Annotated in this window: 446 protein-coding genes, 8 tRNA genes, 5 pseudogenes and 3 riboswitches (2 of these 462 only partly in view); of the genes and pseudogenes, 234 read left to right on the plus strand and 225 right to left on the minus strand. The window is 26.3% G+C overall.

The window, feature by feature from the left end:
- The 9 genes in view from ACZ5CK_RS03995 to ACZ5CK_RS04035 are tightly spaced (at most 14 nt apart) and all read right to left on the minus strand, a layout consistent with a single transcriptional unit that may run on beyond the window.
- Positions 1-115 carry the beginning of a 16S rRNA (uracil(1498)-N(3))-methyltransferase gene (locus ACZ5CK_RS03995; RefSeq protein ID WP_464582608.1) on the minus strand. It extends 578 nt beyond the left edge of the window, so the window shows 115 of its 693 coding nt (coding positions 1-115); its start codon is at positions 113-115; the stop codon falls past the left edge of the window.
- Positions 115-1,389 carry a serine--tRNA ligase gene (serS, locus tag ACZ5CK_RS04000; RefSeq protein ID WP_464582609.1) on the minus strand — a complete coding sequence of 425 codons (1,275 nt, stop codon included), beginning with the start codon at positions 1,387-1,389 and terminating at the stop codon, positions 115-117. The genes ACZ5CK_RS03995 and serS overlap by 1 nt, the downstream gene beginning before the upstream one ends.
- Entirely contained in the window at positions 1,386-2,033 is a 648-nt protein-coding gene (locus ACZ5CK_RS04005) for an LptA/OstA family protein (protein ID WP_464582610.1), read from the minus strand. Before ACZ5CK_RS04005 ends, serS begins: the two co-directional genes overlap by 4 nt.
- Positions 2,030-2,824, minus strand: a complete 795-nt coding sequence (locus ACZ5CK_RS04010) for a patatin-like phospholipase domain-containing protein (protein WP_464582611.1) — start codon at positions 2,822-2,824, stop codon at positions 2,030-2,032. The genes ACZ5CK_RS04005 and ACZ5CK_RS04010 overlap by 4 nt, the downstream gene beginning before the upstream one ends.
- Positions 2,811-3,602, minus strand: a complete 792-nt coding sequence (locus ACZ5CK_RS04015; RefSeq protein ID WP_464582612.1) for a patatin-like phospholipase family protein — start codon at positions 3,600-3,602, stop codon at positions 2,811-2,813. Before ACZ5CK_RS04015 ends, ACZ5CK_RS04010 begins: the two co-directional genes overlap by 14 nt.
- On the minus strand, positions 3,602-5,932 hold the full coding sequence (locus ACZ5CK_RS04020; RefSeq protein WP_464582613.1) for a coiled-coil domain-containing protein: 2,331 nt from the start codon (positions 5,930-5,932) through the stop codon (positions 3,602-3,604). The genes ACZ5CK_RS04015 and ACZ5CK_RS04020 overlap by 1 nt, the downstream gene beginning before the upstream one ends.
- A 12-nt stretch (positions 5,933-5,944) precedes the next feature.
- Positions 5,945-7,633 carry a PEGA domain-containing protein gene (locus tag ACZ5CK_RS04025; protein WP_464582614.1) on the minus strand — a complete coding sequence of 563 codons (1,689 nt, stop codon included), beginning with the start codon at positions 7,631-7,633 and terminating at the stop codon, positions 5,945-5,947.
- Positions 7,620-8,063, minus strand: coding sequence for a MarR family winged helix-turn-helix transcriptional regulator (locus ACZ5CK_RS04030; protein ID WP_464582615.1), 444 nt, complete (start codon positions 8,061-8,063; stop codon positions 7,620-7,622). Before ACZ5CK_RS04030 ends, ACZ5CK_RS04025 begins: the two co-directional genes overlap by 14 nt.
- A 14-nt stretch (positions 8,064-8,077) precedes the next feature.
- Positions 8,078-8,404: a hypothetical protein gene (locus ACZ5CK_RS04035; protein WP_464582616.1), complete on the minus strand. Its 327-nt coding sequence runs from the start codon at positions 8,402-8,404 to the stop codon at positions 8,078-8,080.
- 262 nt (positions 8,405-8,666) lie between these two features.
- Here ACZ5CK_RS04035 and rlmD (ACZ5CK_RS04040) point away from each other — a divergent pair, with 262 nt between their 5' ends.
- From rlmD (ACZ5CK_RS04040) to ACZ5CK_RS04050, 3 genes are all read left to right on the plus strand, one after another.
- Complete coding sequence (gene rlmD, locus ACZ5CK_RS04040; protein ID WP_464582617.1) at positions 8,667-10,004, plus strand: 23S rRNA (uracil(1939)-C(5))-methyltransferase RlmD; 1,338 nt, start codon at positions 8,667-8,669, stop codon at positions 10,002-10,004.
- A gap of 98 nt (positions 10,005-10,102) precedes the next feature.
- Positions 10,103-12,670: an alpha-glucan family phosphorylase gene (glgP, locus tag ACZ5CK_RS04045; protein ID WP_464582618.1), complete on the plus strand. Its 2,568-nt coding sequence runs from the start codon at positions 10,103-10,105 to the stop codon at positions 12,668-12,670.
- Positions 12,671-12,785: 115 nt separating this feature from the next.
- Positions 12,786-12,908: a hypothetical protein gene (locus tag ACZ5CK_RS04050; RefSeq protein WP_464582619.1), complete on the plus strand. Its 123-nt coding sequence runs from the start codon at positions 12,786-12,788 to the stop codon at positions 12,906-12,908.
- Between the two features lie 178 nt (positions 12,909-13,086).
- Here the strand turns inward: ACZ5CK_RS04050 and ACZ5CK_RS04055 are convergent, their stop codons facing one another.
- The gene (locus ACZ5CK_RS04055; protein WP_464582620.1) at positions 13,087-13,326 is read right to left on the minus strand and encodes a hypothetical protein; all 240 of its coding nucleotides are present in this window, start codon (positions 13,324-13,326) and stop codon (positions 13,087-13,089) included.
- 174 nt (positions 13,327-13,500) lie between these two features.
- Between ACZ5CK_RS04055 and ACZ5CK_RS04060 the strand changes: the two genes are divergently transcribed.
- Complete coding sequence (locus tag ACZ5CK_RS04060; RefSeq protein ID WP_464582621.1) at positions 13,501-14,133, plus strand: LexA family protein; 633 nt, start codon at positions 13,501-13,503, stop codon at positions 14,131-14,133.
- Between the two features lie 61 nt (positions 14,134-14,194).
- Here the strand turns inward: ACZ5CK_RS04060 and ACZ5CK_RS04065 are convergent, their stop codons facing one another.
- From ACZ5CK_RS04065 to ACZ5CK_RS04075, 3 genes are all read right to left on the minus strand, one after another.
- Positions 14,195-15,469, minus strand: a complete 1,275-nt coding sequence (locus ACZ5CK_RS04065) for a hypothetical protein (protein ID WP_464582622.1) — start codon at positions 15,467-15,469, stop codon at positions 14,195-14,197.
- Positions 15,470-15,587: 118 nt separating this feature from the next.
- Positions 15,588-17,186 (minus strand): IS1634 family transposase, encoded by a 1,599-nt coding sequence (locus ACZ5CK_RS04070; RefSeq protein WP_464581035.1) that lies wholly within the window; start codon positions 17,184-17,186, stop codon positions 15,588-15,590.
- Positions 17,187-17,343: 157 nt separating this feature from the next.
- A complete protein-coding gene (locus ACZ5CK_RS04075; RefSeq protein ID WP_464582623.1) occupies positions 17,344-18,033 on the minus strand; it encodes an LVIVD repeat-containing protein in 690 nt (229 codons plus the stop codon).
- A 31-nt stretch (positions 18,034-18,064) separates the two neighbouring features.
- Here ACZ5CK_RS04075 and ACZ5CK_RS04080 point away from each other — a divergent pair, with 31 nt between their 5' ends.
- Positions 18,065-18,232, plus strand: a complete 168-nt coding sequence (locus ACZ5CK_RS04080) for a hypothetical protein (protein ID WP_464582624.1) — start codon at positions 18,065-18,067, stop codon at positions 18,230-18,232.
- An 89-nt stretch (positions 18,233-18,321) separates the two neighbouring features.
- Here ACZ5CK_RS04080 and ACZ5CK_RS04085 read toward each other — a convergent pair.
- The 13 genes and pseudogenes from ACZ5CK_RS04085 to ACZ5CK_RS04145 form a co-directional block, all read right to left on the minus strand.
- Positions 18,322-18,594 (minus strand): annotated as a pseudogene (locus ACZ5CK_RS04085) (outer membrane protein assembly factor BamB family protein); the annotation flags it as partial.
- A gap of 63 nt (positions 18,595-18,657) precedes the next feature.
- A complete protein-coding gene (locus tag ACZ5CK_RS04090; protein ID WP_464582625.1) occupies positions 18,658-19,815 on the minus strand; it encodes a PQQ-binding-like beta-propeller repeat protein in 1,158 nt (385 codons plus the stop codon).
- A complete protein-coding gene (locus ACZ5CK_RS04095) occupies positions 19,805-20,815 on the minus strand; it encodes a hypothetical protein (RefSeq protein WP_464582626.1) in 1,011 nt (336 codons plus the stop codon). The genes ACZ5CK_RS04090 and ACZ5CK_RS04095 overlap by 11 nt, the downstream gene beginning before the upstream one ends.
- Positions 20,816-21,029: 214 nt before the next feature.
- Complete coding sequence (gene uvrB / locus ACZ5CK_RS04100) at positions 21,030-23,003, minus strand: excinuclease ABC subunit UvrB (protein WP_464582627.1); 1,974 nt, start codon at positions 23,001-23,003, stop codon at positions 21,030-21,032.
- An 84-nt stretch (positions 23,004-23,087) separates the two neighbouring features.
- A complete protein-coding gene (locus tag ACZ5CK_RS04105) occupies positions 23,088-24,308 on the minus strand; it encodes a 6-phosphofructokinase (protein ID WP_464582628.1) in 1,221 nt (406 codons plus the stop codon).
- Positions 24,309-24,400: 92 nt separating this feature from the next.
- Positions 24,401-25,573, minus strand: coding sequence for an inorganic phosphate transporter (locus tag ACZ5CK_RS04110; RefSeq protein ID WP_464582950.1), 1,173 nt, complete (start codon positions 25,571-25,573; stop codon positions 24,401-24,403).
- 54 nt (positions 25,574-25,627) lie between these two features.
- The gene (locus ACZ5CK_RS04115) at positions 25,628-26,278 is read right to left on the minus strand and encodes a DUF47 domain-containing protein (RefSeq protein WP_464582629.1); all 651 of its coding nucleotides are present in this window, start codon (positions 26,276-26,278) and stop codon (positions 25,628-25,630) included.
- 36 nt (positions 26,279-26,314) lie between these two features.
- A complete protein-coding gene (locus tag ACZ5CK_RS04120; protein WP_464582630.1) occupies positions 26,315-26,755 on the minus strand; it encodes a J domain-containing protein in 441 nt (146 codons plus the stop codon).
- A 110-nt stretch (positions 26,756-26,865) separates the two neighbouring features.
- Positions 26,866-27,138, minus strand: coding sequence for a thioredoxin family protein (locus ACZ5CK_RS04125; protein WP_464582631.1), 273 nt, complete (start codon positions 27,136-27,138; stop codon positions 26,866-26,868).
- A gap of 102 nt (positions 27,139-27,240) precedes the next feature.
- Positions 27,241-27,924, minus strand: a complete 684-nt coding sequence (locus ACZ5CK_RS04130; RefSeq protein ID WP_464582632.1) for a metal-dependent hydrolase — start codon at positions 27,922-27,924, stop codon at positions 27,241-27,243.
- A gap of 11 nt (positions 27,925-27,935) precedes the next feature.
- A complete protein-coding gene (locus ACZ5CK_RS04135; RefSeq protein ID WP_464582633.1) occupies positions 27,936-28,895 on the minus strand; it encodes a calcium/sodium antiporter in 960 nt (319 codons plus the stop codon).
- Positions 28,892-29,713: a hypothetical protein gene (locus ACZ5CK_RS04140; protein WP_464582634.1), complete on the minus strand. Its 822-nt coding sequence runs from the start codon at positions 29,711-29,713 to the stop codon at positions 28,892-28,894. Before ACZ5CK_RS04140 ends, ACZ5CK_RS04135 begins: the two co-directional genes overlap by 4 nt.
- On the minus strand, positions 29,668-30,198 hold the full coding sequence (locus ACZ5CK_RS04145) for a hypothetical protein (RefSeq protein ID WP_464582635.1): 531 nt from the start codon (positions 30,196-30,198) through the stop codon (positions 29,668-29,670). Before ACZ5CK_RS04145 ends, ACZ5CK_RS04140 begins: the two co-directional genes overlap by 46 nt.
- A 153-nt stretch (positions 30,199-30,351) precedes the next feature.
- Between ACZ5CK_RS04145 and ACZ5CK_RS04150 the strand changes: the two genes are divergently transcribed.
- The 8 genes from ACZ5CK_RS04150 to ACZ5CK_RS04185 all read left to right on the plus strand — a co-directional run bounded on the left by ACZ5CK_RS04150 (position 30,352) and on the right by ACZ5CK_RS04185 (position 38,489).
- A complete protein-coding gene (locus tag ACZ5CK_RS04150; RefSeq protein WP_464582636.1) occupies positions 30,352-30,750 on the plus strand; it encodes a PspC domain-containing protein in 399 nt (132 codons plus the stop codon).
- A 1-nt stretch (position 30,751) separates the two neighbouring features.
- A complete protein-coding gene (locus ACZ5CK_RS04155; protein ID WP_464582637.1) occupies positions 30,752-31,582 on the plus strand; it encodes a hypothetical protein in 831 nt (276 codons plus the stop codon).
- Between the two features lie 4 nt (positions 31,583-31,586).
- Positions 31,587-32,069 carry a LiaF transmembrane domain-containing protein gene (locus tag ACZ5CK_RS04160; RefSeq protein ID WP_464582638.1) on the plus strand — a complete coding sequence of 161 codons (483 nt, stop codon included), beginning with the start codon at positions 31,587-31,589 and terminating at the stop codon, positions 32,067-32,069.
- Entirely contained in the window at positions 32,059-32,961 is a 903-nt protein-coding gene (locus ACZ5CK_RS04165) for an ABC transporter ATP-binding protein (protein WP_464582640.1), read from the plus strand. Before ACZ5CK_RS04160 ends, ACZ5CK_RS04165 begins: the two co-directional genes overlap by 11 nt.
- 4 nt (positions 32,962-32,965) lie before the next feature.
- A complete protein-coding gene (locus tag ACZ5CK_RS04170; RefSeq protein ID WP_464582641.1) occupies positions 32,966-34,084 on the plus strand; it encodes an ABC transporter permease in 1,119 nt (372 codons plus the stop codon).
- Positions 34,077-35,135 (plus strand): ABC transporter permease, encoded by a 1,059-nt coding sequence (locus ACZ5CK_RS04175; RefSeq protein WP_464582642.1) that lies wholly within the window; start codon positions 34,077-34,079, stop codon positions 35,133-35,135. Before ACZ5CK_RS04170 ends, ACZ5CK_RS04175 begins: the two co-directional genes overlap by 8 nt.
- A gap of 119 nt (positions 35,136-35,254) precedes the next feature.
- Complete coding sequence (gene mnmG / locus ACZ5CK_RS04180) at positions 35,255-37,126, plus strand: tRNA uridine-5-carboxymethylaminomethyl(34) synthesis enzyme MnmG (RefSeq protein ID WP_464582951.1); 1,872 nt, start codon at positions 35,255-35,257, stop codon at positions 37,124-37,126.
- Positions 37,127-37,241: 115 nt separating this feature from the next.
- On the plus strand, positions 37,242-38,489 hold the full coding sequence (locus tag ACZ5CK_RS04185) for an IS256 family transposase (RefSeq protein WP_464581024.1): 1,248 nt from the start codon (positions 37,242-37,244) through the stop codon (positions 38,487-38,489).
- Between the two features lie 286 nt (positions 38,490-38,775).
- Here ACZ5CK_RS04185 and ACZ5CK_RS04190 read toward each other — a convergent pair whose 3' ends face one another.
- The gene (locus ACZ5CK_RS04190; RefSeq protein ID WP_464582643.1) at positions 38,776-40,500 is read right to left on the minus strand and encodes an HD domain-containing phosphohydrolase; all 1,725 of its coding nucleotides are present in this window, start codon (positions 40,498-40,500) and stop codon (positions 38,776-38,778) included.
- Between the two features lie 56 nt (positions 40,501-40,556).
- Here ACZ5CK_RS04190 and ACZ5CK_RS04195 point away from each other — a divergent pair, with 56 nt between their 5' ends.
- The 3 genes from ACZ5CK_RS04195 (at position 40,557) to ACZ5CK_RS04205 (ending at position 43,927) form a co-directional block, all read left to right on the plus strand.
- A complete protein-coding gene (locus tag ACZ5CK_RS04195) occupies positions 40,557-41,996 on the plus strand; it encodes an alpha-amylase family glycosyl hydrolase (protein ID WP_464582644.1) in 1,440 nt (479 codons plus the stop codon).
- Between the two features lie 44 nt (positions 41,997-42,040).
- Positions 42,041-42,598 carry a transglycosylase SLT domain-containing protein gene (locus ACZ5CK_RS04200; RefSeq protein WP_464582645.1) on the plus strand — a complete coding sequence of 186 codons (558 nt, stop codon included), beginning with the start codon at positions 42,041-42,043 and terminating at the stop codon, positions 42,596-42,598.
- A gap of 78 nt (positions 42,599-42,676) precedes the next feature.
- Positions 42,677-43,927 (plus strand): glycerate kinase type-2 family protein, encoded by a 1,251-nt coding sequence (locus ACZ5CK_RS04205; RefSeq protein WP_464582952.1) that lies wholly within the window; start codon positions 42,677-42,679, stop codon positions 43,925-43,927.
- 182 nt (positions 43,928-44,109) lie between these two features.
- Here the strand turns inward: ACZ5CK_RS04205 and glgB are convergent, their stop codons facing one another.
- From glgB to trpS, 5 genes are all read right to left on the minus strand, one after another.
- The gene (glgB, locus tag ACZ5CK_RS04210) at positions 44,110-46,311 is read right to left on the minus strand and encodes a 1,4-alpha-glucan branching protein GlgB (protein ID WP_464582646.1); all 2,202 of its coding nucleotides are present in this window, start codon (positions 46,309-46,311) and stop codon (positions 44,110-44,112) included.
- Positions 46,312-46,429: 118 nt separating this feature from the next.
- Positions 46,430-47,176, minus strand: coding sequence for a pseudouridine synthase (locus tag ACZ5CK_RS04215; protein WP_464582647.1), 747 nt, complete (start codon positions 47,174-47,176; stop codon positions 46,430-46,432).
- Entirely contained in the window at positions 47,139-47,669 is a 531-nt protein-coding gene (gene scpB / locus ACZ5CK_RS04220; RefSeq protein ID WP_464582648.1) for an SMC-Scp complex subunit ScpB, read from the minus strand. The genes ACZ5CK_RS04215 and scpB overlap by 38 nt, the downstream gene beginning before the upstream one ends.
- Positions 47,659-48,336, minus strand: a complete 678-nt coding sequence (locus ACZ5CK_RS04225) for a segregation and condensation protein A (RefSeq protein ID WP_464582649.1) — start codon at positions 48,334-48,336, stop codon at positions 47,659-47,661. Before ACZ5CK_RS04225 ends, scpB begins: the two co-directional genes overlap by 11 nt.
- 6 nt (positions 48,337-48,342) lie before the next feature.
- Complete coding sequence (trpS, locus tag ACZ5CK_RS04230) at positions 48,343-49,320, minus strand: tryptophan--tRNA ligase (RefSeq protein ID WP_464582650.1); 978 nt, start codon at positions 49,318-49,320, stop codon at positions 48,343-48,345.
- Positions 49,321-49,415: 95 nt separating this feature from the next.
- Here trpS and ACZ5CK_RS04235 point away from each other — a divergent pair, with 95 nt between their 5' ends.
- From ACZ5CK_RS04235 to ACZ5CK_RS04250, 4 genes are read left to right on the plus strand one after another with little or no spacing between them, the layout of a single operon-like run.
- Entirely contained in the window at positions 49,416-50,021 is a 606-nt protein-coding gene (locus tag ACZ5CK_RS04235) for a DUF4897 domain-containing protein (protein ID WP_464582651.1), read from the plus strand.
- A gap of 2 nt (positions 50,022-50,023) precedes the next feature.
- Positions 50,024-50,647: a DUF6115 domain-containing protein gene (locus tag ACZ5CK_RS04240; RefSeq protein ID WP_464582652.1), complete on the plus strand. Its 624-nt coding sequence runs from the start codon at positions 50,024-50,026 to the stop codon at positions 50,645-50,647.
- A gap of 11 nt (positions 50,648-50,658) precedes the next feature.
- Positions 50,659-50,934: a LysO family transporter gene (locus ACZ5CK_RS04245; protein ID WP_464582653.1), complete on the plus strand. Its 276-nt coding sequence runs from the start codon at positions 50,659-50,661 to the stop codon at positions 50,932-50,934.
- Entirely contained in the window at positions 50,931-51,503 is a 573-nt protein-coding gene (locus ACZ5CK_RS04250; protein WP_464582654.1) for a LysO family transporter, read from the plus strand. Before ACZ5CK_RS04245 ends, ACZ5CK_RS04250 begins: the two co-directional genes overlap by 4 nt.
- Before the next feature lie 22 nt (positions 51,504-51,525).
- Here the strand turns inward: ACZ5CK_RS04250 and ACZ5CK_RS04255 are convergent, their stop codons facing one another.
- Entirely contained in the window at positions 51,526-52,308 is a 783-nt protein-coding gene (locus ACZ5CK_RS04255) for an alpha/beta fold hydrolase (RefSeq protein ID WP_464582655.1), read from the minus strand.
- Between the two features lie 231 nt (positions 52,309-52,539).
- Between ACZ5CK_RS04255 and fabG the strand changes: the two genes are divergently transcribed.
- The 18 genes and pseudogenes from fabG (at position 52,540) to ACZ5CK_RS04345 (ending at position 69,307) form a co-directional block, all read left to right on the plus strand.
- Positions 52,540-53,277 (plus strand): 3-oxoacyl-[acyl-carrier-protein] reductase, encoded by a 738-nt coding sequence (gene fabG, locus ACZ5CK_RS04260; protein WP_464582656.1) that lies wholly within the window; start codon positions 52,540-52,542, stop codon positions 53,275-53,277.
- Positions 53,278-53,323: 46 nt separating this feature from the next.
- Positions 53,324-54,529, plus strand: coding sequence for an acetyl-CoA C-acetyltransferase (locus ACZ5CK_RS04265; protein ID WP_464582657.1), 1,206 nt, complete (start codon positions 53,324-53,326; stop codon positions 54,527-54,529).
- Between the two features lie 21 nt (positions 54,530-54,550).
- Positions 54,551-55,564 (plus strand): 3-oxoacyl-ACP synthase, encoded by a 1,014-nt coding sequence (locus ACZ5CK_RS04270; RefSeq protein WP_464582658.1) that lies wholly within the window; start codon positions 54,551-54,553, stop codon positions 55,562-55,564.
- Between the two features lie 4 nt (positions 55,565-55,568).
- The gene (locus ACZ5CK_RS04275) at positions 55,569-56,882 is read left to right on the plus strand and encodes an acetyl-CoA hydrolase/transferase family protein (RefSeq protein WP_464582659.1); all 1,314 of its coding nucleotides are present in this window, start codon (positions 55,569-55,571) and stop codon (positions 56,880-56,882) included.
- A gap of 13 nt (positions 56,883-56,895) precedes the next feature.
- A complete protein-coding gene (locus ACZ5CK_RS04280; RefSeq protein ID WP_464582660.1) occupies positions 56,896-58,068 on the plus strand; it encodes an ABC transporter substrate-binding protein in 1,173 nt (390 codons plus the stop codon).
- A 51-nt stretch (positions 58,069-58,119) separates the two neighbouring features.
- Positions 58,120-58,878, plus strand: a complete 759-nt coding sequence (locus ACZ5CK_RS04285; protein ID WP_464582661.1) for an ABC transporter ATP-binding protein — start codon at positions 58,120-58,122, stop codon at positions 58,876-58,878.
- Entirely contained in the window at positions 58,871-59,563 is a 693-nt protein-coding gene (locus tag ACZ5CK_RS04290) for an ABC transporter ATP-binding protein (RefSeq protein WP_464582662.1), read from the plus strand. The genes ACZ5CK_RS04285 and ACZ5CK_RS04290 overlap by 8 nt, the downstream gene beginning before the upstream one ends.
- Before the next feature lie 5 nt (positions 59,564-59,568).
- A complete protein-coding gene (locus tag ACZ5CK_RS04295) occupies positions 59,569-60,447 on the plus strand; it encodes a branched-chain amino acid ABC transporter permease (protein WP_464582663.1) in 879 nt (292 codons plus the stop codon).
- Position 60,448: 1 nt separating this feature from the next.
- Complete coding sequence (locus tag ACZ5CK_RS04300) at positions 60,449-62,149, plus strand: alpha/beta fold hydrolase (RefSeq protein ID WP_464582664.1); 1,701 nt, start codon at positions 60,449-60,451, stop codon at positions 62,147-62,149.
- A 17-nt stretch (positions 62,150-62,166) separates the two neighbouring features.
- The gene (locus ACZ5CK_RS04305) at positions 62,167-63,279 is read left to right on the plus strand and encodes a TetR/AcrR family transcriptional regulator (RefSeq protein WP_464582665.1); all 1,113 of its coding nucleotides are present in this window, start codon (positions 62,167-62,169) and stop codon (positions 63,277-63,279) included.
- Between the two features lie 344 nt (positions 63,280-63,623).
- On the plus strand, positions 63,624-63,749 hold the full coding sequence (locus ACZ5CK_RS04310) for a DUF6115 domain-containing protein (protein WP_464582666.1): 126 nt from the start codon (positions 63,624-63,626) through the stop codon (positions 63,747-63,749).
- A gap of 267 nt (positions 63,750-64,016) precedes the next feature.
- Positions 64,017-64,214, plus strand: a pseudogene (locus ACZ5CK_RS04315) (bifunctional acetaldehyde-CoA/alcohol dehydrogenase); the annotation flags it as partial.
- Between the two features lie 20 nt (positions 64,215-64,234).
- Positions 64,235-64,507, plus strand: coding sequence for a (2Fe-2S) ferredoxin domain-containing protein (locus tag ACZ5CK_RS04320; RefSeq protein WP_464582667.1), 273 nt, complete (start codon positions 64,235-64,237; stop codon positions 64,505-64,507).
- On the plus strand, positions 64,500-65,000 hold the full coding sequence (locus tag ACZ5CK_RS04325; protein WP_464582668.1) for a PAS domain-containing protein: 501 nt from the start codon (positions 64,500-64,502) through the stop codon (positions 64,998-65,000). Before ACZ5CK_RS04320 ends, ACZ5CK_RS04325 begins: the two co-directional genes overlap by 8 nt.
- Positions 65,001-65,013: 13 nt before the next feature.
- Entirely contained in the window at positions 65,014-66,177 is a 1,164-nt protein-coding gene (locus ACZ5CK_RS04330) for a SpoIIE family protein phosphatase (protein ID WP_464582669.1), read from the plus strand.
- 12 nt (positions 66,178-66,189) lie between these two features.
- Positions 66,190-66,441: a (2Fe-2S) ferredoxin domain-containing protein gene (locus ACZ5CK_RS04335; RefSeq protein ID WP_464582670.1), complete on the plus strand. Its 252-nt coding sequence runs from the start codon at positions 66,190-66,192 to the stop codon at positions 66,439-66,441.
- Between the two features lies 1 nt (position 66,442).
- Positions 66,443-67,864 (plus strand): monomeric [FeFe] hydrogenase, encoded by a 1,422-nt coding sequence (locus ACZ5CK_RS04340; RefSeq protein WP_464582671.1) that lies wholly within the window; start codon positions 66,443-66,445, stop codon positions 67,862-67,864.
- A gap of 207 nt (positions 67,865-68,071) precedes the next feature.
- Positions 68,072-69,307: an iron-containing alcohol dehydrogenase gene (locus tag ACZ5CK_RS04345; protein ID WP_464582672.1), complete on the plus strand. Its 1,236-nt coding sequence runs from the start codon at positions 68,072-68,074 to the stop codon at positions 69,305-69,307.
- Positions 69,308-69,343: 36 nt separating this feature from the next.
- On the opposite strand, the gene ACZ5CK_RS04350 is transcribed toward ACZ5CK_RS04345, so the two are convergent.
- Both ACZ5CK_RS04350 and ACZ5CK_RS04355 read right to left on the minus strand, forming a co-directional pair.
- The gene (locus ACZ5CK_RS04350) at positions 69,344-70,333 is read right to left on the minus strand and encodes a TDT family transporter (RefSeq protein ID WP_464582674.1); all 990 of its coding nucleotides are present in this window, start codon (positions 70,331-70,333) and stop codon (positions 69,344-69,346) included.
- Between the two features lie 19 nt (positions 70,334-70,352).
- Positions 70,353-70,685: an ArsR/SmtB family transcription factor gene (locus ACZ5CK_RS04355; RefSeq protein WP_464582675.1), complete on the minus strand. Its 333-nt coding sequence runs from the start codon at positions 70,683-70,685 to the stop codon at positions 70,353-70,355.
- Positions 70,686-71,259: 574 nt separating this feature from the next.
- Between ACZ5CK_RS04355 and ACZ5CK_RS04360 the strand changes: the two genes are divergently transcribed.
- Entirely contained in the window at positions 71,260-71,403 is a 144-nt protein-coding gene (locus ACZ5CK_RS04360) for a hypothetical protein (protein ID WP_464582953.1), read from the plus strand.
- 119 nt (positions 71,404-71,522) lie between these two features.
- Here the strand turns inward: ACZ5CK_RS04360 and ACZ5CK_RS04365 are convergent, their stop codons facing one another.
- From ACZ5CK_RS04365 to ACZ5CK_RS04415, 11 genes are all read right to left on the minus strand, one after another.
- Entirely contained in the window at positions 71,523-71,666 is a 144-nt protein-coding gene (locus ACZ5CK_RS04365; protein WP_464582676.1) for a hypothetical protein, read from the minus strand.
- Positions 71,667-71,712: 46 nt separating this feature from the next.
- A complete protein-coding gene (locus ACZ5CK_RS04370; protein ID WP_464582677.1) occupies positions 71,713-72,615 on the minus strand; it encodes an aldose epimerase family protein in 903 nt (300 codons plus the stop codon).
- A 95-nt stretch (positions 72,616-72,710) separates the two neighbouring features.
- On the minus strand, positions 72,711-72,812 hold the full coding sequence (locus ACZ5CK_RS04375) for a MetS family NSS transporter small subunit (RefSeq protein WP_464582678.1): 102 nt from the start codon (positions 72,810-72,812) through the stop codon (positions 72,711-72,713).
- 12 nt (positions 72,813-72,824) lie between these two features.
- Positions 72,825-74,339 (minus strand): sodium-dependent transporter, encoded by a 1,515-nt coding sequence (locus tag ACZ5CK_RS04380; protein ID WP_464582679.1) that lies wholly within the window; start codon positions 74,337-74,339, stop codon positions 72,825-72,827.
- A 273-nt stretch (positions 74,340-74,612) separates the two neighbouring features.
- Complete coding sequence (locus ACZ5CK_RS04385; RefSeq protein WP_464582680.1) at positions 74,613-75,665, minus strand: galactokinase; 1,053 nt, start codon at positions 75,663-75,665, stop codon at positions 74,613-74,615.
- Positions 75,655-76,620 carry a galactose-1-phosphate uridylyltransferase gene (gene galT, locus ACZ5CK_RS04390; protein ID WP_464582681.1) on the minus strand — a complete coding sequence of 322 codons (966 nt, stop codon included), beginning with the start codon at positions 76,618-76,620 and terminating at the stop codon, positions 75,655-75,657. Before galT ends, ACZ5CK_RS04385 begins: the two co-directional genes overlap by 11 nt.
- Positions 76,613-78,283: a glycoside hydrolase family 36 protein gene (locus ACZ5CK_RS04395; RefSeq protein WP_464582682.1), complete on the minus strand. Its 1,671-nt coding sequence runs from the start codon at positions 78,281-78,283 to the stop codon at positions 76,613-76,615. Before ACZ5CK_RS04395 ends, galT begins: the two co-directional genes overlap by 8 nt.
- 15 nt (positions 78,284-78,298) lie before the next feature.
- Positions 78,299-79,117 (minus strand): carbohydrate ABC transporter permease, encoded by an 819-nt coding sequence (locus ACZ5CK_RS04400; RefSeq protein ID WP_464582683.1) that lies wholly within the window; start codon positions 79,115-79,117, stop codon positions 78,299-78,301.
- A complete protein-coding gene (locus tag ACZ5CK_RS04405; RefSeq protein ID WP_464582684.1) occupies positions 79,114-80,043 on the minus strand; it encodes a carbohydrate ABC transporter permease in 930 nt (309 codons plus the stop codon). The genes ACZ5CK_RS04400 and ACZ5CK_RS04405 overlap by 4 nt, the downstream gene beginning before the upstream one ends.
- Before the next feature lie 49 nt (positions 80,044-80,092).
- Entirely contained in the window at positions 80,093-81,343 is a 1,251-nt protein-coding gene (locus ACZ5CK_RS04410) for an ABC transporter substrate-binding protein (RefSeq protein ID WP_464582686.1), read from the minus strand.
- A gap of 28 nt (positions 81,344-81,371) precedes the next feature.
- On the minus strand, positions 81,372-82,367 hold the full coding sequence (locus ACZ5CK_RS04415; RefSeq protein WP_464582687.1) for a LacI family DNA-binding transcriptional regulator: 996 nt from the start codon (positions 82,365-82,367) through the stop codon (positions 81,372-81,374).
- A 255-nt stretch (positions 82,368-82,622) separates the two neighbouring features.
- Here ACZ5CK_RS04415 and ACZ5CK_RS04420 point away from each other — a divergent pair, with 255 nt between their 5' ends.
- Together ACZ5CK_RS04420 and ACZ5CK_RS04425 are read left to right on the plus strand one after the other, a co-directional pair.
- The gene (locus tag ACZ5CK_RS04420; RefSeq protein WP_464582688.1) at positions 82,623-82,910 is read left to right on the plus strand and encodes a Gfo/Idh/MocA family oxidoreductase; all 288 of its coding nucleotides are present in this window, start codon (positions 82,623-82,625) and stop codon (positions 82,908-82,910) included.
- Positions 82,911-83,057: 147 nt separating this feature from the next.
- Positions 83,058-83,207, plus strand: a pseudogene (locus ACZ5CK_RS04425) (glycoside hydrolase family 130 protein); the annotation flags it as partial.
- A 78-nt stretch (positions 83,208-83,285) separates the two neighbouring features.
- On the opposite strand, the gene ACZ5CK_RS04430 reads toward ACZ5CK_RS04425, so the two are convergent.
- Positions 83,286-83,951 carry a hypothetical protein gene (locus tag ACZ5CK_RS04430; protein WP_464582689.1) on the minus strand — a complete coding sequence of 222 codons (666 nt, stop codon included), beginning with the start codon at positions 83,949-83,951 and terminating at the stop codon, positions 83,286-83,288.
- 152 nt (positions 83,952-84,103) lie between these two features.
- Here ACZ5CK_RS04430 and ACZ5CK_RS04435 point away from each other — a divergent pair, with 152 nt between their 5' ends.
- A complete protein-coding gene (locus tag ACZ5CK_RS04435; RefSeq protein WP_464582690.1) occupies positions 84,104-85,246 on the plus strand; it encodes an MFS transporter in 1,143 nt (380 codons plus the stop codon).
- Between the two features lie 210 nt (positions 85,247-85,456).
- Here ACZ5CK_RS04435 and tgt read toward each other — a convergent pair whose 3' ends face one another.
- Together tgt and ACZ5CK_RS04445 are read right to left on the minus strand one after the other, a co-directional pair.
- Positions 85,457-86,581, minus strand: a complete 1,125-nt coding sequence (tgt, locus tag ACZ5CK_RS04440; RefSeq protein WP_464582691.1) for a tRNA guanosine(34) transglycosylase Tgt — start codon at positions 86,579-86,581, stop codon at positions 85,457-85,459.
- Positions 86,574-87,197 carry a cyclodeaminase/cyclohydrolase family protein gene (locus ACZ5CK_RS04445; protein ID WP_464582692.1) on the minus strand — a complete coding sequence of 208 codons (624 nt, stop codon included), beginning with the start codon at positions 87,195-87,197 and terminating at the stop codon, positions 86,574-86,576. The genes tgt and ACZ5CK_RS04445 overlap by 8 nt, the downstream gene beginning before the upstream one ends.
- Before the next feature lie 122 nt (positions 87,198-87,319).
- On the opposite strand from ACZ5CK_RS04445, the gene ACZ5CK_RS04450 reads away from it, so the two are divergent.
- The 10 genes from ACZ5CK_RS04450 to ACZ5CK_RS04495 are packed head-to-tail and all read left to right on the plus strand — an operon-like array spanning position 87,320 to position 95,140.
- Entirely contained in the window at positions 87,320-88,132 is an 813-nt protein-coding gene (locus ACZ5CK_RS04450; protein ID WP_464582693.1) for a purine-nucleoside phosphorylase, read from the plus strand.
- Between the two features lie 17 nt (positions 88,133-88,149).
- Positions 88,150-89,130: a DHH family phosphoesterase gene (locus ACZ5CK_RS04455; RefSeq protein WP_464582694.1), complete on the plus strand. Its 981-nt coding sequence runs from the start codon at positions 88,150-88,152 to the stop codon at positions 89,128-89,130.
- Positions 89,130-89,552: a Na+/H+ antiporter subunit E gene (locus ACZ5CK_RS04460; RefSeq protein ID WP_464582695.1), complete on the plus strand. Its 423-nt coding sequence runs from the start codon at positions 89,130-89,132 to the stop codon at positions 89,550-89,552. Before ACZ5CK_RS04455 ends, ACZ5CK_RS04460 begins: the two co-directional genes overlap by 1 nt.
- Complete coding sequence (locus ACZ5CK_RS04465) at positions 89,549-89,809, plus strand: monovalent cation/H+ antiporter complex subunit F (RefSeq protein ID WP_464582696.1); 261 nt, start codon at positions 89,549-89,551, stop codon at positions 89,807-89,809. The genes ACZ5CK_RS04460 and ACZ5CK_RS04465 overlap by 4 nt, the downstream gene beginning before the upstream one ends.
- Positions 89,802-90,083 carry a monovalent cation/H(+) antiporter subunit G gene (locus ACZ5CK_RS04470; protein ID WP_464582697.1) on the plus strand — a complete coding sequence of 94 codons (282 nt, stop codon included), beginning with the start codon at positions 89,802-89,804 and terminating at the stop codon, positions 90,081-90,083. The genes ACZ5CK_RS04465 and ACZ5CK_RS04470 overlap by 8 nt, the downstream gene beginning before the upstream one ends.
- The gene (locus ACZ5CK_RS04475) at positions 90,076-90,813 is read left to right on the plus strand and encodes a transporter substrate-binding domain-containing protein (protein ID WP_464582698.1); all 738 of its coding nucleotides are present in this window, start codon (positions 90,076-90,078) and stop codon (positions 90,811-90,813) included. Before ACZ5CK_RS04470 ends, ACZ5CK_RS04475 begins: the two co-directional genes overlap by 8 nt.
- Entirely contained in the window at positions 90,810-91,493 is a 684-nt protein-coding gene (locus tag ACZ5CK_RS04480) for an MnhB domain-containing protein (protein ID WP_464582699.1), read from the plus strand. The genes ACZ5CK_RS04475 and ACZ5CK_RS04480 overlap by 4 nt, the downstream gene beginning before the upstream one ends.
- Positions 91,493-91,828 carry a cation:proton antiporter subunit C gene (locus tag ACZ5CK_RS04485; protein ID WP_464582700.1) on the plus strand — a complete coding sequence of 112 codons (336 nt, stop codon included), beginning with the start codon at positions 91,493-91,495 and terminating at the stop codon, positions 91,826-91,828. Before ACZ5CK_RS04480 ends, ACZ5CK_RS04485 begins: the two co-directional genes overlap by 1 nt.
- Positions 91,828-93,258, plus strand: coding sequence for a complex I subunit 5 family protein (locus ACZ5CK_RS04490; protein WP_464582701.1), 1,431 nt, complete (start codon positions 91,828-91,830; stop codon positions 93,256-93,258). The genes ACZ5CK_RS04485 and ACZ5CK_RS04490 overlap by 1 nt, the downstream gene beginning before the upstream one ends.
- A gap of 25 nt (positions 93,259-93,283) precedes the next feature.
- Positions 93,284-95,140, plus strand: a complete 1,857-nt coding sequence (locus tag ACZ5CK_RS04495) for a WD40 repeat domain-containing protein (RefSeq protein ID WP_464582702.1) — start codon at positions 93,284-93,286, stop codon at positions 95,138-95,140.
- A gap of 48 nt (positions 95,141-95,188) precedes the next feature.
- Here the strand turns inward: ACZ5CK_RS04495 and ACZ5CK_RS04500 are convergent, their stop codons facing one another.
- The 5 genes from ACZ5CK_RS04500 to ACZ5CK_RS04520 all read right to left on the minus strand — a co-directional run bounded on the left by ACZ5CK_RS04500 (position 95,189) and on the right by ACZ5CK_RS04520 (position 98,656).
- On the minus strand, positions 95,189-95,560 hold the full coding sequence (locus ACZ5CK_RS04500; RefSeq protein WP_464582703.1) for a hypothetical protein: 372 nt from the start codon (positions 95,558-95,560) through the stop codon (positions 95,189-95,191).
- Positions 95,557-97,506 (minus strand): ferrous iron transport protein B, encoded by a 1,950-nt coding sequence (gene feoB / locus ACZ5CK_RS04505; protein ID WP_464582704.1) that lies wholly within the window; start codon positions 97,504-97,506, stop codon positions 95,557-95,559. Before feoB ends, ACZ5CK_RS04500 begins: the two co-directional genes overlap by 4 nt.
- Before the next feature lie 3 nt (positions 97,507-97,509).
- Positions 97,510-97,728, minus strand: a complete 219-nt coding sequence (locus tag ACZ5CK_RS04510) for a hypothetical protein (protein WP_464582705.1) — start codon at positions 97,726-97,728, stop codon at positions 97,510-97,512.
- Between the two features lie 15 nt (positions 97,729-97,743).
- A complete protein-coding gene (locus ACZ5CK_RS04515) occupies positions 97,744-98,193 on the minus strand; it encodes a FeoA family protein (RefSeq protein WP_464582706.1) in 450 nt (149 codons plus the stop codon).
- A gap of 169 nt (positions 98,194-98,362) precedes the next feature.
- The gene (locus ACZ5CK_RS04520; protein WP_464582708.1) at positions 98,363-98,656 is read right to left on the minus strand and encodes a metal-sensing transcriptional repressor; all 294 of its coding nucleotides are present in this window, start codon (positions 98,654-98,656) and stop codon (positions 98,363-98,365) included.
- A gap of 203 nt (positions 98,657-98,859) precedes the next feature.
- Between ACZ5CK_RS04520 and ACZ5CK_RS04525 the strand changes: the two genes are divergently transcribed.
- Genes ACZ5CK_RS04525 through ACZ5CK_RS04550 form a run of 6 tightly spaced genes read left to right on the plus strand, consistent with a single transcriptional unit; the run spans position 98,860 to position 105,895 of the window.
- The gene (locus ACZ5CK_RS04525; protein ID WP_464582709.1) at positions 98,860-101,493 is read left to right on the plus strand and encodes an O-antigen ligase family protein; all 2,634 of its coding nucleotides are present in this window, start codon (positions 98,860-98,862) and stop codon (positions 101,491-101,493) included.
- Entirely contained in the window at positions 101,490-101,741 is a 252-nt protein-coding gene (locus ACZ5CK_RS04530) for a hypothetical protein (protein WP_464582710.1), read from the plus strand. Before ACZ5CK_RS04525 ends, ACZ5CK_RS04530 begins: the two co-directional genes overlap by 4 nt.
- Entirely contained in the window at positions 101,741-102,616 is an 876-nt protein-coding gene (locus ACZ5CK_RS04535; RefSeq protein WP_464582711.1) for a DegV family protein, read from the plus strand. The genes ACZ5CK_RS04530 and ACZ5CK_RS04535 overlap by 1 nt, the downstream gene beginning before the upstream one ends.
- Positions 102,541-104,958 (plus strand): ATP-dependent DNA helicase RecG, encoded by a 2,418-nt coding sequence (gene recG / locus ACZ5CK_RS04540; protein ID WP_464582712.1) that lies wholly within the window; start codon positions 102,541-102,543, stop codon positions 104,956-104,958. The genes ACZ5CK_RS04535 and recG overlap by 76 nt, the downstream gene beginning before the upstream one ends.
- 12 nt (positions 104,959-104,970) lie before the next feature.
- Positions 104,971-105,519, plus strand: coding sequence for a 16S rRNA (guanine(966)-N(2))-methyltransferase RsmD (gene rsmD, locus ACZ5CK_RS04545; RefSeq protein WP_464582713.1), 549 nt, complete (start codon positions 104,971-104,973; stop codon positions 105,517-105,519).
- Between the two features lies 1 nt (position 105,520).
- Positions 105,521-105,895, plus strand: coding sequence for a late competence development ComFB family protein (locus ACZ5CK_RS04550; protein WP_464582714.1), 375 nt, complete (start codon positions 105,521-105,523; stop codon positions 105,893-105,895).
- Here ACZ5CK_RS04550 and ACZ5CK_RS04555 read toward each other — a convergent pair.
- A complete protein-coding gene (locus ACZ5CK_RS04555) occupies positions 105,886-106,431 on the minus strand; it encodes a hypothetical protein (protein ID WP_464582715.1) in 546 nt (181 codons plus the stop codon). The two genes, ACZ5CK_RS04550 and ACZ5CK_RS04555, sit on opposite strands and share 10 nt — an antisense overlap.
- Positions 106,432-106,518: 87 nt before the next feature.
- Here ACZ5CK_RS04555 and ACZ5CK_RS04560 point away from each other — a divergent pair, with 87 nt between their 5' ends.
- The 8 genes from ACZ5CK_RS04560 to wecB all read left to right on the plus strand — a co-directional run bounded on the left by ACZ5CK_RS04560 (position 106,519) and on the right by wecB (position 115,487).
- A complete protein-coding gene (locus ACZ5CK_RS04560; protein WP_464582716.1) occupies positions 106,519-108,558 on the plus strand; it encodes a CBS domain-containing protein in 2,040 nt (679 codons plus the stop codon).
- Complete coding sequence (locus ACZ5CK_RS04565; protein ID WP_464582717.1) at positions 108,545-108,877, plus strand: hypothetical protein; 333 nt, start codon at positions 108,545-108,547, stop codon at positions 108,875-108,877. Before ACZ5CK_RS04560 ends, ACZ5CK_RS04565 begins: the two co-directional genes overlap by 14 nt.
- Positions 108,864-109,427, plus strand: a complete 564-nt coding sequence (locus ACZ5CK_RS04570) for a DUF4416 family protein (RefSeq protein ID WP_464582718.1) — start codon at positions 108,864-108,866, stop codon at positions 109,425-109,427. The genes ACZ5CK_RS04565 and ACZ5CK_RS04570 overlap by 14 nt, the downstream gene beginning before the upstream one ends.
- A 2-nt stretch (positions 109,428-109,429) precedes the next feature.
- Positions 109,430-110,788, plus strand: a complete 1,359-nt coding sequence (locus ACZ5CK_RS04575) for a hypothetical protein (protein WP_464582719.1) — start codon at positions 109,430-109,432, stop codon at positions 110,786-110,788.
- A 19-nt stretch (positions 110,789-110,807) separates the two neighbouring features.
- Positions 110,808-112,133, plus strand: coding sequence for a hypothetical protein (locus ACZ5CK_RS04580; RefSeq protein ID WP_464582720.1), 1,326 nt, complete (start codon positions 110,808-110,810; stop codon positions 112,131-112,133).
- 97 nt (positions 112,134-112,230) lie between these two features.
- A complete protein-coding gene (locus tag ACZ5CK_RS04585; RefSeq protein WP_464582721.1) occupies positions 112,231-113,049 on the plus strand; it encodes a patatin-like phospholipase family protein in 819 nt (272 codons plus the stop codon).
- Between the two features lie 80 nt (positions 113,050-113,129).
- Entirely contained in the window at positions 113,130-114,266 is a 1,137-nt protein-coding gene (locus ACZ5CK_RS04590; protein ID WP_464582722.1) for a glycosyltransferase, read from the plus strand.
- Between the two features lie 99 nt (positions 114,267-114,365).
- Positions 114,366-115,487: a non-hydrolyzing UDP-N-acetylglucosamine 2-epimerase gene (gene wecB, locus ACZ5CK_RS04595; RefSeq protein ID WP_464582723.1), complete on the plus strand. Its 1,122-nt coding sequence runs from the start codon at positions 114,366-114,368 to the stop codon at positions 115,485-115,487.
- Positions 115,488-115,514: 27 nt separating this feature from the next.
- Here the strand turns inward: wecB and ACZ5CK_RS04600 are convergent, their stop codons facing one another.
- From ACZ5CK_RS04600 to ACZ5CK_RS04615, 4 genes are all read right to left on the minus strand, one after another.
- Positions 115,515-118,121 (minus strand): M1 family aminopeptidase, encoded by a 2,607-nt coding sequence (locus ACZ5CK_RS04600; protein WP_464582724.1) that lies wholly within the window; start codon positions 118,119-118,121, stop codon positions 115,515-115,517.
- A complete protein-coding gene (locus ACZ5CK_RS04605; RefSeq protein WP_464582725.1) occupies positions 118,118-119,023 on the minus strand; it encodes a DUF4097 family beta strand repeat-containing protein in 906 nt (301 codons plus the stop codon). The genes ACZ5CK_RS04600 and ACZ5CK_RS04605 overlap by 4 nt, the downstream gene beginning before the upstream one ends.
- Positions 119,023-119,394 (minus strand): DUF2321 domain-containing protein, encoded by a 372-nt coding sequence (locus tag ACZ5CK_RS04610; RefSeq protein WP_464582726.1) that lies wholly within the window; start codon positions 119,392-119,394, stop codon positions 119,023-119,025. Before ACZ5CK_RS04610 ends, ACZ5CK_RS04605 begins: the two co-directional genes overlap by 1 nt.
- Before the next feature lie 123 nt (positions 119,395-119,517).
- Positions 119,518-120,108, minus strand: coding sequence for an isochorismatase family protein (locus ACZ5CK_RS04615; RefSeq protein ID WP_464582727.1), 591 nt, complete (start codon positions 120,106-120,108; stop codon positions 119,518-119,520).
- A 196-nt stretch (positions 120,109-120,304) separates the two neighbouring features.
- Between ACZ5CK_RS04615 and ACZ5CK_RS04620 the strand changes: the two genes are divergently transcribed.
- The 13 genes from ACZ5CK_RS04620 (at position 120,305) to ACZ5CK_RS04680 (ending at position 131,366) form a co-directional block, all read left to right on the plus strand.
- Positions 120,305-121,453 carry a pyridoxal-phosphate-dependent aminotransferase family protein gene (locus tag ACZ5CK_RS04620; RefSeq protein ID WP_464582728.1) on the plus strand — a complete coding sequence of 383 codons (1,149 nt, stop codon included), beginning with the start codon at positions 120,305-120,307 and terminating at the stop codon, positions 121,451-121,453.
- A 1-nt stretch (position 121,454) separates the two neighbouring features.
- A complete protein-coding gene (locus ACZ5CK_RS04625) occupies positions 121,455-122,384 on the plus strand; it encodes a D-2-hydroxyacid dehydrogenase (RefSeq protein WP_464582729.1) in 930 nt (309 codons plus the stop codon).
- An 81-nt stretch (positions 122,385-122,465) separates the two neighbouring features.
- On the plus strand, positions 122,466-122,648 hold the full coding sequence (locus tag ACZ5CK_RS04630) for a ferredoxin (RefSeq protein ID WP_464582730.1): 183 nt from the start codon (positions 122,466-122,468) through the stop codon (positions 122,646-122,648).
- Between the two features lie 171 nt (positions 122,649-122,819).
- The gene (gene minD, locus ACZ5CK_RS04635) at positions 122,820-123,644 is read left to right on the plus strand and encodes a septum site-determining protein MinD (protein WP_464582731.1); all 825 of its coding nucleotides are present in this window, start codon (positions 122,820-122,822) and stop codon (positions 123,642-123,644) included.
- Between the two features lie 5 nt (positions 123,645-123,649).
- Positions 123,650-123,940 (plus strand): hypothetical protein, encoded by a 291-nt coding sequence (locus tag ACZ5CK_RS04640; protein WP_464582732.1) that lies wholly within the window; start codon positions 123,650-123,652, stop codon positions 123,938-123,940.
- Between the two features lie 14 nt (positions 123,941-123,954).
- Positions 123,955-124,353: a secondary thiamine-phosphate synthase enzyme YjbQ gene (locus tag ACZ5CK_RS04645; RefSeq protein WP_464582733.1), complete on the plus strand. Its 399-nt coding sequence runs from the start codon at positions 123,955-123,957 to the stop codon at positions 124,351-124,353.
- Positions 124,354-124,425: 72 nt separating this feature from the next.
- Positions 124,426-125,703 (plus strand): cyclic nucleotide-binding domain-containing protein, encoded by a 1,278-nt coding sequence (locus tag ACZ5CK_RS04650; protein ID WP_464582734.1) that lies wholly within the window; start codon positions 124,426-124,428, stop codon positions 125,701-125,703.
- A 163-nt stretch (positions 125,704-125,866) separates the two neighbouring features.
- Positions 125,867-126,922: a lysylphosphatidylglycerol synthase transmembrane domain-containing protein gene (locus ACZ5CK_RS04655; RefSeq protein ID WP_464582735.1), complete on the plus strand. Its 1,056-nt coding sequence runs from the start codon at positions 125,867-125,869 to the stop codon at positions 126,920-126,922.
- Between the two features lie 4 nt (positions 126,923-126,926).
- Entirely contained in the window at positions 126,927-127,832 is a 906-nt protein-coding gene (locus ACZ5CK_RS04660) for a glycosyltransferase family 2 protein (RefSeq protein WP_464582736.1), read from the plus strand.
- Positions 127,829-128,938, plus strand: a complete 1,110-nt coding sequence (glf, locus tag ACZ5CK_RS04665; protein WP_464582737.1) for a UDP-galactopyranose mutase — start codon at positions 127,829-127,831, stop codon at positions 128,936-128,938. The genes ACZ5CK_RS04660 and glf overlap by 4 nt, the downstream gene beginning before the upstream one ends.
- Positions 128,939-130,099, plus strand: coding sequence for a glycosyltransferase (locus ACZ5CK_RS04670; RefSeq protein WP_464582738.1), 1,161 nt, complete (start codon positions 128,939-128,941; stop codon positions 130,097-130,099).
- A gap of 27 nt (positions 130,100-130,126) precedes the next feature.
- Positions 130,127-130,201, plus strand: a tRNA-Val gene (locus ACZ5CK_RS04675).
- A 25-nt stretch (positions 130,202-130,226) separates the two neighbouring features.
- Positions 130,227-131,366: a glycosyltransferase family 2 protein gene (locus tag ACZ5CK_RS04680; RefSeq protein ID WP_464582739.1), complete on the plus strand. Its 1,140-nt coding sequence runs from the start codon at positions 130,227-130,229 to the stop codon at positions 131,364-131,366.
- Positions 131,367-131,396: 30 nt separating this feature from the next.
- Here ACZ5CK_RS04680 and ACZ5CK_RS04685 read toward each other — a convergent pair whose 3' ends face one another.
- From ACZ5CK_RS04685 to rpsF, 8 genes are all read right to left on the minus strand, one after another.
- Positions 131,397-131,909 carry a hypothetical protein gene (locus ACZ5CK_RS04685; RefSeq protein WP_464582740.1) on the minus strand — a complete coding sequence of 171 codons (513 nt, stop codon included), beginning with the start codon at positions 131,907-131,909 and terminating at the stop codon, positions 131,397-131,399.
- A gap of 14 nt (positions 131,910-131,923) precedes the next feature.
- Positions 131,924-132,853, minus strand: a complete 930-nt coding sequence (locus ACZ5CK_RS04690; RefSeq protein WP_464582741.1) for an SPFH domain-containing protein — start codon at positions 132,851-132,853, stop codon at positions 131,924-131,926.
- 12 nt (positions 132,854-132,865) lie between these two features.
- Positions 132,866-133,291, minus strand: a complete 426-nt coding sequence (locus ACZ5CK_RS04695) for an NfeD family protein (RefSeq protein WP_464582742.1) — start codon at positions 133,289-133,291, stop codon at positions 132,866-132,868.
- Positions 133,292-133,307: 16 nt separating this feature from the next.
- A complete protein-coding gene (locus ACZ5CK_RS04700; RefSeq protein ID WP_464582743.1) occupies positions 133,308-134,138 on the minus strand; it encodes an MBL fold metallo-hydrolase in 831 nt (276 codons plus the stop codon).
- Positions 134,139-134,153: 15 nt separating this feature from the next.
- Complete coding sequence (rplI, locus tag ACZ5CK_RS04705; protein ID WP_464582744.1) at positions 134,154-134,603, minus strand: 50S ribosomal protein L9; 450 nt, start codon at positions 134,601-134,603, stop codon at positions 134,154-134,156.
- A gap of 119 nt (positions 134,604-134,722) precedes the next feature.
- The gene (gene rpsR, locus ACZ5CK_RS04710) at positions 134,723-134,953 is read right to left on the minus strand and encodes a 30S ribosomal protein S18 (protein ID WP_464582745.1); all 231 of its coding nucleotides are present in this window, start codon (positions 134,951-134,953) and stop codon (positions 134,723-134,725) included.
- Between the two features lie 12 nt (positions 134,954-134,965).
- Positions 134,966-135,472, minus strand: coding sequence for a single-stranded DNA-binding protein (locus ACZ5CK_RS04715; protein WP_464582746.1), 507 nt, complete (start codon positions 135,470-135,472; stop codon positions 134,966-134,968).
- 13 nt (positions 135,473-135,485) lie between these two features.
- Complete coding sequence (gene rpsF / locus ACZ5CK_RS04720) at positions 135,486-135,872, minus strand: 30S ribosomal protein S6 (protein WP_464582747.1); 387 nt, start codon at positions 135,870-135,872, stop codon at positions 135,486-135,488.
- A gap of 180 nt (positions 135,873-136,052) precedes the next feature.
- Between rpsF and ACZ5CK_RS04725 the strand changes: the two genes are divergently transcribed.
- From ACZ5CK_RS04725 to ACZ5CK_RS04745, 5 genes are all read left to right on the plus strand, one after another.
- Entirely contained in the window at positions 136,053-136,619 is a 567-nt protein-coding gene (locus ACZ5CK_RS04725) for a 3'-5' exonuclease (RefSeq protein ID WP_464582748.1), read from the plus strand.
- 1 nt (position 136,620) lies between these two features.
- Positions 136,621-137,901, plus strand: a complete 1,281-nt coding sequence (locus ACZ5CK_RS04730) for a PhoH family protein (RefSeq protein WP_464582749.1) — start codon at positions 136,621-136,623, stop codon at positions 137,899-137,901.
- Positions 137,902-137,964: 63 nt separating this feature from the next.
- On the plus strand, positions 137,965-138,210 hold the full coding sequence (locus tag ACZ5CK_RS04735) for a DUF4911 domain-containing protein (protein ID WP_464582750.1): 246 nt from the start codon (positions 137,965-137,967) through the stop codon (positions 138,208-138,210).
- Positions 138,185-139,246, plus strand: coding sequence for a YqeG family HAD IIIA-type phosphatase (locus tag ACZ5CK_RS04740; protein WP_464582751.1), 1,062 nt, complete (start codon positions 138,185-138,187; stop codon positions 139,244-139,246). The genes ACZ5CK_RS04735 and ACZ5CK_RS04740 overlap by 26 nt, the downstream gene beginning before the upstream one ends.
- 10 nt (positions 139,247-139,256) lie before the next feature.
- Positions 139,257-140,393, plus strand: a complete 1,137-nt coding sequence (locus ACZ5CK_RS04745) for a family 1 glycosylhydrolase (protein ID WP_464582752.1) — start codon at positions 139,257-139,259, stop codon at positions 140,391-140,393.
- 207 nt (positions 140,394-140,600) lie between these two features.
- On the opposite strand, the gene ACZ5CK_RS04750 is transcribed toward ACZ5CK_RS04745, so the two are convergent.
- Positions 140,601-141,113, minus strand: a complete 513-nt coding sequence (locus ACZ5CK_RS04750; RefSeq protein WP_464582753.1) for a ferritin — start codon at positions 141,111-141,113, stop codon at positions 140,601-140,603.
- Between the two features lie 340 nt (positions 141,114-141,453).
- On the opposite strand from ACZ5CK_RS04750, the gene ACZ5CK_RS04755 reads away from it, so the two are divergent.
- The 14 genes from ACZ5CK_RS04755 (at position 141,454) to ACZ5CK_RS04820 (ending at position 156,112) form a co-directional block, all read left to right on the plus strand.
- The gene (locus ACZ5CK_RS04755; RefSeq protein WP_464582754.1) at positions 141,454-142,230 is read left to right on the plus strand and encodes a transporter substrate-binding domain-containing protein; all 777 of its coding nucleotides are present in this window, start codon (positions 141,454-141,456) and stop codon (positions 142,228-142,230) included.
- 1 nt (position 142,231) lies between these two features.
- Positions 142,232-142,972, plus strand: a complete 741-nt coding sequence (locus tag ACZ5CK_RS04760) for an amino acid ABC transporter permease (RefSeq protein ID WP_464582755.1) — start codon at positions 142,232-142,234, stop codon at positions 142,970-142,972.
- On the plus strand, positions 142,969-143,664 hold the full coding sequence (locus ACZ5CK_RS04765; protein WP_464582756.1) for an amino acid ABC transporter ATP-binding protein: 696 nt from the start codon (positions 142,969-142,971) through the stop codon (positions 143,662-143,664). Before ACZ5CK_RS04760 ends, ACZ5CK_RS04765 begins: the two co-directional genes overlap by 4 nt.
- 198 nt (positions 143,665-143,862) lie before the next feature.
- Positions 143,863-144,636 carry a transporter substrate-binding domain-containing protein gene (locus ACZ5CK_RS04770; RefSeq protein ID WP_464582757.1) on the plus strand — a complete coding sequence of 258 codons (774 nt, stop codon included), beginning with the start codon at positions 143,863-143,865 and terminating at the stop codon, positions 144,634-144,636.
- 302 nt (positions 144,637-144,938) lie between these two features.
- The gene (locus ACZ5CK_RS04775) at positions 144,939-146,054 is read left to right on the plus strand and encodes a citrate/2-methylcitrate synthase (protein WP_464582758.1); all 1,116 of its coding nucleotides are present in this window, start codon (positions 144,939-144,941) and stop codon (positions 146,052-146,054) included.
- A gap of 4 nt (positions 146,055-146,058) precedes the next feature.
- A complete protein-coding gene (locus ACZ5CK_RS04780; protein ID WP_464582759.1) occupies positions 146,059-147,306 on the plus strand; it encodes a 3-isopropylmalate dehydratase large subunit in 1,248 nt (415 codons plus the stop codon).
- A complete protein-coding gene (locus ACZ5CK_RS04785; RefSeq protein WP_464582760.1) occupies positions 147,306-147,806 on the plus strand; it encodes a 3-isopropylmalate dehydratase small subunit in 501 nt (166 codons plus the stop codon). Before ACZ5CK_RS04780 ends, ACZ5CK_RS04785 begins: the two co-directional genes overlap by 1 nt.
- Positions 147,807-147,810: 4 nt before the next feature.
- The gene (proC, locus tag ACZ5CK_RS04790) at positions 147,811-148,590 is read left to right on the plus strand and encodes a pyrroline-5-carboxylate reductase (RefSeq protein ID WP_464582761.1); all 780 of its coding nucleotides are present in this window, start codon (positions 147,811-147,813) and stop codon (positions 148,588-148,590) included.
- Between the two features lie 10 nt (positions 148,591-148,600).
- Entirely contained in the window at positions 148,601-149,845 is a 1,245-nt protein-coding gene (locus tag ACZ5CK_RS04795; RefSeq protein WP_464582762.1) for a glutamate-5-semialdehyde dehydrogenase, read from the plus strand.
- Between the two features lies 1 nt (position 149,846).
- Positions 149,847-150,896: a glutamate 5-kinase gene (proB, locus tag ACZ5CK_RS04800; RefSeq protein WP_464582764.1), complete on the plus strand. Its 1,050-nt coding sequence runs from the start codon at positions 149,847-149,849 to the stop codon at positions 150,894-150,896.
- A gap of 17 nt (positions 150,897-150,913) precedes the next feature.
- Complete coding sequence (locus ACZ5CK_RS04805) at positions 150,914-152,029, plus strand: NADP-dependent isocitrate dehydrogenase (protein WP_464582765.1); 1,116 nt, start codon at positions 150,914-150,916, stop codon at positions 152,027-152,029.
- 152 nt (positions 152,030-152,181) lie between these two features.
- Positions 152,182-153,057, plus strand: coding sequence for a DMT family transporter (locus ACZ5CK_RS04810; RefSeq protein ID WP_464582766.1), 876 nt, complete (start codon positions 152,182-152,184; stop codon positions 153,055-153,057).
- Between the two features lie 14 nt (positions 153,058-153,071).
- On the plus strand, positions 153,072-154,268 hold the full coding sequence (locus tag ACZ5CK_RS04815; protein WP_464582767.1) for an L-cysteine desulfidase family protein: 1,197 nt from the start codon (positions 153,072-153,074) through the stop codon (positions 154,266-154,268).
- Positions 154,269-154,288: 20 nt separating this feature from the next.
- Positions 154,289-156,112, plus strand: coding sequence for a UvrD-helicase domain-containing protein (locus ACZ5CK_RS04820; protein WP_464582768.1), 1,824 nt, complete (start codon positions 154,289-154,291; stop codon positions 156,110-156,112).
- A gap of 25 nt (positions 156,113-156,137) precedes the next feature.
- Here ACZ5CK_RS04820 and ACZ5CK_RS04825 read toward each other — a convergent pair whose 3' ends face one another.
- The 5 genes from ACZ5CK_RS04825 to ACZ5CK_RS04845 are packed head-to-tail and all read right to left on the minus strand — an operon-like array spanning position 156,138 to position 161,049.
- Complete coding sequence (locus ACZ5CK_RS04825) at positions 156,138-157,013, minus strand: DMT family transporter (RefSeq protein WP_464582769.1); 876 nt, start codon at positions 157,011-157,013, stop codon at positions 156,138-156,140.
- Between the two features lie 24 nt (positions 157,014-157,037).
- Complete coding sequence (queA, locus tag ACZ5CK_RS04830) at positions 157,038-158,072, minus strand: tRNA preQ1(34) S-adenosylmethionine ribosyltransferase-isomerase QueA (protein WP_464582770.1); 1,035 nt, start codon at positions 158,070-158,072, stop codon at positions 157,038-157,040.
- A 9-nt stretch (positions 158,073-158,081) separates the two neighbouring features.
- Positions 158,082-159,161, minus strand: a complete 1,080-nt coding sequence (gene ychF / locus ACZ5CK_RS04835) for a redox-regulated ATPase YchF (RefSeq protein ID WP_464582771.1) — start codon at positions 159,159-159,161, stop codon at positions 158,082-158,084.
- Positions 159,158-159,538 (minus strand): tRNA (adenosine(37)-N6)-threonylcarbamoyltransferase complex ATPase subunit type 1 TsaE, encoded by a 381-nt coding sequence (gene tsaE, locus ACZ5CK_RS04840; RefSeq protein WP_464582772.1) that lies wholly within the window; start codon positions 159,536-159,538, stop codon positions 159,158-159,160. The genes ychF and tsaE overlap by 4 nt, the downstream gene beginning before the upstream one ends.
- A gap of 38 nt (positions 159,539-159,576) precedes the next feature.
- Entirely contained in the window at positions 159,577-161,049 is a 1,473-nt protein-coding gene (locus ACZ5CK_RS04845; RefSeq protein ID WP_464582773.1) for an FGGY family carbohydrate kinase, read from the minus strand.
- Between the two features lie 179 nt (positions 161,050-161,228).
- Here ACZ5CK_RS04845 and cysK point away from each other — a divergent pair, with 179 nt between their 5' ends.
- Complete coding sequence (gene cysK / locus ACZ5CK_RS04850) at positions 161,229-162,116, plus strand: cysteine synthase A (protein ID WP_464582774.1); 888 nt, start codon at positions 161,229-161,231, stop codon at positions 162,114-162,116.
- 58 nt (positions 162,117-162,174) lie between these two features.
- Here cysK and ACZ5CK_RS04855 read toward each other — a convergent pair whose 3' ends face one another.
- Positions 162,175-163,269, minus strand: a complete 1,095-nt coding sequence (locus tag ACZ5CK_RS04855; protein WP_464582775.1) for an SLC13 family permease — start codon at positions 163,267-163,269, stop codon at positions 162,175-162,177.
- A 228-nt stretch (positions 163,270-163,497) separates the two neighbouring features.
- Positions 163,498-163,800: a hypothetical protein gene (locus ACZ5CK_RS04860; RefSeq protein WP_464582776.1), complete on the minus strand. Its 303-nt coding sequence runs from the start codon at positions 163,798-163,800 to the stop codon at positions 163,498-163,500.
- 416 nt (positions 163,801-164,216) lie between these two features.
- Here ACZ5CK_RS04860 and ACZ5CK_RS04865 point away from each other — a divergent pair, with 416 nt between their 5' ends.
- Positions 164,217-165,491 carry a TrpB-like pyridoxal phosphate-dependent enzyme gene (locus tag ACZ5CK_RS04865; protein WP_464582777.1) on the plus strand — a complete coding sequence of 425 codons (1,275 nt, stop codon included), beginning with the start codon at positions 164,217-164,219 and terminating at the stop codon, positions 165,489-165,491.
- A 50-nt stretch (positions 165,492-165,541) separates the two neighbouring features.
- Here the strand turns inward: ACZ5CK_RS04865 and dnaA are convergent, their stop codons facing one another.
- Together dnaA and ACZ5CK_RS04875 are read right to left on the minus strand one after the other, a co-directional pair.
- Entirely contained in the window at positions 165,542-166,906 is a 1,365-nt protein-coding gene (dnaA, locus tag ACZ5CK_RS04870) for a chromosomal replication initiator protein DnaA (protein WP_464582778.1), read from the minus strand.
- 283 nt (positions 166,907-167,189) lie between these two features.
- Positions 167,190-168,128, minus strand: coding sequence for a GAF domain-containing protein (locus ACZ5CK_RS04875; RefSeq protein ID WP_464582779.1), 939 nt, complete (start codon positions 168,126-168,128; stop codon positions 167,190-167,192).
- Positions 168,129-168,266: 138 nt separating this feature from the next.
- Between ACZ5CK_RS04875 and ACZ5CK_RS04880 the strand changes: the two genes are divergently transcribed.
- On the plus strand, positions 168,267-169,037 hold the full coding sequence (locus ACZ5CK_RS04880) for a Rossmann-like domain-containing protein (RefSeq protein WP_464582780.1): 771 nt from the start codon (positions 168,267-168,269) through the stop codon (positions 169,035-169,037).
- On the opposite strand, the gene ACZ5CK_RS04885 is transcribed toward ACZ5CK_RS04880, so the two are convergent.
- On the minus strand, positions 169,034-169,687 hold the full coding sequence (locus ACZ5CK_RS04885; protein WP_464582781.1) for an HAD family hydrolase: 654 nt from the start codon (positions 169,685-169,687) through the stop codon (positions 169,034-169,036). The genes ACZ5CK_RS04880 and ACZ5CK_RS04885 overlap by 4 nt on opposite strands.
- A gap of 147 nt (positions 169,688-169,834) precedes the next feature.
- Here ACZ5CK_RS04885 and ACZ5CK_RS04890 point away from each other — a divergent pair, with 147 nt between their 5' ends.
- From ACZ5CK_RS04890 to ACZ5CK_RS04945, 12 genes and pseudogenes are all read left to right on the plus strand, one after another.
- Positions 169,835-171,043: a 2,3-bisphosphoglycerate-independent phosphoglycerate mutase gene (locus tag ACZ5CK_RS04890; protein WP_464582954.1), complete on the plus strand. Its 1,209-nt coding sequence runs from the start codon at positions 169,835-169,837 to the stop codon at positions 171,041-171,043.
- Positions 171,043-172,320 carry a ComEC/Rec2 family competence protein gene (locus ACZ5CK_RS04895; RefSeq protein ID WP_464582782.1) on the plus strand — a complete coding sequence of 426 codons (1,278 nt, stop codon included), beginning with the start codon at positions 171,043-171,045 and terminating at the stop codon, positions 172,318-172,320. Before ACZ5CK_RS04890 ends, ACZ5CK_RS04895 begins: the two co-directional genes overlap by 1 nt.
- A complete protein-coding gene (locus ACZ5CK_RS04900) occupies positions 172,321-172,875 on the plus strand; it encodes a thymidine kinase (protein WP_464582783.1) in 555 nt (184 codons plus the stop codon).
- Positions 172,876-172,972: 97 nt separating this feature from the next.
- Positions 172,973-173,063, plus strand: a tRNA-Ser gene (locus tag ACZ5CK_RS04905).
- Between the two features lie 279 nt (positions 173,064-173,342).
- A riboswitch (Lysine riboswitch) is annotated at positions 173,343-173,517 on the plus strand.
- 79 nt (positions 173,518-173,596) lie between these two features.
- Entirely contained in the window at positions 173,597-174,577 is a 981-nt protein-coding gene (locus tag ACZ5CK_RS04910; protein WP_464582784.1) for an aspartate-semialdehyde dehydrogenase, read from the plus strand.
- Positions 174,578-174,581: 4 nt separating this feature from the next.
- Complete coding sequence (locus ACZ5CK_RS04915; RefSeq protein WP_464582785.1) at positions 174,582-175,805, plus strand: diaminopimelate decarboxylase family protein; 1,224 nt, start codon at positions 174,582-174,584, stop codon at positions 175,803-175,805.
- Positions 175,798-176,673, plus strand: coding sequence for a 4-hydroxy-tetrahydrodipicolinate synthase (dapA, locus tag ACZ5CK_RS04920; protein ID WP_464582786.1), 876 nt, complete (start codon positions 175,798-175,800; stop codon positions 176,671-176,673). Before ACZ5CK_RS04915 ends, dapA begins: the two co-directional genes overlap by 8 nt.
- Positions 176,670-177,326 carry a 4-hydroxy-tetrahydrodipicolinate reductase gene (locus ACZ5CK_RS04925; RefSeq protein ID WP_464582787.1) on the plus strand — a complete coding sequence of 219 codons (657 nt, stop codon included), beginning with the start codon at positions 176,670-176,672 and terminating at the stop codon, positions 177,324-177,326. The genes dapA and ACZ5CK_RS04925 overlap by 4 nt, the downstream gene beginning before the upstream one ends.
- A 15-nt stretch (positions 177,327-177,341) precedes the next feature.
- Positions 177,342-178,034 (plus strand): 2,3,4,5-tetrahydropyridine-2,6-dicarboxylate N-acetyltransferase, encoded by a 693-nt coding sequence (dapD, locus tag ACZ5CK_RS04930; RefSeq protein ID WP_464582788.1) that lies wholly within the window; start codon positions 177,342-177,344, stop codon positions 178,032-178,034.
- An 8-nt stretch (positions 178,035-178,042) separates the two neighbouring features.
- Positions 178,043-179,232, plus strand: a pseudogene (locus ACZ5CK_RS04935) (aspartate kinase).
- A complete protein-coding gene (locus ACZ5CK_RS04940; RefSeq protein WP_464582789.1) occupies positions 179,229-180,365 on the plus strand; it encodes an aspartate aminotransferase family protein in 1,137 nt (378 codons plus the stop codon). The pseudogene ACZ5CK_RS04935 and the gene ACZ5CK_RS04940 overlap by 4 nt, the downstream one beginning before the upstream one ends.
- Positions 180,362-181,468, plus strand: a complete 1,107-nt coding sequence (locus ACZ5CK_RS04945) for an amidohydrolase (protein WP_464582790.1) — start codon at positions 180,362-180,364, stop codon at positions 181,466-181,468. The genes ACZ5CK_RS04940 and ACZ5CK_RS04945 overlap by 4 nt, the downstream gene beginning before the upstream one ends.
- Before the next feature lie 88 nt (positions 181,469-181,556).
- On the opposite strand, the gene ACZ5CK_RS04950 is transcribed toward ACZ5CK_RS04945, so the two are convergent.
- The gene (locus tag ACZ5CK_RS04950; RefSeq protein ID WP_464582791.1) at positions 181,557-182,351 is read right to left on the minus strand and encodes a diguanylate cyclase domain-containing protein; all 795 of its coding nucleotides are present in this window, start codon (positions 182,349-182,351) and stop codon (positions 181,557-181,559) included.
- A 163-nt stretch (positions 182,352-182,514) separates the two neighbouring features.
- Here ACZ5CK_RS04950 and ACZ5CK_RS04955 point away from each other — a divergent pair, with 163 nt between their 5' ends.
- The 14 genes from ACZ5CK_RS04955 to ACZ5CK_RS05020 all read left to right on the plus strand — a co-directional run bounded on the left by ACZ5CK_RS04955 (position 182,515) and on the right by ACZ5CK_RS05020 (position 200,242).
- Positions 182,515-183,054, plus strand: a complete 540-nt coding sequence (locus ACZ5CK_RS04955; RefSeq protein ID WP_464582792.1) for a PmbA/TldA family metallopeptidase — start codon at positions 182,515-182,517, stop codon at positions 183,052-183,054.
- 76 nt (positions 183,055-183,130) lie between these two features.
- Positions 183,131-184,669 carry an ATP-binding protein gene (locus tag ACZ5CK_RS04960; protein WP_464582793.1) on the plus strand — a complete coding sequence of 513 codons (1,539 nt, stop codon included), beginning with the start codon at positions 183,131-183,133 and terminating at the stop codon, positions 184,667-184,669.
- 126 nt (positions 184,670-184,795) lie between these two features.
- On the plus strand, positions 184,796-186,508 hold the full coding sequence (locus ACZ5CK_RS04965; RefSeq protein ID WP_464582794.1) for a M3 family oligoendopeptidase: 1,713 nt from the start codon (positions 184,796-184,798) through the stop codon (positions 186,506-186,508).
- A gap of 43 nt (positions 186,509-186,551) precedes the next feature.
- Positions 186,552-187,769 carry an alpha/beta hydrolase-fold protein gene (locus tag ACZ5CK_RS04970; RefSeq protein WP_464582795.1) on the plus strand — a complete coding sequence of 406 codons (1,218 nt, stop codon included), beginning with the start codon at positions 186,552-186,554 and terminating at the stop codon, positions 187,767-187,769.
- 38 nt (positions 187,770-187,807) lie between these two features.
- Positions 187,808-188,953 (plus strand): MFS transporter, encoded by a 1,146-nt coding sequence (locus tag ACZ5CK_RS04975; RefSeq protein ID WP_464582796.1) that lies wholly within the window; start codon positions 187,808-187,810, stop codon positions 188,951-188,953.
- A gap of 120 nt (positions 188,954-189,073) precedes the next feature.
- The gene (locus ACZ5CK_RS04980; RefSeq protein WP_464582797.1) at positions 189,074-189,754 is read left to right on the plus strand and encodes a response regulator transcription factor; all 681 of its coding nucleotides are present in this window, start codon (positions 189,074-189,076) and stop codon (positions 189,752-189,754) included.
- A complete protein-coding gene (locus tag ACZ5CK_RS04985; protein ID WP_464582798.1) occupies positions 189,744-191,174 on the plus strand; it encodes a HAMP domain-containing sensor histidine kinase in 1,431 nt (476 codons plus the stop codon). Before ACZ5CK_RS04980 ends, ACZ5CK_RS04985 begins: the two co-directional genes overlap by 11 nt.
- Positions 191,167-191,943 (plus strand): DUF3919 family protein, encoded by a 777-nt coding sequence (locus ACZ5CK_RS04990; protein ID WP_464582799.1) that lies wholly within the window; start codon positions 191,167-191,169, stop codon positions 191,941-191,943. The genes ACZ5CK_RS04985 and ACZ5CK_RS04990 overlap by 8 nt, the downstream gene beginning before the upstream one ends.
- A gap of 100 nt (positions 191,944-192,043) precedes the next feature.
- Complete coding sequence (locus ACZ5CK_RS04995) at positions 192,044-193,027, plus strand: ABC transporter substrate-binding protein (RefSeq protein WP_464582800.1); 984 nt, start codon at positions 192,044-192,046, stop codon at positions 193,025-193,027.
- Positions 193,028-193,065: 38 nt separating this feature from the next.
- The gene (locus tag ACZ5CK_RS05000) at positions 193,066-194,757 is read left to right on the plus strand and encodes an ABC transporter permease (protein ID WP_464582801.1); all 1,692 of its coding nucleotides are present in this window, start codon (positions 193,066-193,068) and stop codon (positions 194,755-194,757) included.
- Positions 194,758-194,777: 20 nt separating this feature from the next.
- Entirely contained in the window at positions 194,778-195,857 is a 1,080-nt protein-coding gene (locus tag ACZ5CK_RS05005) for an ABC transporter ATP-binding protein (protein ID WP_464582802.1), read from the plus strand.
- A gap of 24 nt (positions 195,858-195,881) precedes the next feature.
- Complete coding sequence (locus ACZ5CK_RS05010; protein WP_464582803.1) at positions 195,882-196,874, plus strand: ABC transporter substrate-binding protein; 993 nt, start codon at positions 195,882-195,884, stop codon at positions 196,872-196,874.
- A gap of 60 nt (positions 196,875-196,934) precedes the next feature.
- Positions 196,935-199,133: an ABC transporter permease gene (locus ACZ5CK_RS05015; RefSeq protein ID WP_464582804.1), complete on the plus strand. Its 2,199-nt coding sequence runs from the start codon at positions 196,935-196,937 to the stop codon at positions 199,131-199,133.
- Between the two features lie 11 nt (positions 199,134-199,144).
- Positions 199,145-200,242, plus strand: coding sequence for an ABC transporter ATP-binding protein (locus tag ACZ5CK_RS05020; RefSeq protein ID WP_464582805.1), 1,098 nt, complete (start codon positions 199,145-199,147; stop codon positions 200,240-200,242).
- Between the two features lie 73 nt (positions 200,243-200,315).
- On the opposite strand, the gene ACZ5CK_RS05025 is transcribed toward ACZ5CK_RS05020, so the two are convergent.
- Positions 200,316-200,621 (minus strand): hypothetical protein, encoded by a 306-nt coding sequence (locus ACZ5CK_RS05025; RefSeq protein WP_464582806.1) that lies wholly within the window; start codon positions 200,619-200,621, stop codon positions 200,316-200,318.
- A gap of 177 nt (positions 200,622-200,798) precedes the next feature.
- Between ACZ5CK_RS05025 and ACZ5CK_RS05030 the strand changes: the two genes are divergently transcribed.
- Positions 200,799-201,437, plus strand: a complete 639-nt coding sequence (locus ACZ5CK_RS05030) for a 4Fe-4S binding protein (protein ID WP_464582807.1) — start codon at positions 200,799-200,801, stop codon at positions 201,435-201,437.
- 37 nt (positions 201,438-201,474) lie between these two features.
- On the opposite strand, the gene ACZ5CK_RS05035 is transcribed toward ACZ5CK_RS05030, so the two are convergent.
- Complete coding sequence (locus tag ACZ5CK_RS05035; RefSeq protein WP_464582808.1) at positions 201,475-202,668, minus strand: FprA family A-type flavoprotein; 1,194 nt, start codon at positions 202,666-202,668, stop codon at positions 201,475-201,477.
- A 150-nt stretch (positions 202,669-202,818) separates the two neighbouring features.
- Positions 202,819-203,721 carry an MBL fold metallo-hydrolase gene (locus ACZ5CK_RS05040; protein WP_464582809.1) on the minus strand — a complete coding sequence of 301 codons (903 nt, stop codon included), beginning with the start codon at positions 203,719-203,721 and terminating at the stop codon, positions 202,819-202,821.
- A gap of 126 nt (positions 203,722-203,847) precedes the next feature.
- Between ACZ5CK_RS05040 and ACZ5CK_RS05045 the strand changes: the two genes are divergently transcribed.
- Together ACZ5CK_RS05045 and ACZ5CK_RS05050 are read left to right on the plus strand one after the other, a co-directional pair.
- On the plus strand, positions 203,848-204,048 hold the full coding sequence (locus ACZ5CK_RS05045) for a uracil-DNA glycosylase (protein WP_464582810.1): 201 nt from the start codon (positions 203,848-203,850) through the stop codon (positions 204,046-204,048).
- A gap of 82 nt (positions 204,049-204,130) precedes the next feature.
- On the plus strand, positions 204,131-204,457 hold the full coding sequence (locus tag ACZ5CK_RS05050; RefSeq protein ID WP_464582811.1) for a hypothetical protein: 327 nt from the start codon (positions 204,131-204,133) through the stop codon (positions 204,455-204,457).
- 59 nt (positions 204,458-204,516) lie between these two features.
- On the opposite strand, the gene ACZ5CK_RS05055 is transcribed toward ACZ5CK_RS05050, so the two are convergent.
- Positions 204,517-205,413 (minus strand): DHH family phosphoesterase, encoded by an 897-nt coding sequence (locus tag ACZ5CK_RS05055; RefSeq protein ID WP_464582812.1) that lies wholly within the window; start codon positions 205,411-205,413, stop codon positions 204,517-204,519.
- Positions 205,414-205,470: 57 nt separating this feature from the next.
- A complete protein-coding gene (locus ACZ5CK_RS05060) occupies positions 205,471-206,160 on the minus strand; it encodes a DNA alkylation repair protein (RefSeq protein WP_464582955.1) in 690 nt (229 codons plus the stop codon).
- Positions 206,161-206,266: 106 nt separating this feature from the next.
- Here ACZ5CK_RS05060 and ACZ5CK_RS05065 point away from each other — a divergent pair, with 106 nt between their 5' ends.
- A complete protein-coding gene (locus tag ACZ5CK_RS05065; protein WP_464582813.1) occupies positions 206,267-206,968 on the plus strand; it encodes a class I SAM-dependent methyltransferase in 702 nt (233 codons plus the stop codon).
- Positions 206,969-206,999: 31 nt separating this feature from the next.
- Here ACZ5CK_RS05065 and ACZ5CK_RS05070 read toward each other — a convergent pair whose 3' ends face one another.
- The 20 genes from ACZ5CK_RS05070 to ACZ5CK_RS05165 form a co-directional block, all read right to left on the minus strand.
- Entirely contained in the window at positions 207,000-208,370 is a 1,371-nt protein-coding gene (locus ACZ5CK_RS05070; RefSeq protein ID WP_464582814.1) for an ATP-binding protein, read from the minus strand.
- A gap of 1,207 nt (positions 208,371-209,577) precedes the next feature.
- Positions 209,578-211,104, minus strand: coding sequence for an ABC transporter transmembrane domain-containing protein (locus ACZ5CK_RS05075; protein ID WP_464582815.1), 1,527 nt, complete (start codon positions 211,102-211,104; stop codon positions 209,578-209,580).
- A gap of 181 nt (positions 211,105-211,285) precedes the next feature.
- Positions 211,286-213,091, minus strand: coding sequence for an ABC transporter ATP-binding protein (locus ACZ5CK_RS05080; protein WP_464582816.1), 1,806 nt, complete (start codon positions 213,089-213,091; stop codon positions 211,286-211,288).
- Positions 213,051-214,244 (minus strand): ATP-binding cassette domain-containing protein, encoded by a 1,194-nt coding sequence (locus ACZ5CK_RS05085; RefSeq protein ID WP_464582818.1) that lies wholly within the window; start codon positions 214,242-214,244, stop codon positions 213,051-213,053. The genes ACZ5CK_RS05080 and ACZ5CK_RS05085 overlap by 41 nt, the downstream gene beginning before the upstream one ends.
- A gap of 47 nt (positions 214,245-214,291) precedes the next feature.
- Complete coding sequence (locus tag ACZ5CK_RS05090; RefSeq protein ID WP_464582819.1) at positions 214,292-214,627, minus strand: hypothetical protein; 336 nt, start codon at positions 214,625-214,627, stop codon at positions 214,292-214,294.
- A 169-nt stretch (positions 214,628-214,796) separates the two neighbouring features.
- Positions 214,797-215,519, minus strand: a complete 723-nt coding sequence (locus tag ACZ5CK_RS05095) for an ABC transporter ATP-binding protein (RefSeq protein WP_464582821.1) — start codon at positions 215,517-215,519, stop codon at positions 214,797-214,799.
- 11 nt (positions 215,520-215,530) lie between these two features.
- A complete protein-coding gene (locus ACZ5CK_RS05100; protein WP_464582823.1) occupies positions 215,531-216,343 on the minus strand; it encodes an ABC transporter permease in 813 nt (270 codons plus the stop codon).
- A gap of 2 nt (positions 216,344-216,345) precedes the next feature.
- A complete protein-coding gene (locus ACZ5CK_RS05105) occupies positions 216,346-216,507 on the minus strand; it encodes a hypothetical protein (RefSeq protein ID WP_464582824.1) in 162 nt (53 codons plus the stop codon).
- Complete coding sequence (locus tag ACZ5CK_RS05110; RefSeq protein WP_464582825.1) at positions 216,491-217,831, minus strand: radical SAM protein; 1,341 nt, start codon at positions 217,829-217,831, stop codon at positions 216,491-216,493. The genes ACZ5CK_RS05105 and ACZ5CK_RS05110 overlap by 17 nt, the downstream gene beginning before the upstream one ends.
- 4 nt (positions 217,832-217,835) lie before the next feature.
- Complete coding sequence (locus tag ACZ5CK_RS05115) at positions 217,836-219,122, minus strand: radical SAM protein (protein WP_464582827.1); 1,287 nt, start codon at positions 219,120-219,122, stop codon at positions 217,836-217,838.
- 295 nt (positions 219,123-219,417) lie between these two features.
- Complete coding sequence (locus ACZ5CK_RS05120) at positions 219,418-220,161, minus strand: hypothetical protein (protein ID WP_464582828.1); 744 nt, start codon at positions 220,159-220,161, stop codon at positions 219,418-219,420.
- A complete protein-coding gene (locus ACZ5CK_RS05125; protein WP_464582830.1) occupies positions 220,154-220,999 on the minus strand; it encodes an ABC transporter ATP-binding protein in 846 nt (281 codons plus the stop codon). Before ACZ5CK_RS05125 ends, ACZ5CK_RS05120 begins: the two co-directional genes overlap by 8 nt.
- Positions 221,000-221,042: 43 nt before the next feature.
- Positions 221,043-221,471, minus strand: coding sequence for a hypothetical protein (locus ACZ5CK_RS05130; protein WP_464582831.1), 429 nt, complete (start codon positions 221,469-221,471; stop codon positions 221,043-221,045).
- 47 nt (positions 221,472-221,518) lie between these two features.
- Complete coding sequence (locus tag ACZ5CK_RS05135; protein ID WP_464582833.1) at positions 221,519-222,322, minus strand: hypothetical protein; 804 nt, start codon at positions 222,320-222,322, stop codon at positions 221,519-221,521.
- 42 nt (positions 222,323-222,364) lie between these two features.
- Entirely contained in the window at positions 222,365-223,168 is an 804-nt protein-coding gene (locus ACZ5CK_RS05140; protein ID WP_464582834.1) for an ABC transporter ATP-binding protein, read from the minus strand.
- A gap of 4 nt (positions 223,169-223,172) precedes the next feature.
- On the minus strand, positions 223,173-223,883 hold the full coding sequence (locus tag ACZ5CK_RS05145; RefSeq protein ID WP_464582835.1) for a hypothetical protein: 711 nt from the start codon (positions 223,881-223,883) through the stop codon (positions 223,173-223,175).
- A complete protein-coding gene (locus ACZ5CK_RS05150; RefSeq protein WP_464582837.1) occupies positions 223,883-225,118 on the minus strand; it encodes a hypothetical protein in 1,236 nt (411 codons plus the stop codon). The genes ACZ5CK_RS05145 and ACZ5CK_RS05150 overlap by 1 nt, the downstream gene beginning before the upstream one ends.
- Positions 225,119-225,182: 64 nt before the next feature.
- Positions 225,183-225,341 carry a hypothetical protein gene (locus ACZ5CK_RS05155; RefSeq protein ID WP_464582838.1) on the minus strand — a complete coding sequence of 53 codons (159 nt, stop codon included), beginning with the start codon at positions 225,339-225,341 and terminating at the stop codon, positions 225,183-225,185.
- Between the two features lie 132 nt (positions 225,342-225,473).
- Positions 225,474-225,611: a hypothetical protein gene (locus tag ACZ5CK_RS05160; protein WP_464582839.1), complete on the minus strand. Its 138-nt coding sequence runs from the start codon at positions 225,609-225,611 to the stop codon at positions 225,474-225,476.
- Positions 225,612-225,732: 121 nt separating this feature from the next.
- On the minus strand, positions 225,733-225,867 hold the full coding sequence (locus tag ACZ5CK_RS05165; protein WP_464582840.1) for a hypothetical protein: 135 nt from the start codon (positions 225,865-225,867) through the stop codon (positions 225,733-225,735).
- Between the two features lie 280 nt (positions 225,868-226,147).
- On the opposite strand from ACZ5CK_RS05165, the gene ACZ5CK_RS05170 reads away from it, so the two are divergent.
- Positions 226,148-227,563: a hypothetical protein gene (locus ACZ5CK_RS05170; protein WP_464582841.1), complete on the plus strand. Its 1,416-nt coding sequence runs from the start codon at positions 226,148-226,150 to the stop codon at positions 227,561-227,563.
- A 198-nt stretch (positions 227,564-227,761) separates the two neighbouring features.
- On the opposite strand, the gene ACZ5CK_RS05175 is transcribed toward ACZ5CK_RS05170, so the two are convergent.
- The 6 genes from ACZ5CK_RS05175 to ACZ5CK_RS05200 all read right to left on the minus strand — a co-directional run bounded on the left by ACZ5CK_RS05175 (position 227,762) and on the right by ACZ5CK_RS05200 (position 234,294).
- Positions 227,762-228,568, minus strand: a complete 807-nt coding sequence (locus tag ACZ5CK_RS05175) for an ABC transporter permease (RefSeq protein WP_464582842.1) — start codon at positions 228,566-228,568, stop codon at positions 227,762-227,764.
- Entirely contained in the window at positions 228,562-229,218 is a 657-nt protein-coding gene (locus ACZ5CK_RS05180) for an ABC transporter permease (RefSeq protein ID WP_464582956.1), read from the minus strand. Before ACZ5CK_RS05180 ends, ACZ5CK_RS05175 begins: the two co-directional genes overlap by 7 nt.
- A gap of 126 nt (positions 229,219-229,344) precedes the next feature.
- On the minus strand, positions 229,345-230,946 hold the full coding sequence (locus ACZ5CK_RS05185) for an ATP-binding cassette domain-containing protein (protein WP_464582844.1): 1,602 nt from the start codon (positions 230,944-230,946) through the stop codon (positions 229,345-229,347).
- A gap of 9 nt (positions 230,947-230,955) precedes the next feature.
- Positions 230,956-232,521 carry an ATP-binding cassette domain-containing protein gene (locus ACZ5CK_RS05190; protein WP_464582845.1) on the minus strand — a complete coding sequence of 522 codons (1,566 nt, stop codon included), beginning with the start codon at positions 232,519-232,521 and terminating at the stop codon, positions 230,956-230,958.
- A 2-nt stretch (positions 232,522-232,523) separates the two neighbouring features.
- On the minus strand, positions 232,524-233,798 hold the full coding sequence (locus tag ACZ5CK_RS05195) for a radical SAM protein (RefSeq protein ID WP_464582846.1): 1,275 nt from the start codon (positions 233,796-233,798) through the stop codon (positions 232,524-232,526).
- Between the two features lie 364 nt (positions 233,799-234,162).
- Positions 234,163-234,294, minus strand: coding sequence for a hypothetical protein (locus ACZ5CK_RS05200; protein ID WP_464582848.1), 132 nt, complete (start codon positions 234,292-234,294; stop codon positions 234,163-234,165).
- Positions 234,295-234,567: 273 nt separating this feature from the next.
- On the opposite strand from ACZ5CK_RS05200, the gene ACZ5CK_RS05205 reads away from it, so the two are divergent.
- Together ACZ5CK_RS05205 and ACZ5CK_RS05210 are read left to right on the plus strand one after the other, a co-directional pair.
- Entirely contained in the window at positions 234,568-236,172 is a 1,605-nt protein-coding gene (locus ACZ5CK_RS05205; protein ID WP_464582849.1) for a hypothetical protein, read from the plus strand.
- Between the two features lie 170 nt (positions 236,173-236,342).
- Positions 236,343-237,017, plus strand: coding sequence for a DUF2202 domain-containing protein (locus ACZ5CK_RS05210; protein ID WP_464582851.1), 675 nt, complete (start codon positions 236,343-236,345; stop codon positions 237,015-237,017).
- A gap of 53 nt (positions 237,018-237,070) precedes the next feature.
- On the opposite strand, the gene ACZ5CK_RS05215 is transcribed toward ACZ5CK_RS05210, so the two are convergent.
- The 4 genes from ACZ5CK_RS05215 to ACZ5CK_RS05230 all read right to left on the minus strand — a co-directional run bounded on the left by ACZ5CK_RS05215 (position 237,071) and on the right by ACZ5CK_RS05230 (position 240,581).
- Entirely contained in the window at positions 237,071-237,346 is a 276-nt protein-coding gene (locus ACZ5CK_RS05215; RefSeq protein ID WP_464582852.1) for a hypothetical protein, read from the minus strand.
- Between the two features lie 163 nt (positions 237,347-237,509).
- Positions 237,510-238,418: a pseudouridine-5'-phosphate glycosidase gene (locus tag ACZ5CK_RS05220; protein ID WP_464582853.1), complete on the minus strand. Its 909-nt coding sequence runs from the start codon at positions 238,416-238,418 to the stop codon at positions 237,510-237,512.
- Positions 238,412-239,503 (minus strand): PfkB family carbohydrate kinase, encoded by a 1,092-nt coding sequence (locus tag ACZ5CK_RS05225; protein ID WP_464582854.1) that lies wholly within the window; start codon positions 239,501-239,503, stop codon positions 238,412-238,414. Before ACZ5CK_RS05225 ends, ACZ5CK_RS05220 begins: the two co-directional genes overlap by 7 nt.
- Before the next feature lie 145 nt (positions 239,504-239,648).
- The gene (locus ACZ5CK_RS05230) at positions 239,649-240,581 is read right to left on the minus strand and encodes a radical SAM protein (protein WP_464582855.1); all 933 of its coding nucleotides are present in this window, start codon (positions 240,579-240,581) and stop codon (positions 239,649-239,651) included.
- Between the two features lie 95 nt (positions 240,582-240,676).
- On the opposite strand from ACZ5CK_RS05230, the gene ACZ5CK_RS05235 reads away from it, so the two are divergent.
- Complete coding sequence (locus ACZ5CK_RS05235; protein WP_464582856.1) at positions 240,677-241,534, plus strand: DMT family transporter; 858 nt, start codon at positions 240,677-240,679, stop codon at positions 241,532-241,534.
- An 8-nt stretch (positions 241,535-241,542) separates the two neighbouring features.
- Here ACZ5CK_RS05235 and hflX read toward each other — a convergent pair whose 3' ends face one another.
- Complete coding sequence (gene hflX, locus ACZ5CK_RS05240; RefSeq protein WP_464582957.1) at positions 241,543-242,823, minus strand: GTPase HflX; 1,281 nt, start codon at positions 242,821-242,823, stop codon at positions 241,543-241,545.
- Positions 242,824-242,942: 119 nt separating this feature from the next.
- Between hflX and ACZ5CK_RS05245 the strand changes: the two genes are divergently transcribed.
- On the plus strand, positions 242,943-243,806 hold the full coding sequence (locus tag ACZ5CK_RS05245; RefSeq protein WP_464582857.1) for a DUF4382 domain-containing protein: 864 nt from the start codon (positions 242,943-242,945) through the stop codon (positions 243,804-243,806).
- 92 nt (positions 243,807-243,898) lie between these two features.
- Here the strand turns inward: ACZ5CK_RS05245 and ACZ5CK_RS05250 are convergent, their stop codons facing one another.
- On the minus strand, positions 243,899-244,642 hold the full coding sequence (locus ACZ5CK_RS05250; RefSeq protein WP_464582858.1) for a sulfite exporter TauE/SafE family protein: 744 nt from the start codon (positions 244,640-244,642) through the stop codon (positions 243,899-243,901).
- A gap of 211 nt (positions 244,643-244,853) precedes the next feature.
- Here ACZ5CK_RS05250 and ACZ5CK_RS05255 point away from each other — a divergent pair, with 211 nt between their 5' ends.
- Positions 244,854-245,672: a M55 family metallopeptidase gene (locus ACZ5CK_RS05255; RefSeq protein WP_464582859.1), complete on the plus strand. Its 819-nt coding sequence runs from the start codon at positions 244,854-244,856 to the stop codon at positions 245,670-245,672.
- On the opposite strand, the gene ACZ5CK_RS05260 is transcribed toward ACZ5CK_RS05255, so the two are convergent.
- The 9 genes from ACZ5CK_RS05260 to ACZ5CK_RS05300 form a co-directional block, all read right to left on the minus strand.
- Complete coding sequence (locus ACZ5CK_RS05260; RefSeq protein ID WP_464582860.1) at positions 245,669-246,688, minus strand: alanine racemase; 1,020 nt, start codon at positions 246,686-246,688, stop codon at positions 245,669-245,671. The two genes, ACZ5CK_RS05255 and ACZ5CK_RS05260, sit on opposite strands and share 4 nt — an antisense overlap.
- A 1-nt stretch (position 246,689) precedes the next feature.
- Positions 246,690-247,457, minus strand: coding sequence for a TSUP family transporter (locus ACZ5CK_RS05265; protein ID WP_464582861.1), 768 nt, complete (start codon positions 247,455-247,457; stop codon positions 246,690-246,692).
- A 98-nt stretch (positions 247,458-247,555) separates the two neighbouring features.
- Positions 247,556-248,251 carry a rhomboid family intramembrane serine protease gene (locus ACZ5CK_RS05270; RefSeq protein ID WP_464582862.1) on the minus strand — a complete coding sequence of 232 codons (696 nt, stop codon included), beginning with the start codon at positions 248,249-248,251 and terminating at the stop codon, positions 247,556-247,558.
- 88 nt (positions 248,252-248,339) lie between these two features.
- Positions 248,340-249,488: a 23S rRNA (uracil(1939)-C(5))-methyltransferase RlmD gene (gene rlmD / locus ACZ5CK_RS05275; RefSeq protein ID WP_464582863.1), complete on the minus strand. Its 1,149-nt coding sequence runs from the start codon at positions 249,486-249,488 to the stop codon at positions 248,340-248,342.
- Between the two features lie 13 nt (positions 249,489-249,501).
- The gene (locus ACZ5CK_RS05280) at positions 249,502-249,978 is read right to left on the minus strand and encodes a peroxiredoxin (protein ID WP_464582864.1); all 477 of its coding nucleotides are present in this window, start codon (positions 249,976-249,978) and stop codon (positions 249,502-249,504) included.
- A gap of 15 nt (positions 249,979-249,993) precedes the next feature.
- Entirely contained in the window at positions 249,994-250,917 is a 924-nt protein-coding gene (locus ACZ5CK_RS05285; RefSeq protein WP_464582865.1) for a 1-phosphofructokinase family hexose kinase, read from the minus strand.
- Positions 250,918-250,955: 38 nt separating this feature from the next.
- Positions 250,956-251,855 (minus strand): aldo/keto reductase, encoded by a 900-nt coding sequence (locus tag ACZ5CK_RS05290; RefSeq protein WP_464582866.1) that lies wholly within the window; start codon positions 251,853-251,855, stop codon positions 250,956-250,958.
- A 108-nt stretch (positions 251,856-251,963) separates the two neighbouring features.
- Positions 251,964-253,334: a carboxypeptidase-like regulatory domain-containing protein gene (locus tag ACZ5CK_RS05295; protein ID WP_464582867.1), complete on the minus strand. Its 1,371-nt coding sequence runs from the start codon at positions 253,332-253,334 to the stop codon at positions 251,964-251,966.
- A 17-nt stretch (positions 253,335-253,351) separates the two neighbouring features.
- Positions 253,352-253,822 (minus strand): hypothetical protein, encoded by a 471-nt coding sequence (locus tag ACZ5CK_RS05300; protein ID WP_464582868.1) that lies wholly within the window; start codon positions 253,820-253,822, stop codon positions 253,352-253,354.
- Between the two features lie 170 nt (positions 253,823-253,992).
- On the opposite strand from ACZ5CK_RS05300, the gene ACZ5CK_RS05305 reads away from it, so the two are divergent.
- Both ACZ5CK_RS05305 and ACZ5CK_RS05310 read left to right on the plus strand, forming a co-directional pair.
- Positions 253,993-254,361, plus strand: coding sequence for a PadR family transcriptional regulator (locus ACZ5CK_RS05305; protein ID WP_464582869.1), 369 nt, complete (start codon positions 253,993-253,995; stop codon positions 254,359-254,361).
- Complete coding sequence (locus tag ACZ5CK_RS05310; protein WP_464582870.1) at positions 254,336-254,725, plus strand: NifB/NifX family molybdenum-iron cluster-binding protein; 390 nt, start codon at positions 254,336-254,338, stop codon at positions 254,723-254,725. The genes ACZ5CK_RS05305 and ACZ5CK_RS05310 overlap by 26 nt, the downstream gene beginning before the upstream one ends.
- Before the next feature lie 40 nt (positions 254,726-254,765).
- On the opposite strand, the gene ACZ5CK_RS05315 is transcribed toward ACZ5CK_RS05310, so the two are convergent.
- From ACZ5CK_RS05315 to ACZ5CK_RS05350, 8 genes are all read right to left on the minus strand, one after another.
- Positions 254,766-256,424, minus strand: coding sequence for a methyl-accepting chemotaxis protein (locus ACZ5CK_RS05315; RefSeq protein ID WP_464582871.1), 1,659 nt, complete (start codon positions 256,422-256,424; stop codon positions 254,766-254,768).
- Positions 256,425-256,487: 63 nt separating this feature from the next.
- Positions 256,488-257,129: an endonuclease gene (locus ACZ5CK_RS05320; RefSeq protein WP_464582872.1), complete on the minus strand. Its 642-nt coding sequence runs from the start codon at positions 257,127-257,129 to the stop codon at positions 256,488-256,490.
- Complete coding sequence (locus tag ACZ5CK_RS05325) at positions 257,119-258,081, minus strand: 2-hydroxyacid dehydrogenase (protein WP_464582873.1); 963 nt, start codon at positions 258,079-258,081, stop codon at positions 257,119-257,121. The genes ACZ5CK_RS05320 and ACZ5CK_RS05325 overlap by 11 nt, the downstream gene beginning before the upstream one ends.
- A gap of 100 nt (positions 258,082-258,181) precedes the next feature.
- Positions 258,182-258,270 (minus strand) — tRNA-Leu (locus ACZ5CK_RS05330).
- A 96-nt stretch (positions 258,271-258,366) separates the two neighbouring features.
- Positions 258,367-258,747: an SHOCT-like domain-containing protein gene (locus ACZ5CK_RS05335; protein WP_464582874.1), complete on the minus strand. Its 381-nt coding sequence runs from the start codon at positions 258,745-258,747 to the stop codon at positions 258,367-258,369.
- Positions 258,747-259,148 (minus strand): DUF2089 family protein, encoded by a 402-nt coding sequence (locus ACZ5CK_RS05340; RefSeq protein WP_464582875.1) that lies wholly within the window; start codon positions 259,146-259,148, stop codon positions 258,747-258,749. Before ACZ5CK_RS05340 ends, ACZ5CK_RS05335 begins: the two co-directional genes overlap by 1 nt.
- A 15-nt stretch (positions 259,149-259,163) precedes the next feature.
- Positions 259,164-259,691, minus strand: coding sequence for a hypothetical protein (locus ACZ5CK_RS05345; protein ID WP_464582876.1), 528 nt, complete (start codon positions 259,689-259,691; stop codon positions 259,164-259,166).
- Positions 259,692-259,830: 139 nt separating this feature from the next.
- Positions 259,831-260,538, minus strand: coding sequence for an MBL fold metallo-hydrolase (locus ACZ5CK_RS05350; RefSeq protein WP_464582877.1), 708 nt, complete (start codon positions 260,536-260,538; stop codon positions 259,831-259,833).
- An 84-nt stretch (positions 260,539-260,622) separates the two neighbouring features.
- Here ACZ5CK_RS05350 and ACZ5CK_RS05355 point away from each other — a divergent pair, with 84 nt between their 5' ends.
- Genes ACZ5CK_RS05355 through ACZ5CK_RS05365 form a run of 3 tightly spaced genes read left to right on the plus strand, consistent with a single transcriptional unit; the run spans position 260,623 to position 264,654 of the window.
- The gene (locus ACZ5CK_RS05355; RefSeq protein WP_464582878.1) at positions 260,623-261,330 is read left to right on the plus strand and encodes a metal ABC transporter solute-binding protein, Zn/Mn family; all 708 of its coding nucleotides are present in this window, start codon (positions 260,623-260,625) and stop codon (positions 261,328-261,330) included.
- Between the two features lie 52 nt (positions 261,331-261,382).
- Positions 261,383-262,570 (plus strand): BaiN/RdsA family NAD(P)/FAD-dependent oxidoreductase, encoded by a 1,188-nt coding sequence (locus ACZ5CK_RS05360; protein ID WP_464582879.1) that lies wholly within the window; start codon positions 261,383-261,385, stop codon positions 262,568-262,570.
- A 14-nt stretch (positions 262,571-262,584) separates the two neighbouring features.
- The gene (locus ACZ5CK_RS05365) at positions 262,585-264,654 is read left to right on the plus strand and encodes a metallophosphoesterase family protein (protein WP_464582880.1); all 2,070 of its coding nucleotides are present in this window, start codon (positions 262,585-262,587) and stop codon (positions 264,652-264,654) included.
- A gap of 61 nt (positions 264,655-264,715) precedes the next feature.
- Here ACZ5CK_RS05365 and ACZ5CK_RS05370 read toward each other — a convergent pair whose 3' ends face one another.
- The 4 genes from ACZ5CK_RS05370 to ACZ5CK_RS05385 are packed head-to-tail and all read right to left on the minus strand — an operon-like array spanning position 264,716 to position 269,049.
- Positions 264,716-264,901 (minus strand): winged helix-turn-helix transcriptional regulator, encoded by a 186-nt coding sequence (locus tag ACZ5CK_RS05370; RefSeq protein ID WP_464582881.1) that lies wholly within the window; start codon positions 264,899-264,901, stop codon positions 264,716-264,718.
- Positions 264,894-265,073 (minus strand): ATP-binding protein, encoded by a 180-nt coding sequence (locus ACZ5CK_RS05375; RefSeq protein WP_464582958.1) that lies wholly within the window; start codon positions 265,071-265,073, stop codon positions 264,894-264,896. Before ACZ5CK_RS05375 ends, ACZ5CK_RS05370 begins: the two co-directional genes overlap by 8 nt.
- Positions 265,074-265,106: 33 nt before the next feature.
- Entirely contained in the window at positions 265,107-267,905 is a 2,799-nt protein-coding gene (locus ACZ5CK_RS05380; protein ID WP_464582882.1) for an AAA family ATPase, read from the minus strand.
- Entirely contained in the window at positions 267,895-269,049 is a 1,155-nt protein-coding gene (locus ACZ5CK_RS05385) for a metallophosphoesterase family protein (protein ID WP_464582883.1), read from the minus strand. The genes ACZ5CK_RS05380 and ACZ5CK_RS05385 overlap by 11 nt, the downstream gene beginning before the upstream one ends.
- A gap of 162 nt (positions 269,050-269,211) precedes the next feature.
- On the opposite strand from ACZ5CK_RS05385, the gene ACZ5CK_RS05390 reads away from it, so the two are divergent.
- The 3 genes from ACZ5CK_RS05390 to ACZ5CK_RS05400 all read left to right on the plus strand — a co-directional run bounded on the left by ACZ5CK_RS05390 (position 269,212) and on the right by ACZ5CK_RS05400 (position 273,514).
- Entirely contained in the window at positions 269,212-271,416 is a 2,205-nt protein-coding gene (locus ACZ5CK_RS05390) for an AAA family ATPase (RefSeq protein ID WP_464582884.1), read from the plus strand.
- Positions 271,413-271,973: a nitroreductase family protein gene (locus tag ACZ5CK_RS05395; RefSeq protein WP_464582885.1), complete on the plus strand. Its 561-nt coding sequence runs from the start codon at positions 271,413-271,415 to the stop codon at positions 271,971-271,973. The genes ACZ5CK_RS05390 and ACZ5CK_RS05395 overlap by 4 nt, the downstream gene beginning before the upstream one ends.
- A 77-nt stretch (positions 271,974-272,050) precedes the next feature.
- Entirely contained in the window at positions 272,051-273,514 is a 1,464-nt protein-coding gene (locus tag ACZ5CK_RS05400) for a hypothetical protein (RefSeq protein ID WP_464582886.1), read from the plus strand.
- 58 nt (positions 273,515-273,572) lie between these two features.
- Here the strand turns inward: ACZ5CK_RS05400 and ACZ5CK_RS05405 are convergent, their stop codons facing one another.
- The 11 genes and pseudogenes from ACZ5CK_RS05405 to ACZ5CK_RS05455 form a co-directional block, all read right to left on the minus strand.
- Positions 273,573-274,634 (minus strand): endonuclease/exonuclease/phosphatase family protein, encoded by a 1,062-nt coding sequence (locus ACZ5CK_RS05405; protein WP_464582887.1) that lies wholly within the window; start codon positions 274,632-274,634, stop codon positions 273,573-273,575.
- 38 nt (positions 274,635-274,672) lie between these two features.
- A complete protein-coding gene (locus ACZ5CK_RS05410) occupies positions 274,673-274,951 on the minus strand; it encodes an AAA-like domain-containing protein (protein ID WP_464582888.1) in 279 nt (92 codons plus the stop codon).
- Positions 274,952-275,024: 73 nt separating this feature from the next.
- Positions 275,025-277,067: a protease Lon-related BREX system protein BrxL gene (brxL, locus tag ACZ5CK_RS05415; protein ID WP_464582889.1), complete on the minus strand. Its 2,043-nt coding sequence runs from the start codon at positions 277,065-277,067 to the stop codon at positions 275,025-275,027.
- Positions 277,068-277,079: 12 nt separating this feature from the next.
- Positions 277,080-279,611 (minus strand): BREX-1 system phosphatase PglZ type A, encoded by a 2,532-nt coding sequence (gene pglZ / locus ACZ5CK_RS05420; protein WP_464582890.1) that lies wholly within the window; start codon positions 279,609-279,611, stop codon positions 277,080-277,082.
- Positions 279,612-279,627: 16 nt separating this feature from the next.
- Positions 279,628-283,131: a BREX-1 system adenine-specific DNA-methyltransferase PglX gene (pglX, locus tag ACZ5CK_RS05425; protein WP_464582891.1), complete on the minus strand. Its 3,504-nt coding sequence runs from the start codon at positions 283,129-283,131 to the stop codon at positions 279,628-279,630.
- Positions 283,132-283,143: 12 nt separating this feature from the next.
- Positions 283,144-286,818, minus strand: coding sequence for a BREX system P-loop protein BrxC (gene brxC / locus ACZ5CK_RS05430; protein ID WP_464582892.1), 3,675 nt, complete (start codon positions 286,816-286,818; stop codon positions 283,144-283,146).
- A gap of 17 nt (positions 286,819-286,835) precedes the next feature.
- Positions 286,836-287,396 carry a DUF1788 domain-containing protein gene (locus ACZ5CK_RS05435; protein WP_464582893.1) on the minus strand — a complete coding sequence of 187 codons (561 nt, stop codon included), beginning with the start codon at positions 287,394-287,396 and terminating at the stop codon, positions 286,836-286,838.
- Positions 287,396-287,982, minus strand: a pseudogene (locus tag ACZ5CK_RS05440) (DUF1819 family protein). The gene ACZ5CK_RS05435 and the pseudogene ACZ5CK_RS05440 overlap by 1 nt, the downstream one beginning before the upstream one ends.
- A 225-nt stretch (positions 287,983-288,207) precedes the next feature.
- The gene (locus ACZ5CK_RS05445; RefSeq protein WP_464582894.1) at positions 288,208-288,591 is read right to left on the minus strand and encodes a hypothetical protein; all 384 of its coding nucleotides are present in this window, start codon (positions 288,589-288,591) and stop codon (positions 288,208-288,210) included.
- 141 nt (positions 288,592-288,732) lie between these two features.
- Positions 288,733-290,469, minus strand: a complete 1,737-nt coding sequence (locus tag ACZ5CK_RS05450) for a GmrSD restriction endonuclease domain-containing protein (protein WP_464582895.1) — start codon at positions 290,467-290,469, stop codon at positions 288,733-288,735.
- A 183-nt stretch (positions 290,470-290,652) separates the two neighbouring features.
- A complete protein-coding gene (locus tag ACZ5CK_RS05455; protein WP_464582896.1) occupies positions 290,653-292,206 on the minus strand; it encodes an ATP-binding protein in 1,554 nt (517 codons plus the stop codon).
- A gap of 167 nt (positions 292,207-292,373) precedes the next feature.
- Here ACZ5CK_RS05455 and ACZ5CK_RS05460 point away from each other — a divergent pair, with 167 nt between their 5' ends.
- Positions 292,374-295,811, plus strand: coding sequence for an SNF2-related protein (locus ACZ5CK_RS05460; RefSeq protein ID WP_464582897.1), 3,438 nt, complete (start codon positions 292,374-292,376; stop codon positions 295,809-295,811).
- A gap of 149 nt (positions 295,812-295,960) precedes the next feature.
- Here the strand turns inward: ACZ5CK_RS05460 and ACZ5CK_RS05465 are convergent, their stop codons facing one another.
- A complete protein-coding gene (locus ACZ5CK_RS05465) occupies positions 295,961-297,097 on the minus strand; it encodes an amidohydrolase (protein WP_464582898.1) in 1,137 nt (378 codons plus the stop codon).
- A 267-nt stretch (positions 297,098-297,364) separates the two neighbouring features.
- Between ACZ5CK_RS05465 and ACZ5CK_RS05470 the strand changes: the two genes are divergently transcribed.
- The 5 genes from ACZ5CK_RS05470 (at position 297,365) to ACZ5CK_RS05490 (ending at position 302,180) form a co-directional block, all read left to right on the plus strand.
- Positions 297,365-299,239, plus strand: coding sequence for a ribonucleoside triphosphate reductase (locus ACZ5CK_RS05470; protein WP_464582899.1), 1,875 nt, complete (start codon positions 297,365-297,367; stop codon positions 299,237-299,239).
- A 4-nt stretch (positions 299,240-299,243) separates the two neighbouring features.
- Positions 299,244-299,885 (plus strand): anaerobic ribonucleoside-triphosphate reductase activating protein, encoded by a 642-nt coding sequence (locus tag ACZ5CK_RS05475; RefSeq protein ID WP_464582900.1) that lies wholly within the window; start codon positions 299,244-299,246, stop codon positions 299,883-299,885.
- 65 nt (positions 299,886-299,950) lie between these two features.
- Positions 299,951-300,874, plus strand: coding sequence for a diacylglycerol/lipid kinase family protein (locus ACZ5CK_RS05480; RefSeq protein ID WP_464582901.1), 924 nt, complete (start codon positions 299,951-299,953; stop codon positions 300,872-300,874).
- Between the two features lies 1 nt (position 300,875).
- Positions 300,876-301,544 (plus strand): DUF554 domain-containing protein, encoded by a 669-nt coding sequence (locus tag ACZ5CK_RS05485; RefSeq protein WP_464582902.1) that lies wholly within the window; start codon positions 300,876-300,878, stop codon positions 301,542-301,544.
- Positions 301,545-301,553: 9 nt separating this feature from the next.
- Positions 301,554-302,180: an N-glycosylase/DNA lyase gene (locus ACZ5CK_RS05490; protein WP_464582903.1), complete on the plus strand. Its 627-nt coding sequence runs from the start codon at positions 301,554-301,556 to the stop codon at positions 302,178-302,180.
- Between the two features lie 35 nt (positions 302,181-302,215).
- Here the strand turns inward: ACZ5CK_RS05490 and ACZ5CK_RS05495 are convergent, their stop codons facing one another.
- Together ACZ5CK_RS05495 and ACZ5CK_RS05500 are read right to left on the minus strand one after the other, a co-directional pair.
- Positions 302,216-303,313 carry an alanyl-tRNA editing protein gene (locus ACZ5CK_RS05495; protein WP_464582904.1) on the minus strand — a complete coding sequence of 366 codons (1,098 nt, stop codon included), beginning with the start codon at positions 303,311-303,313 and terminating at the stop codon, positions 302,216-302,218.
- A 10-nt stretch (positions 303,314-303,323) separates the two neighbouring features.
- Positions 303,324-304,019: a M48 family metallopeptidase gene (locus ACZ5CK_RS05500; RefSeq protein WP_464582905.1), complete on the minus strand. Its 696-nt coding sequence runs from the start codon at positions 304,017-304,019 to the stop codon at positions 303,324-303,326.
- 171 nt (positions 304,020-304,190) lie between these two features.
- On the opposite strand from ACZ5CK_RS05500, the gene ACZ5CK_RS05505 reads away from it, so the two are divergent.
- From ACZ5CK_RS05505 to ACZ5CK_RS05545, 9 genes are all read left to right on the plus strand, one after another.
- A complete protein-coding gene (locus tag ACZ5CK_RS05505; RefSeq protein WP_464582906.1) occupies positions 304,191-304,934 on the plus strand; it encodes an ATP-binding cassette domain-containing protein in 744 nt (247 codons plus the stop codon).
- Positions 304,931-305,890, plus strand: coding sequence for a SufB/SufD family protein (locus ACZ5CK_RS05510; protein WP_464582907.1), 960 nt, complete (start codon positions 304,931-304,933; stop codon positions 305,888-305,890). Before ACZ5CK_RS05505 ends, ACZ5CK_RS05510 begins: the two co-directional genes overlap by 4 nt.
- A 129-nt stretch (positions 305,891-306,019) precedes the next feature.
- Positions 306,020-306,625, plus strand: coding sequence for a serine O-acetyltransferase EpsC (gene epsC, locus ACZ5CK_RS05515; RefSeq protein ID WP_464582908.1), 606 nt, complete (start codon positions 306,020-306,022; stop codon positions 306,623-306,625).
- A gap of 177 nt (positions 306,626-306,802) precedes the next feature.
- Positions 306,803-307,207, plus strand: a complete 405-nt coding sequence (locus tag ACZ5CK_RS05520) for a hypothetical protein (RefSeq protein ID WP_464582909.1) — start codon at positions 306,803-306,805, stop codon at positions 307,205-307,207.
- Between the two features lie 18 nt (positions 307,208-307,225).
- Complete coding sequence (locus tag ACZ5CK_RS05525; protein WP_464582910.1) at positions 307,226-308,233, plus strand: cytochrome b5 domain-containing protein; 1,008 nt, start codon at positions 307,226-307,228, stop codon at positions 308,231-308,233.
- A gap of 9 nt (positions 308,234-308,242) precedes the next feature.
- Positions 308,243-309,025 carry an SDR family NAD(P)-dependent oxidoreductase gene (locus tag ACZ5CK_RS05530; RefSeq protein ID WP_464582911.1) on the plus strand — a complete coding sequence of 261 codons (783 nt, stop codon included), beginning with the start codon at positions 308,243-308,245 and terminating at the stop codon, positions 309,023-309,025.
- Positions 309,026-309,081: 56 nt separating this feature from the next.
- On the plus strand, positions 309,082-309,261 hold the full coding sequence (locus ACZ5CK_RS05535; protein WP_280998596.1) for an HTH domain-containing protein: 180 nt from the start codon (positions 309,082-309,084) through the stop codon (positions 309,259-309,261).
- A 59-nt stretch (positions 309,262-309,320) separates the two neighbouring features.
- Complete coding sequence (locus ACZ5CK_RS05540; RefSeq protein ID WP_464582912.1) at positions 309,321-310,598, plus strand: NAD(P)/FAD-dependent oxidoreductase; 1,278 nt, start codon at positions 309,321-309,323, stop codon at positions 310,596-310,598.
- Between the two features lie 81 nt (positions 310,599-310,679).
- A complete protein-coding gene (locus tag ACZ5CK_RS05545; protein WP_464582913.1) occupies positions 310,680-310,991 on the plus strand; it encodes an ArsR/SmtB family transcription factor in 312 nt (103 codons plus the stop codon).
- Between the two features lie 52 nt (positions 310,992-311,043).
- Here the strand turns inward: ACZ5CK_RS05545 and ACZ5CK_RS05550 are convergent, their stop codons facing one another.
- From ACZ5CK_RS05550 to ACZ5CK_RS05590, 9 genes are read right to left on the minus strand one after another with little or no spacing between them, the layout of a single operon-like run.
- Positions 311,044-311,586, minus strand: coding sequence for a 2-oxoacid:acceptor oxidoreductase family protein (locus tag ACZ5CK_RS05550; protein WP_464582914.1), 543 nt, complete (start codon positions 311,584-311,586; stop codon positions 311,044-311,046).
- Entirely contained in the window at positions 311,583-312,338 is a 756-nt protein-coding gene (locus tag ACZ5CK_RS05555; RefSeq protein WP_464582915.1) for a thiamine pyrophosphate-dependent enzyme, read from the minus strand. The genes ACZ5CK_RS05550 and ACZ5CK_RS05555 overlap by 4 nt, the downstream gene beginning before the upstream one ends.
- 15 nt (positions 312,339-312,353) lie before the next feature.
- A complete protein-coding gene (locus ACZ5CK_RS05560; protein WP_464582916.1) occupies positions 312,354-313,409 on the minus strand; it encodes a 3-methyl-2-oxobutanoate dehydrogenase subunit VorB in 1,056 nt (351 codons plus the stop codon).
- Positions 313,410-313,421: 12 nt separating this feature from the next.
- Complete coding sequence (locus ACZ5CK_RS05565) at positions 313,422-313,652, minus strand: 4Fe-4S dicluster domain-containing protein (protein ID WP_047264906.1); 231 nt, start codon at positions 313,650-313,652, stop codon at positions 313,422-313,424.
- Between the two features lie 13 nt (positions 313,653-313,665).
- On the minus strand, positions 313,666-314,334 hold the full coding sequence (locus ACZ5CK_RS05570) for a cobalamin biosynthesis protein CobQ (RefSeq protein WP_464582917.1): 669 nt from the start codon (positions 314,332-314,334) through the stop codon (positions 313,666-313,668).
- Positions 314,327-315,418, minus strand: a complete 1,092-nt coding sequence (buk, locus tag ACZ5CK_RS05575; protein ID WP_464582918.1) for a butyrate kinase — start codon at positions 315,416-315,418, stop codon at positions 314,327-314,329. The genes ACZ5CK_RS05570 and buk (ACZ5CK_RS05575) overlap by 8 nt, the downstream gene beginning before the upstream one ends.
- A gap of 11 nt (positions 315,419-315,429) precedes the next feature.
- Positions 315,430-316,323 carry a bifunctional enoyl-CoA hydratase/phosphate acetyltransferase gene (locus tag ACZ5CK_RS05580; protein ID WP_464582919.1) on the minus strand — a complete coding sequence of 298 codons (894 nt, stop codon included), beginning with the start codon at positions 316,321-316,323 and terminating at the stop codon, positions 315,430-315,432.
- 9 nt (positions 316,324-316,332) lie between these two features.
- Positions 316,333-317,394 carry a butyrate kinase gene (gene buk / locus ACZ5CK_RS05585; RefSeq protein ID WP_464582920.1) on the minus strand — a complete coding sequence of 354 codons (1,062 nt, stop codon included), beginning with the start codon at positions 317,392-317,394 and terminating at the stop codon, positions 316,333-316,335.
- A gap of 19 nt (positions 317,395-317,413) precedes the next feature.
- Positions 317,414-318,664 carry an aminotransferase-like domain-containing protein gene (locus ACZ5CK_RS05590; protein ID WP_464582921.1) on the minus strand — a complete coding sequence of 417 codons (1,251 nt, stop codon included), beginning with the start codon at positions 318,662-318,664 and terminating at the stop codon, positions 317,414-317,416.
- A 223-nt stretch (positions 318,665-318,887) separates the two neighbouring features.
- Here ACZ5CK_RS05590 and glyA point away from each other — a divergent pair, with 223 nt between their 5' ends.
- The 22 genes from glyA to ACZ5CK_RS05700 all read left to right on the plus strand — a co-directional run bounded on the left by glyA (position 318,888) and on the right by ACZ5CK_RS05700 (position 340,657).
- Positions 318,888-320,159 carry a serine hydroxymethyltransferase gene (gene glyA, locus ACZ5CK_RS05595; protein WP_464582922.1) on the plus strand — a complete coding sequence of 424 codons (1,272 nt, stop codon included), beginning with the start codon at positions 318,888-318,890 and terminating at the stop codon, positions 320,157-320,159.
- Between the two features lie 254 nt (positions 320,160-320,413).
- Positions 320,414-320,911 carry an OmpH/Skp family outer membrane protein gene (locus tag ACZ5CK_RS05600; protein WP_464582923.1) on the plus strand — a complete coding sequence of 166 codons (498 nt, stop codon included), beginning with the start codon at positions 320,414-320,416 and terminating at the stop codon, positions 320,909-320,911.
- Between the two features lies 1 nt (position 320,912).
- Positions 320,913-321,617, plus strand: coding sequence for an LPS export ABC transporter ATP-binding protein (gene lptB / locus ACZ5CK_RS05605; protein ID WP_464582924.1), 705 nt, complete (start codon positions 320,913-320,915; stop codon positions 321,615-321,617).
- 4 nt (positions 321,618-321,621) lie between these two features.
- Complete coding sequence (locus ACZ5CK_RS05610) at positions 321,622-322,176, plus strand: TIGR00725 family protein (protein ID WP_464582925.1); 555 nt, start codon at positions 321,622-321,624, stop codon at positions 322,174-322,176.
- Positions 322,169-323,572: a glutamate--tRNA ligase gene (gene gltX / locus ACZ5CK_RS05615; protein ID WP_464582926.1), complete on the plus strand. Its 1,404-nt coding sequence runs from the start codon at positions 322,169-322,171 to the stop codon at positions 323,570-323,572. Before ACZ5CK_RS05610 ends, gltX begins: the two co-directional genes overlap by 8 nt.
- Positions 323,553-324,764: a bifunctional phosphopantothenoylcysteine decarboxylase/phosphopantothenate--cysteine ligase CoaBC gene (gene coaBC / locus ACZ5CK_RS05620; protein WP_464582927.1), complete on the plus strand. Its 1,212-nt coding sequence runs from the start codon at positions 323,553-323,555 to the stop codon at positions 324,762-324,764. Before gltX ends, coaBC begins: the two co-directional genes overlap by 20 nt.
- Positions 324,688-325,881, plus strand: a complete 1,194-nt coding sequence (locus ACZ5CK_RS05625) for a L,D-transpeptidase family protein (protein ID WP_464582928.1) — start codon at positions 324,688-324,690, stop codon at positions 325,879-325,881. The genes coaBC and ACZ5CK_RS05625 overlap by 77 nt, the downstream gene beginning before the upstream one ends.
- A gap of 7 nt (positions 325,882-325,888) precedes the next feature.
- Positions 325,889-326,800: an AEC family transporter gene (locus tag ACZ5CK_RS05630; protein ID WP_464582929.1), complete on the plus strand. Its 912-nt coding sequence runs from the start codon at positions 325,889-325,891 to the stop codon at positions 326,798-326,800.
- A gap of 13 nt (positions 326,801-326,813) precedes the next feature.
- On the plus strand, positions 326,814-327,188 hold the full coding sequence (locus tag ACZ5CK_RS05635) for a CoA-binding protein (RefSeq protein ID WP_464582959.1): 375 nt from the start codon (positions 326,814-326,816) through the stop codon (positions 327,186-327,188).
- A 40-nt stretch (positions 327,189-327,228) separates the two neighbouring features.
- Positions 327,229-328,713, plus strand: a complete 1,485-nt coding sequence (murJ, locus tag ACZ5CK_RS05640) for a murein biosynthesis integral membrane protein MurJ (protein ID WP_464582930.1) — start codon at positions 327,229-327,231, stop codon at positions 328,711-328,713.
- Between the two features lie 63 nt (positions 328,714-328,776).
- Entirely contained in the window at positions 328,777-329,733 is a 957-nt protein-coding gene (locus ACZ5CK_RS05645) for a 1-phosphofructokinase family hexose kinase (protein WP_464580862.1), read from the plus strand.
- A complete protein-coding gene (locus ACZ5CK_RS05650) occupies positions 329,733-330,188 on the plus strand; it encodes a CBS domain-containing protein (RefSeq protein WP_464580863.1) in 456 nt (151 codons plus the stop codon). The genes ACZ5CK_RS05645 and ACZ5CK_RS05650 overlap by 1 nt, the downstream gene beginning before the upstream one ends.
- Before the next feature lie 16 nt (positions 330,189-330,204).
- Positions 330,205-331,476 (plus strand): tRNA (N(6)-L-threonylcarbamoyladenosine(37)-C(2))-methylthiotransferase MtaB, encoded by a 1,272-nt coding sequence (gene mtaB / locus ACZ5CK_RS05655; protein ID WP_464582960.1) that lies wholly within the window; start codon positions 330,205-330,207, stop codon positions 331,474-331,476.
- A complete protein-coding gene (locus ACZ5CK_RS05660; RefSeq protein WP_464580864.1) occupies positions 331,466-332,287 on the plus strand; it encodes an aminotransferase class IV in 822 nt (273 codons plus the stop codon). The genes mtaB and ACZ5CK_RS05660 overlap by 11 nt, the downstream gene beginning before the upstream one ends.
- Position 332,288: 1 nt before the next feature.
- On the plus strand, positions 332,289-332,588 hold the full coding sequence (locus ACZ5CK_RS05665) for a DciA family protein (RefSeq protein ID WP_464580865.1): 300 nt from the start codon (positions 332,289-332,291) through the stop codon (positions 332,586-332,588).
- Positions 332,585-334,507, plus strand: a complete 1,923-nt coding sequence (locus ACZ5CK_RS05670) for a DNA gyrase/topoisomerase IV subunit B (protein WP_464580866.1) — start codon at positions 332,585-332,587, stop codon at positions 334,505-334,507. The genes ACZ5CK_RS05665 and ACZ5CK_RS05670 overlap by 4 nt, the downstream gene beginning before the upstream one ends.
- The gene (locus ACZ5CK_RS05675; RefSeq protein ID WP_464580867.1) at positions 334,508-334,978 is read left to right on the plus strand and encodes a DUF4894 domain-containing protein; all 471 of its coding nucleotides are present in this window, start codon (positions 334,508-334,510) and stop codon (positions 334,976-334,978) included.
- Positions 334,979-334,988: 10 nt separating this feature from the next.
- Positions 334,989-336,296, plus strand: coding sequence for a cell division FtsA domain-containing protein (locus ACZ5CK_RS05680; RefSeq protein ID WP_464580868.1), 1,308 nt, complete (start codon positions 334,989-334,991; stop codon positions 336,294-336,296).
- A complete protein-coding gene (gene ftsZ / locus ACZ5CK_RS05685; RefSeq protein ID WP_464580869.1) occupies positions 336,286-337,398 on the plus strand; it encodes a cell division protein FtsZ in 1,113 nt (370 codons plus the stop codon). The genes ACZ5CK_RS05680 and ftsZ overlap by 11 nt, the downstream gene beginning before the upstream one ends.
- A complete protein-coding gene (locus tag ACZ5CK_RS05690; RefSeq protein ID WP_464580870.1) occupies positions 337,388-338,527 on the plus strand; it encodes a GspE/PulE family protein in 1,140 nt (379 codons plus the stop codon). The genes ftsZ and ACZ5CK_RS05690 overlap by 11 nt, the downstream gene beginning before the upstream one ends.
- 9 nt (positions 338,528-338,536) lie before the next feature.
- Complete coding sequence (locus ACZ5CK_RS05695) at positions 338,537-339,772, plus strand: hypothetical protein (protein ID WP_464580871.1); 1,236 nt, start codon at positions 338,537-338,539, stop codon at positions 339,770-339,772.
- Positions 339,773-339,784: 12 nt separating this feature from the next.
- Positions 339,785-340,657: a DUF5685 family protein gene (locus tag ACZ5CK_RS05700; RefSeq protein ID WP_464580872.1), complete on the plus strand. Its 873-nt coding sequence runs from the start codon at positions 339,785-339,787 to the stop codon at positions 340,655-340,657.
- Between the two features lie 48 nt (positions 340,658-340,705).
- Here ACZ5CK_RS05700 and ACZ5CK_RS05705 read toward each other — a convergent pair whose 3' ends face one another.
- From ACZ5CK_RS05705 to ACZ5CK_RS05730, 6 genes are all read right to left on the minus strand, one after another.
- A complete protein-coding gene (locus ACZ5CK_RS05705) occupies positions 340,706-341,950 on the minus strand; it encodes a DUF1015 domain-containing protein (protein WP_464580874.1) in 1,245 nt (414 codons plus the stop codon).
- Between the two features lie 171 nt (positions 341,951-342,121).
- Positions 342,122-342,541, minus strand: coding sequence for an rRNA maturation RNase YbeY (gene ybeY / locus ACZ5CK_RS05710; protein ID WP_464580875.1), 420 nt, complete (start codon positions 342,539-342,541; stop codon positions 342,122-342,124).
- Entirely contained in the window at positions 342,538-343,794 is a 1,257-nt protein-coding gene (locus ACZ5CK_RS05715) for an HDIG domain-containing metalloprotein (RefSeq protein ID WP_464580876.1), read from the minus strand. Before ACZ5CK_RS05715 ends, ybeY begins: the two co-directional genes overlap by 4 nt.
- Before the next feature lie 94 nt (positions 343,795-343,888).
- Positions 343,889-344,872: a PhoH family protein gene (locus ACZ5CK_RS05720; RefSeq protein WP_464582961.1), complete on the minus strand. Its 984-nt coding sequence runs from the start codon at positions 344,870-344,872 to the stop codon at positions 343,889-343,891.
- 17 nt (positions 344,873-344,889) lie between these two features.
- Complete coding sequence (locus ACZ5CK_RS05725; RefSeq protein WP_464580877.1) at positions 344,890-345,879, minus strand: 2-hydroxyacid dehydrogenase; 990 nt, start codon at positions 345,877-345,879, stop codon at positions 344,890-344,892.
- 9 nt (positions 345,880-345,888) lie between these two features.
- A complete protein-coding gene (locus tag ACZ5CK_RS05730) occupies positions 345,889-346,332 on the minus strand; it encodes an LPP20 family lipoprotein (protein ID WP_464580878.1) in 444 nt (147 codons plus the stop codon).
- Between the two features lie 117 nt (positions 346,333-346,449).
- Between ACZ5CK_RS05730 and ACZ5CK_RS05735 the strand changes: the two genes are divergently transcribed.
- From ACZ5CK_RS05735 to ACZ5CK_RS05800, 14 genes are all read left to right on the plus strand, one after another.
- Complete coding sequence (locus ACZ5CK_RS05735; RefSeq protein ID WP_464580879.1) at positions 346,450-347,229, plus strand: YdcF family protein; 780 nt, start codon at positions 346,450-346,452, stop codon at positions 347,227-347,229.
- 60 nt (positions 347,230-347,289) lie between these two features.
- Entirely contained in the window at positions 347,290-348,411 is a 1,122-nt protein-coding gene (yqeH, locus tag ACZ5CK_RS05740; protein ID WP_464580880.1) for a ribosome biogenesis GTPase YqeH, read from the plus strand.
- A 15-nt stretch (positions 348,412-348,426) separates the two neighbouring features.
- Entirely contained in the window at positions 348,427-349,017 is a 591-nt protein-coding gene (pduL, locus tag ACZ5CK_RS05745) for a phosphate propanoyltransferase (RefSeq protein ID WP_464580883.1), read from the plus strand.
- 98 nt (positions 349,018-349,115) lie between these two features.
- Positions 349,116-349,193 (plus strand) — tRNA-Thr (locus tag ACZ5CK_RS05750).
- Between the two features lie 47 nt (positions 349,194-349,240).
- Positions 349,241-349,990 (plus strand): class I SAM-dependent methyltransferase, encoded by a 750-nt coding sequence (locus ACZ5CK_RS05755; RefSeq protein ID WP_464580884.1) that lies wholly within the window; start codon positions 349,241-349,243, stop codon positions 349,988-349,990.
- The gene (locus ACZ5CK_RS05760; protein ID WP_464580885.1) at positions 349,990-350,535 is read left to right on the plus strand and encodes a sigma-70 family RNA polymerase sigma factor; all 546 of its coding nucleotides are present in this window, start codon (positions 349,990-349,992) and stop codon (positions 350,533-350,535) included. The genes ACZ5CK_RS05755 and ACZ5CK_RS05760 overlap by 1 nt, the downstream gene beginning before the upstream one ends.
- Before the next feature lie 81 nt (positions 350,536-350,616).
- Positions 350,617-351,240 carry a hypothetical protein gene (locus ACZ5CK_RS05765; RefSeq protein ID WP_464580886.1) on the plus strand — a complete coding sequence of 208 codons (624 nt, stop codon included), beginning with the start codon at positions 350,617-350,619 and terminating at the stop codon, positions 351,238-351,240.
- Positions 351,241-351,328: 88 nt separating this feature from the next.
- The gene (leuS, locus tag ACZ5CK_RS05770; RefSeq protein ID WP_464580887.1) at positions 351,329-353,806 is read left to right on the plus strand and encodes a leucine--tRNA ligase; all 2,478 of its coding nucleotides are present in this window, start codon (positions 351,329-351,331) and stop codon (positions 353,804-353,806) included.
- 13 nt (positions 353,807-353,819) lie between these two features.
- Positions 353,820-354,473 (plus strand): redox-sensing transcriptional repressor Rex, encoded by a 654-nt coding sequence (locus tag ACZ5CK_RS05775; protein WP_464580888.1) that lies wholly within the window; start codon positions 353,820-353,822, stop codon positions 354,471-354,473.
- Positions 354,474-354,560: transfer RNA gene (locus tag ACZ5CK_RS05780), tRNA-Leu, on the plus strand.
- Positions 354,561-354,602: 42 nt separating this feature from the next.
- On the plus strand, positions 354,603-355,292 hold the full coding sequence (gene rsmI / locus ACZ5CK_RS05785) for a 16S rRNA (cytidine(1402)-2'-O)-methyltransferase (RefSeq protein WP_464580889.1): 690 nt from the start codon (positions 354,603-354,605) through the stop codon (positions 355,290-355,292).
- A complete protein-coding gene (xseA, locus tag ACZ5CK_RS05790; protein ID WP_464580890.1) occupies positions 355,279-356,682 on the plus strand; it encodes an exodeoxyribonuclease VII large subunit in 1,404 nt (467 codons plus the stop codon). Before rsmI ends, xseA begins: the two co-directional genes overlap by 14 nt.
- Complete coding sequence (locus tag ACZ5CK_RS05795) at positions 356,679-356,936, plus strand: hypothetical protein (RefSeq protein ID WP_464580891.1); 258 nt, start codon at positions 356,679-356,681, stop codon at positions 356,934-356,936. Before xseA ends, ACZ5CK_RS05795 begins: the two co-directional genes overlap by 4 nt.
- A gap of 76 nt (positions 356,937-357,012) precedes the next feature.
- Positions 357,013-357,579 (plus strand): hypothetical protein, encoded by a 567-nt coding sequence (locus ACZ5CK_RS05800; protein ID WP_464580892.1) that lies wholly within the window; start codon positions 357,013-357,015, stop codon positions 357,577-357,579.
- A gap of 321 nt (positions 357,580-357,900) precedes the next feature.
- Here ACZ5CK_RS05800 and guaB read toward each other — a convergent pair whose 3' ends face one another.
- The 22 genes from guaB to ACZ5CK_RS05910 all read right to left on the minus strand — a co-directional run bounded on the left by guaB (position 357,901) and on the right by ACZ5CK_RS05910 (position 386,363).
- A complete protein-coding gene (gene guaB / locus ACZ5CK_RS05805; protein WP_464580893.1) occupies positions 357,901-359,355 on the minus strand; it encodes an IMP dehydrogenase in 1,455 nt (484 codons plus the stop codon).
- Positions 359,356-359,368: 13 nt separating this feature from the next.
- Positions 359,369-360,877, minus strand: a complete 1,509-nt coding sequence (gene guaA, locus ACZ5CK_RS05810) for a glutamine-hydrolyzing GMP synthase (protein WP_464580894.1) — start codon at positions 360,875-360,877, stop codon at positions 359,369-359,371.
- 69 nt (positions 360,878-360,946) lie between these two features.
- Positions 360,947-361,048: riboswitch (purine riboswitch) on the minus strand.
- 59 nt (positions 361,049-361,107) lie between these two features.
- Positions 361,108-361,836 carry a TlyA family RNA methyltransferase gene (locus tag ACZ5CK_RS05815; RefSeq protein ID WP_464580895.1) on the minus strand — a complete coding sequence of 243 codons (729 nt, stop codon included), beginning with the start codon at positions 361,834-361,836 and terminating at the stop codon, positions 361,108-361,110.
- Positions 361,826-362,908: a hypothetical protein gene (locus ACZ5CK_RS05820; protein WP_464580896.1), complete on the minus strand. Its 1,083-nt coding sequence runs from the start codon at positions 362,906-362,908 to the stop codon at positions 361,826-361,828. Before ACZ5CK_RS05820 ends, ACZ5CK_RS05815 begins: the two co-directional genes overlap by 11 nt.
- A gap of 59 nt (positions 362,909-362,967) precedes the next feature.
- Positions 362,968-363,705, minus strand: coding sequence for a tRNA pseudouridine(38-40) synthase TruA (truA, locus tag ACZ5CK_RS05825; RefSeq protein WP_464580897.1), 738 nt, complete (start codon positions 363,703-363,705; stop codon positions 362,968-362,970).
- A gap of 11 nt (positions 363,706-363,716) precedes the next feature.
- Complete coding sequence (locus tag ACZ5CK_RS05830; RefSeq protein ID WP_464580898.1) at positions 363,717-364,307, minus strand: hypothetical protein; 591 nt, start codon at positions 364,305-364,307, stop codon at positions 363,717-363,719.
- Between the two features lie 9 nt (positions 364,308-364,316).
- On the minus strand, positions 364,317-366,002 hold the full coding sequence (locus ACZ5CK_RS05835) for a phospho-sugar mutase (RefSeq protein ID WP_464580899.1): 1,686 nt from the start codon (positions 366,000-366,002) through the stop codon (positions 364,317-364,319).
- Positions 366,003-366,103: 101 nt separating this feature from the next.
- Positions 366,104-366,442, minus strand: coding sequence for a YraN family protein (locus ACZ5CK_RS05840; protein WP_464580900.1), 339 nt, complete (start codon positions 366,440-366,442; stop codon positions 366,104-366,106).
- Between the two features lies 1 nt (position 366,443).
- Complete coding sequence (gene gatC / locus ACZ5CK_RS05845) at positions 366,444-366,740, minus strand: Asp-tRNA(Asn)/Glu-tRNA(Gln) amidotransferase subunit GatC (RefSeq protein WP_464580901.1); 297 nt, start codon at positions 366,738-366,740, stop codon at positions 366,444-366,446.
- An 11-nt stretch (positions 366,741-366,751) separates the two neighbouring features.
- Positions 366,752-368,023, minus strand: coding sequence for an ArsB/NhaD family transporter (locus ACZ5CK_RS05850; RefSeq protein ID WP_464582962.1), 1,272 nt, complete (start codon positions 368,021-368,023; stop codon positions 366,752-366,754).
- A 16-nt stretch (positions 368,024-368,039) separates the two neighbouring features.
- The gene (gene alaS, locus ACZ5CK_RS05855) at positions 368,040-370,649 is read right to left on the minus strand and encodes an alanine--tRNA ligase (protein ID WP_464580902.1); all 2,610 of its coding nucleotides are present in this window, start codon (positions 370,647-370,649) and stop codon (positions 368,040-368,042) included.
- A 12-nt stretch (positions 370,650-370,661) separates the two neighbouring features.
- Positions 370,662-371,471 carry a phosphatidate cytidylyltransferase gene (locus ACZ5CK_RS05860; protein WP_464582963.1) on the minus strand — a complete coding sequence of 270 codons (810 nt, stop codon included), beginning with the start codon at positions 371,469-371,471 and terminating at the stop codon, positions 370,662-370,664.
- Between the two features lie 21 nt (positions 371,472-371,492).
- On the minus strand, positions 371,493-372,209 hold the full coding sequence (locus tag ACZ5CK_RS05865) for an isoprenyl transferase (RefSeq protein WP_464580903.1): 717 nt from the start codon (positions 372,207-372,209) through the stop codon (positions 371,493-371,495).
- The gene (gene frr / locus ACZ5CK_RS05870) at positions 372,206-372,769 is read right to left on the minus strand and encodes a ribosome recycling factor (RefSeq protein ID WP_464580904.1); all 564 of its coding nucleotides are present in this window, start codon (positions 372,767-372,769) and stop codon (positions 372,206-372,208) included. The genes ACZ5CK_RS05865 and frr overlap by 4 nt, the downstream gene beginning before the upstream one ends.
- Positions 372,770-372,821: 52 nt before the next feature.
- Entirely contained in the window at positions 372,822-375,413 is a 2,592-nt protein-coding gene (locus ACZ5CK_RS05875; RefSeq protein WP_464580905.1) for a glycosyltransferase family 2 protein, read from the minus strand.
- 13 nt (positions 375,414-375,426) lie between these two features.
- The gene (gene dnaX / locus ACZ5CK_RS05880) at positions 375,427-376,800 is read right to left on the minus strand and encodes a DNA polymerase III subunit gamma/tau (RefSeq protein ID WP_464580906.1); all 1,374 of its coding nucleotides are present in this window, start codon (positions 376,798-376,800) and stop codon (positions 375,427-375,429) included.
- Positions 376,801-376,876: 76 nt separating this feature from the next.
- Positions 376,877-378,133: an HD domain-containing phosphohydrolase gene (locus ACZ5CK_RS05885; RefSeq protein ID WP_464580907.1), complete on the minus strand. Its 1,257-nt coding sequence runs from the start codon at positions 378,131-378,133 to the stop codon at positions 376,877-376,879.
- 1 nt (position 378,134) lies between these two features.
- Positions 378,135-380,243, minus strand: a complete 2,109-nt coding sequence (locus ACZ5CK_RS05890) for a FecR family protein (RefSeq protein WP_464580908.1) — start codon at positions 380,241-380,243, stop codon at positions 378,135-378,137.
- A 4-nt stretch (positions 380,244-380,247) separates the two neighbouring features.
- Positions 380,248-380,901 (minus strand): DUF3307 domain-containing protein, encoded by a 654-nt coding sequence (locus ACZ5CK_RS05895; protein WP_464580909.1) that lies wholly within the window; start codon positions 380,899-380,901, stop codon positions 380,248-380,250.
- A complete protein-coding gene (locus tag ACZ5CK_RS05900) occupies positions 380,901-382,079 on the minus strand; it encodes an HD-GYP domain-containing protein (RefSeq protein ID WP_464580910.1) in 1,179 nt (392 codons plus the stop codon). Before ACZ5CK_RS05900 ends, ACZ5CK_RS05895 begins: the two co-directional genes overlap by 1 nt.
- On the minus strand, positions 382,072-384,066 hold the full coding sequence (locus tag ACZ5CK_RS05905; RefSeq protein ID WP_464580911.1) for a CHASE2 domain-containing protein: 1,995 nt from the start codon (positions 384,064-384,066) through the stop codon (positions 382,072-382,074). The genes ACZ5CK_RS05900 and ACZ5CK_RS05905 overlap by 8 nt, the downstream gene beginning before the upstream one ends.
- 137 nt (positions 384,067-384,203) lie before the next feature.
- Positions 384,204-386,363, minus strand: a complete 2,160-nt coding sequence (locus tag ACZ5CK_RS05910; RefSeq protein ID WP_464580912.1) for a methyl-accepting chemotaxis protein — start codon at positions 386,361-386,363, stop codon at positions 384,204-384,206.
- A gap of 131 nt (positions 386,364-386,494) precedes the next feature.
- Between ACZ5CK_RS05910 and ACZ5CK_RS05915 the strand changes: the two genes are divergently transcribed.
- Entirely contained in the window at positions 386,495-386,953 is a 459-nt protein-coding gene (locus ACZ5CK_RS05915; protein WP_464580913.1) for a chemotaxis protein CheW, read from the plus strand.
- Position 386,954: 1 nt separating this feature from the next.
- Here ACZ5CK_RS05915 and ACZ5CK_RS05920 read toward each other — a convergent pair whose 3' ends face one another.
- The 10 genes from ACZ5CK_RS05920 to ACZ5CK_RS05965 all read right to left on the minus strand — a co-directional run bounded on the left by ACZ5CK_RS05920 (position 386,955) and on the right by ACZ5CK_RS05965 (position 398,081).
- Positions 386,955-388,139: a TolB family protein gene (locus tag ACZ5CK_RS05920; RefSeq protein WP_464580914.1), complete on the minus strand. Its 1,185-nt coding sequence runs from the start codon at positions 388,137-388,139 to the stop codon at positions 386,955-386,957.
- A gap of 1 nt (position 388,140) precedes the next feature.
- Positions 388,141-388,578: a GatB/YqeY domain-containing protein gene (locus tag ACZ5CK_RS05925; protein ID WP_464580915.1), complete on the minus strand. Its 438-nt coding sequence runs from the start codon at positions 388,576-388,578 to the stop codon at positions 388,141-388,143.
- A gap of 219 nt (positions 388,579-388,797) precedes the next feature.
- Complete coding sequence (locus ACZ5CK_RS05930; RefSeq protein WP_464580916.1) at positions 388,798-389,790, minus strand: LacI family DNA-binding transcriptional regulator; 993 nt, start codon at positions 389,788-389,790, stop codon at positions 388,798-388,800.
- Positions 389,791-389,794: 4 nt separating this feature from the next.
- Entirely contained in the window at positions 389,795-391,261 is a 1,467-nt protein-coding gene (gene bgaS, locus ACZ5CK_RS05935; protein ID WP_464580917.1) for a beta-galactosidase BgaS, read from the minus strand.
- Between the two features lie 27 nt (positions 391,262-391,288).
- Positions 391,289-392,602 (minus strand): GH1 family beta-glucosidase, encoded by a 1,314-nt coding sequence (locus tag ACZ5CK_RS05940; protein WP_464580918.1) that lies wholly within the window; start codon positions 392,600-392,602, stop codon positions 391,289-391,291.
- Position 392,603: 1 nt separating this feature from the next.
- Complete coding sequence (locus ACZ5CK_RS05945; RefSeq protein WP_464580919.1) at positions 392,604-393,512, minus strand: ABC transporter ATP-binding protein; 909 nt, start codon at positions 393,510-393,512, stop codon at positions 392,604-392,606.
- Positions 393,505-394,476: an ABC transporter ATP-binding protein gene (locus tag ACZ5CK_RS05950; protein WP_464580920.1), complete on the minus strand. Its 972-nt coding sequence runs from the start codon at positions 394,474-394,476 to the stop codon at positions 393,505-393,507. Before ACZ5CK_RS05950 ends, ACZ5CK_RS05945 begins: the two co-directional genes overlap by 8 nt.
- Positions 394,477-394,481: 5 nt before the next feature.
- A complete protein-coding gene (locus ACZ5CK_RS05955) occupies positions 394,482-395,339 on the minus strand; it encodes an ABC transporter permease (RefSeq protein ID WP_464580921.1) in 858 nt (285 codons plus the stop codon).
- A gap of 1 nt (position 395,340) precedes the next feature.
- Positions 395,341-396,330, minus strand: coding sequence for an ABC transporter permease (locus ACZ5CK_RS05960; RefSeq protein ID WP_464580922.1), 990 nt, complete (start codon positions 396,328-396,330; stop codon positions 395,341-395,343).
- 65 nt (positions 396,331-396,395) lie between these two features.
- Entirely contained in the window at positions 396,396-398,081 is a 1,686-nt protein-coding gene (locus ACZ5CK_RS05965) for an ABC transporter substrate-binding protein (RefSeq protein WP_464580923.1), read from the minus strand.
- A 297-nt stretch (positions 398,082-398,378) separates the two neighbouring features.
- Between ACZ5CK_RS05965 and ACZ5CK_RS05970 the strand changes: the two genes are divergently transcribed.
- From ACZ5CK_RS05970 to ACZ5CK_RS05980, 3 genes are all read left to right on the plus strand, one after another.
- Positions 398,379-399,017, plus strand: coding sequence for a TetR/AcrR family transcriptional regulator (locus tag ACZ5CK_RS05970; protein ID WP_464580924.1), 639 nt, complete (start codon positions 398,379-398,381; stop codon positions 399,015-399,017).
- Between the two features lie 65 nt (positions 399,018-399,082).
- Positions 399,083-400,132, plus strand: coding sequence for an NAD(P)H-dependent flavin oxidoreductase (locus ACZ5CK_RS05975; RefSeq protein ID WP_464582964.1), 1,050 nt, complete (start codon positions 399,083-399,085; stop codon positions 400,130-400,132).
- Positions 400,133-400,144: 12 nt separating this feature from the next.
- Positions 400,145-400,381: an acyl carrier protein gene (locus ACZ5CK_RS05980; RefSeq protein WP_464580925.1), complete on the plus strand. Its 237-nt coding sequence runs from the start codon at positions 400,145-400,147 to the stop codon at positions 400,379-400,381.
- A 69-nt stretch (positions 400,382-400,450) separates the two neighbouring features.
- Here the strand turns inward: ACZ5CK_RS05980 and ligA are convergent, their stop codons facing one another.
- From ligA to ACZ5CK_RS06050, 14 genes are all read right to left on the minus strand, one after another.
- Positions 400,451-402,451, minus strand: coding sequence for an NAD-dependent DNA ligase LigA (ligA, locus tag ACZ5CK_RS05985; RefSeq protein WP_464580926.1), 2,001 nt, complete (start codon positions 402,449-402,451; stop codon positions 400,451-400,453).
- Between the two features lie 11 nt (positions 402,452-402,462).
- A complete protein-coding gene (locus ACZ5CK_RS05990; protein WP_464580927.1) occupies positions 402,463-403,110 on the minus strand; it encodes an MgtC/SapB family protein in 648 nt (215 codons plus the stop codon).
- Between the two features lie 14 nt (positions 403,111-403,124).
- Positions 403,125-403,475 carry a holo-ACP synthase gene (gene acpS, locus ACZ5CK_RS05995; protein ID WP_464580928.1) on the minus strand — a complete coding sequence of 117 codons (351 nt, stop codon included), beginning with the start codon at positions 403,473-403,475 and terminating at the stop codon, positions 403,125-403,127.
- Positions 403,472-405,538: a cell division FtsA domain-containing protein gene (locus tag ACZ5CK_RS06000; protein ID WP_464580929.1), complete on the minus strand. Its 2,067-nt coding sequence runs from the start codon at positions 405,536-405,538 to the stop codon at positions 403,472-403,474. Before ACZ5CK_RS06000 ends, acpS begins: the two co-directional genes overlap by 4 nt.
- 2 nt (positions 405,539-405,540) lie before the next feature.
- Entirely contained in the window at positions 405,541-407,853 is a 2,313-nt protein-coding gene (locus ACZ5CK_RS06005) for an endonuclease MutS2 (RefSeq protein WP_464580930.1), read from the minus strand.
- Between the two features lie 4 nt (positions 407,854-407,857).
- A complete protein-coding gene (locus ACZ5CK_RS06010; protein WP_464580931.1) occupies positions 407,858-408,424 on the minus strand; it encodes a hypothetical protein in 567 nt (188 codons plus the stop codon).
- Between the two features lie 14 nt (positions 408,425-408,438).
- Positions 408,439-410,277, minus strand: a complete 1,839-nt coding sequence (dxs, locus tag ACZ5CK_RS06015; RefSeq protein ID WP_464580932.1) for a 1-deoxy-D-xylulose-5-phosphate synthase — start codon at positions 410,275-410,277, stop codon at positions 408,439-408,441.
- Between the two features lie 10 nt (positions 410,278-410,287).
- On the minus strand, positions 410,288-410,716 hold the full coding sequence (gene nusB, locus ACZ5CK_RS06020; protein ID WP_464580933.1) for a transcription antitermination factor NusB: 429 nt from the start codon (positions 410,714-410,716) through the stop codon (positions 410,288-410,290).
- On the minus strand, positions 410,713-411,159 hold the full coding sequence (locus ACZ5CK_RS06025; RefSeq protein ID WP_464580934.1) for an Asp23/Gls24 family envelope stress response protein: 447 nt from the start codon (positions 411,157-411,159) through the stop codon (positions 410,713-410,715). The genes nusB and ACZ5CK_RS06025 overlap by 4 nt, the downstream gene beginning before the upstream one ends.
- Positions 411,160-411,172: 13 nt before the next feature.
- Positions 411,173-411,730 carry an elongation factor P gene (efp, locus tag ACZ5CK_RS06030; protein ID WP_464580935.1) on the minus strand — a complete coding sequence of 186 codons (558 nt, stop codon included), beginning with the start codon at positions 411,728-411,730 and terminating at the stop codon, positions 411,173-411,175.
- A gap of 24 nt (positions 411,731-411,754) precedes the next feature.
- Positions 411,755-412,837: a M24 family metallopeptidase gene (locus ACZ5CK_RS06035; protein WP_464580936.1), complete on the minus strand. Its 1,083-nt coding sequence runs from the start codon at positions 412,835-412,837 to the stop codon at positions 411,755-411,757.
- A 48-nt stretch (positions 412,838-412,885) separates the two neighbouring features.
- A complete protein-coding gene (gene mutS / locus ACZ5CK_RS06040; RefSeq protein WP_464580937.1) occupies positions 412,886-415,303 on the minus strand; it encodes a DNA mismatch repair protein MutS in 2,418 nt (805 codons plus the stop codon).
- Positions 415,304-415,413: 110 nt separating this feature from the next.
- Positions 415,414-416,010: an ATP-dependent Clp endopeptidase proteolytic subunit ClpP gene (gene clpP / locus ACZ5CK_RS06045; RefSeq protein WP_464580938.1), complete on the minus strand. Its 597-nt coding sequence runs from the start codon at positions 416,008-416,010 to the stop codon at positions 415,414-415,416.
- Positions 416,007-416,252: an extracellular matrix/biofilm biosynthesis regulator RemA family protein gene (locus ACZ5CK_RS06050; protein WP_464580939.1), complete on the minus strand. Its 246-nt coding sequence runs from the start codon at positions 416,250-416,252 to the stop codon at positions 416,007-416,009. Before ACZ5CK_RS06050 ends, clpP begins: the two co-directional genes overlap by 4 nt.
- A 65-nt stretch (positions 416,253-416,317) precedes the next feature.
- On the opposite strand from ACZ5CK_RS06050, the gene obgE reads away from it, so the two are divergent.
- Both obgE and nadD read left to right on the plus strand, forming a co-directional pair.
- Complete coding sequence (gene obgE / locus ACZ5CK_RS06055) at positions 416,318-417,646, plus strand: GTPase ObgE (RefSeq protein ID WP_464580940.1); 1,329 nt, start codon at positions 416,318-416,320, stop codon at positions 417,644-417,646.
- A 5-nt stretch (positions 417,647-417,651) separates the two neighbouring features.
- Positions 417,652-418,212 (plus strand): nicotinate (nicotinamide) nucleotide adenylyltransferase, encoded by a 561-nt coding sequence (nadD, locus tag ACZ5CK_RS06060; protein WP_464580941.1) that lies wholly within the window; start codon positions 417,652-417,654, stop codon positions 418,210-418,212.
- Between the two features lie 2 nt (positions 418,213-418,214).
- On the opposite strand, the gene ACZ5CK_RS06065 is transcribed toward nadD, so the two are convergent.
- Positions 418,215-418,763: an HD domain-containing protein gene (locus tag ACZ5CK_RS06065; protein WP_464580942.1), complete on the minus strand. Its 549-nt coding sequence runs from the start codon at positions 418,761-418,763 to the stop codon at positions 418,215-418,217.
- Complete coding sequence (locus ACZ5CK_RS06070) at positions 418,757-419,530, minus strand: TIGR00266 family protein (protein WP_464580943.1); 774 nt, start codon at positions 419,528-419,530, stop codon at positions 418,757-418,759. The genes ACZ5CK_RS06065 and ACZ5CK_RS06070 overlap by 7 nt, the downstream gene beginning before the upstream one ends.
- 124 nt (positions 419,531-419,654) lie before the next feature.
- On the opposite strand from ACZ5CK_RS06070, the gene ACZ5CK_RS06075 reads away from it, so the two are divergent.
- On the plus strand, positions 419,655-421,259 hold the full coding sequence (locus ACZ5CK_RS06075) for a 4Fe-4S binding protein (RefSeq protein WP_464580944.1): 1,605 nt from the start codon (positions 419,655-419,657) through the stop codon (positions 421,257-421,259).
- Between the two features lie 81 nt (positions 421,260-421,340).
- Positions 421,341-422,003 (plus strand): DNA/RNA nuclease SfsA, encoded by a 663-nt coding sequence (sfsA, locus tag ACZ5CK_RS06080; RefSeq protein ID WP_464580946.1) that lies wholly within the window; start codon positions 421,341-421,343, stop codon positions 422,001-422,003.
- Here sfsA and ACZ5CK_RS06085 read toward each other — a convergent pair whose 3' ends face one another.
- The 6 genes from ACZ5CK_RS06085 to ACZ5CK_RS06110 form a co-directional block, all read right to left on the minus strand.
- Positions 422,004-422,444: an SRPBCC family protein gene (locus tag ACZ5CK_RS06085; RefSeq protein WP_464580947.1), complete on the minus strand. Its 441-nt coding sequence runs from the start codon at positions 422,442-422,444 to the stop codon at positions 422,004-422,006. It abuts the gene before it with no gap.
- A 383-nt stretch (positions 422,445-422,827) separates the two neighbouring features.
- Complete coding sequence (pruA, locus tag ACZ5CK_RS06090) at positions 422,828-424,447, minus strand: L-glutamate gamma-semialdehyde dehydrogenase (RefSeq protein ID WP_464580948.1); 1,620 nt, start codon at positions 424,445-424,447, stop codon at positions 422,828-422,830.
- A 14-nt stretch (positions 424,448-424,461) separates the two neighbouring features.
- Complete coding sequence (locus tag ACZ5CK_RS06095) at positions 424,462-425,601, minus strand: NAD(P)/FAD-dependent oxidoreductase (protein ID WP_464580949.1); 1,140 nt, start codon at positions 425,599-425,601, stop codon at positions 424,462-424,464.
- Complete coding sequence (locus tag ACZ5CK_RS06100) at positions 425,591-425,869, minus strand: (2Fe-2S)-binding protein (RefSeq protein WP_464580950.1); 279 nt, start codon at positions 425,867-425,869, stop codon at positions 425,591-425,593. Before ACZ5CK_RS06100 ends, ACZ5CK_RS06095 begins: the two co-directional genes overlap by 11 nt.
- Position 425,870: 1 nt before the next feature.
- Positions 425,871-427,406, minus strand: coding sequence for an FAD-dependent oxidoreductase (locus ACZ5CK_RS06105; RefSeq protein WP_464580951.1), 1,536 nt, complete (start codon positions 427,404-427,406; stop codon positions 425,871-425,873).
- Positions 427,393-427,707 (minus strand): (2Fe-2S)-binding protein, encoded by a 315-nt coding sequence (locus ACZ5CK_RS06110; RefSeq protein WP_464580952.1) that lies wholly within the window; start codon positions 427,705-427,707, stop codon positions 427,393-427,395. Before ACZ5CK_RS06110 ends, ACZ5CK_RS06105 begins: the two co-directional genes overlap by 14 nt.
- Positions 427,708-427,936: 229 nt before the next feature.
- Here ACZ5CK_RS06110 and ACZ5CK_RS06115 point away from each other — a divergent pair, with 229 nt between their 5' ends.
- From ACZ5CK_RS06115 to ACZ5CK_RS06255, 29 genes are all read left to right on the plus strand, one after another.
- A complete protein-coding gene (locus ACZ5CK_RS06115; protein ID WP_464580953.1) occupies positions 427,937-428,524 on the plus strand; it encodes an HD domain-containing protein in 588 nt (195 codons plus the stop codon).
- A complete protein-coding gene (locus tag ACZ5CK_RS06120; RefSeq protein ID WP_464580954.1) occupies positions 428,508-429,008 on the plus strand; it encodes a 3H domain-containing protein in 501 nt (166 codons plus the stop codon). The genes ACZ5CK_RS06115 and ACZ5CK_RS06120 overlap by 17 nt, the downstream gene beginning before the upstream one ends.
- 13 nt (positions 429,009-429,021) lie before the next feature.
- Positions 429,022-430,047 carry a low-specificity L-threonine aldolase gene (ltaE, locus tag ACZ5CK_RS06125; protein ID WP_464580955.1) on the plus strand — a complete coding sequence of 342 codons (1,026 nt, stop codon included), beginning with the start codon at positions 429,022-429,024 and terminating at the stop codon, positions 430,045-430,047.
- Positions 430,048-430,069: 22 nt separating this feature from the next.
- Positions 430,070-431,578, plus strand: a complete 1,509-nt coding sequence (locus tag ACZ5CK_RS06130) for a YifB family Mg chelatase-like AAA ATPase (protein ID WP_464580956.1) — start codon at positions 430,070-430,072, stop codon at positions 431,576-431,578.
- Positions 431,565-432,668: a GNAT family N-acetyltransferase gene (locus ACZ5CK_RS06135; RefSeq protein WP_464580957.1), complete on the plus strand. Its 1,104-nt coding sequence runs from the start codon at positions 431,565-431,567 to the stop codon at positions 432,666-432,668. Before ACZ5CK_RS06130 ends, ACZ5CK_RS06135 begins: the two co-directional genes overlap by 14 nt.
- A gap of 292 nt (positions 432,669-432,960) precedes the next feature.
- Positions 432,961-433,470 (plus strand): NADH-quinone oxidoreductase subunit NuoE family protein, encoded by a 510-nt coding sequence (locus tag ACZ5CK_RS06140; protein WP_464580958.1) that lies wholly within the window; start codon positions 432,961-432,963, stop codon positions 433,468-433,470.
- Between the two features lie 10 nt (positions 433,471-433,480).
- On the plus strand, positions 433,481-433,879 hold the full coding sequence (locus ACZ5CK_RS06145) for a (2Fe-2S) ferredoxin domain-containing protein (RefSeq protein ID WP_464580959.1): 399 nt from the start codon (positions 433,481-433,483) through the stop codon (positions 433,877-433,879).
- A gap of 12 nt (positions 433,880-433,891) precedes the next feature.
- Positions 433,892-435,682 carry an NADH-quinone oxidoreductase subunit NuoF gene (gene nuoF / locus ACZ5CK_RS06150; RefSeq protein ID WP_464580960.1) on the plus strand — a complete coding sequence of 597 codons (1,791 nt, stop codon included), beginning with the start codon at positions 433,892-433,894 and terminating at the stop codon, positions 435,680-435,682.
- A 14-nt stretch (positions 435,683-435,696) separates the two neighbouring features.
- Positions 435,697-437,430, plus strand: a complete 1,734-nt coding sequence (locus tag ACZ5CK_RS06155) for an NADH-dependent [FeFe] hydrogenase, group A6 (protein ID WP_464580961.1) — start codon at positions 435,697-435,699, stop codon at positions 437,428-437,430.
- A gap of 10 nt (positions 437,431-437,440) precedes the next feature.
- Positions 437,441-437,866, plus strand: coding sequence for a hypothetical protein (locus ACZ5CK_RS06160; protein ID WP_464580962.1), 426 nt, complete (start codon positions 437,441-437,443; stop codon positions 437,864-437,866).
- 67 nt (positions 437,867-437,933) lie between these two features.
- On the plus strand, positions 437,934-438,323 hold the full coding sequence (locus tag ACZ5CK_RS06165; protein ID WP_464580963.1) for a hypothetical protein: 390 nt from the start codon (positions 437,934-437,936) through the stop codon (positions 438,321-438,323).
- A 17-nt stretch (positions 438,324-438,340) separates the two neighbouring features.
- Positions 438,341-438,685, plus strand: a complete 345-nt coding sequence (locus ACZ5CK_RS06170) for a ferritin family protein (protein ID WP_464580964.1) — start codon at positions 438,341-438,343, stop codon at positions 438,683-438,685.
- 89 nt (positions 438,686-438,774) lie between these two features.
- Positions 438,775-440,400, plus strand: coding sequence for a putative manganese-dependent inorganic diphosphatase (locus ACZ5CK_RS06175; RefSeq protein WP_464580965.1), 1,626 nt, complete (start codon positions 438,775-438,777; stop codon positions 440,398-440,400).
- A 237-nt stretch (positions 440,401-440,637) separates the two neighbouring features.
- Entirely contained in the window at positions 440,638-440,958 is a 321-nt protein-coding gene (locus ACZ5CK_RS06180; RefSeq protein ID WP_464580966.1) for an ArsR/SmtB family transcription factor, read from the plus strand.
- A gap of 70 nt (positions 440,959-441,028) precedes the next feature.
- Positions 441,029-441,514, plus strand: coding sequence for a Na+/H+ antiporter subunit E (locus ACZ5CK_RS06185; RefSeq protein ID WP_464580967.1), 486 nt, complete (start codon positions 441,029-441,031; stop codon positions 441,512-441,514).
- Positions 441,511-441,759: a cation:proton antiporter gene (locus tag ACZ5CK_RS06190; RefSeq protein ID WP_464580968.1), complete on the plus strand. Its 249-nt coding sequence runs from the start codon at positions 441,511-441,513 to the stop codon at positions 441,757-441,759. The genes ACZ5CK_RS06185 and ACZ5CK_RS06190 overlap by 4 nt, the downstream gene beginning before the upstream one ends.
- Positions 441,756-442,097, plus strand: coding sequence for a monovalent cation/H(+) antiporter subunit G (mnhG, locus tag ACZ5CK_RS06195; protein ID WP_464580969.1), 342 nt, complete (start codon positions 441,756-441,758; stop codon positions 442,095-442,097). The genes ACZ5CK_RS06190 and mnhG overlap by 4 nt, the downstream gene beginning before the upstream one ends.
- Positions 442,084-442,329 carry a Na(+)/H(+) antiporter subunit B gene (locus ACZ5CK_RS06200; protein ID WP_464580970.1) on the plus strand — a complete coding sequence of 82 codons (246 nt, stop codon included), beginning with the start codon at positions 442,084-442,086 and terminating at the stop codon, positions 442,327-442,329. Before mnhG ends, ACZ5CK_RS06200 begins: the two co-directional genes overlap by 14 nt.
- Complete coding sequence (locus tag ACZ5CK_RS06205; RefSeq protein ID WP_464582965.1) at positions 442,329-443,078, plus strand: Na(+)/H(+) antiporter subunit B; 750 nt, start codon at positions 442,329-442,331, stop codon at positions 443,076-443,078. The genes ACZ5CK_RS06200 and ACZ5CK_RS06205 overlap by 1 nt, the downstream gene beginning before the upstream one ends.
- A complete protein-coding gene (locus ACZ5CK_RS06210) occupies positions 443,079-443,423 on the plus strand; it encodes a sodium:proton antiporter (RefSeq protein ID WP_280998822.1) in 345 nt (114 codons plus the stop codon). It begins immediately after the preceding gene.
- The gene (locus tag ACZ5CK_RS06215) at positions 443,416-444,816 is read left to right on the plus strand and encodes a complex I subunit 5 family protein (RefSeq protein ID WP_464580971.1); all 1,401 of its coding nucleotides are present in this window, start codon (positions 443,416-443,418) and stop codon (positions 444,814-444,816) included. The genes ACZ5CK_RS06210 and ACZ5CK_RS06215 overlap by 8 nt, the downstream gene beginning before the upstream one ends.
- Before the next feature lies 1 nt (position 444,817).
- Complete coding sequence (locus tag ACZ5CK_RS06220; RefSeq protein WP_464580972.1) at positions 444,818-446,659, plus strand: proton-conducting transporter transmembrane domain-containing protein; 1,842 nt, start codon at positions 444,818-444,820, stop codon at positions 446,657-446,659.
- Positions 446,656-447,567: a respiratory chain complex I subunit 1 family protein gene (locus ACZ5CK_RS06225; protein WP_464580973.1), complete on the plus strand. Its 912-nt coding sequence runs from the start codon at positions 446,656-446,658 to the stop codon at positions 447,565-447,567. The genes ACZ5CK_RS06220 and ACZ5CK_RS06225 overlap by 4 nt, the downstream gene beginning before the upstream one ends.
- Positions 447,558-448,151 (plus strand): NuoB/complex I 20 kDa subunit family protein, encoded by a 594-nt coding sequence (locus ACZ5CK_RS06230; protein ID WP_464580974.1) that lies wholly within the window; start codon positions 447,558-447,560, stop codon positions 448,149-448,151. Before ACZ5CK_RS06225 ends, ACZ5CK_RS06230 begins: the two co-directional genes overlap by 10 nt.
- Positions 448,135-448,650: an NADH-quinone oxidoreductase subunit C gene (locus ACZ5CK_RS06235; protein WP_464580975.1), complete on the plus strand. Its 516-nt coding sequence runs from the start codon at positions 448,135-448,137 to the stop codon at positions 448,648-448,650. The genes ACZ5CK_RS06230 and ACZ5CK_RS06235 overlap by 17 nt, the downstream gene beginning before the upstream one ends.
- On the plus strand, positions 448,647-449,759 hold the full coding sequence (locus tag ACZ5CK_RS06240; protein WP_464580976.1) for an NADH-quinone oxidoreductase subunit D: 1,113 nt from the start codon (positions 448,647-448,649) through the stop codon (positions 449,757-449,759). The genes ACZ5CK_RS06235 and ACZ5CK_RS06240 overlap by 4 nt, the downstream gene beginning before the upstream one ends.
- 13 nt (positions 449,760-449,772) lie before the next feature.
- Positions 449,773-451,626 carry an FAD-dependent oxidoreductase gene (locus tag ACZ5CK_RS06245; protein WP_464580977.1) on the plus strand — a complete coding sequence of 618 codons (1,854 nt, stop codon included), beginning with the start codon at positions 449,773-449,775 and terminating at the stop codon, positions 451,624-451,626.
- Between the two features lie 162 nt (positions 451,627-451,788).
- On the plus strand, positions 451,789-455,052 hold the full coding sequence (locus ACZ5CK_RS06250; RefSeq protein WP_464580978.1) for a PD-(D/E)XK nuclease family protein: 3,264 nt from the start codon (positions 451,789-451,791) through the stop codon (positions 455,050-455,052).
- A complete protein-coding gene (locus ACZ5CK_RS06255) occupies positions 455,052-458,210 on the plus strand; it encodes a UvrD-helicase domain-containing protein (protein WP_464580979.1) in 3,159 nt (1,052 codons plus the stop codon). The genes ACZ5CK_RS06250 and ACZ5CK_RS06255 overlap by 1 nt, the downstream gene beginning before the upstream one ends.
- 209 nt (positions 458,211-458,419) lie before the next feature.
- On the opposite strand, the gene ACZ5CK_RS06260 is transcribed toward ACZ5CK_RS06255, so the two are convergent.
- The 3 genes from ACZ5CK_RS06260 to ACZ5CK_RS06270 form a co-directional block, all read right to left on the minus strand.
- A tRNA-Phe gene (locus ACZ5CK_RS06260) sits at positions 458,420-458,495 on the minus strand.
- A gap of 11 nt (positions 458,496-458,506) precedes the next feature.
- Positions 458,507-458,582: transfer RNA gene (locus tag ACZ5CK_RS06265), tRNA-Val, on the minus strand.
- 12 nt (positions 458,583-458,594) lie between these two features.
- Positions 458,595-458,670 (minus strand) — tRNA-Glu (locus tag ACZ5CK_RS06270).
- A 209-nt stretch (positions 458,671-458,879) separates the two neighbouring features.
- A riboswitch (purine riboswitch) is annotated at positions 458,880-458,981 on the plus strand.
- A gap of 50 nt (positions 458,982-459,031) precedes the next feature.
- On the opposite strand from ACZ5CK_RS06270, the gene ACZ5CK_RS06275 reads away from it, so the two are divergent.
- Positions 459,032-459,643, plus strand: a complete 612-nt coding sequence (locus tag ACZ5CK_RS06275) for a formyltransferase family protein (protein WP_464580980.1) — start codon at positions 459,032-459,034, stop codon at positions 459,641-459,643.
- Between the two features lie 317 nt (positions 459,644-459,960).
- Here ACZ5CK_RS06275 and ACZ5CK_RS06280 read toward each other — a convergent pair whose 3' ends face one another.
- Both ACZ5CK_RS06280 and ACZ5CK_RS06285 read right to left on the minus strand, forming a co-directional pair.
- On the minus strand, positions 459,961-461,208 hold the full coding sequence (locus ACZ5CK_RS06280; RefSeq protein ID WP_464580981.1) for an IS256 family transposase: 1,248 nt from the start codon (positions 461,206-461,208) through the stop codon (positions 459,961-459,963).
- A gap of 141 nt (positions 461,209-461,349) precedes the next feature.
- Positions 461,350-461,373, minus strand: partial view of a hypothetical protein gene (locus tag ACZ5CK_RS06285; protein ID WP_464580982.1) — the 3' end only. 153 nt of this gene lie beyond the right edge of the window; 24 of the gene's 177 nt are visible here — the last part of the coding sequence; the start codon falls outside the window, past its right edge — the gene reads right to left on this strand; its stop codon occupies positions 461,350-461,352.

Raw genomic sequence — 461,373 nt, forward strand, 5'->3', positions numbered from 1 at the left:
CAAAAACCTTTATTTTATTATTTTCTTGTAATCGAACTATTTTTAAATGAGCAGTTTCATTTTTATCTAAAAAAATTTTTCCATTTAAATATTTGCCATAAAAAGCATTTGGCATTAACCTATAACCTCCATACCGACATATGGAATTAATACTTCGGGTACTTTAATCTTTCCGTCAGGCATTTGATAGTTTTCCATTATAGCAACTAACGTTCTACCTACAGCTAATCCAGAACCATTTAATGTATGTACATATTCCATTTTATTTTGTTTATTTCTAAACCTTGTATTTCCTCTTCTGCCTTGGAAATCTTTTACATTACTACATGAAGAAATTTCCTTATATGCATTATAGCTTGGTAGCCATACTTCAAGATCATATGTTTTTGCTGCTCCAAATCCAAGATCACCAGTACAAAGTGTAATAACTCTATATGGTAATTTTAGTAATTGTAAAATTTTTTCTGCATGTGAAGTTAATATTTCGAGTGCTTCTTCAGAATTTTCTGGAGTGGTGTACCAGAATAATTCAACTTTATCAAATTGATGTTGTCTTATTATTCCTCTTACATCTCTACCATAACTTCCAGCTTCTCTTCTATAACATGGTGTGTATGCAACGTATTTTAATGGTAAATCCTTAAAACTTAGTGTTTCGTTTTGATGCATACCTGCTAAGGCTACTTCAGCAGTTGGTATTAAGAATAGATCATCATTTTTTGTATTGTATGCGTCTTCTTCAAATTTTGGTAATTGACCAGTTCCTAACATTGTTTCTCTTTTTACAAGATGGGGGGGTATAACTTCTGTATATCCGTGCTCTTTTGTATGTACATCTAACATGAAATTTATTAATGCTCTTTCCATTCTTGCTAATTGCGATTTTATTATTGAGAATCTTGAACCACTTAATTTGGAAGCTCTATCAAAGTCAAGCATATCTAAATCTGTTCCTAAATCCCAATGTGCTTTAGGTTCAAAATCAAAAGTTCTTGGTGTTCCCCATTTTCTGATTTCTACATTATCATTTTCATCTTTACCTACAGGTACGCTTTCATCTGGAATATTAGGTATATATAATAGCTTTATATGAATTTTATCTTCTATAACCCTCATTTTTTCTTCAAGTTCTTTTATTTGATTTCCAACTTCCTTTGATTCTTGCATTATTTTTTGAAATTCTTCAGCATCTCCAGAAGATTTTATTTTTGCTATTTGTTTTGAATATGCATTTCTCTTTGCTCTTAATTCTTCAACTTGTCTTTGATATACTCTTTTTTCTTTGTCTAATTCGATTATTTGGTCTATTAAGTCTGTTTCCATATTTCTTTTTTTTAGTGCCTCAATTACTATTTCTGGTTTATTCCTTATTAATTTGATATCAATCATTTGTTTTCCTCCTTATCTTTTATTTCAAGAGTTAATTTAACTTGTTGTGCTGAGATTTCATTTTTATCTGTTTTAAATGTAGCTTTTGATGTTTCCATATCTATTTTCTTTTTTTCATTTGTGATTTTTACATTGTCTTTTAATAATAAAATTTTAGTGTTTTCATCATATTCAAATGATTTTGCATATATTAAATAGTCACCTTTGATTATTTTAACTAATGAGTTATTATCTTCCATTTTTCCTGAATATGTTTTATTTTTATTATCAAAATTTATTTCATCACAAAATATTAGAATATTTTTATTTTCTTCTTTTAATGTTATTTTTGTTTCAACTTTTCCTTTTAAAATACCTAAATCATTTTTAAGATCATAATTTAAAGAGTCAGATGTTGCTTCCATTGTATCTGTTTTTATTCTTATAGAACCAGTTGATTCTAATTTTTTCCATTCGTCATTTACTAAAGTAACTGTAGCTAAATCAGTTAATACTTCTAATGTATCTTTAATAACTTGAACGTTGTTTTTTAATACGTAAAAATCATCTCCACCTTTTACTGTATCGGCACTCACATGAATTGTAGATGAAAAAGATATTATAGAAAATGAAATTATTAGTAATAAAATAATTAATTTTTTCATGATAATACCTCCATATTTTTATTTATCCACATTTGAGCAGTTTTTCTAGCATTATTATAAGATGCTCCACTTAAAGACAATGAGGTTAATTTTATTGGTGTTAATACATCAATATCTTTTGTTAGTATATCAAATAATTTTTTCTTTCTTAAGAAAAAGGAGTATAATAATATTTCTGCTCCATTTTTTGGAGTTGGTAATTTTAATGAACATTCTAATGAAGTTATTATATTAATATCTTCTAATTTTAATGGACAAATGGAAATTTCTGCAGTAGGTATTAACATTTTATCTTCATATTCATAATATTTAAAAAACGGTGGTGATGAAAAAGATGCTAAAATTGCATCTGTAAGATATTCATCTGGTTTAAATACGTAGATTTCTTTTTTTTGTATATCATATGTTTCTATTTCAAAAAAATCTCCAATATCTCCAATTTTTGTGTTACCAAAATAACTTTGAAGCTCTTTTTTTAATTCTTTATGTGATTCAAATTCGAATTGTTTTTTTCGATTTAATTTCCAAAGAACTATAGCCTGATTGTATAAATTTTCATAAATTTTATCTTTAAAAAAGTATCTATTCAGAATTTTTGAGTTTTGGATAAATTCAATATTTTTTCCAAAAAAATTTTTCTTATATTTAGAAATGAAAAATGGTAATAATGCACTTATTCCGGATACTCTCAAAAATATTGGAATGTCATGGTTTAAAAATTCTGAAATGACACCAGAATTCCAATAGATACCATATTTAAAATCGCCAGAAGCAATATTAATTTTTTTCATGCATATCCCTACTTTCAAGTTTCTTTTTTGCTTCTACGTAGATTTCTTTGTATTTATCAAATTCATACCATTCATATGATGAGTCAAAAATATAAACTTCATTAGCTTGTTTTAATTTTTCTGATGTAATATAATCAGCACTTAATGATGAAATGAAATTAATATATTCTAATCCATCATTAAATTTTTCATTTTTTTGTGGTATATGGGAAGCTATTATATATTCTGCTCCCATTTTTTTACATAATTCGACAGGAACTTCATCTAATACTCCACCATCAACTAAAGCCATTCCACCTAATAATTTTGGAGTAAATGCTGCAGGCACATTAGAAGATGCCATAACAGCATCTAATATATATCCTTCCGTAATTTCTTCTACAGTTTCAGAATCTATATCTACAGCTACAGCTCCAAACGGGATTTTACAATCAGAGAATCGTTTTTTATGAAATAATGATTTTAATAAATTGAATAATAAATTATTATTTAGAATACCTGGTGATGATAGTAATTTTGCAAAACCAGTAATTTTATTTTCTAAGCTTTTCTTTATATATTGTATTTCTTTGTTAGAATGTTTTATTATATAATGAAATTTCCTTAAAACTAATTCGCTGTTTGGTTCTAATGCATATAATGCACCAACAATGGATCCAGCACTACAACCTGTAATTGCTACTGGATTTTCATTATATTTTTTTTCTAAATATTCAAGTAGGGCTATATGTGCCATTCCTCTAATTCCACCGCTTCCTAAAGCAACACCATAATTCATTACATACCTCCTAACACAACATAAACTGCAATACCGCCAACAATACCACCTATTAAACTATAGAGAATGTTATTCATAATATTTTGATTGTGAATATCTTTTTCTAATTTAGATACTTTAGATTCTAATAAATTTACTTCACTGGAATCTTTTTTCATTTCTAATAGTTCATTTGAAATTTGATTATTTTGTGATTTTAAATTAGTTATATCTTTCTCCATATTAATTATTTTTTCATCTAAATATGAAGAGTTAGATATTGTATTTACTTTATCTTCTACATTATTTAATCTTGTTATAATTGATTCTAGAGATTTCATATTTTCCTTAATAAGATCATCTTTTATTTGCATATATACATAATCTTTTATATCATCAGATTTTTTCATAATTTCTTGTGATACCATATCTCCAATTATATTAGTCAATACATCTTTATTATTTGAAGGTAAATTTTCCAAATTATATATGGATTTTTCTAATGATTTTAATCTTTCTTCGAACGTATTTAATTGTAATACTTTTTTGTCAAATTCACTTTTCAATTCAAATAATGTTTTGCTATTTGTGATTACATCATTTTGTAATTTTTCTGTAGGTGGTTGTAGAGCTAAGTCTTGAACTAATTTATTCATATCTCTAATCTTTTTAGTTAACTCGTCATCTTTAGCCTTTAATTCATCTATGGTTTTTAATTGATCATTAATTTTTTGTATTTCTTGATAATTCTTGGTACTCAATTGATCTAAATTATTTATCTTAGGTAATGCAGAATTTATGTTTGTTAAAAGTTCTCCAATATTATTTACACCACTATCCTTTACGGCTTTTCTAAAATCTTCTAAATCTTTTGACATATTTAAAACTTGAGCAGTAAGGTTAGAAACTGCATAATCATTAGTATTTATTCTTGCTTCGATTTTATCAATTTTTGAGAATAAATTAGATATACTATCACTTTGTTTGTCAAAAGCAGCACCTTCTAATAAAGCAATTCTTTGATCATACTCTTTTAATGTTTTGCTAAATGTATTTAATTCATCTGCAGCATTTTCTAAAGCCTTCATGTTGTCTAATCTTTTTTCTATATTTGATAATCTATCGAGTAATTCTTGGGGAAGTTGAGTATTAGCTGTAACTTTTATATCGCTTATATTTTTCTCTAAATCTATAACTTTACTTTCTAAATTATTTATTCTATTAGATGCGTCAGATAATATTCCATTATATGAATTTATAACTTTTTCAAATTCATCAATTTTGTTTTTTAATGTGGGTATATCATTGGTTTTATTTTCAATTTCTTGTAGTTTTTTATATAGTAATGTATCATTAGACAATGTAGAACTATCCGTTATTTTGATTCCGGATGTTTCCAATTGTAAGACTTTATCATTTAATTCTCTTATCTGATTATCTAATTCAGGAATTTTTGATGTTAAATTAATAAGAGGTTTTATTTGAAAATCGAATTTTTGTTGTATTATGTTATCTATATATTCATTTGAAGAGGAGATTTGATTTTTTAATTCATTTATATCATTTGTTAATTGTGTTAAAGTTGAATCTTCAGTGCTTTTTTTCCATCTCATTTGAGCAGAAACTTCATTAGTAATAAATAGTTTTAATCCGTCTTTTTCTTTGGAAAATAAATCATCAATATATGATTTATAATTACTTTGTTCTCTTTTTAAATAATCATCTAAAGTATTAGTCATGTATTCTTTTGTTTTTGAAAATTGATCTAAGACTTGTTCTACTGTTTTTTCAAATTCATTCATTCTATTGCTAAATAGCACTATTGAAGCCAATGTTGTTTCATATAACTCGTTAATTTTCTGCTCTGATCTTTTTTCTGCTACCATATAAGCATTTTGAGCTATTGTTTTAAAAATAGGATTATTTGAATCGGTTGAATCTATTGTTATAGCATTTTCAAGATTTTTAACTCTATTAGATAAGTCCATAACGTTATTTTTTGTGTTTTTATAATCGGCATCAAGAGAAAATATAAAATTTTCTAATGTATAAACTCTTTCTGGAAGTTTTTCAATTTCTAACTTTGTTAAAGAAGCATCTAATGTCATTATTTCTTTTTTATAATTTTCATTTAAATAATCTAAAAATTTAGAACCAAATATTGCAAGATCATATCTGGATACTGATATTGAGCCATTAAATTTTCCTTGTGTATCTGTATCCATTATTCCAGCATTTATCACTTTAAAAACATGAGGATAAACAGGTGAAGCTGGTTTAACATCTGTAATTTCTCCGAAGATTATTGAAAAAACAATTAAAAATGATAAAATAATAATAATTTTTTTCATTATACTGCCCCCTTAATACCAATTATCTAAATTAATATATTTCCCGTCATCTGTAAAATATATAAATCTTTCAGCAATTTTTCTTTTACCTTTGAAAATGCTAATTTTATGAACACCATATTCTAATCTTAAGTCTAATTCTGATGAAGAATATTTAATATCATCTACATATATATCGTAAGGTTTTGTATGAACTATTTTTACCGGAACTAGATTCGCTCTTGAAAAGAAAATTACTCTGTGTTCATAATTTGTCAAACTTATATTTATATTATAGCTTTTTCCATCAGAAAACTTGAAAGTTACATTATGGGTACCTGGAGACAATACATCTCCTAAAACATAACCTCTATTAATATATTTTCCATCTATATATATTAATACATAATTTGAAGATGTAAATAAAGATACAGCAGAAACATTATCATTATTTGTTAAAAAAATAGTTTGATTTCTGTTTTTTCTTATAGTTGTAGTTTTTTTAGAATTCAGATAATATACATCTATTGTTTTTGTTTTTTGCATGGTATCTAATAAAATTGTGGAAGGAGTGAAAGCATATTTATCTCCTATATAAGTTAAAATCTTTTCTTTTGCTAGTACTTCAACTGAGGTTGAACGTCTAGGATTTAATAAAATTTCTTTTGGCGCATCTTTATCAATAATATATCTAAAAAATAATTCGCTATCTTCCTTTGAAACTATTTCTATAATATGAGGCATTCCATCTAATTCAAGATATTCTATACTTTCTCCGATAAATTTCCCATCTAAATAAAACTGTAATCCTTGGCTATCACTAAATTTTACGATGCGAGTATTTTCATATAATTCAAAAAACAATTGTTTTTTATCAATAGATTTATCCAACTTTATTGATAATTCTTTTGATATGTAACCAATTTTTGATAAAATAATTTTTAGATTACCTGAAGGTACTGTAAAGGTATTAGGAGTATATCCCATATTTTCACCATTTATTGTAACTAAAGCATTTTGAGGAGAAGAATCTATATATAATTTAATTCCCTTTTTGAGTTCAAAATTTAATGTTGTGGGTTCTTCAGAGGTTAAAATAATTTTTTTTGATAAAGATAGATATCCATCTTTTTTTAATGTTATATCATATTGTTTGTTAAGAGACAATATTGTTGAATATGGAGTCACACCAACAAGTGATTTATTAATATACAAATTAGCTGATGGATTTGATTTTATAGTTACCATTCCATTTGGAACAAAATTTACATTTAAATTTATAGTTTTAAAAGGTATTAAGTTGATTTTTAATGTTAATGGTTTGTAATTTTCAGCAGTTAATGTAATTTCTGAGATGTTTGATGGGATTTTTAATACGGAATTATTTTTTAAAGATATAGTTGTTTCATTATATGTAACCTTAAAATTATCAACATTTGAGATGAATTTTATAGTAGATAAAGGGATTAATGTTACGTTTAAAGTCATATCCTTATTTAGATTTATGTTTGTTTTGTAATCAGCATAGCCAAATTTCGATATTAATATTTCATGATTTCCATTATTTAGTGAGATGATTTCTTTTCCATCTTTTATTGTTGAAATATATTCATTATCTACATATATAAGAGCTCCTTTTGGTCCAATTACAGTTAATTGTGCGGAAAAGGATAATATTGTGAGGACTAAAAATAACAAAATAAATATTTTATTCTTTTTCATTTTTCCTCACCTCATTTATTATATAATCTAAATGCTCTAACTGATTCATTAAATTTTCTGGTTCATCTATTTGAGATAATACTTTATCCATAAATTCGACTCGAGCTTTGATAACTTCATCTATTACATTAATCCCTTTTTGAGTTATTTTTATAGTAGTAACTCTTTTATCTTTTTCATCTTTAACCTTTGTCAAATAGCCAGCATTTTCTAAACGGTTAATCAAACCTGTTGTGGTACTTTTTGTTATACCTAGAGTAACACTAATATCAGTAACTCTTTTAGGCCCTCTGAAATAAATTATCTGTAAAAGATCAAATTGCGCAGGAGATATTTCGCTATTTTTAATAATTTTTCTACCTTCTACTTTTATTTTGAAGCAAATATCTCTTAGTATTTTTTCAAAATTACTCAACCTTTTTTTATCCATAATGTTCCTCCTATCTATTTATATATTATTTTTGAAAGTGAGGTAATGAAGTTGGTAAAGAATATAACCTTTTCAGCCATGCTAAGCGTTTTGACAGTTTTATTGTTCACATCACAAATGTTTATTCCTGTTGTGGGGATTCTTATATCTTTTTTTAGTTTGATTCCTTTAATAATTGTATATAAAATGACAAATATGAAGTATTTTTTAATTTCCACATTAACATCAGCTTTTTTAATATTAATTTTAAATGATTTATTTGGTTTTATCTTTTTTTCTACTTTTTTACTTCCACCTGTTTTAAGTATTGTATATAATAAAAAAAATAAAATTCCCCACATTATATTTTTTCTCGTGCCAGTGGCATCATCCTATTTTATGTATAAATCTTTTTTTAATGTAAAGATTTTTGTTTATCTTTGGCCACTTATTGGAGCATCTGTATTTATGGTAGTTAAATTTTATTATATAAAAATTTCAGAAATAATTATGAAAAATTTAAAGCAAAAAGGTTTTTAACTATATATATTTTATCAGAAAAACTGCAAAAAATGAAATGTATGTTATAATGAAAATAGAAAATAATTTGTTTGAGGTGATTGTATGGAAACTATTGATGTTGTTGTTGAAAAAATAGTGAATGGTGGTTATGGATTTGCAAGATATGATAATAAAATTTATATGATTGAACATGCTTATCCAGGTGAATTTGTTAGGATAAAGATAAAAGGTAATAAAAAAGATGTGTATTTTGCAGAAGTAGTTGAATATATAGAAAAATCACCGTATAGAAATAGATCAGTATGTCCTCATTATCAAGAGTGTGGTGGTTGTCAATTATTGGATCTTGATTACAACGAACAATTAAAGATTAAAACAGGTATAGTTAAAGAACAAATAAGAAGAATAGGAAAATTAGATGATTCATTGGTTTTAGATGCAGTTAGGTCTGATGAAATAAATAATTATAGGAGTAAAATGGAATTTGCTTTTTCATATGTAAAAGGAGAATTGAAATTAGGACTTAAAAAAAGAAATACTAATGAAATTATAGATATAAAAAAATGTTTTATATCTCCCAAAGAATTTAATAAGATATTACATGAAACTAAAAAGATTTTTGAAGCGTTAAATTTAAAAATATATAATCCAAAATCAAGAAAAGGTGAATTTAAGCATCTTGTTCTTAGAAAATCGTTTTCCAAGAATGAAATAATGAGCATATTTATTACTAAAACCGAATATATTAGTAACTATAAGAAATTTAAAGAACTAATAAAAAATAATATTAAATCTGATTCAATAATACATGTTATGAATGGATCTGACTCTGTTGTTTTAAGAGGCCCGTATAAAACATTAAAAGGTGAAGGAGTCTTAAAAGAAGAATTTGATGGATTTGAATATCAAATTCCTCCAACAGCATTTTTTCAAAATAACTATAACATAACTAAGAAAATATTAAACGAGTTTGTAAGAATAGTTAAAGAAGAAAAGATAACAGGACATTTATTAGATTTATACTCTGGTGTTGGATTGTTTTCAATTTATCTTGCACCATTATTTAAACATGTTAATGGTGTAGAAACTAATGGTATATCTGTTAAAGCAGCGCATTCAAATACAAATATTAATAACATAAAAAATGCAACATTTATTAAAGCAGATGTTGAAGAATTTATTCAGGATTATGATAAGAAAGTTGATTTATTAATTGTTGATCCTCCAAGAAGTGGTTTGGGAAAGAAAGTTTTAACTAAAATTTTACATTTGAAACCTAAAAATATTTTTTATTTATCTTGTGATCCGACAACTTTATCCAGAGATTTATCAAAATTAAATGAATTCTATAATATAGAATTTATTCAGCCTTTTGATATGTTTCCCAATACTTTTCATATTGAAAATTTTGCGTTTTTAAAGGCAAAAAACAGTAATTAAATATAATTAAAGTTAAATTTCTGTGATTATTGCACAAAATCAATAATTTTTGGTATAATATGTATTGGATATATTAAATTTTGGAGGGAGGACTTTCCATGGAATTTATTTCAAAGATAAATGTTTTACCTAAGGTACCAGAAAAATTATCTAGGTTACCAGAGTTAAGTAGGAATCTTTGGTGGACATGGAATTATGATGCACAGGAGATATTTGAAAGAATAGATGAAGATTTATGGGTAGAAGTAAATAGAAATCCTGTGTTATTTTTAAAGAAAGTAAGTCAAAAAAAATTAAATGAAGCATCAGAAAATCAAGCTATTGTTTCATTGTATTCTCAAGTTATTGAAAAATTTGATGAATATATGAAAGCAGAAAATACATGGTTTAAATCTACACACAGAGAATATAAAGGTGGAGAATTTGCATATTTTTGTGCCGAATATGGTCTTCATGAATCATTCCCTAATTATTCTGGTGGTTTAGGAGTATTAGCAGGAGATCATTTAAAATCTTCAAGTGATTTAGGTATTCCTCTTGTTGCTGTAGGATTGCTATATAAACAAGGATATTTTGAACAAAGGATAAATTCAGAAGGATGGCAAGAAGCAATTTTTAATCCTTATGATTTCGATAATTTTCCAGTTGTTCCTGTAAAAGATAATGACGGTAACGAACTTTTTATTACCGTTGAAATGGATAACAGAAAGGTATATGCAAAGATTTGGAAATTACAAGTTGGAAGAATTAACTTAATATATTTAGATACAGATATTCCACAAAATGATCCTGAAGATAGAATGATAACTTATCAATTATATGGTGGAGATCAAGAAATGAGAATTCGCCAGGAAATATTACTAGGAATTGGTGGAGTTAGAGCATTAAGAACAATAGGATATAATCCATCAGTATGGCATATGAATGAAGGGCATTCAGCATTTTTAGGATTAGAAAGAATTAGAGAATTTGTGCAAGAAAAAGGATTAACTTTTAGAGAGGCTGTGCAAGCTGCAAAAGCCAGTGCTGTATTTACAACACATACTCCTGTTCCTGCTGGTCATGATGCATTTCCATTTCATATGATGGATAAATACTTTAAAAATTATTGGCCACAATTAAAAGCGTCAAGAAGAGAATTTTTGGATTTAGGTGCAGAAATAAGACCAGATGGTTCAGAATTATTTTCTATGACAACGTTAGCTTTAAATTTATCTTCTAGAGCAAACGGAGTAAGTAAATTACATGGAGAAGTTTCAAGAGATTTAGCAAAAGATATCTGGAAAGGTTTAGAAGCAGTAGAAGTTCCTATTACACATGTAACAAATGGGGTTCATGCAACAACATGGATTTCAAAAGAATTACAGGATTTATTTACTAATTATCTTGGAAGAGATTGGCATGAAAAAGTTGATGATCCTGATTTATGGAAAAAAATTGATAATATACCAGATGAAGAATTATGGAATGTTAGAAAATCTTTAAAGAAAAAATTAATTAATTTTATTCATGAAAGAACAAAGATGCAAAGAATGAGACATGGTGAAACTGTAGAACAATTGCAAGAAATTGAAGAGATTTTAAATCCAAATGCATTAACAATTGGTTTTGCTAGAAGATTTGCAACATATAAGAGAGCTACTTTAATTTTCAAAGATTTAGATAGATTAAAGAAAATATTGAATAATCCTGAAAGACCTGTGCAATTAGTATTTGCTGGTAAAGCTCACCCTGCGGATAAACCTGGTCAAGAATTAATTAAAAGAATTTATGAAATTTCCAGAATGCCAGAATTTAAAGATAAAATTGTATTTATAGAAAATTATGATATGAATGTAGCAAGACATTTGGTTGCAGGTGTTGATGTATGGTTAAATAACCCAAGAAGGCCAAGAGAAGCTAGTGGTACAAGTGGACAAAAAGCTGGAATGAATGGATCGCCTAATTTCAGTGTTTTAGATGGTTGGTGGGTAGAAGGATATAATGGTAAAAATGGTTGGGCTATAGGTGATGAAAGAGATTATACAGATTTGGAACTTCAAGATAGAATTGATAGCGTTTCTATATATAATACATTAGAGAAAGAAATTGTTCCATTGTATTATGATAACAATGAAGAATTAGGGGTCTCTAGAGAATGGATAAAAATAATGAAAGAATCTATTATATCTGTTACATCATTTTTTAATACTCATAGGATGCTTAAAGAATATACTCAAAAGTTATATATGACTGCTGCTGAATTAGGTGAAAAATTTGTTAAAAATGATTTTGAAATTACAAGGAAATTTTCTAGTTGGGTAGATATATTAGAAAGAAATTGGGATAGTATTAAAATAAAGGTATTGTCAAATGTAAATGATGATGTAGAATATTCTACTGGTGGCAAGATAGAAGTACAAGCAGAGGTTTATTTACCAGGTATAGGTCCTGATTCTATATTGACCCAAATAGTATTAGCAAAGATAGAAAATGATAAAGTAGTTTCATTAAAATCATTTGATATGAAACTTGTAAAAGAAGTAAATAAAGATACTTATTTATATAAAGGTGAATTTGAAGTGGAAGAAAGAGGGCAATATGGTTGGAATGTAAGAGTTGTTCCATATAATCCAATTATGCCATATCAACATTATTTAATAGGTTTTGTTAAATATCCACAATAATAAACGACTAAATAACTGCAGCTTCACGCTGCAGTTATTTTTTTATCTTTATATTTTTAAAATTAATAAAAATAGATATAATTACAAATATATAAAATTCTAAAGGGAGATTAAAATGAAAGATGGTATTGTTGGAATTTTGAATTATGCTTTAGCTAAAGAAATTGAAGGAAGGAACTTTTATAAACTTAAATTAGATAGCATATCTAATTCTGGTTTAAAAGAGTTGTTTACATAGAAAAATACAAAGATGAGAAAAGTTTAGATGTAGATTTTGAAGAAAATATCAAATAATTCTAAATTTAATAAATTTATTTATAATGGGAACGAAAAAATAATAATTTATTAAGTATATATAAATGATTTAAATGACGCGAGAATGCAAAATTAAGAGCCCTTGCGGGCTCTCTTTTAATCTATGCTGAAAGAGGTTGCTTATTTTTGAACATTTGTTTTATTTCATTATCAAAAACAATTTTGATATATTTTTCCAATTCTTCAATTGAATTAAAATTAATTATTTCTTTTTCTGTTATTTTGTTATCTAAGCCTATTAATTCTAATAAATACTTATTATTTTCGGAATTTAAAAGAAAAGTTTTAAAATAATGTCGTTTTTCTTCATACCATTTTACTAACTCATTTGTTTTAATCATAATATAACCCCCTTAATGTATTTTTTAATATTAATAATTCTACCTTATTGTATCTTAACTATATGTTACTACAAAGAAGACTTAAAATCAATTAAGAAAAGGTAAATTTTAAGTAACAAATCTACACTATAGTAGAAAATAGTGTATAATATATATAGAAAGAGAGGTGGTATTGTGGCGAAAGAAAACAATATTATTGGAAAAAGGATAGAAATGTTAAGGAAAAGGAAAAAACTTTCAAGAGAAAAATTAGGAGCAATTATTGGAATTGCGGGGAATAGTGTTTATAGGATTGAAGCTGGATTTAATTTACCATCATCAGAAGTTGTTATTCAATTATCAAAATTTTTTGATGTTCCAGCAGACTATATACTGGGAATTGATAAATATTCTGAAAAAGAAAGTGAAAATAATTTTAATATGAAAAAAATTCCAGTATATGAAAAGGTTGCTGCAGGTCTTTCGGGTGTAGCAGAACCTATTGATTATCCTATTGATGAAATATACATTCCATTAGGTTCTAGAGGAGAATTTGCAGTTGAAGTTGTAGGAGATAGCATGGAACCAGAAATAAAAGAAGGTGATTACGTTATTGTAGATACAAACGCGTATATTGAGTCCGGTAATAGAGTAGTAGCATTAATAAATGATGGTGCAGATGCTTTAGTTAAAGTATATAGAAAAACTATGGATGGTCCTGCAATGTTATATAGTTTAAATCAGAAGTATGATCCAATAATATTAACAGATGATTTAAAATGGGAAATAGTAGGTAAAGTTGTAAGTTTATATAGAAGATATGGGTGATTATATGAAAAAAATAATAATTAATAACTAGGGGAACTCGATTTAATCGAGTTCCCCTAGTTTATTTGGAATTTAAAAACTTGATACACCTGAACCTGATAACCATAGCATATCTGAAACTAACGAAGGATGTGTTGGATCTGAGATATCTACAATAACTAATCCATTTGAACCATCTGCAATATAAGCAAGGTTTCCATATATATACATCTTCAGTTGTAGCGTCAGTATCGAATTTACCAATTTCTATTGGATTAGATGGATTTGATAAATCAAAAACAACCAAACCATCAGAATTATCTGCAACATATAAATAATTATCTTTCATAAAAAATTTCTTTATAGATCCATACATATTATAATAGTATTTAATCTGTTTTATATTTGAAGGATCCGTTATATCTAAAATATATAGCCCTCCATCATCAACAAGAGCATAATCATTATATGCATATACATCATCAGCACTTACATTGGTAATAAAACGGCCAATTTGAATAGGGTTGCTAGGATTAGATATATCAAGTATTATTAAACCATTAGCAGCAATATAAGCGTAATTCCCATTTACATAAACATTATTTATTATTCCATCAGAGGTAAAATGTCCAATTTCAGTTGGATTAGATGGATCAGATATATTAACAATAACTAATCCATTCGAACCATCTGCAATATAAGCAAAATTATCTTTTACGAATACGTTTTTAGCTGTTCCATTAGTATCCAAATGTCCAATTTCAGTTGGATTAGATGGATCAGATATATCCAAAATAACTAAACCATTTCTCCAATCTGCGATGTAAACAAAGTTATTTTTTATATAAACATCGCTAACCCATCCATCAGTATCAATATTATTAATTTCTAAAGGATTAGTAGGATCTGTTATATCTACTATTATTAAATTACCATCTGTGACATAAGCATAATTCCCATTTATAAATACATTTGTTGCACTATTTTTATTCTCAACAATTTGAGAAATATCAATTGGATTAGCAGGATTAGATATATCAACAATTTTAATAATATTATTTAGACTATCTATAATAAAAGCATAGCTGCCTTTTATATATATATTGTCAATTCTGGGAATATTATTAATGAAATTAATCTGAGAAGGATTCTCTGGGTTTGATATATCAAATATGTATAAACCATTAGTAAAATCAGCAATATAAGCATAATCATCTTTTATAAATAGATTATTTGCATATTCAAAACTCAAAAATTTAATTTGTTGAGGATTAGTAGGATCTGTTATATCTAATATGTATAATCCATTCAAGTAATCAGTAACATAAGCATAATTATTTTTTCCTGAGTTTGACACTACTTTTGTAACTCAAATTCTCAAAAAGAGAAATAATAAGAAAAACAGCGATTGTTAACTTTTTGTAAAAAGAGAAATTAGCCACACACCTCCCTCTTTTTAGCTATTCATGCGTATTTTAGAAGTATTTTTCTTTAAATTCATCTAAATCCATCATTTTTTTAGGTTTTTCTATTTCTAATATTTTTAATATTGATTTTTGAAATTCATTTAAATTGGCTCTTAATGCAAATAATTTGTCTTTTAATCTTACTTCTGAATATTCCATATTTTTAATAGTCTCTCTAATTTTTTCATGTGAATAATCAATGTTATTTTTTTCTAGTTCTAATTCTAATGTTCTTTGCATTATGTAAGATATGAAACTCATTACTATATGACCTTTTATTCTTTTAGGAGTCCAATGAAATATAGGTCTTGTTTCTAGATAATTTTTTAATGTTCTAAATGTTTCTTCTACTTTCCATAATGTATGATACTGTTCTAATATTTGTTTTGGATTTAATTTAGTATTTGTCATTATTCCATAATATCCATCGTATTTTTCATCATTTTTTATTTTTTCATTATCTAATATATAATTCTGTTTATTTTCTTCTTTTAAATATTTTTTAGCTCCTCTTTTATTCATTGAATCTACATTATTATTTTCAAGCATTTTCTTTGCTTTTTCAATTAATCTAAGTCTATCTGCTCTATCTTTTTTAGCTCTTTCTTCTGAATATATTATGAGTAATCTATTATTATCGTATTGAACTTCTCTATATTTTATTCCTTTTGCTATTTCTATGAATTCTCCATCAAATATATTTACTTTTTTTAATTGTTTAATTGATTTACCTACTATGAATTCATAATTGGAATTTTCTACTACTTCTATATTTTTTTTACTCATCATTCCTCTATCTGATACTACTATTACTTTTCCTAATTGATATTCTTTTTTCATTGTTTCAACTGCATCTTTAAATGTATGTCCTTCAAATGTATTACCTGGATATATATCAAAACTCACTGGCATTTTATCTTGATCTATTGACATACCTAATACTATTTGTGATTCATTAAATTTCTTATCTTTTGAATATCCCATTTGTAATATCTCATTTGTTTGTTGTGTTTCAAAGGCTAATGTAGTTACATCGTAAAATACTAAATCTACTGTTGTATTAAACAAACTTATTCTTTGATTATACAAATGTTTTTCTATACCTTCTTTATTTTCTGCTAATACATCTAATGTTCTATACAACCAATGCAACATAACTTCATCTTTTTCTAATTCTTTTCCTTCACTAACTTCTACTGGTGTATATCCTAAATATTCTAAATTATTAAATATTCCTAATTTACTCCTCGGTTCTATTATTCTATTCATTACCATTATTTTTAACATCTCTTCTACATCATATGTTGTATTCATCTTCTCAAAATATCTTTTCATTTCATATCTGTCAAATATCTTATTTACTATTAATCGTATTCCGTAATTCTTTCTTGCTATTTCTTCCATTAAATCATCATCTATTTTTTCGTATCCTTCTATTTCAAATATCCTTAACAAACTATCTACAAGTTTAATTATATCTTTTTTAGTGTAATTATCAACATTTCCAAAATTTACCACTGTCTTTTGTTTAACCTTCTTACCTTCTCTTACACTTTCCATTATCCTTAAATATCTCTTACCTTTAACTTTTGATATTTTAGGATACATTATAATCATCCCCTTTTAGTGGTTGTCATATATATTATACCACTAAAAGAAGCTAAATAACAATATGTATAGTTAATTATATGTAACAAAAGTTAGCCACACATTTTTTCGACTTCCTGAAAAATACGCACCTCAAACCCGCATTCTACCGTCCTATTTACCCAAAAATCGCCATTTTTGTGTCAAAGTCAGGAGCATAATTATTTTTTATAAGTACTTTAGAAGCATTATCAATAGTAAATTTACCTATTTGATTTGGATTAGTTATGTCAGAAATATCTATAACAACTAAGCCATTACTATGATCAGCTACATAAACACAATTATCCTTTATATCTAATGAAACAGAGTAACTTTGAGTGTCAAATTGTCCTACTTGTTGAATGTTATTTATATCAGATATATCTAAAATAATAACCCCATAATCAATTGTAACGAAAGCATAATCATTATATATTTTTATACTCTTTGGATTAATTACATCATATATACTTAATTGAGTAGGATTATATGGGTCAGATAAATCAATTATTATTAATCCTAAATTAGGAACAGCTGCGAAAGCATAATTTCCTTTAAGTGTAACATTATATGTATTTGCAGTATCAAAATAACTAATTACTGATGGATTATAAGGATCTTCAATATTATATAAAATAAATCCATCACTTCCATATACAGCTATTGAATTTTGTAATATTGGATTAATAGTTGTAGTAAAAGAGCAAATTTCACCAATACTTACGCTTCCATGAATATCTTTTGCTATTATTTTCCAATAATATGTAGTGCTATATTTTAGATCATTTAATTGATATGAAGTGGCATTATAATTTTTTTCGAGCAAAGTTAAATTATTTTTATCAGTACCTAAATATATGTCATATGTAATTGAATCTCCATCTGGATCTAACGAATCCCATTCAAGTGTAACATTAGTATCAATGTCTGGTGTATTATTTAATGGTGATAATAATTGTGGTATACTTGGTGGATTGTTTATTTTTTCAAATGCTTTAGTATTTTTTAAATCTTTACCATATTGAGGCCATATGGAGTTTGCAATAGTTAATTTTTTAATATTGAATGAGTAAATATAACCGCTATTTGAAGCAAAATATAGATATCCATCACTTGTAATTTTTGGACTAGATTCTATAGCACTATCAGTTTTAAATTTCCAATTTAAATTTCCGTTTGAATCAATTGAATATAGAAATCCATCATCATTTCCAAAATATATATTTCCTTCAGAATCAATAACAGGAGTTGTTTTTATGTGGTTGGAAGTTTCAAAATACCATTTTAAAGATCCATCAGTATTAATGGCATATAATGTTCCATTTATATCTCCTGTAGTAATATAAATTGTACCATCTTCTCCAATTACAGGGCTGGAATAAATTGGACCATTTGTACTGTAATGCCATTTTTCAGTACCATCAAGATTTAAAGCGTATAAATTATTATCTCAACATCCAAAATATATAGTTCCATTTTCATCAATTGCAGCAGATGAAACAATTTCATCTCCGACATCAAAACTCCATTTTATTTCTCCAGTAATACTGTCGATAGCATAAAATTTTTTTCCTGTACTGCCAATATATATAGTTCCATCATTTGAATAAACAGGACCAGCAAATATAGGATTATCTAATAAAGGGGCCTCTAATGTTATTCCATCAACCCATAATACATCTCCATTATTTGTTAATTTATATAAGTGATGATCATAGCTGCCAACATAAATATTTCCTTCGCCATCAATAGTAGCATCTGACCAAACAATACCACCAATAGACTTATTCCATAATTTTTCTCCATTTTGAGAAATTTTATAAACATTTGGACCACCAAATATAATATTTCCTTCACTATCTATAACTGGTGCAGATAATGCGTTTGTATCAGAACCATTATACTCCATTAAATATTTCCAATTTAATGTGCTATCAGAAGATAATGAATATAAGTATTTATCTCTAATTGTAAAATAAATATTTCCATTATCATCAATAGCTAAGTTAGAAAAATTATAATAGGTATTATAGGTATTTATTTTTGTTTTCCAATTTAAAATATAATCTAAAGTATCATCATCAATATATAACCAGCTAGAAGTATCAATAGGAATTTGTTGTGCTTCAGTATTTATAACAGTAGCATCTATTATTGAAACATTTGTTGGCATATCTAATCTTATAACCTCAATACTTAAAAGATTTGTTGAAGGTAATGTTCCATCAAGTATTCCGAGATCAATTTCAAATTCTCCATTTTCATTATAATCTGCATAAGTAATTTCAACGCCATTTAAACCAACTACATTAGAAAATTCAATATATTGATTTGATTCAAATTTTATACTAGCGGCTTTAATGTTATCTAAATATTTTCCACTAATAAATAATCTATTCGTGTATTTATCATAAAAGTTCAAATAAATAGTAGGAATATCAATAGACATAAATGTAGCAACTTTAGTAGAAGCTAAATTTCTACTATCAGTAGCAATAACAGTTAAAGTATATTCTGTGTTTCTTTCGAGGTTTTTAACGATAAAATTGTTATCAGAATCTTTTTCTAATTTGTTATTATTCAATAAAACATCGATGTTATTCTCCATCTTCAATATCTGTAGCAACAACTGATAATTTGAAATTATATGGCATAAATTCATTAAGATTTGTAAAAGAAATAATAGGTGGTGTATTAATAGTTTTAAAAGAAACAGTAGCTATTGATGATAATGGTGTAACATAATTATTAACAACATCAGTGGCAACAATAGTTAAAAGATAATCTTTAGGATAATCTAAATTCAAATTTTTAGATAAGATGTTAATGTCCGATTCAACTTTATTATCATTAAGATAAATGTCGTAAACAATATTATTTAAATCTGGATCTAAATTATTAATAGTAATATTATTTAATCCACCATGTATTTCTTCGTCTTCTTTAGGCGAAACTATTTTAACTACAGGTGGCCTATTTGCAGCTTTTCTGTAATTAATGGTAAAAACAGCGAAATCAAAAATATCAACTTTACCATCAGGTTGTTTTAAACTAAAAATATTTTCAAAAATATCAGTTCCTTTAGTTGAAGGATATATATCATACATTTGATCATAACCAGGATTATTAACAGAAGTTCTATAATGTTCTTTAAAATAAGCGAAATCGTATAAATCTATATAACTATCATGATTAAAATCTCCTAAAAGCATAGGAGTTGTATCAGTAGAAGTCTTGGTTATATTAGTAGAAAGTGAATCCACAGAAAGAGAATTTAAAAGAACAGGATTTCCTTTAACCTTTAAAAACTCAAAATTTTTCTTTTTTAATTCACCAAATGAAAGAGAAACAATTGTATTATTACCATCAAAAGAAACAATTTTAAAAGGAATATTGGAAAAAACGAAATCTTCAGAATTGATTTTGCCTTTAAAAGTTAATTCAACGGCAAAAGAGTCCTTAGTCAATTTAAAAGAAGAGTAAGAATTGTTTGAGTTTTGAGAAACTTCAACATTCTTTAGTGTATTTGGTTGTTCCTTAGTTAAACAAGACGTAAATAAAAGTATAATCACTAGAAAAAATACTACATATAAGCCATTTCTTTTCATTTTTCTTCCCCATTTTTAAAAGTAATATTTACAAACAATTAACCATATTATTTTATCTTAGATTAATTAAAGAGGTTTCTTTTTTTGCTAATTCCAATATTATTTAAAAAATTAACATTTAACACATTGTGTTTATAATTATACATTTTTTTAATATAATGTCAATATAAAGCTCACTTTAAATAAAAAAACGAGTTGCATTTTTGCAACTCGTTCATTTTAATTTATATTTTTTCTTTACTTTTTTAATTTCATCTCTATATTTTGCAGCGTCCTCATATCTTAATTCAGAGGCAGCTTTAAACATTTCCATTTCAAGTAATTGTATATACTCATTTGGAGTTGTTCCCTCTGCTACTTCGAATATGAATTCTGGTTTTTCTACTTTTTCCATAAATTGCTCAAATATATTTTTAGGTAATTCTTTTATAATTGATTTTGGTTTAATACCATGAGTTTCATTATAATCCATTTGTAATTTTCTTCTTCTATTTGTTTCGTATATGGCATTTTGCATAGCATCAGTAATTTTATCTGCATACAATATTACTTTTCCATTAATATTTCTTGCAGCACGACCTATTGTTTGAATTAATGTTGTTTCTGATCTTAAAAAACCTTCTCTATCTGAATCCATTATAGCAACTAAAGATACTTCCGGAAGATCTAGTCCTTCTCTTAACAAATTTACTCCTATAACAACATCGACATCACCGCTTCGTAATTTTCTTACTACTTCTGATCTTTCCATTGCATCTAATTCTGAATGTAAATATGTGGATTTTATTCCTAATAAATTCAAATGATCTGAAAGCATTTCTGCATCTTTTTTGGTTAATACTACAGCAATTGCTCTTTCGTTTCTTTTAATTACTTTTTGTAATTCAGCAATAAAATCATCAACTTGGCCTATTGTTGGTTTTACAACAACTTCTGGATCAATTAATCCAGTTGGCCTGATTATTTGTTCAACTATTTGTTCAGAATGTTCTAATTCGAATGGACCTGGAGTAGCTGAGACAAATATAGTTTGTTTTACCCTTTCTAAAAATTCTTCAAATTTTAATGGTCTATTATCAAAAGCTGAAGGTAATCTAAAACCATAATCTATAAGATTTTTCTTTCGAGAGTGATCTCCTGCCCACATTGCTCTTAATTGAGGAAGTGCAATATGTGATTCATCAATAAAGGTTATAAAATCTTTATCAAAATAATCTAATAATGTCCATGGAGGATCACCAGGCATTCTATTATCAAAGTGTCTGGAGTAATTTTCTATCCCTTTACAATGTCCTAAAGTTTCTAGTAATTCCATATCCATTAAAGTTCTTTGTTTAATTCTTTGAGCCTCTAATAATTTTCCAGCTTTTTGAAACTCTTCAACTCTTATTTCTAATTCATTTCTAATTGATTCAATAGCTCTTTTTATTTTTTCTTCTGTTGTGACAAATTCACTTGCTGGATACACGGTAATCTTGTCAAAAAATTCTATCTTTGTTCTATTTAATATATCAAATGAATATATTTTTTCAACTTCATCATCAAAGAATTCTATTCTAATTCCAAAATCTTCATAAGGTGGAAAAATTTCTAAGATATCACCTTTAAATCTAAAAACGCCGCCAGTATGTTTATCTTCTGAACGAGTGTATAGCATTTTTGCCAAAGATTCTAAAATAAATCTTCTATTATATTCTTTTCCAACTTCTAGTTTTAAATTTATTCCAGCAAAATCTTCGGGATTACCTGAAGCATATATAGTGGAAACACTTGCTACTACAATAACATCCCTTCTTGTTAAAACAGATTTTAATGTAGATAATCTCATCTTTTGTAAAACATCATTTATGCTTGCATCTTTTTCAATATACATGTCTCTTCCTGGGAGATATGCTTCAGGCTGGTAGTAATCATAATAACTGATAAAAAATTCAACTTTATTTTCTGGGAAAAATTCTTTGAATTCTCTATATAACTGGACTGCTAAGATTTTATTTGGGGATAATATCAAAGTAGGTCTATTTAATTTTTCTATTACATTAGCCATGGTGAATGTTTTTCCAGAACCCGTAACACCAAGAAGTGTTTGAAATCTATAATTTTTTTCAATTCCTTCTACTAATTTTTTAATAGCCTCAGGTTGATCGCCTTGTGGTTTATATTTAGAATATAATTTGAATTTATTCATAATTCTCACCTCAAAAATATTATACCTTACTTTATCTTAAAAATAAATCCTGGTTGCGATTTAAACAACCAGGATTTATTGTTTTTATTTTTTATTAATAGTTTCAAGTTTTAGTCTTGCATATACTGGGATGCCATTTAAATATGGAGGGTAATATTCTCCTTCAATTAAAGGTAAAGCGTATTCAATAAACTTTTCATTGACAAACATTCCATCTTCTGTTATATATTCTTCTGGAATTAATTTTGTTTCATTTGCAACATTATCAAGTGGAATTAATTTAGTTGTACTCAAATAAGGTGAATTCATAAGTCTTTCTATACCAACCATAAAACCACTGTTTCCTTCTAAAGCGTATTTTACTGCCATAGCTCCAACGTTAATAGCTTCGTTGACATCAACTTGACTTGACATATGTCTTCCACTTCTTTGTAAATAATCTGGAACTGCATAATGTGTTTTTATATTTAATTCTGTTTTTATCATATTTGCCAATGTAGAACCAATGCCACCAAGCTGAACATTTCCGAAATTATCCTGATATCCTCTTGCAGCAACGAATGAACCATCTTTATATTTTATACCTTCTGAAGCAGCTATAGAACAATATCCATATTTGGATATAGTCTCTTTGATTTTTTCAAAGAATTTTTCTTTGTTAAAAGGAACTTCTGGCATTAAAATAATATGAGGGCCATCACTTTCATGTCTTTTGGCTAATGCTGTAGATGCTGCAACCCAACCTGCATGTCTTCCCATTGTTTCTAAAATAAAAACTTTGGTTGAATCTGCTGCCATACTTTTAACATCTAATGTTCCTTCTAAAATTGCAACAGATAAATATTTTGCAATAGAACCAAAACCTGGAGTATGATCTGTTTCTGGTAAATCGTTGTCTACGGTTTTAGGAACACCTATAGCTTTTAAATTATATCCTATTTTTTGAGCATATTTATGAATTTTATTAACTGTATCCATTGAATCATTTCCGCCATTGTAAAAAAAGTAATGAATGTTGTATTTTTCAAATACTTCAAATATTTTTTTGAAATCGTCTTCTGTTTTTATTTTTCTTCTACAAGAACCAAAGGCACTTGATGGAGTGAATTTCAATAATTCTATTTGTTCTGGATCTTCTTTTTTCATATCAGCAAGCTGTTCGTTAAAAACGCCGTTTATTCCATTAATAGCAACGTATATATTATCAATATCTTTTGAATTTAAAGCAGCCTTAATTACACCATAAGCAGAAGCATTAATTACACTTGTAACTCCACCAGATTGAGCATACAATGCGTTTTTCATATTATCTCCTCCTAAAAATAAAATAGTCTTGCAATCTCCGCAAGACTATTTTATCAAATTAATAATTCAATTAATTAAAGAATGTAACTATTTTAGATAAATAATGCAAAAATTTTGAATATAATATAAGAAACTATAGCAGCAGCTGGTACTGTTAAAAACCATGATACAAAAATATCCTTAATTACTCCGAGATTTATTGAACCAGTACCTCTTGCTAAACCGTTACCAATAACAGAACCAACAACAGTATGAGTTGTAGAAATTGGCATTCCCATATTTGAAGCTAATAATACAGTAGTAGCGGTTGAAAAATCTATAGCAAAACCTCTTGAGTTATTTAATTCGGTAATTTCTGTACCAACTGTTTTCATAACTCTGCTACCCCAAATTGCAACACCAATAGCTATTCCCAAACCACCTAAAGCAAGAATATATCTTGGTATTTCAGCTTTAGCCCCCACTGTACCTGTTACAACTGCAGCATAAATAGCGGCTACAGGCCCTATTGCATTAGCAACATCATTTGCGCCATGGGCCAATGCAACATAACAAGAAGTTACAACTTGTGATTTTCTGAATATCTCTTCAACATATACATAAGGATCATCCGAAACATTTTTCAATTTTGAAATAATATATATCATGATTATTAATGATATTAATGCACCAAATAATATAGCATAAATAATAGCTTTAAAGTTAATAGGCATGTGAAGAGCTTTTACAATAAAAGAAAGACCTATAATAAATGCGGCCAAACCAAGGAAGAAAGGAATCCAAATCTTAGAGTTTTTCTTTATATCTTTACTATGAAGTATAGTTGCAGAAATAGCTTTGAACATAAAGAAAGAAACAATTAAACCAACAAAAGGGGAAATTAACCAACTTAGTGTAATAGTGACGATTTTAGACCAATTAACTACAGCAATACCGCCAGCCGCAATACCATATCCAACCATACCTCCGACAATAGAATGAGTTGTTGAAACCGGCCAGGATTTATAGGTTGCAATTGCAAGCCATATAGTTGCTCCTAATAATGCAGCCATAGAACCCCAGATAACTAATTTTGGATCTGCCAATACATCTAAATGTAAAATACCTTTTCTGATAGTATCTGTAACCTGTTTCCCAAAGAACGTAGCACCAACGAATTCAAGAACACCAGCAATAATAACAGCTTGTTTCGGAGTTATAGCTTTTGCTCCAACTGCAGTAGCCATAGAATTAGCAACATCATTAGCTCCAATAGCTAAAGCCATGCCAAAACCAATCAGTAATCCTATTATAAGTATAATAGTCACGGTCTTCCTCCTTTACTCATTGATAAGTATATGAACTCTATCACAAACATTTTGAGTAACATCTGCTATTCTTGCTAATAATAATATTAATTCTCTAATATAAAGAAAATCAACAGGATGTAATATTTCCTTTTGAGAATACAACCATTTTCCAAATTTAAATAATTTATTATCTATATCTTTTTCAAACCATTTCATTTCATTAATATCTTCTTCTTCAGAAGATACAGTATGTTTAGAAAAATCCGATTCGAGAATTATGGTTATATATCTAACAGTTTTCTTAAAATGATCAAGCATTTTTTCTATTTCATCAACAACTGAATAAATCATTTTTTTATGTTCTTCATCAAAATTTATTCTGTTAAAGGTCATTTTTTTTGCAACATCTTCAATTAAATCAATTATTTTATCTTGAAGATCGATAAAATTTAATAATTCAGATCTTTCAAATCTGTATAAATATCCTTTTTTTAAAAATTGTCTAAAATTTCTTTTTATATCATCTGCATCATCTTCGAGTTTATCGATTTTATTTACTAGATCATCGATGGGTTTTCCATTTAAATATCTTTCAAAAAGTTCTGGTAAATAATCAGAAGCCTCTTCGACAATACGAGCATGTTTTATAATTTCTTCTATAGGGTTGAACCTCTGAAACATTTTTCCCCAAATAGTAATACTAATCACCTCCAAAAATCATTTTGCGTATTTAGACAAAAATTCATAAGCTTCATTAATTTTTTTAAATTGTTCTTCACACTTTTCTTTATTATTTTGACATTTGTCAGGATGATATTTTTTGGTTAACTCTCTAAATTTCTTTTTTAAATCATCTTTTGTAAAATTTTCTGGAAGTCCAAATAAATTTCTATAATAGTCATATTGTTGTCTTAAATTAGTATAGTTTTGATTGTTATTTTGATAGTATCTTCTGTTATCATCATTATTATGATAATATCGCCTATTAGTTGTTCTATATGTATAAAACCTTGTGTTTCTAAATAAATAATATATCCCCAGTATAGCAAACAAAAGCAGTATAGGGTATCTTAATAATAATACAAAAATAGCACCAATAAATCTAAAAAATAAAGAAATAACAACTAGTAATCCAATCAAGGTTAATATAGCATCCATAATATGCCTTCTTTCTTAAGATTTCAATTTCATCTTAACATATTTTTTTTGATAAAATATTTCTTAAGTTTTTCAAATGTTAATATAAAAAATAGGCTCAAATAATGAGCCTATGAGTTTATTATTGATAAATATCTATCTATAAAGCTTTGAACTTCATGCATACCAAAATTTCTATAAAATCTATTAATTTCTCTATTATTCTCATCAACAAAAACTAAAGTAGGGACAGAAAAAACCAACATTTGTCCTGAAACTTCGGGTTTTTCTTCAATGTCAATATATTCTAATTCTACATTGTTTTCTTTCATAAGATTTTCAACTTTTGGCCATAAACCTTTACAGGTCCTGCAAGTTTTATTAGCAAAATAGTATGCTTTCACAATTCTACCCCCTTTGAAAATTTTTTCTCAGGGGAATTTTAACAAATTGATTTTAAATAATAAATAAAAATAGTTAACAAGATTAGATTTTTGGAGATTATATCATAATTCTATATAATCTCCTGGAGATAAAATCTCACACTTGATATTTAAACTTTCGACTTTTCTTTTAAATATAGAAGCATCAGCATTAATTATTTCCCATGTATTATAATGAAAAGGCACAACTATTTTTGGTTTAATCATTTTTGCTGCAATAACAGCATCTTCGATATCCATAACGAAATTACCACCAATTGGAAGAAAAGCTAAATCTATTTTTTCTAACTCCAATAATTCCATATCTTTTGTTAAGCCTGTATCGCCTGAGTGATGAATTTTCTTTCCATCTATATTAATGATAAATCCACCAGGATTACCGCCATATATAATATTGTTTCCTTCTATAATACCAGAACCATGTAAAGCAGTAGTCATTTTTATTGATCCAAAATCAAATTTTTTTCTTCCCCCAATATGCATAGGATGTAAATTTTTTAATCCTTTAAAACTCAAATAATTTATTATCTCGAAATTAGAAATTACTGTTGCATTTGTTTTTTTAGCTAATTCTATGGTATCTCCAATATGATCTCCATGACCATGAGTAACTAAAATATAATCTAATTCTTTAAAATCATCAATGTTTTTCTTGGATTGAGGATTTCCTGTTAAAAAAGGATCGATTATTATTTTTTTACTAGCTTCAATATAAACAACAGCGTGACCTAAAAAAAAGACTTTCATTTTGTCGCCTCCTATCCTAATTTTAAGTTAATAATTATGTATGATAAATATGATAAGAAAAGAATTAAACCCTTCCAGAATCCAGCTTCTCTTTTTCTGAGTAAAAATAGTTCTGTGAGAAATATTACTCCCACCATATAATATGCATCAAAAATTACACTTCTATCAGGAATAATTGGGTGAATACTTGCTGTTATACCTAATACAACTAGTATATTAAATGCATTTGAACCCACAAGATTTCCTATTAATATATCATTAGAGCCTTTTTTAGCGGCAATAAGGCTAGTTACTAATTCTGGCAATGAAGTTCCAATAGCAATAATAGTTACACCTATAAGGGTTTCTGTTAATCCAAGTATTCTAGCAAGATGAGAACCACCTCTTACTGTTATTTCTCCGCCAATAGCTAACATTACAATACCTAATAACACTAAAAATATTATTTTGTTCCATGACATATTAGATTCTTTTTTTTCTTTAATTTCTTCTAAAAGTTGTTCTTTTATAGTTTTGTCATTTTTTGCCATATTATACATATAAGCAATAAAGATAATCAAATAAGTTAATAAGATAAACCCATCATATATAGATAAAACACTATTTCCGTCTAATAACATAAATAAAAGAGTTAAAGATATAAGTATTACAAAAGGTATTTCATAATATAAAGTACTTTTTGGAATTGCGCTTTTTTTAATCATTAAAGATAATCCTAGAATTAAAGCTATATTTGTAATATTGCTTCCAATAACATTTCCTAAAGCGATACCAGCTGAACCATTTAGCGCGGCACTTATGCTGACAAAGAGTTCCGGAGCACTGGTTCCAAAAGCTACAAGGGTTAAACCTGTAAATAGTTCGGAAACACCAACCCTTTTTGAAAAACCAACAGAACCTTCAATTAAATAATCTGCACCTTTTATTAAAAGAACCATACCTATTACAATTAAAACAATGTCTATTATCAATCTATTTCTCTCCTTTCGAAGGCAGAATAAAAATTATTGAAATCTTTGTCAGAAATAATTTTTCCTTGAAATTTATCAATGAAAGTATTAATAAACTTATCAAAATACTTTAGAATAAAAGAATAATTAATAATTTTAGAATATATTAGATTAGGATTTTTGTTTTTATAGTTAAGTTCACTTTCGTATAACTCGATATTATTGTTTTTTAAGAAATTAAGTCTTATAGCTTCACATAAAATTTCTGGCCATATATCTTGTGTATTTTTTCTTTTAATAATATACCCAAATGTATAATGAGATAATTCATGTACTAAAATGCCGTTTGATAAGTCATTTTTTTTAATAAAAAAATTATTTTTTGGAAGGAAAAATGATTGTTTATAATTTAAATTATATATGTACATTTTGTTAGGTAATTTCAAATTGTGTTCTTTGAGAAATTCGATAATTGTGTTTAAATTGTATATATTAAATTGTGAAAGAACATCAATTCCATCAATATTATAATTCTTGAAATTATTTTTATATATTATTATTACTTCATTATTATTTTTATATTTGTAATTTGAATTATTTATTATAATGTGAAACCCCGGACTTTCAAAGTTCAATAATATGCTATTGTTTATATTAAAAGTATTAAAATTTTTATATCCGTCAAAAAAGTAATTATCTGAAATTATACTGTATTTAGGATATATAGAAGGGTTAATAATAACAATATTATCATTATTTAAAATTATAATTTTAAAAAAATTAACTGATAGTATTACCAAGAAAAGGATAAATATCCTTCGGTATTTCCTCCAAACCATATTTTTTCTCCTATTTTAATTTTTGTTTTTCCAAGCAATGGTTGAGTTAAAAAAAGATAATTGTTATTTAATGTATCAGTATTAATAATCTCAAAATTCGGATTAATAACTACATTTAATATTCTAGAATCATCTTGTGGTTCAGAATTAATAATAATTTTTTTACCATCATTTAATTTAAATTCAAATGAGTTAGTTATTTCTAAGGCTTCATATGGTTTTTGAATAAATAGTTGATATTTTTTTTGAAAAGTTTGAGCAGTAATAATAGTACAATTGTTATAATCTGTAATAGCTGATAAGAAATCTTCAACTTGTTCTAAATCTTCAACTGTTAAAGAACCATTTTTAAAAGGATTTCCATTAATAAAAAAGAAAGATAATTTTTTATGATAAACAAAATCCATAATACCTTCAATAAATTCCAAATTATCATCTAAATTGTTTAATGGATTAAACTGTAAAGCCAAAAAATTTAATTTCATAGAATCCCTCCTGATTTTATTTTTATATAATTATTATATCATATGCATTGACATTTTACTCTTGGAAAATGACAATGTATCTTGTTATATTATAAACTCGATGTAAAAAATAGTATAATATAAAAGATAAGATATATATTTGGAGGGATGGATATGCAAAGAGAATTATATAGATCTAAAAAAGATAAAATGCTTGGTGGAGTTTGTGGTGGTTTAGCAGAATATTTTGAAATAAGTTCAACACTTGTTAGGTTAATATGCTTAGGTTTAATACTAATTGAGGGTATTGGGATTTTATTATATATTATAGCGTGGATAATTATTCCTGAAGAACCTGAAACTTCTGATGAAAATATTTATGAATCAGAAAAAAATTTTAATAAACATAAACATAGTGAAAGAAATAATTTGTTTATAGGATTAACTTTTTTAATCTTGGGGATAATATTTATATTAAATAATTTTTTTCCTCATATTGTATCTTTTAGCGTTGTTTTTGGAGTATTGTTTTTGGTTTTTGGAATATATTTAATTATAAGGGGGAAGAAATAAAATGAGATATATAGTTGGTTTATTTTTTATAATTTTAGGTATATTATTTGTTGTTCAAGGCTTTAATATCGATTTAATTTTAAGGATAGGGATTAATTTCGCTAAGTTCTGGCCGTTTATATTAATAATCATTGGTATTTCTATTTTATCCAAAGAATTAAAATGGTTAAAAGGATTAAATATAGTTTTAGTAACAATATTTTTATTATTACTAATATTTTGGAATTTTAATAAAAACATTATTGACTTTAATTTTAATAATTATAAAAATTATGAAAAAATGGAGTTTGAAATATTACCTGACTCAGATGCTTTAGATTTATATTTCGATTTATCTGCACTTAACTTGGAAATAAATACTGATAATGTATCGGATAAGATTTCGGGATATTATTATGGAACTATGTTATTAAATATAGATAAAAAGGGTAATGATATATTCTTTAAAAAACAAAAAATTATAGGTAAAGGATATAAAATCTACATAAATATACCCGAAAAATACTTATATAATATTTATATAGATAGTGGAGTTGCAAATGTAGAATTAAATAATGTAAGTAATGTAATTAAAATGCTGTCTATAGATGCAGGTGTAAGTAATTTAAAAGGAATAATAAATAAATTTAAAGAAAACTTATTTTTAGATATTGATAGCGGAGTTTCAAAAATTAATTTAATAATCCCTAAAAATACTACATATAATTTAAATTACGATGGTGGAATAAAAACTATTAAAATATCAGATGATTTAATAAAAAATATGGATGCTGCATTTAAAGGGAATATAGATGCAGGTGTTTTAAATATAAATATAGATTCAGGGGAGTGATTATATGAAAAACAGCATATTTGGTGGTTTGATTTTAATATTATTGGGAGTATATTTAATAATTTCTAACATAATTGACTTTAACTTAAATTGGAATTATATTTGGCCTGCGATATTATTAATTTTGGGATTTAGATTTGAATATTTATATTTTAAATATAAGAAAAATCCTGGCGGATTGGTTCCAGGGGGTATATTTATAACTTTAGGTGTTATATTTTATTTATCGGCTTTTTTAGGATATAGTTCAATGGAATTTCTATGGCCAGGATTTATACTTGCTTCTGCAATTGGTTTATTACAAATGTCTATAGCAACTAAAAAAATAAAAGAATATTTATTTCCTGTAATTTTTTTAAGTGGTTTTTCAATTATATTTTTTCTAGAAGAATTAATAAATATTAATATATGGAATTATATCATTGGACTGTTATTTATAGGAATTGGAATAAATATATTAATAAAAAGAAGGGGTCATGGTGAATAATGTTATTGAAGTTAAAAACTTAAAAAAATATTATGGAAAAATAAAAGCAGTTGACGGTATATCCTTTTTTGTAAAAAAAGGTGAAATTTTTTCATTACTAGGTCCAAATGGAGCTGGAAAAACAACTACTTTGGAAATGATAGAAGGATTAAGAAAAAAAGATGATGGAGAAATTATTTATTTTGAGAAATATTATTCTCCGGAAGATTTTTATATCAAAGAAAGAATTGGCGTTCAATTACAAAGTAGTTCTTTTTTGGATAATTTGACAGTTCTTGAAACATTAAAAATGTTTAGTGGACTATATAGTAAATCATATGATGTAAATAAATTAATATCTAAATTTTCATTAAATGAAAAAAAGAATTCTAAAATTAAAGAATTATCTGGTGGACAAAAACAAAGATTAGCAATTGCAGTTGCTTTAGTGAATGATCCAGAAATAGTTTTTTTGGATGAACCTACTACAGGTTTAGATCCGCAAGCCAGGCATATGATATGGGATTTAATTCTAGAATTAAAAAAAGAAGGAAAAACTATTATTCTAACTACACATTATATGGAAGAAGCAGAATATTTATCAGATAATATACATATTATTGATAAAGGGAAAATAATTGCTAAAGATACTGTAGAAGAATTAATAAGATCTTTGAATAAAGAATCTGTTATTATTTTTCAAACTAATAATCCAGATATATTCAAAAATAAATTTAATGGAATTATTATTAATGATAGATTAGAAATAAGTACTAATGATTTAGAAAAAACATTATTCGATATACTTGAATTTTCAAAACAAAAAGATATTTCTGTAGATAACATTGTTATTAGAAAACCTAATTTAGAGGATGTTTTTTTAACTTTGACAGGACATTCGTTAAGGGAATGATAGCATGAAAAAAATATTAAAGCTTGCATATTATCAATTTAAAAATGATATAAGAGAATTTGATACATTTTTTTGGTCATTTGTTTTTCCATTAATACTTTTTATGATTTTAGTTTCAATCTTTGGAAATCCTAATGAATTAAATATTAAAGATTTTAATGTAGGTATAGTATATGAAAAAAATATAAATATACTATCTAAAACTATTTTATCAAAAACTTTTGATAAGATGCCTATGAATAAAAAAGAAATAAAAAATTTAAATGAAGCCATAGAAAAATTAAAATCACGAAAATTAGATGCTGTTTTATTTATTCCTAAAACATTAACATTAATAAATGACGTAAATCCACAGGTAGATTTGTATTATGTTGAAGGAAGAAGCAGTTCGAATATATCAAAAGACATAATAAAGATATTTATGGATTATGTTAATATAGAAATGATAAAAAGAGTCAAAAATATCAAGGATAATATTGAAATAGAAAGGGTTTCTATCAGTTCTTTAAGAGAAAAATTTTCATATAAAGATTTTGTATTTCCAGGAATATTAATGTTATCTATTATGTCTGTTTCATTTTTTAATATACCATTTAATATTCTATTCTCAAGGGAAAAAGGTATTAATAAAAGGTTTTTATTGGTTCCAATAAAAGGTTCATCATACTTTTTTGCTGTAATTATTAGTAGTGTCTTAATGGTTTTAATTTCAAGTATTTTTGTTGTTATTGAAAGTATTTTTATGAAAGTTTCAAATAAGTTTTTTACCATAGAATTTATAGCATTTTATATATATGCCTTAATTGTATTATTTTCAATAGGTCTAATATTTGTATCAATATCAAAAAAATTATTAACATCAATAGTATTAATAAATATTTTGTTTCAAGTTTCTATGTTTTTGGGTGGATTATATTTTCCTATATTTAATATACCATGGATAATTAAATGGTATGTATATATTAATCCAGTTACGTATTTAGTAGAAGGGATGAGACGTTTAGTAGGTTTTAATATTGCTCCGTTTAATGATATTTGGATATATATAGTCCCCACAATTTGGTTATTTCTTTCAATTTTGCTTTTTTCTTTGAATTATAAGAAGGTGTTAGGTTATGAATAAAGTTTTCTGGTTATCAAAATACATCACCAAAGAAGCTTTAAGGAATAAAGCTGAAATATTTTTTACATTATTTTTTCCTTTGATTTTTTTAATTATATTTGGTTTTGTATTTAATGATCAATATTCTGATTCTTTAATGAGTGTAGCTATATATTCTGAAGATAAAAATATTATAGAAGACTTATCAGATATATATAAAATTATTAATATTGATAATATTGAAGATGTACCCAAAAATATCAAAAATGGAAATTATGATGTTGGTGTAATTATTAAAGGGAAGAAAGTTACAATTTATTATGATGAAACAAATATAAATAATACTTCTTTAATTCAGGGATTAGAATTAAATATAAAGAAAGCAATTTTAAATAAAAATATTACCACGAAAAATTTTAAATATATAAAAATAAATGAAAAAAATGTTTTTCTAACAAAAACTAAAACAAGCTATATTGATTATCTTTTAACAGGAGTAATAGCTATATCTTTATTATCAAATGGGATGTTTTCCGTGATTACAGTTTTTGGAAGATATAAAAGATTAAATGTATTAAAGAGATTTATACTTGTTCCAATTAAATCTTATACATTTGTTATTGGAATTACATTAACAAGAATATTTATAAGTTTTATATCTCTCTTAATATTAATATTTTCTAGTACAATTATATTTAATCTTTCAATAGTTATTAATTGGCCATTATATCTATTATTATCTTTTACTTCTACAATAGGAATGATGGGATTTGGACTACTATTTTTATTTTTATTTAAAAAAAGCGAAACAGCTCAAAATGCTGCATCAATATTTTTTACTTTAATGATGTTCTTTTCAGGAATTTATTTTCCTATTGAATTTTTACCAAAAACTCTTAAAATCATATCATATCTTTTTCCTATAAAATATATTGTGGATTCTTTAAGATATATATCTGGAATAGAGTTAATGGACTTAAATATATTCCTGTTAATTAATGGGATTATGCTATTTGGTGGAATTTTTCTTTTGATGCTTGCTTCAAAAAGTTTTTTGTTACCAGAAAAATAAAATTGAAGAAAAAAATATTTAATAATAATAATTAAAATTCACAAACTTTAATAGCAAAAGAAAAATATTGATAGTATAATATACTAAAATACTATAAAAATTATGGAGGGAATTTTGTGATAAATTTTGAAGATGACTTGAAATATGATGTTATTGTAGTTGGCGGTGGTCATGCGGGAATTGAAGCTGCTTATGTTTCTGCTAAAATGGGTATGAAAACATTATTATTGACAATTAATCTGGATAATGTAGGTTGGGCTCCATGTAATCCTGCTATTGGTGGTCCTGCTAAAGGCATTGTTACCAGAGAAATAGATGTTTTAGGTGGATTACAGGCAAAAGTTACAGATAAAAATATGATAAATATTAGGATGTTAAATACAAAAAAAGGTCCTGCTGTAAGAGCATTAAGAGCTCAAATTGATAAATACGATTATTCTCAAAATATGAAAGAAATATTGCATTCCACACCAAATTTGCTATTAAGGTATGGTTTAGTAAAAGAGCTAATAGTTGAAAGTGGTAAAGTTAAAGGTGTAGCCACTGAATTAGGAGCAAAATATGAAGCAAAAGCAGTAATTTTGACGACAGGAACATTTTTAAGAGGTAAAATTTTTGTTGGAAGAAGTGTTTTTGAATCAGGAAGAATGGGAGATTTTCCTGCTAATGGATTAAGTAAATCATTAGTAGAGAATGGCATTAAATTAGGAAGATTCAAAACAGGAACTCCTGCTAGAATTTTAAAAGATAGTATTGATTTTTCTAAAATGGAAAGACAGGATACAGCAGATGAACCATTAGCTTTTTCTTATTTTTCTGAACCAAAGGTTTTGGATAAGGATTATCCATGTTGGCTTACAAGAACAACAAAAGAAACACATGATATAATAAAAAAATATTTAATGTTTTCTCCTTTATATGGCGATGTAAAACTAATTGAAAGTGTAGGTCCAAGATATTGCCCATCAATAGAAGATAAAGTTGTAAAATTCAATAAAGATTCTCATCAATTGTTTATTGAACCAGAAGGAAGAAGAACAAAAGAATATTATATTAATGGGTTAAGTACGAGTTTGCCATATGAAGCTCAAATACAGATGGTAAGAAGTGTTCCGGGTCTTGAAAATGCAATTATCGTAAGGCCTGCATATGCTGTAGAATATGATTTTGCATATCCAGATCAACTTCAACATTCTTTAGAATCAAAAATAATTGAAGGTTTATTTTTTGCTGGGCAAATAAATGGAACTAGTGGTTATGAAGAGGCTGCTGGACAGGGATTAATTGCTGGAATTAATGCTGCTTTAAAAATTAGAGGTGAAGAACCATTTATTCCTGCAAGGTCTGAATCATATATTGGGGTGTTAATTGATGATTTAATAATAAAAGGTACAAATGAACCATATAGATTATTAACTTCAAGAGCAGAGTTTAGATTATTATTAAGACATGATAATGCTCATTTGAGATTAGCAAAATATGGTTATAAATACGGTCTAATACATAAAGAATTTTATGAAAAAGTTTTACAACTTGAAAGGAATATTGAAGAACAAATAGAAAGATTGAAAAATATAAAAGTAAAACCAAATAATACAATAAATGATATTTTGGTTAAAAAAGGAACATCTCCAATTAAAAACGGAATGAGTTTATATGATATATTAAAAAGACCTCAAGTATTATATGCAGATTTAGTAGAATTTGATCCAATGCCAATTAAAGATTCTGAGTTATTAGAACAGGTTGAAATATCAATAAAATATGGTGGGTATATAAAAAGAATGATGGAAGATGTAGAAAGAATGAAAAAACTTGAAAAAGAAAAAATTCCTGAAAATATTGATTACAAAGAAGTGCCAAATTTAGCTTACGAAGCTGTTGAGAAATTAAGTAAAGTAAGACCAAAATCGGTGGGCCAAGCAATGAGGATTCCTGGAATAACACCTGCAGATATTATGAATTTGACGATGTATTTAAAATCAAAATAGCGGCAATGCCGCTATTTTTTGAGACCATAAAAAATTTTGTGTAAATAAAAAGTAGAGAAAATAGGTAACCCTCTTCTTGGTATGGTAAAATAAAACCAAGAAGGGGGTATTTTAAATGGCAAAGAGAAAGAAAAAAGAAGAAAGTAACATTGAAAAATTAGCAAAGTTAATAGCAAGAGATCCTGAAGTAAACACAATGAAAGATGTATATGACAAGATAAAAGAATTGATGGGACCAATAATACAAGAAATGTTAGAAGCGGAATTAGAAGATGAATTAGGATATGAGAAATACGATAAGGAAAATAAAGAAACGGATAACTCCAGAAATGGATACAGCTCAAAAAAGGTAAGATCAAGCATGGGTGAGATGGAATTGAAAATACCCAGAGATAGAAAGGGTGAATATGAACCGAAAATAATACCAAAATATAAAAGAGATATTTCAGATATTGAAAGTAGAATAATAGGAATGTATGGTTTGGGATTAAGTACGAAAGATATAGTTAGGAATGTTGAAGATATATATGGTGTAGAATTATCAGCTGAAATGATAAGTAAAATTACTAATAAGATATTACCAGAAATTAGAGAATGGCAAAGCAGACCATTAGAAGAGATATACACTTTTGTTTTCATGGATGGAATAGTATTTAAAGTAAAAGATGATGGTGAGATAATTAAAAAGACTGCATATGTTGTAATAGGTGTAAATATTGATGGATTTAAAGAAGTTCTTGGTATATATATAGGTGAAATAGAATCATCAAAATTCTGGTTAAGAGTATTAAATGATTTAAAAAATAGAGGAGTTAAAGATATATTAATAGCTTCAGTAGATGGATTAACTGGATTTCCACAAGCAATTAAAGCAGCATTTCCTGATACTGTAGTACAAAGATGTATAATACATCAAATAAGAAATACATTAAAATATGTTAATTACAAAGATAGAAAAGAACTTGTAAATGATTTAAAAAAAGTATATAAAGCACCCAATAAAGATATAGCTTATTCAAACCTACAAGATTTAAAAGAAAACAAATGGACAAAATACAAATTGGCATTAGAAAGCTGGGAAAAACATTGGGAAACAATATCTCCATATTTTGATTATGGTGATGAAGTAAGAAAAATAATGTATACAACAAATGTAATAGAATCATTGAATAGGCAATATAGAAAAGTGACTAAAAATAAAACATCTTTTCCAAATGATGATGCATTATTAAAAATATTATATTTAGCAACAATAGATGCAACAAAAAGATGGACAGCTCGATATAGAAACTGGAGTAAAGTCCTAAACGAACTATCCATCTTTTTCAAAGAAAGAATCACAAAATACGTCTATAATTCTTAATACAACTAAATTCCAAAATCTGTAATAATCAATAATACATAAAACCAAATACTAAAAACTAACGCCAAAAATATATTCTTAATTTAATAATGTTAAATCTTGCAGTGAAAATTGCAAAAAGGTGTTTGTTTTCAAAAACTCACATTAAAAACTTCTAGAAATTACTATTAAAGCATATTACAATATAGACGATAATTCATGTGAAAATAATTTAAGAATTATAATCCAATTTAATTAATTTATTACCATCCAAGAAGAGGTATTTACACAAAAAATTACATGCTACCTATTTTTTATTTATTATAATATTTTTTATGTCATATATATTGTTTAAAACAATATCAACTATTTTTGGATCAAAACTTTCTCCAGATTCGTTTTTGATGATATTTATAGCATCCTCGAATGAATATGCAGGTCTATATGGTTTTTCTGAAATTAATGCTATTAAAGTATCAATGATGGAAACTATTCTTGACTCTATTGGTATATTCTCTTCAGATAAACCATATGGATACCCTTTTCCATCCCATTTTTCGTGGTGAGAAACAACTATTTTTCCTATAATATTAAATGGATATGATTTAATATCACTCAGTAAAATTAAACCAAGTTTTGGATGTAATTTAATTAAATTTCTTTCGGATTCTGTTAAAGGTTCAGTTTTCTTTAAAATGCTATCAGGAATAAAAATTTTTCCCAAATCATGTATTTTACTTCCATAATATAAGCCGTTTAATATAACATCATTTAAATTCAACTTTTTTCCAAAATAAACAGAAAGTTTTCCAATCAATTCTATTTGATTTAAACTATATTCTGATTTTTCACTCATAAAACCAATAATATTAGATAATAAATTCATTTGATTATGATAATTGTCTTTAATGTTATCTAATTCTATAATTTTTATTGTTAATTCATCATATAATTCGCTTAGGCTTTCTTTTAATAATTCAGATTCAAACGAAAGCTTGTCAACGCCTTTTTTAAAGGATAATTCAAAAGTTTTTAGATTAATATTACCATATATATATTTTTTAAAAGATGATAAGAAATTTAATATGGCTAAATTTTCGTTTTCTATTATTTCAATATTTTTCCTTAAGTTTTTATTTTCTTCTAAAGAGTGTTTTAATGGTAATTTGATAATGTTTATTTGCTCAGCGTATGATTGGAAAAGATCATTAAATTCTGGTATAACTGTTGGAATTATTTTAATATCTTTATCGCTTTCTAATAATCTATTAAAATTTATATTTTTAATAATATTTTTATTAAGGTTATATTCTTTCATTATATAGTTGAAAATAAAGTAATGAAAGATTAGTGTAATAAGCAAACTAATAATAACTGAGTATAAAATAGACTGAAAATGGTTTATAGTATATGTAAAGATGGAGGGTTTGAAAATAGAATAAAATTGAAAAAGATTGATATTATTAACATTAAAAAATTTAAAAGAACTGATATATACATTTTTATTCTTGCAAATGGCTTTTTTGCATTCTGTAGATATATATTTGTTATAAAGTTCCTTATTACCAAAGATAAAATTTTTTGAATTATTTGTTATAAAGTAACCAAAATCTAAATCTAACTTTGAAAAGTTAGTAAAGAAAAACTTATTAATATCCAATTTTAAAACTCTATGGTAACTTTTTTTAGTTATTTCAAAATACAAATTGTTTTTATTATCTATATCATATATGGCTACATTTATATCAAATACATTATATTTAGTTTTAGGTGTTTTATAAATATTTTTTTGAGAGGTTGAAATAAAATTAGGTTTTAAATCAGAAGATACATAGTTAAGTATAGCGTTGTTAAAGTCATTAACTAAAATGTCATTAATAACTTCAACTGTTAATTTTATATTTGCATAAAATTTATCTACTTGCTCATTCTGTTTTAAAAAAGATGATATGATAAGGTATGGAATAAAAAAAGATAATAAGATCACTATGAATGAAATCAAAGTTATTTTATGCATAGATAAATTTTTCATAATCTCACCTCAAGAGTTATATCTACAATATTATATCATATGAAAGGGGATATAACATGTTTTTTTATGAATTGTTTGTAAGATCATTTTATGATTCAAATAATGATGGTATAGGAGACATTAAGGGAATTACAAAGAAACTAGATTATTTAAAAGATTTAGGAGTCGAAGGTATTTGGTTATTGCCAATTATGCAATCGGCTGCATTTCATGGATATACAATTATAGATTTTTATTCGGTTAATCCATCATATGGAACAATGGAAGATTTTAAAGAACTGATTGAAGAAGCACATAAAAGATATATAAAAATAGTTTTAGATGTTCCAATTAATCACACTTCTGTGAAATGTGATTGGTTTCAAAAGGCTATAGCAGGGGATGAAAAATATAAAGATTATTATATTTGGGCTAATGAAAAAACAGATTTAACAGAAAAAAGACATTGGGATGATAGTTTGATATGGTTTAAATACAAAGATAAATACTTTTATGGATTATTTGGTTCATCTTCTCCAGATTTAAATTTTGAAAATAAAGAATTGTGGAGAGAGATAAAAAATGTATTTAAATTTTGGCTTGATTTAGGAGTTGATGGATTTAGATTAGATGCTGCAAAACATATTTTTGATTATGATCAAAAAAATATGAAATTTAAATATCAACACGAGAGAAATATAGAATTTTGGAAAGAGATGATTTCTTATGTAAAGGGGATTAAGTCTGATGCAATTATTATAAGTGAAATTTGGGATTCTCCAGAAGTTGTAAAAAAGTATCATGGAATATTTGATGTAGAATTTAATTTTCCTTTATCATATTTTATAAAAGATTCTATTTTATATTATGACCCTAAAATTTTAGTTAAGGGTATCAAGGAAACTTTAGGACATTATATAAATAATCATGTAGAGTCAATATCCGGTAATTTCTTTACAAATCATGATATGGAAAGATTGATATCAGTTTTTAATGAAAATCCAAAAATGGCAAAAATGGCTTTTAATATATTATTTACTTTACCAGGATATCAATTTGTTTTTTATGGAGAAGAGCTTGGAATGAGAGGTGAAATCATTGATGTTAATTTTACCGAGGATTCTCAAGAACCTATGCAATGGTATGAATCAGGTTTTGGGCCTGGTCAAACTGAATGGAAGGGTTGCAAATATAATACACCATATTCAAATATTTCTGTGGAAGAACAAATAAAAGATAATAAATCAATATTAAATCATGTAAAAAATATTTCTGAATTTAGAAAAGAAAATAAATGGTTGGACAGTGCAAATATACGTAATATTGCTAATGATAGATTTACTGTAAGATATGAACTAATAAATAATGATAATAAATTTTTAGTTATTCATAATATTAAACCACAAAAAGTAAAAATAAAAATTAAAAAAGAAGAAATAGTAAAAGGTTTTGGTGATTTAGAAATTGAAGAAAATTCAATTAAACTTGGAGGATATTCTACAATTATTTTAAGATAAAAAATCATGGAGGTGATATTATAAAAAAGTATATAGTTATCTTAATGTTATTTGTTTCATTGATAACATTTGGAGAAGTGAAAAGTTATAATTTAACGAATGAAACTAATGTTAAACTATTTTTAATGGATTTTATGAACAAGGAATATAAACTTACAACCGGAAAGGAATTAAAGGCAGATAGAAAAGTTGCTTTGGCAGAAAGTATATTATTGGCCTCTAAAGAATTTGATATATCCCCTTTATTAATAGCTTCTATTATAGATATAGAAACTAGTTTTAGAAATGTTATAGGATCTTATGGAGAAGTTGGGTATATGCAAATTAGACCGGAAACAGCTAAATATATTATTGAAATGTATATTGATAAATTCAAAAAATATGGATATGATAATTTAGATCTGAAATGGATAAAAGATAGATTGTTATTTGATCCTAAATATAATGTTTTAGTTGGAACAGCATACCTGTATTATTTAGAAGAATTACATGGTGATATAACTCATGCTATAAGTTGGTATAACGGAGGAGGAAATTCTTATTATTTAAATAAAGTAGTATATAAGATTGCACAAATGACAATTGAATATCCTATAATCTGAGGAATCGCATTTGCGGTTCCTTTTATACTTCTATATATGATATAATTAAATTATAAATAAGAAAAAGGAGTGATTGAGATTTTAATAGATGATTTAAAAGAAATAATCGATTGTTCTATTGAATCAATTTTGCCTGAAAACGCTGTAAAAAATAATTTGAAAAAATTAGATATTAAAGAAAAAAAGCTATTTTTATTGTCTATAGGAAAAGCTGCCTGGAGGATGGCAAAAGCAGCAAAAGAAGAATTAAAGGATAAAATTGAAAAAGGGATTGTTATAACTAAATATAATCATAGTATGGGTAGTATTGATAATTTAGAAATATATGAAGCTGGACATCCTATTCCAGATGAAAATTCTATTAGAGCAACAAAAATAGTTCTTGAATTAATAGAGAAATTGGATGATGAATATGACATATTATTCTTAATTTCTGGTGGTGGATCAGCTTTATTTGAATTTCCGGAAGAAGGGATAACATTAGAAGATTTGCAAAACGTTACAGATCAACTTTTAAAATCTGGTGCGGATATTAGAGAAATAAATGCTATAAGAAAAAGGTTATCGAAGGTAAAAGGAGGCAAATTTGCTGAACTAGTATATCCTAAAAAAATTTATGCTTTAGTTCTTTCAGATGTATTAGGAGATAGACTGGATAGTATTGCATCAGGGCCATCATATAAAGATTTAACAACTACTGATGAAGTTTTATCCATAATAGATAGATACAATATAAATATAAATGAAAAAATAAAAAATATATTATTGAAAGAAACGCCAAAGAATATTTCTAATGCTAAACATGTTGTAATAGGGAGTTTAAATGTTGCATGTGAAAATGCTATTAAGAAAGCAAAAGAATTAGGGTATAATACCTTATTATTAACAACAACATTAAATTGTGAGGCTAAAGAAGCTGGAAAATTTTTAGCAAATATAGCAAAAGAAGAGTTGAAATCTAATAATCCAATTGAAAAAACATGTGCAATAATTGCTGGTGGTGAGACAGTTGTAAGCGTAAAAGGAAATGGATTGGGAGGAAGAAATCAGGAATTAGCATATTCTTTTGCTCTCGAAATAGCGGGATTAAAAAGCGTAGCTTTCGCTTCAGTAGGTACCGATGGGACAGATGGACCAACTGATGCTGCTGGTGGTATTGTTGATGGTAACACAATTGTAAGTCTTAGAAAAAAAGGAATAGATCCATTAGTTTTTTTAGAAAATAATGATACTTATAATGGATTAGAGGAGGCAAATGCGTTATTAAAATTAGGTCCTACTGGCACAAATGTTAATGATTTAATTATTTTATTAGTAGGAGATAATTGAGATATAAACTAATAAAGAGTTTCTAATTATACTTAGGCTCCATATATATATTCAAAAAATTTTTGATGAAAATTATTAATATTTTTCTTGAAATTAAAAGATTATTTCTTTTTCTTTAATTAGTAATAGTGATGATTATGTGGAAACTATATAAAAAGCTCCCGTTAAGGGAGCTTTAGCTATTATTTTTTAGGCTGCCATTTAAAATACATTCCTGCAAGAGGTGGTAACGTTAAGTTTATAGAAAAATTTCTTCCATGAAATGGGACTTTTTCTGCATATAAACCACCCATGTTTCCTACATTACTTCCCCAATAAACTTCTGAATCTGTGTTTAATATTTCTTTATAAAATCCTTCTCTTGGAACACCAATTCTGTAATTATATCTAACTACAGGAGTGAAATTAAACACACCAACCATTAATTCATCAGCATTTTTTCCTTTTCTAATAAATGAAATAACACTATTTTCAGCATCATTATAATCTATCCATTCAAATCCATCAGGACTATTATCTAATTCATAAAAAGCAGGATTTTCTCTATATATTTTATTTAAATCAGTAATTAATTGAAGCATCTTTTTATGGGAATCAAAATCTAATAAATTCCAATCCAAAGATTTTTTACAGTTCCACTCATTAAATTGAGCAATATCATTTCCCATGAATAATAATTTTTTCCCGGGGTGAGCAAACATGTATGAATAAAACAATCTTAAATTTGCAAATTTTTGCCAATAATCACCAGGCATTTTGTTAATCATAGACCCTTTACCATGAACAACTTCATCATGTGATAAAACAAGAATATAATTTTCTGAAAAAGCATAAACGAGGGAAAAAGTTAGATCGTTTTGATGATGCTTTCTGTATAATGGATCTTTAGCAATATATCTTAATGAATCATTCATCCATCCCATATTCCATTTCATTGAAAATCCTAATCCACCAAAGTCTACTGGTTTTGAAACTCCGGGCCATGCTGTAGATTCTTCAGCAATAGTTAAAATTCCAGGAAAATATTGATGTGTAACACTGTTAAAATATTTTAAAAATTCAATAGCTTCTAAATTTTCCCTTCCACCATATATATTTGGTATCCATTCGCCATCTTTTCTACTGAAATCCAAATATAGCATAGAGGCTACAGCATCAACTCTTAAACCATCAATATGGAATTTATCTAGCCAGTATAGTGCATTGGAAATCAAAAAGTTTTTTACTTCATTTCTTCCGTAATTAAAAATATATGTTCCCCAGTCTGGATGTTCTCCTAATCTTGGATCCATATGTTCATATAATGCTGTTCCATCAAATTTTCCTAAAGCATGAGCATCTTTTGGAAAATGGCCAGGAACCCAATCTAAAATAACCCCAATATTATTTTGATGCATATAATCTACAAAATACATAAAATCTTCTGGCTTACCATGCCTACTTGTTGGTGAAAAATAACCAGTTACTTGATATCCCCATGATTCATCTAATGGATGTTCTAAAATAGGTAATATTTCAATATGTGTATAATTATGTTCTTTCACGTATTCTACAAGTTCATGAGCTAATTCTCTATAATTTAAAAAATCATTATTGTTATTTCTTTTCCATGATCCTAAATGAACTTCATATATTGATATAGGTTTCTCAAACCAATTAGTTTTTTTTCGATTTTCCATCCATTTTTTATCATTCCATTTGTGTTTTTTATGAAAATTATAAACAACTGAAGCATTATTTGGTCTTAATTCAGTATAAAATGCATAAGGATCAGATTTTAAAAGAATATTTCCATCTTTTGTTTTTATTTCAAATTTATATAAATCACCCTCTTGAACAAGCGGAATAAAAATTTCCCAAACTCCTGATGAACCAAGAACTCTCATTTGATGAACTCTTCCATCCCAATTGTTAAAACTTCCAACTACACTAACCCTTTTAGCATTAGGAGCCCATACAGCAAAATAAGTGCCTTTTGCACCATCAACTTCCATAGGATGAGCACCTAATTTTTCATAAATTTTATGGTTATTTCCTTCATTAAAAAGATATAAATCATAGTCTGATATTATAGGTAAGAAACTATAAGGATCTCTTGACTTCCATGTATTTCCCTTATCATCAGTATATAAAAACTCATATTTGAAGAAAGTTTTTCTTTTTAAAACTCTTTCAAATAAACCATCTGGATGTATTTTTTCCATTTTATATTTTCTTTTAGTTTTTGTATCTAAATTAATTATTTCTATATTCTTTGCAAAAGGATGAAATGTTCTAATAACCATCTCATTTTCATTTAATTTGTGGATTCCTAATATAGAAAACGGATCATGATGTTCAGCTTGAACTATTTTTAACATTTCTTCATTTAACATTGTACCCATGTCTTGCCACCCCCGAATATCTAAAATTATAAAAAAAGGAGATTTTTTAAGTTTATCGCCTTTATTTAATTATAACACAAAATTTTCATCTGTCAAGGGAAATAATAAAAAGGAAGCATTAGCTTCCTTTTAAATATTTTTTAAATATTTCAACTTCTTTTGTATCAAGTTTTTTAATATCTCCAGGATTTTTTACTTCATCTATAGACCAAGGACCAAATTTAATTCTTTTAAGCTTTAAAACATTAAATCCAAGAGCTTTAAACATAAGTCTAACCTGGCGTTTTTTTCCTTCATGAATACTGAGAGTAACTTCAGAATATTTTCCTTTTTTTTGAACTTTTTCTATTTTTGCAGGTTGAGTTTTATAACCACCCTCTATTATAATCCCATCTTCTAAATGTTTTAAATCTTTTTCTTTAATATGTTTGTTTAATAATGCTTTATAAGTTTTATAAATTTTCTTTTTAGGGTGTAATAACAGATTTGCTAAATCACCATCATTGGTTAGCAGCATTAATCCGGAAGTGTTATAATCTAATCTCCCAACGTGAAAAACATGTTCATTTATTTTTCCTTTTATTAAGTCTGTGATAGTTTTTCGACCCCTATCATCTTTTAATGCAGATAAATAACCCACAGGTTTATGAATTAAATAATATACATAATTTTCTGTTTCTTGAATTTTATCTTTTACATGAATTTTTTTATCATATATTTCTATAATATCTTCTTCAACAATCTTAAACCATGGTTCTCTAATAACTTCTCCATTAACCTTAACCTTTCCTGATACAATTAAATTTCCGATTTCTCTCCTAGATCCTTCACCTATCTTTTGGAGAAACGTTTGAAGCTTTATCAATTTTAGCACCTCTTAATTCATTTATTGTTTTTTCAGGTAATAACTCGAAAAACATTTCAGATAAATCATAAAGATAACGATTTTTTGTATTTTTTTTTCTTTTTTTAACAATTAAACCCATTTCCATTAATTTTTTTATTTGATGATAAGAGGATTTCCCCCGTGATTTTTCTATTTCTGTTGTTGAAGATGGTCCGTTTAATAACAAAATAGCTAATATTTCAAATTGGGATTCAGTAAGTGAGAAGGTTCGTGGTCTCGGAGTTAATATAGATTTAATTTCATTTTTTATAGTAAATCTATATTTTCCTTCAAAATTTTCCAGTTCTATACCATGGATTTCAGAATTATAATGTTCCCATATATCTATTAACACTGTATTAACTTTTTCTTCTGTTTCATTTAATTTTTCGGCGATTTCTTTAGAACTAAATCCTGTTGGTTTTGAAAATAACATTGCTTCGATAATAGGCATAAGATGCTTATTTTGCACTTACTGCCACCTCTTCCTTGTTTTTTATAAACTCATAATTTTCATTTACATAATGTAATCCATTTCTTACTAAAACCAGAGAAGCAAGAAAATACACAATAAATTTAAGCCTTTCTTGATTTGATATAATGTATAAGTCTTTTAAAGTAAATCTTTCTTTGTTTTTTAATTCTTCAACAGCTTCTTCTACAGTAAAACTTTCTCTTAAAATTTCTAATTTTCGTTGAATTTGTAAATAATCATGCATATAAAATTCTAACTGTTCATGGATTTTGTTTTTATCAAACCTTGCAGATTTAACCTTTATCGCTTTTTTAATATTATTTTTTCCGAAATCTTTTTGAATTTTTTCCATTGTTTCTTTTATTTTCTCATAATCTTCTATTATGTTATATAATGTATTTCTTTGTCTTGTAAATTCTTTATCATCTTCAGAACGAGGAAGCAACTCTTTTGACTTTAATAATGTAAGATATGAAGCTATCCTTAAAAATTCACCAACATCATCGAGATTATCAAAATTCTTTTCAATGTAACTATTGAAAATATCGGCTATTTTTGAAACAGATAGTAATCTCACAGGTATTTTTTTTTCTTTAATTAATTCAACTAATACTTCAAATGGGCCAGAAAATATATCTAATTCTATAGTTAAATCCGAAAACATATGTTTTCACCACCTAAGATTCATTGCCTCCCTAACTTCTGATAATGTTTTTTTTGCAACTTCAGAGGCCTTTTTATTTCCTTCATGAATTACATTTAATACGTCCTCATCTGAGATTTTATTATATTTTTCCCATATAGGTTTTAATCTTTCTTCCATATTTTTTAATAAAAGTTTTTTACATTGAACACAACCTATTTCAGCTGTTTTACATCCTTTTACAACCCAATCTAATTCTTCTTTGTTATGTGTAAATGCTTTATGATAATCCCAAACAGGGCATTTTTCTGGGTCTCCTGGATCAGTTCGCCTCATTCTTGCAGGATCGGTCATCATAGGCATAACTTTCTTTTTGAGACTTTCTTCTGTTTCATCTATCATTATAATATTCCCATAACTCTTGGACATTTTCCTTCCATCAGTTCCAGGAAGTTTTGGGATTCTTGTAACAATAGGGTTTGGTTCTGGAAATACTTCTTTGTATAAATTATTAAATCTTCTGGCAATTTCTCGACTTAATTCAATATGATATAATTGGTCTTCTCCTACAGGAACAGCATTAGCCTTATAAATTAATATATCAGCAGTTTGTAAAACGGGATAAGTTAGAAAACCAGCTGTAGATAGATCCCTGTTTTCAAGATTTTCTTTTAATTCTTTATATGTAGGAATTCTTTCTAATCTACTTACAGAAATAAGCATATTAAATAATAAATATAATTCCGCATGTTCTTTAATAGCAGATTGAACAAAGATCACAGATTTTTCTGGATCTATACCAGCAGCTAAATATCCTCTTACTATATCAAGAGTTGATTGATATATAATATGACTTTCCTCTTTATGGGTAGTTAAAGCGTGCCAGTCAGCAACAAAAAAATATGTTTCATTTCCATCGTCTTGCAATTTTTTCCAATCTTCTAAAACTAAAACATGTCCTAAATGTAATTTTCCAGTAGCACGCATTCCACTTAATACTCTCACAAAATCTCCTCCTTTTTCTAAATACTTCTTTAATTTTACCACATTTTGTGGTATTATATAATAAGAAAATATAAAATTTCAAGGAGGTATTTTAAATGTCAGAAAAACCCCAGAAAAAAGGTTCAAGTAATTTTATCATAATTGCATTAATATTCATAGCTGGTATTAGTATCATTAACATATTTATGGCAAGAAATGCTAGAGTAGATTTTGATATAGTAAATAATGATAATTATTATTATATACAAGATAATGGAAATGTAGTAATGTTATCTAAAGTTACTGTACAAGCAAAAGATGAAAAATCATATAATACGTTATTAGCAAGTTATAAAAAACCTGATAACGAAAAGAGAAAAGTATATGAAGATTTTATAGAAAATTTAAAAAAGAAGACAGGTAGAAATTTTGAACTCATAAGTGTTCAATCAACAGTTAGTGTAAATGATGGTTATAGAATAAATGTTGTAGAAAAATCTGAAATAAAAGGTTTTGTTCAAAAAATAGGGGATAATAAATACCAATTTTCTTTAAATGATCAAAAAATAAAATTAGAAAATGCAACATTGTATATTTATAAGCCTGACAATTGGGAATTTTTGGAGGTTGTTCCAAATCCAACAGAAATTAAAGATGATTATTTATTGTGGAAAAATATTGGTGAAATAGAATTTCCAACAGTAACATTAGAAAGGAAATAAAAATGGTAACATTTATTATTTTTGTGTGGTTAATACTATTATCCATAGTTTCTTTAATTAATTTATCATTATTAATATCATTATGGAGAAAATTTAATAATTTCTCTATATCTATTGATTCGTCTATTGAAGATCAATCAAATACTTTATTAGCAAGATTTCAAAAAATAACTTCGTCTAGATTAAGAGCTTTAGATAACAAAATTGAAATATTAGATCAATTAATAAAAGATGCAGATGAAGCTTATATGAAATCATTTTCCATGTTAACAGATTTGGAAAAAAAGAATGATGAATTAAAAAGAATTAAAACATTTGAAAGAGTAAAGAAAGAAAAATCTCATTTTTCCAGTGTCGATTCTGAAAAGATGGAAGTTCCAGAAATAGAGACTCATGAAGAAAAAATTAAGACAAATGAATATTATAAATTTCAAAACGTATATAAAAATAATACTAACGAAGAAATAAAAAAAGAATCAGAAAAAAGTCCGGAGCAGATATTAAAGGAAAAAATAATTGAATATTATAATAATGGAAAAAGTATAAATGAAATAGCAAAAATGCTTGACAAAGGTTCAGGAGAAGTAAAATTAATAATTGATTTATATTATAAAAATGCTCATTAATGAGGTGATGAATGCTTTATTTAATATTAATTGCGTTTTTGATAGGTTTTCTTTTAGGGATGAGAGGTAAATTAAAAATTTTAAAAAAATGGAATACTGTCACTGTTGTGACAGTATTATTGTTATTTTTTATGGGTTTTGAGTTAGGATCTGATAAAAATTTAATAAAGCAATTATCTGAAATAGGTTATTTGTCTTTCTTAATTGCATTATTTGCTATAATTGGAAGTGCTTTATTACCCACCATATATGAGAAAAAATTTTTGAACAAGAGTGATAAAAAATGATATTATTAATTTCATCGGTGGCTTTGGGAATTCTTCTGGGGTATTTTGTCAATATTCCAATTCCGGAAAATTTAATTACAATTTTACTTATGGTTCTTGTATTTTCTGTTGGTATTGATATTGGCTCTGAAGAAAAAATTTTATTAAAAATAAAAAGTAGTTTAAAAGTTATTTTTGTTCAAACATTTTTAGTAATAATAGGAAGTCTTGTTTTTGGAGGATTTGTTTCATTTTTTACAGAATTGAATTTTAAAGAGGCCCTTGGAGCCGCAGCAGGAATGGGATGGTATTCCTTATCTGGTGTAATGATAAGTTCAATGTATTCACCTTTTCTTGGAGCGGTGGCTTTTTTATCGAATGTATTTAGAGAAATAATGGGAATACTTTTGATTCCATTATATGCTAAATTTTCTGAGTATGGTGCTATTGGAATAGCTGGCGCTCCAGCAATGGATACATTACTTGGAGTTGTATCTAAAAGTGTAAAAAAAGAAAAAATACTTATAAGCTTTGGTCAAGGAGTTATTCTTTCAATTTTAATTCCAGTATTAATTACTCTTATTTTTTAAAATATTTATTCGATATATATATTTATATCAAAAAACCTTTAATTAAATTACAATATGTATTTAGTTTTTCTAAAAATGCTGCATGGCCAGCATTTTTTATTATTATAAGTTCCGAATTTTTAATTTTATTATTAATATACATCATATCAGAAATTGGAGTAATAATATCTTCATCTGCAGCTATTAATAATGTTTCACATTTAATTTTTTCTAAATCATCAGAAACATCAAAAGTAGTATTTGATGATGCCAATCTAATAAAACTATCAAACCATTCTTTTGTTAGCAATTCTTTAAATATTTTTCTTCTATTTTGTAACCATTCAAAATTATAATTATAAAAAGTTTTTGAATAAATAAAGGGTAAAGCAAGGTCAAAAAATATTTCACCATTATAACTTTTCGCAGCAACTTTCCAAGCTTCTCCAATAGAAGCCAAAAAATTATCCACTCTATAAGTAGTATTTGATAATATTAATTTATCAATATATTCAGGATATTTAGAAGCGAAAATCTCCGCAACCTGACCTCCATAGGATAATCCAAGTAAATTTACTTTTTTAAAACCTAAATAATCTATTAATTTTTTTAAATCTTCTGAATGAATTGATATATTATATTCTTCATTTAATTTTTCCGATTTTCCCTGATCTCTCATGTCATAAACTATTACTTTGAAATATTTGCTTAAAAATCTTATATGTTCTAACCAGCTTACAGTATTCATCATTATTCCATTTAATAATATTAATGGATTGCCTTCTCCATAAACTTCATAATATATACCTAATTCTTCAAAAAACATATGAATCACCCCTCAATATATTTATTTAATTATAACATAAAATATAAAAAATCAAAAAAAGAAATATTCAATAAATAAGAAATAATTAACTTTAATTGAAAATAATCAATTAAAATAAAAGATAATTAGCTATTAACGTATTTTTATTTAAATGTAAAAAGAGTTAAAATGAGAAGTGATTCATAAATAATGAGAAATGATTCATATATTAGAAACAGGAGGGAAAGAGTAATGAGAATGGAAGGGAAAGTATGTATAGTAACAGGAGGAGCAAGGGGATTAGGAAGAGCGATGGTGGAAAGATTTGCAGAAGAAGGAGCAAAAGTAGTATATGCATGTGATTTAAATGAAGAAGGATTAAAAGAATTAGAAAATAAATATGAAAATGTAAAAGGATATAAATTAAGTGTAACAGATAGAAAAGCAATAGCAGAGTTTAAAGAAAAAGTAATAGCGGAAGAAGGGAAAGTAGATGTATTAGTAAATAATGCAGGAATAACAAGAGATGCATTAATACAAAAGATGAGTGAAGAAGATTGGGATATGGTAATAGATGTAAATTTAAAAGGAGTATTTAACATGACCCAACAATTTGGACCAGAAATGATGAAAGCAGGGAAAGGATCAATAATAAACATATCATCAGTAGTAGGGATATATGGAAACATAGGACAAACAAATTATGCAGCAACAAAAGGTGGAGTAATAGCAATGACAAAAACATGGGCAAAAGAATTTGCAAGAAAAGGGGCACAAGTAAGAGTAAATGCAATAGCACCAGGATTCATAAAAACACCAATGACAAAAGATTTACCAGAAAAAGTAATAAATATGGTAAAAAGCAAAACAGTATTACAAAGAATGGGAGAACCAGAAGAAATAGCAAACACAGCATTATTCCTAGCAAGTGATGAAAGTAGTTTTATAACAGGGCAAGTAATAAGTGTAGATGGTGGATTAGTACTATAAAAAAATAAAAAGAAAAAATAAAAGAAGGAAAAAAGGAGGAAAAGAAATGGAAAAAGTATATATAGTAGGAGCCAAAAGGACAGCAATAGGGAGTTTTGGAGGGACCTTAAAAGACAAAAAAGCAGCAGAATTAGGAGCAGAAGCAATAAAAGGGGCATTAGAACAAGCAGGAGTAGCACCAGAACAAGTAGATCACACAGTAGCAGGGAACGTATTAATGGCAGGACAAGGAATGGGACCAGCAAGGCAAGCAGCAATATATGCAGGAATACCAGTAGAAAAACCAGCATATACAGTACATATGGTATGTGGAAGTGGAATGAAAGCAATAATGTTAGCAGCAAATGAAATAAAATTGGGAAATTCAGAAATAGTAGTAGCAGCAGGAATGGAAAGCATGTCAAATGCACCGATGTTGCTACCAGCAAAAGCAAGATTTGGACTAAAGTTTGGAAACATAGAAATGATAGATCACATGGTATATGATGGATTAACAGACGTATTCAATCAATATCACATGGGAGTAACAGCAGAAAACATAGTAGAAAAATATGGATTAACAAGAGAAGAACAAGATGAATTTGCAGCAATAAGTCAGCAAAGAGCAGAAAAAGCGATAAAAGAAGGTAAATTCAAAGACGAAATAGTACCAATAGAAATAAAAACAAGAAAAGAAACAAAAATATTTGACACAGACGAATATCCAAGATTTGGAACAACAAAAGAAACATTAGCAAAACTCAGACCAGCATTCAAAAAAGATGGGACAGTAACAGCAGGGAACTCATCAGGAATAAACGATGGAGCAAGTGCAATGATACTAGCATCAGAAAGTGCAGTAAAAAAATATGGCCTAAAACCATTAGCGGAAATAATAGCCTATGAACAAGGAGGAGTAGATCCAAGCATAATGGGAATGGGACCAGTAGCAGCGATAACAAACTTAGTAGAAAAAAAAGGAATAAAATTAGAACAAATGGAACTAATAGAATTAAACGAAGCATTTGCAGCACAATCGATAGCAGTAATAAAAGAACTCAGTGAAAAATATGGAGTAACAAAAGAATGGTTTATGGAAAGGACAAATGTAAATGGAGGAGCAATAGCGTTAGGACATCCAATAGGAGCATCAGGAAACAGAATAACAGTAACATTATTATATGAAATGAAAAAGAGGAATTTAGAATATGGATTAGCATCATTATGTATTGGTGGAGGTATGGGTACCGCTATTGTTATTAAAAATTTGTGATAATACATAGAAGGTGAAATAATGAATGTTGGAATAATGGGAATTGGAACATATATACCAGAAACTTATATTACAGCAGAAGAAATAGCAGAAAAGAGTGAAATTCCTGCTGAAATTATTAAAGAAAAGTTTGGTGTTTTAAAGAAACCTATTCCAGGACCTAATGATACAACAAGTTATATGGGTATAAAAGCAGCAGAGAGAGCAATAGAAAATGCTAACATAAATCCTGAAGAGATTGATTTAGTAATATGGAACGGCGGACAACATAAAGATTATCCTTGTTGGTTGGCAGGCCTAAAAATAGCAGATGAAATAGGTGCAGTAAATGCTTGGTCATTTGATATGGAGGCTATGTGTGGCTCTATGATGACTGGTATGGAAGTTGCTCGCTCAATGATGATTGCTAATGAAGATTTAAATACTGTATTATTAGTAAGTGGTTATAGAAATGGGGATTTAATTAATTATAGCATAAAAGGAACCTCTTTTATGTTTGATATTGGCGCAGGTGGGGCTGCTATGGTTTTAAGAAAGAATTATAATAAAAATGTTATTTTAGGTACAGCCTTTAAAGGTGATGGTTCTTTTTCAGAAGATTGTGTAGTAGAAGTTGGTGGAACAAAAAAATGGCCAATGGAAGAAAAAGATGTAAATAGAATGCATTTTGTTATTAGAGATGTTGAAAGTTTTAAAGAAAAACTAAAAGAAAAGACAATGCCAAATTTTTATTATGTAATTGATAAATCTTTAGAAAAATCCAAACTATCTCGAAAGAATATTGATTATTTAGCAATATTACATTTTAAACGTTCTGCGCATTATGCTGTTTTAGAAGAATTAGGATTAAAAGAAGAACAATCTATTTATTTGGAAAATTATGGGCATATTGGACAAAATGATCAAATATTATCAATTGAATTAGGTTTGAAATCTGGAAAAATTAAAGATGGTAACAATATAGTAATGGTGGGTGCTGGTTTAGGTTTTGTTTGGGCATCTGCAGTTGTAAAATGGGGAGACTTTAAGGGGTGATAACATGTGGAAAGCTATGTATGAAAATAGATTAAAAAGTATAGAAGAAGCTATTCTTTCTTTACCTAAAAGAGCAACTATTATAACTGGTTTAGCTTCTGCAGAGGCACAAGGATTATTGGAAAATTTGCATAAGTATAAGGATCATTTTGAAAGATTAAAAGTAGTTACTTGTTTGAATATGAAGGAATATGATTTTTTTATGAATGAAGAATATGAAGATATATATGACAATCATTCATGGTTTTTAAGTCCTCCTACAAGAAAAGCGCAAAAAATGGGATTAAATACAGTTGATTTTATACCAAATAATTTACATATGGCAGGAACTGACAAGTTAATGACTGAAAAAGAAGAGGGGAATGTAGTTATATTTTGGGGAACAGTTACACCAATGCATGAAAAAACTGGTTATTTTAATTTAGGTATATCAAATGTATATGAACTTGATGTTTTGGAAAATGCTGATGTGGTAATTTTAGAAGTAAATGAGAAATTTATCTGGACACATGGTGAAACTCAAGTACATATATCACAAGCAAATTACATTGTGGAAAATTCATGGGATATACCAGAATTACCTATTGTTGAACCAACTGAAACAGAAAAAATAATTGCACAATATATTTCAGAATTAGTAGATGATGGCTCAACATTACAAATAGGAATAGGAGGCATTCCTAATGCTGTTGCGAAGCTATTAAATCATAAAAAAGATTTAGGAATTCATACTGAAATGTTTACAGAATCAATGATAGATCTTTTTGAAGCTGGAGCAATAACAAATATGAAAAAAACACTTTGGAAAGGAAAATTTGTTTGTACTTTTGCTTTAGGAACAAAAAGAATGTATGAATGGTTAAATAACAATCCAGGAGTATGGATTATGAGAGGACGGTATGTCAATGATCCATATATTATAGCTAAAAATGATAATATGGTAAGTATTAATACAGCTATTACTATAGATTTAAGTGGTCAAGTATGTTCGGAGTCGCTTGGTAATAAACAATATTCTGGTACAGGAGGTCAATTGGATACTCATAGAGGTGCTGTGATGAGTAAAAATGGAAAAGGTATTATAGCATTAAGATCTACAGCTAAAAAAGGTACTATTTCAACTATTGTATCTATGTTACCTCAAGGTTCTTATGTAACTGTTCCAAGGCAAGATTTAGATTATGTGGTAACTGAATATGGAGTTGCGCATTTAAGAGGTAAAAGTTTCAGAGAAAGAGTAAAAGCAATGATAAATATTTCTCATCCGGATTTTAGAGATGAATTAAAAAAAGAAGCTAAAAAATTAGGATATTTATAAGGGGGGCATTAGAATGAAAAAGGTATTATTATTAGTTTTAAGTATTGTTTTAATGATGAGTTTTGTTTTTGCAGAAGATGGGGTTACTGATACAGAAATAAAAATAGGAACATTTCAGGCTATGTCTGGTCCAGTTGCAGTTATTGGTCAAAGTGTTGCAAATGGTATGAATGCATATTTTAATTACATTAATGAAAATGGAGGAGTTTATGGAAGAAAAATTAATTTGATAGTTGCTGATGATCAATTTAATCCTGCAAAAACTACGGTTGAAGTAAAAAGAATGATAGAAAATGATAAAGTGTTTGCATTAGTAGGTGGATTAGGAACTCCAGGAAATTTAGCAGTAATGGATTATGTAAACGAGAAAAAGGTTCCGTATGTATATCAAGCTAGTGGATCATCATTATTAGCTATTCCACCTAAAAAGTATATATTTCCAGTTCAACCAAATTATACTTTGGAAGGTAATATTGTAATGAATTATTTAGTAAAAACAAAAAGATCAAAAAAAATAGCTATAGTCTATAGAAACGATGATGCTGGTAAAGAATTTTTAAAATCTGCACTAGAAACATTAAAAGATAAATATGGAATGAAGCCTGTAGAAACAATTGCTATTAATCCAACTGTTAATGACTTCTCAACAGAAATTACTAAATTAATTGCAAAACAACCAGATGCAATTGCTGTAATGTTATTTATACCTCAATCAGTTAATTTTGTAAAACAGGCAAAACAATATGGATTAAAAAGACAAAAGTATGTATTAACTTATGCTAACTCAGATACTTCTTATATATATTTAGCTAAAGACGCTGCAGAAGGTGTAGAAGCTATGGCATGGGTAAATGTGGATTTTTCTAAACCTGATTTAAAACCTTTCCAAATTTATAAAAAATATTATAATCAAATGCCTAATGCATATGCTATTGCTGGCATGATAGCAGCAGAAGTTTTTGTTGAAGGATTACAAAGAGCAGGTAAAGATTTAACTAGAGAAAATTTAGTGAAAGCGTTGGAAAGTATGAATAAGTGGTCTGGAATGTTAGCTCATGAAATAACATATAAACCATATGATCCAAATGATAATACTTGTAGATTAGGTAAGCAATCAATGTATGTACTAAGAGTTAGAAAAGGTGTTTGGACACAAATGACAAATTGGATTTATTATGATAAATAATAATTAATATTTGGCGGGGGAATCCCCCGCTTTATTAAAAGAGGTGAAATAATGCTTGAAATAAAAAATATAACAGTTAAATTTGGGGGTCTAACTGCGGTAAAGAATATGAATATGACTATTGAGGAAGGGGAAATACATTCATTAATTGGTCCAAATGGTGCTGGTAAAACGACATTGTTTAATGTAATAACAGGTGTTGTAAAACCTGTGACTGGAGAAGTAAATTTTCAAGAAAAAAACTTATTAAAAGTTAAACCTGAAGAAATTATATATAAAGGAATAACAAGAACATTTCAAAATTTGCAATTGTTCAATTTTTTAAATGTATACGAAAACATATATTCTGGTATTGTACATATTTTTAATGGAGATATTATTCAATTGATAAATGGAAAATCAAAAAGTTTTGAAAAAGATATTAGGGATAAAATTCTTGAAATTGCTGAATTGTTAGGTATAAAAAATAGATTATCTTCTTATCCAACACAATTATCTTACGGAATTCTAAAAAGAATAGAAATTGCTCGTGCGATAGTTTCTGATCCAAAAATTATTTTATTTGATGAGCCAGCAGCAGGATTAAATACTGAAGAAACCAGTGAAATTGAAAATATTTTTAAATTAATTAATAAAAAAAGAGGAATTACCATATTATTAGTAGAACATGATATGAGTTTAGTTATGAACATTTCGGATAAAATAACTGTTATGAGTTTTGGAGAAAAAATTGCAGAAGGAACACCTGATGAAATAGCTAATAATAAAGAAGTAATAAAAGTATATTTGGGGGAGAACGAAAATGTTTAAAATAAATAATTTAGTGGTTAATTATGGTCATGTAAATGCAGTTAAAGGTATTTCCTTTGAAGTAAAAAAAGGTGAAATAGTTTCTATATTAGGTGCTAATGGCGCTGGCAAAACATCAACATTATTTGGGATTTTGAAGTTGGTAAAAAACAAAAGAAAATTATTTTTTAATGAAGAAGATATTTCTAAAGAAAGCACTCAAAGATTAGTAAAAAGAGGTATTATACTTTGCCCAGAAAATAGGAGAATTTTTCCAGGATTAAATGTTGAAGAAAATTTGAGAATGGGAAGTTTTATTCGTGGAGATGAAAAAAATAATTTGGAAAAGGTGTATAATCTTTTTCCAATTTTAAAAGATAGAAGAAAACAATTTGCTGGTTCATTATCTGGCGGAGAACAACAAATGTTAGCTGTTGGAAGAGCATTAATGAGCGATCCTGAAATATTGATGCTTGATGAACCTTCCTTAGGATTAGCCCCTATTATAGTTGATGAAATATTTAATGTATTAATTGAATTAAAAAAAGAAGGAATTTCTATTTTGTTAGTTGAGCAAAATGCTATTAAAGCTTTAAAAATAAGTGATAGAGCATATATTTTAGAAACAGGTAAAATAGTACATTCAGGTAATGCGAAAGAAATGCTTCAAGATGAAAAAATAAAAAAAGCTTATCTTGGTAGGTGAGATAAATGTTGATATTACAGAGTATTATTTTAGGAATACCACAAGGAGCATTATATGGACTAATGGCTTTTGGAATAGCTTTAATATTTAGAAGTGTGGGAGTTATGAATTTTGCTCATGGACATGCAGGAATGATAGCAACATTTTTTGCATTTACAATATATACAATTACTAATAGTTTAATTATATCAATATTATCAGCATTATTTTTCGGATTTTTTCTTGGATATTTAATTGATAAAATACTAAAACCTATAAAACATATATCTCATGGTGGTATGTTAATTGTTACTTTAGGATTATTGATGATATTTGAAGGATTGAGTGTATTAATTTGGGGAACTGATTATCAATCTTTTCCAGAATTATTTACAGGTCCACCATTAATAATGCATTTAGGAGAAAATATATTAGTTATGCCTATAAATGATTTGGGAATTACAATTATTTCGCTATCGGTGGCTATTATAATGGCATTATTTTTGAAATTTACTAAATTAGGAACTGCGATAAGGGCAAGATCTCAAGATGAAATTGGTGCTGGTGTAGTAGGAATTAGTATAAACAAAATAGATTCCATAGTGTGGGGTATAGGAATTATGCTCTCTGCATTAGTAGGTGTATTAATAGCTCCTAAAGAATATATACATCCTAATATGATGATTAATATGCAATTATATGGATTTACTGCAGGTGTTTTAGGTGGTTTTTCTAGTTTGTTTGGAGCTATTTTTGGTGGAATTATTTTAGGGATACTTGAAAAAATAGTTGGTATGTATATTTCTCCTGATTTTCAATTATCTATAGTGTTAGCTTTAATTATTATTATGTTAGTGGTAAAGCCCTCTGGAATATTCTCTAAAGGTTTTGAAGGGAGAGTTTAAGATGAAGCAATCATTATATATTTTATTATTTGGTGTAATATTGGGTTTGATATTTATATCTAAGCCATTTATTTTATTGATTTTTTCAAGTATTTTAATATTTTCCATATCCGCATTAGGTTTAAATATTATATCGGGATATGCTGGACAAATTTCTATTGGTCATGGAGCATTTATGGCAATTGGTGCATATACTACAGCATATTTAACTTTAAATTTTCACATGCCTTTTATAGTGAATTTATTTATTTCCATAGTGTTATCGGCAATATTGGGATTATTAATAGGATTACCAGCTTTGAGATTAAAAGGATTTTACTTAGCAATTGCTACAATGGCATTTGGTATTGCAATTGAGCAATTAATAGGTGCAATAGAACCACTGGGTGGACATATAGGATTAAGAAATGTTCCGCCATTAATTAGAAATGACTTTGGAATGTATATAATTAATTTAATTTTTTATGTAATATTAACTTTTTTTGCTTTAAAAATAATAAATTCACCTATTGGTATAAAATATAAAATGGTAAGAGAAAGCGAAGTAGCTTCTAAAGCCTATGGGATAAATATATCATATATAAAATTGCATGCATTTGTTATTAGTGCTATTTTAGGTGGAATTTCTGGAACATTATATGCACATACATTAGGATATGTTTCTCCCTCTGATTTTGGTTTATCCACATCATTGGATTTATTAGCTATGATTATTATCGGAGGAATTTCTACAATACATGGGGGATTAATAGGTGCTACTATTATAACTGGATTACCATTTTTATTTTCAAGATCTTCAATACCAATGTCTTTAATTTTTGGAACACTATTAATAATATTTGTGTTGTTTTTTCCAAAAGGTATTTTTTACGGATTATTAATGGGATTTTATAAGTATTTTGAGATACCATATGTTAAAATAAAAAAAAGTGCATGGAGGCGGAAAAATATGGGGGAAAAATATATTAAAGTTAACAATAAGAAAATTTGTTATTATGAGAATGGTAATGGAAAACCTGTTATAATGATACATGGAAATTTTGCATCTGCTCGTTGGTATCAAAAAGTTATGGATATAGAAGGATATCATACATATGCTCTGGATTTACCTAATTTTGGGAGAAGTGATAGAATAGAAAAATGTGATATAGATTTATATGCAGATTATGTGAAAATGTTTATGGATAAATTACAGATAGAAAAAGCTATTATAGTAGGACATTCTTTGGGAGGAGCAGTTGCTCAATCTTTAAGTTTTAGATACCCAGAAAAATCCGAAAAAATGATTTTGATTGATTCAGCACCAATTGACGGATTAAAAACACCTGAGGAATATTACCCTATTTTGGAAATGTATAAAGGTAATAAAACATTATTAAAACAAGCTTTAAATGGAATTATGCCAGAAAATAAAGATGAAAAACTCCTCGATGAATTAACTAATGAAGCATTACTAATGAAAGAAGAATGTTTTACAGAGAATGCACGAGCTTTAGAAAGAGTTAATTATATAAATTTAGCAAAAAATTATAAGAATAAAGTTTTATTCATTGTGGGTAAAAAAGATTTATTAATAACCGAAGAAATGGCTAAAAACACTATTCGATATTTAAAGGGCGAAATAAAAATTATTGAACATGCAGGGCATTCTATAATTGTTGAAGATCCTGAGTTATTTAAGGAGATAATGAAAAATTTTTGATTTTTGGAGTTGATGCTATGAAAAAAAAGAGAAATGTAAAAGAAAAACTTATTGAATCCGCAATTGAATTATTTTCAAAACGTTGGTATGATACCGTTTCTGTAGCTGAAATTTGTAGAAATGCAGAATTATCAAATGGTGTATTTTATAATTATTTTAAGAATAAACAAGAACTTTTTGAGTTTTTATTAAAAGATTTATTAGATGTATTTGAAAAGGAATTTTATCAATTTTATGGTAATACTGTAGAAGAAAAACTAAAATCATTTTTCAATATAGTATTTGAAGCAGCAATAAAATATAAACCTCTTGTGACAATCTTTAGAGAAGGACAATATCGATTTCCAAAATATGAAAAAAAATTAAGAAATATATATATTGATATATTGGGAAAAATTTTTGATAGAAAAATTAATGAAGTAGATTACATATATATAATAGGCGGATTGAGATTTTTAGGGATTATGTCATCATATGGATGGATTAATTTGGAAGAAAAAATTTTTTATGACATGATTTTCAATGGTATTTTTGAAGAAAAAGTAAAAGAAAATTTATTTAATTTGAATATTAGGGATTGTGAAGAATTAGAAAAAACAACAAAGCAAGTTTTAATAGAAGCAGGCATAGAGCTTTTTAGTAAAAAGGGATTTCATAAAGTTAAAATTTTTGAGATAACAAATTATGTGAATCTTGCTGTAGGGACTTTTTATATTTATTTTTCAAGCAAAGAAGAATTTTTAAGAGAAATTGTAAAACAAATAAGTCGTAAAACACGATTCTTTATCTCAAGGAATATACCCGAACATTTGAATAGATTGGAAAAAGAAATTGTTGGTATATATTTGTTTTTAGAATTTTTTTCTAAAAATAGAAATTATTATGAGATAATAAGAGAAGCTGAATTTGTCGTTAATGATGAAGTAAAAAAATACTATGAGGATTTTAAAAAAGGATATTTAGAAAATTTAGAGAATATCAAAAATAATAATAAAGAAATGACGGCTATGTTTTTAATGGGAGTTTCACATTATACAGGTATTGAGTATTTATTTGAAAATACTATAAAAAATAAAGAAGATTTTTTGATAAAACTATCTGAATATTTATCCTTTGGAATATTAAAATGACACCATGAGGGTGTCATTCGTTATTTAATGTTAGATAGTATACGTCTCTTATTTCTTTTTCGGCTAATTTTTTAAGCTTCCCAATAGAAACTTTTTGAACAGCATTTTCAACTAATAAAAGATGCAAATGAAGCTTATATAAAACAATTCTCTATGTTAACAGATTTAGAGGAGAAAAATGATGAACTAAAAAGAATAAATGTAAAAGTCAACACCAGAATGTTAAAAAAAGTGAAAATAAAAATGTACAAAAAAGAAAAAGTAAAGTTTTCAGAGATTGATTCTGAAAAATATAAGCTCCAGAAATAAAAAGGTAAGAAGAAAAGACGATAACAAAGCAAATTTTGAAAGAAAAAATTATAGAATATTATAATAGAGGTATGAGTATAAATGAAATATCAAAGATGTTGGATAAAGGATCTGGAGAAATAAAGTTAATAATTGATTTGTATTACAAAAATCCCCATTGAGAATATTTTTGCACTGCTTTATTAATTTATAGAAAACTTAATGCGAAAAAAATCACATTGTAATATCAATACACGAGTTCTTAATATTTAAATTGTAAAATTAGTTTGAACAATGAAAGTGTTGATTTTGGAGTTATTTGTGAATTTTTTCTCATAAAACCAATAGAAAAAATTTTAAAAAATGATAAAAGTGATTTTTTTCACGTTTTATAGATTGTTTTTATTTAAAAGGAGGTTGTTAATTATGAAAATAAGAAAAATATTACTATTGAAGAATTGAAAAAAGCTCTTTATTTACCTGTATCCATAAAAGAATTAGGAATCAATGAAAAAGAATTTTATACAAAATTAGATGAAATGTCTGAAAATGCTTTTGATGACCAATGTACATCAGCAAATCCAAGATACCCATTAATTTCAGAAATAAAGGAACTTTATATAAATGCATATAATGGTGATTTATAAATTTTAAAGGGGAAGGTAATATGATAGAAATTTATATTTGTATGGGAAGTGCTTGTTATTTAAAAGGTTCTGAAGAAATAGTTCGAATTTTTAAAGAAGAGATTTTTAAAAGATCTTTAGATGTGAAAATTAAATTAAAAGGATCTTTTTGCTTAGGCCCATGTAATCAAGGTGTTGTTGTTAGAGTGAATGATGAATATTTTAAACGAATTAACCCACAAAATGCTAAAGAGGTTTTCCAAGAGCAAATACTGCCGTATATAAGAGAAATTGAAGGTGATAAAAATGGCTAAAAATGTATGGGAATTGTTGTGGGATTATGATCCAAATGGATTAGTTGTTGTAGATAAAGAATTTAAAATAAAGATAATTAATCCTACCTTTTTAAAAATGTTCCATCTTGAAAGTGAAGATATTATTGGAAGATATATTTTTGAGTTTTTTGATGATATTAGTGATTTTGAAGAGATTATCAAGAAGGATAAAAAAATAGTAAAGAGAATAAGAAAATATTTTGCACATAATATAGTTACTTCTGAAATTTCATTTGTTATTGATGAAAATGGTGAAAAGCTTATTGCGAAAATATTTCATGATGTTTCTGAACAAGAAAGAAAAGATAAAGAATTAAGAGAATTAAAATTTAAAATTATAGATGAAGTTCAAAAAATTGTTGATAAACAGATGAAAACAGGTCAAGAAATAGCGTCTATTTTAGGAGAAACGACAGCAGAAACAAAAGCGAGTTTAATGAAATTATTATCAATTATAAAGAAAGAAAATTAGGGAGAGGATATTTATGGCATCAGCTGTCGTATATAAAAGAAGTATAAATAAATATGGAGAACAAGTGTGTGGAGATAATTTTCAGATGACCAAAAATGATGATTCTAAAATTATAGTATTATCAGATGGCCTTGGAAGTGGTATAAAAGCCAGTATATTATCTATTTTAACAACAGAGATTATAAGTACTATGTTGCAAAAGGGTGTAAATATTTCTGAAGTCGTAAAAACAATAGCAAATACACTTCCAGTTTGTAAAATTAGAGGAATTGCTTATTCAACATTCACAATAGTTCAAATTTATAAAAATGGAACAGTGAAACTTGTCAATTATGATAATCCAGAACCTATAATTTTAAAAAAAGGTGTTTGTTTTATACCACCATATAGAGAAGAAATAATTAGTGATAAAAAGATAAAAATAGCGACATTTAAGCTTGATGCGGAAGATTTTATATTTATTATGAGTGATGGAGTTGTACATGCTGGATTGGGTAATTTGATGGATTTTGGATGGGGTACTAAAAATATAGCAAATTATTTAAAAAGGATGCACAGAAAAACTAGAAATGTAAAGTATATGGTTGATAGTTTGATTGAAGTTACAAATAGTTACTATGAATTCAAACCAGGTGATGATGCTACATTAGTAGGAATAAAAATGACAGAAAAGTCAAGTGTAATTATATTTACAGGTCCACCATTAGACCAAAAAACTGATAAATATTATGTAGAGAAATTTTTGAATTTTGAAGGAAAAAAGATAATTTGTGGTGGTACTACCGGAAATATAGTATCTAAAGTTAGCAATAGAAAAATAGATATAGATTTAAGTGCAACAGTTTATAAAGGTCTTCCACCATACGGTGAAATGGAAGGTGTAGATTTAGTTACAGAAGGAGTTCTAACATTAAAAGCGCTTAATGAATTATTGGAAAAATGTAAAAATAATATGTTTGAAATTGATATTGAAGAAAAAACGGCGAATTCAGCAGAAAAAATATTTTTAATATTAAGAACTTGTGATGAAATAAAATTTTTAGTTGGAAGAAAGGTCAATGTTTTTTACCATAATCCTGCGTTACCTTTTGATATGTCTATTAGATCTAATTTAATAAGGGATATTGCAAAAAATTTAGAAAAATTAGGTAAAAAAGTTGAAATTGAATATTGTTAAAGGAGGAATAGTATGAAAGTTCAAATATGTGTAGGAACAACATGCCATCTTTTTGGATCGTCGATGTTAATTGAAGCTATAAATGAATTGCCAGAAAACGTAAAAAATAATATTAAAGTTGAATATAATACATGTTTTGATTTATGTTATGGTGATATGAAACCGCCAATTGCAAAGATAGAAGATAAATTTTATGACAATTTAAATCCAGAAAAGATTAAAGATATAATATTAAATTTATTTGAAAACAATGGAGATGAATAGTATGAGAAATTTTGTTTTCAATGAAATTATGAAAACAAGAAGACAAACATTAATAAAATTAGCGGAATCTTTTGAAAAAGGAAATTATGAAAACATAGTAAAAATTCCAAAAGAGATTTTTCCATTAGCTAATGAAGCTTCAAGCAATTCTTTAATATACAGAGATAGAGAAATTTTAAAACAGAGAATTAAAATTTTATTAGGAATGGATTATGAAAAATCTAAAGATATGGAATTATATGAAGTAGTTAAAGAAATGGATCTAATTTTGTCTGATCAAAATCCGTATGCTCCCGAAGAAAAGTATATGCAAATAATTAAAGAAGCTTGTGATATGTGTCCTTCAGGAAGGTATTATGTGACTGATTTGTGTAGAAATTGTGTTGCTCATTCATGTGCAAATGTTTGTCCTAAAAATGCTATTACATTTGAAAATAATAAAGCACAAATAAATTATGATATTTGTGTAAGTTGTGGAATGTGCGCAAATACATGTAGTTATTATGCAATTGTAAAGCTTGAAAGGCCATGTGAAAGAGCATGTGTAATTAATGCGATAACTGAAGATGAAACGGGAGCAGCAGAAATAAATTACGAAGACTGTGTAAATTGTGGAGCATGTTATATATCATGTCCTTTTGGCGCAGTAGAAACACCCTCTGATTTATTGAGAGTATTGAAATCTATAAAAGAAAATAAAAGGGTTATTGCTATTTTCGCACCTTCGTTAATTTCTCAGTTTGGACCTCGTGTGAAAATAGGTCAATTAAAAAGTGCATTAAAAAAAGTAGGATTTGTTGAAACATATGAAGTTTCATTAGGTGCTGATGAAGTAGCTAAAGAAGAAGCAGAGTTGCTAAAAAAATCAGAAGATTTGATTACTACTTCATGTTGTCCAGCATTTGTTGAATATGTAAAAAAATATCAGAAAGATTATATAAAAAACATCTCTCCCGCTCCATCACCGATGGTTGCATTAGCAAAAAAATTAAAAAATAATAATAAAAATTCCATTATAGTATTTATAGGTCCATGTATTGCTAAGAAAAAAGAAGCAAAGTATTCGAATTTAGTTGATTATGTAATTACTTTTGAAGAATTGGGCGCTTTATTTATTACTAAAAAAATAGAACCTTCAAATTTTGAAGAAGAAAAAGTGAATGGAACACCATATGGATGGATATTTGCTATTAGTGGAGGAGTTTCAGAAGCAGTAAAACATGAATGCTCTAAAGAGTTGAAAATTATAAAAATGGATGGATTAAAAGAAGCTAAAAATGTTTTCGAAGAGATAAAAAAAGATAATTATGATTTGATTGAGGGAATGGCGTGTGAGGGAGGATGTATTAGTGGCCCTGGTATAATGGTTAATCCGAAATTAGCTAAAAATTCCCTAAAACGATTTACAAAAATTAATTTATAACAATATTAAAAATATATTATAACCAAATTATAACTATTATATAATTATTTTTTAGTAAAATTCAGTTATATTATATACATATAATGTGTATAAACTAATAAAATATATTAAGTATTTGTTTTGAAAATTATAAGTGAAAAAAGGCATAAATAAAATTATTGAAGGTGCCTAAGAAATAAACCAAGTACTTTAAATGGAGGTGGTAGAATGTTATTAAATGGTGCATGGGAAAGTAAAGTAAACATTTATAACGTTTTTGAATTAAGATGTAAAACAACAGCATATTTTGGAGTTGGAGCAATAAATAAGTTTAAAGATGTTTGTGATTTTTTAAACAAAAAAGATATAAAGAAGGTCATTATTTTAACTGATGAAGTAGTTTATACAGTAACAGGGATAAAAGAAAAAATAGAGAATTTTTTAGATGAAGCAGGCATTGAATATATTATATATTATGGTATCAAGCCTAATCCAAGTGTTGATATGATTGATGAAGCGAAAAAAATGGGATTAGATTTTGGTGCAAAAGCAGTTATAGGTATTGGTGGTGGAAGTCATATTGATACTGCAAAAGGTGTTGCTGTATTATTACATGAAAAATACAGAAATTATACAGGAGCAGATTTGTATGAATTAAAGTTTGTACCAGAAGAAGCATTACCAATAATTGCAATAAATACTACTCATGGAACAGGAACTGAAGTTGATAGATTTGCAGTTGCAACAATTGAAGAAAAAGGTTATAAACCCGCATTAGCTTATGATAGCATATATCCTGTTTTTGCTATTGATGATCCTGAAATTACTAAATCATTACCATGGTCTCAAACAACATATACAGCAATTGATGCAGTAAACCATGTTACAGAAGCTGCAACAACTTTAGTGTCTTCTCCATACTCAATTCTTTTGGCAAAGGAAACAATTAGATTAGTTTCAAAATATCTTCCACAGGCTCAAGCAAAACCAGGAGATTTAACAGCAAGATATTTCTTGTTATATGCTTCAACTATCGCAGGTATTTCCTTTGATAATGGATTATTACACTTTACCCATGCTTTAGAACATCCATTAAGTGGAATTAAACCTGAATTGCCTCATGGATTAGGTTTAGCTATGCTTCTTCCAGCAGTTGTAAAAGCTATATATCCTGCACAAGCAGAAGTTCTTGCAGAAATCTATAGCCCAATTGTACCAGATTTAAAAGGTGTTCCTGGAGAAGCAGAATGTGCAGCAAAAGGTATTGAAAAGTGGTTATTCAATATAGGAGTTACACAAAAACTTGCTGATGAAGGGTTTAAAGAAAGCGATATTGATAAGTTGGTTGAATTAGCATTTAGTACACCATCATTAGATTTATTATTAAGTTTAGCACCTGTAAAAGCAACTAAAGAAATAGTTAGACAAATTTATATGGATTCATTGTATCCTTTAAATAAGTAAAATAAAGTTGGATTTGAAGATAGGGGGATCTTCCCCCTATTTCTTTTTTATTATATTGAAAAATGTTGCAAACCAGAAGAAAACTAACAGGAAATAGATTATAAAGCCAAAATAATCAATGAATTTTATTTTGAATAATATGGATATTGTATGTGTAGCGGATATATATGCACCAAGCGGGAAGATAAAGGCAAACCAGGATAAAGTAAACGGTATCGTCATTTTTTTAGAATAATAAATAGTTAAAGATATTGCCATCAATAGCCACCATATACCATAACCCCATAACAAAAGAGAAAATCCATATAAAATATCTTTTGACACTATAAAGTTTGACGCGTTAGTAAGTTTAATCAAGGCAGTTGTCCCTGCACCAATTGGACCAAGATTAACCCATATTGTCGGTGCCATAATATTTGGCAGAGGATGATGGAGAATAAACCTATACATGGATATAGATGACATTATCAGGAAAAGAAAAAAGCCAGTTCCCCAGCTAAAATAGTTAGTAACAATAATTAAATCGTTTATCCATCCGTGAAAATGATTGATAAATGCGCTACCAGGTATTGGAATTACTATAAATGCTACAGGCGGAATAAAAAATGCAGGACAAATATGATCGAGTTTAATATGATTTTCCTTAAACATAATAAACGGTGTAATAATACCAAATAGGATTGTAAAAAAACTTCCTGCAATCCAAAATCCAAAAGATAATAAAAAATTATAGAATAACATTTGTATGTTTGCAGAAATCACAAGCATAGCTGCCCCAAAGGCAGAAAAGAAATTTGATACAAGTGGATGATAAAAATCTTTAAAAAAATCCTCTCTATAAATAAAAAATTTCACAATCCAGTTAACAAGAAAAACACTAAATAAAAATAGATTCAGATAAAAAAGAAAATAAGAAAAATCTTTTAAAAAGTGTATATATCCTGAAAAAATAAATGATGTAATGGAAAGAATCCCTGTTCCCATAATACCAGCAAACCATGATGGTTGAAATTCTTTGACTTTCATAATCAACTCCTCCTTTTTATTATTTTAAAGTGCAACTATTTCCATTGACAATATAATTTTTACTTCTTTTTAGATCATTTTCATAATTTTTTGCAAGATCATTCTTTAAGTATTTGAGGAAAGAATAATTATTTAGCACATTATTATTAATAGAGTATTTAGTCAAAGTGCCCATTTTGGTTGGTTTAATAATACCAACAAGCCTCATTTTCGAGATATGTCTGGAAACAGTAGATTGCGGTAATTGGAGTATCTTTACAATCTCACAAACACAATGCGGCCTAAAATACAAAAGATTTAAAATCCTCAACCTTGTTTTATCAGCCAGTATTTTCATTATTTCTTCAAGCATAAGTATACTCCTTTCAAATATTCGAATATCCGGATATATTATAGCTATTATTTTTTAACATAAAATAAAATAAATGAAAAGTTTTATACTTTTTTTACCATTAAGCATATTGTTAATCTGTATGTTCTAAAGACTAAAAAAACAAAGTAAGTTAAAAAACTGAAATTTTTGGATTAAAAATTAGAATTATTTGAATGTTTTTTTTAAATAATTTAATATTGTTTAAAATTTTCATGTTTTATTGATTTTTAAGAAACAAAATAAAATATTTAGAAAATATGATATATATAAAAAATAATTTTAAAATTTGGTAAATAATGAAAGTTGTTTTTTATCAATAAAGCAAATTAAATCACTAATTTAAAGGGGAATTACTATGGCGAATTATGAAGTTATTAAAACTATTGATGGCATGAAGATTCAAAGGTAAAGGTTGTTGATTATAACGGATTAATTGACGTAATTGAAAATAGGAAAAGTTTATTGAATAGATAATATTTTTTAAAAGTTTAATTTTTGTTAATCTGAAAGTTAATAAGTATTTTTTTAAAATGATAAAATTGTATCTGGATATATAGGCACTAAGGAGGGTGTATTAGCTGTAAAATATGGACTAACTGTTGAAGAAATTACTAATACAATACATCCGCATCCAACATTAACAGAAACTATTTTGGATGCGTTTGAAGATGCAAAAGGCTTAGCAATGCATATTTAAATAAAAAATGGTTGAATGATTTTCATTCAACCATTTATATCAGTATTTTGAATTTTATTTATTGAATAACATGTTGATTAGTTCCAATAAAAATATATCTAACAAAATTAAATTATATATTATAATGCAATTTTATAAATTTCTCTAATCTCTTTTTCATTTAGCTTTTTAAGCTTACCCATTGGTGCTCTTTGAACGGATTTTTTTATAGTATTTTCTCCAAAAATTAATTTTGTTGGATTATGAAAAACAAAATTTTTCATTCAAATACCTCTTATATAATTAGCCTTACTAATTATATCATAAAATCTAAAATTTTTCTAGTGTAATGGTTAAACACCAGTTTTTTTCTTCATTTGGTTCAAAAGTTAAGTATTTCCCATATTTTTTTGCTATTTCAAGTGAGTCATAGAAACCATTACAAGGTTCTATTGCACAATTATATTCGCCTTTAAATCCACCTTCATTTTTCCATATTCCTACATAAGGAATATTTTTAAAAGAAATTTTATATAATAATTTATTATTATTCAAAGTAACTCCTGCAGAATCAATTTTATCTAATAAATAGAATTTTTCTGTATTTTTAGATTCAACTGGTAAAAATTTATTTAAATGATAATTATTATATACAGGATAATCACAGATATTTTCTCCATTCCCTAAATATTTACTATCTTTTTTAATGTTTAATACCTTATTTATTCCTTCTAAAATAATTTCGCTATTATTATCTATTGCAAGTAATCCATGAAATGCCCAAAAACCGCTAAATATATGATTGTTTAGATTTCTTACTGAGTAATTGAATATAATACTATTATTATTTAATTCAATAGTTCTCTTAAAAATATAATTGAATTTAGGGCTTTTTACTTTACAAAACATCCTATTATCATTTATTTTTTCATATTTCCATGGTATACTCCATAATTCCCCATGATCTGGCAATGTTTCTCCGTAATATTCTTCGAAAGGGTAAATACATTTATCTATATTAGGAAACATTTCATCAATTCCAGAAGTATCATATTTTTCAAAAGAATCACCATATTTAGGTAAATCGTACTTTTTTAATGTTGGTTGAAATAATATTTCAAAATTTTGCGGCTTATATATTATTGAAGCAACTTTAGCTCCTAATTCAGGTAATACTATGAGTTTGATATTTTCATTTTCTAAACTTAAAGCTTCTAAATTATAATATTTCATTTTTTCCTCCTAAATGTAAAGTTTGATATAAAAATATTATAATATATATTTGTTAAATAAAAAAAGCGCAGTTTTCACTGCGCCTGAACATTATATTATTTTTTATTAGCTTTAGCTGCTATGCTTAAAGACCAGCCTAAACCTCCAAATAAAACAACACCAGCAAAGATCATAAAAAATATTGCACTTCCAGACATAAATATCCCCTCCTATTCCTCTTCGAAGGTAATTTCTTTTTCTACAACATCATATTTTTCATCTTTTGATGGGATTTTAGCAAATATTACAGCCAAAATAGGTACTAAAATAAATACTAAGAAACCAATAGCTAATGACCACCCTGGATATCCACCATAAGGATTTTTGATTTCATCAGCAATATTTAATGCTAAGATGAATATTAAAACAATTGGAATAACATATTTTAAAGATATATCAAACCAACTTCCAATCTTTATTTCAGATACTGAATTTATATAATCTCTTAGTTTTTTAGCTCCAAAAATCCATCCAATAACAATAGATTCCAAAATACCAACAACTAATAATGCGTATGTACCCATGAAATGATCAATAATATCTAACCAATATAATCCACCTTGTGTTGCAAATATTAAACCAAATATGAATCCTACAATTGAAAATCCTATTAAGAATGATTTCATATTGATTTTAAATTTATCTCCGGCAGCAGCTTCAGCAGCTTCTACCAATGAAAATGCTGAATCTATACCTAATGTTAATAGCATAACAAAAAATGCTAATCCAATTATCGATTGAACAATAGGGCCGCCAGGTATTAATGAAATAGCTTGTGGATAAACAACAAATGCTAATCCCACACCGCCGCTAACAACTTCATCAACTGGAACATTTGTTTGTTGAGCCATATATCCTAATACTGAAAAAACAGCAATACCTGCTAAAAAAGAAGTTGCAGAGTTACCCAATGCTGTAATGATAGTATTGTTTGCAATATCATTTTTCTTATCATTATAACTACCATAAGCAATCATAACTCCAAAAGCAACACTTAACGAGAAGAATATTTGTCCAAATGCATTCGCCCAAACTCTTGGATCTGCCAACTTAGCAAAATTAGGTTCAAATAAGAAATTTAAACCTGTTGCAGCACCTGGTAATGTTATTCCTCTTATTCCTAATATTAATAATAGAATAATTGGTAAAGGAACTGTCCACATAACGGTTTTTCCGACAGATTCTGTACCTTTTCTTAAAATTAAATAAACCCACAACCAAGCGATAAATAATCCTATTACTATAGGCCATCTTAATCCGCCTAATTGACCAGGCCCATCTGTTAATTTTAAAAAATCACCAAAGAAAAATCCTTTAGGATCATTTTTCCAAGCAACACCTAATGAATGATATAAGTAATTAAAAATCCAAGCCATAATTACATTATAATAAAATGTAATAATAGCCCCTGTAATAACAGCCCACCAACCAATAAATTCTGCACCTTTTGAAATTTTTCTCATAGCCTTTGGAGCACTAGCTTGGAAGCCTTGCCCAACACCAAATTCTGCCATTAAGATTGGAATTCCAGCGATAAACAATGCAACAAAATATGGAATATAAAATGCTCCTCCTCCGTTGGAATATGCCATATACGGAAAACGCCATGCATTACCCAAACCAGCAGCTGAACCTATAGCTGCTAAAACAAAAGCCCATCTTGAACCCCACTTTTGCCTCGCCACAAAGATCACTCCTCTCATATTAAAAGTTTATAAAAAATGTTTCTCTATTATAATATATATTACTTTTGATATTATTATATGACAAATAGTATGAAAAATATTTCATACACGTTAATCAAATTATATAATACCATAAAATGACTATAAAGTCAATGCTTTTTACAATAAGTGAAAAAAATCATATATTTAATATTCACAATAATTGTAAAAAAATTTACTTAAGAAGTATTTACATAATAATATTAACGGCAACCTTAAAGTGGTTGCCGTTTTTTAAACGTATTTTTCAACTCCATTTGAACTTTTAACTTTGAAATATTCTATTTCTATTGAATATTTTTTATAATATTCGTATTTTAAATTATTTATAATTTTTTCAAAATCATCCTCTTTAGATAAAACTAGAATTGATCCCCCAAATCCACCACCAACAATACGTGCTCCTGTAACCTTATTTTTTAAATTATCGATTATATAATCTATTTCTTCACAAGAAACTTCATATAAATTTTTTAAACTTTCGTGTGATTCAAACAAATATTCGCCAATTAATTCAATATTATTATTTTTTAAGGCTTCAATTGTTTTTAAAACTCTATTATTTTCATCTAAAACATGCTTTGCTCTTTTATAACTGATACCTTTTAATTTTTCTAAATCTTCATAAGATACATCTCTAAAAGATTTTTTTTCTAATGTTTTTAATGCTTCATCACATTGTTTTTTTCTAACATTATACTCAGAATTTCCTAATTCATGCTTAACACCAGAATTTATAATATAGAAATTATAATCTTTTAAATTTAATGGAATTAAATCATATTTTTTTGTATAAGTGTCAATAAATAAAGCATGATTTTCTTTAGATAAAGCGCTGGCATATTGATCCATAATACCACAATTTAATCCAACAAATTTATTTTCTGCTCTCCATCCTATTTTTGCGATATCTTCATTTGAGAGTTTTAAATCGAAAAAATCGTTGATAGCATACGCTGAGCCAACTTCTAAAGCAGCGGAGCTGGATAATCCAGCTCCAATCGGAAGGTTTGATTCAATCCTAAATTCTAAGGGAGGTATGTCTTTTTTTATTATGTTTTCAATTTCAAGTATTGTTCCAATTATGTAATCTGCCCAGGTATTTGTTTTTTGTAAATTCTTTAAAGAAATTTTTTCATTGGAATTTTTTGAAGAAAAAGTGAATTTATCAGATTTTTCTATTTCTAAATATATATATTTATCTATAGCAAAAGGTAAAACATATCCATCATTATAATCTGTATGTTCTCCTATTATGTTTATACGACCAGGCGCTCTATATTTCATCAAAGTTCACCTCAATATCTATTAATTGTTTAGCAGCTTGTTCAGGTTCGATAGGATTAATAAATGCCCAAGTTCCACTTTCAACACTTGCTACCCATTTGATTAAATTTGGACCTCTCATTGGAGAAATAAACTCCACATGAAAATGGAAGAAATGTGTAGATTTATTGATATTAAATGGTTTTTGGAAAAACATCATCATATATGGGAATGGCATATTAAACAAACCATTATATTTATTTGTTATTACTTTTAACACTTCAGCAAATTCTTTTTTCTCTTTATTTGATAATTCATATATTGTTTCTACATGTCTTTTAGGGTATACATGTATCTCATAGGGATATCTAGCATAAAACGGAACTAAAGCAATAATATTTTCTGTTTCATATACAATTCTTTCATTTTGTTCTTTTTCTTCTTTTACAATATCACATATTGCACAAGAGTTTTTTTCACTATACCATTTTTCCAATGATTCCATTTTTAGTTGAATTCTAGGAGGTAAAAATGGGAATGCGTATAATTGGCCATGGGGATGAGGTAAAGTTGCCCCAACTTCTTTACCTTTATTTTCAAAAATAAATACATATTTTATAAATTCATATGAAGATAATTCTTTAGTTCTATCAGCCCACATATTAATTAATTTTTCTATTTGATGTATAGGCATATGAGATAATTCTGAATTATGTTTTTCAGTATATACTATTACTTCACAAACACCTTGAGATTTATCTCTAATTAATACATCGCTATTATTTTCAACATCAGGAGCATCCTTTTTTAAAGCAGGAAATCTATTTTCAAAACTTACCAAATCATATTCTCCGGGGAGTTCTAATACTCCTGGACAAATTGGACAACTATCTTTGGGTAAATTAGGTCTTTTTTGTCTAGAAGAAGAAATCATAACCCATTCTCCAGTAATGGGATTAAATCGTCTTTCAAGCATTATTATCCCTCTCCTCATAATAGTGAAATAATCTATTATCATCCTCTCTATGTATTGTATTTTTATTTAATTGTGGGTAATCAATATCGTATTCTAAATTAAAGTTGATTTCACCTAAGTCAACATGCATCTTTACATTACCAATATTAGTATTAAAAGCTTCAATTTCAAATGAATAATTATCATTCATCAATCCTTTAACATGAGGGATTCCACCTCTTAATTTTAATGAATTAAAATATACGTCTTTTTTAATAGATTTTGATAAATTATCACTTTGTAAAATCATATTGTTTAATAAACCAGATACGTAAGAATACATTTCAATAACTTTATCATTAAATTCACTATCCTCTGTTCTTAAGAGTAAACAATTTGGATCATTCCACCACCATTTTCCATTCATGAAATATCTTGTAATAACATTTCTTAATGCAAAATAAGCATTTTGATAAACAAAATCTCGATCATTTGTTTTATAAAATGGGGCAGTATCAGCACTAATTCTCATTCCATCAACATATCCTATTGATGGCAAAATAGGAGCGCCACATCCCAATACAAAATCTTCACCAGTGGCTTCTCTGATTATTTTCATTCCAATATTATATGCTTCAATAGGAGTAACCTCTAAATATCTTTTTCCTGGAATTGTACCAGCAAATAAAAAGTCTATTTTAAAATAATGAATTCCATTATTTCTCATATTTAAAAAAATATTTTTTAAATGTTCCTGTGCTTCTGGGTGAGTAGTGTCTAATGCATATATATTTTTATTCCAATTTATATAAGCTACTTTAGGTTTACCATTTTCATCTTTTACTAACCAATCTTTATGATTTAAAAACATTTCAGAAGTTTCTGATACACTAAAAGGAGCTAGCCATAATCCGGGAATATAACCATATTCTTTAATTTTATTAGCAATTTCATCAAAATCTGGAAATGAATCTTTAGGAATCCAATCACCAATATCTTTTTGCCAAGAGTCATCTAATTGAAATACTTCATAATTATATTCTTTTGATAATTCTAAATTTTTTAAAGTATCTTCCCAGGTTAAGTCTTCATAATAATGATACCAGGAAGACCAACCGATAGGGTTCCATTTTGAAAATTTTGGATGATTTTCAAATTTTACATAATCAGCATATATTTCTAAAAGCTTTTCTATATTTTCTCCTTTAAGATAAATAAAAGGTTCAATTTCCACATATTCTTCAAAATCTCTATCAAAAAAATCAAGGTATGCTACTATTTTCTTTTCTTTTATTTCAAAAAAAGGATGGGCTACTTTTGATTTTAAAAAACCATAAACTCTATCCTTTTTACCTATGAAATAATCAGATATTATATTTTTGTTTAAATTTTCTGGCATAATATGTAAACTATATTTAGCCTTTCTTTTCTTTTCTTCAGGGATATTATACTGATATTGATCAATTTTTACTTTTGTTGACAGCCCCCAGCTTTGCCAACTATTAATAAATACAATATTATCCTTTATCTCTTCACTGAATAATTCTATACGTCCAGGACGTCCTTTTATTTCTCCTCTTAAAATAAATCCTTCAAGTATATTTTGAATGTTAAATTTTAATATGTAATTCTTTTTTTTTATTTCAAAGAATTTTTCATCATAGTTCATAGAAAAGATTTTCATTTATGCTCCTCCTCATTATCCTTTAACTGATCCAGCTAAAAGTCCTTTTATAAAGTATTTACCTAAAACTATATATACAATCAGTGTTGGTAAAGCTGCAATTAATGCTCCGGCCATTTGAATATTCCATTCAACAACCTGACTTCCAGCAAGATTTACAAGTGCTACAGTTATTGGTTGTTTTGCAGGATTATTAGTTACTGTAACAGCAAATAAAAATTCGTTCCATATATTAGTAAATTGCCAGATTGCTACTACGACAAAACCTGGAATTGAAATAGGAAGAAGTATTTTTGTATAAATATTATATAAATTTGCGCCATCTATTGAAGCTGCTTCTATTAATTCATCAGGAATTTCTTCATAATAATTTTTAAACATTAGTGTTGTTATCGGAATACCATATATTACATGAATTATAATTAAAGCAGAAATCGTTCCATATAATCCTATTTTTTGAAAAAATTGAATTAATGGAAACAAAACACTTTGATATGGTATAAACATACCAAATAATATCAAAGCAAAAACTAAATTTGAAAATCTGAATTTTAACTTTGACAATGCAAAACCATTGATTGAACCTAAAATTGATGAGATGATTGTTGCTGGAATAACTAAATAAAAACTATTTTTCATATTTGGAGCTAATTTTTTAAATGCTTGAATAAAACCCTCTAATGAGAAATGTTTTGGAAAATCCCACATTGTAGCAATAGATATTTCATTTAATGGTTTGAAACTGGTTATTAAAGTGACATAAAAAGGAGTTATAAAAAACAAGGAAAAAATTATCAATAGAATATAATAAATAATTAATTTAGTTTTTGTCATGAACTCACTCCCTTTCTAAGGGAAGAATATAGATACGGAATAATTATTACTGCAACCATTAAAAGCATTATAACTGATATAGCTGATCCCATAGCATATCTATTGGATCTAAAGGTAAGTTCAAACATATAAATTGCAGGAACATCTGTAACATTATTTGGACCACTTCCTGTCATTGCATAAATTAAATCAAATATTTTCAATGAAATATGTCCCAACACAATCATTGCACTCAAAGTGATTGGTTTTAATAAAGGCATCTTTATTTTCCAAAAAATATATCTTTCATTAGCACCATCAACTCTAGCAGCCTCTAAGATTTCGTTGGGAATTGCTTTTAGACCTGCTAAATACATTGCCATTATATATCCAGACATTTGCCAAATAGCAGCAATAATAACAGGAATTAAAGCTAAATTAAAATGTCCTATATTTTCTGAACTTGTAAACCAAAGCCATTGCAATTTTTCCAATCCCAATCTGCTTAATAATAAATTTATTCCTTGAGGATCTTTTGGAATATTACCTGGAGCAAAAATCCAACTCCACACTGTACCGGTTACAACAAATGCTATAGCCATTGGAAATAAAAAAAGGTTTTGAAAAAATTTTGATCCTTTTATTCCCTTATCAATTAAATTTGCCAAAAATAGTCCTAAACTTACTGACCCTAAAATAAAGAATATTGTAAAATATAGAGTATTCCATAAATCTGTTTGAAATCTTTCATCCATAAACATTCTCTGATAATTTCTAAAACCGACAAATTTATATATTCCTCTTAATAAACTTCCAAAACTATTCCAATTTGAAAAAGATGTTCTTATTGTCCAAAAAATGAAATAATATACAAAAATACCTATTAAAATTAATGATGGAAGAATAATATAAAATCCTATTTTAGATTTTCTTTTTTGAACTCCCATTAAATCACCACCTTACTTAAATACCCGGTTCTAAGAACCGGGTATTATATTACTCTGTCAAATATCCTTGATCTTCAGCTGCCCAAAGAATATCTCTTAAAGCATTTGATACATTTTTCTTTACAATAAATCTATTTAGTGTATCATTTAAAGTCGTGATAAAACCCTCTGGTGCTGCAGAACCATGAATAATTGATGGAACAACAGGCACTTTAGTAAAATCGTTCATTGACCAGGTTAAATATATATCATATTTCGATTTATCTGCATCAATCCTAGCTGGTATTGATCCTTTTATAGGATTAAATATATCCTGAGCTTCCTTGGTTGAAATGAATTTTAGCCATTTTAGAGCATTATCTCTATGTGGAGCTCCTTTTGGTAAACCGAATGTATCAGAAATAAACATAAATGCATTAGATGTTCCAGGCAATGCAAACCAACCAAAATCAATGCCTGGTTTCCAACCTAAAGTTTTGAAATATCCTTCTTCCCAATCGCCCATTACGTTGAATAAAGCTTTTCCTTCAAATACTAACCTTCCAGCATCCTGCCATGTTAATGCCGAATGGTCTCTATTAAAGTAAGGGATTAATCTTTCTAATAATACTAAGGATAATTCCATTTCTGGTGAATTAAATGATACGCTTCCATTGAATAATCCTTTATAATTTTCTGGACCAAACATGGAGAGCATAATATTTTCAAATAAGTGCGTTAATGTCCATTTATTTTTATCTCCTAATGCTAAAGGAATATAACCGGCTTCTTGAGCCTTTTTCATTGCTGCGAAAAATTCTGCCCATGTTGTTGGTTCTTTTGTTAATCCTAGTTTTCTAAATATTTTTTTGTTATAAAATACAACATTACCTCTATGAACGTTTACTGGTATTGAATATACTTCTCCTTGATAACTAACGATTTTCATAACATCTTTAGGGAATTTGTCATATACTCCCCATTCTTTCAAATAGTTTGTTAAAGGTTCCATTAAACCAGGAATAACATATGTATCTGTTAATTCCATACCTGCATGTACCTGGAATGAATCTGGAGGATTACCGCCTAACATTCTTGTTTTTAAAACAGCTTTAGCATTTGTTCCAGCACCACCAGCAACTGCAGCATTGATTATATTGATGTTAGGATAGTATTGATTAAACTTAGCAAATAATGCCATTAATCCTTCTTCTTCTCCCCCACCAGTCCACCAACTAAAAATTTCTAAATCATTTGATGCTGCAAAAACACTTGAAACTACCAATAAAAGAGCAATTAAACCAAATACTAACCTTTTCATACATACACCTCCCACTTAAGAATATTTTTCATGTTGTTTTTCTTTCTATTAACTCTACATCTAAAACAATTTTTGTTCGTTTATTTACTTTATGATTCATCTTATCAAATAAAATATGAAAAGCTTTATACCCTAGTTCAAACTTTGGAATTCTTATAGTTGTTAAGTCTATAATAGAAGAATATATAATGTCATCATATCCAACAACCATAATTTCTTTTGGTATTTCTATTCCTTTTTCTCTTAAAGCCTTTATTGCCCCATAAGCTAAAATATCATTAAAACAAAAAATAGAATCAAAACTTAACCCATTTTCTAGTATTTCTAAAATTTTCTTATATGCATCATTAACATCTTCTTTTATATCAAATATTATTTTATTATTAATCCTAATTTTTGCTTCTTTTAGAGCTTTTTTATACCCTTGCAGTCGAGATTGAGAAACAAAATTATGATTTTTTACATTTAAAAAAACAATCTTTTTTCTACCTCTTTCAATAAGATGTTTTGTTGCCAAATATCCACCTTTTAAGTCATTTGCATAAATTTCATCAGCATTCATTTCTTCAAAGTGATCGCCTATAATAACATACGGAATATTTAAATTCATAATTTTATTAAACTTTTTCTTTTCTTTTCTAACAGGACTAATTAAAATACCATCAACTCTTTTTTCTGCCATAATTTGTATAGCTTTTTTCTCTAACTCATAATCTTTTTCAATATCCATTAATATTAAACTATAATCATTTTCTTTAGTTGCTTTTTCAATACCTTTTAAAACTTCTACAAAAAATGGATTAGTAATATCTTTAAAAATTACTCCTATAGTTTTAGATTTTCTATTTCTTAAAGAACTCGCTGTAATGTTTTTTACATATCCTAACTCTTCTGCTATTTTTAGAACTTTTTCTTTGGTTTTTGCATTTATATCAGGTTTATTGTTTAAAGCTCTTGAAACTGTATTTATAGAAACATTTGCAGCTTTTGCAATATCTTTTATTGTTATATATCTTTTTTTCATTTTACCATCACCTTTATAATGAATTATTATTTTGGTAACGTTATCGGTAACGTTACCAATTCAATTAAAACATACTTAATATTTATATCAAAACCTAATATTACATCATTATATGTTCTTAGAGAATATTAGAATAAATTAATTTCGATTATATGTAAAAATTTCATAATAAAAAAATTATACTTTATTTATTTTTTTTCTTTTTATTTTCATATTATTGATTTTATGGTAGAATATTTTCAAGAATGTGAAATTATGAAAAAAATTAAATTGGATATTGTTGGAACCGGAATAGCGGCTAGAGATTTACATTTGCCTGGATTATTAGAATTAAAGGATAAATTTGAAGTTGTTGCGTTATATAATAGGACAAAGGAAAAGGCAGTTAAATTTTCTAAATATTTAAATAATAATCCTAAGATTTATAATTCATATGATGAATTGTTAGATAATGTAGAGGCTGTTGATTTAGTATTACCTGTACAATTAAATTATGAATTTATTGAAAAAGCATTAAAAAAGATAATTTTTATGAAGTTATAAATGGTAAAGAAAATAATCTGGGTAATGCAGAAGAAGCATTAAAAGATTTAGCTTTTATTGAAGCTGAAATAAAGTCAAATGGTGAAAAACGAATATATATAGATGATTTAATAAAATAAAAATTGGATTAAAACTAGAAAAAACATAGAAAAATTCGGTGGAGTATCGATGGTAGTATTTTCTGATGCTATGGTTGAATATAAAGAACAATATTATATTTATTATGGTGCAGTAGATAATTATATTGCTTTGGCAACAATTTCAAAAGAAGAAGTTTATAACTGGATAAAAGAATAATATAATATTAATTGTTAAATTAATAAACCCCATCCCTTATTTAGGGATGGGGTTTTGTTTTATATGAGTATCTTTATCTTATTTTGATGGTGTGTTTTTAAATGCTTCTTCTAATACTTTGTTTAAATTTTCATAAAATTCTTTTCCTTGATCTCCTAATTGTTCTATTAAGTATGATTGTTGTTGTAATAATGAGAATGCAGTTTTTGGATTATATACTAATACTGAATGATATTCAATTCTTCCAGCTTTCATAACATAATATTTTGCTACTACTTCTGCACCAGTTTGAATTGTCTTAGCAAAATTAGAACTTACATTTTTGAATACGGTATTTGTAACTGCAACTACTTTATCATTATCAGTTCCTGTAGAAGAACTTTGTAACACACCTTGAGCTCTTTGTTGAAAATCAGTCACGACAGAATTTAAATATCTTGATAATTGTTCTCTAGCATCTTGTTCTGCTTGATTATACATTACAGACCCCATTCCAGGAGCTCCTTCTGCTATTCCATCAAAATATAGCAAAAACCCATCTTTTTGAAGTTGTTTCAACTCTGCACCTTTACCAACTTTTTTAAATTCAATAACGGCTTCTTTTGGAATTTCTGCTATTTTCACGCCATCAATATCAAGTGGTTTAAATGGATAAGTTAAAGTATGATATAAAAAGATACCACCAATCAATAATGCGACTAATCCTAATCCAACACCAGTCCATAAAATTATGTTATTATCCATACAACCTCCTCCTTTATAATTTCTGTAAATTCAGTTAAATGTTTATCAATAAAATTATATCATAAATAATAAAAAATACAATTAAATTTTATTGATTTTTTATGTAATTTAAGATATAATAATTCGTAAAGCTAAATAACTGAGGTGATTATATGGAAAGGAATTTAAAAAGATATTTTTTTGCTAATTCAATAATGGCTTATTCTTTTATAACAATATTATTATCTCCAATGTTTGCAAATAAATTAGGGTTAAGTGTATATGATGCAGGGATAATATTTTCTACAGTTTATGGAATTCAAGCGGTTTTAACTTTTTTACTTGGCCATTACTTTGAAAAAAAATCTCCAAATTATGGATTAGCCTTAGGAAGAATTTTGTTTGCTTTAGGTAATGTAGTATTAGCTTATGCTTTTAATTCTATTACTTACTTAATAGCTCAAATATTGATAGGTAGTTTTGATGTTTTTTCTCCTTTGATTAGTATGTATGAAAGAGCTATAGTTCCTCCATATCAAAGAGAAAAGTTTTATAAATATTTAATAATAATTTCTGAAGGTATAAAAGTGTTATTATTTTTACCTTTGTTGTTTTTTATTGATTATAATAATACCTCATTAAGTTTTTATAAAATGGTATTTATTTCTGTTTTTTTATTAAATGTTTTATATTCTATATTGATGATTAAAAAACTACCTTTTGTGAAAAATGGTAGTGAATTACATAAAGAACATGTCAAAATACATAAATCAAATTTAAGAAAATATTTAACTGTATTGGCTAATCAAATAATATTTTTTGCGAATTTTGGCTTTGGAAGTTATTTAATAATATCATATTATGTAAAAGAAAGATTAAATGGCGATTCAAAGGTTATGATTATTTATGAAATTATTTTTTCATTAACAGTTTTAAGTTCAATATTTTGGAGAAAATATGTAAAATTAAACAATGAAAATAGACTAATTTTAGGTACTTTAATAATGTCATTTTTTTATGTTGCACTCTTATTTAAAGGTTGGATTACTTTTTATTTGTCTCATGTGATTTTGGCTGTCGGATTTACTTTATGGTTTTCTTCAAAAGAACCTTTAAAACAAGAATATGCACCTATTAATTTTGGAAGATGGGAAGGTTTTTTTAATGGATTAAATTTATTTTCGAAGATATTTACTCCAGCATTATCAGGATATATAGCCTATAAATTTTCATATAATACGGTATTTTTTGTTTCTTTCATTGTATTATTAATAAATGCATTAATTACATATATTGGATTAAAAACCGAGGCTTAGCTTCGGTTTTTTTATTTTTCTTAAAAGGTATATAATAAAAATGAGCTATCATTGAAAATTGTAAAAGGTGAAATATTAGAAATAACTTTTGAAAATGAAGATATTTGGGAAAAAATAAAATAATTAAAAAAACCCCCTTTGTAGTTCAGTGTATTTTTATTAATTACACTGTCTACTTTGGAGGTATTATATTATCAATAATAATGATTTTTAATAAACATTATTCGGATTTGAAAGAAATTCTTCTTTGAATTCTACAAATCTATCTTCTTCAATAGCTTTTCTAACTTCTTTTACAAAATTAATTAAAAATCTCAAATTATGAATGCTTAATAAAATTTTTCCTAAAATCTCGTCTTTTCTAATAAGATGATGTATATATCCTCTTGTATGATTTTGACAGGCATAACAATCACACTTATTATCTATAGGTTCTGTAGAATATTTCCATTTTCCAGCCTTTAAATTAACTTTTCCATCCCATGTCATTGCAGTTCCATGTCTTCCCATTCTTGTTGGTAAAACACAATCAAACATATCCATACCATTTTCAACAGACATTAAAATAATTAAAGGGGTTCCAATACCCATAATATATCTGGGCTTATCTTCAGGAAGTTTTGGTCCTGAATGTTTTAATATTCTTTCAGTTTCAGAATAATGTTCTCCAACAGATAATCCACCTAATGCAAAACCATCAAAATCAATAGAGGTAATTTGTTTTAAACTTCTATCCCTCAAATCCTCATGAAAACCTCCCTGGACAATACCAAATAAAGCTTGATCTTTTTTAGTGTGAGCAGCAAATGACCTTTTTGCCCATTCATAGGTTCTATCAACAGATTCTTCAACATATTTTCTTTCAGCACCAGCTTCGACACATTCATCAAAAGCCATTGCAATATTAGAACCAATAGTCATTTGGATTTCCATAGATAATTCTGGTGTCATCATTATTTTTGAACCATCAAGTGGTGATCTGAATAATACTCCCTCATCAGAAATTTTTCTATCTCTTAATGAAAATACCTGAAATCCACCACTATCGGTTAAAATAGGTCTATCCCAATTTATGAAATTATGAAGACCACCGACATTTCTTAAAACATCTAAACCAGGTCTTAAAAATAAATGAAAAGCATTTCCTAGGATTATTTCTGCCTCAATATCTTTTAAATCAGAATTTTTCAGTGATTTAACTGTACCATTTGTTCCAACTGGCATGAAAACTGGAGTTTCAATAATTCCTCTTGGAGTATGGATTCTACCTCTTCGGGCATTTGAATTTTTATCTTTGTGTAATAATTCATACTTTAATGGTAATTTATCAAACATCAAATATCCTCCTATAATTATGATTTTTTTCATCACTTAAACTTCTAATTTTACTTATTAAATTATCAGTTTCAATGATGAATTCTTTAATATTTTCTAGAAAGGTTTTCTTGTATTCATCATCTTTTAAATAATTTAGATTATCTTTTACCAGAGTTAAGCCAGATTGCATAGTTGCCCAAGCATAATATCCAGTAATAATAGCATCAGATAACAAATTTTGATTACCATATTTTGCTATAACATAAGTATTATTTAATATATTATAACCGCATTTTGCGATTTTATAAGCGGTTTCTATACTGTTTTTGGTTGCTGATTCTATTTTTTGTGGGTCTTTTGATTTTGAAGCCTCTCTGAATTTATTATATGCATTAACATCATCATCTGCTAATTCTAATAATCTTTCTTTACATACGATAAAATTTTCTAAAGCTTCTTCTATTATTTTTTCATAATCTTCTAATCCTTTTTTATTTATTGAATATCTAGAAACCATTCCTCCTAAAGATGCAGCAAGTGATCCACAAACAGCAGCTAAAGCACCTCCGCCAGGAGTTGGAGTTTTAGAATCTAATTCATTTGAAAAATCGAAAATTTTTTCATTTTTTATCATATTTTCACCTCCTCAAAAAATTTTCTTTATTGAAAATTATACCAAAAAATTTTTAAAATAGTAAATTTAAGATGATTTTGTGATAAAATCTAAATAAAGAGAAGTGAAAAGGAGGAATGAAAATGTATAACAAAATAAAAGAAGCTACAGAGTATATAACTTCTAAAATTGATATTAAACCTTTAATCGGATTAATATTAGGGTCAGGTCTTGGATATATAGCAGATGAAATTGAAGACCCTATAATTATTGATTACAAAAATATCCCACATTTCCCACAATCTACTGTAACTGGCCATGAGGGTAAAATGGTAATTGGAATGTTGGAAGGAAAACCAGTGGTAACTTTAAAAGGAAGATTTCACGCATATGAAGGTCATCAATTAAGCAAATTGATTTTTCCGATTTATGTATTTAAAGAATTAGGTGTAGAAGGTTTAATTCTTACCAATGCAGCTGGAGGAGTTAATAGAACTTTAAATCCTGGAGATATTGTTGCAAATGCTGATTTTATTAATTTTGCAATGAAAAATCCATTAATTGGCCCAAATCTAGATGAATTAGGACCAAGATTTCCAGCTATGGCTAAACCGATAGATAGAAAATGGCTAAAAAGAATAGAAGAAAAAGCTGAGGAAAAAAGGATAAAAATCAGTGAAGGTACTTATTGTTGGATGATGGGTCCATCTTATGAAACACCAGCTGAAATAAAAATGTTAGAAAAATTTGAAGGTGATCTTGTTGGAATGTTTACAATGCCTGAAATTATAGCTGCTAATCATTGTGGAATAAAAGCCGTAGCCTTTTCAGCTGTTACTAATATGGCAGCAGGAATATTACATCAACCTTTAAACCATAAAGAGGTTATGGAAGTTGCAGAAAGGATAAAATATAAATTTGCTAAAGTGGTTAAAATAGCTATAAAAACATTTTAGATTAAGGAGTGAAAAAAATGGTTAGAACTTTAGAAGCAATTGTTGGCGAAATAAAAAAAGTAAAAAATATTATTGTGGTTGGACATGTAATGCCAGATGGTGATGACGTTAGTTCAGTTTTAACACTTACAATGGCATTAGAAAAAATTGGGAAAAATGTTAGAGGAGTAATAGATGATCAAATTCCGGGATATTTAGAAGAATTTCCTTTTATAAAAGACAAAATAAAATCTTATGATTGTGTAAGTAAATTTCCAGCAGAATTAATAATATCTGTGGATGCATCGTCACCAGATAGAATAGGAAGAGTATATGATCATTTTAAATTTACTAGAAGTGTAGTAATAGATCATCACGCAACAAATACATACTTTGGAAATATTAATTGGGTAGATAAATTTGGAGCAGCTGCTCAGATGATTTTGAGATTAAATAAAATGTTAGAAGTGGAATATGACGAAGATTTAGCAACTGCTAATTTATTGGGAATTGCAACAGATACAGGATTTTTTAGATATTCCAATACGGATTCTACAGTATTTGAAGATGTGGCATGGTTAGTAAAAAAAGGCGGTAAAATAGGATTAATAAGTAATATGATTTTAGAGAATAGACCATTGGAAAATTTGAAATTATACAAGGATTTTTTAGATGTAATGAAATTAGAAAGAGAAAATACTATAGCCTATTCTCATATAACTCTTGATATGTTAAAGAAATATAATATTGCTCCAAAAGATTCTCCTTCTTTTGTTGGAGAGTTAAGATCTATAAAAGGAGTAGAAGTGGCTGTTACTTTTACTGAAGGGGAGCCAGGATTGTATCATGTTAGTATGAGATCAAAAGAATGGTTCGATGTATCAAAGGTTGCAGTAACATTTGGTGGTGGAGGACATCCTAGAGCAGCAGGATTCAGCAAAAAATCTGATAATTTAGCTGAATTAGAAAATGAAACTATAAATGAAATTATTAAATTAATGGAGAGTTATGATAAATAATGATTTATATATTTATCTTTCTCTTGTGGCTAGGGTTTCTCGGCTCAGTAAATGATTTTTCTATCATTTCAGGAATTATAATAACTATATTAATAGTTAAAGTTTCAGAGTTTTTTATAAAATCTGAAATAAAAGGATTTGTAGAATTATTTATTTCTACAATAGGGAAAGTTTTAGATATGTATAAAATGACATTTAAAACACTAAGATATTTATTTACAAAAAGCTACTGTGGATTAGTTCCTGTTAATGTGGAAAATAAAACCAATTCTGAGAAAACAGCTATTGCTAATTGTATTACTTTAACCCCTGGAACAATGTTTTTGTTGGAGGAAAATAATCATCTTATTATTCACAGAATAGAAAAAACACCCGAAAAAGCACATTCTTATGAAGGTGTATGGAAAGGTGATTTATTTTGATTTATACAATATTAAATACGTTAATATTAGTATCTTTAATTTTGATGATAATCAAATTAATTCTCGGTCCCACAGCATGGGATCGAGTTTTAGCATTTGCTTCAATATCTTCTAAAATATCTCTATTATCTTTAGTATACGCTATAACTAAAGGTTTCTATGTAATGATTGATATAATAATAATATTTTTGGTTTTAAATTTATGGGGAGTTGTTATTATATCTCGTTTTTTAGAGAGGAGTAAAAAAAATGATTAGTGATATTCTAATAGTAGTAGGTGGGATTTTAATACTTTTAGGAAGCATAGGTATGTTAAATCAAAAAGATTTATATACAAGAATACAATTTGGAGGTATTTCTGATACAGTTGGTATTTTTACTGTATTAATAGGATTAGCATTGAAAATACAAAGTGAGATATTTAGATTGTTAATAATAGGTATATTAATTCTATTAATTGGACCTGTTTTATCTCATGCAATTGCACATAGTGCTGCTCAAAGTGGGTTTAAGGTGAGAGATAATGATTGAAAATTTTCTATTTTTTTTATTAATAATACTAGTAATAATGATGTTCTTTGTAAAAAAATATATAAATGCTATTTTAGTATATGCTGCTTTTGGAACAATTTTATCGGGTATCTTTTTTATGTTTAATGCACCAGATGTTGCAGCTGTTCAAATGACAATTGGATCTGCGTTTATGATATTTGTATATATAATTGCCATAAAAACAAGATCTAAGATAAAGGTTGCTTATGTTAAAACACCATATCTTTTCGATGATTCTGATGGTGATTTAAAAGGTTTTGAAAATGAATTATTAGAAAATTTTTCTAAAAACTCTTTTTTTGATATTGAATATATACCTGTTAATAAGAGTGAAATATATAAAATTATTGAAAATGAGGAATATGATATTTATGTAGGTGGTATAGTTGTGATGGAAAACAATAATTGCAAATGTCTATATTCTGAATCATATTTGCCCACAAAATTATTTGAATATAATGATCCTATTGATGAAAAATATAAATCTATAATTATATCAAATGAAAGAAAAAATTTCATTGATTATTTGAGATTAAAGGCATTATTTAGAAAAGAAATTGATGTTAACGTAAAAGAAGTTTCTATAAGTGGTTATAGAATGTTATTTAATCATAAGAATAAAGCATTAAGGGATGATTTTAATCGTTTCTTAAAAAATTTTATTACATCTAAGGAATATGAAAATATAGTTCGGAGGAATATTGGATGAAAAAGCTTGTAATTTCTATAATTATATTATCACAACTTTTCATTATAATGATTTTAGAAATGCCTAAAGATATAATAAAAAATAATAACTATAATATAAATATATTGAAGGAAAATGGATCATTAAACATGGTTTCAGCCATTGTGTTAGATTATAGATTTTATGACACTTTTTTTGAAATTCTAGTATTTACAGTAACGATTATTGGTATTTCTTATTTCATGAAGTTCTTCCAAACAAGCAAATATGAATTTACAGAACCTTCTATTATTTTAAAAGTATTTGCTCCTGTTATGTTTCCTATAACTTTATTACTTGGATTTTATAATATCTTAACTGGTCATTTATATCCAGGTGGCGGATTTAATTCAGGTATCATTTTTGGAACAGGAGTTTTATCTTTAGCTATAATAAAAAAATATGAGGAAATCGAAGAGGTTTTTGAAAAATCTAAAATAGAAGAAATAAAGGTTTTTATACCAATGCTTATTATTATTTATGCTCTTATAGGAAAAATTTTTTTTGGAGAATATTTTATTAATTTTTTTCCGAAATTAACCCCTGGTAGTATATTCAGTGGTGGTAGTGCCGTTATGTTAAACTCTTTTATAGCTTTTGAGGTATTTGGAGGTTCTTGGACCATACTTTATCAATTTATAAAACATAGGGGGTTATTATAGTGAGATTTTATTTTCTTTATTCTTTCATTATTATATTTTTGGGATTATTGGGGATCATAATAAAAAAAGATTTAATAATGAAATTATTTTTTCTAACTATTTTTCAATCAGGAATATTGCTCTTTTTTATTTTTTTAGCATATGATAAAAATATTCCTATTATAGTATCAAATACAATAAAAAACAATGCAGATCCTTTAGCTCATTCATTTTTGTTAACTGTTATAGTTATAGGATTTGCAACTGTTTCTTTATCTTTGGTTTATATTATGATATTAGCTGAAAAATATAAAACTCATGATGTTAAAGTCATTGAAGAGGGGTTAGAAAAATAATGGCAATGCTTTTAATTTTGATTCCTATATCTTTTGGCATAATGGCTTATATTTTTAATAAGTATCATAGAAAAATAGGTTATATTTCATATGCTATATTAATGACATTAAATATATATTTAGCTTTTTGGGGGGGAGAAGAAAGGATATTTCCAGGTGGTTGGAATAGATTAAATGGAATAGAAATACACTTTCCTAAAGAGATGTATATAGTATCCTTCTTTTTTAACATCATGATGTTAATAATATATTGGCGTTCATCAAGAAGACATAATAATATTTTTACATCATTATGGTTAATAATAAATGGTACATTAATAGGTATTTTGACTTCGGAAGATTTTTTTAATACATATGTTCATTTGGAATTAATTTCAATTTCTGCTTTTTTACTTATCGGAATGGGAAGAAAAGAAAAAAGAATTTGGGCAAGTTTAAAATATATGTTTTTAAGTTATATAGGATTAAATTTTTATTTATTAGGAGTTGGTCTTATTTACGCTCAAACAGGAAGTTTGAATTTACATATAGCTTTTTCAAAGGAGCCTAATCCTTTAGCTGTTTCTTTTATTGTAACAGGATTGTTAGTTAAAAGTGGTATGATTTTTTTAGCTGCCTGGCTTCCAAATGCATATTCCGAAGCTTCTTCTGAAATATCAGCGGTATTATCTGGATATGTCTCTCCTATAGGAACATATGTTTTATATTCATTTTGTTTATATGATGGTTTTTATAATGAAGCAAAAGAATTACTTTTATTGTATGGATTTTTTTCATTAATAATAGGTGGTATAATAGCTTTTTTTGAAAATGATTCGAAACGTATTTTAGCTTACTCTAGTATTTCTCAAATGGGGTTGGCGATGATTATTATTGCAGAAAAAAAAGAATTATTTATACCTTTTTTTATTTTACATATGATATATAAATCTTTAGCATTTTATAATATTGGTCGAATATATGAAAAGACAGGATATCGAAATTTGAATTTATTAAAAACCGTAAAAAATTATGATATAAATAAAATGTTAGCCATGTTTAGCATTTTTGGATTATCAGGAATATTTCCTACGCATACGTTCTTTTTAAAAGAAGGTATTAGGTTACACGGTGAATTGAAGATATTATTATATATTTCAGCATTTACAACAGCTTTTTATTCGATAAAACTAATTAGTTCTTTGAAACTTACTAAAAAATATTATTATTTAATTTTGATAGTACCTATAATACCTTTAATAAATTATTTGCCGTTACACTTTACTTTAATTGATTTAACCATTTCTATATTTTCTTTAATTGCCGCTTTTCTTATATCAAAATTAAAAACAAAAGAGTTTTCTATAAAACTCAATTATCTTGAAAATGCCCTTATTATACAAGTATTTTCAATAGCTTTCGGATATTATATAATAAAATTAATAAAATAAATAAAGTTTTGAGAGGAGGAAGGTTATGAAAAAAATTTTCACTTTATTTTTATTATCCATTATCTTATATTCTTTTTCATTTGCAGCTTTAATGAAATCTATAGACGGAAATACAGTTAAAGTTGAGGTTATTGAAATTAAAGATGATACAGTTAAAGTTAAGTTATTTAATCAAATTTTAAATGTTCAAGAAAGTAATATTATGTATATTTCATTTGATGAAAAAACTACTGCGGATTATGGAGTAATAGTTGATGATAAAATATTTTCTGGGAAACTCACATCCTATTCTTCAACAACAGCAAATATTCAAATGAATATAGGTGAATTAATATTAAATGATGTTTCGAAATTGAAGTTTGTCAATTTTGCTAATCCTGATGTTCCTAATATAGAATGGTTTAGAAAAGAACAACCGCAAAATTTTGATATTACGCTTGGAGATAATTATACAGAAATTAAAGGTAATATATTTGAAGCAAAAGAGAATCAACTATTTCTAAACATACCTGTATTAGGTCAAGGAGTTTTGGACTTAAATGTAATAAAAAGTATTTCATATCCAAAATATGAATTTAAGAATCCATATACTCTCAGATTGTATAATGGTTATGAATTCAAATATAAAAGTTTTCTAAAAAAAGTAAATGATTATTATTTTTTTGATTTGGGATATGGTACATTGAGTTTATTAAATTCTTCAATATTTGGTTTTTCAGGAGGTATGGAAAATCCTGAAAAAAAATATACTTATTTTATCTTAAAAAATGGGATGAAATTTTTTGGGAATATAACAGGTAGTGATGATAAAAATATAGAAATTACAAGCATATTTGGTGATCATAAAATTGATAAAGAATCAGTATTAACATATGCAAAATTACCTGCTGATGACATAATGTTAGTTGTTTCAAAGGATGAGGTATTATATGGTAAATATAAAAAAGAGGATAGAAAAATATCTTTTGATCCATATAATAATGGTAAAATTGATATGATTATAATAAATTCAACAAAAGAAAATGAAACAATTTTGAGTACTCCACTTAAAAATTGGGAATTAAAAACTAACATAATAAATAAATCACTTGCATTAAGTAATTACAATTTAATGGCATATGGAAATGATAAAATGGTAATTATTGTTTCAGCTGTGACAAATGAGGGATTTGGAAATTATAGTCATGAATCAAAAATTACTTCACTGGCTTTCGATGATGATAGTCAATTACTTTATTCTGGAGATGAAAAAGGTATTTTAAATGTATATAATTTAACTACAAAAAAGATAGATTATATGTTTGATTTTAAGAGTGGTATTACATATTTAACTACAAAGAACAAAGTGTTATATGTAGCTTTAGAAAATGGTCAATTATATACAGTAACAGGAACGGAAAGTAAATTATTAGCTGATTTAAAAGAACAAATAACTAAAATAAGTGTTAATGATAGAGCTATATATGTTTCAATGAAAAACGGTAATATTACTAAGATTGATAAATTTAATGGAAAAATTATTTGGAATACAAAATTTGATGGAGAGATTACTGATCTATTACTTTTAAAAAATGATAAGTATTTAATAGCATCACAACTTACTGGAAAGATATCTATAATTAATATTGATGATGGAAGTATATTGACTTCATTCCAATCTTTTGATGGAGTATATAATGTTTCTCCATCATTATTAAAAAAGTATTTTATAGTTTCTGGGAAAAATGGGAAAGTTGAAGTATGGAATAGCACTAATTTAAATAAAGTATTTGAATTTAATATGGAAAAAGATATTAATTATGCATTAGTTGATTCAACAGGTGATATTATATTCTTGCTTGCAAATAATTCAGTAGTATCAATGAAACTTTTTGAATATTAATGATTAAATAACAAAAAAACGGCTTAGCCGTTTTTTTGTTATTTTTTATTATTTGTTTTTACCATAATTTTTGAGATAATTAATTTCACGTATAAAAATATAAATCATAAACACAGTAAATAAATATATTGTTATTTTAAATTCAGGAATATTTTTGTCACTTGTATAAACTGCAAGCCATGAAAATAAATATTTTAATAATTCATAAATTCCAATAATAAGTGAGACTATTCCACTAACAATAATATGCGAGGATTGGTGATACCATATATTTTTAATATCTTCCCATAATCCAATAAAAGCAGTTAAAGATACAGTTAAATAAGAGATAAATATAAAACTATCATAATTAAAATTTATTATAGACATTATTAAGGAGGTTATTCCAATAATAATAAGCAATATTTTTTTGTTTTTCATAAAAATATACCTCCGATCCAATATACGAAGTTTGCTAAAATATAAGCAACAGAAATAGTATAGAATAATTCAAAAAACACCCATTTCCAACTATTAGTTTCTTGTTTTATAACACTTAATGTTGCAAAACATGGAATATAAGATAAAACAAAAAATATTAAAGCTAAAGATGATCTTGGAGTTAATATATTTTGAAGGGCATATGTTATACCATCTTGTCCGACGTTTAAAATAGTCATGTATGATGAAGCTACTACTTCTTTAGCAACCGCTCCAAAAATTAATGAAATGTTTGTTTGCCAATTCCAACCTAAATGCAATGTAATAGGTTCTAATATTTTTCCAAGATAAGCTGCATAAGAATGAGAAATATCATTATTATTTGGGAAATAGGATAATAGCCAAATAAAAATAGTTGCAATTAATATAATTCCTCCAGCTTTTTCTAAAAAGTGTTTTCCTCTATTCCATGAATATAAGATTAAATTTCTAAGAGTAGGCATCCTAAATCTTGGTAATTCTATAGTAAAAGGCACTTCTTCACCTTTGATAAAGAAAACTTGCAATATTTTTGCTGATAAAAGAACTAGTAAAATACTTGATATATATACTAATAATAATATAGTTGCAGCATTTTTACTAAAAAAAGCACTAATTAATAGAATATAAACAGGTAATCTTGCAGAACAAGAAGCAAATGGTATACTCAATATTAAAGCCATTCTTTCCTTTTTATTTGCAATAGTTTTTGTGGACATAATTGCTGGAACACTACAACCAAATCCTAAAATTATAGACATAAATGAACGACCACTAAGACCAAATTTCCTAACTAATTTGTCTACCAAAAAAGCAGCTCTAGGAAGATAACCAGATTCTTCTAAAAAACCCATAAAAAAGAATAAAACAAACAATTGAGGTAGAAATATTAAAACACCTCCAACACCACCTATAATTCCATCTATAACTAAAGAGTTTAGCCAGGGTATAGAGATTTTTCCGTTTAATAGATTTCCCATATAATTAAAGCCTATATCTATTAAGTCTGATAAAGGACTGGCAATATTAAAAGTTAATGAAAAAACAAAATATAAGGCAACAACATAAATTAACAATCCTAATATTTTATGTGTCATTACGTGATCTAAAATATCTCTCATTGCCCAACTTCTGCCTTCTTCTACTACAGAACTTTTTATCAACGAATTAATAAATGAAAACTTCCAATTCATAAATTCTGATTTTAGCTTATTTATATCAAATCTAGAATTAATTTCTTCTATGAGTTCTTTGGGAAAATGAAAGTTTTTATCCCCAAATTCTAAATAATAAATGGCTAACCATCTCTTATCATATGAATTTAAAATATCATATTTTTCAACCTTAGTAGAAAAGTAATTAATGAATTTATTGATTTCTTTGGTGTAATTAAAATTTTTAATAGGTATAATTTTTTTCTCTGCAGTTTTATGTATTGAATCTAGTAATTCGCCAATACCAATGTTTTTTTTAGCTGAGGTTAATACAACTGGTATATTTAACGTTTTTGAAATAAATGAAGGATTAATAATTTTACCCTTTGATTCAGCTTCATCTATGGAGTTAATAGCTAAAATGACAGGTAAATTCATTTCTAATATTTGCATTAATAAATAAACGGATCTTTCTAAATTTAAAGAGTCAGCAACTACTACAACGGCATCTGGAGATTCGTTTATTAAATAATCCCTTGCAACTTTTTCATCATCGCTTTGTGCAGATAAAGTATATATTCCAGGTAAATCTACTAATTTAAAATGATGGCCTTTATATGAAAAGGACCCCACTTTTTTTTCTACAGTAACTCCTGGCCAGTTTGCTATATACTGTCTGCTACCGGTTATTATATTAAAAATAGATGTTTTTCCAACATTTGGATTACCTATTATAGCTATTTCAAAAGTCATTGATCAACCTCCACATCTTTTTTTATTGCAAAAATTTTTTATAGGGCAATCTTCACATTTTAGGTTCATTGAATCAAAAGTATTTATTTTTATGCCGTTAGAAATTAAAAAGGGGTATACAATATCCCAGTCTTGTTCACTTAAATTAAATTTCCTTTTAATATCGTCAGTAGATATATTTTCTTTTTTTTCAGATATAAAGTTTATTATTTCAGTAATCATAATTTCACCATCTTTTTATTTTTTTAAGAGTATTTTTTTTGAACGGCCTTTTCCAAAAGTATATGTTATGCCATTAGCCTTTATAGTAACCTTTCCAAACTTGTTATTTAATACTTCAATTTTTTCACCACAATGTATATTTAAATTTTCCAATTCTTTTCTTAATAGTATTCCGCCTTTTATTAAAAATACTTCATATATTCCAGGAGTTGTTTCATCTAATGAGATTATTTTTTCAGTAACATTAATAAAAATATTTTCTGCTTCATTTTTTCTTATCATAATTTTATTATCTTCTATTTTAAATACCATAGGATCTCCAAAGGGTGATTCATGAACATAAGTTATCTTTTTTCCTGGAATTAATCCCATCGATATAAATCTTTCTTTAATAGGATCACTAAAATCTAGTCTTACAATTATTCCAGACATGCCTAATTTTAAACTACTTAATGGTATAATCACGATTGTCTCCTCCGGGTATTTATTATTTTATGGTAATATTATTATACTTTAATTCTGTTAAAAATAGTCTTATTAAACAGAAAAAAAATATTACCATATACATTTATTTTTATTTCTTGACACATGTACAAAATATTAATTAATTTAATAACTTATAAAATTAACTTATTTATAGTGTTTTGTTAATGTATTCAATAATATCTTCTAATTCCTTTATTTTATTTTCTATTTCAGATGTTTCTTTAGAATAAGCAGCTTCTTTTACACAGGTTTCTAAATGTTCTTTTAAAATTCGACTATTTGCTTTTTTAAGTAATGCAATTGATGCCAATATTTGTTTAGATATATCAATACAATATCTATTATCTTCAACCATTCTTATAACAGCCTCTACCTGACCTTTAGCAGTTTTTAAAATATTAATAGACTTATTATGTTTTATCATATGATTATTTTCTTTCATAAAATCCCTCCTCTTCAAAGAAATATTTTTAATTATCCTCCTGAATCTTGTTTTTTTTTAGTTTTTTGAAAATACCATCCTTCTATTCTGATGTTATTATTAATATAATTATATACTATTTTTATTTATTTTTTATGTTGCTAAATATAATTTTTGTGGTATGATAATATAGAAAGAAAAACAAAAATTGAAGGAGGTTTATTATGAAAGGAATTCTTAAATATCCTAAAGATATTATAGTATCTGGATTATTTTTTTTGCTTTTACCTTTTTTGATGGTTCCAAGTTGGGTATATGAATATTCTACTCAAAAACATCTTGTTTTTGCTGTATTTTATACTTTTATATTTTTTTACTATTTCATAAAGATTCAAAAAGAAGAATATTCAATAAAATACTCATTGAATCATATATATTTTACATTGTTTGGTTTAGCTACAATAGTTTCATTAATTAGTGTAATAATACAAAATAAATATTATTTTAGATATTCCTTTGAAGTTTCTTTTTATATTTTAATGATTGTTTTTGTTTCTTATATTTTAACTAATAGGTTTGGTAAAAAGTTCGAATATATAGAGTCTGCGTTATTTATATTTTTAATAACAGGCTTTATTATTGGTATAGATGGTCTTTTAAATAAATTTTTTGGATATGATATTTTTTTTGGTAAGTATGGAGATCCATCGCAGAGAATTACTTTAAGAACTACCATAGGTAATCCAAATTTTGTTTCGGATTATATGGGACAAATGATACCAATAGGAATTTATTTTGCATTATCTAAAAATTCAAATTGGTTAAAGAAAATCTTTTCTTTAATAAGTGTATTTGTTATGTTTTGGGTATTATTATTTGCTCAAACACGTTCTATTTATTTGTCATTTTTCATTGGAATGATTATATTTTCGATATTTTTCTCACTAACACTAATTAAGAATAAAAATAAAGAAGATTTAAAATATATTAAATCGAAGAATTTTGCATTACCTTTATTAATAGTAATTTTATCAATAGTTTTTTTATTAATAATGTTCAATATTCCATCACCATTTAATAAAGGTGGAGAGGTTGTAGCTTCAAAAAGATTCGAAGCTATTTCATCCGTTTCTTCCTGGGACGAAAGGACTTTATCTTGGCTTGCAGCTGTTGAACAATGGAAGGATAGTAATCATCCGGAAAATAGATTAATAGGTGGTGGAATAGCAACATATCCAGTTTATGCAGTTAGATATATGGCTGATATTCAAGCAGAAAATCCAGCTAAATTTTATTATGCATGGAATAATTTTAAAAGGGCTCATAATGATTATTTACAAGTATTAGGAGAAACGGGATTATTAGGATTTATTCCAGTAATATTGTTATTACTAGGATTAATAACAGTATTTTTAATTAGAGTTTTTAAAATGACAGAATTTAATAAAATTTTGATGTTTAATTTGTTTGCATGGAGTTTAACAATAGTTGCTATTCATTCGTTTACAGAATTCCCATTACATTTGCATCCAAATATAATGTCAGCTCTTTTTATTATTTCCGTAGCAGTATCAGAACAATTCGGTAGCACAAGAATTTTAAAATTAAGAAAAAATACATTAAAGACAATTTTTATAATTTTTGTTATAATTGGAGCTGTAGTTTCATATTTGAAAATACAATCTACAGCTTCTGAAGTTTATTTTAAAATTGGTAATACTGAATACATGAAAATTGATGCATATGAAAATGTTGTAAAAAATCAAATTCCTAATATTTTGAAACAAATTGATGAAAAAATTAATGAATTAAAAAAATATGCAGTTCCAGGTTCTTCAAATTTTCAAAAAATATCAAATGATATTAAGACATTGGAAGAACAAAAACAAAAATATATTACAGCACAAAAAGATTATGAAAATAAAGCATATGAATCATATAAAAAAGCTAAAGAATATTTTTTAAAATCATTAGATGCTAATACAGCTTTTGGGAAATCTGGATTTTATTTAGCACAATTATTTGCCAAAACTCCTTACAGATTAATGGAGTTGGATTATAAAAATTTAGAAAAATATATGGATATGAAAACACCTGAATATTCACATATGCTAAATAAATTTAAAGGAGCTATTGATTTGATGCCTTATAACAGGGTTCAAATTAGAGATAATATAAAAGGATTATATGAGCTTTTAAAAGATAAAAATAATTATGAGTTATTGCAGGCACTTGCATATATTCAATCTGTTCAAGATGAAATTGACCAATTAGAAAGCAATTATACTTCTTTTAATGAAAAAAATGCTTATAGATTAATAGCGAAATTAAATGTATTAATTTTTCAAAATTTGAATAATTTAGAAGAATATTTTAAAAATGATGAAAAGGTAAAAACTGAAATTGATAAATTAAAGAATATGTATTATAATGATTTCGTACATTGGTATAATAAAACTATAGAAATTTTACCAGGTGGTTGGAATAGATTCCCAGAATGGGAAGATGTTTATACCGAATACATGAAAATAATGTTTAATTTTTATAAATATCTTGGATATGAAAAAACTATCGATAATATAATAGAAATATCAAAAAAGGAAGCTAAAGCAGATTATTATATGGCTTTAAAATTTAGAGGAATACCAGATAAATCATTTGATTTCTTTGAATCTTTATATTTCCATTTAAAAAATGTAGAAAGAAATGATTTGGCAGAAAAATTATCGAAGTCTGTTGTGGAAAATTATAAAAATGTATATAATTATTATGTAGATTTGTTAGAAAAACATCCTGATTATAGATATAAAGATAGAGTGCAAGATTTTATTAGAACGTATAAATTTTTAGAAAAATGAAAATAGCAGTTTTTTTATTAATAATAATTATTTTATTAAATTCAATAACTTTTTATTTTTATTTAAAAATACGAAATATGAATGAATTAGAATCTAAATATAATATTTTTGATGTTTATATGAAAACAAGGTTTTATGATAAATTAATTATTTATATGAATAATCACAAAGAAATTAATGAAGTTGAATTAAATGGGTTAATTTTTAAGAGAGAAGGTAATGATATAATAGTTGAGGAGGAAAAATAATGAAAAGAGCAATCATAGTTGATTCTGGATGTTCTCCTACCAAAGAATGGATTGAAAAATATAATTTATATTTTATGGGTATGAAGGTATATATTGATGGTAAAGAATTTACAGATGGTGTAGATTTAGATCATGAAAAATTTTATTCATTAGTAAAAAGTGCTGATGATATTCATACTGCTCAACCATCTTTAAAAGAAATAATGAATATTTATGAAAGCCTACTGGAAAAAGGTTATGAAGAAATTGTTGATATTCATTTTTCATCGAAAATGTCAGGGTTGTTTAATACCGCACAAATGGCTAAAAATATGTTAAATGTTGATGTGAAGATAATAGATACTAAAATGGTATCTATCGGCGCGTCTTTGGTTGCAAGAAGAATAGTGGAGTTATTAGAAGATGAAGGTAGAATTTTTGAAGAGGTGGAAAGTAAAGTACCAAAGATTATAGAGAATACATTTATGGAATTTACTGTACCAACATTAAAATATCTTATAAAAAATGGGAGGATTGGTAAAGCAGCAGGCTTAGCTGGAACTTTAATGAAAATAGTTCCTGTTTTAACTGTTGAAGATGCTGAAATAACACCTTTAACAAAAGTGAGGGGTATAAATAAGGCTTATAAAGTAATGGCTGATAATGCATTTGAATTTATAAAAAATAAACCATATAATATAAAAATATATAAAGTCCATGGCTTTGATAATAATAAAGTGCAAGAAGACCATGTTTTTGAAATGTTTATGGAAAAGTTTGAAAAACTTAATTATGATTATGAATTGGTTGAAGGTAGAATATGGCCAACTGTAGCTTGTCATTCTGGTCCAGAAGTATTTGGTTTGGCAGTATATGGGGAGGAAAATCCGTTATAATGCATTTGGAGGATTTTTTTATTGATCTTGAGGAATTTTTTGAAAAAGCTTTAAAGAATAAGATAGAAACTAACAATTTTTTTCTTGAAATATATAATTTTTGTAAGAAGAATGTAAATATTATTGAAAAAGAAGAGGGGCTTAAAAAAGATATAGGCTCCTTTTTAGCATATTATAAGCCATTAAAAAACTTATCAGATAATAGAAGATTAAAGAGAATTAAACAAGGATTTGAATTAATTAATAAGCTCAAAAGGAAGTATTTAATAGATGAACCTGAAATTCCTTATAAAGATTTACCTTTAAAAACAGATATAAAATTTATAAAAGGTGTTGGTAAAAAAAGAGCTACAATTATAAGGGAACTGGGAATTAACAATATAGAGGATACGTTTTATTATTTTCCTAGGGGATATGAAGACAGACGGGAAATAAAAAATATATCCGAATGTTTTCATGGGCAAAATTGTTTAATTGTTGGAAAAGCTCTAAGTTATGAAGAGAAGAAAATAGGTAATTTGAAAATAATTTCATATGTTTTAGAAGATAGTCAAAATTCTGTTATAGTACTAACATGGTTTAATCAAGAGTATATAAAAAAATTTTTACAAATTGGGATGAATGTTGCAGTATATGGGACAATAGAAGTTGAATTTGGAAAAAAACAAATGAAAAACCCAGATTTTCAAATAATTTCTTCAATTAAAGAAGTAAAAACAGGTATTTTACCAATTTATCCATTAAAAAGAGGTTTGTATCAAAATAATATGAGAACAATATTTTCTGAAACAATACAATATTCTCATAGTGTTAAAGAATTTTTGCCTCAAAATATTATAGAAAAGTATGACTTTATTTCTTTTCCTAAAAGAATAAAAGGAATGCATTTTCCAAAAAGTTATTATCATTTAGAAATGTCAAAAAGAACATTAAAATATGAGGAAATTTTTTTATTTGAATTTTCAGTTTTAATTCAAAAACAGAAAATTCAATCAAAAGAAGGAATATCAAAAAATATTAAAGGTGAATTAACGAAAAAATTTATATCATTATTGCCATTTAAATTAACTAAATCACAAATAAAGGTTTTTGAAGAAATTAGAGAAGATATGAAAAAGAATATTCCAATGAATCGACTTCTTCAAGGTGATGTGGGATCTGGTAAAACTGTTGTATCTGAATTAGCATTAATTGATAATTATGAGAGTGGATATCAAGGCGCTATAATGGTTCCTACTTCAGTTTTAGCAAAACAACAATATAGAAAAATAAAGAAAGATATGAAAAAAATAGGAATAGAGGTAGAAATATTATTAGGAGAGACAAAAAAATCAGAAAAAAGGAAAATAAAAGAAAGATTATTAAGTAACGATATAGATATATTAATAGGCACACATGCAGTTATTCAAAATGATGTTATTTTTAATAATTTGGGGTTAGTTGTTATAGATGAACAACATAGATTTGGAGTTAAACAACGTTTGGCTCTTATTAATAAAGGTAAAATGCCTGATATTTTATTTATGACTGCAACCCCTATTCCCAGAACTTTAGCAATGACATTATATGGTGATTTAGATGTTTCTATTATAACAGAGATGCCGGCTGGAAGAAAGAAAGTAAAAACTGTTTTAGTAAAGGAAAATAAAATAAATGAAATATATAACTTTATCGAAAAAGAATTAAAAAATGATAATCAAGCTTTTTTTGTTTATCCTTTAATAGAAGAATCTGAAGTTTTTGATCTTAAAGCGGCAACAGAAATGTATGAAGTTTTAAAAAAACGTTATGGAAATTATGGTGTAGGATTACTTCATGGGAAAATGACACCAGATGAAAAAAATGATATTATGGAAAAATTTGTTAATAAAGAGTTCAAAGTATTAGTATCTACAACAGTAATAGAGGTTGGAGTAGATGTGCCTGACGCAACGGTGATGGTTATAGAACATGCTGATAGGTTTGGATTATCTCAATTACATCAATTAAGAGGTAGAGTTGGTAGGAGTAAAAAACAATCTTATTGTTTTTTAATAGTAGGTGATAATGTTTCAAGTGTAACTCGTGAAAAAATTAGAAAATTTGCAGATACCACGAGTGGTTTTGAAGTTTCAGAAATAGATTTAGAGTGGAGAGGACCAGGAAAATTTTTCGGAACAGAACAACACGGATTACCAGATTTTAAATTTATAGACATACTAAAGGATCCAGAATTAATAGAAAGAGCGAGAAAAGATGCATATAAAATTTTATCTGAAGATCCAGAACTTAAAAAATACCATCATTTAAAAACCGAAATATATAGACGTTATGGTAAAAATATTAAAATGTTGGATGCGTAGGTGATAATAATTATGTTGTCTATTGAGAATGGCAAATTAAAAGGAAGAAAAATAGATATTGTTCCTGATAAAAGAACAAGATATACTCCTGCTAATGTTAGAAGAGCATTATTAAATATAATTGATGTAGCAGAAATGAATACATTAGAAATTTTTGGCGGTTCCGGATCTGTATCTTTTGAATTTCTAAGTTCTGGTGCAAATCATTCTACAATTATTGAAACCTCTAAAAAAGCGTGTTCTACCATAATAAAAAATGCATCTAAATTGGGTCTAAAGAATAAGATAAAACTAATTTGTTCTGACTTTAGAAAAAGCATTGAGAAGATAACAAATAAATATGATTTAATTTTTATGGATCCGCCGTTTCAAATGGGATTGGCAAATGAAGCATTAAAAAGAATCGCCAATAATAAAAAATTGTATGATGAAAATTCAATAATAGTTGTAGAACATTCAAAAAGGGAATTGCTGGAAAGCAAATATGATGATATAATATTAAATAAAGAATATAATTATGGTGATATAAAATTATCCATCTATTTAAAGGAAGGTGAATGATATGATTATAGAAAAATACCATATTTTTAATGTTATGGAGCATTTAGTAGAAGATATTACAAACGAAATGTTTAGTATGCCAAATGTAGATATGTGTGTATGTGATAGATGTAGAGCAGATGTTATAGCTTTAGCTTTGAATAACCTTCATCCTAAATATGTTGTAACAGAAAAGGGTAGAATTTTTTCAGAGCTTGAAACTTATACATTTCAAATGAGAGCAGAGGTATTAACAGAAGTTTTAAAAGCTATGGAAAAAGTTAAGGAAAAACCATCACATTCTAAAGAAGAGTCAGTGTATAAGAAAGTAAATATTGATTTAGATGATTTGGAAAAACAATTTGATGATATTCAGAAAAAGAAAGATCAAAAATAAGCGGTGAAAATCATTCCAAGTATTTCATCATTTTGATTTGAAACAGCATTTCCCAATTTCAACAGCAGTAACTGGGTTTCTAGAATTTTTATTTTATTTTCTAATTCGGATTTTATTTTATTATCTTTTTCTGAAATTAAATAGTTTTTTAATCTATCTATTAACATTTCTAATTTTTTAATCTTTTGATCTTTATTTTTATCAACATTGTTATCAATATTATTATTTTGATTTTTCTTGTTTCTAATGTTAGTATTTTTATTTTTATAAATAATTTGAACCTGTGTTTTGCCTGCCACAGCGGCTAAGAATGCGCCTCTTTTTTGCATATCAAGCGAAATTTTGCTATATACAACATAGCCTCCATTTTGAAGTGCTTCTTTTTTAAAAGCTAATAAATTTCCAGTTTCTTGTTGTAATACTCTTATAATGCTTAAAGATGCTGGAGCAGACGAAGCAATACCAGGCTCTCCTGGATCTAATTTATATCCAAGTAAAGGATTCACAATATCTGGATTTATTTTTAAATTAATCATAGTCATCACTTCACTTTTTGTTTTACTAAATATTTAGATGTAAAAAGTTATTAATTTGTTCTATTTTTTTGAGAAGAGTGTGATTTTATGAATATTATTAATAAAATTTTAGAAAATTCAAAAATAATAAAAATCGATGATTTGAAAATATATTTTTCAACATTAAATATAAATGTTAATATAAATTTTAATGATATCTATAAAATAATAAAAGAAAGATCATTATGTGATGTGTTGATATTATTTAATAACAATGATAATTATATAACTGTTTATGGATTTTCATTTTTAGATCAGATAAATATGAATGAAGTATTTAATTCTTTTAATGGTGAAGGAGATTCTAAAATATATTCTTTTACAATAAAAGAAAAAAATATTGATAAGTTAATAGAAAAAATTATTAATGAAATTAGAGAATTTTATATTCCATTATTAAAAGCTAAAGATATTATGTCATCTCCAGTACGAACAATTTTGTCTAACGAACCAATTGAAAAAGTTTACAGAATAATGATACAAACTGGACATAATGGATTTCCAGTAATAGAAAAAGATGAATTAATTGGTATTGTGACAAAAAAAGATATTGAAAAAGCAATAAACCATGGTATCGGTAAAAATCCAGTAAAGGAAATAATTACAAAAAATATTATATCAGTTTCTCCAGAGGATTCTATAGAAAAAATAAGACATATAATGATTGAAAATGGTATAGGAAGAGTTTTAGTAATAGATAATAATAATATATTAATCGGTATTATCACAAGATCAGATTTAATAAAAGGTAAAATATTTCACAAATCAAGACCACAAATAATAATTGATTATAAAGAAGAATTACATAAATATAATATATTAAAAAAAATGACTGAAGTAATACCTGTGAAATACATGAATCTTTTAAGGTTACTTGGAGTATATGGTAGCGAGTTGAATATGTCAGTGTACGTAGTTGGTGGGTTTGTAAGAGATTTATTATTAGGAAGGAAAAATTTTGACATAGATATAGTGGTTGAGGGTGATGGACTAAAATATGCCAAGTATGCATCAAAAAATTTAAGAACAACCTTTGTAGAACATAGTGAGTTTCATACAGGATCTTTATTTTTTAAAGATGGATTTAGAATAGATATTGCTACAGCAAGAACAGAATATTATGAAAAACCTGCAGATTTACCAAAGATCGAATTAAGTACAATAAAAAAAGATTTATATAGACGAGATTTTTCAATTAATGCAATGGCTATAAAAATTAATAGTGAAGAGTTTGGAGTTTTATTAGACTTTTTTGGTTGTAAAAAGGATTTAGATAGAGGAATTATTAGGATATTATATAATTTAAGTTTTATAGAAGATCCTACTAGAATTTTAAGAGCTATAAGATTTAAAAAAAGATTTAATTTTAATATAGAAGATAGAACGTTAGAATTATTAAAAAGTGCTGTTAGAAATAACTATATAGAAAAAGTTACAGGTATGAGATTAAGAGAGGAATTTGAGAAAATACTTAATGAAAGAAATATTATAGAATCTATAGACGAAATGGGAAATCTTCAAATCTTAGATCATTTATTTCTCTATTCAAAATATAAAAAAGAAAAATCCATTAAATTTAAAAAAATACTAGAATTTTATTCTTGGATTAAAGAGAGAGTTCCAGAATATACGTTTAAAGTAAAATTATTTCATTTATTTTTATATTCTTACTTGCTTTTTGAAAATGAACAAGCTATGATATATTCTTTTGAAAGATATGGGTTGCCAAAGAAGTTTTTGAATAATATTAATAAATTGGAAAGTTCCATATTTGAATTAAATAAATTAAAAAGTGATTCTGAATATTCGGACTTTTATAAGATACTTAATGGATTTGATAATGAACTCCTTATTGTGGTTGCTGGACATATTAATGATAATTTAATTCAAAAATACAAAGGATATTTAATAAAAATGAGCGATTTTAAATTGAATATTGATGGTAAAGATTTAATTAAATTAGGGATTAAAGGGAAACTAATAGGTGAAATATTAAATGAAATAAAAATGAAAAAACTAGATAATAAGATTCAAAACGAAAAAGAATATTTAAATAAAAAAGTGAGTGAATTAAATGAATCAATATAGATTATATATAATAATTGCAATTATATTAATATTGCTTTCTACTCTTTTCACAATTAAAATTATCAATGAATCATCAGATTTGATTACTGTAGCTTCTATGAGAAAATTGCCTATAGAAATTGAAAATGATAGTGACAATGTTATTCATATTAATGGAGTTAAAATGAAACCCCATGAGAAAAAAAATATGTTTTTAAATGAAAATGAAAAGATTATTATTACAGATAATTTAGGTACAGTAATAATAAAGTCTTTTGAAAAAATTTATAAGGTTAAATTGAAGAATTTTGAGGTGGTGGTTAAAAATGGGAAAAATTAAAGATATTGATAGAGTAAATTATGTTATTCATTTTTTTTCAGCTGGAAATACTGATTATTGGTTATATCATGAAAATGTTTTGGAGGAATTAAAAAAGCATTTTGGAGAAATAGATTATATTTCTGATGAACTTGATTTTCAAAAATATACATATTATTACAATTTAGAAATGGGTCAAAATGTAAAAATAAAAGCTCGAATGATCAGCTTTAAAAATCTTTATTCTCCGGGTTTTTTGGCTGAAGCAAAAACCATAACAAATAATATTGAATCTAAATACGCTGTAGATGGAAAAAGAAAAGTAAATTTAGATGTAGGGTATATACATCATATGCAATTTGTTTTAGCAAGTACAAAACCTTGGGGTAATAGAATATATTTATCTAAAGGCATATATGCAGAAATAACTCTTATGTATGTGTATGAACAATGGAAGGCATTTGATCATTCTTATCAAAACTTTAAAGATAAAGAATATCAGGATATATTAACAGAAATAAGAAATTTATATTTAGATAAAAGAAAAAAATGGTTATCTGGAAAGAGATGAAGATGAAAAGATATATTTTATTTTTGGTTATTTTAATCATAATAATTAATATTTTTGGAAGTGCGAAATTATTATTCCCTGGAAGTATAGACTTCTACTACCAAAGATCAAAAAATATTAATTCCGGTATTCAATATACCGGAATTCCTTTGTTTTTCATAGATGATAAGGATTATAAGTCTAATATAACTTTTGAATTTCCACTAGGGTTTGAAAAAAGATTAGAAAATAATGTAATATTTAATGGTGGAGGATATTTTACATTAGAAAAAGATAAAATATTTTTTAGTGATTTGTACAACGAATATTATTCATGGATGAATTTTGGATTTGAATTTTATCATAATAAGGAGTTATATGCTCGATTTATAGCAGATTTCAAAGAAGGAAATAGTCCATATTTTAAATATAAATCACTAAGTACATTGGATATATACAATGATTTTTCATTATCTAAAAGAACCACTTTAGATATGCCGTCTTTAAGTTATTTGAGTTTAAAAAATCATAGTTGGAGTTTTATATTAGGTAGAACAAAAATTTCTTTAGGGCCTTTAAAGAATTCTTTAATATTATCAGATGCTTCAAAATATTATGAAAATATAAATTTTAAATATTATTTGGATGATTTGGCATTTAATACAATCATTATCTCAATGCAGCCTATGATGACGAAATCAGAATATGAAAAGCAATTTTCTACTGAAGCAACTATGGCTATGAAAGAAGTTTTAGTGAATAGAATAGATATTAAAAAAAATATTTTTAATTTTGGAATTACGTCATTAAATTTATATGGAGGAAAAGTACCAAAAAGTATTTTTGATGTAAATAATTCTTTAGTTTCATTTGATACACAATTACAAACAAAGAATATACGATTATATTTTCAAGATACATATAATCCAATAAAGGGGAAAAATAGCTTTGGATATGGTGGAGAATTGAACTTAGAATTATATAAAGATATTTATTTTTCTTTAATGTATGAAAATTATAAAGTTGAAAGTGGAATTTATGAAGACGATATTCCTTATAATAGATTATATAATAGATCTTTAGAAATAATTAATGAACCTGGTGCAAGATATTTTTATGATTATCCTCTAGGATTTAAATATGATGAGAATTCTGATGTAAAATCTGTTCAGACATATATATCTTCTAATAAATTTTTAATATTTTATGAAAAAGAATTTGGTACATCATTTGGAAATGAATTTTATAATAATAGAGTTAAAGTATATTTTAAAATTCCATACTTAGGCAAAATTCAAATTAAATATATTAATACAAAATATAGTGAAGAAAAATTTAAAAGTTATTCATTATTTTGGATAATGCCAATAAAAATTCAATAATAAAAATGGAGTGTAAACAATGAAAAAAATTTTCTTAATTATCATATTATTCATTTTTTCATTAACTGTATTTTCATTTTATTTTGAAGATGATATAAATTATAAAATATATATTGCAGAAAGAATGCTTAATGGGGAAGCATTAGAAACAGCTATATCCCCTTATCCTTCTAATGAAAAATCGAAAACTAATGTTGTTTTTCAAATTCCATATTTTTATTCTAATAATTATGAATTAATGCCAATTTTTGAAATAAAAAATAATAAATTAGGTTTAAGATTAGATATAACAAAAAGCCATAATTTGAAATTAGAAATGTATTATGGAGAAAAAATAAATACATTTTGGTTTGTTTTAGGAAGATACCAAACTGATTGGTCCTTATTAGAACATGGAGTATTTCTTTCTGATTCATTACCATATGTAAATGGAGTAACAGGGGGATTTACAACAGATTTTCTTTTAGGTGATATGGGTATATACTTTGGAGCTTATTCTTTTAATCCCTATTTAACAGAGGATGAATTAAATATTCAAAAAATGCATATTGATGGAAATTCGGATAGGAGAAGTATAAATGAAGGTTATTATGATCCATATAAAACATTATTAATACATAGATTAGATTTAAAACCTATAAAATTTTTTAGAGTTTCAATAAACGAGCTTAATTTAATCGGTGGGAAGTTTCCAGACATAGTAGATTTGAATTTTATGAATATACTTCACAATACATATGGTGAAGGTTATTCAAATGCTTTATTTGCAATTGACGGTGAATTGGTTCCTTTAAAAGGATTAAAATTATATGGGGAATTTGCAATGGATGATTTCGTTGTACCATTAACAGAGGCAGGAGCAGAAAGTTATAAACCTACAGCATTTGCATGGGGATATGGCATAAAATCAGTATTAAAAAAAAATAATAGTTATTATATTGTTAAATATGAAGGTTATAAAATATACTCATGGATGTATAATAGATGGCAAGAATTATTGAAATTTACTGGAAGATATATAGATGATAAAATTTATGACATTCCTATGGGTTATGATTATGGAAGCGGAATAGAAAGTCAATTAATATCTTTAGAATATATAAAAAACATGATTGATATGAAATTAATGTTTGAAAAAGTTATTCAAGGAGAAATTAATTTAGATACATCATATTTTGATACGGATTTAAAAGGTAACACAGAAACCTGGGAAGGTCCGTATGGCAATAAAACAGAATACTATTACACAACATTGTATTTGAAAATGAAAAAAATTTTATTTGATATAAAATTTGAAAGATTGAATGTTATTGAGTATAATTTAAATTATATTTTTGAATTTTAATATTGAAGGAAATAATTCATTTTTACAATGTCCAAAAAGTATAAGGCACTATGCGAATTTTAAAATAGACTAAGTAATGCAATTTTGGAGGAAAAATATGGAAATGAAAAGAAAAAAAGTTGGAGTAGTTTTTGGCGGGGGTGGAGCTAAGAGCTTTGCTCATTTAGGTGTTGTAAAAATATTTAAAGAAAATAGTATTCCTATTGACCATTTAACAACTTGTAGTGGTGGATCTATAATAGGTGCTCTTATAGCTTGTGGTGCTTCTATTGAAGATATAAAAAAAGAATTCTATAAAACTACTAAAAAGATATATTGGTTAAAACCAAATGTAAGTATTAAAGGTTTTTTATCCCAAAAAAATATAAAAAATATTTTATTTAAATTTTGTGGAAATAAAAATATTGAAGATTTAAATATTCCTTTATCAATTGTAGCTACAAATTTAAACAAAGGAGAATTAAAAGTATTTAATAAAGGAAACTTAGTTGAAGCAGTTTGTGCTTCAAGTGCATTTCCGGGAATTTATCCGCCAATAGAAATTGATGGAGAATTATATGTAGACGGAGGGGTTTTAAATAGTATACCAGCTGATGTGTGTAGAAATATAATTGGAAAAGATAATATAGTTATTTCAATATCTCTTGATGAATCATTACATGAATTAAATAAGAATAATGTTTTTAGTATTGTTCATAGAAGTATCTATATTCCTACATTAAAAAAAAGGCAACAAATAATAAAAGAAAATTCTAATATCAATATTAATATTTTTGAAGAAAGACCTTTTAATTTTAAAAATTGGAGAGATATTTTAAGATTTTATTCAGAAAAGAAAATGGAATATTTTTTTAGAAAAGGAGAAATTGAAGCAAATAAAGTTATAAATGATATAAAAAAAATAATTTACGAATAATAAGATATTTAGAACAAATAGAAAAAAGCATAATAAGATTTTAAAATCTTATAATAGCATTTTCAAAAGAGGTGTGAAAAATGAAAATAGCATTATTTTCTGATACTTACGAAGAAGGATATGGGGGAGTTACTGTTTATGTAAGAGAATTATCTAAATTTTTAATAAATCAGGGACATGACGTAAAAGTTTTTGTATGGGAAAGCAAGAATTTTACGGAAGAAGATAGAAAGGTATGCGAAACTTTCCCTGCGATAAAAGTTGTAAAGGAAGTAAGGGGTAAAGCTGGTATAGCACCAGAGAGTATAACTTTAAAAGTCAAAAGATTTTCACCTGATTTAATTCATAATCACAGTCAATACTTGATGGGATTACATGCTATAGCAGTTTCTAAAATTCTAAAAATACCTTTAATAAATCATTATCATATGTATTTAGAAAAAATAACTCCATATCTACCATATATACTTCAAAAAACTAAAAAGCTTACTTCATATTCAATAGAATCATATACAAAATTATTTTTTGATTCAGGAGATTTAGTTGTGACTCCTACTCAAGTTATGAAAAATTATTTAAAAAAAATAGGTGTTAATAAAACTATAAAAGTAGTACCGTTTGGAATAGATTTCAACAAATTTGGAGCTTTAGAAATAAAAAAAGATGAAACATTTACATTTTTGTATGTCGGTAGATTAAATAAGGAAAAGAATGTTAATCTTTTAGTTGAGAGTTTTAATAAATTTGCTAAAGATAAGAATGTGAAGTTGAAAATTATTGGTGATGGACCCGAAAAGAAAAATATCAAAGAATTTATAAAAGAAAAAAAATTAGAAAATAAAGTTAAAATTTTAGGTTGGAAAAAAAGAGAAGTATTACCTTTAGAATATTCCTCCGCGCATTGTTTTATAACATTGTCAGATTCTGAAACGTTTGGAATTGTTATTTTAGAAGCGATGGCCTGTGGTCTTCCGATAATAGGGGCTAATGAAGCTGCTATTCCAGAACTTGTCGAAAATGGGACTAATGGGTTTCTTGTTGATATTAAAAATAAAGATTCTATTTTAGATAAAATGAATCAATTGTATAAAAATCCGAATCTACAAATTGAATTTTCTAAAAAGTCAAAAATAATAGCAAAAAAATTTGATGAATATTCAGTATTTAAATCTTTAGAGGATATTTATTTAAATCTTGTGAATGAGAAGAATAATTAGAATATTATGATTTGTTTATTAAATATCTTAAAATGCGGAAAAAGTAGAAAAGCTTATTGGAAAAAATTAAGTAATAGAGAATGAAAAGGAGAGTGTGAAATGAAAGTTGGGTTAATATTTGGTACAAGGCCGGAAGCAATAAAAATGGCACCAGTTTATCACACATTAAAAGAATATGGAATAGAGGCAAGAGTAATAGCAACTGCACAACATAGAGAAATGTTAGATCAGGTATTAGAGTTATTCGAAATAATTCCAGATTATGATTTAAATGTCATGACACATAGACAAACATTGCCACAATTAACAAAAAATTTGATTGATAAATTAGATAAAATAATGATGGAAGAAAATTTTGATTATATATTAGTGCAAGGTGATACAACTTCAACTTTTGTTGGAGCTTTAATCTCATTTTATTATAAAATTCCTGTTGGACATATTGAAGCAGGATTAAGAACAGATAATATATATAATCCATTTCCTGAAGAAATGAATAGAAGACTTACCAGTGTAATTAGTTCTATCCATTTTCCTCCAACTAAAATATCCAAAAACAATTTATTGAAAGAAGGAATTTCTGAAGGTAAAATTTATGTTACTGGAAATACGGTAATAGATGCGTTGCTATGGGTAATAGAAAAAAATAAAGATAAAATAGAAAAGATACAGGAAAAATACGGATTAAAAGATAAAAAATATATATTAATGACAATGCATAGAAGAGAAAATTGGGGAGAGCCAATGAAAAATGTGATGCGTACAGTGAAAGAATTTTTATTAGAAAATAAAGATATTTATCTCGTATTTCCAGTGCATTTAAATCCAGCGGTAAGAGAAATTGTATTTCCAGAATTAGAAAAATTAGAAAATGCAATATTAATAGATCCAGTAGAATATCTTGAATTTACAGCATTAATGGCAGGCTCTTTCTTTATAATGACAGATTCAGGAGGAATTCAAGAAGAGGCACCAGCTTTGGGGAAGCCAACATTGGTATTAAGAAAAACAACAGAAAGGCCTGAAGCTATTGAAGCAGGTACAGCAAAATTAATAGGAACGAATAAAGAAGTGGTTTCAGAATATATGAATAAATTGACCTTTGATAATGAATTTTATTCAAAAATGTCAAAAGCTAAAAATCCTTTTGGTGATGGAAAAGCTTCAATGAGAATTGCTAAAATACTTCTTAATCAAAAAGTTGAAGAATTTATAATATAACAAATGCCAGCAAAAAGCTGGCATTTGTTATTTAATTATGTTTCTGATAGTTGTATCAAAAGTTGTTGAGAATGAAAATGTAAGTGAATATAAATTTTTTGATGGTAAATAATATGTCCCGAATTCTAAATTAATAGGTATATTTTCATCAGTTATAAAATAAATTTCTGGTGATATATCAAAAGTTAGTCCAAATAAATTATCATAATCTACTAATTTGTAAATACCGTTTAGAGTATAATCAATATCTCCAATAGAGAATAGATTAAATGCATTAATTCTTTTATCTGATTCATCTGAAAAATTAAATAACTCAAGGTTAATACCATACACTTCTTTAACTATATTAAACTGTGAAAGGAGCATGTCATTTTCTTCAAGCAAGGAAATTTTATCATATAATGGATTAAATACAGGAGAATTTGCATATTTTAATTCTAAACTAAAAGAATTTAAAAATGGTAGATAATTATTAAAGAAATAAGCTGTTTCTAAAGTATAAGCATTGGTATAATCGTTGTTATTATTGATAAGATAATAATTACCAGAAAGATATATGCCCAAATTATAAAGATTTTCATAGATTAAAGTTGGATTTATCAGATAATTTTTTAAATCAATAAATTCGCCATTTAAGAGAAAGGTAGTTGAATAAGCAACAGCTTTTGATGAACTTCCAATATCTAATTGAGTTGGAATCGATAGAGATAGTTGACCGGTCAAATCTTGATATGAATTATATAAACTTTTTGAATAATTCAAATTTAGGCTAAACCATGGATTTGGATTGATATTTATATTTGAATTTATTCCTAAATCCAGCATTGAAAATGTATCGGAATATAAAGAATAATATCCTATATCAAAATTATAATAAGGATATTTTTCAAATGATATAAAAGAAGAGTTTTGATAATAATTATTAATAGTATTAACATTTGTTTTAAAATTTATTTCATAAGCATCGAATTTTGAAATATCATCATTTAATAATAAATTGGACTTTATTAAAGGTGGATAATGATTATTATGTCTTTCAACATCAAAAGTGTGCATATCTGGATCTATATCAATAGCTAATATATCTTTAACGTTATATTCTACATTTTTGACTGTCACATATTCTTTTGTGCCATCTTTGGTTAAAATTCTTACTTTTGTAGGGATTTTCATACCGCCAAGATCTATTATAATTTTATTACCGTTGTGTTTAACCGATGCATCAAAATTTTTCTTATTCATAAATAAATCATATAAAATGTCTTTATCCACATATTTTGATAAAAAAGTCAAAAATTCATCTTCTGTAGGACTTTTCTCATTATATATTTTATAATATTCTGCAAGTATATTAATTAATTTTTTTCTTCCTAAATAGTCTTCCAGCGAAAATAAAGCTCTTTTACCTTTGTTATAATAAATGTAGGATGTAAAGTTAGCTGGAATTTTATCAATATCATCAGTAACAGCATTTTCTATATTATAATAACCTAGGTTGAATATGCTTTTCTGATCAAGATCTGAAAAATTTTTGACAAAGATTTTTGAAAAACTATCAGTTAAAATATCTGGTAAATAAATATTATATAATCTATCATCACCATATTTTTCATACATTGACATATGTGCAGAATAATCTGCTAAAGATTCACTCATAAAATTATTATCAGCAAAATCTACACCTACACCAATTCCAAACCACATATGAGCTAATTCATGTGAGACAACATAGAAAGTTAACGGTTCTAATAATCCTGGTAAAACTAAATCTGCAGTTGTAAAGAAACCATCACCTAATAAAAACATTCCATCTGCAGCCATTCCATACATTCCAGGATATGGATCTTGTATAATATTTATAGATGAATACTTTAATTTTCCAAAATCTTTTGTATGCAATTCCAAAGCCTTAATAACATGTGTTGTCATAATAGCTGCTCTTTGTTCTTGTCCTTTTCTATACCATACATTTACTGTATAATCTTTCGAATTTAATTTTAAATTGGAATATGAATCTTTTTTTATAAAGATTATAGGCATTGAGACATATTTTCCTTCAGAAAAGTATTTGTCATTTATTTTTTTGCCTGACAATATTGGTATAAAATTATCGTTGTTTTCGACTTTCACAGATACCATGTGATGTGGAAGTAAATAATCACTATTTTTGTTTATTGCTATAGGATACCATCCAAATCTCCATATATAAATATCATCAAAAGCTACATTATCCGCATTTTCTTTTTTTGAAAAATATGTTTTAAATGTAATCTTTAATCTTTTTTTATTAGTATTTACTTTTAATATTCCATTTTTTCTTTGATAATTTCTAAATTTTTTGGAAGGATAATCTTCATAGGAAAAATCCAAAATATTATTATTTTCATCAGTTACTTTGATAATTTCAATTCTGTTTTTTTCTTTTGACTGAAATAAGGTATTAATATAAGGATTATCATGACTATTTAAATTAGGAAATAAAGCAAAATATGGTTCTTCATTATTTTCTAAAGTAACAGTTAAATATCCTAAAATAGCTTTATCCTGATCAATAAGTTTAATATCTAAATCATAATTTGCAGAAAATGAGATTAAGCTTATTATTAAAATAATCAAAATAAATATTTTTTTCATTTATTATTTCCTCCTATATATTCATTTAAAAAAGATTCAGCATCATTTTGAGTATATCCAATATTTTCCAATAATTCAATTGCAAATTCTTTATTTATTTTACCTGCATTATATAGTTCTAATATTTTTTGCTCTTCTGGAGTTAATAAATTGTGGATTTTTGTTTTTTCATTTTCTTCAAAAACAACATCATTATTCTGAGCTATCTTTTTTTCTTTAATAGTTAAATCGCCACTCACACTTTTGAAATTGATGAATCTTTCCGTTGAATGTTCGAATTTTAAAGAAAGATTTGTATGTATATCACCAGATGGTGAAGTGTTCTTATTTATAAATACTTCTTGTTTTCCAGCAATATATAAATCAATATCACCAGAAACTGTTTTTATTTTGGCTTCTTTAAAATTTTCTGCTAGGTAATCTAATTCACAATCTCCAGAAATTGTTTTAATATTAAAATTATAAATTGGAGAATTTGTTATTTTCAAATCACCACTTGTAGTTTGGAATTCAAGAAATTTTATTTTTGAATTATATATCCCAACATCGCCAGAAATGCTTTTTACGTAGAAATTATTAAGTGTAGTTTTATTCAAAGATACATCTCCATTTACATTATTAATTGAAATATTTAAAATATCTGAGTTGATTTTTAATTTCCCATATCCACCAGAACTGAAATTAAAAGAAAACCCAACTATTTTTGATATAAATGAATCAGATTTCTGTTTGACATTTAAATACCATTTTTCGTTTTCCACATAATTTTCTATTTCGATATTTTCGGGAAAATCTTCATATTCGAAAATATTTTCATTACCGTACTTAATGTCTATATCGACATCCGTAAAGTTTAAAATTATACCCTTAATACTTTTTTTAGGTTTTAAAATCCCGTTCATTATTCCCCCTTCTTTCTTCTCAAAATTTCTTTAGCTTCTTCTGGAGTCAATTCGCCACTTTCGATTTTTTCTAAAATTTTCAATGTATCAATTTTAGTATTTTCTTCAGCAAACCCCATAGCTCTTACTACCCCCTCCAATCTTGCTTTTGCTGTAGGATAAGAAATTCCTATTTCTTTTTGGACATCTGACAAATTACCACGATTTTTTATAAAAATCTTTAAAAAATATAATTGTTCATCTGAAAGTTTTGCGAAATCATCTAAATAAAAACTACCTCTAATGGTAACATCACATTCAGGACACTTAAATTCAGAAATAATTAATTCACCACCACATACAGGGCAATGAGTTAACCTATTTTTCTTCATAATCTCACCTCTTTATTAAATTATAAATACAATAAAATAATACCACTTAACTTTAAAAAAGTCAAGTGGTATTTTAATTTTTAATAAGTTGTGATTAATATTTTTTAATAAAAAAAGTAAAAATTAAATAATTTTTACTTTATCAATTAAATTTTCTGATTCAAGAATTTCTTTTATACTTTTTCTGTTTACACTTCTTATGTATTCATCAATTACCAATATATCAAATCCTTTTTCTAAAGCGGTTTTTATTGTTTCTAACACGCAAACGTCACCGGCTAAACCTAAAATAATTAATTTTTTAATGTTGTGTTCATTTAAAATATTTTCTAAATTATTTTCTTTTTTTGTTTCAAAATCTTCATAAAACGCAGAATAGCTATCCGTGTTTTCAGTGGTCCCTTTTTTTACTATAAAGTCATATGTGTCAATAAATAATTTATTTCCGTGAGTGTTCTTTATGCAATGTGGTGGCCATATTTTAAAAGATTTATGATTTTTAGGATGATCATCTTTACTTGCAACAATTAGAAAATTATTTTCTTTTGCTTCGTTTAAAAATTCGTTTACAGAATTTATCCATTGTTCATCAGTTCCATTTACAGGTAATTCATTAGGACATCTTAAAGTAAAACCATTTTGACAGTCAACACATAATATAGCACTATTTTCTGATGAAAAACCAAGTTCATTTATCTTTTTTATTTTACTCATACTTCACCTCCAAAAATTTAAAAAGTATTATATAACAATTATACTATAAATATAGAATATAAGAAAAAAACAATTATAATGAAAAATATTTCATTATTCTAAAAAATTGCCTATTTTTTTAATTTTATGAGGTTTTAAAAAAAAGGTAAGTATGGTATAATCATGGATAGAAAAACTATTAAGGGAGGGTATTGATATGGCTAAAATGATTAGAAAAAATTATTTGTTGGCACCTGGACCAACTCCTGTTCCAATTGAATTGTTATTAGAAGGAGCAAAAGATACTATACATCATAGAACTCCACAATTTTTAGAAATTCAAAAAGTAGCTTTAGAAGGAGCACAATATATTTTTCAGACAAAAAATCCTGTTTTCATTTTATCTTCATCTGGAACTGGTGCAATGGAGGCTGCAGTAGCAAATACATTAAATCCTGGAGATAAAGCTATTGTTGTTGTAGCAGGTAAATTTGGTGAAAGATGGATGGAAATTTGTAAGGCTTATGGAATAGATCCTGTTGTTGTAGATTTAGAGTGGGGAGATTATGTAAGACCTGAGGCAATAAAAGAATTGTTAGAAAAACATCCTGATACTAAAGCAGTATTTACCACATTAAGCGAAACATCAACGGGCACAATACATCCAATAAAAGAAATTGCGGGTATAGTAAAAGATACAGATGCAATTATTGCTGTAGATGCTATCAGTGGTATGCTAGCTCAGCCTTTAAAAATGGATGAATGGAATTTAGATATAGTTATAACTGGTGTTCAAAAAGGCTTTATGATGCCTCCAGGTATTGCATTAATCGGTGTTAGCGATAAAGCATGGAAAGTTATTGAGGGAAATAAAAATCATCATTATTATTTTGATTTAAAAGCATATAAGAAGAAATTCCCTGATTCACCATATACTCCACCAGTAAATTTAGTTTACCAATTAGCAAAATCTGTTCAAATGATAGAAGAAGAAGGAATTGAAAATGTTTGGGAAAGGCATAGAATAATGGCTGATGCGACAAGAGCTGCTGTTAAAGCTATGGGACTTGAATTATTTGCAAAAAATCCTGGAAATGTATTAACTTCAGTAAAAGTTCCTGAAGGTGTTGACGGTGGAAAAATATTAAAATATTTAAGAGATGAAGAAGGTGTAACATTTGCTGGTGGTCAAGCACATTTAAAAGGTAAGATAATTAGAATTGCACATCTTGGATATATGTCTAAATATGATGTTATTGTTGGAATTAGCGCTTTGGAAATGGCATTAAAAAAGTTTGGATTTGAAGTGGAATTAGGGTCTGGAGTTAAAGCTGCACAAGAAGTGTTTATGAAGGAAGGTGTTTAATATGTGGATACATATTAACGATCCTTTAGCTGAGGAAGCTACGCAAAGATTAAAAGATGCATTACCAGAAGCAAAAATAACAATTGAACACTTTGAAAAAGAAGAATTAAAAGAAAAAGTTAAATATTTTGATGTGTTAGTAGTAAGAAGTGCAACAAAGGCAACAAGGGAAATAATAGAAAATGGTGAAAATCTAAAGTTGATTGCTAGAGCTGGTATGGGTTTAGATAATGTAGATTTAGAGGCTGCCAAAGAAAAAGGAATAAAAGTTATTAACACTCCAGGTGCTAATTCATTGTCTGTTGCTGAATTAGTAGTAGGATATATGTTATCTATTTACAGACATATTGTAACTGGAACCACTTCTTTAAGAGAAGGTAGATGGGAAAAGAAAAAATTAAAAGGTTTTGAGTTGACTGGAAAAACGTTAGGTATTGTTGGTTTTGGTCATATTGGTAAATTAGTTAGAAAATTAGTTAAAGGTTTTGATATGAAAGTGTTAGTATTTGATGTTTTTGAAATTCCTGAAGAAGTTCAAAAAGAACATAATGTAAAACAAGTATCTTTTGAAGAATTAATTAAAAATTCTGATATTATTACTTTACACGTTCCATTAAATGAAAAGACAAAACATTTGATTTCTGAAAAAGAATTTGAAATGATGAAGGATAATGTAGTTATAATTAATGCAGCTCGTGGAGGAGTTGTTGATGAAGAAGCTTTATTAAAATATTTAGAAAAAGGTAAAGTTTTGGGTGCTGGATTAGATGTATTTGAAACAGAACCACCAACATCTGAAATACAAATGAAATTATTAAATAACCCTATGGTTGTTGCTACGCCTCATATAGGTGCTACAACTAAAGAAGCCCAGAGGAGAGTCGGGTTAGAAATAGTGGATAAGATAGTTGAAATAGTAAAAAATATGTAATTTGTTAAATTCTTTTAATATATATAAACAATAATTGAGTTATAATATAATAGATTATTCTTTGAGATGGAGGTGTTTAGGGTGAAAGTATTTGTAGATCAAGATGCATGTATCGGTTGTGGTGTATGTGAAAATTTATGTCCAGACGTATTTAAAGTAAATGACGAAGGTAAAGCAGAAACATTGGTAGCAGAAACAGATTTACCTTGTGCACAAGATGCTGCAGATTCTTGTCCAACACAAGCAATTTCAGTAGAAGAATAATAACATTAAGGCTGATCTCACGATCAGCCTTTTTATTTAATTCGTTTATTTTAAATAAAAATTCACAAATTAATGCATAACTTCGATAATAAAGAAGTTATGCATTTTGATATTTTAAAAAAATGATGTATAATATGTAATGAATTTTAAATACAATCTGGAGGGGGCATTATGAAAAAAAGTAAAGTGATTGTTGTTACTTCGGGGAAAGGAGGAGTAGGAAAAACTACTATCTCTGCTAACATTGGTGTTTCGCTAGCGTTATTAGGATATGATGTTTGTTTGATTGATGCTGATATAGGATTAAAAAACCTTGACTTAGTTTTGGGATTAGAAAATAGGATAGTTTATACAATATTAGATGTTGTGAAAGGTGGAAAATCACCATTAGAAGCAGTTGTAAAACATAAGCAAATAAAAAAATTAAATTTATTAGCTTCATCACAAATTGCAAACAAAGATATGATTTCTCCTGAAGATATGAAAATGATTGTGAATGAGCTATCTAAACATTTTGATTATATTATTGTCGATTCTCCAGCTGGAATAGAAAGAGGTTTTAAAAATGCTATAGTCGCAGCACAACATGCGGTTGTAGTTACTACTCCAGAATTAACTGCAATTAGTGATGCTGATAGAGTAATAGGACTATTAGAAAATGAGAAATTTACTGAAGATAACATCTCCTTAATTGTTAATAGAGTAAAATTGCATATGATTAATAAAAATGAAATGCTTTCCCCTGAAGATATCAGATCAGGATTAGCAGTAGAATTATTAGGAGTAGTTCCAGATAGTGAAGAAATAATTATAGCTACTAATAAAGGTATTCCTGTCACATTAGAAGATAGTTCCAAAATTTCAAGTATTTTTATGAATATTGCACAGAGAATTTCGGGAAAAGAAAATCCTATTGAAAATGACTTTGCTCTTTTAAAAGATGATTCTAAAAAAGGTTTTATGGGATTCCTGCAAAAAATGTTTGGTGGCAGGTGATATTGATGGGTTGGTTCAATTTTGGAAAGAAAAAGGCAAGTAGAGATGTAGCATTAAAAAGAATGCAAAATTTAGTTGGTAATAGAAGAGAAAATATATCTAACGTTTCCTCGAAAAAAGGGGGAAATGTAGCGATTGCAGAGAGATATGATTTTAATATAAACGCTAATGAAGTTTCAAAAATCATGAAAGATTATTTTAGAAAAAAAGCTAAAGTAGATGGTAAAAATATTAAAGTCCATATTAGTAAAGATGAAAATGGTTATACAATAGTTACTAATGTTTTTTTTAGGTAATTAGAGGTGATTATATGTTAAAAGAATTTTTTATAAAAACTCATCAAAGAAGTGAATTTATAGATATAACTGATATTGTAAGGGGCTATGTCGTTAACAGTAAGGTTAAAAGTGGGATTTGTGTTATATATGTTCCACATACAACTGCTGGTATTACAATAAATGAAAATGCGGATCCTTCAGTAAAAAAAGATATGAATATATTTTTAAGTAATTTGATTCCAAAAGAACCATATTTTACTCATCTTGAAGGAAATTCTGATTCCCATATAAAATCAACTTTAGTTGGTCCTTCATTAACTTTGATAATAAATAACAATGATATTTTACTTGGAACTTGGCAAGGAATATATTTTTCTGAGTTTGATGGTCCGAGAAATAGAAAATTTTTTGTAAAAATAATTGCTGATTAAAGCGGGATTCCCGCTTTTTTTATATTGATTTTCTTTTTTCAACAGAGTATAATAAAATTGGGATGTGATAAAATGAAAGAAATTGTATATGCGCCAGACAGGATGCTTGTTAATGAAGGAGATTTAAATGATGAATTAATATTATTAAAGGAAGGGAAAGTAGAAACTTTCTCTAACTTTTGTGGATATTCTTCTGTTGAAATAAATGGTATTTTTGGCACTGAAATGATAATTCCTAACACTAAATCATTTGAATCTGTAAGAGTGGTAGAAAATAGTAGGGTAATACTTATTGAAAAAGAATTATCCGAAAAATTTCTATTATCAAATTCTAATCTGATAATACATCTAATAAAAAAGTATATACAAAAAATAATTTCTTTAAATAATAAAATTTTTGGTTCTTCTAATTTAATAAATTCAGAAAAAGAAAATATGATAGATAAGAATCTAACTAAAGAAGAATTATCGAAAAAATATATGAAAATAAATAGAAGAAAAATATTTAATCATATTAAAAGTCCTCAGATTCAACTTTATATAGATGCTAGAAAGTTATTTAATAAAGGGAAAATAAAAGAAGCATTAAATACATTTAAAAAAATTCAATATAATAATTTTGATATATATTTTCAAGCTGAAATAGAGATATGGAAATATTTATGTATGATTTTAATTTCTCCAGATAAAAAATATTATTTGGAGAAAACACTAAAAGAAAAATATCCATTTTTACATGAATTATTTTCATTTATGATTTTTGAAAGCATTATTACAAACACTCCATTAGCAAAGCCTTTAGTAACATATTTAAAAAGTGGATATTTAATTCCTGCAAATACCGTAATGTTTTATGAAGGGGAAGAAGGCGATTGGGCATTTATGATACTATCTGGAAATGTAAGAGTTTCAAAATTCGATAAATCAGAAGAAAAATTATTAGCTATATTATCTAATGAAGAAATAGTTGGTGAAATAGCATGTTTTAAAGAAATACAAAGAACAGCTACCGTTTTTACTTCAAATCCTTTGCAAATTATAATCATAGAAAAAAATAATTTAGATGAACTAGTAATGAATGATCCCAATTTTGGTATGAAAATAGTAAAAAACTTAATTAAAAGACTTGATTTTGAGAGATATTGGAATTCGCCATTATCTTTTGAAGAAAAATTAAACTTTATGATAAAAAAATATGGTAAAAATACGTTGAATAAGTCTCATTTAAGAATACAAGAAATAAAAGGTTTATTTAGAATATCAAATAAAAAAGATAATGAATTAATAGAGTATTTATTTAAATCAAATATAGCAACATTAAGAGCTGATGGGACATTAAAATTTATGTAGGAGGTAAAAATGAAAGTACTACTATTTTCTGAAGGAAAGAATTTATTCAAGAAATCTGGTATTTGGAATTTTTAAAATTCCAAATACAAGTTTTTTTGAAATAATATTAATTTTTTTTGTAATGCTTTTATTCAAAGACTTAGAATAGTATTGAGGTGATATTGTGTCTCAAATTGATACAACTTATATGAAGAAGAATAAAATCATAAAAAATTTAATTATAGTTTTAATTTTAGGAATGGTAATAAATATAATCTTTTCATTATACACTGATTTCGGGAAAATGTTGGATAATTTAAAAGAAGTAAAATTAAACTTTGTTTTAATTCCTTTTTTTATTTATATAGTTGTGTATATTATAGAATCTATTAGATTAAAAATTGTACTAAATGTTTTTAATTATAAAATTTCTTTTAAAGATTCTTTTTTTAATAATGTAATGGGATATTTTTTCAGTTTTTTAACACCCTTAGCTACTGGAGGACAGCCTTTTCAAATATATCATTTAAAAGCACTCAATATAAAGGCTCGGGAATCAAGTAGTATAATAATTTCAAGATTCGTGGAGAATATTATTTCAATTATAGCAATAGTTATGATTTTTTTGGGAAAAGTATTAAATATAGTATATACTACAAATCTCAATAGAAAGATCTTATTTTTAGGTTTGATAACTTCTTTATTTTTTGCATTTTTTTTTCTTATATTTTTAATGAGGCCAGATTATATTGGTAAATTTGCTAAAAAAATTGAAAATACAAAATTTATTTCCTTTTTAGAAAAAAAATTTAGAAAAAAAGATTTATCGGAAAAAATTAATAAATGGACAATGGAATTGAAAGATAGTGTATCTACATTATGGAAAAAAAATTTATACATAATGATTTTAGATATATTATTAGGAATGGTTGTTTTATTATTACAAGTATATTCAATGTATTTTATTTTTTATGAGATCATGAAAATACAAATGAATTTTTTTGAATTTTCTTTAATATATTTTCTTCTTCTTTTAGTTAGTTTTTATGTTCCAACACCTGGAGCAAGTGGTGGTATTGAAAGTGTGTTTATTTTAGTTTTTCTTGATTTCTTTAGTAGTAAATCATTAATAGTATTATCTGTTTTTTTATGGAGAATATCAACATATTATCTTCAAATATTATTTCAATTTATTATATTTATTTTGTATTTTAAGGAATATACTAATGGAGGTAAATAACATTATGTCGAAAAAAATTGCTGGACTTATAGTAACTTATAACAGAAAAGAATTATTAAAAGAAACAATAAATGCTATATTAAACCAAACATTAAAAGTAAATAAATTATTTATTGTAAATAATGCTAGTACAGATGGGACAAAAGAAATTTTAGAGGAGTATGAAAAAAAATATAATGAAATAGAAGTAATAAATCTCGAAGAAAATTTAGGTGGTGCTGGTGGATTTAACTATGGAATTCATTATATTTATGATACATTCGAATATGATTGGATATGGTTAATGGATGATGATGCTCTTCCAGCTAAAAATGCATTAGAAACACTTTTCACGTATTATGACAATCTTCCGAAAAAAAAGCAAAATAAAATAGGAGTTTTACAAAATAAAAGAGTATTAGATAGGAAATGGTTTGATGAAAATAATGGTAAATATTTTCCATTAAAAGTAAAGAAAAGATGGGCAGGAACATTTGTAGGATACTTAATAAAAACTGAAGTTGTTGGAAGAATAGGCTTTCCTGAAAAAGAGTTCTTTATTTATTCTGACGATGTAGAATATACATTTAGGGTAAGAAAAATGGGTTATAAAACATTAACAGTGTTTGGAAGCTATATTTATCATCCTACTTGGACGACCCAATTAGATTATATATTTAAAAAGAAAGAAATAAAAATACCGGGTTGGAAAATATATTACGTATTTAGAAATCCATTTTTATTATATAGAAATAATGAAATAATGAAGTTTTTTTTAAAATTATATTTTAAATTTGACGCTTTAATGTGGAAGAGAATAGATGCATCATTATACCCTTTTGCTTTAAAAGGATTAAAAGATGGATTAAATGGAATAGGTGGCAAAGTAATTAAGCCAGGTCAAAAGAATATAAATGAGGTGAAAAAATGAAATATGATATATTAATAGTAGGAGCTGGATTAGCTGGTGCAACGTCTGCTAGAATATTAGCAGAACAAGGTAAAAAAGTGTTAGTAGTAGAAAAACATAAACACGTTGCTGGCCATTGCCATGACTATAAAGATGAAAATGGAATAACTGTTCATACATATGGCCCTCATATATTCCATACAAAAAATAAAAGAGTATGGAATTTTGTAAATAATTTTACAGAATTTCATTACTATCAGCATAAAGTATTAAGTTATGCAGAAGGGAAGTTAATACCGTTTCCTATTAACAGAGATACATTAAAAGAAGTATTTGGAATTGGGTTAGGAACTCATGAAGTAAAAGAATTTTTAGAAAATGAGGTAAAAAAATCGAAATTTAATAATCCACCAAAAAATTTTAGAGATGCGGTAGTATCTCAAGTTGGAGAAAGATTATATGAAATGTTTTTCAAAAATTATACAATAAAACAATGGGAAAGAGATCCAGAGGAATTATCAGCAGAAGTAGCAAAAAGAATACCTGTTAGAGAAAATAGAGATGATAGGTATTTCTCTGATCAATATCAAGGAATACCAAAATATGGATATACAAAAATGGTAGAAAATATGTTGGATCATGAAAATATATCAATATTATTAGGAGCAGATTATTTTGAAATAAAAGATATGGTAAAACCAGAATTAACAATATATACAGGAGAGTTAGATAGATTTTTTGATTATAAATATGGGAGATTAGAATATAGATCATTAGAATTAGAACTAAAAACATACGATACAGAATATTATCAACCAGTAGCGACAGTAAATTATCCAAATGATTATGATTGGACAAGAATTACAGAATTTAAACATTTTTTGAATGAAAAATCAAATAAAACTACAGTTTGTTTTGAATATCCAAAAGCAGAAGGAGAACCATATTATATAGTAATGACAGAAGATAATATGAAAAAAAGAGAACAATACATGAATGAAGTAAAAAAACTAGAAGAAAGTGGAAAATATATATTTGTTGGAAGACTTGCAGAATATAAATATTATAATATGGATCAAGTTATTGAGGCTGCAATTAATAAAATAGTTCAAAGAGGGGATAAATAAATGAATATAGGAATATTTTCAGATGTTTATTTTCCTCAAAAAAATGGCGTTTCAACTGCTGTAAAACTATATAAAGAAGAAATGGAAAAATTGGGTCATAATGTATATTTGTTTGTTCCTAAATATTCTAAAAACTATAAAAGAACAGAGAAAAACGTTTTTGAATTTCCAGCAATTAAATTTTTATTTGAGAAAGAGCAAAGAATTGCTTTGCCTGTTCCAACAGATATATTTAAGATAAGAGAATTAAATCTTGATATAATACATTCTCAAGATCCATTTTCAATGGGGATATTTGCAGAATTTATGTCAAAATTATTAAAGGTAAAACATGTTGGAACTCATCATACTATGTATGAATATTATAGAAATTATTTGCCTTTAATTATAAGACCGACATTAAAACAAACTCAAAGATTGATAAAAAATTGGTGTTTAAGATTAGACAAGGTTATTTCACCAACAAAAAATATTAAAGATTTATTAGTTAGTTATGGTGTTCCTGATGAACATATAGAAGTTATTCCTACAGGTATTGATATTAATAAATTTAATGAACCAATTGAATGGAATATTAAAAAAGAATATGATATTTCTCCTGAAGAAAAAATATTATTGTTTGTAGGCAGATTAGGTCCTGAAAAAAATATTGATTTTTTAATTAAAGTATTTCATAAAGTATATCATGAAGAAAAAAATGTAAAACTTGTTATTGTAGGTGATGGTGTAGAAAGGGATAAACTAGAAGAAATTGTAATTAATTTTGATTTGCATGAAAAAGTAATTTTTACTGGAGGACAAGCTAGGGAAAAAGTATTAGATGCGTATAAGCAAGCAGATTTATTTATATTTGCGTCATATACGGAAACCCAAGGTTTGGTTGTTTTAGAATCGATGGCTGCAGGTACTCCTGTGGTGGCATTAGGTAAAATGGGAGTATATGATCTCTTGAATCACGAAAATGCTGGTGGAATAATGCTTAAAGAGTTAAATGAAGATGATTTTGCACATGAAATATTAAGAGTTTTAAGAGATAAAGAATTATATAATAAATTATCTGAAAATGCCATAAATTTTGTAAAAGAAAATTATTCTATAGAAGTTTCTGTAAAGAAAATTCTGGAAGTTTATAAAAAATTAATAGATATTGACAAAAAATGAGATTTATGATAAAATAATCCAGGTAGTGGGTGCTTAGCTCAGTGGGAGAGCGCTTCCTTGACGCGGAAGAGGTCGCAGGTTCGATCCCTGCAGCACCCACCATTTTTATTAATAAGGAGTTTAAAATATGGAGGTCTTATTTTTTTCTATAATTTTTTCAATGATATTTCAATTATCCGGAAAGTATTTTAATCTTTATAAAACCATATTAAAAAGGAAAAATATACAAAAAAATTGCAATGAAAATTTGAAAATTTCTATTATAATTCCTACTTATAATGAAGAAAGTGTAATAGAAAAAAGTATTAATACTATTCAAAAAAGCACATATAAAAATTTTGAAATTATAGTAATTGATGATAATTCAACAGATAAAACGTTTGAAATATTAAAAAAATTAGAAAAAAAATATGATAATTTAAAAATATTAAAAAAGCAGAATGAGCGGGGAAAAGCTCAATCTCTTAATGAAGCAATAGTTTACACAAAAGGGGATATTATATTATTTTTAGATGCAGATACATTAATTGAAGAGAATTTTTTAGAAGAACATATAAAATATTTTTATAATGCTAAAATAAATATGATATATGTAGATTTTGAAGCATATAATTATAAAGAAAAATTGATTTATGATTATCAAGAAATATATTTTGAGTTTAGTAGAAATATTCTATATTCAAATATATTTTCTAAAGTTGTTTTTATGGGGAATGGAGTATTCATTAGAAAAAAAACTCTTGAAAAAGTATTGCCTTTAGATAACACCACATTGGTAGACGATGTTCATTTAGCTATTAAATTAAATCAAGAAAAAATAAATCAAATTTTTATTATATACCCTAAAACAAAAATACAATATACTACAAATTTTAAAGATCTTTTTTTTCAACACAAAAGATGGTATTTAGGTGGAATTGAAGAACTAATAAAAGCTATGAAATATAAAGATTTTGATATAATTTTTATTAATTTAATCATTTTTACTATTTTAATTTTTCCTATAATATCTTTTATTATTATGCTAATTGATTTAAAAATAGGAATAGATTTTTTTAAATATTATATAAGCATAGTGTGGGGATTAAATATGGGTTCTGCGATATTGATAGGTCTAAAAAATGGAAAATTTCTGAAACTGTTAATAAATATTTTTATAACAACCCCAATAATGCTGATTTTTGAATATTCAATATTAGTAACAGCTTTCTTTAATTTAAATAAAAAAGAAAAAAAATGGTATAAAGTGAAAAGAGAAAAAATATAGCGACCAAAAATTAAATTTGGCCGCTATTTATCATATTCGGGATAATTTACCAAAATTTGAAGACTTAACAATTCCAGCTATAAATAAAAATATAAAAATATACATAAATTCATTAAAGTTATTTTCTAAATCTATCCATAAAGGGATTTTATTATATAATAATATTATTGCGATAGAAAAAGCAAAACCTTCAGAACCCCTTAAAAGAATTCTTTTCATTAAGAACTTATAAAAATATGATTCTCTGGTATATCCAAATGAGAGTATCATCGATCTAAATCTGCTATCAAACTTATCTCTAGCAGTTTTAAATGTTCTAACATAAAATATGATTAGAGAAATAAACAGTAAAAAATTAGATAACTTTAAATATTCAATGCTCAGCATTTTTAAGAATAAAATCAATATCATAAAATTATATACATTCATTAATTCATAGATAAAAGGGAATTTTTTATTTGTAATAATATAATATTCTGCGATGAAAAATGCTAAAAAAGCTGCAATAAAACACTCAAATAAAATATACCACAAATAATGCATTAAATATTCTCCCTTCAATTATTTTTTTCTGTTTTCTCCTCTTCGGAGCTTTCTTTAAAAGTTTTTGCTTCAAACATAGTGGTAATAGATCCTAAAACTCCCATGATATCATAAGGAATAAACATTTTACTGGATTTTCCATTTGACATTTCTTTTAATGTTTCTAAATATTTTATTTTAATCAAATCCTTAGTAGGATTACCTTTGTGAATAGCATTAAAAACATTCACAATTGCTTCGGCTTGACCCTTTGCTTCGACTTCGTATTTATACTTCTGTGCTTCGGCAACTCTTTTCACAGATTCAGCTTGACCTTCAGCTTTTAAAATTGCGGATCTCTTATCACCTTCAGCTCTTAAAATCGCAGCTTGTTTATATCCTTCAGCTTCTAAAACAGCAGCTCTTTTCATTCTTTCGGCTTTCATTTGTTTACTCATAGCTTCCATGATATCTGTTGGAGGATCTATTTTTTTAATTTCAACTCTTGTAACTTTAACTCCCCATTTATCAGTAGCTTCATCTAAAACTTCTCTTAACCTTGTGTTAATCATTTCTCTAGAAGTTAATGTTTGATCAAGTTCCAATTCACCAATAACATTTCTTAAATTTGTTTGAGCTAATTTTATTGCAGCAACTTCAAAATTATTGACATTATAAATAACTCTGAAAGCTTCAGTAACTTCATAATAAATAACAGCGTCAACAGTAACGATAACATTATCTTTAGTTATAACTTCTTGAGGTGGTACATCTATTACCCTTTCTCTCATATCTACTTTGATCATTCTATCTATAAATGGAAAAATAAACTGTAGACCAGGTTGAGCCTCTCTATGAAACTTACCTAACCTTTCAATTAAACCTTTTTCATAAGGTCTAATAATCTTTAAGCTAGTAGCTGCTAATATAATAATAAAAACACCAATAATTGTAAATAAACCCATAAAATCCCCTCCCTATATCAGTTTTTTTACATACAATACGTTTGACTCTCTATCTATAACAATAATCTTATCTCCTTTTTCTATTTTGTCTTCTGATTTGGCAGTCCATTCCTCACTCATAACTTTCACTGTACCTATATTATTTTCGTTAAAATCTTTTAATGCCATTCCTTCTTTTCCGATTAATTCGTCTAAATGAAAATTTTTGTTTTGTAGAGGTTTTAACCACCCTTTTACAATTTTTCTGGAAAAAATCCATAAAATTGTTGATACTATTATAAAGGTAGTTGATGTAAAAACTTTATTAGAGATAAATATAGCCAATATAGCAGTAATAAATCCACTTAATCCAAACCAAAAGAAAAAGAAGGTAGGAGTGATAATTTCTAAAATCATAAAAATGATCCCCAAAACTAACCAAAATTGCCATTCTGGCATAAAAACTCCCCCTTTGTTATATTTCTGCTAATTCTTCCGGGTGAACAATATAAATATCAATATTTTTAAATTCTTCTGCTAATTCTTTTTTTGCTTTTTTAATTAGTTTATTGTATCTACTAGAAACATGATATAATATAACTCTTTTAGGTGTTATTTGATTCAAAAGTTTTCTTATTTCATTTAATGAAGTATGATTTCTTAATTTTCTATCTGATTCTTTTATAAAAGTACATTCATGAATTAACGTATCAGAATCTTCTATAATATCTGGAGAAACGGGTAAAGAATCTCCACTAATAGTAATAATTTTTTTTATATATTCTTCTAAAACTTTATCTTTACCAACTTTTGATATAATATCTTTTATTTCATTACCATTCAAGTTTTTAAAATCATCTCGTAGCCTTTTTCTTTTTTCTAATATTTGAAAGCCTAAAGATTTTTCACCAGGAGTGTGACGTGTTTTAAAAGCTCTAATAAATCTATTGTTTTTTAAATTAATTATATCCTCATGTTCTATACCCTTATAAATTAAATTAAATCTTAGATATCTGTTCATATTTGATATAAAATTTAAATATTCTTCAATGTTTTTTGAATTTTTAGGATAATAGATTTCTAAATTTTTTTCTCGACTTCCCATTGCATTATTTCTAGTATTTATAAAACCCCAAAGTCCAGCAATATGATCAACATGAGAGTGAGTTATAAATATTTTTTCAATACCATAAATTTTATTTCCCAAAGTAGCACTTATTCCTTCACCCACATCAAAAAGAATCCTATCAGGTTTATAATATATCCATGTAGTATATAAAGCTTTTGAACGAATTATAAATTCCAAAATATTCACCATCCATTATTCAAGAGGCTCAACTCTTAATTTAATATCTCCTTTGATACCTTCAGGAAGCTTTACAGTTAAGGTATATAATCCTATTTCTTTTATATTGACTTTTTCAGCAAACCAACGTTTATCAAAATCAATATTAGTACTTTCTTTAATGACTTTTGCAATATCGTTTGCAGTAATTGATCCAAATAATTTTCCATTGGCACCACTTTTTATTTTAATTTTATAAACTCTTTCTTGCAATTGGTTAAGAAGTTTTTCCATTTTTTCTTTTCTTCGTTGCTTTACTTCTGATTTTACTTCTTGAATTTTTTTAACGTGTTTAATTTCTCCTTCTTTTGCTTCAATTGCTAAACCTCTTGGTATTAGATAGTTTCTTCCATAACCGTCAGAAACTTTAACTATTTCTCCTTTTTTTCCAACTTTTGCAACATCTTTTAAAAGCATAACTTTCATATTCTCGACCTCCATAATTAGTTATCTTAATTTTATATTTTAAGTATACCATAATAATTTTAAAAATTAACTTATAAATATTAAAGTAATAAAAAAAGGAGGCATAAGCCTCCTTTGAATTATTCGCTTACAAAAGGTAATAAAGCCATTTGTCTTGCTCTTTTAATAGCAGTTTTAACCATTCTTTGGTGTTTAGAACAATTTCCATTTAATCTTTTTGGTATAATTTTTCCTTTTTCGTTTATATAATCTTTTAATAAATCAACATTTTTATAATCAATATATTCAACTTTCATTGAACATAGTTTACATTTTTTAACTCTTCTTGTTGGTCTTCTGTTATATGCCATAAAATTCACCTCCTAGAAATTTGGTGGAGTATCATCATCTGGATTTTCATCATCAATTGGGAAAAATTGTGGAAAATCATCATTTGAAAAATCATCCAGATCATCTGATACTTCATTAATACTCGGTTCAATAACTTCTATATTTGAATTATTTTCAAAATTATCTGTTATATATGCATCTCTACTTGATTTTGATTCCATAAACTGAATACTTGTAGCTGAAACTTCTGCACGTTCTTTGTAATTATTATTTTGATCTCTCCAACTATTAATTCTTAAAGCACCTTCAACAAGTATTAAAACGCCTTTTTTAAGATAATTTTCAGCAAACTCAGCCTTTTTTCCGAAAACAACTATTCTAATAAAATCTGTTTTTTGACCATTATAATCATTGTTCCAGTTTGGTCTATCTACGGCCAAAGTGAAATTAGCAACCTTATCTCCAGATGTTGTCATCCTAACTTCAGGATCTCTTGTCAATCTACCAACTAAAATAACTCTATTGAATGAATAACTCATAATTTCATCCCTATCATTCTTCAGTGTTTACGGGTTCTTCTACAACAACTTCTTGATTTTCGGCAGTTTTCTTTTCTTTATTTTTTTCAGCTTTTTCTAAATCTTCTCTTCTAAAAACTTGCCATCTGAAAGTGTTTTGGCTATTAATTCTGAATAATCCATCTAATAAATTAACCTTATCAGGGTCTGCTTTAAAGATACCCCATGTGTAATCTCCTTCAGTATAACCTTGATGAGTTCTGTATGCTAATTTTTTCATGCCCCATCTTTCCCAATGTTGGATTTCTCCACCAACTTTTTCATCAACCCAGCTTTTTACTTTTTCTACTTCGCTGTTTCTTGCTTCTTCAGATAATTCTGGTGAAACAATAAACATAACTTCATAAATCCTCTTTTTCATACTACACCTCCTCGGACATTTTTGGCCCTTATTAAGAGCGGAATTTCACTGTATTATTATACCAAAAAAAATTCATAATAAAAAGTTTTTAACATAATGTTATTCAAATTAATAACTTTTTGAAACTGAAATTGCATGTTTTAAAAAATTATGCTATACTAATTATAGGAGGTATATATGATGTTTAAAATAGATACACAAGTTTTTGTTTCTTTTGATTTGGAAACTACGGGCTTAAAACCAGATTTAGGAGATAGAATAATTGAAATTGCAGCAATTCCAATATTTAATGGAAAAATAAAAAGAAAGTATGAATTTCACACATTAATTAATCCTAAAATTAAAATTCCGGTGGAAGGATCACAATTTCACAAACTAAACAATAACGATATAGAAAATGCACCAACAATATTAGAGATTTTTCCAAAATTCAAAGAATATATTTCAAATACAATTCTTGTTTCACATAATGCAAAAATGGATATGAAATTTCTAGATGTAGCAGCAAAAGAGAGTGGTATATTGCCAATGGATAATTATTATATAGATACTTTAGAAATGGCAAAAGCTTTATTAGAAAAAGGGCCATATTCTTTAGAATATTTATCAAAAAAATTTAATATATACGTCGGAAAATCTCATAGAGCATATGAAGATGCATTAATGACAGCTAAATTATTTTTAATTTTTATGAATAGGTTTGGTTTAAGAAGTTTAGGTGATTTCATAAAAAAATGGAGGGGATAGTATGATTAAAAATTTTGTTCTTGATACAAATGTTTTAATTCATGATCCAAAAGCCGTTTTTAATTTTCAGGACAATAATGTAATAATTCCGTTTCCTGTTATTGAGGAGATAGATAATCTGAAGACTCGTGGAGAAAGAACAGGTGCAGCTGCTCGTGAAGTTAATAGAATACTAGATAATCTAAGAAAAAAAGGTAATTTAAGAAGAGGAATAAAATTAGAGAATGGTGGTATCTTGCGAATTATGATATTAGAAGCAAATGGAATAAAAATACCCCAATATTTAGGAAGAAAAATGGATGATTGGATTTTGCTATATGCTTTGCATTTAAAAAAAGAAAGTAAAAATCCGACTTTTCTTGTTACTAAAGACTTGAATTTAAGAATAAAAGCTGAAGCAGCTGGAATAACTGCACAAGATTATTTAACAGATAGGGTTGAATATGAAAATTATTTTCCGGGTTTCTTTGATTTAAAAACAGATAAAAAGTTAATTGAAAAGGAAAAAATTAATTTTAATATGCTTAATTTAGAGAAAGAACCTTCACCTAATACATATTTTGATTTAAATGATGGAAATTATTATAGGTATTCAAAAAAAGAAAAATCATTAGTTAAATTAGATGTATCTTATTTTACAGAAGTTTTTGGCATTAATCCTAGAAACAGAGAACAAATATTTGCATTTGATGCATTATTAAATGATGAAATACCACTTGTTACTCTTGTAGGGAGTGCAGGAACCGGAAAAACATTATTAGCATTAGCAGTTGGGCTGAATAAAGTATTGGAAGAAAAAAAATATAAAAAATTATTAGTATCTAAACCAGTAGTTCCGGTTGGTAAAGATATAGGATTTTTGCCAGGGTCAATAGCTGAAAAAATGAAACCGTGGTTACAACCTATTTATGATAACTTGGAATATTTATTTCAAGGAAAAGGGAAAAAACCAGATGAATATTTGGAAAAAAGAGAAATTTTAGAAATAGAAGTTTTATCTTATATTAGAGGGAGATCAATTCCGGAACAATATATGATAATAGATGAAGCTCAAAATTTAACTCCACATGAAATAAAAACGATAATTACAAGAGTTGGCGAAAATACAAAAATAATATTAACTGGAGATCCATTTCAAATAGATAATCCTTATTTGGGTTTTTCATCAAATGGACTAACATATGTTTCAACAAAATTTAAAGATTCAGAATTGTCTGCGCATGTATATCTTCTTAAAGGTGAAAGATCAGAATTAGCGACTAAAGCTGCTGAACTTTTGTAAAAAATATTTAAGAAATATAATGTAAAATATATTAAAAATACTTTTGTTAGGAAGGGTGATTTGATGCAACAAGAAATATTAGAATATGATGTATATGTAAAAGTAAGAAGAAAGGATATTCATCTCATAACGTATTTATTGGAATCAGTTGATAATTTGATGAATGTAAGAAATGTTATTGAAAATAACCTAATGAAAATAATATGTCCAAAAGATACATTAGACGATTCATTGAAGTTAATAAACTCATTAAAAGAAGTGACTGATTTGGAGGTAGTAAAGGTTGAGCCAAACAATGGCGAGGTCTAGAAAAAATTATTATAAGTATATTCCAATTCCATATGAATATCATTCTACTATATTTGATATTAATTATGAAAAATTAAAAAAGTTAGGATTTACTACTATTTTATTTGATTATGATTTTACTTTAGCACCTTGGAAGCAGCAAATAGATGAAAGAACTGTTAATTTATTTAATAAACTTATTGATATGGGATTTAAAATAGCGGTTGTATCTAATGGCCCTGAAAAGAGAATTAATAATGTAAAAGAGAAAACTAATGGTAAAGTAAAAATTTATTGGAAGATGAAAAAACCACTGTCTAAAAAGTTAAAAAAAGTGTTAAAAGATACCAATTCTACACCAGAAAAAACAGTTTTAATTGGAGATCTATTTTTTACTGATATCTTAGTAGGTAATAAAAATAATTTATATACAATTTTAGTTAATCCATACACCTATGAAATTGATGCTTTTTATAAAAAAACAGTTGCATTAATATCAAAAATTACTTATTTTATCTTTTTTTATACATTAGGTTGGTTTTTTAGAGTAATGGATCTAGCAGTACCGAATGAATTTGTAGATTCTGTATTTGATATAGATTATGAAAAATTAAAAAATAATGGTTATAAATTACTAATATTTGATTTTGATAATACTTTAACAACATGGCGAACAGAAAAATTACCTAATAAAGTATTAGAACTTTTTGAAAATTTATCAAAAGATTTCAAAATAATGATAGCATCAAATGGTAAGGAATATAGATTTGATTCTGTAAAAAAACAATTGAAAAAGTATGATATTAAGGTTATGGGGTACTCATTAAAACCTTTTGCCTTTAGAATAAAAAAAAGAATTAAAGAGTTTGGAATTAAATCATCACATATTGCGTTAATAGGTGATCAATTATTTACAGATATAATTGCTGGTAATAAAAGTGGTTTTTATACAATTAAAGTAAATCCAATATCAAAAAAAGAAAGAGTATTTACAAAATTTTTAAGATTATTGGAAAAAATTAGTATAAAAACAATGAGAGAAAAGCCTAAGTTTTAGGGGGAATATTATGGAAAAAAATATAACATTTCCAGAAGGTTTTTATTGGGGGGGGACATTTTCATCTTATCAAATAGAAAAAGTAAATAATAAAACTAATTGGGATGTTTGGCAGAGTAAAGGACACATAAAAGATGGATCTAATCTATCATTTTTGGATGGGAAAAATGTTAATTTATTTAATGAGATTATTAACTTATCTAAAGAATTAAAATTTAATTCTTTATCTTTTTCTATTGAATGGGCTAAAGTATATCCAGAATTAAATTTTATTAATTATAAAAAATTAGAAAGTTATAAGAGATTTATATTATTTTTGAAAAAAAATAATATAGAACCTATAATAATATTAAATTATTATACCGTTCCAATATGGTTTGAAGAAAAAGGAGGATTCTTTAAAGAAGAAAATATTACCTTTTTTTTAGAGTTTTTAAATACTATATTAGATTATATAGGAGATATTGTAGATTATTATATAACATTTTTTGAACCTGATAAATATATATATAAAATTGTAGAAGAAAAAACTTTTCCTAAACCAGAAAATATGAAAATAGATTTCAAAAAATATATAGAATTAATTTACACAATACATAAAGAATCATATGTTGAAATAAAAAAAAGAAATAAATACGCTAAAGTGTCATTAACAAAAAATATTTCATATGATGGAATTGAAATAAATAAATATAATCTTTTAAAATATTTAGATTTTATATCTTTTTCATATGATGGAAACTATGATTTTGATTCTTCTAAACCAGTACAAAAAGATGATATTGGTAAAAATATTAATCCTGATGAAATATTAAATTATTTATTTAAGATAAAACATTATGATAAACCAGTTTTAATATTATCTACTGGAATAGCAGATGAAAATGATATATATAGATCAACATTTCTAATAAAAACACTAACGAATATTCATAAGGCTTTAGAAAAAAGCATTAAAATTTTTGGTTTTCATCATAAAACAATATTTGATCTTTTTGAATGGGAAAATGGATTTTCTGCAAAATATGGATTATATGAATTTGATTATGAAAATTTAAAAAAGCATATTAGATCTAGCGGGAAAATTTATTCTAACATTATTAAAAATAATGGTATACCATCCTATTTAGAAAAATATACACAATAATAAAAACACTTATTAAAACACAGATGTTTCTATTACAAATTGTAGATAAACTTAATTTAAACACAAAGTATTTTTATTTATAATATTTAATTATTCGCGAAGCGAAAGTTTGGGGAGTTAAAGTATTTATTCATATTATTTTTATAAAATGTTTTATAAATAGCCTAAATAAAAGCATCTGTTAAACACAGATGCTTTTATTAATTTTTACTCTTTTGTTGTTGGTTCGTTAAAAACTCTTGATGCCAATTCTCTATCGATCATAAATAGAGCATTTGGATTGTCTTTTATTAATTCGAGTTTATGTATAATTTCTTCATCGTTAGCTTCTTCTTCTACTTGTTCATCAATATACCATTGTAAGAAATTAAATGTTGCTCTATCTTTTTCTTTTTCTGCGATATCAATTAAATCATTTATACATTTAGTAATATGCCTTTCATGTTCTAAAGTAGCTTTGAAAACTTCTAAAGGCGAATTCCACTCTTTTTGTGGTTCCGCTATAGCATAAAGCTTAATACTACCACCTCTTGATAGTAAATAATCATACATTTTCATAGCATGAAAAGTTTCTTCTTGATATTGGACTTTCATCCAATTTGCAAATCCTTTTAAACCCTTTTCTTCAAAATAAGCAGCCATTGATAAATACAAATAAGCAGAGAACATTTCTTCATTTATTTGCTTATTTAAAGCTTCTTCCATAACTTTTGATATCATTAAAGCACCCCCTTGTAATTTTTACTCTATTGAAATTATATCATTTTTAATCGATAAAAACAAATTTACCAAATGATTAATAAAATATTAAATTTAAGAAATACGTTGACATGGAAAAATATTTATGTTATAATAAGAAAAAAATTCTGGAGGAGAAATTATGAAAAAGAATTATTTATCAATTATTAATAATATTAACTCAAATATAATATTAAGACATCATTCAAGGTGTGGCCTCAGGCTGACACCTTGAGTGTTCGTTCTTACTCAAGGAATCCTAAGGCCACACTTAAAAAAGTGTGGCCTTTTTTTATTAAAATTTTATTAGGAGGTAGATATTATGAAAAAGTTATTGGTTGTATTGATTATGGTTGTTTCTGTTGTTGTCATTTTTGGTGGTAAAATTGAGGAAATTCAAAAACGTGGAGTATTATTAGTTGGTCAAGATCCAGCATATGCACCATTTTATGGTGTAAATACTAAAGGTGAAAGAATAGGTTATGAGGTTGATTTAGCTAAAATGATGGCAGAAGTTTTAGGTGTTAAATTAAAATTTGTTATTACAAATTGGGATGGCATAATACCTGCATTATTAGCTGATAAATTTGATTTTGTTTTAGCTGGTATGACAATAACTCCTGAAAGAGCTATAAAAGTTAATTTTTCAACGGCTTATTATGAAACTGGACAAACAATATTTTACAATACGCAGAAATATCCTAATGGTATCACTATAGAAGAACTCAAAAAAATGGGTAAAAATGCTAAAATATCTGTTCAATTAGGAACTACTGGTGAATTTGCTGCAAGAAAATTTTTTCCTGAAGCACAGGTATTGACTTTTGAAACAGTAGATGCTGCAGCATATCAAATAATAACTAAAAAAGCAGATGTCTTGGTTTTTGATGAATTATATTATGGATCAATTTCCAAAAAATACTCATCAATAAAAACTATTGGAAAACTATTGAACAAAGAAAAATTAGGTATAGCTGTAAAAAAAGAAAATTTGGATTTATTATTATGGATAAATACATTTATAGAATGTAAAAAAACAGATGGAACATTAGATCAATTAAAACAAAAATGGATGGTAGATTACGATTGGGGTGAATAAGTTGAACAGAAATTACATACAAAAATTCATAGCTTATGCTCTATTAATAGTTATTTTAGCTGTTTTTTATATTGAAATGTCAAAAACATATCCATTTAATTGGCAAAAAGTCCCTTTTAAATATATGAGTCTGTATTTAAACGGTTTTTATATGACTTTAAAAATATCAGTATTTTCAATATTTTTTGCAATGATTATAGGAATCGTCTTTGGCGTTATGAAAACATCTAAGTATGAAATTTTAAAAGAATTTGCGAATACATATACAACAATTTTTAGGAATATACCATTATTAGTCATTATATTAATTATTTATTATGGAATAGGATCAATGATAGAAATAAGCGCAATGGTTGGTGCAATAATATCATTATCTTTGTTTGAAGGAGCATATGTATCTGAAATTATTCGAGGTGGTATAGAAGCTGTATCTAAGGGGCAAGTAGAAGCAGCAAAAACTATAGGATTAAATACATTTTATCTATATACAGATGTGTTATTACCGCAAGCTTTTAGAACAACATTACCAGCATTAACAGGACAATTTATTAGTTTAGTAAAAGATAGTTCTCTTGCATCTGTAATAGCATTACAGGAATTGACTATGGTAGGAAGACAGATTGCCACCTCTTCCTTTGCTTCATTTGAATCATATATTACAGTAGCGGCATTTTATTTTACAATAACTGCATTATTGCAATTATTAGGAAAATATTTTGAGAGGAGGTTTGCGATAGTATGATTGAAATAAAAGATTTAGAAAAAAGTTTTGGAAAGCTTGAAGTTTTAAAGGGAGTAAATCTTAAAGTTGTAAAAGGAGAAGTATTAGTAATAATGGGACCATCTGGGTCTGGTAAATCAACATTATTAAGATGTATAGCTGGTTTAGAAGAGTACCAAAAAGGAATAATTGCTTTAGAAGAAAAAAATATTTATGATTATTCAAGAAAAACTTTGGTTCAAAAAATAGGATTTGTTTTTCAACAACATAATCTTTTTCCGCATTTAAAAATAATCGATAACATATCTTTGGGTTTAATTAGAACAAAAAAAATAAAAAAAGATAAAGCATATGAAAAAGCTTTAGAGGTTTTAGATAAAGTTCATTTAAGAGATAAAGCATATAATTATCCATCACAGCTATCTGGTGGGCAACAACAAAGAGCAGGAATTGCAAGAGCATTAGCTATGGATCCAGAAATTATTTTATTTGATGAACCAACTTCTGCATTAGATCCCAGTTTAGTATATGAAGTAAAAGAGACAATGGTTGAATTATCTGAAATGGGAAAAACAATGATTGTAGTTACACATGAAGTTGATTTTGCTAAAAAAGCAGGAGACAGAATAATATTTATGAAAGACGGAAAAATCTTAGAAAATATGGATCCAGAGACTTTTTTTAAAACAGAATTAAAATATGAAATAGCGTAGGTGAATAGCATGAAAATAATTAACATATTTTTCTTTTTTGTATATACATTATATTATTTAATGATAAATTTATTACATCATCATATGAGGTGTGGTCTTAGACTTACACCTTGAGTTTTCATGCTCAAGGAAACTAAGGCCACACTAGTATTTTTAGTGTGGTCTTTTTTTATTAAAATTTATTAGGAGGTAGATATTATGAAAAAGTTATTAGTTGTATTGATTATGATTGTTTCTGTTGTTGTTATTTTTGGCGGTAAAATTGAAGAAATTCAAAAACGTGGAGTTTTATTAATTGGACAAGATCCAGCATATGCACCATTTTACGCTATTGATGAAAAAGGAAATAGAATAGGTCATGATGTTGAGTTGGCAAATTTAATAGGAGAACTATTAGGAGTTAAAGTAAAATTTGTTATTACAAATTGGGATGGTATAATACCAGCTTTAATGAGCAATAAATTTGACATAATTCTCGCTGCTATGACTATAACACCTGAAAGAGCGTTGAAAGTGAATTTTACTGATTCATACTATCAAACAGGACAAGCGTTAATGTATAATTCTAAAAAATACCCTAATGGTCTTACAATAAATGATATAAAAAATATGGGAAAGAAGGCTAAAATAGCTGTTCAATTAGGTTCAACAGGAGAAATAGCAGCAAGAAAAAATTTTCAGAATGCTCAAATATTGACTTTTGAAACAGTGGATGCAGCAGCATATCAAATAATAACTAAAAAAGCAGATGCTATGGTTTTTGATGATCTTTACTATGGTACCTTAGTAAAAAAATATAATTTGATAAAAATGGTTCAACAATTACTAACTAAAGAAAATTTGGGTATTGCAGTAAAAAAAAGCGATTTGGATTTATTATTATGGTTAAATACGGTAATAGAATGTTTAAAAACAGATGGTACATTAGAACAGTTAAAGCAAAAATGGATGATTGACTATGATTGGAAATAATTTCCGCTATTTTACAAAAATATTACCATAATATTTTTGTAATAAAAAACTTGACATTTAATAATTTTTATGCTAAAATAACTTAAAGTTTAAGTGATTTTATGGAGGAAGATATTATGAAAATATACAATACATTTTTAAATTTAAATAATACATTAAATAATCAACCCGAACCCAAGGTGTGGCCTTTGCGGCACCTTAAGTTCGGTATATAGTTTATTTATTATTATATACCTAAGGTGATAAATCAAAGGCCACACTTTTAAGTGTGGCCTTTTTTATATTTAAGAGGAGGTGAAACTATGGATGTGGACTTTGATGTAAAACATGGACTCGAAGGAGTTGCAGTTGCTATTAGCTCTATATCTTATGTTGATGGTAAAAAAGGTGAATTGGTTTATAGAGGATTTAGTATTGAAGACTTGATTAAAAATTCTAATTTTGAAGAAACAGCATATTTGATTTGGTTTGGTTCTTTGCCGAATGAAAATGAATTAGATTTTATAGTTTCTATGTTATCTAAAAAAAGAGAATTACCAGAAAAGATAATTAATATTATGAGGTTATTTCCTAAAAATTCACATCCTATGGAAGTTTTAAGAAGTGTAGTTTCAATATTAGGGATGTATTCTGGAGAAAATAATTCTACGCTAGAAGATGCTATTAATTTAACTGCAAAAATACCAACAGTAATAGCTTATTGGTATAGAATAAAAAATAATATGCCAATTATTCATCCGAGAGAAGATTTGAAACATTCAGAAAATTTTTTATATATGATGTTTGGAGAAATATCTCAATATTCTGAATTATTTGATAAAACATTAATATTACACGCTGAACAAGGTATGAATGCTTCTACATTCGCATCAACTGTCACAGCTTCAACATTAACAGATACATATTCAATAATTACTACTGCAATTGGTACTTTAAAAGGTCCATTACACGGTGGTGCAAATGAAAGAGTATTGAAAATGTTTGAAGAAATAAAATCTGTAGATAATGTTGAATCATATATTAATGCTTTAATAGAAAATAAAAATAAGATTATGGGATTTGGTCATAGAATATATAAAACATATGATCCTAGAGCAAAAGTATTGAAAGAATGGATTAAAGAATTATTCTTAAAAGAAAATGTTGAATATTTTGAAATAGCTTTAAAGGTAGAAGAGTATGTATTAAAAAAATTTGAAAATAGAAAAATATATCCTAATGTAGATTTTTATTCTGGCATTTTATATAACTTTTTTAATATTCCTAAAGAATTTTTTACAACAATTTTTGCAATGGCAAGAATTATAGGTTGGACAGCTCATTCTATGGAATATTGTAAAAATAATAGAATTTTCAGACCTCGATCTATTTATAATGGTCCTAAAAATTTTAAATATAAAGAATATAAAAGGAGTTGATAAAATGGGTAAAACAATAGCAGAAAAAATATTAAGTGCTCATGCAAAAGAAGATGTAATTCCTGGAGAAATAATAATTGTTGATGTAGATTTGGCATTTGTTCAAGATGGTACGGGACCTTTAACAGTTGATCAATTTGAATATTTAAATTTTGATGATGTTAAAACAAAATCATTAGTTTTCATAGATCATGCTTCACCCAGCCCAAGAAAAGAGTTATCAAATACTCATAGTAAGTTAAGAAATTTTTGTAAAAAAACTTCAGCTGGAATATTTGATATTGGAGAGGGAATATCTCATCAAATAGTAGCAGAAAATTATGCAAAACCCGGGGATATTGTTATTGGGGCAGATTCTCATTCCTGTACAGCAGGTGCATTAGGAGCTTTTGCCACTGGTATGGGATCAACAGATATAGCATTGGCTTATGGATTGGGAAAAGTATGGTTTAAAGTTCCAGAAACATTTAAAATAGTATTAAATGGAGATTTACAAAAGGGAGTTTATGCCAAAGATATTATACTTTATTTAATAGGATTAATTGGAGCAGATGGAGCCACTTATAAAGCATTGGAATTTACTGGAGAAACTGTAAAAAATTTAAGCATGGAATCTAGATTGACAATTTCAAATATGGCTGTTGAAGCAGGAGCAAAAGTCGGATTATTTTCCACAGATGAAAAAACGAAAGAATATTTAGAATTACAAGGAAGAGGTGACGATTATAAAGAGATTTATCCAGATGAAGATGCTAATTATGAGAAAATCATAGAAATAGATGTATCTAAAATAGAGCCTCAAGTAGCTTTTCCACATACAGTTGATAATACAAGAAATATAAAAGATGCTGTAGGTGTAAAAATTGATCAAGTTTACATTGGAACATGTACAAACGGAAGAATTGAAGATTTAAGAATTGCTGCAAACATTTTAGAAAATAGGAAAAAATCAGATGATATAAGATTGATTATTGCACCTGCTTCAAAAAATATATACCTTCAAGCTTTAAAAGAAGGGTTAATAGAAATATTTATCAAAGCTGGTGCTACAGTACTTCCGCCTGGTTGTGGCCCTTGTGTAGGAGTTCATGCTGGTATTCCATCAGATGGTGAAAAATTATTGTCAACGCAAAATAGAAATTTTCATGGAAGAGCTGGAAATCCTAAATCTGAAATTTATTTATCCTCACCAGCAACAGCTGCGATTTCTGCCATAACTGGTGTTATAACTGATCCAAGGGAGGTGTTGTAATGACTTTTGAGGGAAAAGTATGGAAATTTGGAGATAATATATCAACTGATCATATTGCACCTGGAAGATATTTTCATTTAAGATCAAATCTTCCTGAATTAGCAAAACATGTGTTAGAAGATGCTCGAGAAGATTTTTCTCAAAAAGTGGAGCATGGTGACATTATAGTAGGAGGGAAAAATTTTGGATTAGGTTCATCAAGAGAGCATGCACCTAGAATAATTAAAGTAGCAGGAATTTCATGTGTAATAGCGAAATCATTTGCAAGAATATTTTATAGAAATTCTATAAATATAGGATTACCAGTAATAGAGATAAAAGAGGTGGATGAAATAAAAGAAGGAGACATAATAAAAGTTGATACAGAAAAAGGAATAATAAATAATCTAACTCAAAACAAAGAATATAAATTCATACCTTTTCCAAAATTTATAAATAAAATACTTGAAATTGGTGGTATAGATGAATATATAAAAAAATATGGAAATTATGGAGTGTGAGAATATGAATATAGGAATTATAGGTGTAGGAAATATTGGTAGTATGTTGTTAGAAACTTTACAAAATGAAGAACATACTTTTCATATAATAAATAGAACTAGATCAAAATTAAAAAAATACGAAAAAATAGAAAATATAAAAATATGCAAATCAATAAAAGATGTGTATAAGAATTCAAAGTATATATTTGTATCAGTAAAACCTCAACATATTGATGAAGTATTTAAAGAAATATCAGAATTAGAAGAAGACGGAAATTATATTATTAGTACTGCAGCAGGTAAAGAAATAAATGAAATATCTGAAAAATCAAAAAAAAATAATGTAGTTAGAATAATGCCAACAGTAATTTCTAAAATAGGTAAAGGGGTTACAGCGATAGCTTTTCATGAAACTATTATAAGAGATGAAAAAAAAGAAATTATAGAATTATTGAAACCACTTGGGAAAGTATTGGAGTTGGAAGAGGAAAAATTTGATGCGTTTACAATATTGAACAGCAGCGGCCCTGCGTTTGTAGCATTCATACTTGAAAGTTTTATAGAAGGGGCTATAAATATAGGTTTACATGCAGATACTGCTAAAGAAATTGTTTTAAAAACATTTGAGGGTACAATAAAATTTCTTGAAAAAGAAAATATAGAATTATCAGAATTAAAATATAAAGTATCATCTCCTGCAGGTGTTACAATTAAGGGATTATACGAATTAGAACAAAAAGGAACTAAGGGTGCAATTATGAAGGCTGTATATGAATCATATTTAAAAAATAAGGAATTATGAGGTGATAAGGATGAGTGAATTAATTATTAAGGCAAAAAAATTGAAAGAAAGTTCTAATATTTTAAAAACATTAAATGCAAAACAAAAAAACAGAGCTATATTAGAAATAGCAAAATCTATAGAAAAAAATGAAGAATACATATTATTAGAAAATAAAAAAGATGTAGAAATAGCAGAAAAAAAAGGAATAAAAAAATCATTAATAGATAGATTAGCTTTAAATGAGAAAAGAATTAAAGGGATGATAGAAGCTTGTAAAACAGTTGTAAATTTAAAAGATCCAGTGGGTGAAATGTTCGATTCATTCTTAAGAGAAGATGGGTTGAGAATAAGTAAAGTAAGAGTTCCTTTAGGTGTAATAGGTATAATATATGAATCGAGACCGAATGTTACTTTAGAAGCAACAATATTAGCCTTAAAATCTGGAAATTCAGTATTATTAAGGGGAGGTTCGGATGCAATAAATTCTAATAAAGCTATAGTAAAAGCTATAAAAGAAGGATTGGAAAATTCTGAAATACCTATAAACTCTATCGAATTAATAGAAAACACCAATAGAGAATTAGTAAATGAAATGCTTAAATTAAATGAATATATTGATTTAATAATTCCAAGAGGCGGTAAAGGATTAATTGATTTTGTAGTAAAAAATTCCACTGTTCCAGTTTTAGAGACTGGAGTTGGAATATGTCATATATTTGTAGATGAAAGTGCAGATTTAATGAAATCAATAGATATCATAGATAATGCAAAAACACAAAGACCGGGCACATGCAATACAGTAGAAACTGTGTTAATACATAAAAATATAGCTGATAAAATACTTTCGGATCTAAAAATAAGATTAGAGGAAAAAGGTGTGGAAATTAGAGGATGCGAAAAAGTTCTAAAAATAGTGGATGTAAAAAAAGCTACAGAAGAAGATTGGGCTACGGAGTATCTCGATTTAATTCTTTCGATAAAGATTGTTGAAGATGTAAATGAAGCTATTAATCATATAAAAAAATATTCAACAGGTCATTCAGAATCTATATTAACAGAAAATTATTTAAATGCAATGAAATTTGTTAATGAAATAGATTCTGCAGCAGTATATATTAATGCATCAACAAGATTTACAGATGGTGGTGAGTTTGGAATGGGAGCGGAAATGGGTATAAGTACTCAAAAAATGCATGCTCGAGGTCCAGTTGGGTTAAAAGAATTAACTACCTATAAATATATAATTCAAGGTAATTATAATGTGAGGGACTAAAATGGAAAAAATAGTTATTAAAATAGGAAGTAATTTACTCGTTAAAGAAAAGGAAATAAATAAAAAATTTATAATAAAATTGAGTTCTATAATATCAAATTTAATAGATAACAACAAAAAAGTTGTTATAGTTTCTTCTGGTGCAAACGCTGCAGGATTAAAATATTTGAATTTAAATCCTATAAAAAGTTTAGCTCAAAAACAAGCATTGTGCGCAATTGGGCAGGTACAGTTAATGAAAATATATGAGCAAGCATTCGATTTTTATAATAAAAAAATAGCTCAAATCTTATTAACAAAGGATGATTTCTCATATAGAGATCGATTTTTAAATTTGAAAAATACATTAATAGGGTTAAACCAATTTAATATAATTCCAATAATAAATGAAAATGACACAATATCTGTAGAAGAAATCAAATTTGGTGATAATGATATGTTATCTGCTTATTTTTCTATTGGTTGGGGTGCAGATGGATTAATAATATTGTCTTCAGTTGATGGAATTTATGATAAAAACGGAAATATAATAAAAAATTACAATGAGAAAGAAGAACTATTAAAAATAAAAAAAACTTCCTTTGGAACAGGAGGAATTAATTCCAAAATAGAAGCAGGAAAAATGGCATCAAATTCAGGAGTAAAAACATGTATATGTAATGGAAAATATCTAGAAAATATTGAAAAATTTATATATGGAGAAAATCCCGGAACGATATTCTTACCAAATAAAAAAATGAAAAATAAAAAAGCCTGGATTGCTTATTTATCTCATAGTAAAGGGAAAATATACATAAATGAAGGAGCTAAAGAAGCAATATTAAAAAGGAAAAGTTTATTATCAATAGGTATTGAAAAGGTAGAAGGAAAATTTTTAAAAGGCGATGCTGTAAATATATATTATGGAAATAAACTAATAGCAAAAGGTATTTCTAATTATTCATATTTAGAAAGTAAAAATATAATAGGTAAAAAAAGTGCGGAAATTCAAAAATTGGGTAATTATGATTATGAAGAATTTATTCATGCTGATAATCTTGTAATACTATGATAATAGGTGGTGAAAAAATGGATGAAATAAAAATTTTATATATAGAAGGTGATGGAATTGGTCCATACATTATGAAAGCTGCTATGAAAGTGTGGAATACAGCTATTGATTATATATATTCTGGAAAGAAAAAAATTGTCTGGAGAGAAGCATATGCAGGTAAAAAAGCTCTTAAAAAATTTGGAACTCTTTTACCAAAAGAAACACTAGATTTATTAAAAGATTATAAAATAGGAATAAAAGGTCCACTTGAAACGCCAATAGGTAGTGGCTATAGAAGTTTAAACGTAGCAATGAGACAAAAATTGGATTTATATGCATGTATAAGACCTGTTAAATATATACCTGGAATTAAAGCACCAGTTAAAAATCCAGAAAATGTTGATATTATAATCTTCCGTGAAAATACAGAAGATGTATATGCTGGTATTGAATGGGAAGAGAATTCTAATGAATCAAATGAATTAATAAAAATATTAAATGAAAAATTTGGAACAAATTTAAGTAAAGCTTCAATTGGTATAAAGCCTATAAGTGAGTTTAAAACAAAGAGACTTATGAGAAAAGCAATAAAATATGCATTAGAAAATAATAAAAAGAAAATAACAATAGTACATAAAGGTAATATAATGAAATATACTGAAGGTAATTTTAGAAAGTGGTGTTACGAAGTAGTTGATGAATTCAAAGAACAATTAGAAAATAATAATATAATGATAAATGATATAATAGCTGATAATATGTTTCAGCAGCTATTATTAAATCCATTGAATTTTGATATTTTAATTACTCCAAATTTGAATGGTGATTATTTATCAGACGCTGCTGCAGCTCAAATTGGTGGAATAGGTATAGTTCCGGGGGCAAATATTGGGGATGAAATAGCTTTATTTGAACCAACACATGGAACAGCACCTGGAATTAAAAATCCTGAAATGGCTAATCCAACTTCCCTTATTTTATCCGGAGTAATGATGTTAGAATACATTGGCTATACTGAAGCTGCTGAATTAATAAAAAATTCTATTGAAACTACTATAAAAAATGGTTATACTACTCCTGATATTTCTTCAGATTCATCAAAATCTTTATCTGCAATTGAATTTGCAGATAAAATTATAGAGGGGTTTTAAATATCCATTATAAAAATTAATCAAACTCTTCCTGAAAAGGAAGAGTTTTTTATTATTGAAAACATCAATATTTTTTGTGTTGTTTTGTATTGAAAAAAAAACAAAAAAATTATATAATAAACAAGAACAAAAAAATTTTTGGAGTGATTAAATTGCATTATCTATTAGCTGTTTTATCTGCATTTTCTTCCTCTGTAACTTCAGTATTAGGCAAATATTCTTTTAATATAGGAGCAACAGTATCTCAAATCTTATTTTTGAGATTTCTTTTTTCTTTTATAATATCAGGTATGATTTTTATATTTGCTGGTTATAAATTTCATTTTAAAAAATTTCTATTATTTTCTATATTAGGTATAATAAATTATGGAATAGCTGCTTATGCCTTTTTTGTTGGTTTACAATATTTAAATCCAGCATATGCTACTGTAATTTACTTTACAAATCCGATTTTTGTTTCAATTCTACAAACAAAAACAACTAAAAAGAAACTTAATATTATTAATGCTTCAGCGGTTGCTCTTTCTTTTGTTGGTGTTGTTATAGCAAACATTGGTGAAAGAGCTTTTGAAAATAATAAAAGTATGATGTTTGGTACATTAATAATTTTATTTAGTGCTTTTGTAAACGCTGTTTTTATAGTTTCTGTAAGTGAATATATAAAAGAAAAAAACTCAAATCCATTTGAAAATGCATTTTATACATTTACTGGAACTTTTATTTATTATTTTATTTTTATCATAAGAAATAATGAAGTAAATTCATTGAGTAGTAAGTTTCTTTTATCTGGCTTTATATTAGCAGTATTGGCAACTTTTGTGCCTTTAACTTTAAATTTCATAGCTTTAAAAAAACTTCAATCACATACATTATCATTATTAATGCCTTTAGAATTAGTTTTTGCTTCTATATTATCAGGTGTATTCATGCATGAACCTTTTAATGTGCTAAAAATTTTAGGGCTAATGATGGTGGGATTAGCTCCTATAATAGATATTACAAATGTAGAGTCTCAAACATCTTATTGACAGGGGGAATAAAAATGTTAAAAGAAATTATTTTTGATCAAGTAAAACCAGCATATGGTTGTACAGAACCAATCGCTGTAGCTTTAGCAGTTGCTACTGGGAAAAAGCATTTAAAAGGAGAATTGAAAAAAGCTAGTATTATTTTAGATAAAAATACGTATAAAAATGGACTTGAAGTAAATATACCAGGAACTCCTTTTATTGGTTTAGAAATCGCTGCAGCTTTATCATTTACATGTGGTGAAGCAGAATTAGGATTAGAAGTATTAAAATATGTTGATCAAAAATGTATTGATAATGCTCATAAATATCTTGGGAAAATTAATGTGAATGTTGATAAAAATTATTCTGGATTAAAAGTGAATTGTACAATGGAAGGGGGAAATGTAGTTAAAGTAATAATTGAAGGGAAACATGATAATATTGTTCATATAGAATCTGATGGCGTTCCAATTTTAGATAAACCTTTTGAAAAAAGTGGTGCGTTATTAGAAAATATCAAAAAATATACATTTGATGAATTAATTGAATATGTAAAAAAAGCTGATGAAGAGGTTTTAGAATTAATAGAAAAAGCTATAAAAATGAATACTGAAATTGCTAATGCGGGATTAAACACTCAGGGAAATTTTGGAACGATATTGAAATATGAACCAGTAAATATTGTTCAAGCAGCTGTTGATGCGAGAATGAGCGGCGCACTTTTACCAGTTATGACTGTTGCAGGAAGTGGAAATCAAGGTTTATCCTGTACATTACCTATAATAAAATTAGGTGAGAATTTTGAACCTAAAAAAGTAAAAGAAGCAATACTATTAAGTATGCTTATTACGATATATGTTAAATCCTATACAGGGTTATTAACACCTATATGTGGCGCTGGATCAATAGCTTCTGCAGGTGCAGCAGGAGGTATAGTATATTTAAAAGATGGTAATAATGAGCAAATAAAAAATGCAGTCAACAATGTATTATCAACATTATTTGGCTTAACATGTGATGGAGCAAAAAAAGGATGCGCATTAAAGGCTGGGACAGGAACATTTGTTGCATTACAAAGTGCAGAATTAGCTTTAAATAATGTTAATGTTCCTTGTGGAAATGGTATTGCAGCTAAAAATGTGGAAGATACAATAAAAAGGATAGGAAAATTAACTTTATCTATTAAAAAATTTGATGAAGATGTGTTAGATTTTATAGGAAAATGTTAATCATAAAGTAGGTGTAAATATTGCTAGAAGGTATTAAAATATGTCCTAATTGTGATGAAATAGTAGATAACTCAGAAAAAGTATGCCCCAATTGCGATTCTTTTTTCTTAAGGAAAAAATGTCCTAAATGTGGAGAAATAATGAAAGATGATGTGAAAAAGGGTTGGAATTGCGGATGGACATTTTCAAATAAGAAAAAAAAGAAGAAAAATGAATTAAAAATCGATTATTATACCTCATATATTGATGAAATTAAAAATATAAAATTTAAAGAAAATATTGAATTTAATGAAAAAAAAGAAAGATATATTAAATTAACTGAAGAACAGATTGATATAATAAAAAAAGCAAAAAATAATAATTTGATAATAAATGCTTTTGCTGGGACAGGGAAGTCAACAACATTATTAAGTATTGCTTATGCATTAAAGAAAAACAGTTTCTTATTTTTGGCCTTTAATAAATCAGTAAAATTAGAAATAGAAGAAAAAATAAAAAAAGCTAAATTAAATAATATAAAAGTATTAACTACTCATGGACTTGCGTATAAATTTGTTAAAAATGATTTGAATATAGTGAAATTAGGTAAAGAATTGAATACATCTGAAATCTCTAAATTAATAAATATTGATATTTATATTGCGGATTATATAAGGACAGCATTTAATGATTTTTGTAATGGATATTATAATAATATTTCCAACGAAACAGTAGAGAAAATATTAAATTCAAATTCTAAACTTAGATTTATTCAAGATCAAAAAGAATATGTTAAAAATAAATTATTGAAATTATGGGAACTTTTTTTAAATGGTAAAATTCCGATTACACATAGTGTATATTTAAAATACTTTCAAATAAATATAGAAAAATATTCTAAATATATAAACTTTGATTATGTACTTTTAGATGAAGCTCAAGATACCAATGAAGTTGTTCTGGATATTTTTAAAAAATTAAAAGGTAAAAAAATAATAGTAGGTGATCCTCATCAGCAAATATACTCTTTTAGGGGTTCAGTAAATGCAATGTATAAAATTAAATCAGAAATAAAGGCTGATGTAGCTTATTTAACTAAATCATTCAGGTTTTCAAAAAATATTGCTGAGAAAGCTAATAATATTTTAAATAAGTTCAAATGTGAAGATAAAGAAATAACACCTTTTAAAAATTTTAATAAGAAAGAGATTAGAGATATATGTTTTATTACTCGAACAAATGCAACGCTTATAAAATTAATGGAAAATCTTAATACTTTTGATATTCAACTTATTAGAAGCCCTAAAGAAATATTTAACCTACCTATAAATATTTATTATTTTATGCAATATTTAAAAAATGAGAAGTATAAAAAATACATTAATGAAAAGTGGTTGTTGAATTTTAATTCTTTAGAAAGCTTAAGAGATTATGCGGAAGATTTTGAAGATTTTGAGTTAATATCTGCTATTAATATTGCAGAAGAATATAAAGAAAGATTGTTTGATTTATTGAAAAAGATTGAGGAAAAATATAGTAAAAAGTCTAAAAGTAATATATATCTTACAACCGCTCATACAAGTAAAGGATTAGAATGGGATAAAGTTGTAATTTGTCATGATTTTCAAAATATTTTAGACTTATTAAAAAAAGAGAAATATAAAAGAATAAAAGAATTTAATGATGATTATAAAAAGTATATAGAAGGTCTTATGAATGGAGAAAATTTGCATTTTAAACATCAATATATTATAGATGAAATTAATTTGTTATATGTTGCTATTACTAGAGCAAAAAAAGAATTGAAAATTTATTCGAACAAAGAAATATTCAACGTAGATATAAACAAAAGGCTTGAGGTTTAACCTCAAGCCTCTTATTATTCTATTTTTAATCCTTTATTTCGGCTATATAATTTCCCAATAAAACTAAAATAACTCCTAAAATAGTATATAAATTGGGAATATTTTTTAAAATTATAGCATCTGAAATAACAGTAACTATAGGTATAAAAAAGATCCCATTTGTTGTTGTTTTTGCACCAGCAAGTCTTATTGCTTTATTCCACCACACATATCCTAAAGCTGTACAAAATACACTGAGAAAAACAAAAGCAACTATAACCTTTGGTTGAAACCATAATTGAAATATAGGACATGTCCCATTACCTTTTAATTCAAAAAAAACAAATGGTAAAAAGAATAACATTCCATAAAAATTTAAATCCTTAGTAATAATTAGATTATTATGATGATGTAATTTTTCAATAAAAATTGTATAAAAAATCCACGAGAATGCTGCACCAAACATAAGAATATCTCCGAGCGGATTTAATTTTAAAACAAATCTACCGTTAAGAACAATAATTGTTACTCCTGAAAAAGCAAGTAATGTTCCTAAATATCTGATTTTATTGGAAAATGATTTATTTAAAATGTCTGAAAATAATAAATACAAAACTGGTGTAGCTGATATAATTAATGAACCATTTGTGGGAGTTGTATATTGTAAAGCACTGTTTTCAAATAGAAAATATGCAGTTACTCCAAAAAAACCTGACAACATTACATATAAAAGTTCTTTTTTTGTGTATTTAACATCTTTACGAACAAAAATTAATAATACAGCAGTAGAAAAAAAGAATCTAAGAAAAGCTGCAGTCATTGGTGGGACATTTTGTACAATTATCTTAGTTGCAACAAACGAAATACCCCAAAAAACTATAGTTAATAACATATATATAATCCCAATAGTTTTTTTATTCATTTATCCCACCCCTTAAATGAGTAATTAGTATATGAACATAGAATCTCCAAAAGAAAAAAATCTATAATTTTCTTGAACAGCAATTTTATAAGCATTCATAATAAAGTCATATCCGCCAAAAGCTGCGACTAACATTAATAGAGTGGATTTTGGTAGATGAAAGTTAGTAATCAATGCATCTATCAATTTAAATTCATAGGGTGGATATATAAAAATATTTGTTGATCCCATATAAGAATTTTGTTCTGGTAAATTGGCGATAGTTTCTAAAGTTCTAACTACTGTGGTTCCAACGCTGATAATTCTTCCATTATTATTTTTATATTCTCTTATTTTTGTAATTGTTTTTTCTGGAACTTCATAATATTCCTCATGCATTTCATGTTCTTCAATATTATCTACCTTTACAGGTCTGAAAGTTCCTAAACCCACATGAAGAGTAACTTCAGCAAATTCAATTCCTTTATTTTTAATATTGTCAATTAACTCTTTTGTAAAATGAAGACCCGCAGTTGGTGCAGCTACAGCACCTTGAACTTTAGCATAAGTGGTTTGATATCTTTCTTTTGGGCCATTATAATTTTTTATATAAGGTGGTAAAGGCATATTACCTATTCTTTCTATTTCTTCCCAAACATCAGAATTTGAAAAGAATTTTATTATCCTTGAACCATCGTTATTGTGTTGAACTATTTTAGCAAATAAATTATCTGAAAACTTAATTTCTGCTCCAGTTTTTAATTTAGAACCTGGTTTTACCAAACTTTTCCAGGTATTTTCTTCATGAGTTTTTTCTAATAATAAAACTTCTACTTTAGCTCCTGTTGTTTTTTGCCCATATAATCTCGCAGGAATTACTTTGGTATTATTAACAACTAATAAATCACCAGAATGCAAATAGCCAATAATATCTCTAAAAATTTTATGTTCAATATTTTTATTTTTTCTATTTAAAACCATTAATTTAGATGAATCCCTTGGTTCAACCGGTTTTTGAGCTATATATTCTTCGGGTAAATTATAATCAAAATCTTTTACTTCGTATAAAGGTTTTCTCATCTTTTCCTCCTATGCATTTGCTCTTATAGTTAAAATATCTCCATCTTTAACAATTTCTTCTTTTCCGGCTAATCTCCATAATCCAGCCTTTTTAACCTCTTCTTCTGAACCTAATTTAATTAGATCATCATAATGCATAACTTCAGCTTTTACAAATCCTTTTTCTAAATCTGTATGTATTTTACCTGCAGCTTTTTTCATTGTAGTTCCTTTATTAATTGTCCAAGCTCTTACTTCATCTTCACCAACAGTAAAGAAAGTTATTAACCCTAAATGATCATAAACAGTTTTAGATAATCTATCTATACCAGGTCTTTCTATTCCTAATTCATCCATAAATTCTTTTCTTTCTTCTTCATCAAGTTCTACTAAATCAGCTTCAGTTTTACCACAAATTTCTATATATGCAAAATTTTCATCTGCACATGATTTCAATAAAGTATCTTTTTCAGGGTAGGTTTCGTCCATTAATTGATCTTCATCTACATTTACAACAACTATAATAGGTTTTAGTGTAAATAGAGATAAGGAGCTAATTAACTTTTTATCTTCATCGCTAATTTCAATAGTTGAAGCAAATTTTCCTTCTTCTAAAACAGGTTTTATTTCTTCTAAAACTTTTACCTGTCTTTCCTCTTCTTTTGTTGGTTTTTTCTTTTTGTTTTGTTCTATGAGTCTTGTTAATCTATTTTCTACAACCTCTAAATCTCTTATAATAAGCTCAGTTTTTAAAGTGTCTAACTGATCTGTTGGCATTTCAGCACCTTCTGGGAAAGGAACTGAATCATTTTTAAAAGCTCTTATTACTAAAATTATAGCGTCAACAGTTTGTATCATTTGTAATATTCTATTTTTTTCTTTTCTATCTGCAGAAGTATTATAACTTGGAATATCGATAAAATTTAAAGTAGCATGAACTGTTTTCTTTGGATTATACATAGCAGTTAATTTTTCAAGCCTTTCATCCATAACATTTGCTACTCTTTCTTCAGCATCTTGTTTGTAACTACCATCATATGGTTTATTAGTTAAAAGAGAAAAAATTGTAGTTTTTCCTGTTAAAGGTAATCCTAAAATACCTATTTTCATTTTAAAGCCTCCTCGAAAATTTTATATTTTTCACCAATAGCTTCAATATTTATATCTCTTTTTGTCATATCTTCATTATTATAATATAATTTTATTTCTAAATATTCGTCTGGAATGTAATAAGCTAATCTCTCTGGCCATTCTATTAAATATATACCTTCTGAATCCTCAAAAAGACCAACATATGGAATTTCTTCTGGATCAGAAAGTCTATATAAATCCGCATGATATATTTTATAATCATTATCATATACTTTAACTAAAGCAAAAGTTGGTGAAGTTACTGATAATGAATCATCTTTTAAAAGACTCCTGATGAAACCTTTTGTGAAAGTTGTTTTACCAGTACCTAAATCACCATATAATAATACAATCATTCCAGGGAAAGCATATTTAGATATATTTTTTGCAATTTCTAATAGCTTATATTCGTTGATTTTATCCAGCCTCTTGATCTTAGAACGGCCTCCTTCCAAATATAATATTCTTTTTCTATTTTATCTGAGTTATTTGGCATTATCTTTATACCTGAAAAATGAAAATTTTTTATGTCATTAATAGAAATATTTTTTGAACCAATTGCAGCCATAAATGCTGCACCTAATGCTGTGATTTCTTGAAATTCAGGAACAAAAATTTCGGCATTAATCAAATCACTTTGAATTTCCATTAATAATTTATTTTTTGTTGCTCCACCATCAACATTCATCTTTTTTATCTTAGTCCATACTGCTTCTTGCATGGAATCAATAACTTCTCTAACGCTAAAAGCAACGGATTCTAAAGCAGCTCTAATTATATTTTCTTTTTTTGTAGCTCGAGTTAAACCAATAATTAAACCTCTGGCATCAGAATCCCAATAAGGAGATCCTAATCCACTTAACGCAGGTACAATATATACTCCACCGTTATTCACGTCTTTTGAGTATTTTTCTAAATCTTCATATTCGTCTATTATTTTAATATCTTTTAGCCATTTAAAGAAAGCTCCAACTGTAAATATACTACCTTCTAAAGAATATATAGCATCATCATTAATTCTCCATCCAACAGAGGTTAATAACCCAGGATGTGGTCTTGGTGGGGTACTTCCTGAATTCATTAATACAAAAGCTCCAGTTCCATATGTACATTTAGCATCTCCAACTTCAAATGCTCTTTGTCCAAAGAGTGCGGATTGTTGATCTCCTATCATACCATATATTTTAGGTCCAAACTTAGTTTCTATACCATTTTCAATAGCTGTATTTATAATTTCTGGTAATATATCTTTTTTTATTCCAAATGTTTTTAAAATATCATCATCCCAATCTAATGTGTGAATATTCATTAGTTGCGTTCTTGATGCATTTGATACATCTGATACATGTTTGCCAGATAATTTAAAAGCCAACCATGATTCTATTGTCCCAACTTTTAAATTACCATTATCATACGCATTCTTCACTTCATCAACATTTTCAATTAACCATAATATTTTTGATCCAGAAAAATAAGGATCTTTTACAAGACCAGTTTTTCTTCTAACATCAGTCCAAAAACTTACAGAAAATCTATTCAATATATCTGCAGTTCTTCTACATTGCCAAACAATTGCATTATATAATGGTTTTCCAGTATTTTTATCCCAGGCTACAACAGTTTCTCTTTGATTAGTAATACCGATTCCGGTAATTTCATTCCAGGAAACATTATTTTTTTCTAATACTTCAATCATTGTTTTTTCTGTTTTTTGATATAATTCTTCAGCATCTTGTTCAACCCATCCAGGTTGAGGATAATACATATTTATTTCTTTTTGAACAAAATCTACCAATTTGAAATTTTCATCGAACAATAATGTTCTTGTACTACTTGTGCCTTCATCAATTGCTAAATAATAAGCCATTATAATCCCCCCAATGCAAAATTTAAATTTTATTATATTTATTATATCATATATATGAATATAATTCGGAATTTGTTAACTTGACTTTTTTTATCTAATTTGATATAATAAAGCAAATAAGATAAAAATTATCTAAATTTATATATTATTTGTGATAATTTTCATAAGGAGGCGTAAAAATGTTTGATAGAGGAATTGGCGGTACATCTATAATAACACTTTCAAAAATTATAGAACCTAATAAGATATTTGTAAAACTTGAAAAAAATAATATAACAGGTAGTGTAAAAGACAGAGCAGCATATTTTATGATTAGAAAAGCAGAAATAGAAGGAAAATTAGGTAAAGATAATAATATTATAGTAGAACCTACAAGTGGAAATACAGGAATAGCTTTGGCAGCAATTGGAAAGTGCAGAGGTTATAGAGTTATTTTAACTATGCCAGAAAGCATGAGCATAGAAAGAAGAAAGATATTAGAAAAATATGGTGCAGAATTAATATTAACTCCAGCTGATAAAGGAATGAAAGGATCTATTGAAAAGGCATTAGAAATAGTAAATGAAAAAAATGCATTTATGCCTAATCAATTTGAAAATCCAGCAAATGTTTTAGCGCATGAATTGACAACAGGGCCAGAAATATTAAAACAAATGGATTATAATTTAGATATTTTTGTAGCTGGTGTAGGTACAGGTGGAACAATAAGTGGTGTTGGAAAAGTATTAAAAAGATTTTTTAAAGATAAAATAAAAATAATAGCAGTCGAACCTGAAAATTCAGCAGTTATCTCTGGAAAAAATCCTGGGAAACACAAAATTCAGGGAATAGGAGCTGGTTTTATTCCAAAGAATTTAGATATTTCTATTTTAGATGAAGTAATTACAATAAAAGATGAAGAAGCATTTGAAATGCAGGATATTTTAGCAAAAAAAGAAGGATTATTTGTTGGAATATCAGCTGCTGCAAATATATTAGCTGCCAAAAAATTAGCAGAAAAATATCCTGGCAAAAAAATAGTTACTATAGCCCCAGACTTTGGAGATAAATACTTGAGTTTATTTTAAAAATACTCCCGTTTTGGAGCATTTTGGTTTGTAATATTTTTATGAGAATATATATTTTTTATTTGAAGTAGAATATAGTGAATATAAAAGATATTACAAAGAATAAAAACGAATATTTATGAAATAAACTTATCTTGGAAAGATTACCAGATAATCTTAACCCAATAATATTAGCCAATGAACCTAAAACAAATCCTGTTCCGCCTAAATTTACACCAATACTAAGAATATTCCAGTTATTTGTAAAATTAGAAATAAAAATTGTTGCAGGAACATTACTTATAACTTGGGATAAAATAACACTAGCAGTTAATAATGAAAAATCATTTTTTAAATTCATATGAGATATAATACTATTTATTACGTTAATTTCAGATATTATTCCAAAATTAATAAAAAATAGAATAAAAGTCAAAATTAAATTCCAGTCAGATTTTTTAATTATTTTAAAATCAAAAAATAAATAATATGCAAAAAGTATTATTAAACTGTATAATGAAAAATCATTTTTTTCTGCTAATACGAACACAATTAAAAATAATATTGATACAAAAAAAATTCTATTATCATAATTCTCTTTTTCAATTTTTATATTAATTTTCTCATTTTTAATCAATAAAATGGCAAATAAATATAAAAGTATAAATTGAAAAATAAATAATGGAAATAAATTAAAAATGAATTCTATAAATGAAATATTATATTTTTGCCAAATAAATACATTTTGAGGGTTTCCAATTGGTGTTAATTCCGAACCGACATTAACTGCAATGATTTCTAAAAATATTGTTTTCAAATAATCCTCTTTTAAAACTTTTTTTAATTTTACGGTAAAAGGTATAATAATAAACAAAGTAATATCATTTGTTAAAAACATTGAAAGAGTTATTGAAATAAACATCAAAAATAATACTAAATTTCTTTTGCAATGTAATTTATTTATCAATATTTCTGATAAAACAAAAAAATAATTACTCTCTTCCATAGCCTTTGTGATCATAATTAGCCCACTTAAAAAGATTATAGTATTCCATTCTATATGAGAAAGGATATTTTGAGGTTTAATAAAAATGATTAAAGCTGTAAATAGTAAAATTAAAAAAAATAACAGCTTTTCTTTTTTTATGAATTCCTTAATAATAAAGCCTCCCATATCTATGTTATAATTAATATTCTATACAATAAATAAAAAGTATATATTAATTAATTATGTCAACAAGATAAAGAGTATTAAATGTATATTGCCCAACCTTCAATACCTCTAAATGCTTCCATAATATCTTTAGATAAAGTAGGGTGTTCATGTATCATTTTTGAAATTAAAATTTTATGTATTAATTCAGATCATAATAACATCATTTTTATCCATAATAAACGCCTCTTAAGCGTTTAATAATAAGTTTTTAAAATCAAATTTTTCTTTTTTATAAACCTTTTTATCATTAATTGAAATAATGTATCCATTTTCTATTTGATAAATATTATTTCCAAATTCAATGGTAAATTTTGACGTTCTTCCATATATTCGTTCCCAGGATTTATGTTTTTTAATTAATTCATTAGCATCTTTTGCTTTCCAAAAAAATAAATAGATATCTTTAATATCTTGGTTTAAAATATATTCTTCTATGGCTAAATTATTATATATATTAGTATTTTTGCTTTTAACTAAATTTATTTTCATAATTATTCCTTCTTTGTAGTAATTTTAATTTTATTTCATTTAAATTATACTATTTTTATCGGAATTAAAGATTGCTTATTTGTTACATGTCAAAAATAAGGTTGTTAGTTAAAAACGCTTATTAATATTTCTATTTTGCTTTTTTCAATGAAGTAGTTTACTTTTTGAAAAAAATGTAGTATAATAGTAAAAAAATTGGAGGAATGAGTATGGAAAAAATAACTAAAAATAGCAAAAATTTGTTTAATTCAATAAATATCAATAGCTTAAATTGGTGGTGGACGCCCGGTGGGTGTCTACTGCTTTGTCATGCTCTGAGATAGGTTTGGAGTATTTTTATTATTGTAGACAATCACCGGATATCCATATGGATGTCCGGTTTTTTTATTATAAAAAAACGAAAGGGGAGTGTTATTATGAGTAGAAGAGAAAGAATATATTTATCTGTTGAGGAGATGCCAAAATATTGGTATAATGCATTAGCTGATTTACCTTTTCAATTAGATCCACCTTTAAATCCTCAAACAAGAGAAGTTTTAAAACCAGAAGAATTAGGGGCTATATTTCCACAACCACTTGTAGAACAAGAAGTCAGTACAGAAAGATTTATAAAAATTCCTGAAAAAGTATTCGATGAATATGCTGTATTTAGACCATCACCATTAATTAGAGCGTCTAATTTAGAAGAATATCTTGAAACTCCTGCAAAAATATATTATAAATATGAAGGAGTTTCTCCTACAGGCAGTCATAAAACTAATACTTCAATTCCACAAGCTTATTATAATAAAATTTCTGGAACTAAAACTCTGGTAACAGAAACAGGAGCTGGACAGTGGGGAACTGCTTTATCATATGCAGGGTTAAAGTTTGGATTAAATATTGAAGTTTATATGGTAAAAACAAGTTTTGAACAAAAGCCTATGAGAAAACTTATTATTAATTTTTTTGGTGGTAAAGTATCTCCAAGTCCAAGTTTAAATACAGAATTTGGAAAGAAAATGTTAGATATTAATAGTGAAAATCCTGGTAGTTTAGGTATTGCTATTAGTGAAGCATTAGAAGAGGTTTTTAAAAAAGATAATGCAAAATATGCTTTAGGTAGTGTTTTAAATCATGTATTATTACATCAGACTATTATAGGGTTAGAAATGAAAAAACAATTTGAAAAAATAAATATAAAGCCAGATGTTATCATAGGATGTCATGGTGGAGGTTCAAATCTAGGTGGAACAATATTACCATTTATTCCTGAAAAATTATCTGGAGAAAAAATTGAATTTTTAGCCTGTGAGCCAAAATCTTGCCCTACTTTAACAGAAGGTGAGTATAGATATGACAATGGTGATACAGCAGGATTAACTCCTTTAATGATGATGTATACTTTGGGAAAAGAGTTTATTCCACCTAAAATTCATGCTGGTGGATTAAGATACCATGGTTCAGCACCAATTATCGCAAAATTAAAACATGAAAATATGTTAAATGCTATAGCTATTGATCAAGATGAGACCTTTAAAGCTGCAAGGATATTTTCCAAATTAGAAGGTATAATTCCTGCTCCAGAATCTTCTCATGCAATTGCAGGAGCTATAAGAGAAGCAATTAAAGCAAAAGAAAATAAGGAAGAGAAGGTTATAGTTTTTACTTTATCTGGCCATGGGCTTTTAGACTTAACAGCATATGCATAAAAAAACTAGCGGTTAAATCAGCCGCTAGTTTTTTTATATCATTTTTATTATTAACTTGCTGTTTGACTTTGTATTTTTTCTGATTCTTCAAACTGTCTTCTGATTTCATCTATTCTTCTTTTTAAAATTAAATTTCCGCCAGTTAATTCTTTTTCCACTTTTTTAATTGATTGGCTAATTGTTGAGTGATTTTTTCCTATAAACTCGGAGATATCTTTAACTTTCATTTTTCCATAATTTTTAAGCATAAAGGATAAGATTTGCCTTGCTTCTGAAATTTCTTTTTTTCTAGTTGGGCTAAATAATTGTTCTCTTGTTAAATTATATTCTTTAATAACAGCTTCTAAAATAAGATTTTTCTTTAATACTCTTAATGTTTCTTTAGTTTGAGGTATTTTTTGTTTTTGTGCTTTTAAAGAACTATAAAGTTTTTTCACAGTTTCAATATTAACTTTTTGCCCAGTAACTTTACTATGAAAAAATAGATTTAATATTAAACCTCTTAATCTTCTAAGATTATTATCAATATTTTCAACCAAATAATTTACAACATCATCTGATAAATACAAAGAACTCATTTCTGCCATTTTTTTAGCTATTTTTAACTTTGTTTGTTTATCTGGTTCATCAACATTCACAACTAAACCCATTTCAAATCTACTTATTAATCTAGGATGAAATGTAGCAAGTTCTTCAGGAGTTCTATCAGAGCAAATTATTATTTGTTTTCCTAAATTGAATAAAGTATTAAATGTATGGAAGAGTTCTCCTTGAGCCATATCTTTACCAATTAAGAATTGAACGTCGTCTATCAATAATATGTCTATTTTTTTTCTATATCTTTCTCTAAAGTCATCCATTTTTTCTTCACGCAAAGATTTCATTAAATCATTCATAAATTCTTCCGCAGTTACATACATAACTTTTAAATCTGGAGAAGTTTCCATTAAATGATTTCCAATTGCATGAAGAAGATGTGTTTTACCTAAAGCAACGTCACCATATATAAATAATGGGTTATATTTACCTGGATTATTTGCCACCTCTAGCGCCGAATAGTATGCAACTCTGTTAGCTTCACCTATCACGAAACTATTAAAAGTATATTCAGGATTGAAATCAGATAACTTTAAAGGCCTTTCTTTTATTAAAGGGCCAGCTTTTTTCTTTGTAGTTTGGTCTGCTGGAATAAAAGTAAATTCGGCAGTTATTTTTCTATTTAATATATCAGATAATGTATTTGAAACCAATGATCCGTATTTTCTGGCAACAAAATCTTTTACAAATAGATTTCCTATTCCAATTATTACTTTTTTTTCTAATATTTCTAATATTTGGGCAGAGGTAAACCATTGTTCCCAGGTGTTGTGGTTTATTTTGGACTTTAGTTGCTCTAATAATTCTTCGTTTGTCACACCAATTACCCCCTGACCAAAAAAATAATAATAATGTTTAGCACTATATAGGATATCAGATTTAACACTTTTAATCAAGAAAAATTTTTATGAACTTTGTTGAGATTTAAAACTTAGTGAATTAAGGAATTAAATCAATAAAACTATTATTTTATGGTCATTTTAGCATAATCCTAAATTAAACAATTTTAATATTTTTTTACTTTCATTAAGAAAGATGTCTATTAAATAAGCATTATTTCTCAATTGTGTGAATATGTAAAAAAAATAAAAATTAACAAAATTAAAGAAATTTTTTAACAAATAAATTAATAATTTCTTTTAAAAATTGGGAGTCTTCAATAGTAAAAGGTTCTAATTTGTGACTGTCTATATCCAGCTCTCCAAAAACATTTCCGCTTTTATCTAAAATAGGAACAACTATCTCAGATTTAGTTTTGTCACTACAGGATAAATAGTTTGTTTCTTTTGTTACATCTTGCACAACAAAAGTATTTTTTAATGATGCAGCTTGACCACAAATTCCGCTTCCAAAAGGTATTTTCACATGTTCGGTAGGTTCTCCGAGATATGGACCGAGTATTAACATGTTTTTATCTTTTTTATCCGTTAAATAAAATCCTACCCAATTATAGTAATCTACGTTGTCATATAAAATTTTTACAATTCTTTCCATTACCCTATTTATATCATTATTATCATATATATATTTTTCTATTTGTGATAGTAATTTTGCGAAAAGAGCTTTTTTAGAATTTACTGGTGTGTTATTTATAAATTCTAATATTGCATCATCTATAGTTTTTTTAATATCTTTTTTGTGTAAGAAATGATAAAATGAATCAACTAATATAACAGTTCCATAGTATGTTTCAATATAATAATGTGAGTTTAAACCAAGAAGACCCATTATAAATACTACAAAATCTCCTCTTTTTAATTGGTAATATTCAGAATTTCTAGATAATCTCATTACTATTTCTTTTTTTATTTCCAAAAAGTTATTTTCCCAATCTTGTTTAAACATATCGAATTCTTTTCGAGTAATAGAATTTAGTCTTTCTTTAATTTTTTTATCTGTTAAGTTTTCCTTTTTTTCATATTCTCTAATAATTTTTGGTTTATTTTGTTTATATTCTTGCCAACCTTCAAACCAATAAATTTTATCTTTATTTAATATTTTTAGAAATTCAGGAGTAAAATCTTGTAAAATACTTCTCATATTAAAACCTCCTCGTATTTGATTTTTTTAATTTTACCATTTTAATCTTACAAATTTTTTTAATTTATATTTGGATAAGAATGTTAAAAATAGTATAATTATTTTTAGATAAAATTCAATGGGATTTGGAGGGATAGTATGACTATAGCAAAAAAATTATATGAAAAGTCATTGGAAAATATTACAGATGACACTTATGTTGAAGATTTTGTTATTGGTATTGGTGAAACAGCTGTTAAATTAAGTGATGGTAGAACTGGTTTTGTAGCTACAAATCGCGAAGATACTTTGGGTAAATGTGAAGAATTTTACAAATGTATGGGGTTAGATGGGAAACCTGAAAGTAAGGCTGAAGTCGGGATGAAAGTAAAAGAACTATTAGATGTTGGTTTATTTTCTGGTGATCCATTATTAAGATCTGTATCGTATGCAGCTGTAAATGCTATATTTAATAAAAATCCAGAAAGATTCGTTAAAGGGGATACTTTAGAATTAATGGAATTTAATAAGAAAGATATAGTAGGTATTGTTGGAGAAATAACTCCATTTGTAGAGGCTTTAAGACCAAAAGTTTGGGACGTTTTGATTTTTGATAGGCAGAGAAGAAATGAAGATGTCTTACCAGATTGGGCAATAATAGAAATGCTTCCAAAGTGTACAGCTGTAATAATTACAGGAACTACAATAGTAAATGGAACTATTGATTATATATTAAATTATGTAAATACAGATAGAGTTGCAATTTCTGGGCCTTCAACTATAATGGTAGAAGATGTATTTCCAGTAAAAATATTATCTGGTTCATATATAGAAGACTCAGAAAAATTATTTGATTTAATAAAAAAAGGTGCAGGCACCAGAACATTATTTAGAAGTGGCGCTGCACGTAAGGTAAATTTAGTATTTTAAATATATTTTTCTAATTCATATAAATTATAAATAGTATCAGGATGTTCAAATTTATTAAAAGTCCTTTTTATCAATATTGATTTCATTCCAAAACTATTTCCGCCTATTACATCAACAAAATAATTATCTCCAACAAAAATCACATCATCTTTTTTTAGATTCATTTTATTTAATGTATATTCAAATATTTTAGGATCAGGTTTATATAGTTTTGAAGAATGTGATGTAATCAATATGTCAAATGGAAAAGGTTTTTTTTCTAAAGCTGGAATTACAAAATCGTTATCAGCATTTGATAAAATAGCTATTTTTAAACCCTTTTCTTTTAATGTTTTTAAATAATCCACATCATCATATGGTTTAAGATCAATAAAAGTTTTATACATTTCGTTTATATACCAATCAATTGAATTTTTTAAATTCAGAAAATCTTTTGATTCATTAAACATTATTTTGTAATATTCTCTTTCTGGTTTAAAAGGTTTTAAATGATAATCCTTGAAATATTTGTTATAAGTATCTCTTATTTTTAATTCTAATAGTTTAGCTGGATACTTTGTTTCTTTAGAAATAATTTTAGCAATTGGTAAAAAAAGATGGTTAGCGTTTATTAATGTTCCGTATAAATCAAAAATTACTCCTTTTTTCATTATTTCACCTCTTTTAATATTTTGTTATTTTCACAGTATTATACCATAATCTATTATCTAAAAATTTACTGAATTATTATATTGTTAGAATTAAAGTATGATATAATGTTATTGAAATTAATTAACTTGGGGAGGGAGTAACTCATGATGGTAGATAGACAAGAATTTTTACAAAAATTGATTACAAAAACAGATTCCAAAATAGTAATGTTGGTTATGGATGGTATAGGAGATACAACAATAAATGGTAAAACATCTTTATCAGCTGCAAAAACACCTAATTTGGATAAAGTAGCAACAGAATCAGATTTGGGTCAAACAATTCCTGTATTACCAGGTATTACACCAGGTTCTGGACCAGGACATTTAGGATTATTTGGATATGACCCAATAAAATATCAAATTGGTAGAGGTATTTTGGAAGCATTAGGTATTGATGTAGAAGTAGGAGAAAAAGATGTTGTAGCAAGAGGTAATTTTGCAACTATTAATGGTGATATAGTTGTTGACAGAAGAGCAGGAAGACCAGCAACAGAAGAATCAAGAAAGATTGTTGAAAAATTAAATGAAAATATCAAAGAAATTGACGGAGTTAAAGTTCAATTTTATCCAGGTAAAGAACACAGATTTGTTGTTAAACTAACAGGAGAAGGATTAGACGATAGAATTGAAGATGCTGATCCACAAAAAGAAGGATTACCAATAAAATGGGCAGAGGCTATGCATCCAGATGCAGAAAAAACTGCAGAGATATTTACGAAATTAATGAAAGAGATTAGAGAAGTATTAAAAGATGAACCAAAAATTAATTTTGCATTGATTAGAGGATTTTCGAAATATCCAAATATTCCACAATTTCCTGAAGTATATAAATTAAGAGCAGCTGCTATTGCAGTTTATCCTATGTATAAAGGTTTAGCAAAACTAGTAGGAATGGATATTTTACATGTTGATGGCGAAACACCAGCAGATGAATTTGAAACATTGAAAAAACATTGGGATGAATATGATTTCTTCTATGTTCATATCAAAAAAACTGATTCATATGGCGAAGATGGAAATTTTGATGCTAAAGTACATGTAATTGAAATGGTAGATGAAGCATTACCAAAATTATTAGAATTAAATCCAGATGTATTAGTTGTTACTGGAGATCATTCAACTCCTGTTGCAATGAGTGGCCATAGCTGGCATCCTGTTCCATTTATGATTAAATCACCATATACAAGAGCAGGATTGTCAAAAGCATTTAATGAATTTGAAGCAGCTAGAGGTTCAATGGGAACTATTTATGCAATGGATTTGATGAGTTTGTTAATGGCAAACGCAAAAAAACTTGAAAAATTTGGAGCATAATGCCATTTTTTGTAAATTTATTTTTAAGCGGAATATTATTAATTCTTATTTTAAAAGCTAAAATGATGACTACAGCCATTTTATTTATGGCTGTAGTCTTTTTTAGTTTTAAATATTCAATTAAAACAAAACTCTTTTTTGTATCTATTTTGATTCTTTTATTATTTACAACTCTAAACATGAATACTATTCCTGTTAATAGCAAAGTCGGAATTTTAGGAAAAATAATTGATAAAAATATTAATTTTTATATAATCAAAACAGAAAAATTATTTAGTAATAATACATGGAAAAATGTGAAAGAAAAATTATATTTTTCATATAATAAATTTTCTACAGATCCATTTGAGATAGGTAATAAGATTTATATTATAGGGAAAATAAAAAAAGACAATCATTTTGATACTGAATATATGGCTAATTCTAATAAAAATAGCATATACTCTTTAAGAAATTTTTTTAAAAAACGAATAGAAAAAAATTTCCCGTATAACGATAAAAATATACTTTTTTCTGTAGTATTTGGAGGATTAAGAGGAAAAGAAGCAGAGTATTTTAAAAATGCTGGATTATTACATCTTTTTGCTGTATCAGGGTTTCATGTGTATATAATTTATTCTATTTTATATTTAATATATTCTTATACATTATTGCCTATAAATTATAGGAGATTATTTACAATAGTTTTTCTGTTTTTTTATTTAACTATAACAGGATTTTCTGATTCCGCTACAAGAGCTGTTTTGTTATTATCTTTAATAGAATTTAATAAATTAGTTGGATTTAATATTGATTCAAAAAATTTATTAGGTTTAATTGGTGTAACAAATTTATTGTATAATCCAAATGTTGTTTTTTCAGTTGGATTTTTGATGAGTTACTTTGCAGCATTTTCTATATTGTTGATAATAGAATATACAAAAAATCCTATTTTTATATCTTTTGCAGCTTTTTTAGCTGTACTACCTTGGAGTATCTTGTTTTTTAATGGATTTTCATTATTAAGCCCATTGCTGAGTATTATTTTTGTCCCAATTGTATATTCATTAATGTTTTTTTCTGCTGTATATATAATTGCACCATTACCCCATATGATTAGTTACATTGTAAATGATTATATAGGTATTATAAAATATTTTTTGCAATATATAAATAAATATATACCATATATTACCTTAACAGGTTATTGGAGCGTAATATTATACATAATTTCTTTTATTTTTTTAATTATGTTCCATGTTTTTATGAAAAAATATTCAATAAGAGGAGGAATTTAAATGTCTGGTAAATTTATTCTTATTGTAGGGCCAATGTATTCTGGAAAAACATCAGAACTCATTTCATTTGTTGAAATATATACTTTAGGTAAGAAAAAAATAAAAGTTTTCAAACCAATAATTGATACAAGATATGCCTCTGAATATGTTGTATCTCATACTGGAACAAAAGTAGAAGCTATTCCCATAAAAGAATCTAAAGAAATGTATAATTTTTTAGATTATGATGAAAAAGCTGTTTTTGTTGATGAAGTTCAATTTTTTGATACAGGTTTAAAAGATGTAATTCTTGATTTAATCAAAAAAGGCATTAATGTATATTGTTCAGGTCTGGATTTAACCTATAAAAATAATCCTTTTGAAACTACTATATTATTATCAGCTTATGCTGATGAAATCATAAAGAAAAAAGCGGTTTGTCATGAATGTGGAGAATATAATGGTACTATATCTTTTAAAATTGTTGGGAATGGTTCTGAAATAGATGTAGGTGGTTTTGAAAAATATATTGCTGTATGTAGAGATTGTTATGAAAAACTTAATTCAGAAAATTAATATTATTAATATTAATTTTCAAAAATGTTCCTATATTGTAGTTGACTAAATACTAAAGTTATGATAAAATATGTTGGAAAGTTAATAATGTGAAGATGGAGAGATGGCCGAGCGGTCTAAGGCGCACGCCTGGAGAGCGTGTGACGGGCACAACCCGTCCGTGGGTTCAAATCCCACTCTCTCCGCCATCAAGGGCAGGTCTATCCTGCTCTTTTTTTATTTTAGATTTTATGATATAATATATTAAACAAAAATTAAAAAATAATCTGGAGGATATAATGACTTTTTTTGAAAAATGGAAAATGAGATGTCCAATTATTCGATTTATAGAACGTTTGAGAATGAAAAGGATAAAAGTGAAAGTTAATAAAATAGAAATAAAATGAATATATTAACATCAATATAACTATCAAGAAAACAAATTTTAAATATTATTTGTTAAACTACGGAAAAGTTAATATGTTTTACGAACAAACGGAGGCGCAACCGAGATGAGTAATCTACCTATCGCTAGGGTAGGCTTGGGGTAGATGAAAGGCGAGGTTGCCGAAGGGTGTAAGATTTACCCGTCTTACATGCCTGGTTGTATAGGGAATACCTATGCAACTGTCGCATGATTGCATGCGGAGAGCCGTTTGAGATAATATGTTATATTATAATATTATTTCAAATATTGGCCTTCCCATGCGGAAGGCCAGTTTTATTTTAAAGGAGGGAGAATATGAAAGTTGGTGTAGTTGGTGCAACAGGTGAAGTTGGAAGAACTATGGTCAAGGTATTAGAAGAAAGAAATGTTGATATAAGTGAGTTAAGACTCTTTGCAAGTAAAAAATCTGAGGGGAAAGAAATTAAATTTAAAGATAGAATATATTATGTTGAAGAATTAACTGAAGAAAAAATGAAAGAAAAATATGATTATTTATTATTTTCTGCTGGTGGTTCTATTTCTAAAAAATATGCTCCAATTGCAAGTGAATATGGTAATACTGTAATAGATAATTCTTCAGCTTTTAGGATGGTAAGAGATATTCCTTTGATTGTTCCTGAAATAAACGGAGATATTATTAAAGGATATAAAGGTATTATTGCAAATCCTAATTGCTCTACTATTCAAATGGTATTAGCTTTAAGAAATGTAGAAAAAGAATTAGGAATTTCAGAAATTTTTGTAAGCACTTATCAGGCAGTTTCTGGAGCTGGAAATAAAGGTATAAAAGAATTGTTAGATCAACAAAATAGTATAAATAATATAAATCACTTTCCAGAAATGATAAACAATAATGTCATACCAATAATAGGGCCAGTTTTAGAAAATGGTTTTACAGAAGAAGAAATGAAAATGGTAAATGAAACAAGAAAGATATATGATAATTATAGTATTAAAGTTTATCCTACCGCAGTTAGAGTTCCTGTATTATATGGGCATTCTGAAAGTATTACTTTTAGAGTAAAGGAGAAAGCTAATATAGAAAAAATTAGAGAATTACTATCAACAGTAGGCAATGTGGTATATACAGAAAATCTAATAACTCCTATAAACGTAGCTGGTTCAGATATTACATACGTATCAAGATTAAGACAAATGGATGAAACAACATTTTTAATTTGGGTTGTAGCAGATAATGTTAGAGTTGGAGCTGCAACAAATGCTGTAAGAATATTACTAAAACATTATGAATTAAACAATAATAGAGATGAGTGAAAATATGAAAAAATTTCCTTTTGAAAATGAAATACATCAGTTATTAGAAAAGTATCCAACACCATTTTATGTATATGATGAAGTAGAAATATTAAATTCATTAAAAAAATTACAAAATGCTTTTTCCTGGGGTGAATTCAAAGAATACTTCGCTGTTAAAGCTACTCCCACACCTTACATTTTGAGAATTTTAGGAAAAAATAATTGTGGAACAGATTGTAGCTCATTAGCAGAATTATATTTGTCAGAAATGGTTAATATTACAGGAGAAAATATATTATTTACTTCAAATAATACACCTATAGAAGAATACAAAAAAGCATATGAATTAGGAGCTATTATAAATTTTGATGATATAGGTCATATTGATAAATTTATTGAAAAAATTGGAATTCCTAAAATAGCTTCTATAAGATATACCCCTAAAGAAGCTTTTGGAACAGAAATAATTGGCGATCCTGTAAATTCAAAATTTGGAATGCCTTTTAATAAATTGATAGAAGGATATAAAAAGATGAAAGAGATAGGAGTTAAAAGATTTGGACTACATGCAATGCTCATTTCAAACACATTAGATGCAACCTTAATTACGAAAAATACAGAGATAATATTTAAAACAGTCAGTGAACTATCTAATGTATTAAATATAGGATTTGAGTTTATTGATATTGGTGGTGGATTTGGTATTCCATATAAACCTGAAGAAAAAGAGTTGGATGTGAATAAATTAAGTAATATGATAAAAGAATTATATGAAAATTATTTTAATGAGTTTAAACCAAAAATATTCACAGAAAATGGAAGATATATAACAGGACCTCACGGATATTTAATAACAAAGGTTTTACATATAAAAGAAAGTTATAAAACTTATGTTGGTGTAGATGCAAATATGGCTAATTTAATGAGACCTGGAATGTATGGAGCATATCATCATATATCTGTATTAGGAAAAGAAGATAATTTAAAAAAATATGATGTTGTAGGTTCATTATGTGAGAATAACGATAAATTTGCAATAGATAGAGAATTGTCAGAATTAGAAGAAGGAGATATTTTAATTATACATGATGTGGGTGCTCATGGACATTCTATGGGATTTAATTATAATGGTAAGCTTAGATCTGCAGAGTTTATATATGATGGAAATGAATTTAAAATGATTAGAAAAGCACAAACATTAGAAGATTATTTTTCAACAATACAAGGAGGGGATATTTATGTTTAAAGGCGTTGGAACTGCAATTATAACACCATTTGATGAGAATTATAGTGTTGATTACAAAGCATTAGAGGAATTTGTGAATTTTCAATTAGATTATGTAGATGCATTAATTGTATTAGGCACAACAGGCGAGGCACCTACTATTAATGAAGATGAAAGAGAAAAAATAGTTTCTACAGTAGTTAATGTGGCAAATAAAAAAGTTCCTGTAATAGTTGGAACAGGTTCAAATAACCCAGAACATGTCTTGCATAATAATAAATTAGCAGAAAAATCTGGTGCTGATGGGTTACTTATAGTTAGTCCATATTATAACAAATCAACACAAAAGGGGTTAGTAGAATATTTTTCATATGTTGCACAAAGAACAGATCTTCCCATAATATTGTATAATGTACCTTCAAGAACGGGAGGGAATATATTACCAGATACTGCAATAGAAATATTTGATAAAAATGCAAATGTTATAGGAATAAAAGAAGCCAGTGGAAATATTTCTCAAATTGCAGAATTAATATCAAAAAAACCAGCAGATATGAAAGTATATTCTGGAAATGATGATCAAGCATTACCATTAATGGCATTAGGAGGAGATGGAGTTATTTCAGTATTTTCAAATGTTTTACCACAACAAATGAAAGAATTAACTCATGCAGTATTAAATAATAATTATGCTAAAGCTCAAGAAATAAATAATAAATATAACGTTTTAATGAGGAAACTATTCATTGAAGTTAATCCTATACCTGTTAAGTATGCAGTTTCTAAGCTAGGTTACTGTAAAAATATTTTAAGATTACCATTAATTCCAATGAGTGAATCAGGAAAAGAGGTTATAGATAATTTGTTTGAGGAGCTGAATATATTATGAAATATGGAATTATAGGAAGAAATGGAAGAATGGGAAATGAAATATACAATCTATTTTCTGAAAAAGGCCATGAATTAGTTTTTTCATATGATAATACAGGAGAAAAATTTTTAGAAAAACCACAAGTGTTAATTGATTTTTCATTACCAGAAGTATTTGAAAAAACTATTGAATATGTTGATAAGTTTCATTGTTCTTTAATTATTGGTACTACTGGATTAAGTGAAATACAGTTAAAAAAATTACATGAAATTTCTCAAAATGTTCCAGTTATACAAAGTTATAATTTTTCTTTAGGTATTCAAGTACTTTTAAAACTTGTAAAAGTTGCAAATGAATTATTAGATGGTGTTGATATTGAAATATCAGAAACACATCATAGATTTAAAAAAGATAAACCATCTGGAACTGCTAAGATGATTAAAGAAGTAATAGGGAAAGATGTAAATATATCATCATTGAGGTTAGGGAATATACCAGGAGATCATACCATATATTTTGGTAATTTAGGAGAAGTGATAAGTATATCTCATAGGGCATTATCTAGAAGAACATTTGCTGAAGGAGTATTAAAGTCTGCAGAGTTTGCATTAAAAGCAGTAGCAGGTTTTTATACTTTTAAGGATGTTTTTGAAATAACCATGAAAAAGTAAGAAGGAGGAAATAATATGGATTCATATGAAATAATAGATTATATAGCAAAATCAAAAAAAACTACGCCTGTAAAAGTATATATAAGAGGTGATCTAAAAGGTTTACCATTTGAAGAATATTATGGTGATGATAATTGCGGTATATTATTCTGTGAATTAGATGAATTTGAAAAATATTTAAGTAGAAATAAAGAAAAGATAAAAAAATATAGAATAGAAATGGATAGAAGAAATTCTGCAATTCCCCTGTTAGACTTAAAGAAAATAAATGCAAGAATAGAACCTGGTGCAATAATTAGAGATTTAGTTGAGATAGGTGATAATGCGGTTATTATGATGGGAGCTGTAATAAATATTGGTGCAAAAATTGGTAAAAAAACAATGATAGATATGAATGTTGTTGTGGGTGGAAGAGCACAAATTGGAAATAATTGTCATATAGGTGCAGGTTCTGTAATAGCTGGGGTAATAGAACCGCCAAGTGCAGATCCTGTAGTTATAGAAGATAATGTTTTAATTGGAGCAAATGCTGTTGTTCTTGAAGGAGTAAGAATAGGTAAAAATTCTGTTGTGGCAGCTGGGTCTGTTGTTACAAAAAATGTTGAGCCGAATACTGTAGTTGCAGGAGTTCCTGCAAGAGTAATAAAAAAAGTTGATGAAAAAACAAAGGATAAAACTAAATTATTGGATGAATTAAGAGATTTGTAGGTGATAAAATGAATATAGTTGTTCAAAAATATGGAGGTTCATCTGTAGCAGATACAGAAAAAATAAAATTTGTTGCTAATAAAGTAAAAAAAGAGTCGATTATGGATATAAAGTAGTGGTAATTGTTTCTGCTATGGGTAAAACAACAGATAATTTAATTAAATTAGCAAAAGAAATATCAGAAAAACCACAACCTAGAGAATTAGATATGTTGCTTACTACAGGCGAACAAGTATCTGTAGCATTATTATCAATGGCATTAATAGATTTAAATGTAAACACAAAATCTTTAAATGCTTTCCAGGCAGGTATATTTACAACATCTGATTTTAACAAGGCCAGAATACAAAAATTTAAAGTATCAAAAATAATTGACTTATTAAAAGATCACGATGTTTTAGTAATAACAGGATTTCAAGGAATTACTGAAGAAGGTGATTATACTACATTAGGTAGAGGAGGATCGGATACTTCTGCTGTTGCAATAGCAGCTGCTCTTCATTCTGAATGTGAAATATATAGTGATTTTCCAGGGATTTATACTTTTGATCCTAGAAGATATCCAAATGCAAAAAAAATAAAATATGTAACCTATGATGAAATGCTTGAAATGGCAAGCTTAGGTGCAAAGGTGCTTCATAGTAGAGCAGTAGAAGTAGCAAAAAAGTTTAACGTAAAAGTTTCTTGTGCGTCTACTTTTTCCGAAGAGGAGGGAACATATGTGGTTGCAGATAACATAGAAAATCCTGTTGTAACTGGAATGAGTGTTATGGAAAATCAAACTCAAGTTACAATAACAAATTTACCTTTTGATCATGCTATAATATATAATATATTTGATAAAATAGCACAAAAAGGTTTTAATGTGGATATGATTTCTATTATTAATATTAATGATAGGCTTAATGTTTCGTTTACTATAATAGAAGAAGAAATGGAAAATTTTGATAAATACTTAAAAGAAGCACTTTCGAATTTCAATGAGTCACAAGTAACTTATGAACATGGTTATGCTAAACTTTCAGTAGTGGGTATTGGAATGAAAACAGAAAAAGGAGTTGCATCAAGATTTTTTAAATCTTTAGAAGATGTACCACTAAGAATGGTAACAACTTCTGAAATTAAAATTTCATGTTTATTAGATAAAAAATATCTAAAAAAAGCAGAAAATGCATTAATAAAGGAGTTTGAATTATGATTTTAAAAATGTATGATTATTATAAAATGGATATTGATTATGCTGAAGGTATAAATATTTACACTAAAGATGGGAAAAAGTATATTGATACTTTTTCTGGAATAGGAGTATTAGCTTTAGGACATTCAAATAAGGAATTAATAGAAAGATTGAAAAATAAAATGGATAAATATATGCATTTATCTAATTATTTTTTAGATGAAGATGCAGAATGGGTTGCAAAAAAATTAGTTGAATTAACTGGTGAAAAAGGTTCTGTATTTTTTACTAATTCTGGTACTGAAGCAATAGAAGCTGCTTTGAAAGCTATAAAAAAGTTAACTACAAAAGATAAAAGGAAAATAATATATTTTAATAATGGATTTCATGGTAGAACATTAGGTGCTTTATCAATTAATGGATTTGAAAAATTAAAAGCTCCATTTAGACCATTAATTCCTAATTGTCAGGAATTTGTTTTTAATGATGTAGAAGGATTTAAGGATTACATGGGATTTCATGGTGATGATGTATTGGCTGTATTTGTAGAACCTATCCAAGGATCAGGAGGTGTTGTTCCTCTAACCCAGGAATTTGCTGATGTTTTAAGTTATTACCAAAAAGAAAAAAAATATATTCTTGTTTGTGATGAAATACAGGCAGGTTTGGGTAGAACGGGTAAATTTTATTCATATGAGCACTATAATTTAAAACCTGATATAATCACCATAGGTAAGGCAATAGGTGGTGGATTACCTTTAGGAGCTACAATATTTTTAAATGATACAGCAAATATTTTAAAACCAGGTGATCATGGATCAACATTTGCACCTAACCCTATTGCGTTATCAGGTGCAAAATTTATATTAGAAAATATTCCAAATATGTTAGATGGCATTAAAGAAAAAGGAAATTATTTTATGGAAAAGTTAAATAGCTTAGAATCATTTGAAATAGCTGATATTAGGGGTAAGGGGTTGATGATAGGAATCGAATTAATTGAATCATTACCAGATTTAAAGCAAAGAGCCTTTGAAAAAAATTTGCTATTAAATGTTATTTTTAGTAATAGAGTTATTAGATTATTACCTGCATTGAACATAACTTATGAGGAAATAGATATTATTATTAATAAATTGGGGGAATTATTATGACATCTCCTATTGAATTAAGACATATTTTGCATCAAAATCCTGAAATTGGATTCATAGAATTTAAAACAACAAAAATATTAGAAGATGCGATAACTGATTTGGCAAAACATTATAATATAGATATAGAAATATTAAAACCATTAGAAACAGGATTAATTATTAAATATGCGCCTATAAATAATAATGAATATATATTATTTAGATCAGATATAGATGCTTTGCCTATTAAAGAGCAAAATGATATAGAGTTTAAATCAAAAAATGATAATATGCATGCATGTGGTCATGATATGCATATGTCAATTTTGTATGGATTTATGGAATACATATTTAAAAATAAGATTCAAAAAAATATTTTATTTTTATTTCAACCAGCAGAAGAAGGTGGAGGCGGTGCTAAAAAGATTTTAGATACAGGGATTTTAGATCAATTTAATATAATAAGAGCACATGCTTTACATGTAACTGATGAATATGATAAAGGGGTTATTGCAACATCTAAAGGAGTCTTATTTGCATCAGCTGTTGAAATAGATATAGAATTTTTTGGTAAAAATGCTCATATAGCTTTTCCACAAGATGGTAAAAATGCATTAAATGCTATGAGATTATTTTTAGATGCCGTAGAAAAAATACCTAAAAATCCTGTTCAACCATTAATTTTAGGTATCGGAAAAGTTTTTTCAGGAGAAGTTAGAAATATTATTCCTGCTTATGCAAAAATTGAAGGTAGTATTAGATCTTTGAACTTGGACTATACAATGGAATATATAGAAATTTTAAAAGAAATACTTGAATCAATAAAAAAAATGACAGGGGTGGATTATAAAATAACATTAGGATCAATGTATAAAGAAGTGGTTAATGATGAAAATGTATATAATGAATTTATTGAGAAATTAAAAAATAAATATACAATTATAGATTGTGGTTATAAAATGACTGGAGAAGATTTTGGATTTATAGCAGAAAAGTATCCTGCTGTTATGTTTTGGTTAGGAACAAAAACGGATAAAAAAGTAGGGTTACATTCACCAGATTTTTTACCAGATGATGATGTGATTAATATTGGCATTAATATTTATAGTGATTTAATAAAATAGCATGAGGAAATCCCTCATGCTATTTTGCGTTAATAAAGATATTTTCTAAAATAATATAAGAGAATCTTTGAAAATTTCACTAAAAATATTAATTTATTTTATAATTGTTTCTTCCATCTTTTTTTGCACTCACTAAAGCATCATAAGCAATATTATACGGATCTTTTGTATAAATAGCATATTCCGTAATTCCTATACTTACTGTAACTTTAACTTCTATTCCTTCATATATTATTGGATTACTAACTTCTTTTAAAATTTTTTCAGAAATATTTTTTGCCATTTGTTCATCAATATTTTTTAATACTAATATAAATTCATCTCCACCCATTCTTTCCAATTTAGCATTTTTACTATCTTCATACTCAATTTTTTCAATATCTAATATTTTTTTAATCCTTTCAGGTATTTTAGATAATACAAAATCACCAAATTTTCTACCATAATTTTTATTTATATTTGCAAATTTATCTATATCAATTAAGAATAAATAATTCTTTTTTTCCATAATAATATCTCCCTGCAATTTAATAGGTTCAAATAATAATAAATTAATACCTTTCTTTTTAACTTCACTTGGACATACACCAAATTCTTTTTTAAATGCTCTTGAATATGATTCATATGAATTATACTGATATTTAATAGCAATCTCTAGAATACTCATATTTGAATTTACTAAATCTTTTACAGATTCGGACAGTCGCCTCTTTCTTACATATTCTTTTATGGACATTCCTACGATTAAATTAAATAATTTGTATAAATAAGATAATGAATAATTTGCATAGTTAGCTATATCTTCTAAAGAAAAATAATTATCAATATTTTTTTCAATATATTCTAAAGATTTTTGAATACATTCAATTAAATAATTTTCCATTATAACTCCCCCTTCTTTGTGGCGCCACATTAAAATTATATAATAAATATAAAAAATATGCATGATATTTTCTATCTAAATAATTTATATTAATTTTCAAAAAATAAATGCTATAATTAATAATGTTATTGTTAATTACAATTTTTATAATTGTGGGGATAAAATGTTTAAATTTCCTAAAGGCGTATATGTAGATATTAGAATAGAAAATCTTTTTGAAACAAGTATTCAAAAGACTTTAGGTAGATTAGAAGAATTTAAAGAAAGAAGATATTCAGGAGCTTTTATTAGACTATTTGATGGTAAAAGATGGTATTATTCATCCACAACTGATATAGAGAATATTCAAAAGGAAATTGATGAATTGCATAAGATTTCATCACCAAATGATGAAATAAATGAACATCCTATATCAATAAAAAATTCAGAAAAAACATTAAAAGAATTATTAAATGGTAAAAAAGGAATATTAGTATTTATAGCTTCAAGTGGAGACTTTTCTCCTGATGGTAAATTTGGTATTCCAGTACAATTGGGATTTTTATATGATGGAGAGAAATTAATTGGCAGAGTTCCAGAATTTAAATTAAATTCTGATATATACAGTATGTTTAGTAAAGATTTTATCGGAGTAGGGAAAGATTCTATTACACAATTAGATAAAAATTTTGGAGTAGTAATTAATATGAAAATTATGAAATGAATTTTATCGTAATATGATTATATGATATAATTGATATTGTATTATGAACAGAATTGATAGGTTGGAGGATGAAACGGTGAAAAAATTGCCTATAGGTATACAGGATTATAAAAAAATAATAGAAGGAAATTATACATATGTAGATAAGACAAAATATATATATAACTTAATAAGTTCAGAAGTACCAATATTTCTATCCCGACCAAGAAGATTTGGAAAGAGTTTAACCATCTCGACATTATATTACATATTCAAAGGTGAAAAAGAATTATTTAAAAATACTTACATATATGACAAATGGGAATTTAAAGAATATCCAATAATAAGAATAAATTTATTAGATGCAATAAGTGATAGTGAAAAAGAATTAAAAGAAGGGTTATTAAAAATAATACAAGAAGAAGGAAGAAAATATAATATAGAAATAGAATCAGAACATTACAAATATGCATTTGATGAATTAATAATAAAATTATCCAAAAAAGGAAAAGTAGTAATATTGGTAGATGAATATGAAAAACCAATATTATATAATATAAATAACAAAGAAAAAGCAGAAAGGTATAGAGAAATATTAAGAAACTTTTATGTAACAATCAAATCCAGGGATGAATATATAAAATTCGTCTTTATCACAGGGATAACGAAATTCACCAAAACAGGAGTGTTTTCTGCGTTAAACAATCTAAATGATATATCATTAGACAATGATTATTCACAAATGTTAGGTTATACACAAGAAGAGTTAGAAAGTTACTTTAAAGAATATATAAAAGAAACAGCAAAAAAATTAGAAATAACAGAAAAAGAGCTATTACAGGAAATGAAAAAATATTATAATGGATTCTCATTTGATGGGGAACATTTTGTATATAATCCATTTTCAATATTAAAATTCTTCCAAAAAAAAGAATTTCAAAATTACTGGTTTGAAAGTGGATCCCCATCATTTATATACGAATATATAAAAGGAAAAAAAGTAACCTATGAAGAATTAACAAAATATCCAGTAAGTGCGATGGATTTCTCAACACGAGAAATAGAAGATGCAAAAGCAAATATATTCTTTGCACAAGCAGGATACTTAACATTTAAAGGAATAAAAAGATATGGACTAAGAAAAAAATACATATTAGACTATCCAAATATAGAAGTGAAAAATAGTTTTTCAGAATTAATATTAGAAGCGAATTATGGATTAGAAGAAATAGAAGAAATAGAAAATAAAATATATGAAAAAATAGAAGCAAATGAAATAGAAGAATTAATAGAAGAAATAAAAAGGATAATAAGTGCAATACCGTATAACTTACATCAAAAAAGAGAAAGTTATTATCACTCATTAATATATACAATATTAGCATCAGCAGGATTAAACGTAACAGCAGAAGAATTAACAAATCTTGGAAGAAGTGACTTAGTATTAGAACATAATGATAGAATATATATATTTGAAATAAAATTAGATAAAAGCGCAAAAGAAGCGATAAATCAAATAAAGGAAAAGAAATACTATGAAAAATATATGAGTGAAAGTAAAGAAATATATATAATAGGAATAAACATAAACTCTGACAAAAGAAATATTGATGAATATATAGTAGAAAAAATATAAATACTTTGTATTTATATATAAAGTTTATAAATAATCTATATGCCAGGTTTTTACCTGGCATATTTTGTAATTAAAGAAATATATAGTATAATTAGTATAACTAACAAAATTATGAGGGGGTAAATTATGATAGTGACAGATGAAAAAATTGAAAAAAAACCAAGAAAATATTATAAGAAAGAAATCAATTTGAATAGTTGGGAAGAAGTTAAAGGAGAATTAGAAAAACTCTTAAATGAAGAAATAAATTCTGTTGAAGATTTATTGACTTTTTTAGAAAAATGGTCTGAATTAGAAAGCATATTATCAGAAGAAATGGCATGGAGATATATTAGAATGACATGTGATACAAGAGAAGAAAATTCAAAAGCATTTAATGAGTTTTATGCTAATATAGTATCTCCTGCACAAGAATATGATTTCTTATTAAAAAAGAAGTTTTATGATTCTCCATATAGAAATGAATTAAAAGGAGAAAGTTATGAGCATATGAATAGATTAATATCCAGAGATATAGAAATATTCAGAAAAGAAAATTTACCATTAATGGTAAAAGAACAAGAATTAAGTTCAAAATATGGAGAAATTATTTCAAAAATAACAATAAAATATGATGGAGAAGAAAAAACATTATCCCAAATGGGAATATATTTAAAAAATCCAGATAGAAAAGTTAGAGAAGAAACTTGGCGATTAATAAATAATGCAATTCTTGAACATCATGAAGAATTAGAAAAATTATTTGATGAATTAAAAGAAATAAGAATTCAAATTGCAAAAAATGCAGGATATGATAATTATAGGGATTATATGCATGATGCAAAAAGAAGATTTGATTTTAAACCAGAAGATTTATATGAATTTCATAATGCAGTAGAAAAAGCAGTAGTTCCTGCATTAACAAAATTAAATGAAGAAAGAAAAGAAAAATTAGGATTAGAATCATTAAGACCTTGGGATACAGAAGTTGATGTTGACGGAAAAATATTAAAACCATTTGAAAAAGAAGAAGAATTTGTTGAAAAGGCTATAAAAATATTATCAAAAGTAGATAAGAGTTTCGCAGAAAATCTTGAAAAAATGAAAAATACTGGATTTTTAGACTTGATTAATAGAAAAGGTAAAGCACCAGGTGGATATAATTATCCATTAAGCGAAACAGGAGCAGCATTTATTTTTATGAATGCTGTGGGTATTCATAGGGATGTTAGAACATTATTACACGAATCTGGACATGCTCAACATACATTCTATTCAAAAGATATTCCAATATCACACTTAAAAGATTTTCCTAGTGAGATTGCTGAATTAGCATCTATGTCTATGGAATTACTAACTTTAGAATATTTAGATGAATATTATTCTGATCCTGAAGATTTAAAGAAAGCAAAAAGAGAACAATTAGAAGGAACATTAAAAATATTGCCATGGGTAATGATAGTAGATGCTTTTCAACATTGGATATATTTAAATCCAAATCATACTTCAGAAGAAAGAGATGATTATTTTGCTAGTTTAATGGATAGATTTAATACTGGTATTGATTGGAAGGGGTTAGATAAAGAGAAAAGAATTAGATGGTTAAGGCAATTACATATATTTGAAGTGCCTTTCTATTACATTGAATATGCAATGTCACAATTAGGAGCTATTGCAGTTTATAAGAATTATAAAGAAAATGGTAAAAAAGCGATTGAACAGTATAAAGAATTTTTGAGTTCCGGTTATAAATATCCAGTTAAAAAATTATATGAAATTGCTGGAATTAAATTTGACTTTTCAGAAAAGTATATATCGGAGTTAGTAGATTTTATTATGTCTGAAATTGAATCATTATAATTAAGAGGCGGAGTTTTCCGCCTTTTTATGTAGGGGGTTCAGAATGAAAAAAGTTATTATTGTAATTTCTTTAATTATGATGTTATTTACCAGTTGCTCAATTTTTCAAAATAATAACTCTAATGTTTTAGACGATAGTTATAATTATGTGACTATAATTGTTAATATACCAGATTATACGCCTGATTATTCAAGTATATATATTGCAGGAAATTTTAATAGTTGGAACCCTGGTGACGAAAAATTTAAATTAAAAAATGAAAATGGTAAATACAAAATAACATTAAAAGCTAAACCTGGATTTACTATTGAGTATAAAATAACTAGAGGAAATTGGAAAACTGTTGAAAAAGGTAAAAAAGGAGAAGAAATATCAAATAGAATATATACATTTGACAGTAAAAAAAACACTATTGAAATTACAGTATATAATTGGAGGGATTTTGTAGAAAAAGGAGATGGAAATGTGAAACATACAATTACTGGTAATGTGAAAATTATAAATGATTTTTATTTAAAAGAATTAGATAAAAAAAGAAGAATTTGGATATATTTACCACCAGATTATGAAACATCAAATAAAAGATATCCAGTATTATACATGCATGATGGACAAAATGTTTTTGATGCAGCAACATCTTTTGTTGGAGAATGGGAAGTAAATGAAACATTAGAGAAATTATTTAAAGAAGGTAAAACATCAGGAGTTATTGTTGTTGCAATAGACAATGGCGGAAGTGACAGATTAAACGAATATTCCCCCTGGAAATGGGATAATACTAATATTCAAATTGCTAAAGGACAGGGTGGTGAAGGTGATAAATATGTTGATTCAATAGTAAAATCACTTAAACCATATATAGATGAAAATTTTAGAACAATACCTGAAGATAATGGAATAATGGGAAGTTCTATGGGAGGATTAATATCATTATATGCAGCATTGAAATATCCAGAAGTATTTAAAAAAGTTGGTGTATTATCATCAGCATTTTGGTTTGCTGACAATAAAATTACTGATTATGTAAAAGAAAGAGGTTATGTTGGTGACTTAAAAATCTTTTTATATGTTGGTGGTAAAGAGGGAAGTTCAATGGATGATGCAAATAAATATAAAAATGATACAATTGAAATGGCAGAATTATTGAAAAACTTAGGTTATAAAAATGTAAAATTATTAATAGATGATAATGGTATTCATAATGAAAGTTTTTGGGCAAAACATTTTGCAGAAATCTTTTTATGGTTATACAATAATTAAAATAACTAATAAATAAAAAAATAAATCAGAGGTGAAATATGAAAAAAACACAATTGATATTTGGATTTAGTAGTTTTTTTATTTTTGGTTTTTCTTTGATTTTAAACAGTACATTAATTCCTGTTATTGAAAAATCTTATTCTATAGACCATTCCCTAGTTGGATTGGCTTTATCATTAGGATCAATAGCATTTTTGGTTTCATCATTATTATATGGTTATTTGCTAGAAAAATACAAAGCTTTTTATGTTATTATTAGCGGAATATTAATATTGTTAGCAGGTAATTTCACTATGTTTTTTATGAATTCATACATTATGGTTATTTTAGGTATGTTTTTTATAAATTTTGGTGGAGGAGCTTTAGAAGTTTCAGTCCCTTTTTTAATAGGAGTTTCTGGTGAGGGTAAAAAAGGTAAAATTTTAAATTTATTGCACGCATCATTTGCGATGGGTGCTGTAATTAGTCCTATTGTTTCTTCTTTAGTATTAAAATATACACCATATTGGAAATCAACTTACTTATTAGCAGCATTAATTAATTTAATTCCATTAATATCAATATATATTATAAAAAATGATATTTTAAACTTACATGCGAATTATTTAGAAAGCGGCAAAGGTTCATTAAAGGAAGTGCTAAATTCTTCATTGATAATATTAGTTTTAGCATTATCATTTTATGTTGGTTATGAAATGAATTTTACATCATGGATATCTACATTCTTATATGAAGTTAGAAATTTTAATGTATCTAATGCAGCTATTTTCCCATCATTTTTATGGTTAGGGTTATTTTTAGGAAGATCATTTTTATCAGAAATGCCGGAAAAAATGGGGTATAAAAAGTGGTTGTTTATTGTAGTATTTTTATCAATAGTTTTTTCTACACTTACTATCTTATTAGGTAAAAACATGATAATTTCAGCTATTGGAACTATACTTACTGGATTAGCATACGCTACAACATATCCAACTCTTCAGGCCATAATTGTTGAAAAATATAAACGCAATAAAGGTATAGCTTTAAGTATATCTTCAGCAGCAACATCTATTATTTCTGGTGGTTTTTCATATGTTATTGGTTTGGTAGGAACATTGTATGGACTTTTTGCAGGATTAATAATTATTATTGTTATTAATATATTTGAGTTATTTTTTGTTTCGTTATTGAAAGAAAATTAGATACACTAAAGATGATCTATTTGGAATAACCTTTACAGCTAAAGTATTAGAAGAAGGTAAAATGTTATATGGTATAATATAATTAAAATAATATTAAACTTCAAGATATTGGAGGGGATTATGAAAATTTTAATTATTGAAGATGAGGATAGTATTAGAGATTTAATAAGAATGAATTTAATATTGGAAAATTTTGATGTTATTGCTGCAGAAAATGGCAATAAAGGAATAGAATTATTTAAAAAAGAAAATCCAGAACTTGTTGTTTTAGATTTAATGCTACCAGATAAAGATGGATTTGAAGTTTTAAAAGAGTTGCAAAATATAAATTTTAAAATTCCAATAATTATATTAACAGCAAAAAATAATCAAAATGATAAATTATTGGGATTGGAATTAGGTGCAGATGATTATATAACTAAACCCTTTGATAGCAAGGAATTGATTTTAAGGATACGAAATATCTTGAAAAGGATTAAAAAAGCTAATATTTCCTTAAAAAGAAAAGTTATCGGTCCACTATCCTTAGAAAATGATTCAAGAAAATTTTTTATAAATGATAATGAGATATATTTAACAAAAAAAGAATTCGAATTAATGGAGCTTTTTATGAACAATCATAATCAGGTGTTAAAAAGAGAAATATTATTAGAAAAAATATGGGGATATGATACATCTATAGATACAAGAGCTATAGATATGGCAATTCAACGATTGAGAAAAAAAATGGGAGAATATGGAAAATACATTAAATCATTATATGGAGTTGGCTATAAATTAGAGGTGTCTGATGAAAAATAGTATTAGAAATGAAATTTTGTTTTTAAATATCTCTACAACTTTTATTATTCTTATAATAATTTTTTTCATTACTCTAAATACCTTTCAAAAAAATATTATCAATAATACTGTTAAAAAAATGACTGAGTATAGCCAAGAAAGTCAAATATACTTTATGAACGCTTTAAAAGATTATAATTACAATGATGTATTTGGCGAATTAGAAAAAATGGCTCCATTTATTTCAGATTATTTATCTAAAAAATATCATCTACATATTGAAATATATGATATTAGAAAAAAACTTCTTACTGATACTTCACCAGATATAAAATACTTTGTATATCAAGATGTTCACTATGCAATTAATAATATGAAAAATTATATTTTAAAAAAGGAAAATAATCATATAATTTTATTTTTTTCAAGCCCAATTTTTTTAAAAAATGATATTATAGGAGCTATACGGTTTATTTATCCTATGGATTCTGAATATCAATTAATATGGGAAATAAAAAAAACTCTTGTTATAATAGATATTATATCTATTATAGCAATAATATTTTTTAATTATATTCTTTCTAATTCTATTACAATACCTATTAAAAAATTAAGAAATGAAACAGAAAAAATTGCTAATGGAAATTTTAAAGAAAGAATAAATATAAAAAGTAATGATGATATTAATTCTCTTGTAAATTCATTTAATCTTATGGTTGATAAAATAGAACATTACATTAGGTCATTAAAAGATGAAAAAGATAAACAAAAAGTTTTTATAAATAATATTACTCATGAACTTAAAACTCCAATAACTTCAATTTTAGGACATGCTGAACTCATAAAAAAACTAAATAATGAAGAAGATAAAAATATTTCTCTTAATTACATTATTAAAGAAGGAAATAGATTATTGAAGTTGGTTGAAGAACTATTATATGTATCCAAGCTTAATAAAAATTCTTTTGAATTTGAATTTAAAGAATATAATATAAAAAATCTTGTGGATGAGTGTATAAGTATTTTGAAACCTCGATTCAAAAAATTCAATATCAAAATAGAGGCGAATGTTGATTTTATAGAATTATTTATTGACCATGAAAAAATAAAAGAAATTATTTTAAATATATTGGATAATGCAATTAAACATAGCAAATGTTCAAAAATTAAAATATATTCCGAAATAAAAAGAAGTTATTTTTATTTAATTATAGAAGATGATGGTATTGGTATAGAGGATAGTGTAAAGAAAACTTTATTTAATCCCTTTTATATTCCTAAAAGAGAAAAAAGCAACGGTTTAGGTTTATGTATTTCTCAGGGAATTGCCAAAAAACATAATGGAGAAATATATTTGGAATCTGAAATAAACAAAGGCTCCAAATTTATTATCAAATTACCTTTAAATGTCAATGATAAAGGAGAAAGAAAGTATGATTAATAATAAAATAAAAATATATATAATCTTTTTTATACTCCTAGCATCCATTTCTGTAATTATTGGGATATATTTAAACAATAAAGACTATAATAAAGTTTTTTTTATAAATGATAATGAAGAATTAATGGAAAAATATATTTCTTCTACTCCTATTAAAATTGAAGTTAAAGTGAAATATTTGCCTACATATATTTTAAATGATCCAACAGAAATTATAGAATTGTGGAGAAAAATTATTGATTTGCCAACTTATAACTACATTTCTCCAAATTTAGATAATTCTGAAAATAAGATATATGGATATATATATTTTCTTGATGGTAGAAAAGTGTATTATGAATTTTCGAATAACTTAATAATAAACAATTTGACTTATGGATCTGAAAATGATGAAGATCTACTTTTTGTAAAGGAAAAATTAATAAATAAAATTTATTCTTTAGAAAATATATCAAGAGCTTTTCTTGATAAAGATAATAAAATTATTATCTTTAACCATGAGAAAGGAATTTATTTAAAAGACCCAAATAAATTAATAGAATTGTACCAGATAATAGAAAAATCCAGCAAAATAGACTCCACAAAAAAAATAGGAGAAATTTTACAAAGTGAATCTAACCCAATTTACGTTATTAAAATATTAAGAAACAACAAAGAATTTTTAGTTTTAAACATATATGATGAAAAATATTTTTCTATATATTATATGAACAACTTCCTCTATCTTCTTGAAGGTAATTTCTTACCATTTTTAAATTCTGCTTTCTAATCTTCATTTTGTTACATTTTTAATACATTTCTGATGAATTTTTAATTCATTTTTTTATTATTATGATATTGTAACTAAATTTTGTATAGGGGGTATTGAAATGAAAAAGATTTTGTTAATTGGTTTAATGTTGATTGCATTAAGTCTTTCTTTTGCTGAATTAATTATTTATAGTAGTGTAGATGAGGCAAATGCTAGAAAAATTTTAAATGCTTTTTCAAAACAAACTGGCATTGAAGTAAAGTATATATTCTTATCTTCAGGACCTGCATTAGCAAGAATGGAAGCAGAAAAAAATAATCCACAAGCTGATGTATGGTTTGGGGCACCAATGCCAAATCACATTATTGCAAAAGAAAAGGGTTTGACAGAGTCATATAAAACTTTAAGTGTATATGGTATAGCTCCTAACTTTTATGATGTTGATGGATATTTCCATGCTTTTTATATGAATCCACTTGGAATTGGAGTTAACCTAAAAGTTTTAGAACAAATAAAAGCAGATTTACCAAAAAGCTGGATGGATTTGTTAAAACCTGAATATAAAAATATGATTCAATATCCAAGTCCTCAAACATCAGGTACAGCATATGCGTTTATAACAGGCTTAATAGCTACTTACGGTGAAGACGGTATGATAGATTATTTAAAGAAACTAGCAAAGAATGTTCAATCATATACTCAAAGTGGAACAGGCCCTTCGAAAGCTGTTGGAGTTGGACAAGCTGGCTTAGGGATTCAATTTACACCAGCATTCTTCCAATTTAAAGAACAAGGTTATCCAATAGAAGTTGTATTTCCTAAAGAGGGAGTGCCATATGAAGCAGCATGTGTTTCAATTATAAAAGGAGCAAAACACAAATATGAAGCAAAAGTTTTAGTAGATTGGTTATTGTCTAAAAAAGGACAACAAACAATAGTTGATGAAAAAACATTCTTTTATCCTGTAAGATCAGATGTTGATTTCGGCACATTACAACCATTATCAACAATAAAGTTAATTACGGTTGATGAGAATTGGGCTGCACAAAACAAAAAGAGAATAGTTGAAAGATGGATAAAAGAGGTTTTACCAGTTAAATAACAAAAGGGGGTATTCCCCCTTTTTTTGGAGGAATTTATATGGAAATAGCAAATAAAGAATTCTCAAATAAAATAAAAAAAATGTTGAAAAATCCTTCTTTAATAATATTGCTTATTTTAATTTTTATATCTTTATTTATATTTATAATTTTTCCGTTATATAAGGTTTTTATGATCAGTTTTACAAATTCAGAAAATAAATTTTCTTTGGATGTGTATAAAGAAGCATTGGCCAATGATTATATGAGACAAGGTTTTAAAAATAGTATTTTTATTGCAACATTAACAGCTGTCATTGGTACTTTTATTGGATTTCTTTATGCATATACTATAAATAGGGCAAATATCCCATTTAAAAAATTTTTTAGAACAATAGCCATTATTCCTATGGTGTTTCCTCCCTTTATTGGAGCTATGGCTATAATTATGTTATTTGGTTTTAATGGATTGTTAACAGCTAAAATTTTTGGTATAAGAACATTTCCTGTATATGGATTATGGGGATTAATGATAGCTCAGGTAATTACTTTTTTCCCTGTCGCATTTATCACATTAGATGGAGTCATTTCAACGATATCACCTACTCTTGAAGACGCTGCGTTTAATTTAAAAGCTTCAAGATGGCAGGTTTTTACAAAGATAATATTACCTTTATCTGTTCCAGGAATAGCCAGCACAATGCTTGTTTTATTTATAGAATCATTAGCAGATTTTGGTAATCCGTTAATTTTAGCTGGTTCTAGATTTCCTATATTATCAGTTCAAGCATATTTGCAAATTACAGGTATGTTTGATTTGAAAACTGGAGCTGCTTTGGCTGTATGGCTTTTATTACCCTCTTTAATAGCATTTGTAATACAAAAATATTGGATTGGAAAGAAAAAATATATAACAGTAACAGGGAAACCTAATACTTCGCAATTAAAAAGTGTAAATAAATTTGCTAAATGGCTACTTTTTACGTTGGTATTAATAATATCCTTATTTATCTTACTTATTTATGTAACTATTTTCTGGGGTGCATTTACAAAATTATGGGGAATGAATAATGAGTTTACCTTAGAAAATTTTAAATATGTTTTTGATGTTGGTAAGGAAGCTATAAAAGATACATTGACTATAGCATTAACATCAACACCAATTTCTGCAGTTTTAGGCATGATTATAGCCTTTTTAATTGTAAGAAAAACATTTCCTGGTAAAAAAACACTTGAATTCGTATCATTATTGAATTTTGCTGTTCCAGGAACAGTTGTTGGTATAGGATATATTTTAGCTTTTAATTCGAAACCATTATTATTAACAGGGACTTTTGCAATTTTAGTTTTGAATTTTATTTTTAGATATATTCCAGTAGGAATACAAAGTGGGATTTCTTTGCTTAATCAAATAGATCCCGCTATTGAAGAAGCAGCATATACTTTAGGAGCAGATGATAAAACAGTTTTTAGCAAAATAACATTACCTTTAATTGTTCCAGCATTTTTTTCTGCCTTAGTATATTCTTTTGTTAGAGCTATGACAGCTATTAGTGCTGCAATATTTTTGGTATCAGCTGATTGGAATTTAATGACTGTACAAATATTAAGTCAAACAGATTCTGGTAGATTATCTGAGGCATGTGCTTTCTCAGTTGTTTTGATAATGTTGATTTTATCTTTTGTATTCATCTTGAAAATATTTTTGAAAAATAAAATTTCTTTGGTAAACAATAATTATGCTTCTGAATAGGTTGAATGGGTGGTGCAAAAATGAGTTTAGAACTAAAAAATATCTATAAAATATTTAAAAGTGAAAATACAGAAACAGTGGCAGTAAAAAATTTTTCATTAAAAGTAGAAAAAGGACAATTAGTAACTTTTTTAGGACCTTCTGGGTGTGGAAAAACTACAACACTTAGAATGATAGCTGGATTTGAAACTCCAACAAACGGAAAAATATTTCTTGAAGGCAAAGATATAACAAATGACCCACCAAATAAAAGGGATATATCTATGATGTTTCAAAGTTATGCATTATTTCCACATATGACAATAAAAGAAAATATTGAATTTGGATTAAAATTAAAAAAATTACCCAAAAATATAATTGAAGAAAAAGTAAAAAAAATAATTAATTTAACTGGATTAGAAGGAATGGAAAATAGAAGGCCAGACCAAATATCAGGTGGCCAGCAACAACGTGTAGCATTAGCTAGAAGTTTGGTTATGGAACCTAAAGTTTTATTATTTGATGAACCGTTATCCAATTTAGATGCTAAGTTGAGAGAATCTATGAGAACAGAAATACGAAGAATTCAAAAAGAGTTAAATATAACAAGTGTATATGTAACTCATGATCAAATTGAAGCTATGAGTATTTCTGATGTCATTGTAGTTATGAACAAAGGTGAAATAATGCAAGTAGGAACACCGTTTGAAATATATGCTAAACCTCAAAATAAATTTGTAGCAGATTTTATTGGTAGAGTTAATTTTATAAATGGAAAAGTAGTTGATATTAATGAAGATAAAATAGCAATATTTAATGAAGAATTAAATGCTACTTTCTATGGAATTAGTAATATTTCTTTGAAAAAAGATGATGATGTATTATTAGTTGTTAGACCAGAATCTATAGACTACAAAGAAAAGAAAAATAGTATTTCTGGAATTATTGAAAAAACAGTATTTTTGGGCTCGCATGTGGAATATGATGTGAGATTAGAAAATAATTATCTTGTTAGCGGTGTTTTATATAATCCAATAGAAAATCGTATTCCTAAAAAAGGTGAAAATATTAAATTGTTTTTTAGTGAAAAAGCTTCATGGATTATTAAAAATAACGAATGATATCTTAAATATGGGGGTGTTTGTATGAAAAAGTTGGCATTTTTAGTATCGTTATTGTTGATAGGTATCTTTGCTTTCGCAGCTGGTGATGTTGTAAAGGCATATACAACATTAGAAGAACCTCTTGCTAAAGAATTGTTTGATAAATTCGAACAAGAAACTGGTATAAAAGTTGAATGGGTAAGACTATCTACTGGAGAAACAGTTGCTAGGTTAGAAGCAGAAAGAGAAAATCCTCAAGCATCAATTTGGGTTGGTGGAGTAGGTTTAGGTCATGTTGAAGCTAAACAAAAAGGTTTAACAACTCCTTATAAATCACCTTTAGCTCAATATACTCCTGCACAATTCAGGGATCCTGAAAATTATTGGATTGGTTTATATATTGGTGTTTTAGCTTTTGCAACAAATGAAGAAAGAGCAAAAGAATTAGGATTAGAAGCACCAACAGGTTGGTTTGATATTATTGATTCAAAGTATGAAAAATTAGTTAGGGTTGCAAATCCTAATACTTCTGGAACAGCATATAATGTAATAACTACAATTCTTCACATGTTCCATGAAGATGAAGAATTAACATTCATGTTTTTACATCATTTGGATAGAAGTATAGATCAATACACAAAATCTGGTTCTGCTGGAGGAAAACAAGCAGCTATAGGTGAAATACCTTTTGCAATTGGTTATGCTCATGATTTATTTAGATTAATAGCAAATGGAGCACCATTAAAAGTAACAGTTCCAAAAGAAGGTACAGGATTTGAACTTGCATCTATGTCATTAATAAAGAATGGACCTAATCCAGTTACAGCAAAGAAATTATATAATTGGATGTTACAAAAAGAAGCACAAGCAATGATTGCTGAATGGTATGTTTTACCAGTTTCTAAATTGGCTCCAAAAGATAAAGCACCTTTAAACATCGATGAATTAAGAATAGTAAATCAAAATTTTGTTTGGGACGCAGCTAATAGAGAAAGATTAGTTGATAGATGGAATAGAGAAATAGGTGCAAAATAATTTTATTAGGCGGCAATCCTTTTGCCGCCTAAATTAAAATACTGTACAGGAGTTGAAAATATGTTTACTAAAAAGAAAATAGTCTATTTCATTATACTGCTAATTTTTGTTAGTATATTAGATTTCTGGATATTTTCAAATGTAAAAAAATCATATAATTCTGTTTTAAATGATAACTTTTTAAAAACAAGTCATATTATCTCCAGATCAATTCCTCAAAATGGAGCAGATTATAAAAAATGGATAAAAAAATATGAAGAAGAAAATGAGAATTTAAAGATAATCTATATTAATGGATTACCTGGTTTTTTTGAAACAACTGACTATTATGATGATAATGATTTATATAATTTTTATAAAGAAAATTATAATTCGGAAGATTTTAAAAAAGGGATTGAAAGTGCTGAATATAGTGAATTTTATTTCTCAAAACAAGATTATGAGTTTAATAATTCAAAATACAGAATTATTTTTGCTCCTATCATAAATGATGATTATGATGTTTTAGGAATAGGTATATTCTTTTTCAAAATGGATGGATATATGAAATTTTATAGATTGGTAAATATTTTCATGTATTCTATAATAATTATATTTGCATTATTATATGGAATAATAAATTTCTCAAGAGATCCAGTAATGAACTTCATAATATTAACAATATTTATTATAGTGGCGCTTTTTACAGCTTATCCATTATTTGAAGCTGTAAGATTGACGTTTATAAAAAATGGAGAGTTTTCTTTAGAAATATGGAAAAGGATACTTACTACTAAACAATATTTAAGTGCTTTTTGGGGTAGTATTAAGTTAGGAATTTCTACAGCAACTTTATCTACATTAGTAGGATTTTTATTTGCATTTGTTTTAGCACGAACAGGAATTAAAGGTAAAAAATTCTTTAGTACTATGGCAACATTACCTGTTATCTCCCCACCATTTTCTTTGACATTATCAATATTACTATTATTTGGAAATAATGGGTTAATTACGAAAAAAATATTAGGTTTACATAATTTTAGTATATATGGTTTAACGGGATTAACTTTAGTTCAAACAATGGGAATGTTTCCAATAGCTTATTTGACCATGGTTGGTGTTCTGCATTCTATTGATTCTACTTTAGAAGATGCATCGCTTGATTTAAATGCATCTAAATTGAAAACATTTTTAAAGGTAACCTTACCTCTTTCAATGCCTGGAATATTAAGTGCGTGGTTATTAGTATTTACTAATTCATTAGCGGATTTTGCGAATCCTTTAATTTTATCGGGTAATTATAGAGTATTATCTGTTGAAGCATATTTAGAAGTTACAGGTATGAATAGATTAGGAAATGGGGCAGCTTTGTCTATATTGTTGTTATTGCCTACGATAACTGCTTTTTTGGTTCAAAGATTCTGGGTATCAAAAAAGTCCTTTGTAACAGTTACAGGCAAACCTTCACCTAGAATAACTGAATTGGTTTCAAAACCAGTAAAAATAACTTTAGTAACTTTAATGATTTTTATCATAATATTCTTAATTTCATTATATGGTACCATTGTAGCAGGATGTTTTGTGAAAAATTGGGGAATTGATTATACATTCACATTAGAGAATATTAAAGAAGCGCTTCAAAGAGGGAAAGATGCTATAACAGATACTGTAACTCTTGCAAGTATTGCAACACCTATAGCTGGTATACTTGCTATGATGACAGCATTGATTTTAGTAAGAAAAAGATTTAGTGGAAAACGTATTTTTGAAATATTGATTATGGCACCTTTTGCTATTCCGGGTACATTAATAGGTATTAGTTATATTTTAGCATTTAATAAACCACCTATTATTTTGGTCGGCACAGGAGCAATTATTGTTATAAACTATATTATTAGGGAGTTACCTGTTGGTGTAGAAGGAGGAGTTGCAGCACTAAGACAAATTGATCCTTCAATAGAAGAAGCAGCTCAAGATTTAGGTGCAGATGTTCCAACTGTATTTAAAACGGTAGTACTACCACTTTTAAGGCCTGCATTTATTTCTAGTTTATCATATACTTTTGTTAGATCAATGACTGCTGTTAGTGCTGTTATATTCTTGATTTCAGCTAAATGGTATCATATTACTGTATTAATATATAATTTCTCTGAAAACTTAAGATTTGGATTAGCAAGCGTTTTGGCTACAACGTTAATAATAATTGTATTAGCTGCATTTGGAATAATGAGATTATTGGTTAGAGAAAGTGAAACTTTAGAAAAAACAGTTTCTCAGTGAGAGGTGGAAATATGACAAAAAAACAAGTATCTTTAAGATTGGAAAATGTTACTAAAATATTTTATGACAAAAAATACAATACAGAAGTTGTTGCGGTAAATAATTCAAATTTTGAAATAAAACCAGGCGAATTAATTACTTTATTAGGTCCTTCTGGATGTGGTAAAACTACAACATTAAGGATGGTTGCTGGTTTTGAATTACCCACAAAAGGAAAAATTTATATAGGTAATGAAGATGTTACTTATCTTCCACCAAATAAAAGAGATACAGCTACAGTATTTCAAAGCTATGGTTTATTCCCACATATGACAGTATTTGATAATGTAGCTTATGGTCTTAAACTTAAAAAATTGCCAAAAGAAAAAATTAAAGAAAAAGTTTTAAATACTTTAGATATGGTTGGGTTAAAAGATTTGGCAAATAGAGCACCATCAAGATTATCAGGTGGTCAGCAACAAAGAGTTGCGTTAGCAAGATCAATTATTGTAGAACCTTCTATTTTGTTATTGGATGAACCTTTGTCAAATTTAGATGCACTTTTAAGGGAACAAATGAGAATAGAGATTAGAAGAATACAAAAATCATTAGGGATTACAGCAATTTATGTAACTCACGATAGAGTAGAAGCTATGAGTTTGTCAGATAGAATAATTGTTATGAAAGATGGGAAAATTATACAAATAGGTACTCCTAATAATATTTATGAAAATCCAAATTCAAAATTTGTAGCTGGTTTTGTTGGAAAAGTTGCTTTCTTTGATGTTGAAGTAAAAGATATTGTAGAAAATAAATGTATTATTGATTTTCACGGAAAAATCTTAGAGATACCAAAATATGAATCAAATGTAGAAATTGGTTCAGGTAACGTATTAATGGCCAGACCAGAATCATTGGTTTTAAAAGATCCAAAAAAAGGATTGATAAAGGGAAAAGTAAAAATAAATGTTTATCTTGGAAATACTATCGAATCATTTATTGATACCGATTTTGGAGAAATAATGGTTCAAATAGATAATCCTAGTTTAAAGAAAATCTATGATGAAGGTGAAGAAATTTCAATAGATATAGTTCCTGAATTATGTAAAATTTTAAAAAATGAATATTAAAAATACTGTCTCTCCTTTTTGCATAAATACGAAAAACTTTAGGGTATTAGTATTCTAATACCCATTTTTTATTTTAAAAAGCTGTTGAAAATTTATTGCCATTATATATTATTTTATAAGATATAAGTTTATAATAATCTTTAAATCTTATAGAAATTCCTTCAACAATTATTTCTTTATTTGGAATCAATAATCCAGTATGTCTTGAATTTACCATTGTTTTATAAATATTATTAAATTTATCTTTGATATAAACGTGGAATAAATATTTTGAATTATTGATTTTTTCTACTTTTTCTATTATTCCAGTAATTATATCAAGTTTTTTTGAATTATTTTGATATTTTTCTATGTTAAATTCAGAGTTCATACATTTCATATAATCACCTCCACTATTTTTTATTTATCCTCTAATAATAATATAAAACACATTCCTTAAAAATTACTTAGAATTCACTTAAAATTTTCTTAGAAATATAGCGTGATGTTAATCACATATTTCTAGTCGTCATTTTGATATAATATTATAAGATCATAATATGAGAGGGGGGAGTTTATGAAGAAAAAAATAACAGCAAAAATAATTTTTATGTATTTGTCTGAAATATTATTTTTTATTTTGTTTTTCATCTTATTAAAAAATCATATGTTAATAAAATGGATGTTTATTTTTATTTCTGGACTTTTACTTTCTCCATTTATAGGAAGATTTTATTGTGGATGGGTATGCCCAATTAATACAATATTTAAACCTATAAATTTTATATATAAAAAAATGGGGATAAAAAGATTTAAAACTCCAAAGTTTTTAGAATCTAATATCATTAGATATATACTTCTTTTTGCTTTTATAGCATTATTCATTACAACAAAAATACTAAAGATTAAATTAAATATATTATTATACGTTATAGGTATTGCAACTTTAATTACCCTATTTTTTGAAGAAGCTTTTTGGCACAAAAAATTATGTCCGTATGGGACATTATTAAATATTGGTGAAAGAATTTCTCCTGTAAAATTAAAAATAGATGAAAATAAATGTATTGGATGTGGATTATGTCAGAATGTTTGTCCAAATAATGCTATTATTACTTTAGATAATAAAAAAAGAAAAATCGTTAATAAAGAATGTTTAATGTGTTTTGAATGTCAGAGAGTTTGCCCAGTAAATGCCATATCTTTGAAAAAATAAAAAACTAACGCCTTGCAGAAGCAAGGCGTTTATATATTTAATTTTCTTTTACTTTTTTAGCCATCTCTTTGGCTAAGTATCTTAATTTTTCATAATGTTCTTCATGAGCAGAGAATTGTACTTCGACAGGGTCACAAACCATTTCCCATTTGTTTTTCTTAATATAATCTACAATACCTTTTACTCCTCCACCACTCCAACCATACGTACCAAATACTCCAAATACTCTATTTCTAATTCCTTTATGTTCTAAATTAATAAGCAAATTCTCCATTCGTGGGAATATACCATTATTATATGTGTTGGTTCCAAACAATACACCTTTAAAACGCCAAATTTCATTTATAATGAAAGATTCATGAACTTCTGAAGCATTCATAACTCTTATATTTTTAATTCCTTCATCTGCTAAACATCTAGCAATGAAATCAGCCATTTTTTCTGTATTTCCATACATAGAACCGTATGCGATAACTACACCTTCTTCAGTCTCATATTTGCTCCATTTATCATATAATGAAATTATTCTTCCAGGATTTGTCCTCCATACTGGGCCATGAGTAGATGCAATAACTTTAATATCTAAACCTGACAACTTTGCCATAGCTCTTTGAACCATTGGTCCAAATTTTCCAACAATGTTTGAATAATATCTTCTTATCTCATTTTCATAATATTCTAAATCTACCTCATCATCAAAAACTCCACCGTCTAATGTTCCAAATCCACCAAATGCATCACCTGAAAATAATATTTTTTCTGTTGTTTCATATGTCATCATAGTTTCTGGCCAATGAACCATAGGAGTCAAATAGAATTTTAATTTATGTTTTCCTAAATCAATTTCATCTCCATCTTTAATTTCATATAAGTTTGATTCAATTCCATATAATGCTTTTAGAAATTCAAAAGTTTTTTTGTTTCCAACTATTTTAATGTCTGGATAAGCTCTTAAAATATCAGAAATAGATCCAGAATGATCAGGCTCAATATGATTAATTACTAAATAATCAATTTTTTCTCCGTCTAAAAGTGTATTTATTTTATCCAAAAAAACATGTGTTTTTGTTGCTTTAACTGTATCAAATAGCACATTTTTCTCGTCTCGTATAATATAAGAATTATACGTAACTCCTTTTGGTAAAGGCCACATATTTTCAAATAAATGAGTATCTCTATCATTAACTCCAACATAATATACAGAATCAGTGATGTTTAAAATATTGTCCATAGAAATCCCTCCTAAATTGTAATTGATTTAAATTTATTCTATTTTTATTATAACATAGTCGAATAGTAAAGTTTTGAACCTGTGGTTAATTCTTTTATTCGATTATATTATACCATATTAGTCCAATTATTATAATTTAAAAATATAGATTTATATAGCTTTCCATAAAGTTTTATTATTTTTTATAGTTAAAGTGATCTTTTTTTCATCTTTTAAATAACTTAAAAATGCCATTATTGTTGTATTATATAAGTAATATAAAATAGCATTATTAATGTCTAATTCATATATATAAAGCATATATGAAACTATTTCTTCTGTCGAATGTTCCTTTATAATATAATCAAGAATTCTATTTTCTATATCTTCGATTCTTTCTAAATTTGCTTTTGCAAGATCTGAAATATTTTCTAATAACGTTCCATGTGATGGTAAATAATAAGAATAATTTGATTCTATAAGTTTTAATAAAGTATTTTTAGCATTTTTTATGTTTACATTAACTGGTATTTTATGTTTTTCAAGAAGTTCTTCAGAAATAAGAGCATCTCCGCAAAATAAAATATCATCAAATAAAATACCTTTTTGAAATTCAGTATGCCCATCTAATGGTATTATGTTTATTAAATTATTTTCTATATTAATAGTTGCTTCTTCATCATTAATAACATCGGTAACCTTTGAAGACTTAGCAAGTAAAAATTTATTTCTCAAATCTTTAATGGGATATGCACCAGAATATAAAAAGTAAGGCATATAAATAGGATTTTCTATCATACTAATTTCAGATCTTAATGCAAAAATTCTTACTTCTGGAAAATGCTTTTGTATATAATGATTACCTCCAATATGATCTGCATGAACATGAGTATTAATAATATATTTAACATGTAAACCGTTATCTTTTAAAGTTTTTACTATTCTTCTTCCTTTTGAATCATCACTTCCGCTATCTACAATTAACACATCATTATTGTCATTGACTTTAATAACCCCGATATTTGTATTATCGCTAATATAAAATACTTTATTTGTGATTTCATGAAATTGCATGATCTTCCTCCTCTTTAGTAAAATACTTTATATATAATTATAACACGAATGTATTTTATTTTGAGTGATTTTTAACAAATATAATACTATACTATTTATAGTAACTATATGAAGGGGGTTATGTATATGAAGCAATGTAAATGGTATTTTGTGTGTCCCATGAAAAGATATTTTGAAAAAGGATTGATTGATAAAGAATGGATAGAAAATTATTGCAAAGGAAATTGGAAAAAATGTATTAGATATCAGAAAGAGGAAAATGGTGAATATCATGAAGATTGGATGTTGCCAGACGGAACATTAGATGAATCTTTAAAAGGATATTAAATATAACAAATTAAATGCATAAAAATTAATGTTACAAAATAATTTAATGTATACTTTTTAATAAATGTGGTATAATTAATACATGAAAGAATTTGATTTTGTTTTAATATATTTAAATAAGAAGTTGAAGGAGTTATTCGATAAAAATATCGAAGATTTAAAATATTATAATAAAGTAAAAAGAACAACTTCTCCAAAAAAAGAGAAAATAAAGCTTATTGCTGGTAATGCCAAGTATGAATTTTACTGTTTGGAAGATGGGAATATTTATATAAAGAATCGCGAGGAAATTTATTTATATATTGATGAAGTAAAAGAAAAATTAAATAACTCTCATGATGATTTAGAAAAAATACTTGAAGAAAGAAAGAAAATTTTATCAAATGAAAATATAATGGATAATGATTAAATTAGATAGCATGTAATTTTTTGATGCAATTATTAAAAATAAATAGTGCCAAGATGGCGCTATTTTTTATATTTTTTCAATTCGGTTAATATTAATTGATAATCAAAAAAGTTTAACCATATACCATGTTGCTTTTTTATATTCAAATTTTTTTGTAAAGGCACTAATAATCTATGATACACCTTTTGAACGTGAATTTTTTTAACCTGTATTTTAATTCCTAAAGGTAGAATGCCAATAGAAACATCTATACCTAAGACATCTAATAATCCATCGAGAAAAGCTTGATATTGATTTACATTATTGAAATTATCTACAGAAACTATCAAGTCCTTTATCTTATAAATTTTTATATCTTTTAATGAATTAATAAAATCTTTTTGATCTATATTTTTTGAATATATTATATTGAGTATATCTTCAAATTTTTTATTTTTTATAAACTTTGAAAAATAATAAAATTCCTTTTCGCGAGCAGTTCTAAATATTAATGTATCAGTGTATAATGCAGTAGCAAAAGATAATAATATTTCATCATTTAAATGGATGGAATTATTTATTGATAATTCATATAAATTTATAACATTTGCACTTGCCTTATTGATATATGTAAAAACCGAATTAGATACAAAATCTTCATTTATTTTACTATGGTGATCAAAAATAACATATTCTTTATTTTCTAAACTTATAAAATCAATATCTTCATAATTTGAAGTGTCATATATAAAATAAATATCATACGAATCTAAATTTATATTATTATCTAAAGATAAATCAAGATATTTTAATAATCCTCCCCCACTTCTTAACTCAGGCTGTGGAATATAATAATCTCCGCCAAATAAGTTTATTCCCCAATATATTGAGGCTATTCCATCACAATCTGATAATTTATGTGTAGTATGTAAAACTTTCTTTCCATTTATATATTCTTTTAGATCTAATATATTCACAATATACCTCACCCAATTATAATATAATAAAAAATGAAATTTATGAATGAAAACTTTTTACCATATCCCTTTAAGAATTTTTTGTCTTTCTCCTTCAGGGTATTTTTCTATAGCATATCTAAGCATTGTCCTTGGCATATTTTTATAATATTTTTTTAAAAATGCCTCTTCAACTTTTTTATCTCTTTTACCAATTTCTCGTAGCGTCCATCCAACAGCTTTATGAATTAAATCGTGTTTGTGATTTAATAGTATTTCACTTATTTTTAGAGCATCTTCAAAATCATTATTTTTTATAAAATATAATGTAGTTATAATTGCAATTCTTTGTTTCCAAAGATTATCAGATTTAGCTAATTCATACAATATACTTCTATCTTTATCTTCTAAATAGGGACCTAATAGATATGGTGCAGAGGAATCAACTAAATCCCAATTATTTACTCTTTCTAAATTCCTCAAATATATATCAATTACTTCTTCTTTTTTATTTTTGAAATTAAGAATTAAAATATATAATGCAATTAATCTATGTTCATGATATTTTGATTGTAAAAGTTTTTCTACATCTTCTAAAGGTAAATTTTTATATTTTTTTGCTATTTTTCTTTGTATAGGAACAGTTAAACCTAAAAAATCATCACCTTCACCATATCCACCAGGATGTGTTTGAAAAAACTTATAATTTCCTTTAGCTTTCTTTTCATTATAATTTTCATTCATTTCTTTGATAATTTCTTCTAACATATTGCTCATAATATTCCTCCATTTTTTATTAATAATATTATATCATATGGTATGTTTTAATATAATTAAATGATATAATAATAAAAAGTACAGAAAGGGGATTAATATGGAAAAGAAATTGAAAAGCAATTATGATAAATTAGCAGAACATTATGCAAAAGATGTAGATACAAAAGCTTTTAATGCATATTACGAAAGACCAGCTATGATAAATGCAATTGGAAAAGTTAATGATTTAAGAGTTTTAGATGCAGGATGTGGAGCAGGCTATTATACTGAATGGCTCATAAATAATGGAGCAAAAGAAGTTGTTGCTATAGATTTTTCTGAAAAAATGGTTGAATCAACTAAAAAAAGAATTAATGAGAAAGCTGAAGTATATGTCGCAAATTTAAATGAAAAACTTAGTTTTAAAGATAATTATTTTGATTTAATTATTTCCTCTTTAACCTTACATTATGTAAAAAATTTAGATTTTACTTTAAAAGAATTAAGTAGAATATTAAAACCAAAAGGAAAGTTAATATTTTCCATTCATCATCCTATAATGACATATTTATACTTTAGTTTAGAAAATTATTTTGAAGAGATATTACTTGAAGATGTAATAAATAAGATTCCAGTTTATTTTTATCATAGATCTTTTAATAAAATTTCTAATAGTTTATATAATAATAACTTTTTAATAGAAAGAATTATTGAACCAAAACCAATAGGAAAATTCAAAGAACAAGATGAGAGAAATTATAAGAAATTAAATAAAAAACCTCATTTTATTATTTTTAAAACGATAAAATATAATAAATAAAGAACTTCCAGTTTTTGGGAAGTTCTTTGTTTTAATTGAATATAAATTTTCCCATATTTTCAGGAGTAAATAAAAATAAGTTATCATTTTTGAAATTTAACAAATCTTCAGTAAAACCACTTTTTGAAAAAATCACATATTTTTTATTTAAAGCTTTAGATTTTATAAATTCACTTCTTAGTTTTAATTTATCATACACTTCAACACCAACTTTTTTATTAGTCCATTTGCATTCTCCAAATAAAATATTGTTTTTATCTTTTGCAACTATATCAATATCAAATGATTCATTTTTTTCGTATGGTACTCTGCCCCAAGTCGATCCAATTTCTTCTGGAATAAATCCAAATATTTCTGGATTTTCAATAATAAACTTTTTTGAAATTTCTTCAAATTGGAATCCCATATAGGTAGAAAAATTATTATATATTTTTTCTACAGCTTTTTTTGGAGAAAATTCTAATAGGGAGTAATTTTTATATATGTTATTGAAATAGAAGTTGTAATAATTATCTATAATAGCATATTTCATGTTTTTCTTTTTTTGATATAAAAGCGGAGTTTTTTTTGAAATAATTTCATATATCTCAGATAACTCTTTTATATATTTAGAGACATTAGTAATAGGTATACCGGAAATATCTGCTATTTCTGAACTTGTTTTTAAACCACCTGCTAATGCTTCAAGTATAGAAAAATACGATTTATGTTCTGATCCAAATTCCGAAATTAATATGTTTTTTGCTTCCTCTCTTAAAGGAGAAAAATCATCAAGAAAAATATCATATATAAGTTCCTTTAAACTTTTCTTTTTTTCAAATAACCATAAATATTTTGGTATTCCACCTACCATAGCATAAATTTCAAAAGATTCTATAATATTATATCCAAAATCTTTTAGCATAATTATTGAATCCTTTAATGAGAATTCTTTTATTTTCATAATGTAATCATTTCTTCCATACAAAGGCATTTTTTTATCAGTAAATATTTTTTTCATCATCCCAACATAAGAACCTAATACTATCATTTTAGTATTATTTTTATTTTCATCCCAAGCATGTTGAAGTGCATATAAAATCTCTTGATTGACTTTGAAAAAATTTTGAAATTCATCAAATATTATATAATCATATTTATCAAATAAATCCGAAAAAAGGTCATACCAATCAGAATATATAGCTTTTGAAAAAGATAAGCTAAAATCTTTAAGTAAAGTTTCTTCTTTTTTTACTTCAACAAAATAATATAAAACATTCTTTTTATTTTTAAATACTTCTTTAATTAAAGTTGTTTTACCAATTCTTCTTCTGCCATACATTACAACAAATTTTTTCTTTTTTTCATTAATAATATTATTCTCAAAGAAAGAACTTTCTTTTTTTCTATTATAAAATTTCATAATATCACCTCATAAAATTATATTAACTAGTATTATACTAATCAGTATTATACTGGATAGTATAATTATATACTTTATTATAATAAATGTCAATTCTTTTTTATAAAAGCTCTTTTCTTTTTCTGTTAATTTTTTTCACATATCATCTCAAAAATACAAATATAAATTTTGTAAAGTTATATTTAGCAAAGATATCTTTTGCAAATTCTAATTATTTTTATACACAACATAAAAAAATAAAAAATAGAGACTAATGTAAAAGGTAAAACATATCCTTAAATTAAAGTTCTACGTTAAATAAAATGTAATATTTGAGTAATTTTCGCTTAAAAAGAATCAGGCGATATGAGGTGTTCTAAAAAATTTTGATGATAAATTAATCATATTTGATATCTTCGTTTGATTATAAGCGTTTTTATTAATTTGATAAAAATCAATTTAATAAATAAAAATTGTTTTATGTTTTTACTTCGGTAAATCAAAATTTACCGAAGTTAAGAAGAATCCTTTAATAATGCATAAAATAGCTGTTTTATGAGCATTTTTTCTATATTAATTAATTATTTTTGGATTATCCCTTTAGTTCTTTCTTTATATGGATAGCTTTTATCACTTTGAATATTATACATTATATATAATATATACAATGTATAATATCATTCATATTACATCACGCAGATAATATTAATGAGTTTGATTATATATTTGATATACAATATAATATAAAATATATAACTTATAGTATAATATAAATTTATAACAAGAAGATATTTACATTAATAAATTTATATAAATAGTCTGTATGCTGATATATAAATCAAAATAACAATATACAATATAATGTGTATTATATATAATACATAAAATAAAAATTCAGACAAAAAATTAAATTATGTAGATAAAACAGTATATACATTATATGTAATATATACAATGTATAAAATAATTTGTATTAAATATATCGAAACTTTTATAATGGGTTGATACTAAAAAAAGTAAATATCTTTATTTTTATCAAAATCCTTTGAATAAACGTTTTAAGAATATCCTTTAACTTCGGTAAAGAACGATTTACTGAAGTTAAACTACTTAATATAGCATAAATAGATGATTATATAAAAAATTCTCTTCCCGATATTTTTCAGGAAGAGAATTTTTATTTATTCTTTATTATACATTGTTAGACTTTTATATGAAAAATTACTTGTTATGCTTTTTTAGCAAAACTAATTTGACTTATATCTATTATTTCATCAAAAAGATTGTAAAATTCTTTTTCTCCGTGTAATACCATTATTAAAATCTTATCTTTAGTTTTTTCTAATATCAACTCAAAAATTTTCTTTTTACTTTTTTCATCTATATTTGCTACTGGTTCATCGAATATATATACATCTCCTTCTTTTTCAAGCGCTATTCCAATTCCTACTTTTTGTTTTTCTCCCGCTGATAATTTTGATGTTTCTTTTTCTTTTAGTTTTTCTAAATCAAGTTTTTTAAGTATTTCTTCATCTTTTATCAATTCTTTTATTTTTAATTCTGGTAATTCTAATGGAGCAGTTAATGATATTACTGTTTGTGGTCTTGTTATTTTTCCATTATCTGGTAATAGATGACCTGATATTATATCTAAAATTGTTGTTTTTCCAATTCCATTTTTTCCTACTATTAATATTTTTTTTGATGGTTCTATATTTAATTCTTTTATGTCTAATATATTTTTGTTTTCATAAGATAATTTGATATTTTCCAGTCTTATTTTATTATCTATATCATAATATTTTTTATCCTTTAAATCTAATAATTTTATTATTCTATCTAATATTTCTGAAAATCTTTGTACTTCAGGTATTGATTTTATTATTCCAAATAATGATGATACTGCTCGCCAGAATGAGTTTATTATTGCCACAAATCCGCCAAAACTTAATTTACCTATTAATACAAAATATCCTGCTACTATTAATGAAGTTGCGTCTGCTGAATTTCTTATTATATCACCCAATACTTGTGCTGATTTTATTGCTTTATGACTTTCATAACTGCTATTTAAATATTCTTCTAAGTATTTTCTATGTTTAGCCGCACTTTTCTCAAATATGTGAGTAAATATTTTTAATATTTTAAAAGCTTTTAGTGTTTTAGTTAAATAGTTTAAATATTCTCCTTCTTTTTCTCTTTCAATTGCAGTCTTATCTCTTACTTTTTGACTAACAATAGTCGCTATGTACATTAATGGTGGAACTATTATAAATAATATTAATGATGCTTTCCAGGATATATAAAACATTGCGATTAATAATGCTATTTCTGATATTATCATTGATACTATATTTAAAATCATTTCTATGTATGGGACTATACCTTCTTGAACATCTTTGTGTATTGAATTTACAAAATATCCGAATCCTTTTTTATTGAATTCTTTTAAATCATGATTTAAAGTTTTTTTCAATAATTCAGATTCAAGATTTAACACTATCTTGTTTTCATACTTTTTCTTCCAGAGACTATGTATATAAAATAATATTACAAATGTTATTCCCAATCCAAGATAAATAATACTTAATAATACAAATTTTCTAAAATTCATTTTTAATATTGCTTCATCAAATAACCATTTAACCATTAATGGTTGTATTAGACCTTCAAAAAAATTCAATATCCCTGTAAATATTAAAAGCACTATAAACTCTATTCTTTTATTTTTTATTATTTCAAAGTATTTTTTCATATTATCCTCCTTCCAATAAAATTTTATTTTATATTTCTAAAAAATTTCAAATTATATTATACATTAAAATATATATTACTTCAACTTTAATGGATCAGGAAATATAAATTATATAACCCTGGTAATTTCAATCTACCAGGTTTATATTTTCTTTATTATGCTTCAATTATATAATTGTATTTTATTTATTCTTTATATATAATTCCGATTGAGCATACCATAAATTTCTATAATATTCTGACCTATTAATCAACTCTTTATGAGTTCCTATATCAATTATTTTTCCATTATCCATAATCACTATCTTATTACAATACTTTATAGAAGCTAATCTATGTGTTATTATTATTGCTATTTTTCCTTTGCTTATTTCTTCAAATTTTTCGTATAATTCATTTTCAGCTATCGGATCAAGTGCCGATGTTGGTTCGTCGAGTATTATAATATCATAATCTTTAAAAATTCCTCTTCCTATTGCTACTTTTTGCCATTGACCACCTGAAAGTTCTACACCATCAAATTCCTTTGATAATATTGTATTTATGCCATTAATAAATTTTTTATTATTATAATTTATTCCAGCATAATTCAATGTATCTTTTATTTTTTCTTCATTATTTTCATTTTTCATATCACTAACAGATATATTTTCTTTCAAAGAAATCTTATATTTATTAAAATTCTGAAATACAGCAGTTCCTCTTCTTCTTATTGAATCTAAAGATAACAAAGAAGAAGCTATTCCATTATAATATATTTCTCCCCTTTGAGGACTATATAATCCCAATATTAATTTTGATAACGTTGTTTTTCCAGCACCATTTTTCCCTATAATTGCTATTCTATCTCCTTTTTCTATTTTTAAATTAATATTCTCAATTGCCATTTTCCCTGATGGATACATAAAAAATATATTTTTTAATTCTATATTTGTTATTTCATCTATAGTATTTTTCCCATCTTTCAATTTTTCGTCATAATTTAAAAAGTTTATATATTTTTTTACTTTCACAAATATTTCTACAGCATTTTGCAACCTATATTCAAATATTTCTTCAAATAAGCCAAATAAATTTGAAATAGAAGCATATACAGCTGCGAATGCTCCAACCGTTATTTTGTTATTTATTATTAAATATATACTCAACCCTAAAATGCTCATATACCCTATTATATTTATTAATTTTGATAAGGCTTCTATTTTATTTAACTTTCTTTGATAGATCAATTTTAAATCATAATAATTATAGTTAGTTTTTTTAAATAGATTAATTATATATTTTGTTGCTCCTAATGTACGTGTTTCCTTTAAATAATTTTTATTTTTTATATATGATGAATATATTTCTTTTTCTCTTCTCAAAGGGGCATGTGTTTTTTCAAGTTTTTCATAATACTTTTTCTTTATAATTTGTGAAATTATTGTCGGAACAAATATCAATAATATACTTATACCTAATAATGGATTTAGGGATATCAAGTATAGCTCTATAAATATATAATATGGAATATACAAAAATACTATATCCATTATTATATTTAATAAACTCCTTACTGATTTAGCACCGATTATTGCAGAATTAATTATATTTCTATTTTCTGGTACATTAAAATAATTTGGTGAAATTTTTGAAATTTTTAAATTTAAGTTTTTTAATACAGTTTTTAATGTGATATCATGATAATATTCTCCAAAATACTCTGATATTCCACTTGAAACTTCTGATAGTATAGCAAAAAACATCAAATATATAAGATTTAATAATATCATTTTGTATTCACTATTATTATTAAAGTATTTAATAGCATTATCGAACACCTTTTGCATTTGAACTGTAACCATGCCTAAAGATATCGCATCAACTATTGAAAACATGTATTGCAAAAAAAATCTTATAGGAGATATTTTAGCAATATTAATAAATACATTGAATAGTTTTGTTGTATTATTCACCATACCATCTTCTTTGCTTTTCAAACATTTCATAATACACACCTTCTTTTCTAATTAAATCATTATGACTTCCCCTTTCGATAATTTTTCCATTTGAAAAAACTATTATTTCGTCTGCATATCTTATTCCACCTAGTCTATGTGTAATTAAAATCTTTATCGATTTATATGGTATAGAAAAAAATCTTTCAAATATTTCTCTTTCTGCTATAGGATCAAGTGCCGATGTTGGTTCATCAAATATTTGTATTGGAGCATCTCTATATAAAGCCCTTGCCATAATTACTTTTTGCCATTGACCTTCTGATAAGTTATAACCTTTCCCGTTAATGTATCCCAGTTTAGTTTTTTCTTTTTCGGGTAATTTTTTCATTATTTTATCTATACCAGTTAAATGAATTATATTATTATATAGTTCATTATTATTCTTTTTCACATCTCCTATTTTTATATTTCCCTCTAAAGTTAAAGGATATTTTGTATAGTCTTGATAAACAATAGAAAAATATTTATACCATTCTTCTATATTTGTGTTTTTTTGCTTTTTATTGTTAATGTATATTTCACCTTCGTATTCTTCATATAATCCAAGTAATAATTTTATTATTGTTGTTTTTCCTGCTCCATTTTCCCCTACAAATGCATATGTTTTTCCTTTTTCTAATTTAAGATTAATATTATTTAATATCCATTTATTTGAGTTTGGATATTTAAATGACACATTTTTAAATTCTATTGCTTTTATATCTTCAATATTTTTCGTTATTAAATATATGTCTTTTTCTATCTCTGGTAAATTTATATACTTTTGATAATCTTTTATATAATTTATACGTCTTACTAAATCCTTTACTATATTTGAAAATGTCCAGGACATTGGATGTATTAAATTAAATACAGCACCTGTTATACTTATAAACATTCCTGAGCTTATTTTTCCAGATTTTAAAACGAATAATAAACTTGCAGAAATACCAAAAGCTAATACAGCCATTAATATACTTAATATTTTTACTCTTACTATGTTTTTCATTGTTGCTTTAATATCTATTCTTCTAGCTTTTTCATATAAATTTTCAAATTTATTTGCTATATTATCGCCATAATCGAATAATACTCTTTCATCTGCCATTTCACCTGTATTTAACATTAAATCATAAACTTTTGCTTTACGAAAATATTTCATAGATTCTGTATATGATTCATATTCGCGTTCTCCACTATAATAACCTATTATATCGCCATTAGTATTAATAATATAAGCACTATGGTTCCTATTAGTATGCTACTTTTTATTATTATTGCTGATATTGATAATATTTCTACTATTATTTTTATAAATGCACTTATTTCATTTAATCCAATTGTTATTGCATTTTCAGAATTATCATATATTCTTTCAATTAATTCATAATTTTCATGATTTTCTAATATGTCATATCTTAGTTTTGCATTTTTCTTTAAAATATCTTCTTCAAATTGACTATCTACTTTTTTAGATATTCTGATATAAGTTTGTTTTGATATAAGATTTATTAAATAATTTATTAAGAACATCATAAAAAACAAAAAAGATACTAATATGAATTTCTTATCTATGTTCCTATTATTAATAAAAAAAAGAGTATATTATAATGTATTTAAATAATAATTTTAGATTTTTCATTTTTCATTCCCTTATCTATTTTTCAAGTAAAAAGAATTCAAATTATAATTAGAGACCATAAAAACGAACTATTCATTTTATTAATTCCAACAACCGTTCTTCGTTTTTTCTCGTTGTTTTTTCCAGTAATTCGTCTGTTTTTATGTCTGCTGTTATTTCTCCTTTTTTTAATACCACTATTCTATCTGTTTTTTCTATTTCACTTACATCATGACTTGCTAATATTATTGTTTTTTCATTTCTGGATAATTCTTCCATTATTTCATATATTTTCATCTTTGTTTCTATATCCACTCCATTTGTCGGTTCATCTAATAAATATATTTCCGCTTCTTTTATTAATGCCCTTGCTAAATTCAGTCGTCTTTTCATTCCTGTTGATGCTTCCATATATTTGATTTTTCTGTTTTCGTATAACCCCATTTCTTTTAAACCTTTTTCCACTTTCTTTTTTAATTCTTTTCCTGTTAGATTATTTAACATTCCAAAAAAATTTAAATTTTCTTCTAAATTCAATCTATAGTAAAATGACCTTTCATTTGATGTTGCTATCGATATTAATTTTTTTATTTGTTTTACTTCTTTTTTTATGTCATATCCTTTTATTTTTATTTCACCTTCATCGGGTATTATAAACATCCCTATTGTTTTTATTAATGTTGTTTTTCCTGCTCCATTTGAGCCGAATATTGTTATTTTTTCTCCTCTGTTTATTGTAAGATTTATGTTTTTTAATGCTTTTATCTCATTTTTGTATATTTTTGTCAAATTTTTTATTTCTATTATTTTTTTCATTTTTTCACATCCTAATATTGCGATATTGTTCCATATTTCCTTGCCTTATCAAAACTGTTTTTAAACCAGTACATTCCTATTGGCAATATTATTATTGTCATTATAATCAATATTATTATATCCTCTTTTATCTGGTATAAACTATATCCATTTATTAATGTTTTTCTCAATCCATCCATTGCATATGTTGTTGGTAATATATAAGATATACCTCTTAACCATTTTGGTAATATTTCTACTGGATAATATATTCCAGAAAACATTCCAGTTAAGAATGAATATACCCAGCTTACTGGATCACCTTTTTTGGTTATTACTATGAATCCGGCACTTAATAATCCTATTCCACTTAAACTTATCATTGTTATTATTAATAATATTATTGAAGATATTATATTCATTTTTATTTCTACATCAAATGTATATATTAAAAATACAAATACAATTCCTGTATTTAATATTGTAAATATCAATTTTGAGAATATAGTGTATATAAACACTTCCCATAATGGAGTTTCGGACAGGAGCAGGTATTCTATTGTTCCCATTACCTGCTCCTGTCTTATTACACTTTTAAATGTTGTTAGAGAGAGAGTAGTATAACTCATGAATACGCTTCCAGATATGAAATATGCAAGAATATTTCCCCCATATTGTTCAATCATTGGAAAGTAATTACCCTGAGCTATGAACCTTCCCATGAATCCAAATTGTAATAATCCTAAGAATCCACTGAGTATTCCCAGTACTGCCTGTGTTTTATAACTTTTCCATATGAGTATATCTCTTTTTATATAATTTATAAATTTCCATAATTTTTTCATTTTTAGTCATCACACCAATTCCAGAATCCTTTATCTTCTCCTTTGCATTTAGCATTTTGTTCACATCCTTGATTACTACATTCATCACAGTTTTCTACTTTATCTTTTCCAAAATCACAAAACGAAAATAAACTTTCTTCTCTTGGTTCATTTACGAATTCCATTTTTTCGCCTCCCATATGTTTTTTCTGTTAATAATATCATTTCTTCTAAATTATATTTTATTGGAAGACATCTTTCCCTTCCGTATTCTATTACACCATATTTTTCTGCTAATACTTTACCCAATATACATCCTCCCATACAATATGGTAATACTTTACAACTTTTACATTCTTCATCAAATGGATCTATTGCGAGCCATATGTTTTTTCTGTAGTTTAATTTCATTTTACCATTTTCTTTTAATTCGCCAATTTCTTTTGAAATACCACCAATTTCTCCCCAACATTTATATAATTTCCCATCTGCATCTATTACTAATGAGTTTATACTTGTCGCATCACATCTTGCTTGATTTATTTTTAAAAATGGATTGAAATTATAGTAATCTATCTTTTCTATTATATAATTATATAATTCACTTTCTATTTTGGCAAATTCTTTTAAGGTGAATGATTTCAATTTTTTATTATCTCCCATTTCACCCTGTCTTAAATTTATTTCCACCTTTAATCTATCTTCAGATATTTTATCTATTAATCTTTTTATACTTTCTATATTGTGTGGAAACACATTAATTCTTATTTTTACAAAAATTTCTTTTGATGCATTTTTTATATTTTCATATATTCTTTTAAATGTTCCTTTTCCATTTTTTAATAATCTTAATTTATTGTGTTCTTCTTCTGTTCCATCCAGTGTTATTATTAATTTTTTTATTCCAGAATCTTTCAGTTCTTTTATGGTTATTTTATCAAGTAAATATCCATTTGTTATTATAAATGCGTCATATTCCACTTTTTCTTTTTCGCAAATCTTTTTAATTTTTTCGCTTATTTTTTTTATTTTTTTCTTTTCTAATAGTGGTTCTCCACCCCAAAAAGTTACGCTGAATATTTTTGGTTTTCTTTCTTTTATTTTTTCTTTTATTAACGTTATTATTGATTCTATTGTATTTTCCTTTATATTGTTTATCTTAAATGGTTTTACGCTTATTTCTTTTGCCTGGATTTGATAACAATATTTACAATTAAAATTACAATTGGTTGTCATTGTCACTGTTAAATGAAAATAATCGTTTGAAAATTGAAATTTTTTATATTTCGCTATTATATCGCTTAATTCGTCTTTATCATCTTCTATTATAAATCCACCTTTTTTAAGTATTTCTATATCTTTATCAATTTTTATTTTGCCTGATAATATTTTTTTTATTTTATCGACATTTTTCTTTTCTACTTTCAATATTGCATTGGTCATTCCATTAAAAAGAAGAAGACTACCGTCTTCTTTTTCTATTAATGTATTATATTTAGATGGCTTCATTTAATCACCATCTTTTTTTCAAATTTTTTACTCTATACCATAATTTTATAAAACTTTCTGTTTCTCTTTTTTCTTCAGGACAGCCTTTGCTTCCACGAAGTGCAGCATTTCTACATCCGCCATGACATAACGGTAATATTTTGCATTCTTTACAATTTTTATCTTCATATCCATTATAACTATGCCATTTTAACTGTTTTTTTGTTTCTAATTTTATTTTTCCATTTTCTATTTTCCCCATTTCCATTCCTTCTTCTACTGCAACTGTACATGGATATATTTCCCCTTCTGGACCAATTACCATATTATATACATTATCAAATTCGCAATACATATCTCCATTTAATATTGGTAACATTACTTTAAATCCTCTATTTATTGCTATTTCATATAATTTTGAGAGTTTTGTAAATGAATTTTCTTTTCTGAAATCTCTAACATGTATATGAAATTCTTCATTCCTTTCTGATGCCTGGAATATCCATCTAAAATATATTTTCATTCTTTCTTTTGGAAACTTCTCTAAATAATCAAATAATTTCTCTATTTTTTCATAATTTTCAGGACCTACATTTACTCTTATTGATACATTTGTTTCTTTTGTATTTTCAAATAACGTTTCTATCCCTTCTATTATTTTTTTAAATGTTTTTCCTCCACCAACTAATGGTCGATATTTATCGTGTGTTTCTTCTATTCCATCAAGAGTTATCTGAACATTTTTTATTTTTAATTCATCAAATTTTGATATATCTATATAATTCAATAAATATCCATTTGATGACATTGATGAAAATAGTTCTGCTTCACTTTCATCTATTATTTTTTTATTTATATATTCAATGACTTTAAAGTTCATCAATGGTTCTCCACCAAACCAACCTATTGATATTATTTTTTTATTCTTGCTTGTGTTGATTATATAATCTGCTATTTCTTCTGCTTTTTCTATTGTCATTATTTTATTTCTTTTTGTTTCATAACAATATACACAATCAAAATTGCATTGGAAAGTTGGAATTATTGTAAACGTTGCTCGAGAATTATCAAATCGCGCTCTATAATTTCTCATTTTTATTTCTTCATATTCATTATAATCTTTTTCTATAATATATCCACCATATTTTAATTGTTCAAATAATTCATCATCAACTATATTCCCTTTTAATATTTCTTTTATTTTTTGAACATTTTCATGTTTTACTTCTGCTATTGCTCCTGTTCTTAAGTTAACTAATACCGGAACTTTATCTATTTCTAAAAAGTAATTGTAATATGATTCTTTATACATTTTTTCCACCTGCTATAATAAAGATTTAGTTTTTATTTATTAATTATAATAATTTTAACAAAGAATATATATAATATAAATAACGTTAATGTAAATTTCTCTTTTCTTAAATTTAATCATTTTACATATTTATTATATCAAATGATATATTTTTATTGTTAATTATTTAATTTATATTATACAATATTTGATATATTCTCTTTGTGAACGAGGTTAAGAAAATTCATGAGCTTTTTTGTGTTCATTTACAAATTCTATTTTCCATTCTATATGTTTTTACATAAATCTTTCAAATCTAATATTTTGGTTCATATTTTCTGAAAAATAGATATCCTATTACGAATACTGTTGTTGCCATTAATAATGGTATTATTATTTTCCACAAACTAAGATACATTATAAATTCTATTCCTTTTGAGGATATTAATTTTCTTGTCATTATATATACAAAATTCAATGGATGATATATTTTATTTTGAACTGGCAATAGAAAATAACTATATATTACAAATAATGATATTATTATTGAAAATAGATTATTCTTTACAATTACATATATCATCATTCCTAATAAAGCGGTAAATAATATTGCTATTTCATAGTTTAAATATGCTACTATTGTTAATGCCATCCCTTTTATATCAGGTTTTCCAATTACTATCATATAGTAATATGTTAATATTATTAGATTATATATACTATACAATGTTGTTATCCAGAATAATGATATTGATTTTTTAATGTAGAATTTTAATCTTGTATTTTCCATAAATATATATGTGTATAATCTACTTTCTGTTATTTCATGCAATATTTTTATTCCAAGTATTATTGCTATTAATTGTATTAATCCCATAAAGTTCCACATTGATCCAAAGTATTTTGCGGCTATTATGGATATTGATGGTTTTCCATAATACCCCCTTGCTATCATATAAACTATACCTTTAGCCCTTATTGTTGAAAAGAAATAGTATATTATTAATGAGGCTATAAAAAATTTATCTTTTTTTATCTTTTGTATTTCTGCTTTAATCATTTTTTCCATCTCCTGATGATATTTTTATAAATGTTTTTTCCAGGATAGATGTATTTTTTTCTATATCTTTTATTCTTATTCCATATTGTGTGAGTTTTTCCAATGTTTGTATTATATTGTTGCTTTTTATTATTGTTTTACCCTCTTCTATTTTGTATTCTAACCATTCAGGATATTTCTGTGTTTCTGTATATATTATATATTCATCATTTTTTTTAAATTCATCTTTTGATAAGATTTTTTTAATTTTTCCATCATGTAATATACCTACTCTGTCTGCCATTTCTTTTGCTTCTGATAATACATGAGTGCTTATTATTATACTTTTTCCTCTTTCTTTTAAATCTTCCATTAGTTTAATAAAGTTTTTTCTTTCTATTGGGTCCAATCCTTCTGTTGGTTCATCAAATATGTATATATCAGGATCTATTAATAGTAATATCGAAACAGCAAGCCTTTTTTTCATTCCTGTTGAATATTTACCAACTTTCTTTTTTGCGTGCTGTTGTATTCCTGTTATTTTTAAATATTTATCCATACTTTCTTTATTTATTTTTATATATATAGATGAGGTTATATATTTTATGTTTTCGTATGCATTCATATTTTTCATAAATTGTGGTTCTTCTACAAAACCCAATAATTTTTTACCTTTTTTTATTTTTATTTCACCTTCATCTGGGTTATATACTTTGGTTAATATGTAAAATAGTGTGGATTTCCCTGCCCCATTTTCCCCTAATATTACAAATTTTTCCTCTTCTTTTACATCAAAGCTTATTCCTTTTAAAACTTCTTTTTCCTTAAACTTCTTTTTTATGTTTTTTACATCTATCATTTTTTCACCACCAATTAAGCCACAGAATTTAAAATTCATATCTTTATTCAAGTTTTAATTCATAAACTTCAAATATAAAAAGATTTTTATCTTCTTTTTTTTCTATTTCGTTTAATACACCATAATACTTATCTTTCATTTTAAAAAAATGTATTGCTTTATTCAAAATTTTATTTATGTTACCTGTTTCAAGATTTATTTTATAAGTATTTCCATTAAAAAGAAATATTTCAAATTGATTTTGTAAGTTCAAATTAACTCTAAAAGGTGTATTTGAACAGAGAAATGTAGCATAATCAGATTTTTTTAGTTCGTTTTCCCATAATATTTTAAATTTATTATCTATTATTTTTCCTAATATTATTTTTGTTGTACTATCTTCCTGCACTTCTATTAATATTTTTTCATTTTTATAGGTATAATAATGATAATTTATATTTCCTTCTTTCAAAAATGGATATATTTCTTCCATATTTATATTTTCTATTTTATTATTATCGAGATTATATCTTTTTATATTTATTTTTCCACCATAATTACCAAAATATACATATTTTTCATCTTGATATATATATATGTATAATAGTTCATATCTGAAAATACTTTTTCATCTTTCTTTATTAATTCATAGTTTTTTGCATCAAATGTGTGTTTTAATTTTATGTATTTACTATTTGAACCAAAAAAAGATGTCACACTTTTTTCTGGTATTGTTTCGAATATATATAGTTTATCTTTATACTTTGCCATTTCTAATATCCCTGAAAAATCTTTTAGTGTTATTAATTCTTTATACCAGTTTAAATCTTTATCTACTATCATTACTTTTCGTTCTGATTCATTTATGCCTACACTCATTATTATATTATCTTTCAATTCATAATCAATTGTAACTGCAAATGACTTTACTCCTAAATTAAGCTTTTTGTTAAATATATATTTTCCTTCTTTTTTTATATATTCATTTATTTCCATATCTCCATTTTTTTCATTTCCACATATTATCCAGAATTTATTTTCAAATGCATATGTTGTTATTAATGTTGCACCTGTAAGTCCTCCAATCTCATATAATGCTGGAGCATTCATTTTTATTGTTTGTTCTGTATCATTTTTTAATGAGTATATGCGTGCCTCAAACTCTTTTTCAGTAGTTACAACAAATGGTGTAATTATTGCTTCATTTTTTGTAAATGTTGCTATTAATTTTGGTGGTTTTTTGGCATTTTCTATCTCAATTCTTTTTATCATTTTTAATCTATCAGAAAATAAAGAAATTGATATTGTTAACATAAATAAAATTACTAATATATTTCTTTTCATTTCTTTCACCCCTTCAATCCACTTTTTTAAAACAATTAAGTATTAAAATTCTTTAATTACCTTAAAAAATAGATTTTCTATATCATTTGTTATTTTTACTATTTTTATTATTTCACCATTTTTTTCTTCAATATTCTGTATTTCTTTTACTATTTCTTTTTCATTTATTTCTTTTGAATATGTTTCTTCATTTATTTTGTATTTAAAAATATATTTCTTATCACCTTTTATTTCCGTATTTGATATTATTTCTCCATTATGTAATATTATTATTTTACCAGCCAATTTTTCTGCCTCTGATAACACATGTGTTGTTACTATTATGGTTTTTTCACTTTTATTTAAATTTTTTATTTTTTTTATCAATTTTATTCGTTCGGCAGGATCGAGATTTTCCAATGGTTCATCTAATATCATTATTTCAGCATCTAATAATATATTCATTGCAAATGCAAGACGTTTTTTCATTCCTGTTGAATATTTGTAGACCTTTGTTTTTCTTTTTTTATATAATCCAACGTTTTTTAATTCTTTTTCTACTTCTTCTTTTTTTACTTTCTTTCCATATATTTTTGCTATATATTTTATGTTTTCTTCACCTGTTAATTCAGGTATAAAGGTTATATTTTCTATATATCCGCTCATACTACCATTTATTTTTATTTCTCCTTTTTCATAACTTTTTGCACCCATTATTGTGTAAAGTAATGTGGATTTCCCAGCGCCATTTACTCCTAATATTACTATACATTCCCCTTTTTTTATTTTTATATTTATATTTTTTAATGTGTATTTTTCTTCTTTTTTGTATTTTACCCATAAATCCTTTACTTCTAAAATTACCATTTTTTTACTCCTTTATTTTATATTTTTTTAATATTATGAAAAGTATTATTGTTATTATTACTGAACTTATAAACGGAGTTATTATCATTTTTTTCAGTATAACTTCAAGCCTTCCCATCATTATTTTGTTAAATCCTATTATGTAGTGAAATATACTATACTTTTTTAAATCAGTATCGGATATTATATATATTACCCATAATGATAATATTCCTAATATTGTTATTGCATAATTTCTTACAATTAAATATATTACCAGACTCAATATTTCTATAAAATATATTCCTAATATTGTATTTATAATTCCCGCAATACCCATAAAATCCATTCTGATATGAATATTTTTATGTATTAAAAATGATAATATTATACCTATATATATTAACAACCCCTGACTTATTCCACTTATTATCATGTATTTTATTATTTCAAGATAATATCTTATTTTTCCTTTTTGTGATAAATACACTATTTCAAATATTTTACTTTCAATATCTCCTTTTAATATTGATGTACTTATTAGTATTCCAAAAATTATTGGTATAAAGAACATATTCCATAACATTATTATTGTATTACCCAATATTTCCTGAAATTCTATTATTCCTGTCGAGGATAATATTGTTTCATACATAAAATTTGATATTATATAGCTCAATATAAATATTAATATTGCTGATGTTATAAAATATTTGTTTTTTATCAGTCTCATCATTACATTTCAATCCCTTTTATTTTCTCATTTTCATTTGTTATTACATGTAATGTTTTTCCATCGTTATATATCTTTACCACATTATTTATTTTCTCTTTTTTCATTTTATTCTTTTCAATTATATAAAATATAAATTTATTTCCTTCTCTGTAATAAATATATATTTTATTATTTAAATTCTCAAAATTTATTCTACTTTTATTTAGAAATTCTGTTGTTATTTTTTCAGTTTCTAATTTATTATTTAATAAATATATTTTTGATATATTTTGTTTTTCACCATATATTTCCTGGCATATTACATATCTTTCTCCAATAGCATCTATATATAATTCCTTATTTTTAATTTTTCCTGTTTTAGCTAATAATTCTTTTTCTATTTTCAGGTTTATTTCTTTTCCTTTTTCTTCATCTATAGAAACTAAAATAAGTTTTTCTTTTGTTTTGTCATAATTTACCACATAAATTTTTCCGTCTATGTTTATTACTTCTGATGGAATTAAATTGCCTGAGTGGACCTTTTTGAAATATATTTCACTTTTTCCTTCATCATTTAAGTCTAATTGTACTATTGTAAGTATATAATTGAAACTTCCTGTGAGAAATCTAAAAAGAGCTGTTACAGGATTACTTATATCATGACCTAAAATAAGAAAATATAATTTGTTATTTTCCTCGTGAATTATTTCTTCTAATTCATTATTAGTTCCTTCTAATTTCTCCTTTATTATTATTTTCTTATTTTTTATTACTATTAAATCTCTTTTTTCCAAATTTTCTAAATATCCAACTATCAAAATTATATATCCATTCTTTTGCTGTAATCCTCCCTGTGGATAACCATATTTTCCAAGTTCAATACTTTTAATATTTTCATTTTCTGGATCATATACTAAAATTTCACTTCTATCATTTGATTTTGAAATTCTAAATATATATATTTCATTGTCATACATTATAGCACTATTTATGTATACTTTTGTTCCTACTATCGGTAATCTCATATATCCTAATTCTATTTTTTTCTCACTTATTTGATCATTGGTTATTCGATTATATTTTTTTAATACTATGTATTTTTTATTTTCATCTTCATCCATTTCATTTAATGTAATAATATATTTTTCTGTAAAAAATATATATGAAGATTTTTCAACATGAATATTCATACCTATTTTTGAAAATGAAATTATTGTTATTATTAAAATTATTAAAATTCCTGCTTTTCGTTTCATAATCATATTTCTCCTTTCTTTTTACTTTAAAAAATGGGTGGATACGCCCAAAATATATTATTTCTTATTTTTCTATTTCTTCTTTCTTAGTAAGATCTACAAGGATACAAAAATCAAGTTCTTCACAACTATCACCAAAATCTAAACCTATACATATATCTTTGATACATCCATCAGTATTTTCATTATTATTTTCCGAATTAATAATTTTAATATGCTTCATATTTTAATCCTCCTCTATAATTATCATACCCTCTATTATATCCACCCCAAGATCATACTTTTAATTTTTCTACTCCTATTTTTGTTAGTTCGCAAGAAATACTTCGGCTATTGATTATATTTTTTAATGTTTTTATATCTTTTTCAACATCTTCATTTTTTTATTTCCTGTAAGATGTGAATAGGCTATTTCATCTAGTTCGACTAATGTTACACTATCAAGATCCAATAGATGCTTTTTTTTATTATTTTGATAGAGTTTATATTTCATTTTTTTCTCCTTTCTTTTTAATATTAAAAATATATTGTATCATAAAACCTTATATGCTATAATTTAAATGTATTCTACAAATAACTGAGTATAAAGCTTTTAGTTTTCATATGATATCTTATTATCCTCCGGAATTTTCAATTTGAACTTGAGGATTAGTTGAATGAGTAGTTGAATTACTTTTATCATCACCACCATATACCATTGTTGAAGATAATATTATGATTGCCATTATTAATATAATTATTTTTTTCATTTTTTCACCCCCCTCATTTATCTTAGCATTTCTTATATGACTGTCAAGTATTTCTTTTGTAGCCTGAAATTAGCTTTTTATAAACATTTTAAACCGCAATGTCATTTTTAATAAATGGTAATATTTTAGACATATAACTTCAATTTCTGAAATTCTTTATTTTGGATATTTATATATTTTTAAGTAATTATTCTGTAACAAAATGTAACTTAACCTTAATTAAATATCATTCTTTAAGTTTTTGTTTCAATATTTATAATTTTTATTTAAGAGGTGTTTTATGAAACATTATTCCTTAAATAAATTAATTGATATTATAGAATATGGAGCTTTTTCTAAACCTATTGTGAATTATATTTTAACTAATACTGAGGATGAAGATTTGGTTTATTATCTTTTATGTTTAAAATCCATTTGGAAAAACAAACATAGAGAAGCTTTTAAATATGCCGATCTCGTTACTACTACTACAATTTTAAATGAACTTGCTACGCTTGAAAAGATTAGTATTTTATTTAATAATAATAAAATTAAAAAAGCTAATATTGAACTAAGAAAGATTAAAAATAATATTCAATCTCTTAATAAAAAAGCAAGAAAAATTATTATTCCTGCTTTGAGATTTATGGAAATAAGATTTTCAAATTTAATTGATGAAAATCTTGTTAGATATTGGAGTGAAGAGTATGAAAGTAGTTATGCACAGAAATCATTATTAAAATATTCTGAAGCCAGAAAATATTTAAATAATAAAGATTTTCATAAAGCTTTTGATTTATTTATTGAAGGGTTTAACCTTGCAAAAAAGTTTCCTCATCCTACTATGATTTGTTCCGGATTAAATAATGCAGCATGGTGGATAAGAAAAGTAGATAAGAAGAAAGCGTTAATTGCAGCAGATTTATTAGAGTATTATATTGGTTATTATTTTGAAGACTTATTTAAAATTTATAATTGGTTTGATACTATTTTTGATGTTTATTCAATTAATAATTATATTGGTTTATATGATATTTCAAGAATTATGAATGAATTAAAAAATAATATAAATATCGATAATAAATTTAATAAAGATTTTTATAATAGTTCTAATAAAAAACATATTAGTTTTTTATTTAAAAATAACATTAATAAAAATTCGACTATAATTGATTTTAATTTTTCAATTGTATTTTTAGCAACATATTCATCATTAATAGAAAAACCATCTTTCTCCAAAAATAATATTTTAGGATTGATTTTTGAAGGAGATAAAAATAAAATTATTAAATATTTTTCAAGTAATTATGAGAAAATGTATTTTTTTAATTTAATGTTCTCAAATTTTCAAGAAGAAAATTTGATAAATAATATTAATAATAAAAACTATAACTTTCTAAATTCTGCCAAAGTCAGTTTATTTTATATTGCGAGAAAAAATTTAATTTTAAAGTTATTAAAGAATGTAAGAAATAAAAAAGAATTTATTGTCCATTATTTTAATTTATCAGATAGAGAAAAAAATATTTTTGATATATTTTTAAGAAATTGTGTCCGTTACGATATTAAATGGCCTATTATTCCAAAAGTTGAAGGTGATTTGAAATCTTTCGCTTTAAAATATAATATTACTCAAAAACGTGTAGCTTTAGGATATTATTCTTTTGAAGATAATGAAAGACTTTTTCTTGATTCTATTATTGAGAATTTTTTATAATGGAATTAGTGGATACTTATAAATAAATATTTAAGAACTGTAAAAGTTAGAATAGACCATAAAAATTTTCTATAAATAGAAAAAATAAAAACCCTCTTCTTTGTATAGTAGAATACCAAGAAGGGGGTTTTTTTATTATTGGTGTATTATTCCTGAAGTTATCAAGTTTTATATATTACATATACATATCATCATTTTTTAAAACCCATGAATTCCTTGTTTTCTGGATTTTGTTTCTAATAATTTAAATGAAATTATTCCTGTTATCAAATAAAATAAAGATAAAATTGATAATATTATATATTCTGTTTTTATATCTATAATAGTATTTGTATTCATTAATAAGTAACGCATTATATCTAATCCCCAGCTAAATGGAAACAAATATGATATCCACCTCAAAAATGCTGGTAAAACCGTTATTGGAAAAAACATACCTCCTATTAAAGGTGCGGCATTTCCCATTAAACTAACCAATTCATCCCCATCCTTAAATAATAAAGTTATTCCAAAAAAGAAAAAAACATATCCAAATGATGCTAAGATAGAAATTATAAATACAGCTATTGCACCTAAAAAATTAATAATATTAATTGTTGTTATATTTGATATTATTGCTAATATTATTATCGGTATTGATTCTATGGTTACTTTTAATATTCCCAGTACAGACCATCCGAATATATAACCTAAAGGATTTATTGGCATTAAAAAGATTTCCTCTAATTGCCCTATTTTCATATGATGCCTTAATGTAAATATTACTCCCCACAATACTTCTATATAATTCCAATATGCTGCACCAATTAAAACATATCCGAATATATTTTTGGTATTGGTATTTCCATAAAAGAATTGCGTTAATCCGCTTTTTTCTCCGAAAAAATATAATAAAAAAACAGGTATTATTGTTAATAATGGTGTAAAAAATGCCCCATACCAATCTATTCTATATTTTTTTGCTGTTAAAAAATTTGCTTTTGCAAGATACAAACTATTTACCATGATTCCCACTCACCTTTTTCACGTGTATATCTTTCTACTTTGTTTAACATTAATATTCCTATAATTAAATATATTAAACTTATTATAGTTAGAACTATTAGAAGAAATATATCCTCTTTACCTATAATACCTTTCTTTATTATATTTCTTCCTAAAGATATTAAATAAGTTAATGGAATTATATAGGATATCATTTTAATGTATATGGGGTAATACTCTATAGAACTTGTCATACCTGATAGTAAACCCACAAAATATTGTACTGCATAGTTCATACTTCCTATTTTTTTTTTCCATAATGCCAATGCTGCAAAAAATATTGAAAAAAAAGTTATATACATTCCACTTATCAATAATAAAAGGAATATCCATATACTCATTTTTATTGTTATTCCGGATATCATAAAAAATATTAATGTAAATATAGTTAAATAAACGTTTGCAAAAAAAGTATCAATACTTTTTGAAAATAAAAATTTCAATAAGGATATAGGAGATATTATTATAGAAGTTAATGTACCTTCAGCTCTTTCTTCGCCAAATCCATCTCCTACTCCCCAAAAATATTGATTTAACCGATACCATAATAATGTTCCTATTAATATACTTTCAGAAAAGTCAATTTTTCCAAATAATTTAGATGTAAATATATATGGTCAAACTCAGGATATACACACCACTTTATAAATCCGAACTAATATTCTGGTTCAAGACATTGAAATTTAAGATCAGGCGATGTTGTTGAATGAAGAATTTTTATTAATTCTAACAACTTTTTAAATAGAATAGTTTGAATATTTTTCAATGTCTATGATTTTTCCTATTTTGCTTATATCTTTATCATGTGTTGATATTATTACAATTTTATTTTTTAAAAACTTATTTAATTCTTGGAGAATCTTTTCCTTTGTTTTTTTATCAACACCATTTAAAGGTTCATCAAGTAATATTATTTCTTTTTCTTTAGCTATTAATGCTCGTGCAAGTAAAATTCTTGATTTTTGTCCTCCAGATATATTATTTCCATTTTTTTCTAATTTATAATCAAGAGGAATATCTTTTAAATTAAGAAAGTCGAGCATTTCTCTTATTATTTCTTTATCTATATTTCTTCCCAAGGATATGTTTTCATATGCACTCTCATTAAATATATAATCATTTTGTGTCATATAAGATATTTTGTCAGTTATATCTTTAATACCTATATCATTATTATTGTTTATTTTTATTTCACCTTTTCCTATTTCTTTTCTTCCACTTAAAATATCCAATAAAGTTGTTTTCCCTATTCCACTTTTTCCTTTTATTATTATAATTTCATTTTTATATGCAGAAAATGAAAGATTTTCAATTAAATTAGTTCCATTATACCCATAGGATAAATTTTTAACTAAAATATTGTTTATTTCTTCTTCAGATATTTTAGATAAATTTTTTTTATTATTTTCAATATATTCTAATAAAATATTTTTGTTAGAAAGAGCTCTTGATATATCTGATGTTATTATTGATAATTGCTGGGCAATAATAAATATTGTTCCTGAATAATTTAATATCATCTGAAATGTTCCTACTGTAATTGTTTTAGAAATTAATTGATATATAGATATTATCAATATCATTGAAAAAGATATTGTTCTTATATATTCTGGTATCATATTAATATATATATGATTAATTGAATATGCTTTTTTATTTTTTTCTGTAAATTCATCAAAGTCTTTATTTTGTTTTTCAAAAAAATATTTGATTTTATTATATAAATATAAGTCCACACGTGTCTTTAATAGATTTTCAACTTTTGCTTTTAATTCTCTTTTTATATTTTGAACTTTCTGAAATCCTTCTGAATTTTTTTTAAAAGCTATCTTGAAGTGAAAAAATATACTTACGAGATAAAAGACTATTATTGCTGCATACAATATATTTATTTTGAACATTATATATCCTGAAATAAGTATATATAATGTGTATAATGATGTTATAACTATCCTTGGATTCATTATGGATAAAAATATTTCTATGTCATCAAATATTAATGTTTGGATATATCCTATACCTTTTTCAGATATTTTTTCACTTTTATTATTTATTATATTTTTTAATAATTTTTTTCTTAATTCTTTTTCTGAAGAAGCTTCTGTATATGTTGATAATATTCCGCTTATTAATTCAGTAATTTCTGATGCGATATATATCAAAAATAGGGAGATAATCATTTGAATTTTTACATCTTTATTATTAATTGTATAATCAAGTATCTTTTTTATTTGTAATGGTATTCCAATTTGAAATATCATTGATAATATTCCAAATATTACAGCTAAAAAGAAGATAATCAAATTTTTGTATCCAACATTTTTTAATAATTTCCACATAGTATCACCTTATAAGTTTATGATTTTATCTGCCATTTTATCAAGAATGTTTTCATGACTTATTACTATACACATCTTTTTTTCTTTTATTTCTTCTATTAATTTTATTATTAAATTTCTATTGAATTCATCTAAATTTGTAAATGGTTCATCAAGTATTACTATTTGTGAATTATCAATTATGGTTCTTCCTAATAATATTCTTTTTAATTGCCCTCCTGAAATATTTTCTCCATTAAAATCAATTATATAATCAATATTTTCTTTAAATTTATTTAAGGCTATTTTGTCGAGCGTTTTAATTATTTGTTCCTTTTCATAATTTCTTCCAAAATCAATATTTTCTCTTATAGAATCATATATAACAGAACTATCTTGCATTAATACTTTTATATTATTTTTTACATAATTGATATTCTGTTTTTTTATATTTATTCCATTTAAATTTATTTCACCAGATTGTGGTTCCGTAATTCCCAATATCATTTTTATCAATGTACTTTTTCCTCTACCACTTTCTCCTTTTATTACATATAATCCTTTACCGGATAATTTTAGATTTAAATTTTCAAATATTATTTTTTTATCATTATATTGGAATTTAATATTTTTTAATTCTATTTGAGGGCTTTCTGTTGTTTCTAATATATTTTCAACATTTTCAATTAACTCTATTTCTTTTAATTTGTCTATTTCTTTTAATTTATTTCTACTAACCTTTATCTTTTTATATTCATTTATTAGAAATTTAAAAACCTCTATTGGATCTACAACGTTTTCTTTCAGTTCAAATATCATGAAATATGTTCCTAACGTTATTAATCCATTTTTTATATCCATTAATAACATATAAATTATCATTAAATTAAAAAAAATCATAATTAAAGAATTTATTTGATTCAAAAGGGCATATTTTATATAATATTTCATATGTTCTTTTATATTTTCAGTTTCATATCGTTCTTTTATTTTATAAAATTTATCAAATACATTATATTGAGAAATTGATTTATATCCAGAAATAAAATCCATTTGATTATCTACAAGTGTTTTATATTTTTCATTAACTTTATCGTATTTTATCTTACGGTGTAATCGTAAATTTAAAGCTATTAATATTATATAAATTAAGGATAATGTAAAATACTTAATCCCTGCTATATATCCTATGAGTGCAAGTGATATTATGCTTATTATCAGTCTTCCATAAAACATAGCAAAAAATATTTGATTTGGTTCAACGTCATTATATGTATCATCAAATATTATATTTAGCAATGTACCATTATCAAAAAGTTTTTTCTTGTCATGTAATGATTTAAATAAGTATAATTTTATTTTTTCTTTATAAAATATAGGCCATATATGTCTATTTGCAACTCCAAAATATAATAATAGAGTTAATTCAATAATTATTATTATTGAATACAAATATGCTCCATATAACGACATTTGAGGATTTTGTGTAATCATATCTATTATCCATTTAAGTAATAAGGGTAATAACACTGCTTTCACAACTCTTAATAATATTTCAAATAAAAACAATAATCTATTTTTTAACTTCAAATCCATTTTTACACCTCTAATTCCACTTCTATTGCTTCTTTAAGATAATATTTTTCTGGAATACAAAAATCATTTTTCTCTTTTATTTTTCTTGCATAGGCACAACCACCAAAACAAATAGGAAGTAAGTTGCATTTTCTACACTCTTCCAATTCAAAAACATCTCTATTTCTGCTATATAATTTATTATATAATTTTTTATTTGTTATTATTAAATTACCTTTTAGATCAAGATATCCCATATTATTTTCATTATTAAGTGGATCTATTCCAGTACATATTGTAATCTTACCATCTGGTGTAAATGTAAAAGTATTTGGTAATCCAGCACTGCAACTATATAATGGATTTTTAAAAAAGCTAGAAATTTCAAAACCTTTTCCTTTCGCTTTTTTTAACAAACTATATACATATTTATCGTTATTTGCATTTTTTTCTTGTTCTGGATTATTAAATATTCCTATAATAGAAAGAAAATAATTTATATTTTTGAATTTGTACAAATCATCAAAATCTTTTTCTGTAAAATCTTCATCAATATTTAATCTATAAACGACGTTAATCTTTTTAATCTTTAAACTATCCAACTTTTTTAAATTTTTTATTATAATTTCATATGAACCATTGCCTGATTTAAAAGGTCTCATTTTATTATGTCGCTTTTTTGAACCATCCTGTGTTATTTGGACATTAATGTGTTCAGAAATTTCTGATAGTTTTATATAAAATTTTTCATCAAAAATCGAACCATTTGTTACAATATTCGTAATTAATTTTATATTTCTATTATTTATTATGTTATATACAGATTCTGAAATTTTAAAAATTTTATCCTTTAATAACATAGGTTCTCCACCGAAAAATGTCAAGACAATCGACTTAATGTTTGAATTTATTTTGTGTTTTATAAAATTAATTATAGCATTTTCATAAATATCCGATATATGAATTCTTTGATGATTTTGATAGCAATATGAACAATTAAAATTACAATAATGTGTTAGAAATATTTTAATTATCAAATTTTCATTAATAAATGATTCATAATATTTCTTTAATAAATCTAGTTCGTCTATATCATCCTCTATTAAAAATTTATTTTCTATTAATACATTATAAAATTCTTTATTAAAATTTTTTAGAGAATCATTATGAGAAGATAATATTTTCATTAGTTTTTTTTCATGATAATTATCAAATATAACAAGGGATTGATATAATGTATTAAATAAAATTATTTTATTATCTATTTTTTTATATATTGTATATTTAGATTTTTTCATAAGATCACCTCTAAAAAAAAATAAATATTAATTTTAATTATTTTTAACTATGTAGTCTGTTCTATATCATTCTAACCAGCATGGAGGGAGTATTCCCTCCTATTAAAAATTTTATTTGCCATTGCAATTACAATTTGTATTTGTACATCCATCATTATTAGTGAAAATACTTGATAATTTTGGTTTAGGTTTTTTTATTACTTTTACACCTTGCATTTTATACCTCCTTTCAATTATATTTTCTTCTAGTACTAGATAATAACAGCCGGCTGAAAAAATTTTTTATTTTAGTTTATAAACACATTGTATTACAAAAAATCATATGTTATAATGTTAATAAAACAATTGAGTCTAGAGATGTTTTTTATTCATAAATTACAGTTTGAATTTGAGGATTTGATGAATTGGTTGATGAATAATCATAATCATCTCCAGCATATAATATATTTGAGAATAGAAAAAGTATAATTAATATTGATACTATAATTTTTTTCATCCCCATCACCTCCCAATTTTTATTTTAGCAATTCTAACATGATTTTCAACTATTACGGTGATATTAACAAAATCCTATTTATCAGGATTTTATTTTTACGATAAAATTACATTCCTATTATAAAGTTTTTTGTAACATTATTTGTGAATAGTATAATACATTTTAATAGCATATTTTATATAATAATTCTTTTTATTTCACATTCTAAAAAATAGCAAGAATTTTGATTTTAAATTTTCGTAAATTATGTAACGATTTTGTTGGTGATAATGTATGAAGATTAATAATGTGTTTCTAAAAAAGATTATAGATATAGTCGAGTACGGAAGTTTTTCAAAACCAATTTTGAATTATATTGAAAGTAATATTAACGATATTTCATTAAAATATTATATTTCTTTATTAAAATCAAAATGGAAGATGGATTTTTCTTCTGCTATTTACTATGCAAATAAGTCTATTTCAACAACAACAACAACAACAATACTAAAGGAACTTTCAAGATATGAACTTGTGTTGTTATATTCAAGAATGAATAATTTTGATAAATCAAAAAAAGTTTTCAATACACTAAAAAATAATATAAGCAATATTTCACCATATGCAAGAAGAATAATTATACCTGGGTTAAAAGCCCAATCAGAGAAATTAAATCAGAATTTTGAGATTTTAAAATGTTATGGTGATTTATATGAGGAAAGTTATGTTCAAAAAGCAATAATAGAATATTCAAAGGCCGGAAGATTATTGTCTGAAGAAAAATATGATGAAGCTTATAATAATTTTTTAAAAGGTTTTTCATATGCTAAAAAATTTAATCACCCTTCAATGATGTGTGCAGGTTTAAATTCTGCAACGTGGTGGATAAGGAATGAAGATAAGAAAAAAGCTTTAATTACTGCTAATTTACTGGAATATTATATTGGTTATTATTTCGATGATTTTAATTATATATCTAATTGGATTGATACTATTATAAGTGTAAAAGAATTAAACAATGATATAAGAGTTTTTGGCCTTTTAGAAATTATTCATAACGCTTTAATATTATTTCCGGATTTAAAAATATTTATTGAAAATATGCAATGCCCAGATTTTAAAATAGAAGAATATACACTAAATAAAAAATTGAATTATTTTATTTATAAAAAAAGTAAAAAAAGATTGAAAAGTAAAACATTAAATGTTGTGGAATTAAAAAGATTTATTCAAAAATATGGTTTAACATATAAGAAAACATATCCATATGAAATAAAAAATGAATTATATAAAATATATATAAATAAAATCTTTAAAGAAAACATAATCAAATTTAAAAAGAAAAATAAAATAAAAATACTGGAATTATTTTTAGCAACATATTCATCATTAATAGAAAAACCATCTTTCTCCAAAAATAATATTTTAGGATTGATTTTTGAAGGAGATAAAGATAAAATTATTAAATATTTTTCAAGTAATTATGAGAAGATGTACTTTTTTAATTTAATGTTCTCAAATTTTCAAGAAGAAAATTTGATAAATAATATTAATAATAAAAACTATAACTTTCTAAATTCTGCCAAAGTCAGTTTATTTTATATCGCGAGAAAAAATTTAATTTTAAAGTTATTAAAGAATGTAAGAAATAAAAAAGAATTTATTGTCCATTATTTTAATTTATCAGATAGAGAAAAAAATATTTTTGATATATTTTTAAGAAATTGTGTTCGTTATGATATAAAATGGCCTATTACACCTTATCCTAAAGGAAAGGTTCGTGATTTTGCAATTAAATATGGTCTTGGTCAAAAACGTGTTGCTTTAGGATATTATTCTTTTGAAGACAATGAAAGACTTTTTCTTGATTCTATTATTGAGAAATTTTTAAGATTATAAATAAAATTAATATAACCCTGGCAATTTCAATCTGCCAGGGGATTTTTATTATTTATAATTATTTTCTAAGGAAACTCTAAGGTTATTTTAAGGGGATTCTAAGTATAATAAGTTATTATATAGTTGTCGAAAAAAGAAAAAAATAATTTAAAATTTAGGAGGCGATTTATATGAAAAAAAGTTTATTAGTAGGAATAATGGCATTGATTTTAGTAGTAGTATCATTTGCAGGTGGATTTTTTAATAATCCTAGTGTAGCAGTATCTTCTTTACCAGTTGAAACATTATCAGCAAGTGAAACAGAAGGATTATTACAAATGAGAGAGGAAGAAAAATTAGCAAGGGATGTTTATTTAACATTGTATGATACGTGGGGTATTCAAACATTTTACAACATAGCACAAGCAGAACAAACACATATGAATGCAGTAAAAAGTATTTTGGATAAATATGATTTACAAGACCCAATAACAGATTATACAGTTGGAGTTTTTAATAATGAAGAATTGCAAAAATTATATTATGATTTAGTAGCAGAAGGCCAAAAATCAGTTATAGATGCTTTAAAAGTAGGAGCAACAATAGAAGATTTGGATATATATGATTTAGATAAATTATTAAAAGAAACAGATAATCAAGATATAAAATTAGTATATGAAAATTTAATATCCGGATCAGAAAGTCACATGAGAGCATTTGTGAGTCAATTAGATAGATATAATACAACATATTCAGCTCAATACATAACCAATGAAGAATTACAAGAAATTTTAAATGGAAACAATGGCTCATCTTCTAATAATTCTAGTTCAAAAGGCTATGGAAATAAAGGTAGAAGAAGGTAAGAACAACATATAAAAAATAAAAGGTTTCGGAAAAATCCGAAACCTCTTTATTATTAATATATATATTTTAATCTATAATAATTTTCTCCAGAGACTACATATAATGTATCTTCTTTATTTAATTTATATGGGTTTTCATTAATTTTAACTTCTGTACCTAATAATTCGCTTATTTCTTTTGCTTTTTCTTCACATCTTATATGACTTTCAAAACCTTCTTTAATTCCGTGTTTTAATTCTTCCAAAGAAATCCTTTCAACTCTTAGATCTTCTACTGGTTTTACTAATATCAAATCTAAATCAACCTTATCTGAAATGTATTTAGCCATAATATCCCTCCCTGATTTGGTATTTTACAATTCTATTATACCATAGTTAAAACTTTAAATCAAATTAGATAAATCAAATTCTACCTGTATATATAGCAGTTCTCTTTTATAAACCTCTCTAATTATTTATTTTGAATATAAATATAAATATCAAAATCTATTTTTATAGATGTTTAGCTATTTGTGCAGCCAATTTCGCATTATTATATACCAGTTGTATATTTGAAGCTAAACTTTCACCACCTGTAATTTCTTTAATTTTGGCTAATAGGAAAGGTGTAGTATCTTTTCCTTTTATTCCTAACTTTTCAGCTTCTTTTAATGCTTCTTCAATTGCCTTTGTTATAACTTCATAATCCATTTGATATTCTTCTGGTATAGGATTAGCTATAACAGCTCCACCCTTTAAATTAAGATCCCATTTTACTTTTAAGAAATTTGCTATTTCTTCTGGTGAATCTAATCTAAAGTTTACATTAAATCCGCTTTTTCTTGTATAAAATGCTGGTAGTTCAACTGTTTGATATCCAATAACAGGAACTCCAAAAGTTTCTAAATATTCTAATGTTAGTCCAAGATCTAATATAGATTTTGCTCCAGCACATACTACAGCTACATTGGTATTCGCTAATTCTTGAAGATCTGCTGAAATATCAAAAGTTTCCTGTGCATTTCTATGAACTCCACCTATACCTCCTGTAGCAAAAACTTTTATTCCAGCTAATGCTGCTATAATCATTGTACCAGCAACAGTTGTTGCACCATCTAATTTTTTTGAAACAACATATGGAATATCTCTTCTACTAACCTTTATAACTTCCCTTCCTTTTTTTCCTAAATATTCTATTTCTTCTTTATTTAAACCTGCTTTTAATTTTCCATTTATAATAGCGATAGTTGCAGGAACTGCTCCGTTTTCTCTAACAATTTGTTCCACATTTAATGCAGTTTCGACATTTTGAGGATAAGGCATTCCATGTGAAATAATGGTTGACTCTAATGCAACAATTGGTTTATTTGATGCTAATGCTTCCTTTACTTCTTCAGAAATAACTAAGTATTCATTTAACATATTTCCATCTCCTTTATTATTTTTTTAATATTTTCCACACTTAAATCTTCAGATATTGTATTTTTAGATTGCAAAGCTATTATAGAAGCTCCTATTGCAAAAGAACCAGAATATTTTAAATCGTAATCATTCAAATAAGAATAAACTAATGCTGCAGTAAAAGCATCTCCAGCCCCAGTTGCATTAGTTACTTTGATTTTTGGAGAATATATTTTGATTGTTTCTTTTTCATTTGCACAAATTATTCCATTTTCTCCCATAGTTAAAAACACCTGTTTTACACCTTTAGCAATTAATAGGTCACATGCTTTTTGGGCATCATTTTCATCATTAATTTTTATATCTGTTAAAATTTCAGCTTCTAATTTATTAGGTTTTATTGTATGGAATTTTCCTATAATATTCTTTACTTTTTCTGTTTTAGTAGTTGAAACTGTATCTAAAAAAATAGGATTTTTATATATTTCTAATAAGTATTCAATACTTTCTCTAGGTAAATTTGTATCCAATACCAACACTTCACTATTTTGTACTATACCCTTTCTTGATTTAAAAAAATCAATTGTTAGTTCATCACAAATATCCATATAAGAAATAGCCACTTCCATATCTCTGTCTTTATTTAATATGGCTAAATATATAGATGTTTGGTTTTTTGAAGATATTAGAGAATTTCCTATATCGATACCAATTTCTTTAGAGTGTTTTATAACTTTTTCTCCATATATATCATTACCAATAGCTGTAATGAATTTTACATTTAAATCTAGCTTCGCCAAATTTTCTGCAATATTTCTTCCAACTCCACCTAATGACAAATTTACAACACCTGGGTTAGAATCTTTTGATATAAGATCATTCTTTGGAAATCCAGTTATATCAATATTTGAACCACCTATTACAAGAACATAATTATTTTTATTTACGATATAACCTCTTCCAAGTATATATCCTTTTTTAATTAAATTAGTTATATGTATTGCTACAGAAGATCTTGCAATATTTAAAATGGATGCTATTTCTTCCTGAGAAATAAATGGATTATCTTTTATAAGTCTTAAAATTTCTTTTTCTCTATCCGTCATTTTATCACCCAACTTTTGTTTAATTTATAAACAATTTTATAATATCACAAATAGAATAATTTTTCAAGTAGTTTAAATAAATTATTATTTCTATGGAAATACAAATATTCATTGATATATAAAATAAAGCCCTTTCAACAGGGCTTTATTTTATAATTTCTAGATATTTTTCATTATCATAAGATACAATGTTAAGCTTTTCTTTTAATTTATCTAGTACTTCTTTTTTATCCTCATTAAATTCAGATATTATTTTCATTGCTTGTCCAAGACGTAAAGGGTGTTTTTCTGTAATATCTAAAATTGCTTCTATTGAATTTTTATATCTACTAATATCAAATTCTCCTTCCTCTCTAAAAGCTATTGATGAAGAATTTGGAATTACTTTTAATGCATAAACTAAAGATTTTTGATCTGGAATTTTTACCCACTTTTCAACAGGTGGCCTTACGGGCACATCAATAAATACTTTTTCAGGAATTGGATTTATTGATTTTATAATTTCAGCAATTTTTTCAATATCCTCTTTTGAATCATTAATATCTTTTATTAACATTATTTCAACCCATATTTTTCCTTTAAAATTTTTTGCGAATATTTTCAAACCATTTACTATTTCATTATAATCTACATTCATAATAGGTCTATTTATCAACTTATATTTTTTTTCATCTGGCGCATCAATACTTGGTAGAACCAAATCGACATTCATTAATTCTTTTCGAACTTCTTCAAGATAAAATAAAAAGCCATTAGTAACAACTGCTATTTTATACTTGTTTTGATAAGTTTCTCTAATCCATTTTATAATATCGCTTATTCCAGAATGTAAAGTTGGTTCTCCATCACCTACAAAAGTTATATAATCTATAGGTATATTGCTATTTTTAATTGCATAACTTAATTCTTCAATAATACTTTTTGTTGGTATATATTCTTTCCTTTCATTTGTAAAGTTAGTTGTTTTTCCTAATTGACAATATATACATGAATAATTACATGTTTTTAATGGTGTTAAATTTATTCCTAATGAATTCCCTAATCTTCTTGAAGGTACCGGACCAAATACATTTCCCATTATTTCACCCCATTCACAATATATATTTAATACATATATATTATGAGCATAATTTTTATGCTATAATATATAAAAATATCTTTCTAGGTGATAATATGAAAAAATCTATTGGATATATTTTATTAGCCTCTGTTTTAATGGGAAGCACATTTCCTATACAGAAAATTGGTTTATTAAATGTTGATCCTTTAACCTATATTTTTCTAAGATTTTTAATTGCTACATTTTTTTCTTTTCTCATATTTAGAAAGAATGAAATCTTTCATTCTATTATTTTAGGATTAGTTCTTTCTGTAGGATATATTTCTCAGATTGTTGGAATTAAATATACAACTGCATCGAAATCTGGCTTTATTGTTTCACAATATATTATTTTTATCCCTATTTTTTCTTATATTATAGAAAAGGAAAAAATAACTAAATATCAATCTGTAGGATTTCTTTTTTCCATAATAGGTTCTTATCTATTATCTGGCGGAATAAGTGGTTTTAATTTTGGGGATTTATTAATGTTTATTTGTGCTATAAGTTTTGCTTTACATATTGTTTTAATTACTAAGTTTAGTAAAATTGTTGATGAAAAACATTTGTTGAGTTTTCAATTTTTAACTGTAACTGTTATTAGTTTTATTGCTTTTCTTATTTTCAGAAAAAACATCTATGTAACACCTATTTCATTAATTACAATTGTCTATACAGCAATTGTTGGAAGTATTATAGTAATTTTCTTGCAACTAAAATATCAAAAAAATATAGGTAGTAATCTAACTGCAATATTATTTTTATCACAACCTATTTTTTCTGCAGCATTATCTTTTATCCTACTAAAAGAAACATTTACATTTAAACAAATAATTGGTTCTTCTATTTTGCTATTTGGAATTATAATATCTAATCTATCAAATAAAAAAGCTAATCTATCAAATAAAAAAGCTAATCATGCAGATACATGATTAGCTTTTTAAGTATTTATTTCTTTTTTCAAGATCTTATTTAAATAATTCTCTTTAGCTAATATTTCAAATTCATAACCATTTTCTAATTGTTTTTGTTTCCTAATACCTATATCATTTTTTAGTTTTTCAATCTTCCACATATTATCGAATTCAATAAAGACTTTGGTTGACTTTATAACATTAAACTCTAACAACTTATCTTCTAGTTTTAAAAGAAATTCATGAACACTTTCTTCGGATTTTGCACTTACTAACAAAGCATTTGGATATAATGTTTTTATATGCTGTATCTTCTCAAAAGAGAGCTTGTCAATTTTATTAAAAACGACAATTCTAGGAATATCTTCTTTTAATATATCGCTTATTATGTTATTTACAACTCGCATCTTATCTTCAAAATTTTCTTCACTACTATCTATTAATTCTATTATTACATCTGCATAATTAATTTCATCTAATGTGGATTTAAATGATTCTACTAATTCTACAGGTAATTTTCTGATAAATCCAACTGTATCAGAAAATATTGCTGACAATCCTGAGGGGAAATGGACTTTTCTTGAGAGTGTAGAAAGTGTAGAAAATAATTTTTGGGAAACCAAAATTTTTTCGTCTTCAGATAATGCTTTTAATAATGTAGATTTTCCTGCACTTGTATAACCTAATATTGATATTCGTGGAATATATGATTCATTTCTTTTTTTACTTTTAACTTCTCTAACTTGTTCTAAATATTTAAGCTGCTTTTTTAAATAATTAATTCTATCTTTTATATTACGTCTTTTATATTCTAAAAGTGTTTCACCAGATCCTCTTGTCCCAGTTCCTGTACCTCTTGCACCTCCGCCTATTCTTGAAAGTTCTTTACCTAAACCTATTAATTTGGGTAATTCATATGTTAATGTAGCTAATTCAACTTGTAATTTTGATTCTGCTGTTCGAGCATTTCTTTTAAAAATTTCAAGTATTACCTCATTCCTATCAATAATTTTAATTTCTTCTCCTAATTGTTCTTGAATAGTTTTTCTTTGAGAGTTAAAAAGAGAATCATTAAAAACAATTACATCTGCATTATATGCTTTAACGATTTCTAACATTTCTTGAAATTTACCTTTACCCAAATAAAACTTTTTATCTATATGATTCCTATTTTGATACATTTCAGTCAATATTTTAATACCTATATTTTCACATAATAACTTTAATTCTTCAATTTGCTTGTCAAAATCTTTTTCTCCTAAATTAACAGCTACTATTATTCCATTTAAAAATTCGTTCGTATTAATCTCCTCCTCTAACTATTATATAATCTATTATACCAGAAAAATATAAATCTTGCTTTTTTTTATGTTAAAGTGTATAATAAATATGTACCAAATAAAACGACTCAAGAGGAGGGAAAAGTATGAATAAAAAAAGAATATTTTTTATATCACTTTTATTATTAATTTTATCTTTTACTTTAGTAGGGTGTTTTTCTGCGAAAACACCTGAAAATAATCAAAATGTGACTTTAGACGTATTATTAACTGATAGGCCTATTAGTGATGTAGCCTCATTAACTGTCTATATTAAAGATATGTATTTCACCTATGATCTTAATGGTGAAAGTCACGTATCAACACCTGTTTCGATAAATAAGGAATATGATATTTTAAGCTTGGCTGGAACAGAGGTAAGTTTGTTTAATTTTGAAATACCAGAAGGTGCTGAATTAGAAACTATTCACATGGATGTAAATTCAGAAGCAACTATTGTAGTTAACGGATTAAGTTTAAAGGTTGCTGTAAATGCAAATGGAAAAATAATAATACCAAATGTTGGAATTGAAATAAACAACGATGGAGAATTGGTATTGGATTTTGATGTTGCATCTTCTTTAAAAAGTACAGGAACTGGTTTTAGATTAATACCTGTGTTAAAACCAACATTTAGAAGAAAGAATGCAGCTGATCTATTTACTATACAAGGAAAGATTTTTGATCATTTAAATAATGATTCCCCTGTTAGCAAAGCTGTAATTACATTATCTTCAACACCTATAGCTACAGATGAATCAACAATTTTAAGAGTGACTTTATCCAATAAAGATGGTGAATTTTATTTAGGAAAACACAGTAATGGAGAATATGATATCAATGTGTATAAAGATATTACTTTACCAGATAATGATAATGACATTAATTTTGGTTCATTAATTTCAGATTATTCTACAACTGTAACTGTAAATAGTGAAAATATAAATATAACCATAAATTTAAATCGATAATAAAAAATTTAAAAGACTGGCTGTTAGATACAGCCAGTCTTTTAATTAAAAAATAATATATATTCTTAAACAAGTCCCTAATTATTTATCTATTATTTTGTAAGAGCATTATAAATATAATAAATACCTATAATGATCAGTACAATAAATAATACTCTTTGTATCCATTTGGAACCTTTTTTAATTGAAAAGGTACTTCCCAAATATCCCCCAGAAATACTTCCTAATGCCAATACAAAACCGGCTATATAATTAACCTGATCATTTACTGCAAATACTATGAATGCAAATAATGTATATACTAAAACTAAAAATACTTTTATCGCATTTGTTTTTACTAAATCATATCCTTCTAATAATACTAATGCTGACATTAAAAAGAATCCTACACCTGCTTGTATAAACCCACCATATATACCAATTAAAAAGAATACCACAAAACTTATAATATTGTTCCTTTTTACTTTTCTTTCTTTTGTCCATAAATCAGGCCTTTTAACTAAAAATATACTCATTATAATTAATATAAATCCAACAATACTTTTTAATAATGCTTTATCTATATTAACAACAATATTTGCACCAACCAATGCACCAAAGGTAGCTGGTATTGCTAAAAATATAGCTCTTTTTAAATCTAAAACATCATTTTTTCTAAATTTAGTAGTCGCTGTAATATTTTGAAAAATTATCCCTATTCTATTTGTACCATTTGCTACATCAATAGGTAATCCTAATAAATTTAATACTGGTAATGTTATTAATGATCCTCCTCCAGCTATAACATTAATAAATCCACTGAATAGTCCAGCTAAAAATACTAAAATATATAACATATTATCCCTCCCAAAAAATTTGCTAAGCTAATTATTCTTATTATATTGAAATTTACATATTCAGTCAACAAAAATATTAATCTTTTATTTATTTGTTTATATAATATAAAGTAGTGATCAATTATTTATAGATACAAATTTTCAATTTTTATTTTACTAATTTGATTATATGTTGTATAATTTAATTAGAAATAAACAGGGAGGAGATAGAGTGAAAATTTACATATCTTTTGATTTTGAGGGGTTAGCTGGAGTTACTCAATGGAGTGATGTTACTAAAGGTAAAGATTTTAAACAGTATTATGCTATGGAACAACTAAAGGCTTTATTAAAACCTTTAAAAGAACATGAGATTGTTATTTCCGATTCTCATGCTATGGGAGATAATATTCTCTGGGAAATATCTAAAGAATTTCCAAACGTTGAATTAATAAGTGGAGGTATTAGAAAATATTATATGATGTCAGGAATAGATGAATCTTTTGATAGAATGATATTTTTTGGTTACCATTCTGGTGTTGGAGAATTATATTCAACAATGGATCATACCTATTCAAGTTCTTCTATACATAATATCTGGATAAACGGAAAATATATGAATGAAACTTTAATAAATGCTGCTTTTGGTGGTTTATTTAATGTTCCGCTTGCAATGGTAGTTGGTGATGATAAATTAGAAAAACAATTAAATGGATATTTTAATAATTTAGTTTATGTATCAACCAAAGAATCTATAGGTAGATTCTCAGCTAAATTTAAACCTATGAAAAAATTATTAGAGGAAATTGAAAACGCTACTCAAGTAATGCTTAATTACAAAAAAGAAGACTTTACACTATTTACTTTTGAAAAGCCAATTGAAATGATTGTAGAATTTTCTGACACTCTAAGAGCAGATATGGTGGAATCAATGCCATTAGTAGAAAGAATAGATGGAAGAAAAGTAAAATTAGTTCATGATGATTATAATGTTGTTTTTGAAGGTTTATTAGCTATGACTTATATAACAATGGCTGCTAAATATATTTAATTATTCAAATAAACTTTTTTTACATAGGGAGAATTCATTGAAAGAAGTAATCCTCCGTATGAAAGATTAAAAAAAATTTCATCATTTAAATTATGTTTTTTTTCTGATTCAGTTAAATCAAGAATTATATAATCATTATTTATATCAATTATCTTCATTCTTTTATCTGTTGGTATAAAATATTCTTTTTTCATTCCCGGAGTATTAATAATACATACTCCGATTTTTTTTATTTTATTATTTAAAATCTTCTTTTTTATTTCAACTAATTCAACAGCAAATTCGCATGTGTTTTGATGTAAATATTCAAACGGCATATCATCAAGACCTATTCCTAAGGCTATTGATGCACCACATCTTAAATTATTTATCTCTTTTGGAATATTTATTTTATCTATTAACGATAATGTTCCAGAACTTCCTCCGGAAATTTCTTTTATTTTTATGTTTAAATCCTTCTCTAGCCTATCTTTTATATTTATTAATATATTATACTTTTCTTCTGATGGCAACACTCCACCAAAACATGAAAAATTTGTTCCTAATCCTTTTAGTTTAATATTTTTTAATTTAATAACATTTTTTACGGTGTCATATATGTCAGCATAATTTTCAAAGAAAATACCTTCTCTCAAATCCCCTAAATCAATCATTAAAAACACTTCATATATTTTTCCAGATAATTTTGCATAATAATTCAATTTTCTTATTGTATCTAATTCCGAAACTAAGGATATATCAGAATATTTAATAACATCTTCTATTTCACTCTTTGCTGGTATTCTAATAAGCATCTTTTTAACATTAAAAGAACTAAATTCTTTTAAATTAATTATTCTAGAATCGGCTATTAATTTAGCTCCACTATCTATAATGCTTTTCACAATTTTCTTATCACCAGCAAAAGCTTTAGTTACTATTGCAACTTCAATTCCATTTTCCTTACATTTTTTAATTACTTTAATAGTATTATCTCTTATTTTTTTTAAATTTATAATTAAATTTGGATATTCCATACTAAAATATAATATTTGATAATATTTTAATGAATAATAAAGAAAGAACAATAATCATTATTGGTTTAATTATTTTTTCACCATTTTTCAAAGCTAATCCAGAACCTATCCAATTACCAGCTATGCCAAATAATGCCGCAGGAAGTCCTATTGAAAAAACAACCTTTCCACCTATAATAAAAGTTAATAATGCGCTAATATTAGAAGCCAAATTAACAATTTTTGCTGTTCCCGAAGCTTTAACATGATCTAAAGATAAAATAGAAACATATAAAACGATTAAAAATGTTCCAGTACCTGGGCCAAAGAAACCATCATACATACCAATAATTAGCCCTATTAAACTAGATAATATTATTGTTTTTATATGAGATAAGTTATATTTTTTATTTTCCTTTTTTATAGGTTTTCTGAACATAATAATAACTGCAGCTATGGGAATTAATATTGCTAAAACAATTTTTAAAACATTATCCGATAAAAATAATGCTATCTTTGCTCCCAAAAAAGATCCAGTAAAGGAAAATATTACTGAAAATATTCCAATTTCAAAAATTATAGCTTTACCTTTCGCAAATCTTAAAGTACTTATTGTTGTACCTATAGAAGATGATAATTTATTTGTAGCTAATGCATTATGACTGGGTAAACCTATAAATAAATATGCAGGAAGGGAAATTAATCCTCCTCCACCGGCTATAGAATCAACAAATCCAGCAAGAAAAATTAAAGGAAATAATATTACTTTATCTAATAATGATATATCCACAACGCCACTCCTTTAATTAGCATATAGAATTATTATATCATAAATATTAATTATTTAGTTCATATAAAAAAATAACTTCCAAAACGGAAGCTATTTTTTTAATAATAGTAGGTATAATAATTTTTCTCTTTATATTTTTTAGCAATATATGCCCCAAATAAAAATCCACCTATATGAGCCCACCATGCTACTCCTGCACCATAATAAGGTCCTACTAATGATAATATTCCATTAAATATTTGAGATAAAAACCATATTCCAATAAATATAAATGAAGGAATATTCACAAATATTGGAATCCATATCAGTAAAAACAATGTTTGAATTTTAGCCAATGGAAACAGAACAAAATAGATTCCAATTACACCAGCAATTGCTCCAGATGCACCAATAGTAACAATAGGCGAATTTAAATGAAAAATATAATGTGTAAAAGAGGCTATAAATCCACTTGAAAAGTATATTAGTAAGAATTTAAAATGCCCAAATTTGTCTTCTACATTATCACCAAATAACCAAAGAGACCACATATTTCCTAAAATATGCATAAAGCTTCCATGTAAAAACATACTAGTAAATATTGTAAATATGTTTAAAATAATATATCCAATATCGCCATATGCAAATGCTTTTGTTAATTCTGAAGGCATAAACCCATAATATTGTATAAAAGATTCTCTTAAATGTGGAGGTAAAATCATTTCAAAAATAAATACTATAACATTTATGATTATGAGAATTATAGTTACTACAGGCCTTTTACTACTTGGATTAATATCTCTCAATGGAAACATATATTTTCACCACTTTCAAATATTATTTTTATTATATCATATATGATTATATGATTAAGTAAATACCATTTAATAGATGGAGTTTAAATTATTTTCTCTTTAATTTCGCTACAGATTCAAGATGTTTAGTATGTGGAAACATATCAACAAAAACAAACTTTTCGATTTCATACATGTCTTTTAAATAAATCATGTCTCTTGCAAAATTAGATGGATTACAAGACACATATACTACATTGTCAAATTGATTATCCATAATAAAATTAATAACATTCTTATGTAATCCTGCTCTTGGAGGATCAACAACTATTGTGTCTAATTTCTCATCTAATTGCTTTACAATATCTTTTGCATCTCCTAAATAAAATTCAACATTATTTGCATTATTATCTTTAGCATTTTCTTTTGCTGCTTCAACAGCTTCTTTTACTATTTCAACTCCAATTACTTTTTCTAGTTTTTTAGCCATTAATAATGTTATAGTGCCAGCACCGCAATATAAGTCAAATCCAGTTTTGGCATTGTCATCAATATAATCTAAAACCTTAGAATATAATACTTCAGATCCTAATGTGTTTGTTTGTAAAAATGAGAATGGACCTACTTTAAATTTAATTCCTAATATTTCTTCTTCAAAATAATCTTTACCATATAATTTTTTTAATTCATCTGCTTTAACTACTGTGGATTTTGCATCTGTTATTGTATGATATATACTTACTATTTTTCCTTCTAATTCTAATTTTAAAACTTCATTTGCCCATTTTTCGATATGAGAATGATAATCTTCTGATGAAGTGGATATATTTAGTAATATTTCATTTGTTTTAAATCCTTTTCTCATAACAAGATGCCTTAAATAACCAGTATGTTTTCTATAATTTCTAAAGGGTAAATCTTTAAAAAATTTTTCTGAAAATTCGATTATTTTCCCAAAATCTTTTGGTGCAATTTTACATGTTTTTGCAGAATATACGTCATAAAACTTTCCTCTACCTCTTAATCCTATAGTTAATGGTCCATTTTTCATTTCATTTCCAAAAGAATATTCCATTTTGTTTCTATAATGATAAATTTCTGGTGAGCTTAATACACCTTCATAATTCTTTATTTCTATTTGGCTAACCTCTAATATTTTAAGAATATTTTCTGTTTTTTCTTTTAATTGAACATTATAATTAATATTTAAATAAGTGCAACCACCGCATTTTCCAAAAACATTACATACATTCGACATTAATCTACCTCCATTATTTTTGTAATTCTTTTATTTTTTCTAATACATTTTTTGCATGATCTTTTACTTTCACTTTTTCCCAAACGTGCGCTATTTTTCCTTCTGGATCTATTAATACAGTTGTTCTTACAACTCCATAATATTCTCTGCCAAAATTCTTTTTTAATTGCCATACACCAAATTTTTCTAATAATTCTTTATTTTCATCTGAACCTAACTTTACTTTTAAATTATGTTTAGAAATAAATTTTTTATGCTTATCAACGCTATCAGGACTAACTCCTATTATTTCTGCATTTAGTTTATGAAATTCATCAATTAAAGATGTAAAATCTTTTGCTTCAGTTGTACAACCAGGAGTATTATCTTTTGGATAAAAATATAATACAATCCACTTCCCTTTTAAATCTTTACTTTTAATAATTTCACCATTTGTTTCTACAATTTCAAAGTCAACCTTATCACCAATATTATATTTTACATAACCCATTATACAACCCCCTTACTAAAGCTTTTCAATTTTAATTTTAGGTAATAATTCTAAAACATCTTCTTTTTTACATAATTCTGTACCAGGAGTTAATACTACAGCATTGCCAGCTGCATTTGCAAGTCTAAAAGCTTCTAATTTATCTTCTTCATATTTCATTACATATCCAGCTAAAAATGAATCTCCAGCACCCACAGCACTTCTTACCTCTAATTTAATAGGATATGCATAATAAGCTTCATCCCAATTTGCATAAACGCTACCATATTTCCCCATTGATACTAAAATTTCACTTAATTTATATTTTTCTAATGTTTCTTTAGCATATTTAGATATTAAATATTTATCTTTTTCATCAATATATTTATCTAATAGTCTTGATAATTCATGTGTATTTGGTTTTATACAATATGGTTCTGCCTCTAGTCCTGCTTTCAAGTTTTTTCCATCTGCATCAAAAAATACTGTTGCTCCCCATTGTTTTAATGAAAAAATCAATCCAGTGTAATAATCTGGGTCAACGCCCTTCGGCAAACTACCAGAAATTACAATTGTATCTCCTTCTCTTACAAGAGAATGCAAGATGTCAAAAACTTTTTGTAGCTTTTCTCTTTTCACAGATGCACCAGGCATACTCATCCTATATTGTGTTTTTTCTTCTAAAATAATATTCATACGAGTTTCATGTTCAATTCTAACAGAAGAATATATAACCCCTTCTTCATCAAGCATTTCTTCTATTTTCCGGCCATTATAACCTCCAAGTAATGCTACAGCAACTGATACTCCTCCTAGTTCTTTAATTACTCTTGAAACATCTATTCCTTTACCTGCTGGATAATCAACCAATTTTTTTGCTCTATTTGTGTCATCTGGAATTAATTGATCAATATAGATATATCTATCAAGACTTGGATTCATTGTCAATGTAAAAATCATATTTACCCCTCCAATATTTTAAAATTTATTAATCGATATCAAGGAACTTTATGACCAAGTGCTGCTTCATAAATCATGAACCATTGTTTTCTATTCATTTTTATATCTATAGCTTCAACAGCATTTTTTAATCTTTCAATTTTCCCACTACCAGAAATAGGGATAATTCCTACAGGATGATTTAATAACCATGCATATACGATTTTATCTAAAGATTCCACATTAAAATCCTTTGCTACTTCTTTTAGTGCTTTTAAAATTCTTTGCCCGTTTTCCTCAGAAGGATTGAATATTCTTCCTCCAGCTAATGGTGACCATGCCATGGGATTTATTTTTTTCTGTAATAAGAAATAAATATTTTCATTTTCAAAATGTTCTAAATTATATGGAGATATTTCTATTTGGTTAGTTATCAATGGAAGATTTGTATATTCCTGCAATGTTTTAAATTGTTGAATTGTGAAATTAGAAACTCCAAAATTTAAAACTTTACCTGATTTATGTAATTCATAAAAAGCTTCAGCAATTTCTTCTGGATTCATAAATGGATCCGGCCTATGTATTAGCAATAAATCTATATAATTTGTATGAAGCTTTCGCAATGAATTTTCAACTGATTTTAATATATGTTTTTTGCTTGTATTATAATGTTTAACTCGGATATTTAAATTTTCATTTTTCCGTATAATTCCACATTTTGTAATTAATTGTATTTTATTTCTTATACTTGGATTTTTTCTAAGTACGTTTCCAAATATTTCTTCGCATACACCATTACCATAAATATCTGCATGATCAAATGTAGTAACACCTATATCTATAGCTTTCTGTATAAAATCAGTTACTTCTTTTTCTGTATATCCCCAAGAATTTAAACGCATCATACCTTGAACTATTCTTGAAACTTCTAAACTGCTATTTGATAAGTTTATTTTCATAAAATTCCCTCACTTTAAATTTTTATATTACTATATTACTATATTATTATATCATTTTTTAATAAAAAAACTCAGCCAATTTTAATGGCTGAGTTTATAATTATTATATTATTCAACAGGTTCTTGAGAAACTACATTAATAGAACTAAGAGGTAAATTAAATACATATTCTATCGATCTTCTTAATAATAAGATATACCAATCACTATCATTATAACCATTTTCAACATAGAATTCGAGTGGTGATGTTGAAGCAACAACTCTTCCATCTCCGTATCTGTATTCAATATATGTAGGATATTTTTCAGTTGATGATTTTTCTTTAATAAATACTACTAAATTATCTATATCTGCACTATCTAAATTATCAAAACCACCATGACTTGCATAATTTCCTTCTAAAGCCCTTTCAAATGGAAATCCTTCTAACAATGGATGTGTTTCATTAACCATATCATTATAACTATCATAATAATCTCTCCAGGTTACATTTCCTGGTAAAGTCCCAGTAAAATCTCCTCCGGTCCAACCGTTATCACATGCAATCCAAAACAATGTTCCCCCATTTTCAACAAAAGTGTCAAATTTACTTGAATTTGTTTTATAAATATCATAGAAATCAGTTGTTTGGTCTCCTTCAATAATTATTGCCCATGATGAATCAAAACTATTTAAATTATTTATATCTGTAGAACTCATTATTTCATATTGATGAATACCAGAACCGATTGTGAATCCTATATCTTCTAAAATATTTGGTATGGCTTCAGTTGCACCCCAAGCAGATACATCCCTAAAAATCACAACATGTTCTGCAGCTTTTCTCAATATAAGATCAGGTACTATTATATTTTTAGAATTTTCTATTAATACTGGTGCAGCGTCTGCGGAATATACAGAATTTTTTGAAGGATCATGTGCATAAACTACATAATTTCCAATTGGTACAAAATCAAAACTATAATCTCCATTTTTATCAGAGAACGTGTACATACCAGGTAATGGTTCGCCTTCAGGAGTTCTAATTTCTAATAAAATTCCAGTATGATCAGATTTATCAATATATTTTACATTTCCATTTAGTGTTCCATAATCACCCAAAGGATATAATACTAATGTATTGTCTAATGTAATTTCAGAATTATCTGTTACTTCAATAAATTGTTTAGTAGGAAAATATCCATCTTTTTCCGCTTTGATAATATAATTTCCTGCTGGAATGTTTTCTAATAAGAAATTACCATTTTTTTCTGATATCGTATCTCCTATAACAGAAATAGAATCAATAGGGCTAAATCCTTCGCCTTCACTTTCTAAACCTTCTATGGAAACTTTTATATTTTCATGATTATTGGAATCATTCAAATTTGCAATTCCCGATATATTACTATTTCCCAACAACGGATCTATTTTTTGACATGAGAATAATATTAGAATTGATAATATTGATAATAAGAAAATATATACATATTTTTTCATAGTCTCCCCCTCCAATTTTAGAATCTTAATCCAAGCTCTCCATATACCCCATAAATCCCAAATGTTTGCTGAAATGAAAGATCAATAATAGTATTTGCACCTGCAGTAAATACTAAGGGTCCTAAATATAGAGATGCACCAACTTTTGTTAAATACATAGTGTAAGAATATAGCGAAAATTCATTTTCATAAAACTGAAATATAGGACTTATTCCAGCAAAAACTTTAAAGTTTTTAATTGGTAGTTGAAATAAAACAAAAGCCGTTGGCTGAAGATAAGTTAATTTTCCTGTTTCAATTGTTTCTGGAGGTATAAATACTCCAACCTCTAAACCTAAAATATCCTTATCTCCCAATGTCAAACTACCACCATAAAATGTTCTTTCATAACCAGATAACTCCATTAAATAGCTTCCTGAAATTTCAAAACTGAATGTAGAAATAGCAAAAATAAGAATAAAAAATAATATAAATGATTTTGTTTTCATATTCCCCCTCCTTATTATTAATAGATTATAATTATATCACTAAATAATTAATAAAAAACACAAATAATACTTATGAAATGGAATATTATTTAATTATTAATATTTAATCTTAAAACAAACTATTGACATTTTGTCAATATTGATGTATAATAAATACTGGAGGGAAAAACATGAATAAAAAATGTCCAAGATTTAAAGGTGCTGATTTATTAAGTGGATATTTATTATTATTTTTAAAAAATAATCCGACTCATGGTTACTTGTTGATCTCAAAATTAAAAGAACTGGGGTTTGAAATTAACGAACCTGCAATTATTTATAGACATTTAAAAAAAATGGAAAATTTTGGTTTTATTTATTCAAAAATTATGGCAAGTGATGAAGGTCCCCCTAAAAAAGTTTTTTTTATTACAGAATTAGGAAAAGATTATCTAAAAGAAATATCTGAAAATATTAAAAATAGGGTAAAAGTTCTAAATACATTTTTAAAAAAATATGAAAGGAGTGTAGAAAATGAAAATAGCAATTCCATTAATTGAAAATCTAGAAAAAAATTCTAGAATTAGTGAGCATTTCGGTCATGCCCCTTATTTTGCTTTTGTTAATCTTAAAGACAATGGTGAATATGAGCTTGAAGTAATAGAAAACCCTCTTGAAGAGCACGGACCTGGTGATGTACCAAATTTCCTTCATAGCAAGGGTGTAGATTTACTCATTGCAAGAGGTATTGGAGGAAGAGCTATTGACTTTTTTGAACAACTAGGAATACAAGTAATAAGAGGTGCAAGTGGAACTGTAGAAGAAATTATTAATGCTTTAAAAGAAAATATTTTGAAAGATAGGGAGTACGAAGTAAAAGAACATTTTCATAAACATGGTGATGATCACGATTGTAATAATTAAAAATATGGCTCATCGGAAATTCGATGAGCCATATTTTTAATTAAAATTTAAATTCTGACAAAGCATTGTTTAAAAGATCAACACTAGTTTGTAAATCAGTTGCAATTTCGGATAGGTTATCACTCATATTTTGAATTTCTTGGCTAGATTCTTTCATATTTCTAACTGTTTCAAAATATCTATTCAAAGAATCATTTACATTAGTAAAGGATTCAGCAATTGTTTGAGAAGATGCATTTTGCTCTTCAGCAGATGCTGCCAACGATTGAGATTTTTCTGATACAATATTTGCTTGATTTAATATATTATTAAATTCTTCATTTAATACAACAGAATGTTCAGTAACTTTTTCTACAGTATTCTTAACATTAAAAATTTGTTTAGTTGATTTATTAACATTTGTTCTAATAGCACCAAGAATATTAGAAATCTCATCCGTTGCATTTCTTGTTTCTTCTGCTAATTTTCTTATCTCATCAGCAACTACTGCAAAACCTTTTCCTGCTTCTCCAGCTCTTGCTGCTTCTATTGCGGCATTTAAAGCTAACAAATTTGTTTGTTCAGCTATATTAGATACCTGTTCAATAACTTCAGTAATTTTTCCAGCATAATCTTCTAATTCTTTTATTTCATCGATAGTTTTTAATGTTTCATTAGAAGCACTTTTGATAGCATCATCCAATGTATTCATTATACTTTTGCTATTGTTTGTAGCATTTTCTAAATTTCCTGCAACATCAGCAAGTTCAATAGCAGAATTAGCAACTTCATCAGTAGATCTCGATATTTCATTAATAGCATCTTTAGTATTATCTGTTTCTGCTTCCATAACTTTTGCTTCCTCTGCCATTATATCAAAAGAAGCTTTGAATTCTTCAATTATAGCTGTTGACTCTTGAGCACTACTTGCAACATTATCAGAAGAAATTTTAATACTTTCCATACTTCGTTTAATAAAGTCAAATGTTGGTCTTAATTTTTCGCCTACTAAATAATACATTTTTTTAGCTATAGTTCCAATTTCATCATTAGATTTTATATTAGAAGTAACTGTTAAATCACCTTCTGCGATTTTTTCAAGATCTTTTAAAGGAGAAAGAGATTTTTTCAATATGTAAAAAGCATATAATCCTATCAAAATACTTATTATAAAAAAAGATAATTGCAGGTTTTTCATGAGAGAAACCTTTTTCTCTGATTCTTCCTGAAATAATGTTACACCTTTATTCATTTCAGATAATAAAGATATATTATTCTTTAAAATATAATCTAAAGAATTTTCATCTCCTGTTTCTATAAAATTATTCATATTTGAAAGAAAAGTATCCCATAATTGTTTTACTTTTTCAAGCTGTATTTTCACTTTTTCTGGAGCTGATGGAAGCGTTACCATTTTTTCCCATGCTAAATCAAACGGTGCTTTACCTCCGTTTTTTAATGCAACCAAAGTAGTATCAAATACTTTAATTGTATTTAATAGACTTTGTTTTGTTTTTTCATCTTTTAAAATATGATAAGCCAATGCTTCTTTAGTCATTCTTTGTGTTAACATTCTCTGTCTTCCTGCTAAGTTTATTACTAAACCATCTTCTGCTTGAAGTTTAGTAATATAATTCGTAAACACAAAAGTAATCAAAGATAATAACACAAATAAGACAATTGGTATTCCTAATTTAAAATATAAACTGCTTTTTTTCATAAAACTCCCCCTAACTCTATTTTTAAGTAATTAATAATATTATAATATATTTTACATAAAAAATCAATATTTACATAGGAATTTTAAATTGCAGTTTTCACATAGAGGTTTCTTTTTACATACATTTTTAGAATGCTCTACAATCAACCCATGATAATTTTTATATAACATAATGTCTTTAGGTAAATTATCTTCAAAAAATTTTTTATATGTATCATAGTCAACTTTAATATTTAATCCTAATCTTGAAAACATTCTTTTCGTATATGCATCAATAACAAAAGATAATTTATTAAATGCATATAACAAAATTGAGTCTGCCGTTTCTTTACCAATCCCTTTAATATTTAATAACTCCTTTCTCAATACTTCTTTTTCTTTTTTATTTATAATATCAAATGAAAAATTATATGTTTTAAACCATTCTAAGAGATTTTTTATATATTTTGCTTTAATAGTATAAAAACCAGAAGGTCTTATTAATTCTTCTAATTCATTTATGGATAAATAATATAATGATTCAGGATTCATTAAATTTTTTTTCTTAATATTTTTTAATGATTTTTCCACATTATTCCAATTTGTATTTTGAGTTAATAATGCTCCAATCATTATTTCAAATTCGTTATCTCCTGGCCACCAACCTTCAGGAATATTATATTCACTATATAACTTATTATATACTTCCATTAAATCAATATACATTGTTAGGTGGTACTTCCCCTTTCAATGCAGAAATTACATTTTCTGCAACCATTTTTGCCATATTATCTCTTGTTTCATATGTTGCACTTCCAGTATGAGGTGTTAAAACAACATTATCTAATTCAATTAATTCCTGAGGAACTTTAGGTTCTTCCTCATATACATCTAATCCCGCTCCAGCAATTTTTCCTTCTTTCAAATATTTTATAAGAACTTTTTCATTTATTACAGGACCTCTTGCAGTATTTATTATAATGACATTAGGTTTCATCATAGAAAACTCTTTTTCATCCAGTAAATGATATGTTTCATCTGTTAACGGCGTGTGTAATGAGATATAATCAGAAATTTTAACTAATTCTTCTAAAGTTGCGTATTTTACTCCTAATTCTTTTTCTTCTCTTTCTGATAACTTATTTCTCTTGTTATATAATACATTCATTTCAAATCCCTTAGCTCTTTTAGCCATTTCTTTTCCAATTCTGCCCATTCCAATGATACCTAATGTTTTTCCTTTTATATCATAACCTAAAAATAATTTTGGTCTCCAACCTATGAATTTACCTTCTCTAACAAATTTATCACTTTCTATAATTTTTCTAGCCACTGCGAATAATAATGCCCAGGCTAAATCAGCAGTTGCATCACTTAAAACCCCAGGTGTGTTAGTAACAAATATACCAGCTTCCTTTGCCGCACCAACATCTATATTATTGTATCCAACAGCATAATTAGAAATAACTTTTAATTTGTCCTTTCCAGCATTAATAACTTCTTCATCAATTCTATCACTTAGTAATGTAACCAATGCATCATTTTTCTTTGCTAATTCAATAATTTCTTCGTGAGTTAATGTTCTATCTTCTCTATTTACCCATACATCAAAACCTTCATTTAATAATATTTTTTCAGCAATTTCTGGAATTTCATAAGTAAAAGCAACTTTAGCCATCATTATCCCTCCAAAATAAATTTTATAGTCAATATTTTTATATTAAATATTATATCAAATTTTTAATATAATAAAAAAACCGGCTAAAAGCCGGTTAAAATGGTGCCGAGAGTGGGACTTGAACCCACACGAGGTTTCACCCTCAGTGGATTTTGAGTCCACCGCGTCTGCCAATTCCGCCATCTCGGCAAAACCAAAATTATTATACCATTAAAAATATTATTAGTCAAGAGTATTTAAAAAAATTCAGAATAATTAAAACTTAAGGTAATCTAATATTTAATATTATTCTATATATATTTTTACAACATCGCCGTCTTCTGAATCTACATCTACTATATTTTCACCTTCGAACTCATCAAAATTAATATTCTCTATAGCTTCTAGAATTTGATCAATTTGTTCTTTACTCATATTTGTACCTTGCTGAGCTAATCCCAATGGTATCATTGCTTTTGCTATTTTTATTAATCCCAAAGGTATTTTGACATTTACTTTATCTCCTTTAGCAGAATCAACCTTTATAACTAATTTTTTCTTTGATTTTGATTTTTTATTATCTTCAATCTTTGTATCAAAAAAAGCTTCTATTAATTCAGCAGCTTCATCAATTTCTATTGTACCTTCTTTTACCATATTTAACACTCTTATCAATTCTTCCCGCATTATTTTTCCTCCTTTAATAATTTTAATTTTTCTATAGCCTCTTTTGGTTTTATTAACCCTTTTTCTAAATCATTAATAATCTTTTTTTTCTCAATAATAAGATTTTTATTTTTTTCATCTTCTGAAATATATTCTTTCGAAATATAGCCAAGATCAGATAACAACTTATTAAACTTATTTAAAACTGTTGGATATGATAGTTTCAATATTTCAGATACTTTAGATAAGTTTCCACGATTCAATAAATAGAGACGTAAGAATTCTATATTCTCATCACTCAAAGAAGCAAATTCATTCATTTCAAAATTACCTTCAAGTTTTGACTTACAATTATCACATCTTAATACTTCAATATGCATTTTACTACCACAAACTGGACATATAATAGGCGCTTTATACATTAGATTCATCTCCTCTTATGCTACATATATTTTTACTTTTGTTTTTCCTCCATCAGTTTCTACATCAATAAAATCACCATAAAAATCTGCAAAATAATCAATAGATTCTATTATTACATCAAATATTGGATCAAAATCAAAATTAATTCCTCCACTTTCTTCTTCTGAATTATACTTCATATATTTTTTCATCATTGGTTTCATTGCATGTAATAATGGTTTTGTTGCTATTAATACTCCTAATGGAAAAACCAAATTAACTTTTTCATCTTCTGAATTAACCCTAATAACAAATTTTGTTCCTATAGGATATTCTATTTTTCTACTGATTATTTTAGCTGCTTCCTCTGGATCATTTTCTTTAATAATGTTTATAATTGATTTTTCTAAAATCTTTTTTTGAGCCTTTGTTCTCTTAAAAGTTTTATAATAAGTATAAAAAATGTAAAGCCCTAAACTTATAAAGAAAAATGCCCAAAAAATTTTAGCTCCAAAAAAAATAAGTATTAATCCATATAAAATTAATAATATCACTCCAACCATTTCATCACCCCCCATATGTAGAATTATAAACTATTTTTTATAATATGTCAAGTTTAACTTTGAGAAATTTATAAATTTTATTTACGATTTTTATAATTACTAATTTATAAAATATAAAAAAGCGAGACAAAAGTCTCGCTTAAATTTCTAAAGTTGTACCCGCACCAAATTTTATAATTCTTCCTTTAAATTCAACATTCATAACGTTAATAGCTTCAATTCCTGTACAATGAGATGGTAATAAAAATTCAACCCCTGTTTTTTTAATTCTATCTAATCTAACAAATAATTTTTCTTCATATAATTTATAAAAATGGAATCCACCTATTACAGCATGCAATTTATCTTTAAAATACTCTTTAGAAAAATTAAGAATGTTTTCAATTTTAGGATGCGCACATCCAGCTATTACAACTAATCCTTTCTCTGTTTTCAAAACCATTGAATGTTCTGGAATATTTTCTTTAAATGTTCCCGTAGAATATATGTTTTTTTCAATTTCAGTAGGTTTTTCACATATAATAACTTCAGTTTTTCTTTCTAATTTAATTATTAATTCTTTTGGAAATTGTGAAGGTATATAAGACTTTTTGACATTAAAATTTCCCAGAACGAAATCTAATCCTCCTGTATGATCATCATGATAATGACTTAAAAAAAGAGCATCAATATTTTCTAATTTTCGTTCTAATCCTAAATGCTTTATATTATGTTCTAAAATTCTATAATCAGCACCAGTATCAAATAAAAATTTTTTATCTGCATCTTCCACTAAAATGGATAATCCCCAATCGCGTTTTAACAACGGATGTACTTTAAAATTATCAACTATACCTGTTATTTTCACTTATACCACCCCTTTTAATATATTTTTGTTTTTTATATAAAATATGTTATAATTGAATCCAGATATAAAAATGGAGGTCCAATTATGAAAAAAATATTTATTGTAATTATGTTAGGATTATTATCATCTGTATTTTCTTTAAACATCGTTACGTCTATTAATCCATTAAAATTAATAACTAAAGAGTTAGCTCCGAACTCAAATATTATTAACATTTATGATAATTATGATACTTTCTTAAATTTAAAAGTTGAATCAAAAGATTTTAAAAATGTGGATTTATTTATCGTTTTAAACAATGAAATGATTATTAATAATAATGTTGATAATGTTATTTTGTCAGAAGGTGTGTTATTTTATCCATATAATGAAAACCCCTTTATTTGGTCAGATCCTTTATATTCAGTTGTTATAGCCTATAAAATAGAGAAAAAATTAGAAAATATCGATCCACAAAATGCTTCTGAATATAGAGATAATTTATTAAATTTTACTCAGAAAATTATAGAATTATCGGATGGATTTTCTAAAGCTATCAAAAATAAAAAGGTCAGCATAATTGATATAAATAATTTATTTACACATTTTTATGAAAGATACGGTATAGATTATAAAATATATAATGATAAAGTAACTATTACCAGTGATAAAGTGTTAGTCGCAAACTATAATTATAAGAATACTACGTATAGTAATTTAAAAAATAAAAAAATCTTAGTAGATATTTTCGCTTCCAAATATAATAATATCATAAATTTTTATAAATCAATAATAGATAATTTACTAAACTGAATTTCGAGACAGTCTTGTACTGTCTTTTTTTATCTGTAGGAGGAAAAACTAAATGCATTATGATGTCATAATTATAGGTGCAGGTCCTGCTGGATTATTTTGTGCTTCCAAAATTGAATACAAAAACGTTTTAATCTTAGAAAAAAAAGAAAAACCTGGAAAAAAATTATTAGTTTCAGGTGGTGGAAAGTGTAATTTTACTAATAATGATGAAATAAAAGAATTGATTACTCATTATGGAAATAAAAAAAATTTTGTGAAAAGAGTTTTATATAATTATTCAAATTATGACTTATTAAATGAAGTAAATTTCGAATATATAATTACTGAAGAGGGAAAAGTTTTTCCTAAAAGCATGAAATCAAAAACTGTTTTAAATTGGCTTATAAATAAGATTAATAATAAAAACAATGTTGAAATAAAGTATAATATAAGTATAATAAATATCGAAAAAAATGAGAAATTTGTTATAAAAACTAATATTGGTATATATACTTCTGACTTTTTAGTTATCGCCACCGGTGGAAAGTCATATCCCATGTTAGGCTCAAATGGTGATGGTTATATATATGCTAAAAATTTTAATCATACAATTATTAAACCAAAACCGGCATTATCTCCTGTTATTATTAAAAATTATCCTTTTTCAGATCTATCTGGAATTTCTATGGACGTTATTTTAAGAAAAGGAAAATTGATATATAAAGGAACTCTTCTTTTCACACATAAGGGCTTTTCTGGGCCTATTATACTAAATACATCGAGATTTTTTGAAAATGAGGATACTATTAAAATTTCTTTTGTTACCTTTGAAAACGAAGAAATATTTAGAAAAAATTTCAATAATTTATTAAAAAATAATAAAAACGCATTATTATTTGATGTTTTAAAAAAATATAATTTAACTAGAAGATTTATAGCTGTTATGTTCAAACGCTTAAATCTTGATAGAAACAAAAAATGCAATAGTGTAAGCAAAGAAGAACGAAATAAAATAATTAATTATTTGTACAATCAGGAATTTATTATAGATAAAGTTGGAGATTTCAATGTTGCTATGGTTACTGCTGGAGGTGTTTGTACTAAAGAAATAAATTCAAAAACGATGGAATCAAAATTAGTTGAAAATTTATATTTTATCGGAGAAGTTTTAGACGTAGATGGAGATACAGGAGGATATAATATTCAATGGGCATTTTCATCTGCTAAAGCTGCAGCAGATAATATTTCAAAAAAATAATGGAGGTGTATTTTATGAAGAAATTATTTATGGTATTTTTAGTTTTGTTATTAACTATTAGTATCTTTCCTCAATTAATGTTAAAAAAAATAACAACTAATTCTTTATCTGAATTACCATATTTTTCTAAAGCAAAAAAGGATGATTATCTGTTAAAAAATGATAAAATATCTATTATAATAGGTTCTGAAAATAGAAATGATGAATATGCAGGAAAAATAATTGAAGCTTATACTAATGATTTTAAAAGAAATTTGTTAGATAATTATAAAATTTATAGCCAAAATAAATTACTTATCCCAAAGAAAATAGAAATTAGGAAAAACAATGAATCAATTGAATTTAAAATAATTAATGATGACATATACCCATTTTCTATATCTACTGTTTATAAACTTAAAGACAATGAAGATTATATTGAAGTCTTAAACATTATTAAAAATAATTCATCAAAAAATTCAAAAATACTTTTAAAGGATATTGTATCATTTAATGAATTATTCCCAAAAATAATTAAAACAAATGAAAATGGGAAAAAATTATTATTACAAGAAGATTTTATTTCATATTCTTTTATTCCTAAAAATAACTTAAAAATTTTCAGATCAATGTTTACCAATAATTTTAGCGCTTTAATATATAGACCGTTCAAAATAAATGCAAATGATGAAATAATTTTTTCTCGATATTTTTACATTTCAAAGGATATAGAAGAGGTTAGAAAACAAATATATAACTCAGATAATATAATTTCGGGGAAAATATTGACTAAATTAAATCATCAAGAAAATATTCCTATTATTTTGTATGATGATAATAACACACCAATTTCTTTAAATTATACAGATAAAAATGGGAATTTTTCATTTGTAAATGTCAAAGACGGATATTATGCTGCTTTAGAATTAGAAGGATTTAAGGAAGAAAAAATTCCTTTAACTTCAAATAAAGAAAATTTAATTAATATCACTCCAACAACCACTATAAATAACTTTATTTGGCCATTATATTTAACAGATCATACTACATCTTCAGTTATTTTTAATTGGAAAACTGAAATTCCAGCAACTGCTAAAATAGATATATATGATGGAAATAAAAAAATTAAATCTATTTTTGTCAATATCCCTTTATCACTTCAGCATATTCCAATAATAGGTTTAATTCCAGGAAAAGAGTATAATTATAAATTATATATTAATGACTATTATTTAAATACAGATGCAATGATTTCTGGACATTTTAAAACCAAAAGTTTGAGTGAAGAAAAACTAAAATTCGCTATTTACGGAGATACCAGAACATATCATGAATGGCATAAATATGTTGCTGATACTATGGCAAAAGATAATCCAGAATTTGTAATTAATAGTGGAGATTTAGTAGAAAAAGGAGATTGGTTAGATGATTGGAATTCATTCTTTAATGAAATATCTAATTTAGCTAAAAACTCTATTTATTATCCATTATTAGGAAATCACGAAAGAAATAACTCGTATTATTATCAGGCTTTTTATTTACCAAAAGGAAGCGGTGATTATAATAAAAGATGGTATTACTTTGATTATGGAAAAATAAGATTTATCTTCCTAGATTCAAATGCTGTAGGTACTCAACAATTGGAAAAATCTCAGTTAAAATGGCTAGAAAATATTTTAGAAAACTCTTCAGATAAAACAGTTTTAGTATTTTACCATCATCCATTTTGGAATAATTGTAAAGATTATAATTATGGAATGGAAAGTCATTTAGAAGAATTGTGGAGACCGCTCTTTGAAAAATATGGTGTAAAAGCAGTTTTTAATGGCCACGTTCATTCATATGAAAGACATGAAAAAAATGGAATAATTTACGTTATAACAGGTGGCGGTGGGGCACCATTGGAAATTGAACATAGAGAAAAATTAGAACCTACAACTGTAAAAATAAATTATGGAACATTACATTATGTATTAGCAGAAATGAAAAATAATAGAATTATTTTCACAGTAAAAGCAGTTGCTAAAATTAAAAATAAGAATAATGACAGAGACCTTGAAAAAGTCAATGAAATAATAGATACTTTTGAAATTCCATTAAAATAATATATAAATAACCTAACCCCTTTTTCGGGTTAGGTTATTTTATAAAAATAGGCCATAAAAATCATATGTTACCGTTAAGTATATAAGAAGTATTTTTACCTTTTCCAATTTTTTTCAAATAACCTTTTTCAACATACATCTTCAAAATATCTCTCGCTCTTCTTTCCTTAATATTTAAAAGGTCTTCAACTTCTTTTCTAGTTATTTTTTCATTTTCAATTAAATAGTCATAGATTTTTTTATCCATTTCTAATTTTTCCGGCATTATTATAATAAGTGGAATTATTAAACATACTTTTATTTTCTACTATTTTAAAATATCTTCCATCATCATAAAAATCTGGTTCCTTTAATCCATTTAATCTACATAGATCAATAATTCTTCTAATCCCGGTTCCCCATTGTTCAATATATCTAATCTCTTATTTATCATACAAATTATTATATCATATTTATAATTCTATAACATTTTCCGCCATTTCAGAGAATGTCCCATCATGAGTAACAATAAATGCCTGTCCTATTTCATCTAACATATTTTTAAGGTTTTCTGCAAGCATATTTTTTCTTTCATCATCAAGATTTACTGTTGGTTCATCTAAAATATAGAAATTTGCTTTTGACAAGAATCTTGCTAATGCAGTTCTTAATGAAATTGCTACACTAACCTGCTCTCCACCAGATAATATAGAAAATTCTCTTTCTCCTTTTATTGAATCTCTTAAAATCACTCGATAATTATTTTTAGATTCCCATTTAATAATTTCATTTTTCCCTGTCATTTTTCTATAATTTTCCGTTGCAATTGTTGAAATAATTTCTGTAAATTTTGAACTAACATGTGTTCCCATTGATTTTATATTTTCTCTAAAATCCTTAACGAGTTTCAATTTTTTCTCAAGCGTTTTTAAGTTTAATTCAAGTTCATTCTTTTGCTTTTCTTTTTCTGTTTTTTCATTTAATTGGATTTTAAGATTTTTTAATTCATTTTTTAATTCGCTAAGTTCGGAAGAGTTTCTATTTATTTCATTATAAACATTATTTATCTCATCTTCTATATTCTTTAGTTTTATTGATAAAGTTTCAATGTCCTCATAATTTTTTAATTTTTCCTTTAGATATACTATATTATTTTGAATGGTTAAAATCTCTTTTTCTGTTTTTTCCAATTCCAACTGTAGTTTTTCTAATTTTCCAGCTATCTCTTTATTTTTTATATATTTTTCATATTCTTTTTTTAGAGAATTTTTTATTTTTTCTTTTTCGCTAATTATTTTCTCAATACTTTCAATTTCTGATAATACATTAGAAAACTCTTTTTCTTTTAAATGCAATTTTTCCAATTCTTTATTTATTTTTTCTTTTTTAGATAAATTTAATTCTTTTAATTTTGTATTTTCATTAATGGTTTTTTCTATATTATTTATATTTTCTTTGTTCTTTTCTATTTGATTTTTTATATTTCTTATTTCATTTTCAATAGTACTTTTTAATGAGATTATTTTATTTTTATCAATATCGAGTTCATCTTTCTTTTCTGAAAGATTATTATATATTTTTTCAATAGCATTTTTTCTTAACAATAACTCTTCTTTCATAACTTTTTTCTTTTCAATTTCTGCCAATTTATTTTTAGCAGTTTCAATTTTTACTTTCTTTTCATTTATTTCTTTTTCTAATTTCATTTTTAATTTATCCAAATCTCCTAAAGAAATAATTTTATTATTTCTTTTATCTATATCTTTTTGTATTTTCAAAATATTCAAATCAAAGTAATTGGTGCTTCCCCCTTTTTCTTCTAAATTCATACATTTCTCATTTAAAATAGGACACATACCATCTTTAAGCTGTTCTTTTGATTTTTTTAAATTTTCTAAATTTATCTTTAACTCACTTAATTTAGATTCTAAATCCTTCTTTTCATATATTTTTTCATTTATTTCCTCTAAAGATTTTTGAACATTTTTCAAATCTATATGGTCATCTTCTATAATTTTCTTTAAATCTTTTTCTTCTATAAGTTGATTTTCTATATCCATTAAATTTCTTTTTATATCTCTATATATTTCATAATCTTTTTCAAATTTATTTATTTCATTAATTATCTCTTTTTCTTTTGATAGCACTTTATTCAACTCAATATTTTTTTTATTTAATGTATCATTTAGTTGCGAATTTTCCTCTTTTAATTCATTTAGTGTTTTCCCTAATTCTTCAATTTTTTCTGATATATTTTTTATTTCAACCTCCAAAACTTTTTGTTTATTAATATTAGAAGAAATATCCTCCTGAATTTTTTTTAGTTGTTTTTCTTTTAATCTCAAATTTCTTTCATTTAGATACAATTCATTTAATTCAAGTTCTATTTTTATATACTTATTATATCCTTTTTCTGATTTCATTAATATTTCTTTAGCACTCTGGGATTCTAATATTTCTTTTTCCAGCTTCTCTTTATTTTTAGTCAATATTTCTAACTTTTCATTTTCTGTTTTTAATTCACTTTTTATTGTTTTTAAATCTTCGATATTTTTTTGTATAATTTTTCTTTCTTTTTCTATCTTTTCTTTTTTACTTTCAAGAGATAATTTTTCTTTTTCTATATAGGAAATTTCATTTTTAAAATTATCTATACTTTCTTCGAGATTAATATAATTTTTTAATTGTTCAGATAATAAATTTATTTTTTCATTATCAGCTAATATTCTTTTATTATACTCATTTTCAACAATTAAAAGAGAATCATATATCTTTTTATATATTTCTGTATCAAAAATCTTATTAAATAAATCATTTCTTAATGATGGTGTCAAATTAAATATATTTACCAAGTCATTTTGATATGCACTAATAACATTTTTAAAAATATCCTTAGTATTTTTTCCATTTATACCAGCTAATTCACCTATTTTTTCTAAAACATTAGTTTTTCTTTCAGAAATAACTGCCCCATTTAATTCTTTTAAAATGTGTCTGCTTTGACTACCTATTTTTCTTTCTACTACATAATCAACAAAATCATTTCCTGTAAATTCAACAGTTATAGTAGCAGTTTTTTCTTCCTTAGTAACCGCATTTTTTAAATTATTATCTCTGGGTTCAACATCAAAAAGAGCTATACCCAATGCTTCGAAAATTGAACTTTTTCCAGCTCCATTTTTCCCTAATAATAGATTTATTCCAGATTCAAATTCAATAGTTGTATCCTTATGGTTTCTATAATTTTTTAATTTTATTTTATTAATCTTCATTGTTATCACCTTCTATAATTACATCTAAAAAATGATCGAAGGAATCAAATATATCTTGAGAGTTTTCATATACTTTATTTTTTAATATTTCTAAAAACTCTACAGTTTTATCACTGTTATATGAATATATATTTCTCCAAGTTTTTATTACATTTTCTTCAATATCTTTCTTATTAAGATTTCTAATATCATCCATATTGTTTTTTTGAGTATTAAAATTCATATTGCTAATTACTTTTAAAGCCCCTTTTTCCAATAGAATTTTTTCTATATTTTCTAATTCTATATTGTTATCTGAATTAACAAATATATTTAATTTTATAATTTCTCCTTTTTCTACTTTTAAATCATTTATTTTTTCACCAATAATATTTGAATCAAATGAATAATTTGAAACTTTTCTTTTCTTTGATTCAAAGAATTTATATGTATTAGTTTCTGTATCAAAAATAATATAGCCTTTTTCATCTTTTTCGTTTAAATCCCAATATTCTGGGCACCCTGGAACAAAAAAGTATGGATTCTCTTTTGGATAATGTTTAAAAGTATGAAGATGACCACCAGCAATATACATAACTTTATCTTTAAAGAGATCTATTATTTCGCTTTTTGTACAACCTGGAATGAAATTTCCTCCAATTCCAGTATGTACAATAATGATATTTTTATTATTTTCATCTATCTTTTTGGATAATTCCACCAATACTTCATCAATAATTACACCTTGATATGGCACTCCATAAAAATAGATATCATTTTTTACATAAGGTTCAAAAATATATTCATCATTAATTTTTTCCATTTTTGGAATGATAACTAAATTACGATTTTCTAAATATTTTATCCATGAATCATCATGAGTATATATCTTATCATGATTACCTTCTATTAATAACACATCTATTTTATTATTTTTTAGTTTTTCCAATAACTTTTCTGTTCTAAATAATATATCTGGTAATAATGAACTCCTATCAAATAAATCACCAGCAATAATAAATACATCAACATCATTTTCAATTGCTTTATCTATTATATATTCAGCAGCATTAAAATAATCTTCGTATCTGGTCTTTGAATATTCACCTATCCCACCCACAGGACGTCTTCCTAAATGCCAATCTGATGTGTGTAATATTTTCATGTTTCACCTCTTTATTTAGCTAATGAATTTGACTTTCTAATTTTTAATTATATCCCAAAGATCCTTTTATAAAATTATATCATGATTATATAAATTATTAAAAAAGAAATTTATATATATGATATAATTAAAAGATATAATTAAAAAAAACAAAAATAGGTGATGAAATTGTTTGTGGATTTTTTATATAGTTATAATTTAACAAAGGACCAAGAATATTTATCTAATGAATTAGAGAATTTTCTATTTAATTCATTAAACTTTTTAATAGTTCAGGGTAGTGCTGGTACAGGAAAAACATTTTTAATTTCTCAATATGCAAGATATTTATACAGAAAACATATAAATTTTGTAATATTAGCTCCTACAGGAAGAGCTGCAAAAATCCTTCATGAAAAATCCAAATTAAAAACAAGAACAATTCATAGTGAGATTTATAGTTTTTTTGATAAAGAAATAAACCTTGATAAAGATGAAATAAAAATATATTTTAAATTAAAAGATTCATCATGGGATAATACCATTTTTATAGTCGATGAAAGCTCAATGATATCAGATGTACCACAATCAGATGAAAATCTTATTTTTGGTAGTGGTAAACTACTTTCAGATTTAATTGACTATATAAAATCTGGTAATAACAATAAAATTATATTTTTAGGAGATGAATATCAACTTCCGCCAGTTAATTCTAATTTTTCTCCTGCTTTAAATAGAGAATATCTTGAAAAAAATTTTAATTTAAAAGGTGAGAAAATAATACTCAATGAAATCGTTAGACAAAAAGAAGAGAGTTATATATTAAAAAATGCGAATACAATAAAAAATCATATAGATAAAAGAATGTTTATAAGTTTGAAGTTTGAATATAATGATAATTTTATAAAAACTGATAAATTAATTGAAAAATATAATTATTCTGAACCGGGGAAAGATATTATTATAGCTTCAACAAATGAAAAAGCATTAAAATATAATCAGGAAATTAGAAAAAATTTGGGATATAAGAATAATATTGAAATAGGAGATATATTATTAAATACAAAAAATGTATATTTTAATGAAATAAACATTTTTAACGGAGAATTTTTCAAAGTAGTTGATATATTAAACCACGAAAAAAAAGATGCTTTTATAGGAAAGAAAGAACATATGATTTTAGAATTTTATGATTTAAAATTAAAAAATGTATTTTCTGGTGAAACCATTATATTTAAAGTATTAGCTAATTCATTGTTTTCAAAAACTGCAGATATAGATATTAATTTGAAAAAAGCATTGTATAGTTTTTGCATAAACAATATGCATAAAAAGACTGGATTACCTATAGAATTTGTAATTCAACAAATAGATTCTCATCCATATTTTAACGCTTTGCATGTTAAATATGGTTATGCGGTAACTACACATAAAGCCCAGGGTGGCGAATGGAAAAATGTTTTTATAGATCCGTATTATTATAATTCACCAAAAACGAAAGAATATTTTCAATGGTTGTATACTTCAATAACCAGAGCTAAGGAGAGGATATATATTAAGGATTTACCTTTTAAAGTTTTTTCACAAAAAAAATTAAAAATTGAAAAAGATTTTACAGTAAAAGAAAAAATAAAAATTTCATATAATTTAAACTTCTCAAATACTGAATTGAGGAAGTTATATCATGCATTTAGAGAAAAAATCTTAGAAAAACAATTTGAAATAATAGGTATAGAACATCATCAATATCAGGAAGTATATTATGTAAAAAAAGACAAAGACTATTTGAAAGTGCAAATGTATTACAATAAAAATTATGAACCAACTAAATTAAAAATAATAGAAACAACAAATGATGAAAAAGCTCGTAAATTCCTTGAAATTTTTAATGTGAAAACCTTAGAAAAAGAAAGTACATATAAAGAAAATAGTGAAGATTGTATAAAAATATATGTAGATGGTAGTTATGATCAAAAATTGAAAAAATTTGGAGCTGGCTTTGTTGTTGTTAAAGAAAATAATTTGGAAAAATATTGGAAAGGTTATATGAATGAGAAGTTTTTAAAACATAGAAATGTGTCTGGTGAAATATTCGCAGTTTTACTTGCATTAGAATATGCAAAAAAAGAAAATTTGAAATGTGTTGAAATAAATTATGATTATCAGGGAATTGAAAAATGGGCATTAGGCTTATGGAAGACTAATACGGAATTAACAAAATACTATAAAAAACAGTATGATTATTATTCTAAATTTTTTCAAGTGAAGTTTAATAAAATAAAATCACATTCTGGAGATGAGTTCAATGATATGGCAGATGAATTAGCTAAAAAAGCAGTATATGAGAACGATTATAATATAAAATATGATATTGAGGTGAAATTATGAATTTATTAGAATTGGCTAAAAAAAGAAAAACAGTAAGAAAATTTGATAGCAAAATACCAAATTTTGAAGATATAATATATGCTATAGAAGTAGCAAAAGAAGCTCCATCAGGTAAAAATGATCAACCATGGTTATATGTTTTGATTAAAGATGATAATCGAAAAAAAGAAATAAGAAAAATATGTGAAAAAGGCGAAAAAGTTTTTTATGATAATTCAAAAGGAAAATTAAGAGAATGGTTGGATAAAATGGGATTTTCATGGGAAAAGCCTTTTTTATCTGAAGCACCATATTTATTATTTGTATATTCTAATATAAAATCACCTTTTTCAAAAGAATCAGTGTGGATTTCAATAGGTTATTTATTATTAGCGTTGGAAGAAAAAGGATTGGCTACGGTTACATATACCCCTTCAAATTTTAATAAAATTTCTAATTATATTAACTTATCAAAAGAATATAAACTTGAAGTGATTTCACCGATTGGATATTCCATAGATCCAAAACCAAAATATAAAAGAAAAAATATAGAGGATGTTTTAATTATAAAAGAATGATATTAATATGTTTTTAATACAAAAAATGTATAATTAAAATATATTTATATTTGTAATAATTTCAAAGAGGTGATGTTATGAAAAAAATTATTTTAGGATTATTGATTTTAACCCTGTTTTTGAGTGGATGTATTTTTAATAAAGAAGAATTAAAAAGTAATACCAAAGAAGTTGCTACAACACTTGCTCCTTTAAGAGAATATTTATCAACAACAGAAACTATTATGGGATTAGCACGTGGTAAAAAAATAGATAAGATCCCTCAAAATAAAACAGTTAATACAGAAAATATTCCTGATTTAGATGGTAAAACCCCAGATGAAGTATATAAAGAATATGGCGGTGATGGCAAAAATGAAATTAGAGTACCAAATTCTGGATATATCGATAATTTTTATGGTGAAGGTTCTAACATTAGAGCTGCATTTTATATGACACCCACAACATTAACGGACGATTCAACTGGTTATATTATAGATTTGTATATGGAACCATATCTCGATCTCTCTGTAGACTATGATTACGAAAAATATAAAATAACTCATGATTCATGGGAATTTAAATTAGAAAATCTGTTGGATTATAAAACTTACCTTTCAGATGGAAGTATAGCCAATAGAGAAATTATTGAGCAAAAAGATGACTGGAACTCTGATGTCGGATATGCTATGTTTGACGTTCCAGAAGTTTTGAATAATTTAGATTTATATTTATACCCTGATACAATTCCACAACCTGCAACTACAACAGGTATAGGATGGTATTCACATACAAAATCAGAAATTCAAAACTTTTTCAGAGATATAGTCGCAGAAGAATTCTATACAGAATCATCTACAGACATGTATATCAATTCTGGAGTTACATATATTAAGACTAAAAGTGATATGCTTTGGGATACTAAAACAAAAACAGTTGTGAGATTTGAACGAAATGGTCATTTTCAGAGTACAAAAGCATTTACTACAACTGGGAATATTGGATCTACATGGTATTCTGCTTTAGATGATGTTACTATAGATTCAACAGGCTCTAATAATGATTTAACACATTACAAAAAAACTTTTATGGAATGGTGGAAAGACCCTGAAAATATTAGGTCTGATAATTTTAGTTATAAAGAAATTATAGAGATGGATGAAAAAGGTAAAGATACTGCAGAGTATGAAGGAACAATAAAGGAATTTTGGAATGGAAGAACAACAGGAAATGGTTATCATGTTTCATTAGTAAAGGATAATAATGATAATTATATTTTTACAATAGATTGGCAATGGTTTGAAGCGACAGATAAAGCATTTAATAAGAGTATTATAAAATCAGAAAATTCTAATCCAATAAAATCATTCAAAATAGTAGATAATAATTTAGTTATAGAATTAAACGGTGGAATATTTAGAGGTCATTTTTGTAATGGCGTATTCACTGGAGAATTTGAGTTTAAAGACAAAATATATAAGGATGTGGTTATTGATACTTTTGGAATAAAGATTGGTAAGGATAAATTTAGATTTGATAAAAATGGAAATATAATTGAATAATTATTTAAAAACAGCCTGGATATTAATTCCAGGCTGTTTTTTAAAGAAATATAATAAATTACTTCAATTTAATCTTTAATTTAACGGGATTATGATCAGAGTTTTCAAATTCATAATTTAATGTTTTTACATATTCTATATCAATATTGGGTGAAACATAAAATCCATCAATAACAGTAACAAAGTTTTCCCCTTTTTCATAGGCAAAAGCTACTGATCTATTGGTTGGATTGGAGCTATCAAAAGCCCATTTCCAACCATCAATTTTTAAATCTTTTGGTAATTCAACATAACTTTCTGGCTTTTTTTCTGTATAATTGAAATTTGTTTTGGTAAATTCACTGTTCCAATCTCCACCTATAATAACATAATTTCCTTTTTCATATTCTTCTTTTGCTGTATTTAAAATAAAATTTAATTGCTGCCTTCTTAAAGTTCCACCTGAATCATACGCGCTTGGATGTATATTTAAAATAACAAGATCTTTCCCTTTGATTGTCGGTATTCTAGCAAATATTACGCATCTGTCTAATTGAAAAACTTTAGTTGGCCAACTATATTCTCCTGGTAATTTTAATCTTTTTGCTTCTTCAATTTTATATTTAGAAACAGTTGTTAATCCTGATAATACCTTACCCATAGGTTTTGAAAATGGCACTGGAACAAATAGCACATTATAATTAGTAGCAAATGCAATATTATAATTATTCTTAAAAACATTATTCTTTAAATATTCTAACTCATTAATGTTATGACTTCTATGACTATTAATATCTATTTCTTGAATTAAATATATATCTGCAGGATTATCTTCTAAAGTTTTTGCTATTCCTTCGAGATATTTTCTAACATGTTCTTTATCAGGTACTGATTCCGTTCCTCCATCCATGAAAAAGTCTTCATCTTTTCCTAATCCTGCATAACCAATATTCCAATCAAAAAGCACTAGTTCATCTGGTGCAATTTCATTAGCATAACTCTCAACGTTTATTTTCTCTACATCCTTAGGTTTATAATCTGTAAGTGTTCCAAACAGTATAACTCCCGGGAAATATAAAATAATAGCAACGACAACAATAATAACAACCTTTAACCAACCTGGCATTTTCTTTTTACCCATAAACCTATCCCCTTTCTTAAATGTTATAATTTAATTATTTAATTAAACTTAGAAGGACTTTCAAAATTAGTTTTAATAAATTGATTTTGATCTTTACTAAAATAACTTTCAAAAGATATAAATATAGGTAAATATTTATCTTTTGTTTTTTCCACTATATCATTTAAAAATGTTGTTTTTCCTGTTTTTCTTGGTGCTGATACTGTAAAGTATCTCCAATTTTCTATATGATTTAATGCTTCTTTCATTAATTCTGGTCTTTCTATATAATAACAAGTATTTTTATCCATAGGTCCCGAAGTACAAAATCGTTTCATCATCTCATCTCCATAACAGAATTATATCATATAACTAAAACTATAAAAATTAAACAACACCACAAGGTGTTGTTTAATTAACTCCTAAAGCTTTAAAAACTGCATCTATAGGATCCGCGTAAAAAATTATTTGCATTTTACTTAAAAGTTCTGGTGGAACTGTAGCTAAATCTGTAGCTGACGATGCTGGAATAAGGATTTTTTTAGCTCCCGCATCAACAGCGACTTGAATAATATCAGCAAGATTATCTATCTTATTTATTGTTCCTCCTACAGTCATAGTTCCAGTAATTACTAAACTTTCAAGAACAGACTTTTCTAGAACAGCAGAAAATAATCCTATTAATTCTGCTAAAGATAAACCTCCTGTTACATTAATTCCTTGTAAATCTATAACTTGCATAAGAAAATCATAATTTTTTGTATTGATTGATGTTGATACCCTTTTTGAATTAGATATAAAATAATTAAAAGCAATATCTAAAGCTTCTTTAGCCTCTCTAGAACTCCCAAAACCTGATTTAATAAATTTCCCTGTTCCAGTATTTACCTTATTTTCAAGTCTATACACACCTAACATTCCAGTAATACTCCTAGCAACAAGATAAATATTACCTGGTTTTTCTTTTCCTTCTGGTATTAATTTTCCTCCGCCCATTTCGGGTACGGATACAAAATATTCTTCACTAGTTTCTTTATCTCTATACGAAAAATGTACATCGTAAAATTCCATTCCACCTATTTTTTTCAACTGTTCTTTTACTCTTCTTCTACCAACTAAAGCGTATTCTAGTATTTCTTTAATATCATCTTTTGAAAATTCTCCATTAGGATAAATTAATTTCACCAACCCAGAAACAGTTTTTCTAACTGCAATAACATCCCTTTGATTTAAATCATGTCCTAAATAATAATAATAGTCAATAGCATCAGAAAAAGTTCTTTTTCGCATTTCTCTAAAAAATTCTGCTAAATAATCAACTATAAATCCATATCTATCTGTAAAAAATTCTGGTCTCATTTTAGGTATTTCCCAACCTGGAATATAATAATGCATTCTATCAAAAAATGCAGAATCATTAGCCATTTCAGGAGGAAATGGTGAAAATAGATGAGAAGTTTTTAAAACCGTTTCGATACTCTGATTGATATTGCCAACAAATACCATAGAAGCAGAAGCTTGCTTTTCTTCCTTTCCTCTTGCGAAAGACCCTGATGCCATATAATCTTTCATTATTTGAATACCATCTTTATCTTTAAATCTAATGCCTGCTACTTCATCAAAAGCAACAACATCCCACATTCCTACAAGGCCTATTTTTCTTGTTGACATATTATAAAACAAATTAGCAACTGTTGTTTGACCGCCAGAAATTAAAATACTATTAGGAGATATTTCTTTATATACATAAGATTTTCCAGTTCCTCTTGGACCTAATTCACAAACATTATAATTATTTTCTACAAATGGAATCAACCTCGTTAATAAATGCCACTTTACATTATATTCAAAATTGTCTGGTTCTAAACCAACAGAACGTAGTAAAATATCTATCCATTCTTCTTTAGAAAAATATTTTCTTTCTTCAAATATTTCATTAATTTCAAGATGAGGCATTTGTATGGGCTTTAAGGATGAAATAATAAAAGGACTAATATCTTTTACTCTTTCATCAAAAGAATATTCCATATCTAAAATTGCCCATATTCCTCCAGCCAAAAGTTTGTCGTATTTTTTTATGTATTCCACAGGAATTAAAACATTTTTAATTCCAAGATTAGAAAATTGAGCTTCATAAAAGTCCTTTTTTTCATTTAATTTAACAGTAACTTTATCTATTATTTTGTAAGTTCCTAATTCTTTTATTTTTGATTTTACTTTTTCTGCTTCATCTGGTCTTACAAAATTTTCCGCAAGTATTTTTTTTACTTTTTCAATTCCTCTATTAATTGTCTCTTCATCATCAGTAGCACAATACATGCCTAATAAATATTCCAAAACATAAATTGGAACATTAGCACCTTGTTTTATTAATTTTGGCAAATCTTTTCTTACAACTCTACCAGAAAAATATTTATTTAATTTTTCATCAAGATTTATTTCACTTACGCCCATTTAATCCCCCCATTAAAATTCATCTGGAAATGCAATATCTATCTCAAATTCTCTTCTCATTTCTTGTGATTGAGTTTCAATATTTTCAACTATTAAATATGCAATAGTTTTTGAAGCAGTATTACTCCTTATACGTATATTTCTTTCTATTATTCTTTTACTATTATCAGAATTTTTAATATCTGCTATTATTTCAATTTTTTCTGAAATGACATTATGATTTTTATCTTCAAAATAAATCTTATATGTAGATGGTAAAACTTTATCTGAAACTGGTTCATTTTGGAAAAATCTTAATTTCCATTCATTGTTAGTGATTTTTCTTTCACTATTTAATAATTCTATTTTCACATTATGTGGTTTTTCGCTATATCTACTTCTAGTATATGAAATTAAGGGTATAATTATTTCTTGTGGTGTTGCTCCACCATGTACATATTTACTTCCTCCACCTTGAATCTTGAATCTTAAATTACCTTTAGGTATATACACAAAATATCCAGGATTATCAATATATGAAAGAGAAAATTTATGAACATATTTTTCTTTTACATCATCTTTCGATAGTATAAATCGTCTATTTGTAACAACAGAATTAATGTTTAGTTTTTCTAAAGTGTCAAGTTTTTCAAGATCAGAAACTTGATATATAAAACCATGGTCAGCAGTAATAATAATATTTGAAATATTAAGATTATTTTTTATATTTTTTACCAAATCATATAATTCATTTATTGCTCTTTCACAAGCTTCAAATACTTCATCTTCACTTTTTGCATTATCTCCAACTTCATCAACAGTATTATGATATATTAAAATATATTTTTTCCCTTTAACTCTTTCCCTTTTTTCATCTTTTGAAAGTTTAAGAAAATCCTTATATTTAAATACTACTATATCTTCTTTTTCTTCTAATAATTTTCTCCTATCTTCAAAAGAAGACACATATTTATTATTTACCATAACATAAAAACTATTTCTATCACTGGAATTTTCTTTTATTTTTATATTGTTTCTAATACCATTTTTATTAACATTTGGCATTAAAACAGCCATTCCCAAAGATGTTATAGATGGTAATACACTTAACATAGGTTCTATATTAGCTTTTCCTGATAAACTACTATTGAGTTTTCTACTCAACTCTATACCTATTTCATATCTTAATGCATCAGAAAATATAATAACTGTTTTTTTATCTATAGGAATATATTTTGAAAATAGATACTGTTGATGTTTTACATCTTCAATTTCCCACTTTCCATTTAAATCACTTAATTTTTCATCCCAAATTTCATTTAACTTACTATTGTATTCATTATTAAATCTTTCTACATCTTTTGTAATATCTCTTAAAATTGAATCTAATTTTCTATTATAATTTAAGTAGAATTTTCTATAATATAAATCCATTAGATAATATGATTTTTTATAGTTTTCAACACCTTCTTTTAAATTATCAAATGCAAAAGTAGTTTTATTCATAAATTCATACATTTTTAAATAATAATATAATCCTTCATATTCTTCTTTAAAATTATCATACCAAAATTTTGTTCTTCTTTTTTCAATAATATTTATATATTTATCAAAATCAAGAATACCAGATTTTATAAAATCTATTATTTTTTTAATTATAAATTCATCAAAAAAGGCAAAAGTTTCTGATTCAATAATTTCTTCAAAAGAATACTCTTTTTTCTCTAATAACTCTTTTAACCCCAATTCTTTACTTATTTTTTCTGATAATTCTTTATATTCATTTTTATTAATAGAATTACGCCAATGATTTATAAATACTATTATATTGTTAGCTTTTTTAGAAAAGATGTGATTATTAAAATTTATTAAGTAATCTTCAGATAGTTGTTTACTTAAATCAGTTATAAAAAATGCATATAATAATTGTTTTAAATCTTTTCTGCCATCATATCCAAAATGATTTTTTATGATCTCCCAAAAATCTTTTTCATTTGAAAACTTTTTAATATTTTCAAATATTTTATTTTCTTCATTTAACTCTTCTATAAATATTCTTTTTAATGATTCTTCAAAATCCATATAATCTAATCCTGATAAAACACATAACATTGCAATATATAATTCTTCTTGAGAAGAAAATTCTGATTTTATTTTTTTGAGTTTCTCAACTCTATTTTTATTATTAAAAAAGGTTTTATTTTCAAAAACAAAATTTCTCAAGTTAAAGGAAATATTTAGTTCATCCATAATAATTGATATTTTATCTGCAAAAAATTTTTCAGAATATAAGTAAATATCTATTAACCAATTTTCTTTAGATTCTAAATCTAAATCCGCATCGACATATATTAAAAAATTTTCGTTAGGCTTTTCAATTTCTAATAAATATTTAATCGTAAAAAAATTATTTTTATGAAGAATTATTTTATTAACACCTTCTAATTCAATATTTTCAAATTCTTCTTTAAAATCTTTATTATCATCTATCCAAAAAACAATTTTTCTATCTTCATAATATTCTTTCTTAGAAAATAGATTTTGAAGTTTTTCTTTGATATTCATTCTTAAAACTCCTTTATTAAATTTTTTCTAATATATCAGCAAATATTTTATAATTCTCTTCTACTCCATCATCTAAATCTATTTTTATTCTTTGATCTGCATAATGTTGTACCTTTTCATCATAATCCCTAATTTCTTCAATATAGTTTCTTAATTTTTTGTATTCCTTTTCATATTTCTTTTTATCAGATTTTGTTAAATTTTCAGGATTCTCTAAATAAATTGATAATGTTTTTAGTCTTTCTTCATATATTCTTTGAACTCTAAATAAATATTCTGTCCTTAATCTTGAAATCATATCTTCATCATATCTATGCATATATATTAATGCTTTAAATGCTCCATTTTTACCAGAACTGAACATCCAATATATAGGTCTTTTTTTATACATTCTTGTATGATCTTTATAGAAATCCTTTATAAAATATTTTCTTAATGTTTCTCTTGAATCTGTAGAATTTTCATTTAAAGTTTTAGCTATATATTCAAGGTTTTCTTCTAAATTTTCTTTTCCAAATGTGTATTCCACAAATGATACAAATTTTGACACTATATCATCTTCAAAGTTATAATCATCATCTAATATTGGTAAAATGCCATCTTCATCTGGTTTATAATTAGGATAATTATTTAAATCAAACTTACCACCAGCAAATACTAAATCTTCTTTATCTGGTGAATATCGCCCTAAAATACAACCTATACCATACGAAATAAAAGATTTAATATCTCTTATTCTATCAGCTTTATTTATTGTTATTTCTTTTTCATCTACTTCTGGTGTTATTTCATCAGAAAGATCATATATTTCTAAGAACATCTTATTTAATTCTTCTTCATTCTTTTTGAGCTTATTAAATCTTTCTTCTGCATATTTTTCCCAATTTTCAAAAGCATTTTCTATTTTTCCAAAATTATCTTTAAACTTTAAAAGTGGATGTTTTTTAAATTCCCATGATGTTTCAAAATCATTCCAATCTTCTTTGGATATTTCAATATTTTCTTGTATTAAACTATCTATCTTTTCTTTAAAATTGTTATTTTCAGGAAAAATTAGCGGTAATTTTATAATATCATTTTTTGTATAATTTAAAGTTTGAGAAAATTCTTTTAATAAAATAGTATTTAATTTACTTAATAAAAAAGCAAGTAGATAATAAGAATTAGAATCTTTTAATATGTAATATACTGCGGAATCAAATATCATACCTTTAGGGTGAAAGTAAGCTGAAAATTTTGAAGAACTCACTTTTGACCATGTTAATCCTTCTTTAAAATAAAATTGTGTATTTTGTGGTCTTGATTTTAATTTCCCATATTCATCTTTAAAATTTCTAATTTCTTCTCCGTCATTTTTCCAATTAATTACATATTCTTGATTTCCATACCATTTTCTAAATTCTCCTCCTTTATTATGTGGAAACCATTTTAAACCAGAATTTTTTGCTTCTTCTCTCGAAGCAAATCCAAAACCGATATTATTAAAATATACTTCAAACCAAAATCTCAAGAATTTTTTATTTTCACCTGTAGATAGTCCTATTTTTGGTTCAGCTATTTTTCCAAGAGGAATACTTTTTTCAAAGATTTTTATTATTTTATCACTAACCCAATATGCTATTGGATAACCTGGTATTTTTTTGAATTTTTCGGAGTTTATAGTAAATAAGTTTTTAAAATTAAAAAACTCCTTTTCTTTTAATAAGCTATACTTAAATTCCACCAATCTAATGTATTTACTATAAAAATTAGGAATATAAATATTTCTTATAATAAATGTTTGAGTTTGAACAACCTCCCCATCAATTTCTTCAAAAGCTTTTACTCCTAAATGAATTAACGATAAAATTGTCTTATTTTCAATTATTTTCTTTCTTAAATTTTCAAATGATGAAAGAAACATCCAGGACTGCATTGTAATCATAGAATTAAATCCATTCTCTTTTAAAAACTTAAAATTCCTCTCAATAAAAACAGCAAAAAGATCTGACTTAGAATCTGGATAATGTTTTTCAAGATAGTTCCTTAATTCAGTGGGAATATATTTATTACCCATATAAGGTGGATTTGTAATAACCACATCATATTTTTCTTTTAAAACTTTGGCAATTTTAATTATATTTGGAATTATTTCTTTTAGTTTTGATATCTTTTCAAAGTATAATAAATTATCTTGATCTAACTTTTCAAGATGTTTTAAAATAAATGAAAAATCTATATTTTCTACTTCAATTAATGATCCATATAATTTAGCATTTTTAAATTTATTTAGTAAATCTTCTGTAATTCTCTTTTCCTCTTCATTCATATCTTTTGTTAATAAATCAACAGATTCTTCATCTAATTCATTGGTTTCTATTACTTCATATACATTTATATCAAATGCATTTCTAAAAAATCTTCTGTTTTTTCCTCTTGCTTTCATTAATAATGAAAAATAAGCTAATTGAGCAGCTCTTTTATCAATATCTAATCCAAATAGATTATTTTTTAATATTAATTTTGGTATTTCTGTTTCTAATTCACCTGTTTCTTTATATATATCATATAAAACATCAAAGGCATATACTAAAATATGCCCCGAACCACAGCATGGATCAATTACTTTAATATCTTCAGGTTTTATATTTTTATATCTTATTTTTTCTAATTTTTCCTTAACTTCATCTTCTTGGTTTGGATCTTCTAAAAAGTACTCCCATTTTTCTTTTAATATAGTATCTGGTTTAACTTCAACCCATAATTTCCCTAATGAATTTTCCGTCATATATCTTACTATCCATTCTGGGGTGAATAATTGAGTTACAAATGGTATTTCACTTTTTTCATATGCTTTTTTCTTTGACATAGTTTCATCTTTTTTTTCAGAAATATAAAATTGATATAACCATCCTATTATTTCTACATTATTCCAATCTTCTTCAGGTATATCTTTTGTCATTTTTACAATAAAAGAATCTTTCATAAATAAATTATCTGGAAAGAGCAATTCTGTGTAATCATTTATTTCTTCAAACATAAATGGCATATATTTATGCAATTTATTATTTAATTTTATTATTATCTTTTTAAATAGATCATTATTATTTTGTGTTTTATATAATTCTTTTACAATATTTCTGTCAAAATCAATAAAATCAATTATTTCAAAAGGATTTTTTAATACTTGTATTTCATCACTTTCATCAACTGAAATTATTTTCATTCCAGATGGTAAAAAATCTGGAAAATAGTTATTTGATTCCATAAATTTAATAGCAATAAATCTATTAAACCAAATATATGCAATTTCTTCTATAACATTATCATATCCTTCTAATCTCATTTTATTAATTATTTTATTTCTTGCATTTATTTCTTCAATTTTTAATGGAATATTTCCAATAATTTTTCTATTTATTTCATTTGGATCTTTAATAGAGTTTTTTGTTAAATTATAATATTGTGCTTTTAACAACACTTTATCTAATAATTCCCTTCTTGCCTCTATTGCAAATGTTTTTAATGCGCTTTTATCCATATTCATCCCCCACTATTCTATTTCTATTTTTACTTTTATTCTTTTTTTACCTTTTGAATTTTCAGAAATATACTCTTTTATTTTAGAAATTAATTCATCCAAATTTCCTTCTATAGTAAATTCTCCATTATTAATTTTATACTTTTCTATATCTTCATTAACTACATTAAGAGGTTCTTTACCATTATTTCTTATTTCATTTAATAGATCATCAATCTTTTCTAACCAATCGATATATTTTGATTTTAATATTGAAATATCATTATAACGATTTAATTCATCAAAAATATCATTCATCAATTTTTCCTTTTCACTCTTATATCTTATTTCTAATCCTTTTTCTAACATCAACTCATCAATTTCTTTGAACTTTTGAGTAATTTTATTTTTTATTTCTTCTTTTAATAAATTAACAATCTTTTTCAACCAATCCATATACTTTGATTTCAATATAATAATATTATTATAATTTTCTATTTCATTAAAAATATCATTCATCAATTTTTCTTTTATATTATTATAATCTTGGTTACTTTTAATTAATTCATCAATTTCATCAAATTTATGATTAAACTCTGTTTTTAGATCTTCTTTTAATTTCTGAGTTTTAGTGTTAATAAAAGAATCTATAGTTTCTATTAATAATGGGATTTCTTTTATTTCACTAAAAGGATCTGAACTATTTATTATATTTTTTAGTTTTTCTATTTCTTCCTGAACATTTTTAAAATCCACACCTGCTACTTTTTTATTTTCTATATCTTTAATATATTTTCTTCCACTTTCAAAAATATTTTTTTGATTACTTCCTTCTTTTAGAAAGTTGAAAACTTTTAAAGATTCATCTTTCCAATCTAATATATCTTCTTGCACATTTATAAAGCTACTAAATAAGTTTTTATTATCAGATTTTAAATAAATGTTATTATACAAATTCAATCCTTTTTCTAAAATTTCTATTCCTGGATATCTATTTCTCTCACATAAATCAATGCTATTATTAATAATAGATATTTCATTATTTATAGCATTTTTCAATTCTTCAGCTATTTTATCTTCATCATCATTCTCAATCTGTTTATCAAAAATATTTGAATAAACTAATTTTACTTTGTTTAACAAATCCTCATCAATCTTTTCTTTTTTCTTTACTTCAATTTTTTCATTTTCTCTACTATTTAATAATTTTTGCAAAAATTCTCTATCGTTGTGTGTGAAATAATCTTTATAATATTTAAATTCAATTTCTTTACTCAAATATAACTGCAATAAACAATATAAAGTATCTTCCTTTTTCCATCCGTATGGAATTTTTGAAAAATAATTTATTACTTTATTTACTGTTTCATTATAGTCAGCAATAAAATTAATGTAGTTCCTTACTTCTTCAATAGCCTTTTCATTATTTATTGTTATATCCAAACTTATCTTTTGATTGTATAATATCTCTTTTAATTCTTTTTCAGTATAATTTACTTCAATATAATTTAATTTGGTATAATTAACTTCTATTAATTTTCCCAATGCAATTTCAAAAATTTCCTTCAAGCTACTTCCAGATGGATTTATTTTATTTCCAAGAATATAAAATTCTGAATTAGGAATTACAATTTCTAATAATTCTTTTAATCTTTTACTTCTTTCTGGTATTTCTAATTTTTTCAATTCGACAGTTTTTTTAAGTGTTTCAGGCAACTCGCTTATAGAAATATTTTTAATATATTTATTTAATTTTATATAATACTTTAATTCATTTAAGAATTTTTCATCATTTAATAATTTAACAAACAATGTATTTTGGTTTCTAGATGAACGCATCTGTATATTTTCATCATAATTATCAGCATCTGAAGTAATAATTTCTATAGTTAATTCGCCTTTTGGATCACCATATTTTGTATTATTTATTAATCTACTAAATGAAAAATCATATTTGTTATATCTTATTTTTGAATTTAAGTTATATTCTTCAAATATAATGGTATTTAATTCTTTAGTAACTTCCGAATCTTCAATATTAATTTGTTGTATTTCTTTATTTATTTCTTGTTCTTCATCTGTCAAGAAAAAATAATTATCTCCATTTTTCTCTATTAATGATTGTTTTTCTAATTTAATTAAGGATTTTTCAATTTTATTTTTTAAATCTAATCTATCTTGATCAATTTCTTCTATCATTAAAGTAGTTATATTTTCCAAATTCGCTGGCATTTCGTTATTAAGGTATTTTAACATAAACAATAATTTTAATATTCTAATATCAAAATCCTCTAAATTAATGTTTTCTTTTGCATATTCAATAACTCTTCTTATAGGAGAAGCTAAAAATGTTTCTATTGAATCATAAAAAATATCAAATGGAATTAAAATATTGTCTTCACGATCATTATAAGTTTTTAATGCTTCTTGGAATGCAGAAAGCATTGATCTTTCACCTTCAGATAAATGTTTTCCTGAACTTCCATGTTTTCTTACCTGTTCAAAAACTTTTTGCAATAATTTAGTTTGATAAGGAATAAATGGATATAAATTAGCAAATTCCTCAGAATTAGAATAATCTCTATATGATGAACTTGCATTTTTAAAATAAATAGCATTCTTCAAAGCAATACTTTTTTCTTCAAATATTGCTTTTAATCTTTCATTTGCAGTATCGGTTTTTTCTAATATACGTTTTTGTATTACTTCACCAACAGAAACTGAGGAAAGGCTTAACCTTGTTTTAAATCTTGCTTGAATTTTGGAAAAATCCTTTTCTCTTACCTTTGTTATTGAATCAATATCTTCTTGAGAAGTAACTACAATCCACGCTTTTCCTTTACAATGATTAGCAAATTCTTCAGATAATGTTTGTAAATTAAGTATGAGATTATTATCATCCCCAATATATTGACCAACTTCGTCCACAAGGAAAATTAAATGAAAATTATCTCCTTGTTTTTCTATATAATCTTTAACTTCTTCCGCAAATGTTCTTATTGATGTACCTTCTCCTAAACTTTTAAAATCAAATAATTCTTTATCTTCCTCTGTCATTTCTAAAATTTCAGCAATTATATCTTTAATCATGGATTTTTTAAAATGATATTTTCTTCTTCCATCTTCATCCCATTCTTCTCCAATTTTTTCCTGATATTTTTCTTTAAATTCTTCAAGTTTTCCAAATTTGTATAGATATTTTTCAAAATTAGTGATTTCATCATTTTCGCCATGTAAACCTAAATTCTTATAAAACATTTTTCTAAATACTTTTACAATAGCTTCTTTATCCGACTTAGCATCTGCGGAACTTTCAGCATCAATATTAAAAAGAATTGTTTCATTTGGATAAGATAATATTTTTTCTATATCTGCTATTAATAATTCGTCTTCAATTTTTTCTCTAAAAAAATCGGTAGCTTTTTTTTCATTAACTTCCTTATTTGATAATAAATATGATAAAATTTTCAGAAAATGTGATTTACCTGAACCAAAAAAACCTGAAATCCATACACCAATTTCATCAGTGTTCATCTCAAAACTTTTACCATAATTTTCAAAAAAAGTTCTTATATGTTTTAATATTTCATTTGTAACTACATATTCATCTAATTCTTGATATACAATATCCTCACTTTCTTGACCAACTTTTATAACTCCTTTTATATACCTATTTATATCTTTTTTAAACATATTCTTTAAAATCATACAGATCCCCCTTTTTTTCAGTCTATTAAAGGAAAAGCCCTATAATAGTTATCATCTTTAAATTTATTAAACAATATTAATTTCTGACCATCATATCTTCCAGGATAAATCAATATTAAAGGTTTATTTTCAATCACACTATGTAGTTTATTTAATATTGTATGTGATCTAATAAAAGGATATATTTGCCCAACGCCTGTAATAAATATAATATCAATATCACTTGATTCATTTTTTATCTGTTCTATAAAAGTTTCTGGTGGAGCAAAGGTTTTTATTGCATTTAATACTTCTTGGCTTCCTTCTTTTATTTCCATTTCTTTTATTACTTCAATCAAATCCTCATCTTTAAGCATTTTAATAAGCATTTTATAGAGATTGAATTCTTTTATTTTTAATCCATGTCTCTCTTTTAAATTTTCTATAGTTTTTTCTATTTGTTTTCTTACCAAAATTTCATATTTTGGATCATAATCAAAAATATAAAAACTAATTTCATTACCTAATCCTTTATTATTTAAAAATTTCTTATCACTTATAATCTCTTGAATTTTGTTTAAATTTTCTTGAATTGTCATTATATTTTCACTCCCATTGCTTCTAAATAAATTAATTCATTATTACTGATTAAATATCTTTTGAAATCTTCACTTATAATTAATGGTTGAATTTCCATTGTTTTTTTATCTTTCAATATTCCAGCATCATATAATATTTTTTTTATTTCTGTTTTCGTCCTTTTTATGGTTTTTTCACTCCAATTTGCAATTTCTGGAACCTGTATTTTTTTTACTTCAAAGAATTTATTAATATCGGAATCTTTAAGTTGAAAATCATAAAAAAAATATTTATCTTTAATAACTTCATACATAAAATCAAAGATAAGTTTATTAGATTTCATTATAAGATAAAGATTTATTATACTTTGTGTATCATATGATTCAGAAATAAATAATTTTATTAATTCAGAATCTATGTTTTTAATTCTTTTTTTATTGCAGAAAAAACTCTTTGTATTGATGAAGTTGAAGAATATTGAAATAAATTATCTTCATATACTTTATTTTTTATTTCATCTAATGAATAACTATGATTTAGTAAATTAAATACTATTCTTAATTCTTTTAATAATGATCTTTCTCCACTTAATGAATAATATTTCATTATGCATCCTCCTATATTTTCATTCTAATACACAAAAAATTAACATATATATTTAAATTATATCATAAAAATTTTTATAATCAAACTTTTAAACAAAAAGATATATATGCTTTTTTTACTATATAAATAAAAAATCCCCCTTTCAGAGAATTCGGTTAATCTTTTTAAAATTTTTTATCTATTCATCAATATTCTTTTTTTGATAGTACTCATTCTAAACCGCTTTTAATCGTTTAATTCAATAATATTTTCTTTATCCCAATCTTCTAATAATTTTAATATCATAAATGAATTCTCTAATGTTTCTAATACAGCATTTTCGAACTCTATTAAATTACCCAAAGCTTGATATCCATCATTAACGTATGCAGTTATATCGAAAGCACTTATATGAGGATTATTAATAGAATGTTTTACTATTATAAATTCTTCATCTGAGCCTTTAAAAGACTTTCTAATATTACTTATTTCAATTTTTGGATCATTATATTTATTTATCAATTTTTTCTCTTCATCTGAAAATATAACTTTAATATTACAATAAAGTTTTACACGAAAATTTATAATATTTTTTATAAATTCTTTTTCTTTTTTAACTATAATATTCATGTTATTCTCCTTTCTCAAATAATTTAGTTTTCTTAATTTAAGAATATAAACACAAAGTATTTTAAAAAACTATAATACAAAAATACTATATTTGAAAGACATTCTAAAAAAATAATAATATATTCTATAAGTTTTATATCATTATAAGCTTTCAAAATAATTCCTTATTCTTTTTGCCATCAAATATCTTCTTTCTTTTAAAAATTCAAAATAATTTATATTCCAAAAATCTTTTGGTAAATCATAATCAATATATATTTTGTTTATTTCATCGTCAGAAAGATCTTTTGTAAGCAAATTCCAATATTCAAATGGTGGTTTATCGCTAATATCAATATTGTTTTTATAATCTAAAAACATTAAATTAGCAATTTGATTTACATCTTTAATATCTTTTATTCCTAATTTATGTAAATAATTTTTTGGAAATATATGATGACGTTCAATAGTTTTTTTCTTTTCATTTACCAAAACACTTTTTCTTTCTCTTATTTTACTTTTTGAAAATGGTATAAATTTATCTTCGTAAATTAATGCCGCATCATATATTGATAAAACGTTTGAAGTATTTGATGTAACAAGTTTTTCATTAGGTAATGTTATTTCCCAAAAACTTTCTGTTAATTCATTTTTTATAATATTTTCTAATGTTTCTAAAAAGTTGTTATTTTTTATACTGATTAAATCTTTTTCAATGATACTTTCTGGAGAACCTGTGTATCTTTGAGTTAGCAAAGAAAAAACTAGCCATTTCCTAATTATTCTTTCTAAATCTCTAAAGTTTAATCTTTCCTTACCAATTAAATATAAAACATATGTAATGAAAAATGCTATTTTAGAACTGATCATATTTTCATTTACAAAACCAGCATCATATATTATTTTAATATAATCATGCCAATTCACTAAATCTAGAACTTTTTTATGTCCATTTTTAAAAATTTCTAGATTTTTATTTTTTAAGTCTTCAGAATAAATTCTATTTTCAAAATCTCTACCTTTCAATATTAAATAAGCATATTTCAATCTTCCTCTAAGGAACGAATATCCGACTATGCTTCTAACAAGGTGTTCTGGATTCGGTTTTATGTTAATTAAATTAAAAGGAGAACTTTTTTCTGAATAATGTTGAGCTTTTTCACAAAATTCTTCTATTTCTTTTCTACCTTCGTCCCAATAAACAGACATTAAAGTGAGTATAAAATCAGATTGATTTAAAGTTTTTCCTTTGCTATTTATTCTAACAAAGATTTCAGCTACTTCTTCTGGATCTAATTCAGAAGAAAGTTCTAAAACAGAAAATGTATAATTTTTAATATTTTCTAATCTTTGAATTTTTGAAGCAATAATAGAGAATTCATTATAATTACTTACAATATCCTCTCTTTTTTTCATTAAATTATTTCTATATTCATCGATAAACTGATATGAATTTGTGGAAAATAATTTGCTAATATCTCCTATCCATTCTGGATCTTTCTCCAATGCAGCATTACTTACTTCAAATTTATTTTCTAAGGGATTAAAAGCAATTTTTATTTTTAAGTCTTTAAAATTTTTATTCTTTACAGGTTTATTCATTAAAATAGAATAAAGTGAAGTAAGCCTTTGTTGTCCATCAATGACTAAATATTTTGGTGATCTTTTTTTCTCAAGTCCTATTGAATGAAAATTTTCTATATTAGAAACTTCCCAAAGAATTACAGTTCCTACAGGTAATCCCTTATATAATGAATCAATTAAATCTCTAACCTTAGTTTGATTCCATACAAAAGGTCTTTGTATATCCGGTAAAGCTATAATTCCGCTATCTATATCCATAACTAAATTATATAATTGATAAGTTTTTTGATTAAAAACTACTGTTGAATTATTCATTTTTACCTCCTGGTATGTAAGTGTTATTTTTTTTACACAAAAAATTAACTTATATAATTAAATTATACCACTAAAAAATTTAAAAACAAAAAGTTTTTATAATATAGAATAATAGTAATTTTTTTAATTTTGAGAAGCTCAATACAATTAAAAACCCCCTTTTCAGGGGATTATGTTAATCAATTATATTTTTTCTACTATATATTCATCAATATTTCTTTTTTCTGAATTTATGTTTATTCCTATTATATATATTTCTTTTTCCTTATTTTTACTCGTATATTTTTCATAATATTTCTTTTCTTTTATTTGATTTATCGCTTCTTTTGCGCTTTTATCTAATTTTATTTCAAATATATATATTTTATCATTATGTTCTAATACTAAATCACTTCTTCCAAGATTTGTTAATTCTTCTGCTGTTATGTTTAATCCTGCTGATGCTAATATTGTATATATTAATGAGTGATAATAACTTTCTCTTTTTTGATGTAAGTTATACGGTATTGTACTCATTATCCTTTTTATTTCTTCTATTAATTCTTTTATTTCATTTTTTTCTACTAATTCATATATTTTATATATTTTTTCATATGTTTCTTCGTTTAGACCATAATTTGCTTCTAATATTAATTTTGAGAAACTATTTTTTACTTCAAGATTTGGATAATCTAATATATACTTTTCTGTTATTCCATATTTTTTTATTCCTTTAAATGTTAAATATCCTGCTTGTGCAAAGAATATATTTGCATTTGCATCTTCTATTTCTCTTGTTGAGAAATCCATTGCACTTACTGGATATTTCGTTAATTTTTCATAGGTTACTTTTTTACCTTTTATATATTCATATATGAATGATGGGGATCCACTTTCAAACCAGTAATTTTGAAATTTCCTTTCATCAAAAAATCTTAATACTGAGAATGGATTATATACAAAGTGTTCTCCATCAAATGAGAATCCATTATAGTATGTTTTTATTTCTTTTAGTAATTCTTCTTTACTTATTCCTATTTCTTTTGCTGTTTCTTCTATATGTTTTTTAAAATAAAATTCAAGTTCTTTTTGGGTATAACCTAACATTTGAGAGTATTTTCTGTTTAGTGATATGTCATTTAAATTATTTAATGCTGAGAATACTCCTGTTTTGGTGAATTTCGTTATTCCTGTTATGAATACGAATTTTATGTATTCATCTTTTGTTTTTACTTTCTTATAGAATTCCCTTAGAAACCCTCTTATTTTTTCTGCTTCTTTTTTATTGTTTATATGCTCTAATATCGGTGATTCATATTCATCTATTAATATTACAACTTTTTCATTATATTTTTTATTCAAAAACTCTATTAAATTTCCAAATTTCATTGATACATCATCTATATCTGGTGTTATTTCGTATTCTCTATATATTTTTTCTATATTATTATTTAATGATTTTAGAAATGATTCTAAATCTTTTAGTACATTATCAGACATATCTAATTTTATTATTGGATATTCTTCGAATTTCCATTTGTCATATATGTATGTATCTTTAAATAATTCTTTTTCTCCCTTGAATATGTAATATAATGTCGATATAGTTAAACTCTTTCCAAACCTTCGTGGGCGAGATAAAAAATAATATTTTCCACTATCTATTAAATCAAATATATATTTTGTTTTATCTACATATATATAATTCCCCTCTATTATTTCTTTATAATCCTGTATCCCTATTGGTAATTTTTTCATCAATTCCACCTCCTAATCAATTATATCATATAATAGCAATAATGATTTGCTGTAAGATAGATAAAGTAATTAAAAGTATAATATTCATATATTTAATATGATATAATAATTTTAATATAGATATATTTTGATATTTAAATAGAATAAAATTTTTAGAGGTGTTTATAGTGGCTAAAAGAAAAATATATGGTAAAACATGGTGGGGTAAGAAATGGATTGAGGCTATGGAAAAAATAGATTTTAATACCAATAGGCTCCCAAGAGGTAGAACTTATGCTAATAAGGGGTTAGTTTTAGAAGTTAGAGTAAATAGAAATTCCGATATTATTGCTAGAGTACAGGGAACAAGAGCTACACCATATAAGGAAAAAATTTCTTTGATAAAATTTCCTTCATATGATGTAGAAATTATTGGAAATATACTTTCTGAAAATCCATATATTGCAGGACAATTATTAAACGGAATATTACCAGAAGAATTATATGAAATTTTTCAAAAAGAAGGGATAAAATTATTTCCAGAATCATGGGATGATATAGAAGCATATTGTTCATGCCCAGATTGGGCTAATCCATGTAAACATCTTGCTGCAGTATATTATGTTATTGCTAATGAAATTGATAAAGATCCTTTCCTTTTATTTGAAATGCATGGATTAAAAAAGAAGAAATTATTGGAACTTGCTAAAATTTCCAGTGAAAAATCGAAAAATACCTTAAATTTTTTGCCTATCGATAGTGAAAAAAATGAATTAGATTTAGATGAAAAAATTGCTTTAGAAGAACCTATCATTTATTTTGAAAATATAGATAAAATAATATCGTTGCTTTCTGAAAAACCTATTTTTTCTGATTTTTCAATAAAGGATTTTTTAAACGATCTATATGCACAAAGCGAAAAATATGTGAAAAACATAAAAATATTAGAAGAAAATCTATATCTTAAAGATACAGAATTTAAAATAATTTATTCATTACAAAATCCAGATATATTAATTAAAGGATATAATCCTTTTTCAAAAGAAATAATAAAATTTGAAGATTTATTTAATTTAATGTATAGTATATCTTTTTTACCTGATAAAAATGATAATGAATACTCTTTCTTTTTTAAAAAGATTTTTGGATTTGTATTTAATATCATTATGAATCACTCATTTGCACCAAAACCGGAAATAATTGAATCGGATAAATTTTATGTAAAATATATGCCACTTATTTCAAATTCATCTTTTATAGAATATTTAGATTATCTTGAAAAAATAATTCCAAATAATCTTATAATTCATTTAGAAAAAAATAAGGTATTAAAAAAATCTGATGCTGTTATATATATTATATCTTTGGTTATAAAGGAAATAGTAAAAAAAATATATGTAAATAAAACAATGTCTCATAATATATTATCTGTATTTTCAGAAGATAAATTGTATCCATTAAAAACATTAGAAGAAAAAAATGCTGCTAATTCATTGGTAAATTATTTTGAGCCATTATTTTTTAAAAGCCAAAAATATACATTAGCTATTAAAATCATGCCGTTTATTGAAGATAGGTATTATTTATCTCTTTTAGTAAAAGATAATTCAGATGTATTATCTGAACCTATTAGTCTTACCGATTTTTTAAAAAACAAAAAATATTTTGATGAAAAAGCTAATATATTAAAACAAATAGGGTTTATTTCTAATTTATCCAATTTTTCTAAAACCATTATGAAACATGAGGATATAATAATAACTTCATCAGAATTAAGTACATTTTTTAATGATGTATTACCTGCTTTAAATGTTTTTGGTATTGATGTAATCCTTCCAAAAGAAATGAAAAAAATAGTAGAGCCAAAAGTAGTTATACAAGCAAAAAGAATTAATAATACTACCAGCTTTTTTAATTTGAATGATTTACTAAAATTTGATTGGAAAATAGCAATAGGTGATCAGATCATATCTGCTGAAGAATTTAGGAAATTATTGGAAAAATCAGAAGGAATAATAAAATTCAAAGATATGTATATTCACCTTGATCCAAAAAAATTTTTAAACATATTGAAAAAATTAGAAAAACCTCTTGATGAATTATCTAATTACGAGAGTTTAAGAGTTTTACTTTCAGAAGAATATAATGGAATACCATTATATTCGGATAATAATTTAAAAAACATAATTGATGAAATGAAAAAAATCAAAAATATTAGAATACCTAAAACATTAAATGCTAAAATGAGAGAATATCAAAAAAGAGGTTATAAATGGTTAAAATCAAATGTTGATAAAGGTTTTGGTGTATGTCTTGCGGATGACATGGGATTAGGTAAAACTATTCAAACAATAGCGGTTATTTTAAAGGATAAAGAAAATAAAAATTTAAATGCCCCAGCTTTAATTGTATGTCCTACTACATTAATAGGTAATTGGGCAACAGAAATTGAAAAATTTGCACCAAAATTAAAATATCATATATATCATGGAAATAATCGTGATTTGAAAAATGATTCAGATATTATATTAACATCATATGGTGTTATAAGAAGGGACATTGAAAAATTAAAAGATTTAAAATGGTCGTATATAATACTTGATGAAGCTCAAAATATTAAAAATCCTTTGACTAAACAAACTAAAGCTGTTAAAAATTTAAAAGGCGAAAAAAGAATAGCATTAACCGGAACTCCAGTGGAAAATCGTTTATTGGAATTATGGAGTATATTTGATTTTTTAATGCCAGGATATTTGGGAAATTATAATAATTTTATAAAAAATTATGCTATTCCTATTGAAAAATATAATAACAAAACAAAATTAGAAGCTATTAAAAAAGCTATTAATCCATTCCTATTAAGAAGATTAAAAACGGATAAAAATATTATAAAAGATTTACCAGAAAAAATTATTTTTGATCAATATGTATATTTAACTCCAATTCAAACATCATTATATAATAAAACAGTAGAAATGGTAAATGAGATTTCTAATTTTTCTGGCATAGAAAGAAAAGGATTAATCTTTAAATTAATCACATCTTTAAAGCAAATTTGTAATCATCCTGCTAATTATCTGAAGAATAAGAATTTCAGTCCAGAAGAATCTGGTAAAACACAGAAATTATTGGATTTATTATCAGACATATTTAGAAATAATGAAAAGGCCATAATATTTACACAATATAAAGAAATGGGAGAAATACTTGAAGATATAATAAAAAAACATTTGAAAGTTAAAACGTTATTTTTTCACGGAAATTTGTCAAGAAAAAAGAGAGATGAAATGGTAGAAAAATTTCAAACATCACACGATTATCCTGTTATCATTATTTCTCTAAAGGCTGGAGGTACAGGATTGAATTTAACTGCTGCATCACATGTAATCCATTTTGATTTATGGTGGAATCCTGCAGTTGAAGCTCAAGCTACAGATAGAGCTTATAGAATAGGTCAAAAAAATAATGTTATTGTCCATAGATTTATAACTAAAAATACATTTGAAGAAAAAATAAATGAGATAATTCAAAAAAAGAAGAATTTAAGCAATAATATATTAAGTATTGGAGAAAAATGGATTTCTGAACTTGGTGATGATGAATTAAGAGAAATATTTAAAATATAAAATATTATAAAATACCTCCAAAGTAGAACTAAACCACAAAGGAGGTATTTTTTATTGAATATAATCCTGGTATTTATAATAATTTTTAATATATTTGGAGTATACTCCAAATTTTTGAGTGAAAAATATGACTGTACTCCAAAAAATAATTATAATACTTTTTTACCTTCAATATAGACGCTTTCAGCTTTTGCTCTTATATCAAATGGATGATGATTCCATATTGCAATATCTGCATCTTTTCCTGGTTCTAATGATCCTACTCTATCGTCAATTTTCAATATTTTTGCTGGATTTATAGTTAACATTTTTATCAAGTCTTCTTCTTTTGCACCATATCTCATTCCAAGAGCAGCTTGTACATTAGCATGTTCTAAATGTAGCACAGGATGATCACACATTAATCCTGCTAAAATACCTTTTTCATTAATTATTCTTAATGCTTCAAATGACATATCCTTTAATTCTAATTTTGTTCTAAATCCAAATAAAGGACCTAACACTAAAGAAACACCTTTTTCTTTTATATAATCAACAATTTTGTATGCTTCTGTAGCGTGTTCTATTACTAAATCAAATCCAAATTCCTCGGATAATCTAATAGCTGTTATGATATCATCTGCTCTATGTGCATGAATTCTTGCTGGTATTTCTCTTTTTAACACTTTTTCACCAATTTCCATTTTTAAATCAAATTCATAGAAATCTCCTTTTTCTTTCTTTTTCATATAGTTTTGTACTTTTAAGAAATATTCCCTAATTACAGCAACACTTCCAAGCCTTGTTGATGGTAATTTCTTTTGAGAACCATATACTCTTTTTGGATTTTCACCCATTGCCATTTTTAATCCTGCTGGTTCTTTAATTATCATTTCATCTACTATTTTAGATTTGAATTTTAAAATTGCTCCTTGCCCTCCGATTGGATTAGCACTTCCAGGAACAACCATTACTGTAGTGACTCCACCTTCCAAAGCTCTCTTTATTGCTGCATCTTCTGGATAAAAAGCATCGATAACTCTAACTTGTGCAGTATTAGGATCAGTCATTTCATTTCCATCTTGATAATAACCTTCACCAACACCTTCTTCAAAAACTCCGATGTGTGAATGAGCATCTACAAAACCTGGAAAAATATATTTACCTTCAACATCAATAACTTCATCCGCTTTTGCTCTTATGTTTTTAGCTAATTCTTTGATTTTGCCATTTTCAATTAATAAATCTCCTTTAAATGGTTCTGAAGTGATTGGATAGATGTTAGCATTTTTGAATAATATTTTCATTTTTCATCCTCCTTCTATTTTATTGTCAAAAATATATGAATAAATATATGAATTTTTTGACTACTAACTTACTAAATTATATCATAAAATAATTCGTAAAGCAAATTAAATTTTATACAAAATCTTAACATATTACTCTATCTATTTTTTGTATTGACTTAGGTTTTTTTCTACCTAATTTATCCACTATACACATATATTGTGTTTTATGATTTATTGTGATACAATATATCGTGTTATAATAAGAATTGATGGAGGAGGGGAAATATGAATTTAATTTATGATTATATCAATAATAGTGATTGGAAGGTGAGAGAAAATTCAAATATGCAGTATTCTCTTCAAGGTTTAAATAATCATATACATCAGGAAATTACAAAAAAATTTTGGTTAAATGAGATATATGATAAACACAATAAAAGAATAAGTGAATATCATAATAATGGATTTATGCATATTCACGATTTAGGAGCATTATCTGCATATTGTGTTGGTTGGGATTTAGAAGAATTATTGAGAAAAGGTTTTAACGGGGTTACGGGTAAAGTGGCTTCAGGACCTGCACGACATTTTAGAACTGCATTAGGTCAAATAGTTAATTTTTTATATACTATGCAAGGTGAAGCAGCTGGAGCTGTGGCTTTTTCTAATTTTGATACATTATTAGCTCCCTTTATTAAATATGATAATTTAAATTATGAGCAGGTTAAACAATCTATGCAAGAATTTATTTTTAATATGAATGTTCCTACAAGAGTTGGATTTCAATCACCATTTAGTAATATTACAATGGATTTAACCGTTCCTTCAACACATAAAAATAAAAGAGTTATTATAGGCGGGAAGGAAAAAGAAGAAACATATAGTGAATTTCAAAAAGAGATGGATATTTTAAATAAGGCTTTTATTGAAGTTATGTTGGAAGGAGATTATGATGGAAGACCATTTTCTTTTCCTATTCCAACATATAATATTACAAAAGATTTTGATTGGAATAATGAAGTTGCTACGATGATTATGACTATGACAATGAAATACGGAACTCCATATTTTGCTAATTATATAAATTCAGATATGAATCCAGAAGATGCAAGGAGTATGTGTTGCAGATTAAAACTTGATAATAGACAGGTTTTACAACATATGCAACAACTCTCATTTGGTTTTGTTAATGAAGATAAAAAGGAAAATGAAAATACAGAAATCAAAAGACGTGGCGGTTTATTTGGTTCAAATCCTTTGACAGGATCAATAGGTGTTGTAACTATTAATATGCCGAGATTAATGTATTTATCAAAAGGAGATAAAAATAAATTTTATTCATTATTAGATGACGTTATGAATATAGCAAAAGAAAGTCTTGAAATAAAAAGAATTTATGTAGAAGAATGGACGAAACAAGGATTATACCCGTATACAAAAGTATATCTTGATAGTGTATATAAGCTTACAGGTCAATATTGGGCAAATCATTTTTCAACCATAGGATTTGTAGGGATGCATGAAGGTTTGATTAATTTTGGTATTGAAAATGGCATTGTAAATTCTGAAGGGAAAAAGCTTGCAGAAGAAATAATGAATTATATGCTTGAAAAATTAAATGAGTTTAATAGAGAAACTGGTAATCTATATAATCTTGAAGCATCACCGGCAGAAGGAACAACATATAGATTAGCTAAAATAGATAGGAATGAATTTGGAGATAGTATAAAACAATCTGGATCAAATGAAAGACCATATTATACTAATTCTGTACATCCTCCAGTAAATTATTTTGAAGACCCATTTGATTTATTAGAACATCAGGAAGGATTGCAAAATAAATGGACAGGTGGAACGGTTGTTCATATTTTTGTAGGTGAAAAAATTACAGATGCTGAAACTTTAAAAGAATTTATCAAGTTTAGTTTTGAAAATTATTCTTTACCATATATGAGTATTACTCCAACATTTTCAATTTGTCCAGAACACGGATATATAGCTGGAGAACATTTCGAATGCCCATATTGTGGAGAAAAAACAGAAGTTTATTCAAGGGTAGTAGGTTATTATAGACCTGTTCAAAATTGGAATGACGGAAAACAACAGGAATATATTGAAAGAGTACAATTTAGAATTAATGATGAGGTTTTGAGGGGCTGATAATATGGTATTAGCTGGAATAAGAACATTTAGTTTTGTGGATTATCCAAAAAGGGTTTCAGCAGTGGTATATACTGGTGGATGCAATTTTAGATGTGAGTGGTGTCATAATTGGAAAATTGCATATTCTAATAAATATAATGTTATTTCTGAAGAAAAAGTATTAAATAAATTAAGAGATTTAAAGAAAAGACTAAATGCTGTATGTATTACTGGCGGTGAACCAACTATTCATAATGACTTACCAGAATTTATTTCTAAAATAAGAGAAATGGGATATTTAATAAAATTAGATACTAATGGAACAAATTCTGATATGGTAAAAGAATTAATAGAAAATAATTTAATAGATTATATAGCTATGGATATTAAAGCTAAACCAGAAAATTATTATAAGTTGATAAATGTACCAAAAGAGTATTGGAGGAATATAAATAAAACCATAGAAATATTAAGAAATTCAAATGTTGATTATGAATTTAGAATGACCTATGTTTCTGGTTTATCTGCAGAGGAAGATGTGGAATTTTTTGAAAATTTCTTATTAGAAAATGAAAAAGGGTATATTACAATGGCGAATTCCACTGAAATTTTTGAAGTTAATTCAAAAGATAGAATAAGATTTAATAAACTTATATTAAGATAAATAGGCCGAATGGCCTATTTTTTGTGGTAAAATATTAGTAAAACAAAATATTTTGGAGGAATAAGATGAAAGAATATTATATAATTGTTAACCCACATTCATCAGGATCAAAAGCAATTAAATTATGGCCTAATATTAAAGAAATGCTGGAAAAAGAAGATTTTGATTTTGAATATGAATTAACTAAAGGTAAAATGGATGCATATAATATAACTATAGAGGCTATAAAAAAAGGTTATAGAAAAATTATTAGTGTTGGAGGAGATGGAACTGCCAATGAAGTAATAAATGGAATTTTTAATCAAAATTATGTTAATACAAAAGATATTATTATAGGTATAATACCAACAGGAACAGGAAACGATTGGGGTAAAACTATTGGTATTCCAAATGATTATTTACAAGCGATTAATATAATAAAAAAAGGTAGTATATTTACACAAGATATTGGTAAAGTTTTATATTATGAAAATAATGAAAAAAAAGAAAGATATTTTATAAATATAGCAGGTATGTTTTTTGATGCTGAGGTAGTAAAAAATACTAATATATCAAAAGACAAAAATAAAAGTGGAACTTTTTCATATCTTTTAAATCTTTTAACAACATTATTTAAATATAAATCTCAAAAAGCTGAAATAGCTATTGATGGAAGAATAATAAAAGAAAATATATTTACTATGGCTGTTGGAATTTGTAAATATAGTGGTGGCGGTATGAAAATGCTACCTAATGCTATTCCAAATGATGGATATTTTGACATAACATTGGTAAAAGAAGTACCGAAATTTCAGGTAATAAAAAATATAAAAAATATATTTGATGGTACTTTTGTAAATTTAAAATGGGTAAAACAATTTAGAGCTAAAAATGTAAAATTATTTTCAAAAAATAAAATATATTTAGAAGTAGATGGTGAAAATTTAGGACATTCTCCTTTTGAATTTGAAATATTAGAAAATGCTTTAAATGTTTTTGGGGAGGGATAATATGGTACCTACTATTGTAAATGCTCTTGCCGTAATAATTGGAAGTTTATTAGGATTATTAGCTAAAAAAGGAATACCAGAAAGATTAAAAATTATATTATTCTATGCAGTTGGTTTAACTACATTAGGTATAGGAATTAATATGACTATGTCAGCTAATAATTTTTTAATAGTATTAGGCTCAATGGCCTTAGGTGGATTAATAGGAGAATTACTTAATATAGAAGGATTTTTGAAAAAACTTGGAGATACGATGCAAGAAGGAGATTTTTCTACGGGTTTTGTAATGTCATCTATCCTTTTTTTAGTAGGGCCTTTGACTATTGTAGGTTCAATAAATGCAGGATTAACAAATGATGGAACACTTATATATACAAAATCACTATTAGATGGGATATCTTCTACTGTTTTAGCGTCTATATATGGATTGGGTGTAATGATTTCTGCAGGGTCTGTCCTTATTGTTCAAGGAAGTATAGTTTTATTGGCTTCACAACTATCTTTTTTAACTGATAAAATGTATTTAAATGATTTAGTTGCAGTTGGTGGTATAATGGTATTGGGAATAGGATTAAAGATATTAGATATAAAAGATACAAAAGTAGGAAATTTTTTACCTGCTTTAATTGTTTCACCACTGTTAGTTTGGATTGTATCTTTATGGAGATGAGGTGAAAATATGAAATTAATTAAAGATATTGAAAGTATTTATTTTGAAGCAAAACCGTTAATTGAAAAAAGGTGGCAAGAATTTGTTGAATTAGGAAAAAATGGAAATGAGTATGAACTTTTTTCTGAGTTATGCTTTTGTGTTTTAACGGCTAATTGGAGCGCAAAAGGTGGGATAAAGGCACAACAAGAAATAGGCGTAGAAGGCTTTGTAAAATTAAATATTGATGAGTTGGAATATTCATTAAGAAAAGTAGGCCATAGATTTCCTAAAGCTAGAGCTCAATACATTGTTTCTAATAGATGGATTATAGGAACAATACGTCATCTTTTTGTTTTACCATATTATCAAATTAGAGAATTTTTAGTAAAAAACATTAAAGGAATAGGTTGGAAAGAAGCTAGTCATTTTTTGAGAAATGTTGGATATGGTGAAGTGGCTATACTTGATAAACACATTATGAGATTAATGCTGACAAACGAATTGATTAAATCTATCCCGAAAGGATGGACAAAAAATAGATATTTAGATTATGAGAAGAGATTAAAAAATGCATTGGAAAATCATTTCAATGAACCTATAGGAAAATTAGATTTATACCTATGGTATTTGGTTAAAAAAAGTGTCGATAAATAAAGAAAGCCAGAGTAATTCTGGCTTTTTTAATATATCTATAAATATTTTTTAATCTCTTCAATAGAAATATTTCCTATTATACTACCTCTATTTTCTCCACCACCTCCCTTAATCTCCGGAAAATCTTTTTTAATATTATTGATTAATTCTTTGCAATTTACTTTCTTTGAAGAAATTTCATATCTATTTTCTTTTTTTACTATATATATTGCTTCTTCCATAGGTAAAAATTTTGGTAAATAAGAAACAAAATCTTCGTTTGAATCTAAATATATAAATTTGATTCCATTAACAATTTCCGTATTACTTATAATATCTCTAGCTATTAATTCCGCATATTTTTCATTTAATTTTTCATATTTTGATTTATATTCTTTCATTTTATTTATAGTTTCTTCTACTCTTTCCGGTGTATCTTTTATTTTTGAAGTCATTAAATTAGAAATAGTTTTTGTTATTTTTATTCTTTCACTATAATCTTTTAAAGCTCTATTTCCAGCAACAAAATAATATCTTATTAAACTCCCTTTGATTTTTTCTCTATCAATTATTTTTATTAATCCTATTTCTCCAGTATTTTTTACATGGAATCCACCACAAGGATTAATATCAAAATCACCAATTTTTATTAATCTTACAGTTCCTTTTACTTTATTGCTTAAAGGCTTTCTTAAATTATATTCATGTATTTTATCTACTGTCGTGAAAATTTCTTCTACTTCTATACACTTTTGAATTATTTCATTTGAAATTCTTTCAGCTTTTTCAGCATATTTTTCGGATTTATAATTTAAATCGATAGTTGTATATTCTTCCCCTACTCTAAAACCTAATGTATCCATATCAGCAATTTGTTCAAAAACCGCAGATATAATGTGCTGAGCAGTGTGTTGTTGGGCAATATCTTTTCTTCTATTTAAATCTATTTCATATTCATATTCACCAGGTTCTATTTCTTTATCTATTAAATGATAGTAGTTATCGTTTTTACTTTCCACAAATAAAACATTAGCATCTCCAATTTTCCCTCTATCTCCTAATTGACCGCCTTTTCCATCCGGATAAAATGGGGAATCTTTTGCAATAGCATAAATATTTTTTTTTTCTTTTTTTACTTCTATGATATTTATCATATTATCCCTCCTAAAGCGTTAATTTATAACCATTTTCTCTAAACCATTTTCTTGATTCTAAATAATCATCACAATATTTTGCTACATAATTCCAAAAACTTTTTTGATGATGTTTATATACTATATGAGCTAATTCATGAACTATTATATAATCTAATTTTCTCATTGGCGCCATTATTATTCTAAAATTAAAACTGAGATTATTTTTTCCTGAACAACTTCCCCAACGTGTTTTTTGATCTCTAATATATACCTTGCCATACTTTAGTTTCATTATTTTAGAATAATATTCTAAACGTTCATTAATAATCTTTTTTGCCTCATTTTTATACCACTTTAAAATCATTTCTTTTTTCAATGAAATATTGTCAAAAAAATCTTTTTTTAAAGAAATATATAAAAAATCATCCTGAATATCTACTCCATAATTTCCTTCAATAGTAATAAGTTTATAATTTTTTCCTAAATATAAGAAATTTTCGCCATCTACATATTTTTTATCTTCTATAATTTTTATATTCATTAATTTAGAAATAATCCAATCACTTTTTTCAAATACAAATTTTTTTATTTCATAATCTGATAAAAAATTAGGTGCTCTTACTATCACATCGCCATTGTTTTCAATAATTATAGATAAACTTTTTCTTTTTGATTTTATAATAGAATATTTTATATCGAAATATTCTGTTTTTATTATATTCATATTACACCTCTAGATTTAATCTTAATACATTAAAAGCAATATTATTCTGATACAAAATTATAGCATATTAACCTTTTTTTTACAAAATCTTATATTAGAGAATTTTTGTAGGAATAATTTTTACATTTATTTGATAAAATAAAATTAGAATAAAATCAAGGAGGAAAAGAAATGTTAGAATTAAAAAATATAAATTATTCAGTTGGTCCAAGAAAAATATTAGAAGATATAACATATACTTTTAAAAAAGGAAAAATTTATGCTGTTTTAGGCAACAATGGTGTTGGAAAATCCACATTAGCAAGAATAATAATGGGATTAGATGGATATAAAGGAAGCCACGGTGGTAAAATATTTTTTGAAGGACATGATATAACCGATACTAACATAACTGAAAGAGCAAAATTAGGTATAACTATGGCATGGCAGGAACCAGCAAGATTTGAGGGATTAGGTGTAAAAGAATACTTAACTCTCGGAAAAAGAATAAAATTAAGCGAAAATGAATTGATGGAAATATTAAATTTAGTTGGATTAAATCCATTTTATTTACATAGAAAGGTTGATAAAACGCTTTCAGGTGGCGAAAGAAAAAGAATAGAATTAGCTTCTTTAATTATATTAAAACCTAAATTTGCAATTTTTGATGAACCAGATTCTGGAATAGATATGATGTCAAATATTATGATAGAAAGAATATTTAAAATAATAACTGCTAATGGTGGCTCTGTTTTAAGCATTACTCATAGAGAAGAAATTGCAGAAATTGCTGATGAAGCGTTTTTAATATGCTCTGGGAAAATTAAAGCCGAAGGCGATCCGAAAAAGGTTTCAGAAGTGTATAAAACCACTTGTGATAATTGTGCCCATATTAATGTTCCAATCGATTTTTTTGAAAATGAGGTGAAATTATGAATATAGAAAAAAATTATGCTAAAGAATTTGAAATGATAGAAAAAGCTTATGAACAAGCAGGTGGTGATGTAAGTAATTTATTAAGTAAAGATATAGTCTCTATAATAATAAGTGGAGATAAAATTCTTGGAAAAAATACTGTTGATGGTATTGATATAAATATAAATAAAGCTGAAGAAGGCATTGTTGATTATGAAATGATTATTCAGGATAATATTAAATTGGATAAACCAATACATTTATGTGTGGGTTTTTTAAGAAATCAAGGTGAACAATATATTAATGTAAAATATAAGATAGGCAATAATTGTGATATTAAATTTTTATCGCATTGCTCTTTCCCTTTTGGAAAAATACATCATAAAATGGATTCTGAGATGATAATCGGAAAAAATTCTGTTGTATTTATGGAAGATGAACATTTTCATAATGAAAAAGATGGAATTTTTTTAGAAACAAATTATTACACTAAAGTTGGAGAAAATTCTGTTTTTGATAGCAGATTTAAATTGACCAAATCAAGAGCAGGAAAATTAAAAATAAATATGATTGTTGATTTAGAAAAAAGTTCTAAAGCATTATTAGAATCAAAGGTATGGGGGAAAAAAGATGACGAATTAGAAATAAGGGAAATAGTTAATCTTAATGGGGAATATTCCTCGGGTATTGCAAAAAGTTATATTTTTGCTCAAGATTCAACAAATGCTGAGGTAATAAATGAAGCATATGGAAATGCACCATATTCAAAAGGTCATATTGAATGTACGGAAATTAGTAAAGGATCAAACGTAAATATTAGTACCATACCTATATTAAGAGTAAAAAATGATCTTGCGGAATTAACTCATGAAGCATCAGTAGGAAGAGTAAATCCACAACAATTAGAAACCTTAATGGCAAAAGGATTAGATGAAGATGAAGCTACAGAATTAATTATAAAAGGAATTTTAAAATAAAAATAGAAATCAAAGCGCAGTTAATTTTTACTGCGCTTTTTTTACATAAATTTAATTTAAATAAGATATTTTTTATCCAATTTATGTTATAATAAATATGACAATATTTATCATAAATGGGGTGAATATATGAATATGATAATAAAATTCTTCAAAGATTTTTTTTCAATATTTTTTGACCTTAATAGAGATTTAAATGAATATTTAAAAAAGGATCCAGCTTCTAATAGAAAATTTGGGATAATTTTTTTTAATACCGCATTTCATGGTTTGGTATTTTATAGAATATATCATTTTTTTCACAAATATAAGATATACCCAATATCATATACCTTATATATGATTAGTAAAATATTATATTCAATGGATATTCATCCAGCTGCAAAACTCGATGCCGGTATTGTAATTGATCATGGAATTGGCATAGTAATTGGTTCAACTGCCACTGTAAAAAAAGGTACTTTGATTTATCATCAAGTAACGTTGGGTGCAAAACATATTAAAAAAGGAAAAAGACATCCAGATATTGGTGAAAATGTAATTATTGGAGCAGGCTCCAAAGTTTTGGGGGATATAATAATAGGAGATAATTCAGTAATAGCTGCTAATTCAGTAGTTTTAAAAAATATTCCTTCTAATTGCCTGGTAGCAGGAGCACCTGCAAAAATCAAAAATTTTGAATATGATCAAAATTATATTTATGAAATAACACATAATTATGATTTTTCTATTTAAAAAAAATTTTTAGTATAAATTTGTATTTATTATAATTTTATGTTATAATTTATTATATAGTAAATGTAGGTGAAAATATAGATTATTTAGTTGATGTAAAATGTATAGAGCCTGAAATTGTTGCGAAAAATTATTTAAAGGGGTTAGGATTAATTAAATGATAATGGAGGAATTGAAGTGCAGGAAATAATTGAATTATTAGGTTGGATAAACGTATTTTTATTGGTGTTTAATTTTTCGTTATTTATATCAAGAAGAATTTATAAGTATATTATTAAAGACAAAAAATCAAAAGTTGCAAAATATTTTGTTGTAATATTGAATATCTTAAAAAGATATCATAAATTATCTGGAATATTACTAATTATAACAGGTATTATTCACGGTTATTTAGCATTAAATGGAAATTTATATTTACATACTGGTGTGATATTGTGGTTAGGAATAATTTTAATGTTTTTAATGTATTGGTTGGGGAAAGTGCAGGTATTTAAAAAGATATGGGTTAAATGGCATAGATATTTAGGTTTTATATTAATTGTCTTATTATTAATTCATTTAATTAACCCATGGTTGTTATAATTTGAAAGGAGTATATATATGAAAAAAGTATTTTTATTGATTAGTGTATTTATTTTAGGGTTGATTGTATTTGGTGAATATGTAAATATTTTAGATGTGAAATTTGAGGATTTTGGAACAAAATATAAAATAGTTCCATATAGTGAATTAGTAAAAAATAATGGTAAAGATGGTTCAGATGCATGGGTGGGTATAAATGGCTTAGTTTATGATCTCACATACTCTAAATTATGGAAAAACGGGGAACATAAAGGAAAACACAATGCAGGAATAGATTTAACATATGAAATAAAAGAATTATCTCCTCATGGGATTGGGAAATTAGAGAAATTTGATATTGTTGGAATTTTAGGTTTTACTTTAGATGATTTAAAAGAGTTTAATGGGAAAAATGGAAAAAAGTCATATGTAGCAGTAAATGGTATTGTATATGACATGTCACATTCCAAATTATGGAAAAATGGAGAACATAAAGGGAGACATAGTGCGGGGAAGGATTTAACATATGAAATAACTAAGTTGTCACCACATGGTTTGAAAAAATTAGATAATGTTTATCCAATAGGTGTTTTGATTCTGGATTTGAATGATTTAAAAAAATTTAATGGTAAAGACGGAAATAAAGCATATGTTGCTGTAAATGGAATAATATATGATATGTCTCATTCTAAATTATGGAAAAATGGAGAACATAAAGGGAGACATAATGCAGGAATGGATTTAACATATGAAATAACAGAATTATCTCCACACGGGTTAAATAAATTAGATAATGTTTTTAAAATAGGATATTTAGTTTTAAATGAAAAAGAATTAGCTATGTATAATGGAAAAAATGGAAACAAAGCATATGTTGCTGTAAATGGAATAATATATGATATGTCTCATTCTAAGGCATGGAAAAATGGAGAACATAAAGGGAAACATGAAGCTGGTAAAGATTTAACATACGAAATAACAGAGTTATCTCCACATGGATTGGGAAAATTAAATAACGTATATAAAATTGGATTTTTATTGAAATAGGAGGACTATATGGAAAAATATACATTAATAACTGGAGCATCTGGTGGAATAGGATTAGAATTAGCAAAAATATTTGCAAAAAATAATAATAATTTAGTTTTAGTTGCTAGAAGTTTTGATAAATTGAAAGAAATAAAAAAAGATTTAGAAAGTAAATATAATATAAAAGTTAAAATAATAAGTAGGGATTTATCAAATCCAAATTCCCCAAAAGAAGTATACAATGAAATTAAGCAAAAAAATATATTTATAAATATTTTAGTAAATAATGCTGGATATGCTACTTTCGGAAAGTTTTATGATTTAGATATAGAAAAAGAATTAAATATGATTCAATTAAATGTTGTTACATTAGTTCATTTAACAAAACTATTTTTAGATGATATGATTAAATATAATGAGGGAAAAATATTAAATGTCGCTTCGACTGCAGCATTTCAACCAGGACCATTGATGGCTAATTATTATGCCTCAAAAGCATATGTGCTAAGTTTTAGTGAAGCATTAAATGAAGAATTAAAAGATAGAAATATTTCAATTAGTGCATTATGCCCAGGTGCAACATCGACAGGTTTTGTAAAAAGAGCGAATATGGAAAAATCAAAATTATTCCATGCTTTAAAACCAATGCATCCACAAAAAGTAGCGGAAATTGCGTATAATGGTTTAATGAATAAAAAACAAGTTATTATTCCAGGCTTTAGAAATAAATTATTGGCATTCTCAATTAGGTTTACACCTCGAAAAATAGGTCCAAAGATGGTTATGAATCTTCAAAAAGAGATGAATTAAAATTTGACAAAATATAAAAAATATAATATAATAAAATTTGTGGAGGAGGGGATAAAATGGACTCAATTGAATTAGTTGTTAAAGTTTTATCTGAATCTAAAGAACCTTTAAAAGCTGGAGAAATTGCGGAAAAAGCCGGGATTGATAAAAAAGAAGTAGATAAGGCTATAAAAAAATTAAAGAAAGAGGAGAAAATTGAGTCTCCAAAAAGATGTTACTATACTATAAAAAGATAATACTAAACTGAAACCTACGGGTTTCAGTTTTTTTATTTTTTTGAAAGGAGTTGGAGTTTATGAAAATTGCTATCATAGGATTTGGCGCTGCTGCAGTTGGTTTTTTAAAAGAAATTGATACTTCAAAACATGAAGTAACTGTCTATGAAATGAATAAAGATATTTTTTCCTCTTCAATTAGTGGTATAAGAGCTGACGGGAAGCTATTCGTATCTTCTGAAATGGGTGGTGATTTAGAAGAAATACTATTTGATAAACAACTACAAAAAGAAATTGTGGATTATTATTCAGAATTATCAGAAACAGAGCCTGAGATAGGCACAAGAGAAAATCTTGAAGAATTACAAAAAAAATTTTTTGTTGATGGATTTAAATTGGTAGAATCAGAATTTTTCCATATAGGAACGGATAAACTAAAAATATTTTTAAAGAATGCACATGAAGAATTTGTTAGAAAAGGGGTTAATTTTAAATTTAATTCATTGGTTAAGGATATAGAAATTAATGAAAAAGTAATTGTTGAATATATAGACAGAGAAACAAGAAATGAAAGAAAAGAAGAATTTAACAAGGTGTATATTGCAGTAGGAAGAAGTGGTTTTAAATTAATAGATACCTTAACAAAAAAATATCCCGATATTATATTATCCAATACTAAAGTTGATTTGGGAGTTAGATTCGAATTACCTGATATTGTCGTTAAAGAATTAAATGAAGCATTATATGAATTCAAAGTAAAATTCAAGTCTTCAAATGGTCAATTAGTAAGAACATTCTGTAACAACCCATCAGGATATGTTGTTACAGAAAAATATTCAGATTTTATTACTGTAAATGGTCATGCTATTCATGACCAAAAATCTACAAATACTAATTTTGCAATTTTAGTAACACATTCATTTACAAAACCATTTAATGATCCTAATGGATATGGCTCATACATTGCAAAATTATCCAATATCTTAGCTGGTGGGAATAAAGTTATACTTCAGACATATGGAGATTTTAAGAAAGGAAAAAGAACCAAAAAGTTGTGGAAAGTATTTCCAACATTAAGTTCTGAAGAATATGTTTTAGGTGATTTAAATTTAGTTTTTCCAAGCAAAACATCTATTTCATTGATAGAATTTATAGATAATTTAAATAATATTATTCCTGGAATTGCAGATGAGGAAAATTTATTATATGGAGTAGAAGTTAAGTTTTATGGAAAAAAACTAGATAACGATCTGTTTGAAAATCTTAAATTTATAGGGGACTGTTCTGGACAAACAAGAAGTATAGTACATGCTACAGCTCATGGTATAATCGAAGCTCGAAAATTAATAGAAAATTAAATTTATTCATATTATAATTTAAATAAATTAGATTATACTATAAGTGTATTAATATTAGAAAAATTAAGAGGAGCTAAAACAATGGATGAATGTGAATTAATTGCAGAAATATTCAAAGCGCTGTCTCATCCAACTCGTTTGAGAATTCTAAAAATTTTAAAAAATGGAAAATGTAATATTGCTGAAATTGCTGAAAAATTTTCTATATCTCAATCAAGTGTTTCACAACACTTGAAAATATTAGAAAATGCTGGTGTTGTAAGCAAGGTGAAGGAAGGAAATATTGTGTTCTGTGATTTAAAATACGAATTGATTTTAAAATTGTTTGATGATGCTAAACAAATAGTATATGAAGAACTCAAAAACGCACACGAAAAAATAAATAATGCTTAATTTAAAATAATCCAGCGATAAATATCGCTGGATTATTTATTTAATAATGAAACTATTTAACTAATGCATTCATTCCTGCTTCAATAGCTTTTAAATTTATATCCAACAATGCTGCTTTTTTACCTTTTAATGATTTTTCTAAGGCTTTCTTTACTGAATCAAAAGATACAGCATTAGTTGCTTTTAAATATGCTCCTAACATTACCATATTTTGAACTTTCACATTTCCTAATTCATCTGCAATCTCATTTGCAGGAATTTTATATACTTGAATATCTTTTCTTTCAGGATCTCTATCTATAACAGAAGAATTTAACAATAATATTCCGTTTTCTGGTAATAATTTTTCAAATTTATACATTGATGGGATATTGAATGCAATAACTTCTGTTGGTTGATCTACAACAGGTGAAGCTATATATTCTTCAGAAAGAACTACAGTACAATTTGCTGTACCTCCACGCATTTCAGGACCATATGATGGTAACCATGTTGTATATAAATTTTCATACATTGCAGCTAATGATAAGATTTTTCCAAATAACATTACGCCTTGACCACCAAAACCAGCAGCTATAAATGCATGATGTTTCATTTTTCATCACCCACCTTATCAACATAAACACCCAATGGATATTCTGGAACCATATTTTCTTCTAACCATCTATTTGCTTCAACTGGTGGAAGACCCCAGTTTGTAGGACATGTTGATAATACTTCAACCATACCAAAACCTTTACCTTCAATTTGAGCTAAGAATGCTTTTTTTATCATTTTTTTTGTTTTTAATACATCTTGTGGTTTGTTAACTTTTGTTCTTGCTAAGTATGCTACACCTGGTAAGTTAGATAATAACTCGGCCATGTGAATAGGATAACCTTCATTATCAGCTTTTCTTCCATATGGAGAGGTTGTTGTTTTCATTCCTAATAATGTAGTTGGAGCCATTTGTCCTCCAGTCATACCATATATCGCATTATTAATGAAAATTGTTGTAATTTTTTCTCCTCTATTTGCTGCATGAATAATCTCAGCAGTTCCTATAGCTGCTAAATCTCCATCACCTTGATATGTGAAAACTACGTTTTCTGGCATTGCTCTCTTCATTCCTGTAGCTACTGCTGGAGCCCTTCCGTGTGGAGCAACAGTACCATCTACATCAAAAAATTCATATGCAAAAACAGAACAACCTACTGGAGCAACCATTAAAGTTTTCTCTCTGATTCCTAATTCATCTATTACTTCTGCAACAAGTCTATGAACAATTCCATGATGACAACCTGGACAATATGTAAACTCTTTTCCGCTCAATGCTTCAGGACCTTTGAATTTTATTTTATAAGACATAATTTTCCTCCTTTCTTATATCAATTCCATTAATTTTGTTAATACTTCATTTGGTGTAGGTACAACTCCACCAGTTCTTCCATAAAATTCTACTGGTTTTTTGCCATTTACAGCTAATTTAACATCTTCTACCATTTGACCCATACTCATTTCTACTGTAAAGAATAATTTTGCTTGATCAGCCAATTTTGCCAATGCATCATATGGATATGGCCATAATGTTATTGGTCTAAATAATCCAGCTTTTACTCCTTTTTCTCTTGCCATATTTACTATAGTTTTCGCAATTCTTCCCATAGTACCATAAGCTACTATGATTATATCAGCATCTTCTGTTTTATATTCTTCCCACATTTGTTCATTTTCAATTATTTTCTTATATTTTTCTTGATATCTCAAATTCATTTGTTCTAATACATATTCGTTTATATCAAATGAAGTTATTTTATGAGGTTCTCTACCTTTTGCTCCTTGCATAGCCCATGAACTATGATCAGGTAAGGTACTTAAATCTCTGAATTCAGGAAATTCAACAGGTTCCATCATTTGACCTAACATACCATCTGCAAGTATTAAAGCAGGGTTTCTATACTTATCCGCTATATCAAAAGCCTTTGCCGTCAATTCAACAGCTTCTTGTAATGATTCAGGTCCATAAACAACTAATTTATAATCGCCATGTCCTCCACCTTTTGTTGCTTGAAAGTAATCACTTTGAGCAGGTTGAATATCTCCTAAACCTGGACCTCCTCTAACAACATTAACAAATACTACAGGTAATTCTGCGCCTGCAATATATGAAACACCTTCCTGCATTAAACTAAATCCTGGAGAAGATGTTGAAGTCATAACTCTATGTCCAGTTGATGCTGCACCATATAACATATTTACAGCAGCAACTTCACTTTCTGCTTGTAAAAATACGCCATCAACTTGTGGCATTCTTCTTGACATATATTCTGTTAATTCACTTTGTGGTGTAATAGGATAACCAAAATATAATCTACATCCAGCTCTTATGGCAGCTTCACCAATTGCTTCAGTACCTTTTACCATAACTTTTTCAGCCATTAATATCCCTCCTTAAGCTTTTGCCTTTTCTAATGTTGATACTGTTATACATACATCGGGACACATTTGATAACAGAAACCACAACCAATACATTTTTCAGGATTTAAAACTGCAGCAGGGTGATAACCTTTTGCATTAAATCCTTCAGAAAATCCTAATGTTCCTGTTGGACATGCATCTATACAAAGACCACATCCTTTACATCTTTCTTGATCAATTTCAACCTTGTTTTTGTATTCCATCGTATCCCTCCTTCTATAATTGATATACTTTATCTAAAAATCTTTTTAATATGAATTTTGGATATTCTGTTTCTATATTCTTTAAAAATTCAGGAACAACAGTAAAAGCAATAGGAATTCCTAATTTTTCCGAAACTTTTTTTAATATTTTTTCTCCATTTAAAATAATTTCTTCTGTCGTTTCATCTTGTAAATTAGAGTTAGATATTAGAAAATTTACTTTCCTCCTAGATTTTGCACTTAATCGTTCAATATAATATTCAATATCTTCAACTGTATTCATAAAAGGTCTTTTTGTATTAACAACAAAATAAGTAGCTGTTTTTGTTTGATCCAAAAAGTTTTTTAATGATCCCACAACTGTTGAACCATCTTCATTTCCTCCGGCATCTATAATAGTTTGATATTCAGGATTAACTATATATCCACTAACTGCAGGAGGAATTATCGGTAGGTCAGCATGTATAAATTGCCTTGGAGGAGTTACAACTTTTATCCCCATTTTTTCTAAAATATCAATTTCATCTCTTGTCCTAAAATAAGGACTAATTACATCAATATCTGCAATTGCCACTTTTTCATATCTTTCTTTTAAATATATTGCGGAATTTAAAGCGATTTCAGTTTTTCCGGAACCGAACATTCCAATAATTACATGACATTTATAATCAGTATTAAGCATTATTTACCTCCATAGGTGGGTATTTCTTAGTTTTTTCTTCACCCTTTAATACTCTTAAAGCAGCTTCTGCTAAAGCTTTTTCTTCATCGCCACCAGGCACGACATAAATTGGTGCAATAAATTCCGTATGTTCAGTTAACCATTTAACCATAAAATCTTTATCGTATGCTAATCCACCTGTTAATACAATTCCATCAACTTCAAAATTTAAAGTAGCTGCCATTTTACCAATCCATTTAGAAATTTGTAAAGCCATTGCTTTATATATCAATGTGGCGTATTCCTCTCCATCTTCAACTCTTTTTTGAACTTCTAAAGCATCATTCGTATTAAGATAAGCAACTAAACCACCGTTTCCTTTAATTCTTTTTTTCATTTCATCTAAAGTCATTTTCCCTGAATAAGCTAAATCAATAACTTGCGTCATTGGTAATGTTCCAGACCTTTCGGGGGTAAAAGGACCGTCGCCATCTAAAGCGTTATTTACATCAATAACTTTCCCTTTTCTATGGGCTCCTATGGATATCCCACCACCCATATGTACAACGATTAAATTTATGTTTTCATATTCTTTTTTCATTTTTTCAGCAACTAATCTTGCAACAGCTTTTTGATTTAATGCATGAAATATAGATTTTCTTTCAAAATCGGGATGTCCAGAAAATCTTGCTATATCTATCATTTCATCAACTACAACAGGATCTGCAATATATGAAGGAATTCCATAATCAGAGGCTAATTCATGAGCTATTAAAGCTCCTAAATTAGAAGCATGTTCTCCGTATTTTCCTTCTCTAAGTTCTTCTTTCATTAATTCATTGATTTCATATACACCACCTGGTATAGGTCTTAACAACCCACCTCTTCCAATAATAGCAGAAAATGTAGATAAATGATGTCCAGCCTTTTCCAAAAATTTTTTAATTACTTCTTTTCTAAACTCATATTGCTCTGCTATATGTTTAAATGGCTTTAATTCTTCTGATGAATGTCTGACTGTATCTTTAGATAATAGTTTTTCGTCTTCATATATAGCTAATTTAGTCGATGTTGAACCTGGATTTATAACTAAAATTTTATACATAATATTACCTCCTAAGCCAAGAGTACAGATAATGCAATAGATAACATTTTTGCATCATCAGAATCTGCTCTTGATGTTAAAACAACAGGTTTCTTTCCACCAAGAATAGTGCTTGCGACGCCAGCACCAGATAAAAATACCATAGATTTATAGAAAATATTACCTGCTTCGATATCTGGCATAATAACTATGTCAGCATCACCTGCAACTTCACTTGTAATGCCTTTATGTTTTGCGGCTTCTTTTGAAATAGCATTATCCATAGCAAATGGTCCGTCAACTAAGCAACCTTTTATCTGCCCTCTTCTGTTCATTTGAGTTATTATGGCTGCATCTATTGTAGCTGGCATTTTCGGATTCACTTTTTCCAAAGCACCTACAATAGCAACTTTTGGATTTTCAACTCCTAAAACATTAGCAACTTTAACCGCATTATTTATTGAATCTACTTTTTGCTCTAATGTTGGAGCAATCACCATTCCTGCATCAGTTACAATCAATAATTTATGATATTTTTCTATATCAAATACACTTACTAAATTTATTGTTCCCTTAGTTCTAAGACCATATTCTTCTTTCAAATAAACAGATAGCAATTCACCTGTAGTTATATGTCCTTTCATTGGTAAATCTGTCTTTCCTTTAGATACATCTTCTATGGTCTTTATTACAGCTTCTTTATTTGAATTACAATGAATAATTTTCATTGTTGAAATATCTATATCATTTTCTTTAGCAATTTCCTTTATTTTATTCTCGTTTCCATATAAAAATGCATTACATATTCCTTCTTCAACAGCTTTAGAAACAGCCTTCAATACCACTTCATCTTCAGCAGCAGCAACTCCTATAGTTTTTTTTATCTCTATATTTTTAGCTAATTCTATTATTTTATTAATTCTCATATTTTCACCTCACATTTTCCAATCTTTAGCTTTTTCTTCATTATTTAATACTCTCAAAGCTCCTTCTGCTAAAGCTTCCATCTCAAATGAGCCTGGGTATAACATAATTAAAGCTATTTTAGAAATTCTTTGCTTAATCATTTCAATAAAATCTTCATTTCGAGCCATTCCACCAGTAATAACAATTGCATCAACTTCTCCTTTTAAAACTGCTGCCATCCCACCAATTTCTTTTGAAATTTGATAAGCCATAGCTTCAACAACTTTTTTAGCATATTCATCATTTTCTGCTTTTTTCATAGCAACTCTTAAATCATTTGTGCCAAGATATGCAACCAAACCACCTTTTCCCACATATCTTTTTTTCAATTCTCTTTTTTCATATTTCCCTGAAAATGCTATTTTAGATAAATCACCTACTGGTAATTCCCCAGTTCTTTCGGGGCTAAAAGGACCTTCATCATTAGCATTATTAACATCTATCATTTTTCCTTTTCTTTGTGCTCCTATGGATATTCCACCACCCAAATGTACAATGATAAAATTACATTCTTCATATTCTTTTTTTAATTCCTTAGCAGCTTTTCTTGCTACACTTTTCATATTCAATGCATGTAATAAACTTTTTCTTTCTATTTCAGGAATACCAGAAATTCTTGATTCTGGAATAAATTCATCAACAGATACAGGATCTGTTATAAATACTGGGATTTTATTTTCTGCCAATTCCCAACCAATAACTGCAGCTAAATTCGAAGCATGCTCAATTTTTGTTTTATTCCTTAAAAAATCTACCATTTCTTCTGTTACTCTATAAGTACCACTTTCTAAAGGTGGTAATACTCCACCTCTTGCTGCAATAGCATTGAAATCACTCATCTTATAACCATATTTTGCAATAAACTCTTTTATTTCGTTTCTTCTCAAATCTATTTGATCCATTAATCTTTCATATTTGTCCAATTCTTCTGTTGAATGTGATACTTCTTCTGTTACTACCAATTTTTCATCCTCAAAAACAGCAATTTTTGTAGAAGTTGACCCCGGGTTAATCACTAAAATGCGATTCATATTTTCACCTCACAAGAGATTATTTTTTTATTTTTAAATCTATACCCTTTTTATTTGCATATTCCTCAATTGTTTCTCTTAATCTTTTTGATCCTTCCTCTAATTCTTCAAATGATGGAAGACAGAAAGATACTCTCAGTGTATTTCTTTCTGGTTCATCTACATAAAAAGTTTCTCCAGGAATATAAATTACCTTTTTTCTTTTTGCAATTTCAAACATTTCCATAGTATCAAAACCTTCGGGTAATATTATCCATGAGAATAACCCACCTTGTGGTCTAATCCAATCTATTCCTTCTATATCTCCTAAATATTTATCTAAAGCTTCCATAAATTTATCTTTCTTTTCTTTATATATTTCAATAGTAGGTTGTATTTCTTCAAATAAATCATACTTTTCCATAAATCTTGCTGCTATTCTTTGGGTTAATGTTGAAGAACATAAGTCCATTCCTTGTTTAGCTAAAACCATCTTTCTAATTAATTCATTATTTCCGATAATTACACCAATTCTTAATCCAGGGGATAATACTTTACTAAATGTATTTAATAAAATTACTCTTTCACCTTTGCTTAATTTAAATATACTTGGTAATTTTTCTCCTTCAAAACGCAATGCACCATATGGATCATCTTCAATAATTATGAAATCATATTTTTCTGCTAATTCTATCAATCTTTTTCTTTTCTCTAAGGATAAAGAAGTTCCTGCTGGATTATGAAAATTGCTTACAGTATACACAAATTTAAATTTATCAATTTTTCCTTCACTGTCAAGTTTTTTCAATTCCTTTTCTAATATATCCAAGTTCATCCCATCTTTTTCTAAAGGAATACTGATGTAATTAGGATTCCTTTGGTTAAACGCACTACCAGCACCTAAATAAATTGGTTTACTAACAGCACAATAACTATCTTCATCTAAAAATACAGTTCCAATAATAAATAATGCTTGTTGAGATCCAGTCGTTATCATAAGATTTTCTTCTGTTAATCCTTCAATACCCTCATATTTTTCCAAAAGTCTTATATATTGCTTTATTAATTCTGGATCTCCTTCTGTAGCACCATATTGTAAAGCTGTTTTGTATTCATTCATTATCACATCATTAGAAATTTCAGATAATTTTTTTATCGGGAAAGTTTCCGGATCAGGTATTCCCCCACCAAATGAAATAATCCCTTCTTCTGTAGCTGTTTTTAACAATTCTCTTATGATGTTGGATTTGATTCTATTTACCGTAGATGAATATTTTTTCTCAAATCTCATAGTATCACCCCTTATATAATTTTCTATTCGATGTTATTTTACACTTTTAATTTTATTTTTACAAAGTTGATTATGGAGCCATATATCTGGTTATATACAATTATAAGTGATTATATGCTGTGTGAAAAAAATTTCACGAAAATTTTTTCAATGTTAATATTAGCATTTTTTTTTTCTATAGTGTATAATAAAAACGAACTTTCATTAAAAGGAGGAACAGAAAATGTGGAAAAATTTGAAAATTGCTGATCCTGAAATCTACGAAATAGTGATGAAAGAATTAAACAGACAAGAATATGGTTTGGAATTAATTGCTTCTGAAAACTTTGCTTCACCAGCGGTGATGGAAGCAATGGGAAGTGTTTTAACAAATAAATATGCTGAAGGCTACCCTAAAAAAAGATATTATGGTGGATGTGAATTTGTAGATGAAGCTGAAACTTTAGCTAGAAATAGAGCAAAGGTATTATTCAGTGCAAAATATGCTAATGTACAGCCACATTCTGGTTCTCAAGCTAATATGGGAGTATATTTAGCATTGATGGAAGCTGGAGATAAGTTAATGGGTATGTCGCTAAGTCATGGTGGACATTTAACTCATGGAGCTTCAGTAAACTTTTCTGGGAAGATATTCAATGTTGTTCAATATGGAGTAAATGAAGATACAGAGATAATAGATTATGATGAAGTAGAAAAATTGGCTTTAGAACATAAGCCAAAAATTATTGTAGCTGGTGGAAGTGCTTATGCTAGAATAATAGATTTTAAAAGATTTAGAGAGATTGCTGATAAAGTAGGAGCTTATTTGGTAGTTGATATGTCACATTTTGCTGGATTGGTTGCTGCGGGATTATATCCTAATCCTTTAGAATACGCTCATGTGGTTACTACTACAACACATAAAACTTTAAGAGGACCCAGAGGCGGAATGATTCTAACTAATGATAAAGAATTATACAAATTAATAAATAAAAGTATATTCCCTGGAATTCAAGGGGGTCCATTAATGCATGTTATTGCTGCAAAAGCTGTTGCTTTTAAAGAAGCTTTATCTCCTAAATTTAAAGATTATCAAGCACAAGTAATAAAAAATGCAAAGAAATTAGCGGAAGAAATGGAAAAATTAGGTTTTAGAATAGTTTCTGGTGGAACAGATTCACATTTATTTCTCGTAGATTTAAATGACAAAGGTGTTACTGGCAAAGCAGCAGAAAAAGCTTTAGAGGCTGCAAGTATTACAGTAAATAAAAATACTATTCCTAAAGAAACAAGATCACCATTCGTTACTAGCGGTATAAGAATAGGAACCCCTGCGGTAACGACAAGAGGAATGAAAGAGAAAGAGATGAAAATTATTGCTGAGTTAATTAATGAAGTTATTACGAATATAAAAGATGAAGATGGAACTTTAGATGACGCATTTAAGGAAAAAATAAAATCTAAAGTTAAAGAACTATGCCAAAAATTTCCATTATATAAAGGAAAAATATTTTAAAGAAAGCCCCATTGGGGCTTTTTTTAAAATAAAAAAACGGAGCATAAAGCTCCGTAAATTCCTTAATATATTTTAAGGAGGATAGGGGTATATTTATGATAGCATTAAAATGTTAAATGAAAATCAATTTATTATTCAAAATTATGTATTATAAATTAAGAAAAGTAAAACAAAATAGTTATAAAAAAATTTTCTTAAAATCAAGAATTAATGATATAATATAACGTAAGTATAAAATTCAGGAGGTGTTTTTGGTGAAAAACTTTTCAAAACTTTTTATTGTGGCAGTTGTTTTATTGGGATTTCTGTTTATCCCAAAGATAGGTATTTCAGAAAATTCTAAACAAACAGGTAAAGATTTAAAAATCGCATTTGTGCAAATGCAAAAAGTTACGCAATCCTACTATAAATGGGTTGATTTACAAGAAAAATATAAAAATGATTTACAGTATTATCAAGGTAAAATTGATAAATTAAAGAAAGACTATGAAGATTTAAAAAACTCAGGTGCTAGCCAAGATGAGTTATCTCAAAAACAACAAGAACTGCAAACAAGAATAAACGAATATCAAAAAGCAATACAAGATGAATATACACAAAAAACTAATGAAATTTTAGATGAAGTTAAAAATAAAGTTATAGAATATGCCAAAGCTAATGGTTATGATTTAGTATTATATGAACCTTCCGTTTTATATGCCGATGAACTTGTTGATATAACTCCACAAATATTAGAATTATTAAAGAAATAATATGTCAAAGATTATCTGTAAAAAAATAGTAAAAAAATATGGGAGAAAAATAGTTTTAAATAGTGTTGATTTTGAAGCCAGCACAGGTCAGATTGTTGGGATTTTAGGTCCCAACGGTGCTGGCAAATCTACATTATTTAAAACTATATTGGGTATTGTTGTACCTAAAAGTGGAGAAATATTTATTGATAACAGGAAGATTACTCATCTACCTGTACATATTAGAGCTAAAAATGGGATAGCATATTTACCTCAAGAACCATCTGTGTTTAGAAACTTAACCGTTTGGGACAATATGGATCTAATTGCTACAATGTTGAAAATTGATAATAAAAATGAATTTATAAAAAAGATTTTAGAAGAATTTGGAATATGGGATTTAAGAGATCAAATAGCAGATTCTTTATCTGGTGGCGAAAAAAGAAGATTAGAATTCGCTAGAACATTATTAACAAATCCAAAATTTATATTATTGGATGAACCTTTTGTTGGAATTGATCCCATTACAGTTAAAGATATACAAAAGATTATTAAGTCTTTATCTGAGAGAAATTTAGGTGTTATTGTTACTGATCATAACGTTGATGAAATAGCTGAAGTTGTTGATATTTTATATGTTTTACATAAAGGGAATGTTATAGCATATGGTAATCCTGAAAATGTATTAAAAGATGATACGGTAATTGAAAATTATTTAGGTTGGTGATAAAATGAATGTAGGAGTTATTGGCTACTCTGGAGATCCTGATAAAGAACCGATAAATTCATTGAAAGAAATAATATTCAAAGTTGGTGAGTTAATAGCTAAAAATAATTGGGTATTATTTAGTGGTGGAAGAAATGGTGTAATGGAATTGGTCTCAAAAGCAAATAAAAAATTTAACGGAAAAAATATAGGGATATTACCCTGGGAAGTAAATGGGAATGAATATCTTGATATATCTATTAAAACAGGTTTAGATTTTTCAATGAGATCATATATTTTAGTAAAAACTGTTGACGTTGTAATTAGTATAGGTGGCGAAATTGGCACTGCAATCGAAATTTTAGGCGCTTATGCAAATAAAAAACCAGTAATATTAATTAAAGGAACTGGGGGTTGGACTGATAGAATACAAAATGTACTGATTGAAGAAAAATATTTAGATAATAGAAAGCTTGCTAAAATTTATATAGTAAATGATATAAAGGAATTAGAAACATTACTAAAAAAGTTAGAAAATTCCATTGATAAAGTAAGAGGAGGAAAATTTCAATATGATTAGATTAAGGTTCGCTCCTAGTCCCACAGGTAGTATGCATGTTGGTGGAGTAAGAACTGCTTTATTTAATTGGTTATTTGCTAAAAAAAATAATGGTAAATTTATATTACGAATTGAAGATACTGATAAAGAAAGATCTTCAAAAGAATCAGAAAGAGAAATAATCAATTCATTAAAATGGTGTGGCTTAGATTGGGACGAGGGGCCAGATATTGGTGGGGAATATGGCCCTTATAGACAAAGTGAAAGATTAGACATTTATAAGAAATATATAAATTTTTTAATTGAAAAAAATATGGCATATTATGCTGTTTACGATAAAAATAATAATGAAATTTATACATCTAACAATTATCCTGAAAAATATAAAAATGAAAGCATTGTTGTAAAATTTAGAGTGAATAAAAACGGAATTACTGAATATAATGATCTTTTAAAAGGAAATATTAAATTTAGAAATGATTTAATAGATGACTTCATTATATTAAGGTCTAATGGTATTCCTGTATATAATTTCACTGTAGTAATAGATGATCATTTTATGAAAATTACACATGTTATTAGAGGAGAAGACCATATTTCTAATACTCAAAAACAAATAATGTTATATAAAGCATTTGGATGGGACATTCCTGAATTTATGCATATACCTTTAATATTGGGAAATGACAGAAAACCATTGAGTAAAAGACATGGAGGAACTTCTGTTGAATACTTTAGAAAAGAAGGAATACTAAAAGATGCTTTAATGAACTATTTAGCCTTATTAGGCTGGACAATAAATGATGAAATTTTTGATTATAAAGATAAAATAAATGATTTCTCTCCAGACAATATTTCTAATAAAGGTGTAATTTTTGATTATGATAAATTAGAATGGTTATGTGGTAAACATTTAAGATTAATGGATGCAGACCAATTAATTAACGAATATATTGATTGGCTTAAATACACAGACAATCATGTTTTAAAAGACTATATTATAAAAAATATAGAATATTCAAAGAAGGTTATTTTAATTTGTAGAGAAAAAATAAATACTTTGAAACAATTAAAAGATTTTTCTTACAACTTTTTTATAGATGATTTTGATTATGAAGAAAAATATATAGAAAAGTATTTAAAAAAAGAATGGATTATTGAATTAATTAAAACATCAATTGAAAAATTTGAAAATTTAGAAGATTTTTCAATAGAAAATGTAGAAAAAATTCTTAGAGAAATCGCTGAATTAAAAATAACATCAAAGAAAAATACTTTTCAAAGCATTAGAGGTGCTGTTTTAGGAAAATTAGTAACCCCTGGATTATTTGAATCTATAGCTGTTTTAGGAAAGGATAGAGTTTTATCTCGTTTAAGAAGAGTAGAGGTGTTTATCAATGAATATTTTAAAAAATAAAAAAATTTTATTAGGTGTAAGCAGTGGAATTGCTATATATAAAGCTGTAGATTTATCTTCTAAATTGAGAAAATTGGATGTTGATTTAAATATTGTATTAACAGAAGATGCTAAAAAAATGGTATCTCCTACAGTTTTTTCTGCAGTTGGAAACTGTCCAGTTTATACAGATTATTTTAATGAAGTAAAAGATGGTTGGATCCCACATACACAATTATCTGCAGAATCTGATGCATTGATTATTGCACCAGCTACTGCTAATATTATTGCTAAAATCGCAAATGGATTTGCAGATGATTTGTTATCATTAATAGCATTGGCTTTTAGAGAAAAATCGAAAATAATTGTACCTACAATGAATACAAGAATGTATAATTCCCCCGCATTACAAAGAAATTTGGAATTATTAAAAAAAGATGGTTGGATTATTGTAGAACCTGAGGTTGGGCACTTAGCTTGTGGTGAAATTGGTAAAGGAAGATATCCCGATAATGAAATCATATTAGAATTTTTGGAAGATTCTTTAACAAAAAAAACTTTAATAGGGAAAAAAGTTATAATAACTGCTGGTCCTACTGTTGAACCAATAGATCCAGTTAGAAACATCACAAATAAATCCAGTGGAAAAATGGGATATGAATTAGCACGTGCTTTTTCTTATAGCGGAGCGGAAGTAACATTAATTTCTGGACCTGCAAATATAAATATTCCATATACTATAAAAAATTTTGTTAAAGTAAATACTGCTTTAGAAATGAAAAACGAAGTAATGAAATATTTTAATGATTCTGACATTATAGTAATGTCAGCTGCAGTTTCAGATTATAGAGTTGAAAATTATTCAAATATAAAAATAAAAAAAGATAAAGATAATTTAATAATTAAGTTGAAAAAAAATCCGGACATTTTAAAAGAAATAGGCAAAATAAAAAAAGATAAACAATTATTAATAGGATTTGCAGCAGAAACTAATGACTTAATTAATTACGCTAAAAGAAAACTAATAGAAAAAAATTGTGATTTGATAGTCGCAAATGATGTTTCCAAAAAAGAAATAGGTTTTAATTCCGATTTTAATGAAGTATACATAATTGATAAAATGGGAGATGTCACCCATGTGGAAAAAGCTTCTAAAAGGGAAATTGCTTTTAATATTGTTTCTTATATTTCAAATAATTATTATAGCAGATAGTCATAATGTTCAATTTTTAGATTTTCATGATGGTATTATATATGTAAGATTTTCATCTGGCGAAAGAATAATTAACCCTAAAGTTTTTTTAAGAACATTAGGGTTTAGGGTTATACCTAATTTTTCATATACACCAACTTATATAGATATAAATATAAATATTAAAGATTTTACTAGGGATGATGTTTTAGATTTAGAAATAAGCTATGATTCATTAAACGGAAAGAAAAATATTAAATATAAAAATTTCTTAAAGATGAAAGAATTTTTTGACAGTATAAAATTAGAAGTTTCTACAATAGAAACTTTGGATGGTTGGAAAGGGGTTTTAGTAAATAATTCCAATGGGAAATTCAATATAACTAATGTATATATTGATGGGAAAATAAAAATATATAATAGTGAAAGTAATATATATTATTTACCTGAAGATTTGGAATCTGGTTTTCATGAAATTAAAGTTGAATATTTTAATAAATACAATATAAAAAGAATAAAAACTATTATATTTTATAAAAAAGATTGGTTCTATGCTTCGTCAAATCTTAAAGGAGCATCGTATACTGTAGAATTTATAGATAATTATTTAGTAAAAAAAGGAGATTCCATCTATAAAATTGCTAGAAAATACGGAGTAAAACCTGGTGAAATAATATTATATAATGATATATTAGATCCTAAAACTATATATCCAGGACAGTTGTTGAAAATTGGGAAACTTAAATTTGGTGAAAGTCCCTTAGTAATTACAGTTGATTTAGATAAATCTATTTTAAATCTGTACTATTTAGGAAGAAAAGTATTGACATTCCCAGCTGCTGTAGGTAGAAGTGATGCAACACCTCCAGGATATTATAGAATAATGTATAAAGAAAAAGAACCAGCATTGTATTGGTATGGAGAATATATAAAACCAGGTTCTATAATAAATGGTGTTGGAAGTAGGTGGCTCCAATTATCTAAAGAACAATATGGTATTCACGGAACAACAAAGCCATGGGAAATCGGTAAAAGAATATCCCATGGTTGTATAAGGTTGTTAAATCAAGATGTAGAGTTATTAGATTTTTTAACTGGAATTGGAACAGAAGTCTATGCACTTAAATCTGTGAGGTGAGATTTTTTTGCTTTTTTTATTAACTTTATATAAAGTTTTACCACTTTTTATAATAATCCTTATAGGTCATATATTTGGAAAAATTTTTATAGATTTTGATAATAAAATATTAAACAAAATTACAATGTGGATAGCTGGTAATGTTCTTGCATTTACAGCAATTAATTCACATCCACCTACTTTTAATGAATTTAGAATTTTTTTCTTGGGATATACAATAATTTTTGTTTTAGCAATATTAATACCATTAATATTAAAGAAATTAAGATTAATAAAGTCTGAATGGGGTGTTATTTCTTTTGCTATGATGTTTTCTAATGGTGGGTATTTAGGGTATCCTGTCGTTGGAGCTCTTTTTGGGGATGAATATATTTCAAAAGCTGTAATTTATGTAATAGTAATGACACTTTTATCTTTTTCTATTGGAATAATAATTTTAACTGGAAATATAAAAAAAGGATTAACAAATATGATTAAACTTCCAATGCTTTGGGGATTTTTAATCGGTTGGATTTTAGGAGCTTATGGATTGTTTTGGAATAATTTACCATATGTATTTTATGAACCTATAAATATGATTAAAAATGCCAGTATTGTTATAATTCTTATAAATATTGGAGTCTCTTTATCAAGAATAAAAATAAAATTATATGATCTTTATGATACAATTTTGACTACAATCTTTAAATTAATTATATTACCATTTATTGCTGTATTTATTGTTAAAATATTGAATTTTAATTCATTATTGGCTGGTATATTTATTATTGAAGTTGGAATGCCTGTTGGAATGAATGTTTCATTTATCACCGAAGAATTAAAAATAAATCCAGCTCTAGGGAATTTACTTGTTTTTATTAGCACCTTAGTTTCTATAATTACCATTCCACTTTTATATCAATTATTAAATATGATTTAGGAGGTAAAGTATGATAGATGTAAATAAAATTAAAAAAATTGGTTTGATAGGAGCTACAACAAATAAATCAAAGTTTGGATACAAAATTTTAAAAGATTTGATTTCAAAAGGTTATGAAGTTTTGCCTGTGACACCAAATTATGAAGAAATAGATGGAATTAAGACTTTTAAAGATGTATCAGAATTACCAGATGTCAATGTTTTAAATTTTGTGGTACCACCAAAAATAGGTTTGGAAGTTACAAAAAAGGCTTATAATTTAGGGTTCAAAAAATTCTGGTATCAACCTGGTGCTGAATCAAATGAAATTAAAGAATACCTAGAATCGTTAAATGATCCTGAAGTTGATTATTTATTCTACAAATGTATCATGGTTGAAACAAGATGACAAAGCCCGTAAGGGCTTTATTTAATTGGGAGTGATATTATTGTCTGATATAATGAAATTTACAGCTATATTTGCTTCAGCAACTATGGTAAGCCGATTTTTAGGCTTATTTCGTGATATTTTATTCGCTTACTATTTTGGAAGAAGCGGTCAATATGATGCATATATTATTGCCATATTACTTCCTTTTTTTCTAAGGCGTATTTTTGCTGAGGGGGCTTTTTCTACAGTGTTTATACCTCTATATACACGAAAAAAAGGAAAAGAAGCTGATATTTTTGCAAGTACAGCTATAAATTTTTTAATTTTAATAACCATTATTATATATTTTTTCGTGGTAATATTTTCATATTGGTTTTCAGAATTGTTAGGTAGTGGAATGGAAAAAGAATATTTACTATTATCTTCTAATTTAATGAAAATCACATTCCCTTTTATTACGTTTATATCTATATGGTCTATTTTATCCGGTATCTTATATAATGAGAATAACTTTTTTGTTTCTGCTGTATCACCAGCAATAACTAATGTATTTACTATATTGGGAATTATTTTTTCATATATTTTTTCTGTAAAAATATATGGTCCTACTATAGGCTTTTTCTTAGGTGGATTTTTTCAAATGCTTTTCTTACTAATATATGTAAAAAAGAAAAAAATATTTCAATACCATTTTGTTATAAAAAAAGAATATATTAATGAAATTATGGGAATGTTTATACCAGCATTTTTCGGAGTTGCGATATCTCATATTAATAGTATAGTTGATACAAATGTGGCATCTTGGACAGGAGAGGGGGGTATTTCCACTATTCAATATGCTCTTAGATTGTATCAATTACCATTAGCAATTTTTTCTGTTAGTATAGCAAATGTTATATTGCCTAGATTATCTAAATTAGATTTTAAAAAACAAAAAGAACTTTTTTTGAAAGAATTTAAGGACGGAATTTTAATTTCTTTATTTCTGACTATTCCTGCAACATTTGGATTAATAGGTTTAAGTAAAGAAATAATAAAACTAATTTATCAACATGGTAGTTTTACAGAAAAAGATACAATTATAACTTCTTTTACTCTTGTTGCATATTCTATTGGAATTATTTTCTACTCAATACATGGAATATTAGTTAGAAATTACTATTCCAGATTAAACACAAAAAAGCCAACCAGAATTTCTTTCATAATGGTTTTAACAAATATTATTTTAGATATTATTTTTGTTAAATATATGGGTGTTGCTGGTATAGGATTAGCAACAAGTATTTCTGGAATAGTAGGAGTAGTACTATTAGGTTGGGGATTTTTTTCTCATTTTAATAAAAAGGATATTATTGAAGTAATAAAAATTTTAATAGCTTCAATATCGATGTTTTTATTGTTAATATTTTTAAAAAATGCTTATTCATCAAATCTCTATTCAATTTTAATGGTATTTATTGGTGCATTTTCATATTTATTGCTAGCATACATACTTAAAATTAAATACTTGAAAAATATATTTTTTATATTTAAAAAGAGCTGAACTAAATTCAAGAGATTTGTGGTATAATTGTATTGAAAATAAATTTTTTTAGGGGGCTTGAATATGGATGTAATGACGGTAACGCTAAATCCATCTCTTGATAGAGAAATAATAGTTGAAAATTTTAAATGTGGTAATATGTATAGAATTTCTAATCCTTCTAATGCTGTTATGGAACCCGGTGGAAAAGGTATAAATGTTTCTAGGATACTTAGCAAATTAGGCGTTGAAAATATGGCTCTTGGTTTTTTAGGAGGATTTATCGGAAGAGTTTTTTTAGAAAAATTATTAGAAGATAAAAATATTACAGCGAATTTTATATTTGTTGAAGAGGAAACTCGTGAAAATATAGCAATATTAGATTTAAAAAATCACACTATTACACAAGTTAATTCTAGTGGCCCTAAAATAAGTGAAATAGATATACAACATTTAGAAGAAAGATACTTAAATTCTTTATCTATAGTTGAGCATGTGTTGATTTCGGGAAGTGTCCCACCAAACACTCCAGAAGATGCATATGCAAAATTAATTACTCTTGCAAAGGAAAAAGGAATCACTACATATATGGAATCAAACGGCAAACATTTTAACGAAGCTATAATAAAATCTTGTCCAGATGTTGTAAGAGTTGATTTGAGAAAAGAAAAAAGATATCTTGGAAATGAATTGAAAGATTTAAATGATTATGTAAATGCTGCTGAAGATATTATTAAACATGGCGCTAAATTAGCTATATTGAGTTATCACGTTGAGGGAGATATTATAGCTACGAAAGAAGGTGTATGGTTATTTGCTGTAGATGAAAAAGTTGATAGATCTCATTTATTTGGAGTTGGTGATTCTTTTATGGCTGGAGTAATATATTATATTTTGAAAAATGGTTATGATTATTTTGAAGCAGCAAAATTTGGTATGTCATCAGCTATAGCAAAAATTCATCATGTGGATAAATTTATTGAAAATATTGAAGAAATAAGCAATTTTATAGATTATTTTGAAATAAAGAAGGTGAAATGATGAAAGTCGAAGATATAATGCTTAGAGATGTAACTTCTTTAGTAGTGAATGTAACTATAGATCGATTTATAAAATTATGTGAAAGGCAAGGATATTCAGCATTTCCTGTAGTAGATAAAAACTTTCATCTTGTTGGTCTAATTAGTGAGTCTATGGTAATAAAGGCTTCCATACCAGGATATTTATCTCTTATGCAATCTACATCATTCATACCAGATTCACAACAATTTATAAAAGGTTTGAAAAGTATTTTAGATAAACCAGTTGAAGAATTTATGGAAAAAAATCCTATAAAATTATATTATGATGATACTGCATTACATGCAGCTGATGTTATTATAAAAAACAGCTTAAAAATTGTTCCTGTTATTGATTATGATAATAGATTAATTGGTATTGTTAGAAGAATAAAATTATTAAGCCTTGCAGCAAAGGGGATTTTAGAAGAATCGTGAAAAAAAAGTCAATATAATAACTTTTGGATGTAAATTAAACCAAGCAGAAAGTGCTTTTATAGGTGAAAAACTTGAAAATTATGGTTTTCTTGTAGAATATGATAAAAATTTTGAAAATAGTGATTATGTTATTATTAATTCATGTACAGTAACCTCAGAAGCCGAAAGAAAAACAAGACAATTAATTAGAAGTATAAAAAGAAAAAATAAAAATATAAAAGTGATAGTTGTTGGATGTTATACCCTTACAGATACTCAAACAATTATTGATGCTGGTGCTGACCTTATTTTAGGAAATCTTGAAAAAAAATATATCGAGGATTATATAGAAAATAATGGTGTTTTTGTAGATAAAACATATTGGAATAATGAAAAAGATAAAGTTTTTTTACCTTCTCTCCCCTATAATTCTTATACAAGATATTTTTTACCAATAGAAGAAGGTTGTTTAGAATTCTGCACATATTGTAGAATTATATTTGCGCGTGGAAACAAAATAAGAAGTTCAAATAAAGATGAAATATTTAAAAAGATTGATGATATATATTATAATAAACATATAAAAGAAATTGTTTTTACTGGAATTAATTTATCCTATTATGGTTTTGGAACAGATTATAATTTAAAAAAATTAATATTTGATGTAAATAATAGATATAAGAATGAAAATATTAGATTTAGAATTAGCTCTTTGTATCCTGATTTTATTGATGAAAATTTTATCAAATTAATGAATGATAGTCCTGTTTTTGAAAAACATATTCACTTATCATTGCAACATGTTTCTGATAATGTTTTGAAAAATATGGGTAGAAAATATTCAGAAAATTATTTATATAATCTATTTGATATGATATTTTCGATTAATCATAAATTTTCTATATCCGCAGATATAATAGTTGGCTTTCCAGGTGAAAGTGATGAAGATTTTAATAAATTAAAACAATTTTTAAAGATGTATAGTTTTTCAAGAGTTCACGCATTTAGATATTCGAGTAGACCTAATACTAAAGCAGCTCGAATGAAGAATCAAATACCGGGAAATATTAAAAAAAATAGAATGAAAGAATTACAAAAGAACATAAATTATTCAATGAATAATTATTTAAATAAGTTACTAAATTCAAATGCTAAAGTTTTGATTGAAAAGATTGAAAATAACAAAAGTTATGGATATGATGAATTTTATATATATCATGAAATAGACCAAAAATTACCTATTAATAAATTTTATAGCGTTAAAATAGGAAAAATCAAAAGCACTGGAGTGATTTCTCATGTTTTATAATACAGAAAACTGGATTGAAAAAAATGAATATAAAAACAATGATTTTGACCTATTCAATGGTTATTCAACTTACGAAACTTTAAGAACTTATAATAAGAATTTATTTGCTTTTTCATTACATTATGAAAGGCTTAGAAAGTCTGCAATGTTTTTAGGTTTAGATATACCTAAATATGAAATTATGAACGAAATTCTTAATGAAGGAATAAAAAATCAAAATTGCAAGGAAGACGTTAGAATTAAAATTCTAATAAATAAATATACTTCAAAGAAAAAATCATTTTATGCATTTATAGAGCCCCTTATAGAAATAGAAGAATTAAAAGAAAGTGGAGTAGTTTTAACTATATCGAGAGAAAGAAAACCAAAAAATCCTGTTATACCATATTATGTAAAAACAACATTAAATGGATATAGTATGTATCTTAGGCAAAAATACAATGCATATTATGATGCTATTATTTTAAATGAATATGGCTATGTAACTGAAGGAACTAAATCTAATATATTCATGGTAACGGCAGGTGTTATAACTACACCTCCAATTTCTTCTGGTATTTTACCAGGAGTTACCAGAAAAGTTGTAATAGATTTAATAGAAAGTTTCAATATGGATTTCGAAGAAAGAAATATAGAAGTATGGGAATTATTATCTGCAGATGAAATATTTTTAACTCACACAAGCGTAGGAATTATTCCAGTGAGAAGAATAGTACCTAATTTTACTTTTAATGCCCCAGGAATTACAACTGAAACTTTAATGAATTACTGGAAGGATTTTATAATTAATAAAAATGAATACTGGGAATAAAATGAAAGATCTTAATGATATTTTTAAAGAGGTTAGCTCTAAAAATAACATATTAAAAAAAATTTTTTTAATTAAAGATTTAAGAGAAATAGTAAATGATGTTTTTAATAAATATGGTTTTTCCTCAGTGGAGGTAATTAATGTTGATTTAAAAACCTCCACACTTTTTTTGTATGTAAAAAATAATTATCTCAAACAAGAAATATTATTTAGAAAACATAAAATAATAAAAACTATCAATGATAGGATTGAAAATATTGAGTTAAAAAACATTAAGTTTGCTGGAGGTGTTAATAAGTGAGCGAATATTCTCAAGAGAATATAAAAGTTTTAAAAGGATTGGAACCAGTAAGAAAAAGACCTGGTATGTATATAGGTTCAATTGGAAAACCAGGTTTAAATCACTTAGTATATGAAATAGTTGATAATAGTGTTGATGAATATATGAGTGGATTTTGTTCTAAAATTGTTGTCAAAATAAATGCTGATGATTCAATTGAAGTAATAGATAATGGTAGAGGAATCCCTGTGGGACCTCATCCAACTGAAAAAAAAGATACTCTTGAAGTTGTATTTACTACATTACATGCAGGTGGAAAATTTGATAATGCAACATATAAAATAAGTGGAGGACTGCATGGAGTCGGCGCTTCTGTTGTTAATGCATTATCAGAATATTTGGAAGTTTGGGTATATAGAAATGGTAAAATATATTATCAAAAATATTCTAGAGGAAAAAAGCTAACAGAAGTAGAAATATTAAATGAAACAAATAAAACCGGAACTCATATTAAATTCAGGCCGGATCCTGAGATTTTCGAAAATGGTGATATTGAAGTTGAAGGACAAATTATTGAAAATAGACTTAGAGAACTAGCTTTTTTAAATCCTGGATTGGAAATAGAATTTGTTGACGAAAAAAGAAATAAAAAAACTGTTTTTAAATTTGAGGAAGGAATTTCTGAATTTTTAGACTTTTTAGTAAAGAAAAATAAAAAAATACCTATACATGAGAATCCAATATATGGAAAAGGTGCTTTTAAAAATCCAAGAGGTGGAAATTTCTCAGATATTATTGTAGAGTTTTCAATGATGTACACAAGGAATGATTATCCATTTATTTATAGTTATGTAAATAATATAAGAACTATAGAAGGCGGAGAACATGAATCTGCATTCAAAGCCACTTTAACAAGGATAATGAATGAATATGCAAGAAAAATGAGGATTTTAAAAGAAAAAGAAGCTAATTTTACTGGAGAAGATGTGAGAGAAGGATTAATAGCTATTTTAAGTATTAAACTTCCGGATCCTGTTTTTGAAGGTCAAACAAAAGCAAAGTTAGGAAGTAAAGAGGTAAGAGCTGCTGTAAACGATATTTTAAGTGAATATTTAGTTAAATATCTTGATTCTCATCCAAAAGATACAAAAATGATTTTTGAACGTATTAAAGAAGCAGCTAGAGCTAGAATAAATGCAAGAAAAGCAAGAGATAAAGTTAAGAGGAAATCAATATTTGAAAATTCCCCATTACCAGGGAAACTAGCAGATTGCACTTCTACTGATCTTAATGAAACAGAATTATTTATTGTTGAAGGAAACTCTGCTGGTGGAAATGCTAAATCTGCAAGAGATAGAAATTTTCAAGCAATTTTGCCATTAAGAGGTAAAATAATTAATGTTGAAAAACATGATATAGAAAGATTAATGAAAAATGAGCAAGTATCTAATATTATTTCAGCAATAGGTACTGGAATTGGAGAAAATTTTGATATATCTAAATTGAGATACGGAAAAATAATTATTATGACAGATGCTGATGTTGATGGGGCACATATTAGAACATTATTGTTAGCATTATTCTATAGGTTTATGCCTGATTTAATACAAGAGGGAAGAATATATGCTGCACAACCACCTCTTTATAAATTCAAAGCTGGAAAATTCGAAGCATATTTATATACTGACGAAGAATTAGAAGAATTGAAAAAAGAATATCCTAAATATTCCTTACAAAGATACAAAGGTCTTGGTGAAATGAACGCCGATCAACTATGGGATACGACTATGGATCCAACACATAGAAAACTTATACAAATAAATATAGATGATCTTGTTGAAACAGAAGAAATTTTAGAAATTTTAATGGGAAGTGATCCTACAGCTAGGAGAGAATTTATAGAAGAACACGCTTTAAAAGTTAAGGAGTTAGACATATAAATGAATCCATCTAGAACATTATTGTTGTTAATAGTATTGATGTATTCTTTTATGTTTATATATATAACAACAAGTATTTTTGTTACACAAAAACAAACAGGAAGAAATGATTCAGCAATATATCAACCTATATGTGTGGTAGAATTTAATAAAAGGTATCTTCTTTTAAATAAAGATGAAGTAATCTTTAAAATTTCAGATATTCCAATAATAGGTTATCCTCTAATAAGTTTAAATGAATATTTAAATTATAGAAAAAATCTATCTGAATTATCCTTAAATAAATTAAATTATATATCTAAGATTGATTTTGAAAAAAGAATATTATACATAAACATAGGATATAAAATCTTTTATACATCATGGGATGATGTGGTTAAGTTTTTTGATATAATAATAAACAAAATAGAAAAGTTGGAACCGGGGAATTATTATCTTCTCTCTGGAGGAAGTTTGATTAGCATTTATTAGGAGGGATAAAATGGCCAAAAAGGTTATTTACGCAATCGATGTAGGTAATTATTTTATTAAAGGAATTGCTTTAGCGGAAAATAAAGACAGTTATCATCTTTTATCTAAGGCAGCAGAAAGAGCAGAAGGAATAGTAAAAGGTCAAATACAAGATGTTAAAGCTTTAAGAAGAAAAATAGAAAATGTAATTTATTCTCTTGAAGGAGAAAATAACAAAGCTAAAGAAATAGAAATTGTTTTGTCTTATGCCACTAATGAATTAAAAATATCAAGAGAAAGTTATACTTTGGAATTTTCTGAACCAAAAGAAATTACTGAAGCTGATTTAGAAAAAATAAAATCCAACATTCAACAAAAGTATTCGGAATTAAATAAAGAAGTATTAGATATAAAATTTGTAAATTTTGAAGTTGATGATAAAAAAGTAAAGAATCCAGTAGCTTTTGTAGCAAATTATAGTTTAAATTCTATTATTAACGTTGTTTGGGTTCCAGAAAATTCTTTTGCACCTATTAGAAATACAATAAAAAATTTAATTGAAGGTGAAATACCAATATATGATTCAACATTAGCAGCAGCTTATGGAGTTACAAATACTTCTGATAGAAATCTTGGAGTTGGAATTATTGATTTAGGACATTCTAAAGCAAGAATGTTAATATTTAAAGAAGGAATACCAAAATTTTATTTAGATTTTGAAGTCGGTATGGAATATGTTTTAAAAGATATAATGCACGTTTTAAAAACATCCGAATCAGAATCCTTAAGATTATTAGAAGAACATGCTGTTTGTTTACAAGATACAAAAGCTGTAAAGAAAATTGATTATTTGAGTTTAGTAGGCGATCATTATGAATATACAACTCAGAATTTGTTAAATAAAATAGTTTTCGCAAGAACTAGAGAAATAATTAATAAATTAAACAGTGATTTAGCTAAATTAGAATATGAAAATACCCTTGAAATAGCTGGTGGATTACAAGCTGGTATTGTCCATACAGGTGGAGGAGCTAGAATAAAAAATATTGAAAAAACTATATCAGATTTTATGGGTGCTCAAACAAGATTAGGTATAGCTGCAAATAATGCAAATAATTTTTATATTGAAAATGCTGATGATTTGTATAAAGATCCTTTGTTTTCACCAATTATTGGAACAATAAATCTCTATTTTAGCGGAACGAACATTCCAAAATTATATATTGAAGATGCTAAAACATATGTTGAAAATAACAATGAAGAAAGAGCAGAGAAAAAGGGAGGATTCTTCTCAAAATTAGGGAAAATCCTTTTAGGAGGTAATGAGGATGCCATTTAATTTACCTATTGAAAATGAACCTGTAGAAATGTTTCATAAAAGGCCTAAATATGTTATTAAAGTTATAGGAGTTGGCGGAGCTGGAAATAATGCCATTGAAAGAATGGTTAGGCTGGGTGTTGCTGATGTTGATTTAATAGCAGCAAATACAGATGTTCAAGTTTTAGAATCCAGTAGTGCTAAATATAAATTACAACTTGGAAAAGAATTAACAAGAGGATTAGGAGCTGGTGGAAACCCTGAAAAAGGTGAAAAAGCAGCTGAAGAAAGTATTGATGAAATTAGAGAAATGATACAAGGAACAGACCTATTATTTATTACTGCGGGATTAGGTGGCGGAACCGGAACAGGTGCTTCTCCTGTAATTGCTAGAGTAGCAAGGGAATTGGGGATTTTAACAGTAGCTGTTGTTACCATACCATTTCATTTTGAAGGATCTACAAAACAAAAAATTGCAAATGGTGGGTTAAATAAATTAAAACCATATGTAGACACTTTGATTAAAATATCCAATGATAAATTATTAGAAGACAATGATGATATTCCTATTAGACAAGCTTTTGCTAAAGCTGATGACATATTATATCAGGGAATTACAGGTATTTCTGATTTAATTACAAAAAAGGGTTTAGTAAATACGGATTTTGCAGATGTTGAGTCTGTATTAAAAAGAAGAGGATCTGCAATGTTGGGAATTGGCTGGGGAAAAGGTCCAAATAAAGCAGAAGAAGCAGCAAAAAGCGCACTAAATTCTAAGTTTTTAGAGAATTCTGTACAAAATGCAACAGCTGCCTTAGTAAATGTTTCTGGTAAGAATCCTACTTTAAAAGATTTAAAAACTGTTACATCAATTTTGCACTCATACTCTACAGATGAAGTAAATTTAAAATATGGTATTACAGAAGTTGAAGATATGCAACCCGATGAATTAAAAGTTACCATTGTTGCCGCAGGTTATAATAAAATTTTAAATGATTTTGATGGTGAAAATATTTATGAAATACCAGCGATTTATAGATTATTTGGGAATAATGTGTTAAATGAAGAAAGAATAAAATTAGAAAAATATTTAGAGGCTCAACAGGGAGATTATGAAGAATAATATAGAAGAACTATCTACAATGCAACTTTTTTTAAATAAAAAAGCCAAAAAAAACAAAAATGATTTGGATACTGATATACTATTTGAGAAGTATATGGATATTCTTTTTAAAGAAAGAGTTTCTGATTTACATTTTTCAATAAATAAAGATTATGGCGAGATATTTTATAGATATAATACACAGTTAATAAACTTTGATTCTATTGATAAAAATATATATAATAATTTAATTACCAAAATTCAAATATTATCCAAAATTGATATAATAAATGACAAGGATCCGTCAGATGGGTCCTTTACTTTTTTAGATCAAAGATTTAGAGTATCTCTTATAAAAAATATATTTGGAGTAAATTGTGTAATTAGAAAATTAAGAAGAATCTCTGATTTAACATTAAATAAATTAAACTATCCAGAAGTTTTTATAAGAAATATCGAAAAAATAAAATTACTAAAAGATGGGTTAATAATATTTTCAGGACCTACAGGTAGCGGAAAATCAACTTCTTTAGCTTTTTTAATATTAGAAATTTTAAAATCAGAATCCAAAAAAATTATAACTATAGAAAATCCTTTAGAGTACCACATACCTGGGGCACAACAAATAGAAATAAAAAATGATTCTGAAAAAACTAATATTATAAAAAATATTTTAAGACATGATCCAGATATTTTAATGACAGGTGAAATAAGAACTGAAGAAATTGCGAAATTAACAATAGAATCTTCTATAACAGGACATTTAGTTTTTTCAACAATCCATTCAAATAATGTATTTAATGTTATAAATAGACTAATCGAAATGGGGATAAAAAAAGAAGAAATTTTAAATTCTATAAAAATAATATTTAATCAAAAGTTCGTAAAAAAAGTTTGTGATTGCTATAAAAATGAAAAAAACAAAGGTTGTGAGAAATGTCATTTTACTGGTTTTTCAAGCATAATACCTATATTTGAAATTTTAGAGATCAATGATTATACAAGAGAACTTATTTATAAAAATGATTTTACTAATGTTAGAAATTCTCCATTTTATATATCTGGAGAAAATGAATTAAATAAGTTATACATTAATGGCGACATTTTGCAACAAGATTTTCTTTCTTTAATAAACGAAAATAAAAATTGAGGTGATATTATGAAATATCATAGTAAAACACCTGAAGAATGGGAAAAAGAAGATAAGGAAAAAATGAAAAAAGATAAATTTAGTAGGCTATATAAAAGAAGACAAAAAATAAATAATATTTTAATAATACTAATTTCGAGCATTACCATAATTATTATTTTATTATCAAAATATTATTTTCCCAGATATAAGTTTGATAATTCTGTATTAATTAATGGTATATCTGTATCTTTAATGACTTCTGATAAATATGTATATCCTGATTCTTTAGATATAAATATTAGTATGTTTAATACTACAAAAAAAATAAAAGAAATTAAAATAACTGATTTTAAATTTTATATATATAAACTTACCGATTATTCTAGCACAACTTTTTATAAATTTGAATATCCAAAAATTATAAACTATAATTTAAATTCATTGGAAACAAAGAAAATTTTTGATTTAAATACTATAAATCCAATATCAAAAATTCCTAATGGAAGATATTTTATTCAAACTGAATTCAAATTTAATGATAAAATTATTAAATTAAAAAAAGAAATTACTTATGCACATACTATAATATATAATGCTTATTTTGAAAAAAATTTTTATAAATTCAATGAATATCCAAAATTATATATTGAAGCAAAAAATTATTCCGAAGAACCTAAAAATATTAATTTTATGGGTAAAGTTCAAATATATTCTTCAAAAGGAAAATTAATAAAAGAAATTCCAGTAAATTTTGGATATGCTACATTAAAACCTTTAGAAAAAGTAAGTTATACATTAAATATTCCTCCAATAAACCCTGGAATATACGATGTTTATTTTGTAAAAAAAGAAAAAAATGAAGCCGTTTATATTCAGTTACCAATTACTAAAATTATTGAAAAAAAGTTAAAGAACGTTTCATTGTCGATAGATACTTATCTGTTTTATCCTGTAAATGAAACATTTCATGGTACATTTTATATAAATAATTTAGATTTTAAAAAAGAAAGGTTTATTGAAATTGAAGGTTATAATATTAGATTAATTAATCTTGAAAATAACAGTGTTGTTTTTAATTTTGAAAATAATGATAAAAGAAGAATATATATAAATAAAGGTGGAAAAAGTGTAATTAATATCATTACTAATGATCCACCAATTAAATTATCAATACCCGGCAATTATAAATTAGTATTTGAAGTTAAATCTAATGAAAATGTTATAGAAAAGACTTTAGATTTGTATGTAGGAATATCAAAATAGGATGTGTAAGTAATGTATGGATATATATCATTGTATTTTAAACCTAATCCAGAAGAAAGAAAAAATTATATAAGTCATTATTGCTCTATGTGTCATTCATTAAAAAACGAGTTTGGAAATATTTATAGAATGTTTATAATAAGAGAAGTTTCTTTCTTTTCCATACTGAAAATAGAATTTGACGAAAATAATATTAAAAAGATAAAATGCCCATGGGTTGGTTTTAAAGAAAGATATATTTATAACGATTTAACTCTTTTTAAAGAATTTTCTTACCTCAATGCTTTTATTATTTATGGAAAATTGTATGATAAAATATATGATTCTCATCTTGAAAAGATGAGAATCATTATTAATAGATTAAGAAAAAAAATAGTAAATTATTATGGTGAAAATTTTATAATTGAATATGAAAAAATATTAGAAGAGCAATTTAAATTAGAGAAAAAAGTTTTAGATTTAGAAAACTATTTTATGCCGTCAATAAAAATTATCCAAATGATTGTAAAAAAACACGGATTAAATTTACCCAAAGAATTTAGTTATTATGTTGGCACTTTAACTTATTTATTCGATGCATTATATGATTTTGAAAAAGATTTAAAACGGAAAAACTTTAATCCTATTAGTATAATTTATAAAATAAATAGTTTAAAAGATTTATCTAATAAAGATAAAGAATATATTGATTTTATTATAGATTATTCAATAAAAAAAATTTTAGATATATTTGAGAAATCTCAAATAAAAAACAAACACTTTGCAAAAAAATTATTCTCATTTAGTGCTTTATATCATAAAAGTAAAATTGAAGAGTTCTTTATTGATAACAATAAAAAGAAAAATATTAATACAAAAAATTCATTATATTTAGATTTAAATTAAGCCCATCAAATTAACTTGATGGACTTAATTTAATAAATATATTTATAATTAAATTTCATGTATCAATAAACCAGATCTTAATTTTGGTTCAAACCATGTGGATTTAGGAGGCATTGTTTTATTTTCATCTGCAACAGCCATTAACTCTTCAATTGAAGTTGGATACATTGAAAATGCAACTTTCCAATTTTTGCTATCAACCCATTCTTCTAAAGCTTTTACTCCTCTAATTCCACCTAAAAAGTGAATTCTTGGATCTTTTCTAGGATTTTCAATTCCTAAAATTGGGTCTAATAAATAATTTTGTAAAATATATACATCTAATTGTTTTACAGGATCACTTTCATCTATTATAGATTTCTTAGCTCTTAAAACATACCATTTTTTATTTAAATACATACCAAATTCATGTTTAGATTTTGGTTTATATGGACTTTCTGGAGAATCTATAATATCAAAAAATTCAGATACTTTATTGATAAATTCGTCATCTGATAAATTATTTAAATCTTTTACAACCCTATTATAATCTAATATTTTTAACTCATCATGAGGGAAAACAACTGCCATAAAATAATTATATTCTTCATTACCAGTGTGTAATGGATTTTTTGATTTTAATATTTCTCTAGTTCTTGATGCAGCCGCGGCTCTGTGATGTCCATCAGCTATATACAAGGAATCAACACTGTTAAAAGCATTTTCTAATTCTTCAATTAATTCTTTTTGAGTTAATACCCACAATTCATGATGAACTTTTTTTTCATCTGTAAAATCATAAATCTTCTTTGAATTCTCAATTCCTTTTTCAATTAATTTTTTAATATTTTCTTTTGACTTAAAAGTCAAAAATACTGGACCTGTTTGAGCTTCCAATATCATAATATGTTTCGTTCTATCATCTTCTTTATCCTGCCTTGTTAATTCATGTTTTTTTATTAAACCTTTTTGATACTCTTCAACAGAAAATGTTGCAAAGATACCTGTTTGTGAATGGCCATTCCATGTCTCTCTATATAAATAAAGTGCAGCCTCTTCTTCTTCAACCAATATTCCATTTTTCTTGAATTCTTCTAAATTTTCTTTAGCCTTTTTATAAACAATTTCACTATGAGGATCAATTTCATTTTCGAATTCTACTTCAGCTCTTGTAACTCTCAAGAAACTATTTGGATGCTTTGACACAATTTCTTTAACTTCATTTTCTTCAAGCACATCGTACGGTGGACATGAAAATTCTTCTACTAATTCTTCTTTTGGCCTTAATCCTTTAAAAGGTCTAATAACTGACAATATAATACCCCCTTTATTTTTTGTATATCAGGATTATTATAACAATTAGTTTAAATGAGCTCAAACATAAACATTTTTAAGATAGAGTATTAAAAAATGATTATTAATGATTAAGTTAAAAAATCAGGCACACTTACATATTATAAAAATAATGAAAAATATTTCATACAATTAATTATATAACTCCTCAAAATATCTATCTTGTATTTCAAACATTTTTTTCTTATCCTCTTCTTTAATATGATCATAACCACAAATATGGAGAACACCATGTATTAATATATAATAAAATTCTTCTTCAAAAGTATTCCCGAACTGTGGAGCCTGCTTATCAATTTTTTCAACAGATAAAATAATGTCTCCTATGACATCTTCATTTAAACCATATTCAAAAGATAATACATCAGTAGGGCCTTCTTTCTTCCTAAACTTTTCATTGTAGTTTTTTATAGTTTCATTATCACTAATTAGTATATTTAATTCGTAATTTCCATCGCCTACTTCTTTTAATAAAATTTTTTTTACAATATTTTTTACCTTATCTATGTCAATTTTTTTTATATTTTGATCATTAAATATGTTTATTTTCAATCTTTATTCACCTCTTTTAATAATTCTCTCGGTATTTCAGGATATGTCACCCTTGAATGATTCATATTTAATACAGTTTCTACCATTGCATCTTTAATTTCATTAATTTCTCTTAAAGTTAATTCACAATCATCTAATTGCCCCTCAAAAAACAGGTCATGAATTAAATTATCGGCCATTTCTTCTAAACCTTTTTTATCTATTTTTTCCATACTCCTAGTTATCGCTTCAATATTATCAGCAATCATTAGAATAGCCGCTTCTTTAAATTGTGGTATAGGTCCAGGATATTTAAATACTTCTGGAGGAAATTTTTCATTTAATTTCATACTTTTATGGAAAAAAAATCTTTTTATTCTTGTACCATGATGTTGGACAATTAAATCTTCTATTAAAATAGGCAATCTATATTTTTTAGCTAATTCCTGACCCTTAGTAACATGTAAATTTAATATTAGGGCACTTAATTTAGGATTTATTTTATCATGAGGATTATTGCCTTTTTGATTTTCTGTAAAAAATAATGGTCTAAGGGATTTACCTATATCATGAAAATAAGCTCCTACTCTTAATAAAATAGGATTTGTATTTATAGCTTCGGAAGCACTTTCTACTAAATTTGCAATAATAAGACTATGATAATATGTTCCAGAAGCATTTAAAGATAACTTTCTCAACAAAGGATGATTTAAATTTCCTAATTCAAGAAGTCCTATATCTGAATAAACTCTTGTTATGTATTCTAAGTATGGGAGAGTTCCTAATAATAAAAGCATTTGAATAAGATTTGATACAAAAACAGTTGGTATTGCTGCAAAGTCTAAATCATAATATATTAAATATATTAGTATTTGAGAAATTGTAGCTCCTAAAAATGGAATAAAAATTCTAACTCTAGAGTATATTTTTTTACTCAAATAAGCACTTGTTACACCAATAATTAGTAATGCTATTAAACTTTTTAATGGAGAGCCTAATAAAAATGAGAAATAAAACGAAAAAGCTAAAGTTGAAAGAAATCCAGTATAAAAATCCATCATTAATGTTATTGTAACTACTACAAAAATTGGGGTTACTGATGGATTGGAATAATATTTCAATGAAAAAACATTAAATAATATTCCTAAATCTAATACCAAAATAAAGGCAAACCAATAATTTAGAGGATGTAGTTTAAACAATTTATTTCTTGAAATTAGAAATTTAATGATTAAATACCAACTTGGCATAAAGATAAGAGTGAAGTTAAGCAAAAAACTTCCCGTAATATTATGCCACAATAATAATTCGCTTATTATAAATAAAATAAAAAAATTAAAGAAAAAAAAGAGATTAAGATACAATTTATTATTTTTTTTCATTTTTTTCACCTTTTGTTTTTTCAAAATTGTCATAAGCTTTTATAATCTCTTTCACTAAAGGATTCCTAACAACATCATTTTCATCTAATTCAATGAAATCTATATTATTTATATTCTTTAATATCTTCCTAACAATTAATAACCCTGAATCCTTTTTGTTTTCTAAGTCTATTTGAGTAGTATCTCCTGTTATGACAGCTCTAGAATTAAAGCCTATTCTTGTTAAAAACATTTTCATTTGATAATATGTAGTATTTTGTGCTTCATCTAAGATAATAAAGGCATTATTTAATGTTCTCCCACGCATATATGCAAGAGGTACAATCTCGATTATACCTTTTTCTTTATATTCAGCAACTTTATCTACATTAATGAAGTCCATTAAGGAATCATATAATGGCCTTAAATAAGGATCGACCTTTTCATATAATGTTCCTGGTAGAAAACCCAATTTTTCTCCAGCTTCAACCGCAGGTCTAGTAAGAATAATTCTTTGCACTCTTCCTGTTTTTAAAAAATCAACTGCCATCGCAACCGCCAAATACGTTTTTCCTGTTCCAGCAGGTCCAATACAAAAAACAATATCATTTTTTTTCATTGAATTTATATATTTAGACTGTCCATGTGTCTTTGCTTGAATTCTTAATCCACTAACAGTGGTATTTATCACTTTATTATAACTAGTTTTTTTGTTTTCTAATACTCCTTTTTCGCTTTCATATATTGAAACAATATATTGAAACTCTGTCCAATCTAATAAATGCCCATCAGATATTATTTCTATAATTTCTTTTAATATATTTTTTGTTATAATTATATTTTCTTTCTTGCTTCCATTTAAAACAATTTTATTTTCAGAATAGGAAATATTTACATTAAATTTATTTTTTAAAAATTTTAATCTATTATCATAGGTTCCGAATACTTCAACTAATTCTAAACTTTGTGGTACATTTATATATTCCCTTATATCTATCACCTCTATTTTTAATACTCTTTATTATAATCCACAATTGATAAAGATTTCCCGTTTCTAATATAACTTCTAATACTATCTATGGTATAATCTATCCCTGCAGTTGTAGCATGATAAGAATATCCTCCAACATGAGGAGATAACACAACATTTTCAAATTCCCATATTGGATATTTTGAAGGCATTACATTTTTCTTCTCTGCAGTTGGATAATTAAACCAAACGTCTAATGCAGCTCCCTTTAAAATTCCTTCTTTTAATGATAAGTATAATCCTTCTTCACTTATAAGTCTTCCTCTACCAACATTAACTATATATTTATTATACATATTCATTAAGCGCTCTTTGTTTATTATCTCATATGTATGTTCTGTTAAGGGAAGTGAAAGAAAAAGAATATCACTTTCATTTATTACTTCATCAATATTATAAAAAACATTATCAACGTTCTTTGGTAAATAATCTATTTTATTATATTTAAAAATATTAATTTTTACGCCAAATGGTTTTAAAAATTTTGCTATATTTTGTCCTATGGCACCAAATCCTAAAATCCCAATAGATTTATCTTGAATTGAAATCCATGAATCAAAGACAGATTCACCAACACTAAACCCATGCCAAACACCATTTTTTAAGTCATTATGAAATGGTATCACTTTCCCTAAAAGAGCTAAGGCTAATGCAACAGCTCTTTCAGCTACAAATTTACCATTTCCATGAGCATTAGAAACTAAAATATTTTTTTCTTTTAATTTTTTCATTGGTAATTGTTCAACGCCAGCAAAAGGCACAAAAATAATTCTTAGATTTTCTGCAATATCAATCTCATCTTCAGAAATAAAACCACCGATTATACCATCAACTTCTTTTAATAATTTTTCTTTTGAACTATTTTTATCATTAATAAATAAAATTTGTAAATCTTTAAATTCAGATTTTAGTTCTTCAAATTTTTTATCCCAATAAGAATTATGTTTATGTAGAAATAATAATTTCATATTATCCTCCTAAAAATTGCGTATCCTTTTTCCTATAATTTGTTCAATATCTTTTCTAAAAATTCTTATTACCACATAAGCCATACCTTGTTTCATATCAAATCCATAATCTATTTCTTGAGCACCTTTGATAATACCTTGTAATTTAGAATCAACAGTTTTATCTTTTAAAACAAAATCTTTAACGGTAGTATTTGAATTAATATTTAATCCATATACGTATTCAACAGCTTTAGCATAAGCATCTTGTCTAGCTGCTTCTAATGCTGCAAGTTTTGCTTGAGCTTCTTGAGGAAATGATTTGTAATCAATAATACCAAATCCTTTAAAATCATGATATGCTGCTCCCTTTTCATTTAAAGGTTGGGAAAAAATTGAAAGACCATTTGAACCACAGGAAGAAAATAAAAAAAGTAAGGTAAATATACTAATAATAAAAACAGTTTTTTTCATATCCATCCCTCCAATTATATTTTCATAATTATTATACCATAAATATATATAGTGCCAAAACAAGTTACTAATATATAAATCAATATGATATAATATATAAAAAGATAATTTGGAGGTATGAAAATGCTGTGGATTAGAAAAATAGTACAATCATTTATTGAATTACCTGGACTCTTTATAACAATAATTTTTTTATTTAATTTCAAGATAAGAAAAGAAAAAATTTCAAGGAGAATAATAATAATAACAGCATTAATAATATATCTTTTTTCTATTCAAATTACATCGAGAATTTTAGTATATCCATTAGAAAATTCTTATTCTCCAATTAAATTTGATAATATTGATTTATCTATTCCATCAATTATTGTTATTTTAGGTGGAGGTGTAATACCAAAAACCCCTAATTCTCCTATTATGGGAGAACTATCAGATCAAACATTTAAAAGAATTTTTATGGGATATGAGATTCATAAATACACTAATTTCCCCATTATAATATCTGGTGGAAGGCCGCCAAATACAAATTATATACCAGAAGCATTGATAATGAGAGAATACCTGGTTAGGTTAGGAATTACAGCATCAGATATATTTATTGAACCAGATTCACAAACCACTGAAGAAAACGCAAAATATGTTAATTCATTAATTGATAATATGAAAATAAGTAGAATATTTTTGGTAACTTCTGCTATACATTTACCTAGATCATATAAAATTTTTCATACCTTAATAGATAAATCTGCAGAAATAATACCGGTTCCTTCTAACTATTTAATAACAAGAGATAAAATAACTTGGATTGATTTTAAACCTGATATAGATGCTTTGAGAGCGAATTCCATGGCTATACATGAATATTTGGGTATGATATATTTTTCTATATTTAAATAAAATATAAATATAAAAAACAAAAATAGTAAATTTATAAAAAATAATTGAAGAGGTGATTGCATGAAATGTCACGGATGTGGAGTTGAAATACAAACGAAAGACCCTAATGGATTAGGGTTCTTACCTGAACATGTTTATGAAAAATTTATTGGACATGAGGATGAAGCTTTATGTCAAAGATGCTTTAAATTAAAACATTATGGTGAATTAATACCAGTTTCAATAAATAAAAATTTTTATAATCAATTAAAAAGTGTTATTCATGAATTTAATACAGTATTGTGGGTAATAGATATTATAGATTTTGAAGGAACATTTGATAGTAATATATTAGAATTAGTTAAAAATAAAGATATATTTTTACTCATTAATAAAGTTGATTTATTACCCAAAAGCGTTCCATTTACTGAACTTAAAAATTGGGTTTATAACAGAGTTAAAAATAAAATAAATGTTAATAAAGATAATATTCGCTTAATAAGTGCGAAAAAGAATTTTGGTATAAATAGATTGATAAAAATTTTAAAAGAAAAGGACATAAAAAAAGCAATTGTTGTCGGAACTACAAACGTTGGTAAATCCTCATTATTAAATAACATAACAAATGTAAAAATAACCACTAGTTCTTTTCCAGGAACAACTTTAGGTATAGTAAAAAGAAAAATTTTAGGCACTGATATAGAGATATATGATACTCCGGGTATTGAAACCAATAAAAGATTTACAGATATTTTTGATATATATACTCAGGTTGAAATGATACCTAAAAAGACAATTAGCAGAAAAACTTTCAAACCTGATGTGGGAAAGGTGATATTTGTAAGTGCCTTATTTAGATTTAAAATTTTATCTCTTGCAAAAGACAATCTAAAACCTATATTTTTAATTTTTTCTCCAGAAAATATATCATTTCACCAAACGAAAGAAGAAAGAGTAGAAGATTTATTGAAAAGTCATATAGGAGACGTTCTATTTCCACCATATGAAAAAGATTATCCTTTGAATATTGAATATGAAAAAGAAATATTTTCAATTGGCGAAGGTGATGAATTAGCAATGCCAGGTTTAGGATGGATATCTGTAAGACGAGGGCCTTTAAACATAGAGGTTGTTAAACCTAAAGGAATTGATTTAATTTTAAGAGAACCTTTAATAACTCCAAAAAGAGGGGAAATTATATAATCGGAGGTGTTGGTAATGAAGTTAAAAGAACCAGGAATAATTGTAGGAGTTTCTAACAGACATGTTCACTTATCAAAAGAAGATTTAGAAGTATTATTTGGTGAAGGTTATGAATTACATCCAATAAAAGATTTAAGACAACCTGGACAATATGCTGCAGAAGAAGTAGTAACATTAGTAGGACCTAAGGGAAAAATTGAAAGAGTTAGAGTTTTAGGACCAGTAAGAAAAGAAACTCAAATAGAAATTTCTCAAACAGATGCTTTTAAATTAGGAGTTAAAGCTCCTGTTAGAGATTCTGGTGATTTAGATGGTACTCCAGGAATTAAAATTGTAGGGCCTAAAGGAGAAGTAGAAACTAAAAAAGGTTTAATTTTAGCTAAAAGACATATACACATGTTACCAGAAGATGCTGAAAAATATGGTGTCAAAGATAAAGATTTAGTATATGTTGCTGTTGAAAAAGGAGATAGAAAATTAATATTTGGTGATGTTTTAATAAGAGTAAGTCCAAAATATGCTTTGGAATTTCACGTTGATACAGATGAAGCAAACGCTGCATTATTAAAAACTGGTGATGAAGTAAAAATAGTTGAAGAATTTTAATACCCGGTTTAAACGCCGGGTATTTTTATTATTAATATAATTCAAAAGAGTTTTTTACTTGACTAAAAATGCATTTTATAGTATAATATATTGGGTTTGCAGGTGTAGCTTCAACAGGTTAGAGCGCTGCCTTGGTAAGGCAGAGGTTGTGGGTTCGAGTCCCATCACCTGCTCCAGTAACTCCCCGAACTATCGGGGATTTTATTTTATTAGGGGGATTATTATGAAATCATGGGAATATTATAATAAAATTGCTGATAAATATGATTCTATGTATAATGACCCATATTGGCAAATGCATAATAGGCTTTCTGAAAAAATAATATTTCAAAATTTAAATATTAACAGTGGTAAGGTTCTTGACATAGGTGCTGGAACTGGTTATTGGACAAAAATATTTTTAGATAAAGGATATAACGTATATTCTCTTGAACCTTCTGAAAAAATGTGCAATATAATGAAAAAGAGATTTGAGAATTATAATAATATAACTATTATTAATGGCTTTGCTGAAGAATTGCCATTTGAAGAAGAAACATTTGATATTATATTAGCAATGGGTGATGTATTAAGTTATTCAGAAAATCAAGAAATTTTTATAAGTGAAGTAAAAAAAGTATTAAAATATAATGGAATATTTATTGGCACTGTTGATAATTTAAACAAATTTATATTTGATGCTTTTTTTTCAAAAGATTTTGATATAATTAAAGTAATAGAAAGAGAAAAAAGAGTAAAAGTTGGCGTATCAGAATATATGTCATTCTTTTCTAAACTGTATTCAAAAGAAGAACTTAAATTTTTTTTGAATAAATATTTTTCCAATGTTGTTATTTATGGAATAATGCCTATTCCGTGGGAAAATAAGCCTGAATTTTCAAAATATTGGGCAGATGTGTTAGAATTAGAATTAACTTATTCTCAAAATTTTTTTGATACTGCTGAACACTTACTATATTTGGTTGTGAAATAATGAGTAAATATAAATTAAGAACATTACGTGTCGAGTCTTTAATTAAATTAGCACAATCCGGTGATAAAGAAGCAATGAATATGATCATGGTTAAGTTTGAACCTATGATCAAGTCTATTGCTTCTAAATATTATGGTGCTTGGGCAGAATTTCAAGATTTAGTTCAAATTGGATTTGTTGGGTTAATTCAAGGTGTATATTCTTTTGATGAGACAAATAAAACAAAATTTTCTACTTTTGCTTATCTTAATATCTCTTCTGAAATAAAATCATTTTTAACTTATTTAAATAGATTAAAAAATAAAGTTCTTTCCGATGCTGTAAGTATTGAATCTATGTTTGAAGATTATTCAGAAGATTCAGACTATTACTTCGAAGTTCCATCTGAAACTGATTTATATCAATCTGTTGTATATAATTATATTTTTGAAAGATCAATAGAGCAAATGAAAGATATTGAAAAAGATATTGTTAGAATGTGGTTAGATAATAATTCTTACGATGAAATTTCTGAGGAATTAAATATAACTAAAAAGAAAGTTTGACAATACCATTCAAAAATTTAAAAAAGTAGCAAATAGAGTGATGGAATATGTTAATGCCACTATAACGATAGGAGGTAAACAATGAGAATTACCAGATTATTATTATATTTAGCAATAATTTTATCATTAGCTTCAATTTTTATGTCTATTGGTAGTGAAATTAGATTTTCAAAATTCCAAAATTATATGGAAAGCCTATTTAATAGGCAAAATGCAAAAGTAACAGATAGTATTGCTCAGTTGAATACAAAAATAAATGAATTAAATAAATATTATGAACCAAATGGTGTTGTAGAAAAATTTATTAATTATAAAACTAATTTAGAAAAACATATGGATGACTTAGAAAAACTTCTGACTTTAGCTCAAGAAGAAAATAATGTTGGATATTTCCAACTTTATATAACAGGATCTAGGGAAGTTTGGATCGGAATTAAGAATGATAAAAATAAATATGTTTTTCAAGGAATGATAAAACCTGGTTTATCACCATATAAGTTTTATTTTTTTAAAGATCCTCCAGTAAAAACATCTTATACTATTAAAATTCCCGTTAATGCAAAAATTCAAACAGCAAATCCAGACAATATCTATTTTTTAATTCAAGAACCTGGTCAAAGAAGATTAAAAAAAATGCCTTCTGCAAAGTTGAATAATATATCTGAAGATTTAAATTTATACATTCCAACAATAAGAGGAAATTAATAAAAAAATTGATAAATATATTCAAAAATACGTATTTTTCTGGTATAATAAATGAGAAAGTTATCACTTGAATATAGGAGGGAAAGACATGGATTTTAATCATATAGAAATTGAGCAAAAATGGCAAAAAGAATGGGAAAAAGAAGAAGTATTTAAAACATCTCAAAGAAGTGATAAAGAAAAATATTATGTATTAACTATGTTTCCGTATCCATCAGGAACAATACATGTTGGACATGTAAAAAATTATGTTATTGGAGATGTGGTTGCAAGATATAAAAGAATGCAAGGATATAATGTCTTACATCCTTTTGGCTATGACGCATTTGGATTACCTGCTGAAAATGCTGCTATAAAAAACAATGTAAATCCCGAAGATTGGACTTTTAAAAATATAGAAAATATTAGAGGTCAAATTAAAAAAATTGGAATTAGTTATGATTGGGATAGAGAAATTGCAACATGTACTGAAGACTACTATAAATGGACTCAATGGATATTTTTAAAACTATTCGAAAAAGGATTAGCTTATAAAAAACATGCAGCAGTTAATTGGTGTCCAAGTTGTAAAACAGTTTTAGCTAACGAGCAAGTTGTTAATGGAAAGTGTGAAAGATGTGGAACTGAAATTGAAATGAAAAAACTTGAACAATGGTATTTTAAAATAACAGATTATTCTGAAAAACTATTAAATGACTTAGAAAAATTAGAGGGTTGGCCAGAAAATGTTAAAATAATGCAAAAAAACTGGATAGGTAAGAGTGTTGGAGCTGAAGTAGACTTTACTATTGAAAGTACAAATAAGAAATTAAAAGTTTTCACTACTCGCCCAGATACATTATGGGGTGTCACATTCATGGCTTTAGCACCAGAATCTCCATTAGTTGAAGAATTAACAACCTCTGAACAAAAAAAGGAAGTTGAAGAATTTTTAAATCGTGTTACAAAAGAAGATAAATTCAAAAGAATTGCACAAGGTGCAAAAAAAGATGGAGCATTTACAGGTAGTTATGCCATTAATCCTGTAAATGGCGAAAAAATACCAATTTATGTAGCAAATTATATTTTATTTGAATATGGTACTGGTGCAATAATGGCAGTTCCTGCACATGATCAAAGAGATTTCGAATTTGCTAAAGAATTTAATTTACCTATAAGAATTGTAATTAAACCAGAAAATTCCGATTTAGAATCCTCAGATTTAAAAGAAGCTTTTACTGAAGATGGAATAATGGTTAACTCTGATAAGTTTAATGGGATGAAAAATAGAGAAGCTTTACCAGAAATTATAAAGTGGCTAGAAGAAAATAATTTAGGTAAAAAAAGTATTCAATATAAATTAAGAGATTGGTTAATATCTAGACAAAGATATTGGGGAGCCCCTATTCCAATTATCTATTGTGATAAATGTGGAGTTGTTCCAGTCCCCGAAAAAGATTTACCAGTAAAATTACCTAAAAATGTTAAATTCGAACCAACTGGAAAAAGCCCTTTAGCTACTAATGAAGAATTCATTCATACAACATGTCCTAAGTGTGGTGGGCCAGCTAGAAGAGAAGTTGATACAATGGATACTTTTGTAGATAGTAGCTGGTATTATTTAAGATATATTAATCCTAAATTGGAAGATAAACCATTTGATACAGATGATGTAAACTATTGGCTTCCAGTGGATCAATATATAGGTGGAGTTGAACATGCAATTTTGCATTTGTTATATTCAAGATTTATTACTAAAGTTTTAAATGATTTGGAATATATTAATTTTTCCGAACCATTTTCTAACTTATTTACACAAGGAATGATTTATAAAAATGGTGCAAAGATGTCAAAATCAAAAGGTAATGTTGTGTCTCCTGATGAGATGATAGAAAAATATGGTGCAGATACCTTAAGACTATATATGTTATTTATGGGACCACCTGAAAAAGATGCAGAATGGAATGATGCGGGTTTAGAAGGCGTAGCAAGATTTATGAATAAAGTTTGGAATTCGATGTCAAAAATAATTGAAATAACAAAAGATATTAATATAGATAATATGCATTTGAAAAGCAAAGAGGAAAAATCTTTAAGAAGAAAACTTCATCAAATTATCGGAAAAATTACAAATGACATTGAAAAAAATTTCCAATTTAACACTGCTATTAGTGGTATGATGGAATTAATAAATGAATTAAATACATATATGAATCAGATTTCTGAAGAGAATTGGAATAAAGAGTTATTAAAGGAAATTGCACATGATTTTGTAATTCTATTATCTCCATTTGCACCACATATTGCTGAAGAATTATGGCACATGATGGGGCATAATACCTTTGTCTTAAATGCAAAATGGCCAGAAGTTGATGAAAAAGCACTTGAACGGGAAGAATTAGAAATAGTTGTTCAAGTTAATGGAAAAGTCAGAGGAAAAATTATTGTTAATGCTGATTCTTCTGAAGATGAAATTAAAAATAAAGCATTTAATGATGAAAAAGTTAAAAAATATATTGAAAATGGCGAAATAAAAAAAGTTATCCTGGTAAAAGGTAAATTATTAAATATTGTTGTAAAAAAATGATTGGAGGTAAATTATGAAAAATCCTAAAATACCTAAACCGACTATAAAAAGATTAGCTGTATATTACAGATGTTTGGAAAATAAAAAAATTAATGGTATTCAAAAAACATCATCTAAAGATTTAGCAGATTCACTACATATTAAAGCAAGCCAAATAAGAAAAGATTTATCCTATTTTGGGGAATTTGGAAAACGTGGTGTTGGATATGATGTTGATAAATTAATGAATTCTATAAAGATAATATTAGGACTCGATAAAAAATGGAATGTTGCTATTATTGGTGTTGGGAATTTAGGAGCGGCCATAGCAAATTATACCGGCCTCGAAAAAAATGGTTTTTTTATAAAAGCAGCTTTTGATAAGGATAAATCAAAAATAGGTAAACAAGTTTCAGCAGGTGTTTTGGTTTACGATATGAAAGATTTAAAAAAAGTTTGTAAACAGAAAAAAATTGATATTGCAATCTTATCTGTTCCTGCTTCTGTTGCTCAAAATGTAGCTGAAGAAATTGTTGAAACTGGTATTAAAGGTATTTTGAATTTTGCACCAATATCTTTGAATTTACCTGATAAAATTTCAGTAGAAAATGTTGATTTTACAATTTCATTGAAAGCATTAACATATGACATTGTTTCAAATATTGGAAATATAGAATTAAAAGATTAAGCCGAGGTGGCGGAATTGGCAGACGCGTATGACTCAGAATCATATGGGCATATGCCTATGCGGGTTCAAATCCCGTCCTCGGCACCAAAAAACCCGCTTTAGCGGGTTTTTTTAATGAGAGGTGAAAATATGGGTAAATTATTCATTATAGGAACACCAATAGGAAATTTAAAAGATATTTCTTTAAGAGCTATTGAAACATTGAAAGATTCAGATATAATTTTTGTAGAAGATAAGAGAGTTACTATAAAGTTGTTAAATAGTTTAGATATAGGAAAAAAAGAATTATTTACATTCAGCGAATATAATGCAAACAAAGTTTTAAAAAGAGCTGTAGAGTTAGTAAAAGAAAATAATATTTGTTCATTAGTAAGTGATGCTGGAATGCCCGTTATTTCTGATCCAGGGTATCAATTAATAAACAAATGCTGGCAAGAAAATATTGAAGTTGATATTATACCTGGTCCAAATGCACCAGCTGCTGCTATTGCTGTAAGCGGATTTCCAGGATCAAAATATATGTTTCAGGGTTTCTTGCCAAGAGGAAAAAACAAAAGAAGAGTTTTAAGAAAAATAAAAGATTTAGGTATTCTATTTGTTTTTTTTGAATCTCCACAAAGATTAAATAATACTTTGAAAGAAATATTAGAAATAGTTGGAGATAGAGAAATATTTATTGCTAGAGAAATGACAAAAATACATCAAGAATTCTTTAGAGGAAAGGTTAGTGAAGCAATAATTCATTTTTCGGAAAAAAGTATAAAAGGTGAAATAACTGTTGTATTATCCGGAAAAGAGGGTGAAAATGAAAAAATTTAAAGATTTATTAGATTTAGTTAAATGGATTACAAATGAATTAGAAAAAACTGATATTTTAGAGGATACTATAGTATTTTCTGGAGATATATCAAAAGCAAAAACAAGTAGTTTTGGAGATTTATATATTGAAATTTCCCAAAGAAATGATAATGGGAAAACTTATAAAATAACTGTATTTTTATCTAGATATTACATAAAAACACTATTAGATAATTTAAAGTTAAAAAATATTTTTGAATTAGAAAATAAAAAATGGATAGTTATTGGAAAATTGTCTTTTTGGCCATCTTCATCATCATTCGCAATAAAGCTTCAATCTCTTTTGCCATCAGGAGAATCAAATCTTGAAAAAAGAAAAAGAGAGATATTAAACAAATTAAAATTAGAAGGTTTAATTAGAACTAAAGAAAATAAATTAGAATTCCTTGAACCTATAAGAAAAATAGCTGTAATTTCTTCCGAAACAGCTGCTGGTTATGGAGATTTTATAAAGAACATTAACAAATTAAAAAATCCTCCCTTAATCCACCTTTATCCATCATCAATGCAGGGAATAGAAGTTCCAATGAGTATTAGTAAATCACTAAAATTAATAATAGATTCAAAAATAGATTATGATGTTATTGCTATCATTAGGGGTGGAGGGGCTAAAGCTGATTTAATGTATTTTGATGATTATAATTTAGCTCAAAATATAGCATGGGTTTCGAATAATAAAATTCCAATTTTAACTGGTATTGGTCATGAACAGGATACTACCATACCAGACTTTGTATCTTATATGAGATTTTCAACACCAACTGAGGTTGCTAGAGCAATTGTAAAACAAATAGAATATTATAATAAAAAAATAGATGATAATTTTCAAAATATAATTTATTCTATTAATAATATATTTATCCAAGCAGAATTTTTTTCCAAAAATATATTGAATAATTTAAGTAGTATGATAGACCAATTTTTTGAAGAAGAAAATAATAAAATGAAATTATATTTAAGCACATTAACTAATTTTTCTAATATAATTTATTCCAATGAACAGAATTTAAATAAAGCAATAAATAGTATTAAATTCTTTTCTAATCATATAGGTAATAATTTAGAAAACTTTGAAAAAAATAATATCAAGATTGAAGAAAACTTAAAATATTTTTTCGATAATTATCTATCAAACAATTTTAAAAAACTAAATGATTATTATTTAAACATAACAAAAAATAGTCCATTTAGTGCTTTTTTAAGTGGTGGTGCTGTTTTAATTCAGGATTCTCAAAAAATTGATAGTGCATATAAAGCAAATATGGGAAAAAATTTAGAAATTATATTATATGATGGAGAAATGGAAGCAAAAATAAATAAAATAAAACATTACAGGGAGGAAGAAAAATGACTATTGATGAAATTTTAAAATTATCAAAAACTGAGCTAAAAAAATATTCTTTTAAAGAAATATCAAATATGCTTGAATTGATTTCTCAAATGTTCCAAAAAAACAGCAATGATTTAGATGTTGAATATGCTTTAGAAATATATAAAAAAGGATTGGATTTACTTTTGATTGCCAAAGAAAAACTATCCATAACTAAAGAAGAAAAAGAAAAAATTGATAAAAAATTTGAAGAAATAAAATCGAAATTTGAATAATACCTCCATTTTCTAAGGAAATTTTAAGGAAAATAAGGTATCATTAAGTTGAAATTAGAAATAGGGAGGTGAAAAAATGAGAAAAACATTTATAGTTTTATTATTAAGTGTATTAAGTGTTTCACTTTTTGCATTCGTAAAAACTCCTATTTTAAGTGAAGATCAGTTAATTGAGGTAAAAGGCACCATTGAAAGCACTCAAACCACATCTGGAAGATTTTTTTATTTGAATTTAAAAGGAATGAATGATTTTAAAGCTATATTCCCTAACTTTCCAAAGTTAGCAAACTGGTTTGAAAAAAATACTGATATTACATTAGAAGGATATTATGTTGAATTAAAAACAGGAAAGTATTTTGTACCAGTAAAAGTAACATATAAAGAAAAATCATTTGATTTAAGAAAAGAAATTGCAAGGAAATTATATGCTAGAAAAAAGATGTTATATTATAAACAAAAAAACAGAAGACCTTATAATTATTATCATATGTACCCAGAATATCCTCCTAATATGATGAATAAACCAAATTATTATAACTATACCCCAGGATTACCAAGATACCCAAGATATAATAATATACCATATACTCCTAATCCTAATCATAATTATTATCCGCGAAAAAAATTGCCACCTATTAAATAACACCCCCAAAATTAGGGGGTGTTATTTATAGATAAAGTATAAAACAAAATAATCAAAATAGTATTTGCTCATCCAGCGAAAATTCTTATTCTTCAAAAATGCTCATAAACATATTTTTAATGCTTCGCATTAAAAATAAATAAATGTTTTTATGTTAAAAAAATATAATAATTAATATAAGTTATAAATAAAACAATTATTTTAGCTTATAATATTTAAAATTTCGCGAAGCGAAAGTTTGGAAATTTTCAAGGATTCACTCATATTGTTTTTTCATATTCATTTTGTCAAAAGTTTGCATCCCCCATTAAAGGGGAGTATTTATTTAATAGAATAGTTTGGAGACTCTTTTGTTATTGATATATCATGGGGATGACTTTCTTTAAAACTAGCAGCGGTTATTTTTATAAATTCTGCTTTACTGTGAAGTTCTTTGATTGTTTTTGCTCCAATATAACCCATTCCTGATTTTAATCCACCTAATAATTGGTAGATAACTTCATTTACTGTACCTTTAAATGGCACCATTCCTTCAACACCTTCTGGTACAAGCTTATCTGTATTTGTAATATTTTCCTGGAAATATCTATCTTTACTTCCTTTTTTCATGGCACCAATTGATCCCATTCCTCTATATGTTTTATATTTTCTTCCCTGATAAAGTATAGTTTCTCCTGGAGCTTCTTCTGTTCCAGCAAATAAACTTCCAAGCATTACTGTATTTGCACCTGCAGCTAATGCTTTTACAATGTCTCCTGAATATCTGATTCCTCCATCTGCAATTACAGGAATATTATGTTTTTTTGCTACTTTTACAACATCCATAATTGCAGTTAATTGTGGAACTCCAATACCAGCGACGACTCTTGTAGTGCATATCGAACCAGGACCTATACCAACTTTTAATGCATCTGCACCCGCTTTTATTAGGTCATTCGCAGCTTCTTCTGTTGCAATGTTTCCTGCAATCACAGGAATTTCCGGAAGTTTACTTTTCAAAAGTTTTATTGTTTCTATAATATTTTTAGAATGACCATGTGCGGAATCCAGAACAATGACATCAACATTTGCATTGATTAATGCAGAAGCTCTTTCTAAAGCATCAGAAACCCCGACTGCACCACCAACCAATAATCTACCTTTAGAATCACGAGAAGCATTTGGATGTTCTATAACAGAGAAAATATCTTTTATTGTTATTAACCCTATTAATTCTTGTTTTTCATTTATTATAGGAAGTTTTTCTATTTTATTTTCATGAAGTATTTCTTTAGCTTCAGTAATTGAAATATGAGGTCCAGCAACAATTAATTTTTTTAGTGGTGTCATTAATTCTTTGGCTTTTTTTGTAGAATCTTTTTCAAATCTCATATCTCTATTAGTTAAAATACCTAATAATTTATTATTTTCATCAACTACTGGAAGGCCCCCTATTTTATACTCATGCATTATTTTTTCAGCTTTGAATATAGCTGTATCAGGAGTTATAGTTATGGGATCATATATAATTCCATTTTCAGATTTTTTTACTTTTTCAACTTCATGAGCTTGTTCTGCTATACTTAAATTTTTATGAATAATTCCTATACCACCTGAATGAGCCATGGCTTTTGCCATTTGGCTTTCTGTTACAGTATCCATTGCCGCTGATAAAAAAGGTGTATTTAAATATATATCTTTGACTAATAATGATTTTGTATCAACTTGTGAAGGAGTAACTTCACTGTATTTTGGTTTTAGTAACACATCATCAAATGTTAGAGTTTCCCTAAACATAAATTTCCTCCTTTCACTCCCATTCGATTGTAGCGGGTGGTTTTGAAGTAATATCATACACAACTCTTCCAATTCCTTTTACTTCATTTATGATTCTTGTTGAAGCCTCTTCTAATATTTCAAAAGGTATCTTTGACCAATTAGCGGTCATTCCTTCAACACTATTAACACTTCTAATAGCTAAAACATAATCGTAATTTCTCTCATCTCCTACAACCCCTACAGTTTTAATTGGAGTTAAAACTGTAAATGCCTGCCAGACTTTATCATACCAATTATTTTTCTTTAAGGTTTCAATAAATATGTGATCAGCTTTTTTTAATATATTCAATTTCTTTTCTGTAATTTCACCAATTATACGTATGGCTAAACCTGGTCCTGGAAATGGATGTCTGTATAAAATATGTTTAGGAATTCCAAGAATTTCACCAATTTTTCTAACCTCATCTTTGAAAAGATATTTTAATGGTTCAATTATCTTAAATTCAATATCTTCAGGTAACCCGCCAACATTGTGATGACTTTTTATTTTTGCAGTATTTTTACCAGAAGCGGCACTTTCAATAACATCAGAATATATGGTTCCCTGTATTAAATAATCATAGTTATTTTTTGATACTTCTTCAAAAACCCTAATAAATTCTTCTCCGATGATTTTTCTCTTTTTTTCAGGATCAATAATATTTTTTAATTTGTCTAAAAATCTTTTTTTTGCATCTATAACAGTTAAATTAATCCCAATTAAATCTTTAAAGATTTTTTTTACTTCTATTTCTTCATTTAATCGCAATAATCCGTGATTTACAAAAACAGCTTTAAGATTTTTTCCAATGGCTTTATATACTAAGACAGTAGCAACAGAGGAATCAACTCCTCCAGATAAGGCTATAATAGCTTTTTTATCATTGATTTTATTTCTGATTTCTTCTATTTTTTCTTCTATGAAATAATTTAATGACCAATTTTTTTCCAACTTTCCAATTTTAAAAAGAAAATTTTCAATGATTTTATTTCCGAATTCAGTATGTTTTACTTCTGGATGAAATTGCAAACCATATATATTGTTTGAAAATTTAATAGCAGCATATATATTATTTTTTGTTTTCGCAATAACAGTACTATTTCTTGGTAAAGAAATAACAGAATCACCATGACTCATCCAGGTTATTATATTTTTCGGAACATTATCAAAAATAGGATCATTGGAAATTTCGATTTCAGTTTTTCCATATTCTGAAATTTCGGTTTTCTCAATTTTCCCTCCAAGTTCCTTTGATAATAATTGAAGGCCATAACAAACACCTAATATAGGTTTCTTAGTATTTAATACCCATTTTGGTAAAGGTAAGGCGTCAATATTATTAACGCTTTTTGGACCTCCCGAAAGAATTATTCCACTAATTTCATCTGGTGGATTATCGTCGTATTGTATAACTTCTGAGTAAACGCCCAATTCCCTTATTCTTCTAGCAAGCAACTGTGTGTATTGAGAACCGTAATCGATAATAACAACTTTTTTCATAAACACCTCCTATAAAAAAATACGCTCCCCTATAAGGAAAGAGGAGCGTATATTCTTTATACACTGTATATAAAAAAACCCCTTTCCTATAGTCAGATGGTTTACGGCCATCTGGTAGATACTTCCAGACCATATTACTGGAATTATATAGGAAAAATATAATCGTATTTAATTTTTTGTATTCTAACAAAAAAAGGCTGTTTTTCTTTTTCTAAATAATTAATAATCTGTTAATCCATTTTATATTTAACATATAACAGATATTCAATATTACCTTCTTTTCCTTTGATTGGTGATTCTGTTATCCCAATAATCTCAAAACCTTCATTTTTAAAAGCTGAAGTTACTTTTTCTATTGCTTCATTTCTAAATTTATCATTTTTTACTATTCCTTTTGTGAGCTTAGATGGTTCCAATTCGAATTGCGGTTTAATTAATACGATTCCTTCAGAATTTTTAGATATAATATTTTTTATTGGTGAAATTAATTTAGTAATAGATATAAAAGATACATCACAGGTAAAAAAATCTATTTCTTTAAAATTTTCTTTTTTTAAATATCTAGCATTTGTATTTTCCATTAAAATAATTTTTGAATTATTTCTTAATGATTGATGTAGTTGATTGGTTCCTGAGTCAATAGCATATACTTTCTTCGCACCTTTTTCTAATAATACTTGAGTAAACCCTCCAGTTGAAGACCCTATATCCATACACACTTTTTCTTTAACTGATATATTAAATATATTAAAAGCCTTTAATAATTTATAAGCTGCTCTACTTACATATTTTTCTACTTCGATTATTTCAATGACATCACCTTCATTTATTTTTCTGGATGGTTTTGTAACTATAATATTATTAACCTTTACTTTTCTTCCTTTAATCAAACGTTGTGCTTTTTCTCTAGATTCAATATTTTTATACTTTACCAAGTAAATATCAAGTCTAATTTCCATTTTCTTTCCTCTTTATTATTTTTATTATGTTATCTTTAATAATAATACTTTTATCATCAAGAATTATAGTTTTCTTTGTTTCGATGTTTATATTATTTTTAATATTAGATGTTTGATTAACAAAATATAATCCACCAGTTTTTAAATCTATTGTATAAATTTTACCTCCAAATGTTGTTATTGAAATTTTATTTTGATCTACATTTATGGATGCTGGAGCCCTTTCCATATCTCTAGTGATATTTCTCAACCCTAAAGTAACAATTTCACCATATGAAGTTATAATATATATTGTAAAGTTATTTTCATAAGCAAAAATAGGAATACCGTGAAATTGAATACCTTTTTTCCTTTCTAATAAACCAAAAGGAGATGCAAAAATAGAATTTTCAACTTCTAATATTTTTTCATCACTTTTTTTAGGTATCCAAATACTTTTGTCTATGCCTGAAATTTCAATTCCAGATTTTAAATCAAAAATAGCTAAAATTTTTTTTAGTTTTATCTCTTTTTCAATTATTTCAGAGGTCAGATTAACAATATAAGAATTTTCAACACTTGATAAATCTAGATTTATTTTTTCATAAGGCGTTTCCAAATAAAACTTACCAGGAGGAAACTCCATTTTGTCTTTTAATACTATTTTCTCTCCATTTAAAGTAGCCTCACCTGTATATCCAATAAATTTCACCTCAACCCATTTATCAGGTACTTTCTTAATACTTTGACCAATAGGTAGATTAACAGGAATTTTAAACTCAACATTATCTTTTAATATTTTTATAATTAAATTAGTAGACCAATCAAAAAAAGCGGCATTTACAATTTCACCATAACTATCGTATAATTTACAATTATTACCAAGTAAATAGATTTTTCTATTAAAAGAATCATTAAAAATTTTATTGATCAAATTTTTGTAATTTGAAACAGCATCAGAATATTTAATATTATCAAAATTTATATTTATTTTTGTTGAATCTATTGAAATTTCTAATAATTTTGAATTTGTGGAAGGGGGGGTTTCAATATCTGTATATTTATATAATTCATAAAATATATTAGAAAACATAGAAATTGGGCCATTATAGATAAGCCCAATTTTATCTTTTGAAAATATGTTAATTGATATTAAAATAATACAGAATAAAAGTATAATCCTTGTGGTGGAGCTGATGCTGGAGCTTTGGAACGACTTTTTGCTTCTAATATTTCTTTTATATATTCTGGTTCCCAACTTTCTGTCCCTACCTTTACTAAAGCACCTACAATATTTCTAACCATCCTTCTCAAAAAAGAATGCCCCTCTACTCGTATCAATATAATATTATTTCTCATTTTTAAAATTCTAATTCTATATATAGTTCTTACAGGATTTCTATCATCATTACCCGTTTTAAATGTTGTAAAATCATGTTCTCCTTCTAAATATTTAGCAGCTTTTCTCATTTTTTCAATATTTAGATTATATGGAAACCACCAAACTCTATCTCTTAAAAATATATTTGGCTCATCATTTTGATAAATGAAATAATGATAAATTCTTTTTTTTGCTTCGTGGCGTGGAGAGAATTTATCTCGAACATTTCTAACTTCCCTAACATAAATATCTTCAGGTAAATTTGCATTTAAAGCATCTTTTATATTTTTTAATGTCATTTTATCATTAGGTACATTAAAAGCTATAACCTGTCCATATCCATGAACACCTGTATCTGTTCTTCCTGCACCCCACGAAATAATTTTTTGTTTAAAAATTCTTTTTAAAGTTTTTTCAAATTCACCCTGAACAGTTCTAACTTTAGGTTGTCCTTGAAAACCATTAAATTTAGTTCCGTCATATGCAACTATTGCAGCAACTCTTCTCATTTTTACCTCCATTATAAAACGCCTTTTTCCTTTAAAACACCAGTTTCTAATAGTTTATAGGCAATTTCTTTTTCTAATTTTTCAAGTAATTCCACTTTTTTATCAAATAAACTTTCATAAACCCTTATTAAATATAAGTTTGCAAATTTAGAGATATACATTTTCAAAGTATCTTTATGTGATACTTCAACATTATTAACAAATAATTCTAACCAATCTTCATAATTTTCTCTAATTCTTTTTGTTTTAATTAATTTATTAAACTCATGTATAGTATTATAAAGCCCAACAAATTCTGATATTATTTCTATATAATCACCATATAACTCCCTAATTTCTTCTGATAAATAATCCACAAAAGAAACTTTTAGATAGGAAGTCATCCTTTTATCAATTTTTAAAAATCTTTTCATACCAACTAAGTTTCCTTTTTTCTCTTTTAAAATAAAGTATCCTAATATGCCGCTATTATAATTTTTAATTTTTTCTAAATCTTCTTCAAAATATAAAGTGATTTTTAGATTTTTTAAATCAATAAATCCCCAATTTTTCGGAACATAAAAATCACCATTATTACTTATTAGCAACAGGTTAGGTTCCATAATTCCACCTCAATATTCGATCAATAATTTAACAACCTTTGTAGCTTCATTAATTATACTTTCAGCTTCAGAAAAATCTTTTCCTTTAGCCATTAAATAAAATTTTATTTTAGGTTCTGTACCAGAAGGTCTTCCGATTATTTTCAACTTATTGTCATAATTCAATTCTATAACATTAGATTTTGGTAAATTATTTATACCTTTTGAATAATCTATTGTTTCTATTAAATTTAAATCATTAACTTTCAATGGTGGCTCATTTCTTAATTTTTCCATCGTATCATTTATTTTCTTTAAACCTTCTATACCTTCTAAAGTAAAAGAAACATTTTTTTCATTATAATACCCATATTTCTTCCTTAATTCTTCAAGGTATTCATTTAAAGTTTTCCCTTCATTATATATATGAGAAGCCATAATTGCTACTAAACCAGCAGCAATAACAGCATCTTTGTCCCTTGCATGATCGTTTGCTAAATAACCATAACTTTCTTCAAAACCAAAAATAAATTTTTTTTCTCCATTATTCGAATAATTTTCTAATTTTTCTCCTATAAATTTAAATCCAGTTAATGTTTCTTCTACAAAAACTCCGAAATCTTTTGCAATAGGTTTTACCATATCTGTGGTAACAATAGTTTTTATTATTAGTCCATTTTCAGGCAATATTCCTAAAGCTTGCATTCTACTTAAAATAAAATGACTTAACATAACACCAATTTGATTTCCTGTAAAAGAAACGAACTTTCCATTTTCGTTAGCAATGACACCTAATCTATCAGAATCTGGATCAGTTGCCATTATTAAATTAGCATTTATTTCTTTAGCATATGTTAAAGATAAATCATATGCATCTTTTTCCTCTGGGTTGGGAACTCTTAATGTTGGAAAATTCCCATCAGGAGTAGCTTGTTCTTTTACAATATGCAAGTCAAAATTTAATCTTCTTAATAGTTCAGAAACGGGTTTTAGACCAGTTCCATGTAATGGGGTATAAACAATTTTAAGTGTATTTTCTAAACTCGGGTACAAAGAACGCAAATAACTTTCTAAAGTATTAATATAATCATCAAAAAGATTATCTGATATCCAATTTATATATCCTTCTTTAACTGCCACATTAAAGTCCATAAATTTAACGTCATTAAAATAATCTATTTTATTAATTTCTTCTATCACTTTATTAGCAACCTCAGGAACTGCTTGTGTCCCATCAGAAGTATATATTTTATAACCATTATATTCAGGAGGATTATGACTTGCAGTAATAACAATACCTCCTGTAGCCTTCAAATATCTAACAGAAAAAGATAATATAGGTGTTGCAGTAACTTCTTTAAATAAATGAACAGTAATCCCATTTGCAGCTAAAACAGATGCTGCAGTTTTAGCAAATTCAAAAGAAAAATTCCTTGTATCATAAGCTATTGCTACTGAAGGGAATCTACATACTTTCTTTAAATAATTTGCAAATCCTTGTGTAGCTCTTGCAACTGTATGTATATTCATACGATTTGTACCTGCACCAATTTTTCCTCTCAAACCGCCTGTACCAAACTCTAAATCTTTGAAAAATCTATCAATAAGTTCTTTTTCGTTTTCTTTGATGCTATTTAACTCATTTTTTAATGATTGATCAGCTTTTTCTATCCATAAATTAAACTTATCATATATTTCTTTTTCTATCTTTCCCATTATAATTCCTCCTTAAACTTTACTTACATTAAAAATTATAACACAAAAAGAAGAAATATATCAAAAAAATATTTTAAAAATTAAAAAAGGGGCAACGCCCCTTAAAATAACTTTTGATTAGGAAAATAAAATATTTCGAATTTATCATTCACTCCAATTACATCAATTCTAGTTTCTTCAAAATCAATATCAAAATATTTTATAAAAATATTAGCAGTTTTAACAATTTTTTGAAGTTTTTTATAATTAACTCTATATGCAGGATTTTCAATATAATCTTTTCCACCTTTAACCTCAACAAATACAAGGCATTTTTTATCCAATGCAATTATATCTATTTCACCAATTTTAGTAGTGAAATTTCGTTTAATAATTTTAAATCCTTTTTCTTTTAAAAATTTTACAGCAGCATCTTCATAAATTTTTCCTTTGTTGTTCATGTTAGCTATGAATGCCTGGAACTTTTAAAAGATTATTTTTCTTTTCAGGAAATTCATCCAATATACTTTTAATAGCATCATCAACTTTTTCCTTATCTCCATGAAATATATTTTTCAACATTTTTTCTACAGGAGAGAATAATGGTTCTACATTAGTTGTATCAATCTCATCTATCATTTGCATATATTTTAATATATCGCTTAAATCTTTCTTTATAGTATCTTTTTCATCTGATGATAATTTTATCATAGCTAATTTTTCTAACTTTTCAATTAATTCATCAGTAATAGAAATCATAAAAAACCTCCTTAAATTAAAGTTAATTCTATATAGATAGCAGAAAAAATAAGATTTACTGCAACAATTAAAACAGAAAATTTCAAAAAGTCTATAAACTTAATTTCTTCATTTTTAAATTGTTTTAACATTGCTAATGAAATAATATTTGCAGAAGCACCAATTGGTGTAAAATTACCTCCCAGACATGCACCTAATGATAATGAATACCATAATGGTTTTAAATTAGAAAATGTTTCTGGATTAACATGTTGCAAATTTTTTATAACTGGAATTAAAGTGGCTGTAAAAGGTATATTATCTACAAATCCAGAAATTATCCCAGAAACTCCAATTAACATCATTGCAAAACTTCTCATAGATTTACCAGCAATATCAACTAACACGTAAGTAAAGTCCTTAAGAATTCCAGTTTCCACAAGACCACCAGTCATAATAAATAATCCAAAGAAAAATAATATTGTTCCCCATTCTACTTCCTTTAAAATATCTTCTACTTCATTTCTATCTAAAATTAATAAAGCTAAAAATCCTATAAATAGTGCTATTGTAGAGCTTTCCATTCCTAATTGATGTTGGAAAATAAATAGCATTAATGTTAAAATAAGTAACGCCCAAGAAATATAAAAACCAATTTTACTTTTAATAGCAGATTTTGGATCAAAAGATGAAATCTTATCTTGATCTATTTTAAAACCAAGCTTTTTTCTGAAAAAAAACATTGTAATTAATTGCATTATAAAAACATTTAAAAATGTTACAGGTCCTATTGTAAGAAAAAACTCTGTAAAATTTAATCCTGCTGCACTGGCAATCATAATATTCGGAGGATCACCAATTATAGTTGCAGTACCTCCAATATTTGATGCCATAATTTCACCAAAAATAAAAGGCAATGGATCAACACCTAACGAATCTGTAATAGCAAAAGTAATTGGTATAAATACAAGAACAGTTGTAACATTATCTATTATTGCTGACATTAAAGCAACAATAAAGGTTAATCCAAAATATAGAACATAACCATTTTTTCTAAAAGCTTTAAGTGTTACAATTCCAAGATATTCGAATAATCCCTTTTTTCTTATAACAGAAACAAAGATCATCATGCCCATTAACAAGTAAATAGTGTTAACATCTACATAATTTTTAATCGCTTCAATATGATTTTCAAAAATACCTAAAATCATCATTACAGTAGCACCAAGTATGGCAACAATCGTTCTATTTACTTTTTCAGTTATTAATAAAGTATAAGCAAATAAGAAAATAATAAGCGCAATAGAACGTTCCGTAAAATCATCCCCTTATGATAGTTTGCAATTGATTTATAACCTTACTTATTTTTGATGAATCTTTCCCCCCGGCTTGTGCAAAATCAGGTCTTCCACCACCACCTCCTCCTAATTCTTTAGCAATTTTTTTTGCAATATTTCCAGCATGATATTGCCCAACCAAATCTTTAGTAACTTTAACAATAAAGTTTACTTTTTTATCATTTTTATTGAATAAAATAATTAATCCACTTTTTAACTTATTTTCTACAATATCCGTGATATTTCTTAAAACATTTTGATCAACATTCTCAAAAACCTTTACAAAAACCTTTACATTATCAAATTCTTTTACTTCAGATAAATCTATTAACCTCGAAGTCATTTTTTCCTGTAATTTTTTAATCTCTTTTTCAAGTTCTTTAATTTTTTCAGACATAAAATTTATCTTAGGAATTATATTTTCTTCTGTAACTTCCAATGTTTTAGAAATATTACTTATTTCATTTTCAAGACGATTTAAATATTCTAAGGATTTAATACCAGTAATTGCTTCAATTCTTCTAACCCCAGCTGAAACAGCATTCTCAGAAATAATTTTGAATAAACCAATTTCTCCTGTATATGATACATGTGTTCCACCACAAAGTTCTGCACTAAAATCTCCAACTTTAACCACTCTAACTTCATTCCCATATTTTTCTTCAAATAATGCCATAGCATTTTCATTTTTAGCTTCTTCTAACGTTTTAACTTCAGTAATTACCTTAATATTATCTAAAATCTTTTCATTCACAAGTTTTTCAATTTTTTCAATTTTATCTTTTGTAATACCTTCATAATGTGTAAAATCAAATCTTAATTTTTCATCAGTAACTAAAGAACCAGCTTGTTTAACATGTTCTCCTAAAATTTCTCTTAATGCTTTATGCAAAAGATGAGTAGCTGTATGATTTCTTTTTATAGCTTTTCTCCTATCATTATCTATTATTAATTTAACTTTATCACCTGTGTTTACTCTACCTTTTATTATTTTCCCAAAATGCCCAATTACTTCATTATTTATGATTTTCGTATTTTCTACTTTAAATTTAAATTTATCATTTTCTATTATACCAATATCACCAATTTGACCACCTTTTTCAGCATAAAAAGGCGTATTTTTTGTAATTAAAATAACTTTTTCATTTTCTTTCGCACTATCTAATATTTTATCTTCTTTTACTATATATAGAATTTCACTTTCATCTTTATTTTTAGTATAACCTGTAAAAATAGTAGTTTTTAATTCATCACCTATATATTTAAAAGCGGGATTCATTTTAGCATATTCTTTTTCTCCTGCGGCTTCACGTGCTCTTTTTCTCTGCAATTCCATAAATTCATTAAATCTTTTTTCATCTACAGTAAATTTATATTCTTCTGCAACTTCTTTTGTTATATCCAAAGGAAAACCATATGTATCATATAATTCAAAAGCAAATTCACCATCTATTATATTGTCACCAGAAGATTTTATATAATCTATTAATTTTTCCATACCCTTATCTAATGTTTCAAGAAATCTTTTTTCTTCTGCTTTAACAATATTTTTTATAAATTCACTCTTTTCACTAATTTCAGGATATATATCTCCATAATTCTTTAATACAACATCAATAACCTCATTCATGAAAGGTCCTTTTTTCCCTAAAAGTGCTCCATGTCTCAAGGCTCTTCTTAATATCCTCCTTAAAACATAGCCTCTTCCTTCATTTGATGGTAAAATCCCTTCTGAAACAAGAAAAGCCACAGCCCTAGAATGATCAGCAATTACTTTAATAGATACATCAGTTTTATTATTTTCTCTAAACTTTACATTAAAAATTTCTTCGATTTTATTTATAATAGGAGTAAATAAATCTGTTTCAAAATTATCATAAAACCCTTGAACAGCAGCAGTAACCCTTTCTAAACCAGCTCCCGTATCAATATTTTTTCTTGGTAATGGGGAGAGATTACCGTTCTCATCTTGATAATATTCTGTAAATACTAAATTCCAAATTTCCACATATCTCCCACAATCATCCTCAGGTGTACATTTATCTGGATTAGGACATAAATCAACTCTTCCAGTATCATAATATATTTCTGAACAAGGACCACAAGGTCCAGAAGGCCCAACAGGTCCCCACCAATTATCCTCTTTCCCCATTCTTACAATTTTTTCTTCTGGAAAACCTATTATATTTTTCCAAATATCATATGCTTCATCATCATCAAAATAAACTGATACCCATAATTTTTCAGGAGAAAGCTTTAATACTTCTGTTAAAAATTCCCAAGCGAATTTAATAGCTCCCTCTTTAAAATAATCTCCAAAAGAAAAATTCCCAAGCATTTCAAAAAATGTTTGATGTCTTGCAGTTCTACCAACATTTTCTATATCATTTGTTCTTATACATTTTTGGCATGTTGCTATTCTTGTATAAGTTGGTTCAACTTTCCCCCAAAAAATAGGTTTAAATGGAACCATTCCAGCAACTGTAAACAATAATTGAGGATCACTTGGAATTAGTGGAAAGCTTTTCATTATCTTATGCCCATTTTTTTCAAAATAATTTAAAAAAGATTTTCTAATTTCTTTAGAATTCATTTTATCCCTCCGTTATATTCCAAAAATTTTCAATAAAAAATAAAAAGAAGGTGTTAAGTATAATAATCCATCAATTCTATCATACATTCCACCATGACCTGGCAAAATTTCACCAGAATCTTTTAAATTATAAGTTCTTTTAAAAGAAGATTCCGTTAAATCTCCTATTGTATCAGTTAGTCCGATTAATATAGCAAAAAATACTGCTTGTATAGGATTAATTAAATTCAAATTATATATTGATCTAACATATTCATATAACAAAATATAAAAATAAGTAAATATCATGCCTCCAATTAAACCTTCAATACTTTTTTTAGGCGAGTAATGAGGAGAAAGCTTATGTTTTCCAAAATTCAAACCAACAAAAAAGGCTCCAGCATCATATACCCAAACACTTGTTAATACTAATACAGCTGTTGTTGCTCCATAATTTAAAACAATGTGGTAAAAATATGATAAAAATAATGAGATAGCTATTAAGGCATATACATAGCTTTCAATAGCTATTTTATATTTTGATGTGTTTTTGAGGTATAACAAACTAAAACCAGCAATTAATATAATAGATATAATATAAACTGTAATAGGTGCAAAAATAGACAATCCAGAATAAAAAGCCCTTAAAGCAAAACCATATATACTGCTAGTTACCGAAATAGAAATTGAAAGAAAAACTCTGAATTCATATTTATACTCTTTCAAAGTCATATCAAAAAACTCTAATGAAGTTATTAAAACAATTGATGTAACAAGACCTATGGTAGTTGGAATAGAAAAAAAGAAAAAACAACCGCAGGTCCTAATATTATACCTGATAATGTTCTAATTAATAAATTTTTCTTATTTATGGGCACTTTTTCCACTTCCTTCATCTGAGGAAATACTTCCAAATCTTCTATCTCTGGTCGAATAATCCTCTAGAGCTCTAATTAAATCCTCTTTTGTGAAATCCGGCCATAATGTATTAGTAAAGTATAATTCAGAATATGCAATTTGCCATAAGAGAAAATTACTTATTCTGACTTCTCCAGAAGTCCTAATTACTAACTCAGGATCTGGAACATCTGGCAAATAAAGATTATTTGATATATCTTCTATAGTTATATTATTCTTTTTTTCTTTTAATAAATTGTTTACAGCATCTACTATTTCTCGCCTTCCACCATAATTAACTGCTAATATTACATCTATTTTAGAATTATTTCTACTTTTCTCTTCTATACGCTTACATACTTCAAACACTTCTTGAGGCAATTCCTCTATTCGCCCAGTAAATCTAACTCTTACATTTTCTTTTATAATTTTGTTTAATCTTGATTCAAGATATCTTACCATAAGCGAAAAAAGGAACGAGACTTCTTCTTTTGGTCTCTTCCAATTTTCAGTAGAAAAAGAGTATAAGGTTAAATACCTTATACCCATATCTGAAGCCCATTGTATCACATCTTCAGCAACCTTTGCACCTTTTTCATGCCCCATGGTTCTTTTTAAACCACGTTGCTTGGCCCATCTTCCATTTCCATCCATTATTATTCCAACATGTTTTGGTATTTTCAAGACTCCATTATCTCCTTTTCTTTTTTATGAAATACTTCATCTATTTTGTTCTCATGTTCTTTTAGTATTTTTTGTATTTCTTCCTCTAATTTTTTAGCATCATCTTCAGGAATTTCACCGTTTTTTTGTTTTTCCTTTACTGCTTTCATATCTTCACGTCTAATATTTCTTAAAGCGACTTTAAATTCTTCAGCAAGTTCTTTTGCGTGTTTTACCCATTTTTTCCTATCTTCAACTGTGGGATTTGGAAATTTTACTCTAACAACAATTCCATCAGTAGAAGCCATCATACCCAAATTTTCAGCATTAATTGCCTTTTCTATTTTTGAACATAAACTTTTATCCCAAGGTGTGATAACAACAGTTCTATCTTCTCCAACGGATAAAGCCGAAGTTTGATTTATAGGAGTAGGTGTGCCGTAATAATCAACCATAATCTCTTCAAACATTGCAGGTGACGGTCTTCCTGTTCTTAATTTTTTATATTCATCTTCCAAATGTTTAACTGTTTTATCCATTTTTGCTTTTGCTTCTTTTAATATAGGGTTTTTTAAAGACATATATCCACCTCCATAAATTTATTTTATATTTTAACTTTTTGGACATTCTATATTATTTTTTATATTGAACCAAAAGAAAACTATCATTAATAAATTCATGATGATAAGTTTTTTTAAAATTAATGAATTTTTCAATATTTTTTGGATCTAAATACCAAAAACTTCTAGGATCTTTAGTGAAAATATCTTTATTTAGGTTAAATATAACAATCAAATCTTCAGATATTGATTCTAAATATTCAATATCTTTTAATAAATTTCTTGAATATTCCGGATTAAAGAATATTATTGTTTCGAAGATTCTATTAAAAGGTCCTTCTTCAATATATTCTAAATTAGATATAGATATGTGTTCTTTGCTAAAAATAGGTGTTTTATTATTTATTTCTAACATATTATCTGATTTAAATTTTGTTAATATATAAACTAATTTATTTGACGTAAGAGGATCAGGATATATAGAATTAAAATATTTTGTATAATTTTTTAAAAACCTGTCCATACTTTTTAATGCATTTAAGCTAGGTATAGGAGAAACATAATTTAAACCAGTCAAACTAGATTCATACCAAACTTTTACAGGATCGATGATTGGTAATATAGATATTACACTACCAATATTCAAAACATTAGCAATATTATCGTTTTTATTTGAAATATCTTCGTTAAAATAAAATCCTGTATAGTTATATCTTCCACCAACTAAATCAGAAATAATTGGATTAAATTCAAGGGATTTTCTAAGAGATTTTACCGCTTTATTATAATCCTTGTTTTCCTTATAATAATCATATAATCTCAAACTTATAAATCCTTTAAAATTATTATTGGAAGAACTTTCAAGAACGTTATTTAATAAATCTTCATACAATTCTTTATTGTCATTTTTTATTTTAAGAGCATATGAGAACCTTATTTCAGGGAAAATATTACCAAAATAAAAATCAAATAAAGAAAGTTCTTTATGATTGAAAAGATTTATATCAAAAAATAATTCATTTTTTCTACTCATTTCTTCTTTTAATTCAACATATGCTGGAATAAGTTCTTTGGGATCCATATGAGTTAAAATATCTTCTATTAATACTTGTACAAATTTTGCCAATGACTTTTCTAAAGATACTGCTTTTTTATATTTATTTTTTGCTTCATTAAAACGTCCTGTTTTTGTTAATACATCGCCAATTAACATTTCTATTACAGCTTTTTCTTTATCACTACTTAGATCTTTTCTAATTCTTCTAATTTTTAAAAGAAGTTCTAATAAATTATCTAAATTATCATTAAATAAATTGTCAATAAAAGTAAGTAATACACCTATTATATTTTTTTCATTTTTCAAACGCTCAATAAAATACTCTAAGAAAGTATATGGATTTTTATCATCAAGATTTTTAAAAATCAAATCAAATTTGTTAATCTCTTCAATAGTTTGATTATTATAATAAGTTTCATTATTTTTTATATTATTATGAAGTACTTTTATATATTTAATTAATTTTTCCTTTTTTTTGTAATCTTGTTCTTTTGAAAATTCATCCAACATAAAATTATATAAAACAATTATCTTTTCATTATTTTTCGTATGATTAAATTCATTCAATATTTTTTCTAAATTCTTATAATCATATGTTTTAATTTTAGCCATAGTCAAGAATGCTAATCCTTCATTTTTTTTAAAAATAGATTGAACTGACCACGTAATTTCGCTTCTTCTATTTTCAAATACATCAAGATATTTTAAAAAGTCAAGAGAAGATAATTTCAAGTTTTCCCAATCTCTTTTATTAAAATATACATTCATAAGTCCATAATAAGAATCTAAATTCCATTTGGACCCGATTTTAAACCATTTCTCAGCATCATCCCAATAACCTTTATTCATTAACTCTATTCCCCATAAAAACATAAATTCAACAGTCATTGGGATAGGCTTATAATCCTTCTTTTTTACATCTCTTAAAACTTTTTGAGCCACTTTAAATCCTATTTTCATTTTTTCAATATTTTTTTGAGCTATAGATAAAGTTTTCATATATTGGATTAAATAATATTCATCTTCAGGATGATCTTTTAAATATTTTTCTATTAAAGTTAATGTCCTCTCGGTTTTTTGTTTTCTTCTTAATCTAGTCCAAATATAACCATAATGATATAGCTCATAGTCAACTTTTACAGTTTTTCCTTTATATATAGGTTGATTATGTACAATATTTTCATATTTAACCTTTCCATTTCTGAAAAATCTCGCAGTACTAGCAATTTCACTATTTTTCTTTTCAAAATCAAGATAATTAACTGTAGGAATATATACGCCAACAATATCTTTATCTAAAGATTTTAAAAAATCACGAATATTATTTTTAAGATTATCTGAAGCCTCTTCATCCGCATCTACAATAAAAACCCATTCAGAAGTTGCATATTTCAATGTTTCATTTCTCGCATCAGAAAAATTACCATTCCATGGAAAGAAATAAATTTTATCTGTATATTTTTCTGCAATTTTAACTGTATTATCAGTAGAACCTGTATCTACAAAAATAATTTCATCACAAAAATCTTTTATACTACTTAAACATCTTTCAATATTTTGCTCTTCATTTTTGGCCATTATACAAGCACTAATAAGTTTTTGATGCATAAAGTCACCTCATCTAAAAAAGTTTTAAAATATTATTTTTTCTTGTTTCCACATTTTCAGAGTCTTCATATATTATGTCAATTTTTACAAGGTGATTTGTAATATTAGAATATAACAATTCCAAAACTGTAGCTTTTGATTTTGCTAATTGATATTCTAATAAATCATCTTTTTTATATTCTATCTTTATCAAATCATCTTTTTCGGTAATATCGGCTTTTTTTAAAGAGAAATACAAACCTAAATCCATTTTTTCTTTTTTGTTTAATAATATATCCAATATTTTAGAAGTTAATGATTCACTTTTTTGAGTATTTTCTTCTTCATATTCAATAATATTGAGTATTTCATTGTTTTTTGTTTTTTCATCATTTTTATTTGCTATTTCAAAAGCAAGTAGCAGCATATTTATATCAAATAAAATTTTTTTATTTTCAGAATATTTAATTTCATTAAGTAAGTCGGAAATTTTTTTTGCTATGTAAACATATTTTTTTGATACTGATATTTCAATAATATTTGAGAAAATATATTCAAGCGTTTCTTCTAAAAACACTTCAATTTCTTTTCCTTCATTGAATATTTCATTTGATATATTTAAAACTTTTTCAGTGTCCCCTACTAAAATAGAATCTAAAAATTCTTTAATAATTTTTTCATCAAATAATCCTAATATTTTTATTACATCTTCATCACTTATATTTTCATCTGAAAATTTTAAAACTTGCTCTAATAAAGACAAAGCATCTCTCGCTCCACCTTTAGCCTTTCTGGCAATTATTTCAGCTGCTTTTTCACTAATATTTCTATTTTCTTTTTCAGCAATATATATAATATGTTTTTTTATTTCTTTTTCAGTAATATTTTTAAATTGTAAAACTTGGGCTCTCGAAATAATAGTTTCAGGAACTTTTTCTAAATTTGTTGTGGCTAATATAAAAATTACATGTTCAGGAGGTTCTTCTAAAGTTTTTAGTAAAGCATTAAATGCTTCTTTTGTTAACATATGAAATTCATCAATTATAAAAACTTTATATTTTCCAGACACAGGTCTAAAATTTGCAGCATCTCTAATTTTTCTTATTTCGTCAATTCCTCTGTTTGAAGCAGCATCCAATTCAATAACATCCATAAAGTTACCGGCATTTATTGCAATACAATTTTCACATTCATTACATGGATTATGTCCTTTAGGATTCTTACAATTTAATATTTTACTTAAAATTCTAGCAGTTGTAGTTTTTCCTGTTCCTCTGGGACCAGAAAATATATATGCATGAGAAATTTCCTTTTTTTCTATAGATTTTTCAAAGTATTTTTTTATATGATCCTGTCCAATTAATTCCTCAAATGTTGATGGTCTGTATTTTCTATATAAAGTAATCATTAACTCTCCTCCTAAAAATAAGGTCACATAAATTATATCATATTATTGAAAAAATAAAAAGGGGGAACCCCCCTTTTTATAGATTAATAGACTTTTCAAGAGCGTTTATTATATCACAGTCATATTTTTTTGGACAATCATCTTTTAAAAGTTTTATCACTCTTTCTTTAGGCCATGGTTCTTTATACACTCTTTTTGCAGTTAATGCGTCATATATATCAGCAACAGCTAATATCTTTCCAAACAAAGATATTTCACCATCTTTTTTATGATATGGATAACCTGAACCATCTAATTTTTCATGATGTTCTAAAGCACCTAATGGTATATTTTTTGATAAAAAATCAATTTCAGATAATAACTTTGCTCCTATAATAGTATGAGATTGTATTATTTTATATTCTTCATCTGTAAGTTTTGAAGGTTTATTTAAAATCTCATCAGGTATTCCTATTTTTCCAACATCATGCAGGAGAGCGGAAATTTCTAATTCTTCTAATAAAGAATCTTCAAATCCCATACTTTTAGCTATTTTAACGGCTAAATTAGAAACATTTTTTGAGTGAGTGTGTGTATAATTATCTCTAATATCAATAGCCGTAGCGACTGCAAGAATAATTCCTTTTATTGTACTACTTAATTCGTTATATAGTTTAGAATTCATTAATTTATTTGAAATTAGAGAAGAAAATAATTCTATTATATTCACATCTTTTTCTGTAAATATTCCTTTATTTTTATTAACAGCTTCTAATACTCCTATTGGCTCATTATCAAAAAATAGTGGTGTAGCAATTAAATTTTTTGTATTATAATTAGATTTTTTATCAGTTTGTTTAAAATGAAGTGGATTTTTACCTGCATCATTAATGATTATAGTTTTCTTTTGTTTAAAACATTCACCTGCGATTGAACCATCTATTGGAACATCTATAGTTTCAATATATCCACTTGCTCCTCCAGAAGTTACATAAAAATTTAAAACGTTTTTATCTTTATTATATAATAATATCGAAGCACCATCAGAATCTAATAGAGTTCTTAAAGCATCTTCTGTAAGCTTTAAAATGGTTTCTAATTTAAATTTTCCAGTTATAATTTCTAATATCTCTAATATATGTTTTTTTTCAAAGTCAATATTTTTAATGTTGTCAAGAGATATGTTTTCTAATGAATTTTTAATAGTTAATAATTCTATTTTAGAAAGTTCTTTATTAGAATATATCTTTATATTCTCATTGGTTTCATAAAATATAGAACTTTTATTTCCATAAAGAACTTCTTTATATTCTATACCACATATGTCAAAATTTTGAACAATAATTTCTAACATTTTAGAACTCCTTTGTTTCAAAGTTAAGTGTATATTCAAATTTCTGTTCTTTCATATTATAATTTATAGAATATATTACTCCAGAATTTTCTAAAACAGGATAATATATAAATCCTTGTAAATTCGTATTGTCATTTAAGAATATATTTTCAACCGTAGCATCTTCTAAAAATTTATATTGCATATAGCTGAATCCAGCAGTTAATTGTGGCATCCCACCAATAGATGGAATATTTACTGTCATTTGACCTGTCAATAAACTATCCCTTTCTTCGCTAAATAATTTATTATAATTTAATAAAATATGTAGATACGGATCTACTGATAGTATCGCTTTTCCAATCAATCCAAAAGATGATTTTTTACTTAAATCCATATAGAAACCATTTGCAGCATTATATTCATAATAAGAATTTAAATATTCATTATTAAATCCATCTGATAAGTAATTAACTCCAAACATAAATTGGAAAAAAGGTGGAAAATTCATAGTTGGACCCAATAATGCTCCATATGTCATAGAACCATCATTAGTAAATACAAAATCCCCTTCAACTCCCAATCTAAAGAACAGAATATCTTTATAAATAGTTGTTAAAATTGCTTTATCAAATTCTGAGGCTGGTTTTTTCTCATTTAAATTAAATACACCAGTTATTTCTGTATTAAATAACCCTAAATTTGCATCCAAATATCCAAAGAATATATTTGATGATTGTTGATAATTAAATGGCACAAATGAGGTTACTTCATAAGGTAAATGAGCACCAAATTTCAACTTTCCAAAACGCAATTCTGTATCTAATACTCTAGAATAAGGTACATAATAATTGTTCATAAATAATCCTAAACCCTTTACATATGTTGGACTAATACCATATCTAACATAAAAACTTGAAAAATCCAATTTAAGATAATTTATACTTATAGCACTTAAGATATCCGTAGAAGGTGATGCTTTATCTGTAGGTAATCCGTAATAAAGCGGGCTATCTATATCTTTTTGATATGCATTAAAACCTATGCCAATACCAAATGGTCCAAATTCGAAATTAGGAGCAAATGAATATACAAGATAACTGTCTTTACCCTTTGTTTGTTTTCCAAAGGAAATATTCCCTACATTCGACTTTGCTTCTGTCGTAGTTGTTTCTTCAGGCTTTTTTTCTTCTTTAGGCTCTTCTTTTGGAGTTTCCTGAGGTGTTTCTTCTTTATTTGGAGTTATTTCATTTTCATATTCATCTAAAGGTTTATCTAAAACATTTATTTGAGGTTTTGGTTGAGTAGGATTATAATTAAACATATTTCCAGCAGTTACAGGAAATAATTGATTATTAACCATAGTATAAACTGTTCCCTCAAAAGTTCTTATTTGTGTATTCCCATTGTTATTTTCAAATCCAAATTCTGTTCCTCTAACTCCAGCAACTACCGAACCAGAACCGACAAGATATTTAGAACCCGGTGCTAAAATTTCTTTTATTTTATTAACTGTTGCACCCTTTTTTAGTTCATATTCAATATCAATATCTCCATTTTCAGAAGCTCTTAATTTCTTAATATATAATTGCGTATCATGAGATACTTTAATTTCAATATTAAGATTTGGTTCCTTTAAATATAAAAATCCATCTTTCAAGGTTAAAAGTTCGGAATTTTCCATTATTATAGTATCCTCAGATAATGAATCCCATATATCAGAATCAGGAGATTTGTATAATACGTTACCTCTTTTCTCCAGAATAACCAGTTTAGTTTCTGGTAATTCCATTTTCTTTTCTACAACATTAATTTTTAATGTTTTTTCTACACTTTTATCTTCATTATAAAAACGAATATCAGATTCACCTGGAATTAATGGAGCAAGAAATATTAAATTTGCTTTACCATCAATCAAGTTAAATCCATCAAATAATATCAACGGATCATCAAAACCACCACTTGTAACATCTACATATAAATGATTTAAAGTAGCCTGATCTGTCGTTACTTCTATAGGCAAACTTTGACCTGCTAAAACTGTTGTACTTTCACTTGAAACCATTAAATTACCAAAATATATACTTGCTGTAAATATCAAAAATAAAACTATCCCCCATTTTTTATACATAGTTTCACCTCCATATGGTTAAATAAGTAATTATTATACTGAGTGATAATGGCCCTAATTCAGATTTTGCGTTTATTTCTTCATTCTTCAGAAAAATTAATATTGAAGCTAAAACAAAAAATATAGAAATTATTAAAAACCAAACGTCATTATAATATTTTATAAAAGGTAATGAAAATCTAAAAACATATCCGAGATAATCTCTTTTATAAGGTTTTGAAAATCCATCTATCATATAAAATAACAAACTAATAAAATAAGCATTAAATAATCCTATAGCCGCAATTTTAGTATATTGGATGGGAAAATAAATGGTTCCAATTTTATAAAATAAACTTACAAATATCAATGATGAAAAATGCATAACCTGATCTAAAATATAATAAGTGTGAGAATTAAAGCTTTTCTTATTTCTGTTTTTAAATTTTAATGTATCAATTAAAAGATGAATAAAAGTTAATAAAGTTATTATAGAGAAATTAAATAAATTAAGAGAAGATGGAAGTAATATAATTAACATTGAAAGGAATATCAATGATATGTGCAATATTAAAACCTTTATTCTAGAGTTTTTATATCTTGCTATAAAAGAATTTTGTAGAACATAATCTCCAACTAAATGAGATAACAAAAAATAAAAAAATATACTTTCCTTCATCAAATCACCTCTTTTAACACATCAACTAAAAGCGGATTAAAAAAAATACCACTATAACTATCTATTAATTCTGTAGCTTTAAATTTAGGTAATTTACTCCTATATGGTCTATCTTCTAATAAGGAAAAATATGTATCCAACAAACCAATAATTTGAGCTAACATCGGTATTTCATTACCTTTTAACCCTTCTGGATATCCCTCGCCATTCCATTTTTCATGATGATATAATACAATTTTTTTCACATCATCAGGTATTGTCGGAACTTTAGATACCAAACCATAACCATATATAACATGTTTTCTAATAATTTCATTCTCTTCTTTTGTTAATTCCTCTTTTTTAGATAAAATTTTTTCAGGTATTCCAATTTTTCCTATATCAAATATCATACTGCCAAATTTTAAATTTTGAATACTTTTTTTATCTAAATTTAGCTTTTCTCCAATTTTTACCGCTATAGTTGATATATTCTCACAGTGTTTCTCAGCTCCTGGAACACGAGTTTCCAATATACTAGTCATTATATTTAACGATTTATCTAATATAATTTCAAATTTATTTTCTAATAAAGAATTTTCAATAGTCTTCTCAATGTAAGCAAATAATTTATTTATTAATGCTATGTCATATAAAGAAAAACTTTTTTCTTTTTTTAGTTCAAAATAAGCTAACTTACTACCTTCAAAAAAAATAGGTATTATCATAGTATTAAAATTACAATAATATGAAACATTATCATCTACCAAAGAAAAATTCAATTCATGTGAATCAATAAACGTTTTTTTATCAAGTAAATAAAACTCAACTTCTTTAAGATTAAAAGTATTAAATAAAGTATTTTTGATATTCTCAATAGTTTTTTCAATTTTAATATGTGGCTTTATTCTTGACAAAAATTGAAAAAATATATCTTCCTCTTCTTCAATGTTTGTACTGTATTCTATATGACAATATTCTCTTAAAATTTTATCCAAACTTAATAAATAAATATTATTTATATTATCGTAAAAATTTATTATAACATTACGTTCTCCCTTGTATTTTACAGAAATTATTGGCGAGGAATATGTTTTTATATTTTTATAAATAGTATTATCAATATTTATAAAAAATTCTATTTCCATTTCTTCTAAAGTTTTTATATTTTCTTCAATCATTTTTTGTAAATCACTCATCCTTATCTCCTTCCTTTATTTTGTATAACTTTAAAGGTAATTCTTTTCCTTTTACTTTAAAATCTCCAATATATTCAAAAGTATATTTTTTAGATCTTTTAACTATTTCTTCAGTAACTATTAGCCATTGATTTAAGTCCCTGGTTAAATGTTCGATTCTAGACGTCGTATTTACTGTATCGCCAATACAAGTATAATCCATTCTAAAATCAGCACCTATATTTCCTATAATAACTTCACCATAATGCATTCCAATTCCTGCATTTACCTCAAATTGAAATCCCATATTTTTAAGTTCAATATTAATATCTTTTAGCTTTTTTCTCATATCTAATGCACAAGATAATGCTCTATCAACCTCATCACCAAATTCAATTGGAGCACCAAATATAGCCATTATTAGATCCCCTATAAACTTATCAATTGTTCCATAATATTTATTTCTAATAATATCCGCCATTTCTGATAAATAATAATTTAAAAATCTGACAACTTCTTCTGGAGAAAGTTTTTCTGACTTTTCAGTGAATCCAACAATATCTGACATTATTAAAACAACCTCTTTTTTCTCTCCTCCTAATTCATTTTTGCCCTGATCTAACAATTTTTGAGCAACAAAATCAGGAACATATTTAAAGAAAAATGATTTAATTTTTTTCTTTTCTCTAGATTCTTTGATTACAGATTGTGCTGTATCAACTGAAGAAATTATTAAAGTTGAAAGCAAAGGATAAAAAGTATCAATCCATATATTGTTTTTAAAAAGGATATATGAAACAAAAATATAAAAAGTTGGTATAGAGAATGAAAAAAGTTTTATATATATTTTTTTAAAAGATGAAAATATTAATGAAGAAAGGAGTAAAGAAAATAATATTAATGAACTATAAAAAAAATTGATTCGTTCTATTTTATCTTTATTTATTAGATTCTGAACAGCAGTTGCGTGCAAATATACTCCGGGCTCGTCGTTTGAAAAAGGAGTAATTCTCAAATCATATAATCCTTTTGCTGTGGCTGAATAACCTAATATTGCTACTTTATTTTTGAAATCATAATTATCATATTTATTTGTATAAACTAAATCATAAAAGGATATTGTATCAAATATGTCTTCTCCTTTTCCATAAAAATTAAGCAAGTAAAACCCGTTTTTATCAGTTGTTATTTTTTCATTATTAATTTCAATAGAATAAGTTTTGGGATCAAATATGAAATTTTCAATATTATAATTTTTATAGTTAGCATATAAAATAAGATCCATATGTGGAAATAATCCTGTGCTGTAACCTTTCTCGCTTGCCCATTCTTCTTTAAATATCAATGGCAAACTCCTAGCCACCCCATCTGGATCCAATTGTCCTATTTCATAAGTGGATGCCGGTACTAATGAAGAAAAATCCGGAATTGGTGGGATTATTTTATACGCAGTTAAGGGGAAAAACAAAGAAAGATATTCAGGATTTTTAAGTTTAAACGAATACTTTAAATAATATTTATTTTTTTCTAAATCATTTTTAAAAGTATCATTATACTCTAAAAAATTTTGTTTATCTACAGTTAAATAAGTCCCTAATACTACTTTATTATATTTTCTAAGTATTGCAGATAATAATACATCGTCTCTAGATTTACCATTATTCATTAAATTGCTTTCTGAAGGAGTGGTAAAAGATACATCAAACCCAATTGTCTTAATTCCATATTTGAATAATTTAGCAATCATTCTTGCATAATGTTCTCTATTCCATGGCCATTCATCATTAAATTGTGTAGACATATTTATCAAAGAATTTTCATCAATAGCAATAACTATTACATTAGGATTTATTTTCTTTTCTCCTCTGATTCTATACCTTAAATCTAAAGTTTTCAACTCAAAAATTTCAATCCATGGATTGTTTAATAAATAAGTTATTATATATGTCATTAAAAATAAAATAAAGAGAATATGAGCTAATTTAATGTTTTTTATAAATTTTTTCAATTATATCACCAATATAATTATATCATATTCAAGATGTTTTTTACAAATGATTTAACATTAAATCAAAAAAGTATAATAAAAACCTCCTCAAGCATTTTGTGAACATATATCACATCAGCTATCGGAGGCAATCATTTTTAAAGTTCGAATTTATTTGAAAATTCGTTCATACTTTTTGTCATTTTTTCTAATTCATCAATAAGAATATCAAAATCGTTAATTTTTAATTTTTGTTTATTCATCATTTTCGAAACATTTTCAACTTTCTCTGTAATATTTTGAATTGAAACAGATATAGCTTCTATTGCATTTGTTATTTCAGATGTAGATATTTTCTGTTGATTCGAAATATTAGATGTATCTTCAACCATTAAGGAAATATTATCGATTTCTGATAAAATATTTTCCATTTGAGCCCCTATCTCTTTTATAGAAGTAATAATTTGAGTAACGTTTTTTGTTATATTTGAACTTTCATCTAAAGCCATTTTAGCATCGGAAACTAAAGAATTCAAATTTTCTGTAATATTTGCTGCAGAGTTATTTGATTCATCAGCTAATTTTCTAATTTCATCAGCAACAACAGCAAAACCTTTCCCAGCTTCACCAGCTCTTGCTGCTTCAATAGCAGCATTCAAAGCTAATAAATTTGTTTGTTCTGAAATACTAGTTATATTATCAACGATTTCTTCTATGGCTTTTGATTTTTCAAATAATCTCAATATCATTGAATTACTTTTTTCTATTAGATTTTCTATACTGGATACATCAGATATCATTTTTTGAATATTTTCTCTTCCGGAAACCGCATTCATAGCTATTTCTTTTGTTTTTGTGTTAAGATTATCTGCAGATTTTGATAACAAATCGGCACTAGAAGTTATTTCTTCTATATTTGCTGTTGTTTCTTCTGTAGAAGAAGAAACAACTTCTAAATTTTCTTTTATTTCTTCAAAAGCTGTGAACGTTTCAGCAGAAATGTCATTTAACTCATTTGCAGAATCATCTAACTTCTCCTCTACATTTTTTATCGTATTGGAATAATTATTAAAAGAAATAACAATGTTTTTAATTGTATTTTGTAAATTTTTAAACGTGCTAGCTATTAATCCAATTTCATCTTTTCTTTTAACAGATATTTCATTTTTTAACTCTCCATTAGAAACTTTAATCGCATGAGATTCAATTTGTTTTATAGGTCTTACAATACTATTTGCAAAGAATATAGCTATAAAAATAGCTATTACTAAAGTAGCAAAAATTACAATAATTAAAGTACTTTTTAATTCTTTAATTTTACTAAAAGCTATATCTTTATTTTCTTCCAATATTATTTTTAATTTTTCATTGCTTAAGTTCATTTCTGAAGAAATACCAATAACCTCAATATTTTCAAAATTTTTATATATTTCTATTTTGTTATTTTCTTTTGGTATAGCATTAAATTTTTGACCTGGATTTAATTTTTTAATTTTTGTAATTAAAATATTCTGCGAATTTAAAACATATGCATTTACATTTTTGTTTGTATTTATTTTTTTTAATATCAAATTAGAAATATTTTCAAAATTCACAGCTATTATTATATAACCGTATCGAGAATATCTATATATAAACGGTGTCCCAATAAAAAGAATAGGTTTATTATTTTTAAATTTATATAATTCAATTTTTGAAAATTCCACAAACGTTTTATCATCAGTTTGTTTTTTTAAACTTTCAAATAGAACTCCTAAAGATGTATTTTTTAAATTATCATCAGTTAAATTCTCTGTAAATTCATCACCTTTATTCATAGAGTATATGATATCACCATCAGGATTTATTAAATAAATATCTTCAATATTTTGAGCCAAAGCATATTTTACAAGGTTTGGATGATATTTTCTATGCAAAAGATCATAATCAGAAATTGAATATTCATCATCTCCATATGCTTCTAAGTTATCTTCATCAACATTATTGAGTTTATATCGAGTTTCTGGTGGATTTGGATTTTTGTTTACATAAACATCTTTTAAATTTTTTATGTTCTGAAAATCATTAAAGTATGAATTCATTGATTTTAGCATTATAGGTAAATATTGGAAATTCGCGATGTTTTCTACAGCGTTTTTATAATCATTAATTAAAATGGAAAATTCAAAACTTTTAGAATCTATAATATTAGTAAATTTTGAGTTCATCTCATTTTCTAAAACACTATTTGATATTTTTAAAGAAAAATAACCTATAATAATGAAAGGTATAATTAGAATGGAGATAAATAATAACAATAATTTGCTTTTTAAATTCAAAATATATCACTCTCCTTAAAAATTTTTTCAAAAAAATTATAACATAAAAAATTTTTCTGTCAATAGCATCTTCAGTATTTTAATTTTAAATTTAATATGATATAATTATAAGAAAAGTGAGGAGGGATAGTATGGCAATTGAATTGAAAGCTGTTAGCTTTAATATTGATGACGAAAAGTTTGCTATTGATATTAATCATGTAGATACAATAATCGAATATCAAAAAGCAACAAAAATCCCTGAAGCATTAGATTTTGTGGAAGGTATTGTAAATTTTAGAGATGGTGTATTACCTATAATAAATTTGAGAATTAAATTTAATTATCAACCATTTGAAGACAAATATAAAGCAAAAGTTTTAGTTGTAAAAATGGGAGATAGAAAGTATGGATTACTAGTTGATGAAGTAAAAGAGGTAATGAATATTCTTCAAGAACAAATTGAAGAGGCACCCGCTATAGGTGGCGTTAAAGCTGATTATATTAGTGGTATTGTAAAAGTTGATAATGATATGATCTTTTTAATTGACGTAGAAAAAATATTATCATCTGAGGAAAAACTAGAATTAGAGAAAATAGTAAAAAAATGAATTAAGGTAACCGGATAGCAAAAATATCCGGTTCCCCATTTTTATAATAAAGAGAAAATAAAACTATATTGTTATATACAGATGGATAAAATGCATCATCTGAAATATTCAAAGTTAGAGGAGTTTCTTTATTTTCCTTTGGATCAAATAAAATTATCCTATAATAACCATCAGTTAGTTTGGAATATATTATATATTTTTTTGTTCCAAAAGGATCAACTTCATTTAATTTTGAATATACTATTGGTTGTATTTGACCATCTTTTATAATATATATGTTATTCTGCCCAGTTTTAGAATCTATCATTTGAAAAATCACATGGTTATTATAAATAGTAGGCCTAAATTTAAAAGTATTTTTTAAAGAAGTTAATCTTTCTAATTTATCATCTTTTATAGAATATTTATAAATTTCTGTCCAACTCTTTCCATTTCTTTCTTCTGCTGAAAAATAAATATCTCCATTGAAGTAATATGGTGTATATGCATTATAAGATGCATCTGATATTCTTGTTATATCTTGAGTATCCGGATTATAAATTAAAACATCCCATTTTCCATATAGTGAACTTTGAAATACATATGACCCATCTTCCGTAATATTGGGAAAATATTCTGAAGAAAAGTTTAAAGGTATATTTATATATTTATTATTTGTAAAATCATATCCCCATATATTTCTATTACCAATGTATCTATCAGAAATAAATATAAGCTTTTTCCCGTCTGATGAAATAATAGGATATTCATCAATACCATCCCAATATGTTAATTGTAAAACATTCCAATCATTACTATTAAATAATCTATAGAAAGATATTTTTTCTAAAACTTTAATTGTAAATATATCTATCCAATCTTTATTATTCTTTATTTTTTCTGATAAATCTAATACAGTACTATCAAAAGTCGCTAATACCCGAATTGTATTTTTAGAAGAATCCTCCGTTAATTCCATCTTTATATTATATTTTTCTAATTCATCATTTATAGAAGTACTGCTATCAGTCGCAAATACGTTATACGAATACGACAACTTAGACTCAAATTCTTGTATTATTTGATTCATTATCCAAGAATTTGAGTCTTTTTTCAATAATATTTTTTCTTTTTTAAAAGAAATCTGTGGAAAAATCATCACAGATATTAAAATTAGGATTAGAAAAAGAAAATTATATTTTTTCATATTATCCTAACAATCTTTTTACTATTGAATTTACTCTATTCCCATCAACTTTTCCTTTTAATTCTTTCATTGCTTTTCCCATTACTTGACCAAACTTAACGTTTTCTCCTAATTCACTTATTATATTTTGTATTATTTTTTCTAATTCTTCATCAGACATTTCTGGAGGAAGATATTCTTTTAAAACATTTAATTCATATTCTTCTTCTGAAACTAAATCATCTCTCCCTGCCGATTTATATTGTTCAATAGAATCTTGTCTCATCTTAATTTGTTTTCTAATTAAAGCTATAATTTCGTCTTCATTCAACTCTCTTTGTTTTTCAACTTCAGCTTTCTTTATTTCTGTCTTTAATATTTTAATAGCATTTAAAGCCTTAGTGTTTTTTTCTTTCATATATTTTTTCATATCATCATTTAATTTTGTTTTTAAATTCATACTTTCATCTCCTTTCTAATTTATTTTATTATACCATATTATATTTTAAATTCAAATAAAAGAAGAATTCCAAAAAGGAATTCTTCTCAGTTTAATTATTATTCTTTGTAAATTCATTTAAATAAGTAAATGCTATTCCGATATAAGTATCAGCAGATCCATAATAAATAGCAATTTTATTATGGAACTGCGCCTATTTTTAAATTCTCCCACCAAGAATCATTTTTTAATCTCTTTTACAGAATTTCTCTCTATTATTTTTGTTGGTAAAATAATCTTTCTTTTTACTTTACTTCCTTTTCCTTCTATTCTTTCAACTAGCAATTTTGCTGCATTTTCTCCCATTTCATTTCTAGGCTGATGAACTGTTGTTAACGGAGGATATAAATACTTAGAATATTTATCATTATCAAAACCTATTATAGAAATATCATCTGGTATTGAATATCCAGCTTCATATATTGCTCTAGTTCCACCTAATGCACTTTGATCATTTATGAAAAAAATTGCTGAAAAATCCTTCCCGTTTTTTTCTAAATATTTTTTTATAGAACTATATCCACCCTCAAATTGAAAATCTCCTTCTAAAATTTTCAAATTAACTTCATATTTTTTAGAAAAATCAATAACAGCTTTCTCTCTAACTTTAGCAGAATATACTTCTCTCTCACCACTAACAAAAATTATATTCCTATGTCCTTTATCATACAAATACTTCATAGCCATATATGCAGAATGATAATTATCAATACCTACAGTATCAACATTTATTTCACTATCATTCCTATCAACAGCAACTACTGGAATAGCCGATTTAATCAATCTTTCAATATGTTTATCATCATTTTTAGTGGTACATACTATTATCCCATCAACTCTTCTAGAAAAAAACTGTTCTAAAATTTCAATTTCTTTATTTAATAACATATGAGTAGAAGTCACAAAACTATCATATCCATACTTAGACAATTCTAATTCAATACTTTCAGATATTATATTATAATGGTTTCCTAAAAGATTTGGAACAATAATACCTACAAGATAATGTAATTTTTTCTTGGCAACATGAGGGGGTTGATAATGATGTTCTTGCAAGGCTTTAAGCACTTTTTTTCTTGTTTCTTCTGAAACATTTTCAGCACCATTTATTACTCTTGAAATTGTTGCAATAGATATTCCAATTTTTTTAGAAATTTCCCTCAAAGTTGCCATTCTCTCACTCCTTTTCTAAATTGTATGGATATTTTATATAATTAAGCAAATAATTATTTATGCCTTTGTTTTCAATTATATCTTTATATACAAAATAAGCAGGTTTGCATGTTCTTACTTTAGTATCATAATCAACATGAATCAAGCCAAATCGTTTTGAAAATCCTTCTGGCCACTCATAATTATCTAATATTGACCAATACATGTAGCCATTTACATTTGCTCCTAATTCAATAGCTTCGTGAATATTTATTATGTGTGAAACTATAAAATACGGTTGAATATCTCCTTTATCTGCAATACCGTTTTCAGTAATATACATTATTGGATTATTATATCTTTCTTTAATCTCTAAAATAATATTCTTTAATCCCAAAGGATAAACTTCCCATCCCATTTCTGTAACAGGTTTATCTGTTTTTATCAATTTACCATTACAAGAATATCCATATCCATCCTCTATTTTCCATTTATTACCATATTTTTTCACAACAGTTCTTGTATAATAATTTATCCCTAAAAAATCTGTTTTACCTTTCATATCTTCCCTGAATTTTTTATTACCATCGATATGAAAATCCACATCTCCTCTAAAAATCATATCAGTAAAATGATAATTATGGAAAAACTTAGCATCTTCAACAACATCATTATCCTCAGGAGATTCTGGATCAATCCATGTGAAAGAGTAAATAAATCCAATAGATTTTTTTGTATATTTTCTCATTGCATCATATGCTCTACAATGAGCTTCTGCTTGATGTTTCTGAGCTAATTTATAATACTTTTCATTTATTATTGATGGTGGAAATCCTGATTTAGGTTGTAAATATGCTAAAGAAGATACGATTTGTGGTTCATTCATAGTAGACCAAAAATCTACTATTTCATCTAATTCATTAGCTAAAAACGCTCCATATTTGGTAAATTCAATTACTGTATTTTTATCAACCCATCCAAAAGGACCTTTATGATATAAGTTAACATTAACAGGATCGTGTATCCATATCGGCAATGAAAAATGATTTAAATCCACCATTACTTTAATATTTTTTTCTTTAAGATCAATAATTATTTTTTTATAATGCTCTAAAGCTTCTAGATTCGCTAATTTTTTTAATTCTAAAATAGAATTTTCATCAACTTCTATGGAAATAATGTCATCATTTTTTTCAATAACTTTAGTTTTTACCTCAAAGGTGGGATTTGGAAATATTCTTGACCATTCAATACCAATTCTTACTATATTCAATCCTAATTTTTCCATTAATTTATTATCTTCTTTATACAATTCCCAATAATTCGTTCCATTTTCAGGAAAATCTCCACTTACTAACCCACCATTTATTATTCTTTTATCATGGGTCCATTTAAACCAATCAGTATTTTCATCTAATTCTTTTCCGCCCATTTCAAATTGAAATCCAGACATGGAAATTCCAAATAAAAAATCATCAGAAAATTTTTTCATATTATACCTCCAATATTTTTTATTAAATTATATATTAAATAAAAAATTTTTATACCATAATGCACTGTCTTTTAAATATCTTTTTTGAGTATTATAATCAACATATACTAAGCCAAACCTTTTTGAATAACCATATGCCCATTCAAAATTATCCATTAATGACCATATAAAATATCCTCTCAAATCCACTCCATCTTTTATTGCATCTAATGCTGATTTAAAATGATCTTTTATATAATTTATTCTATAATTATCGTGAACTTGTCCATTTTCTAGTTTATCTGGACCGGCCATTCCATTTTCCGTTATATATAATGGGAGATTATATTTATTATTAAATTCTATTAGCTTATCGTATAATCCTTTTGGATATATTTCCCATCCCATTTCGGTTTTTGGTAATGGACCTTCTACATGTTTAAATTTTAAAGATTGATTTTCATCATAGGCTATTACTTGCCGTGAATAATAATTTACTCCAAAAAAGTCTATTTTTTGTGAAATAATATCAAAATCATTTTCTGGTATATCTAATTTCATATTTTTTAATGATATTACTGCTTCTTTAGGATATTTACCATATATTATTGGATCATGATACCATCCATTTATATATTGATCTACTAATTTGGCAGCTTGCACATCCTTTTCATCATTTGATAACGGTTCTACCTTCGTTACTACATTTGTTATTCCTATTTCCCCATCTTTTACTATATCTCTAAATGCAATAACTGCTTTCCCATGAGATCTTAATAGATTATGAGCTACATAAAATGATTCTTGGAAATTCCTATGACCAGGTGCATGTTCTCCTACAAAATACCCTAAAAATGCAGAACACCAAGGTTCATTTAAAGTTATCCAATGTTTTACTCTATCTCCTAATTTGTTAAACATTAATGCTGCATAATCTTGAAAATAATTTGCTATATCTGGATTTAACCATCCATTTTTTTCTTTGTATAAATATAATGGCAAATCCCAATGATATAATGTAATAAAAGGTGTAATATTATTTTCTAATAATTTATCAACAAGTTTTTGATAGAAATCAATACCTTTTTCATCTGGCTTTATTCCATCAGTCATAACTCTTGGCCATGAAATAGAAAATCTATATGCATCAACTCCTATATTTTTCATTATTTCAACATCTTCTTCATATCTATTATAATGATCACATGCCACATCACCATTATCCCCATTCTTTGTTTTTCCTGGTGTATGAGAAAACTCATCCCAAATTGATGGACTTTTATCTTCTATTCCACCTTCTATCTGATATGATGCTGTTGCTGTTCCAAATATAAATCCTTTTGGAAAATCTGTCCTTTTCATTCTATTGCCTCACCTTCACAACATGATTTTTTTCAAATTCAATATATATATCATCATAATTTTTGTTAGTTAAATAAAAATTTTTTATTTCATCTTCTACAGTTTCTGGTAAAAATTGTTCATTTGGATTCCATTTTTTATTTATTTCGGGAACAGAATTTAATAACATTTTTGTGTATGGATGAATAGGATTATTATATACATCATATGTATCTCCTTGTTCAACAATTTCACCCTTATACATTATCAAAGATCTATCGCTTAAATAATATCCTAATGATAAATCATGTGTGATAAAAATAATAGACATTCCAGTTTTTTCTCTTATATCTGATAATAAGTTTAAGACATCAATTCTTGTAGAAGCATCTAACATACTTATTAGTTCATCTGCAACTAGTATTTTTGTATTCATTAACAAAGCTCTAGCTATTAACAATCTTTGTAATTGTCCGCCACTCAATTGGTGAGGATATTTACCTAATATATTAACAGGATTCATACCAACTTGGTTAATAACCTTTTCTATCTTTTCTTTTCTATTCTTTTCATCAGGATAAAATGTTTCAAAAATCATATTAAATACTCTATCCACTTTAAATAAAGTATTAAAAGAAGAAAATGGATCTTGAAATATAGCTTGCACATTTCTATAATATTCCTTTGTATTTTTTAAATCCCATATATTTTTATTTAAAAACAAAATTTCACCATATGTTGGCTTTAATAATCTCAATATCATTTTTCCTACAGTTGTTTTTCCACTTCCACTCTCACCAATTAAAGATAAAATTTCACCTTTTTTTATATTAAAAGATACATTATTTACAGCTTTAAATTTATTTTTACCGAAAAAATCAGTCCCAAACTCTTTTGTTACATTTTTTAATTTCATATATATTTCACTCATTGTTTTCACCTACATTCCAACAAGCAACCTGATGTCCATCTTCATATGTTTTTATTGGTGGATTTTTTAAACACTTTTCATTAGCTAATGGACATCTAAATCTAAATCTGCATCCTTCTTCAATATTCAACAAATTAGGTGGTGTCCCTTTTATACTAGACAATTTTTTTTCTTTTATTCTTATATCACTTCTTGGTATAGCCTTTATCAATGCTTTTGTATAAGGGTGTTTAGGATTATTTAATATCGTATCTGTTTTTCCAATTTCAGCTATTCTTCCAGCATACATAATCATAATTCTATCCGCTATTTGATTAAGAACTGCCACATCATGAGTAATAAATATCATAGATTTAACTATTTTCATATCTCTAAATTTAACTAACATATTACATACAAATCTTTGTGAACTAACATCTAACGCTGAAGTTACTTCATCAGCTATCAGCAAATCCGGATCTAATAAAGTCGAAATAACCATTATAACTCTTTGTTTCATACCTCCAGATAATTCAACAGAATATCTATCTATTACATCTGGATTTAAATTTACTAATTTCATTCTTTCTTTTACTTTTTCGAAAAATTCTTCGTTTGGAACAATACCATGCTCTTTAACAAGATCTGAGATAAATATTTTTATTCTTTTTGTCGGACTAAATGCATCCATTGCATATTGAGGTATAATAGATATATTTTTAAATCTTATATTTTTCATTTCTTTTTTTGATAAACTCATTATATTTATTCCATTTAAATTAGCTTCTCCAGATATATAATTCATAGGTGGTTTTAATAATATTAAACTGTTTCCCAAGGTACTTTTACCACATCCTGATTCTCCAGCTATTCCTAAAATTTCCCCTTGATTTATATGAAAAGTAACGTCATCTATTGCTTTTACATATCCTTTTAAAGTTTTATAATACACTTTTAAATTTTTTACGTCTAAAACTTTATTCATTAATATCACATCTCCCGTAATTTTGGATTGAATACTTCATCTAAACCCGTATTAATAAAATATAAGGAGGTTACTAATAATGTTATAACTAATCCAGGAATAATAGCCCACCACCACATTCCAAGTTGGATAGCATTCCAATCTCTAGCAACTTGCATAATTAAACCTAAGGATATTCCTTTCGTTGGACCTAATCCTATAAAATCTAAAGTTACTGCTGATAATATAGCTCCTCCAAATTGAAGAATATAAACCATAAATATATATGAAAACATATTAGAAGCAATATCTTGTAATATTATTTTTCTAGTTGGTAATGCAGAAATTCTTGATAAATTTACAAAATCCTTATTTTTAATTGACATTGTTAAAGATCTTACAGCTCTTGCAGTCCATGGCCAATTGGTTAATCCTATAATGATACTCTCAAATACCATACCTCTAAATGATAAATATGCAGATATTATAATTAAAACTGCTAATGTAGGAATAACAAGCATAATATTTGTGATCATCATTAATGATTCATCTACCCATTTACCTTTGTATCCTGATAAAAAACCTACAAATAATCCTATTATTGTTGCAAGTGTTCCACCAAAAAAACCTACAAAATATGAACTACGCAATCCATATACTAATTGTGTAAAAAGATCATGACCAAAAATATTTGTTCCCAACCAAAATTCTTTATTTGGTGGCATATATCCAGGACCAGCATATTCCAACGGATCATATTTTGCAATATATGGACCAATCAATCCTAACAAAAGAAAAAATGTAAATATTATCATTCCTATAATAACTTTTTTATTTTTTAATGCAAAATATAAATTTTCATATTTTTTTAAATTGAATTTCATTTTAAACCTCCTCGACATACGAGTATCTTATTCGTGGATCTATAAATACATATATTACATCAACTATAAAATTACCAGCTAAAACCATTATTACAATAACTAAAAAAATTCCCTGAATCAAAAAATAATCTTGATTTTGTATTGCTTGCAATAATAAAAAACCCAAACCTGGATATGAAAAAACACTTTGTGTTGTTAAAGATCCTAATATTATAGTTCCTAACTGTAATGCTAAACCTGTTACTTGTGGCAAAATCGCATTTCTAAAAGCATATCTTCTTATTAACTTATCTGATGCACCTAATGCTTCCATATATTTTGAATAATTTGAACCCATTTCATATATAATCATATTTCTCATACCTATAGCCCAACCACCCATCATTACCAAAAACAATGATATGAATGGTAAAGCTAAATGATATAAAAAATCTAAAATAAATTCTAAAGTAAATGATGGTGTCATTGTATAACTATATGCTCCAGACAATGGAAAAATTGGAATCATAAAACCTAGAAACCAAGCCATTAACATAGCCATCCAAAAATATGGAGAAGAAGTTAAGAAAAAGAAAATAGGGATAATAGAATTATCTGTTTTTTTATTTATTGCTGCTAAAGCTCCTAATTTATTTCCAGCGAACCAACTTAATATTATTGCCGGAACTAATAAGACTATATCGTATAAGATAGAGCCTTTTATAATACTCACTACGCTTTTTGGATATAAAAACACACTAACTCCTAGATCTCCTTTAAATAAAGAAATCCAAAAATTAATATATTGTTTCCATAATGGTTGATCTAATCCAAATGCTTTAGTAAAATATGTATTTAATTTTTCTGTAGCTTCTGGAAGCCCTGAAAATCTTGATAATAATAATGAAACAGGATTCCCTGGCATAAAACGAGGAATAGCCCAATCAATAGAAACTGCAACGAAAAATGTTATTATATATATTAATATTTTTTTTCTTAGATATTTTCCCATTATAATCCTCCTGTTTATTTATATGCTCCAACCCTTTCGAGTTGGAGCGGTTTATTATTTAAATATTATTTTGCAGGTTTTAAATTTAACAACATTATGTTTCCACCAACTTGCCATCTTCCACCCCATAGTGATGGCCATGCTACAGGATTCTCTTCACTTGGATAATTTGTCCAATACTTTTCACTTGCTTGGAACCACATTCCGTTATACCAAAGAGGAATAACAGGCATTTCTTCTAAGAATATTTTTTCAATTTTTGATGCAATCTCTTTACCTTTCTCTTCATCTCTTGTTTTATTAAATTCATTTATTAAATCAAATAATTCTTGATTAACGTATCTTCCCCAGTTTCCACCATATTCTTTCTCATTATTAACTTGATTTGATTCAAATAGCCAGTTAAAATATGTCCAAGGTGTTGACGAAACATTACTATTGAAATTATTAATCAGCATATCGAAAGTTGCAGAATTCATGTCTTCCATATATTTTCCAAAATCTGGGAATTTTGGTTCAGCTTTAATTCCGATTTTCTCGAAATCAGCTGAGATATTTTTAATTGATTCCATCCAGTCTGTCCAACCAAAAGGAACAATTATAGTTAAATCTATTTTTTTACCATCAGGTGTTTCTCTATAACCGTCATTATCAATATCTTTATACCCTGCTTCATCTAAAATTTTATTTGCCATTGCTGGACTATAATTAAAACCATATTCTTTAACAACATTTTCATCATAATATTTCATCCAAGAATCTATAGGTAAAAATCCTAAAGGATTTGCTTCCTTAACTTGATATTCATAAACCCTTCTAATTGTAGGAGCAACATTTATTGCATAAGCTAAAGCTCTTCTGAATTTAGGATCATCCATAGGTTTTTTTCTTGTATTTAAGAATAATAATGCTGTATTATCCGATAACATGTAAGGAGCTTTTTTAAACCATGTTTTTATTCCATATATATTTTTAACTGATGGAATTCCTGGTAAGAAGAAATTACTTACATCTAATTCGCCTTTCATCAACATCCCCAATGCTACATTATTTGAGAATATTTTTAATTCAACCAAATATTTTGGAGCAGGGAGACCAAAAACATCTTTTCCCCACCAATCATCATTTCTTTTAAAAATCATTCTGTCATCTGTTTTATCATATGCTAAATACATACCAGAACCTACAGGATTTTCATTAGCTAATGTGACAACTTCGTCTATAGGATAATTTTTCCAAATATGTTTAGGGATTATGGAAATTTGATATAATTGATAATTCCATTCATGATATCGTGGATCTGAAAATTCAAAAACAAGTTCTGTATCACTTAATTTTTTTATATTTGTCATCCAGTTCCAAATAGAAGAATATGTAATTCCTGTATTCTTCTTAGCAATCTCAAAAGTGTAAATAACATCATCAACATTTAATACTTCGCCATCTGTCCATTTTAAATTACTTCTTAACTTTAAATAATAATGATTATCATCTTGCCAATACCCTTTTTCAGCTAACCACGGAATAAATTCATTTGTTAATGGATCATATGCAAACAATGTTTCATAAATACCACCAACTGTACCAGGAACAGCTGCCCAAGGAGTTAATGGATTCCAGTTAGAAGGAGCACTCCATAATCCCCCACCAAAAAAGAATGTTTCATCTCGTTTCAATGTTTCAGAAAAAGTTGTTACGGCTAATACAATTAACACAAACACGATAAAAAAACTTTTCCAAAATGACTTCATAATTAACCCTCCTTATATTTTTATACAAAAAGATTCTATCATGAAATTTGTTTCATGAAAAAATGCTGCTTAGTTTCACATTTTGTTTTACACCTTTTTATTTATTTATATAGATAAAAATCTTTAATATTCGCACATTCTTAACAATACATTAACTAATATTTTTTTATTGCATAGTAAAACATAAAAATATAAGTAATTATATTTTTGAAATCACCATTATATTATTGACAAAAAAAGAAAAAAATGCTATAATAGGTAAAAATAAAAAAATGACCGATGGTCAAAGGAGATATTATGTCAAGACATAATTACAATGAAGAAAAGATTATAGCAAAAAAAAAATATATTATGGAAATTGCAAAAGAAATTTTTTTCAAAAAAGGGTACGAAAATACTTCTATGAATGAGATTGCCAAACAAGCAAAAATGGCAAAAGGTACTATATATCTATACTTTTCTAGTAAAAAAGATTTATTTTTTTCATTGGTATATGAAGGATTAGAAATTTTAGAAAAAATGATTAAAAATAATATAAAGTCTGGTGAAAAAGGATTGGATAAGATATTAAATATGGGAAGAGCTTATATTCAATTTTATAGAGAATACCCTGATTATTATAGTTTCGTTATAAAATATGAATCAGAAAAGGCAGATTTAGATACAAATGAGCCGTTAGTTTTAAATTCATATGAAAAAAGTGAAGAAATTTATGATATATTAAAATTATTAATTTTAAAAGGAATAGATGATGGTTCTATAAGGGAAGATATTGATATTAACAAAACTTCAATGTTATTATGGTTGCAAACAATTGGTGTTGTTCAACAATATGAATTAAGAAAAAAATTATATGAAAATTGGGACGAAAAATTTCCATCTTCATCTATTTTAGATTTTTATATTGATTTCATGGAAAAAAGTTTAAAAAAATAATTTATAAACATTTTTATTTTATCTTTAAATGACCACTGGTCATTTAATAAAGAGAGGTGAGTTTTATATTTAAAAAATTGAAAATAGGAAATATTGAAACAAAATATCCTATTGTTCAAGGTGGAATGGCTGTTGGAATTTCATTGGATGGTTTAGCTTCTGCAGTGGCAAATGCTGGTGGAATAGGAGTCATTGGTACAGCTGGAATAGGTTTTTTCTCTAATGTAAAAAATTATAGGAAGGCGAATATAGAAAGTCTAAAAAATTATATTAGAAAGGCTAAAGAAAAAACTAAAGGTATTATAGGTGTGAATATTATGGTAGCATTAACTGATTATGCTGAGATGGTTAAAACTGCTATTGATGAAGGCATAGATATTATTTTTTCTGGTGCAGGCCTTCCTTTATCTTTACCATCTTTTTTGAAAAAAGATAGCAAAACAAAGTTAGTACCTATAGTCTCATCTTTAAAAGCTGCTCAAATTATAGTAAAAAGATGGATGTCTAAGTTTAATTATCTTCCCGATGCTTTTGTATTAGAAGGGCCTTTAGCTGGTGGACATTTGGGATATAAAAAAGATGAATTATTTTCAGAAAATAATAAATTAGAAAAAAATATCCCTATATTAAAAGAATACTTGTTAAATGTTGAAAAAAATTATGGAAAAAAAATACCTCTTATAGCTGGTGGAGGATTGTATTCAAAAGAAGATGTAGAAAAGGTGTTGTCACTAGGAGCCGATGCTGTTCAAATGGGAACTCGATTTATTGCAACAGAAGAATGTGATGCAGATATAAAATTCAAAGAGGCAATTATAAATGCTAATGATAAAGATATTACAATAATAAAAAGTCCTGTTGGATTACCAGGAAGAGCGTTAAAAAATTCATTTATTGAATCTGTTGAAAAGGGAGAAAAGAAACCATATGAATGTAGATATCATTGTATAAAAACATGTGATTTTAAAACAGCTCCATACTGCATTGCAAAAGCACTGTACAACGCAGCAATAGGAAATATTGAAGAAGGATTTGTTTTTACTGGTGGAGCTGTTTCAAAAATTAGCAAAATTCAAAAAGTTGAAGATATCATAAAAGAATTATTTGAAAGCTAAGGAGGAGATAAAATGGACAAAAAAGAGTTATTTGAAAAAGTAAAAGAAATTATGGTTGAAAGTTTAAGTGTTGAAGAAGAAAAAATTACAGAAAATGCAAGTTTAACAGATGATTTGGAATTAGACTCATTAGAATTAGTAGATTTAACAATGGATTTTGAAAATGAATTAGGAATTTCTATTGATGATTCAGAATTAGAAAAAATAAAAACAGTTGGAGATATTGTAGAAATATTAGCAAGTAAATAACCTTCACCAACCCTCTTTTTGGAATTGAAACAGGGAGAATATACATATTCTCCCTGTTTTTTCATAATACTATATATTATATTTATCAAAAAATTCTTCTTCGGTTAATATTGGGATACCATATTTTTTGGCCTTTTCAAGTTTACTTCCAGCGTTTTTTCCGACAACTAGTAAATTTAGTTTTTTAGTTACATTATCTTTGAAAATTCCACCATTGGTTTCAATAATTTCTTTTAACTTACTTCTTGGCATTCTTTCCAATTCTCCAGTTGCACATATAGTCATTCCATTAAAGATTCCATTTGATGAGTTTGCATTTTCTATTTCAAGCTTTACTCCATATTTTTTTAATTCATCTATAATTTCTCTAACTCTATCATTTCTAAAAAAGTCATATATTTGCTGAGCAATATCATCACCTATACCTTCAATAGAAATTAATTCATCATATTCAGCATTCATCAGATTATCAATAGATTTAAATTTTTTAGCAAGATCTTTCGCTATTTTTTTTCCTACATTTGGTATTCCTAATCCATATAATACCTTCTCAAGTCCTCTTTGTTTTGAATCTTCTATTTGTTGAAGTATTTTGCTAATCATTTTAGGTCCAACTCCATGACCTAACGTTGCTAATTTAAAATGATCTAATTTATATAAATCTGATACTTTTTCTACTAATTTTGCCTCAACAATTCTGTTTATAAGTTTAGGACCAAGGCCTTGAATATTCATAGCATCTCTTGAAACCCACACTTCCAAATTTCTTTTAAGTTTTGCTTTACATAATGGATTTAAACATCTTATAGCAACTTCAGAAGGATTTAATTTTCCTACTTCTCCACCACAAACAGGACATTTTTCTGGTTCTTTAACTGGTACTTCATTACCATTTCTTTTTTCTATAACAACATTAACAACTTGAGGTATTATTCCTCCAGCTTTTTCTATTTTAACATAATCATTAATCCTAATATCTCTTTCTTTAATATATTCAAAATTATGTAAACTTGCTCTTTGAACTGTAGTTCCTTCTAAAAATACCGGTTCAAAAATTGCTACTGGTGTTATAATTCCTGTACTACCAACCTGAAAAATAACATTTTTTACCTTAGTTATTGCTTGTTCAGCAGGAAATTTAAAAGCAATAGCCCATCTTGGAGATCGTGCCGTACTACCTAAAATCGCTTGTTCTTCAAAAGAATTAACTTTTATTACTGTACCATCAATATCATAATCTAAATTCTTTTTATTTTCTGTCCAATATTTCCAATATTCTATTACTTCATTAATATTTCTCGCAAGTTTTGAATGTTCATTGGTTTTAAATCCTAAATCTTTTAAATATATTAAAGCTTCATATTGAGTTTTTAAATTATAATTTTCTGGGGTTAAAATATAATAAATAAAAGAATCAAGATGCCTTTTTGCAACTTCTGATGTGTCAAGAGATTTTATCGTTCCAGCAGTAGCATTTCTTGGATTAGCAAAAACTGTTAATCCTTCTTCTTCTCTTTGTTCATTTATTCTTAGAAATTCTTTTTTAGGCATGAAAATTTCTCCACGCACTTCAATATCGATTTCTTCTTTTAATTTCAACGGAATACTGCGAATTGTTTTAACATTCTCCGTAACATCATCGCCAGTTATTCCATTTCCTCTTGTAATAGCTTGGGATAATATTCCTTTTTCATATCTTAAAGAAATGGATATACCATCTATTTTTAATTCACAGCTATAATCAACATTTTCTTTATTTAAAAGCTTTTTAACTCTCTCGTGAAATTCATGAATATCTTGCTCATTGTAGGTATTATCTAAACTTAACATAGGAACTGTATGTTGTACAGTTTTAAATTCTGAAATAACGTATCCACCAACTCTATAACTTGGTGAATCAGGCGTTTTTAATTCTGGATATTTTTTTTCTAATTTTATAAATTTATTAAATAATTTATCATAATCAGTGTCCGAAATTAGTGGATTATTTAACACATAATAATGGTAATTATATTTTTCAATTAAATTTTTTAATTCATTATATTCTTTTTTTATATTTTCTGGTATCATATAAACCTCCATTAATTATCTTCAATTAAATTTATATTACTTATATTATCTATATGTATAAGTTGTTTTTCTAACTCTGAAATAGATTTATTAGAATAATTTTTAAAGGTAAAATACAATATCCCATTATCTTTTTGAGAAAAATCTATATTCTTTAATATTAAAGAATCATCGTTTTCTATAAAAGAAATTATTTTATCAATATTTTTATTATTATTTAATACTATTTCCAAAGAAATTTCATCATTTGAATGTTTAGAAAATTTATTTATGTATAATATCAACAGGGTAACTATTAAAGAAATAAGTCCAATATAATATTTGCCAGCTCCAAATGTCATCCCTATAGAAGCAGATACCCATAATGTCGCAGCTGTTGTTAAACCTTTTACTTTATTTCCATTTTTTAATATCGTCCCTGCACCTAAAAAACCTATGCCAGAAACTATTTGAGCTGCTATTCTTCCTGGATCACCTGCTTTATTTATAGGATCATAAAAAGCTATTAAGGATAATATAGTCAAAACACATGCACCTAAAGAGAGTAAAGCATGTGTCCTTATTCCAGCAGGTCTATTTATTTTTTCTCTATTATAACCTATAGCTACTCCAGCAAGCGACGATAATAATATTCTCAATATTATTTCATTATATGACATAAAAGACAACTCCTTTAATCTTCTAAAACCACTAAGGATACAGCATAATTTCTTTCATGAGAAATAGAAAGATGCACTTTATAATTTCCAAATTTTTCTTTTAAATACAGTATAGTTTCCTCATCAAAATAAGGTTTCCCTTTTTCATCATTCAATATAGTTATTTCTTTATACGGAATAAAAGTTCCAAAAGCTTTTATTAAGGATTCTTTCACAGAAAATCTTCCTGCAATAAATTCTTTTTTTCTATTTTCACCAGAAAATTTTTCAAATAATTCCAATTCTTTTTTACTTAAAACTTTTCTCTCTATACCTAATGTAATTCTATTAATTTCAATAATGTCAATGCCAATTCCTTTTATCATTCAAATTCCATCCTTATAATATCACCATTATTTATTTTTTCATTAAAACTAAAAATTTCTTTTTCGTTTATAAATATTCTATATTTTGTGAAATTTGAAATATCAAAGTCAATATGTAAGAATAAGTCTAGTAATTTAATATCTTTTTCTACTTTTTCTACTTTTATATGCATATCATCATATATTTTATTATTTACATCCATTCTTCCATTTTTATCTTTTACAATTATTTCTTCAGTTGGAATTTTAATTTTATTTTCATTTAAAGTAACAACAATAAATTTTTCTGGCTCAATATCTATAAAGTCTTTAACGGTTGGTATATTTATTACTTTTGTATATAATTTATCTCCATCGTTTATTTCATCAAAATCATTCAAAATTTCATCGTTTCTTAATAGAACTTTTCCCATAGGAATTTCATAATAAGAATTATTAATTGAAAATTTTATTATTTTTTTATCAATAGATAGATTTTTAGCAAAAGGATTTTTTAAATCAATTTTATCTCCATCATTTATTTCACTATCAATATTTACTTCTTTGCCATTTTTAAAAATTCTAGGATAAACTTCTTTAATTTCTCCATCTATATAAATTTTATATGGTTTTATTATATCCCTGAGGAAAATTCTTTTAATTTTTCCATTTTCTGGTTTTCCTATTTCTATAACATCTCCTGGTTTTATAGGTGTTTTTAAATCTGCTAATAAACCGTTGATTTTTATGGGGGCTTCTTTTCCTTTTTCACCAGGAATAAATTTTAATTCACCATTTAATTCATAAGAAATTGCTGGAGCTGGTTTTCCAACTATATCATTAATAGAGAAACCTGCTTGTAACAAAACTTGTATAACTGATATATTACCACCAACTAACATCATATTGATAGGTTTATTATTAACTATAACTCGAGCAAAAACATTTCCTTCATTCTTATGTGCTACATATGCAATACCTACTGGTGTAATAAATTCACTGCCTTCTATATTAACTTCATTTTCAAACTTTACATAATCTATATTTTTAATATCTTTTAAAGTTATTCTATTTCTTGGTAAATTCAATTTTAATGATAGTTTATCAATAAAATTAGGTACCTTTCCACCACCACCAACAACCATTACAGCAATAGGAGGTTTTCCGTTTAATTCGAGTATTTTTTCAGAAATTTTACTTGTAATTTCCTCAATAACAGGATCTACAATTTCTAAAATCTCGTTTTTAGAAATTTCATGTTCAAAATCAAGAATATCCTTATATTTTAATGTTTCATCATTTTTATTATTCAATTCTCTCTTTAAATATTCAGCAGTTTTAAAATCAACTAATAGTTCCTTAGAAATAGCTTCTGAAATTTCATCACCAGCCATTGGTACCATTCCATAACCAATAATAGTACCATCCTTAGATATTGCTATATCACTTGTCCCCGCTCCAACATCAACCATAGCTATATTTAATGTTCTTAAATCTTCTGGAACTATAAGATTCATTGCAGCTATAGGTTCAAGTGTAATATGTATGGGTTCTAAGCCATTTAATTCTAAAACTGCTAACATTGCATCAACAACATTTTTGGGTAAAAAAGCTGCAATAACTTTTACTTTAGCGATTTCCCCTTTTTGCCCTTCTAACTTCTTTATCCATTCACCATCTAATTCATTATATAAAACAGAATAACCTACACAGTAAAAGTTTTTCTCAATTTCCAAATTTTCTACGGCATTCTTTACAGCTTCTAATTCTAAGTTTTTTACAATGTTATAATCTAAATATTTGTATTCAGATATATTTTTTTCATACTCACCAACAGTAGTTACTAAAAACCTACCAGCTAATGCTACTGCTACATTATCCAATTTATCATTGCTTTCTTTTAGCTGCCTAATTACCTTCTCTACACCTTTTGAAACTTTAGTTACATCATGAATTTGCCCATCGAGCATAGCTCTATTTTCATGTTCTTTAATAGCGTAATCTTTTATAATTATTTCTGAATTTTCTGTCATTTCAGAAATAATCCCCACAATAAATCTTGTTCCAATATCAAGTGCAAACATTTTCACACCTCCACGAAGGTTACACCTGAACCCCCCTCTTTATCATTTCCCAATCTAAATGATTTTATTCTTTTATTATTTCTTAAAAAAGCCCATATTCCTAAAGCTAATTTACCTGTTCCTTTACCATGGATAATATAACCACCATCTAAATTAGATGCTAATAAATCAGATATAAACTTTTCAACTTCTGGTATAGCCTCTTCTACAGTCATCCCTCTAATATCTACTTCATTTTTAATGCTTCTTAAAACTGGAACTTTATTGCTTATTTTATTATCTTTTTCAATAGTATCTTTTTTTATTTTTATATCATTTAATGAAACAGTCAATTCAAATGGTTTATTTATAAATTTTACTAATATTTTATTACCATTTACTTTAACAACTTTAGCTTTTTCGCCAGAAATATTTACTATATCTCCTGGTTTAATATCAACCTTTTCAGATTTATTTTTTTTCACTTTAATATTTTCAATTTCTTTCTTTTTCTTTTCAACTTTTTTATTTAATTCCCGTACCTTATCTATATTTTTTTCGTGTTTTAAAATACTAATATATTCATCTATTTCCTTTTTTAAATCTTTCAAATATTCTTTATACTTTTTTATTTCTTTATCAATTTTATCTAATTCCTTTTTTTTCAATAAATCCAATTTATCTTCAAATTGTTTTTTTAAAGATATAACTTCTTGATGTTTTAATTTATGCTCTTCACGTTCTTTTTCAAGATCTTCATAAATTTGTGTCAAATTTTTGATAATTTTTTCATCAAATACTTGTTCTTTACTAAGAAAATTATTAGCTTTTAATAAAACATCATTTGGAAGACCCATTTTTTCCGCTATATCAATTGCATGGGAAGCTCCTGGAACACCGACTAATAATCTATATGTTGGCGAAAGATTTCCCTTATCAAATCCCATAGAAGCCGATAATAAATTTTCATTTTCAATAGAAAAAGTTTTAACAGCAGATAAATGAGATGTAATAAAAAATCGGGATTTTAATTCTATTAATTTTTCGATAATAGACAAAGCTAATGCTGATCCTTCAATTGGATCTGTACCAGTTCCAAGCTCATCAATTAAAATTAAAGATTTTTCATCAGCATTATCTAATATATTTTTAATATTTTTAAGATGCGCTGAAAATGTGCTTAAAGTTTGCTCTATACTTTGTTCATCACCTATGTCACTATATACTTTTTCAAAATATGGAATTTTCGCATTATAAGCCGGTACTGGATAAACTGAATGTGAAAAAACAACACTTAATCCAATAGATTTTAAGACAACCGTTTTTCCTCCTGTATTAGGACCTGTTATAATCATTCCTAATATGCGTTCAGGCACTTTGATGTTAGTTGGTACAATTTTTTCTTGAGGTATAAGCGGATGTTTTACACTGTCTAAAAGAATAGATTTATTTTTCTTATCTGGTATCGTAAATATAAAATTATTTTTTTTAGCATATCTAATTTTAGTTGATGTCCCGTCTATAAATTCGATATATTTTATAGTTTTTTTTATCTTATATAAATTTCTGGTAGTTTCCAAATATATTTTACCTAAAATTCTTGAAATTTCAGCCTTTTCAATTGCAATTAAATCTGATAATTCAGAATTTAATTTTCCTATTTCATAAGGTTCTATATAAACTGAAACTCCTGCATCTGAATAAGCAACAATAGTTCCTGATATTTTATTTTTATGCTCTGTTCTAACTACAATACAATATCTATTATTTTTTATTGTTGGCTGATCCAAACTTATATATTTATGATATTTTGATATAATTCTTCTTAAAGAAGAATACAATGTTTTTTTTAATGTCTCAATTTTTCTTCTTGTAACTCTTAGATTATCACTAGCAGAATCTTTTATATTACCATCTTTATCTATAGATTTTTCAATTAATTTAACTAAATCTTCTGTATCAGGGATAGAATATAATATATTTTTTATTTCATTAAAATCAGAAATATAACTTTTATTTTCCTTTAATAAATTTAATGATTGACTGAGAAAATCAGAAATTTTTTTATATTCTATTGGTGATAAATAAATACTATTATCAAGTTTGTTTATCTCTTCATAAATATTTGGAATACTTCTTAAATCAAATTCACCATATTTTATTATAAAAGTATGAAATTCATTTAGAATTTCATACTCTTTTTTTAGAACATCATAATCATCAATATACTTAAAATTATTAAATATATAGTTTTTACCATATTCTGTAAATGAATATTTAGATATTATATTTAATATTTTCTCTATTTCTAAATCTTTATATGTTTTTTGATTCATTAAATTAAAAAAGCACCTCCATACCTAATGAAACTGGTATATAATTTATAGTAACCATTTTATTATCAGTAGTAAAATACCTTGATTCATATCCTCCAAAGAATAAAAAATTAAAGGACGCGATTTTATAAGACAATCCTAAATTCAAAGAAATAACTGTTGATAATGATTGAAACTGATCTTCAGTGTGAATTCCACCTAAAGCTAATACATTGAACTTTGAATTAAATAAAAATTCCGTATTATACATAGTAGCTAATCCTAACTCATATCCTGTGCTTTCAATTATGGAATTTAAATCTTTTAATTGCGTTTGATCAATATTATCGTATATTGTATATCCAAAATAAGGTCCAAAAAGCATTTCCGGAGAGTCTTCTGCAGGATACATTATAGCAACTTTAAATGATGTATAATCATATTTTTTAAATGTTTCATCCCAATTATTAATATCCAAAGAAGTTGATGAATTAGTTATACCATAATTCCCTAAAGCAATTAAATCAAACGAAAAATTAATAGATGCTATAAGTATTAATAGTGACATAATTAAAAAAAGTTGCTTTTTCATCATTGTCTCTCCTTTCATAAGTTAACATTTTTAGCTGTTATTAAAAGTTCTTTTAACAAATTCTCTTTCATTACATATTCATCTAAAAGATCTTTTCTATTTCCCTGAGGAACGAAATCATCATCAATTCCAAATGTTTGAATAGTACATTTAATATTGTTTTTTAATATATATGATTTTATTTCCTCATTAAAACCGCCTTTAATGGCATTTTCTTCTATAGTAAAAATATTTGTATTATCTTTAACAAAAATATTTAATATATGATCATCAATAGGCTTTACACTTCTTACACCAATTATTGTTGCATTTAATTTATTCCATAATTCTTTATACTCTTCTATTAATTGACCAACAACAAAAATTATATTTTTTTCATTATTTCTGGTAATTATCTTCCATGAATTATCTACAATTTTTAAATTAGATAATAATTCATCTATATTTATTAACTCTCCACCTCTTGGAAATCTAATAAATGTAGGATGAGATATATCTTTTTTAATTGAAGTAAACAACATATTTGCTAAGTCTTGAGCATTAATAGGAGTCAAAATTTCTACATTTGGGATTAATCTTAAATAGGAAACATCAAAAACCCCATGATGTGTAGGTCCATCTTCTCCAACTATTCCTGCTCTATCTAATAAGAATAATACAGGTATTTTTTGTAAAGCAATATCATGAATTATCGAATCAAATGCTCTTTGCATAAAGGTCGAATATATATCAACTATAGAAAAAGTGCCCGCTAATCTTACAGCTCCTGCAGCAGTAACTATTGAAGGTTCTGTTATTCCAAGATCTATAACTTTATCTGGATATTTTTTCTTTAAAATATTCAATCCAGTTCCTTCTTCCATTGCAGCTGTAAAAGTAAGAAATTCTTCTGTTTTTGCCATATTAGCTAATGTATATCCTACTACTTTGCTATACGAAACATTTTCAGTTTTTTTATTACTAACCCCATGAAATTTAGTAGGATTATCCTCAGCAAAGTCCATACCTTTTCCTTTAATTGTTTTTAAATGCAAAATACATGGACTATCTTTATAATTTTTTATAAATTCTAAATATTTTTCTATTTCTTCAATATTATGACCATCAACAGGTCCATAATATTTTATACCCATGTCCTCAAATATTCCCGAAGCATTATTATAAACAGTATGTTTTACACCATCTTTTAATTTTTTCAAAACTGTTTCAATATCCTGTCCTACTTCAGTACTTTCTAAAGAATCTTTTAATTTTTCTTTTAAATTAAAATAATCATTAGATATTCTAACTTTATTTAACAATTTTGCTATAGCACCAACATTCGGAGAAATTGACATCTCATTATTTAACAATATTATTTTTATTTTAGAATTCACGGATTTTAATTGATTTAAAGATTCTAAAACCATCCCACTAGTCATAGCCCCGTCACCGACAATTGCTATGATATTTTTTTCAATTCCTTGTGTTCTTAAACCAAGTTCATATCCTAAAGCTGCAGCTATAGAAGTTCCTGCATGCCCAGCACCAAAATAATCATATTTGCTTTCAAATATATTTGTAAAACCACTAATCCCATTTTTTTGTCTTATTGTTTTAAAATCATTCCATCTACCAGTTAATAATTTGTGATTATAAGCTTGATGACTGGTGTCCCATATTATGATATCTTTTTCAGGATCAAAAATTCTATATAATGCCAGAGTCAATTCAACAGTACCTAAATTCGAAGATAAATGTCCTGTATTCTTTATTACTGTTTCATAAATATATTCACGCATTTTTTTAGCGAATTCATTTAATTGTTCATAATCCATTTTTCGAATTGCATGATATAATGGTTTTTCTATCATTAAATTCACCTCATAGTCTTTTGAATTCTTCCTTAGCGAGTCTATCTAAAACCCCATTGATAAACTTAGCACTATTTTCATTTGAATATTTCTTAGCTAATTCTACTGATTCATCTAAAATAACCTTAGGAGGTATATCAAGTCTATTTCCCAATTCAAAAATAGCTAATCTTAAAATTGATTTTTCTATATTTGCAATTCTATCAAAATCCCAATTCAACAAGTATTTTTTAATCAAGTCATCATAATTTTTTTTATTTTCTAAAATATTTTTTATATATATTTCTGCTTCCTCGATAAGGTTATGAGGGACCTGTTTTTTATTCAATAGGTCCCTCAATAAAAGTATAATTTCTTCATATGATATATTTTCATTGAAATCTAGTTGGAAAATGGATTCTATAACTGCTTCTCTAACTTTTCTTCTTTTTGAAATCAATTTTCAACACTCCCATTGTTTTCTTCATCATTAACTTCTGTAATTTCTTCTTCTTTCATTTCTTCAAGTTCTGGTTCTTCCTCTTTCTCTAATTCTTCTATTGACTCTTCGGAATTAGAAACAATTAATCCATCTAAAACAATATCAACATTTCTAACTGGTACTTCAGTCATTTTTTCAACTTCAGATTTTAAAAATTCTTGTAAATCTTTTGCAAATTTAATAATACTTGTTCCATATTTTGCTTTGGTTTTTACGTAAACAGAAATAGTTCCATCATCATTTTCAACTATTTTTATCATTCGAGATACATCTTTTTCATTTATTTCTGTTTCAGGAACATTTTCTTTAAAAAATAATTGGTATGATTTCATGGCCAATTCTTTTAAAGCTGTATCTGTAAATGTCAGTTCTCCATATTGGTTATTCTCATTTATGGCCATTATCTCCCTCCTTTCAGGCTCTTTCAATATATTCCCCTGTTCTAGTATCAACTTTTACTTTTTGACCTACTTCAATAAAGAATGGCACAGTAACTTTAAGGCCTGTTTCTAATACAGCAGGTTTTCCGCCACCAGAAGCAGTATCTCCTTTGAAATTAGGTTCTGTTTCTACAACTTCTAATACTACTACTGTAGGTAACACTATACCAACAGGTTTTTCATCGTAAAATGTAAGAGTTACTTCTAAATTATCTATTAAAAAGTCTTTTGCATCAGAAACATCTTCTTCAGAGAGCAAATATTGTTCATATGTATTTAAATCCATAAAAACATAATTATCTCCATCATGGTATAAATACTCTGCAGGTCTGTAGTCCAAAGCTGCTTCTTCTACTTTTTCGCCAGAATTAAAGTTTTTATCTACTACATATCCTGTTTTTATATTCTTTAATTTAGTTTTTATAATACCGCTACCTCTACCAGTAAAGTGTTTTTGCATACCCAATACTCTATATAATTCACCATCCACAATAATAATCATACCTTTTTTTAAATCACCAACAACTACCATACATCATTCCTCCTATATTTAGTATTATAAAATTATGAGATTTTTATCAAACGATGTAAGAACTTCATGTCCTTCCTCTGTGATTAATATGTCATCTTCTATTCTAACCCCTAATTCTCCAGGCAAATAAATTCCCGGTTCTATTGTTATTATATCACCTGGTTTTGAAATCACATCAGAAACCTTCGAAACTCTTGGTGACTCATGAACTTCTAAACCAACTCCATGCCCCAAACTATGATTAAAGAATTCTCCATATCCATTTTCTGAAATTATATCCCTAGCTATTTTATCTAAGTCAGAATATTTCATCCCCGGCTTTGCTGATTCTATAGCTGTCATTTGTGCCTTTAATACTAAATTATAAACTTCTTTTTGTTTTTCACTAATTTTACCTACAGCAATTGTCCTAGTAATATCAGAGTTATAACCATTAGCGTATGCACCAAAATCAATAACTACTAATTCTCCTTCTTTTATTGGTTTATCAGAGGCTATACCATGAGGAAGAGCACCCCTTGGGCCAGATGCCACAATAGTTTCAAATGCATAAGTATCCGCACCAAAAATTTTCATATTATACTCAAGTTTGGCAGCAAACTCTTTTTCTGTCATTCCTATCTTAAATGTATCAAGTGTTTCTTGTAAAGCTTTTTCCGCAATTATAGCAGCTTCTTTAATAAAGTTTACTTCATCTTCTGACTTTGTTCTTCGCATTTCTAATAATAAATCTTCAGCGGGAACAAATTCAAAATCTTCAAATTTCTTAAAAATCTTTAAATATATATTAGAAGACACTGTATTAGATTCAAATCCTATTTTTGAACCTTTATTAAACTTTAATAATTTTCTTAATTCATCGGATAATTTATCTTTAAACACCAAAGGTGTTGTTTTTGCTTGTTTCTCAGACTGTTCTATATATCTTCCATCAGTCATGAATTTCACATCATCATGAGTTACTAATATTATAGAAAAAGAACCAGTAAATCCAGTCAAATAATAAGAAGATGGCTTCGATGAACCTTCAATATTAATGATTAAAAAAGCATCTAAATTTTTTTCAATCATTTTCTTTCTTAAAAGACTAATTCTGTTGTCAAACATAAAAAAATCCCCTTTCATCTAATTGTATTTATAACATTATATCATAAATTAAAATAGTTTTAATTGTTTTTCATTTCTTGAAAATTTGCGTTGTTTGATTTTCTTCATATTTTTTAATTTAGTTTCAAATTCCGTTTTATTAGAAATTTCTTCCATAACTTCTTTTGCCCTATTAACAACTTCCAAGGGAATACCTGCTAATTTCGCAACTTCAATTCCATAACTTTTATTACTTATGCCATCCTCTATTTTATGCAAAAATATTATACCAGATTCAGTTTCTAAAACTTTTACTCTTTTATTAACAATACCATTATAAAAATCATTTAACATAGTTAATTCCATATAATGTGTAGCAAATATTGTGTAAGCCTTTAATACTTGATATATATATTCAGATGTTGCCCACGCTACACTTATCCCATCAATAGTTCCAGTCCCTCTTCCTACTTCATCTAAAAGGATTAAACTCTCTTCATCGGCATGATTTAATATAGTAGAAACTTCTGACATTTCAACTAAAAAAGTGGATTTACCACTAACAACATCATCTTTTGCACCAATTCTAGTATAAATATTTTTAAATATTGGTAATTCAACATAATCAGCAGGTACATAAGAACCTATTTGAGCCATTATAGATATTATACCTATTTGTCTTAAGTAGGTGGATTTACCACTCATATTTGGCCCTGTTAAAATAACGAATCTTTTCTCTTTATCTAAAACAATATCATTTGATGTAAAATTTTCTACAAATTTTTCCACAACAGGATGTCTGCCGTTTTTAATAATAAAAACATCATCTTTAAAAGTTGGTCTAACATAATTGTTTTTTATAGAAGCTTCTGCAAAACCTCTTAAAATATCTATTTTAGATATTTCAGTAGAAAGATTTTTAATTTCTTTAACGTATTTTTGTAAGTTTAAAAGTAATTCATTATAAATCCTTTTCTCCAATTCATCGATTTTTTTCTCAGCTATAGAATATTTTTCTTCTAAATTTCTTAACTCATCTGTTATAAACCTTTCTGAATTAACTAATGTTTGTTTTCTAATATAGTTAGGAGGAACTTTATCAATATTTGCTTTTGTTACCTCTATATAAAATCCATATATTTTATTTCTTGCAACTTTTAAATTATTTATTCCAGTTTTTTCTTTTTCTTTTATTTCGATTTCTTTCAAAAATTCAGAAGAATTTTCAAATATCAATCTGTATTGATCTAATTCTTTATCAAATCCTTTTTTTATAACTTTTCCTGAACCAATTTGATTTGATGGCTCTTCAATTATAGACTCGTTTAAAAGAGTTTTTAATTCATATAACTCATCAAATTTTTTTAAATTTAATGATAACAACAATTCATTAATATAAGGAATTACTTCAAGAGTTACTTTTAAAGCAATTAAGTCTCTAGGTGTGGCTCTTAAAAGAGCAATCCTTGAAGAAATTCTTTCAACATCTCTTATTGAAGATAAATATTCCTTTAATTCCTCCAATACTAAAGGATCATTCCTAAATAATTCAACAATATTCAAACGCTCTTCAATCTCATTTTTATTAATTAAAGGTTTTGAAATCCATTGTTGCAAAGTCCTCGAACCCATAGAAGTTTTAGTAAATTTTAAAACATCATATAAAGTTTTTCCTTTATTTTCTTTATTTGGCAACAAACCTAGATTTAAAATTGTAGTTGAATCAAGCATCATATTATTATAAGATTTAAATCTTTTTGGTAAAGAAAAATGAGTAATTTTTTGTTTTTGGGTAATTTCAAGATACTTCAAAACAGCACCTAATGCTATTAATTCATTTTTTTCTAAATTAAGAACATCAATATTTAATAACTCATAACTCTCTTTAATAATTTCTTCATAATTGTTATTAAAATACCATTCATCTAATACTTCAATATATATATCAGATCTAATATTTTTTATTTTTTTTGATAAATCATAAATATTATTTGAAATTAAAATTTGAACAAAGGAATATGAAGAAATAAAATCCATAATTTCATTTTCTGAAAACTTGAAATTATCAATATATAATTCACCCGTACTAAAATCAAATATTACAAAAACATAATCCATATTATTCCTGGAATAAATCATTAATGAATATCTATTATTTTCATCAATCATAGTTTCTTCTACAACTGTTCCGGGTGTATATATTTTAGTAACTTCTCTTTTTACAATACCTTTTGCTGTAGCCGGATCTTCAACTTGATCACAAATCGCTACTTTGTATCCCTGCTCTAATAATTTTTTTAAATAATTATCTAAAGCGTGATATGGTATTCCTGCCATAGGATGGCCATTTCTTTGAGTCAATGTGATTTGAAGGGCCTCGCTGGTTATTTTAGCATCTTCAAAAAATGTTTCATAAAAATCTCCTAATCTAAATAAAAGAATACAATCTTTATGTTCATTTTTTATTTCTAAATATTGTCTAATCATCGGGGTTAGATTGCTGATAATATCACCTTCCCATTATATCAGGGTGCTTTCGCACCCTGATAATGAAAATTATTAAATTAATATTACACCAGGGCGCTTAGCGCCCTGGTTTATTTTATCTCTTTCCTACTCTTTATAACTTTATCAATTAAGCCGTATTCTAATGCTTCCTCTGAAGACATGAAATAATCTCTGTCAGTATCTTTTTCTATAACTTCAATAGGTTGACCGGTATGATTACTTAAAATACCATTTAACATTTTTTTGATTCTTAATAATTCTTGTACCTGTATTTCAACATCTTTCGCAGTCCCTTGAGCTCCACCCCAAGGTTGATGTATCATAATTCTAGAATTTGGCAAAGCAAATCTCTTGCCTTTAGCTCCTGCAGCTAATAAAACCGCTCCCATAGATGCTGCTTGACCAATACATATAGTAGCAACATCAGGTTTTATATATTGCATGGTATCATACATTGCTAATCCAGCAGTAACAGATCCTCCAGGACTATTTATATATAAATAAATATCTTTTTCTGGATCTTGTGCTTCTAAAAACAAAAGTTGAGCTACTACTAAATTAGATACATAATCATTTACATCTGAACCTAAAAAAATTATCCTATCTTTCAATAATCTTGAATATATATCGTAAGCTCTTTCATATCTTCCTGTAGATTCAACTACGACTGGTATAGGCATACTCATTGATTATTCACCTTCCTTATTTTTTCAAATATTTTTTCAACCGGAAGAGCCAATAAAAACATATGACCACTATCTGTAAAAATTATAGATTTAACACTTTTACCATATGTTAAATCAACTAAACTAGTTGTATTTTGATGTTCTTTTTTTAACCTCTTAAAATGTGCGAATTTTTCTGGTATAATAGAATGTATTCTTTCTGCAATCAAAAAAGAGTTTTTTGTTACATTTATGATAGCCACATTTTCACCTCCATCTTTTATATTATACACCGAAAATATTAAAAAATCAAAACGGAGGCGATAAAATGAGTGAAAATATTTTTATAGATGAAGCGATTATTACAGTTACTGCTGGAAAAGGAGGAGACGGTGTAGTAAGCTTTAGAAGAGAGAAATATGTTCCAAAAGGAGGTCCGGATGGTGGGGATGGTGGAGATGGTGGGAATGTTATAATAGTATCTTCGATGGAAAGAAATACATTGACTGATTTTAGATACAAGAAGAAATTCAGAGCAGAGAATGGGAAAAATGGCCAGGGTAAAAAAATGCACGGGAAAAATGGAGAAAATCTTATAATTAAGGTTCCTGTCGGTACATTGGTATATGATTATGAAACAAATGAATTAATAGCTGATCTAAAATATCCTAACCAATATGTAGTCGTTGCAAGAGGTGGAAAGGGTGGAAGAGGTAATATACATTTTGTAAATTCAAAAGTTCAAGCACCTACAATTGCTGAAAAAGGTGTCGAAGGCGAAACAAGAGTTTTAAAATTAGAATTAAAGGTTTTAGCAGATGTCGGAATAATAGGATTTCCTAATGTTGGAAAATCCACATTGATTTCTATTATATCTAATGCTAAACCTAAAATAGCAAATTATCATTTTACAACATTAATACCTAATTTAGGTGTTGTTAATATGGGTGATGGAAATACTTTTGTAGTTGCAGATATTCCGGGATTAGTACCTGGTGCTCATAACGGAACAGGGTTAGGAGATAAGTTTTTAAAACACGTTGAAAGATGTTACTGTTTAGTTCATGTTTTAGATATTTCAGAAAGCGAAGGAAGAAGTGCCAAAGACGATTATTATGTAATACGTGAAGAATTGGAAAAATTTTCACCAGATTTAGCAGAAAAAAAAGAAATTGTGGTTGGAAACAAAGCCGATTTATTAAGTGAAGAAGAATTAAATAAAAAAATTGAAAAATTAGAAAAAGAATTAAATAAAAAAATTATACCAATTTCTGCTGCAACAAAGAAAAATATAGATATTTTGTTAAATGAAATATGGGAAAATATCAGAGATATGAGAATAGATAGGCAAAAGGAAATTTTAGAGTCTTTAAAAAATGCTCCAGAAAAATTAAAACTTAAAATTTCTCCAGTTGACTTTGAAGTTCCCAAAAAAGTTAACTTTGAAATAATAAAATGGGATGATGGTGTTTATGAAGTTACTGGGAAAGATGTCGAATTATTATTAAAAAAATATCCTATTGATCAAAAAGATGCAAGGATTAAGATTTTAGAAATTCTCGAAAAAAGTGGATTAGAAAAAACTTTAAGAAATCTTGGGGTAAAAGAAGGAGATACGGTTTATTTGGGAAACTTTGCATTTGAATATATGGAGTGATTATGATGATAGTATTGTATGGAGGATCTTTTAATCCCCCTCATATTGGCCATAGGATAATAGCTGAATATGCATATGATTATTTAAAACCAAATAAATTTTTAATAACTCCAGCAGTGATTCCACCTCATAAATTAGACGAAAAAAACATCGCAAATTTTGAATTACGAAAAAAATGGTGTGAGATTGCTTTTCCGAAAGAAAGATTTACAGTTTCTGATATAGAAAATGATTTACCTAAACCATCATATACTTATCAAACAGTATTGAAATTAAAAGAACTATATAATGATGATATATATTTATTAATAGGTGAAGACTCTCTAATTAATTTTCATACATGGTATAAATGGAAACAATTAATAGATGAAGTAACGTTAGTTGTCTATAAAAGATATTCGGAAAAATTAAAATTTGAAAATTATAAATTACCCCATATATTTTTAAATTCTCCTTTAATTGAAATTTCATCTACAGATATTAGAAATAGAGTAAAAAAAGGATTAAGTATATATGGGATGGTTTCAGATAAAATAGTTCAAGAAATAAAAAATACCTATAGGTGAAATTACCTATAGGTATTTTTTATTTCTTCTTTTATTCCCTTATAATACTCTTCTATAATCTTTATTTTTTCTAAAGCTATTTTTCTTCCAGTTTCAGTATTCATATTTTCAGGTATTTTAAAAATTTTAGTTTCTATATATTTTAGATGTTCTTCTAAAGACTTTCTTTTTTTATTCATCAATATTCTTGCTAATCCTGTATATCCTAATAAATCTAATTTATCAGCATCTATTAAAATATTTGCTTCCAAAATATTTGCTTTTTTAAGTTTATGACTTGCAATACAATACGCAACATCTGATGCATTTTTGTAATTAAGTTGAATTAAAAACTCTTCAGCTCTATGTGCCCCTTCTAATGCATGATCTTTTATTTTTCCTTCTACTTCATCTTTTTTAGCTATATCGTGTAAAAGAGCTGCATAAGTTACTATTTCTAAATTTCCACCTTCTTTTTCTGCAATTTTCCTAGCATTATATGTAACTCTTTTAATATGACCTAAATCATGAGTTATATCAAATTCAAATATCTTTTCTTCTATATTCACCATTTACTATCTCCTCCAAATAATCCACCTAATAAATTTCCACCTATACCATCTATTCCTTTAGTTTCACCTTGATTCTTAAATCTTGCAGCCGAATAAATTCTATCTGCAAGTCTAGAAAATGGAAGACTTTGTAAATAAACAATACCTGGTCCCGTTAACCTGGTAAGAAATAATCCTTCTCCTCCAAATAAAGCATTTTTAAATCCACCTACAAACTGAATATCATAATCTACTGTATTTGAAAAACCAACAACACAGCCAGTATCTACACGCAGTGATTCGCCTGGAAGTAAGTTTTTTTCAATAATCATACCTCCAGCATGTACAAAAGCTAACCCATCTCCAACAAGTCTTTCTAATATAAATCCTTCACCACCAAATAATCCAGCACCAATTTTTTTAGTAAAAGCAATCTCAATATCTATTCCTGCTGCTGAACACAAATAACTATCTTTTTGACATATAAATTCTCCACCAAATTTAATTAAATCAATAGGAATTACTTTACCAGGATAAGGTGCACCAAATGCAACATGTTTTTTACCAGAGCTACTATTAATAAAATTCGTTACAAAAAAACTTTCCCCAACTATCATTCTTTTTAATCCTTTAAAAAATCCACCACCTGTGTTAGTTTGCATTTCTATTCCATCTTCAATATACATCATTGCTCCAGCTTCAGCACGAACACCTTCACCAGGATCTAATTCTATCTCCACTAATTGCATGTCATCACCTATAATTTTGTAGTCAATAATATCAGCCATAATATCCCCCTTGAAATGGTATTTATATCTTCATTATATCATAAATTTAAATTCTAAGGAATTTTTAAGAAAAGAATGATATTATATCAACACTAATTTATATATAGATAAAGGGGGCGAAAAAATGAAAAAAATGAGTTCTTTACAAAAATTACGACTTTTTATACAAATAGCATTTGTTGCTTTCGTAATTTATGTAAGTATAGGTCATTATTTAGTAGAGCAATATCCTAATCTTCAATTATTTGGTGTAGCAAGTTTACATGCATTATGTCCCTATGGTGGTGTAGTAAATCTTTATACGTTTTTCTCGACAGGTGATTATGTAAGTAAATTACATCAATCAGTATTTATTATGTTATTTGCATTATTAGGATTATTATTATTTTCAGGAGCATCTTTTTGTGGATGGATATGTCCATTGGGTTCGGTTCAAGAATGGTTTGGGAAATTAGGTAAAACAATATTTAAAAAGAAATATAATAAAGTTCCTGTTAAACTCGATAAAATTTTAAGTTATTTAAAATATATCGTTTTAGCTATTGTTATTATTCAAACTGCAAGAACAAGCAAATTAGTATTTGAACCTTATGATCCATATTATAATCTTTTTAATATATGGACAGATGAAATTGCTATTACAGGTTATATCTCGGTTTTATTAACTCTTGGCTTATCATTATTTGTTGAAAGACCATTTTGCAGATATGCATGCCCTTTAGGAGCAATAAATGGACTTTTTAATTCATTTAGTATTTTCAATATAAAAAGGAAAAAAGAAACTTGTATAGATTGTGGATTGTGTGATAAGGCTTGCCCAGTTGGCATAGTTGTATCTAACAAAAATGCACTTAATAGTCCTCAATGTATAAGATGTATGAAATGTGTTGAAGCCTGTCCAGTGAATGACAATGAAAAATTAACTTTACAAGTTAGACCGATATTATCTAAACCTGAAAAAAGCAAAAAGATACTTAACAAATGGACATATTCATTTATAGTATTATTTATATTTTTAGGTGTTATTTTATTTGCAAATGTAACGGGGAATTTTATTACTGAAAGAATAAAGACATATGAAGATATAAACGATATTAGAGGATCATCTACAATTCAGGAAATTATAGATCATTATCCGATATCTAAAGAAGAACTTTATAAATCTTTTGGTATTCCAAGAACAATAATAACAACTGCAAAATTAAAAGATTTAGCTGAAATGATGGGATTGGATGAGGAATTAGAAATAGTTTCTCCAGAAAGCATCAGAACGTTTATGGGATACATAGATAAACCTATTTTAGACTTTGTTAATTACCTTGGAAAAGATATAAATGAAATAGAAGAGTTAAAATCAATCGATGGAATAGAAAATATGACAGTTAGAGATATTATAAAGAAAACTAAACCTGGGTTTATAGCATATTTAATTAGTGGATATTGGCCATCTCAATATGAGACGATTAATCATGAGGATATTTCAGAAATATCTACAGAAACTATACATGATGCCAATTCCAGCGAAGAACATGATAATGCAACATTTATTGTTAGAGGTAAAACAACGTTAAAGGAAATAAAAAATATAATAGATGATTTCGATGAATTTTTATCTAAATATAATATTCCAAAAAATGAAGATTTAAATATAGCATTGAAAGATTTAGCTGAAAAATACAATATATATATGGGAGATATAAAAACATATATTGAAGAGCATATAAAATAATTTATAAATATGATAACTTAGCCTTTTCTAAAGATTTAGGAAAGGCTACTTTTATATGTTATAATTATAAGTGGTGATAAAATGAAAGTATATAATATAGGAGAAGCGATTCCAGGAATCTTTATTGAAAGACCAAACAGATATTTAGCTAAAATAAAAATAAATAATAAAATAGAAGATGTCCATGTTCATGATCCCGGAAGATTACATGAATTATTATATAAAAATAACGAAGTTCTAATAAAAAAAGTTAATAATCTAAAAAGGAAAACAAAGTATGATTTAATTGCAGCAAAAAAGGAAGATGATTATGTTTTAGTAAATTCTATGTATCACAGATATATTGCTGAAAAAATATTAAAAGAAAAGTATAAAGATTTAAAAGCTGAAGTAAAATATAACAATAGTAGAATAGATTTTTTAGCAAATAATAACATATGGATTGAAATAAAAGGATGCACTTTATCAAAAAATGATATTGCTTTATTTCCTGATGCCCCCACCAAAAGAGGATTAAAACATTTAAATGAATTAATTGAATTAAAAAACATGGGCTATGAAACCCATGTATATTTTTTAATTTTTTCTAAAGCAAAATTCTTTTCTCCAAATTGGGAAACTGATCCGGAATTTTCAAAAAAATTAATAGAAGCAAAAAGAGCTGGTGTAAAAATACATCCTTTATTATTTTCATATAAAAATGATATTATATATTTTGAAAAAGAAATTAATTTAAGGGAATAATCAAATAATGATTATTCCTTTTTCTATATATACTTTTGCTAAAGTAACCATTTGTCCCCAGCCTACAGCACATCCATATTTAATACTTAACTCATTAATATCAAATATTTGAGTATAATCTAAAATTTTTATCCAAGTTCCTTCGCCCCCTTCTGTAAAATCTATATCAACTTTACTCCTATAGCCATTTTCATATTCATACCACCAAAAAGATATTTTCTTTTTATCTATAATATCAACAATATATCCGGAATCTTCTACAACTTCGCCTAAAGTTAATCTTTCCCATCTAAAATATATTTTTCCATTTGGAGTTAATTCCATTTTCATACCGTCTGTAAACCAAGGATCCCAGCCATTTTTATTAACAAAAGTTTTCCACACTTTCTCGATAGGAGCTTTAAAAAATTCCATCACTTCAATAGGGGGAGTATCTAACATAAAATCACCTCACATTATATTATTCAATAATGCATTGAAATATTCATTCATGTGGATTTAACCAAAAATGATGGATAGTCTAAATTTAACTAAAAAATAGTATTTTATATTGTCTCTAACTAAAATGTATATTATTACCAAAATAAAATATGAAAAAATAATATGAGTGAATCCTTGAAAATTCCCGAAAAAATGTGAATGAAGCCTGTCAATTTTGCATGGATGCAAAATTGAACAAAACCGAACATGGATGTGAGTTTTCGTGACAGGCGAGAATGAACATTTTTGAGAATTAAGAATTTTCACTGGATGAGCAAATATTATTTTGATTATTTTATTTTGTAGTTTGTAGACAAAGTACAGCCCCTATTAGGGGCTGTTGATTATTTCATAAATGGATATGTATAATCTTCAGGTGGATTGAAGTTTTCTTTAATGGATCTTGCAGATGTCCATCTTAACAAATTTAAATAACTCCCTGCTTTATCATTTGTACCAGAACCTCTTGAGCCTCCAAATGGTTGTTGATCTACAACAGCACCTGTTGGTTTATCATTAATATAAAAGTTACCTGCTGCATGAACTAATATTTTTTCAGCTTTTCTTATAGCTTCTCTATCTTGTGCAAAAATAGAACCGGTTAATCCATATGGAGAAGTTTGATCACATAATTTTAAAACATCTTCATATTTATCATCATCATAAACGTATAATGTTAAAACGGGACCAAAAATTTCTTCTTCCATTGTTTTGAAATGTGGATCATCAGTTAAAACTATTGTTGGTTTAATATAATAACCTACAGAATCATCATATTCTCCACCAACAAGTATTTCTGCATTTTCTTTTGCATATTCTATATATCCTGTTATTTTTTTGAATGCAGCTTTATCTATAACAGCATTAACAAAATTCGAAAAATCTGTAGGAGCTCCTATTTTTAGATTTTTTGTAGTTTCAATCAATTCATCTTTTATATCTTCCCATACAGTTTTTGAAATGTATGCTCTTGATGCTGCAGAGCATTTTTGGCCTTGATATTCAAAAGCACCTCTTATTAATGCAGTAATAAGAGCTTTTCTATTTGCTGTATGATGAGCAATAACAAAATCTTTTCCACCAGTTTCTCCAACAATTCTAGGGTAAGATTTATAATTTCTAATATTTTTACCAATAGATTCCCACATTGAATTAAATGTGTTAACTGAACCTGTAAAATGTACACCACCAAAATTAGGATCTGAAAATACTATTTCTCCAACTTTAGAACCAGGACCTGGAATAAAGTTTATTACACCATCAGGTAATCCCGCTTCTTGGAGCAACTTCATTATATGATATGCAGTATATACTGCCGAGGAAGCTGGTTTCCATAAAACAACATTCCCCATAATTGCTGGAGCCGTTGGTAAATTTCCGGAAATAGAAGCGAAATTAAATGGAGGTACAGCAAAAATAAATCCATCTAAAGCTCTATATTCCATTCTATTTAAAATACCTTTTGAAGATTGTGGTTGTTCTGTATAAATTTTAGTAGCATAATATGAGTTAAACCTAAAGAAGTCTATTAACTCACATGCAGAATCGATTTCTGCTTGAAAAACATTTTTCCCTAAATCAAGCATTGCTGCAGCATTTAACGTACTTCGCCAGGTAGTTGATAATAATTCAGCAGCTTTTAAAAATATAGATATCCTATCGATGTAGGAATAATTTTCCCATTCTTCTTTTGCTTTTATAGCAGCATCGATAGCCATTTTAATTTCTTTTTCACCAGCCATATGATAATAGGCAAGTATATGATTGTGATCATGGGGCATTATACATTTTCCTAGATTACCGGTTTTTACTTCCTTTCCGCCAATTATCAATGGAATTTCAATTTCTTTAGAGGATAATTCCTCTAATTTTTCTTTTAATTCTTCTCTCTCTTTCGAACCAGGTTCATAAGATAAAATAGGTTCATTTTTTGGCCTTTCCATAACAAAAATACTATTAAACATACCATATCCCTCCCTTAAACTACTGATGGTTCTTTGATAATTTCATTACGTTTAAACCTACCAATATCTAAAACTACATCCCAAGATAATTTATTTCCCAAAATAATATCTTTCATTAAAATACCTACAGCAGGTGCCAGCATAAATCCATGGCCACTAAATCCTATTGCTAAATAAAAACCCTCAACTTCCTCACATTTGCTAACAATGGGTTGATGATCTGGAGATATGTTATAATATCCAGCCCATTGACGTACAACTCTTAAATTTTTGGTAGGTGGTAGTAAATGTGTTACCTTTTGGGCCATATTTTCTAAAAACTGCCAACTGCTTCTCAAACTCGTTGTTCTTTCTTTTGGCCCATATCCCATGATAAATGAACCATGAGGAGTTTGTTGACAATATATGTTATATGAAAATGACATAACCATTGGTCCAAGTATTTCATTGACAGGTTCTGTGGCTAAAATTTCATGTCTTTCAGAGCAAACAGGTAAATCAATACCAACCATTTTTCCAACATTCTGCGACCATCCACCAGCGGCATTAACCACTTTTTCTGTTTCTATAAATCCATGATTTGTATATACACCTTTTATTTTTCCATTTTTTACTAAAATGTCCAATACTTCTACTCCTTTATTTATTTCCACACCTAAATTTTCAGCAGCTTTAGCATAAGCTATAGTTGTTAAAAATGGATTAGCATGACCATCTTTTTCATAATAAGCTGCACCTAATAAACTGTCAGTATTTAAAAATGGCACTATATCTTTTGCCTCATCTGGAGTTAATAGTTTTGAATTTATTCCAAGCGAATTTTGTAATTGAACATTTTTCTGAAATTGATTCCATTCTTTTTCAGTGAAAGCTAATAAAAGATATCCTTTTTGCTTAAATTCAATATCGATGTCTACATTTAATTCATCTTTTATATTTTCAAAAATTTTCACACTTTCTCTTGCCAATATACAGTTTTGTTTTGTTCCCCACTGTTGTCTAACTCCCGCTCCACATCTTCCTGTAGCACCATAAGCTAAATATTTTCTTTCTAATAAAACTATATCTTTGACACCAGCTTTTGCTAGATTATATGCTATAGAAACACCTGTAATACCTCCACCGATAATAACTATTGAAGCTTTATTTTTCATTATTTTCACCTACAATCTCTTTAAAAAATAATCCTCCAAAAGGTGGTCGATTGCTAGGTTTATATATTTCTTCAATTGGTTTACCTGTTATTTTTGAGATTTCTCTTGCAATAATAGGGCCACATGTTTTTCCCTGGCAAGGCCCCATTCCTGCTCTTGAAACCCTTTTTATTTCCTCAACAGTGGTATAACCTTCATGAATTAAATCTCTAATCTCTTTTAATGTAATATCTTCACATCGACAGACAATAATTTTTTCTTCATCCATCTTATCTCACCACCCTTATGTGGCGTGCATTATTTATATTTTCTTTCGAAACTTTTATTTCTATTAAATTGGTTTTATCTTTCATTTTTCTAACGTTCAACACTACATTTTTTTCTAAGAAATTCCCTTCTCTATCCATAATTTCAACCATTTCACCTTTTTCGGGCAAAGGTAAAAATTCATAAGGTAATAATACACTTTCTTTTTTCTTATCCACTACAAAAATGGCTAATCCAGGGCAAACAGCTACACAATTCCCACAACCTATACATTTTCTTTCATCTAATTTTGGTATTCCATTCAATGAATCCATTGATATAGCATTAGTTGGACAACTTGAAACACATGGGTTACATGGTATATTTTGAAAACACTCCATTATTGCGAATCTATTACTATCTTTTGGAATAATATTCTCTATCATTTCTTTTTCAGGAACGCCTGTTCTATGTAATTTTCCTAAATCCTTTTGTGAATCAACAATAAAATCTTTATATAAATCTAATTTTTTTAACCCACTTACTACCTTTGATGAAGTTTTTCTTAGTTCCTTTAAATGCTCCTTAATTTCATTGATTCTTTTATCAAAAGTATTGGTTATTTCGTATGCTGCATATAAACCCGCTAATTCACCTTCAAGCATTGCAGCGGTTGCTTCTTCTATTCCAGCAGAATCACCAGCTACAAAAACATTTTCTACAGTTGTTTTCATATTTTCATCTCTTACAGGTACATATCCACCTAATTCTGGTATATATTTCATTTTACAATTAATTTGATTCAAGATATCAGAAAGTGGCATTAATCCAGTAGCCAAACATATTACATCACAATATATTTCTCTTTTTTCTTTAGTTTCAACATTTTCAATTATAGCTCCTTTAACTTTTCTATCACCTAAAGCTTTAACTATAGTATGTTTTGTATATATTGGTATTCCCAATCTTCTTACTTTTGAAGCATGAACTAAATATCCACCTATTTTTTCTGAAATTTCTACAATACCTTTTACTTTAACTCCCGCTTGAGCAAGTTGATAAGATACTATTAATCCAATATTTCCTGAACCAATCATCAATACTTCTTTTCCTGGTAATATTCCATATACGTTCATTAATGTTTGTACAGCTCCAGCACCAAACACACCAGGTAAATCATTATTTTCAAATGGTAATGATTTTTCAAACGCTCCAGTTGCTATAATAATTTTCTTTGATTTAAATTTTTCCATTTTCTCTTTAACTAAAGCAGTAACAACACCATCTTCATAGTATCCAAGAACCATAGAATTTAAGAATACATCAATATTATCTTTATTATTAATTTCATTAATTAATTTTTGTGCGATATATATTCCTCTTGTTCCAGCTGATTCATCTTTTGAACCAAAGAATTTATGTGTCTGCTTAACTAATTGTCCCCCTAAAATATCTTTTTCTTCAAATAAAGCTATTTTTAAATTTAATTTAGCAGCTGCCAACGCTGCACTTATTCCTGCAGGCCCTCCTCCAATTATTAAAATATCATAGTTTTTCAATTAAATCACCCTTTGGCAGTTGTTTTCTAACTTGTATCCCTTCTTTAACTGGAGTTATACATATTCTTGTATTTGGAATACCATCAACTTCCATTAAACATGAAGAACAATGACCTATAGCACAAAATAGTCCTCTTGGCCTTCCAGTTTTTAATCCTTCTCTATATTCCCAAATCCCAAGAGCATGTAATGCTGCAGCTATAGTTTCTCCTTCATATCCCCAAACTTCTTCATTTTCAAAAAAAAATTTTACTTTTTTTCCTTTTTTGAAATCTAAAATTGGATGTTCTTGAATTCTCAATATATCCCCCCCTATGAAAAATCTTTCAATAATATTATACATCTTATATTAATATATATAAATTAAAAAAGACATTGTTTTTACTTAGTATTGCGAATTAATTAACTGTAATCTCTTATAACTTATTATTTTTAAAAAAGAAAACTTTTTTTAATTTATATAGATTTTTATCTTTTTAAAATCATATGTTATAATTAAGATAAATTTAAATTAGAATGTGGGGAAATATATGAATTACATAAATATAGTCTTTAATTATATAAAGGAATTGGAATATGATCATACTCATGATATTGGACATATTTTAAGAGTAACCAAAACAGCTGAACTCATTGCTATTAAAGAAAATGCAGACGTTGAAGTTGTAGTTATATCAGCTTTTTTACATGATATAGCGAGACCAGATGAATTAAAGGGAAAAATAAAGGACCATGCTTTAGAAGGTGCAGTAAGAGCCGAAACTTATCTGAAAAGCATTAATTACTCAAAATACAGAGATGTTTCATATTGTATAAAAACACATAGATTTAGTAATAATATAATTCCAAACACCTTAGAAGCTAAAATTTTACAAGATGCAGATAAATTAGATGCGCTAGGATATATTGGAATTTCTAGAGTTTTTATGCATAGAAATGGCGACAACATAGATGAAAGAATAAAACATTTTTATGCAAAAATTTTAAAATTAAAAGATTTAATGCATACAGATACCGCAAAAAAACTTGCTAATGAAAAAGCAAAAATTGTAGAAAATTTTGTTAATGGTTTAGAAAAAGAATTATATTATGAGGTGTATCATGGAAAAGAAAAATAAAATATTAGAAATATTAATGGATTCTGAAGAGCCTATAAAAGGAAAAGAATTGGCAGAAAAAATAGGTGTAAGCAGACAAATGATCATTCAATATATTTCAAAATTAAAGACAGAAGGACATAAAATCGCTTCTACAAGAGATGGTTATATATTAGAAAGAGAAAAAGGTATCAGAAAAATGATTGCTGTAAAACATTCTTCTAATGAGATTGAGGATGAGCTCTTTTCTATTGTAAATGCTGGCGGAACAGTGTTAGATGTAATTGTAGAACATCCTTTATATGGTGAAATAAAAGGTAGAATAGATGTAAAAACAGTAAATGATGTAATAAAATTTATGAGCCTATTAAAAACCACACATGCCACTCCTTTATTGGAATTATCAGAAGGAATACATATTCACACAATAGAAGTTAAAGATGAAAAAACTTTTGAGGAAGTAAAAAAAGCAATAAAAAAATATTTGATATTAGATTTATCATAAACGGGGGGATAATATGAAATTTATTGACTTAAGAAGTGATACTGTCACTGAACCAACTGAAGAAATGAGAAAAGTTATGTGTGAAGCAGAAGTTGGAGATGATGTGTATGATGAAGATCCTACAATAAAAAAACTTGAAAAAATGGCAGCAAAGATATTAGGAAAAGATGCAGGATTATTTGTTCCAAGTGGAACATTTGGTAATCAACTATCTATTTTTACACACTGTGAAAGAGGCAATGAAGTAATTGTCGGAGATGATTGCCATATAGTTCAACATGAAGCAGGAGCCGCTTCAATTATCGCTGGAGTTCAATTAAGAACCATAAATTCAGATAGAGGTGCCTTACCCCCAGAAGAAGTTGAAAGTAAAATCAGAAAAATAGAAGATATCCATTTCCCGAAAACTGGATTAATTTGTCTTGAAAATGCCCATTCCAATGGTAGAGTTATACCTTTATCAAATTTTGATAAAATAAGAAAAATTGCTGACAAATATAATGTTCCAATACATTTAGATGGTGCAAGAATATTTAATGCTGCAACAACTTTAAAAGTTGATCCAAAAGAAATTTCTAAATATGCTGATTCTATAAATTTTTGTTTGTCAAAAGGATTATGTGCCCCAGTAGGATCTATTGTTGTAGGTAATAAACAATTTATTGATAAAGCTAAAAAAAGAAGAAAAATAATGGGTGGTGGAATGAGGCAAGCGGGAATTTTAGCCGCTGCTGGAATAGTTGCACTGGAAAAAATGAGATTTAGATTACATGAAGATCATGAAAAAGCAAAGTATTTAGCTGAAAAATTATCTGAATTTGATTTTATTGATATTATTGAAAAAGTAGAAATCAATATGGTATTTTTTAAAATCAAAAAAGACTTTATTGATAAAGATTTTATTTCTTTCATGAAAAATAATGGAGTAAAAATTAATCCACCTGATGAAGGAATATATCGCTTTGTTACTCATTATTGGATAAAAAAAGAAGATATTGATAAAACTATAAAATTAATAGAAAAATACTTTATAAAATAACAATATTCAAGGGGGATTGAGGGTGAAATATTCAAAAGTCAATAGTGCTTATATATCCGGTTTTGAAGTAAAACCAATTATTGTTGAAGTTGATATCAATTCAAAAGCTACACAACAAATTTTTAAAATAGTTGGAATGCCAAATACTGCTATATTAGAAAGTCAAAAAAGAGTTTACAGTGCTATTAGGAATTCAGGTTTTACTTTTCCAAATGGTAATGTTACAGTTAATCTTGCTCCAAGCAATATAAAAAAACAAGGTACCCATTTTGATTTACCAATAGCAATTTCAATATTATTAGCTTCAAAACAAATAAATATGGAAATTGATAACTATTATATCTTTGGGGAAATTGGCTTAAATGGTGAAATTAGAGGAATTCCAGGAATTACTCTATTTCTTTTGGAGATTGCAAATAGTAATAAGGACGCTAAATTTATTATCCCTAAAGAAAATGAGGAAGAATCATTATTTATTAAAAACAGAGAAATATATGTCATAGAAAAACTAAGTGATATAGTCAAAATTTCTAATGAAGAAGATAGAACTACATACAAATCAAATCCTAAAAATATATATAATGAAGATGAAAATGAAGATTTAGATTTTTCTGATATAAAAGGACAATTCTTTGCTAAAAGAGCTGCTGAAATAGCTGCCGCCGGTTTTCATAATATTTTAATGAAAGGCAGTCCTGGTTCTGGGAAAACTATGATTGCACGCAGAATACCTACAATATTGCCTAAAATGACTCATGATGAAATAATAGAATCTACAAAAATTTATTCAATATATGGATATTTAAATAAAATTATATATAAAAGGCCATTTAGAGCACCTCATCATTCTGCATCCACAGCTTCAATAATAGGTGGGGGATCTGAAGCAAAGCCTGGAGAAGTGAGTTTAGCAAATAATGGAGTTTTGTTTTTAGATGAATTTCCTGAATTTAGAAATGATGTTATTGAATCATTGCGACAACCAATGGAAGATGGTATAGTTACCATTTCTAGAGCAAAATTAGTCGCTACATACCCCGCCAAATTCATGTTGGTTGCAGCTCAAAATCCTTGTCCCTGTGGTTATTATGGAGATCCTGAACATGAATGCACATGCTCAATATTGCAAATAAATAACTATAATAAAAAAATTTCTGGTCCAATAAAAGACAGAATAGATATAAGAATTAACATACCAAGAGTAAAGATAGAAGAAATTTTTAAAGATAGCACAGAGGAAAAATCTAAATCTATTAGAGAACGTGTAGCGATTGCTAGTAAAATACAGATAAATAGGCAGGGAAAATTAAATGGAAAGCTCTCTCAAAAAGAAGTTAAAAAGTATATATTTTTAGAAAATGATGCTGAAGAATTTTTAAAATCTGCTGCAAAAAAATATAAGATGACTGGAAGAGGTGTGAATAGAATACTAAAGGTTTCAAGAACTATAGCCGACTTAAAATCAAATAAAAATGTTACAATCGAAGATGTTGCCGAAGCTTTTCAATTTAGAGGTGATGAAAATATATAAAAATTTTTATGGTGATATATTTTTCAAAATTAAAAATGATAAAGATTTTATAGAAATTCTCGATTCTATAGAAAAAATACCTAAAAGATATCTTTACTTCTTTTCGGAAGTAAAGATTGAGGATTACTATTTGAATTATCTTGGAGATATGGTCATATTTCAAATAGAAAAAAATACAGAAAATAAAACCTTTTCAAATTTTGAGTTAAACAATGATTTAATTTATGAATTTATAGAATTATCAAAAAAATCAATAATTCCTTTTACAATACATGATTTAATAACTTTTTATAAAAAAGATTATGTAATTAGATATTTAAAATATGAGGAAAAACTCTTAGCCTTTTATATAATGAAAGATAACATTGTTGAATTTATTTTTTATAGCGTTGATAACATTAATTTGATTTTACAAACCTTAAATGATATTTCTTCTTTTATAAATGAAAAATACTATCATATTAATGCTTATACAAATCAAAAAATATTATTTAAATGGCTTAACGAATCTAAAAGAAGTATAACAAAAAAATTTTTTCTATATAGAATGAATAGTTTTGGAATATATTTAACCTCTCCTACGATAAATGATGCTGGAAAACTGATAGAATTTTATGAAAAAGTATTTAAAAATTCTAAAACATTAGCAACACAATTAGATGAATTCGATAAAACTACAAAAGATTTTAAAAATATAATTGAATTATCAAAGGAAAATTTTGGATTAAGAATTTTAATTGCAAAATATAAAGATAGAATAATCGGTAATTCTGATATATATTGGAATATTAATAGAGCTAGATTGGAAAGAACTGCAAAATTAGGAATAAGTGTTTTAGAAGAATTTAGAAATATGGGCATAGCAACTACTATGCTTAATAATCATTTATTATGGTGTCTTGAAAATCCTAAAATACATAGATTAGAACTTGAGGTATTTTCAAATAATAAAAATGCTATAAATTTATATAAAAAAATAGGATTTCAAGAAGAAGGAGCTAGAAAAGAAGCCGCATATATTGATGGTAAATATTATGATATATTATTTATGGGAATTATAACAGAACCTGATTTATATTTTTCAACATAATATTAATATACGCAAAAATTAAAAAAGGTTATTTTTGTGACGTAACCAATGTTTAACATTTCCTTTTTATATATGTCAAAGTATTCTTTTAAATTAAACTATTTTTTAGTATAATGAAATGGAAGTTTTTTATTTTCGATATAAATTGTGAAAAAAATAATTAATTGCGACTATTTTTATCTTATTTAAAATTTTATACATATTTTTTTAATATAATTTGTGAAAAAAATATCTATTTATCAAATATATATATAAACTGTATATAAATTTTATTAGTCAAGGAGGGAACGGAATGTCCGTAGAACTTGAAAGCAAATTTAAAGAAGTTGAGGATTATATTGATTCATTGGGTTTAGAGGGTAAAGATAAAGTTGTTAAAAGAAGTTATTTAATACATGTTTTGCATAAAGCCCAAGAAATAATTGGTTATCTACCAATTGAAGTTCAAAAATTGATAGCTAAAAAATTAGACGTGCATGCATCTGATGTATATGGTGTAGTTACTTTTTATAATTTCTTTTCAATGAAACCAAAAGGTAAATTCCCTATTAGCATTTGTTTAGGTACTGCTTGTTATGTTAGAGGTTCAGGAGAAATTTTAGAAGAATTCAAAAAACAACTTGGGATAAGAGAAGATGAAACAACAAGTGATGGTCTTTTTAGTTTGCATGCTGTTAGATGTGTTGGTGCATGTGGATTAGCTCCAGTTGTAATGATTGGTAATGAAGTTCATGGGAGATTAACTAAAAAAGACGTTAAAAAATTAATAAAAGAATATAGAGAAAAAGCTAAAGAGGAATAGGAGGGATAATATGCCTAAAATAAGAAGTTTGGAAGACTTGATAAAACAAAAAGAAAAGGCTAAAGAAAAATTATCTTTACGAAAAATTTCTGATAAAGAAAATTTAATTACATTAAAAGTAGCAATGGGAACTTGTGGAATTGCTGCAGGTGCAAAGGAAACTTTTGAAAAATTGTTAGAAGTTATAGAGGAAAAAGGTTTAGATAATATAAGAGTTATACAAACTGGTTGCATGGGATATTGTCATGCTGAACCAACGGTTGAAGTTGTAGAACCTGGAAAAGAACCCATATTATATGGAAAAATAAAAGGAGATAAAGCAAGAGAATTGATAGAAAAACACATTTTGAATGGAGAATTATTACAAGATTCTATTATTGGTGAAACACATACTTCTATTAACGAATAAGGAGGGAAAAAAATGTCATCATATAAATATCATGTTTTGATATGTGGTGGTACAGGTTGTACCTCCTCTAAAAGTGAATTAATAAAAGAAAATATTGAAAAATTAATAAAAGAGAAGAACTTAGAAAATGATGTGCAAGTGGTTAGAACTGGATGTTTTGGCTTTTGTGAACAAGGACCTATTGTAAAATTTTTACCTGATAATACATTTTATGTTAGAGTTACTCCTGATGATGCAGAAGAATTAGTAAATGAACATATAATAAAGGGTAGAAAAGTTGAAAGACTTTTATATATTGAACCATCAAAAAATGAAAAAATTGATGAATCTAAAAAAATGCCTTTTTATAAAAAGCAAATTAGGGTTGCTCTAAGAAACGCAGGTTTAATAAACCCTGAGGATATTGATGAATATATTGCTAATGATGGTTATCAAGCTTTGGCTAAAGCTCTATCTATGACTCCAGAAGAAGTTGTTAAAGAAATACGCGAATCTGGATTAAGAGGTAGAGGTGGTGGTGGATTCCCAACTGGACTAAAATGGGGTTTCGCACAAAAAGCTGAAGGAGATATTAAGTATGTAGTATGTAATGCTGATGAAGGAGATCCTGGAGCATTTATGGATAGATCTGTTTTAGAAGGTGATCCGCATTCAGTTATTGAAGGAATGGCAATAGCAGCTTATGCAATCGGAGCAAATCAAGGATATGTATACATTAGAGCTGAATATCCTTTAGCCGTAAAAAGATTAAAAAATGCTATTAATCAAGCAAAAGAATATGGTTTATTGGGAAAAAATATATTTGGAACTAATTTTTCTTTTGATTTGAAAATTAGATTAGGCGCTGGAGCCTTTGTATGTGGTGAAGAAACTGCATTATTGGCTTCTATAGAAGGATATAGAGGCGAACCTAGAACCAAACCACCATTCCCAGCTAATAAAGGTTTATGGGGAAAACCAACTATAATCAATAATGTTGAAACTTTAGCAAATATTGCACCTATTATATTAAAAGGAGCAAAATGGTTTAGAACACTTGGTACAGCAAATTCTCCAGGAACAAAAGTTTTTGCTTTAGCTGGTAAGGTAAATAATGTTGGTTTAGTAGAAGTTCCTATGGGTACAACATTAAGAGAGGTTATATTTGATATAGGCGGTGGTATTAGAAATAATAAGAAATTTAAAGCCGTACAAACTGGCGGGCCATCTGGTGGATGTATTCCTGCAGAGTATTTAGAAACTCCAATAGATTTTGATACATTGACTGCTTTAGGTTCCATGATGGGTTCTGGCGGTATGATAGTAATGGATGAAGATACGTGTATGGTTGATGTGGCTAAGTTTTATCTACAATTTTCTGTTGAAGAATCATGCGGAAAATGCACTCCATGTAGAATTGGAAATGTAAGATTATTAGAAATATTAGATAAAATAACATCTGGTAGAGCTACAATTGAAGATTTGGATAGAATGAAAACATTAGGAGAAACAATAAAAGATTCTGCTTTATGTGGTTTAGGGCAAACATCACCTAACCCTATATTATCTACAATGCATTATTTCAGAGACGAATATGAAGCACACGTATTAGATAAAACTTGTCCTGCAGGTGTATGTAAAAATTTGATTACATATAAAATAGATAAAGAAAAATGCGTAGGATGTACTGCTTGTGCGAGAGTTTGTCCAGTCGAAGCTATTAGTGGATCGATTAAAAATCCTCATGAAATAGACCAAGAAAAATGTATTAAATGTGGCGCTTGTTATGCAACATGTAGATTTGGCGCTATTGAAAAGATATAGGGAGGAGGAAAAATATGCCAAAAATCACTATAAATTGTAAAGAAATTGAAGTTCCTGAAAATTATACTGTTTTAGATGCTGTAAAAGCAGTTGGAGGTTACGTTCCAACATTATGTTATATGAAATTAGAAGATATTGGAATTGAGAATAAACCAGCTTCATGTAGAGTATGTGTTGTTGAAGTAGAAGGAAGAAGAAATTTAGCTCCAGCATGTGCCACTCCTGTTTCTGAAGGTATGGTTGTAAAAACACATTCAAGAAGAGCTATTCAAGCAAGAAGAACTGCTGTACAACTACTATTATCTGATCATCCACAAGATTGTTTAAAATGCCCTAAAAATGGAGAATGTGAATTACAAGATTTAGCAGCTGAATTAAACATTCATAATAATCCTTATTTTGGCAAAATGTCTTCACATAAAAAAGATATATCAGCAGCTATAATAAGAGATCCAAATAAATGTGTTATGTGCCGAAGATGTGAGACAATGTGTAATGAATTTCAAACAGTAGGTGTATTGTCGGCTGTAGATAGAGGTTTTGACGCTGTCGTAAAACCAACATTTGATTGGTCTTTAGAAAGCACAGCTTGTACTTTCTGTGGTCAATGTGTTGCCGTATGTCCAACTGGTGCATTGGTGGAAAGATCTTATATAGATCAAGTATGGGATGTAATAGAAGATCCTAAAAAGCATGTAGTTGTTCAAACAGCTCCTGCAGTTAGAGTTGCAATTGGTGAAGAATTCGGTTATGAACCTGGAACTATTTCAACTGGGAAATTAGTTGCTGCTTTAAGAGTTCTAGGATTTGATAAAATCTTTGATACTAATTTTGCTGCTGATTTAACAATTATGGAAGAAGCTTCAGAATTTAAAGAAAGATTGGAAAATGGTGGATATTTACCTATGTTAACAAGTTGTTGTCCAGGATGGGTTAAATTTTTAGAACATCAATTCCCAAATTTATTAGATATGCCTTCAACAGCTAAATCTCCTCAACAAATGTTTGGTACTGTAGCTAAAACATATTACGCACAAAAAGCTGGAATTGATCCAAAAGATATTATAGTAGTATCTGTAATGCCATGTTTAGCAAAAAAATATGAGGCAAATAGAGAAGAATTAAGGGACTCTGGATATCAAGATGTTGATTATGTAATTACAACAAGAGAATTAGCAGACATGATTAGAGAATCTGGTATTAATTTCCAAAACTTGCCAGAAGAAGAATATGATAGTCCTTTAGGCGAATCAACAGGTGCTGCTGACATATTTGGTAGAACTGGTGGTGTTGCTGAAGCTGCTTTAAGAACTGCATATGAATGGATCACTGGAGAAGAACTAAAGAATGTAGATTTCGAAGCAGTTAGAGGTTACGAAGGTATAAGAATTGCCGAAGTTGATATAAAAGGAACAACTATTAGAGTGGGTATAGCTCATGGATTAGGTAATGTAAGAAAATTATTGGAAGATATTCAAGAAGGAAAAATTGAAGTACATATGATTGAAGTAATGGCATGTCCTGGAGGATGTGTTGGTGGTGGAGGACAACCATATCACCATGGCGATTTTAACATTATTAAAAAGAGAATTGAAGCAATTAATAAAATTGATAAAAACAAACCAATTAGAAAATCGCATGAAAACCCATCAATTAAGAAAATTTATGATGAATTCTTAGAAAAACCATTAAGCGAAAAGGCTCATCACTTATTACATACAAAATATTTTGAACGAGAATGGTTATAAGGGGGTAAAGATGTATACATATGGTTTAATATTAGTTTCAGATAATAAAGAAAAAGTTCTTTTCGAAGCATCAAAAAGAGCTTCAAGATATGGAAATCATAATGTTTCATCTTGTATAAATTATTCAAAAGAAAAAAATCTATTTGAAGATACTGTAAAAGAAATGATTTCTATGTATAAAGGATTAAAAAAGGCTTCAGAAAACATGATAGAAAGATTTGATGGAAAAGTTCCTGAAGATGATTACATTTTAAATCAATTGAAGGAAAATATAAAAAGGTATGAAAATGGTTCATATGCTTATCCAGAAGAATGGAGATTAGTTTATCATGACGGCAATGAATTTGAACATATCGATGATTATAAGTATTTTGAGGAAATAATAAATAAAAACAATCCTGATAACATTTATTTATTGATAATAGATATACCTTAAAAAATGATGGCAATTAGCCATCATTTTTTTATTTTTTTGTGATATAATTTTAACTGGAGGTGATAATATGAAAAAAAGTATTTATATCTTATTAGTATTATTAACTTTTTTATTTGCAAGTTGTACCCTATTAAACACTCAAACATTCTATATTGAAGGATATTTTAAAGATGATTATGGCAATGGGGAACTAGGCGATTGGTGGTCTCCTTTTGTTATCGGAGCTTTTCAAAACGGTGAAATAAAGGGTTATGATATTGGTAATGAAGGAAATACTCATAATGATTATTTTAAAATTGAAAATTTAGAACCTGGTGAATATATACTAAAAGTATATACAAATTACAAATCAGGTGATGATGTAACTCAACTATGGACTACAACCCCTGATGCAACAAAGCATATAAATTTAACTAAAGATGCAAGTATTACCATTTTATTTGGCGAAAATAACTAAAGAGAGGAGGGAATTAAATGCCAGAATTTGCAAATCCATTTTCAGGATTAAAATCAGATAGAAAACTTACAAACGAAGAATTAGTTAGAGCTATTAGATATATGATTGCAGCAGAATATGAAGCTGTTCAATTATATATGCAATTAGCTGAATCCACAGATAATGTTTTAGCAAAAGAAGTATTGATAGATATTGCAAATGAAGAAAGAATACATGCTGGAGAATTTTTAAGATTATTAAAAGAATTAGATCCAGAAGAGGAAAAGTATTATGAAGAAGGTGCAAAAGAAGTTGAAGAAGAACTGGAAAAACTGGAAAAAGAAGGTGTTTTCAACAGAGAATTGGAAAAATTTGATGAATAACCGACATCATAGATGGTGTCGGTTTATTATTTGAAAATATTTTAATTTATGATATAATATCTCCGTTAAATTTAATATGGAGGAGAAATATGGATAATAAAATTTATGTATTTGGACATCAAAGGCCAGATACTGATAGTATAACTTCCGCTATTACATACGCATATTTAAAAAATCAAATAGATAAAGAAAATGAATATATTCCTTTTCGATTAGGAAATTTAAATCCTGAAAGTGAATTTGTATTAAAATATTTTAATATAAAAAAACCAGAATTATTGGAACATGTATATATACAGGTAAAAGATGCTATGATGAAAAATGTAATCACATCCAATATTGAAGCAACAATATATGAAATAGGAAACAAAATGATAGAAAAACATATAAAAAGTATACCTATAGTAGATGATAATAATATTTTAAAAGGCTTAGTTACAGAAAGAGAAATAGCAAGATATTTTTTAAATGAAATTCAAAACTTTTCTTTAGAAGAAAATCCACCAAAAGTAAAAGATGTAATAAAAACAATGAATGGAAAATTAATAGTTGGAGATGAAAATAAAAAGTTAAAAGGTTGTCCAATTATTGGGGCTATGACTTCAGAAGAAGTAACAAGATATGTTAAGAAAAATGATGTGTTAATTACGGGAAATAGAAAAGATGTTCAGAAAATAGCTATTGAAAAAGAAGTTAGTTGTTTAATAATAACAGGAAATTTTCTTCCAGATGAAGAGATAATAGAATTAGCAAAGAAAAAGAAAGTTCCTATTGTAGTATCCCCTCATCCAACGTATGTAACTGGAAGATTATTAAGATTAAGCACCCACGCTGAAAGAATTATGGAAAAAAATCCTCTTACAACACATCCTGAAGAAATTTTAAAAGATTTTGAAGAAGAATTAATGCAAGATAAAAAAGGTATAGCTACAGTTGTAAATGAAAATGGAAAGATAGAAGGAATTATTACAAGGCATGATTTAATTAAACCAAAAACAAAGAAAGTAATATTAGTAGATCATTCTGAAAAATCCCAAACAGTTGAAGGAATAGAAGAAGCAGAGATATTAGAAATTGTCGATCATCATAGATTAGGAGGACTAGAAACAGGTCTACCTATTACAGCACATATAAGACCTGTAGGTTGCACAAATACCATTATATGGGATCTTTATAAAAAAAATAATGTTATTCCTCCTAATGAAATAGCTGGATTAATGATATCAGCTATTTTATCAGATACTATGATGTTAAAATCTCCTACTACAACTTCTGAAGATAAAAAAGTAGTAGAAGAAATTTCAGAGTTTTTTAATATAGATTATTATAATTATGGAATTGAAATGTATAAAGCAAAAACAAATCTTGAAGGTTATACTGAAAAAGAAATTTTAACTATAGACCTTAAAGAAACAAGATTATCTAGAGGATTAATTGCAGTTTCTCAGATTGAAGTTATTGACCCTACAAATATATTGAATAAGAAAGAAAAAATTATTCAAGAAATGGAAAAAATAGCTAAAGAAAGAAACTATGTTTTATTTTTATTTTTATTAACTGATGTATTAAACGAAGGATCATATATTTTTTCTGCGGGACAATATAAATTAGCAGAAAAAGTATTTAAAACAAATTTTGAAGAAAAAATAGTATTCTTAAAAAGAGTTGTCTCTAGAAAAAAACAAATTATGCCATTGATATTAAGAAATATATAATTTAAATACGATAAAAAATATCTGTATTTAAGCATGTGTAAAGATACAATTAAAGAGCGTAAAAAACGCTCTTTTTTATTTTTTTACATTTTTTCTTGACTATCATCAATTAAAAGTAATTAGAAAGAATTATTTATAATTATAAGTACAAATCTTTATTTTAGCAATTGAAGTTTTTGTATTATAATAATATTAGAATTTTCTAATATTCTTTTTCCGTTAAATTTTATTAGGGAGATGATATTATTGGATGACTGTAAATTAATATCTAATGTTTTTAAAAGTTTATCACATCCGATTAGACTAAGAATAGTAAAATTATTGAGCGAAAAAAAATTGTCTGTTTTAGAATTAACAGAAAAATTAAACGCAAGCCAATCTAGCATATCTCAGCATTTAAAAATATTAGAAGAAAATGGTATTGTTTCTAAAGAAAAAAAAGGAAATGTTGTTTATTGTAAGCTAAAACATAAGTTAGTTTTGGAACTTTTATCCGATGGAAAAAGAATAATTTCACAAGAATTAAATGAAGCACATAAAATTATTAGAAGAACATAGTATTCTCAAAAAAACTTTATGCTAAATAACGATTTTTTTCACAAATATTATTTTAAAAGGAGGGAGTATTTTGAAAAAGTATTTATCAACTTTTTTAACCCTGTGGGTTATATGGATTGCTTTAACTGGATTTAGCAGTGCTGAATTACTCACAGGTTTGATAGTTTCTCTAGTTTTGGCTGGAGTAATTTCAAAAGTAGTTGACTATTCTTTTGATTTTACAATTATACCAAAACTATTTGTCTTCATTTTTGTTTATGTACCAGTTTTTATAGTAGAAATGATAAAGGCGAATTTTGATGTTGCAGCAAGGGTTTTAAATCCATCATTACCCTTAAATCCTGGTTTTGTAAAAATCCCAACAAAACTAAAAGGAAATGTTGGAAAATTAACTTTAGCAAATTCTATTACATTAACTCCTGGTACTTTATCTATTGATGCTGATGATGACTACATCTATATTCATTGGATTGATGTAAAAGGTGAAACTCCCGAAGAATATCAAAAATATGTCTCAGGTAAATTTGAGAAAATTTTGGGAGGGATTTACAGATGAATATTTTGATAGGTACTTTAATAACTATAGGAGCATTTTTTTCTGTTTTAAGATTAATTTTCGGTCCTACAACTCCAGATAGAATAGTAGCTGTAGATACTTTAAATGTAATAATAACAGGATCAATAGTTTTTATAGCATTTCTTTTAAAAAGTGATTTATATTTAGACATTGCATTAGTTTATGGGGCTTTATCCTTCTTAGAAACAGTTGTTATTGCCCGTTATTTGGAGGGGAAAAAATGAGTGCTATAGGATATATATTAATGATAATAGGTGCTCTATTTTATGTTCTTGGTGGTTTAGGATTATATAGAATGCCAGATGTATATAATAGGCTTCAAGCTGCAACAAAAGCAACAACATTAGGAACTTTTTCATTAGTATTAGGCGTAGGAATAGCTCAACCAGAATGGTTTATAAAAACTTTATTAATTGTAGTATTTTTGACAATTACAAACCCTGTGGGAAGTTCTGTTTTAGCAAAAGCTTCTTATATTTATGGTGTAAAACCATTTAAAGTAGTTAAAAATGATTTAGATGAACTCTACCAAAGTAGAGGTGATGAAAATGCAGATAATTGAAATTATTGTTGGATTTGCTTTATTGATATTTGCATTCATGGCTATTGAATCCAAAAAAATAATAAATTCAATCATTTATTTATCTATTTTAAGTATGTTATCAGTAGTTTCATTTGTATTTATGAAAGCTCCAGATGTTGCTATTACAGAAGCTGTAATAGGTTCAGGATTAGTTACTGCAGTGTTTATTTTTACCCTTTTTTCTTTAAAAAAGGCTGGTGATAAAAAATGATGAAAAGAGTTATTGCAGTATTATTAGTTGGTGTTTTGGGATTTTTTATTTATTCAAATTTATATTCTACTGGTAATGGAAATCTCTTTCCAAAATTTGGAGAAGTAAAATTATCAGAAAGAGTTTCAAATAAATTTGTAAAAAAGAATGTTAATGGAAACGAATCTGATGTTATATATAATCAAACTAAAGATGCAGAAAGTGGTTCAGCAAATATGGTTACATCAATAGTTGTCAACTATAGATCTTTCGATACTTTAGGAGAAGTTACAGTATTATTTGTTTCAGCTTTAGGTGTAGGATTATTATTAAGTGGAAAATCAAGAATGAAATTCAAAACACCACCCAACTTCATTTTAAGATCAGCTGTTAGAATTATTGCTGGAATAATATTAATTACAGGCGTATATATTTTCATTCATGGACATTTAACACCTGGTGGTGGATTTCCAGGAGGTTCTATGATTGCATCAGCTGTATTATTATTTTACATTTCAGATGACGAATTCAAAACTAAAGTTAAAGCATTTAAATTCTTAGAAGGTACAGCTGGAAGTTTATATTTGATTTTTGGTTTGTTAGGATTATCATTAGGTGGTTATTTCTTATACAATTTCTTACCAACAGGAGTTGTAGGAAACTTATTCAGTGCTGGAATCGTTCCAATAATATACATCTTTGTTGGATTAAAAGTAGGATCTGAGCTTTCAAATTTAATCTCAGATTTTCTCTCAGAGGAGGGGAAATAAATGATACAATACTTATTTATTGGATTGATATTAATAGGAATATATGGATTATTAACTCAAAAGAACTTAATTAAATTAGTAGTAGCTTTAAATGTTTTGGAAGTTGGAGTTAACTTGTTTATTGTTTCAACAGGTTATGTGAAAGATGGAATCGCTCCAATTTTATTTAAAGGCGCTACATCAACAAACAATAATTTCGTAGATCCATTGCCACAAGCATTAGTACTTACAGCTATTGTAATTGGTGTTGGAGTTACAGCACTTTCTTTAACAGTTGTGAGGAAAATATACGAAAAACATGGAACTTTGGAAATGGACGAGATAGGGAGTGAAAGCGATGATTAATCCTGTCTTATTAATTGCGATACCATTATTATTTGCATTTTTATCAGTAATGTTTAAAAAAGCAGACAAGGGTTTTCTAATTCTTGGAGTTTTATTCAATTTAATATCTGTATTCTTCCTTAAAGAAACTGAAGTTATCATTGGTGGATGGAAACCACCTTTTGGTATTAATTTAGTTGCAGACCAATATTCAATATTTGGATTAATAATTTTAAATATTGTATTTGCATTCTCAGTAGTATCTTCTTTACCATCAGTAAAAAAATATTCAACCTTATTATTAGTTTCATTGGCATCATTAAATGGTATGTTATTAACTGGAGATTTATTTAATTTATTTGTATTTCTAGAAATTTCATCAATATCAGCATATATAATGTCAACAATGACTAAAAAATATAAAGGTACATTCAACTATATTATTTTAGGTGCTTTAGGTTCTAATTTATATTTATTAGGTATTATCTTCTTATATTCAACAGTTGGAACATTAAATATGTCAGATATGGCATCAAAATTACACTTAGTAAATAACAATGTACTTTTATTATCAATCACATTTATATTTGCAGGCTTTGCTGTTGAAGCAAAATTGATTCCATTTAATGGATGGGTTAAAGGTGTTTATGGAAATGCAAATGATTTAAATGGTGGAATATTTGCTTCCGCATATGCAACAGCAGCTATTATGGTATTTGGAAGATTATTTACAAATGTATTTACATTAGATGGTACATTAAAAACTATATTGCTTGCAGTAACAGTATCCACATTTATTTTTGGTGAAATAGCAGCATTTTCACAAAAAAATATTAGAAGCACATTAGCATTTTCAAGTGTTGGCCAAGCTGGATTAATCGCAACATTATTTTTAGCTGGAATAACTGGTGGAGCTATGATGCAAGTAGCTAATAACGCATTTGCTAAATTAGTAATGTTTACAATAGCTGGTGCAATGTATGTTTATACAGGAACAGATAATGTTGAAAAATTACAAGGCTTATTTAAAAAACACAAATTAATAGGTTTTGGTTTTAGTATAGCAGCATTATCATTAGTAGGATTGCCAATATTCTATGGATTTTATGTAAAAATATTTGCTTTAACAAATTTATTTAAAATCAATAGCTATTGGTTACCAGCATTTATTTTATTCTCTAGTTTAATAGAAGGAATTTATTATATTAGAATGTTAGTTAAATTATGGAATCCTGGAGAAGAAGGAAAAGAATCAAAAGATGAATATACAACAAAACTTTCTTTGGAAAACACATTTGCTTATGCTGTATTAGCAGTTGTTATAGGATTATTTATTATTTATGTAAGTATTAATCCAGAATTAATAACACAAGGTATAAGCAATTACCTTTCCAATATACCGGGAGGGATGTGACATGGCTTTGAATACATTAATTTTATTCATATTATTAGGCGGATTAGTAACTTATTTTGTAAGTAAAGCAAATAATAAAGCTGGTGCATGGCTTACTGTAATTATTTCTTTAGTAGCTTTATTTTATGTTTATTCACTAAAAGATTCATCAGGAGAAGTATTTAACGTTTTTAATTATGGAAATTATTCATTAAATTTAGTAACTTCCAATTATGCATGGTTTTTCTCTATTGTAATGGTTTTAGTATATTCAATGGTTTCATTCTTTAATCCATATTGGATGGAAAAAGTAATACACCCTTCAGCATATAACCTATTTTATTTATTATCTTTAGGTGGTACTTTAGGTGTATTCTATGCAAAAGACTTTTTAACCTTATTTATTTTCTGGGAATTAGTTGTTTGGTCATCAATGTTTATTATTCCTTTAGGTAAATCAAGAAGAGCTTCTGTTGTATATTATGGAATTAGTACAATAGGTTCTTTTGCAATGCTATACGCAGTTTTAATGCTTAATGTAAAATATGGAACATTTGATATTCAATCAAATATTCAAAATATGTCAAGTGATCCTAAATTTGCAGTGTTATTCTTCTTTTTAATTGTAATGGCAGGACTAACGAAATTGGGTATTTTCCCATTCTACACATGGTTACCTATAGCTCATGGTAATGCTCCACACACATTCTCACCTGTATTATCAGGTGGTCTTGTAAAAATGGGTGGTTTTGTAGCATTTCTAATGACTGCAGTATTACCAACATCAAAGGTTTTTGCAAATCATATACATATAATAAATAATCCATATGAAAACTATATTTTAATGATTCTTGGAGCAATTAGTATTATCATCGGAACATTAATGGCTATAAAACAAGATGATGCAAAGAAACTTATAGCTTATTCAACAGTAAGTAACAGTGGATATATTTTAATAGGTTTAGCTATGGTTGATCAAACAGGATTTGCAGGCGGTATGATGCATGTATTTAATCACGCTATGGCTTCAGGTGCAATGTTCCTTTCATTTGCAGCAGTAGCATATAGAACTGGAACTACAAAAATATCTGAACTGGGTGGATTAATTAAAAGAATGCCTGTAACCTTTACAGCATATTTGGTTGCAATTATCTCACTAGCTGGTATACCACCAATGAGTGGATTTGCTTCAAAATGGCTAATATATCAAGGCTTATTGAGAAAAGGAAATATGTTCATCGCTTTTGCAGCATTTTTTGGTAGTGTAGGATCATTTATGTATGTATTTAGACCATTGGCTGGAGCATTTTTAGGTCAATTATCTCCTAAACATAAGGAAATAAAAGAAGTACCATTTTGGATGCAATTACCAATGTTAATCATGTCTGGTTTAACTATATTATATGGTGTATATCCAGGATTAATGTTAAGATATATTTCTAAAATACAAGAAACTATCGGAATAACTCCACTTCAAATTGATGGAACTAAAATATTAACTCCTAATGGTATGTGGGATTCATGGATTGTAACCCTCGTATTTACTATTGGTTTTATTATTGCAGCTGTAATTTATTTTGTATTACCAAAAGCAAAATCAGTGGATTTAATGGATACATATACTGGTGGAGAATTTATTTATGACCCTGATAAATATCATTATTCATCAAACTATTATGCTCCGTTTGAAAGATTATACAAAAATCATCCTTCAGTAGAGAAATTTTATGATGCAATTGCATTGAGATTCCACGAATTTGGACAATTAGTAAAAACATGGTTCTTTAATGAAAATCCTGCATTTACTGTATTTTGGATTTCGTTAGTAATGACTGTAATAATAATGTGGGGTGATAAAATATGAGCACATTCTTTTTAGCTGTAGCTTTATTACTATTAGCCTTTTTTTGGCAAATTACATTATCTGGTATTCAAAGAAAGGTTACAGCCAGAATTCATAGAAGAATAGGATCTCCTTGGTATCAGAATTTTATAGATTTATTTAAAGCGTGGAGTAAAAGTTCAATATCACACGGATTTATATATGATTTTGGTGTATTAATGGCTTTAGGTGGAACAATTGCAACATTAATTTTTGTTCCTGCTGGAAATTTAGTTGTTTTCAAGAACCTTGATAACTTCTTTGTTATAGTTTATCTATTAGCAATAGGGTCTTTGGGGATGGCTATGAGTGCCGTTGGCTCAGGAAACCCATGGGCTAGTATCGGTGTTATGAGAGCATTAACTCAAATGTTAGGATATGAAATACCATATATTATGACTGTATTTGGAATAATATATGCAAATAAAACAGCTTCTATTCATGCAATCGCTCAAGCACAGCAAACTATGGGTATAATGGGATGGAATATGTTCAGAATGCCTTTAGGAGTAATTGTTGGATTTATATCATTAATGGGCATGTTAGGTAAAAAACCATTTGATACGCCAATAGCTCCAGCTGAAATAGCATCCGGTCCATTAGTAGAATATGGTGGAAAACATTTAGGAATGTTGATGTTACAACATGAGTTTGCAACTTTTGTAGAAGTAGGCTTATTTGTAAATTTATTTATGGGTGGAGGAACTATAATCACTTTCTTAATAAAATATTTTGTAGTTTATATTTTAGCAACAATGATTGCATCAGTAGTAGCAAGGTTTAAGATTGATCAATTAGTAGCATTTTATTATAAAGTTCCATTAGCATTAGCATTTATTCAAACAGCAATTATAATATTCACCGGTTTGGGGGTGAGCATATGGCTTTAAATGAAAATGAAAAAATAAATGAAATTGATGTAAATGAAATTGACCTTAATGATACTTTGACTTTTTGGGAAAAAGTTGGAAATATATTCAGAAGTAAATCTATTTGGATGCTTCACTATTGTACAGGTTGTGGAGCTATGGAATTGCCTCCAACAATGACATCAAGATTTGATATGGAAAGAATTGGTATGGCTCCAATGGCTACCCCAAGACAAGCAGATGTTTTATTAATAACTGGATATTTAAGTGTAAAAACTTTAAGAAGAATTATATATACCTATGAACAAATGCAAGATCCTAAGTATGTAGTTGGTTTTGGTTCATGTACATTAAATGGTGGAGTTTATTATGACTCATACGCAGTTATTTCCAGATTAGACTATTATTTACCAGTTGATTTATATATAGCAGGATGTATGCCAAGACCAGAAGCTGTAATGAGTGGATTTAAAAAATTGATGGATATGATAAAAAAAGGTGAAGCCCTTGGTTGGAAAAGATATCAAAAATACTATGATTGGTACAAAAAGAATCAGGTTCGCGCCCTTGGGGAGGTGTATGTAAAAGATGAATTCCATGAATAATATAATTGAGGATATAAAATCTAGATTTAATCCAGAAAATACAGAAATAGTAAAAAAGAATCAAATTGCTATAGATTTTAAAAATGAAGAAGTACATTCTGCTTTGGCTTATTTAAAATCTCAAGGTTGGAAGCAATTAACGATACTTACATGTGTAGACTGGATAAAAGAAAACAAATTTCAGCTAGTATATGTCCTAATGAATTGGGATAATTCAATAACTATTCAAGCAAGAACAAAAATTGATAGAGATAATCCTAAATTTAGAACAATTATAAATATTTATCCTGGTGCAGAAATGTATGAAAGAGACGTTCATGAATTTTTTGGAGTAGAATTTGAAGGTAATCCAAATCATGAAAAAGAATTATTCCTTGAATTATGGGATGATTTACCACCAATGAGAAAAGATTTTGACCCATTAGCTTATTCAAAGAAAAAATTTGATATAAGGGAATATAAAGTTGATTTTATTCCGAAAGAAGGTGAAGCAGAATGAAAAGACAGGTAAAATTATTTTTAGGTCCTAACCATCCTGGTATGCATGGAAATTTTAGTGTTCATCTATATGTAGATGGTGATATTGTAGAAAAAGCAAGACCATTACCTGGAATGCTTCATCGTGGATTTGAAAAATTAATGGAAAGAAGATTGTGGATGAACAATCTTGCATTAATACCAAGAATTTGTGTTCCTGAACCTGATATAAACGAAATGGTTTATGCTCAAGGAGTAGAAATTTTAGCTAAAGTAGATGTGCCAGAAAGAGCTCATTGGATAAGAATGATTATTTTAGAATTAGCAAGAATAGCAAATCATTTAATGGCATTAGGTGGAATAGGTGGTCCTACAGGATTATATACAGGTCCAAACTGGGCTATCGCTGACAGGGATTTAATATTAGATATTTTTGAAAAAATAACAGGAGCAAGGGTTTATCATATGTATATTGTTCCTGGAGGAGTTAGAAAAGATTTACCAAATGGTATTGAAAAACAAATTGAGAGTTTCTTAGATTATTTAGAAAAAAGATTACCAGAATATGATGACTTAATCTTAAAAAATCCTATGGTTCAAGCTAGAACAGTAGATAATATTATTTTACCTGAAGAAGTTTGTTGGGAATTAGGCATTACAGGTATAGGATTAAGATCATCATCCGGAAAACCATATGATATAAGAAAAGTTGATCCATATGCAAGATATGATGAAGTAGAGTTTGAAGTCCCAACAGCTACATATTCAGATGCATATACAAGATTAACCATAAAATATAAAGAAATACAACAAAGTATTAGAATAATCAGACAGGTATTAGATAAAATGCCAAAAGAAGGTCCAGTAAGAGCAAGAATTTCAAGAGGTAGTGCATTAAGATGGAGAGTTCCAAAAGGTCAGGTATTTAGTCATATAGAATGTGCTCGTGGTGAATATGGATATTATATTGTATCTGATGGTTCAAATATGCCATATAGAATTGCTGTTAGAGGAGCTTCATACCCACAAGGATTATTAGGTGTTGAAAAGTATTTACCTGGCACAAGACTTGATGATGTTGCAATCTGGTTAGATACTATGGGCGTATGTGCTCCAGAAATAGATAGGTAGGTGAGGTGAGAAAATGTCTGAAATAAATAAAAGTTTCTTTTCACCAGCAAAAGCTTGGAAATATTTAGCAAAAAAACCAGTAACTTTACCTTTAGATGATGTAATAAAAAATCCAAGAGAAGCTGCAGATAATTATAGAGGATTTCACACAAATGATTGGGAAAAATGTATAGGTTGTGGAACATGTTCAAAAATATGTCCGGCAGAAGCTATTACAATGATAAAAATCCCAGAATTGCCAGATGAAGAAGGCTCAAAACCAGAAAGACCAGCATTTGATTATGGAAGATGTACTTTCTGCGGATTATGTGTTGATATCTGTACTACAGGCTCATTAAATATGTCAAAAGAATATGTTCATTTATCAAAAGATCCAAATTCATTCTTCTTTTTACCAAAAGAAGATGGAATACATCATATTGAAGTTGAAAAAGCATATCAAAGGACAGAAGATTCAGAATTATTGGATTTAGAAAGAGTACCAATGGAAATATTAGATGCAGATACAAGAAAGAAAACATTCCTTGAAGTTGTTAAGGGTTTCTCAAAACAACAGGCTATTGAAGAAGCTTCAAGATGTGTGGATTGTGGTATATGTACAAAAACATGTCCTGCACACATGGATATTCCAGATTATATTAGAACAGTATATGATGACAATGTAAAAGAAGGTTTAAGATGGTTGTATAAAACAAATCCATTACCTTTAGTTTGTGGTAAAATGTGTACTCATAGATGTGAAACTGCATGTACAATAGGTCATAGAGGAGAAGCTGTTTCAATAAGATGGTTAAAAAGATATATTGTTGATCAAATTCCTGCTGAAGAATATCATGAAGTATTAAAACATGAACAACAAATAATCAAAAAAGTAGATAAAAAAATCGCTATAGTTGGTGGAGGTCCAGCTGGTTTATCAGCAGCATATTACTTGATTTTAATGGGATATAAAGTCACAGTATTTGAAGCAGAAAAGAGACCTGGTGGTGTTCTAAATTATGGTGGTCCTGTATACAGATTGCCATTAGAATCATTTGAAAAAGACTGGAAATATATAGAATCACTTGGTGTAGAATTCAGATTAAACACAAGAGTTGGTGTAGATGTAACCCTAGAAGAATTAAAAGACAATTATGACGCTGTATTTCTATCATCAGGATTTACATTAGGAAGATCAACTGGTGTTCCTGGAACAGAGCATCCAATGGTAAAACAAGCTATGGTTGTATTAAAAGAAATGAAATACTATGTAATAGGCGATGGGCCAAAACCATACATTCCTAAAAAGCTAGTTGTTATTGGTGGAGGTAACGTTGCTATGGACGTTGCCAGAACAATGGTTAGATTACAAAATATTGAATATGGAAAATCTGAAGTACATGTTGTAAGTTTAGAAAGAACATTAGATGAAATGCCTGCTGATTGGGATGAAAAACACGAAGGTGGAGAAGAAGGTGTAATCTTCCATCCAGGTTGGGGACCAATTGAAATAGTAACTGATGGTGATAAAGTTAAAAAAGCAAGATTTAAGAAAGTTTTATCAATATTTGATGAAAACAGAAGATTTAATCCAAAATATGATGAATCACAAATATTAGAAATAGAAGCTGATTTGGTTGTAGAATCTATAGGTCAAATGCCGGATTATTCATACTTACCAGAAGAAATCAAAGAAAAAATTGAAATCGTTAGAGGAAGAATAAAGACTGATGAATATAATCATGTTGTTGGTGTTCCATGGTTATTCGCTGGTGGAGATATCGTTCATGGACCAGATATAATTCATGGTATTGCTGATGGACACAAGGCAGCACAAGGAATAGATTTTTATTTAACAGGTTATGATCAAGATAAAAATAAGAAATAATTAATAAGCTCCCTGCTTTTTGCAGGGAGTTTTATTTTATGCATAATAACTTCATTACTTTGACTTTTATAAATAAGATGATATAATTTATTAAGATAAAATATTATTTTTTTAATAAAATTTTTATTAATATATATTAAAGTTGAAAACGAGAGGTGAAACATGAAAAAAGCAATATTGATAGATTTAGAAAAAGAACATTTTAATAAGATTGCTGATTTTATATTACCGTTATATAAAAAAGATCCTTTGAATTTTTTATTTATTGGCCCATCTGGGGATTATGTAAAACAAGTAGCAGAAAATGTTGCTGGAAAAATAGACAAAACCTTAAATAGAGATGCATTTAGAGTTATAAATCAATATACAGTAGAATTATTTAAGAAATATGAACCTTCTTCACTTTTTATAGATAGAGAATTCTTAAAAGCATATATAGCAAAAGAATTAGAAGATTTAATTGAATTAGAAAAAAATAACATCGAATTTAAAAACTATCTGAAAACTCTTTCAAAATCCAAACAATCAATTGAATATTTATTAGAAATCTTTGAGAAAAAATGGGAAATTTCTAGAATATCCGATAAAAATATTATCGAAAAAAATGAATTATATTCAGAAATAGATAAGGATATAGAAAGTGATGATAGCTTATTAAAATTATACAAATATTTAGAGGAAAAATTAGAAGATGTTTTAAACGCAAAGTTTGATAACTCAAAAATAGAAAACAAAAATTATGATCAAATAAGTGTGTATAAGTGGTTCTATGAAGAATTTCCTAACATAAAGAATAAATTAGGAAACACTTTAGTTATAGGAGGTTTTTTTGATTTACCTCCTATTTTAATGAATGTATTAGTAACATTATTTGATATGTTTGATAATGTTTATTTTCTTGCGTGGAATCCTGTAAATGATGAATCTTTTGATAGTTTAAATAAAATACTTTTATTCTTAAAAGATAATGGTTTTGTTTTTAATAGCAAAACAATGGATTTAAAAAATATATTTTCCAATACTAAATTTTTTAAATCTCAATTTAAAAATAATATTTTGGAAATAGAAAATATTGCTAAAGAAATAAAAAGAAAAATCATATATGAAAATTATGAACCTCAAGACTTTGGAATAATTGTTTCTGATAGTCAAACTGCAAATTCATTTGCAGAATTTTTTGATGAGTTAAATGTACCTTATAGATTGAAAAATGATATACCTCTTTCAGAGAGTTTAGTTGTTTCAAAACTATTATTACCTTTAAAAACAAAATATTCTGGATATGAGATCAATGATTTAATAGCGTTAGTAGAAACAGGCTATGGTGGAGAAAGAACATTATCTATTGATGAAATAGAAAACATTTTAAAAAACTTAAATTTATTCTATGACTTCCCAAAATCCACCTTAAATAACAGAAGAAATAAATGGTTAGGAAGTATAGAAAATAGAATAAAGGAAATAAATAATGAGCTTAACTCTTCTGATGAAAAAGAAAGACTTGAAAAACAATTAGAAGAATTAAAAGAAGTGCATTCATTATTCAAATCATTATTTGATTTATTAGAAGAAATAGATAAAAATGATTTTGAATTATCTTATTATAGAAATTTATTAAACAAATGGATAGATAATGGAAAAATTAATTTTGAAAATATAGAAAAGGTAGAAAGTGAATTAAATGCATTATATAAATTTCAAGAACTATTATTAAAAACAGAAAGAAATTTAGAGAAATTAGTAACGGGTAATATTAAACTTTCCAAATTCTACAATATTTTATCTAGTTTAATAGAAACAGAAAAATATAGAATATCCGAAAGATATTCCAACACTGTAGAAATATTTAGATTAAACGATTCAAGATTTATACATAAAAAATATAAGATTTTTGTCTCTTTTACAGATAATAATTATCCTTCTATTGGAGTAAACCCTCTTCTTTCATATATTACAGAAAGTAATAATTATTCAAAAATATCAGAATTGCAATTTAGGGAAAATTTATACATTTCTATGATTTTTGCTGATAATGTTATCTTTACATATCCAAAAGCTACACTATCTGGGGAAGAAATACTTGCGTCTCCATATGAAAAAGATTTTGAGAAAATATTTAAAATACATGAATATAAATTCTTTTCAAAAAGTGAAGAAATTATTCCAGAAATTCCTGATGAAATATATTCATTTGATCAGGCCGCATTATATTTTACATATAATAAACTGAATTCTGAAATTGACGAAATTAATGAGATTATTAAAGAAGTTAATGAGTTAAATAATAAAAAGAATAATAATAAGTGGATATTAAATGATAAATACGATATTGGAGAAATCAGTCATAATAAAATATCTACATATGTAGATTGCCCATTCAAATATTATTTAAATTATATAGCAAAAATAAAAACAAATAAAGATTTTTCTGTGTTTTATGTTGGGAATTTAAAACATAAAATAATGAAAGAATTATTTGATAAATATCCTAATTATAATGAAATAAAATCAAAATTACAAAATATGGATGAATTATATGATGAAATAAAGAATATCGCATATGATGTATGGGATAACTCTGGTATTGAAGAATTAAAAACATATAAAATAGTAAAAGAAATTGAAATAGAAGAAATATCTATTGAAATCCTCAATGTAATTGAAAAATTAATAACTTCATATATCTATTTTGGTTCTTCAAGAGGGAAAAACAAAGAAGAAAAAACAATATTATATGATAAAGTATTAAAAAGTGAATATTCTATTTCTGGTAAGTATAACAATTATCCACTATTTTCAAGAATAGATAGAATAGATATTTTAAATGAAGATTTGCGTTTTGAATATAATAAAAAAAATGAATTAAAACCTTCAAATAAAGTAGAAAACACAGCTTATTCTATTATTGATTATAAAAATAAAAACAGTTTTCAATCAGAACAATTATTTTTCTATTATTTAATTTTATTGAATAATAAAGAGTGGAAAGAAAAAATTAAAAATAATTCTGTTTTTCTCAATTTTTTGCCGCTGAGTGAGATAAGCGGGAAATATAAATCATTGCAATGGATAAAAATAGAAAATGAAAGTATATATATTAAATATTCTGGAAATTCCACATCATATGAACAAATAAGTTTAAGAGAATTTGAGATTTGGTTTAATGATATTATTAATTCTATTAGAAACTCCAAATTTTTACCTGCATTTATTGAAGAAGATAAAAATTTAAAACTCAGGTTTTTGGATTATTTAAAAGATAAAGGGTATAATGTACAAAATTCAAATGAGAAATACTATTCTTGTATAATTGGAAATGGGAATTATTGTGAATATCATAAACTATGCAGCTTATTATTATGGTCTGGAAATTATTCTTTAAGTAATAGAAGTCATATTACTAATAGTAATAGAGGTGAAAAATAATGCCTAATATTTTAAATATAGAAGAAATGAAAAAAAACTTAGATAAAAATTATTTTATTTCAGCTTCTGCTGGAACAGGAAAAACATATACAATAACCCAATACTATTTAGCAATATTAGAAAAATATGAAAAAGAAAATAATCCAGATATTATTCAGAACATCTTAGCAGTTACCTTCACTAACAAAGCTGCAGGAGAAATGAAAGAAAGAATATTAGAAGAAGTTAACAAAAAATTAGAAAAAGGAAAAAATTATAAATATTGGAGGCAAATAAAAACTAACTTAAATAGAGCCTGGATAATGACAATAGATAGTTTTTGCTCAAGAATATTAAGGGAAAATAATATAGTAATTGGAGTTGATCCAAATTTTACAATAATAAATGAATTAAAAATGGAAATTGAAATAGAAAAAGCTGTATATAATACTTTAAAAATATTATTTAAATTATATGAAAACCTCGAGAATGATTTAGATGAACTAACCAATTTCCTAAATGACAGAAAATTTATAGTCAAAAAATATTTAAAAGAAATAATTGATAACAAAGATAAATTTTCCAATTCTTTAAAATACATCCTTAAAGAATTGAAATTAGATACTTTTAAAAAGGTATTATCAGATACCTTAAAAAACTGGAGAACTGAAATGAAATTAAGTTCTGTTCCAGAATTTGATTTAATTAATAAAGATTTCAATGATGTATTATGGCTATTTAAAATAACGGTTTTAATTGCTCAAGAGATATATTATTCATACACCAACGACCAATATCAATTTGATTTTAAAGGTGTTCTGGACAAAACACTTGAAACTCTTGATGAAGAAAGAATAAAAGAAAAATATCAAAGAAGATTTAAATATATAATAGTCGATGAATATCAAGATACTAATTTTCTTCAAAAAGCTCTATTTGATAAGATTCATCATGATAATAATTATATTTTTTATGTAGGGGACAGAAAACAATCTATTTATAGATTCAGAGGAGCTGATGTATCCGTTTTTGCTGTAACTGAACAGGAATTTGATGAAGATAGTAGATTTCAATTAAATGTAAATAGACGTTCTAATGCTTCTATAGTTGAGTTTGCAAATGCTTTTTCTAAAGATGTTTTATTTAATAAAGAATTATTAGAAAGCTACTATAATGATGAATATAAAAATGTTTTTAATAATTTATTGTATAGTGAAGATAAAGATAAATCAGAATATGAAAAAGAAACTATAAATGATATTGTTCCATCCATTGGAAATGATGATAAACATAGAATAAAATACATATTTGTTTCTAAAAATAAAGATAATAAAGATTATGTGGAATATGAAACTATTGCTAAAACCATAAATTCCTTAATTGGGAAAAAAATGAAATTTAGAAAAAGAGAAAATGGAAATATAATTTTTGAAGAAAGGGAAATTAAATATAATGATATTGCTGTTTTGGTTAAAGAACTCAAAAATTCCGAAGAACCAATAAGAAATGCTTTTAAAAAGTATAATATACCATTTTACATATTAGGAAGTAAATCATTTTATAATAAGAATGAAGTACAAACAGTATTTTCAGCTTTAAATGCTGTGCAAAACCCACATAATGATTTTAATTTTACCAGCTATATGATGTCATTAATGGTTGGTATGAATTTTGAAAAATTGAATAAATTAGTAAAAATCAAAAAAGAAAAGAATTATAAATCATTATATAATGCAGCAGAAGAAGAAAATATTTTATCTAAATCAGAAAGAAAAGGGCTCGAAGTATTAAAAAAATATGTAGAACTAAAATATTATCTAAAACCAACTATAATATTAAAAGGATTAATAACAGAAAATAATTATTTTTCAAAATTGACTATCTTACCAGATTCACATTATGCTATTGCTAATGTTAAAAAACTTATTAATGAAGCAGAAAAGTATAATACTTTAGCTGTTTCTTTTTCTGAATTAATTAGATTACTTAGAAAGACCTCGGAACTCACAGAAAGTGAAGCAGCAATTGAGGATGAAAAACAAAATGTTGTAAGAGTTTTAACCATTCATAAGTCCAAAGGATTGGAATTTCCTATTGTGATTTTAAGCGGATTAGATAAAAAATCACAAATTGATAGCGAAGAAAAAATCGATGAAGATATGAAAATCTCTACAGAAAATGTTGAATTTTCTCTTCCAGATAATAACATTAGATATTTTGTTTTAAAAAAACTTTTTTTGAAAAAAATAAAAAGTATGGATATTTCATCATTATCAATACAAGATAAAATAAAAATAGAACTCGGTGAAAAGTATTTAAAAATGTTTGACATTAATAAGTTTTTAGAGGATACAGAGGAATTAAGATTATTATATGTTGCCATAACAAGACCTAAAGAAATGTTAATTCCTATTATTATTGAAAAAGAAAAAAATAAATCAAATACATTATCAGACTTATTTAAAAAGGTGAAATATGAAAAGATAGATATTATTTCGTCTAACGATTTAAAATATGAAATAAAGTTCAAAGAAGAAAAGACAAACGATAAAATAAAAGATATTAAAGAAGAAAATCTAAAAGATTTAACTAATTTTGCATATAAAAAGTACATTGCTCCTACATATATTATCAATGAATTAAAAAGAGAAGAAAATAATAAAGACTTAACTGATGAAAATTATATAAAAGTGGATATAAATGATTTCTTTTCTGAACAGGAATTCATTCTCAAAGGTACAGAATTACACTCATTAATGGAAAGTATAAATAGTTTTAGTCAAATAAAAAATTTAATAAAATCAAAAATATTGCCAGAAGAATTAGATAATAATTTAATAAAAAGATTATTTTCATATAAAAATTTTAAAACAGAGTGGAGATTGGTAAAAAGAAAGATCATAAATAATAGAGAATATATGATTTTTGGAGTGCCTGATAGAGTTGTATTTGATGCAAACAACAATATAGAAGTATTAGATTATAAATACTCTGATTTAAATAATCCAAGTAAAATAAAAGATTATAAATTCCAATTACAATTTTATATGTATCTTTTAAAAGATTTTGGAATTCCTAAAAAAGGATATATTATTAGTTTGAAAAATGGGAAAATAATTGAAGTTGAATATAATGAATTATTTGAAGATAATTTATCAAAAAAAATAACGATGTTATAAAAGTTTAAATTTTTAACACTAATTAAGGGTTCTGAATAAAGTCAGAATCCTTGAAATGGAATAGATTATAGTGTAAGTTTTGGTTTTGTAGAATACAAACACAGTGAAAACATAGATAGTATTTTATCAAAAGCAGATAAATTTATGTATATAAATAAAAAAAGAAAAAATTATAAAAAATAAAAACCCCGAGAAAATCTCGGGATTTTTGGTGGCCAGGGACAGAATCGAACTGTCAACACCTGGATTTTCAGTCCAGTGCTCTACCGACTGAGCTACCTGGCCATCTAACAAAATGGTGGGTGCTGCAGGGATCGAACCTACGACCTTCTGCTTGTAAGGCAGACGCTCTCCCAGCTGAGCTAAGCACCCACATCTTTTTTCTGGCGCCCCCAACGGGATTTGAACCCGTGCCTTTGGCGTGAAAGGCCAATGTCCTAGGCCGCTAGACGATGGGGGCATTTTGATTACGAGCACTTTCGCAACCGAAATATATGTTACCAGAAAAAACTTTAAATGTCAAGAAATTAAATATTGAATTTATGTAAATTCTTAAAATATGTTTTTAATATTTATTCTATAGGACGAAACGGCAAATTGTAAACAATAGTTAACTTTGATGAAATATATTTCTTTTTGATTTTTGGTAAAATTAAATAAATAATAATTTCATATTATTGTAATATATCCTGTATAATCCCAAGAATATGGCTTGGGAGTATCTACCAAGCAGCCGTAAACTGCTTGACTACAGGAAGAAGGTATTCCATAAAACCTCTCTTCCTGAGAGGTTTTTTTATTTAATGAAAGGGGTGGATAGCATGAAAAAAAATTTAATAGTTTTATCATCTGGTGACGGAATATACTTTGAACCAATAGTGAAAAAATTGAGGAATAGATATAATATAAAACTTATTAGTAATACAAGAAAAGCTATTGCATTGCAAAAAGCTATTGCATTAGAGGTCGATTATGAAATTTTTGATTATACAGATTTTAAAAGTATTGAAGAATTTAATAATAGGCTTTTTAAATACATGAAAAATGAAAATCCTGATTTAATAGCTTTAGATGAATACAATATGGTATTACCAGAATATATAATTAATTATTTTCTTAAAAAAATAATTAAAATTCATCACTCTTTACTTCCTTCTTTTGTAGATAAAGATCCCATAAAAGAAGCACTTGAATATGGAGTTAAATATACAGGAGTAACAATTTATTATGCAAATAATGAATTGAAAAATAATGAAATAATTGCACAACAAATTGTAAAAATTGAGAAAGAAGATACATTACTATTATTGAAAGATAAAATTCATAAAATAGGACAAAAACTATATCCTAAAGTAATAGATAAAGTTATAAGAAGAATGGAAGAAGAAAATAATAAAAAAGTAGAAAATGTAAATTATGATGTTATAAAATAATTATCATAATTATAACTAATTAAGGGATTCGGTAGCATGTAATTTTTTGTGTAAATACCTCTTCTTGGATGGTAATAAATTAATTAAATTGGATTATAATTCTTAAATTATTTTCATATGAATTATCATCTATATTGTAATATGCTTTAATAGTAATTTCTAGAAGTTTTTAATGTGAGTTTTTGAAAACAAACACCTTTTTGCAATTTTCACTGCAAGATTTAACATTATTAAATTAAGAATATATTTTTGGCGTTAGTTTTTAGTATTTGTTTTTATGTATTATTGATTATTTCAGGTTTTTGAATTTAGTTGCATTAAGAATTATAGACGTATTTTGTGATTCTTTCTTTGAAAAAGATGGATAGTTCGTTTAGGACTTTACTCCAGTTTCTATATCGAGCTGTCCATCTTTTTGTTGCATCTATTGTTGCTAAATATAATATTTTTAATAATGCATCATCATTTGGAAAAGATGTTTTATTTTTAGTCACTTTTCTATATTGCCTATTTAATGATTCTATTACATTTGTTGTGTACATTATTTTTCTTACTTCATCACCATAATCAAAATATGGCGATATTGTTTCCCAATGTTTTTCCCAGCTTTCTAATGCCAATTTGTATTTTGTCCATTTGTTTTCTTTTAAATCTTGTAGATTTGAATAGGCTATATCTTTATTGGGTGCTTTATATACTTTTTTTAAATCATTTACAAGTTCTTTTCTATCTTTGTAATTAACATATTTTAATGTATTTCTTATTTGATGTATTATACATCTTTGTACTACAGTATCAGGAAATGCTGCTTTAATTGCTTGTGGAAATCCATTTAATCCATCTACTGAAGCTATTAATATATCTTTAACTCCTCTATTTTTTAAATCATTTAATACTCTTAACCAGAATTTTGATGATTCTATTTCACCTATATATATACCAAGAACTTCTTTAAATCCATCAATATTTACACCTATTACAACATATGCAGTCTTTTTAATTATCTCACCATCATCTTTTACTTTAAATACTATTCCATCCATGAAAACAAAAGTGTATATCTCTTCTAATGGTCTGCTTTGCCATTCTCTAATTTCTGGTAATATCTTATTAGTAATTTTACTTATCATTTCAGCTGATAATTCTACACCATATATATCTTCAACATTCCTAACTATATCTTTCGTACTTAATCCCAAACCATACATTCCTATTATTCTACTTTCAATATCTGAAATATCTCTTTTATATTTTGGTATTATTTTCGGTTCATATTCACCCTTTCTATCTCTGGGTATTTTCAATTCCATCTCACCCATGCTTGATCTTACCTTTTTTGAGCTGTATCCATTTCTGGAGTTATCCGTTTCTTTATTTTCCTTATCGTATTTCTCATATCCTAATTCATCTTCTAATTCCGCTTCTAACATTTCTTGTATTATTGGTCCCATCAATTCTTTTATCTTGTCATATACGTCTTTCATTGTGTTTACTTCAGGATCTCTTGCTATTAACTTTGCTAATTTTTCAATGTTACTTTCTTCTTTTTTCTTTCTCTTTGCCATTTAAAATACCCCCTTCTTGGTTTTATTTTACCATACCAAGAAGAGGGTTACCTATTTTCTCTACTTTTTATTTACACAAAATTTTTTATGGTCTCTATTTTCTAAATAAATTAAACCATCATAAAAATTCAAATAAATATATTAAATATTCCAATTTTCTTTTTT

This window comes from Marinitoga okinawensis, from assembly GCF_055387075.1.

What these genes read in the sequence shown, in the direction of transcription:
- ACZ5CK_RS04875 (WP_464582779.1), bottom strand. Translation starts at nt 168,128, where the DNA reads ATGAGAAGTATTTTACAAGATTTTACTCCTGAATTTCTAAAAATATTA.
- ACZ5CK_RS05980 (WP_464580925.1), top strand. Translation starts at nt 400,145, where the DNA reads ATGGACAAAAAAGAGTTATTTGAAAAAGTAAAAGAAATTATGGTTGAA.
- ACZ5CK_RS05115 (WP_464582827.1), bottom strand. Translation starts at nt 219,122, where the DNA reads ATGTATAAAGAATCATATTACAATTACTTTTTAGAAATAGATAAAGTT.
- ACZ5CK_RS04975 (WP_464582796.1), top strand. Translation starts at nt 187,808, where the DNA reads ATGAAAAAAACACAATTGATATTTGGATTTAGTAGTTTTTTTATTTTT.
- ACZ5CK_RS06225 (WP_464580973.1), top strand. Translation starts at nt 446,656, where the DNA reads ATGAGCACATTCTTTTTAGCTGTAGCTTTATTACTATTAGCCTTTTTT.
- ACZ5CK_RS06235 (WP_464580975.1), top strand. Translation starts at nt 448,135, where the DNA reads ATGAATTCCATGAATAATATAATTGAGGATATAAAATCTAGATTTAAT.
- ACZ5CK_RS05095 (WP_464582821.1), bottom strand. Translation starts at nt 215,519, where the DNA reads ATGAAAAAAATAATAGAAATAAAAAATTTGACAAAAATATACAAAAAT.
- ACZ5CK_RS04765 (WP_464582756.1), top strand. Translation starts at nt 142,969, where the DNA reads ATGATTGAAATAAAAGATTTAGAAAAAAGTTTTGGAAAGCTTGAAGTT.
- rlmD (WP_464582863.1), bottom strand. Translation starts at nt 249,488, where the DNA reads ATGTCGAATGTATGTAATGTTTTTGGAAAATGCGGTGGTTGCACTTAT.
- ACZ5CK_RS06190 (WP_464580968.1), top strand. Translation starts at nt 441,511, where the DNA reads ATGAATATTTTGATAGGTACTTTAATAACTATAGGAGCATTTTTTTCT.
- ACZ5CK_RS04860 (WP_464582776.1), bottom strand. Translation starts at nt 163,800, where the DNA reads ATGAAAATAAATTTAGTTAAAAGCAAAAATACTAATATATATAATAAT.
- ACZ5CK_RS05215 (WP_464582852.1), bottom strand. Translation starts at nt 237,346, where the DNA reads ATGGCTAAATACATTTCAGATAAGGTTGATTTAGATTTGATATTAGTA.
- brxC (WP_464582892.1), bottom strand. Translation starts at nt 286,818, where the DNA reads ATGATTTTAAAGAATATGTTTAAAAAAGATATAAATAGGTATATAAAA.
- ACZ5CK_RS05185 (WP_464582844.1), bottom strand. Translation starts at nt 230,946, where the DNA reads ATGTGGAAATTATTAAAAAATGTTGGATACAAAAATTTGATTATCTTC.
- ACZ5CK_RS05165 (WP_464582840.1), bottom strand. Translation starts at nt 225,867, where the DNA reads ATGAAAAAAATAATTATATTAATAATGGCAATCATAATATTATCTTCA.
- ACZ5CK_RS05570 (WP_464582917.1), bottom strand. Translation starts at nt 314,334, where the DNA reads ATGCTTAATACTGATTATAAATGTCATGTAATTATTGGAATGTTCGGT.
- ACZ5CK_RS05015 (WP_464582804.1), top strand. Translation starts at nt 196,935, where the DNA reads ATGTTTACTAAAAAGAAAATAGTCTATTTCATTATACTGCTAATTTTT.
- ACZ5CK_RS05085 (WP_464582818.1), bottom strand. Translation starts at nt 214,244, where the DNA reads ATGAAATATTTTCGTAAAGCAAAAGTTTATGATTTAATGTTAAATACA.
- tsaE (WP_464582772.1), bottom strand. Translation starts at nt 159,538, where the DNA reads ATGATTGTATTATTATATGGTGATTTAGGTACTGGTAAAACAACTTTC.
- ACZ5CK_RS05555 (WP_464582915.1), bottom strand. Translation starts at nt 312,338, where the DNA reads ATGTCTTATAAAATAAAATTCAAAGGTCCTGAAGCATTGAGCGGAAAA.
- ACZ5CK_RS05795 (WP_464580891.1), top strand. Translation starts at nt 356,679, where the DNA reads ATGACTATTGATGAAATTTTAAAATTATCAAAAACTGAGCTAAAAAAA.
- ACZ5CK_RS05170 (WP_464582841.1), top strand. Translation starts at nt 226,148, where the DNA reads ATGAAACATTATTCCTTAAATAAATTAATTGATATTATAGAATATGGA.
- ACZ5CK_RS05060 (WP_464582955.1), bottom strand. Translation starts at nt 206,160, where the DNA reads ATGTTAGAAGAAATTATCAAAGAAATGAATGAAAATTATAATGAAAAG.
- epsC (WP_464582908.1), top strand. Translation starts at nt 306,020, where the DNA reads ATGAATATGATAATAAAATTCTTCAAAGATTTTTTTTCAATATTTTTT.
- ACZ5CK_RS06075 (WP_464580944.1), top strand. Translation starts at nt 419,655, where the DNA reads ATGAAAAAAATGAGTTCTTTACAAAAATTACGACTTTTTATACAAATA.
- pglX (WP_464582891.1), bottom strand. Translation starts at nt 283,131, where the DNA reads ATGGATAAAAGCGCATTAAAAACATTTGCAATAGAGGCAAGAAGGGAA.
- ACZ5CK_RS04605 (WP_464582725.1), bottom strand. Translation starts at nt 119,023, where the DNA reads ATGAACGGGATTTTAAAACCTAAAAAAAGTATTAAGGGTATAATTTTA.
- ACZ5CK_RS05580 (WP_464582919.1), bottom strand. Translation starts at nt 316,323, where the DNA reads ATGAGAATTAATAAAATAATAGAATTAGCTAAAAATATAGAGATAAAA.
- ACZ5CK_RS05405 (WP_464582887.1), bottom strand. Translation starts at nt 274,634, where the DNA reads ATGGGTAAAAAGAAAATGCCAGGTTGGTTAAAGGTTGTTATTATTGTT.
- ACZ5CK_RS05800 (WP_464580892.1), top strand. Translation starts at nt 357,013, where the DNA reads ATGAGAAAAACATTTATAGTTTTATTATTAAGTGTATTAAGTGTTTCA.
- ACZ5CK_RS04145 (WP_464582635.1), bottom strand. Translation starts at nt 30,198, where the DNA reads ATGAAATTAAATTTTTTGGCTTTACAGTTTAATCCATTAAACAATTTA.
- ACZ5CK_RS04640 (WP_464582732.1), top strand. Translation starts at nt 123,650, where the DNA reads ATGGGTTGGTTCAATTTTGGAAAGAAAAAGGCAAGTAGAGATGTAGCA.
- ACZ5CK_RS05760 (WP_464580885.1), top strand. Translation starts at nt 349,990, where the DNA reads ATGAGTAAATATAAATTAAGAACATTACGTGTCGAGTCTTTAATTAAA.
- ACZ5CK_RS06070 (WP_464580943.1), bottom strand. Translation starts at nt 419,530, where the DNA reads ATGGCTGATATTATTGACTACAAAATTATAGGTGATGACATGCAATTA.
- ACZ5CK_RS06025 (WP_464580934.1), bottom strand. Translation starts at nt 411,159, where the DNA reads ATGGCCATAAATGAGAATAACCAATATGGAGAACTGACATTTACAGAT.
- ACZ5CK_RS04945 (WP_464582790.1), top strand. Translation starts at nt 180,362, where the DNA reads ATGACATCTCCTATTGAATTAAGACATATTTTGCATCAAAATCCTGAA.
- ACZ5CK_RS04185 (WP_464581024.1), top strand. Translation starts at nt 37,242, where the DNA reads ATGGCAAAGAGAAAGAAAAAAGAAGAAAGTAACATTGAAAAATTAGCA.
- ACZ5CK_RS04155 (WP_464582637.1), top strand. Translation starts at nt 30,752, where the DNA reads ATGAGATATATAGTTGGTTTATTTTTTATAATTTTAGGTATATTATTT.
- brxL (WP_464582889.1), bottom strand. Translation starts at nt 277,067, where the DNA reads ATGGGCGTAAGTGAAATAAATCTTGATGAAAAATTAAATAAATATTTT.
- ACZ5CK_RS04915 (WP_464582785.1), top strand. Translation starts at nt 174,582, where the DNA reads ATGAAAAAATTTCCTTTTGAAAATGAAATACATCAGTTATTAGAAAAG.
- ACZ5CK_RS04355 (WP_464582675.1), bottom strand. Translation starts at nt 70,685, where the DNA reads ATGCTTGAAGAAATAATGAAAATACTGGCTGATAAAACAAGGTTGAGG.
- ACZ5CK_RS05465 (WP_464582898.1), bottom strand. Translation starts at nt 297,097, where the DNA reads ATGAAAATATTATTCAAAAATGCTAACATCTATCCAATCACTTCAGAA.
- ACZ5CK_RS04190 (WP_464582643.1), bottom strand. Translation starts at nt 40,500, where the DNA reads ATGAAAAATTTATCTATGCATAAAATAACTTTGATTTCATTCATAGTG.
- ACZ5CK_RS04575 (WP_464582719.1), top strand. Translation starts at nt 109,430, where the DNA reads ATGAAAAGATATATTTTATTTTTGGTTATTTTAATCATAATAATTAAT.
- queA (WP_464582770.1), bottom strand. Translation starts at nt 158,072, where the DNA reads ATGAGAAAACCTTTATACGAAGTAAAAGATTTTGATTATAATTTACCC.
- rpsF (WP_464582747.1), bottom strand. Translation starts at nt 135,872, where the DNA reads ATGAAAAAGAGGATTTATGAAGTTATGTTTATTGTTTCACCAGAATTA.
- uvrB (WP_464582627.1), bottom strand. Translation starts at nt 23,003, where the DNA reads ATGAATAAATTCAAATTATATTCTAAATATAAACCACAAGGCGATCAA.
- feoB (WP_464582704.1), bottom strand. Translation starts at nt 97,506, where the DNA reads ATGACTTTTGAAATAGCTATAATAGGTAATCCAAATGTTGGAAAAACA.
- ACZ5CK_RS04445 (WP_464582692.1), bottom strand. Translation starts at nt 87,197, where the DNA reads ATGATAAAAAATGAAAAAATTTTCGATTTTTCAAATGAATTAGATTCT.
- ACZ5CK_RS05110 (WP_464582825.1), bottom strand. Translation starts at nt 217,831, where the DNA reads ATGAAGCCATCTAAATATAATACATTAATAGAAAAAGAAGACGGTAGT.
- ACZ5CK_RS05270 (WP_464582862.1), bottom strand. Translation starts at nt 248,251, where the DNA reads ATGTTTCCATTGAGAGATATTAATCCAAGTAGTAAAAGGCCTGTAGTA.
- ACZ5CK_RS04955 (WP_464582792.1), top strand. Translation starts at nt 182,515, where the DNA reads ATGTTTAAATTTCCTAAAGGCGTATATGTAGATATTAGAATAGAAAAT.
- frr (WP_464580904.1), bottom strand. Translation starts at nt 372,769, where the DNA reads ATGTCTTTAAAAAACCCTATATTAAAAGAAGCAAAAGCAAAAATGGAT.
- ACZ5CK_RS05560 (WP_464582916.1), bottom strand. Translation starts at nt 313,409, where the DNA reads ATGGCTGAAAAAGTTATGGTAAAAGGTACTGAAGCAATTGGTGAAGCT.
- ACZ5CK_RS04735 (WP_464582750.1), top strand. Translation starts at nt 137,965, where the DNA reads ATGCAACAAGAAATATTAGAATATGATGTATATGTAAAAGTAAGAAGA.
- ACZ5CK_RS05775 (WP_464580888.1), top strand. Translation starts at nt 353,820, where the DNA reads ATGAAAAATCCTAAAATACCTAAACCGACTATAAAAAGATTAGCTGTA.
- ACZ5CK_RS05310 (WP_464582870.1), top strand. Translation starts at nt 254,336, where the DNA reads ATGAAAATAGCAATTCCATTAATTGAAAATCTAGAAAAAAATTCTAGA.
- ACZ5CK_RS04325 (WP_464582668.1), top strand. Translation starts at nt 64,500, where the DNA reads ATGGCTAAAAATGTATGGGAATTGTTGTGGGATTATGATCCAAATGGA.
- ACZ5CK_RS05500 (WP_464582905.1), bottom strand. Translation starts at nt 304,019, where the DNA reads ATGAATATAATAAAAACAGAATATTTCGATATAAAATATTCTATTATA.
- ACZ5CK_RS04130 (WP_464582632.1), bottom strand. Translation starts at nt 27,924, where the DNA reads ATGAAAGTCTTTTTTTTAGGTCACGCTGTTGTTTATATTGAAGCTAGT.
- ACZ5CK_RS06115 (WP_464580953.1), top strand. Translation starts at nt 427,937, where the DNA reads ATGAATTACATAAATATAGTCTTTAATTATATAAAGGAATTGGAATAT.
- ACZ5CK_RS05915 (WP_464580913.1), top strand. Translation starts at nt 386,495, where the DNA reads ATGGCAATTGAATTGAAAGCTGTTAGCTTTAATATTGATGACGAAAAG.
- ACZ5CK_RS04420 (WP_464582688.1), top strand. Translation starts at nt 82,623, where the DNA reads ATGAAAAAAATTAAATTGGATATTGTTGGAACCGGAATAGCGGCTAGA.
- ACZ5CK_RS05345 (WP_464582876.1), bottom strand. Translation starts at nt 259,691, where the DNA reads ATGGTTGGAGTGATATTATTAATTTTATATGGATTAATACTTATTTTT.
- ACZ5CK_RS04295 (WP_464582663.1), top strand. Translation starts at nt 59,569, where the DNA reads ATGTTGATATTACAGAGTATTATTTTAGGAATACCACAAGGAGCATTA.
- ACZ5CK_RS04895 (WP_464582782.1), top strand. Translation starts at nt 171,043, where the DNA reads ATGCCATTTTTTGTAAATTTATTTTTAAGCGGAATATTATTAATTCTT.
- ACZ5CK_RS04965 (WP_464582794.1), top strand. Translation starts at nt 184,796, where the DNA reads ATGATAGTGACAGATGAAAAAATTGAAAAAAAACCAAGAAAATATTAT.
- ACZ5CK_RS04645 (WP_464582733.1), top strand. Translation starts at nt 123,955, where the DNA reads ATGTTAAAAGAATTTTTTATAAAAACTCATCAAAGAAGTGAATTTATA.
- ACZ5CK_RS04285 (WP_464582661.1), top strand. Translation starts at nt 58,120, where the DNA reads ATGCTTGAAATAAAAAATATAACAGTTAAATTTGGGGGTCTAACTGCG.
- ACZ5CK_RS05765 (WP_464580886.1), top strand. Translation starts at nt 350,617, where the DNA reads ATGAGAATTACCAGATTATTATTATATTTAGCAATAATTTTATCATTA.
- ACZ5CK_RS04780 (WP_464582759.1), top strand. Translation starts at nt 146,059, where the DNA reads ATGGGTAAAACAATAGCAGAAAAAATATTAAGTGCTCATGCAAAAGAA.
- ACZ5CK_RS04770 (WP_464582757.1), top strand. Translation starts at nt 143,863, where the DNA reads ATGAAAAAGTTATTAGTTGTATTGATTATGATTGTTTCTGTTGTTGTT.
- serS (WP_464582609.1), bottom strand. Translation starts at nt 1,389, where the DNA reads ATGATTGATATCAAATTAATAAGGAATAAACCAGAAATAGTAATTGAG.
- ACZ5CK_RS05990 (WP_464580927.1), bottom strand. Translation starts at nt 403,110, where the DNA reads ATGTCATATAATGAAATAATATTGAGAATATTATTATCGTCGCTTGCT.
- ACZ5CK_RS04900 (WP_464582783.1), top strand. Translation starts at nt 172,321, where the DNA reads ATGTCTGGTAAATTTATTCTTATTGTAGGGCCAATGTATTCTGGAAAA.
- ACZ5CK_RS04510 (WP_464582705.1), bottom strand. Translation starts at nt 97,728, where the DNA reads ATGATTACTGAAATAATAAACTTTATATCTGAAAAAAAAGAAAATATA.
- dapD (WP_464582788.1), top strand. Translation starts at nt 177,342, where the DNA reads ATGGATTCATATGAAATAATAGATTATATAGCAAAATCAAAAAAAACT.
- ACZ5CK_RS05220 (WP_464582853.1), bottom strand. Translation starts at nt 238,418, where the DNA reads ATGTTAAATGAATACTTAGTTATTTCTGAAGAAGTAAAGGAAGCATTA.
- ACZ5CK_RS05145 (WP_464582835.1), bottom strand. Translation starts at nt 223,883, where the DNA reads ATGATGAGACTGATAAAAAACAAATATTTTATAACATCAGCAATATTA.
- bgaS (WP_464580917.1), bottom strand. Translation starts at nt 391,261, where the DNA reads ATGAAAAAATTTTCTGATGATTTTTTATTTGGAATTTCCATGTCTGGA.
- ACZ5CK_RS05125 (WP_464582830.1), bottom strand. Translation starts at nt 220,999, where the DNA reads ATGATAGATGTAAAAAACATAAAAAAGAAGTTTAAGGAAAAAGAAGTT.
- ACZ5CK_RS05000 (WP_464582801.1), top strand. Translation starts at nt 193,066, where the DNA reads ATGGAAATAGCAAATAAAGAATTCTCAAATAAAATAAAAAAAATGTTG.
- ACZ5CK_RS06250 (WP_464580978.1), top strand. Translation starts at nt 451,789, where the DNA reads ATGAAAAAAGCAATATTGATAGATTTAGAAAAAGAACATTTTAATAAG.
- ACZ5CK_RS04750 (WP_464582753.1), bottom strand. Translation starts at nt 141,113, where the DNA reads ATGATATCAAAAGTTATGGAAGAAGCTTTAAATAAGCAAATAAATGAA.
- ACZ5CK_RS04025 (WP_464582614.1), bottom strand. Translation starts at nt 7,633, where the DNA reads ATGAAAAAGAATAAAATATTTATTTTGTTATTTTTAGTCCTCACAATA.
- ACZ5CK_RS05395 (WP_464582885.1), top strand. Translation starts at nt 271,413, where the DNA reads ATGAATTTATTAGAATTGGCTAAAAAAAGAAAAACAGTAAGAAAATTT.
- ACZ5CK_RS05140 (WP_464582834.1), bottom strand. Translation starts at nt 223,168, where the DNA reads ATGGTAATTTTAGAAGTAAAGGATTTATGGGTAAAATACAAAAAAGAA.
- ACZ5CK_RS04730 (WP_464582749.1), top strand. Translation starts at nt 136,621, where the DNA reads ATGATTAAAAATTTTGTTCTTGATACAAATGTTTTAATTCATGATCCA.
- guaA (WP_464580894.1), bottom strand. Translation starts at nt 360,877, where the DNA reads ATGAAAAAAGTTGTTATTATCGATTACGGTTCTCAATACACACAGTTG.
- ACZ5CK_RS05285 (WP_464582865.1), bottom strand. Translation starts at nt 250,917, where the DNA reads ATGATTTTTACATTGACAATGAATCCAAGTCTTGATAGATATATCTAT.
- ACZ5CK_RS04520 (WP_464582708.1), bottom strand. Translation starts at nt 98,656, where the DNA reads ATGAAAGAAAATAATCATATGATAAAACATAATAAGTCTATTAATATT.
- ACZ5CK_RS06165 (WP_464580963.1), top strand. Translation starts at nt 437,934, where the DNA reads ATGAAAAAAAGTATTTATATCTTATTAGTATTATTAACTTTTTTATTT.
- ACZ5CK_RS06175 (WP_464580965.1), top strand. Translation starts at nt 438,775, where the DNA reads ATGGATAATAAAATTTATGTATTTGGACATCAAAGGCCAGATACTGAT.
- ACZ5CK_RS05400 (WP_464582886.1), top strand. Translation starts at nt 272,051, where the DNA reads ATGAAAAAAATTATTTTAGGATTATTGATTTTAACCCTGTTTTTGAGT.
- ACZ5CK_RS05410 (WP_464582888.1), bottom strand. Translation starts at nt 274,951, where the DNA reads ATGAAACGATTTTGTACTTCGGGACCTATGGATAAAAATACTTGTTAT.
- ACZ5CK_RS04010 (WP_464582611.1), bottom strand. Translation starts at nt 2,824, where the DNA reads ATGAAAAAAATTAATATTGCTTCTGGCGATTTTAAATATGGTATCTAT.
- ACZ5CK_RS04375 (WP_464582678.1), bottom strand. Translation starts at nt 72,812, where the DNA reads ATGTCTGGAAGTGCAATATTTTTTATGATCTTTGCTGGTGTTGTTTTA.
- ACZ5CK_RS06010 (WP_464580931.1), bottom strand. Translation starts at nt 408,424, where the DNA reads ATGAAAAAGCAACTTTTTTTAATTATGTCACTATTAATACTTATAGCA.
- ACZ5CK_RS04865 (WP_464582777.1), top strand. Translation starts at nt 164,217, where the DNA reads ATGAGTAGAAGAGAAAGAATATATTTATCTGTTGAGGAGATGCCAAAA.
- dnaX (WP_464580906.1), bottom strand. Translation starts at nt 376,800, where the DNA reads ATGATTACTTTATATAGAAAATACAGACCATCAACATTTGAGGAATTA.
- buk (WP_464582918.1), bottom strand. Translation starts at nt 315,418, where the DNA reads ATGTATAAAATTTTAGTTATAAATCCAGGTTCAACATCGACTAAATTA.
- leuS (WP_464580887.1), top strand. Translation starts at nt 351,329, where the DNA reads ATGGATTTTAATCATATAGAAATTGAGCAAAAATGGCAAAAAGAATGG.
- ACZ5CK_RS04755 (WP_464582754.1), top strand. Translation starts at nt 141,454, where the DNA reads ATGAAAAAGTTATTGGTTGTATTGATTATGGTTGTTTCTGTTGTTGTC.
- ACZ5CK_RS05690 (WP_464580870.1), top strand. Translation starts at nt 337,388, where the DNA reads ATGAAGAATAATATAGAAGAACTATCTACAATGCAACTTTTTTTAAAT.
- ACZ5CK_RS04070 (WP_464581035.1), bottom strand. Translation starts at nt 17,186, where the DNA reads ATGTATCCTAAAATATCAAAAGTTAAAGGTAAGAGATATTTAAGGATA.
- ACZ5CK_RS04120 (WP_464582630.1), bottom strand. Translation starts at nt 26,755, where the DNA reads ATGGATGCTATATTAACCTTGATTGGATTACTAGTTGTTATTTCTTTA.
- ACZ5CK_RS04590 (WP_464582722.1), top strand. Translation starts at nt 113,130, where the DNA reads ATGAAAATAGCATTATTTTCTGATACTTACGAAGAAGGATATGGGGGA.
- ACZ5CK_RS05235 (WP_464582856.1), top strand. Translation starts at nt 240,677, where the DNA reads ATGAAAAAATCTATTGGATATATTTTATTAGCCTCTGTTTTAATGGGA.
- ACZ5CK_RS04015 (WP_464582612.1), bottom strand. Translation starts at nt 3,602, where the DNA reads ATGAATTATGGTGTTGCTTTAGGAAGCGGTGGAATTAGAGGAATGGCA.
- ACZ5CK_RS04225 (WP_464582649.1), bottom strand. Translation starts at nt 48,336, where the DNA reads ATGTTTTCGGATTTAACTATAGAATTAGATATATTTTCTGGCCCATTT.
- ACZ5CK_RS05155 (WP_464582838.1), bottom strand. Translation starts at nt 225,341, where the DNA reads ATGAAGCATATTAAAATTATTAATTCGGAAAATAATAATGAAAATACT.
- ACZ5CK_RS04985 (WP_464582798.1), top strand. Translation starts at nt 189,744, where the DNA reads ATGAAAAATAGTATTAGAAATGAAATTTTGTTTTTAAATATCTCTACA.
- ACZ5CK_RS05150 (WP_464582837.1), bottom strand. Translation starts at nt 225,118, where the DNA reads ATGAAACGAAAAGCAGGAATTTTAATAATTTTAATAATAACAATAATT.
- ACZ5CK_RS05280 (WP_464582864.1), bottom strand. Translation starts at nt 249,978, where the DNA reads ATGGGTTATGTAAAATATAATATTGGTGATAAGGTTGACTTTGAAATT.
- ACZ5CK_RS06210 (WP_280998822.1), top strand. Translation starts at nt 443,079, where the DNA reads ATGATACAATACTTATTTATTGGATTGATATTAATAGGAATATATGGA.
- ACZ5CK_RS05020 (WP_464582805.1), top strand. Translation starts at nt 199,145, where the DNA reads ATGACAAAAAAACAAGTATCTTTAAGATTGGAAAATGTTACTAAAATA.
- ACZ5CK_RS06170 (WP_464580964.1), top strand. Translation starts at nt 438,341, where the DNA reads ATGCCAGAATTTGCAAATCCATTTTCAGGATTAAAATCAGATAGAAAA.
- ACZ5CK_RS04370 (WP_464582677.1), bottom strand. Translation starts at nt 72,615, where the DNA reads ATGAAATATTATAATTTAGAAGCTTTAAGTTTAGAAAATGAAAATATC.
- ACZ5CK_RS04410 (WP_464582686.1), bottom strand. Translation starts at nt 81,343, where the DNA reads ATGAAAAGGTTAGTATTTGGTTTAATTGCTCTTTTATTGGTAGTTTCA.
- ACZ5CK_RS04460 (WP_464582695.1), top strand. Translation starts at nt 89,130, where the DNA reads ATGATTTATATATTTATCTTTCTCTTGTGGCTAGGGTTTCTCGGCTCA.
- ACZ5CK_RS04395 (WP_464582682.1), bottom strand. Translation starts at nt 78,283, where the DNA reads ATGAAAATCTTTTCTATGAACTATGATGAAAAATTCTTTGAAATAAAA.
- ACZ5CK_RS04885 (WP_464582781.1), bottom strand. Translation starts at nt 169,687, where the DNA reads ATGAAAAAAGGAGTAATTTTTGATTTATACGGAACATTAATAAACGCT.
- ACZ5CK_RS04170 (WP_464582641.1), top strand. Translation starts at nt 32,966, where the DNA reads ATGAAAAAAATATTAAAGCTTGCATATTATCAATTTAAAAATGATATA.
- ACZ5CK_RS04570 (WP_464582718.1), top strand. Translation starts at nt 108,864, where the DNA reads ATGGGAAAAATTAAAGATATTGATAGAGTAAATTATGTTATTCATTTT.
- alaS (WP_464580902.1), bottom strand. Translation starts at nt 370,649, where the DNA reads ATGAATTCTAAAGAAATTAGAAAATCTTTTTTAAATTATTTTGAAAAA.
- ACZ5CK_RS04195 (WP_464582644.1), top strand. Translation starts at nt 40,557, where the DNA reads ATGTTTTTTTATGAATTGTTTGTAAGATCATTTTATGATTCAAATAAT.
- ACZ5CK_RS05175 (WP_464582842.1), bottom strand. Translation starts at nt 228,568, where the DNA reads ATGGTAAATAGTTTGTATCTTGCAAAAGCAAATTTTTTAACAGCAAAA.
- ACZ5CK_RS05830 (WP_464580898.1), bottom strand. Translation starts at nt 364,307, where the DNA reads ATGGAACCTAACCTGTTGCTAATAAGTAATAATGGTGATTTTTATGTT.
- glgP (WP_464582618.1), top strand. Translation starts at nt 10,103, where the DNA reads ATGGAATTTATTTCAAAGATAAATGTTTTACCTAAGGTACCAGAAAAA.
- ACZ5CK_RS05390 (WP_464582884.1), top strand. Translation starts at nt 269,212, where the DNA reads ATGAAATTGTTTGTGGATTTTTTATATAGTTATAATTTAACAAAGGAC.
- ACZ5CK_RS04580 (WP_464582720.1), top strand. Translation starts at nt 110,808, where the DNA reads ATGAAAAAAATTTTCTTAATTATCATATTATTCATTTTTTCATTAACT.
- ACZ5CK_RS04105 (WP_464582628.1), bottom strand. Translation starts at nt 24,308, where the DNA reads ATGAAAAACGCATTGTATGCTCAATCTGGTGGAGTTACAAGTGTAATT.
- ACZ5CK_RS04560 (WP_464582716.1), top strand. Translation starts at nt 106,519, where the DNA reads ATGAATATTATTAATAAAATTTTAGAAAATTCAAAAATAATAAAAATC.
- ACZ5CK_RS04535 (WP_464582711.1), top strand. Translation starts at nt 101,741, where the DNA reads ATGAAAAGAGCAATCATAGTTGATTCTGGATGTTCTCCTACCAAAGAA.
- ACZ5CK_RS05610 (WP_464582925.1), top strand. Translation starts at nt 321,622, where the DNA reads ATGAATGTAGGAGTTATTGGCTACTCTGGAGATCCTGATAAAGAACCG.
- proB (WP_464582764.1), top strand. Translation starts at nt 149,847, where the DNA reads ATGGAAAAAATAGTTATTAAAATAGGAAGTAATTTACTCGTTAAAGAA.
- ACZ5CK_RS04455 (WP_464582694.1), top strand. Translation starts at nt 88,150, where the DNA reads ATGGTTAGAACTTTAGAAGCAATTGTTGGCGAAATAAAAAAAGTAAAA.
- ACZ5CK_RS05660 (WP_464580864.1), top strand. Translation starts at nt 331,466, where the DNA reads ATGTTTTATAATACAGAAAACTGGATTGAAAAAAATGAATATAAAAAC.
- ACZ5CK_RS04685 (WP_464582740.1), bottom strand. Translation starts at nt 131,909, where the DNA reads ATGCATTATTTGTGGTATATTTTATTTGAGTGTTTTATTGCAGCTTTT.
- ACZ5CK_RS05250 (WP_464582858.1), bottom strand. Translation starts at nt 244,642, where the DNA reads ATGTTATATATTTTAGTATTTTTAGCTGGACTATTCAGTGGATTTATT.
- ACZ5CK_RS04030 (WP_464582615.1), bottom strand. Translation starts at nt 8,063, where the DNA reads ATGGATAAAAAAAGGTTGAGTAATTTTGAAAAAATACTAAGAGATATT.
- ACZ5CK_RS05025 (WP_464582806.1), bottom strand. Translation starts at nt 200,621, where the DNA reads ATGAAATGTATGAACTCTGAATTTAACATAGAAAAATATCAAAATAAT.
- ACZ5CK_RS05945 (WP_464580919.1), bottom strand. Translation starts at nt 393,512, where the DNA reads ATGAGTGAAATATATATGAAATTAAAAAATGTAACAAAAGAGTTTGGG.
- ACZ5CK_RS05540 (WP_464582912.1), top strand. Translation starts at nt 309,321, where the DNA reads ATGAAAATTGCTATCATAGGATTTGGCGCTGCTGCAGTTGGTTTTTTA.
- ACZ5CK_RS06000 (WP_464580929.1), bottom strand. Translation starts at nt 405,538, where the DNA reads ATGTTTGCACTTGATATTGGAACAAGATTTATTGTGGGGATTATTTCT.
- ACZ5CK_RS04495 (WP_464582702.1), top strand. Translation starts at nt 93,284, where the DNA reads ATGAAAAAAATTTTCACTTTATTTTTATTATCCATTATCTTATATTCT.
- ACZ5CK_RS05195 (WP_464582846.1), bottom strand. Translation starts at nt 233,798, where the DNA reads ATGAAAAAATCTAAATATACAATATATAAAAAAATAGATAATAAAATA.
- ACZ5CK_RS05290 (WP_464582866.1), bottom strand. Translation starts at nt 251,855, where the DNA reads ATGAAAATAAACTTATCAAATAGCAGTTTAGAAGTTTCAAGAATAGTT.
- ACZ5CK_RS04305 (WP_464582665.1), top strand. Translation starts at nt 62,167, where the DNA reads ATGAAAAAAAAGAGAAATGTAAAAGAAAAACTTATTGAATCCGCAATT.
- proC (WP_464582761.1), top strand. Translation starts at nt 147,811, where the DNA reads ATGAATATAGGAATTATAGGTGTAGGAAATATTGGTAGTATGTTGTTA.
- ACZ5CK_RS04715 (WP_464582746.1), bottom strand. Translation starts at nt 135,472, where the DNA reads ATGAGTTATTCATTCAATAGAGTTATTTTAGTTGGTAGATTGACAAGA.
- ACZ5CK_RS04475 (WP_464582698.1), top strand. Translation starts at nt 90,076, where the DNA reads ATGATTGAAAATTTTCTATTTTTTTTATTAATAATACTAGTAATAATG.
- ftsZ (WP_464580869.1), top strand. Translation starts at nt 336,286, where the DNA reads ATGCCATTTAATTTACCTATTGAAAATGAACCTGTAGAAATGTTTCAT.
- ACZ5CK_RS06215 (WP_464580971.1), top strand. Translation starts at nt 443,416, where the DNA reads ATGATTAATCCTGTCTTATTAATTGCGATACCATTATTATTTGCATTT.
- clpP (WP_464580938.1), bottom strand. Translation starts at nt 416,010, where the DNA reads ATGAGTATGCCTATACCAGTCGTAGTTGAATCTACAGGAAGATATGAA.
- ACZ5CK_RS05355 (WP_464582878.1), top strand. Translation starts at nt 260,623, where the DNA reads ATGAAAAAAATATTTATTGTAATTATGTTAGGATTATTATCATCTGTA.
- buk (WP_464582920.1), bottom strand. Translation starts at nt 317,394, where the DNA reads ATGAATCGCATTTTAGTGATTAACCCGGGGTCAACTTCTACAAAAATT.
- ACZ5CK_RS05360 (WP_464582879.1), top strand. Translation starts at nt 261,383, where the DNA reads ATGCATTATGATGTCATAATTATAGGTGCAGGTCCTGCTGGATTATTT.
- ACZ5CK_RS05565 (WP_047264906.1), bottom strand. Translation starts at nt 313,652, where the DNA reads ATGGAATACAAAAACAAGGTTGAAATTGATCAAGAAAGATGTAAAGGA.
- ACZ5CK_RS05970 (WP_464580924.1), top strand. Translation starts at nt 398,379, where the DNA reads ATGTCAAGACATAATTACAATGAAGAAAAGATTATAGCAAAAAAAAAA.
- tgt (WP_464582691.1), bottom strand. Translation starts at nt 86,581, where the DNA reads ATGTTTGATAAATTACCATTAAAGTATGAATTATTACACAAAGATAAA.
- ACZ5CK_RS05680 (WP_464580868.1), top strand. Translation starts at nt 334,989, where the DNA reads ATGGCCAAAAAGGTTATTTACGCAATCGATGTAGGTAATTATTTTATT.
- ACZ5CK_RS04435 (WP_464582690.1), top strand. Translation starts at nt 84,104, where the DNA reads ATGGAAAGGAATTTAAAAAGATATTTTTTTGCTAATTCAATAATGGCT.
- gltX (WP_464582926.1), top strand. Translation starts at nt 322,169, where the DNA reads ATGATTAGATTAAGGTTCGCTCCTAGTCCCACAGGTAGTATGCATGTT.
- ACZ5CK_RS04970 (WP_464582795.1), top strand. Translation starts at nt 186,552, where the DNA reads ATGAAAAAAGTTATTATTGTAATTTCTTTAATTATGATGTTATTTACC.
- pruA (WP_464580948.1), bottom strand. Translation starts at nt 424,447, where the DNA reads ATGTTTAATAGTATTTTTGTTATGGAAAGGCCAAAAAATGAACCTATT.
- gatC (WP_464580901.1), bottom strand. Translation starts at nt 366,740, where the DNA reads ATGATTTCTATTACTGATGAATTAATTGAAAAGTTAGAAAAATTAGCT.
- ACZ5CK_RS05065 (WP_464582813.1), top strand. Translation starts at nt 206,267, where the DNA reads ATGGAAAAGAAATTGAAAAGCAATTATGATAAATTAGCAGAACATTAT.
- dapA (WP_464582786.1), top strand. Translation starts at nt 175,798, where the DNA reads ATGTTTAAAGGCGTTGGAACTGCAATTATAACACCATTTGATGAGAAT.
- ACZ5CK_RS06280 (WP_464580981.1), bottom strand. Translation starts at nt 461,208, where the DNA reads ATGGCAAAGAGAAAGAAAAAAGAAGAAAGTAACATTGAAAAATTAGCA.
- pglZ (WP_464582890.1), bottom strand. Translation starts at nt 279,611, where the DNA reads ATGAATATCAAAGAAAAACTTCAAAATCTATTTTCTAAGAAAGAATAT.
- ACZ5CK_RS05435 (WP_464582893.1), bottom strand. Translation starts at nt 287,396, where the DNA reads ATGACAATTCAAGAAAATTTAAACAAAATTCAAGAGATTATAAGTGAT.
- ACZ5CK_RS05815 (WP_464580895.1), bottom strand. Translation starts at nt 361,836, where the DNA reads ATGGAAATTAGACTTGATATTTACTTGGTAAAGTATAAAAATATTGAA.
- ACZ5CK_RS05725 (WP_464580877.1), bottom strand. Translation starts at nt 345,879, where the DNA reads ATGAAATTATTATTTCTACATAAACATAATTCTTATTGGGATAAAAAA.
- ACZ5CK_RS05045 (WP_464582810.1), top strand. Translation starts at nt 203,848, where the DNA reads ATGAAGCAATGTAAATGGTATTTTGTGTGTCCCATGAAAAGATATTTT.
- ACZ5CK_RS05385 (WP_464582883.1), bottom strand. Translation starts at nt 269,049, where the DNA reads ATGAAAATATTACACACATCAGATTGGCATTTAGGAAGACGTCCTGTG.
- ACZ5CK_RS04620 (WP_464582728.1), top strand. Translation starts at nt 120,305, where the DNA reads ATGGCTAAAATGATTAGAAAAAATTATTTGTTGGCACCTGGACCAACT.
- ACZ5CK_RS04690 (WP_464582741.1), bottom strand. Translation starts at nt 132,853, where the DNA reads ATGGGTTTATTTACAATTATTGGTGTTTTTATTATTATATTAGCAGCT.
- ligA (WP_464580926.1), bottom strand. Translation starts at nt 402,451, where the DNA reads ATGATACCAGAAAATATAAAAAAAGAATATAATGAATTAAAAAATTTA.
- ACZ5CK_RS04365 (WP_464582676.1), bottom strand. Translation starts at nt 71,666, where the DNA reads ATGAAAAATTTTGTTTTTCATAATCCAACAAAATTAATTTTTGGAGAA.
- ACZ5CK_RS06100 (WP_464580950.1), bottom strand. Translation starts at nt 425,869, where the DNA reads ATGGATGAAGAAAAAATTATTGTCTGTCGATGTGAAGATATTACATTA.
- ACZ5CK_RS04110 (WP_464582950.1), bottom strand. Translation starts at nt 25,573, where the DNA reads ATGGCTTTAGCTATTGGAGCTAATGATGTTGCTAATTCTATGGCTACT.
- ACZ5CK_RS04280 (WP_464582660.1), top strand. Translation starts at nt 56,896, where the DNA reads ATGAAAAAGGTATTATTATTAGTTTTAAGTATTGTTTTAATGATGAGT.
- ACZ5CK_RS05480 (WP_464582901.1), top strand. Translation starts at nt 299,951, where the DNA reads ATGAAAGAATATTATATAATTGTTAACCCACATTCATCAGGATCAAAA.
- ACZ5CK_RS04200 (WP_464582645.1), top strand. Translation starts at nt 42,041, where the DNA reads ATGTTATTTGTTTCATTGATAACATTTGGAGAAGTGAAAAGTTATAAT.
- ACZ5CK_RS06120 (WP_464580954.1), top strand. Translation starts at nt 428,508, where the DNA reads ATGGAAAAGAAAAATAAAATATTAGAAATATTAATGGATTCTGAAGAG.
- ACZ5CK_RS04275 (WP_464582659.1), top strand. Translation starts at nt 55,569, where the DNA reads ATGTGGAAAGCTATGTATGAAAATAGATTAAAAAGTATAGAAGAAGCT.
- ACZ5CK_RS05820 (WP_464580896.1), bottom strand. Translation starts at nt 362,908, where the DNA reads ATGTTTTCTAATATATTTTATGAATTATATAAATATACAGATATTGAA.
- ACZ5CK_RS05335 (WP_464582874.1), bottom strand. Translation starts at nt 258,747, where the DNA reads ATGCGGGAAGAATTGATAAGAGTGTTAAATATGGTAAAAGAAGGTACA.
- ACZ5CK_RS05700 (WP_464580872.1), top strand. Translation starts at nt 339,785, where the DNA reads ATGTATGGATATATATCATTGTATTTTAAACCTAATCCAGAAGAAAGA.
- ACZ5CK_RS06220 (WP_464580972.1), top strand. Translation starts at nt 444,818, where the DNA reads ATGGCTTTGAATACATTAATTTTATTCATATTATTAGGCGGATTAGTA.
- ACZ5CK_RS04320 (WP_464582667.1), top strand. Translation starts at nt 64,235, where the DNA reads ATGATAGAAATTTATATTTGTATGGGAAGTGCTTGTTATTTAAAAGGT.
- ACZ5CK_RS04020 (WP_464582613.1), bottom strand. Translation starts at nt 5,932, where the DNA reads ATGAAAAAAATTATTATTATTTTATCATTTTTAATTGTTTTTTCAATA.
- ACZ5CK_RS05755 (WP_464580884.1), top strand. Translation starts at nt 349,241, where the DNA reads ATGAAATCATGGGAATATTATAATAAAATTGCTGATAAATATGATTCT.
- ACZ5CK_RS04240 (WP_464582652.1), top strand. Translation starts at nt 50,024, where the DNA reads ATGGTAACATTTATTATTTTTGTGTGGTTAATACTATTATCCATAGTT.
- coaBC (WP_464582927.1), top strand. Translation starts at nt 323,553, where the DNA reads ATGAATATTTTAAAAAATAAAAAAATTTTATTAGGTGTAAGCAGTGGA.
- glgB (WP_464582646.1), bottom strand. Translation starts at nt 46,311, where the DNA reads ATGGGTACAATGTTAAATGAAGAAATGTTAAAAATAGTTCAAGCTGAA.
- ACZ5CK_RS06180 (WP_464580966.1), top strand. Translation starts at nt 440,638, where the DNA reads ATGATATTATTGGATGACTGTAAATTAATATCTAATGTTTTTAAAAGT.
- ACZ5CK_RS04050 (WP_464582619.1), top strand. Translation starts at nt 12,786, where the DNA reads ATGAAAGATGGTATTGTTGGAATTTTGAATTATGCTTTAGCTAAAGAA.
- ACZ5CK_RS04490 (WP_464582701.1), top strand. Translation starts at nt 91,828, where the DNA reads ATGGCAATGCTTTTAATTTTGATTCCTATATCTTTTGGCATAATGGCT.
- ACZ5CK_RS05650 (WP_464580863.1), top strand. Translation starts at nt 329,733, where the DNA reads ATGAAAGTCGAAGATATAATGCTTAGAGATGTAACTTCTTTAGTAGTG.
- nadD (WP_464580941.1), top strand. Translation starts at nt 417,652, where the DNA reads ATGATAGTATTGTATGGAGGATCTTTTAATCCCCCTCATATTGGCCAT.
- ACZ5CK_RS04150 (WP_464582636.1), top strand. Translation starts at nt 30,352, where the DNA reads ATGCAAAGAGAATTATATAGATCTAAAAAAGATAAAATGCTTGGTGGA.
- ACZ5CK_RS04795 (WP_464582762.1), top strand. Translation starts at nt 148,601, where the DNA reads ATGAGTGAATTAATTATTAAGGCAAAAAAATTGAAAGAAAGTTCTAAT.
- rsmD (WP_464582713.1), top strand. Translation starts at nt 104,971, where the DNA reads ATGTTGTCTATTGAGAATGGCAAATTAAAAGGAAGAAAAATAGATATT.
- ACZ5CK_RS04650 (WP_464582734.1), top strand. Translation starts at nt 124,426, where the DNA reads ATGAAAGAAATTGTATATGCGCCAGACAGGATGCTTGTTAATGAAGGA.
- ACZ5CK_RS04825 (WP_464582769.1), bottom strand. Translation starts at nt 157,013, where the DNA reads ATGAATAAAAAAACTATTGGGATTATATATATGTTATTAACTATAGTT.
- ACZ5CK_RS05925 (WP_464580915.1), bottom strand. Translation starts at nt 388,578, where the DNA reads ATGAATTTAAAAACAAAATTAAATGATGATATGAAAAAATATATGAAA.
- ACZ5CK_RS05885 (WP_464580907.1), bottom strand. Translation starts at nt 378,133, where the DNA reads ATGTTAGAAATTATTGTTCAAAATTTTGACATATGTGGTATAGAATAT.
- ACZ5CK_RS05535 (WP_280998596.1), top strand. Translation starts at nt 309,082, where the DNA reads ATGGACTCAATTGAATTAGTTGTTAAAGTTTTATCTGAATCTAAAGAA.
- rlmD (WP_464582617.1), top strand. Translation starts at nt 8,667, where the DNA reads ATGGAAACTATTGATGTTGTTGTTGAAAAAATAGTGAATGGTGGTTAT.
- ACZ5CK_RS06135 (WP_464580957.1), top strand. Translation starts at nt 431,565, where the DNA reads ATGAAAATATATAAAAATTTTTATGGTGATATATTTTTCAAAATTAAA.
- ACZ5CK_RS05135 (WP_464582833.1), bottom strand. Translation starts at nt 222,322, where the DNA reads ATGAAAAGAAATATATTAGTAATTTTATTTATGTTAACAATATCAATT.
- ACZ5CK_RS04140 (WP_464582634.1), bottom strand. Translation starts at nt 29,713, where the DNA reads ATGGTTTGGAGGAAATACCGAAGGATATTTATCCTTTTCTTGGTAATA.
- ACZ5CK_RS04480 (WP_464582699.1), top strand. Translation starts at nt 90,810, where the DNA reads ATGAAAAAGCTTGTAATTTCTATAATTATATTATCACAACTTTTCATT.
- rsmI (WP_464580889.1), top strand. Translation starts at nt 354,603, where the DNA reads ATGGGTAAATTATTCATTATAGGAACACCAATAGGAAATTTAAAAGAT.
- ACZ5CK_RS04385 (WP_464582680.1), bottom strand. Translation starts at nt 75,665, where the DNA reads ATGAAATATAGAGCGCCTGGTCGTATAAACATAATAGGAGAACATACA.
- ACZ5CK_RS04695 (WP_464582742.1), bottom strand. Translation starts at nt 133,291, where the DNA reads ATGCCAGAATGGCAATTTTGGTTAGTTTTGGGGATCATTTTTATGATT.
- ACZ5CK_RS05050 (WP_464582811.1), top strand. Translation starts at nt 204,131, where the DNA reads ATGAAAGAATTTGATTTTGTTTTAATATATTTAAATAAGAAGTTGAAG.
- ACZ5CK_RS04880 (WP_464582780.1), top strand. Translation starts at nt 168,267, where the DNA reads ATGACTATAGCAAAAAAATTATATGAAAAGTCATTGGAAAATATTACA.
- ACZ5CK_RS05545 (WP_464582913.1), top strand. Translation starts at nt 310,680, where the DNA reads ATGGATGAATGTGAATTAATTGCAGAAATATTCAAAGCGCTGTCTCAT.
- ACZ5CK_RS05160 (WP_464582839.1), bottom strand. Translation starts at nt 225,611, where the DNA reads ATGAAATATAAACTCTATCAAAATAATAAAAAAAAGCATCTATTGGAT.
- ACZ5CK_RS04270 (WP_464582658.1), top strand. Translation starts at nt 54,551, where the DNA reads ATGAATGTTGGAATAATGGGAATTGGAACATATATACCAGAAACTTAT.
- glyA (WP_464582922.1), top strand. Translation starts at nt 318,888, where the DNA reads ATGTGGAAAAATTTGAAAATTGCTGATCCTGAAATCTACGAAATAGTG.
- ACZ5CK_RS05895 (WP_464580909.1), bottom strand. Translation starts at nt 380,901, where the DNA reads ATGAAGGAAAGTATATTTTTTTATTTTTTGTTATCTCATTTAGTTGGA.
- ACZ5CK_RS06140 (WP_464580958.1), top strand. Translation starts at nt 432,961, where the DNA reads ATGTCCGTAGAACTTGAAAGCAAATTTAAAGAAGTTGAGGATTATATT.
- sfsA (WP_464580946.1), top strand. Translation starts at nt 421,341, where the DNA reads ATGAAAGTATATAATATAGGAGAAGCGATTCCAGGAATCTTTATTGAA.
- ACZ5CK_RS06155 (WP_464580961.1), top strand. Translation starts at nt 435,697, where the DNA reads ATGCCAAAAATCACTATAAATTGTAAAGAAATTGAAGTTCCTGAAAAT.
- ACZ5CK_RS04290 (WP_464582662.1), top strand. Translation starts at nt 58,871, where the DNA reads ATGTTTAAAATAAATAATTTAGTGGTTAATTATGGTCATGTAAATGCA.
- ACZ5CK_RS06245 (WP_464580977.1), top strand. Translation starts at nt 449,773, where the DNA reads ATGTCTGAAATAAATAAAAGTTTCTTTTCACCAGCAAAAGCTTGGAAA.
- ACZ5CK_RS05485 (WP_464582902.1), top strand. Translation starts at nt 300,876, where the DNA reads ATGGTACCTACTATTGTAAATGCTCTTGCCGTAATAATTGGAAGTTTA.
- ACZ5CK_RS04095 (WP_464582626.1), bottom strand. Translation starts at nt 20,815, where the DNA reads ATGAAAAGAAATGGCTTATATGTAGTATTTTTTCTAGTGATTATACTT.
- ACZ5CK_RS04940 (WP_464582789.1), top strand. Translation starts at nt 179,229, where the DNA reads ATGATTTTAAAAATGTATGATTATTATAAAATGGATATTGATTATGCT.
- ACZ5CK_RS05840 (WP_464580900.1), bottom strand. Translation starts at nt 366,442, where the DNA reads ATGAACAACAAAGGAAAAATTTATGAAGATGCTGCTGTAAAATTTTTA.
- ACZ5CK_RS04340 (WP_464582671.1), top strand. Translation starts at nt 66,443, where the DNA reads ATGAGAAATTTTGTTTTCAATGAAATTATGAAAACAAGAAGACAAACA.
- ACZ5CK_RS05245 (WP_464582857.1), top strand. Translation starts at nt 242,943, where the DNA reads ATGAATAAAAAAAGAATATTTTTTATATCACTTTTATTATTAATTTTA.
- ACZ5CK_RS05315 (WP_464582871.1), bottom strand. Translation starts at nt 256,424, where the DNA reads ATGAAAAAAAGCAGTTTATATTTTAAATTAGGAATACCAATTGTCTTA.
- ACZ5CK_RS05920 (WP_464580914.1), bottom strand. Translation starts at nt 388,139, where the DNA reads ATGAAAAAATATAATTTTCTTTTTCTAATCCTAATTTTAATATCTGTG.
- dxs (WP_464580932.1), bottom strand. Translation starts at nt 410,277, where the DNA reads ATGATAGAAAAACCATTATATCATGCAATTCGAAAAATGGATTATGAA.
- ACZ5CK_RS04585 (WP_464582721.1), top strand. Translation starts at nt 112,231, where the DNA reads ATGGAAATGAAAAGAAAAAAAGTTGGAGTAGTTTTTGGCGGGGGTGGA.
- ACZ5CK_RS05005 (WP_464582802.1), top strand. Translation starts at nt 194,778, where the DNA reads ATGAGTTTAGAACTAAAAAATATCTATAAAATATTTAAAAGTGAAAAT.
- ACZ5CK_RS05230 (WP_464582855.1), bottom strand. Translation starts at nt 240,581, where the DNA reads ATGGGAAATGTATTTGGTCCGGTACCTTCAAGAAGATTAGGGAATTCA.
- ACZ5CK_RS05305 (WP_464582869.1), top strand. Translation starts at nt 253,993, where the DNA reads ATGAATAAAAAATGTCCAAGATTTAAAGGTGCTGATTTATTAAGTGGA.
- acpS (WP_464580928.1), bottom strand. Translation starts at nt 403,475, where the DNA reads ATGATAAAAGGAATTGGCATTGACATTATTGAAATTAATAGAATTACA.
- ACZ5CK_RS05525 (WP_464582910.1), top strand. Translation starts at nt 307,226, where the DNA reads ATGAAAAAAGTATTTTTATTGATTAGTGTATTTATTTTAGGGTTGATT.
- ACZ5CK_RS04330 (WP_464582669.1), top strand. Translation starts at nt 65,014, where the DNA reads ATGGCATCAGCTGTCGTATATAAAAGAAGTATAAATAAATATGGAGAA.
- ACZ5CK_RS04670 (WP_464582738.1), top strand. Translation starts at nt 128,939, where the DNA reads ATGAATATAGGAATATTTTCAGATGTTTATTTTCCTCAAAAAAATGGC.
- ACZ5CK_RS05450 (WP_464582895.1), bottom strand. Translation starts at nt 290,469, where the DNA reads ATGAATAATTCAACAGTAGTTTTTAATCAAAAAACTTATCAATTATAT.
- xseA (WP_464580890.1), top strand. Translation starts at nt 355,279, where the DNA reads ATGAAAAAATTTAAAGATTTATTAGATTTAGTTAAATGGATTACAAAT.
- ACZ5CK_RS04980 (WP_464582797.1), top strand. Translation starts at nt 189,074, where the DNA reads ATGAAAATTTTAATTATTGAAGATGAGGATAGTATTAGAGATTTAATA.
- ACZ5CK_RS05735 (WP_464580879.1), top strand. Translation starts at nt 346,450, where the DNA reads ATGAAAATGCTGTGGATTAGAAAAATAGTACAATCATTTATTGAATTA.
- pduL (WP_464580883.1), top strand. Translation starts at nt 348,427, where the DNA reads ATGAAGTTAAAAGAACCAGGAATAATTGTAGGAGTTTCTAACAGACAT.
- ACZ5CK_RS04335 (WP_464582670.1), top strand. Translation starts at nt 66,190, where the DNA reads ATGAAAGTTCAAATATGTGTAGGAACAACATGCCATCTTTTTGGATCG.
- ACZ5CK_RS05625 (WP_464582928.1), top strand. Translation starts at nt 324,688, where the DNA reads ATGTGGAAAAAGCTTCTAAAAGGGAAATTGCTTTTAATATTGTTTCTT.
- ACZ5CK_RS04925 (WP_464582787.1), top strand. Translation starts at nt 176,670, where the DNA reads ATGAAATATGGAATTATAGGAAGAAATGGAAGAATGGGAAATGAAATA.
- ACZ5CK_RS05455 (WP_464582896.1), bottom strand. Translation starts at nt 292,206, where the DNA reads ATGAAAAAATTACCAATAGGGATACAGGATTATAAAGAAATAATAGAG.
- ACZ5CK_RS05960 (WP_464580922.1), bottom strand. Translation starts at nt 396,330, where the DNA reads ATGGGAAAATATCTAAGAAAAAAAATATTAATATATATAATAACATTT.
- ACZ5CK_RS04565 (WP_464582717.1), top strand. Translation starts at nt 108,545, where the DNA reads ATGAATCAATATAGATTATATATAATAATTGCAATTATATTAATATTG.
- wecB (WP_464582723.1), top strand. Translation starts at nt 114,366, where the DNA reads ATGAAAGTTGGGTTAATATTTGGTACAAGGCCGGAAGCAATAAAAATG.
- ACZ5CK_RS04530 (WP_464582710.1), top strand. Translation starts at nt 101,490, where the DNA reads ATGAAAATAGCAGTTTTTTTATTAATAATAATTATTTTATTAAATTCA.
- ACZ5CK_RS05550 (WP_464582914.1), bottom strand. Translation starts at nt 311,586, where the DNA reads ATGAAACATCATGCATTTATAGCTGCTGGTTTTGGTGGTCAAGGCGTA.
- ACZ5CK_RS05470 (WP_464582899.1), top strand. Translation starts at nt 297,365, where the DNA reads ATGAATTTAATTTATGATTATATCAATAATAGTGATTGGAAGGTGAGA.
- ACZ5CK_RS05695 (WP_464580871.1), top strand. Translation starts at nt 338,537, where the DNA reads ATGAAATATCATAGTAAAACACCTGAAGAATGGGAAAAAGAAGATAAG.
- ACZ5CK_RS05510 (WP_464582907.1), top strand. Translation starts at nt 304,931, where the DNA reads ATGAATATAGAAAAAAATTATGCTAAAGAATTTGAAATGATAGAAAAA.
- ACZ5CK_RS04855 (WP_464582775.1), bottom strand. Translation starts at nt 163,269, where the DNA reads ATGGGAGGCTTTATTATTAAGGAATTCATAAAAAAAGAAAAGCTGTTA.
- ACZ5CK_RS05260 (WP_464582860.1), bottom strand. Translation starts at nt 246,688, where the DNA reads ATGGAATATCCAAATTTAATTATAAATTTAAAAAAAATAAGAGATAAT.
- ACZ5CK_RS05320 (WP_464582872.1), bottom strand. Translation starts at nt 257,129, where the DNA reads ATGTATATTGATTTAATGGAAGTATATAATAAGTTATATAGTGAATAT.
- galT (WP_464582681.1), bottom strand. Translation starts at nt 76,620, where the DNA reads ATGCTTGAAAGACGATTTAATCCCATTACTGGAGAATGGGTTATGATT.
- ACZ5CK_RS04055 (WP_464582620.1), bottom strand. Translation starts at nt 13,326, where the DNA reads ATGATTAAAACAAATGAGTTAGTAAAATGGTATGAAGAAAAACGACAT.
- ACZ5CK_RS05030 (WP_464582807.1), top strand. Translation starts at nt 200,799, where the DNA reads ATGAAGAAAAAAATAACAGCAAAAATAATTTTTATGTATTTGTCTGAA.
- ACZ5CK_RS06160 (WP_464580962.1), top strand. Translation starts at nt 437,441, where the DNA reads ATGTATACATATGGTTTAATATTAGTTTCAGATAATAAAGAAAAAGTT.
- ACZ5CK_RS04625 (WP_464582729.1), top strand. Translation starts at nt 121,455, where the DNA reads ATGTGGATACATATTAACGATCCTTTAGCTGAGGAAGCTACGCAAAGA.
- ACZ5CK_RS06005 (WP_464580930.1), bottom strand. Translation starts at nt 407,853, where the DNA reads ATGAATCAAAAAACATATAAAGATTTAGAAATAGAGAAAATATTAAAT.
- ACZ5CK_RS05475 (WP_464582900.1), top strand. Translation starts at nt 299,244, where the DNA reads ATGGTATTAGCTGGAATAAGAACATTTAGTTTTGTGGATTATCCAAAA.
- ACZ5CK_RS06065 (WP_464580942.1), bottom strand. Translation starts at nt 418,763, where the DNA reads ATGGTGAATATAGAAGAAAAGATATTTGAATTTGATATAACTCATGAT.
- ACZ5CK_RS04265 (WP_464582657.1), top strand. Translation starts at nt 53,324, where the DNA reads ATGGAAAAAGTATATATAGTAGGAGCCAAAAGGACAGCAATAGGGAGT.
- ACZ5CK_RS05070 (WP_464582814.1), bottom strand. Translation starts at nt 208,370, where the DNA reads ATGAAATTTTATAATAGAAAAAAAGAAAGTTCTTTCTTTGAGAATAAT.
- ACZ5CK_RS05075 (WP_464582815.1), bottom strand. Translation starts at nt 211,104, where the DNA reads ATGAAAAAATACTTTGAAATAATAAAAAATAAAAGAATAGAGTTTATA.
- ACZ5CK_RS04235 (WP_464582651.1), top strand. Translation starts at nt 49,416, where the DNA reads ATGTCAGAAAAACCCCAGAAAAAAGGTTCAAGTAATTTTATCATAATT.
- ACZ5CK_RS04300 (WP_464582664.1), top strand. Translation starts at nt 60,449, where the DNA reads ATGAAGCAATCATTATATATTTTATTATTTGGTGTAATATTGGGTTTG.
- ACZ5CK_RS05035 (WP_464582808.1), bottom strand. Translation starts at nt 202,668, where the DNA reads ATGGACAATATTTTAAACATCACTGATTCTGTATATTATGTTGGAGTT.
- ACZ5CK_RS05105 (WP_464582824.1), bottom strand. Translation starts at nt 216,507, where the DNA reads ATGGAATTCGTAAATGAACCAAGAGAAGAAAGTTTATTTTCGTTTTGT.
- ACZ5CK_RS05300 (WP_464582868.1), bottom strand. Translation starts at nt 253,822, where the DNA reads ATGAAAACAAAATCATTTATATTATTTTTTATTCTTATTTTTGCTATT.
- ACZ5CK_RS04450 (WP_464582693.1), top strand. Translation starts at nt 87,320, where the DNA reads ATGTATAACAAAATAAAAGAAGCTACAGAGTATATAACTTCTAAAATT.
- ACZ5CK_RS05200 (WP_464582848.1), bottom strand. Translation starts at nt 234,294, where the DNA reads ATGAAAAAAATTATAGTATCAATATTAATTATACTTTTTCTATTCTCA.
- ACZ5CK_RS05645 (WP_464580862.1), top strand. Translation starts at nt 328,777, where the DNA reads ATGGATGTAATGACGGTAACGCTAAATCCATCTCTTGATAGAGAAATA.
- ACZ5CK_RS04660 (WP_464582736.1), top strand. Translation starts at nt 126,927, where the DNA reads ATGTCGAAAAAAATTGCTGGACTTATAGTAACTTATAACAGAAAAGAA.
- ACZ5CK_RS06200 (WP_464580970.1), top strand. Translation starts at nt 442,084, where the DNA reads ATGCAGATAATTGAAATTATTGTTGGATTTGCTTTATTGATATTTGCA.
- ACZ5CK_RS04725 (WP_464582748.1), top strand. Translation starts at nt 136,053, where the DNA reads ATGTTTAAAATAGATACACAAGTTTTTGTTTCTTTTGATTTGGAAACT.
- ACZ5CK_RS04430 (WP_464582689.1), bottom strand. Translation starts at nt 83,951, where the DNA reads ATGGATAATAACATAATTTTATGGACTGGTGTTGGATTAGGATTAGTC.
- ACZ5CK_RS05295 (WP_464582867.1), bottom strand. Translation starts at nt 253,334, where the DNA reads ATGAAAAAATATGTATATATTTTCTTATTATCAATATTATCAATTCTA.
- ACZ5CK_RS05040 (WP_464582809.1), bottom strand. Translation starts at nt 203,721, where the DNA reads ATGCAATTTCATGAAATCACAAATAAAGTATTTTATATTAGCGATAAT.
- ACZ5CK_RS04615 (WP_464582727.1), bottom strand. Translation starts at nt 120,108, where the DNA reads ATGAGTAAAATAAAAAAGATAAATGAACTTGGTTTTTCATCAGAAAAT.
- ACZ5CK_RS05730 (WP_464580878.1), bottom strand. Translation starts at nt 346,332, where the DNA reads ATGAAAAAAACTGTTTTTATTATTAGTATATTTACCTTACTTTTTTTA.
- ACZ5CK_RS05210 (WP_464582851.1), top strand. Translation starts at nt 236,343, where the DNA reads ATGAAAAAAAGTTTATTAGTAGGAATAATGGCATTGATTTTAGTAGTA.
- ACZ5CK_RS05965 (WP_464580923.1), bottom strand. Translation starts at nt 398,081, where the DNA reads ATGAAGTCATTTTGGAAAAGTTTTTTTATCGTGTTTGTGTTAATTGTA.
- efp (WP_464580935.1), bottom strand. Translation starts at nt 411,730, where the DNA reads ATGGTAGTTGTTGGTGATTTAAAAAAAGGTATGATTATTATTGTGGAT.
- ACZ5CK_RS04175 (WP_464582642.1), top strand. Translation starts at nt 34,077, where the DNA reads ATGAATAAAGTTTTCTGGTTATCAAAATACATCACCAAAGAAGCTTTA.
- ACZ5CK_RS05490 (WP_464582903.1), top strand. Translation starts at nt 301,554, where the DNA reads ATGAAATTAATTAAAGATATTGAAAGTATTTATTTTGAAGCAAAACCG.
- ACZ5CK_RS05835 (WP_464580899.1), bottom strand. Translation starts at nt 366,002, where the DNA reads ATGGGAAAGATAGAAAAAGAAATATATGATAAGTTTAATTTATGGATA.
- ACZ5CK_RS06035 (WP_464580936.1), bottom strand. Translation starts at nt 412,837, where the DNA reads ATGTTTGACAACAGAATTAGTCTTTTAAGAAAGAAAATGATTGAAAAA.
- ACZ5CK_RS04400 (WP_464582683.1), bottom strand. Translation starts at nt 79,117, where the DNA reads ATGACAAAAACTAAATTAATTATTTATTATATTCTATTGATAATTTTT.
- ACZ5CK_RS04035 (WP_464582616.1), bottom strand. Translation starts at nt 8,404, where the DNA reads ATGTGGGGAATTTTATTTTTTTTATTATATACAATACTTAAAACAGGT.
- ACZ5CK_RS05120 (WP_464582828.1), bottom strand. Translation starts at nt 220,161, where the DNA reads ATGATTAAAGCAGAAATACAAAAGATAAAAAAAGATAAATTTTTTATA.
- ACZ5CK_RS05010 (WP_464582803.1), top strand. Translation starts at nt 195,882, where the DNA reads ATGAAAAAGTTGGCATTTTTAGTATCGTTATTGTTGATAGGTATCTTT.
- ACZ5CK_RS04745 (WP_464582752.1), top strand. Translation starts at nt 139,257, where the DNA reads ATGGAAAAAAATATAACATTTCCAGAAGGTTTTTATTGGGGGGGGACA.
- rplI (WP_464582744.1), bottom strand. Translation starts at nt 134,603, where the DNA reads ATGAAAGTTATGCTTTTAAAAGATGTTGCAAAAGTTGGAAAAAAAGGA.
- ACZ5CK_RS05530 (WP_464582911.1), top strand. Translation starts at nt 308,243, where the DNA reads ATGGAAAAATATACATTAATAACTGGAGCATCTGGTGGAATAGGATTA.
- ACZ5CK_RS05445 (WP_464582894.1), bottom strand. Translation starts at nt 288,591, where the DNA reads ATGAATATTATAGTTAAAAAAGAAAAAGAATTTATAAAAAATATTATA.
- ACZ5CK_RS04255 (WP_464582655.1), bottom strand. Translation starts at nt 52,308, where the DNA reads ATGTTTTTTGAAGAATTAGGTATATATTATGAAGTTTATGGAGAAGGC.
- ACZ5CK_RS04005 (WP_464582610.1), bottom strand. Translation starts at nt 2,033, where the DNA reads ATGAAAAAATTAATTATTTTATTACTAATAATTTCATTTTCTATAATA.
- ACZ5CK_RS05590 (WP_464582921.1), bottom strand. Translation starts at nt 318,664, where the DNA reads ATGAGATTTGAGAAAAAATATTCATCTACGGTAAATAGAATCAAATCC.
- ACZ5CK_RS04995 (WP_464582800.1), top strand. Translation starts at nt 192,044, where the DNA reads ATGAAAAAGATTTTGTTAATTGGTTTAATGTTGATTGCATTAAGTCTT.
- ACZ5CK_RS04165 (WP_464582640.1), top strand. Translation starts at nt 32,059, where the DNA reads ATGGTGAATAATGTTATTGAAGTTAAAAACTTAAAAAAATATTATGGA.
- fabG (WP_464582656.1), top strand. Translation starts at nt 52,540, where the DNA reads ATGAGAATGGAAGGGAAAGTATGTATAGTAACAGGAGGAGCAAGGGGA.
- ACZ5CK_RS05325 (WP_464582873.1), bottom strand. Translation starts at nt 258,081, where the DNA reads ATGGCTAAAGTTGCTTTTACTTATGAAATTCCAGAAATTGCTGAAAAA.
- ACZ5CK_RS04775 (WP_464582758.1), top strand. Translation starts at nt 144,939, where the DNA reads ATGGATGTGGACTTTGATGTAAAACATGGACTCGAAGGAGTTGCAGTT.
- ACZ5CK_RS06095 (WP_464580949.1), bottom strand. Translation starts at nt 425,601, where the DNA reads ATGAAAAATAAAGCTTCAATAGTTATTATCGGTGGAGGTATTACAGGT.
- ACZ5CK_RS06145 (WP_464580959.1), top strand. Translation starts at nt 433,481, where the DNA reads ATGCCTAAAATAAGAAGTTTGGAAGACTTGATAAAACAAAAAGAAAAG.
- ACZ5CK_RS04250 (WP_464582654.1), top strand. Translation starts at nt 50,931, where the DNA reads ATGATATTATTAATTTCATCGGTGGCTTTGGGAATTCTTCTGGGGTAT.
- ACZ5CK_RS04910 (WP_464582784.1), top strand. Translation starts at nt 173,597, where the DNA reads ATGAAAGTTGGTGTAGTTGGTGCAACAGGTGAAGTTGGAAGAACTATG.
- ACZ5CK_RS04345 (WP_464582672.1), top strand. Translation starts at nt 68,072, where the DNA reads ATGTTATTAAATGGTGCATGGGAAAGTAAAGTAAACATTTATAACGTT.
- yqeH (WP_464580880.1), top strand. Translation starts at nt 347,290, where the DNA reads ATGAAATGTCACGGATGTGGAGTTGAAATACAAACGAAAGACCCTAAT.
- ACZ5CK_RS05340 (WP_464582875.1), bottom strand. Translation starts at nt 259,148, where the DNA reads ATGTATAAAGCGCCTATTATATGTCCAGTTTGTGGTAGTAAAATGCAT.
- ACZ5CK_RS04555 (WP_464582715.1), bottom strand. Translation starts at nt 106,431, where the DNA reads ATGATTAATTTAAAAATAAATCCAGATATTGTGAATCCTTTACTTGGA.
- ACZ5CK_RS04990 (WP_464582799.1), top strand. Translation starts at nt 191,167, where the DNA reads ATGATTAATAATAAAATAAAAATATATATAATCTTTTTTATACTCCTA.
- ACZ5CK_RS04890 (WP_464582954.1), top strand. Translation starts at nt 169,835, where the DNA reads ATGGTAGATAGACAAGAATTTTTACAAAAATTGATTACAAAAACAGAT.
- ACZ5CK_RS04950 (WP_464582791.1), bottom strand. Translation starts at nt 182,351, where the DNA reads ATGGAAAATTATTTAATTGAATGTATTCAAAAATCTTTAGAATATATT.
- obgE (WP_464580940.1), top strand. Translation starts at nt 416,318, where the DNA reads ATGAGTGAAAATATTTTTATAGATGAAGCGATTATTACAGTTACTGCT.
- ltaE (WP_464580955.1), top strand. Translation starts at nt 429,022, where the DNA reads ATGAAATTTATTGACTTAAGAAGTGATACTGTCACTGAACCAACTGAA.
- ACZ5CK_RS04845 (WP_464582773.1), bottom strand. Translation starts at nt 161,049, where the DNA reads ATGGCTTATTATTTAGCAATTGATGAAGGCACAAGTAGTACAAGAACA.
- ACZ5CK_RS04415 (WP_464582687.1), bottom strand. Translation starts at nt 82,367, where the DNA reads ATGAAAAAAAGATATATAACAATAAAAGATATTGCAAAAGCTGCAAAT.
- ACZ5CK_RS04600 (WP_464582724.1), bottom strand. Translation starts at nt 118,121, where the DNA reads ATGAAAAAAATATTTATTTTGATTATTTTAATAATAAGCTTAATCTCA.
- ACZ5CK_RS05675 (WP_464580867.1), top strand. Translation starts at nt 334,508, where the DNA reads ATGAATCCATCTAGAACATTATTGTTGTTAATAGTATTGATGTATTCT.
- ACZ5CK_RS06205 (WP_464582965.1), top strand. Translation starts at nt 442,329, where the DNA reads ATGAAAAGAGTTATTGCAGTATTATTAGTTGGTGTTTTGGGATTTTTT.
- ACZ5CK_RS05100 (WP_464582823.1), bottom strand. Translation starts at nt 216,343, where the DNA reads ATGAAAAAATTATGGAAATTTATAAATTATATAAAAAGAGATATACTC.
- ACZ5CK_RS04610 (WP_464582726.1), bottom strand. Translation starts at nt 119,394, where the DNA reads ATGAAGAAAAATAGGTTAACTCATTGCCCTGTATGTGGTGGTGAATTA.
- ACZ5CK_RS04500 (WP_464582703.1), bottom strand. Translation starts at nt 95,560, where the DNA reads ATGAAAAACAAAAAAATATTGCTTATTATTATTGGAATAACCTCCTTA.
- ACZ5CK_RS05955 (WP_464580921.1), bottom strand. Translation starts at nt 395,339, where the DNA reads ATGAAATTCAATTTAAAAAAATATGAAAATTTATATTTTGCATTAAAA.
- lptB (WP_464582924.1), top strand. Translation starts at nt 320,913, where the DNA reads ATGTCAAAGATTATCTGTAAAAAAATAGTAAAAAAATATGGGAGAAAA.
- ACZ5CK_RS05080 (WP_464582816.1), bottom strand. Translation starts at nt 213,091, where the DNA reads ATGAAATGTTTGAAAAGCAAAGAAGATGGTATGGTGAATAATACAACA.
- ACZ5CK_RS05225 (WP_464582854.1), bottom strand. Translation starts at nt 239,503, where the DNA reads ATGACGGATAGAGAAAAAGAAATTTTAAGACTTATAAAAGATAATCCA.
- ychF (WP_464582771.1), bottom strand. Translation starts at nt 159,161, where the DNA reads ATGAAAATAGGTATTTTAGGATTACCTTTAACAGGAAAAACTACAATT.
- mutS (WP_464580937.1), bottom strand. Translation starts at nt 415,303, where the DNA reads ATGATTAGACAATATTTAGAAATAAAAAATGAACATAAAGATTGTATT.
- ACZ5CK_RS05130 (WP_464582831.1), bottom strand. Translation starts at nt 221,471, where the DNA reads ATGGAAGAAATATATCCATTTTTGAAAGAAGGAAATATAAATTATCAT.
- ACZ5CK_RS05495 (WP_464582904.1), bottom strand. Translation starts at nt 303,313, where the DNA reads ATGATAAATATCATAGAAGTAAAAAAAGAAAAAAAAAATATTTATGCT.
- ACZ5CK_RS04815 (WP_464582767.1), top strand. Translation starts at nt 153,072, where the DNA reads ATGTTAAAAGAAATTATTTTTGATCAAGTAAAACCAGCATATGGTTGT.
- mnhG (WP_464580969.1), top strand. Translation starts at nt 441,756, where the DNA reads ATGAGTGCTATAGGATATATATTAATGATAATAGGTGCTCTATTTTAT.
- ACZ5CK_RS05890 (WP_464580908.1), bottom strand. Translation starts at nt 380,243, where the DNA reads ATGTATAAAAAATGGGGGATAGTTTTATTTTTGATATTTACAGCAAGT.
- ACZ5CK_RS06230 (WP_464580974.1), top strand. Translation starts at nt 447,558, where the DNA reads ATGGCTTTAAATGAAAATGAAAAAATAAATGAAATTGATGTAAATGAA.
- ACZ5CK_RS05940 (WP_464580918.1), bottom strand. Translation starts at nt 392,602, where the DNA reads ATGAAAAGGACAGATTTTCCAAAAGGATTTATATTTGGAACAGCAACA.
- ACZ5CK_RS05665 (WP_464580865.1), top strand. Translation starts at nt 332,289, where the DNA reads ATGAAAGATCTTAATGATATTTTTAAAGAGGTTAGCTCTAAAAATAAC.
- ACZ5CK_RS05900 (WP_464580910.1), bottom strand. Translation starts at nt 382,079, where the DNA reads ATGAGTGATTTACAAAAAATGATTGAAGAAAATATAAAAACTTTAGAA.
- glf (WP_464582737.1), top strand. Translation starts at nt 127,829, where the DNA reads ATGAAATATGATATATTAATAGTAGGAGCTGGATTAGCTGGTGCAACG.
- ACZ5CK_RS05190 (WP_464582845.1), bottom strand. Translation starts at nt 232,521, where the DNA reads ATGGATTTGAAGTTAAAAAATAGATTATTGTTTTTATTTGAAATATTA.
- ACZ5CK_RS04090 (WP_464582625.1), bottom strand. Translation starts at nt 19,815, where the DNA reads ATGGAGAATAACATCGATGTTTTATTGAATAATAACAAATTAGAAAAA.
- ACZ5CK_RS06240 (WP_464580976.1), top strand. Translation starts at nt 448,647, where the DNA reads ATGAAAAGACAGGTAAAATTATTTTTAGGTCCTAACCATCCTGGTATG.
- ACZ5CK_RS04080 (WP_464582624.1), top strand. Translation starts at nt 18,065, where the DNA reads ATGTCATATGTAATTGAATCTCCATCTGGATCTAACGAATCCCATTCA.
- ACZ5CK_RS05505 (WP_464582906.1), top strand. Translation starts at nt 304,191, where the DNA reads ATGTTAGAATTAAAAAATATAAATTATTCAGTTGGTCCAAGAAAAATA.
- ACZ5CK_RS04525 (WP_464582709.1), top strand. Translation starts at nt 98,860, where the DNA reads ATGAAAGGAATTCTTAAATATCCTAAAGATATTATAGTATCTGGATTA.
- nuoF (WP_464580960.1), top strand. Translation starts at nt 433,892, where the DNA reads ATGTCATCATATAAATATCATGTTTTGATATGTGGTGGTACAGGTTGT.
- ACZ5CK_RS04550 (WP_464582714.1), top strand. Translation starts at nt 105,521, where the DNA reads ATGATTATAGAAAAATACCATATTTTTAATGTTATGGAGCATTTAGTA.
- ACZ5CK_RS04470 (WP_464582697.1), top strand. Translation starts at nt 89,802, where the DNA reads ATGATTAGTGATATTCTAATAGTAGTAGGTGGGATTTTAATACTTTTA.
- ACZ5CK_RS04115 (WP_464582629.1), bottom strand. Translation starts at nt 26,278, where the DNA reads ATGTTTCAGAGGTTCAACCCTATAGAAGAAATTATAAAACATGCTCGT.
- ACZ5CK_RS06255 (WP_464580979.1), top strand. Translation starts at nt 455,052, where the DNA reads ATGCCTAATATTTTAAATATAGAAGAAATGAAAAAAAACTTAGATAAA.
- ACZ5CK_RS05205 (WP_464582849.1), top strand. Translation starts at nt 234,568, where the DNA reads ATGAAGATTAATAATGTGTTTCTAAAAAAGATTATAGATATAGTCGAG.
- ACZ5CK_RS04350 (WP_464582674.1), bottom strand. Translation starts at nt 70,333, where the DNA reads ATGAAAGTCAAAGAATTTCAACCATCATGGTTTGCTGGTATTATGGGA.
- ACZ5CK_RS05370 (WP_464582881.1), bottom strand. Translation starts at nt 264,901, where the DNA reads ATGGATAAAAAAATCTATGACTATTTAATTGAAAATGAAAAAATAACT.
- ACZ5CK_RS04785 (WP_464582760.1), top strand. Translation starts at nt 147,306, where the DNA reads ATGACTTTTGAGGGAAAAGTATGGAAATTTGGAGATAATATATCAACT.
- ACZ5CK_RS06085 (WP_464580947.1), bottom strand. Translation starts at nt 422,444, where the DNA reads ATGTTAGATACTCCCCCTATTGAAGTGATGGAATTTTTTAAAGCTCCT.
- ACZ5CK_RS04245 (WP_464582653.1), top strand. Translation starts at nt 50,659, where the DNA reads ATGCTTTATTTAATATTAATTGCGTTTTTGATAGGTTTTCTTTTAGGG.
- guaB (WP_464580893.1), bottom strand. Translation starts at nt 359,355, where the DNA reads ATGTTTAGGGAAACTCTAACATTTGATGATGTGTTACTAAAACCAAAA.
- minD (WP_464582731.1), top strand. Translation starts at nt 122,820, where the DNA reads ATGAAAAAAAGTAAAGTGATTGTTGTTACTTCGGGGAAAGGAGGAGTA.
- ACZ5CK_RS05365 (WP_464582880.1), top strand. Translation starts at nt 262,585, where the DNA reads ATGAAGAAATTATTTATGGTATTTTTAGTTTTGTTATTAACTATTAGT.
- rpsR (WP_464582745.1), bottom strand. Translation starts at nt 134,953, where the DNA reads ATGGCATATAACAGAAGACCAACAAGAAGAGTTAAAAAATGTAAACTA.
- recG (WP_464582712.1), top strand. Translation starts at nt 102,541, where the DNA reads ATGGCCAACTGTAGCTTGTCATTCTGGTCCAGAAGTATTTGGTTTGGC.
- cysK (WP_464582774.1), top strand. Translation starts at nt 161,229, where the DNA reads ATGTTTGATAGAGGAATTGGCGGTACATCTATAATAACACTTTCAAAA.
- ACZ5CK_RS04805 (WP_464582765.1), top strand. Translation starts at nt 150,914, where the DNA reads ATGGATGAAATAAAAATTTTATATATAGAAGGTGATGGAATTGGTCCA.
- ACZ5CK_RS04680 (WP_464582739.1), top strand. Translation starts at nt 130,227, where the DNA reads ATGGAGGTCTTATTTTTTTCTATAATTTTTTCAATGATATTTCAATTA.
- ACZ5CK_RS05950 (WP_464580920.1), bottom strand. Translation starts at nt 394,476, where the DNA reads ATGAATAAAGTTTTAGACGTAAAAAATTTAAAAGTGTATTATAAAACT.
- ACZ5CK_RS05930 (WP_464580916.1), bottom strand. Translation starts at nt 389,790, where the DNA reads ATGGCAACTTTGAGGGAAATTTCTAAAAAAATTGGAATATCTATTGCA.
- ACZ5CK_RS04160 (WP_464582638.1), top strand. Translation starts at nt 31,587, where the DNA reads ATGAAAAACAGCATATTTGGTGGTTTGATTTTAATATTATTGGGAGTA.
- ACZ5CK_RS05380 (WP_464582882.1), bottom strand. Translation starts at nt 267,905, where the DNA reads ATGAAGATTAATAAAATAAAATTAAAAAATTATAGAAACCATAAGGAT.
- ACZ5CK_RS06275 (WP_464580980.1), top strand. Translation starts at nt 459,032, where the DNA reads ATGAAAAAAAATTTAATAGTTTTATCATCTGGTGACGGAATATACTTT.
- ACZ5CK_RS04405 (WP_464582684.1), bottom strand. Translation starts at nt 80,043, where the DNA reads ATGGGAGTTCAAAAAAGAAAATCTAAAATAGGATTTTATATTATTCTT.
- truA (WP_464580897.1), bottom strand. Translation starts at nt 363,705, where the DNA reads ATGAGAAGAGTTGCTGCAATAGTTGCATATGACGGAACTAAATTTAAT.
- ACZ5CK_RS05875 (WP_464580905.1), bottom strand. Translation starts at nt 375,413, where the DNA reads ATGCATCAAAAACTTATTAGTGCTTGTATAATGGCCAAAAATGAAGAG.